The sequence below is a fragment of the Citrobacter sp. CRE-46 genome, from assembly GCF_059615875.1.
The window spans coordinates 1,667,392-2,128,764 of record NZ_CM184341.1 but is presented as its reverse complement, the minus strand read 5'-3'; the positions used below and the strand labels follow the sequence as shown (position 1 = coordinate 2,128,764).

Genomic DNA, 461,373 nt, shown 5'->3' with positions numbered 1-461,373 from the left:
TCCGTTGGCTACGACTCGTACGATCTGTTTGACCTCGGCGAGTTTGACCAGAGGGGAACCATCCCCACCAAATATGGCGATAAAAACCAGCTGCTGGCGGCAATTGACGCGCTGAAACACAACGACATCGCCGTACTGCTCGACGTGGTGGTTAACCACAAAATGGGCGCGGATGAAAAAGAGAGTATTCGTGTCCAGCGGGTTAACGCCGACGATCGCACGCAAATAGACGATGAAATCATCGAATGTGAGGCCTGGACGCGCTATACCTTCCCCGCCCGCGCAGGCCAGTATTCACAATTCATTTGGGACTATAAATGCTTCAGCGGCATTGACCATATCGAGAACCCCACCGAAGACGGCATTTTCAAAATCGTTAACGATTACACCGGTGAAGGCTGGAACGATCAGGTTGATGATGAACTGGGTAATTTTGATTATCTGATGGGCGAGAACATCGATTTTCGAAATCACGCCGTGACCGAGGAGATCAAATACTGGGCGCGCTGGGTGATGGAGCAAACCCAGTGTGACGGTTTTCGTTTAGATGCGGTGAAACATATTCCGGCATGGTTTTATAAAGAGTGGATTGAACACGTACAGGAGGTCGCGCCCAAGCCATTGTTTATTGTCGCGGAATACTGGTCCCACGAAGTCGACAAACTGCAAACCTACATTAACCAGGTGGAGGGGAAAACCATGCTGTTCGACGCCCCTTTGCAGATGAAATTCCACGAAGCCTCCCGTCAGGGCCGCGATTACGACATGAGCCAAATCTTCACGGACACATTAGTCGAGGCCGATCCGTTTCATGCCGTCACGCTGGTTGCCAATCACGATACCCAGCCGTTGCAGGCGCTGGAAGCCCCTGTCGAGTCATGGTTTAAGCCGCTGGCCTATGCGTTGATCCTGCTACGGGAAAACGGTGTACCGTCGGTGTTTTATCCTGACCTCTACGGGGCGCATTACGAAGACACCGGCGGCGATGGCGAAACGTATCCTATCGACATGCCGATCATCGAACAGCTCCCCGAACTGATCCTCGCGCGCCAGCGCTTCGCCCACGGCGTACAGACGCTCTTTTTCGATCATCCTAACTGTATCGCTTTTAGCCGCAGCGGAACGGACGAAGATCCCGGCTGCGTGGTGGTGCTGTCTAACGGTGACGATGGGGAAAAGACCATCAATCTCGGCGCGAATTACGGTAATAAAACCTGGCGTGATTATCTGGGAAATCGCGAAGAAAGCGTGGTCACCGATGAAAACGGGGAAGCGACGTTTTTCTGCAACGGCGGTAGCGTCAGCGTGTGGGTGATTGAAGACGTGTTGTAATATTCAACCCCGGTGGCCGCTGGCTACCGGGGCGTGCTGTTTATGGCAGCGGTGTGGGCAGCGGCGTTTTCGTTAACGCGTCAGCGCACTCCTGCGTCGGGCGATCCACCCGTTGTAGCGTCATGCCATCATACTCCAGCGTATTGCCTTCGCGCTCAATCTCATACAGCTCGCGTTTCACGGTCACGTTGGTGAGATCGCCGGAAATCATCGTCAGTTTCCCCGGCAGGGCAATGACCCGCTGCCACTGGCGACAATCCAGCGTATCGCCTTCTTTCGTCACCACCAGGCTGGCAATGGCTTCCGGGCTGACCAGGCTGCGTTGCGGACCTTTTGACTGCCAGTAGCCTTCCAGACCGGCTGGCGCGGGCGTTTTCACCACGTCGTTATAATTCTCTACTTCGGCGCATCCGCTCAGCGCCAGAAATACCCCAACGATTGCTAATTTTTTCATCATTCATCCTGCATGCGAAGAAAATGGGATTGTGGCATTAAAGGTCTGATGCCGCCAGCCTTTCGGTAGCATTGAGAAATATTGATCCAGACAGTGTTACCTCTTATTACTCATAGTCAAAAATTCTGATCGGTGTAGTATCCACACTTCTTGTTACATACCTTCTGAGTTCAGAGGCAAAACGCATGTCATGGCAACACTTCAAACAGGCCTGGTTAATTAAATTTTGGGCCCCTGCCCCTGCGGTCATCGCAGCGGGTATTCTCTCTACTTACTACTTCGGCATCACCGGAACCTTCTGGGCCGTTACCGGCGAATTCACCCGTTGGGGCGGTCAAATCCTGCAATTATTTGGCGTTCACGCCGAAGAGTGGGGATACTACAAGCTTATCCATCTTGAAGGCTCTCCCCTGACCCGTATCGACGGAATGATGATACTCGGTATGTTCGGCGGCTGTTTTGCTGCCGCTCTCTGGGCCAACAACGTCAAACTCCGCATGCCGCGCAGTCGGATACGCATTATGCAGGCGATAGTCGGCGGGATGATTGCCGGATTCGGCGCCCGTCTGGCAATGGGGTGTAACCTGGCCGCGTTCTTCACCGGTATTCCGCAGTTCTCGCTACACGCCTGGTTTTTTGCGCTGGCAACAGCCATTGGTTCATGGTTTGGCGCACGCTTTACCCTGCTGCCGATGTTCCGTATTCCGGTCAAAATGCAGAAAGTCTCCGCCGCTTCCCCGCTGACGCAAAAACCGGATCAGGCGCGTCGTCGTTTTCGCCTCGGGATGCTGGTGTTTATCGGCATGATCGGCTGGGCGTTACTCACTGCGATGGATAAACCTAAGCTCGGCCTGGCGATGCTGTTCGGCGTCGGGTTCGGTCTGCTGATTGAACGGGCGCAAATCTGCTTCACTTCAGCCTTCCGCGACCTGTGGATTTCCGGTCGCACCCATATGGCAAAAGCGATCATCTTCGGGATGGCGGTCAGCGCCATCGGTATTTTTAGTTATGTGCAGTTAGGCGTCGAGCCGAAGATTATGTGGGCGGGTCCGAACGCAGTGCTTGGCGGCTTGCTGTTCGGCTTCGGTATTGTTTTAGCGGGCGGGTGTGAAACCGGCTGGATGTACCGCGCGGTTGAAGGCCAGGTGCATTACTGGTGGGTTGGTCTGGGCAACGTTATTGGCTCAACCATTCTGGCTTACTACTGGGATGATTTTGCGCCTGCTCTGGCCACCAACTGGGATAAGGTGAATCTGCTCAACACCTTTGGTCCGCTGGGTGGCCTGCTGGTGACCTATCTGCTGTTATTTACCGCGCTGATGCTCATCATCGGCTGGGAAAAGCGTTTCTTCCGCCGTGCCGGGCTGACGCCAGCCAAGGAGTCTGTATGAAAAATATCGTGCCTGATTATCGCCTCGATATGGTCGGCGAGCCGTGTCCGTATCCGGCAGTTGCCACGCTGGAGGCGATGCCGCAATTGAAGAAAGGTGAAATTCTGGAAGTGGTGAGCGACTGCCCGCAGTCAATCAATAATATTCCACTGGATGCGCGCAATCACGGCTATACGGTGCTGGATATTCAGCAGGATGGCCCAACGATTCGCTATTTGATTCAAAAGTAAGTGTTTGCCGGATGGCGCTGCGCTCATCCGGCCTACATTATCTGCACGTTGTCCCTACACCTGCATCGACATCACTTCCTGATACGCCGATACCAGTTTATTACGTACCTGAATCCCCATCTGCATCGACACCGACGCTTTTTGCATATCGGTCATCACATCATTCAGCGCAATACCCGGTTCACCGAGGGTAAATTTCTCAGCCTGGACACGGGACGCGGTCTGCACATCGCTGATTCTGTCTAACGCCGCATGTAGCTGACCGGCAAAACTCACGGTCGGTTGTGGCTGCATATCCTGCATTTTTGCTGACATCGCCGTGGTTTGTAACTGGCTGATGACCCCTTCAATCCCCTGTATTGCCGACATTCTGATCCCCTGGATGAATTTTCACGTAGCTGAGATTACCAGTTAGTCAATAAGATAAAGGCGTTAAATAACGATAAAAAACCACGGTTTTTAACCCATAGAAAAATTCGAAACCGCAAATAATGAGACCGTCAATTTTTCGAGTTTGCTGACCCGGGAGTGAGTCTTGTTCCACTTTGCAAAAAACGCCGTCCACGATAAGCCACGAGGTGCGAGATGAGTGCGACAGCATCGACTGCAACCCAGCTTAAACCTCTCGAGTGGTTAAACCGCCTGCGCGCGAATCCCAGAATTCCTCTGATTGTGGCAGGAGCCGCTGCCGTCGCTATCGTTGTGGCGATGGTTCTGTGGGCCAAAGCGCCCGACTACCGCACCTTGTTCAGCAATCTTTCCGATCAGGATGGCGGCGCGATTGTCACCCAACTGACGCAGATGAACGTTCCCTATCGTTTTACTGAGGGAAGCGGCGCTATTGAAGTTCCTGCCGATAAAGTCCACGAGCTGCGCTTGCGTCTGGCGCAGCAAGGCCTGCCGAAAGGTGGTGCCGTTGGCTTTGAGCTGCTGGATCAGGAAAAGTTTGGTATCAGCCAGTTTAGCGAGCAGGTCAACTACCAGCGCGCGCTGGAAGGTGAGTTAGCCCGTACCATTGAAACCCTGGGCCCGGTAAAACGCGCCCGCGTGCATCTGGCGATGCCTAAACCATCGCTGTTTGTACGTGAGCAAAAAGCGCCTTCGGCCTCCGTCACTGTTAATCTGGAACCGGGGCGTGCGCTGGATGAAGGTCAAATCAGCGCGGTCACGCATTTGGTCTCCAGCGCTGTTGCAGGCTTACCGCCGGGCAACGTAACGCTGGTCGACCAGGCGGGTCATCTGTTAACCCAGTCGAACACCAGCAGCCGCGATCTCAACGATGCGCAACTGAAATACGCCAGCGATGTCGAGGCCCGCGTGCAACGCCGGATCGAATCGATCCTGTCGCCGATTGTCGGCAACGGCAACGTACACGCACAGGTCACCGCACAGCTGGATTTTGCCAACAAAGAGCAAACCGAAGAGCAATACCGTCCAAACGGCGATGAGTCCCAGGCCGTGCTGCGCTCACGCCAGTTAAACGTCAGTGAGCAAATTGGTAGCGGAGCGCCTGGCGGCGTCCCGGGCGCATTGTCTAATCAGCCAGCCCCGGCTAATACCGCGCCAATCGCCAACCCACCGGCTAATCAGCAAAATGCGCAAACCACGCAGACAACGAATAACAGTAACAATGCAGGTCCGCGCAGTACGCAGCGCAATGAAACCAGTAACTATGAAGTCGACCGTACCATTCGCCACACCAAAATGAACGTTGGCGATGTGCAGCGTCTCTCGGTGGCCGTCGTGGTCAACTATAAAACGTTACCGGATGGCAAACCGCTGCCGTTAACTGCCGAACAGATGAAACAGATTGAGGATCTGACCCGCGAGGCGATGGGGTTCTCCGACAAACGTGGCGACACCCTGAACGTGGTGAACTCTCCGTTCACAGCGACCGACGATTCCATGGGTGAGCTTCCGTTCTGGAAACAGCCGTTCTTTATTGATCAGTTAATGTCCGCAGGTCGTTGGTTACTGGTTCTGCTGGTCGCCTGGCTCCTGTGGCGGAAAGCCGTTCGCCCGCAGTTACTCCGTCGCAGCGAAGAAGCGAAAGCCGCGCAAGAACAAACGCGAATCCGTCAGGAAACCGAAGAAGCGGTAGAAGTTCGCCTCAGTAAAGACGAACAGACCCAGCAACGTCGCACGAATCAGCGTCTGGGCGCAGAAGTCATGAGCCAGCGTATTCGTGAAATGTCAGATAACGATCCGCGCGTCGTGGCGCTGGTCATTCGTCAGTGGATGAGTAACGATCATGAGTAATGCCCTTACCGGTACCGATAAAAGCGTCATCCTGCTGATGACCATTGGCGAAGATCGCGCGGCGGAGGTGTTTAAGCACCTTTCCACGCGCGAAGTTCAGGCGCTCAGTACGGCGATGGCCAACGTACGCCAGATCTCCAATAAACAGTTGACGGAAGTGCTGGCGGAGTTTGAACAAGAAGCCGAACAATTTGCCGCGCTCAACATTAACGCCAACGAATATCTGCGCTCCGTGCTGGTGAAAGCGCTGGGTGAAGAACGCGCGTCCAGCCTGCTGGAAGATATTCTGGAAACCCGCGATACCACCAGCGGCATTGAAACGCTCAACTTTATGGAGCCGCAAAGCGCCGCCGACCTTATCCGCGACGAGCATCCGCAGATTATCGCCACCATTCTGGTGCACCTCAAACGGGGCCAGGCGGCCGATATTCTGGCGCTGTTCGACGAACGTTTACGTCACGACGTCATGCTGCGTATCGCCACTTTCGGCGGCGTACAGCCTGCCGCGCTGGCGGAATTGACCGAAGTATTGAATGGCCTGCTCGACGGCCAGAACCTCAAACGCAGCAAAATGGGCGGCGTGAGAACGGCAGCGGAAATCATCAACCTGATGAAAACCCAGCAGGAAGAAGCCGTTATTACCGCCGTGCGCGAATTCGACGGAGAACTGGCGCAGAAAATTATCGACGAGATGTTCCTGTTCGAAAACCTGGTGGACGTCGACGATCGCAGTATCCAGCGCCTGCTGCAGGAAGTGGATTCCGAATCGCTGCTGATTGCCCTGAAAGGCGCCGAACAGCCGCTACGCGAGAAGTTCCTGCGCAATATGTCGCAACGTGCAGCCGATATTCTGCGCGACGACCTTGCCAACCGCGGTCCGGTACGTTTGTCGCAAGTGGAAAACGAACAGAAAGCGATTCTGCTTATTGTGCGTCGTCTGGCGGAAACCGGCGAGATGGTGATCGGCAGCGGCGAGGATACTTATGTCTAACGAACTGCCGTGGAAAGTCTGGACCCCGGACGATCTCGCCCCACCGGTGGCGGAGTTCGTCCTGGCCGACCACAGTGAAACACCGTTGTCAGAAGAGACCGACGAGCCGGAACTCTCAGCAGAGCAACAGCTTGAGCAGCAGCTCGCGCAGTTGCAAATGCAGGCCCACGAGCAAGGTTATAACGCTGGTCTGGCGGAAGGTCGACAAAAGGGCCACGAACAAGGCTATCAGGAAGGGCTGAATCAGGGCCTGGAGCAAGGCCAAAACCAGGCGCGCGCGCAGCATGCGCCAATCACTGCCCGTATGCAGCAATTGGTGAGCGAATTTCAGAATACGCTGGACGCTCTGGACAGCGTGATTGCCTCGCGCTTGATGCAAATGGCGCTGGAGGCGGCGCGTCAGGTGATAGGTCAAACGCCTGTCGTAGATAACGCCGCGCTGATTAAACAAATCCAACAGCTGTTGCAGCAGGAACCGCTATTTAGCGGTAAACCGCAGTTGCGCGTACATCCGGACGATCTCCAGCGGGTGGAAGAGATGCTCGGCGCCACCCTCAGTCTGCACGGCTGGCGGCTGCGCGGCGATCCCACGTTGCATCACGGCGGCTGTAAAGTCTCTGCCGACGAAGGCGATCTGGATGCCAGCGTCGCCACGCGCTGGCAAGAGCTCTGCCGTCTGGCCGCGCCAGGAGTCGTGTAATGACCACTCGTCTGACTCGCTGGCTCAATACGCTGGACAACTTCGAAGAGAAAATGTCGCTGCTGCCTGCGGTGCGTCGTTACGGGCGTCTGACCCGCGCCACCGGGCTGGTGCTGGAAGCCACCGGATTACAGCTGCCGCTGGGCGCCACCTGCGTCATTGAACGCCAGGATGGCAACGAAACCCAGGAAGTTGAAAGTGAAGTCGTGGGCTTTAACGGTCAGCGACTGTTTCTGATGCCGCTCGAAGAGGTCGAAGGCGTTCTGCCCGGCGCGCGCGTGTACGCGAAGAATATTGCCGGAGAAGGTCTGCAAAGCGGGAAACAATTACCGCTGGGTCCTGCTCTGCTGGGCCGGGTGCTCGACGGCAGCGGCAAACCGCTCGACGGTCTGCCCGCTCCGGACACCACCGAAACCGGGGCGCTGATGACGCCGCCGTTTAACCCGCTGCAGCGCACACCTATTGAACATGTGCTGGATACCGGCGTGCGCCCCATTAACGCGTTATTAACCGTCGGGCGCGGTCAGCGTATGGGACTTTTCGCAGGTTCGGGCGTCGGTAAAAGCGTCCTGCTTGGCATGATGGCGCGTTATACCCAAGCCGATGTCATCGTCGTCGGACTGATTGGCGAACGTGGCCGCGAAGTTAAAGATTTTATTGAAAATATTCTCGGCGCTGACGGTCGCGCACGCTCGGTGGTGATTGCCGCTCCGGCGGACGTTTCGCCGCTGTTGCGTATGCAGGGCGCGGCCTACGCCACGCGCATCGCCGAAGATTTCCGCGATCGTGGACAACACGTATTACTGATTATGGATTCCCTCACCCGCTATGCGATGGCGCAACGTGAGATCGCGCTGGCGATCGGCGAGCCGCCAGCAACCAAAGGTTATCCGCCGTCAGTATTCGCCAAATTACCGGCGCTGGTGGAACGTGCCGGGAACGGTATTCACGGCGGCGGGTCAGTTACCGCGTTTTACACCGTCCTGACCGAGGGTGACGATCAGCAGGACCCGATTGCCGACTCCGCACGCGCGATTCTGGACGGTCACATTGTGCTGTCCCGCCATCTGGCCGAGGCAGGTCATTACCCGGCAATCGATATAGAAGCCTCGATCAGCCGTGCCATGACCGCGCTCATTAGTGAGCAACACTATGCGCGGGTGCGTAACTTTAAACAGTTGCTGTCCAGCTTCCAACGTAACCGCGATCTGGTCAGCGTCGGGGCGTATGCCAAAGGCAGCGATCCGATGTTGGATAAAGCCATCGCCTTATGGCCACAACTGGAAGCATTTTTACAGCAAGGCATCTATGAACGGGCTGACTGGGAAGATTCCCTGCACGCTTTAGAACTGATTTTCCCTGGTGTGTGATTGAGCAGGAGAGCATAGGTCATGGCACAACATGGTGCATTAGCAACGCTGAAAGACCTGGCTGAGAAAGAGGTAGAAGACGCCGCTGTCTTATTGGGAGAGATGCGTCGTGGCTGTCAGCAGGCGGAAGAACAGTTGAAAATGCTGATCGATTATCAGCATGAGTACCGTAACAATCTGAATAACGATATGGGTCAGGGTATTACCAGTAATCGCTGGATTAACTATCAGCAGTTTATTCAGACCCTGGAAAAAGCAATTGAGCAACATCGCCAGCAGCTCAATCAATGGACGCAGAAAGTGGACCAGGCGCTGAACAGTTGGCGCGATAAAAAACAACGGTTGCAGGCGTGGCAGACTCTGCAGGACAGACAAACCTCGGCGGCGTTACTGGCCGAAAACCGTCTGGATCAGAAAAAAATGGATGAATTTGCTCAGCGTGCAGCTATGAGGAAACCCGAATGATTACTTTACCCCAACTGATTACCACCGACACCGACGTAGCCGCAGGTCTTCAGTCAGGCAAAGCGGTAGATTCACCCGAGGATTTTTTAGCGCTGCTGGCTGGCGCATTAGGTGCGGGCGACGCGCAGGGTAAAGGCGCGCCATTGACGCTTGCCGATTTACAGGCGGCGGGCAGTAAACTGCAAAAAGGGTTGCTGCAAAAAAATGGTGATGTCACCCAGGCGGTCAAGTTAACCGATCTGCTGGCGCAAAAAGAGATGCAAACCGATGCTTCTCTTGCCGACATGACTGATGCTCAGCAACTGTTGTCAGCGCTGACGCCGTCGCTGAAAGTGAGTGCCCTGACGACACAGGGCAAAGTTGCTCAGCAGGATGAAAAAAACACCACGCTCAGCGATGACGATCTCGCCAACCTGAGCGCGCTGTTCGCCATGCTACCGGGACAACCGTTGGCGACACCTGCCGTCGACAACACCCCTGCCCCCGTTGATGCCTCGCTTTCGGCGTTGTCACGAGGCACGGCACATGGCGCTATCACCGATAACGCGGTCGAACTGCTGCCCGGTGACGCCAAAAAAGGCAAAGCAGACATTGCCTCTCCTGGCAGCAGCCTGGATCAGACAAACAATCCGACGCTAACCCCACTGACGGTAGCGGCGGCGACCAGAGCGGAAATTGATAGCGCCCCTTCGCCGACCAGCATTGGCGTGACGGCGGCTCCGTTAAGTGGCCCACAGACACATGCTCAGCCGTTACCTACCGCCGCGCCGGTGCTAAGCGCTCCGTTGGGTAGTCAGGAATGGCAGCAATCACTGAGTCAGCACGTCACACTATTCACGCGTCAGGGCCAGCAGAGCGCAGAGCTGCGTCTGCATCCGCAGGATCTGGGTCAGGTACACATTTCCATTAAGCTGGATGACAACCTCGCACAGTTGCAAATGGTGTCACCACACAGTCACGTGCGCGCCGCGCTGGAAGCCGCGTTACCGATGCTGCGTACGCAGTTGGCTGACAGTGGGATCCAGTTGGGACAAAGCAACATTAGCAGTGAGAGCTTTGCCGGACAGCAGCAGTCTTCCGGGCAGCAACAGCAGGCGGGTCGCGCTCAGGGACAAGATATTTTTACCGCTGAAGATGACGCCATCCTGACAACGCCAGCCTCGCTGCAAGCCGCTGCCCGCGGTGATGGAGCAGTAGACATCTTCGCCTAACGCCAGAGGTAGCATGATTATCCGCGTCTTTTCCACGCTTTGTCGTGGACAGGACACGGGATAATCAGCCCATAAGCTGTACCGAAACAGGAAGCCCGTATCTGATGACTGACTCCGCGATTAACAAAAAAAGTAAACGCGCTATTTGGATCCCTCTGCTGGTATTAATTACCCTCGCCGCCTGCGCAACTGCGGGGTATAGCTACTGGCGCATGCAGCAGCAGCCGTCCGCCAGCGTCAAAGCGGAACCGGCTCCACCGCCTGCGCCGGTGTTCTTTGCGCTGGATACCTTTACCGTCAATCTGGGTGATGCGGACCGTGTGCTGTATATCGGTATCACGTTGCGCATGAAAGACGAAGCGACACGTGCGCGTCTGAATGAATATTTGCCGGAAGTACGCAGCCGCTTGCTGCTGCTGTTTTCTCGTCAAAATGCGGCTACGCTCGCCACCGAGGAAGGTAAACAACAGCTGATTACCGCCATCAAAGAGACGCTCGCGACTCCGCTCGTTGTCGGGCAGCCAAAACAGGTTGTCACCGACGTTCTTTATACAGCTTTTATTCTGCGGTAAAGACATGGGCGACAGTATTCTTTCTCAGGCTGAAATCGACGCATTGCTGAATGGCGATAGCGAAACCAAAGACGAACCCATTACCGGTATCGCAAAAGAGAGCGATATTCGACCTTATGATCCCAACACCCAACGCCGCGTGGTGCGTGAGCGTTTACAGGCGCTGGAGATCATTAACGAACGCTTCGCGCGCCAGTTCCGTATGGGATTATTTAACCTGTTGCGCCGTAGCCCGGATATTACCGTGGGGGCGATTCGTATCCAGCCGTATCACGAATTTGCGCGTAACTTACCGGTGCCGACCAACCTGAACTTAATCCACCTCAAGCCGCTGCGCGGTACGGGTCTGGTGGTGTTCTCACCAAGTCTGGTATTTATCGCCGTTGATAACCTGTTCGGCGGCGATGGACGCTTTCCGACGAAAGTGGAAGGTCGCGAATTTACGCATACTGAACAGCGCGTTATCAACCGCATGCTGAAGCTGGCGCTGGAAAGCTACAGCGACGCGTGGAAGGCCATCAATCCGCTGGAAGTGGAATACGTTCGTTCCGAGATGCAGGTGAAATTTACCAATATCACCACCTCGCCTAACGACATCGTAGTGAACACCCCGTTCCACGTTGAAATTGGCAATCTGACCGGTGAATTTAACATCTGTCTGCCATTCAGCATGATTGAACCATTGCGCGAGCTGCTGGTGAATCCACCGCTGGAAAACTCACGTAATGAAGATCAGAACTGGCGCAATAATCTGGTGCGTCAGGTTCAGCATTCTGAGCTGGAGCTGGTGGCAAACTTTGCCGACATTCCGCTGCGGCTGTCCCAGATTTTAAAGCTGAAACCCGGCGATGTACTGCCGATTGAAAAACCCGACCGCATTATTGCTCATGTGGACGGCGTGCCTGTACTGACCAGCCAGTATGGCACCGTGAACGGTCAGTATGCGTTACGCGTAGAACATCTGATAAACCCGATTTTGAATTCGCTGAATGAGGAACAGCCCAAATGAGTGATATGAATAATCCGTCCGATGAGAACACTGGCGCATTGGACGATCTGTGGGCTGACGCGTTAAACGAGCAAAAAACCACGACCACCAAAAGCGCGGCCGATGCGGTATTCCAGCAGTTAGGCGGCGGCGAGGTTAGCGGCGCTTTGCAGGACATCGACCTGATCATGGACATTCCGGTCAAACTGACCGTTGAACTGGGCCGTACGCGCATGACCATCAAAGAGCTGCTGCGTCTGACGCAGGGTTCCGTTGTCGCGCTGGATGGTCTGGCGGGCGAACCGCTGGATATCCTGATCAACGGTTATCTGATCGCCCAGGGTGAAGTGGTGGTGGTCGCGGATAAATACGGCGTACGTATCACCGACATTATTACCCCATCAGAACGCATGCGCCGTCTGAGCCGTTAACCATGAACACCCAGGCGACAGTTTCTCAGCCAGCCGCCGTCCCCGGCTCACCGCTGGTACAGGTAAGCGGCGCGCTGCTGGGGATCATTGTGTTGATCCTGGCGGCAGCCTGGGTCATTAAACGCCTGGGCTTTGCCCCCAAAAGCACCGGTACGCGAGGGCTGAAGGTTGCGGCAAGTACCTCACTGGGCCCACGTGAGCGCGTGGTGATTGTTGAGGTTGAAGATGCGCGCCTGGTGCTGGGCGTCACGGCCTCGCAAATTAACTTATTGCACACCCTGCCCCCGGCACCTGCCGATGCAGAAGAAAAACCGGCCTCCCCTGCGGATTTCCAGGCCATGATGAAGAGTTTGCTCAAGCGTCCCGGGAGATTCTGATGCGCCGTTTGTTTTCCATCACACTGGCAGGCTTATGGCTTTTCAGTCCAGTCGCCCTCGCCCAACTCCCGGGCCTGGTGAGTCAACCGCTGCCAGGCGGCGGACAAAGCTGGTCATTGCCTGTACAGACGCTGGTGTTTATCACCTCGCTGACCTTCCTGCCTGCCATTTTATTGATGATGACCAGCTTCACCCGCATCATCATCGTTTTCGGTTTGTTGCGAAATGCATTGGGAACGCCGTCTGCGCCCCCTAATCAGGTACTGCTGGGGCTGGCGCTATTTTTAACCTTTTTCATCATGTCGCCAGTGATCGATAAAATCTACGTTGACGCCTATCAGCCGTTCAGCGAAGAGAAGATCTCCATGCAGGAAGCCATGGAGAAAGGCGCTCAACCGTTACGCGAGTTTATGCTGCGCCAAACCCGTGAAGCCGATCTGGCGCTGTTCGCCCGTCTGGCAAACAGCGGTCCCTTACAGGGACCAGAAGCCGTACCGATGCGAATTTTGCTTCCGGCTTATGTCACCAGTGAGCTGAAAACCGCATTCCAGATAGGCTTTACCATTTTTATCCCCTTTCTGATTATCGATCTGGTCATCGCCAGCGTACTGATGGCGCTCGGGATGATGATGGTGCCGCCCGCCACGATCGCGTTACCGTTTAAGCTGATGCTGTTCGTGTTGGTGGACGGTTGGCAGTTGCTTGTCGGCTCGCTGGCACAAAGCTTTTACAGTTAGAGGCGCGAAATGACACCTGAATCGGTCATGATGATGGGGACAGAAGCGATGAAAGTCGCTCTGGCCCTTGCCGCGCCTTTGCTGTTGGTGGCCCTCGTCACAGGTCTTATCATCAGCATTTTGCAGGCAGCGACCCAGATTAACGAAATGACGCTGTCCTTCATTCCCAAAATTGTTGCGGTTTTTATTGCCATCATTGTTGCCGGCCCGTGGATGCTTAACCTGCTGCTCGACTACGTGCGTACGCTGTTCAGCAATTTACCGTATATCATCGGGTAGACAACGTTATGTTGCAGGTGAGCAGCGTTGAGTGGATGCAGTGGCTGAATCTTTACTTCTGGCCGTTGCTGCGCATTCTGGCGCTCATCTCCACAGCGCCCATTCTCAGCGAACGCGCTATCCCCAAACGGGTAAAGCTGGGGCTGGGATTGATGATAACCATTGTTATCGCCCCATCTATTCCCCCAGCAGACGTCCCCATCTTTTCCATCGGCGCGTTGTGGCAGGCCATGCAACAAATTCTGATCGGTATCGCCTTAGGCTTCACCATGCAGTTTGCGTTTGCCGCCGTTCGTACCGCCGGGGAACTGATTGGCCTGCAAATGGGGCTTTCCTTTGCGACATTCTTTGACCCCGGTAGCCGCCTGAATATGCCAGTCCTGGCACGACTGATCGACATGCTCGCCATGCTGTTATTCCTCACCTTTAATGGCCATCTGTGGCTGATTTCGCTGTTGGTGGATACGTTTCATACCTTGCCCATTGCCGGCAATCCGGTTAACAGCAATGCATTTCTCGCGCTGGCGCGGGCGGGAAGCCTGATTTTCCTCAACGGGCTGATGCTGGCCCTACCGGTTATGACGCTGCTGCTGACGCTGAACCTTGCGCTTGGCTTGTTAAATCGCATGGCGCCACAGCTGTCGATTTTTGTCATTGGCTTTCCTCTCACCCTGACCGTGGGTATTTCATTAATGGCGGCGCTGATGCCATTAATTGCGCCATTCTGCGAGCGCTTGTTCAGCGAAATTTTTAATTTGTTGGCCGATATCGTCAGCGAAATGCCCGGAAAATAATAACCCTTAATTTTTATCCTGTTTTACTAAGGATTGTCCTAAATTTAAAAACCGACAACATCCACCAGGATATCGCTGTCGCGGTTTATTTGTTTTTGCCTCACTCACATAACGCAACATTTACTTTACTTTAAGATGTTTCCTGGCAAATTATACGCAACTTTACGGGATAGTAAATTCGCCTGAAAACAGCGAAAGCGTCATCTTGGGTCGTTATTATTCCGTTTAGTTGTGATGCAATAATCAGGTAAGGGGAATTATCGTTACGCATTGAGTGAGGGTATGCCATGTCAACGATTATTATGGATTTATGCAGTTACACCCGGCTAGGGTTGACCGGATATCTGGTCAGTCGGGGGGTGAAAAAAAGGGAAATCAACAATATTTCCAGCGTTGGTGAACTCAGTCTCGCCTGTGTTTCTCTGCAACCCGCTGTGGTGTTTATTAATGAGGACTGTTTTATCCACGATCCTGCTGACAGTCAGCAAATCAAGCAAATCATTAATCAGCATCCCAGTACATTATTTATTGTATTTATGGCAATTGCCAATGTGCATTTTGATGAGTATCTTTTAGTCAGAAAAAATTTATTGATCAGTTCTAAATCAATTAAGCCTGATTCACTGGATGAACTTCTTGGCGATATTCTGAAAAAGGAAGTCAATATTGCTATCGATGTTAATCTGCCGACATTGTCATTAAGCCGTACCGAATCCAGCATGCTACGCATGTGGATGGAGGGACAGGGAACAATACAGATATCAGATCAAATGAATATCAAGGCCAAGACCGTCTCATCTCATAAGGGAAATATAAAACGAAAGATTAAGACGCATAATAAGCAAGTTATCTATCACGTGGTTCGACTCACGGATAACGTCACCAATGGTATCTTTGTGAATATGCGCTAAGACGTTCTGACTGGTGGCGGAACCACCAGTCAGAATCATGCAGAAGAGCTCACCTCACTCTATTTTTTCCACAAAGATACCGTCCTGATGACCTGATTCATTAAAGAACCAGATACCGAGCGGGTAGTCTTCCAGCGAAACCAGGTACATGGTGCCTTCACTAAACTCTTCGATTGCCAGTACCACGCCCGGCCGACGTGGACCGCCGTCCGTTTTGACTGTGACCCGATCATTCACCTTCATCATTTTCCTCCTGTGGCTTTGTGCCAGTGTAGAACAAATTCCTTTTTGTGGCAGCGTCCGGCGCATGCGATTGCGGGTTTTCTCGACGGTCTATACTTAAGTGGTGCGCATCTGAGGTTTTGATGCGCTCCCCCGGTATCCTTAACGGTTGAGAGGTATGAGGATGAAAACCGCGAAAGAGTACAGCGATACGGCCAAACGTGAAGTCAGCGTCGATGTAGACGCGCTGCTGAAGGCAATCAACGAAATCTGCGAGAGTGAAATTCATCGCAGTCAGGACGATCCTGAACGCGTCAGCATCGACGGGCGTGATTACCATACATGGCATGAACTGGCCGATGCGTTCGAGCTTGATATCCATGATTTTAGCGTGTCGGAAATCAATCGCTGACTGAGGGTGAAAAAAATCCCGGCCCTCATCGGGCCGGGATCAAGCTTGCTTATGCAAGAAGCACTTGAAAATTCGTTACACCAGGAAATCTGATGTAAAACAAACCTTATCTGCAATTTTTTTGCCTGACAAGAAAATAATTCTCACCAAAATGATAAATATAACTAATGGTTGAGAGTTCGCCGGGTTACGGCCTGGCCCAATGTCAGGTGTCCTGGCAGAGCGATCTTTGCTCGCCGGGCACCAGTTCATCTTCACGGAATGCTTCCCGTTTAACGCCAAAGCCGTCGTACCAGCGACACTCCACCATTCCGCTGGCATACCCGGTAACGATCATGCGTGGGCCACCCTCTTTCGAAGTGACTTCCTCACTGACAGAAAAGACCATACCTGCCTCCTGTATCAAGAGAAACCTTTACACCTTAGACGACAAAAAGGCTTTTTGCGTAATTAATCCGGCGACAATTAGTGCGAAACTCCGCGCAGTCTGGCAACGGTTTTCACCAGCAGAACAACTATTCCACCAATGATAAAGCCGAGCACCAGATTAAGCAGGGTCGGAAGCATAAGCGCAATCAATGCGCTTTGCTGCTGGGCAAAATGTTCTATCGCATGATGCAGCGGTGATATTCCATGTATAACAATCCCGCCCCCTACTAAAAACATCGCCAGCGTGCCCACCACTGAAAGTGTTTTCATCAGCCAGGGGGCAACAACCAGTAGTCCTTTCCCCAGCGATTGGGCAAGCAGGCTGCGCTTTTCTGCCAGCCAGTAGCCGATATCATCCAGCTTAACGATAATCCCTACCAGGCCATACACGCCCACGGTCACCACTAAGGCGATACCTGATAACACCAGCACCTGATTCAACAACGGCGCATCCGCCACAATACCGAGGGTGATGGCGACAATCTCAGCGGATAAAATGAAATCGGTACGTATCGCACCTTTGATTTTATCTTTCTCGAAGGTCAGTGGGTCCTGCGCCGCCAGAGATGCCAGACGCTGCTGGCGCTCTTCCGGGGTCTCTTTGTGTTTACGAGCTTCCAGGGTGTGAAGCACTTTTTCCACCCCTTCAAAACAGAGAAACGCCCCGCCTACCATTAATAAGGGGGTGATCGCCCAGGGTATAAAGGCGCTAATCAATAGCGCCAGCGGTACAAGAATAACTTTGTTAACAAACGACCCTTTAGCCACGCTCCAGACCACCGGGAGTTCGCGGTTCGCCCGCACGCCCGACACCTGTTGCGCATTGAGCGATAAGTCATCTCCCAAGACACCCGCGGTTTTTTTCGCGGCCAGTTTTCCCATGACCGAGATATCGTCGAGTAAGGTAGCGATATCATCGAGTAAGGTCAGTAAGCTACTTCCTGCCAAAATGTTAACCCTCAATATTATTTTTTTGCCGTATATAAGTATGAAGTAAAACACGCCATGCGGAAACTGGCCTTTCTGGTCAACAAATATTTAACAATGGCATGCAATTATAAATCTCGCCAGCACGATAGTTTTGACGTTTACTATGTTGCACCTTTTTATTTCCACCGTGAGGGATTATGCGTTTCAGGCAATTGTTACCACTTTTCAGTGCGCTCTTCGCGCTGTATATCATTTGGGGTTCCACCTATTTCGTTATTCGCATTGGCGTGGAAAGCTGGCCGCCGTTGATGATGGCTGGCGTGCGTTTTCTCTCCGCGGGCATTTTGTTAACCGCATTCTTACTGATTCGCGGGCATAAGCTGCCGCCTCTGCGCCAGTTCCTGAACGCCGCGTTAATTGGCGTCCTGCTGCTGGCTGTGGGTAATGGGCTGGTCACCGTCGCAGAACATCAAAATGTGCCTTCCGGTATCGCCGCGGTGGTGGTTGCTACCGTTCCGCTGTTTACGCTGTGCTTTAGCCACTTTTTTGGTATCAAAACGCGCAAACTGGAATGGGTGGGAATCGCCATTGGGTTGGCAGGAATCATCATGCTGAACAGCGGCGGTAATTTAAGTGGTAATCCTTGGGGCGCTGTATTAATCCTGATCGGTTCGATAAGTTGGGCGTTTGGCTCGGTGTACGGCTCACGCATAACGTTACCCGTTGGCATGATGGCTGGGGCCATTGAAATGTTAGCCGCCGGGGTTGTGCTGATGTGCGCCTCGTTGCTCTCCGGGGAAAAACTGACCACTATGCCGACATTTTCAGGCGTTATGGCGGTGGCGTACCTGGCCCTGTTTGGCTCTATTATTGCCATTAACGCGTATATGTATCTGATTCGCAACGTCAGTCCGGCGTTAGCCACCAGCTATGCCTACGTTAATCCGGTTGTCGCCGTACTGCTAGGTACCGGTCTGGGAGGAGAAAGTCTGGCGCTCATCGAATGGCTGGCGCTCGGCGTGATCGTATTTGCGGTGGTATTGGTTACCCTCGGTAAATACTTATTCCCTATGAAAGCGGATGCCGTTGCTACCCCGTCGGAAAAGACACTACAGTAAGTGAATACCCTGAGTGTCGATCTGCGCGGTGGCACCGCCGCCGCAGATCCACTCGATAACACGTTCAGATAACGCCTCATCGCCGAGTTTTTCGCGCCCGCGCAGGGCGCACTCCCAGACAATCAGTACACGCCAGCCCAGAGTCTGCAATTTTTCACAATCCCGCGCGTCACGCTGGACATTTTTACCTATTTTTTCCAGCCAGAATTCCGTTCGCGTGGCAGGGACTTTAAACAAGTAGCAGTTGTGATGATGCCAAAAACAGCCATGGGTAAAGATCACGCAACGGTAATCATCCACTACAAAATCGGGGCGGCCAGGTAACGTCGCATCCTGCACGCGAAACGTTACGCCCTGCTCTGTCAGTACGCTGGCAAGGCGTTTTTCAATGGCGGTATCACGGGTGGCGATCGCCCGCATATTTTTACTGCGCGTTGCTTTATCGTGAACGTCTGCCATGCAGGTTCTCTTTTTCGCGAATAGCAACCGCCTGTTTGATTTTCGGCTCCAGCAGTCTGGCAACCGCCGCGAATGCCGGAACGACCACCGAATTACCAAACTGGCGATAAGCCTGAGTATCCGACACCGGGATCCTGAACTGATAGCCCTGCGGTGATTCAAACCCCATCAGGCGCGCGCACTCCCGTGGTGTAAGCCGGCGCGGACGGTGCTGCTGGTTCAATGGATCGTCAAAATCCTTTTCCCCCAGCGCCATATCCCAGCCGCGATCGACAAGGATCTCGGCGCCGTCTTTATAATAGCGTGCGGATAATGTGCGCGTTACGCTATCGGGATTACCAGGATACACCATGCCATAACCAAACCCATTCCCCCGCGCCTGGTGCTTTTTCGCATAGCGGTATAAATATTTCCACAACACCGGCGTCAGCACATATTTCGCATCGACGGTCGGCTCAAGCAGCTCCGCCAGCGTAGTACGTCGCGGCGGATAGCGAGTGACAATATTGCGCAGCGTGAAGTCTGATTTCAGATTCAGATCGCGTCGAAATCCGACGAGCACAATACGTTCGCGATGCTGAGGTAAAAAATGTTGTCCATCGATAATTTTCGGATCGTCGGGCCCATTATCCGCCGCATCCGCGACGTCATAACCCAGCTCATCCAGCGTCTGCATAATGATGCGAAACGTTTTGCCCTGGTCGTGACTTTTCAGATTTTTAACGTTTTCGAGCACAAATATTGCTGGTCGACGCGCATCGATAATGCGCACCACATCAAAAAAGAGTGTGCCTTGTGTATCACAGGCAAAGCCGTGGGCCCGCCCTAACGCATTTTTCTTTGATACCCCAGCCAGGGAGAAAGGCTGACAAGGAAATCCTGCCAGCAGTACGTCATGTTCAGGAATATGTTGGCGAATATGTTCCGCCGCCTGCTGGTCGCTTACTCCATCATGATGACTCAGCGTGACATCGCGAATATCTTCATTAAAGTGATGCTGGAGCGGATCGCAATAATTATTCGCTTTGTAGGTGCGCACCGCATGCTTGTTCCATTCGCTGGTAAACACGCACTGCCCGCCAATCGCCTCAAAGCCGCGACGAATCCCGCCGATGCCGGCAAACAGATCGATAAATCGAAAGGCATAATGCGGATGATGCGCAGGTGGCGTCGGCAGCAAGGAATTCAGATGAGCAAGCTCATTGTCGCTGAGGCGATGCCATGTTTCGTTCGCTACTACTCGCTTAAAGATGGCCGGACTCCAGCGGTTCTCACCAACACCATTCAGATGAGCAACCAGGGTTTTCACGTCATAAATTTCAAGCAACTTAGCCAAAATTACCTGTGCGGCGGCCTTGTTATCATCTGTCATTGGGTTCATGGAGCCTGCTACTGAAAAATTATCCTGCATACATTTAACCGGCCGAAATGGATAACCGACAGATTAACATAAAATAGCGCGGTTGACGTTGCGGCTGTACTGGCGACTAACGTGCTTTAAAGGGTTGAATCGCGTCGAGATCCAGCATTGCATACTCTCCTTTTAACTCCGCACTCAGCTTCGCCATATACGTCAGTAAAAAGTCAGCATTATGCTGCGCTAAATGTCGGCCTTGTTCAGTTTGCATTGTCAGCGGCAGCGTCAATAATTTGGTCTGAAAGTGATCGAGCGCGTACTGTTTATCGTCAAGGCTACGCTTCCGCGCGAATGGATCTTCCGCGTCAAACAGCGCCACGCCTAACGCACCAGACACGGCAAATACGCGCGCTAAACCGATAGCCCCCAGCGCCTCAAGCCTGTCGGCATCCTGCACAATTTTAGCTTCAATAGTTTCCGGTGCGATCTTCGCGCTGAAACTGTGCGCCTCAATGGCATGACATACGGCAGGTATACAGTGTTGCGGAAAATCAGGGAAATCGCGCCTCAGAATGCGGCGTGTTTCCTGCGCCGCCAATACCGATGAGCGATGACGATCCGGATGATTCTTCGGCAAGCTGACAAGATCATGGAAGTAGCACGCTGTAAGAACCACCAGCCAATTTACGGTCGCATCCGTGCTTAGCTTTTGCGAGGTCTTCCACACGCGACGAAAATGAGAGATATCATGGGCAGCATCCTGCCCGGAATGGTTATCCTGTAGCCAGGCTTCAAATTTTGACTGCCAATCTTGTCGTTCCATGCGGTGTCTCTTTGCAGAAAGAAAACCACCTTAACAACAATTTTCATTACAGACCACTGCCAGCGCTTCAATTTATATAAATATATTATCACTCTCAATTTTATATAATCACAGAAAGTTTATTATTTCCTGAACACCATAGCAACAGATAATCATATGTAATCAAACAACAAATAACCACCAAAAATAAAATACACGAAAACAATGAACACAAGAAATACATAACCAACTGATAAAAATAAATTTATCATATAAATGATATTATTAAACACATACACATTAATTTATAAAAAGACATCATAGAAACATTATGAAATATCTTAAATAGATTTGTTACATGTTATATTTTAAATTAAATGAACTTCATAGATAGTATCCAAATGTAGTCTTTCGGATAGTACTACATATTCATATTAATTATTATCATAAGGGAATACATAATGAAAAGAAAAGTACTGGCACTTCTCCTCCCTGCTTTATTAGCTGCAGGCGCAGCGAATGCCGCTGAAATTTATAATAAAAACGGCAATAAACTGGATCTGTACGGCAAAGTCGATGGTCTGCATTATTTCTCTGACGATGCGGGTAGCGACGGCGATCAGACCTATGTACGTGTGGGCTTTAAAGGCGAAACCCAGATCAACGACATGCTGACTGGTTATGGTCAGTGGGAATATAACGTCCAGGCCAACGGCACCGAAGGTGAAGGTGCTGATTCATGGACCCGTCTGGCTTTCGCTGGCTTAGGTTTTGGTCAGAACGGTACCTTTGACTACGGTCGTAACTATGGCGTTGTCTACGACGTAGAAGCCTGGACCGATATGCTGCCGGAATTCGGCGGCGATACCTACACCCAGACCGACGTCTATATGACCGGTCGTACCAACGGCGTTGCCACCTACCGTAATAAAGGTTTCTTCGGTGAGGTTGATGGTCTGAACTTCGCTCTGCAGTACCAGGGCAATAATGAAGATGGTGGTTCAGGCGAAGGTACTGGTAATGGTGATGGACGTAGACTGTCTCGTGAAAATGGCGACGGTTTCGGTATGTCTACCTCCTATGACTTCGACTTCGGTTTAAGCCTCGGTGCGGCATACTCCAGCTCTGACCGTACTAATAATCAGGTTGCTGCTGGACGTGGCGACAGTAGCCATGCCAACCGCTATGCTGGTGGTGACACAGCTGATGCCTGGACCGTGGGTGCCAAATATGATGCGAATAACGTGTACCTGGCTGCTATGTATGCTGAAACACGCAATATGACTGCATATGGTAAAGGGGATGGAGTTGAAGGCGGTATTGCTAACAAAACGCAAAACTTCGAAGTTGTTGCACAATACCAGTTTGACTTTGGTTTGCGCCCGTCCGTTGCATTCCTGCAGTCTAAAGGCGTTGATTTAGGCGGCTGGGATCACCATAGCAATGGCGCCCCACGCTACACCGACAAAGATCTGGTCAAATATGTTGATGTAGGTATGACTTACTACTTCAACAAAAACATGTCCACCTACGTTGATTACAAAATCAACCTGCTGGATGAAGACGATAGCTTCTATGAAAGCAATGGTATCGCGACTGACGACATCGTTGCCGTTGGTTTAGTCTACCAGTTCTGATTGAGATACAAACAGCAAGCCCGCTTCATATGAAGCGGGCTTTTTTCACCGCACGGGGATAAGCTCTGCTAAGAGCGCCAGATATGCGACACGCTTTTAATAGAATTAATGCGGGGAAGATTTAGAAAAAATATTAATAACCAGAACCCCTGCACAAATAAGGAACATGCCTGCGATCGCCGGAAAATCAAGCTTTTGCCCACTTACCAACCAGCCCAAAAGGCTGATTAATACGATTCCAGCACCTGACCAAATTGCGTACGCAATACCCGTTGGAATGGTCGACAGCGTCTGAGCGAGAAGATAAAAAGCAGTGCAGTAGCATACAATGGTTGCTACAGATGGCCATAGACGTGTAAATCCGTCAGAGAACTTCATCAGGGTTGTACCTATTACTTCAGCTACAATGGCCCCGGCAAGGAAAATGTATGAATTCAAAATCTGGCCCCATGTGACAATCTAAAACAATTATCGTATCACAAAGGGTCAGGTGAGTTTGAACACAGCCAAAACTCCTTCAACTTAGTACAAAAAGACCGTCTGAAGCGCCGCGAGGTCTGCTGTGCGCGGACGTTGGGGTTGATGTTAAAGTCACCACAGAGCTGACATCGGTCTGTGGACTGCCTGATTCGAATACCCAGTTTTCCATTTCCCAGGTAAGTTTTTGCTTAGTATCAGCATCAACGACGCCATCAGGAAATCTGATATTTATAACTTTTCCTTTATCATCAATATCATATACTACTTTGAATTTGTTATTTTCATCCACCAACGTCCTTACCCCAGTTTTGCTTATTGTTTCACTTGCATGAGAACTAAAAGCTAAACCTGCCGACAAAACAGCAATAATGGCCACACCCAACAGCTTGTTATTCATAGCGTTATCCACTCGCAAATAAATAATGTTAAATAGAAATAATTATCATTTCCACTGTTTGTTTTTACAGCTACGCAGGGTGTGGCAATATTGAGGGACCTGAACTGTCGCTCTCACGGCGCAGAACCAAACCTAATCTGACGGCCCACTCTGGACAATAATTACGTTGAACAGCACTAATCAGTTACAAGCCTGTCGGGCATATCCGTTCAATTCTCAGAGTAAGAAATGCGGTATCCACTCCCCTCTCTGAAAATGCTGGCAAACCCCGCCTGGCCTAAATGCATACCTGCAATGAGCATTTTTTTGCTGACAGCTTTTTCCATAATTTTCTTCCTTGTTTCCTCGGCCTGAGCGGGATCGGTATCGAATAAAATAGAGACATTCGGGTGCGCTGACTGAATATAAGGGTAGTGGACGATGTCGCCCCATATTAATAAGCATTTATCATCTGCATCAATGCGAAATCCTGTATGCCCGGGCGTATGACCCGGTAACCATACTGGGAGAATACCTTCTGCAATGTTATCCCCGTCGAAAAAACGCAGGTTTCGCGCATAAGCGTGTAACGTTTGGCGGACCAGCCCAAAATTACGTTGCCCGCGCTCATTCGCCATGCTGAGTTTTTTATCATCCAGCCAATGTTGCGCTTCAAGAGGATGAAGCATAATTTGAGCGCGCTGAAAAACTGGCCGTTTTTCAGGATCCAGCAGACCGCCAATATGGTCCGGATGGCAGTGCGTCAATAAAACAGTATCGACCTCGTCAGGACTGATCCCCACTGCTGCAAGGTTTACGTTGAGTTGCCCTCCTTTGTTGCTCAGCGGCCCTGCGCCAGCGTCGACCAAAATGACCCGACCCCGACCGCGGATAAGATAGCAGTTTATATGGATATCGGCAGGCTCATCGAGCCCGGCGTCATTTTGAATGACGTCCGCATCAGCTTTTTCAATGCCTGACAGTAAATCCAGGCTGGCTGACATTGTACCGTCACCCAGCGCCGTAATCTGAAAATCTCCAATCTGCCGAAACGGAAAGAAATGGCTCATCAGTACCTCGGGATTAGTTACGGGCAAATATGTGTTGTCAGGCCAGATGCCTGTTGGATGGCGAAATCCAGTTCACGAATAAAGTTTTCCATTACCTCCTGTGTTCGAGCAGAGGGCACGGCATTTATGGATAAAATTGTTAAGGTTTTGAACTTGTCAGAGTGGTTTTCAGAAAGATAAAAGGTCAGATTAGGCATTCCATTCTGCCTCGCTTTCAGAATCGTTATACGTACATTCCACGGTATACCACATCAGTTCATCTCCACATGAGTCATAAACGCAAGCAAAACAGTTGCTCAATGATTTTTCATCATGCTACAAGCTAGTTATACGGCTTAAAATCGATAATAAGTCACGGGTTAGTGATATTAAGTCACTAATGGCAGGCTGCAGGCTCAGAGCAAGGAACAAATTTCATGCGCAGAAAAATACCCAGTAGTACGTCCCTTCAGGCTTTTGATGCCGCTGCAAGGCACGGTAATTTTGCCCGCGCTGCAGAGGAATTATCGTTGACGGAAGGGGCCATTAGCCGTCAGATTGCGCGACTTGAAGCTTTGCTGAACTGTAAATTGTTCGATCGTGTGGGAAGCAGGGTAAAGCTCAATCCTGTCGGCGCGCGCTATGCACATCACGTCCGTGAAACGCTCGACAGGCTTGAAAGAGATACGCAGTACATAATGGGCATGCCAGAGGGGAGTAAGAGTCTGGATATCGCCGTCCTGCCAACCTTTTCCAGCCGTTGGCTTATTCCTCGCCTGAACGGTTTTACCTCTTTATTCCCGGATATAACGTTAAATATTGCGGCCAGAACGGATCCTTTCATTTTGTCAGGAAGTGGATTTGACGCTGTCATTCATTTTGAACATTCCGCATGGGCAGGAATGCGTACGCAATTTCTGTTTCAGGAAAATCTGGTGCCTGTTTGTCATCCTGGGCTGCTAACCAGTCATGACGTCACGCAACAGTTGAACGAACTGCCGCGGATACACCGTCGACAAAACCCTGAAGCATGGCATCACTATGCCCGAGAAAGCGGGATATTTCTTGAGAATCCGGCTCAGGGAGTACGCTACGATCTTCATGAAATGGCCATCGCTGCCGTTATGGCGGGACAAGGGGTAGCATTGGTACCACGCATGTATGTCGAGAATGAATTGAGCTGTGGCCTGCTTGCTTCGCCGTGGCCAGCTTCAGACACGCTGAACAAAAGGTTTTGTTTAGTACAACCGACGGAAACGGGAATAAACGAGGCTGCGCTGGAAAGCTTTAAATGCTGGTTGCTTGCTGAAATGAATACGCTCACATCGATCACATAATACTGAACGATACATTACGTCCAGGTCTTCAACTCAGTTGCATCCATGCTCACGTTAAACCATACTGGAAATATTGTTATCACTTGCGCTGCAACGGAAGCGTTAATTATATTCTAACGCTCCCAGTGAGCCTACCACTTTGGCAAGGCAATTCTTAGTGTTTAACAGGTCCTGTGGGGTATTTTACTCGGCTAAATAACCACCATCGATTGGATAAACCCCTCCAGTGCAGAACGCCGAATTATCTGACAGCAAAAACAATATAAAGTCTGCTATTTCTTGCATTTTTGCCATCCTTTTCATGGGGTGACTGTTTGCAAAACTACGTACGATATTTTCAGGGAATTCACTCATTCGTGGGGTTTGGACATAGCCGGGAGCGACAGCATTAATCCGAATACCTTGACTTGCAAACTCTAGCGCAGCGGTTTGGGTTAAACCGATTATACCATGTTTAGCCACGGTGTAAGGCGCTAATCCAGGAATGCCAACCAGACCATTGACGGCAGATAAATTAACTATAGAGCCACCAAATTTCATCATCTCAGGTATTTCATATTTTAGGCAGTAAAAAACACCGCTTAATGTGGTGGCAATAACCTTATCCCAGTTTTCAACTGTCTGCTCTGTTATGTTTTTACCATGTTCACCCGTTAAGCCTGCGTTATTTACGGCATAATCGAGTCTGCCGAAATATTTGATGACCTCATCTATCATTTGCCGTACTTGTTCAGGCTGTGACACATCACATCCGATCCCCAACGCTTGTTGTCCCTGTGAAGATAATCGTTTCGCTTTTTGTTTAGCCTGCTCTGACGAGCGGGATACAATAACAACCTTCGCGCCATGATTGTGTAATTGCTCGGCGACTGCCTCACCTATACCTGCAGTACTTCCTGTTATGACAGCAACTTTATTCTGGAAATTCATAACTCCCCCTATGAAGTAGAATTGAGTCTTTCATCAGGGTTAGTATACAAATTAGCTATGACAGTTTTTGTCAGTACTCTTTCCCCTCACAAATTCCTTCTTTTATTCTCCATTTTTTCAATAAAACTGTCCTGCTTTCACTATATAGGGAATCCAGCTGTATCAGCTCTTCAATTTTGTCAGTTCTAAAATGACGAAAATCATTTCTCATCTCACACCATGCAACCAAAAGCCAGCACGACTCCATATATACCAATCCGATAGGCCATATAACCCGAGAAGAGTAAGTCTCTTTCTTGTCACAATACTTTATTTTGATTCTGTGTCGCTTTTTAATAGCATTGCGGATACCTGCAAAAAAGATCTCATTATTTTCTGAAGGACCAATCAGATAGGACTGACTCTCAATAAGATTTTGTAATTCACCGGGAATGACGGCATGTATTTTGGCAAGTGCAGTCCTTGCGATATTTTTGAAGTCATAATCCGTATTATGTGATACCCAATTTAACCCAAGTGTAATAGCATTAATTTCTTCATGAGAAAGATTTAAGGGTGGTAAATGGAAATCAGACTTAACGATATAACCAATTCCTGCACCACCCTCAATGCACACGCCTTGATGCTGTAGCGTTTTTATATCTCTGTAAATGGAGCGCACACTTATTCCCAATCTTTCAGAGAGAGTGGATGCAGTGATTGGATATCTTTGAGCCCTTAATATCTGTAGTAATTCGAGAAGCCTTTCTGTTCTGGTCATGTTGATAAATCCATCTTAAGCCTGAGAGGCTATCTTAAATCATCTGTTGGATAAGCATCTTAATCCAAAGTTAGCATACACACTTAAGTTGAACTGCCACATTGATTAAGGATGCCCCATTGAACTCACAGCTCAAAGAAGACAGCCAGATTTGATGGCGTTCTGGCTACGCCAACTTTCAGATTACGACGTCTCGAGTAAGGACAAACAACTCTTCTCAGGTCACAAAACTGAAAGCCAAGTTGTGGTTTATGACAGAAAAGTGAGAATTTCTCCCACATAGGATCTTCCAGTATTGGGCAAATCAGAAGATGATGATGGCGAGCTTTATACTAAGCGAATATACCGACACTATACCAAGTGTGACATGAGTCGTTGAAAGGAATTGAGCTAAGTGTTTGAATAGTGGCGGAGAGAGGGGGATTTGAACCCCCGGTAGAGTTGCCCCTACTCCGGTTTTCGAGACCGGTCCATTCAGCCGCTCTGGCATCTCTCCGTTTTGGTGGTTGCCATGATGCCAGGTAATTTGGCATTTTAACAGACCCAGTTCCGTCAATTTCGTTCAAGTGACGAGTTTGCGAGCAAAACGATGATTAAGTGGCCCTGGAAAGAGCAAGAAACAGCCCGAAATGACGACTGGCCCTGGGATAACGCCCTGGCTATTCCGCTTCTGGTGAATCTCACCGAGCAAGAACAAGCCAGACTTATCGCCCTGGCCGAGCGTTTTTTACAGCAAAAAAGATTGGTAGCACTTCAGGGGTTTGAGCTGGACCCGCTAAAAAGTGCGCGCATTGCTCTGCTCTTCTGTTTACCTGTTCTGGAATTGGGGATCGAGTGGCTCGATGGGTTTCATGAAGTTCTCATCTACCCTGCCCCATTTGTTGTCGACGACGAATGGGAAGACGAAATTGGTCTGGTACACAATCAACGTGTCGTTCAGTCCGGGCAGAGCTGGCAGCAAGGTCCGATAATTCTCAACTGGCTTGATATTCAGGATTCCTTTGATGCCTCAGGCTTTAATCTGATCATTCATGAAGTCGCGCATAAGCTGGATATGCGTAATGGCGATCGCGCCAGCGGAATTCCGGCGATTCCTCTGCGAGACATTGCCGGCTGGGAGCACGACCTGCATGCCGCAATGAACAATATTCAGGATGAAATCGATCTGGTAGGGGAAACCGCATGCAGTATAGATGCCTACGCTGCAACCGATCCGGCCGAATGCTTTGCCGTATTATCCGAGTATTTTTTCAGCGCACCTGAATTATTTGCTCCACGATTCCCGGCTTTATGGCAGCGTTTCATCCTGTTTTACCGCCAAAACCCAATGCAACGGTTACGTGATAACCCCGAAGATGACCATTATCGCTCATCAAATGTGCATTAACACTGAATTTGAAGATTAATTAACCAATTGAAATGACGCGCTAATTTTACTGTTGACACCTCAGGGTGAGGTCAGTAATATGCGCCTCGTTCACACGATTCCTCTGTAGTTCAGTCGGTAGAACGGCGGACTGTTAATCCGTATGTCACTGGTTCGAGTCCAGTCAGAGGAGCCAAATTTAAGAAGCCTGCTTAAGGAAACTTGAGCGGGCTTTTTGCTTTTCAGGCTTACATAAAAGCATCTTGCATAAGCGTTCTGCCTGTTGTACCGCCCCTATTCCATGTCGCATCACACCATTGATTAAAGTTATGTAAATGTAAATCGTTTAAACTTTGCAATTATTGTAACTGCTAGTGATTATCATTTATTGTACGCGAGCCAAAAGAACGAGCCCTGCTCGGTTCACTGTACGTTCCAATTACTCTGGGATATAAACGATGAATGCTCTGCCTCGCACCGGACTGCGCCGTATCACGCTTGCCTCTGCCCTGGTCTTCGCTGTTAGCCTGCCGGCTTTCGCCCAGGAAACATTAACGCTTTACACCACCCGTGAACCAGGTCTGATTCAGCCGTTACTTGATAGCTGGACAAAAACCAGCGGCATCAAAGTCAGTACGGTTTATATCAAGGATGGCATGCTTGAGCGCGTTAAAGCGGAAGGCAAAAACTCCCCTGCCGACCTGCTGATGACCGTTGATGCAGGCAATCTCCTCGATCTCGTGGAAGCCGGAGTGACCCAACCGGTAGAGTCAGAAGCATTGAAAACCGCGATTCCAGCCAACCTGCGTGGCGCGGATAATCAGTGGTTTGCACTTTCTATGCGCGCTCGTGTGCTGTATGCCGAAAAATCAATGCCCATTGATAACTGGCATTACGAACAACTCGCCAGCCCGGAGTATAAAGGTAAAGTCTGTATCCGCTCCGGGCAGCATCCGTATAACACGGCGCTGATCGCTGCGATGATTGCCCATCACGGTGAAGCTAAAACCGAAGACTGGCTGCGCGGCGTGAAGGCTAACCTGGCCCGTAAAGCCACCGGCGGCGACCGCGACGTTGCCCGCGATATCCTCGGTGGAATTTGTGATATCGGTCTGGCTAACTCCTATTACGTCGGCCATATGAAAAATGCCAAAGAAGGCAGCGATGCTCGCCAATGGGGCGATGCCATCAAAGTCGTAAAACCAACCTTTGAGAATGGTGGTACACACGTCAATATCAGCGGCGCTGCCGTTGCCCGCTATGCGCCAAATAAAGCCGATGCCGTTAAGCTGATGGAGTATCTGGTTTCCGCGCCTGCCCAGCAGCAGTATGCGAAAGCGAACTTCGAATATCCGGTACTGAAAGGCGTAACGCTTGATCCGGTTATCAGCGCCACCATCGGTGAAATTGATGTCGATAAGACACCGTTAACCGAAATCGTGAAGTATCGTAAACAAGCTAGCCTGCTGGTAGATAAAGTTGGATTCGATCAATAAACCTTTGCAGTTTCCAGCGTTACGCGGCCTGGTTTCCGGGCCGCAGTCATTATTAACGCCGTTGCATCTTGGCGCGCTGTGCGTGGCGCTTGGCGTCCTGACCCCCGTCATTGCGCTGATCTGGCAGGCTACCCAGGCCGATTTATCTCACTGGGATAATCTCCTGACGTGGGTGTTGCCTGCCGCGTTAAAAAATACCGTACTGTTGTTAGCGGGTGTCGCCGTGATGGTCGGCGTCATTGGCGTAGGTAGCGCATGGGCGGTGACGGCATGGGATTTTCCTGGACGCAAAATTCTCGGTTGGGCGCTACTGTTGCCGCTGGCGATGCCGACCTACATCGTCGCCTTTGCCTGGCTCGATCTGCTGCATCCGATTGGTCCCCTGCAAACCTTTATTCGTTTCTTACGGGGCTTTGACAGCCCACGACAGTTCCGCCTGCCAGATTTACGCTCTCTTTCCGGTGCAATAATTCTGCTCGGCTTAGTACTTTATCCTTACGTGTACCTGACCACCCGCGCCATGTTTATCAGCCAGCCGGCTCATTTACTGGAAGCCGCACGTACGCTGGGATGCAGCGCGACCGGAACTTTTTTTCGCGTTGCCCTCCCCATGGCACGTCCGGCCCTGGCCGTTGGCATCAGTCTGGCATTGCTGGAAACGCTTAACGACATCGGCGCGTCGGAATTCCTTGGGGTACAGACGTTAACTGTTACCGTGTACACCACGTGGATCTCGCGCTCCGATTTATCTTCAGCGGCGCAAATCGCCTGCATGATGCTGATGTTTATCTTCTTTATTCTGACGCTGGAATTTTATGGCCGCAGAAAACAGGGGTTCAGCAGCCGCAGTCTGCGGGAAATTCAACCCACGCGCGTGCAGGGTTGGCGCGGCTGGCTGCTTGGTGCCGTTATTTCGCTGCCGGTTGTGCTGGGTTTTCTGGCCCCGGTGCTGTTTTTAATGTGGGAAAGCGCCAAACGTATCGGCGATGACAATCTTCTCTCCCCCTCGTTACTGTCAGCATTACAAAATACGCTCTTGCTCGCGGCGGGAACCACGCTGGTGGTGGTTTGCGTCAGTCTGTTGGTGGCCTGGAGCGCACGCCATAGCGCTGCAGACAACGCGATGCCGGGGTTTCGCCGTGGCGTGATGCGTCTGGCCTCTTTAGGCTACGCGGTTCCCGGCACAATCCTGGCGATTGGTTTTTTAACGCCGGCCATGGCGGTTGACCGTTGGCTGGCTGACTTGCTGGATGTGCGTGGCCTGCCGCTGATGTCAGCCGGGATCCTGCTGGTCATTTGTTGCGCCATGCGTTTCCAGGCGATTGCCATCGGCGCGCTGGATTCCGGTCTGGGACGGATTCCACCTTCGCTGGAGCAGGCTTCCCGGCTGTTGGGCGAGAATGGCGCGGGCACGTTTGCACGGGTTCATTTCCCTCTACTGCGCCCGGCGCTGGTAAGCAGCGCTCTGCTGGTTTTTGCCGACGCGATGAAAGAGCTACCCACAACATTGCTTTTGCGTCCGGTTAACTTCGAAACGCTGGCAACATTGCTGTATGCGGAAGCCGCTCGTGGAACTTATGAAGAAGGTGCTATCGCCGCGCTAATGATTGTTTTAGCTGGCACGCTACCGGTTATTTTATTGGTGCGTCACCAAATGACTCGCCGGGGTTAAGAGAGTAACAATGTCAGAAATTGCATTACGCCTCCAGGATGTGCACGTTACCTATGGCAACAGCCAGCAATCGGTACTGAATGGATTTTCAATGTCGGTACGCAAAGGGGAAATCGCCTGTCTGTTAGGGGCTTCAGGCTGCGGGAAAACCACGGTTCTACGCGCCGTTGCAGGGTTTGAACGACTGCGAAGCGGAGAGATCTATGTGTCTCAGCATCGTGTTGCCGCTCCCGGTGTTCATCTCCCGCCTGAAAAGCGTCATGTCGGCATGGTTTTTCAGGAATATGCGTTATTTCCGCATCTGACCGCGCACCAAAATGTCGCCTTTGGATTACGCCGTATGCCGCGTGAAGAACAGCAGGCCAGGGTGGCGGAGTTGTTAAAAATGGTGGAATTACATAGCCATGCCAGCCGCTATCCCCATGAACTTTCCGGCGGTCAACAGCAGCGCATCGCGCTCGCGCGTGCGCTGGCACCGCATCCGGAAATTCTGTTGCTGGATGAGCCCTTTTCCAGCCTTGATAAGCGCACGCGCGAGCGTCTTGGCAACGAGGTACGGGATATTTTGCGCGCTGCCGGGCAAACGGCACTGCTGGTTACCCACAGCGAACACGAAGCGCAGCTAATGGCAGACCATATCGGCGTGGTAAAAATGGGGCAGTATCAAATTAAAAAAGCGCCCCACCTTATCTGACGATAAACCTGGGCCGCTTTAATATTAAAAATGCTGCTGAACCTGGCTGATGTTCACCGGCATACCGGAACGTCTTTCCAGGGCCTGATTCCCGCGGTTCACATCCACGCCACTCCCGCTGATAAATGTGCGCAAAGCGGGAGTGATCGGCAAGGGAACCTTTCTGTCAGACTCGTACTCAGAACGATTTCGTGACAGCGGCTCATGCACTTCTACCCAGCGACTGCCGTCTGGTTCCTCGCTGTATTTCACCGGGCGGTCAATCAGTTGCACACGCGTCCCAACCGGCACCGTGTCAAACAAGTACTTAATATCGTCATTACGCAAACGGATGCAGCCCTGGCTCACCCGCAGACCAATACCAAAGTTAGCATTAGTGCCGTGAATGGCATAAAGCCTGCCGATATAAATCGCATACAGGCCCATCGGGTTATCTGGTCCGGCAGGCACAAACGCCGGCAAGGTTTCCCCGCGAGCAGCATATTCGCGGCGGGTATTCGGCGTCGGCGTCCAGCTCGGCGCTTCCTGCTTACGCTCGACCGCCGTCACCCAATTACGCGGCGTTTCTCTCCCCGCCTGTCCAATGCCAATCGGCAAAACTTCAACCGTGTTTGTGCCCGGAGGATAGTAATAAAGACGCATTTCGGCGACGTTGATAACAATGCCTTCACGCACGGTATCCGGCAAGATCAGTTGCTGCGGCACCACCAGCGTTGAGCCAGACTTAGGCAGAAAAACGTCTACGCCGGGATTGGCCTCGAGCATATTGCTCAACCCCTGCCCGTACTGCGCGGCAAAGGCCTCCAGCGGCTGGGTGTTTCCGGGCGGGACTGTAATCGTCAGCGGGCTACCTACCAGACGACTACCTTCTGGCGGCAGCGGATAGCTCACCGCGTGTGCTACCTGACTCGCAAGCAGCATGATGAGTGAACAAAGCAGTTTTACACGACGCATCTTTTTCCTTTCCGTTGCCGCAGCAGATATCCGGTAATTATAGCTTTTATTATCTGTTTTAGTGGGTTACGAATTCAATGCGCAAAAATAAACCTCGCCATACGGCGAGGTTCTGGGGGCACGTAACTATGCTTCTTTACCATCCGGTAGCACAATGTTGCTGGCGGCTAACTGCCCCATGTTGTGGTACATCGCGCAGGCTGCCTCAATAATTGGCATCGCCAGCGCGGCCCCGCTGCCTTCACCTAAACGCATCCCCATATTCAGATACGGATCCAGCTCCAGATGCGCCAACGCAGTGCGGGCCCCCTTCTCAGCAGAGAAATGTGACGGGATCAGATAGGGTTTAATCTGCGGTGCGATCTGGCAGGCCGCCAGCGCAGCAGAGTATGAAAGAAAACCATCCAGCACGACCGGCAGCCCACAGGAGGCCGCGCCCAGCATCACACCCGCCATGCCAACCAGATCAAATCCGCCCACTTTTGCCAGTACATCGATACCGTCATTGCGATCCGGTTGATTGACGGCAATGGCTCGCCGCACAACCTCTACTTTATTACCTACTCTGGAAAGCGGCAGGTTAGCGCCGATGCCCACCACATCTTCGGCATCGCTGCCGGTCAGCACGCTGACGATAGCCGCCGCTGGCGTGGTATTTGCCATACCGAGTTCACCCACGCCAAACAGCGTTACGCCCTGTTTCGCCAGTTCATGGGTATAGCGGATAACTTCCAGCAGCAGTTCCTCTGCCTGCGAACGGCTCATTGCCGGGCCCTGGGCAATATTGCCGCAGCCGCGCGCGACGCGCATATTCACCACGCCGGGGATAAGCTCCGCGTCAATTCCCACGTCAATGACATGCACCTTTGCCCCAGCCTGAGCGGCCAGAACGCAAACGCCGGTCGTCCCACGCGTCATATTGGCGGCCTGAATAGCCGTGACCACTTTAGGCGAAACGGCAACCCCTTCATCCCAGACGCCATGATCGGCGCACATCACCAGCATCGCTTTGTCCTTCACATGCGGCACACCTTTCAGGCCAGGCATACCAGCCAGTTGCACGGCAAGAGATTCGAGCCGACCCAGACTTCCCGGCGGCTTTAATAAGCCATCAATATGCTGCTGAGCACGCAGCATCGCGGCACTGTCAGGTGAAGGGATCGCGTGGAGTAAAGAGGTTAAAGTCTGCATAAGGGTTCCAGTATGTTGGCTGACTCAAAGCAGAGCCAGCAAGAATATCAACTCGCCAAGTTCAATGGCTGCGCCCAACGTATCGCCGGTTTGCCCACCCAACGTACGTTTTAATAACTGCCCAAGAATGAAAATCGCCACCATCGTGACAGCCATCGCTGCTACGCCGCGCATGCCCGGAAGCAGCACGGCGGCCAGGATTGCCGCCAACCCCAGTGTGACGCAGGTTTGACGCCCGGTAACTTTGCCGATAAAGACATTGCCCAGCCCTTCTTCGCGGGCGTAGCGATGTCGATACATCAGCAAAACAGCGCTACCCCGCCCGGCGACACATGCCGCAGCCAGCGCCGCCAGCATTGGCGTGCCACGTAAAGCCAGTTCGCTCACCACCAGCACTTTGGCCAGCAAAACGAAAATTAACGCCAGCCCGCCATGGGTTCCCAGGCGACTGTCGCGCATGATTTCCAGCATCCGTTCGCGTCGACGGGCAGAAAAAATACCGTCACAGGTATCCGCCAGACCGTCCAGATGAAAACCACCGGTCAACAACGCCAGCGTCAATACGGCAAATAAGGCTGCCAGTGGAGTACCACACCAGGGCTGCAGCGCCATAAAGACCAGCCCCGTCAGCCCGCCCAGCACCACGCCTATCAGGGGAAACATCACGATACCGCGCGAATAGTGCTCGAAATCCAGTCCTTGCGACCAGCGAGCAGGAACGGGCAAGCGGCTGATAAAAGAAAGCATTGCCCAGAACAACTTACTCATTTAATTTTGACTCCAATTCCTGATACCACCAGCCACACCTCATCAGCTGCCGTCGCCAGTCTCTGGTTCACGCGTCCGGCAATATCGCGAAAATGCCGGGCCAGACGGTTCTCCGGAACAATCCCCATTCCGACTTCGTTAGTCACCAGGACCACCGTTGCCGGGCAACGGTGACAGGCAGCAATCAGCAAACGGATCTCATCCTCGATGGACTGCTCCATCGCCGCGTAATCCCAGCTATCCGGGTCGCTGTCACCGCCCAGAGCGAACAGCAGATTGGTCACCATGGTGGTGATGCACTCCAGCAAAATGGCTTCCTGAGGATCGTTTGTTGCCGTAATCAGTTCATCGAGATGTTGCCAGCGCTCGGCAGTACGCCAGTGCGCAGGGCGTCCATCGCGATGGTGCTGAATTCGCGCCGCCATCTCCTCATCAAAAATCTGCGAAGTCGCGATATACAGAACGTTTGGGGAATCAGCGATTAGCGCTTCCGCATGCCGACTCTTGCCGCTTCGTGCGCCGCCCGTAACCAGAATCATCATACGGGCTCCCGGTGTTGCTTCATGATGGTATAAATTTTCTCAATATCGATGTGTTGCCGCATCGCATCCGCCAGCAGATCAAACTGCTGCGATTTATATTGCGCGTAATGGAAGGTGGAATCCAGCGGTGCTAATCCTTTGCGTACGCGCAGGCCATTCACCAATGCACGGGTAAATTCATCGCTGTCGAACAGACCGTGAAGATAGGTGCCGAACGCCAGGCCATCCGGTGTTACCGCGCCGTCAGCCACATGTCTGCCTTCTTTGCGCAGCGTCATCACCGACTGGCATGCTTCGGATAATGCCGTTTCGCCCATATGGATTTCATAACCGCGAACGGATAAGTCTGCCGCGCCCGCCAGCCAGTCGGGCAGCGAAGAAGACATTTTCCCCTCAACCAGGGTCGTGGTTTTATGCTGGGCAAAATGGGTCACCGTATTAAGCAAGCCCAGACCCGGCAGCGTACCGAGCCCTGATTCCACCTCATCAATGATGGTGTCGCCGAGCATTTGGTAGCCACCGCAAATCCCCACCACCGGAACGTTATTACGATGCAATTGCACGACGCCATGCGCCATTCCGCTTTCACGCAGCCACACCAGATCGCCCAGTGTGTTTTTGCTGCCTGGCAGAATCACCAGATCGGCCCCTGCCAGTTCTTCAGGCTGGCGAACATAGCGCACGCGCACATCCGGTTGTGCCGCAAGCGCATTGAAATCAGTAAAATTAGAAATGTGCGGAAGTTGAACAACGGCAATGTCGATGTCGCGTTTGTCAGTACGCAGATACTTGCCCTTTTGCAGCGCCACACCATCTTCATCTTCCAGATCAACATCCAGCCATGGCATGACGCCCAGCACCGGAACGCCGGTCAGCGCTTCAATTTGCTCGATACCGGAGTACAGCAACGCCACATCACCGCGAAACTTATTGATGATCACCCCTTTTACCCTGGCGCGTTCATGGTCATGCAGTAGCGCCAGCGTGCCGTAAATAGAGGCAAACACGCCGCCGCGATCGATATCAGCCACCAGAACGACCGGGCATTGCGCCATCTCAGCCATGCCCATATTGACGATATCGCGATCGCGCAGGTTAATCTCAGCGGGGCTTCCCGCGCCTTCCAGCACCAGCACATCGAACTCCTGCGCCAGACTGTTATACACTGACAGGATCTGCTCCCGCAGGCGCGGCTTATACTCGTGGTAACTCACCGCATCCATATCGGTCGCCACTTTGCCCATCAGCACAACCTGCGCTTTACGATCGCTGGTCGGCTTAAGCAGCACCGGATTCATACGCACATCCGGCGTAATGCCGGCCGCCTCAGCCTGAAAAATTTGCGCGCGGCCCATCTCTTTCCCCTCTGGCGTAATGCCCGAGTTCAGCGCCATATTCTGCGATTTGAACGGCGCGGTACGCAGTCCGTCCTGATAAAAAATTCGACACAGCCCGGCGACCAACACGCTTTTACCCACATCAGATGCCGTTCCCTGCAACATTATTGCCTGCGTCATGACGCCTCCTTCAGTGCGTTCTCTCGCATACGACTAAAAAATTCAGCCTCTGTTTTACACAGCGGGAAACCCAGCTCAGTATGCAGCTTTACCAGCCAGGGCTGAGTCAATCCAGCTTGTTCAATAAGATCCGTCCGGGCGAAAACCTCACCCGGCGTGCCGTGCGTCAGCACTTCGCCCCGGCGTAAAACGTAAACTGCATCGCTGACCTCATAGATAAGATCGATATCATGGCTGGAGATAACCACGTGGTTTCCTTGCGCTACGATGCGTTTGATTATCTCAATCATCTGCGTGCGGCCTGATGGGTCAAGGCCTGCAGTAGGTTCATCCAGTAGCAGATATTGCGCCTGCAACACCAGCGCACCGGCAATCGCCACGCGTTTTTTTTGCCCGTGGCTTAAACACTGAATAGGCTGATGGCGAAAATGCTGGGCATCAACCAGCGTGAGCGCATCTTCCACCCGACGTGAGATTTCAGCTTCATCCACCCCAAGGTTGCGCAGACTGAACGCAATATCGCTGTCGATATCGGTATAAAAGATTTGCTGATCGGGATCCTGAAATACGGTTGCCACCTGCTGGCGCAGCGCCAGCAGGCCGCGCTTGCTGTAATCCAGCGGTTTGCCCTGCCACATCACCGCGCCTTGCTGCGGTCGCAATAACCCGCTCAGATTCATAAACAGCGTGGATTTCCCGCAGCCATTGGCCCCTACCAGCCCGGTGACGGCATGCGTAGAAAAGTCCAGCGTTAGCCCTTTGAGGATCGGGTCATCCTGATAGCGAAACCAAAGCGCTGAAGTGGCAAGCATACTTTTCCTTACAGGTGAAAATCACCTTGATACAGTTTGATATCCAGTGTGGTGGTCATTTGCTGGTAGCGGATCAACACACGGGTAAATAACAATCCCACCAGCATCGCCAGCGAGCGGTAGCCCAACGGCAAGCTACGATAACCAAAACGCAGCGTTTGCGCGCGATGAATAGCCAGCGCCTCGTCTAACAGGATAAAAATAAACCGCCAGGTCAGCAGGATCTGTTCAGTCAGCAGGCGAGGAACGTGTGCGCGTTTGAGTAAAATAATCAACTGCGGAAACGGCAGATTCAGCACTAACCAGAAGGTTGCCGCCAGCGCCGCAAGGCTGCGCCAGAAGGTTTCATTGGCAGTGACCAGGCCTGGCGCGCTCACGCCTAACCAATAGCTTCCTACGGGGATACTGGCCAGCAGGGTTTGCGGATCGCGGCTAAAACTAAACAGGATGGTCACAACACCAACCGTCAGAAAACCAAACGGCAATGCCATCCAGCGGCACCAGCGCCAGAAGGAAATGCGCAGCAGCCAGCAGCTCAGCGCGGCAATCAGTAACAGCTCGATACCCTGCCCCAACGGGGGCAGGGTAAACGCCAGAATCATCATCATCAGCCAAAGCAGAAATTTCCGCACCGGCGAGACATGAAACCAGCGGCTTTGATAGCTAAGCCTGTCAAGCCCGGTCATCACGGCGTTGTCTGCCCTTGGTGTAACCCAGAATGTAGAAAATTACGGCTGCGCCCAGCGACCCCTGGAGCGTAAACAGCAGGCTTTCAATTTCGCCACTTGCCGGTTCGTACAACGGCTGGAACCACGGCTCATAATGCGGAGCGATAGCCTGAATCTGGCTTTCCGCCTCACCGTCTGAACCACCGTACTCTCCACCGTGGTTGATAAAGAACGGCAGGATCACCAGCGCCACCACCATGCATAACAAAATCAGCGTCTTTTTCATCGTTAATGTCCTTGTGCGGTTATCAACTGGCGTTTGGTTAGCTGGTCATAAATCATTACGGTGAGCAGACCTTCCGCAATCGCGATGGGGATCTGCGTCAGGCAGAAAATGCCCATGAATTTCACAATCGACCCCATTGCGCCTGCGGACGGATCCGGGAACGCAACGCCCAGTTGCACCGAGGTAACAAAATAGGTGACGAGATCCGCCAGCATGGCGCACAGGAAGACGCAGACATCCCGGCGTAGCCCCGCGCGGCAGGCCATTTTCCACACCATGTAACCTACTACCGGGCCAATCACCGCCATCGACATACCGTTGGCGCCGAGCGTCGTTAAACCACCGTGCGCCAGCAGCAAGGCCTGGAACAGCAGGACGATTGCACCGAGAATAGCGACCACACCCGGTCCGAACAGGATAACCGCCAGGCCGACACCAGTCGGATGCGAGCAGCTTCCGGTAACGGAAGGAATTTTCAGCGCCGACAGCACAAAAATAAACGCGCCGCAGAGGGCCAGTAACACTTTTTGGTGGCTGTCTTCCTGGACGATTTGACGCAAGCGAACTAATCCGTACCACAGGCAAGGTAAAAACAGCAGCCACCAGGCCAGCGCCCACATTGGCGGCAAGAAGCCTTCCATAATGTGCATGGCGAACGCTTGCTCAGGGACAATCATCAGTAATAGCGCCGCAGCCAACCCGCTGAAAGACAGCTGTTTTAGCTGTTGTTCAAGCTTCATTGTGCATACTCCCACTGTTTATTAACCAGAATGGTCAAGAAATAAGGCAGCGGCTGGTCGTCGCTGACTTCGTTGAGATGACGCCAGCACTGCTCACCCGGCAGCGTGGCTTCAGACATCATCAATGCGCAATTCAACAAGCCCTCTTGTTGCAGCAACGCTTTGATGCGCGCAAAACGACCGTATACTTTCATCAGCACCAGGCTGTCATGCTGCTTTAACGCCTGCTGGATTTCCGCTTCCGGCGCGGTACAGGAGACCACCGCCAGCGACTGTTGCTCCATGGCGAGCGGCGTTTTCGAACGCGCGGCAATCGCGGCAAAAGAAGTCACACCCGGAACGATTTCCAACCAGTCAGGACAGCCAATACGCTGGAGTAAAAAGACCCATGTACTAAACAGCATGGCATCACCAAGGGTAATAAAACCAACCTGTTTACCGGCCTCCACTTCCTGAACCAGCGCGGCGGCAACCTCATCCCAGACAGCCTCTTTTTCAGCGCTGTCGGCACTCATCGGAAAATGGCAGCAGCGGACTTCGGTCTGCTCGCCGATATACTCCCGCACGATCGACAGCGCCAGGCTATCGCCGCCTTTACGCCCGGCAGGCGCATAGAGAATATCGAGCTGACCCAGCGTGCGGGCGGCGCGCACGGTGATGAGATCGGAAGCGCCTGGCCCGGTGCTTAACGCGTACAGTTTTCCGCTCATGCCGCTTCCTCCAGCGCCACATTCAGCGCCTGCTGTAAATGCGCCACAAACATGGCGCGCACCGCCGGATTCTCACCCAACCCACTGAGCCACGGCGTAGCCCGTATCCCGGCCGCATTAAACAATGTCTTCCACGAATCGTCTTCGTCGGAGGCCATATCATTGATGGCATGGTCGCCAGCAACTAACATCAGCGGCATCAGATGCACCGCCGTCACCCCTTCCTGAGACAAACTATCAATTAACACATCCACTTCCGGGTAGCTTTCCACCGCCCCGACCCGCGCCGGGTAGCGCTGCGCTGTCATCATATGGTCAAGACAGGCATAAGCGGCAAAGGCATGATGGCTGGCGCCGTGCCCCATAAAGACCACTTTTTCCTTTTCGCCAAGCGACGGCATCTGCTGTTGCAGCGCCAGCATCAGCTGCGCGTAATCTTCATGGCTGCTCAGCAGCGGTACGCCGAGCGTCAGGCGAGAAAACAGCGGACGCATACTTTGTACTTCGCGGACTATTTTTTCGTATTCGTCGCCGTTGATGATGTGCAGCGACTGAATAGCCACATCCTGATACCCCTGCTCTGCCAGCTTTTGCAGCGCCTGCAACGGCGTGTCGATATCAATGCCGTCACGCTGCTTGAGCTTGCGGATAATCATCCCGGAGGTAAACGCACGGAACAGGTCACGATCCGGGCAACTGGCCGCGAGATCGCGCTCGCAGGCCACAATATTTTTCTCACAGGTGTCGTGATAGCTGGTGCCAAAGCTGACCACCAGAAGCGCCTTTTTCATCTCTAACTCCTTAAGCAGCGGCCAGCCAGCGCGTTAAACGCGCCCCAAATGCGGCCTGACTTTCCAGTAACTCTTCTCCCGTCACCAACGGTGCCGGACGTGTAATCACGATGCAGGGGATACCAGCATCCAGACAGGGTTGAACTTTTTCCTGATAACCACCTTCCGCACCGGATGCTTTGGTGATCACCACATCAGCCTGACACTGACGGTAAAACGCGGCGTTGAACTCGGCGCTAAACGGCCCGCACAACGCAAAAATTTCACCGACGCCAAAACCCAGATCCGCGCATTGCTGAATGACCTCAGGTACAGGCAGAACACGCGCCAGCAGCGTTTTTTCCGCTAATCTTTCACGCCAGATGGCTAAATCTTTACTGCCGGTGGTGAGCAACACGCGTTTACCGAAGCGTCGCGCCACCTCGCAGGCTTGCTGAATACTCTGTACGGTAAACAGATGCGGGTGGGTTAAACCACTCAACTGCTCAGGACGTTGGTAGCGGCTCAGCAGCACGCCCGCCGCTTCGCAAGCGCTCACGATATTGCGGCTCACCACCTCGGCATACGGATGCGAGGCGTCAATCACCCAGCGCGTCCGATTTTCCTGCAGCCAGGCAATCATTTGCTCACGCTCCAGACGTCCGCAACGCACCTGGCCTTTGATGTCTCCCGCCAGCTGCTTCCCCGTTGGGGTCGCCACTGACAGGGTGTAGGCCACGTTTGCCGCATCCAGTTGCTGACACAGCATGCGCGCATCGCTGGTACCGCCCATGACCAACACGTCACCGTAATTCACAGCACATAACCTCGTGGCGTGATCATCAGGCCGTCCTGCACGTAGGTTGTTTTGTTGCCAACGATCACCAGACTGGTCATATCAACCGGCTCAAAGTCCATTTCACCGAGAGTGGTCAGCCATTTTTCCTGCTTTTTACGTCCGGCTGACTTCACGATACCGACCGGCGTTTGTGCGCTCTTGCTGGCGGAAAGCAGCTCAAATGCGCGCGCCAGATGTCCTTCACGACCCCGACTGCGCGGGTTGTAGAAACAGATGACAAAGTCGGCTTCGCCAGCGGCAACGATGCGTTTTTCGATAACCGGCCATGGCGTCAGCAGATCGCTTAAGCTGATGTGGCAGAAGTCGTGCATCAACGGCGCGCCCAGTAAGGAGGCGGCGGCGATGCTGGCAGTCATGCCTGGGATCAGTCTGACCTCAACATCCAGCTTTTGCTTACTGACCAGCTCCAGCACCAGCCCGGCCATCCCGTAAATCCCCGCATCACCGCTGCTGATGAGTGCCACATTGTGACCCGCCTGCGCCAGTTCGATCGCCGCCTGACAGCGTTCAATCTCCTTGCACATCCCGGTTTTGATCACCTGTTTGTCGCCAGTAAAGGCCTTTACCAGATGGGTGTAGGTTTTATAGCCAACGATGATTTCCGCTGCCTGCAGTGCTTCAACGGCTTCCATGGTCATCATTGCCTGCGAGCCAGGGCCAATTCCAATTACGCTTAACATCAGTGTGAAACTCCCAAAGTGATAGTGACGCCCTGTTCGCGCAGGGTCTCGCCTAACAGTTGTCCGTGGCTCAGCAGCCAGGCTGCAGGACCAGAAACGCTTCCTGTACCCACCGTTTTACGAACAAACGATGAGGCCGGAAAACGGTGTTCATGCTCACGCAGCGCGTCAGCGGAAAAGGTTTCGAAAGGCACGCGGCAGCACGAAGCCAACTGGATGAGCCCCTGTTCATCTTTTTTCAGCGTGATACTGCCAATGGCTTTGAGCGCCAGCGGGTCGAGTTGCTGGGCTTCAAGTTGACGGGCAAGCAGCGCAGCCAGCAGTGGAAACGGTGTGTCGCGGCGACAACCAATTCCGGCCACGACCCGCTGCGGCACCAGCTTCCAGTGCGGAACAGGCAGTTCGGGTAAGTTGGTGCGTAAGGTGATACACACCAGCGCATCCAGTTCGGGAAGCTGATTGAGATCGGTTACCGTAATAAAACCACGGCGATCGCAATGGCTGATATCCTGGGTCAGTTCGTCATCCCACCACAGGCCAACCCGCTTGTTGCTGACCAGCATCTGATTCACGATCTTCACCGCCGAACGGAAATCGCTCATCCGGGCATTCAACTGGAATGCCAGCGTATCCAGGGCCGCCATATCGTTGACATCCGTCGCCGTGGTAATAACCGGGTCGGCGCCCAACATGCCTGCCAGATAACGCGCCAGCGCATTCGCGCCCCCTGCATGGCCGGAGAGCAGGCTGATGACATGCTGGGCACGTTCATCAATGACCACCACCGCCGGATCGCAAAATTTATCGTTGACCAGCGGGGCCAGTACGCGTACCGCAATGCCGGTCGCTCCGATAAAAATCAGCGCTGAATAATTCATAAACGCTTCGCGGGCAGTATTGGCAAAGCCGTTTTCAAAGGGAATAAACCCCTCCTCCAGCAGCTTTTCACTGGTAAAACAGGTGACCGGCAGCATAGCAGCCAGACGTTTCGCCAGCACAACGCCGCCTGGCGTCAGGCAAAAAAGCGCAATTGACTCAGACTTTACGGTATTCATGGCTAAAGTCCGCCGCATAGAGTTTGGAGTAGTGATACTCCGAGCCCAGGAAATCACCGACCAGAATCAGGGCCGTTTTGCGGATGCCCGCATCGCGAACCTTGTCGCCAATATCCGCCAGAGTACCGCGCACGGTCTGGCTTTCCGGCCAGGTCGCCTTGTAGATCACCGCCACTGGCGTGGTCGCCGGATAACCGCCTTCAATCAAACGCTCGGCCACCCGATGAATACGCTGGACGGACAGATAAATCGCCATAGATGTCTGGTGACTGGCAAACGACTCCAGTTGTTCGCGCTCGGGGACCGGCGTGCGCCCTTCCAGACGGGTAATGATCAGGCTTTGGGAGACTTCAGGCACGGTGTACTCCACGCCGAGTTCCGCCGCCGCACCGAGGAATGCGCTGACGCCGGGCACCACCTGCCAGTCGATCCCGCGTTTGGTCAGTTCCTCGCCCTGCTCGCGGACGGAACCGTATAGTGAGACATCGCCAGTTTGCAGACGCACCACGGTCTTGCCAGCCTTCACGCCAGCTTCCATCAGATCGAGGATCTGCTCCAGATGCAGTTCAGCGCTGTCGTGGCATTCAGCACCGGCGGGGCAATATTCCAGCAGTTCGGTGTTAATCAGCGATCCAGCGTAGATAACCACCTGCGCCTGCTGTAGCAAACGGTAACCTTTGAGGGTAATCAGCTCGCGATCGCCAGGACCTGCGCCAACGAACCACACGCTACGGGGATCAAAAATCTCAGACATGGTTTCCTTCCTTCTGACAGGCGATAACAAATACGGGGTTATTCGGTTTGAAATAATGACCACTGCCAAGCGTGGTAAGCGAGGAAACCTGTAGCTGCAGGCAATCCACTCCCTGTACGCCAAGATGGTCCAGATGAGCCAGCGCGGTATTGAGGTTTTCCTGAAGGATAAACGTCATGACCAGCCGCCCGGCGGGATGCAGCTGACGCATCGACCAGTCAATGAGATCGGTCAGATGCCCACCGCTGCCGCCCATAAAAATGGCATCGGCTTTTTCGGCGATGGTCATTGGCGCAACGCCGGGAAAAATGTCGATATTTGCGCAGGCAAAATGCTGGCGATTTTCATCCAGCAACCTGAGCGCCGCCGGGTTACGTTCGATTGCCGTCACACGCAATCCTGGATATTGCAGCGCCGCTTCTATCGACACACTGCCTGTTCCCGCACCAATATCAATCAGGTGACTGGCGCGGTGTAATTCAAGTTTTGAGAGGGCAAGTGCGCGTACCGCTTCTTTGGTCATCGGCACCTTCTCTCCACGCAGAAACAGCTCATCTTTCATCAAGGATCACCACTGCATTCATGTCATAGTCGGCATTAATTTCACTCACAGGCAGGACATGGATCCGCTCGTTTTCCATCGCCAGGTTTTCGCCAATAACCATCCAGCGATGTCCCTTGCCTCGAGTGATTAGCTGCTGCGCGATTTCACGTGGGCCGCACAACGCATCTGTAACCATCCCCACCTTGTTATGTCGGGCCAGTTCATCGAAACAGACGCTGCGCCCGTGGCTACTGGTCAGCCACATATCGTTCATATCGATACCGGACTGCGCGCACAGATACTGCACCGCGCTAATACCGGGAATAATGCGTACCTGCCCGATGCCAAAATGCGCCACCATGCGCGTCCCAATGCCGTAGAACAGCGGATCGCCAGACGCCAGCACGACGACATGCTTATCCTTGTGCGCAGTTACCCAGTTCAGGAGCTCCGCGATATTGGCGCCAAGAGCAAACCGTTCACCGGTGAAATCCGGGAATTGCTGCAAATGCCGTTTTCCGCCGACCAGCACGTCAGCCGTTGCGACCGCTTCACGCGCCGCAGGCGTCATCAAATGCAAACCCGCGGGTCCCATTCCCACAACGGTTAACATTGCATCTCCTCAGCAATTTCTGCGATCGGGCGATTACTGCCAAGCACCTGATTGTCAAACGAGAACATGATGGCGTCGCAGGTCGGGGGATTTTTGGTAAAGCGCAACGTTTGCAGAACGCGCATACAGATCCGCTCCGCCAGATGGTTATAAATATGCTGAAAGCCGTACGCGTCGATGTGTTCCATCGCCGCTTCGGTAGTATCGCAGTCGCTGACCAGCCTCAGCAGTTCCAGCGGCGCGCCAAGCAACGCGAGATGGGCCACCAGCGTTTCCATGCGCGCATCGGCAATATGGCTGTGGGTATGGAAGATCCCCGCCGCGATTTTGATAAGTTTCCCGGGATGTCCCACCAGCACGATTTGCCGAAATCCCAGACGGACGGCTTCTTCAATCATGTAGCCGACAAAGTTGCTCATGGTGACCACAACCTGGGTGTCGATGCCCATCTGTTCACGCACAAAACGTTCACCGTGGTTTCCCGGCACCAGAACCACGCGATCCAGACCCGCCGCGCGTTTAATTTCCAGCTCCAGCGACAGCGAACGCTTCCAGCTCTCTTCCGACATTGGCGTGACGATACCCGTGGTGCCAATAATCGAAATGCCGCCCAGAATGCCAAGCCGCGAGTTGTAAGTTTTTTGCGCCCGCTCTTCGCCTTCCGGCGCGAAGATTTCAATCTGCGCCCCACGATTTGGACCAATCGCTTCACGTACCGCCGACTCAATGGTCTGGCGAGGTGTGCGGTTAATCGCCGAACTCCCCACCGGTAGACCGATCCCTTTGCGGGTAACCGTACCGACCCCTTCACCGCCCTGTAAGGCGATCACGCCACTATCATCTAACGTCACGCGGGCAAAAATCAGCATGCCATGCGTGGCATCGACATCATCGCCACCGTCTTTACGGATCGCGGCTATCGCCTGCTGCCCTTCGATATGCGGCGATTCGACGTTCAGGCACAGCGTCACCCCGGAAGGCGTCACGATGGAAACCTGATGGATCAGGTGCTGGCGCAATACCATCAGCGCCGCCACTTTTGCAGCCGCCGTCGCGCACGATCCCGTGGTATATCCTTTACGCAGCGCTTTGCCGTTGTGCCACACCGGCGTATCGAAGGCCTCGCTCATCGCGCCCCCTGCATGTGATAAAGCATGGCATTGACGATAGCAGCGGCGACGTTACTCCCCCCTTTACGGCCTAACGCAGCAATGGCCGGCAGGTTGCTTTGGGTCAGGGCATCTTTCGACTCTTCAGCACCAACGAACCCAACCGGTACACCAACCACACCGCTAACCGCAACATCATGTTCAAGCAGGCGGAACAGCGCTGTCGGCGCGTTGCCAAAAACAAACAGCTTTTCCCCCTCTTCTTTCACCGCAATATCGACAGCCGCCATTGAGCGGGTGATCCCCTGCTCTTTTGCCGTACGTACGACTCGTGGATCGCTGATATAGCAGCGGCACTCGCCGCCAAATTTTGCCAGCAGCGTTTTATTGATCCCGGAAAGGGCCATGGTGGTATCGGTATAAATCACGCTCGAACGGCTAAGCGCCGCGCAGAACTGCTCCAGCACATCACTGGAAAACCACAGAATGTCCAGCCAGTCGAAATCCGCCGTAGTGTGAATGACCCGCTTGATAATGGCTTCATGCAACGGACTGGCAAACTGATAGTCCGGACGGGTTTCACGGATAATCTCGCCTATAATGTCGAAACTTTTGGCCTCAATAGCCTGGGGTTGCTGGATATATTGCATAGTGTTGTCCTCAGGCTACACCGACCAGCAGCCACCGCAGCGCGATAAACAGCGCCAGTGCCAGCGTCGATGCCACCCACATCAATCGAATCGTATGGGAAATGTCGTCTACCGAAATGTCGCGTTGTGCATCACCAATCCACGGTTTCTCAACGCGCTCGCCAAAGTAGTCATTAGGGCCACCCAGACGAATACCTAATGCCCCGGCAACGGAGGCCTCCGACCACGCGCAGTTTGGGCTACTGTGGTTGTAGCGATCGCGCCAGCCGATCTGCAAAGCACGCGAGCCGTCCTGACGGCATAAAAAAGCTGCCGCGCCCAGCAGCAGCCAGCTCAGCCTCGCAGGAATATAATTTGCGACATCATCCAGACGCGCGCTGACCATACCGATAGCGCGGTATTTTTCATGTTTGTAACCCACCATGGAGTCAAGGGTATTTACCGCTTTGTAGGCCATCGCCAAAGGCGCGCCGCCGAGAAGAAGGAAAAACAGCGGCGCGATGATGCCGTCAACGGTGTTTTCGGCCACGGTTTCCACCACGGCACGATTGACCTGCTGAGGTTGTAATTGCGAGGTATCGCGACCTACGATCCAAGATAACTTTTCCCGACTTGCGGCAAGGTTACCGGCACGCAACGGACGTTCGACATCCTGCGCGGCGTTCGCCAGACAGCGCCCCGCCAGCACGGTAAAGATCATCCAAACCTCTACCACCCAACCAAGCCAGGGATGAATAGAGTGCGCCAGCGCCAGTACGCCCCAGGACACAGCCCAGGTCAGGCCAACCACCACTACCCACATCGCCGCGCCACCAATGCGCAACGCACGATCGCTATGGCAGTAGCGCCGCACGACTCGCTGCATGGCAGAAATCAGATTGCCAATCCAGCGCACCGGATGCGGCCAGTTCTGCGGATCGCCAATAATAAAATCAAGCAGCCAGGCAACACACCACGCAAGGATCGTCATAGCGCGCTCCTCGCGGCTGCCAACCAATGGTTAAGCATCTGCGGACGTTGGGCAAAATGAACGTGTAGATAGCTGGCGAAAGTGTTACCCACCTGCCAGCCGCCGGACCAGGTCTGCAACGTTTTGCCATCGCGCACTTTGCGACAGTGCATCACCGCGGGAGTTTCAGGAATAAAATCTGAGTAGTGAAATTCATGCCCGCGCAGCACTTCGCCTTCTGCAGCTAACAAGGTTTGCTGCGCGGCCTGCGCCTCGCAGTAGCCAAATCGGGTCAGACGTTTCCCCATTTTGCTGTGACCGGGAATGATATCCGCCATCAACCAGCTATCACCGTGGCTGTCCTCCAGCGAACTGCCGAGATACATCAGCCCACCGCACTCGGCGTAAATCGCCACGCCGCGGTGATGTGCGGCTCGCAATTGCTTAAGCATCGGGACATTACGGGCCAGAGCCGCAGCATGTAACTCAGGGTATCCGCCACCCAGCCAGATCATCTGACAATCAGGTAAACAGGTGTCGTGCAACGGGCTAAAACGCACAATCTTCAACCCCGTGCGTTCAAGCAAAGTAATATTGTCCGGGTAATAAAAGTTGAACGCTTCGTCATCAGCGATAGCAAGCGTTAGCCCTTCTCCAGCATCAGTATCGGGAAGCGTAGGCCATTCACCCGCAGGGAGGGTGTTTAGCTGGCTTAATTTCAGTAGAGCATCGATATCCAGCGTCTGCTCCAGCGTCGCGGCAAAGTCCTGCCACGGCTGCTGATTGATAACAGACTCACGCGCAGTAACCAGCCCCAGATGACGCTCCGGAAGCGCAACGCCTTCCATACGGGGAACGTAGCCTAATACAGGAACGGAACAGTAACGCTCAATCGCCACCTTCAGCAGCTGATAATGCGTTTCGCTGTTGACCCGATTAACGATCACCCCGGCGATGTTCAGCGTGGGATCAAAATGCTGAAAACCCATTACCGTTGCGGCTATCGAGGTAGAAACAGCTTTACCATCAACCAGTAAGATGACCGGGCAACCTAACTGTTTGGCCATCGCGGCGGTACTGCAGTAGTTCGGGTCGGTACCATAACCGTCATACAACCCCATCACGCCTTCAATCACGGCGATATCGGCATGTTGCACCTGCTCGCGGAATAAAGCATTCAGAGTGGAAGCGGGAAGCATGAAGCTATCAAGATTGCGGGAAGCGGTACCGCATACCGCTGTATGCCAGCCGGTATCAAGGTAATCAGGCCCCACTTTGCAAGGCTGGACGCGTAAACCGCGTTTTTTCAACAAGCTCAACAAGCCCAGCGTCACCGTGGTTTTACCACAGCCGCTTCCGGTACCTGCAAGAACAAATGCGTGAAAATTGGCCGCCATACCCTGATCCTGTTCAGGGTGGTAGGGGTGTAGAGATACCCAGTCTCTCGACTGTATGCATCTGAACCACCCACTTCCCACCGAAGTTGTTGGTAGTCACTGACAGGCAGGTCTTCTGGCTTAGCGTCATCCTCACCCGTCCTTCCCAATCTTGCGATCAGTGGTCCATACGGGGTCGTCAGCATCACAGCAGCGGGGGCTGCGGGGGATTCTCACCCCCTTCCCTACCACAAATGTGGCAAACCTGTCAGTTCAGGAGCCGTAATTAAGCTCCCTGTTATGAGGTAAATTCACGACCTCATGACAATAATTCAATTTAATATCTTTCCGGATTCATTCAGCCAATTATCTGGCATAAACCCACTTATTCACATGTTCACATTTTGAATGAAAGTGTCAGCAAAGAATAAAGAAAGTCAGGCATACAGACACTGTATCTCATCACAAAAATAAAAACTGGTGCAGTTTATCCCTCTAATACTATTATTTTGTTGCGCTATGACAATTTATTGACTGCTGTTGTTACTTTTCATTTTATAATTACTGACATAGCGCCCGATATCAAAAATCGGCAATAGCAAAATATTGCTATTTAAGCGGACTCACCGCGTGAAATGACATTTATTTGCTGGCGAAATGCCTGCGGCGTAACCTGATACGTCTGGCGGAATACTTTGCAGAAATAGCTGGTTTGTGAAAAGCCTAAATTACGCGCAATGCTGGCTATGCTCCAGTCACTATGACAGAGCAACTCTTTGGCACTCGCCATTCGCTGTTGATTTACCCAGGCGTTAAACCCGATACCCTGATATTTTTTGAACAATTTACTGAAATAGTAAGGGCTAAGGTAAACATGAGACGCAACATCTTCCAGGCGTAACTCATCTGACAAATGCGCATCAATATAGCGCAGCGCTTTTTTCATTTTGCTGTCGTGAGGATTCGGCGTTCGGTTGGCGCGTACCGGCTCTGCCTGCTGCGGGTTGTCTTTGATAACCACAAAATTTAGTTGTTTTTTAAGGCAATTTTCCACGATGAGCTTTAGCAGATCCGCCGAGGCGATAACGCGCGAATAGTCCATCTCCGGCACATTACGAAATTCACTGAGCAGTTCGGGATCGGCTTGCCAGCGGTCATCGACGTTCAGGATATCCACCAGGCCGACATCGTTACTTAAACGCACCTGACCACACAATACGAACCCAACCAGGTGACCCGCAATTACCAGCGGAATTGAGAAGTCGGTAAGCCCCGCGTGGCAGCGATAGATGCAGGGTTGATCGGATTTTGAAGCTTCCAGCCCGCCACAGCGATCGCTCATACGACAACGGGTACTGTGCTGAGGATGCTGGCGCATCAACTGACAAAAAGGGGTGAAATTAAAAAGCTCAGAAATTTCATCACCGTGAATATTGACAACCACAACAGCCAGACTGGTGGCCTGCGCAAAATCCTGTGCGATTTTATTAATGAGTTCTGAGTTCAGGGCACTCGCAGAAATCATGATAAAACCTCTCAGTTAATTTATTGTTATAAATAAAACATACTATTTACACATCCAGTTTCATCTCGCTTTCCAGGGCGCTGATGAAAGTCATCATCGAACATAACAAAAGTCTCCCATTGTGGGGAGACTTTTTCAGCGGTTCAGGAAACCGGATCACGAAAACAGTTTTTACGCTTTAAAAATAAACATCTTCCGTGAAGCTAGCTCTCATTTTCCTCCAGTTTACACGTATTACACGGTAAATTTTTGCCAATAAAATAACGATAAATTGCTGCGCCCGCGCACGCACCGATGATGGGGGCCACAATCGGTACGATGAAATAAGGGATATCACGCCCGCCAGTCATCGCCACATCTCCCCACCCGGCCATCCATGCAAATAATTTTGGACCGAAATCACGTGCCGGGTTCATCGCAAATCCGGTGAGCGGCCCGGTAGATGCACCGAGAACAGCCACCAGAATGCCAATCAATAAAGGCGCCAATGGCCCTCTGGGGACGCCATTACCGTCATCGGTAAGTGCCATGATCATGCCCATCAGAATGGAAGTGATCACTACTTCAACCAGCGCAGCCTGCCAGACGCTGAGCGCCGCCGCTGGATAAGTACTAAAAATACTGGCCAGTTGCAGGCTTTCAAGGCTGCCGCGTACCATTTGATGGGCAGACTCATATTCGGTAAATAGACTTCCGTACAGCAGATAGGCTAGCAACGCGCCGCCAAAGGCACCCGCAACCTGCGCTACGGTGTATGGCACAACTTTGCGCCCCGGAAAACAGGCAAATAACCACAGGGCGATGGTGATTGCAGGATTGAGATGCGCGCCAGAAATCCCCGCTGTCAGGTAAACGGCAAGCGAGATCCCCAACCCCCATATGATGCAGATCTCCCATAATCCCAAACTGGCGCCCGCGACTTTAAGTGCGCTCAGGCATCCGATGCCAAAAAACAAAAACAGCCCGGTACCCAAAAACTCAGCAATGCATTGCGCTTTTAGTGAATCGTTCATTGTGACACCTTCTAAGCAGAGTTCGTGTCTTTACCAGCGGACTCCTTGCTGGTACGTAGAATACTTCAAGGCTTACTATAAAAAGCCGTATCGGCAAAATGTTGGCAATCTGAAGGCGGCATGCCCCTCAAAATCGTGCTGAGATAGCAAATTCTTGCTATCACTTTTATTAAAACAGGCGAGAACACAGGGAAATCCACTATTAGTGGTACATTTGTGAAACGATAAAATATTGCTATTGGCAGAATTATGTTTTCAGACAATCATCACATTTTCATTTTCCGCATAGCAAATGCCATTTTTAATGTCACTAACAAAAGTGTAAATATGGAATTGAAATAACTAAATATTCATATTATGAAAATAAAAAATAACCATTAAAAACAAAAAGATAAAATAAAACACAGCAATTTTATATCACCATAACCTCACTATTTTTTCATTCATACTTTCAACTCAGCCATTCTTTTTCCTCGCTTCTTTTTATAGTCATGAATATCGGGACAACCCAGGCGAGGTCTTTATGCAACAAGAAGCGTTAGGAATGGTAGAAACCAAAGGCTTAACTGCAGCCATAGAGGCCGCAGATGCAATGGTGAAATCAGCCAATGTAATGCTGGTCGGCTACGAAAAAATTGGTTCGGGGCTGGTAACCGTTATTGTCCGCGGCGATGTCGGCGCAGTCAAAGCAGCAACAGATGCCGGCGCCGCCGCAGCCCGTAATGTGGGAGAAGTGAAAGCCGTACACGTTATCCCGCGCCCTCATACCGATGTAGAAAAAATCTTACCGAAGGGAATTAGCTAATGAGCAGCAATGAGCTGGTTGAACAGATCATGGCGCAGGTGATTGCTCGCGTGGCAACCCCAGAACAGCAGGCTATCCCTGAAAATAATCACCCAACACGAGAAACGGCTATGGCAGAGAAAAGCTGCAGTTTAACGGAGTTTGTCGGTACCGCGATCGGCGACACCGTCGGTCTGGTAATCGCCAACGTAGACAGCGCCTTACTGGACGCGATGAAACTTGAAAAACGTTATCGCTCCATTGGCATCCTTGGCGCCCGTACTGGCGCGGGTCCGCACATTATGGCCGCCGATGAAGCGGTAAAAGCAACAAATACGGAAGTCGTCAGTATTGAATTACCACGAGATACCAAAGGCGGCGCGGGCCACGGCTCGCTGATTATCCTCGGCGGCAACGATGTTTCCGACGTGAAACGCGGAATTGAGGTTGCGCTGAAAGAGCTGGATCGCACCTTTGGCGATGTTTATGCCAACGAAGCCGGTCACATCGAGATGCAATACACCGCCCGCGCCAGCTACGCGCTGGAAAAAGCCTTTGGCGCGCCGATTGGCCGTGCCTGTGGCGTGATTGTCGGCGCACCAGCCTCCGTGGGTGTCCTGATGGCTGATACTGCGCTGAAATCCGCCAATGTAGAAGTTGTAGCCTACAGCTCCCCGGCCCATGGCACCAGCTTCAGCAACGAAGCCATTCTGGTCATCTCTGGTGATTCCGGCGCAGTTCGTCAGGCTGTTATCTCCGCCCGTGAAATCGGTAAAACCGTACTCGGGACCCTCGGCTCAGAGCCGAAAAACGATCGTCCGTCCTATATCTGATATCAGTGAGGCTGATTCATGAGATCGAAAAGATTTGAAGCACTGGCGAAACGCCCTGTGAATCAGGATGGTTTCGTTAAGGAGTGGATCGAAGAAGGCTTCATTGCGATGGAAAGCCCGAACGACCCTAAACCATCGATTAAAATCGTCAACGGTACTGTGACTGAACTGGACGGCAAATCCGCCAGTGAATTTGACTTAATTGACCATTTCATTGCCCGCTACGGCATTAACCTGGCGCGCGCTGAAGAAGTCATGGCAATGGACTCGGTCAAACTGGCCAATATGCTTTGCGACCCTAACGTGAAGCGCAAAGATATCGTACCGCTGACCACCGCCATGACACCAGCAAAAATTGTCGAAGTGGTGTCCCATATGAACGTCGTCGAGATGATGATGGCCATGCAGAAAATGCGTGCTCGTCGAACTCCGTCTCAACAGGCGCACGTCACTAACGTCAAAGATAACCCGGTACAGATTGCCGCTGACGCCGCAGAAGGCGCATGGCGCGGATTTGACGAACAGGAAACGACCGTTGCCGTCGCACGCTACGCGCCATTTAACGCCATTGCCTTGTTAGTCGGTTCACAGGTTGGACGCCCTGGCGTGTTAACTCAGTGCTCTCTGGAAGAAGCAACCGAACTTAAGCTCGGCATGCTGGGCCACACATGCTACGCGGAAACTATCTCCGTCTATGGTACAGAACCCGTCTTTACCGACGGCGACGACACACCATGGTCGAAAGGCTTCCTCGCCTCTTCCTACGCCTCTCGCGGCCTGAAAATGCGCTTTACTTCCGGCTCTGGCTCTGAAGTACAGATGGGTTATGCCGAAGGTAAATCGATGCTTTATCTGGAAGCCCGCTGCATTTACATCACCAAAGCCGCTGGCGTGCAGGGTTTGCAAAACGGCTCAGTAAGCTGCATCGGCGTACCTTCTGCCGTGCCGTCCGGTATTCGTGCGGTTCTGGCCGAAAACCTGATCTGTTCTTCTCTGGATCTGGAATGCGCCTCCAGCAACGACCAGACCTTTACCCACTCGGATATGCGTCGTACCGCGCGTCTGCTGATGCAGTTCCTGCCAGGTACTGACTTCATCTCTTCCGGTTATTCCGCGGTGCCGAACTACGACAACATGTTCGCCGGTTCCAACGAAGATGCTGAAGACTTTGACGACTACAACGTTATCCAGCGCGACCTGAAAGTGGACGGCGGCCTGCGTCCGGTTCGAGAAGAAGATGTTATCGCCATTCGTAACAAAGCGGCCCGCGCGCTGCAGGCTGTGTTTGCCGGGATGGGATTACCGCCAATCACTGATGAAGAAGTGGAAGCTGCGACTTACGCTCACGGATCGAAAGATATGCCAGAGCGCAACATCGTTGAAGACATCAAATTTGCACAAGAGATCATCAGTAAAAATCGCAACGGTCTTGAAGTGGTAAAAGCGCTTGCTCAGGGCGGGTTTACCGATGTTGCGCAGGACATGCTCAACATCCAGAAAGCCAAGTTAACCGGGGATTATCTGCATACCTCCGCCATTATCGTTGGCGACGGACAGGTGCTATCCGCAGTAAATGACGTCAATGACTATGCCGGTCCGGCAACAGGTTATCGCCTGCAAGGCGAACGCTGGGAAGAGATCAAAAACATCCCTGGCGCACTTGATCCCAACGAACTTGGCTAAGGGGTGAAAAATGGAAATTAATGAAAAGCTGCTGCGCCAGATAATTGAAGACGTGCTGTCTGAAATGCAGACCAGCGACAAACCCGTCTCATTCCACGCATCGACAGCGGCAAGCGCGCCGCAGGCCGCAGCGATACAGGGCGAAAGTTTTCTGACTGAGATTGGCGAAGCTAAACAAGGTCAGCAGCAAGACGAAGTGATTATTGCCGTAGGTCCAGCGTTCGGGCTCTCACAAACCGTCAATATCGTCGGGCTCCCGCATAAGAATATCTTGCGCGAAGTGATTGCCGGAATTGAAGAGGAAGGCATTAAAGCACGCGTTATCCGCTGCTTTAAATCCTCTGATGTCGCGTTTGTCGCCGTGGAAGGCAACCGTCTGAGCGGTTCCGGGATCTCTATCGGCATCCAGTCAAAAGGCACCACGGTTATCCACCAGCAGGGGTTACCGCCGCTTTCTAATCTGGAACTGTTCCCTCAGGCGCCGCTTCTGACGCTGGAAACCTATCGTCAGATCGGTAAAAACGCCGCGCGTTATGCCAAGCGTGAATCTCCGCAACCGGTCCCTACTCTGAATGACCAGATGGCCCGACCTAAGTACCAGGCGAAATCGGCCATTCTGCACATTAAAGAGACCAAATATGTCGTGACGGGCAAAAACCCGCAGGAACTGCGCGTGGCGCTTTGATAAAGGATAACTCCATGAATACCGACGCAATTGAATCGATGGTTCGGGATGTGCTGAGCCGGATGAACAGCCTGCAAGGCGAGTCCGCAACTCCGGTTGCGGCAAGTTCATCAGCACATACCGCGAAAGTCACGGATTACCCTCTTGCGAATAAACATCCTGAGTGGGTAAAAACCGCGACCAACAAAACCCTGGATGACTTCACACTCGAAAATGTTCTGAGCAACAAGGTGACGGCACAGGACATGCGCATCACCCCCGAAACGCTGCGCCTGCAGGCGGAAATCGCCAAAGATGCCGGGCGTGACAGGCTGGCGATGAACTTTGAGCGCGCCGCAGAGCTAACCGCTGTACCTGACGATCGCATCCTGGAGATCTACAACGCGCTACGCCCGTATCGCTCGACTAAAGATGAGCTGATGGCTATCGCTGACGATCTCGAAAATCGTTATCAGGCAAAGATCTGTGCGGCTTTCGTTCGTGAAGCGGCTGCGCTGTATGTTGAGCGTAAAAAACTCAAAGGCGACGACTAACTCAGGGACAGGATCATGCGATATATAGCTGGCATTGACATAGGTAACTCATCAACGGAAGTCGCTCTGGCTACCCTGGATGAGTCTGGTGCGCTGTGTATTACCAACAGCGCCCTGGCAGAAACCACCGGGATAAAAGGCACATTGCGTAATGTGTTTGGCATTCAGGAGGCACTTACGCTGGCAGCAAAAAACGCCGGCATCAATGTCAGCGATATTTCGCTCATCCGTATTAACGAAGCCACTCCGGTCATTGGCGACGTGGCGATGGAAACAATCACCGAAACCATCATCACTGAATCCACCATGATCGGCCATAACCCTAAAACGCCGGGCGGTGTCGGGCTGGGTGTTGGCATTACTATTACGCCGGAAGAGCTGCTCAGCCGTCCGGCGGATACACCTTATATTCTGGTGGTGTCATCGGCATTTGATTTCGCCGATGTCGCCACGATGATTAATGCCTCGGTACGCGCCGGATACCAGTTAACTGGCGTAATTTTGCAGCAAGACGATGGCGTGTTGGTCAGCAATCGTCTGACTCACCCCCTGCCCATCGTGGATGAAGTGCTTCATATCGACCGTATCCCATTGGGTATGTTAGCTGCTATTGAGGTCGCGGTTCCCGGAAAGGTCATTGAAACGCTTTCTAACCCCTACGGGATTGCAACTGTCTTTGGTCTCAATGCCGACGAGACTAAAAACATTGTCCCGATGGCGCGCGCGCTGATCGGCAACCGCTCTGCCGTGGTGGTGAAAACGCCGTCAGGCGATGTGAAAGCACGAGCCATTCCCGCCGGAAATCTGGAGCTACAGTCACAAGGGCGTACCGTACGCGTCGACGTTGCAGCAGGCGCTGACGCGATTATGAAAGCCGTTGGTGAGTGCCCGAAACTGGATAATGTTACCGGCGAAGCGGGGACCAATATTGGCGGCATGCTGGAACATGTACGCCAGACAATGGCTGAATTAACCAACAAACCCAGTCAGGAAATCTTTATTCAGGATCTACTGGCGGTTGATACCTCGGTTCCCGTCAGCGTGACCGGTGGACTTGCCGGTGAGTTTTCTCTGGAACAGGCTGTCGGTATTGCCTCAATGGTGAAATCAGATCGCCTGCAAATGGCAATGATTGCCCAGGAGATCACGCAAAAGCTCAACATTGATGTCCAGGTTGGCGGGGCTGAAGCCGAAGCGGCCATTCTCGGGGCCTTAACCACTCCGGGTACGACGCGACCACTGGCTATTCTGGATCTCGGTGCGGGATCGACCGACGCCTCCATCATCAACCCGAAAGGCGAAATTATTGCCACACACCTGGCGGGCGCGGGCGATATGGTCACGATGATTATTGCCCGTGAACTGGGGCTGGATGACCGTTATCTGGCCGAAGAGATCAAAAAGTACCCGCTGGCGAAAGTTGAGAGCTTGTTCCATCTTCGCCACGAAGATGGCAGCGTTCAGTTCTTCCCTGAGCCTCTTCCGCCAACGGTTTTTGCCCGCGTGTGCGTAGTAAAACCTGATGAGCTGGTGCCCCTGCCAGGCGAACTGGCGCTGGAGAAAGTACGGGCCATTCGCCGCAGCGCCAAGGAGCGCGTTTTTGTCACCAACGCGCTCAGAGCGTTACGTCAGGTGAGTCCGACCGGGAACATTCGGGATATTCCCTTTGTGGTGCTGGTTGGCGGCTCGTCCCTGGACTTTGAAGTACCGCAACTGGTCACCGATGCGCTGGCGCATTATCGCCTGGTTGCCGGGCGCGGCAACATTCGTGGCACCGAGGGTCCGCGCAATGCGGTCGCGACCGGGCTGATTCTCTCCTGGCACAAGGCGTTCGCTCATGGAAAGTAATCTCAACACGCCCGCTATCGTTATCTTCACCACCGGTGACTGTGCTGACACCTGGAACGACGTGCTGCTGGGTATTGAAGAAGAAGGGATCCCGTTTGTGATTCAGGAGAACCATTCAGCCGACGTTATCCACAACGCATGGCTCGCGGCATGCCAGTCGCCGCTGCTGGTTGGCATTGGCTGCAGTCGCGAAAAACTGGTCGTGCACTACAAAAATCTACCCGCGTCAGCGCCGCTTTTTACGCTGATGTATCAACAAGATAACCACGCTCGTCGCAGCATCGGTAATAACGCTGCGCGGCTGGTTAAAGGCATTCCATTCCGGGAATGCCACTCATAACCCACAGGAGACAAGCAGTATGAATAACGCACTGGGACTGGTTGAAACAAAAGGGCTTGTCGGCGCTATTGAAGCCGCTGATGCCATGGTGAAATCCGCAAACGTGCAGTTGGTCGGTTACGAAAAAATCGGCTCAGGCCTGATCACCGTGATGGTTCGCGGCGATGTCGGCGCGGTGAAAGCCGCAGTAGATGCAGGAAGCGCAGCTGCAAGCGCCGTTGGCGAGGTGAAATCCTGCCACGTTATCCCGCGTCCGCACAGCGACGTTGAAGCCATTTTACCTAAATCCGCATAAGTCGTTGCAACCAAGGAGCACAGCGTGAAGCAATCACTGGGATTACTCGAAGTTAGTGGTCTGGCATTAGCCATCAGTTGCGCGGACGTCATGGCGAAAGCCGCCTCCATCACGCTGGTGGGCCTCGAAAAAACCAACGGTTCAGGCTGGACGGTGATCAAGATAATCGGGGATGTGGCCTCCGTGCAGGCGGCCATTTCTACCGGTGTCAGTTTCGCGGACCAACGCGATGGGCTGGTGGCTCACAAAGTCATTTCCAGACCAGGGGACGGAATCCTGTCACATAGCGTGACACCGGAACCAGAGCCAACACCCGACCCCATCCAGGTCGAGCCGCAAGAAGAGATGTTGGTGGACAGCACAGCGTCCGAAGCGCCGCAAAATGCGGAGTTGATTAGCTGCAATCTGTGCCTTGACCCAGCCTGTACCCGCCAGAAAGGTGAGCCCCGCTCTCTTTGTCTGCACTCTGGCAAACGAGGTAAAGCGTGATGGATAAACAGCAACTCAAGTCAACGGTCGCCAAAGTTCTGGATGAAATGCGCGAGCGCCCTATTCCGCTGGGGATCTCTAATCGTCATATTCATCTTTGCACTGAAGATTACGTCCGTTTGTTTCCCAATCAGCCTATCAGCAAGAAAAAAGGGCTATTGCAGCCCGGACAATACGCTGCAGAGCAGACCGTCACGCTGGTTGGACCTAAAGGACAGTTAAAAAATGTGCGTTTACTCGGCCCGCTAAGAAGCGCCAGTCAGGTTGAAATTTCACGTACCGATGCCCGTACGCTAGGTATTGCTGCCCCGCTGCGTATGTCGGGCAATATCCAGGGCACGCCGGGTATTCGCCTTGTCAGTCCATTTGCTGAACTGGACTTAACATCCGGCGTTATCGTTGCTCAACGGCATATCCATATGTCGCCGCTCGATGCCCTGATTCTGCGGGTTTCCCATGGTGATAAAGTCTCGGTCGCCATTAATGGCGATGAACGCCGGCTGATTTTCGATAACGTCGCCGTACGCGTTTCGCCGGATATGCGCCTTGAGATGCATATTGATACCGACGAAGCCAATGCCGCAGGGGCGGATAATCCGCAGGCATTCGCCACACTGGTGACCTCACAATGAACAACGAACTGCTGCAACGCATTATCGAGGAGGTTGTTTCCCGATTAAAAAAACGCGCGGCAAGCACGATCTCCCTCAGCGTCGCGCAGTTACGGGAAGTAGACCCACGGATACTATGCTGCCAATACTCGTCACTGCACATTTTGCAGGCTGACCTGCTCCTGCTGGAGCAAATTGTCGAAAGCAGCCCTGCCAATATGTCGGTAGTCACGATCCACGAAGCGCTGGCATGCGGAGTCCGCGTGAAAATTTCTCTACATCACCAATTGTTACCCGCAGTACCCGTGAAAAAACTCGCGCGTCTGCCGCTGGAGTTTGGTGACGAACTGGGGCGAGCGATCGTTCTGCATCCTGAAAAACTTCTCAGTTACGCCGACGTCGCCCAATTGCACGATGCGGTTCTAGTGCTACGCCGTCGATGTGTCGTCACTGCGCTGGCTCAGGAAACTGTCAGTACGCGAAATGTCCAATTAATTAAGCAGGAGTGAGCTATGCATCTGGCACGGGTTACAGGCGTTGTTGTCTCCACGCAAAAGTCCCCTTCACTGGTGGGGAAAAAGCTGTTGCTGGTACGTCGGGTGAGTGTTGACGGAGAGCTGCCAGCCTCCCCGACGACCGGGGACGAAGTCGCCGTTGATTCTGTCGGCGCAGGAACCGGAGAACTGGTTTTACTCAGCAGCGGCTCCAGTGCCCGGCACGTTTTCTCCGGCCCAAATGAGGCCATCGATCTGGCTATTGTCGGCATTGTCGACACGCTTTCTCGTTAGGAGGAACTATGGCGATTTATACCCGCACTGGCGATGCCGGCACAACGGCCCTCTTTACCGGGCAACGCGTAAGCAAAACGCATCCGCGCGTCGAGGCTTACGGGACGCTGGACGAACTCAATGCGGCGCTTAGCCTGTGCGTTTGCGCGGCGAAAAGCCCACAGCACCGCCAGTTACTTGAAAACATTCAACTGCAGCTTTTTTGGTTCAGCGCCGAACTCGCCAGCGAGAGCGAACAACCAAACCCAGAGCAGCGCTACATCAGTTCAGAAGAAATTGCAGCGCTGGAAACCGCCATCGATACCGCGATGGGGAGAGTACCGTCGCTGCGCAGCTTTATTTTACCGGGCCGCAGCGAAGCGGCCAGCCGTCTGCATTTTGCCCGTACGCTGGCTCGCCGCGCAGAGAGGCGACTGGTGGAGCTTTCTGCCGATATCGCCGTCAGACATGTGCTGATGCGTTACATCAATCGTCTGTCCGACTGCTTATATGCGCTCGCACGGGCAGAAGATCATGACGCCCATCAAAACGACATTATTCAGAAAGTGGCTGAGCGTTATCTCGCCGCCATCCGTACATCAGCCACAAAGGAGCCGACTATGTCTCTGTCTTTTCAGGAGCTCCACCAACTGACTCGCGCTGCGGTGACGAGAGCAGAAGAACTTCAGGTTCCGGTCGTCATCAGCATTGTTGATGCGAACGGGACCCAAATGGTGACCTGGCGTATGCCTGACGCATTGCTCGTCAGTAGCGAACTGGCACCCAAAAAAGCCTGGACCGCCGTGGCGATGAAAACCGCCACGCATGAATTAACGTCAGCGGTGCAACCAGGCGCGGCGCTTTACGGTCTGGAAAGCCATATGCAGGGAAAAGTCGTCACTTTTGGTGGCGGATACGCATTATGGCGAAAGGGTCTACTCCTTGGGGGTCTTGGCATCAGCGGGGGAAGCGTTGAACAGGATATGGACATTGCAGAAACGGCCATTGCGGCGATTAACGTGAGAACACATCAATGAATACTTCAGAACTTGAAACCCTCATCCGTAACATTTTGAGTGAACAACTCGCCCCGGCAAAAACAGAAACCAAAGGAAACGGAATTTTTCCGTCCGTGGGTGAAGCTATCGAAGCCGCGCATCAGGCTTTTTTACGTTACCAGCAATCGCCATTAAAAACCCGCAGCGCCATCATTCACGCCCTGCGAGAAGAACTGACCCCTCATCTTGCTTCCCTGGCCGCTGAGAGCGCAGCCGAAACAGGAATGGGCAACAAAGAGGATAAATTCCTCAAGAATAAAGCTGCGCTGGACAACACTCCAGGAATCGAAGATCTCACCACCACGGCACTGACCGGCGATGGCGGCATGGTGTTATTCGAGTATTCACCATTTGGCGTGATTGGCTCCGTCGCCCCCAGTACCAACCCGACGGAAACCATTATTAACAACAGCATCAGTATGCTGGCTGCGGGGAACAGCGTTTATTTTAGCCCGCATCCGGGCGCTAAAGTGGTCTCACTGAAACTGATTGCCATGATTGAGGATATTGTTTTCCGCTGCTGCGGGATCCGGAATCTTGTCGTCACGGTCACAGAACCCACCTTTGAGGCTACCCAGCAGATGATGGCACACCCTAAAATCGCAGTTCTGGCGATTACCGGTGGCCCAGGCATTGTTGCTATGGGTATGAAAAGCGGGAAAAAAGTCATTGGCGCAGGCGCAGGCAACCCTCCCTGTATTGTCGATGAAACAGCCGACATGGTTAAGGCGGCGGAAGATATCATCAACGGCGCATCTTTTGATTACAACCTCCCCTGCATTGCTGAGAAGAGCCTGATTGTTGTTAGTGCCGTTGCCGAACGCCTGGTTCAACAAATGCAGTCTTTTGGCGCACTGCTTCTCACGAGCGAAGAGGTAGACAAACTGCGGGCAGTCTGTTTGCCCGAAGGCATGGCCAATAAAAAGCTGGTAGGAAAAAGCCCGGCCACCTTACTGGAAGCCGCAGGAATACCTGTTCCGGCAAAAGCGCCTCGATTACTGATAGGTATCGTCAAGGCTGACGACCCGTGGGTTACCAGCGAGCAGCTAATGCCAATGCTCCCCATCGTCACGGTGAGCGATTTTGACAGTGCGTTAACGTTGGCTCTGAAAGTTGAAGAGGGATTGCATCACACCGCCATTATGCATTCACAGAATGTGTCGCGTTTGAATCTTGCCGCACGCACGCTTCAGACCTCCATTTTTGTGAAAAATGGCCCCTCTTACGCCGGGATTGGCGTGGGTGGTGAAGGCTTTACCACTTTCACAATTGCGACGCCGACCGGTGAAGGAACAACATCGGCACGTACTTTCGCACGTTCTCGTCGTTGCGTGCTGACAAACGGTTTTTCTATTCGCTAATGGGGCCGTTATGAAAAGCTTTTCACTGCAAACTCGATTATTCAGCGGCCAGGGAAGCCTGGATGTGCTCAAGCGTTTCACGAATAAGCATATCTGGATTATCTGCGATGGTTTTCTGGCGCGTTCTCCTGTGATTGAAAAGCTGCGCAACACGCTTCCTGCGGATAATCGCATCAGCATTTTCAGCGATATTACCCCCGACCCAACCATTAGCACGGTGGTGCAAGGGATTGCGCAAATGCAGTCCCTGCGACCGGATGTTGTCATTGGTTTTGGCGGAGGCTCAGCGCTGGATGCCGCGAAAGCCATCGTTTGGTTCAGCCGACAGTTTGGTATTGAAATCGAAACCTGTGTTGCTATTCCCACCACCAGCGGCACAGGCTCGGAAGTGACCAGCGCCTGCGTGATTAGCGATCCGGATAAAGGCATTAAATATCCCTTGTTTGACAATGCGCTTTACCCGGATATGGCCATCCTCGATCCAACGCTGGTTGTCAGCGTACCTCCTGCCATCACCGCGAATACCGGCATGGACGTCCTGACGCATGCGCTGGAGGCTTACGTGTCCACGAAGGCCAGCGATTTCACCGACGCGCTGGCGGAAAAAGCGGCACAAATCGTCTTCCAGTACCTTCCCGTCGCCGTCAGCAAAGGCGAGTGTCTGGCAACCAGGGGGAAAATGCACAACGCGTCAACGCTCGCAGGAATGGCATTTAGCCAGGCGGGGTTGGGTATAAACCATGCGATTGCCCATCAGTTGGGCGGCCAGTTTCATCTGCCCCACGGACTTGCCAATGCACTGCTGCTGACCCCTGTCATTCATTTTAATGCCCGCGACCCCAGGGCCGCGAAGCGCTATGCCCGTTTCGCTAAAGCCTGCCATTTATGCCCGGATAACGCGAACGATACGGCTGCGCTGAATGCGCTCATTCATCACATTGAGCTTCTCAAAAAACAGTGTGCGTTACCTTCTTTCGTTGACGCACTCAAAGACGGAAAGCAAAACTGGTCACAGCGTATACCGTCGATGGTTCAGGCCGCGCTGGCTGATGTCACGCTGCAAACCAATCCTCGTGTTGCCGACGCCAGTGCCATGCAGGAACTGCTTGAGGAATTATTATGAATACAGCCATGACGGCAGAGTCCACGCTTTATGATGCGCAGACGATACGCGAACGCGTTCGGGCTGCTGGCGTTGTTGGAGCCGGCGGTGCAGGCTTTCCTGCGCACGTAAAATTACAGGCGCAGGTCGATACATTTCTGGTGAATGCCGCCGAATGTGAACCGATGTTAAAAGTTGACCAGCAATTGATGAGCGTCCAGGCAGGCCGACTTATTCGCGGCGTTAAATATGCCATGACGGCTACCGGAGCCAGTGCCGGTATTATTGCGCTCAAAGAGAAATATCAGAAGGCTATCAATGCGTTAGCTCCTCTGCTACCTGCCGATATCCGGTTACACATTTTACCTGATGTCTACCCGGCCGGTGACGAGGTGCTGACCATCTGGATGGCAACAGGCCGGAGGGTCCCACCTGCCGCACTGCCGGTCAGCGTCGGCGTGGTGGTTAATAACGTCCAGACCGTGCTCAACATCGCCAGAGCGGTTGAACAGCAATATCCCGTTACCCGTCGTACGTTGACCGTCAACGGCGCAGTCGCCAAACCCATCACACTCACTGTCCCTATCGGGATGTCACTTCGCGAGGTGCTGGCGCTGGCGGGAGGCGCAACCGTTGACGATCCAGGATTTATTAATGGCGGCCCGATGATGGGCGGTCTTATTACCTCCCTGGATACCCCCGTCAGCAAGACCACCGGTGGGTTGCTGGTTTTACCAAAATCTCATGCGCTGATTCAGCGGCGAATGCAGGATGAACGCACCGTGCTTTCCGTCGCAAAAACCGTATGCGAGCAGTGCCGTTTGTGTACGGATTTGTGCCCAAGGCACTTAATCGGCCATGAATTATCACCACATCTGCTGGTTCGCGCGGTTAATTATCAGCAGGCGGCCACACCACAGCTGCTGCTCACGGCCCTGACCTGTTCAGAATGCAATGTCTGTGAAAGCGTTGCCTGTCCGGTTGGAATATCGCCGATGCGAATCAACCGCATGCTTAAACGCGAACTACGGGCGCTCAACCATCGTTATGAAGGGCCGCTAAATCCTGAGGATGAAATGGCGAAATACCGGTTGATCCCGGTTAAGCGCCTTATTACCAAACTGGGTCTTAGCGACTGGTATCACGATGCACCACTGGCTGAAACTGATTTTTCCACCGATAAAACGACGCTGTTGCTACGCCAGCATATTGGCGCCAGCGCCATCCCATGTGTGCAGCAAGGCGATCGCGTTGTTCGCGGTCAATGCGTTGCCGATGTGCAGACAGGCGCATTAGGTGCGCCTGTCCACGCCAGTATTGACGGTATTGTCAGCGAAATCACTGAGCAATCCATCACGGTAATAAGAGGTTAATCATGTCTCAGGCTATAGGGATCTTAGAACTCACCAGCATTGCCAAAGGAATGGAAGCTGGCGATGCCATGTTAAAAAGCGCGAATGTGAATTTACTGGTCAGCAAGACCATCTGCCCGGGAAAATTCCTGCTTATGCTTGGTGGTGACGTAGGCGCAGTACAGCAGGCGATAGCCACTGGTACATCTCTTGCTGGCGATATGCTCGTCGACAGTCTGGTACTGCCTAATATTCATGCCAGCGTACTCCCGGCAATCAGCGGGTTAAATAGCGTGGATAAGCGTCAGGCTGTCGGGATTGTTGAAACATGGAGCGTGGCGGCCTGTATCTGTGCCGCGGATCGCGCAGTTAAAGCTTCCAATGTCACATTGGTTCGCGTGCACATGGCATTTGGTATTGGCGGCAAGTGCTACATGGTTGTCGCTGGCGATGTATCCGATGTGAATAACGCAGTAACGGTTGCCAGTGAAAGCGCGGGTGAAAAAGGCCTGTTGGTTTATCGTTCTGTCATACCTCGCCCGCATGAAAGCATGTGGCGGCAGATGGTGGAGGGATAATGGAAAGACAGCCCACCACGGATCGTATGATCCAGGAATATGTTCCCGGTAAGCAGGTCACGCTGGCGCATCTTATCGCCAATCCCGGAAAAGATTTGTTCAAGAAGCTGGGATTACAGGATTCAGTATCCGCAATCGGGATTTTGACGATTACCCCCAGCGAAGCCTCAATTATCGCCTGCGATATCGCCACGAAATCCGGAGCGGTAGAGATTGGTTTTCTCGACCGATTTACCGGCGCGGTGGTACTAACGGGCGACGTCTCCGCCGTTGAGTACGCGCTAAAACAGGTAACCCGAACGCTGGGCGAAATGATGCGTTTTACCGCTTGCCCCATCACCCGGACGTAATCTCATGAAACGCATCATGCTAATCGGACCCAGCCAGTGCGGAAAAACGTCGCTCACGCAATGCATGCGGGGAGAAGCGCTTCACTATCAGAAGACCCAGGCCATAGTCTGGTCGCCCGCAGCGATAGATACACCGGGCGAATATCTTGAAAACCGCTGTCTGTACAGTGCGCTGCTGACCAGCGCCTGTGAAGCAGACATCATCGCGCTGGTCCTCAATGCTGACGCGCCGTGGTCGCCATTTTCTCCCGGTTTCACAGGCCCAATGAACCGACCCGTTATTGGCCTCGTCACTAAAGCCGATTTAGCCAATCCGCAGCGCATTTCCCTCGTTGAGAGCTGGTTAGTCGAGGCTGGCGCGCAAAAAGTGTTTGTCACCAGCGCGCTGGAGAATACAGGGATCGATGAGATGTTCATTTTTCTGAATGCAAAGGAACTTTCATGTCTCACAAAATAATGGCCATTAACGCGGGGAGTTCCTCGCTTAAGTTTCAGCTGCTGGCGATGCCGCAAGGTGAAATGATTTGTCAGGGGTTGATCGAGCGTATTGGTATGTCTGATGCGCAGGTCACCCTTAAAACGCCTGCGCAAAAATGGCAGGAAACATTGCCCGTAGCCGATCACCGTGAAGCAGTGACGCTGCTCCTGGAAAAACTGCTCAACCACAATATTATCAGCAGTCTGCAGGAGATCGACGGCGTGGGGCATCGCGTCGCACACGGCGGGGAATCTTTTAAAGATTCCGCACTGGTAACCGATGAAACGCTGGCGGAAATTGATCGCCTTGCGGAACTGGCCCCGCTACATAACCCGGTAAATGCGTTGGGAATTGCAGTATTTCGCCAGCTATTACCCGAAACGCCAGCCGTGGCGGTTTTTGACACCGCTTTTCATCAGACGCTTGACGAGCCTTCTTTCATTTATCCCCTGCCCTGGCGTTACTATTCAGAGCTGGGTATTCGTCGTTACGGATTTCATGGCACCAGCCACAAATATGTCAGCGCCCAGCTTGCTGAAAAGTTAGGGGTGCCCCTCAGCGCCCTGCGCGTCGTTTGTTGTCATCTTGGCAACGGCAGCAGCATCTGCGCCATCAAAGGTGGTCAATCAGTTAATACCTCTATGGGGTTTACGCCGCAGTCTGGCGTGATGATGGGCACGCGAAGCGGCGATATTGACCCATCGATTTTGCCATGGATTGCCCTGCGCGAAGGCAAAACACCGCAGCAGCTCAACCAATTGCTCAACAATGAGTCCGGACTACTAGGTGTCTCTGGCATCTCACCTGACTATCGCGATGTTGAACATGCCGCAGATGCAGGTAATCATCAGGCGGCGCTGGCGTTGACGCTTTTTGCCGAGCGCATTCGCGCCACCATTGGCAGCTATATTATGCAGATGGGCGGCCTGGACGCGCTGGTATTTACCGGTGGGATCGGCGAGAACTCAGCGCGAGCGCGAGCGGCAATTTGTCGCAATCTGAATTTCCTGGGACTGGCCGTCGATGAAGAAAAAAATCAGCGAAACGCCACGTTTATTCAGACAGAAAATGCGCTGGTTAAAGTGGCGGTGATTAATACCAATGAAGAGCTGATGATAGCGCAGGACGTTATGCGTTTAGCGATATCAGAAACTGTGACATTGGGCATTCCCGCTTAGCGCTGCCGCACCGCAAATTGCGGCAAATCATGGTAATAGCATGATCGCCATGACACTATGCGCCGAAGATTGCTGATCACAAAGGTGAAGACGTGGCTGTTGCGCAATGTCCCGCATCGTGCGGAGAACTTATCCAGGGCTGGATTCTGGGCAGTGAGAAATTAGTCTCCTGCCCGGTCGAATGGTATAGCACCGTTGAAGTCACTTCAGGCTCGCCGCTGGCAGAGGAACGTCCACTTTCACGGGCGATGGTTAATCGGCTATTGCAGCACTGGCAATACCCGGCGCAGATGAGTCAGGATATCCGAATTGATGTCCAGTCAACTATTCCCATCGCTAAAGGAATGGCCAGCAGCACTGCAGATATTGCCGCCACCGCTGTCGCCACAGCACATCATCTGGGCCATCACCTGGATGAGCCTACGCTGGCGCAACTTTGCGTTTCGCTGGAGCCTACCGACAGCACCGTTTTTCGTAAGCTTACCCTTTTCGATCATAACGACGCCTCCACGCAAATTGCCTGCGAAGCCCAGCCTCAACTCGATCTGCTGGTTCTCGAAAGCCCGGAAACATTGCGCACTGCTGATTATCACCGTATTCCGCGTCATTCCGGGTTACAGGCAGGTGCTCCGGCCCTCAAACGAGCATGGGAAAAGGTACAGGAAGCTTGTATCAGCCAAAATCCTTACCGGATGGGCGAAGCCGCCACGCTAAGCGCAACCGCCAGCCAGTTGCTGTTACCGAAACCAGATTTTGATTCACTATTAGCGCTGGTAGAGGAATGTGATTTATACGGCGTTAACGTTGCGCACAGCGGCAGCGTTGTCGGCCTGATGCTGGACAGAACGCGTCATGATGTGGATTACATAAAATGGATGCTGACACAGAAAAAACTGACGGTTCACTGGCCAGAACAGCATTTATTGCGAATGGTCGCAGGCGGAGTTGAACTGCAATAAGGGTCGCCGCACAGCAGCGACCCGGACAAGCATAAATCGTTACTCAGCTTTCGCTTCGCCGTTTTTCAGTTCACCCATGGCTTTCAGCTTCTTAGAAATATCGCGGCGCTCTTTTGAGATCTCAGCATTTTTGATGATGTAATCATCAACGCGATCTTCGTAATCGCTTTTCATGCTAGCGATAATACCCTGAATCGCTTCCACGCTCATGCCTGGCTTGATGTAGTCGCTCAGGTTGTCCAACAGCAGGACACGTTTCTGGTTGTCACGGATCTTTTTCTCAACGTCCTGGATTTCACGTTGCAGTTTGTTTTTACGACGGAACAGACGAACAAATTCCAGCACGTCCTGGAAAGAAGGCTTGGTAGTTTCCATTTTTACACCCCTGATAATGTGAGATTCGGATTCGTTTAAACAACGGCTAAAGTGGGTCAACATTACTTTCATGCCCGCCATACTTCAAGTTGCATCTGCATCGACAATGCATGGTTGAAACCTGAATTATCGAGGGTAAAGCCATTGCAGTTACCAATGGTTTTAGCCTTTTACAGTATCATACCTCTAATCGTTGCTGAATCGAAGCAGCAGTGAAACCAATCCCCTCGTCTGCTCTTTATTTGCGCAGCGCGCGACAGATTAAATGAGAAAGTAACTCCAGCTGTCGCGCCATCTCCATATTCAACCAAACGTAGCCGTGAATAGGCGTTTCCGCGACATTATTGCCCTTATGCTCAGCGATAAGCTGACGCAGCTCCACCACGGTATCATTGAGCTTCTCCGTATTGGCAAGTACTGGCTGCGGATTACCTTCATATAATGCATGCGTTATTGTCAGTAGCGCCTGCTGCGTCCTGAGCTGGGTTTCACGCAAAGTATGCGCATTCAACATAACAAAGTGACTGGTACGGCTGGCCCAGAGCGCATTGATTTGCAACTCGAGCATGCAGACGAGGTTACGATTAACCGTCTGAATAGCTTCAAAAATGGATTTTTGAATATGCGTTTCTTTACTGGCAGGGACGATGAGCCCGCGCATTTTGACAACCTCGCTCAACAGCTGTTGTAAATGCTTCTCCAGTCGCGGTTGTTCAAGCAGATTGGGGGAGAGCGCCGCCTGGTACACCCGATTGTACCCCGTTACGCAATGCGCCAGTTGAATACGCCAGTGTATAAATGCCCGTTGTGGCCACACGCCGGTAAACAGCATTGCCAGCAACGATCCAAGAATAACGTCGCCGCCACGCCATAACGCCGTATTCATATCCCCAGCGGGAGCACCCACTACAACGGCAAGCGTAATACCAATCAACAGCGCCTGATACGGTTTTTTGCCCAATGCCAGCCAACCGCAGAGAAACATCGCCACCGCGCACCATATCAGCATCAGCGGAAGCGAAAAAAGCTCCAGACGCAGGGCCACCAGCCCAAGCACCGATCCCAGGATCGTGCCGCCAATACGTTCAAAAGCTCTGGGAACAACGTTCCCCCAAAAAGAAATAGGCCCCATGATCACCACCAGCGTGATCAGAGGCCATGTACCTTCAGGAATGTTTAACAGGCGTACCAACAGAAAAGTGAGAATAAACGCAAGCGCAATGCGAATACCGTGCACTACACGATAATGACGATACAAACGAATTTCAAAAGGGCTCAGTGACTTATTGGCACGCACTCATGCACTCCGTCAGCGAATAGCAAAGAACAAGATTGTACTCGTTTATTGCCTGAAAATATCATCCTGATTTGCATCAAAAACAGTTACTTCGACTGCACCGGTATGTACATTTCAATGTCCCAGTAGCCATCCTCGATGCCATTGTTCATGTACACTTCAAAGCAGGGTTTAGCAGCTATTTCGAAAGTCGTATCTTGCGTCAGGCAGTCAAAAAACTGGTACCACGGCGTCGCAAAGTCATGATTTTCTACACGCGCAACGGCAACAGCATAGTCGCCACCCGCCACTTCGGTCAGGATCACCCCTTCGCTGTTTTCCGGGATCGCAAAATCTTCAGGCACAGATACCACGGTATCGCAACGCAGTTTCTCCGCCGGGACAACGTCAGGATTGTCGTAATAAACGGCTATCCATTCCAGCGGAACAATTTGCTTCCCGTCGACCCACTTCATTAACTGCTCAAAACCTTGCTTTACCGTTTGTTCCCACGGACCAACCATGTGAAAACCGGCAATCCTGCGTTTATCGACCTGTTTAATCTCGTACTCCATATAACCTCCGTGATTATACTGTATGTATATACAGTATAATTTTTAGGTATTACGGCCACAAGTAAATAGTGATTATTATGTGAGCAGATTCGCACTCTTGCCAGTCAGGCATTCCAGGAAATAACTACGCCTTGTGGTGGAAATAATCGCTCAGACGCGAGAAAACGCCACCTTCGCTGACGGACTCCAGCGTAACCAGAGGCCAGTGCGCCACCAGCTTATCCCGATCGTAGAGTTCAATTTCACCCACACGCTGATGTGCCGCGATTGGTGCAACCAGTTCTTTCTTATCAAGGACATATTTTGCTTTAATGTTAGCCACTTCCGCTTTAGGCAGGGCCATCCAGAAATCCTGCTCGGTGCCCAGGCTGATTTTTTCTTTGTCGCCATACCAGATCCGTTCAGTACCGACCTGCTTACCGCTACGCAAAACCTGCACCGTATCGAAGTTTTGTTGTCCCCATTGCAGCAGCTTACGCGCCTGGTCTTCACGGCCTTTCGCACTCTCCGCCCCCATCACAACCGCAATCAGTCGACGTTGTCCATCAACGGCGGAAGCGATCAGATTGAACCCGGCACCGGACGTATGCCCTGTCTTCAGACCATCCACGTTCATGGTTTTATCCCACAACAGGCCATTACGGTTTTGCTGCGTGATTCCGTTCCAGGTAAGGCTTTTCTCACTGTACATATGGTAGAAATCCGGTTCACCATGGATGATAGCTCGCGACAATACGGCCAGATCGTAAGCAGAGCTATGCTGACCTGGCGCATCCAGACCATGAACCGTTTCAAAATGGGTATCCTGCAGGTTCAGCTTTTGCGCATAGTTGTTCATCATCGCCACAAACTGCGGTTGTCCCCCGGCGATGTAATCAGCCAGCGCCACGCAGGCATCATTCCCGGAATCAACAATTAGCCCGCGGCTGAGGTCGCGCACCGAAACGCGATCGCCTTGTTTCAGGAACATCAAGGATGAACCGACGAATACCGGATTGTCTTTCGCCCAGGCATCACGCCCAACGGTGACAATATCGGTTGGACTAATGCGCTTACTGTCGATTGCGCGGTCAACAACATAGCCGGTCATCAGCTTGGTCAAACTGGCGGGGTTACGTTGCTGGTGTTCATTACCGGCTGTCAGAATTTGGCCCGTGGTGTAATCCATTAATACCCACGCCCCGGCATTTATCGCAGGCGGCTGTGGGGCGAAGCTGACGGCATCGGTCGCCCAGGCGGACGTAAAACTCATCGTGAATAGTGAAGCGGCAATAAACAAACGGCGTTTCAACAGCATGTCCTCAGAAAAGGGATAAATAGCCGTTCTTTTTACGGAAGTTCTGTCGAACAAACTTGAATAAATTGCAAGAAAATGTGACATAAGGCACATTTTCTTGCTGTCATACAAGGCTGTCAGAGACAAACCGCGCGCGAAATTATCCTTTGCGTGGCGCAGTCTCTGCGTGATGGCTGCGATGGCGATGGTAGCCGTCGAACATACTGCGGAAAATTTGCCCTGGCGTGTCGCCCAGCGTACACAGGTAAATATGTGCGCAGATGAACAGTAAGCCGACAATCGCTAACGCCATATGCAGCACCAGCATTATCGGCCCCGCCCCTGACACCTGCGGGTAGAGACATAACAACCCGGTGATGATCAACAGCGGAACCAGCGCGTACATAATGGCCAGGTAGGCCAGTTGTTGCAGTGGGTTAAATTTGTCCTTTGCCGTTGCGGCAAACGGGTGCGGCTCGCCCTTCATGATGCCATACAGATAAAAACGCGTTTGCAGCAGGCAGCGTGATATTAACCCGTTTAACTTCACGCGATAATGGCAGCCGTTGCCGCTGGTTGCGTTTATTAACACAAAGCCAATCCAGAAGGCCAGCAATGCGAAGCCGCACCAGGTATGTACCTGCACCATCAACACTACCGGCCCGACAGAGAAGTGGCCAAACAGGCCGCTCAGCAAAAGCAGAATAAAGAGCAGCGCATTTCCCCAGTGCCAACGGCGAACAGCCAGCGAATAGAGGTACTCCCGGTGCTCCTCTCCGGTTACCGTTTTTGGCGCCAGCATCCGACGTAACAGCGCGTGCGTGACCAGGCCCGCAATCATCAGCACAACAATAACGCCCGCATAAATGAGCCACAGCGGCCAGTAGTCCGGCGCATAGTTAAGTTCCGCTCCCCAGATAGAATTCATACTTTACCCTCCTGATGGATCTCTTTACGCCGATAAACACTCACCGGGCCACTACGCGTATCCTGCTGGCGATAAACCTCTTTTTGATTGATCCAGTGCTGGATTTCCGGGTCATCGCGACGACCAAACTTCAACGCATCCGTCGGACAAACGGAAACGCAGGCGGGCGACTGTTCAACATCCAGACGGGTATCCGCGCAGAAATTACATTTGTCTGCGATTCCCGTTTGCGGATTGAGGTAGCGCACATGGAACGGACAAGCAGCGACGCAGTAGTCACAGCCAATACAGCGGGACTTATCCACCTGCACAATGCCGTTTTCATCGCGGAATGATGCACCGGTTGGACAAACGCTGACGCACGGCGCATCTTCACAATGCTGGCAAGAAACACGAACAAACTGGAAATGGGAAAGCGCCTCGGGTTCATGTTCCGGTGAACGGATCTGTACCTGTAAGCGGCTAAAACCTTCAGGCACGTCATTCAGTACCTTGCAGGCAACCGTACACGCCTGACAACCAATGCAGCGTTTTTCGTCATGCAGCATGACATAAGGGTTTGTTGATTGATTCATGATGTACTCCTTTCTCATGCCCGACGAAGCGTAACGCCAGCGGTGTGGACCACCGTACCTGACACCGGACTGGTGACATGCGGAAGCAAATTACCGCAATGAATACCGTGCGTCGTCGCGGCTGTTTTGGCTCCTGCCTTGGCGCCAAATCCCATATAGACGAATAGCGTATCGGGTCGAATACCGGCGGTGACCAGCGCTTTGCCTTTTTCCTTACCGGTTGCATTTTCCAGCCAGATGTCATCGCCGCTTTTGATGCCTTTTTCACGGGCCGTTTGCGGGTGGATCCACACCGCGTTGTCCCACATCAGCTCACTCAGCAGTGGCACATATTGCGTTGCGCCATTGGTATGAACCGCCACTTTGCCCTGAATAAAATAGAGTTCATTGTCGCCTTTGAGCGCAAAATTGCGGGCGCGAGGAACACCGTAGCCTGGCAGGAGTGTTTCCAGCTCGGCAGAGTAGAGTTCGATTTTTCCTGACGGGGATTTAAAACGCAGCTGCTCACCATAAGTGCCGTCGCTATCAACCGCTACCGCACCCGGATAGCGTGCCACAAACTGACGCACCGCTTCGGGTTCGCGCAGCAATAACGGAACACCCCACTCGCGATACCCTTTCTGACGCAGCTCAGCAGATAACGCATGATCGCCATTAAGCTGGTACAACTGGCGCGTTTGCATATCCTGCCATGGGTAGAATTGCCCAAGGCCTAACTGAACAGCCAGTTCTTTCCAGATTTGCCAGCTCGGACGCGCGTCACCGATAGGCTCAACCACCTGCTGACGCAAGGCATAGGCTGGATTCAGGCCCGACATATCAGAAACTTCTTCATCGCGTTCAAGGTAAGTACATTCAGGCAAAAGATAATCGGCATACGCCGCGCTTTCGCTTAAATAAACATCGCAACTGACCACCAGGTCGAGCTGTTCAACGGTCTTGACCAGGTCTGGTCGACAGGTCACGGTCTGGAAAGGGTTGTGTCGGGACATGATCCATCCCTTCACCGGATACGGCGTTTGCTTTAAGACGGCATCAATAATGCTTTGCACTACGCCGCCGCCGGCCGCGATGTACTTGAACTGCGGGGCCACCAGATCGATACGCTGCGCCGTTGGCTTGGGTAATTTGGCATCGGGTTTTGCCAGCACGGGAGCAACTTTCTCTCCGGCCAGCTTATTGTACGTTGCCGCCGCTTTTTTCTGATACAACCCACCCTCACGCTCAATATTTCCAAGTAACACATTGAGGGTGAAAATCATGCGCCGCATGTCAATTTCTTCTTGCGAAAACGTCGCACGATGACCCGGACTGACAATGGCGTGAGGGGCGCAGGCGGCCATTTCGCGGGTGACGCGGATAATCACATCGGCAGGCACATCAGCGAGCTTTTGCGCCCATTCCGGCGTGCTCTCCTGGACCGCCTCAGCCAGTTGGTCAAACCCTGTGGTGTAGCGTGCCACAAAGTCTGCGTCATACAGATTTTCTTTGATCATGACATGACACATGGCCATCAGCACCGGTAGGTCACCGCCAGGCTTAAGCGCATGCCATTCATCCGCTTTGCTGGAGAAGACGGACAAACGGGGATCAAAGCTGACCATCTTCGCGCCCTTTTCCTGCGCGGTCATCAATTCATGGGTGTCGGCAACCTCAATGCCTTCATAGAGGTTATGGCCAAAAGAGACCATATAACGGGTATTGACGATATCCATGGCTAAATCGCCACCCATCATAACTTTAGCGGCAATCGCTTTTCCGGCGGGGCATGTCGAGGCGTGAGTAAACGTGTTCGGCGATCCAAAAGCCGTCGCGAGGTGAAATAAATGGCCGGAAAGCGAACCGGACTTGGAAGAGAATACGACCCCCTCAGGACCATGCTGCGCTTTTATTGCCGTCATTTTTTCGGCAATTTCTTTATATGCCTGCTGCCAGCTAATTACCTGCCACTCACCGCTCCCGCGAGGTCCTGTGCGTTTCATCGGTTTAACAATACGATGCGGGTCGTTGACCAGGCTAACACCGCTGCCTCCGCGCGCGCAGACACGCGTCCCCTGCTGAGGCGCATTAGGGTTTCCTTGAATAAAAACCGTCTTATTATTAATTACCTGAGCCTGAATTGGGCAGCGAAAAGAACACATTTCGCACAAACTTGGCGTCAGGGATGTTTTCCCTTTTATGTGCTCGGGAGAATTCCGCGCCAGTGCGCCTGGTGGAAAACTGCCTATCGCACAGGCTGAGCAACCTATACCCACCCCTCGTAAAAAATTACGCCGACTTATGCTCATATAACCTCCTGTTATTAGATATATCCAATTATTATATGGAGTTTATATTATTAATTTTTAACCTCACTCACATTTTATTACAATGCATACAAGCGCATTAATAGAAATATAAGGCCGTTGTTTTTAAAAGACTTTTAAAACATCCAGAAAACAGAAAATGAAATAACAATAATGGTTATCAATTAACTTATTTCCCAAGGTGTGATTTTAAGAAAGTTTATTCCAGTAATTTCCTTTAACGGTAAGAAAATAATTAATCATTCGTTCAAAGCCGTGTTTAGCGCAATTTTCTTGCGTAGGCCATTCCGCATCGATAATCCTCTTGCTGATTACCTCGCTATTTTTTGGTATTCTTGGATAAGCGCTAAATTGATCCCGGACATAACTGAACAATGAATGACGGCAAGCAGCAACCTGGTTTTCTCTTCCACGATTACGAGACTTTTGGTACCCATCCGGCGCTGGACAGACCCGCGCAATTTGCGGCTATCCGCACAGATAATGATTTCAACATTATCGGTGAACCTGAAGTCTTTTATTGCAAACCCGCAGATGATTATCTACCACAGCCCGAGGCGGTACTGATTACCGGCATCACCCCGCAAGAAGCACGTGAAAAGGGAGAAAATGAAGCTGCTTTTGCTGCGCGTATTCACGCCCTGTTTACCGTACCGAAAACCTGTATTCTGGGCTATAACAACGTGCGCTTCGATGATGAAGTGACGCGAAATATCCTGTATCGCAATTTCTATGATCCCTATGCCTGGAGCTGGCAGAACGATAATTCGCGCTGGGATCTGCTGGATGTAATGCGTGCCTGCTATGCCCTGCGTCCTGAAGGTATTAACTGGCCGGAAAACGACGATGGCTTGCCCAGCTTCCGCCTGGAACATTTGACCAAAGCGAATGGGATTGAGCATGCCAACACCCACGATGCAATGGCCGATGTGTATGCCACGATTGCGATGGCGCAATTAGTCAAGTCACGCCAGCCACGTCTGTTTGAATATCTCTATAGCCATCGTAATAAGCACAAACTGGCGGCGCTAATTGATGTGCCGCAGATGAAGCCGCTGGTCCATGTCTCGGGCATGTTCGGCGCATGGCGCGGTAACACCAGTTGGGTGGCGCCACTGGCCTGGCATCCGGAAAATCGCAACGCGGTTATCATGGTCGATCTGGCCGGTGATATTTCACCGCTGCTCGAACTGGACAGCGACGCGCTGCGTGAGCGGCTCTATACCGCTAAGGCTGATCTGGGAGATAACCCCGCAGTGCCGGTTAAACTGGTGCACATCAACAAATGTCCGGTACTGGCACAGGCGAACACCCTGCGCCCGGAAGATGCCGATCGTCTCGGTATTAACCGCCAGCATTGTCTGGATAATCTCAAAATTCTGCGCGAAAACCCACAGGTACGCGACAAAGTCGTGGCTATCTTTGCCGAGGCGGAACCCTTTGCGCCATCGGATAACGTAGATGCCCAGTTGTACAACGGCTTTTTCAGCGATGCCGACCGCGCCGCGATGAAAATCGTTCAGGAAACCGAACCGCGCAATTTACCGGCGCTGGATATCACCTTTGTCGATAAACGCATTGAAAAGCTGCTGTTTAACTACCGCGCGCGTAACTTCCCCGGAACGCTGGATGAAGCCGAACAACAGCGCTGGCTGGACCATCGTCGTCAGGTATTCACGCCGGAGTTTTTGCAAAATTACGCCAATGAATTACAGATGCTGAGTCAGCATTATGCGGATAACAAAGAGAAGCTGACGCTGCTGAAAGCACTCTGGCAATATGCGCAAGAGATTGTCTAAATCCCACGTATAAAAAAACGGAGAACATGTCTCCGTTTTTTTTTCAGCTAAATGCAGTTATTACGCGATATCTTCGTCGTACTGCGGTACCGGGTTGCGGAAGCTTTTGGTCACGCACGCCAGGTAGATCAGACCGATACCCGCCCAGATCAGGCCCAGAACCATTGAGCTTTCTTCCAGGTTCACCCACAGCGCGCCAACGGTCAGCGCACCGCACATTGGCAGGAACAGGTACTGGAAGTGATCTTTCAGCGTCTTGTTACGCTTCTCACGGATCCAGAACTGGGAGATTACCGACAGGTTAACGAAGGTAAACGCCACCAGCGCACCAAAGTTAATCAGCGCCGTCGCCATCACCAGGTCGAAGTTGATTGCCAGCAAAGCAATCGCACCAACCAGAATGATGTTCATGGACGGAGTACGCCATTTCGGGTGTACATAACCGAAGAAACTTTTCGGGAATACGCCGTCACGACCCATCACGTACATCAGACGCGCAACGCCTGCATGCGCCGCCATACCGGATGCCAGTACGGTAATGGTAGAGAAAATCAGCGCGCCGACCTGGAAGAACTTACCAGCAACATACAGCATGATTTCCGGCTGCGAAGCATCCGGATCCTTAAAGCGCGAGATATCCGGGAAGTACAACTGCAACAGATAAGTGGAGACGATAAAGATCAGGCCACCAATCAGCGCAGTCAGGAAAATCGCACGCGGGATCACGCGCTCAGCATCTTTGGTTTCTTCTGACAGGTTGCTGATACCGTCAAACCCGGTGAACGAGAAGCACAGGATGGTAGCCCCGGTGATCATCGGGATCACGTGCGCATCACCCGACCAGAACGGACGGCTGCTCGCCAGCGTACCGGCGCCTTCCCCTTCGAACACGCCATAAACGACCATGCCGAGGATCACTGCAATCAGCACCACCTGCAACAACACGATCACGGTGTTGAAATTAGCGACGGACTTGAGGCTACGCAGGTTGAAGGCGGTCATAAAGGCCACCAGCGCCACCACGAACATCCACGATGGAATCGAAGGCACCAGCGCTTCAAAATAAATTTTCGCCAACAGAATGTTGATCATCGGCGCGAACAGGTAGTCCAGCAGCGATGACCAGCCAACCATAAAACCAACGGTCGGGCTAATGGATTTCTGAGCGTAAGTGTAGGCAGAGCCTGCGGACGGATAGCGGCGTACCAGTTTACCGTAGCTTAGTGCGGTAAAGAGGATGGCGATCAGTGCGAAGGCGTAAGCTGTCGGGACGTGACCATCGGTCATTCCTGAGACGATACCGAATGTATCGAACAGCGTCATCGGCTGCATATAGGCAAGGCCCATCATGACAACCGGAACCAGCGTAAGCGTTTTACGTAATTCCACGCGAGAGGTGTTTGGAGTAGCGTTATGCGACATGGTTATCCTCCATTACGGCGAAAACCGTCGCGTAAGCAAAAAATTGCCCCATTTTTTGTTAATCCTCAGCGACAACAACTGTCGATTTTTAAGTAAGTATCTATCCGGTACGAAGCCCGGCCTCTTTTATGAATGATTGGTTTGATGCAAAAAAATAACCGACGCGTATTAAAACGTCGGTTAATGTCATTTTTTGCAAGCGGCGTATTTTGCACTAATTTGGGGAGAAATAACAAGAGATTGAAGCAACTGTAAAAAAATATTTTTTCTCAACTGATTGATTTATCAGCATCCGTTTTAACGTACACCCCGGCAATAGCACTATTTGCTAAAATCTCGTCCCGCCACCAGGCGCTGGCAAGCCCGGCGGTCTGTTCATTCCACCCTATCCACACGGGTTCAAACAGAATTTGTCCGACCACTTTCTTCTCAATCAGCGCGCCGCTGTCCAAAAATCGCTGCGCCAGATAACGGGGAATATATCCGCATCCCAGACCACTGATTTGCAGCTCCAGCTTGGTTTTGAAGTCAAAAACGGTAATCGCTTCCTGATCGTCCAACACCTGAACGCCGGAGATGTTCGCTTGATGCGCATTCTCTCCCACCACGATGGCGCGAAATCGTCGAATAGTACGCCGATGTAACGGTTCCTGTTCCTGTGCCAGCGGATGATGCGGCGCAACCACAAACACCTGTTCCAGCGCGCCAAGCCGCGCAAAACCAAATTCGCTCCCCGCCGGCGGTTCGTGCATAGCGCCGACAATAATATCCGCCCGCCCCTGAGTAAGTGCATCCCAGGAACCACCCAGCACGCCGTTAATAAACTTCAGGCGCGTCACACTGTGATGTTGATAGAAGGATTCGATAAGGGGGGCCAGCAGTGAAAAGGGAAACGTATCATCGACGCCGATGACCAGTTCATTCTCCCAGCCTTCATGAAGTTTAATGGCTTGCTTTTCGAGTTCGCGGACGGAGTGCAATACCTCTCGCCCCTTTTCCAGCAGCATTTGACCGGTGCGGGTAAACTTAGCCCGGTGCCCACTGCGATCTAATAACTGAATATTAAGATCGCTTTCCAGTTTATGGACGGTGTAGCTAAGCGCAGACGGCGTCTTATACAATTTTGCCGACGCCGCCGCGAAACTGCCCTCTTTTTCTAACGCATCGAGGATGATAAGAACGTCCAGCAGTGGTTTCATACTCGCCCCCTGGCGGTATACAGCGACACTCTGCTGGCCTGTCACTCCATCGGCATCACCAGCGGATCGGGATACTGGTACTCAAATCCAAGCTCATTACAAATACGGCTGCCATCAATGACTTTACCTTTACCGTTATCCGCACCGCCGCGAAATTCCGGCGGTTCCATCCCCAACTGGCGGGCCATCTGCGGATAGAACACGTTACGCGCCGGATGCATAGGCGCACATATATTATAGATGTGTCCCCCTTTGGGCGCTTGCAGCAGCAACGTGATGGCAGAGACGACATCATCCAGGTGCACCAGATTGACGCCATGGTGTCCATCTGGCGCCGTCTTGCCAGCGAAAAAGCGGCCGGGATGTCTTCCCGGGCCAACCAGTCCGGCCAGTCGCAGAATATCTACCGAGGTGCCAGGCAGGTTATGCAACCAGTCTTCAAGATCTTTCAGAACACGCCCGCTGGCGGTGACCGGGTTACGCGGCGTCCCCTCTTTCACGATGCCCTGGACATCGCCATAGACCGACGTCGAGCTGGTAAAAATAATCCGCGGGATCCGGTACGCCAGCGCACTGTCAACCAGTTCCTGCATGGCCTGCAGGTAAAATGTCTCCCCCGGCCCGCTACGGCGCGCAGGTAGCGTTATAACCAGTGCATCAGCGTCCATGAGCGCGTCGAGATCGTCAGCCTCACAGACCAGTTCAGGCTCCAGGCGCAGCGAGTAACTCTCGATACCGCTCATACGGGCCGCTTCTATCCCATCCAGTGTGGTTTTGCTGCCGGTAACCTGCCAGCCTCTCGCCGCCAGCGACATGGCTAACGGCATGCCTAACCAACCTAACCCGACAATTGCGACCTTTTTCATGCCTTCTCTCCTGACTTTTGGCCTATAACGCAAGGCTACGCCAGCCCACGGTGGCTGACAATTCATAGTATCAATATGAAATGAATTAATGATCAAAAAAAGCCCTTGCTTTCCGTAGCTAAAGTGGTTTAGGTTAAAAGACATCAAATGAATAAACATTCATCGAGAAAATTTATGACACGCGCTCAATTTAAACACCATCATCACCATCATCCTGACTAGTCTTTCAGGCGATGTGTGCTGGGAGACATTTAAATCTTCCAGCGGTGCATGAGCGTATGAGAAAGCCCCCGGAAGATTTCTTCCGGGGGCTTTTTTTGTGCGTGACCCAAACTGATTCAGACAGGATAACGAGGAACAAACAATGTTAGACAACACCCGTTTACGCATAGCTATGCAGAAATCAGGCCGTTTAAGCGACGATTCACGCGAATTACTGGCCCGTTGCGGCATTAAAATTAATCTTCACACCCAGCGCTTAATTGCGATGGCAGAAAATATGCCGATTGATATCCTGCGCGTGCGTGATGACGATATCCCGGGTCTGGTGATGGACGGCGTCGTTGATCTGGGCATTATTGGGGAAAACGTTCTGGAAGAAGAGCTGCTCAACCGTCGGGCACAGGGTGAAGATCCTCGCTATTTTACCCTGCGTCGTCTGGACTTCGGCGGCTGCCGTCTTTCGCTGGCGACGCCGGTTGATGAAGCCTGGGATGGCCCGGCAGAACTGAACGGGAAGCGTATCGCCACCTCTTACCCGCACCTGCTCAAGCGTTACCTCGATCAAAAAGGGGTGTCATTTAAATCCTGTCTGTTAAACGGTTCTGTCGAAGTCGCGCCCCGCGCGGGCCTGGCCGATGCAATCTGCGATCTGGTGTCAACCGGCGCGACGCTTGAAGCCAATGGTCTGCGTGAAGTGGAAGTGATTTACCGCTCTAAAGCGTGTCTGATTCAGCGCGATGGCGAAATGGCCGCAGCCAAACAGCAACTGATCGACAAACTACTGACCCGCATCCAGGGGGTTATTCAGGCTCGCGAATCCAAATACATCATGATGCACGCACCGAGCGAGCGTCTGGACGAAGTTATCGCCCTGCTGCCTGGCGCTGAGCGCCCAACCATTCTGCCACTGGCGGGTGATCAGCAGCGCGTAGCCATGCACATGGTCAGCAGCGAAACCCTGTTCTGGGAAACAATGGAAAAACTGAAAGCGCTCGGCGCCAGCTCTATTCTGGTGCTGCCGATTGAGAAGATGATGGAGTAACGACCATGAGCTTCAATACCCTGATTGACTGGAATAGCTGTAGCCCTGAGCAGCAGCGCGAATTACTGATGCGCCCGGCGATTTCCGCCTCTGAAAGCATTAGCCGCACGGTGGCCGAGATCCTTGAAAATGTCAAAAACAACGGCGACCAGGCATTGCGCGAATACAGCGCGAAGTTTGATAAAACCGAGGTCGGCGCGCTGCGCGTCACTGAGGAAGAAATTCAGGAGGCCGGGAATCGTCTGAGCGACGAGCTGAAACAAGCCATGCAGGCGGCAGTACGTAATATTGATACTTTCCACAGCGCGCAGATCCTGCCGCCGGTGGATATCGAAACCCAGCCGGGCGTGCGCTGCCAGCAGGTTACCCGCCCCATCGCTTCCGTGGGCCTGTATATTCCAGGGGGATCGGCACCGCTGTTCTCTACCGTATTAATGCTGGCGACCCCGGCGCGTATCGCGGGCTGTAAAAAAGTGGTGCTGTGCTCGCCGCCGCCGATTGCCGATGAAATCCTCTACGCCGCGCAACTCTGTGGCGTGAAAGAAGTGTTTAACGTGGGCGGCGCACAGGCCATTGCCGCGCTGGCACTGGGCACGGAGTCTATTCCAAAAGTCGATAAAATCTTTGGGCCGGGCAACGCCTATGTGACCGAAGCCAAGCGCCAGGTCAGCCAGCGTCTTGACGGCGCGGCAATCGATATGCCCGCCGGACCGTCCGAAGTATTGGTTATCGCTGACAGCGGCGCAACGCCGGATTTTGTCGCCTCCGACCTGCTCTCTCAGGCCGAGCACGGCCCGGACTCGCAGGTGATCCTGCTGACGCCGGACGCTAAGCTTGCCGAAGGCGTGGCCGAAGCCGTTGAACGCCAGCTCGCCGAGCTGTCCCGAGCCGACACCGCGCGTCAGGCGCTCTCCGCCAGCCGTTTAATCGTGGCGAAAGATCTGGCACAGTGCGTTGAAATCTCCAACGCCTACGGTCCGGAGCACCTGATCATTCAGACCCGCAACGCACGTGAGCTGGTGGAAGGCATTATCAGCGCCGGTTCGGTGTTCCTTGGTGACTGGTCGCCGGAATCCGCAGGCGACTATGCTTCCGGTACTAACCACGTGCTGCCAACTTACGGCTATACCACAACCTGTTCCAGTCTGGGGCTGGCTGATTTCCAGAAACGGATGACCATACAGGAATTAACACCACAAGGTTTCTCTGCGCTGGCCGCCACCATTGAAACCCTGGCCGCGGCTGAGCTGCTGACCGCCCACAAAAATGCCGTCACCCTGCGCGTTAACGCCCTGAAGGAGCAAGCATGAGCACTGACAACTTTCTCAGCGTCACTGATTTAGCCCGTAAGAATGTCCGCGAGTTAACGCCTTATCAGTCTGCCCGCCGTCTTGGCGGTAACGGCGACGTCTGGCTCAATGCGAATGAATATCCCACCGCCGTTGAGTTTCAGCTAAGTCAGCAAACGCTGAACCGCTACCCGGAGTGCCAGCCGAAAGCCGTGATTGAGAATTACGCGCAGTATGCAGGCGTCAAGCCGGAGCAGGTGCTGGTCAGTCGTGGCGCAGATGAAGGGATCGAGCTGCTGGTGCGCGCTTTTTGCGAGCCGGGTAAAGATGCGATTCTGTACTGTCCGCCGACTTACGGCATGTACAGCGTCAGCGCTGAAACGATTGGCGTTGAATGCTGTACCGTCCCGACACTTGACGACTGGCAACTGGATTTACAAGGTATCGCGGACAAGCTTGATGGTGTGAAGGTGGTCTACGTATGCAGCCCTAATAACCCAACGGGCCAGTTGATTAAGCCACAGGATCTGCGTTCGCTGCTCGATATGACGCAGGGTAAAGCTATCGTGGTTGCCGATGAAGCGTATATCGAGTTTTGCCCGCAGGCCACGCTGGCGGGCTGGCTGTCTGAATATCCGCACCTGGTAATTTTACGCACACTGTCCAAAGCGTTTGCTCTCGCCGGTTTACGCTGCGGGTTTACGCTGGCAAATGAAGAAATTATCAATCTGCTGTTAAAGGTGATCGCCCCTTACCCGCTCTCTACACCGGTGGCGGATATCGCCGCCCAGGCGCTGACGCCGCAAGGCGTTGCCGCCATGCGCCAACGCGTCCAGCAGATCCTGCAAGAGCGTCAGTTCCTGGTGGAGAACCTGAAAACAATTCGCTGTGTAGAACAGGTTTTCGATTCTGAAACCAACTATGTTCTGGCGCGCTTCACCGCATCCAGCAGCGTATTTAAATCTTTGTGGGATCAGGGCATTATCTTACGAGACCAGAACAAACAACCTTCGTTAAGCGGCTGCCTGCGTATTACTGTCGGAACCCGTGAAGAGAGCCAGCGCGTCATTGACGCCTTACGTGCGGAGCAAGTATGAGCCAGAAGTATCTTTTTATTGACCGTGATGGAACCCTGATTTCCGAACCGCCAAGTGACTTTCAGGTCGATCGCTTTGACAAACTGGCTTTTGAGCCGGAAGTCGTTCCCGTTTTACTGAAGCTGCAAAAAGCGGGTTTTAAGCTGGTGATGATCACCAACCAGGATGGACTGGGAACCCAGAGCTTTCCACAGGCTGATTTTGACGGCCCGCATAATCTGATGATGCAAATATTCACCTCTCAGGGCGTGAGGTTTGATGACGTGCTGATTTGCCCACACTTGCCGGCCGATGAGTGTGCTTGCCGTAAGCCAAAAGTGAAGCTGGTTGAGCAGTATCTGGTTGAACAGGCTATGGACACCGAGAACAGCTACGTCATTGGCGATCGTGCCACAGATATTCAACTGGCTGAAAACATGGGGATTAGCGGATTACGCTATCACCGGGACACCCTGAACTGGGCGATGATCGGCGAGCAGTTGACCAAACGTGACCGCTACGCCCACGTTGAGCGCAATACCAAAGAAACGCAGATTGACGTCAAAGTCTGGCTGGACCGCGAAGGCCAAAGCAAAATCAATACTGGCGTTGGCTTCTTTGACCACATGTTGGATCAAATCGCCACCCACGGCGGTTTCCGTATGGAGATAGCCGTCAAAGGCGATCTGTATATTGACGATCACCACACCGTAGAAGATACCGGTCTGGCGCTGGGTGAGGCCTTAAAGCTGGCATTAGGTGATAAACGTGGTATCAACCGTTTTGGTTTTGTCCTGCCGATGGACGAATGTCTGGCACGTTGCGCGCTGGATATCTCCGGACGTCCGCACCTGGAATACCGCGCTGAGTTTACCTACCAGCGCGTGGGCGATCTGAGCACGGAGATGATTGAACACTTCTTCCGCTCACTCTCCTACACCATGGGCGTCACCCTGCACCTGAAAACCAAAGGAAAAAATGACCACCACCGTGTGGAAAGCCTATTTAAAGCCTTTGGCCGCACGCTGCGCCAGGCGATTCGCGTAGAAGGCGATACGCTACCCTCCTCAAAAGGAGTGCTGTAATGAACGTAGTGATCCTGGATACCGGGTGCGCCAACCTGAATTCGGTGAAATCCGCCGTTGCGCGCCATGGATACGACCCGGTTGTCAGCCGCGATGCGGATGTGGTGCTCCGGGCCGATAAGCTGTTTCTACCAGGCGTGGGTACTGCGCAGGCGGCTATGGACCAGTTGCACGAGCGTGAACTTATTGAACTGATTAAAGCCTGCACGCAACCGGTGCTGGGGATCTGCTTAGGCATGCAACTGCTTGGTCGCCGCAGCGAAGAGAGTAACGGTGTCTCCCTGCTGGGCATTATTGAACAGGACGTCCCCAAAATGACCGATTTTGGCCTGCCGCTGCCGCATATGGGGTGGAACCGTGTGTATCCACAAGCAGGCAATCGTCTGTTCCAGGGTATTGACGATGGGGCGTATTTCTACTTTGTCCACAGCTACGCGATGCCAGTGAACCCATGGACTATCGCCCAGTGTCATTACGGTGAACCGTTTACCGCGGCAGTCCAAAAGGACAATTTCTTTGGCGTGCAGTTCCACCCGGAACGTTCGGGTGCGGCTGGGGCGCAGTTGCTGAAAAACTTTCTGGAGATGTAATGATTATTCCGGCATTAGATTTAATCGACGGCACGGTGGTGCGTCTTCATCAAGGTGATTACGCACAGCAACGTGATTACGGCAACGATCCACTGCCCCGCCTGCAGGATTACGCGGCACAAGGCGCACAGGTACTGCACCTGGTCGATCTGACCGGGGCAAAAGATCCGCAGAAACGACAAATACCGCTGATTAAAACGCTGGTCGCGGGCGTCAATGTTCCGGTGCAGGTTGGCGGCGGTGTGCGTACTGAAGCGGACGTTGCGGCACTGCTTGACGCCGGCGTGGCACGCGTGGTGGTCGGTTCGACGGCGGTAAAATCCCCTGAGGAAGTTAAGAGCTGGTTTACCCGTTTTGGCGCCGACGCGCTGGTGCTGGCGCTGGACGTACGCATTGACGAACACGGTAATAAACAGGTTGCGGTCAGCGGCTGGCAGGAAGATTCAGGGGTTTCACTGGAAGAGCTGGTGGAAACCTATTTACCCGTTGGTCTGAAGCATGTGCTGTGCACGGATATCTCCCGCGACGGTACGCTGGCGGGTTCAAACGTCGCGCTTTATGAAGAAGTGTGCGCTAAATATCCACAGGTGGCGTTTCAGTCATCTGGCGGTATAGGTGGAATTGAGGACGTAGCCGCCCTGCGCGGGACTGGGGTTGGCGGCGTGATCGTCGGACGAGCCCTGTTGGAAGGTAAGTTCACCGTTGAGGAGGCCATCCAATGCTGGCAAAACGCATAATTCCTTGTCTGGACGTTCGCGATGGACAGGTGGTAAAAGGCGTCCAGTTTCGCAATCACGAGATTATTGGCGACATCGTTCCGCTGGCAAAACGCTATGCCGATGAAGGCGCAGATGAACTTGTCTTCTACGATATCACCGCCTCCAGCGATGGCCGTGTAGTCGATAAAAGCTGGGTATCGCGCGTGGCGGAAGTGATCGACATTCCGTTCTGCGTTGCCGGTGGGATTAAGTCCATTGATGATGCGGCGCGTATTCTCTCCTTTGGGGCGGATAAAATCTCCATTAACTCCCCGGCGCTGGCTGACCCGGAGCTTATCACGCGTCTGGCGGACCGCTTTGGCGTACAGTGCATCGTGGTGGGTATCGATACCTGGTATGACGCCGCAACCGGTAAATATCACGTTAACCAGTATACCGGTGATGAGAGTCGTACCCGCATCACGCAGTGGGAAACGCTGGATTGGGTGCAGGAAGTGCAGAAACGTGGCGCAGGCGAAATCGTACTGAACATGATGAATCAGGACGGTGTGCGTAACGGCTACGACCTGGAACAGCTGAGAAAAGTGCGCGACGTTTGCCACGTACCGCTGATTGCCTCCGGTGGCGCAGGCACCATGGAACACTTTCTCGAAGCCTTCCGTGATGCTGACGTTGACGGCGCGCTTGCCGCTTCCGTTTTCCACAAACAAATTATCAATATTGGCGAGTTAAAAACGTACCTGGCAACACAGGGCGTGGAGATCAGGATATGTTAACGAAGCAACAATGTCGCGAACTGGACTGGGAAAAAACCGACGGATTGATGCCGGTCGTGGTGCAGCATGCGGTATCCGGCGAAGTATTGATGCTGGGTTATATGAACCCGGAGGCGCTGGATAAAACGCTTGAAAGCGGTAAGGTAACCTTTTTCTCGCGGACCAAACAACGCCTGTGGACCAAAGGTGAAACCTCTGGCAACTTTCTTAATGTGGTTAACATCGCGCCTGACTGCGACAACGACACCCTGCTGGTGCTGGTTAACCCGATTGGGCCAACTTGCCACAAAGGCACCTCAAGCTGCTTTGCTGACACCAGTCATCAGTGGCTGTTCCTGTATCAACTGGAACAACTATTGGCTGAGCGTAAAACCGCCGATCCGGCAAGCTCTTACACGGCCAAGCTGTATGCCAGTGGCACCAAACGCATTGCGCAGAAAGTGGGGGAAGAAGGCGTGGAAACCGCACTGGCCGCCACCGTGCACGATCGTTTCGAGCTGACGAATGAAGCCTCTGACCTGATGTACCACCTGCTGGTTCTGCTACAGGATCAGGAGCTTGATCTGACCACCGTGATTGAGAACTTACGTAAGCGTCATCAGTAATCGGCAGACGTAAAAAAACCGGGCGCGGTGAACTGCCCGGTTTTTTTGTGCTCGGAATAAAACTGCCTTCGGCCTGCTACGCTCTGGCTTTGTAGCCACGCAGCGCATTTCGCCCCAGCACGATACCTGCACCAATCATTTCGCCCCAGCACGATACCTGCACCAATCATTCCCCCCAGCAGAACGGCCAGTACCAGGATAATGGCTTTTTTCGGACTGTCACGACGAATCGGTAACGTTGGTTTCATCACGTAGCGATAGGAGTGCAACTCTGCCCCTTCAAGCTTAAGATTTCTGATATCAAGCAGTTTTTGTTTTGTCTGGAAGTAGTTATCAGACAATATCAAAGGACGCGTAGACTCGTGCTCAACCATAGATTTCAGAGCATCACTACCCAACAGGAACATACTATCCTGTGTAACATCCTGAGTTTGCTGAATTTGCGGCTTAATCACACCCGCCTGTTCAGCATAACGCAGCGCTTCCTGGATTTGCTTAATTCGCAGATCTTTTTGTTCCTGAGCGACCACTTCCTGAGTCTTCAGAGAATCTTCTAGAGTACTGGTTTGCAGCTTAATGTTATCAGCCAGGTCAAGTTCTAGCTCTTTAGCAACCTTTTCATCTGTTTGTTGAATGTATTCAGCCAGCTGACGCTGAGCTTCTTCTGGAGAACTCGCCACATAAGAGACCGCTAGCGGCAGTTGTTGGCCTTTAACAGACTGCTCAATCGACAGTTTCTGTGGTTCTTCCTGATTATCAAGCGTTTCTGCCAGGGCAGAGAAAGAGGTACTGAAACGACCAACCACATTAGTCTGAAGTTCAGTCACCTTAGGCGCGTTGGCGCCATACAACACGTTGAGCGCGTTGTTATAGGTGGCTATTTGACCAACATCCGGTTGAGTAATAATTGCAGTAGAGGTCCATTTCTCTTTAGCAACCACCAGATAGCCCACCGCCAGAACAATGGTAACAACGATCGCGATAACGATTGTTGTTTTCCCACGCCATAACTGCAGCAGCAAATCAATCAGATCAATCTGTTCCGGATCGTTACCGCGCCCGGACATGTTGTTGTCACTTACAGACATAGATACCCTAATTAAGGAAGGACTTAAACTCGAATTAGTTTAGCTAAAAATTGAAGCAATTCCATAGGATTAATGATAAAAAATCAAATTGATTGAGAGATTTTGATTGGTATTTTAGTCACTTGAGAAAAAAGGAAGGAATTTAAAAAAAGTGTCAATACTGAATGGCCACTCTTTGCAGGAAAAGCGTCAAACAGCGGGTTAAATGTCATCAAGCGTAAATGCCAGACATTCTCGTTAATTAAATTCACGGCATGAATATTTATTAACTTACCACTAAAAATGGCATGCGTAAAAAGGATAACCATTAGCTTTTTTGCCATCTGACGGTATTATTTCACTTTTCGTCGCACCAAATAGTACCTGGCTGCTTTTTAGCCGAAAAGAGGAACGAACATGAAATACCTGGTTACGGGGGCCGCTGGTTTCATCGGCTTCCATGTTAGCAAACGCCTCCTTGAGGCTGGCCATCAAGTCGTCGGTATCGATAATCTGAACGATTACTACGACGTGAGTCTTAAGCAGGCCCGTCTGGAGCTGCTGGTACACCCCGGCTTCCAGTTTCATAAGATTGATTTAGCCGACCGCGAAGATATGTCAACACTCTTCGTATCCGGGCATTTTGATCGTGTGATCCATCTCGCCGCCCAGGCTGGTGTACGCTATTCACTCAAAATCCTCACGCTTACGCAGACTCCAATCTCACAGGTTTTCTGAACATATTGGAAGGTTGTCGGCATAATAAAATTCAGCATTTACTCTATGCTTCTTCCAGCTCGGTATATGGTCTGAATCGCAAAATGCCCTTTTCAACGGACGATTCCGTCGATCACCCGGTATCCCTGTATGCCGCGACCAAAAAAGCCAACGAACTGATGGCCCATACCTATTCTCATCTGTACGGATTGCCCACAACCGGCCTGCGTTTCTTTACCGTATACGGTCCGTGGGGTCGCCCGGATATGGCGCTGTTCAAATTCACCAAAGCGATGCTGGAAGGGAAAAGTATTGACGTCTACAACTACGGCCAAATGAAGCGCGACTTTACCTATATTGGTGATATCGCAGAAGCAATTATTCGCCTGCAGGATATCATTCCTGCGCCCAACGGGGAGTGGACTGTCGAAGGCGGTTCCCCGGCAACCAGCTCCGCGCCGTATTGCGTCTACAATATCGGCAATAGTTCACCGGTTGAACTGATGGATTATATCAAGGCGCTGGAAGAAGCTCTTGGCATCGACGCGACCAAAAATATGCTCCCGCTACAACCCGGTGATGTGCTGGAAACCAGCGCGGACACCGAAGCACTGTATGACGTTATTGGTTTTAAACCTACAACAACGGTTAAAGATGGGGTCAAGAACTTTGTTGACTGGTACCGTGTGTTTTATAAAGTGTAACGTAATGAAAGGTAAAAGCTAAGTATTTACTAAATCCCAAATACCCCTGATTGTGCAAAAATCCGTAGCCACTATGGGATAACGGATTTTTGCTCTTTTGCATAGCCTGAATTCTATCTTATGATAAGCATTATAAATTTTCTCTGTACTTAGTTGTCTTTTTACATTCAGTACAAATTTAAGCTCTGAAGCATGTCCATTATTTCTTTTCAGGGATATAAATTTCTGCTTCTCCAGTAATTACTTTTTTCCTTCCAACTTGACAGATGGTATCAAAAGTAATCTTTCTCTTTTCTATATCAACTGATTTTACAGTGACAGTAGCTAGTACCGTATCACCAATAAAAACAGGATATTTGAAATTGAGTGTTTGTGAAGCATATACACAACCATAACCTGGTAATCTGGTTCCGAATAATGCAGAAAAGAACCCTGCTGATATTAAACCATGCGCAATCCGTTTACCAAACCTGGATTCTGAAGCATAGGTATCGCTGACATGTACAGGATTATGATCCCCAGATACTCCAGCAAACGCTTTAATATCAGCATCAGTTATAGTTTGAGTATAACTTGCGCTCATGCCAACTTCTATTTCCTCAATTGAAACACTATTACTAATCATTGTTCATCCCTTTCCAAGAGGCTTAGCTGGATTGCCAAAAACTGTAACCCCAGGTGGGACACTTTTAGTAACAACAGCCCCCATACCTACAATAGCCCCCTTCCCAATAACAATAGGACGCTTAGGAGTACCTTGTTTTATGACTACTCCAGTACCTATATACGCATGATCCTCTACGACAACACTGCCATTACATTTTACCGAAGGTGCAAAAGTAACGTAGTCTCCTATAATGCAATCATGAGCAACATAGGAATAAATATTGGCATGGAAGAATTTACCTATCTTCGCGTTTGATGTCACAGTAACGAACGGACATAATATCGAACCTTCACCAATTATTGTATTATCAAGAATAACAACATTATCATGAGCGATAGAGATAGCTTTGGCCCCTCTGGCGATCATTTCAGCCGAAATTCTTTCGCGTATCTGGCTATCGCCGATTGCAATATTGAATAACTTTTCTTCAAAATCTGAATCAAGGAAGTCCTTTAAGGACATAACATTATAACCATTGACCTTATCAAGTGCATCGTTATCATCAATAAAAACGAGCTCAGAGATTTCCCCTGAATCGTCGATCATTTTCTTTACAAGAGGAATAACTTCACGCCCAAAGCCTCCTGCACCCACAACGCCATAAATTTTTTTCATTGCCGCCTCCGTAAACCAACGATAACAGGATATTAAAGCCACTAACGAGTTATAACAAGTAGCAGCAAAAATGAAACCATGTTTAGAAACCATTTGTTTAAAATTCAAGCGTTTTTTAGCCCTATTGACAGGGCTTTAAACGTGTGTTCATAACTACAGAAGGAGATGACCGCAACGTTAACCGTGGAGGCCATTTCTAAAAGTTGGTAAGACTCGCAAAAGGCATACCATGAGACCATCTGGTAGGATTGAAGGAAGTCAGCTCAGGTTTAGTCACTACCGAACAAATCACGGGTATAGACTTTTTCTGCAACATCAACCAATTCAGACGTCATTCGATTTGAAATAATAACATCCGCTTCATTTTTAAACGCGTTTAGATCGCGAACTACCCGAGAGTGGAAAAATTCATCCTCTTCCATGACCGGTTCATAAATAATAACGGGTACGCCCTTGGCTTTAATACGCTTCATGATCCCCTGAATAGAGGATGCGCGGAAGTTATCAGAGCCACTTTTCATGATCAATCGGTACACGCCAACCACTTTAGGCTTACGGGCCAGGATGGAATCTGCAATAAAGTCTTTGCGCGTACGGTTAGCATCGACGATCGCGCCGATAATGTTATTCGGCACAGACGCGTAGTTCGCCAACAACTGCTTAGTATCTTTCGGTAAGCAGTAGCCACCGTAGCCAAAGGACGGATTGTTGTAATGATTACCAATACGCGGATCCAGACATACGCCTTCAATAATTTGCCGGGTGTTCAGACCAAGACTTTCGGCATAGCTATCAAGCTCGTTAAAATAGGCCACGCGTAACGCCAGATAGGTATTAGCGAACAGCTTGATGGCTTCGGCTTCAGTAGAATCGGTAAACAGCGTCGGAATATCTTTCTTCACCGCACCTTCCTGCAGCAGCGCGGCAAAGCGTTCTGCACGTTCGGAGCGTTCACCTATGACGATACGCGACGGATGCAAATTGTCGTATAGCGCACGCCCTTCACGCAGGAACTCAGGCGAGAAGAAAATATTATCAATGCCAAACTGTTCTTTAATTGAATTGGTAAAACCAACCGGAATGGTGGACTTGATGACCATCACCGCTTTTGGGTTAATTGCAACCACATCGCGGATAACGGACTCGACGCTGGAGGTGTTGAAGTAGTTGGTCTTCGGATCGTAATCAGTCGGTGTCGCGATGATCACATAATCCGCATCACGATATGCATCATACTTATCAGTCGTTGCACGAAAATTCAGCTGCTTTGTCGCCAGGTACTCTTCGATCTCTTTGTCAACAATCGGCGATTTTTTCTGATTCAGCATCTCGACCTTCGCCGGGACGATATCCAGAGCAACCACTTCATGGTGCTGGGCGATCAGAATACCGTTGGATAAGCCGACATAACCTGTTCCTGAGATAGTTATCTTCATTCGCTCTGTAACTTCTTCCAGTTAAACATTGAGGTTGAGCACACCACCAGCATTGTGGCGGATCGGCTCAGCATTGAATGAGTATATCGTGATTTGCTATAGCACCGCCTATCAGACCTGACCGAATCCCATTTTTTGACAATAAAAAAGCCCGGAGGAGCGCTCCGGGCCTGGCTTTAGCAGTTGGCTATTTCAGATTAATCCAGCCATTCGGTGTGGAACACGCCTTCTTTATCGATGCGTTTATAAGTGTGCGCACCGAAGTAATCACGCTGGGCCTGAATCAGGTTCGCCGGCAGTACCGCAGCACGGTAGCTGTCGTAGTAGGCAACTGCAGCAGAGAAAGTCGGTACCGGAATACCATTTTGCACAGCGTAAGCCACGACGTCACGCAGCGCCTGCTGGTACTCATCAGCAATGTTTTTGAAGTACGGAGCCAGCAACAGGTTAGCGATACCCGCATTCTCCGCATAAGCATCGGTGATTTTCTGCAGGAACTGCGCACGAATGATGCAGCCCGCGCGGAAAATCTTCGCGATCTCGCCGTAGTTCAGATCCCAGTTGTACTCGTCAGACGCAGCACGCAACTGAGAGAAGCCTTGCGCGTAGGAGACGATTTTGCCCAAATACAGCGCGCGACGCACTTTCTCAACAAACTCAGCTTTATCGCCAGCCAGTTTGGCCTGCGGGCCGGACAGCACCTTAGATGCCGCCACGCGCTGCTCTTTCAGAGAAGAGATGTAACGCGCGAATACGGACTCGGTGATCAGCGACAGGGGTTCGCCCAGATCCAGAGAGCTCTGGCTGGTCCATTTACCGGTACCTTTGTTCGCTGCTTCGTCCAGGATCACGTCAACCAGGTATTTACCCTCTTCATCTTTTTTGGTGAAGATGTCTTTGGTGATGTCGATCAGGTAGCTGCTCAGCTCACCTTCATTCCACTCGGTGAAGGTGGTTGCCAGTTCTTCATTAGACAGGTTCAGGCCACCTTTCAGCAGTGAATAGGCTTCAGCAATCAGCTGCATGTCGCCGTATTCGATACCGTTGTGAACCATCTTCACGTAATGACCCGCGCCGTCAGCGCCGATGTAGGTCACGCACGGCTCACCATCTTCCGCCACAGCAGCAATTTTGGTCAGGATCGGCGCAACCAGTTCGTAGGCTTCTTTCTGTCCACCAGGCATGATGGACGGGCCTTTCAGTGCGCCCTCTTCACCGCCGGATACGCCAGTACCGATGAAGTTAAAGCCTTCTGCGGACAGTTCACGGTTACGACGGATAGTGTCCTGGAAGAAAGTGTTACCACCATCAATGATGATGTCGCCTTTATCCAGATACGGCTTCAGGGAGTCGATGGCAGCATCTGTGCCTGCGCCCGCTTTAACCATTAACAGGATACGACGTGGGGTTTCAAGAGACTCGACGAACTCTTTCACCGTGTAATAAGGAACCAGTTTCTTACCCGGATTCTCGGCAACAACTTCTTCAGTTTTTTCGCGGGAGCGGTTGAAGATGGAGACAGTATAACCGCGGCTTTCGATGTTGAGCGCCAGGTTGCGCCCCATCACTGCCATACCGACGACGCCGATCTGTTGCTTAGACATTACATACTCCTGTCAGGTGTGGTCACCGCGCAAGGTATGCGCGGCTTGAATGTGTTCTAGATGTTAACCCAGGATACTTGAAAGTAGATAGCGGTTGATGTGCTAACTCAACATGTCACATTCAAAGTGCATCCGGAGACATTATGCTTTGCATGCCATACCAGGTCACAAATACCATCGGTGGGTTGAAAACCTGTCGGTATTTTCAGTAAGAGATCACGAATGATATCATGCTCAAAATTAGTACATGCCTCATCCATTTGCTTCAGGTAACTTTCAAGTTCTGCCCAACTGAGCATATCTTCATGTGCCGTCATAATTCTCGGGTGAGATGTACCAAGAACTTGCTCGCCAATCAGCAATTCTTCGTAGAGCTTTTCTCCTGGGCGCAACCCAGTGACACTAATTTCTATATCGCCATCCGGATTTGATTCATCTTTAATCTTTAAGCCGCATAGTTTGATCATACGAGTTGCCAGGTCATATATTCGAACAGGATCGCCCATATCAAGCACAAAAACATCTCCACCTTTGGCCATGGCACCAGCCTGAATAACTAACTGAGAAGCCTCTGGTATTGTCATGAAATAGCGGATGATATCTTTATGCGTCAGAGTAACAGGCCCACCTTGCTCGATTTGCTTTTCAAACAATGGGACAACCGACCCTGATGAGCCTAAAACGTTACCAAATCTGACCATACTGAAACAGGTTGTTGACTGCTCTTGCGCTAAAGCCTGTAAAACCAACTCCGCAACACGTTTCGTCGCCCCCATCGTATTAGTCGGTCTAACAGCTTTATCAGTTGAAACCAAGATAAAAGTCTCAACATTAGATGATATCGCTGCTTGAGCACAATACAGTGTCCCAAAAATATTATTTCTAACACCTTCTACTACATTATATTCAACCAGCGGGACATGTTTATATGCTGCAGCGTGATAAACAGTATTAACATTAAAAACACGCATAATAGTTTCTAAACGATGTAGTTTTTGAACTGATCCCATTAGCGGGATTATTACAACATCATTATTATCATTATGCGCGAGCATAGTTAGTTCTTTTTCGATAGAATAAAGTGCGAACTCAGACACTTCAAACAAAATCAGAATCTTGGGGTGTTGTAAAATAATTTGCCGGCATATCTCAGAGCCAATTGAACCACCAGCTCCAGTAACCATGACAACTTTATTACGAATATTTTTCGCTAATAATTCTGCATCAGGTGAAACAGGTTCCCTTCCGAGGAGATCATCAATTGACACTTTTTTGAGAGCCATAATTTGAGCCTTTCCCTCAACAAGATCTACCATACCAGGTATGGATAAAACTTCACATGGAAAGTCCTCTAAATATGTAATAACTTCTTTTCGTTTTTCAATTGAAATAGAAGGCATCGCTAATAGTATTTTTTTAATGCCATAGCGGTGAACTAATTTTTCAATATTTTTTCGAGAATAAACAGTTACACCATGAATAACGACTTTATTCAATAGAGGATTGTCATCAATAAATGCAACCGGGAAATATTCATCTACTTGCCTTAAGGCGGTTAAAAGTTGTCTACCGGAAGCTCCTGCTCCATAAATAATAACTGGCGTTCGTCCGCGCACAGCATAAGTAAGCAACATCCTAAATAATAGTCTTGAACCGCAAATTAATAATAATGAGAAAGCAAAATAAATTATTGGTATTGTTCTGGGAAGAAATATATCAAAAAAATATGATAATATTATAAGCAGCACTGTTGATATGCAAAGGCCTAGCAGGACCGTTACAAATATCTTGGCTGTGACATATCTTAGAACCGTGCGGTATAACCCCATCCTTGCAAAGACAAATACAGTAACAACAATAAGACAAGCTAGTAACTTCCAGTGCTCGTAGCTAGTATAAGGTGCAGAAACATCCATTCGGACCCAAAAAGCGCCCCAGAAAGCGAACAACAATAGAACAAAATCTATTGCCACCATGATCATGCGTTTTATATGACGAGGCAAGCTGAGTAGTTGCGTTAACATTCTGTACCACATTTTGTAATGATGAGGTGACATGCTTGTCACCTCAGGTAAGGTTAGTCTTTATTTATCAGTTGCAATAACTCTCAAATAAGAGCATTTTTCAGAACCTTACGTGCAACTTCACATGTAAAATCAATCTCGGATTGCGTTAACGTCGGATGTACAAGAAACATCAAGCTAGTCTCACCAAGTTCAACCGCATTAGGTAAAGAAGTTGCTGGACGCCATCCCGTATTATCGAATGCCTTCTCAAGATATATCTCAGAGCAACTTCCCTGATAACAAGGTACCCCTGCATCATTAATTTCTTTGATGATACGATCACGAGTCCAGTCCGCTTTTAATGCCGTTGGCTTGATAAATACATAATGTTTGTATTCAGCATGTTCAATATACTTAGGTATCTGAACTAACCTTACACCCCTGAGATCTTTTAGTGCGGCATCGATAGCTCTACCATTTTTTTGGCGTCGTTGAGTCCACTCTGCCATCCGTTTTAATTGAATTCGACCAATCACACCCTGCATTTCCAGCATGCGCCAGTTGGTACCAAATGATTCGTGTAACCAGCGGAAACCAGGTTGGTGTTCACGATTATAAACAGCATCATAGCTTTTGCCATGATCTTTATAACTCCACATAGCAGACCATAAAGATTTATCATTGGTGGTCACCATCCCACCTTCACCGCCGGTTGTCATAATTTTATCCTGACAGAATGACCATGCAGCGATATGACCGATACTACCCACACGTTTTCCTTTGTAACTTGCGCCATGTGCCTGAGCGCAATCTTCGATTACATAGAGATTGTGTTTTTCAGCTAAACTCATAATAGGATCCATTTCAGCTGGCATCCCGGCTAAATGTACAACAATGACTGCTTTAGTATTAGGTGTTAAAACAGCTGAAATGGTCTCCGCTGTAATACACTGACTGTTTAGATCTACATCCGCAAATACAGGATTGGCACCCGCTGTAACAATACATGATGCTGATGCTAAAAATGTACGAGAAGTGACGATCACATCGTCACCAGCACCGATATTTAACGCTTTAAGGGCTACATCTAACGCTAATGTCCCATTACTTAATGCAACAGCATATTTCGTCCCCACCCACTCAGCGAATTCTTTTTCAAACAAGCGACATTCGTTACCTGTCCAATAATTCACTTTGTTTGATAATAATACCGAGGACACCGCATCTGCTTCTTCTTGTGTAAACGAAGGCCATGGAGAAAAATTAGTATTTAACATAGAAACACCCTTTAATCTTTAAAATTGAACTTATGTGACATACAGAAGCAATTATGATTAGTTCAGATATAGATATTATCTCATCATAAGTATTCTATATGTTTTCCCAAAATTATTGGAGATATGAACTCTCTTTAATTTTTAATCTTACATAAGCATATCCACAAATTTCATATCCAATACATTTTAATTAACATAAAGATTTTATATAAGACCAAGGTACGGTTTTATAAAGACTCAATATAGAGTTTTAGTATTACTTATCAGATGATTTTCCTTTAAACTCTGGCATCGTTGAGTGACCCTCAGCAGATATGCCTTCTCTAATTACAACTTTTTTGACTGTAAGAAAGAGAATTTTAATGTCTAACCACATTGATTGATGGTCTACATACCAAACATCAAGTTTAAATTTTTCGTCCCAACTAATAGCATTTCTACCATTAACTTGCGCCCAGCCAGTTATGCCTGGTCTTACCTCATGGCGACGATTCTGTTCCTGGTCGTAACGTTCAAGATAACTCATAAGAAGTGGTCTTGGGCCGACAAGACTCATGTCTCCTTTAAGTACATTCCATAACGCAGGCAATTCATCCAGACTGAGCGCCCTCAGCTTTTTGCCAAACTCCGTAAGTCTTTCTTCATCAGGTAGTACATTCCCTTTGGAGTCAGTGGCATCTTTCATACTGCGAAATTTTATCATCTTAAAGGGGAGGCCATCTTTTCCGGGCCTAACTTGTCTAAATAATACAGGTTTACCCAATTTTTTTCTAACAAGAAGGTAGGTAACGCCAATAATGGGAGATAAACATATTAGTAGTATTGAAGATATTAATACATCAAAGAAACGTTTAATCATATTATTGGATAACCTTTTTAAATATAGTGATGAATTTTTTCACACCTTCCTGAAGACTTAATTCAGAGTAATAGTATTTAGCTCCGTTTTCTCCCATCTCTTTTAATTCATTTTTAGATAATAATGTGAGCTGTTCAATTCCTGAAGATATTGAAATCGGACTATCAGAAGAGCAAATAATCCCGGCGCTGGCATTTCTGACGAGGTCTGCAGCATCGCCATCAACAGCCATTACAATAGGTTTACCACATGCCAGATAGGCTTGAGTTCTGGAGGGTATTGTGATAGTAAAAAGATCATCTTTAATAAGATGAACCAATAATGCATCAGCTTGTTGAAGAATATCTCCAATCTCGGTAATTGGCACGCGAGGTAGAAAAATCACATTATCGATATTATTCTCTTTAGCAAATGTCACTGCATCGGCCTTTGCTAAACCAGAACCTACAATGATAATATTGGCCTTGACACCGTTGTTCTTTAAAATTTGTGCAGCAGATAAAATGGAAGGTAATCCTTGCGCTAAACCGAGATTTCCCGCAAAAACAACATTGAATTTATCAGATGGAAGAATCACGTTACTTTTTTTATTACTTCTAAGGTTCTCTTCATCACACCAGTTATAGATAACCTCGATTTTCTCCTCAGGTACACCGCGGGAGATCAGCTTCGCCTTAAAACCAGGAGAGAGGACAACAATTTTTGCTGCGCGCCTGTATACAAAGTTGCACAAATAGTTAAGCGTATTTAATATTTTTTTGTTCGTTAACATTCCTGTGGAAGCTAATGTATCTGGCCAGAGATCCTGAATATCCACAATGAATGGTTTTCTTCTGAAGAAAGAAATCAGTGATGCAGAAAGCGCTGTTGTTAGCGGAGGATGGTAAGCATAGATAACATCTACTTTCTGTCTGGATAGAATTCCAAAGACCATGCTCGTGAAAAAAAACGAACCATAATTGAGCATTCTCTTTAACGCAGAAGGGCCGTGATTCGGATATAGAGGTACCCGATTAATTGTTATATCGTCATGGCTATCTTTTTGGAAAATCTTAATCTTATATCCATCGTAAATCTTTCCCCCTGGGTAATTAGGGAAACCTGTAATGACTTCAACCTCAACATTTTGCCTTCTCAATTCTTTTGCAAAAGCAAGACCTTTAAAGGTAGGTTCAGGATCAAACCATTGTGTCAACAATAAGACTTTCACTTTAATCTACACACCATTAAAAAGTCACTCTGGTCTGGCCAGAGTGATTAACTTATTAGTATTTACGCCAAACAACACGTTTAACATAATCAGTATAGGAGAGAATAATTCTTGCCACTTTATCAGAGACATTTGGCATTGAATAATCATTCACCTGGCGCAGGAGTCGTTCGTTATTACGTGGCTGATTTTTTATCATCTCAAGAGCCTGAAGAATACGGTCAGGCTCGACACCAGTCATTATTACCGTGCCTTCTTCCATTCCTTCAGGGCGTTCGTGCGCCTCACGGATATTGATAGCAGGAAAATTAAGAATAGATGACTCTTCCGTAATTGTACCACTATCAGAAAGGACTGCTCGCGCTTCCTTCTGTAATTTCACATAATCTTTAAAACCAAGCGGCTTTAACAACTGTATGTGCGAGTTAAAAACAATCCCTTTCGCATCAATCCTTTTCTGGGTTCGCGGATGAGTAGATACAATGATCGGCAACTGGTAAGTATCTGCTACTTTATTTAACGACTCGACAAGATTCATTAAATTTTTATCTGAATCGATATTTTCTTCACGATGAGCACTAACGACAAAATATTCGTTTCGTTTTACATTAAGCCGCTCAAGCACATCTGATTGCTCAATACCTTCAGCATAATGAGTTAACACTTCAAACATCGGACTGCCAGTCTTGATAACCCGATCTGCAGGCAAGCCCTCAGCCAGAAGATACTCTCGAGCGATATCGCTATATGTCAGATTAATATCGGCTGTATGATCGACAATACGGCGATTAATCTCTTCTGGTACTCGCATATCAAAACAACGATTTCCCGCTTCCATATGGAAGATAGGAATCTTGCGGCGTTTTGCCGGAATAGCAGCTAAGCAACTATTTGTATCACCCAGGACTAGAAGAGCTTCTGGTTTGATGGATTCCAGCACTTCATCAATTTTGATGATAATTTGCCCAATAGTCTCAGCAGCATTTTTACCTGCTGCATTCAAAAAGTGGTCAGGTTTGCGGACGCCAAGATCGTCGAAAAAAATTTGATTAAGTTCGTAATCGTAGTTTTGGCCGGTATGAACAATCGTATGTTCAAAATAATCATCAAGTTTAGCCATAACACGTGACAATCTGATAATTTCTGGTCGTGTACCTACGACTGTCATAACATGCATTTTATTCATCTTTTACTCTTCAGCGATTTTGTAGTTAACCGTATCGGGATTCTCAGGATCAAAAATTTCATTTGCCCAGAGCATAACTATCATTTCATCATCACCAATATTCGTGATGTCATGCGACCATCCGGGAACAGTTTCGACTATTTTTGATTCATCACCATCAATAAAAATTTCATAATAGTCATTCGAATCAATATGTCTAAAAGCAAATTTTGCTTTGCCTTTAATGACCAGAAATTTCTCATTTTTTGTATGATGATAATGCCCCCCTCTTGTAATACCGGGATGTGCAGTAAAAAATGAAAACTGACCAGACTCTTTTGTTTTGAGCATTTCAACAAACGTCCCACGAGGATCGCTATGACGTTTGACAGAATAGGCAAATTCTGAAGGAGAATAATAGCTCAGATAGGTCGCATACAGTGTCCTGGTTAAACCAGTACCAACATGGTCAATTAACAAGCTATGCTGTTTATCCTTAAATGACCTGATAATGTCAACAACTTCACCGACTGTCGTACTATAAACCGGTGTGACCTCTGCATTTTTTTCATCTATATTACCTGTTAAGCAATCAACGAATGACTTGCAGACGTCATCAATATAAACCAGTTTTAGAGGAGCATCAGAATTATTGACAGTAACCTCTAACCCATTGAGTATATTATAGCAAAACGTTGCGACAGCAGAGTTGTAGTTTGGTCTACACCATTTACCGAATACATTAGGCAAGCGATAAATATAAGTTTTTGCGCCAGTCTCTTCAGCATATTTGCTTACTAAATTCTCAGCTGCCGCCTTGCTTTTTCCGTAGTGATTATCCAGTTCAGCCTGAATTGATGAAGTAATGAGTAAAGGGGTTTTATTACCAAATTCAACTAATTTATTAACAATGTGCTCTGTTAAGTTGGCATTACCTTCATAAAACTCAGAGTCACATGTTGGACGGTTAATCCCAGCAAGATGGAAAACAAATTCTGCAGATTGCAAAGCTTCATTAAGTTGCTCAAGAGAATTATCTCGATCGATACAAATAATATCGTTATACCCATTTTCGCGTAAATGGACACGGAGATTTTTGCCGATGAACCCATTAGAACCCGTAATAACAAGCTTCATATTATTCATCCAGTTGATATTCTTTTTTATCACAAATGGCTCTAATAAATGCCAGTTTTAGCAATAATTTTTTCATACCTTCAACATCAAGACGTTCTGTATTATGTGAATTATAATCTTCAACTTGTGAAATTCGCTGATCGCCCTGCTCTACATATTTTCCATAATTAAGATCGCGTAGATCAGGTGGAACACGGTAATATTGACCCATATCTTCAGCAGCAACCATTTCTTCACGACTCAACAATGCTTCATACAATTTTTCACCGTGACGAGTACCAATAATATTCACAGGGTGTTCGGGAAGATCCATCAATTCTTTCAGAGCTACTGCCAATGTTTCAATTGTCGCGGCTGGAGCCTTCTGAACAAAAATATCGCCATTATTTCCATGTTCAAATGCATAAAGAACCAAATCAACCGCATCATCCAAAGTCATCATGAAGCGTGTCATATTTGGGTCAGTGATCGTCAGAGGTTTCCCCTCTTTAATCAAGTCCACAAATAGTGGGATAACCGATCCGCGCGAAGCCATAACGTTGCCGTAGCGAGTCCCACAAATAACGGTTTTGGTCTTATCGACGTTACGTGATTTGGCAACAATAACTTTCTCCATCATAGCTTTGGATATACCCATAGCGTTGATCGGATAAACCGCTTTATCTGTACTTAAGCACACAACACGTTTAACGCCATTCGCAATAGCCGCTTCAAGCACGTTTTCAGTACCAAGTACGTTCGTTTTCACCGCTTCCATAGGGTGAAATTCGCAGGAAGGAACCTGCTTTAATGCTGCGGCATGATACAAAAAATCAACACCACGCGTGGCGTTTAAAATTGATTGATAATCACGTACATCACCTATATAAAACTTCAATTTAGAATTATTATATTTTTTACGCATGTCGTCTTGTTTTTTTTCATCACGACTGAAAATTCGGATCTCAGCAATATCCGTATCTAAAAACCTTCTTAAAACCGCATTACCAAAAGAACCAGTGCCACCTGTAATTAACAAAACTTTATTTTTAAACACTAACTTCCTCCTTTAAATTCTCATAAAAATTTCTTATAATCATAATATGAACTTTTCATATAATCATATTTTATCTTTGATGCTACCTTCGCCAAAGTTGCACTCTCTTCATGATACACAATAGCTGCTGGATCATAGAACATTCTTGCATTTATGCTCATTAATTGCCCGGCTAAATACGCTTCCTCACCATACAAGAAAACCTTGTTATCCAGTTCATTAAAATTCTCAAAAAATGATGGCATCAGTATATAACATGCACCAATGCCCATATGAATATATCCGCGAACCTGATCCAAAGAGTTATCCCTCCCTCCTTTCAGATAATTGACAAATCGACTCCCCCACGTCAAAATTTTGGAACTAATATAAGAAGAAAAATATACATCATAAAGAAATTTTCTAGTTGAACTAACACGTGAACGGCAATGAGGGTTTTGGTGATAACCATCTTTGGTAATAACATTTGGGGCAATCACCAAAGCATCTGCTGGATAACTTCCATTTAATATGTTTTTTAAAAAATTCGCATCATATATTAAGTCATTATTTCCGACTACAATAGGGTTTGTTTTAGGTAACCCCTTCAATCCTAAATTGATACCACCGAAATACCCTAAATTCGTTTCACTCCAGATCACCTTAATATTTTCTTTATATTTTTTCTCTATCAACTTCAGTTTGTTTGACTCGCTTTCATTGGACTTGTTGTCTACAACAATAACACAAGCATTTTCAGATTGAGTGACAACACTCTTAACTAAATTTTCTGTGTATCCAGAGTTATTATAATTTACACAAATAAAATAATACATACTTCTCCTTACGTAACTCACAAAGAATATTGCAACCCGAATATAATATAGTCGTAATCTATTTGGCAGGTATAATATATTGAAAGAGCTAATGCGAACAAGAATAAATATAAATAAAGGCCATATCTTTGAAATTTTCCCATATACTGAGATACTGACATTAGTACAAAATAATTTAGTATCATTGAGTTTCTATATATCCTGTTTATTTCATCAATATATAGAAGAAAAGGTGTGAACATTGATAAGAATAAAAAAAACGCAAAATTAATTTCTACCCAACGCTTAATTGAAATATTATTAATAGCAATTCTACTTTTTATATTATATAATAAAAAAAGATTAAGCAAGAAAGGCCCCCCCCATATAATTAAGGAATGGACCTTAATAGTTTGGGAGATATAAGACTGCAGTGTACGCGTATCAAATAATATCACTAATGTCTTAATTAATATTGGTGTAACAATAAATGCCGCAATTAATCCAAATATCATTACCTTAGAATACGATTTTTTATGCCTAAATTGTATAGCGACCCATGCTAAAAAATATAAAAAACCTAAGCTATGAAATAGCATTGTTAAGAAAACGTAACCAAATGATATTATTTTACGCTTCTTTTCCAATTCAATAAGTGCATTGATAAAAAAGATTAACATAAAAGAATTTCTTATCTGAACAATATCAACTGGCATCGGGCAAAGCATATACAGCAAAAGGGCAAAAGATGTATATTTACTATACTTATTCAAACGATATATTGTTATGCCTACTAGTAAACCAAGTATAGTTATAATAATATTATGGTTTCCGCCCAAAAATTTAACTATATATATTAGCCATCTGTACCCAACTTCGGCATATGATTCATTAACATTAAAAATATCAACATATGCCTCATAATCTTGGTTTTGTCTATTAATGAGAAATAATGTAGTGACGATAAGAATAACTACAACATTACTCAATCGGTTAGCTTTTATATAATTAAAGAAAGAAATCCATACACCCAGAAATATCACAAAAAATATATAGTACATCTTTCACCACACATATTATGGTTTTTGTTCAAACAAGAGAATACAACCATCATTGGTTTATATTTTTTTGAATGCATAGAACTTAAGCACTAATATCAATAATATTAACTCAGCTGAAACATACGCCATAGCTGCTCCCTTTTCTGCTAAAAAATAGCTAAAAATAAAAGCTAGAGCAATAGATATACATCCAGCAACTCCTGTCATCACTGAAAATTCTTTTTTAAACCCTTTAATTGATAATCCAACTGACCCAAACATAAAATTACCAATGCCTACTAATATTGAAATTGACATAATTGCCAACGGCGCGATAGTATCATTAACAACGCCACCTCCAATTGTCATAAAAAAAACACCTCCAGCAATGGCACATACTAAAATAATTGCGCACATTATTTTGAGCTGTCCTTTAGTATTGGCATACACAAGTTGTTTATACTCACCAACATTATATCCATCAATTTTGGACTTATGGCTTTTCAATAACACTGTTAAATAAAATTGGTTTAGTGGCGTTGCAACAGATTGAACGCATTTAACAATTTTCTCGGCTGTTGCATATATCGATGTGGCAACAGGATTAGATATAACACCCAAGATAAGAACATTACTATTCCTATATAATAAAACAAATATATTTGCAATAAAAAGATGGTAACCACCTTTAAAGTATTCAACTATTTCGCATACCTTAATATTCACTTTATTTTCTTTGTTATTCCAAAAAACATATAAGATTGCCATCAATCCTGATAAAAAGTATGAACCTGAAATTATAGATACATAATAATAGCTTTTAACTGCTATTGAAAACTCAAATGGATAATATATTAGACACAAGGCAATACCTCTAGAGAGGATGACAAATATAGCTAATGGTTTATTGTTAGCAGTTGCCTGATAATAATAATTTGACTGAAAAATCATCCCCAATGGATAAAATAGAAAAATAGAAAAATAGAAAAACAAAGTATTACTTATAAAAAATACAATAATTAAAATCAAAATGGAGATAAAGGCAAAAAGAATACACCTACAGACTAATGTAAGAACAAAAACCTTATACGCTTCATCATTTGTATTTACAGAAATTATTTTTTGGACGCTTATAATATCAAAACTGTATAAGGAAAAAATAAGCACATACATCGCCAGTGCTTCGGATAATACAATCTTAGAAAATAAGTCTGTCCCCACGCTGAGCATAATAAAAGGGAAAATCAATACTGGAAATATTGCATTTGCCCCTTGTATTACAGCTAACTCTAGTACCATTTGATATTTTTTTAGAGTTGCTATTCTTTTTATCACTGTATGCAATTGCTAAACCCCAGGAAATGGAAAACCCTTTTTATCCTTAGCTGAAATAGATGTCGGCTGGTCAGGCCAGCTTATATTCAAGAATTGATCATCCCATTTTATGCAAGCTTCACTTGCTGGGTGATAATAATTTGTTGTTTTATAGCAAAATTCAGTATCTTCTTTCAATGTCATGAAGCCGTGTGCAAATCCTTCAGGTATCCATAACTGTTTTTTATTTTCAGCAGAGAGAATTACACCAATCCATTGACCGAAGGTTTCAGAGTCATGACGAATATCCACCGCAACATCGAAGACTTCCCCTACCACACAGCGAACTAATTTTCCCTGGGCAAAAGGTGGAAGTTGATAATGCAGTCCCCGAAGGACTCCTCTCGCAGATTTAGAATGGTTATCTTGCACAAATTCGACCTTACGTCCAACAGACTCTTCAAATACCTTCTGGTTAAAGCTCTCCATGAAAAACCCACGTTCATCACCAAACACCGTTGGTTCAAAAATCAACACATCTGGAATTTCAGTTTTGATAACATTCATGTCTTAATAACCCTTGATCATTTTAATTAAATACTGACCATAAGCATTTTTAGATAATGGGATAGCAAGTTTTTTGATCTGTTCGGCATCAATAAATCCCTTGCGATATGCTATTTCTTCCGGGCAAGAAACTTTCAGACCCTGGCGTTCTTCAATAGTGGCAATAAAATTGCTTGCTTCAATTAGGCTCTGATGTGTCCCTGTGTCCAGCCAGGCATATCCACGCCCCATCATTGCAACAGACAAACGCCCCTGTTCCATATAAATTCGGTTAATGTCGGTAATTTCCAGTTCGCCACGTGCTGAGGGTTTTAAGTTCTTTGCCATTTCTACAACATCGTTATCATAGAAATACAGTCCAGTGACGGCATAATTACTTTTCGGTTCGAGTGGCTTTTCTTCAAGGCTAACTGCTGTACCACTTTTATCGAACTCAACCACACCGTAACGTTCAGGATCGTTAACATGATAGGCAAATACGGTTGCGCCGCTTTCTTGATTAACAGCTGTATCCATTAATTTAGGCAGGTCATGACCGTAAAAAATGTTGTCGCCAAGCACCAGAGCACAATCATCATTACCGATAAACTCTTCACCAATAATAAATGCCTGGGCCAGGCCATCCGGCGTCGGTTGTATTTTATACTGTATATTTAGTCCCCATTGGCTACCGTCGCCCAATAACTGTTCAAATCGCGGGGTATCCTGAGGAGTACTAATAATCAAGATGTCACGAATGCCTGCCAGCATTAGCGTGGAAAGCGGGTAATAGATCATTGGCTTATCATAGATCGGCAGCAGTTGCTTGCTTACAGCCATAGTGACAGGATAAAGACGAGTACCTGAGCCACCAGCTAAAATAATCCCTTTACGCGTTTTCATTTCATCATCTCTTTGTGTACAAAATGCCCGTTAACGGGCATTAAAAAGGTTCAAATCGCCGTTGTCGTGAACAACTCAGTCAGCATCCGTTTTACACCCACGTCCCAGTGCGGTAATACCAGATCAAAGTTATTCTGGAATTTTTCAGTGTTCAGGCGAGAATTTTCTGGACGGCGTGCGGGTGTAGGATAAGCACTGGTCGGCACTGCATTTAACTGGGTCAATGCCAGCTCAATTCCTGCCTTACGGGCTTCATTGAACACAAGTGCAGCATAGTCATGCCAGGTCGTGGTTCCACCCGCAACCAGGTGGTAGAGTCCAGCCACGTCGGGTTTGTTCATCGCAACACGGATAGCATGCGCCGTACAGTCAGCGAGAAGTTCAGCCCCGGTTGGCGCACCGAACTGGTCGTTAATCACCGAAAGCTCTGCGCGCTCTTTTGCCAGTTTCAGCATCGTTTTCGCAAAATTATTGCCTTTACCGGCATACACCCAGCTGGTTCTGAAAATCAGATGGTTGGCACAGTGCGTTTGTAGTACTTTTTCACCCGCCAGTTTGGTTTCACCGTAGACATTAAGCGGCGCTGTAGCATCTGTTTCTCGCCATGGTGTTTCGCCGGTACCAGGAAAAACGTAGTCCGTGGAGTAATGCACTACCCACGCCCCGATTTCTGCGGCAGCTTTGGCAATTGCCTCCACGCTGGTCGCATTTAGCAATCGCGCAAATTCTATTTCAGACTCGGCCTTATCCACCGCCGTATGGGCGGCTGCGTTGACGATAACGTCAGGTCGGATACGACGGACAGTATCTGCCACGCCCTGCGGATTACTAAAGTCACCACAATAGTCAGTTGAATGTACATCTAACGCGATCAGGTTCCCCAGCGGGGCTAGTGCGCGTTGTAGTTCCCAACCCACCTGCCCTGTTTTACCAAACAGCAGAATATTCATTAGTTGCGTTCTCCGTAATTCTGCTCGATCCACGTCTTGTAGGCGCCGCTTTTCACATTTTCAACCCACTGCGTATTCGACAGATACCATTCAACAGTCTTACGGATCCCGCTCTCGAAGGTTTCCAGCGGCTTCCAGCCCAGTTCAACGCTGATTTTCGCTGCATCAATCGCATAGCGGCGATCGTGCCCAGGCCTATCCGCCACATACGTTATTTGATCGCGGTAAGAACCTTCTTTAGGCACAATCTCATCCAGTAGATCGCAAATAGTATGTACCACGTCCAGGTTTTTCTTCTCGTTATGACCACCGATATTATAGGTTTCACCTACAATGCCCCTGGTCACAACGGTGTATAACGCTCGGGCATGATCTTCAACATACAACCAGTCGCGAATCTGATCGCCTCTGCCATAAATTGGCAATGCTTTACCCTCAAGTGCATTCAGGATCACCAGCGGAATCAGCTTTTCAGGGAAGTGATACGGGCCATAGTTGTTGGAACAGTTGGTGACGATTGTCGGAAAACCATAGGTGCGTAACCATGCGCGAACCAGGTGATCGCTGGAGGCTTTAGAAGCCGAGTACGGACTACTTGGGGCATAGGCCGTTTTTTCAGTAAACAGAGGTAACACACTACCGACAGCCGTTTCGTCTGGATGGGGCAGGTCGCCGTATACTTCATCCGTGGAGATATGATGGAAACGAAATGCCTGTTTTTTATCTGCATCCAGCCCGTTCCAGTAGCCACGAGCGGCTTCGAGTAATACATAAGTGCCGACGATATTCGTTTCAATAAAGTCTGCAGGACCAGTAATAGAGCGATCAACATGACTTTCAGCAGCCAGATGCATTACTGCATCTGGTTTATGCGCGGCGAAAATATGTTCCATAGCCGCCTTATCACAAATATCCGCGAGTTCAAAATAATATCGACTATTTTCACTGACCTCAGCAAGGGACTCAAGGTTACCGGCGTAGGTAAGTTTATCGACATTAATAACAGTATCCTGAGTATTTTTAATAATATGACGAACTACTGCAGATCCAATGAAACCCGCCCCACCAGTAACTAGTATTTTCACGTTTTAATTCCGAATATCGTTTATATGAATACTATTAACATGCTGGCACATAATGCGCATCTGGGCATTATGCACGCTACCGCCCCTGGCCTTGCAGCAACCAGAGCACTACTTGAATGATAAAGATGTAACCTGCCCGCCAGCTATCGCAAAGCAGGCAAAATTCAAACGCTAATTGTCTTACCAAATGCTTACAGAAACAAGAAAAAATCCAACAAAAAACAGATTAAACTTAGTAGGTTAACTCGTTGTAATTCTTTATTTTTAATATGAAAAACGACAGTAACACTCCGCTGCATAAATCATAGGCGTTGGGGTGTTAGCTGCCGCTATTTTTTCTGGCTGACCGTCACAAAGTCCTGTGAATCTCTACTCGTTAAGTAGCTTTTCGATGCTCTTACGGAACTTAGCCCCTTCCTTCAGATTACGCAAACCATACTTAACGAACGCCTGCATATAGCCCATTTTTTTACCGCAGTCGTAACTGTCGCCCGTCATTAACATGGCATCGACAGACTGTTTTTTCGCCAGTTCTGCAATCGCATCTGTTAACTGAATACGTCCCCACGCACCAGGTTGTGTATGCTCTAATTCAGCCCAAATATCAGCCGAAAGCACATAGCGCCCTACCGCCATCAGATCGGAATCCAGCGTTTGCGGTTGATCTGGTTTCTCAATAAATTCAATGATACGGCTGACTTTACCTTCGTTGTCCAAAGGCTCTTTGGTCTGAATAACGGAATACTCGGACAGATCGCCATCCATACGCTTAGCCAGCACCTGACTGCGCCCGGTTTCATTAAAACGAGCAACCATGGCAGCCAGATTGTAGCGCAGAGGGTCCGCACTTGCTGTATCCAGAACGACGTCCGGTAATACAACGACGAACGGGTTGTCCCCGATAATTGGGCGAGCACAAAGAATTGAATGACCAAGACCGAGTAATTGCGCCTGGCGAACGTTCATGATAGTCACGCCTGGAGGACAGATGGACTGCACTTCAGCCAGCAACTGGCGCTTGACGCGCTGCTCAAGCAACGATTCGAGTTCATAAGATGTATCGAAGTGGTTTTCTACTGCATTCTTTGACGCATGCGTTACCAGAACGATTTCTTTAATGCCAGCAGCTACAATCTCGTCGACAATGTATTGAATCATCGGCTTGTCTACGATCGGCAGCATCTCTTTAGGGATTGCCTTCGTGGCAGGCAACATGTGCATCCCGAGGCCCGCTACCGGAATAACTGCTTTCAAATTAGTCATTAAGTCATTCACCTATTCAATTGTTGCTGAATTATAGCTTTTTAGCTTGTTTTAGCCAGTATGAATTACATTACACCGATACAGCGCATGTTACGCCGCTTATCTGCGGAATGCAGTAATCTTAAGCTCAAGTAGATTCAATTCGAGCCAGGAATGGTCGCAAAGTTACCTCCCCTGTCCCGGTAGTCGGAAATTCACCGCTTCAACATTCACCACCTGATGGTTTATACGGTCAATGTCAACTGAACTTTGCCCGGTTTCGTTTACCGCATGGATATTCGCCAGTGATAGCAAGGTATCCTGTTTAGCCATAAATTTTCCGCGTACATCCTGGCGCAGATCAAAATGCATCTTTAGCGCGGGTCCCGTCGTGGATTGCTGCATAACCTTGATGTTACGTAAGAAAAGGTGTTGCGGTTGGTTGTGCAACTCCAGCGTGGCGCGCTTCATCGCCACATTAGTGATGGCCACAAATGACGTGGCATTGCCCGAGGATATCTGAATGCCGCGTAATTTGTATTCAAGTTTTGAGTTATCCAGATGAATATTATTTAATTTAAAGTTTTGCGGAATGGATAAATATCGTCCTTTGATGACGCCATAGCCAATGAGCATACCGGCGCTATTCTCCATATTGATATTATCAATAACGAAATTATCACACCCATAAATCGCGACCGTTGCATTATCAATGCCCGCTTTCTTACTGAAATCCGGAGTGATATTTCGCGCGGTAATATTACGAATGACAAAATGTTTGCCGTTCTCCACATGGACTAACTGTCGACAGTCGGAACCGGTGATGTTCGCCACCACAAAGTTTTTTACCGCCAGTTCCTCGGGATAGCTATTGTCATAAGTACTCCCCGCCAGCCCGATACCGATGCCCCAGTTCACATTGCCGTTGGTACAGTTGATACGTTCGATAACATGGTCAGAAATGAGGATATTGCTGTCGTTAATCGCCACATTCCATTCGATAGCGTCCCCTTGTAAATCGCTAAAACGGCTGTTCGTGATCTTTACGCCGTCCATGCGGTTATGAAAGCCCTGACGCAGGATCCCATAGTTAGCGCGCGTGACGGTAATATCATCGATCGTCAGATTGCGCATCAGCCTTGAGGTTTTGCCGCCAATGTAGATTTGCGTCACCGGAGCAAAACCACTCATGGCAATCCCTTTTATCACGCAGTCCGAACCCCGCACATCGAGAGTAACGTTCCTCAGGCTACCGCCCTGCTCGCCCATGACCTTGCATCCATCCTGCAGAACAAAGCGCCCACGCCCATTGCCGCTGATGCGGCCTTGAACGGATAGCGTTTTGCCTGGCGGAATAATAATTGCGGTATTGATATTCTTACATTCCAGCCCTTCGGGTACGACTACCGTTTGCCCTTCCGTGAATGCCTGCCTGAAAGATGCGACCCAATCCTTTGGGTTGTAATCCTGAATATTGACGCTGCCAGATGATTCAAGCGCCCGACCAACGGGAGAGTGCAGCACGACAAGCGCAGAGCTTGCCGTCAGAAAACTACGACGTGAGAGTTTTTTCTCTGACATACAACCTCGATTTACATCGTTTGCAGCAGGCTGGCTAACTGTTTATTGATCGCTAACTGATTAAATTCAGCTTCAATTTTTTCTCGCGCGCATTGCACAATCGGCTGCACCTGTTCACTGTCGAGCAGGCTGAATGCCGCTAACCGTTCAGCCAACGCCTGGGCATCGTTTTCCGGTGCCAGCCAGCCAGATTTACCCGACTCCACCAGCTCAGGGATCCCGCTATGAACCGTCGAAATGACCGGGATCCCCACCGACATCGCCTCCATCAGCGCTACCGGGATCCCCTCCATATCGCCATCCCTGCCGGTAATCGAAGGCAGCAGAAATACATCTGCTTGCTCAAGCATCTCCTTCACCTGATGACTGGGTTTAAAGCCAGGCATCTCAATCACATCATCGAGTTGGTATTGTTCGATCAGCGTCCGCAGACGACGTTCCCAGGGACCAATGCCAAGAATGCGATAGCGAAATAAGACGCCCTGCTCTTTCAACTGCCGACAGGCTTCGATGGCGACGTGCAGCCCTTTTTTCTCGGTTAAGCGCGCGACAGAAATAATCTCCAACGGCGCGGCTGGCGATTTCAGTTGGCGCGGGGTAAAACGCGTCATATCGATTCCCATACGCGAGACGGCAATTTTCTGCGGCGGACATCCCATGTTTTTTAAACGTCCGGCCCAGAGATTGCTGATGGGCAGCATCAAGTCACCGCGCTGAAACAGCTGCTGATATTCGGGGGTATAGCGGGCCAATACATCCCGGTGCGAAACATCAACGCCATGAAATACCGTGGCTATTTTCCCGCGGATCATTCCCAGCTCACGCAGTTTGGCAGCCGTCACGCCTGCCGGGCCAAAGTGCGCAATAAAGACATCCGCCTGAAATGCCTGCGGATTCCCACCGCAAATAGCCGCCAAAATCAAATTGCGCGCCTCGTCGCCATAGCGAGAGATATTCAGCGCTTTCCAGGTGGCTGCGCGGGTGATGCCCTGCAATGCAGCCGCCGCCCTGAATTTCAGCTTTGCCAGTTTGCCGTCCGGTTCATTCAGCAACCAGCGCGTTTTGTCGCCCAATTGGTAGGTATTAAATGAGGCATGCGTATTTTCAAGATCGCCCTTATGCATCGCGACAATCTCCACCTCATAGCCCATATCGATGAACGCAGTGATCTGATTTAATACGAAGGTCTCTGAGGAGAGTGGAAATTTAAGCAGGAAAAAACCAATCTTCATTTTTCCCCCTCAATGCGCGTTAATACCGACTGCACCATACGCACCCCACGTTCGCGTTCACGCATAACCGCGTCCCCTACCCGTATGTTCAGGTCAGGAAGCTGTCCGAGAATATCGGCGACTTTGCCCTCAAGGCTGCCATCCAGCAAATGGCGAATATCGACGGCCATCTCCGGTAGCCCCAGTTGCTGCATGATCCCTGCCGATTTATGCTCATAGTTAATGGCGATGGCGGGCGTCATAAAATTCATCGAGATGATGGCTGAGTGCAGGCGAGTGCCCACCGTCAGGTCGCATGCCCCGAGAATTTTTCCCATCTCAAGGTCGTTGAGTTCATCCATTACCACATGATAACGGGCCGGGTCGTTAACATGCTGACGCAGGTTCAACGCCACCATACGATCATCTTTGTTGTAACTATCGATACCGGTACAGGTTGACAACGCTATCACCTGGTACCCTTCATCGAGAATGCGGTTCACTACCCCGGCAAAGGCTTGTTCATAAGCCTGTTGCGTCGTCCCCAGACGCTTATCAAAGGGCGCCAGCTCACGCAAAGTAATGGCCACAGTCTTCTGCTTTGCCACCATTTGCAACCAGTGCTGTACGGCATAGCCTGGCTCAAAATCCTCATGATGATTGTCGACCAGCCAGGCGGTATCCACGCCTGCCTCTACCTTTTCCGTGGTTATTGCGCTGCGTTTCATCAGTTCCAGACTAACTGATTCGCGCAAAATCAGCGCGTTACAGTGGCCAAAAACGTAGTTTGCCAGTTGATTAAACTGCTCATCCTGGAATGGCCCCACGCTGTGCCCAATCATGTACAGCGGTTTTTTCGCCATAAATGAACACAGGGCATGTTCGAACTGCGGCACGCCATACAAATCAACAAAAAACGATCCGCCGACCTGGATGATGGCGTCATAGCGCGACAGTAAACGGACAAAATCGGTAAATCCCTGGGCGATAGCGATGTTGCGCAGATTACCGGAGTCGGTGACGCGCGAGAGCAGCACCTGGTGCTGATAGCGACGGCGCAAGACTTTCTTCACCCGACCCATCACGCCCGCGGCGTTGTTGTGTTGCTTCATCTGCGAATATAACGGATCGCCCATCACCGGACGATTGAGTAACCATGAGGAGCTTACCGGGTAGCGGCTCATAACATCGACTTCAGTCTCGGGACGCTGCGCGTTAATGGCATCCAGCAAACCGCGCAGAATAGCGCTATCCCCTCGGTTCCCGCAGGTATGGTTGCCCAAAATTAATAGTTTCATTATGACCTCTTAAAGCGTTGTTCTTATCCTGCACGGAGCAAGGTTTTCATTTTTTCACTGCGACAGAGCTGGCGTTTTATTTCCACCACCAGCGGGTGGCGCGACAGCACAATCATCACCGCAAACGCCAGCGTTCCCGCCGCGATTTGCAACCCCAGCACCGCGCTTAGCGGCAGTTGGTTGCTCAGCGTAAAACCCAGCGCATAGCTCACAACCACGGTTGGCAAGGAGAGATACAACGGTAGCCACAGACTAAGCATGTACTGGCGGTAGCTGGAGCCAAGGACGGGTTTGATCATCACGAAATAACTGAGGATGGTGTTAATTATCTGCACCAGCAAAAAGCCCAGCGTCACGCCTGTCGCCCCCGCCAGATGTCCACCGATGAAAATGGCCGGAATAAACAGAAAGGTTTTGAACACATTAAACTTGAAGCTGATATCTACCCGCGCCTTCGCCATCAGCAGTGAACCGATCGGATTCCCGACAGAGCGCAGTAGCCCGACAATGCACAACAATTGCAGGATGGGGACAATACCGTTCCACTTCTCGCCAAATACCAGCGGCACCAGATTGTTCGCTACCACCATTAATCCCAGCAGCGCCGGAAAATTGATGATCCCGACCACCGACAGCAGTTTGTAAAAATTCACCCGCAGTTTTTCGCTGTCGTCCTGAATTTTGGCAAACGCCGGAAACAGAACGCGGGTAATGATCGGGTTCAGTTTGATTGGCGGTACAACCGCCACGTTCCAGGCAAGATTGAATCCCCCCGCGACGCTTGCCCCCAACGTTCTGGCCAGCACCAGCGTAGAAAGATTGGTATTGATATAATTAATAATGCTATCCGCCGTCAGCCATGCGCCGAAACGTAGGTTTGACGAAACGGAAGCCAGCGAGAAATGCAGCCCCGGACGGTAAATCTGGCGACCAAAATAGCCGAACAGCAGCGTACGTAGCGTACTGTTCACCAGATACCCAAGAATAGCCGTCAGCGCGAGCGGCCAGAAATGGGCGCTCACCACGGTAAAGGTAAAGCCGGCCAGCACCGAACTGGTCTCAATCATGCCGATTTTGTTAAAGGCCAGTTCTTTTTGCATCAGCGCGCGAAACTGCTGGCCGTGCGGTATCACCACAAACGCCAGTGATAACGTTTTGATGAGCGGAGCCAGTTCGGGGTTATTGAGTACGTTGGCAATTGTCTCGCTAAGCAGAAACATCGTCACGCATACCACAATACCGAGTCCGACATTGAGCCAGTACAAGGTGGTCAGTTCAAGGTAGCCAATCTCTTTGCGCTGAATAATGGAGTTGGCAATGCCAAAGTCAGACAACGTGTCGGCCAGCGCAATGATCACCAGCGCCACGGTTAACAACCCGAACTGGTGATTATCAATAATCCGCGCAAGGACGGTCATCTGGATAAGTCCGAGGCCAATAATGATCACCGTGGCAATTGCCGACCACTTCGCGCCATTCAGCGTTTTTTCTCGTAAACTCATGTTAATACGCCGCTTTGTTCACAAAGCCTTTAAATATCGTCAGAAAAACAATTTTGATATCGAACCATAAGCTCCACTCGCGAATATATTCGAGGTCAAATTCCACACGTTTTTCCATTTTTTCCAGCGTATCGGTTTCCCCCCGCCAGCCGTTGATTTGCGCCCAACCGGTAATGCCCGGCTTCACCTTATGACGTAACATGTAACCCTCAATCAGTTGGCGGTACTGTTCGTTATGCGCCACCGCGTGCGGACGTGGCCCGACGATAGACATCCCTCCCGTCAGCACGTTAATAAACTGCGGTAACTCATCCAGCGACGTCCGGCGCAGAAAATTCCCCACCGGCGTCACGCGTGGGTCGTTTTGCGTCGCCTGCGTCACCACCGCGTCGTTTTCCATCACTTTCATTGAACGAAACTTCCAGACTTTGATCGGCTTCCCATCCATGCCGTAACGGGTCTGGCGGAAAATTACCGGTCCTTTTGAGGTCAGTTTCACCAGTAACGCAATGCCACACAGCACCGGGGAAATCAGCAGCAGGATCAGCGAGGCCAGCACGATATCTTCCGCACGCTTCAACAGACGGTTAATGCCCGAGAGCGGCGTGTCATACAGCGGCACCACCGGAACACCGTTCATCTCTTCAATCCGTGAATGCAGGATGTTGAAGGTAAAGACATCGGGGATGAGGATCACTGAGCAGGTCGTATCTGCCAGATCACGCACCAGTTTTTTTACGCTGGCGCCATCGTTCATCGACATGGCGATATAGACGTTATGAATGCGTGAAGCTTTAGCGTCATCCACCAGTTGTTGCAGATTCCCGGCCCAGTCGCGGGAGTTTTTGCCGGGGATAGGATCGTGATAGACACCGGCCACTTCAAACCCCAGCCACGGTTCATGGCGAAAGCTGTCCAGCAGCATTTGCCCGGCGGGCAGGTTGCCTGCCACCGCGACCCGGCGGGTGTTGTAACCGCGATTACGCAGCCAACCCGCCCCGTAGCGAATAAACGAACGACTCAACACCAGCCCCACGCTTGACAGCAGATACCACGCCAGCCAGACCGCAAGACGGTTATCGAAATCATTATTAAAGGCAATTAAGCCTGCGCTAAAAATCAGGCTCAGCGTCCAGTTTTGCAGCAACAGCACCAGCTCAGTGGATATTTTGACGCCGCGCCAGGAGCGATAAAAATCCGTTATCCCGCCGAGCATCTGAAAAACCACCAGCGTGATCAACGCCACCAGCAGGTGCATGTACAGGAAAGGCAAACCGCTTAATTCGCAGATTACCCATAGCCCGCCAAACATGATGGTGATATCCGAAAAGCGTTGCACCATCGAAATTAACGACGCATTGGTTTTGGCGCGTTCGCGCTTCTTTAGATGTGTCATCGTGGTTCCTGTTAGTCGCCCTGGCCCATCATCGGGCAAAGGAAGCACCGGCATTACTGATTCAGCAACGCCAGAAGAGTGCGCGTTCGCGCTTCCATCAACGGAATATCTCCGCGCGATTCCACGTTCAGGCGCACCACCGGTTCGGTATTGGAAGAGCGTAAATTGAAGCGCCAGTCGACAAACGACATGCTGATGCCATCCGTTCTGTCCACCGTCAGCGCTTCCCGGGAAAAGTGCTGCTCCACGCGCGCAATGGCCGCCGTCGGCTCTGCCAGCGTACTGTTTATTTCTCCACTCGCCGGGTATGCCGCCATCCGGTCACGGACCAGTTCGCCCAGTGACTGTCCTTTCAGGCACAGCAGTTCCGCCACCAGCAGCCACGGGATCATCCCGCTGTCGCAGTAAGCAAAGTCGCGAAAATAGTGATGCGCGCTCATCTCGCCGCCGTAAATGGCATCTTCATGGCGCATACGCTCTTTGATAAACGCGTGTCCGGTTTTTGACATCACCGGTTTACCGCCGGCCGCCGTCACCACATCCACAGTATTCCAGGACAGGCGCGGGTCGTGGATGATTTTCGCCCCCGGATTCTTATCCAGAAACGCTTCCGCCAGCAGACCGACAATGTAGTACCCCTCAATGAACTGGCCTTTTTCATCGAACAGGAAGCAGCGGTCAAAATCCCCGTCGAAGGCAATCCCCATATCCGCGCCGTGTTCAATCACTGCATTGCGCGTGTCTGCCCGGCACTCCGGCAGCAGAGGGTTGGGAATACCGTTGGGGAAATTGCCATCCGGCGTGTTGTGAATTTTGATGAACTCGACCGGCACGCCCAGCGCCTTAAAACGGGCTTCAATGGCGTCCACCACCGGGCCTGCCGCGCCGTTACCGGCATTGAGCACCAGCTTCATCGGTTTCAGGTTGCCGGGATTGATGTAACCCAGCAGGTGGTCGATGTAGGCATCGCGAGGATTGATCCGCTGGTAGCGGCCACGTTTGCTCTCATCAACCGCCGGGAAGTCATTCGCTTCCGCCAGACGCTGCACGTCGCGCAGACCGGTATCACCGCTGATGGGCCGTGCCCCTTCCCGCACCAGCTTCATGCCGTTGTAATCCAGCGGATTATGGCTGGCGGTCACTTCAATGCCGCCATCAACGCCAAGATGGAAAGTGGCGAAATAAATCTCTTCGGTGCCCGACATGCCAATATCCAGCACATCCACCCCTGCATCCTGCAGGCCTTTCGCCAGCGCCAGCTTCAGCGTCTCGCTGGTCAGGCGGGCATCGCCGCCGAGGACGATGGTTTTCGGCTGCAGAAACTCGCCGTAAGCGCGGCCAATACGCCACGCAATCTCTTCATTTAACTCTTCGCCCAGTCGGCCGCGGATGTCATACGCTTTAAAACAGGTCAGTTTTGTCATGATTTACCCTTTTTCAGGCAACAAGAGGCCCTGACTCTTAATGAGCCTTTTTAATAAGTGTTAATGCATTGCCCGGTGCGCTTCCCTTACCGAGCCTACGCTGTTGCAGGCCGGATAAGCGCATCCGGCATCAGGCGCGCCCGTATCTGTCCGCAAACCGCACCACATCATCCTCATCGAGGTAAGATCCGGAGCGTACTTCAATCAGATCGAGCGGGATTTTTCCGGGGTTCTCCAGACAGTGGGTCGCTCCCAGCGGAATATAGACAGACTCGTTTTCAGCGAGCAGTTTGATATCATCATTAATTGTCACTTTCGCGGTACCTGCAACCACAACCCAGTGCTCAGCCCGATGATGATGCATCTGCACGGACAATCCCTCGCCAGGCTTGACGGTAATTCGCTTGACCTGGTAACGGTCTCCGGCATCAATGGAGTCATATTTGCCCCACGGACGATAAACTTCGCGGTGAATGTGGTGCTCATGGCGCCCGTCAGCTTTAATTTTCTCCACCACTTTTTTGACATCCTGTACCGCGTTGCGATCGGCAATCAGTACCGCGTCTTTGGTCTGCACCACCACCAGATCTTTCACCCCGACGGTCGTCACCAACCCGGATTCGGCATAGACGTAGCTGTTTTCCGTTTTGTGGCTAATGACATCGCCGTGATGCACATTACCTTCAGCAGTATGGGCGCTGATTTCCCACAATGATGACCAGGAGCCGACATCGCTCCAGCCTGCATTCATAGGCATCACCACCGCATCGGCCGTACGTTCCATTACCGCATAGTCCACAGACTCTTCCGGGCAGGCGAGAAACGCCTGTTCATCAACGCGAATAAAATCGAGATCGGGGTCGACGGTGCTCATGGCGTTTTCGCAGGCCTCAAGAATATCGGGACGATACTTTTTCAATTCTTCCAGGTAACGGCCTGCCCGGAACAGGAACATCCCGCTGTTCCAGTAGTAGTCGCCGCTTGCCACATACGCCTGTGCGGTTTCCAGATTAGGTTTTTCAACAAACTGCGCCACCTCAAAAGCCACCGCGTCAGTATTCGACGGTGAAACCTCGCCTCGACGGATATAGCCGTAGCCAGTCTCCGGTTGGTCCGGGACGATACCAAACGTCACCAGCTTACCCGCACTGGCATACGGCATCGCATTGCGAACCGCTTCGCGAAATGCCTCTTCGTCGGCAATCATGTGATCGGCCGCCAGCACCAGTAGCAGCGGATCGTCACCCGGACACTGACGTTTTGCCGCCAGCGCAGCCAGCGCTATGGCTGGCGCAGTGTTGCGTCCGGCTGGTTCGAGAATAATGTTCTCGGTCAGTTTGTGCAGTTGCCGTAACTGTTCCGCAACGATAAAACGGTGTTGTTCATTACAGATAACAACCGGGCTTTCGCACTCCACACCGTTCAGACGGCAAATCGTCGTCTGCAACATGGTGAGATCGCCTTTCAGACACAGGAACTGCTTTGGATACAGTACGCGGGACAGTGGCCATAAACGGCTACCCGAGCCACCGGCCATGACTACCGGAAAGAGTTTGTTTTGACTCATCATGTACCCCGAATATCAGCAATAAATTGATTCAGCACGTTTTCTTTATCCAACGAGCGTTCGGCATACTCACGTGCCACCGTGTTAACTTTTGGCATGGTTAGCGCCTGTTGAATCCCGCCAACCAGCGCATTGACTGATTCCGGCTCGACACACACCGCGATGCCAGGATGAGCGTCACACAACTGACCCAATTCGGTCTCAGGCTCAGCGGTAATCACCGCGTTACCGCCAACGGCGAGGATATTAGTCAGTTTGGACGGCAGTACTGCATCCGCCGCGCCACGCTTTTGTACGACCAGATGACAGTCCGCGAGCTTGAGCAGCGCAGGCAGCGCTTCATAAGATTGCAGCGGAAAGAACATTACGTTGCGCAGGTCGCGTTCGCTGACCATGGTCTCCAGTCGCGCTTTGCCCCCGCCCTGCCCGACGATCGCAAACAGCCAGGGTTGCTCACTCAATTGGGCCGCCGCGTCGATGACGCACTCAAGCCCCTGCTTTTCACCGATATTGCCCGAGTAGAGAATGATTTTTTGATCCGCGGGCAATCCCAGTTTCTGGCGCAACGCCAAAGCATCGGCGTCGGTCACGTCACGAAAGCGCGCCACTTCCGACCAGTTCGGAAAGAAAATAACCTTGCGTGGCGCAACGCCTTTTTCCATGGCTTTGCGCATCATGGAACGGGAAATCGTCGAAATATTGTCCACGCTGTGCAAACCACTGCGTTCAAACACGCAGGCCAGTTTCGCCACCATACCGCGCTTGCCTTTGCCTGCCATGCCAAGTCCCAACATGGCATCGACTTCATAATCCTGAATGTGCAGCAGCGTGCGCGCGCCGCTGAGTTTTGCCAGCAAGCGCATCCCCGGCGTACAAAACAGCGTCGGCACCACGCCGATGATGCGATCCGGCTTCCAGCGACGTTGCGCCAGCAGCGGGAAGAAGCTGCTCAGGGCGAAACTGCCCAAATGCAGCAGGCGCTTGAGCGTTGAGGGTTGCTCAGGCACATACAGCGGACAACGCCAGACGGTGGCATCCCCCTCCTCGCGACGATAGCGCCAGGATGAATAGCGACCATTAACTTTCCATTGCGGATAATAAGGCGGCGCGGTGATCACCCGCACGTCATGACCTTGTTGCGCCATCCACTCCACCATTTCACCGGTGTACTTGCCGATACCGGTCAGCTCCGGCGAGTAGTTAATGCCATACACCAGGATCCTCATAGCCCAGGTACTCCGCTCTGACTTGCCTGGCAGAAGTAAGCCCGGCTGTTGGCGTGTACGCTGTCACTGGCCTGAATCTCTGTCGCCGCCAGCCAGCGGTAGGCATCATGTTGTGCATCAGGCAGTTGCAGGTCGTTTTCTGATACGCGCAGACGAAATCCCAGCACGATGTAATGCGTTGAGAAATCATCCCCGGAAAAGTTGTCGTCATAGAAGTGCTGCCAGACACCATAAAACTCAGCGGCGGACAGCGGTAGACGCAACCCCAACTCAGCTTCAGTCAGCCGTTCAAAAGCCGCATGTAGCGATTCATCTTTTTGCACACGACCGCCGGGAACGAACCAGTAGCCCTGCGCCGGACGATTGAGACGCTTACCGAGCAGAAACTCTCCCTCGGCGTTTTCCACGATCAAGTCGATAGAAATCAGCGGGGTTGAACGTACGACGGTGGCAAAATCGTCATGACGTAAAAACATGCTTACCCCCGATAACGCTGCTGGTTTTCAAGGAACCACTGCCAGGTGCTGGCAAGCCCTGCCTCAAGTGATATCTCGTGATACCAGCCCAACTGATGCAAACGCGTAACGTCGAGTAATTTGCGCGGCGTCCCGTCCGGTTTGCTGGCGTCAAACACCACGCGCCCCTTGTAACCCACTACCTTGGCAATGGTCTGGGCCAGTTCACGGATGGTGCAGTCCACGCCGGTACCCACATTGATATGCGACAGCATCGGCTGGGTATATTCCTGCCAGACTTCATGAGCCAGCTCCATTACGTGGATGCTGGCCGCCGCCATATCATCCACATGCAGAAACTCGCGCATCGGCGTGCCGCTTCCCCACACCACCACATCCGGCGCATTTTGCTCGCAGGCTTCGTGAAAGCGGCGCAGCAGCGCCGGGATCACATGCGAATTGCTTGGATGAAAGTTGTCATGCGGCCCGTACAAATTCGTCGGCATCACCGAGCGATAATCACGGCCATACTGACGGTTATACGATTCACACAGCTTGATGCCAGCTATTTTGGCAATCGCATACGGCTCGTTGGTCGGCTCCAGTTGCCCCTGCAAGAGTTCGCTTTCGGCTATTGGCTGGCTAGCATGTTTGGGATAAATACAGGATGATCCGAGAAACAGCAGTTTATTCACGTTATGCAGATGCGCCGCATGAATGATGTTGCTCTCAATCATCATGTTTTCGTAAATAAAATCAGCGGGATACGTGTTATTGGCCACGATCCCACCCACTTTTGCCGCCGCCAGGTACACCTGGTCAATACGTTCAGCGGCGAAGAAGTGACGCACCGCGTCTCCATCCAGCAGGTTAAGCTCATCTCGGGTACGCAGCACCAGTTCGACATTATCTCGTTGGGCCAGCTGTCTTACGATGGCGGCCCCCACCATCCCGCGATGGCCCGCCACAAAAATACGTTGTTTCTTCATCCTCAGTACTCCAGCGCGATGGCAACCTCGTAACCGTGCGACTTCAGCAGGGAATGTTTCTTCGCTGCTTCAAGGTCGTTAGCGACCATTTCAGAGATCATCTGGCGCAGCGTAATTTCCGGTTTCCAGCCAAGTTTTTCATGTGCTCTGGCCGGATCGCCCAATAGCGTTTCTACTTCTGCCGGACGGAAATAGCGCGGATCGACGGCGATTATCACGTCCCCAGGTTTCACACCTGGCGCATCGTGTCCGGTCACGGAAACCACAATGCCTTTTTCATTCACGCCTTCACCTTCAAAACGCAGTTTGATACCCAGTTGCGCCGCCGCCATTTCTACAAACTGACGCACGGAATATTGCACGCCGGTGGCAATGACGAAATCTTCCGGCTGATCCTGCTGCAGCATCATCCACTGCATCCTGACGTAATCTTTGGCATGCCCCCAGTCACGCAGCGAATCCATGTTGCCCAGGTACAGGCACGACTCCAGGCCCTGAGCGATGTTGGCAATGGCGCGGGTGATTTTACGGGTGACGAAAGTTTCACCACGGCGTGGAGATTCGTGGTTAAACAGGATGCCGTTACAGGCATACATACCGTAGGATTCGCGGTAGTTAACGGTAATCCAGTAGGCGTAGAGCTTAGCCACCGCATAGGGCGAACGCGGGTAAAACGGCGTGGTCTCTTTCTGCGGAATTTCCTGTACCAGGCCGTAGAGTTCTGAGGTGGAGGCCTGATAGAAACGGGTCTTCTTTTCCAGACCAAGGAAGCGGATAGCCTCCAGCAAACGCAACGTACCTATTGCATCGACGTCCGCGGTGTATTCCGGTGAGTCAAACGACACCGCGACATGACTCATGGCGCCCAGGTTATAGACCTCATCCGGTTGGACCTCTTTTAAAATACGGGTCAGGTTGGATGAATCCGTCAAATCGCCATAGTGCAGATGGAATTTGGGGTTGCTTGAATGTGGATCCTGGTAGATATGGTCCACACGTTCGGTGTTGAATGATGAAGCGCGACGCTTAATGCCGTGCACTTCATACCCTTTTTCCAGCAGGAATTCTGCCAGGTAAGAACCATCCTGCCCGGTTACGCCAGTGATGAGAGCGACTTTTGACATGTTATTACCTCTTAAATGATCCCCTCAGGGAGTAACTTTCTCGACGCGTTCGCGCGTGACTACTGCGGGGTTTCCCCGACAAACGACATTTGCTGGCAGCGATTTAAATACGCTGCTGCGTGCTCCAACGACGGTGCCATCGCCAATCGTCACGCCTGGCGCGACAAAAACATCTGTCGCCAGCCAGCATTTATCGCCAACCACAATCGGTGTGGCGTTAATATCAAAATATTGGCTGGCGTAATCATGACTTCCGGTACATAAATAACTTTTTTGCGAAATAACCGCGTGTGCGCCAATCGTAATATTACCCAACGTATATAAAACCGCGTCATCACCCACCCAGGCATAATCTCCCAGGGTTAATTTCCACGGATAAGTAATTTTTACTGAAGGTCGAATAACTACGTTTTTTCCTATTTTTGCACCGAACATGCGTAATAAAAACGCACGCCAGCGATACATTACCTGGGGTGACCAACGAAACAGTGTTGCCTGTACCGCCCACCATAATTGCACTTTAATGACACCGCTACCGCGAAAACCTTTCGGCACGTTGAAGCCGCTTAAATCCTGCATAATGTGCCCTTACGTTTTGCCATATAAAGTTTTTGTTTTACCGGTTGTACGCAGCCGTAAATATTCAGAAACCCCAGTCAAAAAACCTGGCATATGTAATATCTGCCGCTGAACTTTTTTTGCATCGCGGCATAATTCCAGATTATTCGTCGTTGACACTCCGCCCATCGAAAACTCCGACACCAGCCCGTCCAGTTTTTTGAAAGCGTAACCAGATTTATATAGTCTGGCGGCCAGCGCGTAATCGGACGATATTTTATATTGCAAATCATAGCGCCAGACATTCAGTCCTGAGAGCGGAAAAAAGATGGCCTGATGGCTGGCAGGCAGGCTGTGATAAATATACCAACCCGGCTTTGCCCGGCGCTTAATTTTGTTGCCATTGCCAAAATCCAGCAACGCGTCGCCGATAACCATGGCTTTATCACTCTGCGTTTTTAACTGGCGGATGAACTGAGCCGCATCGGCATGCAGAATATCCCCGGAATTGAGGAACAGCGCAAAGCGCCCGCGCGCCATCGCAATGCCTTTGTTCATCGCATCATAAATGCCGTTGTCCGGTTCGCTGACAAACCGTAACCGGTGCTCTCCACCGAGACCTTCAAGAAACGCCGACGTACCGTCAGAGGAGCCGCCATCAACAACAATCCACTCAAAACTGATATCGCCTGCCTGCGTCAGGTGTGCCAGCGAGGCGTGAGTTTTGACGATCCCTTCCAGATTGCGAAAGGCGACGGTAATAATACTAAGCAGCATGTGATTTACCTCGCGATATTCAGCGCCTTGCGCAAAATAAACGGACACACAATTAAAAAAGCGTATTCCGGACTAAATACTGACCCTGTAAAAAACAGCGACAGCGGCGTAAAAAGATATAGCTGCACCCGATAATTCTGATTATCACCAAAAGCAGTGATCATCATCTTCATAACTTTCCCCATGTACCACAGGGTTAATATCACGGCGAACCACGAAAAATAAATAATCAGCAGATACAAACCATTGTCTATCGTTTTACCCACATCCGCACCGTTAAAAATTCCGAATGACGCGACATATTCATAAAGCGAACCGAATCTTACTACGCCATCAACATGCATTAACGAATAACCCACCATCACTAGCGGTCCCACGATTCGATAATACGATGACGACCCCTCGGTGCCTAAATCCCCAAGGCGCGTTGCGATGTATGGAAACGCAAATATCACACCGACTAAAAACACGCTTAATGAGATTATCGCCAGCGGCAACTTCTTTTTTATCGCATCCTTATTCAGGTACTGGAACGCCCACTCCAGGAGATAAAACAAAATAAACGTCATCACCCCGGAAAACGACCCTGATAATATTATCCCTGCCAGAATCATAGCATCGGACTTAGGCGTTTTGATACCAAACTGTTTGATACTGAGCCAAATTGAGATTAACGCCAGAGCGAAGAATGCCGGTTCGAAATAAAGCGCAGTGGTGCGTTTTCCGCCAAACTTAATAAAGTTCAGAACATAGCTGTTACTGTAAATAAGATATTTCGAAATAACTTCCATTAAACTGCTGCCGCCGCTGAGAATGATCTGCGCCATTTCAACTGCCGCTAACCCTACCACCAGCCCGACAACCAGCCAGAAAAAGCGCAGGATCTTAATATAGTTATGCGGCGAAATGGTTTTGAAGCGAATACTCCACACCATCCCAATAATCACCACGGTATAGACAAACAGCATCGCGGACGTGACGTACTTACTGGCATTCAGCGATTGACCGAACAGGTAGTTAAACGCCGTCAACCCTCCCCCCACGCCCAGCGCAATCATTAATTTTTTAATATTGATGCGCTCGACAAACAGCAACAGCAGAACGGGCAAGAATGTGACAATCGTTATCGGGAAGCTCTCACCAAGCTGGGCAAGTTTGACGTTAACCAGCAGATAAAGCAGCGGTAGCAGCAGATAGCTACAGATTCTGATAGAACGAGACATATTCCTCCAGCATCTGTTGTCCACTGTATGCCACCCGGCTGCGCTGGCTGAACGCGGCAAGCGACGTGTCGAATACCGCCTGCGCAATGTCTGATTTTTTCAGTTGTACCAGCCGCAATACATCCGCTTCACTGAACGTTTTACCGCCCGCTTTCGCCAGTACCTCTTGTGCCGCCTCGCTGTGCGTAGCAATCACCGGTACCCCGATGGAAAGCGCTTCGCACAGAATCAGCGGGTAATTATCAACGCGGGAGCTGAACACCAGTCCATCCATCTCGTTAAGCGCGCTCATCAACGTTCGCTTATCGCTTTCGAAGCCATGATTGATGACATTATCGCCAGCAAAGGGAGAAAATTTGCCGAAGGTATGCAGCTCAATTTTTTCCCCGAGCGCCATCATCTCCTGCACCAGGCGCTGATTGGTTTTACCGTCATAGCGCAGGTCATGAGCCACCACCGCGATTTTCGGTCTGCCGTGTGGTTCATGTCTGGCGGGCAGTTCGGCAAGAATGGCTTCGGTTGCCACATCAATACCGTTGTTAATAATGCGGCAGCGCCCCATGCCATACAGACTGTTGAACGCGTCGGCCACATGCTGGCTGGGAGAGATAAACTGGCAGCCAAGCGCTAACATGTCGCGAAACCTCTGCCGTTTAGCGGGCACCTGCTGATGGGCTTTGTCGATTTTTACCGGCGGATAATTGCTTAACGTCGGGCATTTCTGGCAGCCGGTTTTCCAGCTTTCACACCCGTCTGTGAAAGCGCAACGCCCGGTCACGCTCCAGTGATCGTGCAGCGTCCAGACAAAGGTGATGTCCGGTTTATGCGCCTTCACCTTTTCGCAAAAGGTCACGACCTCTTCCAGGTTCAACCAGTAACTGTGCAGCACATGAAAATGCAGTACCAGCGGGCCGGATGTGCGGGTCACCGTACGATATAAACTGTTAAGATTGCCAAACAGGTCGCGGTTAGCGAAACGAAATAGCGCAATATTCGCCGCCGACGTCAGGCGCGGCGTATGTTTGATAACATGCGGATAATTACCGTGGCTGGCGCTTTTCTTGCCGCCTTTGCCATAGCCGTACACAAAGCGTGACGTCAACCCTTTCGCCAGCGCGCGAAGATGCAGATCTAACGCCACACCTGCCGCTCCACCTTCTGCGAGTCGCACATTAAATTGTAAGATATTCATTTTGTTACCTTCACTCGTGCTTTCTCGCCCACCACCAGCGTGTTGTCAGGGATGCTATCCACTACCACGCTCCCGGCGCCAATGGTCACGTTATCGCCAATAGCGACATCGCCGAGCACAGTGACGTTGGCCCCCAGTTCGACACCGTTACCGATGACCGGACAGGACAAATCTTTGCCGCCAGGATTGCCAATGGTGACACCGTGGCGCAGGGTTAAATCGTCCCCTGCCACCACGTGTTTATTGATCACTACGCCATAACCATGATGGATAGTGAAACGACGACCGATAGATGCAGCGGCCTGAATTTCATAACCAAACAGGCATTCAGTAATCAGGCGATACAACACCAGCACCGGCGCAGCCCACAGGTTGTTCAAGATATTTTTTTTACGCCAGACGGAGCAAAAATGGGCAATCCGATAGGCCACTACCATGCAGCAGGGGCGCAGACTCCAGCCGTTCGCACGTAAATCTTCCAGCATACTTAGCGTCCTCGCAGTCCGTCGGCCAGACGCTTACTGTTGCGAATGGAAAGCAACGTCAGCAGCGTGCGCCAGTTCATTCGTTTATTGCGGATCTGATAGAGCGTAAACAGCTGATATTTCTTACTCGCCCGGTCAAATTTACCTTTGTGCTTACGATAGAACTGAAAGTAGCCGGAGAATTTATGCGGTGACGAGGTAATGCGCATCTCACCGTGGTTCACATGCAGGATCTGCGTCGCCTCTTTGACCTTCCACGGTTTGCCGTACGCCACCACCATCCTGAGAAAAATGTCGTAATCCTGCGCGGCTTTCAGTGTGGTATCGAACAGGCATGCTTTAAAACGCCATGCCCACGTAAAGACCTGATTACCAATAATATTGCGCTTGTAAAACTTGCGTCGGGAGTAAACTGACTTCGGATAGAGCGGCAGACTGGCCGGTTGCGAATACACTTCGCCTTCACAAACATAATCATTGGCATACAGAAACGCGTGCGTAACCAGTTGATGACGATGCTGCAGAAACACGCTCAGGCGATTCGGCGTCCATTCATCATCATCATCAATACCCGTAATATATTGCCCATTAGCCTGCATGATGGCCTGATTGCGTACCGCGCAGGCCCCGGAGTTCGTCGCGTTATGCGTATAGCACACGCGTGGGTCGTTCAGTTCCTCAACGAACTGCTGTAGTTGCTCATACGAGGAAGAACAGTCATCCACAATGATCATCTCCCAGTGAGGATAGTCCTGGCGCAACACCGATTTAATCGCCCGAATGGCCAGCTGTTGGCGATTCCAGGTTGGCATATAAATTGAAATGAGTGGGTTTTCTGTCGTCATTTTCGTTTCCCAAATAAAGTTGCCTGATGGCGCTACGCTTATCAGGCCTACATTCGATATGCGTTGCTGTTCGTTATCTATTTCGAATCCGACGTGTATTCGTATTCGTAGTAACCGTAATCCTGATAGCCACTGGCACGGCGGAAGATCGAGTTGAGGATCACCCCTTTAACCTGAATGCCGTTTTGCTCAAACCGACTCAGGCTGGTTTCCACCTCTTTCAGCGTATTGACCGCATAACGCGCCACCATCAGCGTGGTGCCGACATGGCGGCCAACAATTGCCGCATCGGTCACCGCCAGTATTGGCGGGGTATCTATCAGGACCAGGTCATAGTGCTCGCTGGCCCACGTAATCAGTTCGCCAAAGCGTTCACTCATCAGAAGCTCAGATGGATTAGGGGGTATTTGTCCGCGAGGGATCAGATCAAAATTCGCAATGGAGGTCGGTTTCGCGCTGGAAGAGATATCCCCCTTACCGACGAGGATCTCGGACAGACCGTTGACGTTACTGGTACCCAGCAGTTCGTGGGTATAGCCTTTGCGCATGTCACAGTCGATCAACAGCACGCGCTTGTGGGTCTGGCTAATGACCGCCGCCAGGTTAGCGCAGACAAATGTTTTACCTATCGACGGGCTAACGCCGGTCAGCATCAACACGTTGTTGCGCGCCTGCATCATGGCGAAGTGCAGACTGGTACGCAGGCTACGGACCGCTTCTATGGCGAGATCCGTTGGATTCCCCACCGCCAGTAACTGGGTTTGTTTGTAACGCTTCACACCTTTAATGGTCTGAACGTTATCGCGCGCTTTTTGCCATTCTGAAAGCGGGATGCTGGCATAAACGCTGATGCCATGCTCTTCCAGCACCTGCGGGCTTTCGATGCCGCGGTTAAACAGGGAACGCAGCAATACGCCCACCACCGAAAGCATCAAACCAAGAATAATGCTACCGAGAATAATCAACGCCTTTTTCGGCTTCAGCACGCCTGGCTGGGCAATCGCGGGATCGACGATGCGCACATCTCCGACCGTACTCGCCTCGGTGATCTTCAGTTCCTGTTGCTTATTTAACAGCTGCATATAGACCTGCTGACCGGACTCCACATCGCGGGTCAGCCGGACAATTTCCTGCTGCGTTTTCGGCATTGCCGTAACACGCCCGTTCAGCTTGCTTTTCTCATCTTCCAGCGCCTGGCGTTTTTCCAGCAATGTGCGATACGCCGGGTGCGCTTTGGTGAATAACTTGGAGATTTCCGCTTCTTTAAAGGTCAGTTCGTTGAGCTGCGCATCGATATTTACCATGGAATCGAGCACCGCTTTAGCTTCCAGCGGCAAATCCACGGAGTCTTTATCCTGACGGAAGGCATTCAGCTTGTTTTCGGCAACGTCCAGCCGGTTACGCACCTCAGGCAACTGTTTTGCCAGAAACGCCAGACTTTTAGCGGCTTCTTCTGACTTACGTACTACGTTTTGTTGCAGATAGTTGCGGGTAATACTGTCGAGGATCTGGCGGATTTGTTCGCGGTCTTCGCCGGTAAAAGTCAGGCTCAATACGCCAGTATCTTTGCCGGTTTCTGTCACCATCAGGTTATTTTGCAGGGTGTTAATCATGCCCAATGTGGAAAATTTGCTGACGGTAAATTGGCTCTCAGGGCTGGCATGAATTGCCTCAACCAGCATCGTCACGCCATCGTGATTCAACAATTGCCCAACCTGACCGCGGGCGCTAAATCCCCCATCACTGACTAATTGATAACTTTTATCGTTCAACACGCTTAGCGTAAAAGTCTGTTCCTTCATCGCCTTTGGCAGCGTAAAGGTGGTGACATTAACGGTTTCATTCTGGCGCCCCATCAACCGATCCCAGCCTGCGCCAAAAATCGGAAATGTATCTTTCGTCACCGCGATATCCAGATTGAGATCGTCTACCGTTTTTCCCAGTACCAGCCGTGACTGAATGAGCTGAATTTCCGCTTCCGAAGCCGGCGGTTTATTCGACAACGCCGAGCCAATATCCTGCACCAGGGAATTCCCGGTATTTTGCTCAATTTGCACCAGCGCATCCGCACTGTAGATGGGCGTGGCAAACAGCGTGTAGACCGCCGCACATAACGCAAACGTCGCCGTAATACCAAGCACCCACCAGCGAGCTTCCACCACCGTTCCTACCAGACGACCAATATCGATTTCATCATTGCCCGTAACCGGCGCGGCAGACTGTTTTACTTTTTCTGTCATTGTTTTCCCTGCTCCGCGTTCAATGCCTGAGCCCACTGGCGGGCAGACCGTTCAAGTAATGCGTACACCGCGTCAAACGCATCCCGACTTTTACGGTATGGGTCGGGAATTTCACGTTCGCTGTCCCAGTGACCAAAAAGCATCACTTTGCCGCGCATCTCCGGCACCATTTCGCACAGGGCTGAAATATGGCGTTTTTCCATGGTCAGGATCAGGTCATACTCCCGGCACATGCGTCCTGAGATCTGGCGGGCACAATGATTTTCCAGTGACAGGTTGTGCGCCTGCGCGACGCTGATAGCACAGGGATCCGCACCTTTACCCACCAGCGCCCCGAGACCTGCAGAAGAGACCGTCAACGCCGGATGAAACTTCCTTAACAAGCGTTCTGCCGTCGGGGAACGGCAAATGTTCCCCACACAGACAACCAATATTTTGTTAAACATGACGATTACCAGTTGTGAAGGTCGCTGGCCGTGTCCGTCATATAGCGAACACCGCTAATGGTCGGCAGCAACTGATTGATCAAACGGTTCCAGCGGGCAACAGGCGCGGTCGTGACATACACCACATCGTAAGGCTGGAGTCGGAATGACGTCGCCATCACCAGCGAAGTCGCATCGGACATATCAAGCTGATAGATATTGGCGATCTTGCCGTTGTGCCCGCTTTCGCCTTTCAACGGACGAATAACGAAAATGCCGCTGGCGTTGGAGGTGGTCAGATCGATACCTTCTGCATTGCCAAGCGCTTCAGTGAGCGTCATACCGCTGAAGTCCATTTTGAGGGTGCTCTGCTTCTTCACTTCCCCCATCACGAAGACTTTCAGATCGTCATTACGCGGAACAAACAGAATGTCGCCAGGATAGAGCAGACGGTTCTGGCTCAGGTCGCCATTTTGCATCAGCGCTTGCAGTGAAATTCGTTGCTCCTGACCTTTGTGAGTCAGTACAACATTGCGCCAGTCAGCCGCCTCGGTAAGACCGCCTGCGGCGTTAATGGCATCAAGAATGGTAAGCGGTACGTTGGTGATGGCCTGCTGGCCAGATTTATTCACCTGCCCGGAGACATAAGCCTTCTGCGAGCGGAAAGCGGCGATATTAACGTCCACCTGCGGGTCAGCAATGTATTTCGCTAAGCGCCCGGTAATATCACTACGAATTTCTGCCAACGTTTTTCCCACCACGCTGACTTTGCCAATGTAGGGGTAAAACATGGTGCCATCAGGTTGCACCCAGTTGCCGGTATCGCTTGAGCTACGATACTGCCCGGCCGGGGTCGTGAGTTCAGGATGATCCCAGACGGTCACATTCAGGACATCGCCTGGACCGACCCGATACTGATATCCTGCAATCTCCTGCTCCAGCGACATGTTAGGCTGCGCAACATTCGGACGAGGACGTAATTGCTCGACCAGTCGCGGGGTCAGTGGATAAACATTCACCATCCGATTGATATCAAAATCAGCGTCCTGCTGTTTAATCACATCTTTGCCCATCGTAGACATATTGCTGCCCGGAAGCACGGTACAACCGTTTATCAAGATTACCGATACCAGGACTGGTATCAATTTAAGTTTGGAGTTCATCATTGATTATTTATCACTTTGGCAGAGTAATTATCACGTGCGTTCTAAATAGCGGCTTCGCCTGTACACATTTACCTTGCCGTTAATTGAAAAGGAATTTAACTGGCATCAGTCCTAAAAATAATGGATTCATCTGCGGTCTCTTGACAGAATAATTTAGGCTTGTTTTCAGGTGACCAGACACGCTACCGCCCCTGGCTTCATTAGCTACCAATGCACTGATTAATTTAAATTTTTATCTTCTCCTTTATTTTCATCATATTCAGAACAGCAACGCATCGGGAATAACGCCACCGGTTAATGAGGAAATATTATCTTTTGATTATTACCGCAAGAATTGTTGCAGCTAAGTGAATAGCAGGCAAGATAACAAGCCTCCGTTCACTTGCTTTTAAGATTAATATTAAGCGTGGAATTTATATGTTTTTAGGATTTTATCGATATTGACAGCATGACTAAATAAATACGCCACCTGCGATATTTCCTAAATATAATTGGCTAAAGAAGTTTATTTCCTGTAGTTACATTACGGCTATTATCCCGCTGGCATCCTGATATAACCGCCAGAGAAATCCCTTTCCGGCATTGCATTTTCCGCCAGTTTTACCCATGATCGAATTGTGACAATTGTCATACAACTATGGGTATAGCATTTACTATGGAATGGATTGCCGATCCGTCAATCTGGGCCGGACTCGTCACGCTAATCGTGATCGAACTTGTTCTTGGCATTGATAATCTTGTTTTTATTGCCATCCTCGCGGAGAAACTCCCTCCTGCCCAGCGGGATAAGGCGCGTATTACCGGGCTCCTGCTGGCGATGGTCATGCGACTGCTGCTACTGGCATCAATATCCTGGCTGGTGACGCTGACAACGCCACTGTTCAGCATTCGCGGCCTCAGTTTCAGTGCGCGCGATCTGATTATGCTGTTTGGCGGTTTCTTCCTGTTGTTTAAAGCCACAATGGAGCTAAACGAACGGCTGGAAGGCAAAGACAGCGACAATCCCACCCAGCGTAAAGGCGCTAAGTTCTGGGGAGTGGTCGCGCAAATTGTGGTGCTTGACGCCATCTTCTCTCTGGATTCCGTCATTACCGCCGTCGGGATGGTCGATCACCTGGCGGTGATGATGGCGGCGGTGATTATCGCCATCAGCCTGATGATGCTCGCCAGTAAGTCGTTGACTCGCTTTGTCAACAGCCACCCAACCATCGTTATTCTGTGCCTAAGCTTCCTGCTGATGATTGGTTTCAGCCTGGTCGCCGAAGGGTTCGGTTTCCATATCCCGAAAGGTTACCTGTACGCCGCTATCGGCTTCTCGGTTATGATCGAAGCCTTGAACCAGTTGGCAATCTTTAACCGTCGTCGCTTCCTGTCAGCCAACCATACCTTGCGTCAGCGCACTGCGGAGGCGGTGATGAGGCTGCTGAGCGGTCAAAAAGAAGATGCCGAACTGGATGCCGAAACCGCTGCTATGCTGGCGGATCACCAGGAGGGTCAGATTTTTGCGCCCCAGGAACGGCGGATGATTGAGCGCGTACTGAATCTTAATCAGCGTACCGTCAGCAGCATCATGACCTCACGCCACGACATTGAACACGTCGATCTCAACGCACCCGAAGCAGAAATCCGCGCTTTACTGGAAAAAAATCAGCATACGCGCCTGGTTGTTACCGGAGAAGACGAGGAGGAAGAGCTGCTGGGCGTAGTGCATGTCATCGATCTGCTGCAGCAGTCTCTGCGCGGCGAGGCGCTCGACTTACGCGTCCTGATTCGTCAGCCGCTGGTGTTCCCGGAAACCCTGCCGCTGCTTCCGGCGCTGGAGCAGTTCCGTAATGCCCGCACGCACTTCGCTTTTATTGCAGATGAATTTGGTTCTGTCGAAGGGATCGTAACGCTCAGTGACGTAATGGAAACCATCGCCGGTAATCTGCCAAATGAGGTAGAGGAGATTGATGCCCGCCATGATATCCAGAAAAATGCCGATGGTTCGTGGACAGCTAACGGTCACATGCCGCTGGAAGATCTGGTGCAGTACGTCCCTATTCCGTTAGATGAAAAACGTGAATATCACACCATTGCCGGGCTTTTGATGGAATATTTACAGCGTATTCCAAAAACCGGAGAGGAAGTTCAGGTTGGCGACTACCGACTAAAAACTCTGCAGGTGGAAAACCATCGCGTGCAAAAAGTCCAGTTGATACCGCTACACGGTGAAGAAGAGATGGATTACGAGGTGTAAATCACCCGCCGGATGGCGCATTAGCTGCCATCCGGCAATGTGAATCAGAGTTTATCCAGCAACTTTTTAACATCTTTACCGTTGCGGGAGTCTTTATTGCGATCGGCCCAATCGTTCAGACGACGTTTCGCTTCATCCTGCAGATGCTTGCGCAGCAACTGATCGACCTGCAAGTTATAGTTCAGCGCCTGCCACTGGCCATAGACCCTGAGAGGAACCGGCGTGGCTTTCAGGAACTTAATCAGCTTGCTTTCGCCATCCCAACCGCCCAGCACGCGAATGTTAAACAGCGTGTCGCAATTCTGCTTCACCAGGTCTAACGTCCCCTTGCCAGTCAGCGCAAGCATCGCCGACTCACCGGCCATGTTATCCAGCGTAACCTCGCCGTTATCCAGCGTCATATCGGTGACAAAGCGATCCAGACGGGTGACGTTATCCAGATTTTGCTGTGATTTCACATCACCGCCGCTGCGTTCTACGGCTTGTTGTATCATCTGCTGGAAGTTCATCCCTTCCATTCGCGTATCGCTCATTTCGACATGAGCCTGGCCTTGCCAACTATGGCGAAACGCCTGGGCGTCAATATCTGAGCCGGAAAAATCTCCCGCCAGTGACAGCTTGCCGGTCAGCGCGATGGGGTAATTGAAGGCTTTGAGGATAGCGCCTATTTCTACGCCTTCCAGCCGCGGATGAAAGACTGCGCGCGGCGCATCTTTTCTGGCGTCCAACGTACCGGGAAGCGAAACACGTCCACCGTTACTTTTGCCTTCCAGCTGTGCGATATTCATTAAGCCGAACTGGTTATTTATTTTTGCCGAGACATTCTCAAACGCCATTTTACGCCACAATACTTTGTCAGCCTGTAACGTGATGTCTGCCGAAAATCCCTTGAGTCCCTGGTAAGAGACGGCATCAACCTGCGAAGCAATGACGGGGCGCGCCAGCGTCGACTGACTCTGCCCTTGCTGAACCTCACCGTTTGTCGCCGCCACGGCATCGCGTTGCACAATCAGATTGTCCAGATTGAGCTGACCAAATTTCAGGTCGACGAGCCATTCTGGTTTATCTAACAGCGACACCTGGGCTTGCCCGGCGAGAGAGCTGTCGTTAGCGGTTAAATGAATCTGGCTAAACGCGAGCTGTTTTTTCTCTTCCAGCCACTGCGCCTGAAGCTGTCCCTCACCTTTAATGCCCTGCGACGGAAGATCGGCCCCCTGTAGCTGCCAGCTTAACTGCTCAATATTAGCGGACAAATTATGCGGGTAGTCGGAAGCATCGACGGTGCCGTTAAACGATAGCACAAGGTCACGCTGATCGCGGTTCACACGCCCGGAGAAATCAAACGTACCGCGGTGCTGGCTATCCTGTTCCATCTCCAGACGAATATCGCGAACCGTTACCTGCTCGTCGTCTTCATGCTGGAATACCAGAACGCTGTCGGCGACGCGCAGACGGGCGATATCAAACGACCATCCTTTGTCTTCCGCCAGATCGGGCAACGTATTGTCTTTGGGGGCAACGGGCGCATCTTGTCCACGCACCGCCTCAGTTTGCGGGGTCAGTTGAATCACCGCTCCCTTGAGCATCACCTGCTTCACACTGAGCTGATGACTCAACAACGGCCACAACGCGACGTCGAGGCGCATATTGTCGGCACGAATCAGGGGTTCGCTGGCACCTTCAGCCGTCAACGCCATGCGCCCCGAGAGGATGCTCAACTGAGGCCATACGTGCCAACGCAGAGGACCATCCAACTGCAGCTGATATCCGCTACGCACAGCAACCTGCTTGACCATATACGCGCGGAAATCATTCGGATTCACCAACAGTACTAACGCAGAAAAACCGGCCACCAGCACGACCAGAAGGATCATCAGCGTTGTCAGAAATCGTCTCATGCTATCCCCAATGGACTGAAAACATTCAGTCTTTATCGATCCGGCTGGCAACGGCGCCCTGCTGATCGCGATACTTTGCATCCTGACGACGATTGTAAGGTCGCGCAGCCGGACCGGAAAGCGGTTCGAAACTCAACGCGCCAATTGGCATGCCAGGGCGCAGGGCCAGCGGTAATTTTCCGGAGTTGTAGAATTCCAGTACGATGCACCCTGACCAGCCCGGATCGATACGGTGTGCGGTAACGTGTACCATCAGTCCCAGACGCGCTAATGAAGAACGACCATCTAACCAACCGACGAGATCGGAAGGCAACGTCACGGATTCGAACGTCACCGCCAGCGCAAGCTCCCCCGGATGCAGGAAAAATGCCTCGCCGTCCTTAAGGACGATTTCATCGCTCATCACGCGATCCAGCGCAGCGCTGACTTCATCTTTCGGTCCACTCAAATCGATATACGCCGCCGTATGACCGCGGAACGTACGGAATTTGTTACCAAGACGCACATCTACCGTGGCGCCATTGATTCGCTCGACAGGAGGGCGTGGAGTGATCGACAGGCGACCTTCATCCAACCAGGCTTCAATATCTCGGTCACATAAACGCATGGCACTTTCTCCTTTCGTGCTTCAACCCCTTAATGCCAGGCGCGTTAAGGGTGAGCCAGGTTATCACTGAACGGTACACAATTCGCTGAACTTATTCAAAGAACTGACTGATTTTAGCCTTCAGAATATCGATGGCGATGCGGTTTTTACCCCCGCGCGGCACGATGATGTCGGCGTATTGTTTTGAAGGCTCAATAAATTGCAGGAACATTGGACGTACGGTTTTTTGGTATTGCGCCATCACCGAATCCATGGAACGGCCACGCTCGTTCACATCCCGTTTAATACGGCGCATCAGGCATATATCCAGCGGCGTATCAACAAAAATAGAGAAGTTCATCTCGTCACGCAAACGCGCGTCTGTCAGCAGCAGAATGCCTTCCAGGATGATCACTTTCTTGGGTTCGATATGAATAGTGTCTTGCGTGCGTGTATGCTCAACATAACTGTAAACAGGTAGTTCAATGGCACTTCCGCGTTTAAGCGTCTGCAGATGTTGAAACAGCAGGCTGTGATCCATCGCGTTCGGATGGTCGTAGTTGGTTTTTACACGTTCTTCCATCGACAGATGGCTTTGATCTTTGTAATAGCTGTCTTCGGGAATAACGCCAATATGTTCGTCACCGACTTGTTCACGTAATTCGCGGTAAAGCGTGCTGGCAATAAGACTCTTGCCGGAAGCCGATGCGCCGGCGATGCCGATAATGACGCACTGATGGGACTGATCAGTCATAAATTTAGCGACCTGATTAACCTGGATGTTAAGGAAGGGCGGCGTCGAAACGCCAAACGCGGCAATTATAGGGATTTCAGCGGCGCGATGCCAGTCCAGCCTGCGCCAATGCTTTCCTTGTCGCAAATTAAAATGATCAGTTTTAAAGCAGGTGCTAAATTTATCTATCAGCCTTAGGAATTAATAGCTTGAGAGTGTTAATTTATGCGCAGCTGGCGTATAAATTGTAAATTATTTGTACTAGCATAATCGCAGATTAAACAAGATGTATCCGGCATATCTCCCGGACGACATCGGCTATTTGGGTAGAGTGGTAATGAGTAAACAATCCCAACATGTTTTAGTTACCTTACCTCATCCTCTACTGCGCATGGCCAGTTTAGGTCTGGTGGCTTTTATTTTTACGCTATTCTCGCTGGAACTGTCACGTTTCGGCGCGCAGCTGGCGCCGCTTTGGTTCCCAACGTCAATCATGATGGTGGCTTTTTACCGTCATGCGGGAAAGATGTGGCCGGGAATTGCGCTGGCTTGTTCATTTGGTAATATCGGCGCGTCCTTACTCTTCTTCCCCGGTGAATCGCTTAGCTTCACCTATACGGCTATCAACATTATTGAGGCTGTCGTTGGCGCAATGCTATTGCGTAAACTGCTGCCCTGGTACAACCCCTTACAAAATCTCAACGACTGGGCGCGCCTGGCTTTTGGCAGCGCCGTGGTTCCTCCCGTGTTGGGCGGCTTGCTACTGTGGTTATTGCTGCCAAAGGAAACCTCGTTAAATACCTTTCTTATTTGGGTGCTGTCAGAGTCCATCGGCGCGCTGGCGCTGGTGCCGTTAGGTTTGCTGTTTAAGCCCCATTATCTGCTCCGCCACCGCGACCCACGGTTACTGCTTGAAACCGTCATCACACTTCTGGTGACCTTGACGCTCAGTTGGCTGTCCATGAAGTATCTTCCATGGCCTTTTACCTGCGTTATCGTCCTGTTGATGTGGAGCGCTGTTCGTCTGCCGCGAATGGAGGCATTTTTAATTTTCCTCAGCACCGTAATGATGGTCTCGATGATGTTGGCCGCAGACCCTTCGCTGCTCTACATCCCAAAACCCAACTTGACGACCAGCCTGCCTTGGCTGCCGTTTTTGATGATCCTGCTGCCGGCCAATATGATGACGATGGTGATGTACGCGTTTCGGGCCGAACGCAAACATATCTCTGAAAGCGAATCGCGCTTTCGCAATGCCATGGAATATTCCGCGATTGGTATGGCGCTGGTGGGGACCGAGGGGCAATGGCTCCAGGCGAATAAAGCGTTGTGCCAGTTTCTGGGCTACAGCCAGGATGAGCTACGTTCGCTAACCTTCCAGCAATTAACCTGGCCGGAAGATCTGAATAATGATCTCGAACAATTGGATATGCTGGCGCGCGGGGAAATCAACAGCTACTTATAGCGCGCGAAATCATTTGATACTGATTTGAAAATCATTTGATACCGCGCGTTCGCGCAAAAATAAAATCATTTGATACTGATTTTAAGCGGTTTTAAAGCCGCCTTAAACTGGCGGCCAGCGAGCAGAGGATCACATGGTCGGCGTTGAATTGCTGCTTCCGGGAAATTTTTTATACAGCGTGGACATTCCTACACCAAATCTTTGCGACACCTCCCTGTGCGTCATACCCGATTTGATGGCCGCACCGAACTGAGCCCAGTGCTCATCCATAAATTTAGGCCTACGGCCACCGTAACGCCCCTTAGACCTAGCCACGGCCAAACCTGCAAGAGTACGCTCACTGTTCAGATCGGACTCATACTGAGCAGCAGAAAGAATATTGCGAAAGTTGTAGCGTCCCGATGCTGACTTTAGGTCCACGCCGTCAGTGATGGATCGGATGTTGACGTTGCGGGAATGCAGCTCCTGAAACGTGACCAGTGCATGCAGAACGTCGCGGCCAATGCGGTCGAGCTTCCAGAGAACAAGCTCATCACCAGGTTGCAACATCGCCACCACCTGCCGCAGGATGCGGCGCTTTGTATTACGGCCGCTGGCCTTCTCTTCGAAAATCTGTTCGCAGCCAGCCGCCTGCAGGGCGAGCATCTGCATCTCTGTGTCCTGGTGGTTTGAGCTTACGCGTGCATATCCAATAATCATCAGTCTTACCTCTGTCGTTGAGATAAAACCAGGTTAACAAATTCGACTTTTTCTCAAATAACCCCGGCGACGGAGAAAAATAAACACACTTTAATGGCGTAAAAAAGCCCTGGTGAACAGGGCTTAAATCGGCGTTCTACCAAAGGTTCCTATTCTGTCTTCTCTGGCCATACAGGATTTTCGTCATCAACGGCTTCCAGGTCCTCGATATAGTCCAGCGTTTCGTTGAGCCTTGCTGTTTCAGCATCTGACAATTTACGCCCAGCTTGCAGCTTCAGTTGCAGCAGACTGACGGATTGATGCGCCGCCGTTATCAGTGACTGCCGTTTATTCTCTGTCGCTAACACCCTCGCTGCGTGCTGTGCTACTTCGTCAGTAACCCACGCCGAGCCATTCCAACTGTCAAACTGAGTAGCTGGCGCAACGGCAACGAATCCGTCTTTAATTTTTCCAATGTAATCTACCGTTAGCTCGCCTCCGTCTAGTGTTGAATACACGAGAGTGCCGCGATTGTCCTCCTGTCGGGACCACGCCCCATTCACGAACACTGAAACCTGACCAACAGCACAATCTCCTGGGTCCAACGTGGTGGAATTACCAGGCAGACTGACGCCGACGTTGATAAATTCGTCAGACCAGCCCATATACTCCCCGGTATCAGCGGTGTAATAAAAACAACGAATTTCACCCGACTCAGTTGCCAGTCCATTTTCATCAAAAACTGGGATCATTATTTCGCCCTCACGACCAGGTTAAATGTGATATTGCGCGGTCTGTTTTCTGCCGCTACAGGTACGCCCGATTTTGCGGCCTCAAAATACATGTATTGCGCAATCGTAGTAGGGTTTCCGTCAACGCCCAGATTTACAATATTTTGCGATCCTCCGACTGTAAACGCACCATATGCATCTACATTCCCGACCATCGGAACAAACCCCAGACCGCCTGTGATATTACGTATCGCATCACCCTGCGCGGACAGTAGCGCTCTCCCTGCGTCTATACCGCGTCCATCATCGTTTATACGAATGAACTCACCACGGGAGTCAGTTAATTTCAGACCGGGCCACACTTTGGCGAGGATCGGATATTGCGTAGCTGAAAACGTGGTGTCGTTCATTTTCAAAAACACCATCTGGCTCCACTCATCCACAACCGTATTTGGCATCGCAGCCTGCGGCCAGAAAAAGGGGATTCCGATTGGAGGCAGGCCCGCCTTGAGGTCATCAACAAGAGCCATCGTGCCAGCTTTATCTGGGATGGTTACCGGTTTTCCTGACACCGAGTGCAAATACGCCGAACGGTTATCAGCATAAAGCGCTGCAACAATCTCTCCTGCGGCGCTTAATACTTCATAACCATATTTTGCCTGAACTGTGTAAGAAAATGTCTGCTTGGTTTCCGCAGCTTTATCAGCGAATGAAGACAAACCAAGATTTTGGAGAAAGAGTGCTTTGTCCTGAATATCAGCGCCGTTCTGAGATGTATCGAGGAAGAGCGCTCTCATCGCCGCAAGGAGCTGCACATTGTTGGCTTTGTCCGGGGTGATACCCGCAGCGGCCAGAACGGCCAACAGTTCACTCTGGATAATATTGAACCAGTCAGGCCCCGGATAAGTTGGAGGAACGCCGTTCCCGCCTTCGGTAAAGAAGGACGTCACAGCACTGACCACAGGCTTTACTGCGGGCATCACCGGAACGGCTGAATTATTATCGACATGAAACATTGTCGGACCCCTTAATAAAAGTATTCATAGTTAGTGCCTGCCAGCCGGTATTTCGACAGCACGCATTCAAGGTTACGGGCACGGTCAGTCAACAGTGGTGTCATGACGTTATCCATACAGGTGAATCTGCCGCCCTGCATATCCCGGACATCCACCTGCAGCAGCCAGCGATAACGCGCGGGATACAGGGGGTACATGCAGTCACGCATACAGTGATGCGGGAGAACCACCCGTACCGTTACTGTAAACCCCAGCGCCTTCGCCACATCCTCAATCTGCCATGGGGCCAGGCCTCCCTTGCGGTGGTACTTCTCCACAACGGCCGCGCGGCGGTCTTCGACGGTGCCGTTTGGCAGTTCGCATTCTGGCAGGCCGAGATAGGCCTCCCAGTCAGGAAGAAGCAAAAAGGTGGTTTCAGGGCGCATCTCAGACAGCAGTGCATCACCCGATGCCTCTGCCTGGCTTAAACGCCGTGCTAATGCCCGTACAAATTTGGTTAAATCCGCGCTTATCTCACGCGGCCAGGCTTTGCCACGGGGTAAGACCTGCTGCAGGGCATGGAGCCAGTCGTCTACGCTGTGAGCCATGTAATCGCCCCAATCGTAATAAGCTCTTCGGTTGTAGCCGGTACATCAGCCGTGACCGACAGCGTGTAGTCTGTGACGCCGGCAGATGATCCTATTGCCGTGCGCAGGGAGGAAACCTGCAGCTTCTGACCGGGAGACAGGGTTTTCTGCAAAGCCGCCAGGCTGACCTGAACAGCACTTCGTGATGAGTCGTTGTCCGGTGTAATTTTTATGGACATGGCCACTGGTTTCAGCGTCAGCACCACCGGCCAGACCTCAGTACCACCGGGCTTACCAACATAGTTCCCTGTGGCCGGGTCAGCGTGGCGGAAAAGGTACGTCTCCATAGCCGTTCTGTCGGCAGCAGTCGGCGTGATGATGGCGCGATCGTCATAAACCCACGCAAGGCCAACTGTGCCGGAACCGTGCCATACATCAAAGGCCCAGGCGCGACTAACTCCGGGCAGCTCACGCGCCCAAAGAACGTAGTCATGGACAGCACCGCCCACGGGTGGGTTACGCTTTCGAAACAGCAGGCGGTCCAGCAGCTCGTCAATGGGTTCGATATCTGCCCCGCCCGTAATACCGGCGCTGGCCACAATACCGTTACTGTCCGTTCCCGCGAGTGGCGACAGCAGCGTCAGCACCTCACCGGCAGGCAGATTGTCGGCAACACCGGCTTCATCCGCCTGCACCTGTACGGTGACAGCCCCGGCCGCTGGCTGGGATGAACTGACAACGTGGTAAACGATACCACCTGCAGTCTGCATTTCGGTATCAACCGGCAGCGCAGCCGTGCTGGTGAAGGTGACCGGACCGGTGGCAAATGTCGGCTGTTTGCGAATAACCCCTTCGGATGCCGCCGTATCAATAATGGTCTGGTCGTCTGATTTCGGTGACGGAATTATCTGGTCGGCAATCCAGCTCTGGTGGTCATATAAATCGCGCACCTGACTACTGACCGAAACATTAATGGCTTTTTCGACACCCACAGGCGGCAATAAAGGAATATTAAGTTCAATCTCAATATCCCTTTCACCGTCGGCGATAATCTTGCGTAATGTCGGTACATTATACGGCATTGGCGGTGGCCTCCCAGCGACGGCTCAGTTGGATGGTAAGCAGGGATTTGTCAGGGCGCGTCAGGGCCACCGTAAAGTTAATGCGGTCAGCGGCCGCGATCGTAGCCGAGACGTCTGCAGTGCGAACATAACCCGCACGAAGCAGTGGTTGCATGGACAGACGGGCATAATCCTCAACGCGCAGACGAACTGACTCGGTCAGCTTCTCGCGCTCAAGTAGCCAGAGCTTTGAACCCCACGGGGAATCACTGAAGGTGTCACCGGGCCAGCCGCGAGGGTCGCCTGAACCGTCAGGAAGTTCGTCATCGACATCAGCACGGGCATCGGTGAAAAGACAGATAAGGACTAAGGTGACAAGCCCGTCGTCGAGCGACAGGCCGTCATGTTTAATGGTGATATCACCGCGAGATAAGAGATTTTGCCAGCTCAGTCCGATAGTCATAGGGGCGCAGTTGTATCAGCATTGTCGCCATCCTTATGAATATGTTTGAGGAAGGGTTTACCTTTAACAGTAATATCCTCGGTGAACTCAGAAGGACCGACGAATTTAAGTTGAGCGCTATTAATCTCAAATAAATCGTCGGCGGTGTAATTTACCGTTTTCCCTCTTATATCGATTATTCCGTCTTTCTTCAGAATAACCATTGACTGGCCGTCCTGATGATAAAGACAGACGTCCCCGGGTGCCAGCCCTTTTGGACGACAGCGTTTATCTTCAACCGCAATCGCCACCAGACTCTCACGTCTGCCACCAACGGCAAGAATAATTGCCTCGCTGCCAGCAGGTGGGACAGAGGTAAATCCGTACTGCTGAAAACGTTCTACATCGTCATTTATGGCATCAGCCAGCGACTGTACCTGCAGGTTCTGGCGACCCAGGCTATCAGTGACAATACGCACGACGGCGCGGTCAACGAGTAGTCGCAGACGTCGGCCAATCTGATTCAGCGTGCGGCTGAAGTTTGCCGGATTCAGTCCCATGTTGCGGTCACCTTTGCTTTTTTTGCCTTCTTGCCGCTGGATTTAGCCTGCGTCTGAGGAAGGTCGAGTGACTCCGGTGGCACCAGGGCAAGCACTGTAATGCGACCACCATCTCCCTCGGTAAGCGTCACTGACTTGATTAGCCAGGTGGTGTCGAGGTTTTGAATCGGGTCACGAATATCAGTCAGAAGATTGGTCTTCCAGAGCGGCCCAGTATCGCCGTTCTCGCGCCAGCCGGCGACGGTGATTTCGGTGGTATTGGCTTCACCCATCATGCGGGCTTTATACCAGTCACCACGCGTGCTGGCACCGCCTACCGTCAGACTGTCTTCATTCACCAGTATCTTCGGACGGTAGCGGTTAATTTCATCGTCGTCGATGCTGACCTGACGGCCGCCGATGACCTTTGCAGGCTGGTCATCCCATGCTGCACCGCCGGCGCTCGATGAGCCTTTGACGATGTACTGGCTGGCACGCTCCCGCCAGCTGAAGCGCCCACGAGCGGCGAGGATGTTCTCACCGAGGACCAGCGCCACGGAGGCGCGTTTTTTCGACGCACGAGTGATAACCAGATTACCGTCGGCATTCGATGTGAGCAGCACACCACGCTGCTTAGCCAGCCTGTCGAGCAGCTCAAATCCCGTTTCACCCTGTTCCAGCACCACGCTCGGGAAGGCCTCGCCAGTGTCAGTCTCGTTGATGACGGTGATGCCATAGGGCTTCGCAATTTCAGCCGCCAGCTGCTCGATGCGAACACCTTTCCACTGCCCGGATTTATGCACTACCGAGCTGTCCACCAGGTCACCGGTCTTGTCACGTCCCATCACCCTGATGGAGACGTTTTCGGCATCATAGCTCGGAATAAAATCGTCGATGTAGCCGTTTAGCACCTTATCAGCGCCAATGGTCACGGAGCAGGGTAAGCCTTCCTTGATGGTTCGCGGGGCCGCTTCAGACCACTGTGTGGTGATGGTCAGATCAAACTCACCGGCTATAGCGTCCAGCGAACTGGTAACCGACATGTCCGTCCAGCCATCCCACTGCTGACCGGCTACGGTAAGCACCACCGCTTCCGGTTTCTGCGAATTATCCATTACTCAATAACCTCAATGGGGGTAGATGGCAGAATGAAGGACGGGTCACGCAGCCGGTTACGAGAGACGATTGCTTCGCGGGTCTCTGTATCGCCAGTTTCTCGCCATGCCAGTAATGCGGCTGTCGTTGTCACAGTGGTGTGTAACTGGCGAATGTCAGGCAGCTGCGCACCACGAACCCGCACATCATTCACTACAGCAAAACGTAGATCGCGCAAAGTACGCCACAGTTCACGCTGTCCGTTCTCAACGGCTGTCACAGCCTGCTCAGCTAGCTGCTGCGCCAGTTTGTCACCTGCTTCTGTTGCTTCTGTTGATGTGGCAAAGTCCATTGTGGCCACCGCTTCAGCCTGAGCTACTACCGACGTGACGATCACCATCTGACGAAAGTCGGTGATGTTAGCCTGCAATGCGGGGGATGGTGCAATGACCGTTGCCGGCACACTGCTGGCAATACCCTGGATTCCGTTTGAAGGGGAACTGCTGATGACAGTCATGTCGCCCGGCAGGTTTTTAGTCGCAGCCTCAGCCGCACGCTCTCCGTCCCATTTGCTTTTGAGCTGATCATAAACCCGTAGTGACCATGGCGGCTCACTCACGATATCCCGGATACTGCTGGCCAGACTGGTGAACTGACGAACCAGCTCACCGGGTTTTGCGATGATGACACCCGCGAGGTCCTTGAAACGACTCGCACGGTCCACCCAGTCAGTCAGCCCTGAGGGGATCGTCGGCAGGTTCATTACCAGACCCTGCATGTCATCGAGAAGGGTGTCGGTCATGTCACCCAGCCCGTCGAGAGCGGCAAAGTAATCACCATTGGCCAGCGCCTCTTTCACGGCATCGGCTGCACTGAGGGAAGTCAGGCTGGTATTCTCTCTGGGAGCCGGGAACAGGCGTTCGCCCGCTTCAAATACTTCGAAAGAAATAAAGGCAATGCCACCTTCTTCAGTGCTCAGGCGGTGCGAAACCTTACCTACCTGGACTTTCTCAATCCCAAACCATGGGTGTACAAGCTCTCCGGGCCCGGGGGTGTTCAGGGCGTTTAAAAGGGCTTCTAATTGCTTTTGAAAGTTCTTCCCGAGTAGCTTGCCATTAATCTGTTGCTGGGTGAGCACGGCACCGTTGTCCTCGGTCCAGCCGACTTCTTTTTTGGGGTATGCTCGGGGGATTGCCCTACGCCCGCTGGTGCCCTCATTATCAACGAGATAGAAGGCTACATTTCGGAATGATGCCTCAAGCAGAGATTCCCATTCACCTTTAACCATCAGTTTTGCTCCACGTTAGAGACACCAGATTGTGCACTGAGCGTGATGCCGGGGCGGTCCATTTTGACGCTCTTCACGCGGGCTTCACCTTCGACCACCACACGAATTTCCCCCTTCAGAGGCTGCAAAGTAAACGCAGGATAAGTCGGAGATTGATTCTGTGGCTGCAGGCTTGCCCATGGTCGTGGATCGGTGATTTGTGGATCATTACCTGCAGACGAAAACCAGCCAAGAACTTTATCCCAGACAGATGGACCTTTTGCTCTATCCTGGGCCCATTTAATCATTCCAGCTTTATCATTGTCAGAAATATTAGGTTCTTCATCAAGATACGGAATTGACGACATTAATAATGTTGTTCCGATAGCAGAGAATGCATTACCAAATCGACCACGAGGTTTTTGATTTTTAGGATCATATCCAGGTTCATTCGGGATAAAATCCCCAGGCCCTCCAATGCCTCCTTTGCCCATATTCACAACATATACAGGCATAACTCCTGAACCAAATACATCAGAAACACCTTTTGGTATACCTTTGCCTTTACCAACGCCAAGTATATCCAAGGCACCTTTCCCTAACTGAAAGGCTTTGCGTGCCGCAATAATACCGCCAACTGCAATAGTGATATTTTTGCCAATTTCCAGCCTGCGCTGGACTGTTTCCTGGTCAACAGAATTCAAAGCATCAGCCAGTTCCTGCACGGGCTTTGCCAGATTACTGTTGGTGAATTTTTTCCAAGTCACATTCAGGCTGGTCATGGCGGACGTGAAATCCTGAGCAGCATATTTGGCATCAGATAAAATACCTGAACCATCAGCTACAACGCCGTTATATCGCTTAAGATTTTCAGCACCTTTACCAGTTGTCACACTACTTAGTAAAAGAATACTGTCCTGATTAAAACCGGCTTCGACCAGACGTTTATTTTGTTCTTTGGCTCCTTTATTACCAGAACGCTTAGCTACTTCCTCCATTAATTGAGGAAGTGAGCGCATTTTCCCATCATTACCGAAGACGTTAATACCATTACGCCCCAACTCCTTAACAACTTTCGGTGCTTGCAAATCACGGATAAGATTTTCAACAGCAGTGGCAGCCGTATCACGATCGCCGGTGGCATCAATTGCAGATTCCATTGCAACACCGACATCCTTAATACCCTTTACACCTTTACCGCCCGCAGCAGAATACATTGAAAATGCGCGAACCCCTTTTTCAGCGATATCTTTTAACTCAAATGCACCTTCCTTTCCCAGTTTATTCAGGGTGTCCATCGCCTCAAGTGTTTGTTTTTCACTCGTCACCTGAAATTTTGGAAATTGAGCGAACAACCCCCCAATGGACTCCCCAGTGCCACCTGAGGCTGCTATTGAAGCAGCAAGGTTGTCTTTATTCTTGACACCAAAATCAATATCACCGGTGACAGTACCAATTTTTTCAACAGCACTGGTGACCTCGCTATCATCAACCCGGAATTTGATAGCCGAATCCTGAATACCGCTAAAAATTTGCGCCATTTCGGCACGCGTTTTTTCTGCTGCAAGGCCCATGCGCGTGATGCGACGATCTGTCTGGGCAAATTCACGCAGCATGGCTCCGCCCGCAAAACCGGCAATCATGCCTGTATAGCGATTACCCAGCGCATCAAGGCCACGTCCTGCAGCGGCGGTGGTGGCCTTAACGACGGACATGGCCCGTTCATTGCGGCGGGCGAACTCGGACATATTGGCACCGTACTGGCGGGCCTTGGCCGTCAGGTTCCCGGCCAGGTTAATGAGGATTTCAGTGGTGAGGCGGCTTGCCATGTTGCTTCCTCAGTTGGTCTGTCAGACGAAGCAGTTGCCGCAAGGGCAACTGCTGGAGGTGGTTAATATCAAAGCGCTGTGAAAGATTGACGATGAGACTACTGAGCGCCGTCGCCAGCGGCATCAGGTCGCCCCCGCTTGCCGGTCTCCGCCAGTAAGTCATCCATTGCACCCGCTTTTTCTGTGAGTAACTCCAGATCCTCAGGATGGAAGGAATACAGTTGTTTGACAGACAGCGGCCCAGGAATCGTGCCAACACTCAGAATCTGACGGCGCAGCATCTCAAGTCCCATAAGCACCTCAGAGCAGTAAGCGACGGCCTTGCCATTTTCACCGATAACCACACGCTCAGCTGCCAACTGGGAATTAATGACATCTTCTGACGTCAGTTCACGGAAGGTAACACTGGTGTGGCGTGCCTCGTCTTCTGTGCCTTTACCTGTGACAAAACCATACTTCAGTTTGACGCTCATCTGTGCCATGGCTTACACCTTCACCAGTTTGGTGCCAATGAAGTTGGCACTGATGGTGCCGGCATCTTCGTCCAGTTCTGCCGGATTGTCAGTGGCTGAGCCGGTCATCATATAATTGAGGCCATTATCACCTTCGAACATGACCGTTACCTCTTCCCAGCCACTGATTTCAATCACGTCCATGTCATCTGCAGCGGCAATAGTCAGCTTGATGGAAGGGGCCGCCATCTTGCGGGAAAGGCCCCAGACCTTACCGCCGCCCATATGCTGGGTACGGGCAAAACCACCAGGATTGAGGGTGGATTTACCTTCTGTCTTAATCTCACGCCCGTTAATTCGGATGGATGCCATCCCAAGGATTGTCGCCATAATTCTTCCTTACTGTTTAAACTGAATAAGGCCGGCCAGCACACGGAGCTGATTGACCAGGTTAGGATGTGCCACGAAGTTCAGGCGGTTGGCATCGCTGCCGTCGATATCGACGTCGAGTGTTTCTTTATAGTCGTCGAAGTCTTCCACCAGACCTGCCGGCACCAGTTCGGTCAGCGCGATATCCAGCAATTCGGCGCGGGCAATCTTCGGTGTCATTACTGGCTGACCCGGGTCGAGCAGCTCCAGCACGTCATCACCGGCGAGTTTGTGGCGGGGATAGCGACTGGAGAAGCGGTTTTTGATGATGTAACGGATGCGTCCGAGCGTTGCCGGCGACTGCACATCCAGGTATGACGTATCCGGATCACCATACTGGTTCACCCGGAACATGGTGATTTCACGCTCAATGCAGACGTTGCCGCCGGCGTCAACAAAGTGGGTGGCCATGCCGTCATGCAGCAGCAGGTTACGCTCCTGCATATCCCAGCGAACTTCTTTCGCCGGCGGGAGAATGCCTGGCAGAACCAGCGTCTGCAGCGGGCGGGCCGGGTCGATGGCCAGATAGTAGGATGCGATGCCACCGTAGGATGCAGCCCAGAGCCAGTGTGGCTGTGGAGCCAGGTTGGTGGACATGCAGGAAATCAGCCAGTCATTACGGGCATCACCGAACGTACCGCTCTCAGCGTGCGTTCCGCGATAGCCTGCCCAGAGCTGGGCCTCAATCATCTTCAGAGGTCCCCAGCGCACAACCAGCTCATCGCGTATTTTGTCGAGGCTCTGGGTGTCGTTAAAGGCAAACTCAATATCGGTGTACCAGTCATCACCGAGCGCTGCCACGACAGCCGTGATATCCGGGGTTCCCGTTCCGCCGGCAAAGCCGGTCAGGGTGATATTAATCCCCGCAGGCAGCTGCTCGCCGGTATAGTAATTCAGGCGTACATCCATGCCGTTGGCGCTGACACCTTTCCAGTTGGCAGTAAGCTCAACCGTGTCCGTCGTGGTGGCCTTGAGCGCTGCAGTCACCTGGGTGGAGGCCAGTTTTGTTACCGCATCGATAATGGCCGTGGCGACATGTTCACGATCATCGCCTTTCTCAACACCCACCTGAACCGATACGCCATTAATCATCAGCGCCACCGTCCCGGCGGCCGTCGCTGTGCCGACCACTGCCACTGTGGCTTTTGCGGCCGCGCCGGTTGTCAGGTCTGCAACACCCATAGCCCAGGTCTCGGTATAGCTGTTTGCCTTGCGGTGGATTTTCAGCATTTCAGCGAGCTGGGAGCCTTTTCCATAGAGCGTTTCCGCCATGCCGTCGCTGGTGATGCGATGCTGGGTCAGTGCCGCTGCCGTGCCGGCTGAGCCCTGATGTCCAATAACAATCACTTTGCGGGACTGCGCCGGCGCACTGCTCATTGCCTGTGAATTGTCGATGTCGATGTATACCAGCGGGACGCGGATATCATCAGGAATGCTGCCAAGTGCCATTGTTATTTCTCCACGGCTTTACGTTTCTGGGTCTCAGCCGTAACCGGCTCAGCGATATCGGTGACGGTCACATCACCTTCCGCCTGGCGACGGTGCCACCAGGCACTCATCGGCAGGTTTTCACCCTCAGGCTTCAGATGCTCGCCATTGGATTTACGGACCCGCAGGCCTTCACGGGCAGGTTTAATCAGGTGGTTCATGGGTTCTGCTCCCTTACGTTAATCACACCGTCAATTTTGGTTGCGCCACCATTCACTGCGAGCGTTGCCCCCAGTCGCAGGAAGTCCGGCAGTGCGCTAATGTCGATCTCTTCATCCAGCCGGAACTCCTGTTCCCATGTCACTGCCCACATGGTCAGCCCCAGTTCGTTGAGGCCAGGGGAGTAGATATTGTCAGCACTGATGGTGCTGGCGGCACGCTCCGCTTTCATACCGGATGACGCCTCCCGGGAGGCGATACGACGGGCCAGCTTGCCGACCAGGACTTCGCAGCGGGTATCGCGGGGATGCGCCCATGAATCGGTGGCCATGATGTAGGCCGCCCAGGTCACATCACCGATCGTGCCGCCGGCACGCTGGCGGATGTTGCGGATACGCAGGGCCGCAATGCGAATGCAGCCATCACGATCTGTGAGGTAAGTTTTCACCTCCGCCGGGGTGTTGAACTGGCCGATGTGGCGCTCAATGAGTTTCACCTGGTCCGGGTTATCGCCCAGCAATGCAGGTTTAAGCCAGGCCACAATGTTTTCTGCGGCCGCAATGGTGCTACCTGTCGTCAGCAGTGGGGGACGCTGGTTCATGGAAGTACTCCCTGCCAGAAGTCACCGATGACGTGCATCAGTTCTTCAGAGTTTTCAGATGACAGCCCGAGATACTCGCGCTGCGGCATATCCATCTGTCGTTTGTGAGCGCCGACGGACTGCCAGACGCCGTGCTTCAGGGCACGGCCAAAAGCCTGCGTGATGAGGCGCTTATGAGCACTGACGGAAACGCTGCCAGCAAAGCCATCCTGGTGGACGGCGGCGTAGGCGAGCGGTGAACCAACACGAACCCGGCCGCGTTCGACAATGTACTGGATGCTGTCCATCAGACCACCGTCGCCCTGCAGCAGACTTTGATTGCCATGCCGGGTTTTGCGGTAATCCTCAGACCAGTCCTGCCATTTTTCACCGGCCGGGCTGGTCTTCTCATCACTGATTCGCCGGCGGGTCTGGGATTCCACAACCGCTCCGATGCTCTCCAGAAGCTCTGCCTGCAGTGAGCTGTCAGAGAGTTTCTCGATGGCCAGGCGGATTTGCGCCAGCTTTTCAGCGCCCATGACCTCAACGGAAATCGCCATTACAGCACCCCACGCAGCTTGTTGCGGGTAAACAGACGTTCGTTATCCGACACGATGATGATTTTGCCGCTGTCGGTTTCCGGGGGTTGCGAAGCCACCGGCAGGCCGAGGTCACGTGTTCCGTTGGCTATCTCCTTCAGCGTGCGGATGGCCTCGTCGTAGCGCTTCTGGATGAGGTCGGTAATCTGGCTGTCGCGTTCGGACAGCCAGTAAATCGCAATGGACACCGCCACCCGATGAAGTGGACGCGGGATCGGGGCGATATTCAGCGGAAGCTGAAAACGCTTCGCCAGAAACGAATTAATCTCTGCGTCAGCATCATCAATGGCCGTTTCAATCTTCGCTTCGTCCAGCTGCTGCGTGGATTTGTCAATGGCCATGTTCCAGACCAGAGACCCGTCCACTGCCAGCAGGTCGTCCCGGGTGACGTAAATGCCCATTATTGTTGCTCCGCCACTGCATCGAGTACTGTCACGACCAGCATCGGCTCGGCCTTCAGACGCGCAGCATCTTCATGGCTGATGAAGCAGTCAGCCTGGATGCCAGAGTGGGCATTGTTGGCTGCGTTATCCGCCAGTGGGTCATCGCTTGCAAAGACATGTACTGGCTCACGGGGCCAGAAGCGTCCGCAGCGATAAAAGCCGGTATCACGTACGGCACGAACCTCAAGAGCTACGACATCATAGGTGTCAGGCACAAGTGCGTGGGGTTTTGCCGACTCGCTTACACCTGTCTGGACGCTGACGGGTTGTGAACCCACCGGAAGATAATGCCCTGACAGGACGACTGGCGACTCATGTCCCGGACTGTCAGTAACAACAACCGATGCCACTTCCGTCGGTGATGCCTTGCCAGAGCTGTTTTCAGTGACTTGCTGACCCGCTGCTTTTGTTTTCTTTCCACTCACAATTCCATCCTCTTAGAGTCCGGTTTAACCGGCCTTAAAGACCGGTTAAACGCGAGTGACGTAATGGGTTACGTAATTACGTGTTATTTCACGTAAGGGGAGACCAGCACATCCACGTCTTTGTAGTAGATGTTGGATGCGCCAGCGTCGTTGTTGACGGCTTCAATCAGTTTTTTCGCCGCAGCACGGTTACCCTTACCGACAACCAGCAACGTCGGAGATACGCCCAGTGGCTCACCATTGGACTTGGTCAGGCTGAGCATTGCGGAGACTGCTGCTTCATAGTTCTCCGTGGTCAGGGCGGCTTTAGAGCCTACTGCGGTCTGCCAGAATCCATAGCCCACGTTGCAGCGACCATCGGTGCCGAACAGAAATTCGTTGTTAGTAAACGTATGTTCATTGTCCAGGTCATCCAGCGCCTTGAAATCAAACGGGCGGCGGTCCTGGAAGATGATCGGCAGCAATGCCTGAGTGGCATCCACCAGGAACCAGGATTCACCGGTATCTGTCGCTGGCGTGCCGACAACGTTGCTGGCTGTGCCTGTACCAACAGGGTGATCGCTGTCAAAGAAATACTGACCGTCGAAACAGGTCGTGGTGAAACCGTCGCACAGCAGCTTAAAGACCAGCGAATCAGGGAACATGGTGACGCTGCGACCAAACTGTTCAGCGATAACCGAGTACTGACCAAGCTGGTCATCTTCGATTTTTTCACGCTTGACCTTGATGGAGCTTTCCCAGGTCTTGTTGGTGATGCTGTAACCCATCTCTTTTAACGTCAGAAGCTGACGGGTGGAGACCCATTCTTTAATTCCCGGGAAATCATCGAGCCAGCCATAGGTGTTGGATGCGCCGCTGCTCGGCACCACCGTTGCTACCGAGCGGAACTGAGGAGTGATACGCCCCACACCACGTGTAAAGGCAGCACTCAGGGACGTGCTGAGGGCATTAAGAATGCTTGCATCAATCGTGACGGCCATTAACGGGCTCCTTCTTTATTACGGGCGGCGAGAAACTCTTCCTGGGTGACCCCCATGGAACGGCACATGGCAATCTCGGCTTCATTCAGGGTGACGTTGCCTTTGTCGTCCTTGCCCTTAGTCGGGTCTGCGCTGACCAGTACCGGGGCAGTCTTCACGAAGCTCGCGAACTGTTCACGACCCGCCTCACTGCGACAGGTGGCGAGGTACATCTCGCGATTGGCCGGGGCGACCTTGCCGTCGGCAATGGCGGCATCCACCAGAGCAACTGCAGCCTTATCGTCCAGCACTTTCAGTTTGCCTTCCGCGCTCTCGGCACGGTTGAGCGCCAGCTGGTGCGTCTCGACAGGAATGAACTTCGACAGGTCCGGGTTTTCAGCGCGGTTCAGCGCCACCGTTTCGCGGTCTTTAATTTGCTGGATGGCTTTTACCGCGTCATCGACAGACGCAGCAGCAGCGAGTCCCAGCACCGTCACAATCTGGACAGGTACGGTCATCTCGTGGTTCTCCGAGTTAAGGGCAGGAAAATCAAGGTTGGGTTTGTTGGTCAGGCCCGCGCTGGAAATGCGGGTCACCTGACCGTCGGCGGTATAACCAAATGCAGGGCTGTAATAGCGGTACTTCTTGCCACGGACCAGTGCTTCACCATCGGGCGTCCATTCGACGTGTGCTTCTATGACGCCGTCATCGCGGACGCGATAGTCGTCAAGCCAGGCATACGCAGGGGCTTCTTCGCCCTTTGGGCCTTTCAGCTCGGTGGCGTGTTCCATATCAAACGGAAGCTTTGGATAGCTCAGGGTGGCACTGATAACCGCGTCGGGCTGGTTGTTCACCCAGGAGCGACCATCGCGGCCGGCGAACGTGCCCGCCGGTATCATCGGCAGCCACTCAGGCAGCGGCGCGTCATCGTCAGCCGATGGCAGTTCGAAACAGAGAGCCAGAAGTTCGATTTGCGGGAGCAGTTTGCTCATGATGCTGTCCGTTGAAAAAGGGTACGGACAGTATGCGGAAGGGAAAATAAAAGCCGGATTTACCGGCTTCACTGTATACGAGACGGGGAACCCCGTTTAAAACCCGTTTAAAAATCGCTGTAAGCGTTTAAGAAAATTTCAGAACGTCATCGTATCATAAAGCGCGATAACGTCACCATGAGCGATTCAGGTGCGTTACCGCTTCGCTTACTCACCTGCGTCAAAGGCCTGCTGTTTCATCTGCAGCTGGCGCTCAAGCTCCACCCGGCGGCCTGTGCCGGGATTGTAGTCCCAGCCCGGGTCGATACCCTCCGGCACCATATCTTCTTCACCGGTGCGTTTGTTCAGCCATTTCACCCGTTTGACTGGCGGTGCTTCGGTACGCACCGGCACAGAACTGCGCGTGACATGGCCTGTCGGTTTGCCGTTGTCATCGAGCTGCTGCACGGTGCGGGTGACGCCATTCTGCTGCAGTTGCTGGTACTCATACTTACTGACCTGTCGCACCCCGCATTTACAGCCCCAGCCGTTGGGGCCGATGTGCGTAGCCCAGAAGGGGTCATCGACTGGCAGGCAGAGGTCAGCCCATTGCTGGTGTTCGTGCCGGTGCTCGCGCGACGGACCCAGCGTGTAAAGCAGATAGGGCATGGCACGTTTGGTGCGCTCGATACGCTCCCACTGGCCCGCGCTGCGAGCCGTGCGCATGTTAGTGTCGTAAATGGTACGCAGGCGTCTGTCGCTGCCAAGCTGCACTGCTCTGGTCTCCTGCGTCAGCGGGTCATCCATCATCTGCATACCCCACCACCCACGTTTCACCAGCAGGGGTTTGAGCGTTTCACGAAACTGCGCAAAGGTCTGCCCGTTCTCCAGCGCCTCCTCCAGGATCGTCTTCACATCCTGCAGCAAATCGAGCTGGGTCATCTTTGCCACGGTAAAGCCGACGCTCTGCTCGTCACGCCAGACATCGCGATAATCAAACCCCGGCTTCAGGTTTTTGGACTTCAGCCAGGCGAGTGCTTCCTTCGGGGCAATGGACGGTTCAGCCATCGTTAACATCTCCCAGTGCACGGGCTTTAAAACTCAGCAGCGCCAGCTGCTGCACGAACTCATCCGGCTTCAGTGACTGCTGCAGCTCCGGCAGGCGGGCAAGGAACTCATCAAAAGTGTCCACCTCGTTCACCAGTTGCAGCACCGGACTGGTGAAGGCATCACCGGTACGCGCCCAGTCTTTGAGGCCTTCGGCCACCAGAGCATCAATATCATCTTCCTGGCTGCGGTTGAGGGCAATTTGCTCGCGATTCAAAGCCGTTGCAGAGGCGAACGCGGTAAAGGTACTTGACGGTGCCAGAACCGTTGCACCGGCTTCCGGCTCTGCCAGACCAAACTTGTCACGAATTTCCGACTCCTGAACCTTCATCCCCCGGTCAATCAGCGGGGTCAGTGCATCCACGAATGCCTTCAGGTCTTCAGGTTCGCTGAGTCGCAGCTCGATACGCGGGTAGTTTTCCTGGGGACCATAGTTGAACTGGATGAAGGGGCGTACCAGAAACTCATTGAGCGTGTCCGCCAGTTGCCGCGCATCCCAACGCGCAATGTCCATGCGCACCCTGTCATGCACATCGGCCTGTGCCCGGGAACTACCGTCATCGGTGGTCATGGTCTGGCCCAGCACCGCTTTACTGGTCTGGGCATCACACCAGTCGGCCATCTCTTTGAACAGTGCGCCACCGCCGGTACGGCTCGCCGTCTCCACCATGTCGAGCTTCATGCTCTCAGGAATGGCGCAGCCGGCATCAGACGCCAGTGAGGCAATGGCATCTATGAGCGTGCGGATTTGCTCAGGGCTGGCATTGTTACCGTATCGTCCGACGACCATAGGCAGACCAAATTTCTCGCCAAACGCCCACCAGTCCCGCACGGTGAATGACTTCAGCATGTACATCACGGCAACCAGACGGGCCAGCCCGTTGCGTAGCGGCAGGCCAGACTTCAGGCGGGGCTGATGAACAATGTACTTGCCCGGATTCAGTGGCTCACCCTCGACAGGCTCCTTCTCGGTAATAAGCCGGAACTCGCGCAGGGTATCGAGGTCTGGCTTCAGGAAACGCTGGTCCACCCACTCATAATCACGGGGCTTCCACATCGCCTCCCGCGTATTCCACAGAATTTCACAGACACTGACGCCTTTGCCCAGCCCGTCAAGCAGGTCGAAGAGCAGCTCAGGCACCTGCGGCTGCTCCATCAGGTGGCGTACTGCGTCAGCGAGCTGCACGTCGTTGTCATCATCACTGGCGGCGACCACCGTTGGCACAATTCCCGCCACCGTCAGTTTGCGGGTACGAAGCACACTGGCGTAATGGAGGTCCCGCTCCTCCATCTCTTCTGCCAGGATGAAGTAATCACGGGCATTTCCGTCGGCGGCATTGCGCAGTATTCCCGCCAGACGGCTCGGGGATAAGGTGCTGGCCACGCTGACCCCCGATGAAGGACGGCGGACGCTCATACTGCGGCCGCGCGCCTCAGCCTCTGTTATATCAGTGTCATTGACGACAACAGCATCCCCTGTCGCGGGGTGCAGAAGGCGGCGAACCGCGCCGGCAAGTTGTTTAAGCATCAGAGTAATCCCCGCTGATTTTTAAGACCCCGGGTCAGATGCATCTGACGGCGATCGTCATCGCCGTCCGGACGGTGTCTGGTATCCCGGGTTTTATTGAGACGGTGCAGCTCATACCGACGGCACTCTTCTTTACTGGCCAGGAACGCCAGGAAGATGGCATAGGCGCTGTCACCGTGGCGCTTGTGGCCATCACTGCCGGTATTCTCCCGGTCATCAATTCCCGGCGTACCGCGCTGGATGACGATTTGCCCGAGGTCGCTGATAACATCTTCATGCTTAGGCAGCACCATTTCGTCGTCTTCAAAGGCCGATTTAAAGCGCGGCATGTTCTCCCGATAGTGGCCAACGGAAGGCATGACCACTTCAACCTCATCGCCATAACGTTCAGCAGCCTGCTCGGCCAGATAGTTACCGTTCCCACGGCCATCGAGCTTGATGCCATCCCTGCGGGGAAGGCGATCGCAGATATAAAACAGCACCTGCTCCTGCTGCTTGTAGGGCACGTTGGCCAGTTCCACCAGGAACGGCACGATACGGGTGGTGTCATCATTGACCGTCATCGGGGCGTAAACCGTCAAGTGGCCGGAGCGGGCGAAGTCTTCTCCGAGGCAGTGTCGGAGATTTTGCGGAAGCTTATCCAGCTCAGGCTGAATGGCCTTCTCAATCCACTCCTGCATCTCTCTCGCACGAATCCCTTCGGGCGTGGCATTGAACGCAGCCGTTCCGGTGAAGCGCAGAACGGGGCCGGAGCCGCGAGCCGCTCGTTCACGTATCGAGCGTGGCAGATACGTGCCACCGCCGTTCTTCGGCTCACAGTAATATTCTTCCCGGGCATCTTCCTCGGTGGCCGTATCACTCAGCAGGTTAGTCAGCCATTCCGCTTCTTTCTCCGCAGACCAGGTGTCTTTTTTTACCTGGCAAATGCGCCGGTAGAGCCCCTCATTAATCGCCGTTTCGATATCGACCCGGTGAACGGAATAGCGTTTTTTACCGGCGCGGCTGTCCTGTATCAGGGTGTTGAACAGGTTTTCAATACCGTTGTGGGTGGAGATAAGACGGACTTTTGCCCCCCACATGGTGAGCGCCAGTGCCGCTTTGAGTACCGCTGCAAGGTCTTTCTGGAAACCGGCTTCATCAATGATGACGTTGCCCTGCATACCACGCAGGTTCGACGGGTTGGAGGACAGCGCCTTGATTTTGAAGCCGCTGGCAAAGTTGATAACGTAGACCAGGATATCTTTGTCATCATCGTTAAGCACTTCTTCACCGGTATCAGAGGCTGCCAGACCGTAGGCCTTTGCCCACATCGCACAAGCATCGATAAACTCTCGCGCCATATCCTTGGTGGTGCCGACGTAAAAAGTATCGCTACCGCCAGCACTGGCAGAAAGGGAGCCATTCAGTGCCGCATCAGCCGCCTCTGCCCAGGTCAGACCGGTACGGCGCGATTTCTCCGCAATCTTGAGCTGGGCATCATCCGCAATCCACCGGCGCTGATAAGGCAGCAGTACCTGATCTGCGTCAAAACGGCCGGAAATAATCGCGGCCGCAGACTGATTACGTAACTGTTCCTGCTGGGTATAGGTCATGTTGCAATCCCCAGAATCTGGCGACGAATATCAGCGGCGGTCTCCGCTGACAGCCCGGCTTTTTTGGTGATGGTTTCCGCCTCTGCAGCGACTTTCTCGGCAAAGGCCTGCTGGATTTCCTTCTCACGTTTGTGGCTGGCCATCGCGGCGGCTTCCAGTCGCTGGGCAACCAGTGCCAGCTGCCCCAGGGCTCTTGGCTCTACCGGGTTGTCGCTCTCGGCCATGGACATGGAGGTTTCAAACGCCAGCGTTTTCACAAACTCCATCAGCAGCTTGCCGACGTCAGAGGTCGGCGCTGAGCCCAGTTTGCCAGCCCAGATTTCAGCCATCTCACGGGAGGCGCGGATTTTAGAGCCGAACTCTTCCATACGGCTGGCATAGCGGTTCAGACCGGTGCGGGAGAGTTTCATGTCCTCCGGCAGGTTGTGCTCAGCTATCAGGTCGTTGATGGCTTCGCGGATTTCTTCCTGGGTGTGACGTTTGTCGCGCAGCAGCTGGTGCAGCTGGTCGCGAACCACATCCGGAAGGAGGTCTATCTTTGAGGGGCGTCCACGGGTCGGACGTTGTTCATTTGCCAAGCTCCCTCCCCAGACCTTCTGCGAGGTCGTTGCGGCAGGTTTCAATATCACGCTTCAGCAATTGGTTAAGCCGTTTACATTCCGGGTCGCTGTTCAGGAAGGTATTGAGATAGCTGTCGGGCGCGTTGCGATCGTAGGGCTTCCCCAGTTTCTCTTCATAAAATTTGGCGATCATGTTGACCTCAACGTCAGCGCAGACAATCACCGTGGCAAGTTTGCGGATAACCTCTCGTTCTCCCCGGGTCAGTGGCTTGGGCTTTGTCATGATTACCCCCGTGGCCGTGGTTTTTTAACACCGGGAATGGTAGCAAGACCGCTGGCCACCTCATCACCACGGCCGGTGATTTCCGCCACATAGCAGCCCGAGACATCGCTCAGCGTAACCAGGCCCTGCTCACGAAGCCAGGCAAGCTGGGTGCGAACGGTATCGCGGGAAACCTTATGGCCATATGTCTGCAGACAGGTCTGCAGGATTGACTCATTGGCACTGTCGCCACAGTCAAGAAGAGATCGCAAAAGGACCAGACGCTGGTCCTGGTCGAGTAAATCACGCATGCTCATAGCCTCTATTTGTCCTTCAGTTCATTTTCCAGAAGTAAATCGCTGATGCGGGATGCCTGTCTGAGCGTGCCGGAGAATTCACGTATCTCACCACGCAAATTGCTCATATCAAGCTGCAGGTTGTGCAGTTCCTGACGGGTTGGCATACCCTCAACAGCTTTTTCAAGAATGTTCAGCCGGCCGCTGACTTTCTCCATCTCCTCACGGCGGGCATAGGTTTTCGCCAGCAGAAGATGGAGCAGGTTCACGCCTGACATGAACAGTGCCCAGATGATCGCCCAGTTACCTTTAACGACTTCCCAGTCCACGCTTCCCCCTTTTTTCTCTGATGTCCTGACAGGTGAAACAGGTCACCGCATCGGGGCAGGCAGCCAACCTGTCGGCCGGAATGTCATTACCGCAGTCGTTACAGAAACCGGGTTCGTCAGGCTGCTCTTTAACCCGGTTTAAATGGCTGTTTAACACGCGCTGTCGTTCTTCGGTTTCGAGGTTGCTGGCATGATCAAAGGAATCTGTCATTTGGGCATCACCGCCTTGTGCTTACTGGATTTGCTGTATCGGGCAAAGCCGTCCAGTGTCCTGAAACCGAGATATCCCAGCGCCGGTGTCGCCAGCATCAGGGAGATATCCCAGTCAGGGGCTGGCATGGAAAAAACATGACCAAACCCGGCTGCAATAGCGCCAGCCTGCTGCCCCAGCGACATCAGCATCACATAAGCAATGCTGCTGTAGAGCGACAGTCGCGCCATACGTGGCCGGGTCTGGCGGACATATTCGTCGGTGGCGTTGTCACCGTTGCGGATGGTTTCCTGCTGTTCGTGGTGTGCGGCCTGCTGGTCTGCCAGCAGCGCCTTCTGACGCTCAAGCTGATACTGTTCCAGCTGGACTCTCAGGGATTCAAGCTGGACGAACTGCTCGGGTGGCAACTGGGCCAGCTTCTGCTCAAGCACCCGCTGCTGGTCCTGGGGGTTGATGGCTCCATTAACGGTTTCAACAATGCCGGCGACGGAATCTGCAGTCCTGGCGGCATCACCGCCAAACCAGCCGCCAACGGTACGAACGAGAGAGGGACCAGCTTTGAGCAGCACGGAAGCGATGGTGGTGAGGGTTACTGGATCCATGCGAGCAGCCCCTTACGCGAAACCCACAAACAGAAGAGGACGCCAAGAAAAGCACCAGCCGGAAAAAGAAGTAAAAGGATAGCGGGTGTTGCATATAGTGAACTAAGTAAAAGGCAAATGAAGCCGCCCGCCCAGATAACCCACGACCAGAAATAAGCGTAACGATTGAGATGACGCTCTGCCTGAATCAGACGATATGGAAGGTTACCCAGGAAGATACTGAACCCCAGCAGTACCACCCCGGAGAATGCCAGCCACCACACCATGAAGGCAGGTCGTCCGTGGAAACTACACAGAAACATTGAGATGCCTGCCAGCACCAGGATGGTCCAGCCGGACTGACAAACGCGGAGTAATGCCTGTTTTAACCAGGTCGTATCAAACGATTTAAACACAGTGTTTTTCCTTATAACGCTGGCACTGCCAGACGATGTCTCTGATATCAACGGAGTCCCAGCCTTTGCGATAGAAGCTCGCGTGAGTACCATCGCAGCCAGTGTAATCAACAGGAGCGGGAGGCGGGCCGTTCGCCACACGATGCAGCACCTCCTGACGGAGACGATCACGCCGCCCCTGAAGCATTGACGCGTCCCATCCTTTTCCCATGCTCAGCTCCGGGTAACAGAAACTGAACCGCCGATAACTTCCTGACAGGCGTTCGCCAGTTCATCAAGACGGTTAAACCATCCACTGAGAAACTTACCCTGGGAAGCATTTGATTTGATGATGTCGGCGTAGAAGCGGGAACGGCGCAGGAAGCACCGGTTTAATAACCATTCCGGGTCAGCGCCAATGACAGCCCGGTTGGTGTTCGGCCCTACGATGCCATCGGCGGTCACGCCTGCTGCCGACTGAAGCTGACGAATCGCGGCTTTCACGCCATGCTGTACGGCAGCATCGAATACGAAAAGTGAGATGCCATCTGGCCAGTTGGTGCAATACGCCGCCTGCCAGTAATCCCGGTAATAAATCTGAGCAGCCTGTTCGGCGGAAAGTTCTTTAATGGTGGTATCGGGTTTGCCGTCGCCGTTTACGTCAGTTTTGCCGTCAGCAATACCATCGCGTTTATCGGAAATACCGAACTTAGTTTCACCACCTTTGTCGGTGGAGTCGTTGACATAGCCGCCTTCTCTGGCGAGAACGAAGTCGAGTGCGTGTTGAAAGGCTGGAGAAAGGAGTTGAGTTGTCATGCCTGCACCTTTTTTATGAAGGAAAGAGGTAAATGTCACTTTCATTCATTTTGTTGCAGGTATAAAAAAAGCCGGATTTACCGGCTTCATTTAATATAGTTGTGCTATCAAGTAGTTCTGATGCCGCAACCGAATGTTACCGTGGAACCTATAGTACGGACGGATATATCATAAGATTTTCCATCTACATTACCAGTGGCACGTAAGATACCGTTTTTATCTTTATCAGTCGCAAGAGCATTCTGAAAAATGGAAAAAACTGCATCGTGAACAGTAGAATCATCGCTGTCAGCTACCGCTTTGGCCAACTGATTACATTGACTTAAAGCAAAAGCGGCTTCAATTTTTGGTGTTTTACCTTCAGTCAAAACCATGACACTTGCTTCATCTTTTCCCAAAGCCCAGACGCTTTGGAATACTGAATAGTCTTTGCGGACAGAAAATATCTGAACCCCATCAATGATGTTACCCTTTTCCCAATCATTACGTTTAATAACATCTTGTTTATCAAACTGAGCAATTAGTTTTTCATTAATAGTTTGCGGTTCTTTTTTCGGGAAAAAATATGAATAACCCCCACCTAAAACAATAGCCAGAATTAAAACGTTTGAGAATTTCATACATTAGTCCTTGCCAAATAAATCCGGTTGATATTTGCGTTGCTCCAGTCTACGCATTCGTTTGATAGCTTTATACACTGTTTTGTAGGTCACATGGTAGCGCTCTACCAATTCGGGAACATTATCGCCAGTGAAGTCACGCCAGATTCGCATGTCACGAACCAGATACTCCAGTACCTGACCACGTGGAAAATAAACCTGCATTCCGCCAATTTTACTGCTGATAGCGGCAACTAATTCAATCGAATGTTTAGGCTCGTAACCCAGACGCTCCAGCTCGACGCGAAGTAGCGCATTCAGTTCGGACAACAGTGAAGGGAATCGTGCCCCTTCAATTTCATCATCAATATGGTCAAGAATACTGTCGTCGCGTACATCATCAAAGAGTTCGCCATTCATTTTGTCCACCTTTTCACGGCTTCAGAATAGGCCCAGCAAATTGTGTCGTAGTCCCTGACTTCATCGCCAGTGCGGGGGTTCATCGGTAGGCGCAGCCCATGTTCAGTCAGCGACTTTTTCATCGCCCGAATATGCCACTGCTTGAGGCTCTCCAGAAAGTTAACCTCCATATCACCTCGAAGCCATTCGACACTGGCGACACCCTGACCGCCGTTAATCTGGTTGGTATGGCGCTTAACAAAGCGATCGAGGCCAGCATCACTACCGTCACGGACGAAGCCATCGCTGTGCATAGTGCGCCAGACCGCGCGGATTTTAAGGCTTGTATCTGACGGAGAAGACATGCGACGCGGCTTCTTAGTCGGTTTAACCTTAAAGCCTTTCTCTTCCATCGCCTTAAGTACTTTTTGCAGTTCCGACTGTGACATATCGCGGCAGCTTATTTTACCGGGAATGATACTGCCCAGCATCGCGCGATAGGTTTCATCATCCAGACCCAGCGAACGGCGGGCTACGTGGATAAGTTTGATGGTATTAGCCCGCATGCTTTTCCCCCTGCATGTGATTTTCAGTGTGTTGCTGCTCCCGGATCATCAACTGCGCGGCATGCATGAGCAGCGACATGCAACGACGCAGACCAGCAGCAGCGTAGCGATTGTTAGTATCACGATCCCGGTACAGCGCATCAGCCAGCTCAAACTGCTCCTGCGCATCGGCTAGCAGGGTCGTCACAAACGGTGTACAGGTTGCTACCGGGTTGACCTCAACACCCACACGCTGGGCAAGGCGGGTAAGTGAACGAGCCTTGCTTTGCTCAATCATGTCGTTCAGACCGTTGTGACGCAGCTGCTCGATCATGATTTCAACGTCAGCCGCTTCTTCTGCAACCCGTGACGCATTGGCTTTATGGTTCACGAAGCGCACACAGCTGGCCGCCAGCTCGCTGCACTCTTCGGAAGTAGCCAGCACCTGACGGTCATATCCCCACTGCGCCAGCGCGTTATCGTAAATAAGAGGTTTATTCATGATGTATTACCCTTTTCCTGAATTCGGCGCGAACGAATCCCTGACGCACGCGCCGTTATTAATTTGAAGTTTTATTTACTGGTAATTAAAGCTTGGCTAAATCCAGCGAAATTTGCTGATAACTACCATCACCCTGGCGCTCATAAAGTCGCAAATACTGACTGGTGCCGGTCACCTGAATAGCGTCAGCAATGGCATCCATTGCTTCATTCCATTTGACATCGTCAATGTTCAACTGGCGCAGACTCAAAACCTGGTTGATATCGATTTTTCCCTGTTTGTTGACGCGGAAGGCATGATCAACCATCGCCATAATCTTCTCATCAGCGCCGACAGACCACTCACCAATGCAGTCATCAATCAGTTTTTTAGCCGCCTGGATACGCTCATCAAAGACGCGATGCTCACCTACGGCACGAACCAGCTTGTAACGACCATCGAAGCTGACCAGCGATACATTACCTTTGGTGCCGCCGTACTCCACACCATATTCAGAAGCCGAAAGGTCAATAAAGTCGGTGATTTCCTGCATGGACTCCAGTTTAAACGCAGCCAGCAGCTGGCGCTGTTGGCGGGCAGCGTCGATGATATTCATCACCACTTCGTCACGTAGCTTATCGAGCGGTTTAATTTGCGACTCGGGGACCAGATGTCCCTGCGCATTAGTGCGGTAACCCACTGGGGTATTTCCTGTATTGTTCATATTGATACCTTTAATTACGTCCTTATCCACGAAAGACGATGTTTGAAACAATGCGGCGGCTTAATTCCATTTTTTCGGCAATGATCGCAATGGATAAACCTTCTTTATAAAGCTCATTGCATAACCAGGCATCATGAGCATCTGCCGACTCAATCACCAGAGACAGACCAAGTCGTTGTGCTCGTGACTGGATGGCGCTCTGACTGCGGTTCATCCTTTCAGAAATCTGACTGAGGGTGAGTTTTCCTGCATGCTTTTCAAGCAATGCAAGTTCCTGTTTTGTCCAGGGACGACTTTTCCCGACTGCCATAATCACCTCCAGATAATCCGACAACCATTGAAACTGGCCACCCAGATAGAGCGGGAGCCACTGTTATTGCGTTCAACAATACGTACAGCACTGTGCAATAACTCAGCCGGAGGACATGACACCTCCAGAATCGGGCGGGTACGGGACTGGCGAAAGCCGGTCACCAGACAACCTTTCTGATTGAGCATGGCCTCTGTTGCCATGGCCTGCTGCACGTGGGTCGAAATCAGTTCAGGAAACATGTTTAACCTCGCAGTAACGTGGAAACATCGACGTCCAGATCCAGATCGCGAAATGCTTTCAGGATATAGGCTTCATTCACCGCTTCACCAGCACCGTGTGCAGTCATTGCAGCCAGACGTAGAGAATGGCTGAGAATACGCAGCGCACCGGGTTTCTGGGCGATTTGTTGCAGAAGCTGACGCTCTTTTTCACCCTTAATCTGCCAGGCATCTGCAATGGCAGATACGTCGGCTTTCTTGGTTTTATTGATGGCCACGCGTTTGGCAATACGGGAGAAAAGACGGGCAAATTCAACGGTACGGTTACCGCCGGTCATATTGGAATAGACACGATGATTACCCATCAGCACCAGTCCGACGCGGGTCGCCTCCTGAAGCAGGCGCAGCTCTTCCAGGGCTTCAGCGCCCAGATGATCAGCTTCATCAATAATGATGAGACCCTGAGTGCCATCAAGACGACGGCGCAGGGCGCGAGCCAGTGGGCCTTTGCGGCGTGGTGCATCATTCATACCCACCTCGTAGGCCAGTTCAGTCAGACATTCAAGAACACTGGCGCATGCCGGAGTTACTGTAATCATCCAGACGTTATCGTTGGTACGACAGTATTCACGTGCTGCCTCAGACTTACCCACACCCGGGTTACCACAAATCACGCCAATACACTCTGTCAGATGAGCGTAACGAAATGCCGTCCAGATTTGTTTCACGGTTGGCGTCTCGATAAAGCGTGGAGGCTCAGGGAATTCTGCGGCCGCGAACTGCTTGCTGACCCAGCGCTGCAGGGCTTCTTCCACACGTTCGTTATCCCCCGCATATTTACCGTTCATAAAACTGCTGAGGGTGCCGGAGGACAGGCCTGTTTCTCGAGCCACTTTATTAAAAGTCAGTCCTTTTTCGTCCACGAGGTTGCGCAGAACCCCGCGAATATCAGAGATATTCACATCAGACATAATTAACTCCATATTTTTGAATTAAATTTAAACGTGATTCAAATAACGTTTTTACGTTTATTCTGTTCCAGCATATCCAGAGAATTATTCAGGTATTCATCCTCCATATATTCCGCTTCCTCGGTTTCAGCCAGCATGACTGGCGCTGCGGTATGAGGGCGGTAGACATTCCCCTGTAACCAGTTTTCCTTCTGCGGGGCTGGCAGTGTATGGACATTCTCAGCCTCGGCCAGACGGACTTTCTCCTCGCCACGCGCTTTCATACCCTTAATGCGCTGCTGGCGCTGATGGTACTCAGCGGTAACAGGGAATGCCTGACGCTTGTTACCATCCCAGATCGCTTCGCATATAAATGAGCCATCCATGCGGCGAATAATGACTTTAGTGGCATCATGGATGTCATAATTCACAAGCACTTTATTGCCATGTTCGTGGTTGAGTTCAGACGAGTAATAAAGGTTGTTGAACAGGCGGACTTCACAGCGGCTCACGCTGCGCTCAATCTGCGGCATGAACATTTCGCGCAATTCGAGATCAGAAAGCCACTCAATTTCAGTTGCCTCTTTCTCAAGTTTGTAACGGCGAAACTGTGCCGGGGTAAAATGTTCACCATTGCCACGCTTCGGCAGCGACTCGTGCGGACGGTTGTTGTACCACTCAACACCACTCTCAATTTCGGCAATTAATGCATCCCATGAAGGCAGGTCACGCAGAGTCTGCTGCTGTTTAACTGACAGCTCCTTACCTTTGGCCACTGCGTTAGTGGCTGACATCAGAGCCTTTGTGGTGCGACGGACGGTGCTGCGGTCCGCTCCCGTGCCATAGTAAGTCGCAAACTGGCGGGAAATACGCATGGCCAGTGTACGGTTGAGGCGTTCGATGATGCCACGACCCTGCGGGTTCTCAGGAATACCCAGCCGGTGATCGATACCGAGGCGGGGAAGAATACCCGTGATGTCGGCATCAAACGTGTTATTAGTCTCGCCGCCACCATTATCAGAGTAATACAGGAAAGGTTTCCCGTTATTCTTAATACCGTGGCGCATGGCATCAGCAACCGCAATCACGCTTTCCGAAAGCGCAAGGCTCCAACCGACGATATATCGGCAGCAACCGTCCAGGATGAATGTCACCTCAGGGGAGAACGGGTTACCGTGATCGGGGTGCGCTACTTTCATCTTCATCCCGTGGCCATCACCAATCCAGACATAATTGACGGGCAGAGATTCCCAGTCACGGCGGACAAAACCTTCGTACTGTCTGAACTCGCTGCCCGTCACGCGACCTTTTTGCTTTACCACTATCGGCAATTTATCCATCGCGTAACACACCTGATCGTAAGAGGGCATTGCAGCAATCATCACCATGTCCCCCTGGAAACGCTCTGACCATTCAATGGCAAAATCATCATAGGCCTCCTGAATGCCGCGACCATCAGGGCGACGGTAGAAGCGCAGGAACTCAGGCAGCCACTTAATCTCTTCTGGTTTCACACTCTGACGCTTACCCGGGGCCAGTAACATCAGACGTTCGGCGGGGGTATTCGCTTTATTGAAATCTGCCAGCCAGCGTTTCAGCGATATCTCACTGAGGGAGCGCGATGCCCCTTTCTTGGCGTTTGCTGCCGCTGCGGCATCTGCCAAGCGCTGGGGTAATTCTCCGGCCTGTGCCTGACGCACGATTTCACGCAGCGCTTTCGCCCGGGTAAAGCCCGGCAATTGCCCCAGACGAATCACCTCAGCAACCAGCGCCATTCGTGCATCTGCCGTTAATCTCTGTGCTGATGTCAGTGAGCCCAGTTTTTCCTCCATCAGTGCGGGGCACTTGCGGTATACCGCAATTTTGCTCTCGTCACTGCCTTTGGCGTTAGGTGCTGTTACCTCAGCTGCAGGAGTATCACCTGGCTGCGTGGACAGCATGGCTTTAACCTGACGGGCACGCAGGATTTTTTGTACATCCTGTGGCAGGCAGTCGATGTGGTATTCAAATGCCTTGGTGCCAGGGCGTTTACGAACAAGATCCGGGGTGTTACCCACAATTTTTTTCAGGCTGTATCTCAGCCCCTGCTGGGTCGCTGGCAGTCCCGGAAGACCAGCCAGTTCACTGATGGTCACGTACATGTCACTAGTCCTTGTTGTAACGGTCTGGCCAGATTAATGCGGGATCTACATTGAGAGCATCGGCAATGATGCGCTCGCCTTTTGGGTAGGGCCGCGCCAGTGCATTTTTCAGTGTGTCTGGCTTCAGGCCAACGCTGACGGAGAGTCCACGTAAGGTCAGCTTGCGCTTATGAAGCTCACCGACAATGTCCACGTTGTGCCAGCCTCGTGCGGGAATGACTTCATTTCTTTCCATACTTCGCATATCCTAAAAAGTTAACCGCCCGGATAATCCGGCGGGGTTATCCGTTGAGATAAGTATTGATCCAAAATGAGACCATGTAAAGCAAATCAATCGCTTTCTTTTCTCAGTTGGGTTAACTGATGGGTGTGTCGGCTGTTTTTTATTTAAATTCATATAGTTAAATGGAAAAGAAAATGAATCCTGAAAAGAAAGAAGATTTTGCTTTTGCTCAAAAGGGAAAAGAAAGTATTCGCGATAGGATAAAAAGCCTTTTCAAAGGGAGAAGTCTTCGGAAGGTCTCACTCGATTGGGACCTTCCTTACTCAACTTTGAATAACTACTTCTCTCGATCGGCAACCCCTAGCGTAGAGGTTTTGATAAAAATTGCAGAACTCGAAAATGTCAGTCTCGCATGGCTGGCTACTGGGAACGACGGCGTGCTGGTTGATGACGAATACCACAGAGCCTCATCATCAGCTGGACCGACTGGCAATATCGGCAGCAGCGCAGGTATAGGGTTTACGGCGTCTCCATCAGATGATGATTCCATCTCTGAAGCAGTCGCATCATTCACATGGAGCATGATTTATAAAGCGCTCTCGCCTGAAGAACGAGCGTCACTGATAAGTCTTTTCATGAAGGTCGGAGCGCGAGGAATTTTGGATAAAATGAGTGATAGCGAAGCTGACCGTGCATGGGAAAGCTTAAGCGCCAGCGATAAAGATCGTCTTATTAGGCTTAATGAGCAACTGAAAAAAGGGTCATCTGAAGGTGGTAGCGGCGTAGCCGAAGCGGACCTACATGGTGATAGCAAGAAGGTCGGTTGAGTGGTCCCTGGCAGAAGTAACTATTTATTACATCTGCTTTACGCTGGATCCATGCAGTACATCAACCAGCAGGCCTTCTTTTTTGAAGTGTGTTAAAATTTTCCTTGAACGCTGAATCTCAGCTTTTGAAGTGCCAGTAGATTAGTATCAAATGTTTTGCCGATCGGCTGCATTTCTTCAGAACGGTATCAAATGAGATTTTGAACCGAATCCAGTAATCCCGCGTATTCCCGGTTAATCCAACCTTCTCCCGGTAGTATCAAATGATTTCCTTCCCTATATACTCCATGGAAAAACGCTATTACACGCGCTCCGGTGATGTCGTTTGGGCCTTGCTGGCCGTTTCATTGGTGCGTAATAGCGACAATACCCCACTCTACTTTATTGCGCAGGTTGAGGATATTAACGATCTGAAGCATACCGAGTGGATTAATAAACGGTTGATGGAGCGCATTACCCTCGCCAATGAAGCCGGGGGAATTGGAATCTGGGAATGGGAGCTGCAGCCTGACGTCATCAGTTGGGATAAGCGCATGTTTGATCTCTATGAAGTCCCTGCGCATATCAAACCCAGTTGGCAAGTCTGGTATGACTGCGTTGTGCCCGAAGATCGTGAACATGCTAAAAATGTCATTCGTGATTCGCTGGCCGCACGGGCCCCCTTTAAGCTCGAGTTTCGTATTGCGGTCAAAGATGGCGTGCGGCACATCCGCTCACTGGCAAACCGGGTACTGAATAAAGATGGTGAAGTTGAACGCTTCCTTGGCATCAATATGGATATGACCGAGGTGAAGCAGCTTAACGAAGCGTTGTATCAGGAAAAAGAACGTCTGCACATTACGCTGGATTCGATTGGCGAAGCAGTGATTTGTATTGATGTCGATATGAACGTGACCTTTATGAATCCGGTCGCAGAGAAGATGAGCGGCTGGCAGCAGGAAAGCGCCATCGGCATTCCGCTGCTGACGGTACTCCGTATTACTTTCGGCGACAACGGACCGCTGATGGAGAATATCTACAGCGCTGACATGTCGCGTACGGCCATCGAGCAGGAAGTCGTTCTGCATTGTCGCAACGGCAACAGTTATGACATTCAGTACAGCATCACCCCCCTCAGCACACTCGATGGCGGCAGCATTGGCTCGGTGCTGGTGATTCAGGATGTCACCGAGTCACGTAAAATGCTGCGCCAGCTTAGCTACAGCGCCTCGCATGACGATCTGACGCAGTTGGCAAACCGGGTCAGCTTCGAAAATCATCTAAAACAATTACTGCATACGGTTCACGACACGCACCAACGTCATGCATTGGTTTTTATCGATCTCGATCGTTTTAAAGCCGTAAACGATAGCGCCGGTCACGCCGCAGGCGATGCCCTGCTACGCGAACTCTCTTCACTGATGCTCAGCATGCTGCGTTCCAGCGATATGCTGGCGCGCCTTGGCGGTGACGAGTTTGGTCTGTTGCTGCCGGATTGTAATATCGAAAGCGCCCGCTTTATCTCAGGTCGCATCATCAGCGCCATCAACGATTACCACTTCATGTGGGATGGACGCTTGCACCGTATTGGCGCCAGTGCGGGAATTACGCTAATTGATGAAAAAAACCATGTCGCGAGTGACGTCATGTCCCAGGCGGATATAGCCTGTTATGCGGCGAAGAACAGTGGACGTGGGCGAGTCTGCGTTTATGAACCCCAGCAAAGCGAGGCCCATGCGGCGCGAAGCCAACTGTCATTGGATGAACAAAGACACACCATTACGCACAATCCAATGTTAATCATCGCCCGGGGCGTGGCCTCCCCGCGTATACCAGAGACGTTTAGCTTCTGGCTGCTCTCACTACGCTTAGGGACAGCTGAAGGAGAAATTATTGAAGAGCACGCTTTCCGTGCCGGGCTGGTCGATTCTACATTGAATCAGGCGCTTGACCGCCGGGTATTTACCGAGTTCTTCCAGAGTGCAGCCCCGGCCGTCGCCAGTAAGGGACTCAGCATTGCCCTGCCCCTTTCCGCCGCCGGATTGCTGAATACAGAACTTGTTGACGAACTGCTGGGGCAACTGCAAAGAAGTCCGTTACCACCACGACTGCTGCACCTGACCGTTCCGTCTAACGTGATAAAAACAAACCCAACGCAGGCTATATCCACACTACATCGACTGCGACAGTGCGGATGTCGAATTATTTTAAGTCATGTCGGTCGCGATTTAGATCTTTTTGACAACCTGAAGTATCACATGGTTGATTACCTTCTACTCGACAGCGAGCTAAGCGCCAGTGTCCACGGTAACTTGATTGACGAAATGTGGGTGTCCATTATCCAGGGCCATGCTCAGCGTCTGGACATTAAAACCATCGCTGGTCCGGTGCAGTTGCCACTAATCATGGATGCGCTTTCTGGCATCGGGATTGATATGATTTATGGCGATATCATTGCCGACGCCCAACCGCTGGATCTGCTACTGAATACCAGTAATTTCGCCATCAACTGACGGCTGCCAGCCATCCGTATACCAGATATGTAATAACGCATAGGAGCGCCAGGGCTTCCAGCGCTCTGCATACCGCCGAATCTGGGCGGGCGTCATGCCGGCAAAACGTTGTTTAATGAGATAGTCATCCGGCAGAAAAACATCTTTCGCCTGCCAGCCGCGCAGCGCAAAGTAGTTGGCGGTCCAGCGCCCTATTCCGGGGAACGTTTGCAGATGTTTGACGCCTTGCTCGATATCGGCAGGCGCTTGTGTCGCAAGCGTTCCATCCAGCGTCGCGCGAGCCAGATAAATTAACGCTTCAGCGCGTTGGAGCGGCATCCCTAACGCTTTCAGGTGTAATGGATCGGCATCAGCGAGCGCTTCAGGGGTGGGAAAACACACATACTCTGGCGCATCCTCCAGCGTGTCCCCATAAGTATGCGCCACTTTCGCCGTCAGTTTCGCCGCCATAGCTACGCTGACTAACTGCCCTAAAATCGCCCGTACTCCTTGTTCAAACGCATCCACACTGCCCGGCAAACGCAGTCCCGGACGCGCTGCCCCAAGGCTTCCCAGCGCGCTGACGATTTGCTGCGGGCAACAGGTAAGATCGAATAAGCGCGTCATTTTAGCCAGACACTCTGCGGCAACCGGCTGTAGCCCCGGACTCAACGTCACGTGTAGTTGATGGGTGTGTAGATCCGGTATCACGCGCACCAGACCACGATGATTCCCGACAGTCAGGCTTCTGGCATAACGCAGATCCCCCACGGTTTCTACCCCTTCCACCGCACGGGCGGCCAGGAACCCCAGCATCCAGGGCCAGTCATAAGGCGGTTGCCAACTCAGCGTGAACATTGCGTTTTCCTTTTCAAGCAAACCTACAGCATAAACGGTATTCAAACGATACGCCTTGCTTTCATATTCCAGTTGTCGGGACGTCGACATTTCGTTAAAGTCACGCCCCTTCTTCACTGGCATGGGGATTTTTACGGTGTTTATTGGTTTTGACTACGGTACGGCAAACTGTTCAGTGGCCGTTATGCATGACGGGCAGCCACACTTGCTCAAAATGGAAAACAACAGCGCGCTTCTGCCCTCAATGCTGTGTGCGCCAACGCGCGAAGCGGTCAGCGAATGGCTGTATCGCCATCACGACGTGCCAACCACGGATGACGAAACGCAGGCGCTGCTGCGTCGTGCGATGCGCTATAACCGCGAAGAAGATATTGAGGTGAATGCCAACAGCGTGCAGTTCGGTCTGGCTTCACTGGGTCACTATATTGACGATCCGGAAGAGGTGTACTTCGTTAAATCACCAAAATCCTTTCTCGGCGCCAGCGGTCTGAAACCGCAGCAGGTTGCGCTGTTTGAGGATCTGGTCTGCGCCATGATGCTGCATATTCGTAACCAGGCACAAAGCCAGTTGCCGGAAGCCATCACCCAGGCCGTTATTGGTCGCCCAATCAACTTCCAGGGTTTAGGCGGCGATGACGCCAATGCTCAAGCGCAGGGGATTCTTGAACGTGCGGCAAAACGCGCTGGTTTTCAGGATGTCGTTTTTCAATACGAACCGGTAGCGGCTGGCCTGGATTACGAAGCCACGCTGCAGGAAGAAAAACGCGTATTGGTCGTGGACATTGGCGGGGGGACGACCGACTGTTCATTGTTGCTGATGGGGCCGCAATGGCATCAACGCGCCGATCGCGAAAATAGCCTGCTGGGGCACAGCGGCTGCCGCGTAGGCGGGAACGATCTGGACATTGCGCTGGCATTTAAACACTTGATGCCGCTCCTCGGCATGGGTGGAGAAACGGAAAAAGGCATCGCCTTACCTATTCTGCCCTGGTGGAACGCGGTCGCGATTAACGATGTCCCCGCGCAAAGTGAGTTCTACAGTAGCGCCAACGGACGCTTACTGAACGATCTTGTGCGCGACGCCCGGGAAGCCGATAAAGTCGCCCTGTTGCTCAAAGTTTGGCGCGAGCGTCTGAGCTACCGCCTGGTACGCAGCGCAGAAGAGAGCAAAATCGCACTGTCCGACCAGAACATCGTTACGGCGGCGATACCGTTTATCAGTGAAACGCTGGCCACCGATATCAGCCAACACGGACTGGAAGCCGCGCTCAATCAGCCCCTGGTGCGCATTCTCGAGCAGGTTCAACTGGCGCTGGAAAACGCGCAGGAAAAACCGGACGTGATTTACCTGACCGGCGGCAGCGCGCGTTCGCCGTTGATCAAAAAAGCTCTCGCAGAGCAGCTTCCGGGGATCCCAATTGCCGGTGGCGATGATTTCGGTTCCGTCACCGCCGGACTGGCCCGCTGGGCTGAGGTTGTTTTCCGCTAAGCCGCTCGCATGCTGAAAAGGACGTGTATTGACATCACCTTAGCTGTAGCTTATTTTCAGGAGTGAGGGTTAGGGAAGGTTTCCCCTCCCCCTGGTGTCTTAGTAAGCCGGTAAGCTAATCACTAAGAGTATCACCAGTATGATGACGTACTTCATCATAACCCTTTCCTTATTTTGGCCCCTTCCTCGTGAGGGGCTTTCCCGTTCCAGCGTCCCGCTGAAATCTCTGGCTTACCTCCTTTTTGCCTTGAACGCACTCTAACGCACTATTTCTTGTTCGCCGTTTTCACCGCTTAATGTTGCGTAATACCTCGCAAAGCCGCGTCAGCATTCAGACGAATCCCGACAGTGTTTCATAATTCCTCCATTTTTCTCCCTTGTTCGCTGGCTAAACTAGTATCATTCCGCGAATCGTTTCAGGATGAGAAACTCATAACAATGAAAGGCAGTAACAAATCCCGCCGGGTGATAGCAATTGTGATCGTCGTGGCCGCCATCGCCGCATTCTGGTTCTGGCAAAGCCGCAGTGAACCCCAGGGAACCGCACCAGGCGCGACCAAACCAGCACAGCACTCGCCAGGAGCTGGGCGTCGTGGTATGCGTTCCGGGCCGTTGGCTCCCGTTCAGGCTGCCACCGCCACCGAGGAAGCCGTTCCACGTTATCTGACGGGGCTAGGCACCATTACTGCCGCCAATACCGCTACGGTGCGAAGCCGGGTAGATGGTCAGCTCATCGCGTTACACTTCGAGGAAGGGCAACAGGTAAAAGCTGGCGACCTGCTGGCAGAGATAGACCCCAGCCAGTTTAAAGTTGCTCTGGCTCAGGCGCAGGGGCAACTGGCAAAAGATAAAGCCACGCTGGCGAATGCCCGTCGCGACCTTGCGCGTTATCAGCAGTTGGTAAAAACCAATCTGGTCTCCCGCCAGGAGCTGGATGCCCAACAGGCGCTGGTAAATGAGACGTTAGGGACAATCAAAGCGGATGAAGCCAGTGTCGCCAGCGCCCAATTGCAGCTCGACTGGAGCCGTATAACTGCCCCTGTCGATGGTCGGGTCGGTTTGAAGCAGGTGGATGTTGGCAACCAGATTTCCAGCGGCGATACCACCGGTATCGTCGTCATTACCCAAACCCACCCTATCGACCTGATATTTACCTTACCTGAAAACGACATCGCCACCGTGTTACGGGCGCAAAAATCGGGAAACCCGCTGAAAGTCGAAGCCTGGGACCGTACTAATTCGCAAAAACTAAGCGAAGGCGTCCTGCTGAGTCTCGACAATCAGATCGACACGAGCACTGGAACCATCAAAGTTAAGGCCCGGTTTAACAATCAGGATGATGCCTTATTCCCGAACCAGTTCGTTAACGCCCGCATGCTGGTCGACACGGAACAAAATGCCGTAGTCATCCCCACGGCCGCCCTGCAAATGGGTAATGAAGGTCACTTTGTCTGGGTGCTGAACAGCGACAATAAGGTGAGTAAACACCTGGTGAAACCGGGTATCCAGGATAGCCAGAAAGTGGTGATTACCGCCGGGCTGTCCGCAGGAGATCGCGTGGTGACCGACGGTATTGACCGCCTGACGGAAGGGGCAAAAGTTGAAGTCGTGGAGGGGCAAGACGCCTCAGTGACAGACGAGAAAACTGCGCCGCGCGGCTACGGCAAAAAAGGAGCTAACTCCTGATGCAGGTGTTACCACCCGGCAACTCAGGCGGCCCATCGCGCCTGTTTATTCTGCGCCCCGTCGCCACCACGCTGCTGATGGTCGCCATTTTGTTGGCCGGTATTATCGGTTATCGTTTCTTGCCGATCGCCGCCTTACCGGAAGTGGATTACCCCACGATTCAGGTCGTAACGCTCTACCCCGGCGCCAGCCCGGACGTCATGACCTCGGCAGTGACCGCGCCGCTTGAACGTCAGTTTGGACAGATGTCCGGCTTAAAACAGATGTCATCGCAAAGTTCCGGCGGCGCCTCGGTCGTGACATTGCAGTTTCAACTGACGCTCCCGCTGGATGTCGCCGAGCAGGAAGTACAGGCTGCAATTAACGCCGCGACCAATTTATTACCGGGCGATCTGCCCAACCCGCCGGTTTACAGCAAGGTAAACCCGGCGGATCCACCAATCATGACGCTGGCTGTCACCTCCAGCGCCATGCCGATGACGCAAGTTGAAGATATGGTCGAAACCCGCGTCGCACAGAAAATCTCTCAGGTTTCCGGCGTGGGTCTGGTAACGCTTTCCGGTGGGCAACGTCCGGCCGTCCGCGTCAAGCTTAATGCGCAGGCCATTGCCGCGCTCGGTCTGACCAGCGAAACCATCCGTACGGCAATTACCGGCGCTAACGTCAATTCGGCCAAAGGCAGTCTTGATGGCCCAACGCGCGCCGTCACCCTCTCAGCTAACGACCAGATGCAGTCTGCAGATGAATATCGTCAGCTGATTATTGCCTATAAAAACGGTGCGCCGGTACGTCTGGGCGATGTCGCGACCGTGGAGCAAGGGGCAGAAAATAGCTGGCTGGGCGCATGGGCCAATAAGCAACAAGCCATTGTGATGAACGTTCAGCGCCAGCCTGGGGCAAACATCATTTCCACTGCTGACAGCATCCGCCAAATGCTGCCGCAACTCACTGAAAGCCTGCCTAAATCAGTAAAAGTCAGCGTGCTTTCGGATCGTACAACCAATATTCGTGCATCCGTAGCTGATACCCAGTTTGAGCTGATGCTGGCGATTGCGCTGGTTGTTATGATTATCTACCTGTTTCTGCGCAATATCCCGGCGACGATTATACCCGCGGTCGCCGTTCCGCTGTCGCTAATCGGCACCTTTGCGGTAATGGTATTTCTTGATTTCTCTATCAATAACCTGACCTTAATGGCGCTAACCATCGCCACCGGTTTTGTGGTGGATGACGCCATCGTGGTGATTGAGAACATTTCACGTTATATCGAAAAAGGCGAAAAACCGCTGACCGCCGCCCTGAAAGGTGCGGGCGAGATTGGTTTTACCATCATCTCTCTGACATTTTCACTGATCGCCGTGCTGATCCCACTGTTGTTTATGGGCGATATTGTCGGGCGATTGTTCCGCGAGTTTGCCGTAACGCTGGCCGTGGCGATCCTGATTTCTGCGGTGGTGTCGCTCACCCTTACGCCGATGATGTGCGCCCGCATGCTCAGCCAGGCATCGTTACGTAAACAGAACCGCTTCTCTCGCGTTTCGGAACGGATGTTTGATCGCGTCATCGCCGGGTACGGCCACTGGCTGGCAAAGGTGCTCAACCATCCGTGGCTGACGCTCAGCGTGGCGCTTGGCACGCTGGCGCTGAGCGTCATGCTGTGGATCTTTATTCCAAAAGGATTCTTCCCGATACAGGATAACGGCATCATTCAGGGCACGCTGCAGGCGCCGCAGTCCAGTTCGTTTGCCAGCATGGCCCAGCGTCAGCGTCAGGTTTCAGATGTCATCCTGCAAGATCCGGCGGTTGAGAGCCTGACCGCTTTTGTTGGCGTGGACGGCACCAATCCGGCATTAAACAGCGCACGTATGCAAATCAACCTTAAGCCACTGGATGAACGTGACGATCGCGTGCAGAAAGTGATCGCGCGGTTACAAGAGGCAGTAAACAACGTTCCCGGCGTCGATCTCTATCTTCAGCCTACTCAGGACCTGACGATTGATACTCAGGTCAGCCGGACGCAATATCAATTCACGCTGCAAGCAACCTCCCTGGATGCGCTCAGCACCTGGGTTCCCCAACTGTTGGAAAAGCTACAACAGCTACCGCAGGTGTCTGATGTCAGCAGTGACTGGCAGGACAAAGGGCTGGTAGCCTATGTGAACGTCAATCGCGACAGCGCCAGCCGTTTAGGTATCAGCATGGCGGATGTCGATAACGCCCTGTACAACGCCTTCGGCCAGCGCCTGATTTCAACCATCTATACGCAGGCAAACCAGTATCGCGTCGTGTTAGAACATGACACCAACACGACGCCAGGGCTTGCGGCCATGGACACTGTTCGTCTGACCAGTAGCGATGGCGGCGTGGTGCCGCTCAGCGCTATCGCCAGCATTGAACAGCGTTTTGCCCCACTGTCGATTAACCATCTCGATCAGTTCCCGGTGACAACCATCTCGTTCAATGTGCCAGACGACTATTCATTGGGCGATGCGGTACAGGCGATTCTGGATGCCGAAAAAACGCTTAACCTGCCAGCGAACATTACCACCCAGTTCCAGGGCAGTACGTTGGCCTTCCAGGCCGCGTTGGGCAACACTATCTGGCTAATTGTGGCAGCGGTTGTCGCGATGTATATCGTACTCGGCGTGCTGTATGAAAGCTTTATTCACCCGATTACCATTCTCTCCACGCTGCCTACGGCAGGCGTTGGCGCACTGCTGGCGTTAATGATTGCCGGCAGCGAACTGGACGTCATTGCGATTATCGGCATTATTTTGCTCATCGGTATCGTCAAGAAAAACGCCATCATGATGATCGACTTTGCTCTGGCCGCAGAGCGCGAACAGGGTATGGCGCCGCGTGAAGCTATTTTCCAGGCCTGCTTGCTGCGTTTTCGCCCGATCCTGATGACCACGCTGGCGGCGCTGCTGGGCGCGTTGCCCCTGATGTTAAGTACCGGTGTGGGTGCTGAATTACGCCGTCCATTAGGGATTGGTATGGTCGGTGGTCTGCTGTTAAGCCAGGTATTAACGCTGTTCACCACCCCGGTGATTTATCTGCTGTTTGATCGTTTGTCGCTGTATGTGAAAAGCCGTTTCCCACGTCAGGAAGAGGAAGCGTAAATGAAATTTTTCGCGCTTTTCATTCATCGTCCGGTGGCGACTATTCTCATTTCTGTGGCCATCACTCTGTGCGGCATACTGGGCTTTCGTCTGCTGCCGGTGGCCCCGCTGCCGCAGGTGGATTTCCCGGTGATTATGGTTAGCGCCTCATTACCCGGCGCATCTCCTGAAACGATGGCCTCCTCCGTCGCCACCCCGCTGGAGCGCTCTCTGGGCCGCATCGCGGGCGTGAATGAAATGACCTCAAGCAGTTCGCTTGGCAGCACACGCATTATTCTCGAATTTAATTTCGACCGTGACATCAACGGCGCTGCGCGAGACGTTCAGGCCGCGATTAACGCCGCACAAAGCCTGCTACCAAGCGGAATGCCCAGTCGCCCAACGTACCGCAAAGCCAACCCTTCCGACGCGCCGATTATGATCCTGACGCTCACTTCTGATACGTATTCTCAGGGTGAGTTGTACGATTTCGCCTCGACCCAACTGGCGCAAACCATCGCGCAAATCGACGGCGTCGGTGACGTGGATGTAGGAGGCAGTTCTCTGCCCGCCGTGCGTGTAGGACTCAACCCGCAAGCGTTGTTTAACCAGGGCGTCTCACTAGACGACGTGCGTAGCGCAATTGATAACGCCAACGTGCGTAAACCGCAGGGAGCTATCGAGAGTGAAACACATCGTTGGCAGGTACAAACCAACGATGAGCTAAAAACGGCAGCCGAATACCAACCCATTATCATCCACTACAATAACGGCGCTGCGGTGAGGTTAGGTGACGTTGCGTCGGTGAGCGACTCGGTGCAGGACGTGCGCAATGCGGGGATGACCAATGCCAAACCGGCCATCCTGCTGATGATCCGCAAACTACCGGAAGCCAATATCATTCAGACGGTAGACAGCATCCGGGCCAAACTACCGGAGTTACAAGCCCTGGTCCCGGCCGCCATCGACCTGCAAATTGCCCAGGACCGCTCTCCGACCATTCGCGCCTCGCTGGAGGAAGTTGAACAGACGCTGATTATCTCTGTGGCGCTGGTCATCCTGGTGGTCTTTGTCTTTCTGCGTTCCGGACGCGCAACACTTATCCCCGCCGTCGCGGTTCCGGTCTCGCTAATCGGCACATTTGCCGCCATGTATTTGTGCGGATTCAGCCTGAACAACCTGTCGTTAATGGCGCTAACCATTGCCACGGGTTTTGTCGTCGATGACGCCATCGTGGTACTGGAAAATATTGCCCGCCATCTGGAAGCCGGAATGAAACCACTTCAGGCAGCGTTACAAGGCACGCGCGAAGTCGGTTTTACGGTGCTCTCCATGAGCCTGTCACTGGTAGCAGTGTTTCTGCCGCTGCTGCTGATGGGCGGCCTGCCGGGGCGGCTGTTACGCGAATTTGCCGTCACGCTGTCGGTTGCCATCGGCATTTCCCTGCTGGTGTCGCTGACATTAACGCCAATGATGTGCGGCTGGATGCTTAAATCCAGCGCCCCGCGCGCCCAGACGCGTAAGCGGGGATTTGGTCGCGTGTTGGTAGCGCTGCAACAGAGTTACGGCACATCGCTTAAATGGGTACTGCGCCATACGCGCCTGGTGGGCGTGGTATTACTCGGTACCATTGCGCTGAATATTTGGCTCTACATCTCCATCCCGAAAACCTTCTTCCCTGAGCAGGATACAGGCGTATTGATGGGTGGGATCCAGGCTGACCAAAGCATCTCTTTCCAGGCGATGCGCGGCAAACTGCAGGACTTTATGCAGATCATCCGCGACGATCCGGCGGTGAATAACGTCACTGGCTTCACCGGCGGTTCCCGGGTCAATAGCGGGATGATGTTTATTACCCTCAAGCCACGCGATGAACGCCGTGAAAGCGCGCAACAGGTGATCGACCGCCTGCGCGTCGCGCTAGCAAAAGAGCCGGGCGCGAATCTGTTTCTGATGGCAGTGCAGGATATTCGCGTCGGCGGACGACAGGCCAACGCCAGCTATCAGTACACATTGCTGTCCGACGACCTGGCGGCGCTGCGTGAATGGGAACCTAAAATTCGTAAGGCGTTAGCCGCCCTGCCCCAACTGGCGGACGTCAATTCCGATCAGCAGGACAATGGCGCGGAGATGAATCTGATTTACGATCGCGACACCATGTCCCGTCTGGGAATCGATGTTGCCGCCGCCAACAGCCTGTTGAATAACGCTTTCGGACAACGGCAGATTTCGACAATTTATCAACCGATGAACCAGTACAAAGTGGTGATGGAGGTCGATCGACGTTACACCCAGGATATTAGCGCGCTGGACAAAATGTTCGTCATCAACAATGACGGTAAGGCGATCCCGTTATCGTACTTTGCCAAATGGCAACCGGCGAATGCCCCGCTGTCGGTGAATCATCAGGGCTTGTCCGCCGCGTCAACGGTGTCGTTTAACCTGCCGACGGGCTCTTCACTTTCTGAAGCGACAGAGGCCATCAACAGGACGATGACCCAGCTTGGCGTGCCCTCAACGGTTCGCGGTAGTTTTGCTGGTACCGCGCAGGTCTTTCAGGACACCATGAACTCGCAGGTGATCCTGATTATCGCGGCCATCGCAACGGTCTACATCGTGTTAGGTATGCTGTATGAAAGTTATGTTCACCCTCTGACTATTCTTTCCACACTGCCTTCAGCGGGCGTCGGGGCGTTACTGGCACTGGAGCTATTCAATGCCCCGTTCAGCCTAATCGCCCTGATAGGGATCATGCTATTAATTGGTATTGTGAAGAAAAACGCCATCATGATGGTCGATTTTGCGTTGGAAGCGCAGAGAAACGGTAAGTTGCAACCGGAGGAAGCCATTTTCCAGGCCTGCCTGTTACGCTTTCGCCCAATAATGATGACCACGCTGGCTGCGCTGTTTGGCGCGCTGCCGCTGGTGTTATCCGCAGGTGATGGCTCCGAACTGCGCCAGCCATTGGGGATCACCATCGTCGGTGGGCTGGTAGTGAGTCAACTCCTGACGCTGTACACCACGCCCGTGGTGTATCTCTTTTTCGACCGTCTGCGTCTGCGTTTTTCGCGTAAAAATAGCAAACCGGTAGCCGAGTTATGACAGAACTTCCCGACAGCACCCGCTGGCAACTTTGGATTGTGGCATTTGGCTTTTTTATGCAGTCGCTGGATACTACCATCGTCAATACCGCGCTTCCTTCGATGGCCGCCAGCCTCGGAGAAAGCCCGTTACATATGCATATGGTCATTGTGTCGTATGTATTAACCGTTGCCGTAATGCTGCCTGCCAGCGGATGGCTGGCCGATAAAGTTGGCGTACGCAATATCTTCTTCACCGCCATCATCCTGTTTACGCTTGGCTCGCTGTTTTGCGCCTGGTCCGGCACGCTCAACGAGCTGGTGATGGCGCGCGTCTTACAAGGCGTTGGCGGCGCGATGATGGTGCCGGTTGGCAGGCTAACGGTGATGAAAATCGTCCCGCGTGAGCAATATATGGCGGCGATGACGTTTGTCACGTTACCCGGTCAGATTGGCCCATTGCTGGGTCCGGCGTTAGGCGGCGTTCTGGTTGAGTATGCTTCCTGGCACTGGATATTTTTGCTGAACATTCCGGTTGGTATTGTCGGCGCGATAGCAACGTTAATGCTGATGCCCAACTACACGATGCAAACGCGACGCTTCGATCTTTCGGGATTCGCGATGCTGGCGGTCGGCATGGCGGTGCTAACGGTGGCGCTCGATGGCAGTAAAGGAACCGGCATCTCCGGTATTACGCTGGCAGCGCTGGTTATCTGCGGGGTGTTGGCTATTGCGCTGTATCTGAAACACGCCCATCGTAATCCACGCGCGCTGTTTAGTTTGAATCTGTTTCACACACCAACCTTCTCGTTAGGTCTGCTCGGCAGTTTTGCCGGACGCATCGGCAGCGGTATGCTGCCGTTTATGACGCCGGTGTTTTTACAGATTGGCCTCGGTTTTTCACCTTTTCATGCCGGGCTGATGATGGTCCCGATGGTGCTCGGCAGTATGAGCATGAAGCGCATTGTGGTACAGGTCGTTAACCGCTTTGGCTACCGCCGCGTACTGGTCGCCACAACGCTTGGCCTGTCGCTGGTCAGCCTGTTGCTGATGACCACTGCGTTGCTCGGCTGGTATTACGCCCTGCCCTTGGTGCTGTTCTTACAGGGAATGGTCAACTCAACGCGTTTTTCGTCCATGAATACCCTTACGCTTAAAGACCTGCCAGACGATCTCGCCAGCAGCGGCAACAGCCTGCTGTCGATGATCATGCAATTGTCGATGAGTATCGGGGTGACTATCGCTGGCCTGTTGCTAGGTATGTTTGGCCAGCAGCATATCGCTATCGACAGCGGCAGTACGCATACCGTCTTTATGTATACCTGGCTGTGCATTGCATTCATTATTGCGCTGCCCGCCATTATTTTTGCCCGCGTGCCGAACGACACGCAAACTAACGCGGTGATTTCACGGCGCAGAAGGAGCACCTGATGAAGTTCTGGCGACCCGGTATTACCGGCAAACTGTTTCTGGCGATTTTCGCCACCTGCATCGTGTTGCTGATCAGTATGCACTGGGCCGTACGCATTAGCTTCGAACGGGGTTTTATTGACTATATCAAACACGGTAACGAGCAGCGTCTGCAAATGCTCAGCGACGCGTTGAGCGAGCAGTATGAACAGCATGGCAACTGGCGGTTCTTACGCAATAACGATCGTTTTGTTTTTCAGATCCTGCGCTCGTTTGAACACGACAACGACGATGATAAACCCGGTCCCGGCATGCCGCCGCACGGCTGGCGTACCCAGTTTTGGGTTGTTGATCAAAACGCTCGCGTGTTGGTCGGCCCGCGCGCTCCGGTCCCTCACGACGGTATGCGCCATCCTATCCGCGTCAACGGTAGCGAAGTGGGCGCCGTGATTGCCTCTCCCGTAGAGCGCTTAACGCGAAATACGGATATCAATTTCGACATGCAGCAAAGACGCTCCAGCTGGCTTATCGTCGCGCTCTCCACAATTCTGGCGGCGCTGGCAACGTTTACGCTGGCGCGCAGCCTGTTGGCCCCGGTCAAGCGACTGGTGGAAGGCACGCATAAACTGGCGGCAGGCGATTTCACCACCCGCGTTGCGCCGACCAGTACCGATGAGCTGGGCAAACTGGCGCAAGACTTCAACCAGCTTGCCAGTACGCTGGAAAAAAACCAGCAGATGCGGCGTGACTTTATGGCCGATATTTCTCACGAACTGCGTACGCCGTTGGCGGTGCTACGCGGCGAGCTGGAAGCCATTCAGGATGGCGTACGCCAGTTTACCCCTGACTCCATTACCTCTTTACAGGCAGAAGTCGCAACGCTCACCAAACTGGTGGACGATCTTCATCAGCTCTCCATGTCCGATGAAGGCGCGCTGGCCTATCAGAAAACATCGCTGGACCTTATTCCCCTGCTGGAAGTGGCAAGCGGTGCATTTCGTGAACGCTTTGCCAGTCGTGGATTGACGATACAACTTTCTCTCCCGGACAGCATGACGGTATTTGGCGACAGAGATCGTCTGATGCAATTATTCAACAATCTGCTGGAAAACAGCCTGCGCTATACCGACAGCGGCGGTGGGCTGCATATCAGCGCCGAACAACGTGAACGCATGGTGTTATTAACCTTCGCGGATTCCGCTCCCGGCGTGAGTGAAGAACAATTGCAGAAGCTGTTTGAACGGTTTTATCGCACCGAAGGCTCGCGTAACCGCGCCAGCGGAGGTTCCGGCTTGGGGCTGGCGATTTGCGTCAATATCGTCCAGGCGCATAATGGTCTGATCCGCGCCGCCCATTCGCCTTTTGGCGGGGTTAGCATTACAGTAGAGCTACCGCTCGAACGCGATTTACAGAGAGATGTATGACAGAGTTACCCATTGATGAAAACACGCCGCGTATTCTGATCGTGGAAGACGAACCCAAGCTGGGACAACTGCTTATCGACTATCTGCGGGCGGCAAGCTACGCGCCTACGCTCATCAGCCATGGCGATCTGGTTCTGCCTTACGTACGTCAAACGCCGCCCGATCTGATCTTGTTGGATCTGATGCTGCCCGGCACCGATGGCCTGACCCTGTGTCGGGAAATTCGGCGTTTCTCTGAAGTTCCCATCATGATGGTAACCGCAAAAATCGAAGAGATTGATCGCCTGCTGGGACTGGAGATTGGTGCGGATGATTATATTTGTAAACCCTACAGCCCGCGCGAAGTCGTCGCTCGCGTGAAGACGATCCTGCGTCGTTGTAAACCTCAGCGCGAACTGCAACAAATGGATGCAGACAGCCCGCTGATTGTCGACGAAAGTCGTTTTCAGGCGTCATGGCGGGGGAAAATGCTCGACTTAACGCCCGCGGAATTCCGCTTACTCAAAACGCTGTCACATGAGCCGGGAAAAGTGTTCTCCCGCGAGCAGTTGCTCAACCATCTGTATGACGATTACCGCGTCGTTACCGACCGCACCATCGACAGCCATATTAAGAACCTGCGACGCAAGCTGGAATCGCTGGATGCGGAGCAGTCATTTATCCGCGCGGTGTATGGCGTAGGGTATCGCTGGGAAGCCGATGCGTGCCGAATTGCGTAATCAGCGATAGTCCAAATGATATCGGGTAAGGCGAAGCGACCACCAGCACAATGACTTTACCTGCCCGCCCCTCAGCGCTACAATGCCCGCCCTTAATATGGGGGCACTCCCCTAACCGCCTCATTAAGTGAGGCGAGTCTGACCTGTCATCAGAACGAGATAATTATGTTTAAACCGGAACTCCTTTCCCCGGCGGGAACGCTGAAAAATATGCGTTACGCTTTCGCCTATGGCGCAGATGCTGTCTATGCGGGCCAACCGCGTTATTCACTGCGCGTACGCAACAACGAATTCAACCACGAAAACCTGCAGCTCGGCATTAATGAAGCCCATGAACTGGGTAAAAAATTCTATGTGGTGGTTAACATCGCGCCGCACAATGCCAAGCTGAAAACCTTCATTCGTGATCTGAAACCGGTGGTGGAAATGGGGCCGGATGCGCTGATCATGTCGGACCCGGGTCTGATTATGCTGGTGCGCGAGAACTTCCCTGACATGGATATTCACCTGTCGGTGCAGGCTAACGCCGTTAACTGGGCGACGGTCAAATTCTGGAAGCAGATGGGGCTGACCCGCGTGATCCTGTCTCGCGAACTGTCGCTGGAAGAAATTGAAGAGATCCGTACTCAGGTGCCCGATATGGAGATTGAGATCTTCGTTCACGGCGCATTGTGCATGGCCTATTCCGGGCGCTGCCTGCTCTCTGGTTACATCAACAAGCGCGACCCGAACCAGGGCACCTGTACCAATGCCTGCCGCTGGGAATACAACGTGCAGGAAGGGAAAGAAGACGTGGTGGGCAATATCGTTCACAAGTACGAGCCGATCCCGGTACAAAACGTCGAACCCACGCTGGGTATTGGCGCGCCGACAGATAAAGTTTTTATGATTGAAGAAGCCCAGCGACCGGGTGAGTACATGACCGCGTTCGAAGACGAACACGGCACTTACATCATGAACTCGAAGGATTTGCGTGCCATTGCCCACGTTGAACGTCTGACGCAGATGGGCGTGCATTCGCTGAAGATCGAAGGCCGTACCAAGTCATACTATTATTGTGCACGTACCGCGCAGGTTTATCGCAAAGCGATTGATGATGCCGCTGCCGGCAAACCGTTCGACCCGCAACTGCTGGAGACGCTGGAAGGTCTGGCACATCGCGGTTACACCGAAGGATTCCTGCGCCGCCATACGCATGACGACTATCAGAACTACGAATACGGTTTCTCTGTGTCGGAGCGTCAGCAGTTTGTTGGCGAATTTACCGGCGAACGTAAAGGCGAACTTGCAGCCGTACTGGTGAAAAACAAATTCACCGTCGGCGACAGCCTGGAGTTGATGACCCCACAGGGCAATATCAACTTTACGCTTGAGCAAATGGAAAACGCGAAAGGCGAAGCCATGCCGGTTGCTCCGGGCGATGGTTACACCGTGTGGATGCCGGTACCTGAGGATATTGATCTGAATTATGCCTTGTTAATGCGTAATTTTGCCGGTGAGTCCACACGCAACCCGCATGCTAAGTAGTTAATTACGGTTATTTTTCAGTGATCGGAAGATTCTTAGAAATCGATCACATACCGTTTCGTTCATTAAGGGTATTATCCCACCCGCTGAAAAACATAACCCATAAATGCTAGCTGTACCAGGAACCACCTCCTTAGCCTGCGTAATCTCCCTTACGCAGGCTTATTTTTTGCCTGCCGGTTAAATACTCCGGGTACCCCCAATTCAAATCACAACATTCAGGCGAAAAAAAACCGGGCATTACGCCCGGCTCATTAGAGACCAGAACTTAATGTGCGGCTTCTGGCTTGTGCTTTTGCGCACTCTGGAAACCATAGGTCAGCTCATTTTTCTCTTTATCCAACTCAACGGTTACCTGACCACCATCCACCAGCGAACCGAACAGCAGTTCGTTGGCCAATGGTTTTTTCAGGTTGTCCTGAACAACACGCGTCATCGGACGTGCACCCATCGCGCGGTCATAGCCTTTCTCAGCCAGCCAGTTACGTGCTTCCTGGCTTACTTCCAGTGAGACGCCTTTCTGATCCAGCTGTACCTGCAACTCGACAATAAACTTATCAACAACCTGATGAATCACCTCGGTAGAGAGATGGTCAAACCAGATAATATTGTCGAGACGGTTACGGAACTCCGGCGTAAACACTTTTTTGATTTCGCCCATCGCATCAGTGCTGTTGTCCTGATGAATAAGCCCAATCGATTTACGCTCGGTCTCACGTACCCCGGCGTTGGTGGTCATGACCAGCACCACGTTACGGAAGTCCGCCTTACGGCCATTATTGTCGGTCAGCGTACCGTTATCCATTACCTGCAGCAGCAGGTTAAAGACATCCGGGTGCGCTTTTTCGATTTCATCCAACAGCAGGACCGCATGCGGGTGTTTAATGACCGCGTCGGTCAGCAAACCGCCCTGGTCATAACCGACATATCCCGGAGGCGCACCAATCAGACGACTGACGGTGTGACGTTCCATATACTCGGACATATCAAAACGCAGCAGCTCAATGCCGAGCGCTTTGGACAGCTGCACCGTGACTTCGGTCTTACCAACGCCAGTCGGTCCGGCAAACAGGAATGAACCGACAGGTTTATGCTCATGGCCGAGACCGGCACGGCTCATTTTGATCGCTTCAGTCAGCGCCTCAATGGCTTTATCTTGTCCGAATACCAGCATTTTTAGACGGTTACCCAGATTTTTCAGCGTATCACGATCGCTCTGCGACACGCTCTTCTCCGGGATACGCGCGATGCGGGCCACCACGGACTCAATATCGGCGACGTTAACGGTTTTCTTGCGTTTGCTGACCGGTAACAGACGCGCCCGCGCCCCCGCTTCATCGATCACATCAATAGCTTTATCCGGCAGATGACGATCGTTGATGTATTTCACCGCCAGTTCGACCGCGGCACGCACCGCTTTCGCGGTGTAGCGAACGTCATGGTGCGCTTCGTATTTCGGTTTCAGACCGTTGATAATCTGCACGGTCTCTTCTATCGACGGCTCAGTGATATCAATTTTCTGGAAACGGCGCGCTAACGCCCGGTCCTTCTCAAAAATATTGCTGAATTCCTGATAGGTCGTGGAGCCTATCACACGGATTTTACCGCTGGAGAGCAGAGGCTTGATTAAGTTCGCCGCATCCACCTGGCCACCCGATGCCGCGCCCGCACCGATAATGGTGTGGATCTCATCAATAAACAGGATGCTGTTAGTATCCTGTTCCAGCTGTTTCAGCAGCGCCTTAAAGCGTTTTTCAAAATCGCCGCGGTATTTGGTGCCCGCCAGCAGCGACCCGATATCCAGAGAGTAAAGGGTGCAGTCCGCCATAACTTCCGGCACGTCGCCCTGAACAATACGCCAGGCAAGGCCTTCGGCAATCGCGGTTTTACCGACGCCAGATTCACCCACCAACAGCGGGTTGTTTTTTCTACGGCGGCAGAGTACCTGAATGGCGCGCTCCAGCTCTTTTTCCCGGCCAATGAGCGGATCAATTCCACCCACACGGGCAAGCTGGTTAAGGTTAGTCGTGAAGTTCTCCATACGGTCCTCCCCGCCAGCTTGCTCTTCGTTATTTGGCTGATTCCCGGATTCAGAAGACTGACTTGGTTCGTCTTTGCGCGTGCCATGAGAAATAAAATTCACCACGTCCAGACGACTCACTTCATGCTTACGCAGCAGATAGGCCGCCTGAGATTCCTGCTCGCTAAAGATAGCTACCAGAACATTTGCGCCGGTAACTTCATTGCGCCCGGAGGACTGAACATGAAAGACCGCGCGTTGCAGTACACGCTGAAAACTCAACGTTGGCTGCGTGTCGCGCTCTTCTTCACTGGCAGGCAATACGGGTGTGGTTTGTTCAATGAAGGCTTCGAGTTCCTGACGGAGCGCCACCAGATCCACAGAACACGCTTCCAGCGCTTCGCGGGCCGATGGGTTACTGAGCAACGCCAGTAACAAGTGCTCGACGGTCATAAACTCATGTCGGTGCTCGCGCGCTCTGGCGAAAGCCATGTTTAAACTGAGTTCCAGTTCTTGATTGAGCATAGGCACCTCCCCCAATATTTATGCCTGCATTCAGGCTTTTTCCAGCGTACACAGCAACGGATGCTCGTTCTCCCTTGCATATTTGTTCACCATCGCGACTTTGGTTTCGGCCACTTCGGCAGTGAATACGCCGCAGATAGCTTTACCTTGATAGTGAACTGCAAGCATCAGTTGCGTTGCACGTTCTACATCATAAGAAAAGAATTTTTGTAACACGTCAATAACAAACTCCATCGGAGTGTAATCATCATTGATTAATATCACTTTATACATAGATGGCGGTTTTAGCGCGTCGCGCAATTTGTCTTCCGCCAGCAGATCGAAATCCAGCCAGTCGTTCGTCTTACTCATTGTCAGTCGTCATCTTCAGTTACGGTTTCCGGCAGAAAATGTTGCCGCTGACAAGCAGCCTATGCACACAATCAATCTACCTCAAGTATTAGATAACTATCATCTATTAGTGCCATCCGCGACATCTGTCACAGAACCGACAATAGCGTTAACTGCTTCAAATTTTGATGCATTTTTACCCTATTCCATCCGTCTGACGCTTGACGCCCCGCCTGATTTCTCTAAATTGTAGTTTCGAGAGTTGGCGAGGTTTTGAACAGCCCCCACTCCGCAACCGGTTCATTCCATCTTACTTATATAAGATCTACGAAGGATGTCGAAGTATGGAAACGGGTACTGTTAAGTGGTTCAACAACGCCAAAGGGTTTGGTTTCATCTGCCCCGAAGGCGGCGGCGAAGACATTTTCGCCCATTACTCCACCATTCAGATGGATGGTTACAGAACGCTAAAAGCCGGACAGTCTGTCCAGTTTGATGTCCACCAGGGGCCAAAAGGCAATCATGCCAGTGTCATCGTGCCTGTCATTGAAGCAGAAGCCGTCGCTTAACCCTTCTGTTTCATTGTGTACATCCCGCAGTCAAAATGCCAGCCTTTGCGGCTGGCATTTTTATCTCTGTAACATTATTCCCGCGCCAACGCATCTACCGGATCAAGCCGCGCCGCATTACGCGCCGGTAACCAGCCAAACAAAATTCCGGTAGCGGTTGAGCACAGGAATGCCGTGAGCAGCGCAACGGGTGAGAAGCCAATTTCCCAGCCGGGCAGGAATAACTGTAGCGTAAAGGCGATCAGCATCGACAACGTGATGCCCAACGCGCCGCCAACCAGACATACCAGCACCGCTTCAATGAGGAACTGTTGCAGCACATCACTGGCGCGCGCGCCAACCGCCATACGAATGCCAATCTCGCGCGTTCGTTCGGTTACCGAAACCAGCATAATATTCATCACGCCGATTCCACCCACCACCAGCGAAATGACCGCCACCAGCGTCAGGAAGAGTTGTAATGTACGTGTGGTCTTTTCGGCGGTTTTCAAGACGCCGTCCATATTCCAGGTAAAGAAATCTTTCTTCCCATGGCGTAACGACAACAGACGGGTAAGTTGCTGCTCAGCCTGAGCGCTATCAAACCCGTCTTTCACTCGCACGGTGATTGAGTTCAGCCACGATTGCCCCATAATTCGCCCGGACATGGTGCTGTAAGGCAGCCAGACCCGCAGGATCTTACTACTGCCGAACATCGACTGTTTCTCCTCTGCAACGCCAATCACCGTAGCAGGCATATTTCCCACCAAAATGACCTCGCCCACCACCTTCGCTTTGTTGGGGAACAGCTGACGTCGGGTATTACTGTCAAGCACCACCACCTGCGCCCGGCCAGCCAGCTGCTCAGCGTTAAAGGTGGTGCCTTCGCTAAACGTCATGCCATAGACATTGAAATAGTCGCCGCTAACGCCGTTCGCACTGGCTGCCACGTCAATATTACCGTAGCGTAACCGCAGGTTCTTCGACACCGCAGGCGTCACCGAACTCACCCAGGGCTGTTTCTGCAGCGCGGTTAAATCGTCATATTTCAGCGCCTGTTGATACTGCGGATCGTCATCGCCGAAATCTTTGCCTGGATAGATATCAATGGTATTGGTACCGATAGCGCGAATGTCTGCCAGCACCAGCTGTTTTGCCGCATCCCCCACCACCACAATTGAAACCACCGAAGCAATACCGATGATAATCCCCAGCATGGTCAGCAGCGTACGCATCTTATTCGCAGCCATTGCCAGCCAGGCCATGGTGAGCGCTTCGCGAAAACCGCTGATAAACTGACTCCAGCCGGATACTGTTTTCACTGTCGACCCGGAGATTTCGCGTCCGCCAGAAGATTTGTGCGGCGGCGGATTACGTACGATCTCTCCGTCGCGAATTTCAATGACGCGCTCGGCCTGCGCGGCGACCTGGCTGTCGTGCGTAACGATAATTACCGTATGTCCGCGATCGCGAAGTTGATGCAAAATCGCCATCACCTCTTCGCCAGAATGGCTATCCAACGCGCCGGTGGGTTCGTCGGCCAGGATCACCTGCCCACCGTTCATCAACGCACGCGCAATACTGACCCGCTGCTGCTGACCACCGGAAAGCTGGGAAGGCTGATAATCAACCCTGTCGCCCAGCCCCAGCCGCTGGAGTAATTCCTGCGCACGAGCCAGACGTTGCTTACGTTCAGTCCCGGCATAGACCGCAGGCACCTCAACGTTTTGCGCGGCGCTCAAATGCGACAACAAATGATAACGCTGGAAGATAAAACCGAAATGCTCGCGTCGCAGCTGCGCTAACGCATCGCTATCGAGAGTGGAGACATCGCGCCCGGTCACCCGATACGTGCCGCTGGTAGGTTTATCAAGACAGCCGAGAATGTTCATCAGCGTTGATTTACCCGAACCAGACGCGCCGACAATCGCCACCATTTCACCGGCCTGAATGCTCAAGGAAACGTCCTTTAACACCTCGACCTGCCCTTCGCCTGACGGGTAACTACGGCGGATATTGCTCAGCTCAAGCAATGCCGTCATTTCGCCGCTCCAGGATTGCCCTCGCCGGTAATGACTTCATCTCCCTCTTCCAGCCCCTTCACAATCTCCACATCGGTGTCATTGCGCGCGCCGATCACCACCTCACGCTCGCGGGTTTCGCCGTTACGCAGCAGTCTGACGTTATAGCGATTATTGCCAATAGGATCGCCCAGCGCCGACAGCGGGATGGTCAGGACATTTTTGACATCCGTGAGCTGAATATGGACCTGTGCGGTCATATCCAGACGCAGGATCCCTTTCGGGTTAGGCACTTCAAAGCGGGCATAGTAGAAAATCGCATCATTCACTTTTTCCGGCGTCGGCAGGACATCTTTCAGCGTACCTTCGTAGCGCGTCTGTGGATCGCCCAGGACGGTGAACCAGGCTTTTTGTCCGGGATGCAGGTGAATAACATCCGCCTCGGAAACCTGCGCTTTCACCAGCATTGTACTCATGTCTGCTAGCGTCAGAATGTTAGGCGCCTGCTGGGCGGCAATAACGGTTTGTCCTTGCAGGGTGGTTATTTGCGTAACCTCGCCCGCCATCGGCGCCACAATGCGGGTGTAATCAAGGTTGGTCTTTGCTGTATCAAGAGAGGCTTGATTACGTTTAATCTGTGCATCAATGGTGCCGATTTGCGCCTGTTTGACCGCCATCTCGGTAGCCGCGGTATCGAGATCCTGTTGTGAAACCGCCTGGGTTTTCGCCAACTGTTGCTGACGGGAAAGCGTCACCCGCGCCAGCTTCCACTCGGCTTCAGCCTGTAAACGCTGGGCGCGTAATTCCATCAGCGTCGCTTCAACCTCTTTGATCTGGTTTTGCGCCTGTTCAGGATCGATAACGCCAAGCAGTTGATCTTTTTTTACTTTATCGCCAATCGCGACTGACAGCGTTTTTAACTGCCCACTGACCTGCGCCCCGACGTCAACTTTACGCAGCGCATCCAGTTTCCCGGTTGCCAGTACGCTTTGCTGGAGATCGCCTGGACGAACAATTAACGTTTGGTACTGAGGTAAAGGCGCATTAAGCGTTCGCCATAGTGCAATTATCGCCACAATAAGGATGATGGCGAAGATAAAATAGCGTTTTTTGATTTTTCCCTTGAGCTTCATAAATGTCCCAATTTCCCCCAATACGTCCATCAGAGTGGAGTGTTAAACGTCAACGTTAAATAAATAGCCGTTGAAAAGCGCAAGAATAACAGAGTTATTGATGAATGGTTAAGATCCGCTGTGCTGAAATTAATGCCAGGGTATCAATCGGATTTATATTATGAGTCAACTAACTGAAAGCGCTTTTCTTTCCAGCAAACCCATCACCAGCCTGGGTCTTTTTTACAGCCTGAGCCGCGGTCAATTACGGCCTGCACAGTGTTGGGATAAACGGAGCTTTCGGCGTAAGTTTATCTGGCGTTCATTGCTGATACCTCGCCTTACCCAGGAATGGATGACTGAACTGGCGCAGTGGCCGGAGCTTGAAGACCTGCTCGCCCGTCAACCCCGACTGCCCGTTCGTCTGCATCGTCCTTACCTTGCCGCCAACTTCGATCCCAGAATGCGATTAGATGCGGTGCGTTTTCATTATCATGTTATCCGCCATGCATTTTTACCTGGTGAATTTAACGCTTTATTAAGTCATGACGGCTTACAGTTGGCGCAAATTGCAGGTAAAGATAACGAGATATTTACCGTGACCATGATGATGTTTCCGGTACTGGATAAAGAGGGTGAAAGTACCATTCTGGTACGAAATGGCGATGGTGACGAGCTGACTAAAATGACATTTACGTTCTGCGAATATAATGGGAAAAGTACATTATTTATCGGCGGCATGCAGGGCAATTCACAACTTCCGCACGAAGCAACACAAAAAGCGACCAAATCCTGCCACGGAATATTCCCCAAACGCCTTGTTATGGAAGCCATTTGTCGTTTAGCGGAACAATTGAATATCGAAAAGGTAATGGCTGTCAGTAACGAGCAGCATATCTTTCGCAGTCCGCGTTATAACGATAAAAACAAAGTGATTCTTTCCGACTACAACGCATTTTGGGCGTCGCTTGGCGGCGAGTGCGACAGCCGCGGGTACTATCATATTCCGCGTGCGCTGGCACGAAAAAGCGAAGCGGAGATTGCCAGTAAAAAACGCGCAGAATACCGCCGTCGCTATCAGCTACTGGACAGCATCCACGCGCAGCTGTCGTCGATGTTTCGCCACTAATCCGCTCTGCCGCGTGCCAGCCACAGCACGCGGGAAAACATTTTCCGCAACAAAGTGGGAACGGCGTCTACACCACGCCGCCCTGCTTCCATCGCCACCTCGATCGCCAGATCCGGTTTTGACGAACGATGAATCGCCTTGGAGATAATTTTGCGCATATTCATTGGCACGTTTTCCGGGATCTGCGCGACGCGATGAAAGACATCGGCGAACCCCTGACGATACATAAAGTGTTCCATATCCAGCGCGGGGAGCATGGTTAAATGATCGCGCTCCTCCTCTCTGTCGTTATTCAATAAACCGCGCACCGTGGCGGCATACTTTTTCCCCGCTTCATCGCCATCGACCAGCACGTGCCATTCAATTCCCATCCGGCGGGCAAACTTAACCAGTGGTTTAAGGCCTGACTGAGCAAATTCAATGACTTTAATGCCTTCCGCATCAAAGTGGTGTCCGCACTGGCGGGCCAGCTCGTTAATGACCCAGGTTTCCGTTTCGCCTTCCACCAGCAGCCAGCAGCGGGCAAACAGTGAAGATGCGCGATTGAAACGAATATGGAAAGCAATACGCCGACCGTCCTCCGCGCTGATCCCACCCGGCCCCAGTCGCCAGGCGGCGACGCGGGATGACTCACGCACCAAACGGACAACATGTTCCACCGGCGTGAGAGACAGCAACTCACCGGAGTTGGTGGTCGCCACCCGCTGGAGAGGAAGTAGATTCAGCAGGTGCCAGGCAACCGACAACATGATGGGATGTAAACGCGTTTCCGGGTCTTCTATCAGCAATAAAGGCCGGGCATCTTTATCCAGCCTTAACGTGCCTTTGGCCTGCAACAGCGTCGAGAACAGTCCCAACAGGATAACGCGATGCGTTCGTCCGCCAGGTTTATCAATCATGCGGTTAATGATATCCAGATAGCGCCAGCTACGTTGCTCGTTATTGGAGCGGCGGCGCATCAGGCGGTAGCGGGACTGACCAGAACCCTGCTCAGAAAAATAGTGCTCTAATAGCTGCACCATAGCCGACAGCCCCTGACGAATCTGCCCATCGGTCAGGTTTTGTGGGCGGGTAGCCAGTTCACGCGCCAGAAAATCCAGCTGGCGAGCGGTCACTTCAACATCCGCCGAATCCGGCACCGTACCGTTACGAATGCGCCGCATAAAACGCGCGTCACGCAGACGCAACACAGGCATCAGACGCACGAGATGCCGCGCCAGATCGTTAATATCGTCGAGATTGAGCGGATGACCATCACTATCAAGAAAACTACGTAGCGTCAGGACGGTCCCATCATCCGCGCACTCGCCCTCCAGACGATAGAATATACGGTGATAGCTATCGTGGCACGGCGTCCAGCAAGCTTCCAGAGGACGGTAGCGACGAACCCGATGACGACCCGGCTGAGATTCACGAAACGTCAGGATAATGTGCAAATGATGTTCCCGGCCCTGTATATCCCCCGGCGGGAACCAAAAATCATCGCGGTCAAAGTGGTACAAATCAGATTCCGGCGACAGCAGCAAGGTTAAGGCATCCAGCAGACTGGACTTCCCCCACGCGTTCTCCCCAATCAGTACGTTACTCTGCTCAAGCATCAACGACAGGCGGTTAATACCACGAAATCCAACAATCTCAACGCGTTCGAGAATCATATAGCCTCCGGAAATGCTAACTTTTTCCTTCAAGTTATCAGGAGTATAACGTTAACCGAGCGCTCAGGGCACCCGATATCATCAGGAGGTTAATCGCAGAAATCAAAAAATTAAGAATATTCTTCTTATGTTTTCCTGTGATTATAATTTCTGAGCTCAATCATCATTTTTAGCTAATTGAACTATGCTTCATTCATCCAATATTCAAAAAGGAATCACGACATATTGCCTTAAATCAAATTTTTTCATCAATTTAACTGGCGAAGGGATGATGTTTTTTTCTAAAATACCCGCTCTTTCATCATCGTCCCTTTAAGCGATGAATTACCGGGCAAGGAATACGAACCCGGAACTTTTAATTGAGGTGGTTATGTTCAGGAAATTAGCAGCCGAATTCTTCGGTACGTTTTGGCTCGTCTTTGGTGGGTGCGGTAGCGCAGTACTGGCCGCAGCATTCCCGGAATTGGGAATTGGATTCACCGGTGTCGCATTGGCATTTGGTCTGACCGTATTAACTATGGCCTTTGCCGTGGGCCATATTTCAGGTGGACATTTTAACCCGGCAGTAACCTTCGGTTTATGGGCTGGCGGTCGCTTCCCGGCGAAAGACGTTATTGGATATGTTATTGCGCAGGTTGTGGGCGGTATTGTTGCAGCTGCGGCTCTGTATCTAATTGCCAGCGGTAAAGCAGGTTTTGATGCAACCGCCAGCGGTTTTGCTTCGAACGGCTTTGGTGATCATTCACCTGGCGGTTATTCCATGCTTTCTGCTGTTGTAATTGAAATTATTCTGACCGCTGGTTTCTTATTAGTGATCCACGGCGCGACCGACAAACATGCTCCGGCAGGTTTTGCCCCTATTGCAATCGGTCTGGCGTTAACACTGATCCACTTGATCAGCATTCCAGTCACTAATACCTCCGTAAACCCGGCACGTAGTACCGCAGTTGCCATTTTCCAGGGCGGCTGGGCATTGCAACAATTGTGGTTCTTCTGGGTCATGCCAATTATCGGTGGGGTTCTCGGTGGTCTTATTTACCGCACTCTGCTGGAAAAACGCGATTAATCGATAACAAAAAGGCCTGGCGAAAGTCAGGCCTTTTTTTCCTCGCTATATTTCCTTTTATTTGCAACTTTACTCCCCTCTTTGCATTGAGTAGTGTGTGCTTGCGCATTTCGTCTTACATCTCAGCAAGGATCGGGTTTTCATGTTTTCAGGGCTGTTAATCATTCTGGTTCCCCTTATTGTGGGCTACCTTATTCCACTTCGGCACATGGGCGCACTAAAACTCATCAATCGCCTGTTGAGCTGGATCGTGTACCTTATTCTCTTTTTTATGGGCATCAGCCTGGCGTTTCTGGATAATCTCGCCAGCAACCTGTTAGCCATACTTCATTATTCTGCTGTCAGCGTGACGGTTATTTTGCTGTGTAATATCGCCGCGCTGTTCTGGCTGGAGCGTTCACTGCCCTGGCGGCATAACCATCAGCAAGAGAAACTACCGTCGCGGATCGCGATGGCGTTTGAGTCGCTCCAGCTTTGCGGGGTTGTCGTGGTGGGCTTCCTGCTGGGTCTCACCGGTCTTTCCTTTTTGCAGCACGCCACCGAAGCCAGCGAATATACGTTAATCTTTTTACTGTTTCTGGTGGGGATTCAGCTTCGCAACAGCGGCATGACCCTCAAGCAAATCGTGCTGAATCGCCGGGGCATGATTGTTGCCGTCGTCGTCGTCGCCAGTTCGATGCTGGCGGGGGTTATCAATGCGTTTATCCTCGGCCTGCCGGTCAAAACCGCGATGGCGATGGCGTCAGGTTTTGGCTGGTATTCGCTGTCCGGTATTCTGTTAACCGAATCGTTCGGGCCGGTGATTGGCAGTGCCGCCTTCTTTAATGACCTGGCGCGTGAACTGATTGCCATTATGTTGATTCCCGGCATGGTGGGCCGCAGTCGCTCTACCGCGTTGGGGCTATGCGGGGCCACATCGATGGATTTCACCCTGCCGGTTTTACAACGCAGCGGTGGACTGGAAATGGTTCCGGCAGCCATCGTGCACGGTTTTATCCTGAGTCTGTTAGTCCCTCTGTTGATGGCGTTTTTCTCCGCCTGACCCTCAAACAGATACCTCTCTGGCGGTAGTCGGCTACCGCCAAAATTGCGCTAAATCAATCTCCTTGCAAGTTGTAGCAGAAATCCCTTTTATCCCTGCGCGCACAGGCATAACCTTAAACATGTATATTAAATATAACTTTAAAAGGTGTGACCATGTTTTGTGTGCAATGTGAACAAACCATCCGTACTCCGGCAGGGAACGGCTGCTCTTACGCGCAGGGTATGTGCGGTAAAACGGCTGAAACCTCCGATTTGCAGGATCTGCTAATTGCTTCCCTACAAGGTCTGTCTGCATGGGCTGTTAAAGCGCGTGAATACGGCATCATCGACCATGACGTTGATAACTTCGCACCGCGTGCGTTCTTCTCCACGCTGACCAACGTTAACTTCGACTCCCCGCGTATTGTTGGCTATGCCCGTGAAGCGATTGCCATGCGCGACGCGCTGAAATTGCAATGTCTGAACATCGATGCGAACGCAGTGGTCGACAGCCCGATGGCCGACCTGCAACTGGTCAGCGACGATCTGGGCGACCTGCAACGTCAGGCGGCGGAATTTACCCCGAACAAAGACAAAGCGGCAATCGGCGAGAACATTCTCGGCCTGCGCCTGCTGTGCCTGTACGGTCTGAAAGGTGCCGCGGCCTATATGGAACACGCGCACGTTCTCGGCCAGTACGACAACGACATCTACGCCCAGTACCACAAAATTATGGCGTGGCTGGGGACCTGGCCTGCCGATATGAACGCTCTGCTGGAGTGTTCTATGGAAATCGGCCAGATGAACTTCAAAGTGATGAGCATCCTGGACGCCGGTGAAACCACTAAATACGGTCACCCGACGCCGACTCAGGTCAATGTTAAAGCCACCGTTGGTAAATGCATCCTGATCTCCGGTCACGACCTGAAAGATCTCTACAACCTGCTGGAGCAGACCGAAGGTACCGGCGTTAACGTCTATACCCACGGCGAAATGCTGCCGGCACACGGCTACCCGGAACTGCGCAAGTTCAAACATCTGATTGGTAACTATGGCAGCGGCTGGCAGAACCAGCAGGTTGAGTTCGCTCGCTTCCCTGGCCCAATCGTGATGACCTCTAACTGCATCATCGACCCAACCGTGGGCGCCTACGACGACCGTATCTGGACCCGTAGCATCGTCGGCTGGCCGGGTGTGAGCCACCTCGAAGGCGACAACTTCGGTCCGGTCATCGCTCAGGCACAACAGATGGCAGGCTTCCCGTACAGCGAAATCCCGCACCTGATAACCGTAGGTTTCGGTCGTCAGACGCTGCTGGGCGCTGCGGATACGCTGATCGACCTGGTCAGCCGTGAAAAACTGCGTCATATTTTCCTGGTCGGCGGCTGCGACGGCGCGCGCGGCGAACGTAACTACTTCACCGACTTCGCCACCAGCGTCCCGGACGATTGCCTGATCCTGACCCTGGCGTGCGGTAAATACCGTTTCAACAAACTGGAGTTCGGCGATATCGAAGGTCTGCCGCGTCTGGTCGATGCCGGTCAGTGTAACGATGCTTACTCAGCCATCATCCTGGCGGTCACTCTGGCAGAGAAGCTGGGCTGCGGCGTCAACGACCTGCCGCTGTCTCTGGTGCTCTCCTGGTTCGAACAGAAAGCGATTGTGATTCTGCTGACCCTGCTGTCGCTGGGCGTGAAAAACATCGTCACTGGCCCAACAGCGCCTGGCTTCTTCACGCCGGATCTGCTGGCTGTGCTCAACGAGAAATTCGGCCTGCGTTCCGTCACCACCGTTGAAGAAGACATGAAGCAGTTGCTGAGCGCGTAAGGAGTAAAAAATGACAATGCCAACTCATCAGTGCCCATGGCGGATGCAGGTGCATCACATCCATCAGGAAACGCCGGATGTATGGACAATTTCGTTGCTGTGCCACGACTATTATCCGTACCGCGCCGGGCAGTATGCACTGGTCAGCGTACGTAACTCAGCCCAGACGCTGCGTGCTTACACCATTTCATCTACCCCGGGGGTAAGCGAGTACATCACGCTGACCGTTCGCCGGATTGACGATGGCGCAGGTTCACAGTGGCTGACCCGTGACGTGAAGCGCGGCGACTATATCTGGCTGTCCGATGCCATGGGTGAATTTACCTGTGAAGATAAGGCGGAAGATAAGTTCCTGATGCTGGCTGCCGGTTGCGGCGTGACGCCAATCATGTCAATGCGTCGCTGGTTGGCAAAGTACCGCCCACAGGCCGATGTGCAGGTGATCTTTAACGTTCGTTCACCGCAAGATGTTATTTTTGCCGACGAATGGCGTGACTATCCGGTGACGCTAGTCGCTGAAAACAATGCCACCCACGGTTTTGTTTCTGGCCGACTGACGACCGATCTGCTGAAAAGCGTGCCGGATCTGAGCTCTCGTACCGTGATGACCTGCGGCCCGGCGCCGTATATGGATCTGGTCGAGAAAGAAGTCAAAGCACTGGGCGTGACGCGCTTCTTTAAAGAGCAGTTCTTCACGCCAGTTGCCGAGGCCGCCACCAGCGGTCTGAAGTTCACCAAGCTGCAACCGGCGAAAGAGTTTTACGCGCCGGTGGGCAGTACGCTGCTGGACGCGCTGGAAAGCAATAAAGTGCCGGTCGTTGCCGCATGTCGTGCGGGCGTTTGCGGCTGCTGCAAAACCAAAGTGGTTGACGGTAACTACACGGTCAGCAGCACCATGACGCTGACGGATGCAGAAATAGCCGAAGGCTATGTACTGGCCTGCTCCTGTCATCCGCAGAGCGATTTAGTACTCGCTTAATCTGTAAAATACCCCTTCGTAGCTGCTCCAGGCCGGATAATGCGTTTACGCCATATCCGGCCTTTTTTTACCGCCAGGCCGAATTTCCTGCCACCGAGAAACGCCCCGCCCCTAAAAACGCGACAGCCAGCGCGCCGATAAAGAAGTACACCAGACTCTCAATCGCCCATGCGCCGGTTTTGTCCAGTGACCAGGTTTCGCCCATCCCGACCATCAGCCACGCCACCACCATCGTAAACGCCAGCCCCAACGCCGCCGGACGGGTCAGGATCCCCAGGATAATCAGGCAAGGCGCAACGACCTCCCCCAACAGAACGCCGTAAGCAATAAAGCCCGGAAAACCTTTCGCTATCAGCATGCCGCTGATGCCCTCAATACCGGAGAACAATTTATGTAAGCCATGAAACAGCATCAATCCACCAACAGCAATGCGTAACAGAAACTTGCCAAAGTCTTCATGAGTCAGCGTTCGGTTCACTGCATTTAATAGTTTAGTAACCATTTGAATTCATTCCTTGTTTCACCATGCCAGATATCAAACTACGCGTTATCTGCTCGAAATGTAAGCTGCCGAAAATAAGGGGGAAATGAGAAGCATAACTATCATCTTCATCTAAACTTGTAACCGGTATCACATTAAAGGAGATGGAAAACCATGAAACAAACGGTTGCCGCTTTTATTGCTAAAACCCTCGAACAAGCTGGCGTTAAACGCATTTGGGGCGTGACGGGCGACTCATTAAATGGTCTTAGTGACAGTCTTAATCGTATGGGAACGATTGACTGGATGCCGACCCGTCATGAAGAAGTTGCCGCCTTCGCCGCTGGCGCAGAGGGGCAGCTAACCGGCGAACTGGCCGTCTGTGCCGGTTCATGTGGACCAGGGAACCTGCACCTGATCAATGGGCTGTTTGATTGCCACCGCAACCATGTTCCGGTCCTGGCGATTGCCGCACATATCCCTTCCAGTGAGATCGGCAGCGGTTATTTTCAGGAGACCCACCCGCAAGAGTTGTTCCGCGAATGTAGCCACTATTGCGAGCTGGTTTCCAGCCCTGAACAGATCCCGCAGGTACTCGCCATTGCCATGCGTAAAGCCGTATTAAATCGTGGCGTCTCAGTCGTGGTATTACCCGGCGACGTCGCGCTGAAGCCCGCGCCGGAAAGCGCCAGCACGCACTGGTATCATGCGCCACTCCCGGTCGTCACCCCGGAAGAAGAAGAACTCAGAAAACTGGCGCAACTACTGCGTTATTCCAGCAATATCGCCCTGATGTGCGGCAGCGGCTGTGCCGGCGCGCATCAAGAACTGGTTGAGTTTGCGGCAAAAATCAAAGCGCCGATTGTTCATGCCCTGCGGGGTAAAGAACACGTCGAATACGATAACCCTTATGACGTCGGTATGACCGGGCTGATTGGCTTTTCATCCGGATTCCACACCATGATGAATGCCGACACGCTGATCCTGCTCGGCACCCAGTTCCCCTATCGCCCGTTCTACCCCACCGACGCCAAAATTATTCAGATTGATATCAATCCGGCGAGCATCGGCGCGCACAGTAAAGTTGATATGGCACTGGTGGGCGATATTAAATCCACTCTCCGCGCCCTGCTGCCGCTGGTGGAGGAAAAAACCGAGCGGAAGTTTTTGGACAAAGCGCTGGAGCACTATCGTGAGGCGCGCAAGGGTCTGGATGATCTAGCCAAACCGAGCGATAAAGCCATTCATCCGCAGTATCTGGCGCAGCAGATCAGCCATTTTGCCGCTGACGACGCGATCTTTACCTGCGATGTTGGTACCCCGACGGTTTGGGCTGCACGCTATCTGAAAATGAACGGCAAACGCCGCCTGCTCGGGTCGTTTAACCACGGGTCGATGGCGAACGCTATGCCACAGGCGCTCGGCGCCCAAGCGACCGAACCGGGACGCCAGGTCATTGCCATGTGCGGTGACGGCGGTTTTAGCATGCTGATGGGCGATTTTCTGTCGGTTGTCCAGATGAAGCTGCCGGTGAAGATTATCGTCTTCAACAACAGCGTGCTGGGATTTGTGGCGATGGAGATGAAGGCTGGCGGTTATCTGACCGACGGCACGGAGCTGCACGACACCAACTTCGCACGGATTGCCGAAGCCTGCGGCATTACGGGCATTCGTGTGGAGAAATCCTCAGAGGTCGATGACGCGCTGCAAAGGGCGATGTCGATTGACGGTCCGGTGCTGGTCGACGTGGTGGTGGCGAAAGAAGAGTTAGCCATCCCGCCGCAGATCAAACTCGAACAAGCAAAAGGTTTTAGCCTGTATATGTTGCGCGCAATCATCAGTGGACGCGGTGATGAAGTGATGGAACTGGCGAAAACGAACTGGCTCAGGTAAAACAGAGGGCATTACCTCACTAAAAAAGGAATGCCCGTGATTGACTTACGCAGTGATACCGTAACCCGGCCGAGTCGCGCCATGCTGGAAGAGATGATGGCCGCCCCTGTCGGGGACGACGTATATGGAGATGATCCTACCGTTAACGCTCTCCAGCAATACGCTGCAGAGCTTTCTGGCAAAGAAGCCGCTATTTTCTTACCTACCGGCACCCAGGCGAACCTGGTTGCACTGCTCAGCCACTGCCAGCGCGGCGAAGAATATATTGCAGGCCAGGGCGCACATAACTATCTCTACGAAGCGGGCGGCGCAGCGGTGCTCGGCAGCATTCAGCCGCAGCCTATCGACGCCGCGCCGGATGGCACCTTACCGCTGGACAAAGTGGCGGCAAAAATCAAAGCAGACGATATCCATTTTGCCCGCACACGCCTGCTTAGTCTGGAAAACACCCACAACGGCAAAGTGCTGCCACGCGAGTATCTGAAAGATGCCTGGGAATTCACTCGTGAGCGCAATCTGGCCCTGCACGTTGATGGCGCGCGTATTTTTAACGCCGTCGTCGCTTACGGCTGTGAGCTGAAAGAGATCACACAATACTGCGACTCGTTCACCATTTGTCTCTCTAAAGGTCTGGGAACGCCGGTAGGCTCACTGCTGGTCGGTAGTCACGACTACATTAAACGCGCCATCCGCTGGCGTAAAATGACCGGAGGCGGAATGCGTCAGGCCGGGATTCTGGCGGCGGCCGGACTGTATGCGTTGAAAAATAACGTGGCGCGTTTACAGGAAGACCATGACAACGCGGCCTGGATGGCGGAACAACTGCGCGAAGCAGGCGCAGACGTCATTCGTCACGATACCAACATGCTGTTTGTCCGCGTTGGCGAAGAACACGCTGCTGCGCTGGGCGAGTACATGAAGGCGCAAGGGGTACTGATTAACGCCTCCCCGATTGTACGCCTGGTGATGCATCTGGACGTATCGCGTGAACAACTTGCTGAAGTCGCCGCCCACTGGCGCGCTTTTTTAACTCGCTAAGGAGATAGGCGTGCCGCAACGGATTTTGGTTCTTGGCGCCAGTGGCTACATTGGTCAGCATCTGGTACAGGCGCTCAGTCAGCAAGGGCACCAGGTACTGGCTGCGGCACGCCGGATTGAACGGCTGGAAAAACTGCAACTGGCCAACGTCAGTTGCCACAAAGTCGACTTAATCTGGCCTGATAACCTGACGCCGCTGCTGACGGATGTTGATACGGTTTATTACCTGGTCCATGGCATGGGCGAAGGCGGTGATTTTATCGCTCATGAGCGCCAGGTCGCGATGAACGTGCGTGATGCGCTACGTAGCATCCCCGTCAAACAGCTTATTTTCCTGAGCTCATTACAGGCTCCACGACATGAACAATCCGATCATCTGCGTGCGCGGCAGATAACCGCAGACATCCTGCGCGAAGCCGGCGTGCCGATGACCGAATTACGGGCAGGCATTATCGTCGGGGCGGGTTCCGCCGCTTTTGAAGTGATGCGCGATATGGTCTACAACCTGCCGGTACTTACGCCTCCACGCTGGGTACGTTCGCGTACCACGCCCATCGCGCTGGCAAATTTGATGTACTATCTGGTGGCGCTGTTGGACCATCCCACAAGCCATCACCGCGTACTCGAAGCCGCAGGGCCGCAGATATTAAGCTATCAGGAACAGTTCGAGCATTTCATGGCCGTCAGCGGCAAACACCGCTTTTTGATCCCTATCCCGTTTCCGACCAGTTGGATTTCGGTGTGGTTTTTGAATGTTATTACGTCGGTACCGCCCACTACGGCAAAGGCGCTGATACAAGGCTTAAAGCATGACCTGCTGGCCGATGACGCTGAGCTACGCGCGCTGATCCCGCAAAAGCTGATCGCCTTTGATGACGCAGTGCGCAGCACGCTGAAAGAAGAAGAGAAGCTGGTTAACTCCAGCGACTGGGGGTATGACGCTCAGGCATTCGCCCGTTGGCGTCCCGAATATGGCTATTTTGCCAAACAGGCTGGCTTTAGCGCCGACACCTCCGCCAGTCTGAAAGCGCTGTGGCAAGTGGTGAACCGACTCGGCGGGAAAGAAGGCTATTTCTTTGGCAATTTTTTGTGGAAGACGCGCGCCGCGCTGGACCTGCTGGTCGGCCATAAGCTGGCAAAAGGCCGCCCGGAAAACCCGTTGTTGCAGGTTGGCGATGCCGTGGATAGCTGGAAAGTGATCATCGTTGAGCCAGAAAAACAGCTCACACTGCTGTTTGGCATGAAAGCGCCGGGATTAGGCCGTTTAAGCTTTACACTGGAAGATAAAGGCGATCATCGGCGCATTGATGTACGCGCCTGGTGGCATCCGCACGGCATGCCCGGTCTCTTCTACTGGTTGTTGATGATCCCGGCTCATCTGTTCATTTTCAGAGGGATGGCAAAGCGTATCGCCAAACTTGCAGAACAAATCACAGACTAATGACAAAAAGAGACTGTATTCTTTCACGTTTCCCATTGCATACAGGCGTATTTCACGGAAGAATGCGCACGATGTTTTTTAAACACAGTGGATTGATATGAAGGTACTGGTTACCGGAGCCACCAGCGGCTTGGGCCGAAATGCGGTTGAGTTTCTATGCAGCAAAGGCGTCAGCGTCAGAGCCACCGGTCGCAACGAAGCGATGGGCAAGCTGCTGGAGAAAATGGGCGCAGAATTTGTGCATGCGGATTTGACCGAACTGGTCTCTTCGCAGGCAAAGGTCATGCTCGCAGGTATCGACACGCTGTGGCACTGCTCCAGTTTTACCTCGCCGTGGGGAACGCAGGAAGCCTTCGATCTGGCCAACGTTCGTGCTACCCGCCGTCTGGGCGAATGGGCCGTTGCCTGGGGCGTACGTAACTTTATCCATATCTCCTCTCCGTCACTCTATTTTGACTATCACCATCATCGGGATATCAAAGAGGACTTCCGACCACATCGCTTCGCCAATGAATTCGCCCGCAGTAAAGCGGCTGGTGAAGATGTGATTGCGCTGCTCGCGCAGGCTAACCCGCAGACCCGCTTCACGGTATTGCGTCCACAAAGTCTGTTCGGACCTCACGATAAAGTTTTTATCCCCCGTCTGGCCCACATGATGTACCACTACGGCAGCATCCTGTTGCCGCACGGTGGAAGTGCGTTGGTGGATATGACCTATTATGAGAACGCGGTACACGCAATGTGGCTGGTAAGCCAGGAAGCTTGCGATAACCTGCCGTCAGGCCGCGCATACAACATTACTAACGGCGAGCATCGAACGCTGCGCAGTATCGTGCAGAAGCTGATCGACGAGTTGAATATTGATTGCCGAATCCGCTCGGTGCCCTACCCGATGCTGGACATGATTGCTCGCAGCATGGAGCGTCTGGGCAATAAATCGGCGAAAGAGCCAAAGCTTACGCACTACGGCGTCTCGAAGCTGAATTTTGACTTTACGCTGGATACCACCCGCGCTCAGGAAGAGTTAGGTTACCAGCCCATCGTCACGCTGGATGAAGGGATTGAGCGTACCGCGGCCTGGCTGCGCGACCACGGTAAGCTGCCGCGTTAACCCTGCCCGTATTTCTCCAGCAAGGCCTCCGCTATCGCCTGCGTTTCTGCATCCGCCACGCCGTTCCACAACGTCGGGCGGAAGTGCATCTGGAATGCCATAATCACTCGCTGCTGTTCACGCGGCGTCATTTCGGGTTTCACCTCATAACCATAGCGCGACAGCAGATCGAGTAACGATGCAGTGTCTACCGGTGTAGACGGCGCTCTCCCGTTGAGATAAAACGCCACGCGCTGAGCATCAGGCCATGCGCCGATTCCCTGTGCAGCCAGCTGTTTCCATGGAAACAATGGGCCAGGATCGTCCTTACGCTGCGGTGCGACGTCCGCATGAGCCACCACGTTTTGCGGCTTGATGTCGTAGCGAGCAATAATGTCCTTCGCCAGTGGGATCAACGCCTGAATCTGCGCTGGCTCAAACGGGGCAAAATATTTCGTTCCCGCCGATTTTTGCCAGCCGCGGTTTTCCAGCTCAATGCCAATCGAGGTATCGTTAATCCGCGTCGCGCCGCGCCAGAAGCTAATCCCGGCATGCCAGGCCAGATCGTTTTCCGGCACCAGTTGCCAGATACGCGGCTTGCCGTGATAAAGCGGCGGCACAGCCGGGATCAGATAGTGCGAACTGACGTTTTTATCGGTCAGCGTAGCCAGAGAAGCGTCAAAATCATCAGCCGTGTAATGGATAACCAGCACTTTGATGCGCGGATAAGCGGCCTGCGCCTGACGGCGGGTATCTAACTGATATCCGTCTTTATCGACAATCCCTTTTTGGCCAGCGCAGCCCGCCAGCAGCAGCGTCAATGCCAGCAGCCACAACAGACGCTTCATCGGCGAGTTTTCACCGCAGTACCGCTGACGCTCACCATCAACATGCTGCCATCTTTACCCACGGTTTCGTAATCAATGTCGATACCGACGACCGCATCAGCACCCAGCGCTTTCGCCTGTTCACCCAGCTCCTGAAAAGCAATTTCGCGCGCTTTACGCAACTCTTTTTCATACGCGCCGGAGCGGCCGCCGACAATATCGCGAATGCCGGCGAAGAAATCGCGGAAGATATTCGCGCCTAAAATCGCTTCGCCAGTCACCACACCGCAGTATTCCACGATGCTCTGCCCTTCAAGCGTTGGGGTAGTTGAAAACTGCATGATTAATCTCCTTTTTGCGCTAAGAGCACGATCTCAAAAGCATTATCGAACCGATCCACTATCATTGAAAGGATATATTCTATCAACGTAGAACACTAATAGTAGAAAGCTAATAAGGAAATCATTATGCGCTACTCGAAACTCTCTCTGCTGGTTCCATGTGCACTACTTCTCAGCGCCTGTACTACCGTGACTCCGGCCTATAAAGATAACGGCACGCGGAGCGGTGCATGCGTAGAAGGCGGGCCAGACAGCGTGGCTCAACAATTCTATGATTACCGTATTCAGCATCGAAACAATGACATTCCCCCCCTTCATCCATACCTCAGCGACAATCTGGCTAAACTGCTGACCGATGCCAGCCGTGATAACGCGCATCGCGATCTGTTTAACAGCGATCCGTTCTCCAGCCGCTCTACGTTACCGGATAGCGCCAGCGTCGCCAGCGCATCGACTATTCCGAATAGTGATGCACGCAACATTCCGCTGCGCGTAGAGCTGAAACAGGGTGACCAAAGCTGGCGTGACGAAGTGCTGATGATCCGCGAAGGCCAGTGCTGGGTAGTAGACGACGTCCGCTATCTGGGCGGCAGCGTACACGCGCCAGCCGGGACGCTGCGCCAGTCTGTGGAAAACCGTTAGTCGCCCCCATTCACCCGCCCGCATCATAACCCCCATAAATTGTCCGGCATTCTGCATAGAATGCCGACAATTATTCTTGCCCGCTGGTGGCCCCGCTATTTTGTGCTATGTTTAGATAAGAATGCGGTTTGCATTTAACTTTTAACGCATAAATATTGCATAACTATTCTGTCAAAGGTAGTATCTGCGGCTTCAATATACACAAAATCATTCATGATGCGTCGAGGCGGCAAGTGAATGAATCTCCAGGAGCGTACGAATAGTACGTGACTGGAGTGAATGAATGCAGCCAACAAAGAGGCAGCTTGAAGGATGAAGTGTATAGCTATCAGACTGCCAGCATACGAGAATCAATGAGTATTCAATTAAACGGCATTAACTGCTTCTACGGCGCACATCAGGCGCTGTTCGATATCACGCTGGATTGCCCTCAGGGTGAAACACTGGTGTTACTTGGCCCTAGTGGAGCCGGGAAAAGCTCGCTACTGCGTGTACTCAACCTGCTTGAGATGCCGCGCTCGGGCACGCTCTCTATTGCGGGTAACCGTTTCGACTTCACGAAAACACCGTCAGATAAAGCTATTCGCGATCTGCGCCAGAACGTGGGTATGGTTTTTCAGCAATATAATCTTTGGCCGCACCTCACGGTTGTGCAGAATCTGATTGAAGCGCCCTGCCGTGTGCTCGGTCTGACAAAAGAGCAAGCAATGGCGCGCGCCGAGAAACTGCTCGAACGTCTGCGTCTGAAGCCCTACAGCGATCGTTATCCGTTGCATCTCTCCGGCGGCCAGCAGCAGCGTGTAGCCATTGCCCGCGCGTTGATGATGGAACCGCAGGTGCTGCTGTTTGATGAACCGACCGCCGCGCTTGATCCGGAAATTACCGCGCAAATCGTCAGCATCATTCGTGAGCTGGCGGAAACCAACATTACTCAGGTGATCGTCACCCACGAAGTGGAAGTTGCTCGTAAAACGGCCAGTCGTGTGGTGTATATGGAAAACGGTCATATCGTCGAGTTTGGGGATGCGAGCTGCTTTGCCAACCCGCAAACCGAAGCATTTAAAAACTATCTTTCTCACTAAGATTCGGGACAATACAATGAAAAAAGTTCTGATTGCCGCGCTAATCGCAGGTTTTAGCCTTTCCGCTACCGCAGCCCAAACCATTCGTTTCGCCACCGAAGCGTCTTATCCTCCATTTGAATCTATCGATGCGAATAACAAGATCGTCGGTTTTGACGTTGATCTGGCGAACGCGCTGTGTAAAGAGATTGACGCCACCTGTACCTTCACCAATCAGGCCTTCGACAGCCTGATCCCGAGCCTGAAATTCCGTCGTTTTGACGCGGTGATGGCCGGTATGGACATCACGCCTGAGCGTGAAAAACAGGTCCTGTTTACCACCCCTTACTACGACAACTCTGCGCTGTTTGTTGGCCAGCAGGGTAAATACACCAGCATTGATCAGCTGAAAGGCAAAAAAGTTGGCGTACAAAACGGGACGACGCACCAGAAATTCATCATGGATAAGCATCCGGAAGTGACCACCGTACCGTATGACAGCTACCAGAATGCCAAGCTCGATCTGCAAAACGGTCGCATTGACGGCGTCTTCGGTGATACCGCAGTGGTAACCGAATGGCTGAAAGACAATCCAAAACTGGCCGCTGTTGGCGACAAAGTGACGGATAAAGATTACTTCGGTACAGGTCTGGGCATCGCGGTGCGTCAGGGCAACACTGAGCTGCAGCAGAAATTTAACACTGCGCTGGAAAAAGTGAAGAAAGATGGGACTTACGAGACCATCTACAACAAATGGTTCCAGAAGTAATATTTGATGAATGAATTTTTTCCGTTAGCAAGCGCCGCCGGGATGACCGTCGGCCTTGCGGTTTGTGCGCTGATCATCGGCCTTGCGCTCGCCATGTTTTTTGCCGTCTGGGAGTCCGTAAAATGGCGTCCAGTGGCGTGGGCAGGTTCTGCGCTGGTCACCATTCTGCGCGGGTTACCAGAAATTCTGGTGGTTCTGTTTATCTATTTCGGCTCCTCGCAACTGCTGCTGACGCTGGCCGATGGTTTTACGATTAATCTCGGGTTTGTAGAAATCCCGGTACAGATGCAGATCGAAAACTTCGACGTCAGTCCGTTCCTGTGCGGTGTGATTGCGCTGTCTTTGCTGTACGCAGCCTATGCGTCGCAAACGCTGCGTGGCGCGCTGAAGGCCGTGCCGCTCGGACAATGGGAATCCGGTCAGGCGTTGGGTTTGTCTAAAGCCGCGATCTTCTTTCGTCTGGTGATGCCGCAGATGTGGCGTCACGCTCTGCCGGGGCTGGGTAACCAGTGGCTGGTATTGCTGAAAGATACCGCGCTGGTCAGCCTGATCAGCGTGAACGATCTGATGCTGCAAACCAAAAGCATTGCCACGCGTACCCAGGAGCCATTTACCTGGTACATAGTGGCGGCGGCTATTTACCTGGTGATTACGCTGGTGAGTCAGTACATTCTCAAACGCATTGACCTGCGCGCGACACGTTTTGAGCGGAGACCAGGCTGATGCTTGAGTATTTACCTGAATTGTTGAAAGGGCTGCATACCAGCCTGACGCTGACGGTCGCCTCCATCGTGGTTGCTCTGGTGCTGGCGCTGATTTTTACCGTCATCCTGACGCTAAAAACGCCGGTACTGGTCTGGTTGGTCCGCGCCTATATCACGCTGTTTACCGGTACGCCGTTGCTGGTGCAAATCTTCCTGATCTACTACGGGCCAGGACAGTTCCCGACGCTGCAGGAATATCCGGTACTGTGGCATCTGCTCTCCGAACCGTGGCTGTGCGCGTTAATTGCGCTGTCGTTAAACAGTGCGGCTTACACCACGCAGCTGTTCTACGGCGCTATCCGCGCCATCCCGGAAGGCCAGTGGCAGTCATGCGGTGCATTAGGGATGAGCAAAAAGGATACGCTGGCGATTCTGTTGCCATACGCCTTTAAACGCGCCCTCTCCTCGTATTCCAACGAAGTGGTGCTGGTGTTTAAAAGTACCTCACTGGCTTACACTATCACGCTGATGGAAGTCATGGGTTATAGCCAACTGCTGTATGGTCGCACTTATGACGTCATGGTCTTCGGCGCGGCGGGCGTGATTTACCTGATCGTCAACGGTTTGCTGACGCTGATGATGCGCTTAATCGAACGTAAAGCGCTGGCGTTTGAACACCGGAATTAAGCCGATAACTGCATAAAGCAAAAAATAAAAGACGGGCAAGTCTAACAACCGCCCGTCTTTTTTTATATCGATAAAATATTTAATCATTTTTATTGCATATAAATTCATTAAATGGCATTGTTAATTCACGCCGCAGACACGGTAAATCATCATAAGATTGACAGACGGGAGTTCCACCATGAAAAAGTTAGTACTGGCCGCATTACTGGCTACTTTCGCCGCTGGCACCTCAGCCGCTGATAAAATTAGCTTTGGTGTATCAGCGACTTATCCGCCATTTGAATCGCTGGACGCGAGCAACAAAATTGTCGGTTTTGACATTGACCTGGCAACGGCGCTGTGTAAACAAATGCAGGCGGAATGTACTTTTACCAATCATGCTTTCGACAGCCTGATCCCCGCGCTGAAATTCAAAAAATATGATGCAGTGATTTCCGGAATGGATATCACGCCTGAGCGTAGCAAACAGGTTGCGTTCACTCAGCCTTACTATGCTAACTCCGCGCTGGTTATTGCCAAGAAAGACGCCTATAAAACCTTTGCCGATCTGAAAGGAAAACGCATCGGTATGGAAAACGGCACCACGCACCAGAAATACCTGCAGGACAAACATCCTGAAGTGAAAACCGTGGCCTATGACAGCTATCAGAATGCGATTATCGACCTGAAAAATGGCCGTATTGATGGCGTATTTGGCGATACCGCCGTCGTTAACGAGTGGCTGAAAACTAACCCGCAGTTAGGCGTGGCTACCGACAAAGTGACCGACCCACAATACTTCGGTACCGGTCTTGGCATTGCGGTTCGCCCGGATAACAAAGCCCTGCTGGAAAAACTGAATAACGCACTGGCCGCCATCAAAGCGGACGGCACCTACCAAAAAATCAGCGATCAGTGGTTCCCGCAGTAATTTCCGCTCAATCTGAAAAGCCGCAACCGCGGCTTTTTTTATCTCTTCGCCTGCGCTTTCAGTCAGTTCTTACGCCAGAAATGCATTCATGGCATACACTAATTAAAACGATAAAGAATGAGGCATAAGGATGATAGCGTTTCCTGCCAGCTTGCTGATCCTCAATGGAAAAAGTGCTGATAATCTCCCTCTGCGTGAAACTATTGCGCAACTTCGCGATGAGGGCGTGGAAATTCATGTACGCGTCACCTGGGAAAAAGGCGACGCTCAACGTTACGTGGATGAAGCGCGTCGATTAGGCGTTGCAACAGTGATTGCCGGCGGCGGCGATGGCACGATCAACGAAGTCTCGACAGCGCTAATCCAGTCGCAGGACGGCAATGTTCCCGCCCTGGGTATTTTACCGTTGGGAACGGCGAATGACTTTGCCACCAGCGTGGGTATTCCTGAAGCATTGGATAAAGCGTTAAAACTGGCTATCGCCGGAAATGCGACAGAGATCGATATGGTGCAGGTCAATGATAAAACCTGTTTTATCAACATGGCGACCGGCGGCTTCGGCACTCGTATCACCACCGAAACGCCAGAAAAACTCAAAGCCGCGCTGGGCGGCGTATCGTATTTTATTCACGGTTTAATGCGCATGGATACGCTCAAGCCCGACGTCTGCGACATCCGTGGAGAAGATTTTCACTGGCAGGGCAAAGCGCTGGTGATTGGGATTGGTAATGGCCGCCAGGCCGGTGGTGGACAACAGCTTTGCCCGACGGCGCTGATTAACGACGGATTGCTGCAACTGCGCATTTTTACCGGCGAGGAGTTGCTGCCCGGGCTGCTTTCAGCGTTAACGCAATCTGAAGAAAACCCTAATATCATTGATGGCGCTTCATCGTGGTTTGACATCCGCGCCCCACACGAAATTACCTTTAATCTTGATGGCGAACCGCTCAGCGGACAGGAGTTTCATATTGAAATCCTGCCCGCTGCGCTACGTTGCAGATTGCCGCCGGGTTGCCCGTTGTTGCGCTAACAAAACGGCCCCCCGCCGCAATCAGGCAATGGTGACTTTGCTGTCCAGATAAACATCCTGCACGGCGTTAATCAGCTTAACGCCGTCGGCCATGGTTTTCTTGAATGCTTTGCGTCCAAGAATCAGCCCCATACCGCCAGCGCGCTTATTAATGACCGCCGTACGTACCGCATCGCTCAGATCGGTTTCTCCACCGGCAGCGCCGCCAGAGTTAATTAATCCGGCGCGCCCCATATAGCAGTTCGCCAACTGATAACGTACCAGGTCAATCGGGTTGTCGCTGGTCAGCTTGTTGTAGACGCGATCGTCGGTGTAGCCAAAGTTAACGGCTTTGTATCCGCCGTTATTTTCCGCCATTTTCTGCTTCACGATATCCGCCCCAATGGTGGCGGCCAGATGGTTAGCCTGACCGGTGAGATCGGCGGAGACATGATAATCCACCCCGTCTTTCTTAAACGCGGAGTTACGCAGATAAGCCCACAGTACGGTGACCATACCCAGCTCATGGGCACGCTCAAACGCGGCGGAAATCTCCTCAATCTGACGTCGAGACTCCTCAGAACCGAAATAGATAGTCGCCCCGACCGCCACCGCGCCCATATTGAACGCCTGCTCGACGCTGGCATATAACGTCTGGTCAAACGTATTGGGATAACTGAGCGTTTCGTTGTGGTTAATCTTCACAAGGAACGGAATACGGTGCGCGTAACGGCGGGAAACAGAAGCCAGCACGCCATAGGTCGATGCCACGCAGTTACACCCTGCTTCGATTGCCAGTTCCACGATATTCTTTGGATCAAAGTACAACGGGTTAGCCGCAAACGATGCCCCTGCGGAGTGCTCCACGCCCTGGTCCACCGGAAGAATCGACAGGTACCCTGTTCCGGCCAGGCGCCCCGTGTTATACAGCGTCTGCATATTACGCAGTACGGCTGGGGGACGGTTGTTATCAACCATTACGCGATCAACGTAATCATGTCCTGGCAGGTAAAGTTGGTCAGAAGGAATGGTCATACAACGATGCTGTAAAAGGCTGTCGGCATCTTTGCCAAGCAACTGCGCAATATCAGTCATAGCTATGCTCCCGTAAGTTCCGATTAATAATCGGAATGTGAATTATCCTGACCCGCTTTTTTGCGGGCAGCAATAAGCCTGGTACCGACTGCGCTTTTTTTCCATCTTTAGCGCACTTTTCAGCGATTTCCGCTGGAACGATTCAGGAAGAAATAGTGTTAAGGCGGTCAAATTTAGACCGCAAAGGTATTTTAAAGGTATTATCAGGTGGTACTATCAACGCGTACCTTACCTGTCATGAAGGATTTAAAGATGAAAACTACAGTTAAGCTGTCGTTCATGATGTTTGTTGAGTGGTTTATCTGGGGCGCCTGGTTTGTCCCGCTTTGGCTGTGGCTCAGCAAAAGTGGCTTTACCGCGGGTGAAATTGGTTGGTCGTACGCCTGTACCGCCATTGCTGCGATCCTGTCGCCGATACTGGTCGGCTCCATCACTGACCGTTTCTTCTCAGCGCAAAAAGTCCTCGCCGTATTGATGTTTGTCGGCGCTATCCTGATGTACTTCGCCGCGCAGCAAACCACCTTTAGCGGATTCTTCCCGCTGTTACTGGCCTATTCACTGACCTATATGCCGACAATTGCGTTAACCAACAGTATCGCTTTTGCCAACGTACCGGACGTGGAACGTGATTTCCCACGCATTCGCGTGATGGGCACCATTGGCTGGATTGCGTCTGGTTTAGCCTGCGGCTTCTTGCCGCAAATGCTCGGCTATAGCGATATTTCCCCCACCAATATCCCCCTGCTTGTTACGGCCGGAAGTTCCGCGCTGTTAGGCGTTTTTGCGTTCTTTTTACCGGATACGCCGCCGAAAAGTACCGGCAAGATGGATTTCAAAGTCATGCTGGGGCTGGATGCGCTGATCCTTCTGCGGGATAAGAACTTCCTCGTCTTTTTCTGTTGCTCATTCCTGTTTGCCATGCCGCTGGCATTTTATTACATCTTCGCCAACGGTTATCTGACAGAAGTGGGGATGAAAAATGCGACCGGTTGGATGACGCTGGGCCAGTTCTCTGAAATCTTCTTTATGCTGGCGCTGCCGTTCTTCACCAAACGCTTTGGCATTAAAAAGGTATTACTGCTTGGTCTTATTACTGCGGCTATCCGCTACGGATTCTTCGTTTACGGCGGTGCGGAAGAATATTTCACTTATGCCCTGCTGTTTCTCGGCATTCTGCTACACGGCGTCAGTTACGACTTCTACTACGTTACGGCTTATATCTATGTCGATAAAAAAGCGCCGGTACACATGCGCACCGCAGCGCAAGGGCTTATCACGCTCTGCTGTCAGGGATTCGGCAGCCTGCTGGGTTATCGCCTGGGCGGCGTAATGATGGAAAAAATGTTTGCCTATAAGGAACCGATTAATGGTCTCACCTTCAACTGGGCGGGCATGTGGGGATTTGGCGCGATCATGATCGCCGTCATTGCCGTGCTGTTTATGATTTTCTTTCGCGAATCAGATAAAGAAATTACCGCCATTCAGGTGGACGATCGCGATGTAGAGTTGAAACAAGGGGAAGTGAAATGAAAGCAGAACGTATTCTCGGTGCTCTTTATGGGCAGGCGTTAGGGGATGCGATGGGCATGCCGTCTGAACTGTGGCCAAGAACCCGGGTTAAAGCACACTTCGGTTGGATCGACCGTTTTTTGCCTGGACCTGCGGAGAATAATGCCGCCTGTTATTTTAACCAGGCGGAGTTTACCGATGACACATCCATGGCCCTGTGTCTGGCTGATGCCTTGCTTGAATGTGATGGAAAGATAGTTCCAGACGTTATTGGCCGCAATATTCTGGCCTGGGCCGAGCGTTTCGATGCCTTTAATAAAAACGTGCTTGGTCCAACGTCAAAAATTGCGCTAAATGCCATTCGCAACGGCAAACCTGTTGCCGAACTGGAAAATAATGGCGTCACTAACGGAGCGGCAATGCGCGTTTCGCCGCTGGGATGTCTGCTGCCCGCGCGCGATCTCGATACCTTTATTGATGACGTCGCACTGGCCTCCAGCCCGACACATAAATCGGATCTGGCTATCGCCGGCGCTGTCGTCATCGCGTGGGCGGTGTCGCGTGCTATCGACGGAGGAAAATGGTCGGAGATCGTCGACGCGCTGCCTGCCATTGCCCGACATGCGCAGCAAAAACGGATCACCACCTTTAGCGCCTCGCTCTCTGCCCGTCTTGAACTGGCGCTGAAAATCGTTCGTCATGCCGATGGTATAGAGTCCGCCAGCGAGCAGTTATACCAGGTCGTTGGGGCCGGAACCAGCACCATTGAGTCCGTGCCCTGCGCCATCGCGATGGTCGAACTGGCGCAGACCGATCCTAACCGCTGCGCCATTCTGTGCGCGAATCTTGGGGGCGATACCGACACCATCGGGGCAATGGCGACCGCTATTTGCGGTGCGTTACATGGCGTAAGCGCGATTGACCCGGCATTGAAACAGGAACTGGATGCGGTAAATCAGCTGGACTTTAACCGCTACGCCAATGGATTACTGCGACTGCGCGGACAACGGGAGGCGCTATGAACAGCACCACGCGTCTGCAACAACTTCTCCCGCAGTTAGGTTCACACAGGCCGGTTACGGTGGTGGGGGCAGCGGTCATTGATGTTATTGCCGATGCGTATGCCCTCCCCTGGCGCGGGTGTGATATCGAGCTTAAGCAGCAAGGCGTTAACATTGGCGGCTGCGCGCTCAATATTGCCGTTGCGCTCAGGCGTTTAGGTATCAGCGCCAGCAATGCGCTACCGCTGGGTCAGGGGGTATGGGCCGATATTATCCGCAACCGGATGGCAAAAGAGGGATTGCATAGCCTGATCGACAACGCAGAAGGCGATAACGGTTGGTGTCTGGCGCTGGTGGAACCGGATGGCGAACGAACCTTTATGTCTTTTAGCGGCGTCGAAAACCAGTGGAACACCGACTGGTTGGCGCATCTGAACATCCCGCGTAACAGCCTGGTCTATCTGTCAGGCTATCAGTTAGCCTCTCCATGTGGCGAGCTGTTGGTACAGTGGCTGGAAGGTCTGGAAGACGTGACGCCGTTTATCGATTTTGGTCCGCGAATCGGCGATATTTCAGTCGCCTTAATGGCGCGAATCATGGCCTGCCGCCCACTGGTATCACTCAATCGACAGGAGGCCGAAATTGCCGCCGAGCGGTTTGCATTAAGCCAGGATGTACAGGCTTTTGGCGCAGAGTGGGTGCACCGTTTCGCCGCGCCGGTAGTGATACGCCACGATAAAGACGGCGCGTGGTATTTCAGCGCGCAAACATCCGGTTGCGTACCAGCATTTAAGGCGACCGTCGTGGATACCATTGGCGCGGGCGACAGCCACGCCGGCGGCATGCTGGCCGGACTGGCGTCAGGCTGGCCGCTGGCTGATGCGGTACTGCTGGGCAATGCGGTGGCTTCCTGGGTAGTCGGGCATCGCGGCGGCGATTGCGCCCCCTCGCGAGAGGCGTTACTCCTCGCACACAAAGACGTATAGATCGCTTCGGCAATAGCTGATGCTGTATTCAATGGGCCGTTGCTGCTGGTCAAGCGCTACCTGCTTGATCACCAGCACCGGCACTTTGCTGTCCATTTGAATGTGTGCCTGGAACTCTGCGTCAGGCATCCGGGCGCTGACGCGTGAGCGCGTGCGCTGCGGGAAGATATGCTGGCTGCGAAAATAGTCGTACAGCGAAACGCCGATGGCATCCACATCATGGATTAGTTGGACCGGCACCCATGACTCTTCAATAGAAACGGCGTCTTCATCGACATAGCGAATACGTTTGAGCAGGAAAACGTCACTCCCGGCGGCAACAGCCAACTGCTGCGCTACCTCTTCCGGACAAGGCACAATGCGCTTATTGACCCACAGCGTATCTGGTTTTTTACCGCGTAAAACGACCTGCTGCGAAAAACCCCGCGCTTCTTTAAGCGAATACTCGAAGATGTTGTTGATCTGCGTCCCGTAACCGCGGGCGCGTGTCACCACACCTTCTTCCTCCAGGGCCTGCATTGCCTTGCGTACCGTAATTCGCGACACGCCGGTCAACTGACTGAGATCGCGCTCGCCGGGCAGGATATTGCCATGCTCAAGGATCCCGCAGCGTACAGCGTTCTTCACCGTTTGCGCAAATTTCATATACAGCGGCGTGTTATCTGCCGCTGCAATGCGTTCATTCAGTTGCGCGATAAGCTGGGTATGCGCTTGTTCCATTTATCTTTTTCCAGGCAGACGTTTCTGCTGCCAGTATACTCATTACCACCACGCGTGGAAATGATGTACCGGACCTATTCCCTGCCCGACTTCAAGGGTGTCGGCTTGTGCCAGCGCAGCTGAAAGCCACAGCTTGGCTTCCTGTACCGTATCAGCCCAGTTGTTATGCCGTGGACGCAGCGCCGCCAGCGCTGCGGACAGCGTACAACCGGTACCGTGGGTATTTTTAGTGATAACACGGGGCGCAGTAAAACGCTGCTCGCCGTCACGGGTAAACAGCCAGTCCGGGCTTTGCGCATCCTCCAGATGACCGCCTTTCATCAGCACCGCCTCACAGCCCAGCGCTCGCAGCGCCCTTCCCTGTTCTAACATCTCCGGTTCCGTTTGCGCATGCGATGTGCCGAGCAATGCCGCGGCCTCCGGCAAATTTGGGGTGATAATTGAAACCTGCGGCAGCAAACGGGTACGCAACGTTTCTACCGCCGCGGGCGATAGTAACGGATCGCCGCTTTTCGCCAGCATTACCGTATCCAGCACCACATTTTGCACCCGATGGCGGTGCAAACGTTCGGCGACCGCTTCAACAATATCCGCTTCCGCCAGCATGCCGATTTTGGTGGTGTCGATACGTACATCGCTGAACACCGAGTCCAGTTGCGCAGCGACAAAGTCAGGTTCAATGCGATACACCGACTGCACCCCACGCGTATTTTGCGCCACCAACGCCGTGATCACCGAACAGCCGTAAGCGCCAAGCGCGGAGAACGTTTTTAAATCTGCCTGAATACCCGCGCCACCACTGGGATCGGTTCCGGCAATCGTTAATGCGTTAATCCGTTTCATGCTTGCTCCTGCGCGTTCAGGTTATAGAGGGCGTCGAGAAATGCCGGGACAAAACTGCCCGGCCCGGTCGATTGTTGCGTGGCGATTTGTCCGGCCTGTTTCATCCAGCTACAGGCGGAGGCGACGTTATCAAGCCGGTCACCGGGCAGCGCGCAACTGGCCGCAACGACCGCAGATAGCGCACATCCGGTGCCGACCACGCGCGTCATCAACGGATCGCCGCCATTCACGCAGACAGTGCGCAGACCATCGGTAACATAGTCCACTTCGCCAGTCACCACGACGATGGTCTCTACCTGACGGGCCAGCGCCCGGGCCGCGCCAAGCGCAGCGGCTGGCGTATCGGTCGTGTCCACGCCACGCCCCCCGCCGTTCATTCCTGCCAGCGCCAGTATTTCCGAGGCATTACCGCGAATTACGGCTGGCTGTAGCGACAGTAAATCCAGACAGAAGCGGCGGCGAAACTCAAGAGCGCCCACGGCAACGGGATCGAGCGTCCAGGGGGTTTTAGCAAGAAGCGCCTGCTCAACGGCGACGCGCATCGCCGTGGCCCGCTCCAGGGTAAGCGTGCCGACGTTAACCAGCAATGCGCTGGCAATAGCCGCAAACTGGCTGGCTTCTTCAGGTTCAACCACCATCGCAGGTGATGCGCCTAACGCCAGCAGCGTATTGGCGGTAAAGTTTTGCACGACCTCATTGGTCATACAGTGCGTGAGGGGGGAAAGCGTTCTAAAGTGGTGTAAGGCATGGGCCGCGAGCGCGCGGCTGTGCAGGTCAGGCTGCATGGTTCAGCTCCTGCCCGCGCGAAGAAGGGACACGAGCAGTGTCAGACTTCCCTACGCTGGCATTATCCAGATCAGGTGGTACGGGTATTTCTCAGCCTTCACAAAGAAGGGCACCCCGAGTCGTTGAAACACAATCGTAATATGCTGGTTTCGGCAACAGGATACTGCCTGCGCTTAACGATGTAAATTGGCGCGGAGCAGGCTTTGGCAATGCAACCGCTGGTTACGGTTGCCGGATTTCTGTACTTTCATTTACACTTTTTACGAAATTACTGGAGTGATAACAAAAAAGTCCTTGTCAGATGCCCTGTAAGCCAGGAATGATACATGACTGATTTTGATGACCCGAAGAGGTAGAGAGGATGGGTATGAAGAAGAAAATGTTGCTGGGCGCGCTGTTGCTCGTAACCAGCACCGTCTGGGCCGCGCCTACAGCTACTGCTGCCGCAAAGGGTATTGATCAATATGAGCTAAAAAGTTTTATTGCTGACTTCACCCATTTCAAACCCGGTGACAAAGTTCCACCACTGTATCTCACCAGCGAATACACCATTAAGCAGTGGAATCTGCGCAACCTGCCCGCACCGACAGCTGGCACCCACTGGACCTACATGGGCGGCGCGTATGTGCTGGTCAATGATGCCGATGCTAAGATCATTAAAGCCTACGACGGCGAGATTTTTTATCATCGGTGAAAAAACACGCACTCGCTCTGATGAAGGAGTGCGTAAAATACCATAGCGTGATCAATCATAATCGATAACAATTTTTACACGGCTTAGTACCTGCCCGGCTTTAAATATCTTATCTCCATAAGGAGTGTATTTATATTTCAGCGGTATAATCGTATTTCTGGCCACGTTTTCTTTTAAATCTCCCCATGCTATCAGATCATAATGATTATTGCTTAAATTAACTACAGAACCATCTTTTATTAACTCAAAGCCAATATTTCCCGCGCTATCACTATTCGTATATTCATTAGGTAAAACATTACCGACAGCATTATCAGAAACGAATCTGTAATGAACTGATCTTGTGGCATAGGCCACAATTTGGTCACAATCAATTTTCACTTCGGCATCAGCATCATGCGCAAGCCCTTTACTTACATCTCCGTAATTTATGTTGCTAACTTTAACGGTAGTATCATTGAAAGAACATGTAGTTGGAGTGTAATTAAACTTAACTCTTATATATTGTTTTAAATTATAAGAATCCGAACCGGAACTTTCATTAAAACGCACATGATCTTTAAGAGTCACAGTTTCCCCTATTTTTTTTATTTCAGATGAAACAGATTTATTTTTCGTTAATCTGTATTTAATTGCATAGGTTACCTTAGAATTAAGATCATCTCTCGGAAAATTAAAATAATAACGAGCAATACCCAAAAAACTATTTACAACGCTATAAGGCCCGAGTGAACCATTAACAGACAACTGAACTTCAACATATACACCTTCATTATTTCCAGTTGTTAATACCTGATAATATTCAGAGGTGCCAGATTCTTGAGTTTTGGCTATTAAATAATAAGGCGAGCCTGGGTTAGACGTTCCAAAGTCACAATGATAGGTACTATTTCCTCCCGTAAAATTAAGAGGAATACCTTCTTTTGATTGAAATGAATTAAGAGAGGCATCATTCAAATCCAACTCAATCACTTCACTTTCAGCTATTGCACCAGCAGTACTTGGGTTAAAATCAAAATATTGAAATGAAACCGGAAAACAATTGCAGGATACTGAGCCTGACATCATAACCAAAATTAATCCCAGGATAAATCTCATATCTCCTCCTCACCGACAAATATAAACTTTACTTTCATCAATCGTTTTACCAAAGGAGATTGAGCATGAAAGTCCCTGTTGTTTATCCACTGCGACTTTAATTTCCGGCGGCACGCTGTCTGTACGAATAAAGAGCTGGCTGCCCTGACCGACCAGGCCAATATTATTCCCTTGGTTATCTTCCACCTCATAACCAAAAGTTAACGGCGAACCATCCGGGCGCTGGGCGCGAATAAACCAGGGCTGCCGTTGGTCGGTATCGAATTTCACCAGCACCACGGCGCCGCGATAAGGCGCGGCACTGTGTCGGTTACCCAATAGCTCGGTTTTACTGTCGGTATTAGAAACGTCCAGCGTCAGGCTATTTTCCCGGTACGGGGTCAACATATCATATAACACCACACCGCTGCGGTTAGTGGTGCGGTAACGTTGCCCGTTGACGTAGGCGCCTTCCAGTCCCGGCGCCTGCATTACTGCAAATGTATCGGAAAGGCGGTTCGCCAGATTCACCCCGCCGGACCAGGCCACTATCCCGCCCGAAATATTACCACCCGCCTGCCGGTATTTATTAGACTGGCTATAGCTACCGCTTAGTTTAGCAAGCGGTGCGTTCCAGGTTAAGTTGGTGCCTGCCGTCGTTTCGCTGTCCTGGCGCTGATGGCTCAGGTTAACGCCATAGTTAAACTGGTCGCGATCGCCCATCGTCCCGGAAAGTCCGGTATTGTTTGAGGAAAACCCATCGTTATTAAAGGTCGTTGAGTTAGATAAATATATCTGGCGGCGTCTTGAGGTAATATCATCCCCCCAGTCAAACGGAACAGAAATTAAAAGGTTAAAACGCTTATCCTCGCGATGATCCTCGTCATAGGTCTGGCTGGCCGAAAAGGTATAGCCAATACGTTGCCAGTTATTGGTATAACTCAACTGATAATCCTTACTCGTGCCACTACGCTCCCAGTAATCGCGCCACAATATACTTAGTGATAAGGAACCATAGCCCGCCGGTAAAGTTTGGCTCACATTGGCGGAAAAACTGTTTTTGCGACCAAAATCATACTGGTAGTAATCCGCAATGTCATAAACATCATTTTCATCACGATGATAGCTGTCTTTATTATTGGCCCAAACGTGATCGTTAAAAGTCCGATAATCCCGTGATGAGTATCGATAGGCAGCAAGGCCAAAACGCGTGGCGGTTTGTGTCAAATATTTATTATAAGCAATTTGATAGCTTTGCCCATCAAATACATCGCCATTATCCTGTTTACTGTGTGAACGCGTCGCATCCACGGAGATGGCGCCAATTCGGGTATTCCAGCCAGTCCCTAACGTAAACGAATTATAGTTATCAGCGAGCATCGTACCGCCATATAACGTTAATAGGTTACTCCACCCATATTGATAGCTCATCTGCGCAAAGTCGGTCTGATTACTTGCCCCTTCGATATGGCTACGTCCGGCGGCAAAATCATATTTTGAGACCCCAGGCTGCAACATGTTAGGTACCGCAGCATATGGCACCAGATAGGTGGTAACCGATCCATCAGCTTCTTTGATGCTAACATCAAGATCTGCACCTCCCCCTGCTAACTGCAAATCCGCGATAGAAAACGGGCCTGGCGATACTTCTTTCTGATACACCACAAAACCGTTCTGCTCAATAGTGACCAGCGCATTGCTCTGCGCAATCCCCTGTACTACCGGGGTAAAGCTTTGTTTTGAGTTGGGTAACATCTGCATATCGCGGTATAAACGCACCCCACGAAAGCGTACCGAGTCAAAAATATCAGATGAGGTGTACATATCCCCGGCGCGTAACGTGCCGAGAATTTGTGGAATACCGTACTCCAGATAAAGGGTGTTACTTTTCCATTCCCCGCTGCTATCATCCGTTTTGTTGTAGCTGGCATCGGAATGCAACTGCCAGCCCAGCAGGTTTAATCCACTGGTAAAGCGCGCATAGGTACTTTTGCTGTTACCAGAATTCTTATAGTCGCTATTGTACTGGCTGAGATAATAGGAGGTATAAAGGGCATTGATACCGCGATCCCAGCTTTCCGGCGGCACATAGCCATTTTCCAGCTCGTCAACGTAGGCCTGGGGTACGCTAAGATCTAACTGAAATTTTCCTATGTTCCAGCGATAACTCCCGCCCTGCACCGCTTGCTCAATAGAAAGGCAATTTTTGGTTTTATCAAGCTTATCGGTATTAATCCCTAAACGCGTGATGGTATCGCGAGTCAGGCAAGTTTCAGCAGCCGTATCTTTAACTGTGATCTCATATTTGCCGCGCCACTGTTTATTAACATAGATATCCACGTCATATTGTCCAGGTAAAGGATGATTATCATTAACGCGTAAAGCAGAAACTTTTTCGCCCTTCATCCCACCCATCATAAAGTGTGTATCAAAAGTTTCTTCTGCCGACAGGACAGAAAAAGACAACAAAGACAATAATATCGCAGAAGCAAGCGGGGTCATCCTTAACATAATCAGCTCCTGTCATCTCAGGCTGACGTTATCACTTATATAATTGCCATGATCATCAATAATTGTTAGTTTATACTGACTGGCATTACTATTTTTCACCGTAAAAGATTCGCTAGATAATGGCGCAACCATCACCGAGTCATTATTTATCTTGATACTGCCAGCTTTAACTTCCGTGACCGTTATCCAGTTAGCACTGCTATTTTTTATAGAAAAATTTCTTCCACTATGGTTTAACGATAATTTTTTAAAAATTTCTTTATTAACTGGTGCAACACCTGCAGGACGATAAAAGAGCTTAATCCGGTTCTGCATAGCAAATTTTAGTACATTTTTACCATCATATGCCGGATTATTGGGTGGGATATCCAACACATTGAGATAAAACAGACTCTCTTTATTATTTGGTAGCATATTAGGCATTTTCTTAATTTTAAGCTGCTGCCCTGAATTTCCCGCTACTTTAGCGACTGGAGGCGTCAGCAAAAAAGGCACCTGAATCTTCTCGGGTGGCAGTGTTGTATTACCATCATCAATCCAGGCCTGTATCAGAGAAGCGCTTTTTTCCTGGTTCATCAACTGTATAACTATTTCATTTTTTTCTGCAGGGTAAATTACTCTTGTGCCATAAATCACTATCCCTGCCTGAGCCGGTGTCATAAGTGATAATGTAATTACCGCGCCTAATATTTTCATTTTAATTCCCTTTTTATACCGGCAACCTTGGTTGCCGGTATAACACTATTCCTGAACAACAATCAGTTTTACATTTGCTTTTACTTCACCTGTACCAACGGGAGCACCTGCAGCACCTATAGCCTTTGCATAACGAGCCGAAAGTCGAAGCCCGTATTGAGTATTACCCTCAGTTGACAAACCCAACTGTTCAAGATCTGAAAGCTTAAATTCATCCTGACCATCTTTTGTAATTAAAACATTCTTGTGAAATAATTTAAAACCAACCTCTGTAGGACCTGTGCCTGTATTTTCAATAACACTATTATAATCAAAAGCACTACCATCAACTTTTATTTTGACATTATCGCTACTATTACATTCAAGAATTAAATTCTTATCTGCTTCATTTTCACCATACCCCGTATCCTGACCCGCGGCCAGTGGAGTAAGTATTGTAGCGGGAATATCGTCTAATTTAATAGTAGCGGTATTTGCTGTATCAAGGAACTTACAAGCGGTACCTGACACCATACCGGTAATTGTTAACGTACCTTCTTCAACTCCAGCAGCAAACGCCCCGCCACTCATAAATAATCCTGTTACCACTGCCGTAGCAATAATTGAACGTTTCATAGTATCTTCCTTAATCGCCGTATTTCTGATTGTTACATTATGTTATTCCTGCAATTAGAATCTACACGCTTAAATCGTTACCGCAATGTAAATGGAATGTTTTTTTGATTTAAGACAAGTTAATCAATGCAATATAATTATAACAAATAGTCAGGAACCAATCTTATTTACACAATTAATAAGTTAACGTAATTTACCATTCATATTTATTTTCAAGATAAATAAAAAAGCCCACATCATTCATGAGAGTGATGTGGGCTATATGAAAGAGAGTATCCTAGTCGTAGCGGTTGAGGATAATTTGACGATTATCGCTGCCCGGAACAGCGACCAGTTCCGTTGTTACTCCCCTCACCACCGCTGAAACAGTTTGTTCGGTACTCGAAACGTGGGTTGAGTTGCCGCAGCGCTGTTGAAGCTGAGCATTTACCACTTCGATACTGCAGGTCGGCGCGACAACGTTGCCGCTAATAGTTAAGGTTGCGGTATCTGTTCCCAACGCGGGAAGACTTAATCCATAAGCCAGAACTATAATTCCCAGCGACAAAGTTTTTTTCATCTAAACGTCATTCCTGTATTAAGCCCGATTTAACATGCAGGGTAGTTATTTAGCGTAATAATAGGTGCGCTACCACGCGAAAACCAATTGAAATACTAAATCAATAGGATAGGCATGATCAATTTAAATGATGAATAAAGGATATAATTCAGAAAAAAACATGTTTTATTAAGACAGGGTAAACAATGCTCTATTTTTTCTTCATCTTATATATTCACCGCATCAATATATTATTGATACGGTGAATAATATTTAACGCCAGAAATTACACCGCGCGGAAGGCAATTTCGCCAGGAATAACTTCACCCTGCCAGTACAGCTGCGCTGCCACGCGCCCTGCAAGGTCACGGTAAATGGCGGTAAATTCGCTGTCTGGACGGCTGATAACCGTCGGCGTACCGCGATCGAGGTCTTCACGCAGAGAAATATGCAGCGGCATTTGTCCCAACAGTTGGGTGTGGTACTGCTCGGCCAGTTTCTGCGCGCCACCGGTGCCAAAGATTGGCTCATGATGTCCGCAGTTGCTGCAAATATGCATACTCATATTCTCAACAATACCCAACACCGGCACTTCGACTTTTTCGAACATCACAATGCCTTTTTTCGCATCGATCAGCGCAATATCCTGCGGCGTGGTCACTACAACCGCCCCTGTTACCGGAATGTTCTGCGCCAGCGTCAGTTGGATGTCACCGGTGCCTGGCGGCATATCCAGTACCAGATAATCAAGATCTGGCCATAAGGTTTCCTGCAGCATCTGCAATAGCGCTTTACTGGCCATCGGCCCGCGCCACACCATAGCGTTATCGTCGGTTACCAGATAGCCAATGGAGTTGGTCGCCAGACCGTGAGACATGATCGGCGCCATATGTGTGCCGTCCGGTGAAGTGGGACGCTGGTTTTCCGCGCCGAGCATCGTCGGGATGGACGGGCCATAAATATCGGCGTCAAGAATGCCCACCTTTGCCCCTTCCGCAGCCAGCGCCAACGCCAGGTTCACCGCAGTGGAAGATTTACCCACCCCGCCTTTGCCGGAACTGACGGCAATGATGTTTTTCACACCATTAATACCCGGCTGATTTTTCACACGTTTCAGGGTGGCGATGTTATGTGACAACTTCCAGTCAATCGCTTTCGCGCCGGTAATACGCAACAGATCGGCACTGCATTGCTCTTTTAATGCTTCAAACGCGCTATGCCAGACGAAGGGCATGACCAGCTCGACGTGCAACGTGTCATCCATCCAGGCGACGTGGTGCAACGCTTTAAGCGTCGTCAGATTATGCTTCAGGGTTGAATGCTGAAAATTCGCCAGCGTCCCGGCGACCATCGCGCGCAGGGTTTCTGGTGATTTGGCCTGGGATTGTGCGTTCATCCCGACTCCTTTTTGTTGTTCTGAAAATACAATAGTCACCAGGTAGTTTACTCCAACCGCAACAATTATTCATTTACGGATAAATGCCCTTATCGCTTGGCGCAGTAATTACCATTTTGGTACTATCAAAGCCCTTTTCACTACAAAAGAAGTAATTGCCCACTATGACTCAAGTCGCGAAGAAAATTCTGGTAACGTGCGCGCTGCCGTACGCCAACGGCTCTATCCACCTCGGCCATATGCTGGAGCACATCCAGGCTGATGTCTGGGTCCGTTACCAGCGAATGCGCGGCCACCAGGTAAACTTCATCTGCGCGGACGACGCCCACGGTACGCCAATCATGCTGAAGGCACAGCAGCTTGGGATCACGCCAGAGCAGATGATCGGTGAAATGAGTCAGGAGCATCAGACTGATTTTGCGGGTTTTGACATCAGCTATGACAACTACCACTCTACGCATAGCGAAGAGAACCGCGAGCTGTCTGAGCTGATTTACACGCGCCTGAAGGAGAACGGTTTTATTAAAAACCGCACTATCTCCCAGCTTTACGATCCGGAAAAAGGCATGTTCCTGCCGGACCGTTTCGTTAAAGGCACCTGCCCGAAATGTAAGTCTGCGGATCAATACGGCGATAACTGTGAAGTCTGTGGCGCAACCTACAGCCCGACCGAACTTATCGAGCCGAAATCCGTCGTTTCCGGCGCAACGCCGGTGATGCGTAACTCAGAACACTTCTTCTTTGACCTGCCGTCATTCAGCGAAATGCTGCAGGCATGGACGCGCAGCGGCGCGTTGCAGGAGCAGGTCGCCAACAAAATGCAGGAATGGTTTGAAGCCGGCCTGCAGCAGTGGGATATTTCCCGCGACTCACCGTACTTCGGTTTTGAAATCCCGAATGCGCCTGGCAAGTACTTCTACGTCTGGCTGGATGCGCCGATTGGCTATATGGGATCGTTCAAAAACCTGTGCGATAAGCGCGGCGACACCACTAGCTTTGACGAATACTGGAAGAAAGACTCTACCGCCGAGCTATATCACTTCATCGGTAAAGATATCGTCTACTTCCACAGCCTGTTCTGGCCTGCCATGCTGGAAGGCAGCAACTTCCGTAAGCCGACCAACCTGTTCGTACACGGTTATGTGACGGTGAACGGCGCGAAGATGTCCAAATCTCGCGGCACCTTTATTAAGGCCAGCACCTGGCTGAAGCACTTTGACGCCGACAGCCTGCGCTACTACTACACCGCGAAGCTCTCTTCACGTATTGATGACATCGACCTGAACCTGGAAGACTTTGTCCAGCGCGTTAACGCCGATATCGTCAACAAGGTGGTTAACCTGGCCTCCCGTAACGCTGGTTTTATCGCCAAGCGTTTTGACGGCGTGCTGGCGGCAGAACTGGCCGATCCGGCACTGTATAAAACCTTTACCGATGCCGCTGCAGTCATTGGCGAAGCGTGGGAAAGCCGTGAATTCGGTAAAGCTATCCGTGAAATCATGGCGCTGGCCGATGTGGCAAACCGCTACGTTGACGAACAGGCCCCGTGGGTTGTGGCTAAACAGGAAGGCCGCGATGCGGACCTGCAGGCAATTTGCTCAATGGGCATCAACCTGTTCCGCGTGCTGATGACTTACCTGAAACCGGTACTGCCGACGCTGGCTGAGCGTGTTGAAGCTTTCCTGAACAGCGAACTAAGCTGGGATGCTATCGAGCAGCCGCTGCTCGGTCACAAGGTCAACACCTTTAAAGCGCTCTACAATCGCATCGACATGAAACAAGTTGAAGCGCTGGTTGAGGCGTCTAAAGAAGAGGTGAAAGCCGCAGCCGCGCCGGTTACCGGCCCGCTGGCGGACGATCCGATTCAGGAAACCATCACCTTTGACGATTTCGCCAAAGTTGACCTGCGCGTAGCGTTGATTGAAAACGCTGAGTTTGTAGACGGTTCTGACAAGCTGCTGCGTCTGACGCTGGATCTCGGTGGCGAAAAGCGTAACGTCTTCTCCGGTATTCGTTCTGCTTATCCGGATCCGCAGGTCCTGATTGGACGTCAGACCATTATGGTAGCCAACCTGGCACCGCGTAAAATGCGCTTCGGTATTTCCGAAGGTATGGTGATGGCGGCGGGTCCTGGCGGGAAAGATATCTTCCTGTTAAGTCCGGACGAAGGCGCAAAACCAGGCCAACAGGTGAAGTAAGACCTACCAAGCGCTGCAATGGCAGCGCTTTTTTTTTGCAGTAGCTATTCCCCTAATCTCAAACGCGTCACTTCACTCCATTTTCGGACTGCTCAGCTATTGCGATTAGATTTATTCTATACTGCTTTGCTATTAAGGTCGTACGGGCCCATCAAATTCATAGGCTCTATTATTTTGCATCCGATATTCATGAAATGGAGTTTTACATGACAGCGTTTCAAAAATTAGTTTCTCTTGCCGTAGCGTCGGTTGTCATTTTTTCCCTGACGGGGTGTGGTGATAAAGAAGAGACAAAAACATTTAATGCCAACCTAAACGGCTCGGATATTACCGTCTCTTACACCTATAAGGGCGATAAGGTTCTGAAACAAATCTCTGAAAGTAAAATCAGCTATGCGTCGGTCGGCGCCAGCAATAAAGAAGAAGCAGCAAAAGTATTTGACGCCTTAAGCGCTAAATATCAAAACATCCCTGGCATAGAAGAAAAGCTCACCTATTCAGACACCTATGCGCAGGAAAACGTCACTATCGATATGGAAAAAGTCGATGTAAAAGCATTGCAGGCAATTTCCGGGATGAAGCTGTCTGAGAATACCGATAAAAACATCAGCATGAAGCAAATGCAAACGGTAATGGAATCGGCGGGTTTTAAAGAAGTGAAGTAAACCGTCGGCGACCCGATTTTAATCGTGGTCGCCCGTTTTTCTCGTTATGCTTTCGTGCTATGTACGCGTGCGGTCAAACCGCGCAGGAAATAACGCAGGAACTGATCGCCGCATTCGCGATAGTTTTTATGATCCGGCGCGCGCATCATGGCGGTAATTTCCGGCATCGACACACGAAATTTCTGCTCGGTCATAATGGCCAGAATATCATCGGTTTTCAGCGAAAAGGCGATACGCAGCTTTTTCAGCACCGTATTGTTATTTACACGACGCTCAAGCGCCAGCTCCGGCGCTGATTCATCTTTCCCACGCAGATGATAAATCAGACCGTTTAAAAAACCGGAAAGAATGATATCCGGGCAACGCACAAACCCGTCTTCATCTTCTTTTGTCATCCAGGTATCAAAACCCGCGGAGGTGGATTCAATGTCAGCAAGCGCAAGAATACGCACCATGTCGTTATTGTTCGCTTTCAGGGTGTAGCGCAGGCTACGAAGAATATCGTTACTTAGCATAGAGCCTTCAACAGTCGGTGATGCAATGGCGCGCAGTGTATCAGTTTTACAGTCCAATCGCCTCTTTTAGACTTTTAAGATAACGACGACTCACCGGAACGGTCAGCCCGTTACGCAAAATCAGCTCGGCCTGGCCGTTATCTTCCAGTCGGATTTCCTGCAATTGCGCCAGGTTCACCAGATATTGCCGGTGGCAACGCAGGAGTGGCGTACGGCTTTCCAGCGTTCTGAGCGTTAACTCTGTGAACCCCTCTTTACCATCGCTACTGGTGACATACACGCCGCTCATACGGCTGCTGATAAACGCCACATCATCCATTTGCAGCAAATAAATACGGCTATGACCGCTGCACGGAATAAACTTCAGCGGCTGCTGATGCTCGGGCAGTAGCGATACATCCTGCTTCGTGCGTTCCTGACGTAAACGGCTCAGCGTTTTTTCCAACCGCGCTTCTTCAATCGGCTTGAGCAGATAATCAAACGCGTGTTCTTCAAAGGCTTTGACCGCATACTCATCAAACGCGGTCAGGAAAACAATGTACGGACGATGTTCGGGATCAAGCATCCCGACCATTTCCAGGCCGCTGATACGCGGCATCTGAATATCGAGAAACAGGACATCCGGGTGCAGTTTATGTACCGCGCCGATGGCTTCCACCGCATTCGAACACTCCCCGATAATCTCGATGTCGCTTTGCTCCTGCAACAGGATCCGCAGATTCTCCCGCGCTAACGGTTCGTCATCGACAATCAGCACTTTAATCATGCCTGTTCCTCCAGAGGAAGTCGTAAAGTAATTCGGGTAAAGCGGTCAGGTTCACACGCTACGCTGATGCCAAAATCATCGCCAAACCGCTCGCGCAGTCGCTTATCGACCAGATTCATACCCAACCCGCTGGCCTCAGACGTTGGCTGATACAGCCCGGCATTATCTTCAATATCCAGCATCAGATACTGCCCTTCGCGACGGGCGGTAATCGACACCTCTCCGGTATCCAGTAGCTGAGAGGTACCGTGCTTAATGGCATTCTCCACGATGGGCTGCAGGGTAAAAGCCGGTAATTGCTGATGCGAAAGTTCATCAGGCACCGTTAAAGTCACCTGTAGCCGTGACTGGAATCGTGCCTTTTCAATTTGCAAATAGGCGTTCACGTGTTCAATTTCATCGGCCAGTGTGACAATCTCCGACGGGCGTTTTAAGTTTTTGCGAAAGAAGGTCGACAGGTACTGCACCAGTTGACTGGCCTGCTCGCTATCGCGGCGGATCACGGCTTTGATGGTATTGAGCGCATTGAACAGAAAATGAGGATTCACCTGGGCATGCAGGAGTTTTATTTCTGACTGCGTAAGCATTGCTTTTTGCCGCTCGTACTGTCCGGCCAGTATTTGCGCCGAAAGTAGCTGAGCGATCCCCTCCCCCAACGTGCGGTTGATCGAGCTAAAGAGGCGGTTTTTAGCCTCATACAGTTTGATAGTCCCCATCACCCGCTGGTTTTCACCCCGCAGCGGAATCACCAGCGTCGAGCCTAATTTGCATTGCGGATGCAAAGAACAACGGTAAGGGACTTCATTCCCGTCGGCATACACCACCTCTCCGGTTTCTATTGCCCGTAGAGTGTACGACGACGAAATCGGTTTACCAGGCAGGTGGTGATCGTCACCAATGCCGGTAAATGCCAGCAGTTTCTCACGATCGGTAATCGCCACCGCGCCGATATCCAGCTCTTCGTACAGCACCTGAGCCACCTTCATGCTGTTAACCTCGTTGAACCCCTGACGCAAAATACCTTCCGTAGAGGCGGCAACTTTGAGCGCAGTAGCGGAAAAAGCGGAGGTGTATTTTTCAAACATCGCCCGTTTATCGAGCAATATACGCATAAACAGGGCTGCGCCCACGGTATTGGTGACCATCATCGGGGCGGCAATATTGCTGACCAACCGAAACGCATCATCAAATGGACGAGCAATTAATAAGATAATCAGCATCTGCACCAGTTCGGCCACAAAGGTAATCGCGCCCGCCGTCAACGGGCTGAAGACTTTATCGGTACGGCCGCGACGAGTGAGCACGCTGTGCACCAGCCCGCCGAGTAAACCTTCCACAATGGTCGAAATCATGCAGCTTAGCGCCGTCATACCGCCCATTGAATAACGGTGTAAGCCACCGGTCAGACCGACTAAACCACCGACTACGGGACCGCCAAGCAGCCCGCCCATCACCGCACCGATGGCACGCGTGTTAGCAATAGAGTCATCAATGTGCAGCCCGAAATAGGTACCCAAAATGCAAAAAATGGAAAAGGTGACATAGCAAAGCAGTTTGTGCGGGAGACGGATAGTGACCTGCATCAGCGGGATAAACAAACGCGTTTTACTCATTAGCCACGCGATAACGAGAAACACGCACATCTGCTGAAGCAGCAGCAACACCAGATTAAACTCGTACATACGCGCCAACCACACATCACTTAAAAGCGCGTAACATACATGGGCTACGCGTAACTTTCTTTGAAGTGTTGCAAAAAAACAGGAATTTGTGAGAACGATCACTCGAAAGCGCGAGTAGGACGACAAACTCACCCCTTGATTGATCAAAAAACAGACAAAACTACCTGGTTCGTAAAAGAGCGTCTAAAGTAAAACTGGGACCTCGCGAGCAAGAGTGAGACGACGATGGCGCTTTACACAATCGGTGAAGTGGCTTTGCTTTGTGATATCAACCCTGTCACTTTACGCGCGTGGCAGAGGCGTTACGGATTACTCAAACCGCAGAGGACAGACGGGGGTCATCGCCTGTTTAACGACGCGGATATTGACCGGATCCGAGAGATAAAACGCTGGATAAACAACGGCGTTCAGGTCAGTAAGGTGAAAATGTTGCTCAGCAATGAGAACATTGATGTGCATAACGGCTGGCGTGAACAGCAAGAGACGCTACTAAGCTATTTGCAAAACAATAATTTGCATAGTCTGAGAATGTGGATCAAAGAGCGCGGCCAGGATTATCCCGCGCAAACGCTCAATACCCATTTGTTCACACCGTTACGCCGCCGTCTGCAGTGTCAGCAGCCGATCCTCCAGGCGTTACTCGGGATCCTCGACGGCGTCCTCATCAACTATATCGCGATTTGTCTGGCCTCAGCGCGTAAGAAACAGGGTAAAGATGCGCTGGTTGTCGGCTGGAACATTCACGATACCACCCGCTTGTGGCTGGAGGGTTGGGTTGCCAGTCAGCAGGGATGGCGCGTTGACGTTCTGGCCCACTCACTGAACCAACTACGACCGGAAATGTTCGAAGGTCGAACCTTACTTGTCTGGTGCGGCGAGAACCAGACACCCGCTCAGCAACAGCAGCTGAGTGAATGGCGCGCGTTGGGTCACGATATTTATCCACTCGGTATTTAATATTCTATTAACAACCGTGTACAATCCTTAGATTCACATAAGGAGTGCACAATGAGCGCAGCTAAAATCGGTGTAATAACCCTCTTCCTGCTGATGGCTATCGGCGGTATCGGCGGCGTCATGCTGGCAGGCTACACCTTCATTTTACGTGCCGGGTAAGGTAGCTCGCTAATCGCTCAAATCCGCGATCGACAATTACTGCCGCCAACGCGACCAGCAACGCCCCCTGAATCACATAGGCGGTATTGAATCCGCTAAGTCCGATAATTATCGGCGTGCCCAGCGTATTCGCCCCGACGGTTGAGGCTATCGTTGCGGTGCCGATATTAATGATCACCGACGTGCGGATCCCCGCCAGAATAACCGGCGCCGCCAGCGGCAACTCCACTTTACGCAGACGCTGCCAGCGACTCATCCCCATCCCGCTGGCGATATCCATCACGCTGGCAGAGACGCCTCCCAGCCCCGCCAGGGTTGCCTGTAGGATCGGTAACACGCCATACAGGATCAGCGCGATAACCGCCGGCTCAAGACCAAATCCCATCACCGGCACGGCAATCGCCAGCACCGCGACCGGGGGAAAAGTCTGCCCCACGGCGGCGATAGTTTCCACCATCGGCCTGAACTCTGCCCCCCAGGGCCGGGTTACCGCAATCCCGGCGCCGGTGCCGATAAGTACGGCGATAAGACTCGATATTCCCACCAGCGCAAAATGACTCAGCGCCAGCGCCGTAAAACTTTCCTGCTGATACACGGGACGCGGCAACTCTGGAAACAACGAACTAAACAGGGTCTGACTGTGCGGCAACCCGACCAACAGGATCAGGAACAGGACAACCAGCCACAGCAATGGATCAGTAAGACGTTTCACGGGGCGGCATCTCCGAAAGCAGATCGCGAAAGTGAAGCGTACCGCAGGACACGCCCTGCGGCGTCACAACCGGCAGTACATCGCACCCTCGCGCCACAAACATTGACAGTGCATCACGCAGCGTCATTTCAGCCACCAGCGGCTCACCGGCTGAATGTTCGCCGCGACGAATAAAATCCCCCACCGTACGCAGCGACAGTAACCGTACGCCCAGTTCGCTGCGGCCAAAGAACGTTTGTACGAAATCGTTCGCTGGCGCCGTCAGCATCGACAACGGCGTCCCTTGCTGCACGACCTTACCCGCGTCCATCAGGACCAGATGTTCCGCCAGCCTCAGCGCCTCATCAATATCATGCGTCACCAATACGATGGTTCGCCCCAGCAGACGATGAATACGGGTCATCTCCTGCTGCAGCGCACCGCGGGTGACGGGATCCAGCGCGCCAAAAGGCTCATCCATCAGTAGCACCTGCGGATCTGCCGCCAGCGCGCGTGCAACCCCGACCCGCTGCTGTTGCCCACCGGAAAGCTGATGCGGATAACGGTGACGCAAACTCGCCTCCAGCCCCAACAGCGCCATAAGTTCATCTGTGCGATCATCAATACGCGAGCGCGACCACTTTTGTAATTGCGGCACGGTGGCGATGTTCTGTGCGACGGTCCAGTGCGGGAACAAACCGATAGACTGGATCGCGTACCCCATACGCCGCCTTAACTCCAGTACCGGCAGACTGCGAATCTCCTCGCCCGCAAAAAGAATCTGCCCGCGGTCATGCTCGACCAGTCGATTGATCATCTTCAGAGTGGTGGATTTCCCGGAACCCGACGTGCCAATCAGCACCGAAAAGCTCCCCTCCGCCAAATGCAGATTAAGGTCGTCGACGGCTTTTTGCTGACCGTAGGTTTTACTGACATGACTAAATTCAATCATTATTCGTTCCCTTCAGCAGCGCTAGCCCTAAATCAAACAGCGCATCAATCAACACTGCCAGCACAACTACCGGGATCACGCCCAGTAGCACTAAATCAACGGCGCTACTGAGCAACCCCTGAAAGACCAGCGCGCCAAAGCCCCCGGCACCGATCAGCGCGGCAATCACCGCCATCCCTACTGTCTGGATCATCACCACCCGCAAACTGCGCAAGAAGACCGGCAGCGCCAGCGGCAACTGCACCGAGATAAACCGTTGACGCGCGCTCATCCCCATCGCCCGGGCGCTTTCCAGTACATCCTGTGGAACCTGATTCAGTCCAGCCACCACGCCACGTACCAACGGTAAGAGCGCGTACAGTACCAACGCAATAAGCGCGGGTGTCAGGCCGGTTCCCGCAACGCCGAGTGAGCTTAACCAGGGAAAATGCTTAACCAGCCCAGCGAGCGGCGCAATCAACAGGCCAAACAAGGCCACCGAGGGAATGGTCTGGATAATGTTCAGTACGGCGAAAACGGGTCCCTGACGCGAGTCAGAAAAAGAGCACCAAACGCCCAGCGGCACACCAAGGAATAGCGCGGGTATCACGGTGCCAAACAGAATAGTCAGATGCTGCGCCAGTGCGTCGTTAAAGACATCCTGGCGGTTGGCATACTCTTTAAGCAGGGAAAGATCGTTAAACGTGCCGGACAGTAATAACACTATCGGCATAACAAAAAGTTGCGCATGCAGCACCCATCGCCACAACATCTGACAGGTGATGCGCCGAATGGCGTCACTGGCAGCCAGCAGCATGAATCCGAGACCCAGCCAGAACCCGGAGCCAAGACTGGTTCTGGCCAGCGTACTGCCCGTCTGTGCCAGATACGTTGCCGTTGTACCTGCGGTTACCAGCGCCGCAATCACCAACAGCTGGCTGATAACAAGCGTCAATATATTGCCGGATTTGCCCGACACAAAGCACAGAAGAAACAGTAGCAGACAGGCCACCGCCAGTCCCCACGCCATGTCGGGCCTGATATCCCAGAGTTGACGACCTTCGCCGGAAACCAGGCGATTGGGAGCATAGCTAATGAAAGGAAGCGCAGCTGCTGCGAAGGTAAGAAGAACCAGCAGCAACAGCACCCGATTAACCGAGATATTGGACAAAACACCCACCCGCCGTAAATTCCGTTACTTAACCCATCCTTTTTGCTTCAGATAATCTGCTGCAACTTTTTTTGCATCCAGCCCCTCTACGGCAATACTGGCGTTAAGCTGCTGTAGCGTTTTTTCATCCAGACTGGCAAAAACAGGCTGCAGCCATTCTTCCATTTGCGGATAGTCCTTGAGTACCGACTCACGTACCACTGGCGCAGGCGCATAAATCGGCTGAACGCCTTGCGGATCGCTTAACGTTTGCAGCCCCAACGCGGCGACCGGACCATCGGTACCGTAGGCCATCGCGGCATTGACGCCGGAGGTTTGCTGCGCTGCGGCTTTAATCGTCACGGCGGTATCCCCCCCGGCCAGTGATAAAAGCTGATTCTGATTCAGTTTAAAATCATAGGCTTTTTCAAACGCAGGCAGCGCGTCCGCACGCTCGATAAACTCCGCAGAGGCGGCCAGTTTGAAAGTGCCCCCCTCCTTGAGGTAGCGCCCTAAGTCTGCAAGCGAAACCAGTTTATTCTTTTCGGCGACATCCTGGCGGACCGCAATGGTCCAGGTATTGTTGGCGGGCGCAGGCGTTAGCCAGACCAGTTTATTTTTCTCTGCGTCCAGCTTTTTCACTTTGTCGAAACCAGCCTGCGCATTTTTCCACGCCGGATCATTCTCATCTTTAAAGAAGAAGGCGCCATTGCCGGTATATTCCGGGTAGATATCCAGCTCGCCGGATGTAATCGCGCCACGCACCACTGGCGTAGTCCCCAGTTGCACTTTATTGACGGTTTTCACACCATGGCTTTCGAGCACTTGCAAAATAATGTTACCGAGCAGCGCCCCTTCGGTATCAATTTTTGACCCAACCGTAACGGGCGACGCGGCCTGCAAGGGCATACTTATCGCGGCTAACAATGCCAACGACCCTACCCCAAACTTTGAGATTATCATGCTGTGCTCCTCATCCTTTTGCGGCCCTTTTCAGAGACTTGAGGAAAAAGCATAGTCGAAAAATCAGGCCTTAACCTGGCAATTGGGTAGTAACACCGAGAGTAATTAGCAGTAAGGCGATAAAAAAATCCGGCAAACCCAAAGTGAATTTGCCGGATAGCGTTATTTCATAGACCAGATAAGCATTGCGCCATCAGGCATGATGCGTGGCTTTCTTCATCAACTACAGCAGTTCAAATTCACCCTGCTTCACTCTGGCGGAATCCACGCCGATAAAGACGTTAAATTTACCCGGTTCAGCATCGTATTTCATACGCTGGTTCCAGAATTTCAGCGCGTCGATATCAATCGGGAAGCTGACGGTCTGCGTTTCACCCGGTTTAAGATTCACTTTCTCAAAGCCTTTCAGCTGTTTTACCGGACGGCTCATTGAAGCGGTCACATCCTGCAAATACATCTGAATCACCGTGGCACCTTCGCGCTTGCCGGTGTTGGTCACCTGGACGCTGGCCGTCACAGTCCCGTCACGTTTCATCGTCGGTGCAGAGAGTTCCACATCCGAAACGGTAAAGGTGGTGTAGCTCAGGCCATAGCCAAAGGGATACAACGGACCGTTTGCCTCGTCAAAATAACGCGAGGTGTACTTATTCGGCTTATCGGCGTTATACGGGCGACCGGTATTGAGATGGCTGTAATAGACCGGGATCTGTCCGACAGAGCGTGGGAAAGACATCGGCAGCTTGCCTGATGGGTTGTAATCGCCAAACAACACATCGGCGATGGCGTTACCGCCTTCCGTCCCGGCAAACCAGGTTTCGAGGATCGCATCAGCCTGTTGATCTTCCTTGACCAGCGCCAGCGGACGTCCGTTCATCAGCACCAGCACCAGCGGTTTGCCCGTTGCTTTCAGCGCGGCAATCAGGTCACGTTGGCTCTGCGGAATAGTAATGTCCGTACGGCTGGAGGCTTCATGCGCCATTCCCTGTGCCTCACCGACCACCGCAACCACCACATCAGACTGTTTCGCCGCGTTAACGGCTTCATCAATCATCGCCTGCGGCGAACGCGGATCAACTTTCACCGCCTCTTCATACAGGTTCAGGAAGTCGACAATGCCTTTATCGTTGGTGATATTCGCCCCTTTGGCGTATATCACTTTGCCCTGCTCGCCAATGGCATTTTTAATCCCCGTCAGCACCGTTACCGACTGATCGGCAACACCCGCTGCGGACCAACTGCCCATCACATCACGCTTGCTGTCGGCCAGTGGCCCGACAACCGCCACGGTGGCGGATTTTTTCAGCGGCAGCGTGTCGAGGCGGTTTTTCAGCAGCACCAGGCTTTCACGCGCCACTTCACGCGCTTCTTTACGGTGCAGGCGGCTTTCGGCGTTGGTATCCACCGGGTCAGACTCTTTGGCGCCCAGATGGCTGTACGGATCGTTAAACAGCCCCATATCATATTTCACGTTCAGCACGTGACGCGCAGCGTCGTCAAGCTCCGCCATCGTCACTTTGCCTGATTTAATCAGCCCCGGCAGGTATTTGCTGTAATACTCATCGCTCATACTCATGTTGATGCCGGACTTGATAGCCACGCGTACCGCATCCTCAGGATCGGAGGCGGTGCCGTGCTTAATCAGTTCCTTAATCGCGCCGTGATCGGAAACGGTGATGCCTTTAAAGCCCCACTCATCGCGCAGCACATCTTTCAGCAGCCATGCATCCGACGTCGCCGGCGTACCGTTGAGTGAATTAAGTCCTACCATCACCGCGCCGCTACCGGCATCCAGCCCGGCTTTGTACGGCGGCATGTAGTCGTTAAACAGACGCTGCGGGCTCATATCGACGGTGTTGTACTCTTTCCCGCCCTCTACCGCACCATAAGCGGCGAAGTGCTTGACGCTGGTCATCACCGAATAGCGATCCGCCGGGCTTTTCCCCTGCATCGCTTCCACCATGGTTTTACCCATTGTGGCGGTCAAATACGTGTCTTCGCCAAACCCTTCCGATGCCCGGCCCCAGCGCGGATCGCGGGAGACATCAACCATCGGCGCCCAGGTCATGTTCAGGCCATCGTCAGCGGCTTCATACGCTGAAACGCGACCGACGGTTCTGACCGCATCGAGATTAAAGGAGGACGCCAGACCGAGGCTTATCGGGAACACGGTACGCTGACCGTGCAATACGTCGTAGGCAAAAAAGAGAGGAATTTTCAGGCGGCTGAGTTCCATCACCTGATCCTGCATTTTGCGGATATCCTGGCGTGTGACGGTGTTAAAAATAGCCCCAACCTGCCCGTCTTTGATCATCTCGCGGATGGCTTCCTTCGGATTATCAGGCCCGACGCTGATTAAGCGTAATTGACCAATTTTCTCATCCACGGTCATCTGTTTGAGTAAATCGGTAACAAACGCATCCCGCGCTTCTGGCGTCAGCGGATGGTTACCAAACAGAGTGTCCGCCAGCGCGGGTTGCACCGCCAGACTCACCGCAACACCTACAGAACATAGCCATTTCATGTTGATTTTCTCTTTATTTTTTCCTGACGCATCAGCGAAAATATAACAAAAACCGCAATTTGCCGTAAGACTAAACGGGAGCGCTAAAGAAAGCTAAGGTTATTCTCCTAATTTTCAAAACCAGCGTGAATCAATGAAAGACAAGCCAGAGACAATATGAATGAGAAAGCGTATTGTCATACAAAGCGCTATGCTTGTTCCTGATATTGAGTCCCACCACAAGGAGTGGAGAATGTCTTCCATTACAACAGATAATAAAGCTTTCCTGAATGAACTGACCCGCCTGGTGGGTCATTCGCACCTGCTCACTGAACCCGCTAAAACCGCCCGCTATCGCAAGGGATTCCGCTCCGGCCAGGGCGATGCGCTCGCCGTCGTTTTTCCGGGCTCGCTTTTAGAACTGTGGCGCGTCCTGAACGCCTGTGTCGCCGCAGACAAAATCATTCTGATGCAGGCCGCCAATACCGGCCTGACCGAAGGCTCTACGCCAAGCGGCAATGATTACGACCGTGAGATTGTTATTATCAGCACCCTGCGTCTTGATAAGTTGCACGTCATCGGTAAAGGCGAACAGGTGCTGGCCTGGCCTGGAACAACGCTCTATTCGCTGGAAAAAGCGCTCAAACCTTTTGGTCGTGAACCGCATTCAGTGATCGGTTCTTCCTGCATCGGCGCTTCCGTGATTGGCGGCATTTGTAACAACTCCGGCGGCTCGCTGGTGCAACGAGGCCCGGCCTACACGGAGATGTCGCTGTTTGCGCGTATTGATGAACAGGGCAAATTACAGCTGGTTAACCATCTGGGCATCGATCTTGGCCAAACCCCAGAGCAGATCCTCAGTAAACTCGATGACGAGCGCATCAAAGATGACGATGTTCGCCACGACGGACGTCATGCGCACGATCACGACTACGTGACCCGCGTCAGAGATATTGAGGCGGATACGCCCGCACGCTATAACGCCGACCCGGACCGCTTGTTTGAATCTTCCGGTTGTGCCGGAAAGCTCGCGGTTTTCGCCGTGCGTCTGGACACTTTCGAAGCCGAAAAAAATCAGCAGGTCTTTTATATCGGCACCAACCAGCCAGAGGTGCTGACGGAGATCCGCCGTCATATTCTGGCGAAGTTTGAGCATCTGCCGGTTGCCGGTGAATATATGCATCGCGATATTTACGACATTGCAGAGCAGTACGGTAAAGATACGTTCCTGATGATCGACAAACTCGGCACCGACAAAATGCCGTTTTTCTTTACCCTGAAAGGTCGCACCGATGCGATGCTGGAAAAAGTGAAATTTTTCCGTCCGCACTTCACCGACCGGGCGATGCAGAAGTTTGGCCATTTATTCCCCAGCCACTTACCGGCGCGTATGAAAAGCTGGCGCGACAAATACGAGCATCACCTGCTGTTAAAAATGGCCGGTGGCGGTGTGGCTGAAGCGCAAAACTGGCTAAATGAGTTTTTCAAAACGGCCGAGGGCGACTTCTTTGCCTGTACGCCGGAAGAAGGCAGCAAGGCATTCCTGCACCGCTTTGCGGCGGCTGGCGCAGCTATTCGTTATCAGGCCGTTCATGCGGATGAAGTGGAAGATATTCTGGCGCTGGATATCGCGCTGCGTCGTAACGACACCGAATGGTATGAACATCTGCCGCCAGAAATCGACAGCCAACTGGTGCACAAGCTCTATTACGGGCATTTTATGTGCTATGTATTCCATCAGGATTACATCGTCAAAAAAGGCGTGGATGCCCATGCGCTGAAAGAGCAGATGCTGGAGTTACTTCGCGAGCGTGGGGCACAGTATCCGGCGGAGCATAACGTCGGGCATTTGTACCAGGCGCCGGAAACATTAACCCGCTTTTACCACGAGAATGACCCAACCAACAGTATGAACCCGGGTATTGGGAAAACGAGTAAGCAGAAGTTCTGGAAAGAGTCGTAGGCCCGATAAGCATAAGCGCCATCGGGCACGTTGCCGGGGGCGCTTCGCTTGCCCGGCCGACGGTTTAATCGTTCTGCGCGGTTTGCTCACCCGTAGCTGAACCTGCCGCCGCCATCTGCGCCGCTTTTTGCTTTTTGTAGCTCAGCGCCGCCGCAGGAACCGGCATCACCTTGCCGGTTTCAATCCAGGTGCGTAAACGGCTGGCATCGGCAAAGTGGGTATATTTCCCAAAAGCATCCATCACCACCAGCGCCACCGGTTTGTTATTAATCACCGTGCGCATCACCAGACAGTGGCCCGCCGCATTGGTAAACCCGGTTTTAGTTAACTGAATATTCCAGTTATCGCGATACACCAGATGGTTGGTATTACGGAACGGCAATGTATATGCCGGATTGGCAAACGTCGCCATATCTTCACGCGTAGTACTTAGCTGACCAATCAGCGGATATTGTTTGCTGGCAATCAGTAACTTCGTTAAATCACGCGCGGTTGAGACGTTATGAATCGATAACCCGGTCGGCTCCACAAAACGGGTATGGGTCATGCCCAGCGCTTTCGCTTTCGCATTCATCGCCTTGATAAACGCGTTATAGCCGCCAGGGTAATGATGCGCCAGACTGGCTGCCGCACGGTTTTCAGATGACATCAGCGCCAGTAACAGCATGTCTTTACGGCTGATTACACTGTTCAGCCGTACGCGAGAGTAAATTCCTTTCATCTCTGGCGTCTGGCTGATATCAACTTTCAGTTTTTCATCCAGCGGCAGTCGCGCATCAAGCACCACCATCGCCGTCATTAATTTGGTAATCGACGCAATCGGACGCACCAGATCCGGGTGGTTCGAATAGATAACCTTGTTGGTATTCAGATCAACAATCATCGCGCTACCGGACGCTATCTCAGGTTGAGAAGCCGCTACGGTAGGTGCCGTTTTCGCCACGGCTTGGGGTGCAAAAGGAACGGCCAGCACCAGGGCAAGGCTTAATAATGAAACTCGGAATTTCAGCATGATGAGATTTCTGATAAGGGTTCACGCACGTCACAACGCACACCGCCCGAGATTAAGTATTTTCTCAGGCTAGCTCAGGCATCATAGCGATCCGGCAGGTTTGCCGCTACAGGATAATCGTCTCGAAATGCTGCGTTGCTGACTTTTACGTCAACAACGCAGCGCAGAGGCGTTTTACAGGTCAGAATAAGCGATAGCCGTAACCCCACAGGATTACCGTAATCGCCAGCAGAACCTCCAGTACCAGCACACCAATAGCCAGCGTGGAACTGGAAAAACTTAACCCTTCCTCACGAGTGATATTCAGAAACGTTGGAATACCGAGATAGAGTAAATAACCGGTGTAAAACAGCGCGAGAGTTCCCACCAACGCACACAGCCAGACCAGCGGATAAAGAGCGACCAGACCGCTTAAAAACAGCGGAGTCGCGACATATCCGGCAAAGACCATACAATGCGCCAGCGATGGACGCTGCGGGTAATTACGCGCCATCCACCAGATAACCCGGCCCATGACAGCCACGCCCGCCAGCATCACGCCGTAAAACAGAATGGCCAGCGCCAGTCCGGTCAACAGGGATAACTGCAGTATGTTGCCGTCACCAAAATTCCAGCCGATTTGTGTGGTACCGATAAACGCGCAAACAACCGGGATTGCCGCCATCAGCAGTACATGATGGGTATAGTGATGCGAAACGCTTTCGTTTTCGCTGTTGATCACGTGCATTTCACGATCGGGATGGGAAAACAGCCCCCAGACATGGTTCATACCGCCCCCTTCTTGTCAGCTCCGGACCTCAACACTTCAAGTATAATTCAGCTTTTGACTATTTTATGTACACAGAGAAAATACCGGATCGCTACGGCGCGGCTTTTCCGGCATCAGGTATTCATAGGGTGTATGCTATAAGCGGTGGAGGTCATACAATCGTATGGATATAAATCATTATGTTGCGCAATACGGCTATGCCGCATTAGTGATTGGCAGTCTGGCTGAAGGGGAAACCATTACCCTGTTAGGCGGCGTCGCGGCCCATCAGGGAGTACTTAAATTTCCGCTGGTGGTGCTCTCCGTCGCGCTGGGCGGGATGATTGGCGATCAGTTGCTCTATTTACTCGGACGTCGTTTTGGCGGCAAAATTCTGCGGCGTTTTTCGCGTCATCAGGCAAAAATTGATTACGCGCAGAAGATGATCCAACGGCGTCCTTATCTGTTCGTGGTCGGCACGCGTTTTATGTACGGTTTTCGCGTTATTGGCCCTTTGCTGATTGGCGCCAGTCACCTGCCACCGAAGATCTTTTTACCGCTCAATATTCTCGGGGCGCTGGTGTGGGCGCTGATATTTACCACTCTGGGTTATGTGGGGGGAGAAGTCATCGCGCCGTGGCTGCACAATCTCGACCAGCACATTGAGCACTGGATATGGCTGGTTCTGGTGATTGTACTGGTGGTAGGCGCGCGCTGGTGGTTGAAAAAACGCAGCAGCAAGAAGACGGCCCGGTAGAGCGGCATCTACCGGGCAGGTGTGTTACGACGCGTGGTAACCGCCGCCCAGCGCGCTGGTCAACTGAATGGAAGCATCCAGCCACTGGCCTTGCAATACCAGACCGTTACACTGCTCACGTAACGCCGGGATCTTTGCTTCGCTGACCCGGGAACCCGCGATAATACCGGCGTTAAATCGCGCCTGCGCAAGTCCCACCACACGCTGTGCATCATGTTCGATCTGCTGCTGATGCTGATTCTTCTGCGCCAGTGTTTCCACCTGCGATGCGGCACGCGCCACGTCATTCACCGCATCTACCACGGCTTTGTTGTAATTCGCCACCGTCAGGTTGCTTTGCGCTTTGGTGATATCAAGATTGGCATTCAATCTGCCGCTGTCGAAAATAGGCAGCGTGAGTCCGGCAGTGACGCCCATTTGCTGCGCGGAATGGCGGAACAGATCGCTCAGATGTAACGCATCTTGTTGTAAAAATGCCATCAAATTCACGTCCGGATAAAACGCGGCTTTGGCCGCATCAATGCTGCTCAGGGATGATTCAATATACCAGTGCGCGGCCTGTAAATCCGGTCGACGGGCCAGCAGCGAATAACCTAACTGAGACGGGAGCTGGCTTTCTACGGTAGGTAACTTACTGGTATGCAGTTTCAGAACGGTAGACTGTGAATTAGTCAGGGCGCTCAGCCGCGCCTCAATCACTTTCATTTTGCCGTTAACATCGTTCAGCTGCTGATCCGTTTTACTGGAATCGATATCGGTCTCAACGCCTTCCACTGATGAGGTAATGCCGTTTTGATACAGCTGACGATCGACAGTTATCACGTTCTGTTGCTCATTTTTAATCTGCGTCAGCACGCTTTTCAGTGCCGCCTGCGTTTGCCATTCCCAGTACAGACGCGAAACACCGCTCGCCAGCAGTTGGCGGGTTTGTTCACGCTCAGCTTCACGCGCTTTAACGGCCCCAATACGCGCCGTCACTTCGGCCCGATTTTTCCCCCACAGATCCAGATTCCAGCCGGCGGTTAAACCAAACGTCCCGTTGGTGTACCACGGGCCTGTCGTTCCGGCGGCAGGATCGGTAATGGCAAACGGTCCCATCAGCCCTTCAGCTGACATTCTCTGACGCTCAACGTCCGCAGAAAAATCGATCTCCGGACCATCCTGCGCCTCAACGGCCTTCGCCTGCGCCTCCGCCAGTTGAATGCGCTGTTCCGCCACCTGCATATCAGGAGAGTTTCGCAACGTGCTGTCAATCAGCGCATTAAGCTGAGGATCGTGGTATGCCTTCCACCATTGGCTGTCCGGCCAGCCATTTTTTAACGCCGCAGGTAATGCGGAATCGACATTCGCAGCAGGGGTCTGCTGCGACAGAGACTGACGGTCATCATGCATAGGCGCACAGCCAGCCATGAGAATAAAAAGGGGCAACAATGCCGTCGCGGCAAAAACAGAATTACGATTCATGGAGATATACAGGTAAGAAAAGATGCGCAGAGAGTACGACTTGTCGCTGTTACTTTTTTAGTTACGCGTGGCAATACATCTTTGGCAATAAAAATATATAATCAGAAAAATATACACCACACAAATAATATAGATTAAATAATTTTAATAATTTATAGATGGAAACCTTATGTCACAGAATATTTATGACGACCCGGAATTCTTTGCCGGATATGCCACGCTGGATCGTTCAGTAAAAGGGCTTGATGGCGCACCGGAATGGCCAGCAATACAAACTATGCTCCCCGCTCTGCAGGGTAAAAACATTCTCGATTTGGGCTGCGGATATGGCTGGTTTTGTCGCTACGCGCGCGATAATCATGCCGCCAGCGTCGTGGGGCTGGATATCTCACAAAAGATGTTAACCCAGGCGCATAATATGACTCACGGCAATGGCATCGTCTATCGCCGTGAAGATCTCGAAACGCTTACGCTCTCGCCGGCGTCTTTCGACCTGGCGTATAGCTCTCTTGCCCTGCACTATTTACACGATATTGAACGATTATTCGTAACGATTTACCAGGCATTAACACCGGGAGGCATGTTGGTTTTCTCTGCCGAGCACCCCATTTATACCGCACCGCTTAACCAGGGCTGGATAAAAGACAAAACCGGGCAGCTGTCCTGGCCGGTTAATCATTACCAACAAGAAGGCGAGCGTATCAGTAACTGGTTTGCTGAAGGCGTTAAAAAACAGCATCGCAAGCTGGCGACCTGGATTAACGCGCTCATTGCCGCCGGATTCGACATTGTGTGTGTTGATGAATGGGGACCCTCTGCGCAGCAGATTGCTGAAAACCCGGCGCTGGATGAAGAAAAAGAGCGGCCAATGGTGTTTCTGCTAAGCGCACGTAAACCCGCATAACAGCGCCGCCAGGCAGAATAGTTGATACTTTCCTATACTCAATCTGAATTTACCAAAAAAAGGAAAGTTAATGAAAATTCTGCTGTGGATTATTCTAATTATTTTTCTGATTGGACTGTTGGTGGTAACCGGCGTGTTTAAGATGATTTTCTGATGTTGTCTTTTAGCCCAGGCCTGATAGCAGAAATGTCAGGCGATTATTCTCTCTGATGCCGGATGGCGGCGTAAACGCCTTATCCGGCCTACCAGAACTGACGTCAGGCGGTAATCTCGATGGCCTGAATCGCCCGAGCGATATCCGGCGAATTGTTTAACGCGCGAATCTCCTGAAACAACGCCGTGGCTTCTGAATATTCTTTACGCAAATACCCTAACCACTGCTTAATACGCGCCACATGATACAACCCCGTGTCACCCTGCTTTTCGAGACGGGTATATTTTTGCAGCAGCATCACGACGTCAGGCCAGGGCATACGCGGCTCGTTGTACTTCACCACGCGACTCAGGTTCGGGATATTTAACGCACCACGACCGATCATCACCGCATCGCATCCGCTGATGGCCATACAATCCTTGGCGCTCTGCCAGTCCCAGATTTCACCATTTGCGATAACCGGAATGGTAAGTCGCTGGCGAATTTCGCCAATCGCCTGCCAGTTAATATGCTCGGCCTTATAGCCCTGCTCTTTGGTACGACCATGCACCACCAGTTCGCTGGCGCCAGCCTGCTGGACGGCATCGGCAATTTCAAACTGTCGGTCGCTGTTGTCCCAGCCCAGACGTACTTTCACCGTCACCGGGAGAGGGTCCGGCACAGCCTCGCGCATGGCTTTTGCGCCGCGGTAGATAAGCTCAGGATCTTTCAATAACGTCGCGCCACCGCCGCTGCCGTTGACCAGCTTCGACGGGCAACCGCAGTTCAGATCGACACCGTACGATCCCAGTTCGACCGCGCGGGCGGCGTTCTCCGCCAGCCACTGCGGGTACTGGCCCAATAGCTGTATGCGCACCCGCGTGCCGGATGGCGTGCGGCTGTTGTTATGCAGTTCCGGGCAGAGCCGGTGAAATACTTTTGCCGGCAGGAGCTGATCCACCACGCGCACAAACTCGGTGATGCATAGATCGTAATCATTCACTTCAGTCAGCAGCTCGCGCACCAGGGAATCGAGCACGCCTTCCATCGGCGCCAGTAAAACACGCATATCGTCACCCGCAAAAAAAGAGGCGCTATGGTAGCGCCTCCGTTCGGGAGATTAAAGAGGCTCAGCGCGGCAACAGACAGTTATCTTCTTTCCAGCCGTACAGCCACTCCATACCGCGATAAAACTCCGCCTGTGATTTACCTTTCCACAGCAGATTACGCACCTGGCGCTCGACGCCCGCGGCGTGATAAACGCGGCCCATTTCGCGCGTCGACCAGACAATCCGCGCCGTACGCGGAATGCGCACCGACTCATACAGGGCAAAGGCATCAGCCGCATCGCCGTCACACTGCTGTAACGCCTTACCAAGCGTGACGGCATCTTCCAACGCCATACAGGCTCCCTGCGCCATATATTGCGCCACCGGGTGCGCGGCATCACCCACCAGCGTAATGCGGTCGGTACCCCATTTCTCGACCGGCTCGCGGTCAGCGGTGGACCAGCGCCGCCATGATGTCGGTTTATCCAGCATCTGGCGCGGACGTGGATGAATACCGGCAAAATAGGAGAGCACCTCCTCTTTACTGCCATCCTTAACGCCCCACTCTTCCTGCTGACGACTATGAAAGGTCACCACCAGATTGTATTGTTTGCCGCCGCGCAGCGGATAGTGCACCAGGTGACAGTGCGGTCCGGCCCACAGCACCGGCGCGTTAATGCGCAAATCTTCCGGCATATCATCGCAATCAATCACAGCGCGGTAGACCACGTGCCCGGTCACGCGTGGCGCATCGCCAATCAGAGACTGACGGACAACTGACTTCACACCGTCACAGCCGACCAAAATATCTGCCGTCCAGCTGTTGCCATGCTCGTCAAATACCGTCACGTCATTCTCGGTCTGGCGAATATCAACCACGTTAGTTGAAGTGCGATACTCAACGTTGGGATGAACCAGCGCCGCTTCCCACACAGAAGCATGAATATCCACCCGATGGATAACCGCATAAGGACCGCCAAAGTGATCGCGGAACGCCTGTCCGGTTTCAATACGCACGACTTCCTGCGCATTTACCGCATCCATCATGGTGATATGATCGGTAAAAACGGCGCGCTGGCGGGCAACCTCTCCCACGCCAAGGCTGTCGAGAGCAGAGAACGCGTTTGGCCCGAGCTGAATGCCCGCGCCGATTTCGCCAATCTCATGCGCTTTCTCCAGCAACATCACTTTGATTCCCTGACGGGCCAGCGATAACGCGGTCGCCGCGCCGCCAATCCCACCCCCCACGATAATTGCGCGTGTCACTTTAGCCATTGTCGTTCTCCTTATCAGGCCGGAATTTTGTCTTGTTGATTCTCGGGCGCGGCGGCGATAAACGCCGGAAGCTGGGTACAGGCATCATAGACCGCCTTACAGCGTGGATATGCGCTCAAATCGCAGCCCATACGTAGCGCGTTCGCCCATTGCGGGATCAGGCAGCAATCCGCCAGCGTCGGCGCATCACCCACGCAGAACGCCCCCGAATGACTCTGGCGCAGCATCTGTTCCACTGCGCTTAACCCTTGCTGGATCCAGTGCGCATACCAGCGTTTTTTATCCTCTTCACTGATCTTTAATTCGTCGCTCAGGTAGCGCAGTACCCGCAGATTATTCACGGGGTGGATATCACAAGCGATGGCATAAACAATTTCCAGCACCCGACTGCGCATCGGGAATTCAGCAGGCAGCAGCGGCGACTGCGGAAAGTGGCCATCCAGCCAGTCGATTATCGCCAGCGATTGTCCAAGCGATTCTCCGTCGTCGGTCACCAGCGTCGGCACCAGCCCCACCGGATTCATCCGCCGGTAGGCCAGCTCGTTCTGCTGACCGATACGAATGTTGACGCCCACCGTCTGGTAATCGAGCCCTTTCAGCGCCAGCGCAATACGCACGCGATATGACGCGGAGCTATTAAAGAAACTGTACAGCTTCATCATCCACCTCAGACAATCTTCACGGCGATGGGGGTTAAACCGTCTACGTTGCCAGTGATCACATCCCCTTTCACTACCGCCCCCACGCCTTCCGGCGTACCGGTGTAGATCAGATCGCCCGGCTGCAGTTCGAAAAATCCGGACAGATAGCTGATGGTTTCATTCACAGACCAGATAAGGTGGCGAATATCGCTCCGCTGATGATCGTCGCCGTTAACCTGCAGCCAGATAGGCGCATTGTTAACATCAGCGATTTCACTGGCTTTATGCAGCGGCGCGATGGGCGCAGAGAGATCAAACGCTTTGCCGATTTCCCACGGACGCCCCATCTGGCGCATCTCCATCTGCCTGTCACGACGGGTCATATCCAGACCGGTGGCATAGCCCCAGATATATTCGTGCGCTTTTTCCAGCGGTATATCGCTGCCCTTTTTACCAATCGCCACCACCAGCTCTATCTCGTAGTGATAGTTATCGGTCTGCGACGGGTACGGCAGTTCAAGGGTTTGACCAGCTGCCACCGGAACCACCGCGTCGGCCGGTTTACAGAAGAAGAACGGCGGTTCGCGATCCGGGTCAAAGCCCATTTCACGCGCATGTGCAGCATAGTTGCGCCCCACACAGTAAACGCGGCGCACGGGAAATTGTTCATCACTACCAACCACCGGAACGGTAACAGGCGCTTGTGGTTCGAATACGTATTGCGTCATTTTCTCTCTCCCAAATTAATAGCGTGCTTCACGGAACAACCCCAGCGCTTCCTGAACCGGTCTGTCCGAAAAACTGAATAAGACGGCATCTTCGCTGGCCTGGAACGACACACCGTGCCAGGTCGGCACCACGAAGATATCTTTTGGCGAAAAGTTGAAGGTTTCGTTGCCGATGGTGACCCGCCCGCTTCCTTCCACCACATGGTAGATAGTGCTGTCAGTGGTACGCGCCATCCGTGAAGAAAAGCCCTTCGGCAACAATTGCAGGAAGGTCCCCATTGACGGCATGGGATAACCGCCGGTTACCGGGTTCACGTAGCGCATCTTGTAACCATCCCACTCGTCGGCTTCGCCCATGCGGGTCAGGTCATGCAGTGCTTCACGGCTACGATCGTAGCGATAGTTGAAAATGGGCGATGAGTTACCCTTCTGATGACGCAGCGGCAACATGTTGGCCGCATAGCGCGGTAAATAATCCCCTTCCTTGCGTGTGACCGGCTGCTGATCTTCCGGGTAGTCTTCCGCAAAGCCGCAGCCCAGCAGATTCACCAGCGGCAGATCCAGACCGTCCAGCCACACTACCGGTTCGCTGCCTGGGTTGCCGTGATCGTGCCAGCGCCATTGCGGCGTCAGAATAAAATCGCCTTCATGCATCTGGGTGCGCTCGCCATCGACGGCGGTAAATGCCCCTTTCCCTTCGACAATAAAGCGCAGCGCAGACTGATTATGGCGGTGGCTCGGCGCAACCTCGCCCGGCATAATCAACTGTAATCCCGCGTACAGCGTCGGGGTGATTGAAGACTGTCCGCGCAGCATTGGGTTTTCCAGCACCAGCACGCGGCGAATCGCCTCTTTCGCGCCAATCAGATCGCCGCTTTCCAGCAGTAGCGGACGGATCTCCTGATAGTTCCAGTACGCAGGCGCGCAATTCGCGTTCGGCGTTGACGGTACCAGACGGTGCAACGACTCCCACAGCGGGGTCAGATTCTGCCCGGAAATATGCTGGTAAAACTGCTGACGGCTGTTCTTAACATCCTGATTCAGTTCAGACATAGGGATTCTCCTTATTCATTCACGATGCCTGCGCGTGGCAAGGCGTCAGGGACAGAGGCCGACTGGCGAACAACAACCGTCAGCAGCGTAAGCATCACCGCGCTGATGGCCGCCGGAACGGCAATAATGAAAAACAGGTTATCGAATGAGAAATTCATCGCCATCATCACGCCGCCGGAAAGCGAACCGACAATCGCGCCGCAGCGGCCAATGGCATTAGACCAGCTGACGCCCGTCGCCCGGCTTTGCGTCGGATAAAGGGTGGCGGTTAACGCATTGAGACCCACCTGAGAACCGCTAATCCCGATGCCGGTGCCAAAAATCGCCAACGCCATCAGCCACAGGCCGTTTTCGCTCAGGCCAATCATGACGATACATACCGCCCCCAGCGCATAGCTCACCGCCAGCACGCGGAAAGGATTGTATTTATCCATCAGTACGCCCAGCGCCAGCGCGCCTAACGTACCGCCAATCTGGAAGGCCGCAGTCACCCAGGAGGCATGTTGCAGGTCGATTCCTCGATGGTTAAGCAGCGTTGGCATCCAACTGGAGAGCAGATAAATAATCAGCAGGCTCATAAAGAACACCACCCATAACATCAGGGTAATGGGCAACTGTCGCCCGACGAACAGCTGGCGGATACTGCCTTTGGCAATCGCTGACCCTTCGTTGAGATAAAAATGGGTATCGTCATAACGTTCCCGGGTAATAGCGCTGACAGTTCTGGCAATCACGTTTTGCGGTAGCTGGCGACGAACCTGCCAGCGCGGGGATTCCGGTAGCGCAAACAGCAGGGCGACAAATAGCATGAGCGGCAAAACGCCTCCCAGCACCAGAATGCCGTGCCAACCAATAACCGGCACCAGTTGAGCGCTGACGATGCCGCCCATAGCCGATCCGAGAGTAAAGCCGCAGAACATCATGGTGACCAATGCGCCACGCCGACGGGCAGGCAGGTATTCCGACGTCATGGTGATGGTATTAGGCATCGCGCCGCCCAGACCTAACCCGGTAAGGAAACGCAAAATGACCAGCGTTTGCAGATCGGGCGAAAAAGCAGAGATCAGACTCAGCGCGCCAAACAGCGCCACGCAAAGCTCAATCACCCGTTTACGGCCAAAACGATCGGACAGCGGGCCGCAGAGCAACGCGCCAGCAGTTAGCCCCAGTAGTCCTGCGCCAAAAAGCGGCGCCAGATCCCCGGCGGTCAATTGCCAGTGAGTGCGTATATCGGGTGCGATAAAACCAATCGCCGCGGTATCAAAACCGTCGAGCATGACGACCAAAAAACAGCAAATAATCACGCGCCACTGCGTCTTACCGACGGGGGCGGAATCTATTAGTGCTTGTAGATCACGTTGTTGAGTCATAGTGAATGCCTCAGTGCAGGTAGAGTAGATGTCTGTTTTGTTTTAGGTATGTTGCGACTTTGTATGTTTGGAGATGAAATGTACAATGGCTTTTCATGCAGAGGCATAACCTGGAGGTTATAGCAAATGGCTAACTGGGCACAGAAACTGAAGTTGCACCACCTGCAAACGCTGGTCGCGCTAGGGGAACAGGGAAATTTGACTCACGTCGCCCGAATGATGAATATCACCCAGCCTGCCTTGTCCAAATGGTTATCACAGCTCGAAGATGAGATTGGCATCACGCTCTTTGAACGACATAGCAAAGGCTTACGCCCCTCTGAAGGCGGCAAGCTGTTGCTGCAACATGCTCAACGCCTGATCAATGATATGGAGCGTTCGCAGTACGAAATTGCCCGTTTCAAGCAAGGCGGTCTGGTGGGAAGTCTGAAGATTGGCTGCTCGCCGGTGGCGACCGACTGCGTTTCACAGGCAATACTGGGCTTGCTTACGGAGCTACCCACTCTGCATCTCAATATTGAAGAGAAAGTGATGACCCCGTTACTGCACGATCTGCTGGCGGGTTCAGTGGATGTCGTCGTCGGTCGCGTTGGCGGCCGGGCGCTTCAGCTGCCGCTTAATTACCAGGTGCTCTATACCGAGCCGGTCTGTTTTGTCGCCCGCCCCGATCATCCGCTGGCAAAATATCCCCTGCTCACCTGGAACGATCTGGCTAACTGGCGTTGGATTGTCTGGCCGACAGGCACCCCCATTCGCATTAGCATTGACAACGCGCTGGTCGATAATGGCGTAATGCTGCCGGAAAACACCATTGAATCAGCGTCGATAAACGTCAGCACCAACCTGCTGCAAAGTAGCGACATGGTTTCTATTCTTTCTCTGCGTCTGGCACAGCGTTACGCCGCCCAGGGACAACTGGCTATCCTGAATCTGCCGAAGATTGAACAAAAAGGCAGCGTAGGCGTATTCTGGCGCAACAATGAAACGCCTACCACAGCCCTGAGTCGTTTTTTGTATTACCTGGCGCAGGTTTAGCGCGATCATATGCGCAATGTTCCAGACGTCTATTTCCTCTATGCTTAGAATTCATGATGTGATCGGTAGCACGTTTTGAAGTTTAATTGTATGATGAATCAGTCTCGTCAAGGGTTTCAATTATGAGCAAATCACTGAACATTATCTGGCAATATTTGCGCGCATTCGTCCTGATCTATGCCTGCCTCTATGCAGGTATTTTTATCGCTTCGCTGTTGCCGATCACGATTCCGGGCAGCATCATTGGCATGCTGATTCTGTTTGTCTTACTGGCATTGCAGGTATTACCGGCAAAATGGGTTAATCCCGGCTGTTATGTCCTGATTCGCTATATGGCCCTGTTATTTGTCCCGATTGGCGTGGGGATCATGCAGTACTTTGATTTGCTCCGCGCACAATTTGGCCCTGTGGTGGTGTCATGCACCATCAGTACGCTGGTTGTTTTCCTCGTGGTGAGCTGGAGCTCGCATCTTGTACACGGTGAACGCAAAATTGTTGGCCAAAAAGGTTCGAAAGAATGATGACATATATCTGGTGGTCGTTGCCCCTTACTCTCGCGGTGTTCTTTGGCGCACGTAAGCTGGCAGCACGCTTTAAAATGCCGCTGCTGAATCCGCTGCTGGTCGCGATGGTGGTGATTATTCCCATTCTGATGCTGACCGGAATTCCCTACGATCACTATTTCAAAGGCAGCGAGGTGCTGAACGATTTACTGCAACCTGCCGTGGTCGCGCTGGCCTATCCGTTATACGAACAGCTGCACCAAATTCGCGCGCGCTGGAAATCGATAATCGCTATCTGTTTTGCGGGGAGCGTCGTGGCGATGGTTACCGGCACAACAATCGCCCTGTTGATGGGTGCCTCACCGGAAATTGCCGCGTCAATCATGCCGAAATCGGTCACCACGCCTATCGCGATGGCGGTGGGAGGAAGTATTGGTGGTATTCCGGCCATCAGCGCGGTGTGCGTCATTTTCGTCGGCATTCTCGGGGCGGTATTTGGTCATACTTTACTGAATGCTATGCGCATTCGCACGAAGGCCGCGCGAGGACTGGCAATGGGTACCGCTTCACACGCCCTGGGAACCGCGCGTTGCGCAGAACTGGATTATCAGGAAGGCGCGTTTAGCTCTCTGGCGCTGGTCATTTGCGGCATTATCACCTCGTTGGTCGCCCCGTTCCTGTTCCCGGTTATTCTGGCAGTGGTCGGCTAACCTTCACTTTTTGGTTATTTATTTGCGATGCGTTGCACATTTTTCATTTAAGTTTCATAAGTTGCACACACAATGAGATTTGGATCACATATAAAGCCGTAACAGGCCCGTAAACTACGATTCCATTACATTGTTATGAGGCATCGCCATGCATCCACGTTTTCAAACTGCTTTTGCCCAACTCGCGGATAACTTGCAATCAGCCCTGGCCCCTGTTCTGGCGGATACGCATTTCCCCGCCATGCTGACTGCTGAGCAGGTCTCTTTGCTGAAACGCGAATCGGGACTGGACGAAGACGCGCTGGCATTCGCTCTGCTGCCGCTGGCTGCGGCCTGCGCACGTACCCCGCTTTCCAACTTCAACGTGGGCGCGATCTCTCGCGGCATTAGCGGCACCTGGTACTTCGGTGGCAACATGGAGTTCCTGGGCGCAACAATGCAGCAAACCGTTCATGCCGAGCAAAGCGCCATCAGCCACGCCTGGCTGCGCGGAGAAAAAGGCCTCGCCGCCATCACCGTTAACTACACCCCTTGCGGCCACTGCCGCCAGTTTATGAACGAACTGAACAGCGGGTTGGATTTACGCATTCACCTGCCTGGGCGCGAACCACACGCACTGCGCGACTATCTCCCGGACGCGTTCGGGCCAAAAGATCTCGACATCAAAACGCTACTGATGGACGACCAGGATCACGGCTTCGCGCTGCAGGGCGACGCCCTGACCCAGGCGGCAATTACCGCCGCCAACAGATGCCATATGCCGTACAGCAAATCGCCAAGCGGCGTGGCGCTCGAGTGTAAAGACGGGCGCATTTTCAGTGGCAGCTATGCTGAAAACGCCGCCTTTAACCCCACCCTCCCACCGCTGCAAGGCGCATTAAACCTGTTGAGTCTGAACGGTTACGACTATCCGGACATTCAACGCGCGGTGCTGGCAGAAAAAGCCGATGCGCCGTTAATCCAGTGGGATGCGACCTCCGCCACCCTGCACGCGCTGGGCTGCGACAATATTGAGCGCGTGCTGCTCAGTTAAATCATAAAGCCCGGTGGCGCTGCGCTAACCGGGTAACAGTGACTAAAATCCCCTCAATCAGACTGCTGTTTCTTGCGCTACGTCTTCCGGTACAGTAGCCTGATTGAAATTCCACCCAAATAACGAGTTTTCTGCATGTTAAAGCGCGTGTTTTACAGCCTGTTAGTCCTGTCAGGCCTGCTGCTGTTGACTGTGCTTGGACTCGACAGATGGATGAGCTGGAAGACTGCCCCCTATATCTACGACGAATTACAGGATTTACCCTACCGCCAGGTCGGTGTGGTCCTGGGTACGGCAAAATACTATCGAACCGGCGTTATCAACCAGTATTACCGCTACCGTATTCAGGGCGCCTTGAACGCCTATAACAGCGGGAAGGTAAACTATCTGTTGCTGAGCGGCGACAACGCGCAGCAAAGCTATAATGAACCCATGACGATGCGTAAGGATCTGATTGCCGCAGGGGTCGATCCGGCTGACATTGTGCTTGATTACGCCGGGTTCCGTACGCTCGACTCCATCGTGCGTACCCGTAAGGTATTCGATACCAACGATTTCATCATTATTACTCAGCGATTCCACTGTGAACGCGCCTTGTTTATTGCGCTGCATATGGGCATTCAGGCCCAGTGCTATGCGGTGCCTTCACCAAAAAATATGCTTACCGTGCGGGTACGCGAATTCGGCGCGCGTTTTGGCGCACTCGCCGATCTCTATATTTTTAAACGTGAACCCCGTTTTTTAGGCCCACTGGTACCCATCCCTACCATGCATCAGGTACCCGACGATGCGCAGGGGTATCCGGCGGTTACGCCTGAACAATTACTCGAATTACAAAAGAAACAAGGAAAATAAGCATGGATGTACAAACCCTCTTCGTCGTGTTGGCCTTTCTGCTCATTCCTGTGTTTTGTTTCCGTGAGGCCTGGAAAGGCTGGCGCACCGGGGCCGTAGATAAAATTAAGAAGAATACGCGCGAACCGGTATACGCTTATCGCCATCAAGAGCCCCTGCAATTTTGGTCCTATGTGTTGGTTTATGCCGGATGCGGATGTTTATCCTTCGGTATGGTTATTTACTTAATTTTCTATCGATAAAGATATTATTTTTATATTAGCGTTTGAGAATAGCTAATATTATGATAACGGTTACCATTTCAAATTAAGGGATTAATGCTGCCCGCCAGCATTTCCCGCCAACACTCTTCTATTTGTGAATCCTTTCACAGAATACTCTTCCTGCAGTGCTTAGCCTTAAGAATAGCCTTTCGATTTTTATATTTTGTTATTAACGGTTTGCCTTAATTTACTCACGCATTAAGGAAGAAAATATGCCACAACAAAATTATCTGGATGAGCTCACGCCTGCTTTTACGCCATTATTAGCCATAAAAGAGGCTTCTCGCTGTTTATTATGTCACGATGCCCCCTGTAGCCAGGATTGTCCGGCGCAAACTGACCCGGGAAAATTTATTCGCTCCATTTATTTTCGTAATTTTAAGGGTGCAGCCGAAACTATTCGTGAAAATAACGCACTTGGGGCAGTATGCGCCCGGGTATGCCCAACCGAAAAGTTATGCCAACGCGGGTGTACACGCTCAGGTATTGATAAGCCGATTGATATTGCACGTCTGCAACGCTTTATTACCGACTTTGAGCAGCAGACCGCAATGAAAATTTATCAGCCCGCCACAAAAACACGTGGCAAGATCGCCATCATTGGCGCAGGCCCGGCAGGATTACAAGCCAGCGTAACGCTAAGCAATCTGGGCTATGACGTCACTATCTATGAAAAGCAGGCCCAACCTGGCGGCTGGTTACGCTATGGCATTCCAGAGTTTCGTCTGCCGCATGCTGTTTTAGATAACGAAATTGCTCGTATCGTTGAAATGGGCGTAACAATCAAATGCAATTGTGAAGTCGGCACTGCCCTTTCCATTGAGCAACTCAAAACAGAATACCGCGCCGTACTGGTTACCGTAGGGATGTCTTACGGTTCAACGTTACCGCTGTTTGAGAAGGCCAATCACGTTGAAATCGCCGTCGATTTTCTGCAACGAGCCCGGCAAACCAGCGGCGATATTACCGTCGCGCAAAGCGCATTGATCATCGGCGGCGGCGATGTCGCGATGGATGTCGCCAGCACGTTGAAACTGCTGGGCTGTCCGTCAGTTACCTGTGTCGCCCGTGAAGAACTGGCCGATTTCCCAGCCAGCGATAAAGAGTTCAGCAGCACACAAGCGTTAGGGGTATCGATTATTGACGGTTTCACGCCTGTGGCGGTTAGCGGAAACCGGGTTACTTTTAAACACGTACGCCTGCCGGGAGAACTGACGCTTGAAGCCGAACATATTATTCTCGCCGTTGGTCAACATGCTCAACTTGAACATTTCGCCGCGTTAAAACCACAGCGCAATCTTATCGACACGCATCATTATCAAACCGCCGATCCCGCTTTGTTTGCCGCGGGCGATATTGTAAAAGGCGATAAAACGGTGGTTTACGCCGTGAAAACCGGAAAAGAAGCCGCTCAGGCCATTCATCACTACTTAGAGGGAGCTTGCTCATGTTAACGAAAGATCTTTCTATTACTTTTTGCGGCGTCAAATTCCCCAACCCGTTCTGCCTCTCTTCTTCTCCGGTGGGCAACTGCTATGACATGTGCGCCAAAGCCTATGACACCGGCTGGGGCGGTATTGTTTTTAAAACCATTGGTTTCTTTATTGCAAATGAAGTCTCTCCACGCTTTGACCATCTGACCAAAGAAGATACCGGCTTTGTTGGCTTCAAAAATATGGAGCAAATTGCCGAGCACCCGCTGGAGGAAAATCTGGCCGCTATTCGCCGGCTGAAACAGGACTACCCGGATAACGTGCTGATTGCATCGATCATGGGGGAAAATGAACAGCAGTGGCAGGAGCTGGCACGGCTGGTCGAAGAGGCGGGTGCAGACATGATCGAATGCAACTTCTCTTGCCCGCAAATGACCTCACATGCCATGGGTAGCGATGTTGGGCAAAGCCCTGAGCTGGTCGAAAAATATTGTCGGGCAGTTAAACGCGGCTCTTCCCTGCCGATGCTGGCTAAAATGACACCGAATATCGGTGATATGTGTGAGGTTGCGCTGGCGGCAAAACGCGGTGGCGCCGACGGTATCGCAACCATCAATACGGTTAAATCCATTACCAATATCGATCTGAACCGGAAAATTGGGATGCCGGTCGTCAACGGTAAATCCAGTATTTCCGGCTACTCCGGCAAGGCCGTTAAACCTATCGCCCTGCGATTTATTCAGCAACTGCGCATGCACCCTGAACTGCGCGATTTCCCGATTAGCGGCATCGGGGGTATAGAAAACTGGGAAGATGCCGCCGAGTTTTTACTGTTAGGCGCGGCCACGCTGCAGGTGACCACCGGGATAATGCAGTATGGTTATCGGATTGTGGAGGACATGACCAGCGGGCTGTCACATTACCTCGCCGATCAAGGATTTGACTCACTGGAGGAGATGGTGGGCCTTGCCAATGCCAATATCATCCCCGCTGAAGATCTTGACCGTAGCTACATCGTCTACCCAAACATCCATCTCGATAAATGCGTGGGGTGTGGTCGCTGCTACATTTCCTGTTATGACGGCGGGCATCAGGCGATGGAATGGAATGAGGAAACCCGAACCCCACACTGCGACACGGAAAAATGTGTGGGATGCTTGCTGTGCGGCCACGTTTGCCCGGTCGCCTGTATCGACCTGGGTGAAGTAAAATTTAAACCCGGAGAGAAAGAGCACGCGCTAACATTATAACGCGGACAAAAAAGGCCGATGAAGATTGCGCTGCACCGGCCTTTTGGCGTTTTATCGTTACTTCTTACGCGCGTACTTCAGGGAGTCCAGCGCCACCGCGAAGATGATGATGCCGCCCTTAATAATGTACTGCCAGTATGGGTTAACGCCGATGTAAGTCAGCCCGTAGTTGATGACGGTAAAGATAATCACACCGGTCACCACGCCGAAGACGGTTCCTACCCCACCGCTAAACGAGACGCCGCCAACCACGCACGCCGCAATCGCATCCAGCTCATACATAAAACCGAGGTTGTTGGTCGCCGAGCCGATACGTCCCGCTTCCAGCAAACCACCGAAGGCATAGAACACACCAGACAACGCATAGATAATCAGCAGGTTCAGCGCGACGTTCACGCCAGACACTTTCGCCGCCTCTGGGTTACCGCCGATAGCAAAAATGTTTTTACCGAAGCGGGTCTTGTTCCACAGCACCCACACAAAGGCCACGGCAATCAGCGCATAGAAGGTGATATAAGAGAGTCGGAAACTGCCCAGCGCGATAAAGCCCTGCGCAAAGGTAGAGAATCCGCTGTCAAAGCCAGAAATTGGCGATGCGCCGACAAAATCATAGTACAGGGAGTTGATCCCGTAGACGATGATCATCGTACCCAAGGTGGTAATAAACGGCGTCACGTTCAGATACGCGATGATGATACCGTTCACCAGACCGATAATCGCGCCGATGACGCAAACAATCAGTACCACCACGATGATCGGCATCGTCGCCATTTCCGGGAATACCTTGTTGGCGTTATCCATCGATTGCAGTAAGGTTGCCGCCACCACTGCCGCCAGACCAACCTGACGCCCTGCCGACAGGTCTGTCCCTTGCGTCACAATCAGTCCGGCAACACCCAATGCGATAATAATACGCACTGAGGATTGCGTCAGAATATTACTCAGGTTGAGTAAACTTAAGAAAGTGGGATCCTGGAAAATAATAATTGCCAGCAAAACCAAAAGAACAACGTATATTCCGCCTTCTTTCAGATAAGTAAGAAAACTTTTCTTATTTAACGCACTCATGAGGAGCCCCTAATCTTAAAGGTGCAAAGACGCAAGACGGAGGATTTCGTTTTGCGTTGTCGTTTTAGTGTCAACAATTCCGGCAACGAGACCATTGCTCATCACCAGAATACGATCGGTAATACCCAGCAGCTCCGGCATTTCAGAGGAAATAATAATAATCCCCTTATCTTTTTTCGCGAGTTCGGCTATCAACTGATAAATTTCAAATTTTGCGCCGACATCGATACCACGTGTTGGTTCATCCAGCATCAGGATTTCTGGCTGCGTTAATAGCCAACGGCCAATAACCACCTTTTGCTGATTCCCTCCGGAAAGTGAACCGATTTGCGTACGATGGCCCGGCGTTTTCACCCTCATAGAGTCAATCACCCACTGGGTATCACTCTTCATGCGGGAATTATCCAGCAGACCGACTTTATTTTTATAGTTTTGGATATTGGAGATTAACGAGTTAAAACCAATGTCCAGATACGCATAAATACCGGTTGAGCGGCGCTCTTCCGTGACCAGTGCAAAGCCATGGTTGATGGCTTCATTGGCGCTGTGGTTATTAATTTTTTTGCCGTGTAACGTAATCGTACCCGATGATTTCTCACGAATACCAAAAAGCGTTTCAACGATATCAGTGCGTTTTGCGCCTACCAGACCGGCAATCCCGAGGATTTCTCCTTTGTGCAAATCAAACGAGACATCACGAATCGACGGCTGACGCAATGAGGTCAGGTTACGCACTTGCAGTATCACTTCACCAGGCTTGTTTTCTTTATCGGGAAAACGTTGGTTCAGCGAACGTCCAACCATCATGGCGATGATCTTGTCCATATCCAGCCCTTCCAGCGGCTGGGTTGCGATCCACTGCCCGTCGCGCAGCACGGTAATTTCATCACATAGCTGGAAAATTTCTTCCATTTTGTGAGAAATATAAACAATACCGCATCCACGCTCTTTCAGCTTACGAATGATGGTGAACAGATGATTAACTTCTTTCTCGGTTAACGATGACGTCGGCTCATCCATGATGACGATTTTGGCATCGTAGGAGAAGGCTTTCGCAATTTCGATCATCTGCATTTGTGAAACGGATAATGTACCGACGCGCGCCCGCGGATCGATATCAATATCCAGCTCATCAAATATCGCTTTGGTATCACGGTACATTTTTTCCTGATCGACAAACATACCTTTGGTGGGATAGCGCCCCAACCACATGTTGTCCATCACGGAACGTTGTAATACCAGGTTTAATTCCTGGTGGACCATCGAAATACCATTTTCAAGCGCTTCTTTCGCCGAATGAAAATCGATTTCTTTACCCTGAAATAAAATACTACCGGAATCTTTTTGATAGATGCCGAAAAGACATTTCAATAATGTGGATTTCCCCGCGCCGTTCTCGCCCATTAAGGCGTGAATTGAATGCGGGCGGACCTTTAAATTAACGTTATCAAGAGCCTTAACGCCGGGGAAAGACTTGTTAATGCCGGTCATTTCCAACAAGTATTCGCCTGACGACTGAGTATGTGTGCTGACCATAAATATACCTTGTTGGCCTTGCAAAGCGCGTTATTAAGGGCGCAATGACATTGCGCCCATAGACGGAGATTTATTTATTAGTGAACTCAGCCAGATTATCTTTATCGACACCGACGTACGGAACGCGAACAATTTTGTTGTCAATTTTCCAGTTAGTGCCGTCTGCTGCGCCTTTGCCATCAGCCAGGTTTTTCGCCAAATCGAAGGTCGCTTTCGCCTGGTTGTTGGCATCGTTCAGCACGGTACCGGCCATGGCGCCGGATTTCACCAGGGCCAGCGCTTCAGGCAGCGCATCCACGCCAAACACCGGTACGCTGGTTTTGTTGTGCGCTTTCAGTGCTTCAACTGCGCCCATCGCCATCGCATCGTTGTTGGCGATAACCACTTCAATTTTGTTAGCGTTCGGACCGGACATCCACGCATCCATCTTATCTTTCGCCTGAGCGGTATCCCACATCGCGGTATCTAACTGCAGTTGCTCAGTTTTAATGCCCTTGTCGTTCAGCTCTTTGATCACGTAAGTGGTACGTGCTTCAGCATCCGGGTGTCCCGGTTCGCCTTTCAGCAGAACAAACTGGATTTTACCGTCTTTATTCAGATCCCAGTTCGGGTTAGCAGCCCAGTGTTTAGCAATCAAGTCACCCTGAATAATGCCAGACTCTTTAGAGTCAGTACCGACGTAATACGCTTTGTCATAGCTGTCCAGCGCTTTACGAGAAGGTTCTTTGTTGAAGAACACGATCGGGACGTTCTGACCGCGTGCTTTTTCAATTACCGTGCCTGCAGCTGCCGGGTCAACCAGGTTAATCGCCAGTGCTTTAACGCCTTTTGCCAGCAACACGTCGATCTGGTCGTTTTGTTTGGACTGATCGTTCTGCGAGTCATTCATCAGCAACTGTACGTCAGGCGCCGCTTTGGCATCTTTTTCAATAGCCTTACGTACCACAGACATAAAGTTATCGTCGTACTTATAAATCGTCACACCAATGCGGGTATCAGCAGCGTGCGCAGCCGCGCCGAATAACATGCTTGCCATTACAGCAGACAGGGTCAACACCTTCTTATTCATGGTATCTCCGGTTTTATTATGCAGGGTAGTACTTGAGATAAATGCTCGGCAGGCAGAACGTTACTGAAGTGTTACTGAACGCCGAAGCTCACTTTTAAAAATAATTCTTCCGTGCCTGGCAACGCTCCAAAAACTGGCTTTAATTTTTGTTTAAGGCACCAATACCTCGATGAAAGTGATTATTCACCGTTACATAGTAGTTACAGCGCAACAAACAGTGTCATCATAGCTATCGCATTGTTAATATACTGTGAATTTACTCACATATTGAAAACGGTTACATAGTTCGACTTTATGAGTTAGTGATCGGTGCCGCATTCTGCCGCAATGCCACAGAATGACGACGCACCAGTGTCGGCATAAAGCAATGCGACGCCGCAGGATCTAACGTGCCCGCCGCGCCTTGCAGCGCAAGCTCCGTCGCCATTTTTGCCATTGAGGCGATGGGATAGCGCACAGTTGTCAGCTGCGGATCGGTGTAACGCGCAATGGGAATATCATCAAAGCCAATGATAGAAAGATGTAATGGGATGGCGATACCGTTGTCTTTTAACGCGGTCAGTGCGCCCGCTGCCATGTTGTCGTTGTAGGCGAAGACCGCCGTCAGTTGCAAATTGCGCCCCAGCAGCTCCACCATGGCAGACTCTCCGCCCTGCATATCGGGCGAACCGGTACCGATCCAGCTTTCCGCCGCATCAATTCCTTGTTCTTTCAGGGCCGATAACCACCCTTCTTTGCGCATCGCATCATCTTCAATACGGTGGCTTGATGCCAGGTAACCAATGCGTTGATGACCATTATTCAGCAGCATGCGGGTCGCCATTTTGGCGCCGCTGATATTATCCAGGCAGACGCAACGGTGGGCGTAACCCGGAACAAGGCGATTGATCAGCACCATGCCAGGGATCTGATCCATAAACTCTGCCAGTTCCCGATCGCTGAGCGCTTTAGAGTGAACAATCAGAGCGTTACAGCGTTGGCGAATCAAAACCTCGATAGCATGGCGTTCTTTTTCAGCCTCATGATAGCTATTGCCAATCAGGACATATTTCTGATGCTGCTGGGCAACCATATCGACAGCTTTAACCAGCGCGCCAAAAAATGCATCTGACACATCCATCACCACCACACCAATGGTGTCACTTACCTGTGTCGCCAGCGCCTGCGCATTGGCGTTAGGTCGATAGCCTAACTGAGTGACTGCTTTCATCACCGCTTCACGCGTGTCGGGACTCACCAGCGCACTGTTGTTCAGTACGCGGGAAACGGTCGCTACAGATACGCCAGACTGTCGTGCCACATCACGGATGGTTACCATATTCACTGCCCTGTTTTAGATTGCGGTTAGCCACAGACACCCCAGGCTGGGTATTTTGTCAGCACAATGAAACGGACTGCGTGAGTGATGTCACAGGAATGAAAGCGCTTACATCCATTTTGTTAATGAATGTGATCCAGATCGTTATCTGGATGTACGTGGTAATGATGTCCCTGAAGCACGCAGGGTTAATTGACGCCACAGCCACTCTACCGGGCCCTGCCGGTAAAAACGCAGCCAAATGACGGAGAACAGAAGATTAACGGCCCAGACAGGAATGACGAAACAGAGCAGCTCCAGCCGATCGAATTTCATAAACAAGCCGAATTGATAAAACAGCGTGGTGCAAATTAAGGTTTGCAACAGATAGTTAGTTAACGCCATACGTCCCACGCAGGCGATGGCAATCACCCACTTTAAGCGGCTCAACTGCGGCCAGAAGCCAAACATCAGGGCGGCGTAGCCAATAGTCTGCAACGGCGCGCCCAGCTCGCGCGGAGCTTGTAACAGGAAAGCACACCAGCGGTAGGCCCACTCCAAATGCCACTGAATGATAATAGCAGGCAGGTTAATCGCCATGCCAATAATGACCAACAGTACGCCGGTACGTCGATAATGCTGCAGACTGTACTGCCCTTTCAGCCAGCCGCTGCGCATTAATGCTGCGCCAAGCAGCATCATCCCAGCCAGTTGCCAGCCGTACTGCGCGCCCAGTGCCAGCAAGCTATTGGACATCATATCCACGCGATTGCTGACCGCTTCCAGACCGCCATTCACTTTCCAGTATTTTTCATATAGCAAAGCTGAGGCATCCGGCGTCCAGGCCCGACTGGTTTCCCCGCCGGAGATAACGCCCAGCAGCAACAGTACGCCAATCCCCACCAGATAAAGCAGGACGCCGGTGTTAAACAGGCTTTTTACCGAAGGGGCATCGCGAATCAACCGCCAGCAAATCAGACCAATTAAGCCATACGCCAACAGGATATCGCCGTCCCAGAAGAGTAAACCGTGAATAAAACCCAACAGCACCAGTAACGTAAGCCGCGACTGGATCCAGCGTTTGCCGCGCGGGAGCAGCATTTGCAGCCCTGCCCCAAACAGTAATGCAAACAGCGTGAGAAACTTGACCTGTGCGAAGAGATCAAGCACCGCCCAGCTCCAGGCGTCGGATAAGGTGATATTGCCATACCAGGCGGGATTGAGATATGCCGCCTTTGGCAAGCCAAAGGCGTTAATATTGAGAAGCAGGATGCCAAGAATGGCGACGCCACGAATAAAATCCAGCGTGACATTACGCTCCATGGCCCCTGCCCTAATCAGTTGTGATGACGTACTGCGCGCAGGAATTCCTGACGCGTGTTCTGGCTGGACTTAAACAATCCACCCAGAGAAGTGGTGGTGGTCGCGCTGGTCGCATCGCGAATACCGCGCGCTTTCACGCAGTAATGCACCGCATCAATCGACACCGCAACATTATTCGTCCCAAGCAGCGTTTGCAGCGCGGTGAGAATTTGCTGGGTCAGACGTTCCTGCACCTGCGGACGCTGCGCGAAGAACTGCACAATGCGGTTGATCTTCGACAGGCCAATGACTGAATCTTTCGGGATATACGCCACCGTCGCTTTACCATCGATAGTGACAAAGTGATGCTCGCAGGTGCTGGTCAGCGTGATATCGCGGACCGTAACCATCTCGTCCACCTTCATTTTGTTTTCAATGACGGTGATTTTCGGGAAGTTGGCGTAATCGAGACCGGAGAAAATCTCATCGACATACATTTTCGCAATGCGATGCGGAGTTTCCATCAAACTGTCATCGCTCAAATCGAGATTGAGCAATTGCATAATCTCGGTCATATGGCCTGAGATAAGACGTTTGCGCGTTTCGTTATCCATCTCCTGCACGGGCGGGCGCAGTGGTGTTTCGAGACCACGCGCGACCAGCGCTTCATGAACCAAAGCCGCTTCTTTACTGAGTGATGACATTTCTTTTTCTCCTGCAGGTGTGGCGCCTCTGCCCTGCATGGGGCAAAGTTTTTAGGCTGTGTCAGCCAGAACATTGTGCGTGAGGCGGCGCACATAATCCAGTATTCACCGCGATAATTATTGAAATTGGCACAGCCTTTCAGCGTATCAAATTCACGTAGCGTTCAGCCCGGCGATGTTGAGTGTTAATGTAAAGTTATATAGATGATGAAGTATGTTTGCCCAATGCGGAAGTGAAAGTTACTCACAGTGCAATGAATAATCTGTATTATGATGAATTCGCAAACATATTCAGGTTCAACACAACAAGGAGCCACGCATGGAAATGCTTGAAGAGCACCGCTGTTTTGAAGGCTGGCAGCAACGCTGGCGTCACGACTCCGCCACGTTAAATTGCGCTATGACTTTCAGCATCTTTCTTCCCCCGCCTCGTGAGAATACCCCGCCTCCGGTGCTGTACTGGTTGTCGGGCCTGACCTGCAATGACGAAAACTTCACCACCAAAGCGGGTGCGCAACGTGTGGCGGCTGAGCTGGGTATTGTGCTGGTGATGCCGGATACCAGTCCACGCGGCGATCAAGTAGCCAACGATGATGGCTACGATTTAGGCCAGGGGGCTGGGTTTTACCTCAATGCCACCCAGCAACCGTGGGCAAGCCATTTTCGCATGTATGACTATCTGCGTGATGAGCTTCCGGCACTGATCCAATCGCAGTTTAACGTCAGCGATCGTTGCGCCATCAGCGGACATTCCATGGGTGGCCACGGGGCGTTGATTATGGCGCTGAAAAATCCGGGGAAATACACCAGCATCTCCGCTTTTGCCCCCATCGTTAACCCTTGCCGCGTTCCGTGGGGCGAGAAGGCTTTTAGCGCTTATCTGGGTGAAGATAAATCGCTGTGGGCCGAATGGGATAGCTGCGCGTTAATGTTGGCCAGCAGGCCCGAAGATGCGATTCCGACGCTTATCGATCAAGGGGACAACGATCAGTTTCTTGCCGATCAATTGCAGCCCGCGGTACTGGCCGAAACGGCACGTCAGACCGCATGGCCGATGACGTTACGCATCCAGCCGGGTTACGATCACAGCTATTACTTTATTGCGTCGTTTATTGAGGATCACCTGCGCTTCCATGCGCAATATTTACTGAAGTAACGCCTGAGTGAGGGCGAAAGCCCTCTTCATTTCGCCATCATCCCTTCACTTTTTCTCCATTTTTCTTTTTCACTTATCTTATTGATTTAATAATAATTTCCCCTCAAACCATGCCAAACACAAATGATTTCGATTATCATTTGTGTTTACAAAAATTCATACTTTTGTACAATCCATTCGCTTCTTTACTGAAAAGAGTCCTTAAAAGACAAATACATACAATTGTCATGGCCTTTCACATGACGCGCAGTTTGATTCATTTAAATGGAATGATACAAATGACTATACCTCACGTTAAGGCTGTAGCTGCCGCAGTATGCGTCGCCAGTCTCCCATCACTCGGCCATGCCGCTGAACAGGACACCGTCGTCGTCACCGCTACCGGCTTCGAGCAGAAAATTCAGGACGCCCCCGCGTCGATATCTGTTATTACCAAGCAGCAAATTGAAGACAAAGCCTATCGCGATGTCACCGATGCGCTAAAAGATGTCCCAGGCGTCGTCGTCACCGGTGGCGGCAGCAGCAGCGATATCAGTATTCGCGGTATGGCTTCGCAATACACGTTGTTCCTGGTCAACGGCAAACGCATCAGCACACGCAGCACACGACCTAACAGCGATAACTCAGGGATTGAACAAGGCTGGTTACCGCCGCTGGAATCCATCGAGCGCATCGAAGTTATCCGTGGACCAATGTCATCGCTTTACGGCTCTGATGCGATGGGTGGCGTTATCAACGTCATCACCAAAAAAGTGTCGAATACCAAAGCCTGGACCGGCTCCTTACATGGCGATGCCACTTTCCAGGAAGACAGGGATTCCGGTGATATTTACCAGACGAATGCCTATGCGTCCGGGCCGCTGATTGACGGGTTACTCGGTGCGAAGGTGACCGGATTATTCTCTCATCGTGCCGAAGATGAAATCCTCAATGGCTACAATGAACAGCGTATGCGTAACGGGGGTTTAACCCTGAACTTCACGCCGGATGATAAAAACGACATCGACTTCGATTACGCACGTGAACTGCAGGATCGTGACAGTACGCCGGGCAAATCCAGGGCTGAAGAAATCTGCCGCAACGGAAGCTGTAAGCCCAACAGTAAAAGCGAAAGCAAGTATGTGCACACCACATATTCACTCACCCATAGCGGCTATTACGACGACTTCAACTCCACCAGCTATGTCCAGCAGGAAGAGACTGACAACCCTGGTCGCCAGATGAAGTCCTACAACACCATCTTTAACAATCAGAACCAGATTTTCCTCGGGGCGCACACCCTGACAGTGGGTGGACAGTACCGTTATGAGAAACTGCGCGATAACGGTAACCAGTTGCAAGCTGCCGATGGGCTGAACAAACTGACCCGCTGGAGCTGGGCGCTGTTTGCTGAAGATGAATGGGCTATTACCGATACCTTCGCGCTGACCGGCGGTCTGCGTATGGATAAAGATGAAAACTACGGCGACAACTGGACACCACGCGGTTACGGCGTCTGGCATCTGAGCGATCAATGGACCTTGAAAGGTGGCGTATCTGCGGGCTATCGCGCACCGGACCTGCGTCAGTCTTCTGCAAGTTGGGGGCAGGTCACCGGCGGCGGTCGTCTGAACGGGATCATTGTCGGCAACCCGGATCTGAAGCCAGAGAAAAGCCTGAGCGAAGAGATCGGGTTACTGTGGGATAACGGCAACGATCTCAACGCGGGCGTGACGCTATTCAATACCGACTTCAAAAACAAAATTACCGAAGTGCGTCGCTGTAACAGCAGTTCCGACCCGGCCTGCACCATCGGTGGCACCCATTATGATTTCGTCAGCGATCGTGTGAACGTCGATAAAGCCAATATGCGCGGCGTAGAATCCACCTTCGGCTGGAAAATCACCTCCGACGTCAACTGGACGGCGAACTACACCTATACAGAATCTGAGCAGAAAAGCGGTCAGTTCTCCGGTCAGCCATTAAACAAAATGCCAAAGCATATGTTTAACACCACGCTGGACTGGCAGGCAACGCAGGATCTCGGTTTCTGGAGTCGTCTGAATCTGCGCGGGAAAACGTCTGAGCACCTGAGCCGTACCTCCATGGCACAAGGTACGCCATCGTATACGCAGGTCGATGTTGGTTTACGCTACTATGCTACCAAGGATCTGCTGATGACCGCCGGCGTGTATAACGTGCTGGATAAGCAAATCGATTATGACACCTACGACACCGTTCTCGATGGCCGTCGTTACACGGTTGGCCTGACTTACAGCTTCTAAGTCTGGCGCAATAAAAAACCCCGGCACTCATCATGCCGGGGTTTTTTATGCTTTTTATACGGTTATTTCTTCACGCGTCCAGGGAATTTCATTTCGCTATAGCGAACGAAATGAGTGCCTTTCGTCAGCTTGTAACCAAACCAGATAATCAGGAACAGTGGAATACCGATATAGGTTGCCATCACGCCGCCCCAGTCAATACTGTCCTTCAGGAACGCTTCGTAGTTCTGACCCAGAGTGATGATCAGGCACAGCACAAAGGCAAAGATCGGCCCCAGCGGGAAGAAGCCAGAACGATACGGCAGATCCTGCACATCATGCCCCTGCAGCACATAACCACGACGGAAACGATAATGGCTGATAGCAATCCCTAACCAGGCGATAAAGCCCGTCATCCCGGAAGTATTCAGCAGCCACAGGTATACGGTCTGGTTGCCAAACATTGAGGTCAGGAAGCACAGCCCCGCCACCACCGTAGTTGCATACAGTGCGTTACGCGGCACACCGCCACGAGACAGTTTGGCGAAGATACGCGGCGCTTTACCGTCGCAGGCCAGGGTGTAAAGCATACGCGTTGAGGCATACATCCCGGAGTTACCCGCAGACAGTACCGCCGTCAGGATAACCGCGTTCATTACCGCCGCCGCAGACAGCAGACCCGCATGCTGGAATACCAGCGTGAACGGGCTAACGCTGATGTCTTTCACATCGTTACGCAGCAGGCTTGGATCGGTGTACGGAATGATCAGGCTAATAATCAAAATCGCGAACACATAGAACAGTAGGATTCGCCAGAACACCTGACGCACCGCGCGTGGAATATTCTTCTCAGGATCTTCCGATTCACCTGCCGCGATACCAATAAGCTCAGTTCCCTGGAAGGAGAAGCCGACAATCATCGCCACGCCAATCATCGCGGCAAAACCACCGGCAAACGGCGCATCACCGGTCGTCCAGTTGCTCCAGCCCACCGGCTGAGCGCCTTTGAAGATACCGAAGATCATCATTACGCCAACCACGATAAAGATAATCACGGTGGTCACTTTGATCAGTGAGAACCAGTACTCCGCTTCGCCAAACCCGCGCACGGAAATGTAGTTCAGCAGGAAGATAACGCCGAGGAACAGCGCACTCCAGATCCAGCCTGGCGTGTCCGGGAACCACCAGCTCATTACCAACTGTGCGGCTACCAGGTCAACGGCAATTGTCACCGCCCAGTTGTACCAGTAGTTCCAGCCCAGCGCGAAGCCGAAGCCTTCTTCTACATAGTTCTGACCGTAGGTGGAGAACGAACCGGAAACTGGCATGAAGGCTGCCAGTTCACCGAGACTGGTCATCAGGAAGTACACCATCAGACCAATCAGAATATACGAGAACAACGCGCCGCCAGGACCCGCCGCAGAAATAGTTGCACCAGATGCAACAAAAAGACCTGTACCGATGGAGCCTCCGATGGCAATCATCGTCAGGTGACGCGCCTTCAGTTCACGACGTAGCGTGGGCGCTTCTGTGGTTTTAGTTTCGGAAACCATGTGAAAATGCTATCCATCCAAAAAATGAGGCGCGATTGTAGCAGACGAAAGGGCTTTCTTCCGGCACAAATGCGCTGTTATAAGAGACCTTCATGACTGGCCGCGGATTATAAGTAAAGCAGAAAATGGGCGGAGCATGGCGGTTAAGACGAAACCGCCGTTATGCATAGAGGTGCTATTACGCCAGTGAGTGCCTTATTCGCCCTGCGCAACCTGATCGCTGTAATGTAAAAAGCGCGTAATGGCATTAGAGAGATGCTTTTGTCGATGATGAACGCGCCAGAGCGTGCGAACTAAACGCGGCAGCGGCACAGGGACTTCACTCAGCGTACCCGCCTGTAACTGTTCTGCAATGACCCGACGCGACAAACAGCTGATACCGAGCCCATGGCGGACCGCATGCTTAATGGCCTCGGAGTTACCCAACTCCATCGCCATCTGGAATCTCGGCAGATGCGATAACAACAGATAATCTACCAGTTCACGCGTACCGGAGCCTCGCTCACGTAAAATCCACGGCGAAGCAGCCAGTTGATCCAGCGTCACGGGACCTTTTGTCAGCGGCGAAGATGGGGCGGCAAACACCACCAGTTCGTCCTCCAGCCATGGTTCAGAGATAATTTCTGTGCTGTGACATGGTCCTTCGATCAGCCCAATATCTACCCGAAAATCCAGAACAGCGTTGATCACATCCTGGCTGTTACCCACGCTTAGCTCCAGCGGTAAATCGGGAAAATCCTGGCGATAGCGGGCGATCATGGCGGGCAAAATGTAATTGCCAATGGTGCTGCTGGCATAGACGCGAATCGCGCCATTATCCTCACGAAAAAGCTGTTCGATTTCTATCGTTTGCTCAAGTAACGCCAGCGCGCGCGGGTAGAGCAAGCGCCCGTGCTCATTGACCACCAGCCGCTTGCCAACGCGGTCGAAGAGCTGTACGCCAAGCTGCCCTTCCAGATCGGTAAGCGCCGCACTCACCGCCGACTGCGACAATGCCAGCATGACAGATGCCTGAGTCGTCGAGCCGCTTTTCAGTACCTCAGCAAACACTTCAAGTTGTCGCAGGGTGATATGCATAGTCGTTTTCCACCGGATATCCGTTACTTATACCCTAAATAATTCGAGTTGCAGGAAGGCGGCAAGAGAGAGCATCCCCGGGAGCGTACTTAAGTACGAGACTGGGGTGAACGAGCGCAGCCAACGCACATGCAACTTGAAGTATGACGGGTATACCACTTATATAGATTAATTATAAATATATAATCAATTTTATTTTTAAACCACATCGCCGTACTCTTTTACCCAGATAAAGGAGAAGGATATGACAGAACTCACCTTACAGACTCATCGTCGTACAGCGTGGCATTTTATTCCGGGGCTTGCCCTGAGTGCAGTTATCACTGGGGCCGCCTTGTGGGGGGGATCCATTCCCGCCGTCGCAGGTGCCGGGTTTAGCGCCCTCACCTTAGCCATCTTGTTTGGGATGGTTATCGGCAACACCGTGTATCCACAAATCTGGAAAAGCTGCGATGGCGGCGTACTGTTTGCTAAACAACATTTATTACGCCTGGGGATAATCCTCTACGGTTTCCGCCTTACCTTCGCGCAAATTGCTGACGTCGGCGTCAGCGGTATCGTAATCGACATATTAACGCTCAGCAGCACCTTCATGATTGCCTGCTTCCTTGGGCAGAAAGTGTTTGGTCTGGACCGTCACACCAGTTGGCTGATTGGCGCGGGCAGCAGCATCTGTGGCGCCGCCGCGGTACTGGCAACAGAGCCTGTCGTTAAAGCCGAAGCCAGTAAGGTGACGGTCGCCGTCGCCACGGTGGTTATCTTCGGTACTATCGCTATCTTCCTGTATCCGGCGATGTATCCGCTGTTAGCGCACTGGTTTACTCCCGAGACTTATGGGATTTACATTGGCTCCACCATGCATGAAGTTGCGCAGGTTGTTGCCGCCGGACACGCCATTAACCCGGATGCTGAAAACGCCGCGGTTATTGCCAAAATGCTGCGCGTCATGATGCTGGCTCCGTTCCTCATCCTGCTAGCCGCACGAGTAAAACAACTGTCCCCGGCAACCGGTGGTGAGAAGAGCAAAATCACCATTCCATGGTTTGCCATCATGTTCATTGTGGTGGCGATTTTTAACTCTTTCCACCTGCTGCCGCAGTCGGTAGTGAGTATGCTGGTGACCCTGGATACCGTGCTGCTGGCAATGGCGATGGCCGCACTGGGGCTAACCACTCACGTGAGCGCCCTGAAAAAAGCCGGTGCTAAACCTTTGCTGATGGCGCTACTGCTGTTTGTCTGGCTGATTGTAGGCGGTGGTGCGATTAACTTCGCTATCCACGCGCTAATGGCATAAACGATCACGACTAACGTTAGTTGACCCGCTATACTCTTCCTTTTTTGAATTTGAGTATGGCGGGTTTAATTCATGAAATACATCGGAGCGCACGTAAGCGCCGCTGGCGGTCTGGCTAACGCCGCTATTCGGGCCGCAGAAATCGAAGCTACCGCATTCGCCCTGTTCACCAAAAATCAGCGTCAGTGGCGCGCCGCGGCGTTGACCACTGAAATCATTGATGATTTCAAATCCGCTTGCGAGAAGTATCACTATACTTCCGCTCAGATCCTGCCTCACGACAGCTACCTGATTAATCTCGGCCACCCGGTCAGCGATGCGCTGGAAAAATCACGCGATGCATTTATCGATGAAATGCAGCGCTGTGAACTGCTCGGTTTATCGCTGCTCAACTTTCATCCGGGCAGCCATTTGATGCAGATCCCGGAAGATGAATGTCTGGCGCGCATTGCTGAATCTATCAACATCGCCCTTGCTCAGACCCAGGGGGTTACGGCAGTTATCGAAAATACCGCCGGACAGGGCAGCAATCTCGGATTTAAGTTTGAGCACCTTGCCGCCATTATTGATGGTGTTGAAGATAAATCCCGTGTTGGCGTCTGTATTGATACCTGCCACGCTTTCGCTGCCGGTTACGATTTGCGTTCTGTCGAGGAATGCGAAAAGACGTTTGCGGAATTTGAACGTATTGTCGGTTTCAGCTATCTACGCGGTATGCACCTGAACGACGCCAAGAGCACGTTTGGCAGTCGTGTCGACCGCCACCACAGCTTAGGTGAAGGGAATATTGGCCACGACGCTTTCCGTTGGATCATGCAGGACAGTCGTTTTGATGGCATTCCGCTGGTGCTGGAAACGATTAATCCGGATATCTGGGCAGAAGAGATTGCCTGGCTGAAAGCCCAGCAAACTGAACAAGCGGTGGCGTAATCATGAACGACAGGGAAAAGCAGATCCTTAAGATCTTGCGTCGCAATCCGTTGATTCAGCAAAATGAAATCGCCGATATTCTGCAAATCAGCCGTTCACGCGTCGCTGCGCATATTATGGATTTGATGCGTAAAGGCATGATCAAAGGTAAAGGTTATATCCTTACCGAACAGGATTATTGTGTGGTTGTCGGAGCAATCAACATGGATATTCGTGGTGTTGCAGACATCCATTATCCTCAGGCTGCCTCTAATCCTGGCAGCATTCACTGCTCGGCAGGCGGCGTAGGACGCAACATCGCCCACAACCTGGCGCTGCTGGGCCGCGACGTTCACTTAATTTCCGCTGTTGGCAGTGATTTCTATGGGGAAACATTGCTGGAACAAACGCGTCAGGCCGGCGTTAACGTTGCAAGTTGCATACGCCTGCATGGGCATAACACCTCAACCTACCTGTCGATCGCTAATCAGCAGGAAGAAACCGTACTGGCAATTAACGATACCCATATCCTGCAGCAATTAACGCCGCAGTTGCTGAACGGGTCGCGAGATTTGATCCGCCATTCCGGTGTCGTACTGGCAGATTGCAATCTGACCGCCGAAGCCATTGAGTGGGTCTTTACTATTGCAGATGATATTCCGGTATTCATTGACACCGTTTCAGAGTTCAAAGCGGCAAAAATGAAGACATGGTTTACGCGTATTCATACGTTAAAACCAACGCAGAAAGAGCTGGCGATTTTGTGGGGTCAACCTATCCATTCAGATGCCGATCGCGTACTGGCCGTCAATAGTCTGCATCAGCAAGGGGTAAAACGGATCTTTGTCTGTCTGGAAGATGAATCTGTTTTTTGCAGCGAAAAGGACGGAGAGCAGTTTTTACTGACGCCTCCCAATCATACGATCGTAGACAGTTTTGGCGCCGATGACGCTTTTATGGCGGGATTGCTGTACAGCTTTCTGGAAGGTAGCGAGTTCCGTGAAAGCGCTCACTTTGCCATGGCCTGCGCGGCATTATCGCGAGCCAGCGTCAGCATTAACAACCCAACCCTCTCGGCAGATAACGCCTTATATTTGCTGCAAACAGCTTAAATGTAATGCCGGATAGCGCCACGCTTATCCGGCATTATTCTCACTATGCTATACCGATAAAGAAACCCGCTATGGTGGCGCTCATCAGGTTTGACAACGTTGCTGCTGCCAGCGCGCGCATTCCAAGCTGCGCGATTTCCGGGGCTCGCTGTGGCGCTATCGCCGAAAATGCGCCGACGACAACGCCAATCGAACCAAAGTTAGCGAACCCGCACAGCGCAAACGAGATAATCGCAATGGTCTTCACATCCAGTGTCCCGCCGGTTTGCAGATACGGCGAGAAGTTGAGATAGGCGACAAACTCGTTGATTGCCAGCTTCTGTCCAATCAGGCTACCTGCCAGCGTCGCATCGCTCCAGTCAACGCCCATAATCCACGCCAGCGGGGCTAACACATAGCCAAAGATCCCTTCCAGGGTGGCGTGACCAAAACCAAACCAACCACCAATTCCGCCGATAATGCCGTTAATCAGCGCAATAATGGCGACAAATGCCATTACTACCGTCGCCACGCCTGCGGCAATTTTCAGCCCGGTCATCGCCCCACTCGCCGCTGCTTCGATGATGCTTTTCGGCGGCGTTTCGGTAAATGACAGGTTCTCAAAGGTGACGCGAGATTCTTCAGTTGCCGGACTCAGCATACGCGCGAATAAAATACCACCAGGGATTGCCATCAACGATGCCGCCAGCAGATAGTCAATCGGAACGCCCATTCCAGCGTAACCAATCATCATTGAGCCAGCAATCGAGGCCATCCCGCTACAGATAGCGGTAAATAGCTCATTGCGATTCAGCCGGTCAATAAACGGTTTCACGATTGCCGGGATCTCGTTTTGCCCGAGGAAAATCGTGGTTACTGCGACAAATGACTCGATCTTACTGATGTTTAACGCTTTCTGGAAAATACCGCCAAGGATGCGGATCAACAGCCCCATCACGCCAATGTAGTAGAGTAGACTGATCAGCGCGGTCACAAAAATGATGGCCGGGAGCACCCGAAAGGCGAAGATAAACCCGGCTCCGTCGAACAGCACATCCATTTTTGGCCCGACCAGGGAGCCAAAGATAAATGCACTACCCGCGTCACTGTATGACATCACCTTGTGGACACCGAGCGCGGCCTGTTCAACCAGCCATTTCCCCGGCGGGAAATAGAGCATAATGCCGCCGATTGCAATTTGCAGCACCAGTGCTGCCCCGACCGTACGCAGACTAATACGCTTTTTATTTACTGACAGCAGAAACGCGATAGTCAGTAATACCACCATACCCACAACACTTCTCATTATATCCATAATGAAATTCCCTTCATGCCAGGAAACCCGGCGTTACCGCCAGGTTTTGGTAGGTTTGCTATCCGCGGGCGACCGCATTCTGCCCGGAAAATTTGGTCAGGCGAGGCGTTGATACTCCTTCGCAATTTCACAAGCCAGTACCGCGTTGTTGAACACCAACTGAATATTTGATTTCAGGCTGTCACCACCGGTCAGCTCCGCAACGCGCGCCAGCAGGAACGGCGTACTCTCTTTGCCCACAACCCCCTGCTCTTCCGCTTCTTTTACCGCCCGATCGATTGCCGCATTAATTTTCTCTTCAGCCATCGCAAACTGCTCCGGGATTGGGTTTGCAACAACCAGACCGCCGTCGAGACCTGTCTGCCATTTCACCGCCATGGCACGGGCAATCTCTTTTGCGCTGTCCAGACGGATACTGACCTCAAACGGACTGGTTCGGCAGAAAAATGCCGGCAATGCGTTGGTCTGATATCCAATTAACGGCACGCCAAAGGTTTCTAAATATTCGGTCGTTAAACCGAGATCAAGAATAGATTTCGCCCCGGCACAAATTACCGTGACATTGGTATGCGCCAGTTCTTGCAGATCTGCGGAAATATCAAAGGTATGTTCAGCACCACGGTGAACACCACCAATCCCGCCCGTCGCAAATACTTTAATTCCAGCCAGGGAGGCAATAATCATGGTTGAGGCAACTGTCGTCGCACCATTTTTTCCTGCAGCAACCACAAATGGTAAATCACGACGACTGACTTTAGTAACGCTATGCCCCTCTCTTCCAAGCAATTCAATTTCATCTTTGCTTAAACCAACTTTCATTACCCCGCCAATAATGGCAATGGTCGCAGGAACTGCCCCGTGCTTACGAATAGTTTCTTCTACTTCAATAGCGGTCTGGGCATTCTGCGGAAATGGCATACCATGAGAAATAATGGTTGACTCGAGGGCAACAATCGGTTTTTTACTGTTTAATGCTTCCTGTACTTCTGGAGATATTTGTAATAATTCAGAGGAAAGAGTTAATTCAGACATTCTGTGTTCTCCACGATTGAGATAACATTCGCAACAGACAAATCAGGGTTATTGGTATATTCACAGGCTAATGCCATTGATGAACAACCCTGCGCAAATCGAACCGAATCAATAAAGGGCATGCCGTCTACCCAGCAGGAAGCCAGTCCCGCCATCATCGCATCGCCAGCCCCGGTAACATTAATGACGTGAGTTTTAATCGGCAGCGACCAACCGCAATCCCCCGCAATATCACTGTAATAAACTCCGTCACCGCCCATGCTGAGCACCAGGCGATTTAAGCCGCGATCGTGAAACCAGGCGGCCACTTTGCCAACATCATCACGCCCGGAAAGCGCAATACCGCTCAGCGTTTCGGCTTCAAGCCGGTTAGGTTTGAGGGTGTGAATTTGTCCAAGCCGCTCGCGAACTTTGACGCATTTCCATGCCGATACCGGGTCGACAAACACCGGAACATCTCCGGCATTTTCCAGCACCCATGCAAGGGCGTCTTCGCTGATATTGCAATCGGCGACGATAACTTTCGCCTGCCGAATAAAATCACGCTGCTGCGCTAAAAAACTCGGTGAAATATGTTCGGTAATGCTCATATCATTAATGGCAACCAGCATTTCACCGGTGTTATCAAGCAGAGATAAATAACTCGATGTATTCTCTCCCGGAACGATAAGACACTTATCAACATGTACTCCGGATAGATTAGTTTGCGCCAATAACGATTGACCATAAAAATCATTACCAACCGCAGTCAGTAACCACGAATTTTTACCCAATAGCGCGAGATTATGTGCAATGTTGCGTCCAACTCCGCCGGGGGTGAATTTTATCTTTCCTGGATTCGAATCCGCATAATTTAGAGAAGCATGCGAATACCCAGCAACATCCATATTGGCCGAGCCAATAGTTACTATGTATTCCTTTTCACGCATAGCACGTCCCCTGGCAATTATCTTGCCACAAATGAGTTCGTTAAGAATAACCACCGCCACACACAAAATTATTAGAGCACATGTTCAGTATCGAACATGTGTTTATAGTAAGCGTGTTTTTGACAAAGTAAATCTATCTGCAAGAACCAAAGTCAATAGATATGAACAGAATCACAATTTTTTATAGATACAGTTTGTAAGGGAGAGAGAAAATGAGAGGTAGTACACAAATTAAGCAGGCTAAAAAGTATAACTCCGGTATAACCGGAAATTTTTCAGATGCGCCAGACGAGCTGGCGCGTCTCAGGTAAGCGAAACCAGGTCCTCTGGCATATGGTTGTACAGAATACGCCAGAAATGTTCAGCCGTTTTATTCAATCGGGTATCCATCCGGTAAATATAGGCCTGAATAGGTACCATCAGTTCAGGTGTCTCCAGGCGCACCAGACGCTTATCGCGCAGCTCGTTGACGATCGACCACGCTGGTAGCCAGGCGATCCCATGCCCATCCAGCGCCATGTTTTTCAACAACTCACTCATCGAAGACATAAACAACGTTCGTGCTGAAATGCCGCCAACTTCCGCTAACTGACGGTTTACCAATCTTCCCATGTAGGATGTGCTGGTATAGTTCAGAATCGGCGCCTGCGGCTGATAGATATCAAACAACGCGTACCCCTGTCCATCGGTAGCACAGACAGGATAGAGCTCTGACTCAAAAACCTTCAAGCCACAGAAAGGCGACTGCATTAAATCCTCATCACGAAACGAGATAATAAAATCACTTTTCCCCTCGCGCAGGGTATTTACCGCTTGCACCACATCAATCGCCTCGACGTGCCAGACAAATTCTTCCCCCCAGGCCGCCATTGAATGCACTAACCGGGGCAACATGGTCAGCGACAAAGAATGCGCTGCCGCGATTTTTATGTTGGGGACCCCAAGCAGATTGTGACCGCTTAGTTCGTCCAGATTACATTCCAGCTGTTGTAGCAGGCTACGCGTTTGCGAATGGAATAACTTGCCCTCCTCCGTCAATTGCAGCGGCGTCGTCGTGCGATCAAACAGCTGCACCCCCACGGCTGATTCGAGCGCTTTGATCCTCCGGCTAAATGCCGGCTGAGATATATTGCGCTCCTCCGCAGCCTGGGAAAAATGACGGCATGCCTCCAGCGTCAGGAAATCATATAACCATTTTGTCTCAATATTTTTCATGCCTGTCACGCGGATGTTTAAATATGTTGATGAGCCTAAAAACATCATGCCTGAACAATTCCAAAGATGGTATTGACGATTAGCCCATAATGATTCGTTTTTTGCATCAAGCCTTCGTTTTTGACATTAACATGTCAGCGTCACCATCCAGCCACAACCCTACTCTGCTTGCAGATCTTCAGGCTCCGCACCCTATCCTGACCTCATAGAAAGGCGAAAAAAACTACAGCCATGCGGTTTTTGCATTAAGCCAAACATTATTGCATTTCTCGTCGCGACGCTCTGCTGTTAAACATTAGGACAAGGTAAAACATAGCCTGAATATTATTTAATGGTTAAACGAGGTATATATCGTGAAAGGTTTAATTGGCGTACTTGGTGGTATGGGACCTGCTGCAACCGTCGATCTATTTAATAAATTCGTCACATTTACTGCAGCGCAACGCGATCAGGAACATATTCCATTAATTATTTCATCCATTCCTGATATACCCGACCGTACTGACGCATTAATGCGTCATGGTAATTCCCCCCTTCCGGCCATGCGCGATTATATGCATAAACTCGAAGATGCTGGCGCGGAGTGTATTGTGATCCCGTGTAATACCGCCCACTTTTGGTTTAAAGAGTTAAAAGAATCCTGTCATACGGAGTTGCTGAGTATTGTGGAGACAACCCTGAATGAGGTCAGAAGCTGCGGAAAATCGCGCATCGGACTGCTGGCTACCAATGCCACGTTGTACATGGGTCTCTACCAAAAAGGGATAGAGTCTCTTGGGTTAACCTGCGTCAGCCCTGATTCTTCCAGCCAGGAAAAAGTCATGGAAAGTATTTATTGCCTGAAAGCAGGAGATGTTAAGCAAGCACAAAAATTAATGAATGAACAGGCTGAAGCACTTTTTGCACGCGGCGCGGAAGTCATCGTTCTGGGATGTACTGAAGTCCCCGTCATCCTTGCTGAAGCCGTCAAGACATCACCAGAAAAATATATTGATTCAACCGGTTCATTGGTTCGTGCCGGAATTAAGTGGTATGAAAAACGCGTTGGAAAAAGCCACCTTCTGGCGCAATAAAAAAACCACCATTTAATCATCACATTTAATAAAAGCCATTCTTATAGCGAATTATTATCTGGCGGAGGCCATTATGCTTTGGTTGGAAATTCTCGTAGTATTAGGCGCAATATTTTTCGGCATCCGCCTCGGCGGAATTGGTATCGGTTTATGCGGTGGGCTGGGGTTGGCTATTTTAACCCTGGGATTTGGTCTGAAAATTGGCTCGCCGCCTGTGGACGTCATTCTTATTATTATGACGGTGGTTGTGGCGGCATCAGCGCTACAGGCAGCCGGAGGCATGGATTATCTGGTACGCATTGCCGGTAATTTTATGCGTCGTAATCCTAAATATATCAATGTTATTGCACCGATTATCACCTGGTCGATGACCATAATGGCGGGAACAGGTTTCATTGTCTTTTCTACCCTGCCGGTGATTGCCGAAGTTGCGAAAGAGTCAGGCATCCGCCCTTCTCGTACGCTCGCAGGCTCCGTAGTGGCATCTCAGGTTGCAATATCCGGCTCGCCGATCAGCGCTGCAATGGCCGCAATGCTGACCATCATGGAAGGCAACGGTATCAGCTTTATCCAGGTTATGGCGGTATGTCTGCCCGCCTCGTTTGTTGCCGCGATGGTTGGGGCATTCATCGCCTCGCGCCAGGGATGTGAACTCCAGGACGATGAGGTCTATCTGGAACGCCTGCAGAAAGGGCTGGTGCGCAAATACGAAGGGCAAAACAGTACCACACCGGGTGCAAAACTTTCAGTCGCCCTGTTTATGCTGGCCACGGTGCTCATCGTTATTCTTGCCGCATTCCCGCAGCTACGCCCTGGATTTGATGTTGGCAGCCCAATGAATACGCGGGATATCATTATCATCTGCATGCTGGCTGCCGCTTGCCTGATGGTGGTGCTGTGCAAAACATCTACAGATGCCATTGTCCTGACGTCAACTTTTCGCGCCGGGATGAGTTCGCTGGCAGTCATTCTCGGCATTGTTACGCTGGGAACCACATTCATTGACGCGCACCTAGCGGAGATTAAGGACATCGCGGGGAATATTCTGCAGGCCTACCCGATGCTGCTGGCTCTGGTATTGTTTGGCACCTGCGCGCTGCTCTATTCGCAGGGAGCCACCACGCCGTTGATTATCCCGCTTGCCGTCGCGCTTGGCGTTCCTACCTGGGCAATTCTGGCTTCCTATGTGGCTGTGACCGGCGTGTTTGTTCTCCCAACGTACCCGACTTCACTGGCGGCGATGGAGTTCGACACCACCGGGACAACGCGCGTAGGTAAGTATGTCTTAAACCATCCGTTTATGTTGCCGGGACTGGGTGGGATCATCGCGGGCGTTGCCTTTGGCTTTATCATCGCCCCAATGATTGCCTGAGCCGTCTTATTCAGGGGCGCGAAAGATTTCGCCCCTGAATGATTCTCTATTCACTTAACCCGGCTCACCACATCAATACCGTCTTACCTTTATCTATTTGCTTCACATCGCTGCTTTTAATCACGCGGTGATAACCATAGGCGTCAGCATATTTTGTCAGTCCTGTCCCGGGGTCTTGCTCAGGCTTGCCTTGCGTCTCTATTGTTGCACCTGACGTTGTTGTCATCACCCAGGTGGTTGAACATCCCGACAGTAGAAGCGTCGCGAGTGACAGAGCAGCAAAAATGGGCGCTTTTTTCATATTCGATTTCCGTGACCAGTTTGATTTAAAGGCACTTTATCGAATTTGCTTAAGGCAGGATGGATTATTGTGGCGATGCTGTAACGGTAAGGGTTAAGGCATAAAAAAGGGCAGAGAAATCTCTGCCCTGGATTTCAGCGCTTAATCAGGCCGCCTTTGCCACAACCTCTGCTTCCGGGCGCTTCAGCACCGCGTAGGAGAGACCGGCTACCAGCGTACCGGCAATAATGGCCAGCAGGTAACCAACCACCGGCGTAATTGCGCCAGGGATTAACAGCACGAACAGACCGCCGTGTGGCGCCATCAGCTTAGCCCCTACCGCCATGGAGAGAGCGCCGGTAATCGCGCCACCAACGATACAGCAAGGCAGAACGCGCATCGGATCACGCGCGGCGAATGGGATAGCCCCTTCGGTGATAAAGCACAGGCCCAGCACCAGCGCAGCTTTACCGCCCTCCTGCTGGGCTTTGTCGAACTTACGACGCGCAACCAGCGTTGCCAGACCCAGCGCCAGCGGAGGTACCATCCCCGCCGCCATAATGGCAGCCATCGGCGCATAAGTTTGCGTACTCAGCAGGCCCACACCAAAAGCATACGCCGCTTTGTTAACCGGACCACCCATGTCAGTACACATCATACCGCCAAGAATCGCACCGAGCAGCACCGCATTCGCCGTACCCATGGTTTGCAGCCAGTGGGTCAGACCTTCCAGAATGCCGGCTACCGGTTTACCGATCAGGTAGATCATGGCCAGACCCACCACCAGGCTTGAAAGCAGCGGAATGATCAGAATCGGTTTCAGCGCTTCCATACTCTGTGGGAGTTTCAGCCTGGTGCTAATGAGCTTCGCCACATAACCGGCAAGAAAACCGGCAATAATCCCGCCAATAAAGCCAGAACCGGTGCTTACTGCCAGCATACCGCCGATAAGACCTGGCGTCAGACCCGGACGGTCAGCGATGGAAAACGCGATGTACCCCGCCAGAACCGGCACCATCAACGCAAAGGCTGAACCGCCGCCAATCTGCATCAGCGCCGCCGCCAGCGTGCCCTGCTCTTTAAACGCTTCAATACCAAAGGCGAATGAGAGCGCAATACACAGACCGCCAGCAACAACCATCGGCAGCATGTAGGACACGCCCGTCAGCAGGTGGCGATACGCGCCAGCGCTCTCTTTCTTCCCTTCGGTTGCCGCAGACTGCGCCTTGCCGGTTGGCTGATACGGCGTCGCTTCTTCCAGCGCTTTATCCAGCTCCTGTTTGGTTTTCTTCAGCGCCAGGCCAGTAGACGTGCGGTACATTGGTTTTCCGGCAAACTTCGCCAGATCAACTTCAATGTCAGCCGCCACAATCACCAGATCCGCCTGAGCCACCTCTTCCGGGGTAATGGCATTGCCTGCCCCGACCGAGCCACGGGTTTCAACTTTTACCCACCAGCCACGTTTTTTCGCTTCTGTTTCAATAGCTTCAGCAGCCATAAACGTATGGGCAACGCCGGTCGGACAAGCCGTCACCGCCACCACGCGTTTTGGGCCACTGCTGGCAACAGACGTTGTCGCAACCGGGGCGCTGTAAGGTTTTGCATGACCTTTCGCTTCGCTGAGGAAGAGTTCAGGATGCGCAACCGCACGACCGATATCGCCGAGCCAGACTTTTTTGCCGTTCAGCGAACTATCAGCAGGAAGCGTGTCGCCCAGAACAATCGCCAGCTCTGCATCATTCGGATTATCAATAATTTCCAGATGCGCTTTTTGCGCCGCCGCTCCAAGCAGGGTTTTCGCCATGTAAGCGCGAGCCTGGCCGAGATTGGCGTCAATAATCAGCAGCGTTTTCATTATGCCTCTCCTGCTGTCAGTTAAACGGTTTTAAGTCGACACGCGCCATCATTGCGGCCAACTGAGGACGATCGGTAATACCCACGTTACTTTGGCTTACCGCCAGAGCGGCAACAGCCGTCGCCAGACGCAGGGTATGTTCGCTGGACTCACGCATCAGCAGGCCATAAATCAGACCACCAACCATCGAATCACCCGCGCCAACGGTGCTGACCACCTCAACTGACGGCGGTTTTGCGATCCACTCACCCGAAGCGTTGACCCACAGCGCGCCTTCCGCACCGAGTGAAATCACCACATGAGCAATACCCTGCTCGCGCAGCGCATGCGCCGCATCAATCACATCTTTCATTTCAGGCAGTTTACGACCCGCCCAGATTTCCAGTTCACGACGGTTTGGTTTCACCAGCCACGGCGCCGCCTTCAGACCTGCCACCAACGCTTCACGACTACTATCAAAGATAATGCACGGACACTGACTGCGCAGACGCGTCATCCAGTCGGTGAAAGCTTCCGGGCTCACGCCGGTCGGCAAACTACCGCTAACGCACACCATGTCGAACTGGCCCAGCCAGCTCAGCGAATCGTTCACAAAGCGTTCCCAGTCAGCGGGGGTGACTTCAAAGCCAGAGAAATTGAAGTCGGTGACTTCACCGTCTTTTTCGGTCAGCTTGACGTTGATACGGGTACGCCCTTGTACAACCTGAAAACGGTTGGCAATGCCCAGCTCGCTGAACAACTGCTGAAAACCATCCTGGTTGTCTTTACCCAGAAAACCGCCCACCGTGACATCGATACCTAAATCTTTCAGAACTTTAGCGACGTTAATCCCTTTTCCCGCCGCATGCAGACCGGTGGTTTTCACCAGGTTCACTTCGCCACGTTCAATTTCCGGGCAGAAACCCACCAGGTCGTAGGCCGGGTTAAGGGTGATAGTAGCAACACGTCTGCTCATTACGCGCCCTCCCCAAGACCTGCAGCGATGGCTTCGCCAATCGCTTTCAGCGCCTGTTCAGCATCCTCGCCCTGGGCGGTAAAGCGCAGGTGATGTCCTTTCTTCACGCCTAATGCCACAACTTTCATCAGACTGCGTCCATTTGCCGGTTTGCCGGTTCCATCAAGATTTGTCACGGTAATTTCACTGTTAAATTGTTTAATCGTATTCACCAGCATGGTGCCCGGACGGGCGTGTAAACCATGCTCATTGCGCACAACAAATTCGGCGCTCAGAACATCATCGGTTAAGGCGTCATCGCCGGTCAGCAGCGCCAGCACCGTTGCCGCATCCGCTTTCAACAAACGGTCAGCTTTATTATTCAGCAGCAGATCGCCAAGGCGCTTCAGCACCGCAACCGGTTGATCGTCATTCATCGCGACGGTCACCAGCAGGGCTGCCGCGTCCCCCTGGACATCAAACGGCGTTGCTGCGCGGCTGACCGCAACGGCGCTGCGCACGTTACCTTCAGCACAGTCATTCAGCCAGATCCCCTGACCGAGATTCATCGGCTGCTCATTGATTGCCCTGGCGACAAATGCGGCATCAACCGCACCAATTTCTTTCAGCCGCGCAGCGTTGAGCGCCTGCAACGTCACCAGCGAGCTGGCAACGACGTCCAGCGACAGCGTTTCGTTATCAAGCTTTAATTGTTCGCTCTGCTTTTCGCCCATCAGCAACGCGCGTAGCTCTTCCGCCGTAGTCGCTGATTTCAGCTGTTCAGCAACGGAGTCATCGCTCAACACATGCGTTAGCTGACGCAGTAAACCGAGGTGCTCATCAGAGCTGGCGGCAATACCGATCGCCACATACGCGACCTGTCCTTCGCCCCAGACCACGCCCTGCGGAAACTGAAACACCTGCACACCGGTTTTCAGCACCCGATCGCGCGTGTCCGTCGTCCCGTGAGGAATAGCAATACCGTTGCCAAGAAACGTGGACGTTTGTTGTTCACGCGCCAGCATGCCATCGACGTAGCCTTCCGCAACGTTACCCGCTTGCACTAAGGCCGCGGCAACCTGGCGAATAGCCTCTTCTTTATTCCCGGCCTGTTCGCCCGGGTGAATATCCTGAACAGATAACTGGAACATGGTTCTCCTCTCCCGCTGAATTGAAACGATTCAGCCAATATGAGAAAAAAGGCGTCACCTGACTCCATCAGTTATGGCAAGATGACGCTGAAACGTTTCAAGAAGTCTTGATCTTTTTTCTTCAGCACACAAGTAAAGTTGACAAATTACTTGCTGAATTTAGAGATAACGCACATTTTCTTCTGGGGAGAGATAAAATTGCTGAAGCAAAAATGGCGTCAGCGTGTCAGATTCAGCAACATCAGCAAACAGCATTCTTTGACTGAAATGCTATTTTGATTTTTGATGCCGATTTTGATTTGGCTACCTGTTTATTTTCTGGCAAGCAGCGTAAACTCCGCGTCTCTTCACATCATTGATATCAAAACATGCATAACACCCCCGTAGCCGCCACACCTAAGGCGTTCGATTTAACGTCTGCGGCGTTCCTGCTTGTCGCGTTTCTGACGGGTATCGCCGGCGCTTTGCAGACACCAACGCTGAGTCTTTTTCTGACCGATGAAGTCCATGCCCGTCCCGGTATGGTCGGGTTCTTTTTTACCGGCAGCGCCGTAATCGGTATCCTGGTGAGTCAGTTTCTGGCCGGGCGCTCGGATAAAAAAGGCGATCGCAAAAACCTGATTGTCTTCTGTTGTGTACTGGGCATGCTGGCCTGCGTGCTGTTTGCCTGGAACCGTAACTATTTTATTTTGCTGTTTGTCGGCGTCTTCCTCAGCAGCTTTGGTTCAACCGCCAACCCGCAAATGTTTGCTCTCGCTCGCGAGCATGCCGACCGTACAGGCCGGGAAGCGGTCATGTTCAGCTCAATTTTACGTGCGCAGGTATCGCTGGCCTGGGTAATTGGCCCGCCGCTGGCCTACGCACTGGCAATGGGATTTAGCTTCACGGTGATGTACCTCAGCGCGGCGGTTGCTTTTATTGTCTGCGGCGCAATGGTTTGGTTATTCTTACCGTCGATGAGTAAAAATGTGCCTCTCGCCACTGGCGTAGTGGAGGCGCCACGGCGCAATCGTCGCGACACGCTGCTCCTTTTTGTTATCTGCACATTAATGTGGGGGACCAATAGCCTCTATATCATTAATATGCCGCTGTTTATTATCAATGAACTGCATCTGCCGGAAAAACTGGCGGGTATCATGATGGGAACCGCTGCCGGGCTGGAAATCCCGACCATGTTGATTGCCGGATACTTTGCTAAGCGTCTGGGCAAGCGTCTGTTGATGCGAATTGCCGTCGTGGCCGGCTTTTTCTTTTATGCCGGTATGCTGTTGGCCCACTCTCCGGCGGTATTGCTTGGTTTACAGCTGCTGAACGCGATTTATATCGGCATCCTTGGCGGGATTGGCATGCTCTATTTCCAGGATTTGATGCCAGGACAAGCAGGTTCAGCCACGACCCTTTATACGAATACCATTCGCGTAGGCTGGATTATTGCCGGATCGTTGGCAGGTATTGCCGCTGAAATCTGGAATTATCACGCCGTGTTCTGGTTTGCGCTGGTGATGATCGTCGCCACCATCGTGTGCCTGGCGCGCATCAAAGATGTTTAAGGCGCGGTCAGCGCTTCAAGCTCAATAAGATACAGCATGGCCTGGTGCGTCGTCTTCCCACACATTTCCGCACTGGGCTGTAAACCGGCACATACTTTTGGCCGCAGCGGCGAAGCAAAAATTTTGCAGCGCAATGATTCATCCAACTGAACGCATGGCGTATTAGCGGGCTTGCCATCAGGCATACCTGGGATAGGGCTGGAGATTGAAGGCGCGGTGCAGCATGCACCACAATCCGGACGGCATTCCATACAGTATTCTCTTTATCGTAAACCATCGGATTGTGAGAGAAGCGCACAGTAACACCTTTTTTGCACCAGCAAAAGCATCAATTCCACTTGCCTGAATGCCCCGGCGCGAGTAGTTTTACGCGATATTTTAGACACTCCTCACTACAGGATTTTTTCGATGCCAAGAGCGAACGAAATTAAAAAAGGTATGGTACTGAATTACAACGGCAAACTGCTGATTGTAAAAGATATTGATATTCAATCACCAACCGCACGTGGCGCCGCCACGCTGTACAAAATGCGTTTTTCTGATGTCCGTACCGGCCTGAAAGTTGAAGAGCGTTTCAAGGGCGATGATATCGTTGATACTGTCACCCTGAGCCGTCGTGGCGTTGACTTTTCCTATGTCGATGGCAACGAATATGTCTTTATGGATAAAGAAGACTATACCCCGTATACCTTCACCAAAGACCAGATTGAAGAAGAACTGTTGTTCATGCCGGAAGGCGGAATGCCGGACATGCAGGTTCTGACCTGGGACGGCCAACTGCTGGCGCTGGAACTGCCGCAAACGGTAGACCTGGAAATTGTTGAAACAGCGCCCGGCATTAAAGGTGCTTCAGCAAGCGCGCGTAACAAACCTGCTACCCTGACTACCGGCCTGGTGATCCTGGTTCCTGAGTATTTGAGTGCGGGCGAAAAAATCCGTATTCATATCGAAGAACGTCGCTACATGGGCCGTGCAGACTAATTTTTTGCTCCCCATTGACGACAAGGGACAGCGCAGGCTGTAAGGCTGATCAGTAAAGCATGTATGGTGAACATGTAATTCTTGCTCAGGGTTCCGTTCACCTCAGTGGTGTCGTTTCTCTGAAGCGCTGATGTCCGTGAACGTGCAAGGGAGGCTCACCGCCGCCTCCCTTGCAACCCAGGCTCCCGGCGGGAAAATCGTCGCTACGCGAACTATTCGTCTTATTCCGCCTGCCTGTCGGGTCGGGGCCGAGCCTGCGTCCATGCAGGCCGTCCCCTCTGCCCGCATCCCTGCGGGCAGACCCGGTCAGTCGTCAACGCCTCATCGATTTTCAGCCGGACCGGAGTCATCGCTTCAATGCTCTGACTTCCAGTTAAATCTTTTTTGCTGTTCAAATATATTCAAATAAAAATACAGATGGTCAGGCGTGGCTGCTCCGGCTGAAAATTGCCGACGTGTTTCCGTAAGGCCGGGAGAGCCAGCATGGATGCTGGCTCAGGGCGCGCTTTACAGGGACGCTACCTCGCGCCCGGCCCGGAAGCCTGAAGGAAAAAGCGGAGGGAACCACGAAGTGGCAATTTTCCCGCCGGGAGCCGGGATTGTAAAGGGCGTGGCGGAGAACGCCCTTTACACGTTCACATGAACCAATGCTTAAGAGAAGCAATGAGCATGAGGTGAACGGAACTCTTTCTCCGAAATAGAATGTTCTTTACCTCCGCCAGCCCAGGTTGATACTTTCTGAAACGGAGGCGCTGACTGACTGGCATTACAGCGCAGGCTGTCCCTTTGTTATACTCAACGCTGACTGCTGAGATAAAAATCATCCATTAACAGCGATTCCAGATACTGTTCATCCTCGCGCATAAAACTCACTATCAGATTGACCGCCTGCGGGTAAAACCCCTGTTCATCTCGCGCCAGGCAGGCATCGCGTAGCAATGGCGCCCAGCACATCATATGGTGATGCAAAAAGTAATACTGCGCAGATACCGCCTCCTCTTTAGCAACCATCTTCGCCATCAATGCCAGTTGAATGGCGATATGATCGGATGGCTCATTTTCCCGCGCGGTCAGACCGTGTTCGATCAGCAGCACATTCATTTGCTGACGTTCTGCTGACGCGGTCGTATGTGGATAGTGCCCTGCATAGGGAGAAACTCCGCCAGGCGGCGCCAGCAGAAACAGCGAGGCAAAATCCGCGGCGAGTTCCAGCTGTCGGGAATCACGGCGTAAAATCCGGGTCAGACTACGCTCAAAATGCTTAACCTTGCCAGACAATCCAGGAATCGCCGCCAGTGAGACAATCCACGCCCGATTATCGTCGTTTTCAAGGCTGGCAAGTTGCTTTTCGTCCAGCTCACGGAACAGCAATTGCGAGAACCACTGGTACATGTCCACCCGCTGCTGATGTATTTGGTTATGCTGCACTTCCCCCCTCCTCTTTTACTGTCTCCGGGCCGCCGAATGCCGTTACCGGTGGCGCTTTTTTCTGCTGATAACGTTCGACCTCCACCAGCACGGTATGCGCTGAAGGGCCTTGCGCCAGCTGTGAAGTACCAATATCGGCGCTCAGGACATTCGGGTCGCCATAAGTGCATAACGTCCCGGCTTTTCCACCCTCCTGCGGGGAATACCACGCCCCTTCATGAATGCGGATTACGCCAGGGGTAAAATCCGGGCTAATCACCACCCCAGCCAGCACCTGACCACGGTCGTTGAAGACGCGAGCGATATCACCTGCTTTCAGACCACGAGCAGTGGCATCCTGCGCGCTGATATAAAGCGGTTCTCTTCCGGCAACCGCATAGGTATTGCGAAACGCCTCGCTCGAGCACAACTGCGAGTGCAGACGTTTATCCGGATGGCAGGATTGCAGATGCAGCGGATATTTATTTTTTTTAGCGGCATGATTACGTTCAAACGGTTCCATCCATACCGGATGACCGGGACAATCCTCGTAAGCAAAGCCAGCAATGGTTTTACTGTAGATTTCAATCAGACCTGACGGCGTTCCCAGGGGATTAAGATCTGGTTGGTCGCGAAACTCACCGTGACGCACCCACGGCTGTCCGGCCGGATATTCAATGTATCCTTCGCCCTGCCAGAACGTAGTAAAGTCCGGTAAGGAGACACCGAGCGACGCGCCCATCTTCACGCCTTCGTCGTACAGCGCCTGTATCCACTGCATTTCATCACGGTTCTCGCGGTACACCGCCTCTTTGTCAAAGCGCTTACATAATCCGGCAAAAACGTCAAAATCATGCCGCGCTTCATATTGCGGTTTAACAATCTGATGCAGGGCCATCAGCCCTTTGTTCGAATGCGTACCAAACTGTTCAATATCGTTGCGTTCAAAGCGGGTGGTAACAGGCAGGACGATATCGGCAAATCGACACGACGCGGTCCATTGATGATCCAATACCACCACGGTTTCCAGCTTCTTCCATGCCTTGATCATGCGATTACGATCCTGCTGCGCATGGAATGGATTCGCCGCGCTGTAGATCGCCATTTTAATATCAGGCCAGGTTAACGTTTCGCCGTTAAAGGCAACCTTTTTGCCCGGCTCCAGCAGGCAGTCAACGATGCGTGAGGTGGGGATATGCTCCGATGCGCCGCGAAAATCCGCTTTATACTTCGCCGGTGGAGGATTCGCGATCCCTCCCAGCCCGGAGAGTACAGGTCCGGTGGATGTCACCGTACCTCCGCCGTTGTAATGCCAGCCAAACCCTACGCCGCCGCCCGGCAAGCCAATTTGCCCAACCATACTGGCCAGCACCACCAGCATCCAGGGATACTGTTCGCCATGATGCATGCGTTGTACGCACCAACCGCCCATAAATTGGGTCCGGCCTTTGACCAGCAGGCGGGCGAAATCACGGATCTGCTCCGCCGTCAGGCCACAGATTTGCGCTGCCCATTCGGCATTTTTCGGCTGCTTATCACTCTCCCCAAGCAGATAGGGCAAAAACTGCTCAAAACCCACGGTGTAATCGTTAATAAACGCCGTGTCATACAGTTTTTCTTCATACAGCGTATGGGCGAGTGCCAGCATTAGCGCGACATCGGTTTGTGGTCGTAGCGCCAGTTGTTCACAGCCAAGGTAGTTTTGCGATTTGCTACGCACTGGATCGACGCTGATAACGCGCATTTTACCCTGCGCAACCGCTTCTTTAATCTGTTGCCAGTAGCCAAACGCATCGTGATCGGGAACCAGGAACTCGATCTGCAAGTTTTTGATCGGATCGCACCCCCACAGCACGATGGTATTACTGTTCTGAATAACCAGCGGCAGTGACGTTTGCTGTTCATAAACTTCCAGCGAACCAATCACATGCGGCAAGATAACCTGCGCAGCTGCTGCAGAGTAGTCGCCAACGGTCGTCACATAGCTACCATGCAGACCAAGCCCTCTGTCCATCGCCCCGCCCGCTTTATGGTATTTCCCTACCATTTGCCAGTCGGCCAGCCCGGTAAATACCCCCGATGAGCCGTAGGTTTTTTGTACCCGTTCCAGCTCTTCGTAAAACAGATCCAACGCCTGATCCCAGCTTACCCGCACAAAACGATTATCTCCGCGCTGGCTGCGATCCGATTTCTCGCGTTTACGTAACCAGTCCAGACGAACCATTGGATAACGCACCCGCGACGGGTTATAGACCACTTCACGCACCGCGTTCAGCATATCGCAAGGGTATTTGTCATGTTTGAAAGGCCGGGTTTCTGTCCACTCGCCGTTGACAACCTTGGCTTCAAAAGCGCCAAAATGCGAACCGGATTGAATCCACTGTGCGGGGTTTTCTCCCGCTGCCCATACTTTTGATATCAGCGGATTCGGCGCCAGCGCACTGGCCGCGCCCACCGCTAGCATACCGCTCAGAAAACGGCGGCGAGACGGGTTAAATTCATGAATATCCATATATTTTCCTTAATTTTTGTTAGGTTCAGACACATCGCTGGCATGGGTCTGGAGGTATTTCAACAACGTACGTTCTTCCACCGGATTCAGTCGGTAATAGGTGGACATCGCTTTCAATCCGGCGATCCAGCCGTTGGCGGTATATCGGGTCGTAGGAGGAGTGCTATGACAGGCGCTACAGGTGGATTGCAGCATTTGATCCGAATATTCCCAGATCGGTGCAATATTGCTGATAAGCCCCTGGGCGGAGGTCCAGGCGGTCACGCTCACCTGCTGCCATTGCTGGTGTGAGTCAGGATCGACCTGGGTTTGTAGTACTTTTACGTTCGCCATCAAGGCGTCATCAAGCACGGCCGAGAACACACGCTTACCCATATACTGGGTTATCACCCGCCCGCGTCCTTTGCTTTCACGCCAGCCCGTCAGTTCAAGCTGCACGTTGCTGCCCTCTTTTTTCAGCACTTTGACCTCGGTGGCAGGAAATAACAGCGCTTTACCTGCGGGGCTTCCGGCCGTTGCCGTCAATGCTTTTTCGCTTAACGAGAACAGCGTGCTCGCATTCGATAAAGACGCTCCCTGCTGCTGCAACTGCTTATAGCGATCGCGGAAACCGCTGCTCATATCGGGTTTGTGATGGGCAATACCTTTATGGCAATCAATACAGTTGCTGTCTTTTGCCGCCGCCGCGGTCATTTGCGCCGCCGCATTCGCAGATTGTTTGCCGTGATCCATCGCCTCATAGCTGTGGCAAGATTTACATGACGCCGAATGGTTAGCGCTCATTCGCGCCCACTCTCGCTGGGCCAATTCCGCTCGTTTTGCGGCAAATTTTTCAGGGGTATCAATCGAAGGAGAGATAAAGGTGTGGTAGAGGTCGTTTAAGGCTTCCGTTTTACGAACCAACGTCGGGACGATCCCTGGCGGAATATGACAATCCTTACACTCAGCACGCACGCCAGAAGCATTGCGAAAATGCACGCTGGTTTTATATTCCTCTCCTGGTGTGCGCATCGAGTGACACGATAAACAAAATTCGGTGGTACTGGTGTAATGAACGCCTTGCCACGTCCCCCAAATTGCAAGGGCCATTGCTACTGCCCCGACGAATGCGCACCACAGTGCGTTCTTTCTTATCCACGACATGCTTGCCTCCATTTTTTTAATAGCGACACGCTAAGCGATCATAAAAATCAAAAATAGAGACAGTAAAAGCAGCTTATAGGAACAGCATCTACTCTATGAGGTGCATCAAAACGTAAAGAAGAGAAGCTCGTAATATAGTGCGTATATATACATAAGGAATTCCTCATGCTAACACTGACTCTCGATCGAGAAAGCCGTACCCCGCTGCAATTGCAGATATTTCAATTTTATTTCCAGGCCATTCAGCGCGGTGATTTGCTTTGTGGAGATAAACTTCCCTCTATTCGCGAGCAGGCGCAGGTATTAAACGTTGCCAAAATAACGGTCGTGATGGCCTATGATAAGCTCATGGCCGCGGGATTAATTAAGAGTCGACAAGGTATCGGCTACGATGTCATCTTCACCACACCTGTACGCACAACGCCAGCAATCGTGCCCGTCGCGCAGGGTTCCCCGCCGATGAAACCTAAAGCGGCTGGGATCCCCACCGATGTTTATGCAGAGCCAGGGCGAGAGTGCTATTGCCAAATGAGCGTTCCCGATCCCAATGCTTTTCCCTGGTCAAGCTGGCGCAAATGGAATAACGCCCCCAGCGTCCTCAAGGAACAATTATTCACCCGATATCATTCACCAAATGGATTATTTTCACTGCGTGAACAATTGGTCAGATACCTTAATTTATCTCGCGGTATTAATACTCGAGCAGAGAACATCATTATTACTAACGGGATTCAGGAAGGACTGTCACTGCTCAGTCAACTCTTTATTAACCATCATACTTTCAGTCAGCAAAAAAAGTGCCATATTGTAACCGAGTCCCCTTGTTATTCGGGTGCCTGGCATCTGTTTAATTATTACGGCGCAGACATTACGCCAATTGCTGTCGATAACCACGGACTGCAAACAGATAATTTACCGGAATATGCTACCCAGCTTTGTTATGTTACTCCAGCGCATCAGTATCCGCTGGGTAGCGTCCTGTCACTGGAGCGGCGTCAGGCATTATTAACATGGGCGCAGCGCGTCGGCGCTTACATTATTGAAGACGATTACGATGCCGTTTTTACCTATGGAGAAAATCCCCTTCCCGCGCTGAAAGCCATGGATTATCACAACCGGGTTATCTATATGGGGACATTTTCCAAAACATTGGGACCAGGAGGACGTCTTGGCTATCTGATTTGCCCTGACGAACTGCTTCCGGCCGTACAGAATATGAAAGCGCTCAACAACAACGGGAGCCAGTGGTTGTTGCAGCAATTTTTGGCTGAATTAATGCAAAATCAGGTGTTTTATACGCATATCAGCAAGCTGGCCTGCAATTATGCGGCACGTCTTACGCTATTACGCGACGGCCTATCCGCACTGTTTCCCGAAGGGAAAATCGCTGGCGCAACGGCAGGTCTGCACCTCTCTTTACGCATTGCCTGGTCCCCAGAAATTATCGCCAGGCTACAACAACGCTGCCTGCTGGCCGGGATTCGTTTCGATACGTTGCCAGATATAGAAAATGGCTCAGAAGCCGCATGGCGTGAAGAGAACAGCGACGCAGTTATGTTTTTTGGATTTGGTGGATTGCAGTTACAGCAGATAAAAAGAGTCCTGGCGGTACTGGAGCAGGCGCTATCGCAGCCTTAATGGATTACAGGGATCGAGCCTGCCGCTCAATCCCTGTTGTTCGCCTTACAGCAGATCGCGGAACTGTGTTTGTTTCAGCGCCAGCTCAACGCCACGGACTTCCGCCAGTCCTTTCAGACGACCAATCGCAGAGTAGCCCGGGTTGGTTTTTTTATGCAAATCATCAAGCATCTGGTGCCCGTGATCGGGGCGCATCGGGATTGGACGTAGATCGCCCGCCTGTTTACGACGCTGCTCTTCGCTCAGAATCGCCGCCACCACCGATACCATATCCACATCGCCCTGCAAATGCGCACCTTCGTGGAAGGTTTTCGGGTTATCTTCACGGCAAGTTGAACGCAGATGCGTGAAGTGAATACGATCGCCATAGGTTTCAATCATTTTCACCAGATCGTTATCGGCGCGTACGCCGTAGGAGCCGGTGCACATGGTGAAACCGTTATTGATGCTGTCGACGGTGTCTTTCAGCCACTGCATATCTTCGATGGTCGAAACGATGCGCGGCAGGCCAAGGATCGGACGCGGCGGATCGTCCGGGTGAACGGCCAGACGCACGCCGACTTCTTCTGCCACTGGCACTATCGCCCGCAGGAATACCGCCATGTTATTGCGCAAGTCGTCTTTGCTGATGCCGTCATATTCAGCAAGGCGCGCACGGAACTGATCCAGGGTATACCCCTCTTCGGCACCGGGCAGACCTGCGATGATATTGCGCGTCAGTTTTTCAATATCGGCTTCGCTCATGGCATTGAAATAGTCCAGCGCCTGGCGTTGTTCTTCCGGGGTGTAATCCGCTTCAGCCCCCGAACGTTTGAGGATATGCAGCTCAAAGGCAGCAAAAGCGATCTGGTCAAAACGCAGCGCTTTGGAGCCGTCCGGCAACTGATATTCGAGGTCAGTACGCGTCCAGTCGAGGATCGGCATGAAGTTATAGCACACGGTATCGATGCCGCAGGTCGCCAGATTACGGATACTCTGCTGATAGTTGGCAATCCACGTTTGATATTGACCAGAGTGCGTTTTGATATCTTCGTGGACGGGGATACTTTCCACCACTGACCAGGTCAGTCCTTTTTCAGCCAGAATAGCCTGGCGCTTTTTAATCTCTTCTACCGGCCAGACTTCACCGTTGGCAATGTGGTGCAAGGCGGTCACAACACCCGTTGCGCCAGCCTGACGCACATCATCAAGCGATACTGGATCGTTAGGTCCGTACCAACGCCAGGTTTGTTCCATGGTTTCACCTCACAAGTTGTTATACCAAATTAGACTCACTTAATGACGACTACCATACAGGCATCTGGGCGAGGATCAACGAATCCGCAATGATTGGTTGATCCAGCTCACATTACCCGGATAAACGAGGCACACCAATTCAATTTGCTGTCATATAACTTTATACTGCCATTGTTAATTAATGGTTAATCAGGTGTATTGAATGAAAACTATTGCCTCAGTGCCGCTCGCGAAAAATGTCATGATGCCGCAGTACGATCGCCAACAATTAAAAACGCGGATTGTGCATTTTGGTTTCGGTGCTTTTCACCGTGCCCATCAGGCATTACTGACCGATCGGGTACTGAATGCACAGGGTGGGGACTGGGGAATTTGCGAGATAAGTCTGTTCAGCGGCGATCGGCTAATGAGTCAGCTTCGCGAGCAGGATCATTTATTTACCGTGTTAGAAAAAGGGGCGAATGGTAACCAACCGATTGTTATCGGCTCCGTCAAAGAGTGTCTGAACGCCACGCTGGATTCGCTGGCGGCCATTATCGAAAAATTCTGTGAACCTCAGGTGGCGATTGTCTCGTTAACGATTACGGAAAAAGGCTACTGCATCGATCCGGCAACAGGCTCGCTGGATCTTTCTCATCCACGCATTGTTCATGATCTACAAACTCCGGCTGAACCACACTCGGCCCCCGGCATTATAGTTGAAGCGCTGCACCGCCGACGTGAACGCGGGCTGCAGCCTTTTACCGTCCTCTCCTGCGATAATATCCCGGATAATGGCCATGTGGTAAAAAACGCCGTACTGGGAATGGCGGAGAAACGCTCACCTGAGCTGGCCCACTGGATCCAGGAACATGTCAGCTTCCCGGGTACCATGGTGGACAGGATTGTTCCTGCCGCCACCGAAGAGTCACTGGCTGAAATCGCCCGTGAGTTGGGGGTGGCCGATCCCTGCGCAATCAGCTGCGAGCCCTTTATTCAGTGGGTGATTGAAGACAATTTTGTGTGTGGTCGTCCGCAGTGGGAAACCGCCGGCGTACAAATGGTTGAAAACGTTCTGCCGTGGGAACAAATGAAATTGCGGATGCTGAACGGTAGTCATTCGTTTCTCGCGTATCTCGGCTATCTGGCCGGGTTTCAGCACATCAGCGACTGCATGCAGGACAGCGCTTTTCGTGAAGCCGCCTACCGTCTGATGCTCAACGAACAGGCGCCTACCCTGCAAATCACCGATGTTGATTTAGACCACTATGCCGCTAGCCTGCTGGAACGCTTTGCCAACCCGGCGTTGAAGCATAAAACCTGGCAAATCGCGATGGATGGTAGCCAAAAATTACCCCAGCGTATGCTGGAAGGGATCCGCGTACATTTAGCACGGCGCAGCGAGTGGCCGCTGCTGGCACTCGGCGTCGCAGGCTGGATGCGTTACGTGAGCGGAGTGGATGATTCAGGTGCGGCCATTGATATTCGTGATCCATTGAGCGAGAAAATCAGCGCGCTTGTGAAGCAGAGTACAGAATCAGAACGCGTCAGCGCCCTGCTGTCTCTGCATGAGATTTTCGCCACCGATCTGGTACAGAATCCGCAGTTTGTTGCGGCTATTCAGCTCGCCTGGCAACGTATTGCCCAATATGGGGCGCATCAGGCTGTCATTGAAACGTTAAAAAGTTAACGATTTCTGCCATTAATCAGGACGAAGCGCGTCTTCGTCCTCTCACCCCTTCTCTTTTTCCCCGTTTTTCGCCAGGATTGTTAAATGCCATTACGGCAATTTATGATTCTGGAGTAAATGTGACTAAAACCAATCTCATCACCGGTTTTCTCGGCAGTGGCAAAACCACCTCTATTCTTCATTTATTGGCAAACAAAGATCCCGCAGAGAAGTGGGCCGTACTGGTCAATGAGTTTGGTGAAGTCGGTATTGATGGCGCCCTGTTAGCCGACAGCGGCGCATTGCTAAAAGAGATCCCCGGCGGCTGTATGTGCTGTGTTAACGGTCTGCCAATGCAGGTTGGCCTCAATACATTGTTGCGTCAGGGAAAACCTGACCGACTGCTCATTGAACCTACCGGTCTCGGACATCCCAAACAGATTCTGGATTTACTTACCGCTCCGGTTTACGAACCGTGGATCGATTTGCGCGCGACCCTTTGTATTCTTGATCCTCGCCAGCTACTGGATGAAAAAAGCGTCGCCAATGACAATTTCCGCGATCAACTGGCTGCCGCCGATATCATCGTCGCCAACAAAGCCGACCGCGCCACAACGGAAAGCGAAATCGCCCTGCAAACCTGGTGGCAGCACTATGGCGGCAATCGTCAACTGGTCCATGCCGATCATGGAAATATTGCCGGTCAATTACTGGATTTGCCCCGACTAAACCTGGCGCAGCTTCCCGCAAGCACTGAGCACGCCCATAGTCATGCTGACAAAAAAGGGCTGGCGGCGTTAAGTTTGCCCGCACAACAGCGCTGGCGTCGCAGCCTGAACAGCGGTCAGGGTCATCAGGCCTGCGGCTGGATTTTTGACGCCGATACAGTGTTCGATACCATCGGCCTGCTGGAATGGTCGCGCCTTGCCCCCGTTGGGCGTGTAAAAGGTGTAATGCGTATCAAAGAGGGGCTGGTGCGCATTAACCGTCAGGGAGACGACTGGCATATTGAGACGCAAAACGTCGCTCCGCCGGATAGCCGTATTGAACTCATCTCCGATACCGACACCGACTGGAATACGTTACAGAGCGCATTGTTGAGACTTCGTTTAGACGGTAGCGCGTAAGGTTGCCTTCGTTTTATAGCAATGGTAAACGACGATGAAAACCCGATACCCTCTTATTATACTGCTCAATATTGCAGGTATAGCGCTGTTTCTGTCCTGGTATATTCCCGCCGGGCACGGGTTCTGGTCCTCACTGGATACGGGCGTCTTCCGTTTCTTCAATCAGAAGCTGGTTGAAAGCCCGCTGTTTCTGTGGATTGTTGCGATCACCAATAACCGGGCATTTGATGGCTGCTCGTTGTTGGCTATGGGCGCACTGATGCTGCACTTTTGGCTGAAGGATACGGCGGAAGGTCGCCGGCGTATTGTGGCTATTGGTCTGGTGATGCTGCTCACCGCAGTGGTATTAAATCAGTTGGGCCAGGCGCTTATTCCGGTTAAACGCGCCAGCCCTACTCTGATGCTGGATAATATTTATCGCGTCAGCGAACTGCTGCATATTCCAACCAAAGATGCCTCCAGAGACAGTTTTCCTGGCGATCACGGCATGATGCTGCTTATTTTTTCCGCATTTATGCTGCGTTATTTCGGAAAAGTTGCAGGCATAATCGGCCTTATTATCGCTGTGGTTTTTGCTTTTCCACGCGTAATGATCGGCGCTCACTGGCTCACCGATATCGTGGTCGGCTCCATGACGGTTGTGCTGATTGGCTTACCCTGGTGGCTAATGACGCCATTAAGTGATCGTCTGGTCACGCTGTTTGTGAATTATCTGCCCGGCAAAAACAAACAATTTTCAAACAAATAACGCAAAACAATTAACATCATCAGGGAAACTTCTGATTCCCTGATGATGACGACCGATATTCCATCATTCTGATTGTCATTCTCCTGTCATCTTATTCATGTTTAGAATGAATGGCTTGCATATTTTTTACGCTAATTGTTCTTAATTTAGCCAATGCCGTTTATTCACTTTCTGTATCAATTTTTCTTATAAGAAATCACATAAAATCTCTCGCAATGACTGGGGCGATCGGGTAACCTCGAACTCGTTTTGCCTCGCGGGACAATTATTCCCTTTCTGAATAAATTTGTGCGTTCTGCCACAGATTTGACCTTAAGGAATTGTCTCATCGTGCGATGGTAATTAGTCTCGTCACGTTTGGCATTTTTTATAACGATATTTATCGTTAAGGACTTCAAGGGAAAACAAACAAAATGGTCAAATCTCAACCGATTTTGAGATATATCTTGCGGGGCATACCCGCGATAGCAGTTGCGGTTCTGCTTTCCGCATGTAGTACCACGAACACCGCCAGGAATATGCATTCTGAGACGCATGCTGTGGGCAATGGAGATAACTCTTCACTGCAAGCCTCTCAGGATGAATTTGAAAATATGGTCCGTAATATCGATGTTAAATCACGTATTATGGATCAGTATGCTGACTGGAAAGGCGTGCGTTACCGCCTTGGCGGCAGCACCAAAAAAGGTATTGATTGCTCCAGCTTCGTACAGCGTACGTTCCGTGAGCAGTTTGGTTTAGAGCTTCCGCGCTCAACCTACGAACAACAGGAAACGGGTAAATCCGTTTCGCGTACTAATCTGCGCACAGGCGATCTGGTTCTGTTCCGTGCTGGCTCCACAGGCCGCCACGTCGGTATCTATATCGGCAACAACCAGTTTGTTCATGCCTCGACCAGCAGTGGCGTTATCATTTCCAGCATGAACGAGCCTTACTGGAAAAAACGTTACAACGAAGCTCGCCGGGTTCTGAGCCGCAGTTAATTTCGTTTGGCAGCTATCCCTTGGCTATCCTGATGAGACATATCAAAAGCACTGCTTCGGCGGTGCTTTTTTGTTTCGCCTCTCGACTAAGAAAAATCTCACAGCATGGACCATTTCAGGTTATATTCATACAGAATAAGCGGTTACTACAGGTAAACATAAGGAACTATGTTCAGACGCAGCTCTTCATCCGGTCGGAAAATCCTGCTTTCCTGTATGTTAACGGGGCTTATCGTCGCATTGCTGGTGAGTACCCTGCAATTTTTGGTTACCTGGCATAAGCGAGAGGTTAAGTACGAAACGCTGCTTGCCGATATCCAGAATTATGTCAGTAGTTACTTTGCAGATCTCAAAACCACCACAGATGCGCTTCAACCCCTGCTGGAAAAGAACTGCCAGCAAGTCGCTGCAAAACTTACCTCCAGTGCGGCTTTTAACCTCAACGTTCGCGCTTTTTTGCTGGTAAAAGACGGCATTGCTTTTTGCTCCTCCGCAACAGGCGCAATGAACGCCCCCATTTTGTCGCTGATCCCGAAGCTGAATATCAACAAAGATGTTGATGTGGAAATACTTTCCGGGACGCCCATGATGCCGGATAAGCCAGCGATAATGATTTGGCACCGCAATCCCTCGTTCCATAACAGCGGCGTATTTTCTTCATTGAATATCAACCTGGCGCCCTATCTGCTTTATACCGCCCGCGAGGATAATTTTAATGGTATTGCCGTTATTGCTGGCGACACCGCTATTTCAACATTTTCATCCCGAATTATGGACGTCTCTGCGCTGCCTGACACGCCATGGCGCCAGGCGACGCTTAAAGAGGTACCGCTGAAGATTCGTTTGTATGCGCAAGAGTGGACGTACAACGACATCTGGTACGCGATTATGTTGGGATGTATGGCCGGGATTATCACCGGGGTTCTCCTCTGGTATTACATCTTTACTGTCCGGTTACGCCCTGGTAAAGATATCCTCCACGCCATCAAACATAATCAATTTTATGTGGTGTACCAGCCCGTCGTAGAGATGCAAACGCTGGAGGTAAAAGGTGTTGAGGTGTTATTACGTTGGCATCATCCATCAACGGGTGAGATCCCACCGGATGCCTTCATTCATTATGCAGAATCGCAGAAAATGATTGTCCCGCTGACCCAACACCTCTTTAAGTTGATAGCGCAGGACGCCCCGACGCTGCAAAAAGTGTTTCCTGCTGGCGCCAAACTGGGGATTAACATCGCACCAACGCACCTGCACGGCGAGAGTTTTAAAGATGACATTCGACGGCTGCGCGCCTCGCTTCCCGCGAACCATTTTCAGTTAGTGCTGGAAATCACTGAACGCGATATGCTTAATCAACACGAGGCGACACAGCTATTTGAATGGCTACACTCTGTTGGCTTTGAAATTGCTATTGATGATTTCGGCACTGGTCATAGCGCGCTTATCTATCTGGAACGCTTCACCGTTGACTACCTGAAAATCGATCGTGGGTTTATTAACGCCATCGGCACAGAAACCCTGACCTCTCCGGTTCTGGACGCCGTGTTGACACTCTCTAAGCGTCTTAATATGCTGACGGTTGCTGAAGGGGTAGAAACACCTGAGCAAGCTCGTTGGCTGCGCGATCGTGGAGTACATTTTTTCCAGGGATACTGGATTAGCCGACCGTTAAAGCTTGCTGATTTCGTGCGTTGGATGGCGCAGCCCAATAAGCCAACGTGGTGATCGCAGTTTGCGATTCATATACTCTTACTCGCCGCCACACCCCTTATCTCACAGGCATGATGCCCGTCGGGTTGTGACAGGAAAAGGAAAGCGCTTTTATATGATCCCTCGCCTACTGCTGCTGTTTATCGCCCTCATCGGGTTTAGCGTTCAGGCGCAATCCATCAAAGAAAGCTATGCATTTGCCGTACTGGGCGAACCGAAGTACGCGTTTAACTTTAACCACTTTGATTACGTTAACCCAGCCGCGCCCAAAGGCGGGCAAATCACCCTCTCCGCGATTGGTACGTTCGATAACTTCAACCGCTATGCAATGCGTGGCAATCCCGGCGCGCGCACCGAAACGCTGTACGATACGCTTTTTACCACCTCTGACGACGAGCCTGGCAGCTATTACCCGCTCATTGCCGACAGCGCGCGCTATGCTGACGACTATTCCTGGGTAGAAATCGCCATTAATCCACGGGCGCGTTTTCACGATGGCTCCCCCATTACCGCCAGCGATGTCGCCTTCACCTTTCACAAATTTATGACTGAAGGCGTGCCGCAGTTTCGCCTCGTCTACAAAGGCACAACGGTAAAAGCCATTGCACCGTTAACCGTGCGTATTGAATTAGCCAAACCGGGCAAAGAGGATATGCTCAGCCTGTTTTCATTACCCGTGATGCCTGAGAAATACTGGAAGGATCATAAACTCAGCGATCCCTTATCTTCCCCACCGCTTGCCAGCGGTCCGTACCGTATCACCCAGTGGAAAATGGGCCAGTATATTGTCTATTCGCGTGTCAAAGATTATTGGGCCGCGAACCTGCCCGTTAACCGCGGGCGCTGGAACTTTGATACCATCCGCTACGATTACTATCTTGATGACAACGTCGCCTTTGAAGCGTTTAAGGCCGGTGCGTTTGATCTGCGTCTGGAGAACGATGCCAAAAACTGGGCGACACGTTATACCGGCAAAAATTTCGCAAATCATTACATCATCAAAGATGAGCAGAAAAACGAATCCGCACAGGATACGCGTTGGCTGGCCTTTAATATTCAGCGTCCGGTATTCAGCGATCGACGCGTACGTGAAGCCATCACGCTGGCCTTTGATTTTGAATGGATGAATAAAGCCCTGTTCTATAACGCCTGGAGCCGGACAAACAGCTATTTTCAGAATACCGAGTATGCCGCAAAAAATTACCCCGATGCGGATGAACTGGTGATACTCGCGCCATTGAAAAAAGATCTCCCCCCTGAGGTCTTCAGCCAAATTTATCAGCCGCCGAAATCAACAGGTGATGGCTACGATCGTGATAACTTATTGAAAGCCAATACCTTACTGGAACAGGCTGGCTGGATACTAAAGGGACAGCAGCGCGTGAACAGCGTCAGCGGTAAACCCCTGAGCTTCGAACTGTTGCTCCCGGCGGGCAGTAACAGCCAGTGGGTACTGCCGTTCCAGCACAACCTGCAGCGCTTAGGCATCACCATGAACATCCGCCAGGTTGATAATTCGCAAATCACGAACCGCCTGCGCAGTCGCGACTATGACATGATGCCGAGGTTGTATCGCGCGATGCCGTGGCCGAGTTCGGACCTGCAAATTCTGTGGGCTTCTGAATACATTGACTCCAGCTACAATGCGCCCGGCGTGCAAAGCCCGGTGATTGATAAATTGATCAATCAAATCATCGCGGCGCAAGGTGATAAAGCCAAACTGATCCCGCTGGGACGGGCGCTGGACAGGGTATTAACCTGGAACTACTACATGTTGCCGATGTGGTACATGGCCGAGGATCGTATCGCCTGGTGGGACAAATTTTCACATCCTGCTATTCGCCCAATTTACACCATCGGCCTCGACAACTGGTGGTATGACGTCAACAAAGCGGCGAAGCTACCCGCAGCCAGACGACAGGGAGAGTAAATGGGCGCTTATCTGATTCGACGTCTGCTGCTGGTGATCCCGACGCTCTGGGCCATCATCACCATCAACTTTTTTATCGTGCAAATTGCCCCCGGCGGTCCCGTTGAGCAGGCCGTCGCCGCTATTGAGTTCGGGCAAAGTGGCGCCTTACCCGGCGCGGGCAGCGAAGGCGTTCGCGCCAGCCACGCGCAAACCGGCGTGGGTAACATCAGCGACAGCAATTATCGCGGAGGCCGCGGTCTGGATCCGGAAGTGATTGCAGAAATCACCCGCCGCTACGGGTTCGATAAACCTATTCATGAGCGTTACTTCAAAATGCTCTGGGACTACATTCGTTTCGATTTCGGCGACAGCCTGTTTCGTAGCGCTTCGGTGCTGACGCTTATCAAAGACAGCCTGCCCGTTTCCGTTACGCTAGGGCTGTGGAGCACACTCATCATCTATCTGGTGTCGATCCCGCTAGGTATCCGTAAAGCGGTGCACAATGGCAGCAGATTTGATGTGTGGAGCAGCGCATTCATTATTATCGGCTATGCCATCCCGGCATTTCTGTTTGCGATTTTGCTGATCGTCTTTTTTGCCGGGGGAAGCTACTACGACCTGTTCCCGCTGCGCGGGCTGGTTTCCGCCAACTTTGACTCTCTGCCCTGGTATCAAAAAATAACCGACTACCTGTGGCATATTACCCTGCCGGTGCTGGCGACGGTGGTTGGCGGGTTTGCCGCGCTGACCATGCTGACTAAAAACTCATTTCTGGATGAAGTCCGCAAGCAGTATGTCGTCACCGCGCGCGCCAAAGGGGTAAGCGAGAAAAATATTCTATGGAAACATGTGTTTCGCAACGCGATGTTACTGGTGATAGCAGGTTTCCCGGCAACGTTTATCAGCATGTTTTTTACCGGCTCGCTGCTGATTGAAGTCATGTTCTCGCTTAACGGACTGGGGTTACTGGGGTATGAATCCACCGTATCACGCGACTACCCGGTGATGTTTGGCACGCTCTATATCTTCACCCTGATCGGACTGCTGCTGAATATTCTCAGTGATATCAGCTATACGCTGGTCGATCCCCGTATTGATTTTGAGGGACGCTAATGTCGCGATTAAGCCCCGTCAATCAGGCCCGCTGGGCGCGTTTTCGTCATAACCGCCGCGGCTACTGGTCGCTGTGGATTTTTCTGGTGTTGTTTGGCCTTAGCCTGTGTTCCGAACTGATTGCCAACGATAAGCCGCTGCTGGTGCGCTATGACAGCAGTTGGTATTTCCCTCTGTTCAAAAACTACAGTGAAAGCGACTTTGGCGGACCACTGGCGACCAAAGCTGATTATCAGGATCCCTGGCTACAGCAGCGCCTGGAGAAGCAGGGCTGGATCCTGTGGGCACCCGTACGCTTTGGGGCCACCAGCATTAACTTTGCCACCGATAAGCCCTTCCCTTCCCCACCTTCTGCGCAAAACTGGCTGGGGACGGACGCCAACGGCGGCGACGTGCTGGCGCGTATCCTCTACGGCACGCGTATCTCGGTCCTGTTTGGTTTAATGCTGACCCTGTGTTCCAGCGTGATGGGTATCATGGCTGGCGCTATTCAGGGCTATTATGGCGGCAAAGTGGACCTGTGGGGGCAGCGATTCATTGAGGTTTGGTCTGGTATGCCAACGCTGTTTCTGATCATTCTGCTGTCGAGCGTGGTCCAGCCCAACTTCTGGTGGCTGCTGGGCATTACCGTGCTGTTTGGCTGGATGAGTCTGGTTGGCGTGGTGCGTGCGGAATTTTTACGTACCCGAAACTTTGATTACATTCGTGCCGCGCAGGCGCTCGGCGTGAGCGATCGCAGTATTATTCTGCGTCATATGCTACCCAACGCGATGGTCGCCGCCCTGACTTTTTTACCGTTTATATTATGCGCCTCGATAACCACCCTGACCTCGCTGGATTTTCTCGGATTCGGCTTACCGCTTGGCTCGCCATCGTTGGGAGAACTCCTGTTACAAGGTAAAAATAACCTGCAGGCGCCGTGGCTTGGGATCACTGCGTTCATCTCCGTTGCCCTGCTTTTATCGCTACTGATCTTTATTGGTGAAGCGGTACGCGACGCGTTTGATCCCAATAAGGCGATTTAAAATGACACAACCTCTGTTAGCTATTGAGAATTTATCGGTAGGTTTTCGCCACCAGGAGAGTGTGCGCACCGTGGTCAACACTCTCTCATTGCGGGTTGATGCCGGGCAAACGCTGGCGCTGGTGGGCGAATCTGGCTCAGGGAAAAGTGTGACCGCGCTTTCTATTCTGCGCTTATTACCGTCCCCTCCTGCGGTCTATCTTGCCGGTGATATTCGTTTCCATGATGAATCATTGCTTCACGCCGACGAGCAGACGCTTCGCGGCGTACGAGGGAACAAAATCGCCATGATTTTCCAGGAGCCGATGGTGTCACTGAACCCGCTTCACAACCTGGAAAAACAGCTTTACGAGGTGCTATCGCTGCATCGGGGAATGCGTCGCGAGGCCGCCCGGGCAGAGATTCTGACCTGTCTGGACCGCGTCGGGATCCGTCAGGCGGCCAAACGTCTCGCAGATTACCCGCACCAGTTGTCCGGCGGTGAGCGCCAACGTGTGATGATCGCCATGGCGCTGCTAACGCAGCCAGAACTGCTGATTGCCGATGAACCCACCACCGCGCTGGATGTCTCCGTCCAGGCACAGATCCTGCAATTGTTACGGGAGTTACAGCGAGAGCTGAATATGGGATTACTGTTCATCACCCATAACCTCAGCATTGTGAAAAAGCTGGCCGATACCGTGGCGGTCATGCAAAACGGCCTGTGCGTTGAGCAAAATCGTGCCGCACAACTGCTCTCTGCGCCCTCGCATCCGTACGCGCAGAAATTGTTAAACAGCGAACCTTCCGGTGACCCGGTCCCCTTACCTGTAGGGCAAGCTCCCTTGCTGGAAGTGGAAAAACTCCGCGTCGCCTTCCCTGTCCGCAAAGGCATTCTGAAGCGCGTAGTAGACCATAACGTCGTGGTCAACGACGTCAGTTTTTCCCTGCGGCCCGGTGAAACGCTGGGGCTGGTCGGTGAGTCAGGTTCCGGGAAAAGCACCACCGGGCTGGCGCTACTGAGGCTAATCACATCGCAGGGGAGTATTGTGTTCGATGGCCAGGCGTTGCATACCTTAAATCGTCGCCAGCTGTTACCCGTACGTCACCGCATTCAGGTGGTATTTCAGGATCCTAACTCCTCGCTAAACCCACGCTTAAGCGTGCTACAAATTATTGAGGAGGGACTACGCGTTCATCAACCGACACTTACTGCCGAACAACGTGAAGCGCAGGTGAAAGCGGTCATGACGGAAGTGGGGCTGGATAGCGAAACGCGACATCGTTATCCCGCAGAGTTTTCCGGTGGTCAACGTCAACGCATAGCCATTGCCCGGGCGTTGATTCTAAAACCTTCGCTGATCATTCTGGATGAACCGACATCCTCACTCGACAGGACCGTACAGGCGCAAATCCTGATATTGTTAAAGTCCTTACAGGAAAAGCATCGTCTGGCCTATATTTTTATCAGCCATGATTTGCATGTCGTACGCGCGTTGTGCCATCAGGTTATTGTGCTAAGGCAGGGAGAAGTTGTGGAACAGGGGCAATGCGAGCACGTATTCAACGCGCCACAACAGGCCTATACGCGTCAGCTGCTCGCGCTAAGCTGACGCTCAAAATGGATTGTTATTTGAAAAAGGTTCTGCGATTGCCACGCCGAAATTTTTCAGTCTGCAGGTCGCAGCAAACTCATCCTGACGATTCACAAACAGGCACGGCTCCCCTTCGCATTCCAGAACGGAACAAGGAACCTCAATGTCACTGAGGGCCTGGCTGAGTTTATGCATGACTGACCACGCGCTATCACCATCCGGGCTGAGCAATTTGAGCGCCACCAGGCTGTTCTCATTGCTCTGACCGTTTTGCGGAATCGGTTCAACTTTCGAACCTGCGAAACCCACCGACCAACGATAGCACTGCGGCAGACGATGAACGATTGAGAGTTGTAATGTCATCACTTTCTTTCCCTGGAAGCACAATCACTTCACAATTATTTTACATCAATATTAACACATCATTGACAAAACGTCTTTAAACAGTTGGTAAACGTTTACACCCATGTCCATATGCTGCTTTCCGAACCAGGTATTTAAATTTATTCAATGGTTCTGGCAAATTTCCGGGCTATATGTACTCGTTTCTGCGATCTAACTCAACCTTTTTAACTACAATGATGTGACTTTTTACATAAATTGATTTTACATAAAATAAACATAAGCAGGAGAATTGATAGATTTGCGGTTGATATACATCAACTCTGGAGGCCTTATGACCTCCAGGTTGTGTATTAGATCACCGTTTTTTAGCGCGACTGGCGTAGAGATAGAAGAGAATAGAGCTGGTGGCGCAAAACGCTATCGACCAAATCATCGGCCAGGCCGAGTTAAAGGTCGCCAGTGACAACAGTGCCCCAACAATAGCGCCAATGCCAAATCTGAACGTCCCCGCCAAAGATGATGCCGTTCCCGCCATGTGCGGGAATTCATCCAGGATGACCGCCATCGCGTTAGATGACACCATCGACACGCAGCCGACAAATGCCGCCACGCCCACCACCAGCGCCCAAAAACCTACCCCGAATAGCGCACTGAAAACCATCCAGCCCGCCATCACAAACTGGATCCACAGCCCCGCACGGAACATATTCAATGCCCCAACCCGGCGAACAAAGCGGCTGTTGATGATGGTCATCACGAACAGGAAAACAATATTCAGCGCGAAGTAGTAACCGAAATGCTGCGGTGAAACATGGTTAATCTCAATGTAGACAAAAGGCCCGGCGCTAAGGAAAGAAAACATTCCGGCAAAGCTGAACCCGCTGGCCAGCATATAGCTCAGTACGCGCTTATGACGAAACAACGAGGCAAAGTTGCCAAGAGTAGTGCGCAAGCGAAACGGCTGGCGACGCTCTACGGGCAATGTTTCTTTGATCAGCGTAAAGATCATCACTGAAGCCAGAATAGCCGCCACGGCGAGGATCCAAAAGATATAGTGCCAGCTCAGCCATACCAGCACCCAGCCGCCCACAATGGGCGCCAGCAATGGCGCTATCGTGGTGACCAACATGACGAATGACATCATGCGCGAGAACTCTTCCTTCGGATAGATATCGCGCATCAGGGCGTTGATAACCACGCTCGCCGCCGCAGCCGCCAGACCATGGAAGAAACGCATTATGATCAGTTGATCGATAGTTTGCGCCAGCGCACAGGCAACTGCCGCCGCCGCAAACACCAGCGTTCCGCCCAGTATTACCGGCTTACGCCCAATGCTGTCTGCCATTGGACCATACAGCAACTGCCCCACCGCAAAACCTAAAATATAGGTACTGAGGGTCATCTGCGCGCTACCGGCAGGCACACCAAACTGTTCAGAGATAACAGGCAGCGCCGGAAGATACATATCAATCGACAACGGCATCAGCATGGCTAACAAGCCAAGGATAAAGACAATGGCAATTGACGAGTTCTGCCGGGTGGTCACATTTAGCTCCTGAGATTAACGCGGGGTTAAGTTAACGCTGGCAATTTCTTCTTCAGTTAATGGACGGTATTCGCCAGGCTCAAGGTCATCATCAAGCTTAATGGCGCCGATCCGTTCACGGTGCAGTTCAACAACGTGGTTCCCCACGGCGGCAAACATGCGTTTCACCTGATGATAGCGCCCTTCGCTGATGGTCAATCGCACCTGAGTTGGCGTAATGACTTCCAGCACGGCCGGCTTTGTCAGGTCTTTTTCGTTATGCAGTTGTACGCCACGGGCAAACTGCTCGGCGGTATCATCCGCCACCGGCGATTCCAGCGTCACCAGATAGGTTTTCTCACAATGGCGACGTGGCGAAGTGATGCGATGCGACCACTGTCCGTCATCGGTCATCAGCACCAGTCCGGTGGTGTCGATATCCAGACGGCCTGCCGCATGTAATTTGTATGCGACGGGTTCATCAAGGAAATAAAGAACCGTCGGGTGATCCGGATCATCCGTTGAACAAACATAGCCCTGCGGCTTATTCAGCATAAAATAGCGCGGGCCATTCTGTTGAACCAGGGAATTGCCGTCATATTCGACGCCATGTTCTGGCAGCAGCTTAAAGGCGCTATTTCTGACGATTTCACCGTCGACAGTAACGCGGTTAGCACGGATCTCACGCCCGGCAATAGCGCGGCTGACGCCGAGTTGCTGAGCGATAAATTTATCAAGTCGCATGAGTGTGATTTTTGCCTGTAAAAATACGAGAATCGGGTTTGCGCCCGAAAAGTGGGACTGTTATCCGCCCAGTATAGCGGCGTTACACCATCCCTCAAGGGAAATGATTCATGGCATACTATTCATTGTTACTGTTTACCTTAGTGAGCCCATGATTTTTACTCTTCGCCCGTACCAACAAGAAGCCGTGGACGCCACGCTCAACCATTTTCGCCACCACCGCACACCGGCGGTTATCGTCCTGCCAACCGGCGCGGGCAAAAGCCTGGTGATAGCGGAACTGGCCCGCGTGGCGCGTGGTCGCGTGCTGGTACTGGCGCACGTCAAAGAGCTGGTCGCGCAAAACCACGCCAAATATTGCGCGTTGGGGCTGGAGGCCGATATTTTTGCCGCCGGGCTGAAGCGTAAAGAGAGCCACGGAAAAGTGGTATTTGGCAGCGTACAGTCGGTGGCGCGTAATCTGGATGCCTTTCAGGGAGAGTTTTCCCTGCTGATCGTCGATGAATGTCACCGCATCGGTGATGATGAAGAGAGTCAGTATCAGCAAATCCTCACTCACCTGACCAACGTCAATCCCCACTTACGCCTGCTGGGGCTTACCGCCACGCCTTTTCGTCTGGGTAAAGGCTGGATTTACCACTTTCATTATCACGGAATGGTGCGCGGCGATGAAAAAGCGCTGTTTCGCGACTGCATTTATGAATTACCGCTGCGCTATATGATTAAACACGGCTACCTGACGCCGCCGGAACGCCTCGACATGCCGGTCGTGCAGTATGACTTCAGCCGCCTGCAGGCACAAAGTAACGGCCTGTTCAGCGAGGCGGACCTTAATCGGGAATTAAAAAAGCAGCAGCGAATCACGCCGCATATCATCAGCCAGATTATTGAGTTTGCCCAGACGCGCAAAGGGGTGATGATTTTCGCCGCCACCGTTGAACACGCCAAAGAAATTCTGGGCCTGCTGCCTGCTGACGATGCCGCGCTTATTACCGGAGATACGCCAGGCGCGGAGCGTGACGTACTGATTGAAGAGTTTAAAGCCCAGCGCTTTCGCTTTCTGGTGAATGTGTCGGTCCTGACTACCGGCTTCGATGCCCCACACGTCGACCTTATCGCCATTCTCCGCCCGACGGAATCAGTCAGCCTGTACCAACAAATTGTTGGTCGCGGACTGCGCCTGGCCCCAGGTAAAACCGACTGTCTGATCCTCGATTACGCGGGTAATCCCCACGATCTGTACGCCCCGGAAGTGGGCGCGCCGAAGGGAAAAAGCGACAACGTGCCGGTGCAGGTGTTCTGCCCTGCCTGCGGATTTGCCAACACCTTCTGGGGCAAAACAACGGCTGACGGCACGCTGATTGAACATTTTGGTCGCCGCTGCCAGGGATGGTTTGAAGATGATGACGGTCATCGCGAACAGTGCAACTTTCGTTTCCGGTTTAAAAATTGCCCGCAGTGCAACGCGGAAAATGACATTGCTGCCCGCCGCTGCCGTGAATGCGATACCGTGCTGGTCGACCCGGATGATATGCTGAAAGCGGCGTTGAGGCTAAAAGATGCGCTGGTCCTGCGCTGTAGCGGTATGGTGTTACAAAATGGCCAGGATGAAAAAGGCGAATGGCTAAAAATCACCTATTACGATGAAGACGGAGCCGACGTCAGCGAACGCTTTCGTCTACACACTCCCGCGCAGCGTACGGCATTCGAACAACTGTTTATTCGCCCGCACACCCGTACCCCCGGTATTCCCTTACGCTGGATAACCGCCGCCGATATCCTCGCCCAGCAGGCGCTGTTACGCCATCCTGATTTCGTGGTTGCGCGCATGAAAGGTCAGTACTGGCAAGTGCGTGAAAAGGTCTTCGATTATGAAGGTCGCTTTCGCCGGGCACATGAATTACGCGGTTAATTGTACTTTTGATTGATGTACCAGCCGTTTGAGTATAGAATCTCGCCCGCTTTTGCATACGCAAAGCAGATCACTTACCTGTTGCTGGGTCGCCTGTAGCAGGAATTATTAAAGAGAGATTTAAATGTTTACTATCAACGCTGAAGTACGTAAAGAGCAGGGTAAGGGTGCGAGCCGCCGCCTGCGTGCCGCTAACAAGTTCCCGGCAATCATCTACGGTGGCGCAGAAGCCCCGATTGCTATCGAACTGGATCACGATGCAGTTATGAACATGCAAGCTAAAGCTGAATTCTACAGCGAAGTTCTGACCATCGTTGTTGACGGTAAAGAAGTTAAAGTTAAAGCTCAGGCTGTACAGCGTCACGCTTTCAAGCCGAAGCTGACTCACATCGACTTCGTTCGCGCGTAATCGCCTGGAAGTTGAAGAAAACCCCGCCTCGGCGGGGTTTTTTTATGGAATTTTGTTCGCGGTAAAGATGAATCACGCAGGCCGGATAAGGCGTTTGCGCCCCATCCGGCAAACGGTTTTATTTCCCGCCCGACGTGCGGCGCTGGAGCTGGTCGCGCAGGTTCGGCGGCGTACCTTTGATGGTCAGGGTATCTGTAGCCGGATCCCAGAAAATACGCTCGCCCAGCAGCATGGCGTCAAAATTAATGGTTAACCCACCGCCGCTGCCGGCAAATTTGGTTAATTGGCGCAACGTACTGCGATCCGCCGGGAAGCTCTCTTCCAGCTCATAGCCTTTATCAGCAGCGAAGTCGCTGAAGCTGACTTCACTGACGCCGGAAAGCTCTTTAGACAGCGACTCCAGCTCAATCTCTTCACCGGCCTGTAGCTGCTCGTTGCAGTAGCTGTAAACCTGCTGCCGCACATTCTGGCGCTCGGCTTTATCCAGTTGCGCCTCATTGGTGAAGTCATCAACCGCCTGCAGCAGACCGCGGTTTTGCGCTTTGGCGTTCAGACCTTCGCTGGCGCCGAGAAAGTCCATGAAGAAATCGGCGACTTTGCGCCCTACCCGCCCTTTCAGGAACGTCAGATAGCGTGTGGACTCCGGATTGGTTTCCCACTCGGTTAAATCAATACGCGCCACGATGTCCGCATGATTGATATCCAGATAGTGCGTCGGATTGATATCCAGATTTTCATTGACGCGCATGCTGCTTAAATTGTTCAGTACGGCAACCAGCAGATACTCTACCGCCAGATAGCGGTAATGGCAGAACAAGACAATACCACCATCGGCAAAAGGATATTTCGCCAGCTCGTCCCGCAAACGCCCTGTCGCGGCACGGCTAAAGGCCAGAAAATCCTCTTCACCCTGACGCTGTAAACGCAGCGTTTGCGCCAGCTCGCTCTCTTCGCTGAACAGGCCATAGGCTTTATTCTTGGCGCTATACACCCGATGCAGTTCAGCCATCATATCGACAACGGTCGCTGTCGGTTCCAGTAATGAATCGCGCAAGACCAGCTCAAGGTTTTGCTCATCACGTTTGATAAGCTGGTGCAGGGCAATCTGGTTGATATCCAGACTCATGATAAACTCTCCTTTTAGACCGGGCGGTATTCAACCACCTGCCGGGCAGTGACGCAATAGAAGATAAAAAAGCAGAAAAAAAACTGTCCGTACGGTAATATGTTGCCCTTTCATGAACAGACTGATTTCGATTTATGCCACAAATTTCCCGCTATAGTGACGAACACGTTGAACAACTGCTGAATGAGATGCTCAACGTACTGGAAAAACATAAGGCGCCGACCGATCTTTCCCTGATGGTACTGGGAAACATGGTGACTAACCTTATCAATACAAGCATCGCACCGGCCCAGCGCCAGGCGATTGCCAACTCTTTTGCCCGCGCATTACAGTCTTCGGTAAACGACGACCAAGCGCATTAAGAGCCTGATCCGGGGAAACGAACAACAGTTTATGGTAACTCATCGTCAGCGCTACCGTGAGAAAGTCTCCCAGATGGTTAGCTGGGGGCACTGGTTTGCTTTGTTCAACATTCTGTTGGCCATGGTACTCGGTAGCCGTTACCTGTTTGTCGCCGACTGGCCGACTACGCTTGCAGGGCGCGTTTATTCCTACCTGAGCGTTGTCGGGCATTTTAGCTTCCTGGTGTTTGCCACCTATCTGCTGATCCTGTTTCCCCTGACGTTTATCGTCATGTCCCAGAGGCTGATGCGATTCTTATCAGCAATCCTGGCGACAGCTGGCATGACGTTGTTGTTAATCGACAGCGAAGTTTTTACCCGCTTCCACCTGCACCTTAACCCGATCGTCTGGGAACTGGTTATTAACCCTGACCAGAATGAAGCGGCGCGTGACTGGCAACTGATGTTTATCAGCGTGCCGGTTATTCTGTTAATCGAAATGCTGTTTGCGACCTGGAGCTGGCAAAAACTACGCAGCCTGACGCGTCGTCGCCATTTTGCTAAACCGTTAGCCGCATTCTTCTTCGTTTCCTTTATCGCCTCGCATGTGGTGTACATCTGGGCAGACGCCAATTTCTATCGCCCTATTACCATGCAACGCGCGAACCTGCCGCTCTCCTACCCGATGACGGCACGCAAGTTTCTGGAAAAACATGGTCTGTTGGATGCGCAAGAATATCAACGCCGCCTGATCGAGCAGGGAAACCCGGAAGCGGTTTCCGTGCAATACCCGCTCAGCGAACTGCGTTACCGCGATATGGGAACCGGACAGAACGTTCTGCTGATCACCGTAGACGGCCTGAACTACTCCCGTTTTGAAAAACAAATGCCAGCGCTGGCTGAATTCGCTGAGCAGAATATCGCCTTTACGCGTCACATGAGCACAGGCAACACCACGGATAACGGGATTTTTGGCCTGTTCTATGGCGTTTCTCCAAGCTATATGGACGGCATTTTGTCGACCCGAACGCCTGCGGCGCTGATCTCTGCGCTGAACCAGCAGGGATATCAGTTGGGGCTATTCTCCTCGGATGGCTTTACCAGCCCACTTTATCGCCAGGCGCTACTGTCAGATTTCTCTATGCCGAGCGTGCAAACGCAGTCTGACGAGCAGACCGCCAGCCAGTGGATCAACTGGCTGGGCCGCTACGCGCAGGAAGATAACCGCTGGTTCTCCTGGGTCTCCTTTAACGGGACGAACCTGAACGACAGTAACCAGAAGAACTTTGCCAAACGCTACGCCAATGCCGCTCAGGATGTGGATGCCAACATTAACCGGATCCTTAGCGCCCTGCGCGACTCCGGTAAACTGAACAACACGGTGGTGATTATTACCGCGGGTCGGGGCGTACCGCTGACTCAGGAAGAGAACAATTTTGCCTGGTCGCGCGGTCATCTGCAGGTTCCTCTGATTATTCACTGGCCGGGAACACCTGCTCAGCGCATCAATAGCCTGACCGATCATACGGACCTGATGACGACGCTCATGCAACGTCTGCTCCACGTCAGCACGCCAGCTAACGAGTACTCGCAGGGCCAGGATTTGTTTAATGCAACCCGCCGCCATTACTGGGTTACCGCCGCCGACGGCAGCACGCTGGCGATTACCACGCCAGAGATGACGCTGGTGCTTAACAACAACGGTAATTATCAGACCTATGATTTACACGGTGAGAAGATAAAAGATCAGAAACCGCAGCTGAGCCTGCTGCTACAAGTTCTGACGGATGAGAAACGATTTATTGCTAACTGATTAATTATAAATCAGTTAGCAAACCATCCTCTTGCATTCACGCTGGAAAGCAGTAGTATTGTCAGCCATAGCGTCGGCACGTAGCGCAGCCTGGTAGCGCACCGTCATGGGGTGTCGGGGGTCGGAGGTTCAAATCCTCTCGTGCCGACCAAAAATCCCAATAAAACCAACCCTTGTGGTTGGTTTTTTTATGCCTGTTTTCTGAACGGGGAATTACTGGGGAAGAAAGCCATTAAATGTTGTACCCGCCCCCTGGCCGCCCGCGAATAGCTACGGATGGAGGTTCCTGGGAGAAAGGGCGAAGAAACTGCAGTTCATAGTATAGTGCCGGTTGATAGATCTTTCTGGCACGCGGTGACACGCGCCATTTTTGTTCTCATGATTAAACTATCAATCATCATCCAAACCAAAAAGCTTGCCTAATTTGGATACTTTCTGCTTCTTATGATAAGGACTCGCGTCTTTATAAGCTTGCGCCTGAGTCTCTCCAGCCCTTTCGATAGAATAGTTGGTCTGATAGTTGCGCTGATTAGCCATATCCTCTTGATAGCAAACATTACGATCTATGCCCATGGCCTTACAACGGTTAAGACGTACTGCCTGACTAACACAACCAGAAAGCATGGAGACAGAAGAAACTTATTCAGTAAACAGATGATTTATAATAATTTAATTTTACAGAATTCAGAATTTATCCCGGAAAGAAACATTCCCAATGCTTTAGAGTAGGAGTACGATTAGCGCATAAAACAGTACAAATAATATGGATATACTATGTCCGTAAACGGAACAATAAATCCCACGTCGGGAACTCCCATAGTCCCCGGAGGGGTCAGGCTACTTACAATAGGAGAGATTGCACTAGCCAGGACGCTGTTTGGTGAGAGTATTATCTATAGCAAGGTGTGGGTACACCGTGAAAGCTATCTCCCCTTCAACTTACAACCCGTAGATATTGCCATGACACCAAACGGTGAACTTTGGTTTAGAGAGGGTACGTATTCACCTGATTTTTCATTAGATATACTAGAGAAAAAACACAGATTCATGCATGAGATGGTTCACGCCTGGCAAGCACAGAAAGGTATGTTTGTCAGAACCAGAGGTTTATTCTCTCGTTTCGCTGATTACAGTTACAGTTTAGATAAGGCTGACTTTCTTCATTACGGATTAGAACAGCAAGCATCAATAGCCAGTGATTATTGGTTGATACAAGCATTTGGGCTTAACAGAGATACTTACGCCCTGGTTAAATACCGTAACCTCAATTCTAATGACTCTATTCATTCAATATTATCTATATATAAATCTGTTATGAAAGGATTCCCTGGATGAAAAGATTAATAATAATGCCATTGGTATTAATGCTATCTGGATGCCCCGGAGGTATGCCTGCACCACACCCAAGAGTTACTTTTATAAATGGCAATTATCTTTGTTTTAGCACTGATCAAAAAGATGTATTGAACTACTACCGAATCGAATCGAGTCGGAGCAAGGGATATCACATTGAAAAATCCGAATATGACTTACAACTTTCATATCCGAGTGATTGCATTGATTTTAAATGGAGTTATGGTTATTCCTATACAGTGTCATATGGATTAAATGGCAAGGACTATGTACATAAATTTTTTATTGATAATAATGGACAGCTAACAAATATGGTGTATTAATTATGTCATTACCAGCTTATTTGTTTTTATATGATGAAAACGGAATGCAGATTCCGGGAGATTGTTTATCCTTAGGCCGTGAAGGTGCTATAGAAGTCATGAATAGTAGTTACGGTGTTAGACAGCCTGTTGATAGCAACACTGGCAGCATGACAGGCTGTAGGCAGCATGATCCCGTAATTGTGCATAAGCAACTTGATAAAGTCAGCCCTTACCTGGCTGTAGCTGTTTGTGAAGGGAAGAGACTGCAAAAGGCAGTCATTAAATATTATGAGACTATAGAAGCAGGGATCGAAGTAGAGATTTATAATATTACTCTGGAAGATGTCGTTATATCCTCTGTAGATTTTACACATGTCTACTATCCCGGTAGTTCGTCCCCTAATATGCATGAGGTAGTAGGTCTTAGATTCCGTGACATTGAATGGAATTATGTTAGAGGGAATATTAAATACAATGATGCCTGGATGAAACCAGCAAAAAAAGAACAGCAACAATAAATAAACGGGCATCACGCGCCCTCTATTTCATCAATCAATTTTAAACTCAACAATATCAGAACGTGGGTAACGTTTTTGTACCTGGGTACCCATTCCTGATGAAGAACGACGGCTGATGCGTAAAAACGTACGGGTCGATCCTCAATGCTCCAGATTGTTACACCATAACCATTTGTGAACGTTGGTTCTCAATAAGGCGCTGTAACTATACATTACTGACAGAACCGTAACCGTATGCAGGATCGGCCCGATTACAGACACTGAAAAGTTATGCCATAGCCTGATCCCATTTTCCCCCGCCCCCCAGCACCCTCACGGCGTCTTACCGTTCTTGAACCTCACATTGTCCATGTATTCTCCCTCTCTTCAGCACAGGTTTTACTACTTACCCATGCACAAATTGGGGTAAAATTTATCCTCTCATCAGCGCGATGAATCTGGACGATTGATGCGCTGAAAACAATAATGATACTAATAAAACTCAGGAGAATAGTATGCCTGAAGCAACGCCTTTTCGGGTGCTGATTGTCGATGACCACCCACTGATGCGGCGGGGAATTAGTCAATTATTGCAACTGGATCCCGCCTTTAACGTAGTAGCTGAAGCAGGTGACGGCGCAAGTGCGATCGATCTGGCAAACCGTCTGGACCTTGACGTGATCCTGTTGGATCTCAATATGAAAGGTATGAGTGGGCTGGATACCCTGAATGCGCTGCGTCGGGACGGTGTGACCGCACAAATTATCATTCTGACCGTTTCGGATGCCGCCAGCGATGTATACGCCCTAATTGACGCGGGTGCGGATGGTTATTTGCTCAAAGACAGCGATCCTGAAGTCCTGCTGGAAGCCATTCGCAGCGGAGCCAAAGGCGGTAAAGCGTTCAGTACACGCGTCAGTGAATATCTGCGCGAACGCGACCTGTTCGGGGCACAAGAAGATCCGTTCAGCATTCTCACCGAACGCGAGCTGGATGTATTACACGAACTGGCTCAGGGGCTGTCGAATAAACAGATTGCTTCAGTGCTGAATATTTCCGAACAGACGGTGAAGGTGCATATTCGCAACCTGCTGCGCAAACTCAACGTGCGCTCTCGCGTTGCTGCCACTATTCTGTTTTTGCAAACGCGCGGTATGCAATAACCAGATATTGCCCGATAGCGCTACGCTTATCGGGCCTACACGTCACGTGCATCGCCAGGCCGGATAAGACGCGTTGCGTCGCCATCCGGCATCTTTCACTCTTACTTCTCCTGCGGCGTTAGCTGCTCCATCGCCTGTTTAATACTGCGCTCGATTACCGCCCGACGGGTATCGTTAGCGGGTAATAATTTCAGCATCATCTCCCACGCCGCAACCGCTTCGCCGAAGCGCTGCTGTTCGAAAGCGTTAAACGCGTACATGCTCAATACGCGCACGTTGGCATGTTCGCCGCGTATTAGTTGACGTAACAGCTCCCCGCCCCGACGGTTATCATCAGGGTCGGATGAACGGGTCAGCGCTTCCGCATAGCCCAGCGCCGCATCGCTGTTTTTCGGATCCAGCCGATAAGCATTGGCATAGGCTTCAGTAGCCATGCTGGCGTTGCCGAGCACCATGCCAATACGTCCAAGCATAATCCAGCCTTCAACGTTTGCGGGATCGGCCTGTAAGCGAGTGCGCAGCCCCAGCGCCAGACGCGTCATGTCTTCTTCATTCAACGGGTCGGCTTTTGGATCTAATGCCCGCTCCAGCAGCATAGGTGCCTGAGCGGTGGCCTGTTGCCAGACCTGCACCTGTTTATAGTTCCCGGTTTGGTAATAGCTCACCGCGCCGACCACCAGCGCCACCACGATGCCGGGCACAAAGAGTCCGAATCCACCGCGCTTGCCATCCGGGATGATGTCATCAGGAAACTCTTCTTGTTTCACCCGCACGCGTCGGCGAGTACGGGCGAAAATAATCCAGCCCCCGAGACCAATCGCTACCACCGGCATCACCCACAGCAGCACGGTCAGCGGAGTTAACGGCGGATCGTAAGTGACGAAGTTACCGTAGCGCGCCACCATGTAGTCAACAATCTCTTTCTGACTTTTGCCTTCCTGCATCAGTTCGTACACTTTCTGCCGCAGGTCGGTGGCAATCATTGAGTTAGAGTCGGCAATGCTGTTGTTCTGACACTTAGGACAACGCAGTTGCTCGGTAAGCTGGCGGAACTGCTGCTCCTGCGCTTCATCCTTAAACTGCATTACATCGATAGTCGCCAGCGCGGATCCCGAGATAACCAGCATCAGCAGGCCCAATAAAAATCTCATTGCGCAGCCTCCTTACTGTACTTGTCCCACAACGGTTTGATCTCGCTTTCCCACACCCGGGTGTTAAGATCACCTGCATGGCGATAGCGAATAATACCTTTCCCGTCGATCAGGAATGTCTCCGGCGCGCCGTACACGCCAAGATCGAGGCCGAGCATACCGTCGCCGTCAAACAGACTTAATGAGTAAGGATTGCCCAGTTCTTTCAGCCAGACAATGGCTTTCTGACGATCGTCTTTATAGTTCAGACCCACTACCCTTACGCCTTGCGCAGACAGCTGATTCAGATACTGATGCTCGGCGCGACAGGTCGGACACCAGGTCGCCCAGACGTTCAGCAACACTGGCTTGCCCTGCGTCAGCACATCGGCCTGATAATGCTGACCCGGGTTTTCCAGCGATTCCAGGCGGAACGTCGGAACAGGTTTGCCGATCAACGCCGACTCCAGATTAGTAGGGTCGTCTCCCTGCGCGTTACGCGCTAACTGCCACAGCAGCGCCGCCGCAATAATGAGAAAAATAATAAACGGAATTAACAGTGCGTTGCGCTTCATACAGCCTCCGACGCATTTTTTTGCACCGCGGCGCGAGGGCGCGTGCGCTGGCGATAGCGTGGATCAAACAGGCAGAACACCCCGCCCAGTGCCATCAGCAATCCTCCGGCCCAAATCCAGCGAATAAACGGTTTGTAATACAAACGTACAGCCCATGCGCCGTTATCCAGCTCTTCACCCAGCGCAGCATACAGATCGCGCGTGAACCCGCCGTCAATCGCCGCTTCGGTCATCATCGAACTGGTGCTGTTATAGAAGCGTTTCTCCGCATGCAGCGTGGCTGCCGGTTTACCATCACGCGTGACGCCAATAATGGCGACTCCGCCCCGGTAGTTTGGTCCGGTAATATCTTTCACTTCACGGAAAGTAAACTGATAGTCATGGATGCTGACGCTATCACCCGCTTTCATACGGACATCGCGTTCCACGCTGTAATTCTGGCTAAAGGCAATACCAACAATGGTAATCGCCAGCCCAACGTGAGCCGATACCATCCCCCAGTAGCTGGGCGTCAGCTTCGTTCCACGAGAAATGCGCAGGTACGCTTCGGACATGGCCAGCACAAAAATCCAGCACGCCATCGCCAGCCCCACCACCGTCATGGCGGCAATACGATCCTCAAACAGCCATGGCAACAGCAGCGACAGAATTAGCGTGGTGACAAACGCGATGATCAGTAACGTTTTCAGTTTACGCGGCCGGTCACGGCCCCAGCGCACTAATGGCCCAATGCCCAGCAGCAGCGCAAACGGCGCCATCAGCCAGGTAAACATGGTATTGAAGAACGGCTCGCCAATCGAAATGCTGCCCAGCCCAAGCTGTTTGTGCACCAGCGGCAGTAGCGTGCCCAATAACACCACCAACATAGCGGCGATCAGCAGAACGTTGTTGCCCAACAGCAGCGATTCACGCGACCACAGCGCGTTGTTTACTCGCGAGCGAACCTTATGCCCACGCACTGCAAACAGCAGCAGGGAACCGCCAATCACCAGCACCATAAAGGCCAGAATAAACATCCCTCGCGACGGGTCAGAGGCGAAAGCATGCACCGAAACCAGTACGCCGGAGCGCACCAGGAAAGTCCCCAACAGGCACAGCGAGAAGGCGCAGATTGACAGCAGCAGCGTCCAGGCTTTGAAGCTGGCGCGCTGTTCGGTTACCGACAGCGAGTGCATCAGGGCGGTGCCCACCAGCCATGGCATAAAGGAGGCGTTCTCAACCGGATCCCAGAACCACCAGCCGCCCCAGCCCAGCTCGTAATAGGCCCAGGCCGAACCGAGTACAATCCCCAGCGTCAGAAACACCCACGCCGCCAGCGTCCATGGACGCGAAAAGCGAGCGAAGGTGCTGTCCAGACGCCCGCTCATCAACGCGGCGATCGCAAACGCGAAAGCTACCGAGAAACCGACATACCCCATGTACAGCAACGGCGGATGGAAAATCAGTCCCGGATCCTGCAACAGCGGGTTCAGATCGCGCCCTTCAACAGGGAAATTGGGCAACGTGCGGGCAAACGGATTAGAGGTAAACAGGATAAACAGCAGGAAGCCGACGCTGACCATCCCCATCACCGCCAACACGCGGGCGACAATGTCCAGCGGCATGCGCTGGCTGAACGCCGCGACGGCGAACGTCCAGCCGCTCATCAGCAGCACCCACAGCAGCAGCGAGCCTTCATGCGCGCCCCATGTCGCTGCCACCCGGTACCAGACAGGAAGCTGGGTATTGGAGTTACTGGCGACGTAGGTCACGGTAAAGTCATTAACCACGAAGGCATTAACCAGAATCAGGAACGCGCCCATCACGCAGATAAACAAGACCCAGGCAAAGGGCCGTGCTGAGGCCATCATCCGCACGTCGCCGCGCGCCACGCCCCACAACGGATAGACCGACAGCAGTAGTGCAACGCCAAGCGCAAGGCACAACAGCGCATTGCCAATTTCCGGCATCATGACGTTTTATCCTTATAAACACTTTCCGGGCGACGGTGGTTTTCCTGCATCGCTTTTTCGACTTCCGGCGGGGTGTAATTTTCATCATGTTTGGCCAGAACCTCTTTAGCCTGCACATGATTTCCCTTGTCCAGCTCGCCCTGAACAACGACCCCCTGCCCTTCGCGGAACAGGTCCGGCAAAATGCCTTCATAGGTCACATCCACCACACCTTCGGCGTCATAGATGCTGAAAGTTACTTTTAGCGATTGCGGATCGCGCTTCACGCTGCCCGGCATCACCATCCCACCCACGCGCAGACGCTGGCCGACTTCAGGCATCTGCTGTGTCTCGCGCTTACCGTAGAGTATCTCTCCCGGGGTGTAGAACAGATCGATATTGGAACGCAGCGCGTAGAGCACCAGCGAAATGGTCAACGCCAGACCTGCCAGTACCGCGCAGGCTATCCATAGCCGATTTTTACGTCGAATATTCACGCCGCCTCCCGTTGTACTTGCGCTGCGCGCATGCGCGCTTCCCTCGCCCGCTGCTGGGCCACACCGCGTAAAATTGCGCGATGCTGTAACGCAGAATGTAGCACCAGCACCAGCAGCGGAATAACGCTCATGGCGACAGCCAGCCAGACATACAAGGCGTAACCGCCCATCGCGAAAAAATCACTCCATGATGCAAATGCAGGGGTCATTGGCGGCCTCTTTTTAAGATCAGTTCGCTCACCCACGGGCGGCGTTTTTCCATCATCAAAATCAGGTTACGCATGCGCATTAGCGCCAGCGTGACAAACAGCAACAGGTAACCGACAATCGCCAGACGCAGCGGTGCGCGCATTGCCGGATCGATGCTTTGCTGCATACGGGTTGACCCCTGATGCAGCGTGTTCCACCACTCGACCGAGTAGTGAATAATCGGTAAGTTGACCACACCAATCAACACCAGAATACCGGCGGCACGCCCTGCCAGGCGGCGGTCGTCAAACGCATGCCACAATGCAATGGCGCCAACGTAGAGAAACAGCAACACCAGTTCAGAGGTGAGTCGGGCATCCCAGACCCACCAGGTTCCCCACATCGGTTTGCCCCATGCGGACCCCGTCACCAGCGCGATAAAGGTAAACACAGCGCCAATGGGCGCCATCGCAGCCAGCGCCAGATTGGCCATTTTCATCTGCCAGACCAGGCCGATAAACGCCGCAACAGCCATCGAGGCATAAATTCCCATCGACCAGATTGCCGCCGGAACGTGCAGATAAATGATGCGATAGCTCTGTCCCTGCTGATAATCAGCTGGCGCGAAGCCAAAGCCCCACACCCATCCGGTTATCAATACCACCGCGCTGGCAATCGCCAGCCACGGAATAAACCAGCCGCAGATCTGATAGAGCCGAGGGGGCATCGCCAATTGATGAAGTGTTTTCCACATAGTTCAGTCACCAGACTCCATTAATTAATATCCGTTTTGCCGGAGCGCCTTGCCCGGCCTGCAAATCCTGTCGCATTACTGCACGCTGATCCGTAACGCCGCAGCCGTGGCAAACGGGCTTAACGTGGCGCTGCCTACCAACAACGCCCCCAGAATCGCCATGTATCCTTCAACAGGCAAGTGCATGGAGGCCGCATCCATCGCCGCGGTCGCAAAAATCAGTAGTGGAATAGTAAGCGGGAGAACCAGCACGCTTAACAGCACGCCGCCGCGCTTTAAACCCACCGTCAGACCTACGCCAGGCGCGCCGAGAAAACCCAGCGTCGGCGTGCCGAGCAGCAAGGTCAGCGCCATAATTTTCCAGCCGTACATATCCATGCCCAGCAGTAATGCCACCAGCGGAGAGAGGATTAATAGCGGCAAACCGGTTACGACCCAGTGCGCCATCACTTTCGCCAGCACGACCGCCGGAAGCGGCAGCGACAGCAGCATCAGTTGCTCAAGGCTGCCGTCCTGTAAGTCATCACGAAACAAGCGCTCCAGCGCCAGCAATGACGCCAGCAGCGCCGCAACCCAGATGATGCCCGGCGCAATACGCGCCAGCAGCTGTGGCTCCGGCCCAATGCTCAGAGGAAACAACGTGATAACAATCAGAAAGAACCATAAAGGATTGGCGATTTCCGCACTATGACGAAACGCAACTCGCAGTTCTAAACGGAAGATTCGCCACATCATTGCGTTGCCCTCTCGCTGGTCAGCGCAATACGTCGCACTTTATTGGTCTCAACATTAAGCGGCTGGTGAGTGGTGAGAATGACAATACCGCCCTGTTCCGTATGCTGTGCCATACGCTGAGTCAGTCGCTCAACGCCGTTTACATCAATGGCGGTAAAGGGTTCATCAAGGATCCACAGCCGGGCGCGGGTCAGCCACAAACGGGCCAGCGCCACGCGCCGCTGTTGTCCGGCGGAAAGTTGATTCACCGGAATATCTTCGTATCCGGCAAGTCCCGCCTGCGCCAGCGCGTCCAGACACTGTGCGATGTCGCCATCGTGATGGAAAAAACGCAGGTTCTCCAACGCCGAAAGCCGGGTTTTTATTCCCGGCTGATGTCCGATCCACAGCAATTGCTGATGGTAGCTGTCCCGCACGTGATGCAGGGGTTGCTCTTGCCAGCAAACCTCCCCTGCGTCGGGACGCGCCAGCCCGGTAAGCAACCGCAGCAAAGTGGTTTTCCCCGCGCCGTTGCTGCCGGTAATTTGTACCCATTCCCCTGCGTTGACGCGAAATGACAGATCGCTGAACAGTATTCTGTCATCCCGCTCGCAAAGTAATTCTCTGGCTTCAAGCATACCTGGTTATCTACATCCTGTTAAAAGCCCGGTTTGACTTCGCGCATATCAGGCAGTTTGTGCGCTATCCCTTTATGACAGTCAATACAGGTTTGCCCGTCTTTCACGGCCTGGTCATGCATTTTGGCCGCAACGCCTTTCTGGGCAGTTAAATCCATAAACTCGAAGTTGTGACAGTTGCGACACTCTTGCGAATTATTATCTTTCATACGCCGCCACTCATTTTGCGCCATCGTCAGACGATGATCTTCAAATTTCTGCGGTGTATCTATTAACCCCAGCGCCTTCGCGTACAGCTCTTTACTGGCCTTGATCTTACGGATCATTTTCGGGCCCCACTCATGTGGGACGTGGCAATCAGGGCAAGTCGCACGCACACCGCTGCGGTTGTTGTAGTGTACGGTTTCCATATATTCCTGGTACACCGTATTGCGCATTTCGTGACAGCTAATGCAGAACTCTTCCGTATTGGCCTTTTCCATACCGGTATTAAAGCCGCCCCAGAAAATAATGCCGCCCACAAAGCCGATTAACAACAGCGTGCCGAGCGCCAGACGGCTGGGGCGACGCCACCATTGCCAGACGCGCTTAATCCAGCCTGGTTTACGGTTAGAATTTTCCATAATGACCTCTTATTTCCCGTAACCTTTCGAGGGGGTGAAGGTATTTTCAACAATCGGCGCAGCGTCAGCCTGCGGGACGTGACATTGCAGACAGAAATAACGACGCGGCGCTACTTCAGCCAATACCTTGCCGTCGCTGTCCATAAAGTGCGTCGGACTGATGCGCGGCGCGCCGGTGGTGCGATAGCTTTCCACACCGTGACACTGCAGGCAGCGGTTAGTATTGGTCGTCACCTGATACCCTTCAACGCTGTGCGGAACCATTGGCGGTTGATTCACATAGTTCAGCGGCATACGCTCCTGCTCTTTCGGCATGCGAATCGCCCCTTCCTGTGTCCCTGAGACTTCCGGTGACTGGCTTAGGTCCACTCCGTTTGCAGCCCAAACGGCCCCACTGACGACCAGGGCAAGCAGGGCCGTCCATTGACTCAGCTTTTTAATCAGGTCATGGCTTTTCATGATTTCGCTCCCGAACTCCATCGTGTTGTTATTGTAAAAACATCCTCAGAACAGACATCCACGCAGCGACCGCAGGCCATGCAATCGCGACTGGTTACCTGCACCGGGCTTTGCTCATCCAGCACCGGCGCACGTAGCACATGCGGTTCCGGGCAAACATGAAAACAATCCATACAGCGGTTACATCTGTTACGTTCTTTTGCCGAAACGGTTAATGCACCTTTACTTCCCACCACGCTATACAGTGCGCCCAGTGGGCAGAGATGCCCGCACCAGCCATGCTCAACGACCAGTAGATCAAATAAAAACAGCGCCAGAATCAGCAGCGCTCCACTGCCAAATCCCATTATCAGACTCCGTCCGAGCAGAGAGACGGGATTTATCCATTCCCACAGCAGCGTACCGGTCAAGGCGGAACCGACCAGGATAACCACCAGCAGGACGTACCGTATATAGCGCGGCAAGGTCGCGGACTGATTCAGGTCAAACCTTCTGCGTAACCAACTGGCTAAATCGGTGACCGGGTTCATCGGACAAACCCAGCTGCAAAACAGACGCTTACCCGCAAGGGCATACAGCACCGTGATGACGACCGCCCCCGTTAACGCAACCGTTGCCGGCAGGTGTCCGCTGGCCAGGCTTTGCAATGTAATTAGCGGATCGGTGAATGGGACAGTATCCAACAGCAGGCTGCCACTGTAATTGCCATGCAGGATCCATACGCCAAGCCACGGGCCGCTCAGGAACATCGCCAGTATCAGAAACTGACTCAGACGACGCAGCAGCAGCCAGCGATGACTCTTCCACCACCCTTTTTTTGCCTGCGCTTCACGCCCGGCGTCACGTTTACGATTTGCCATTGTTCCCCTCCAGCCAGCCGAAGCGGTAATGGTGTCCTAACTCCCCTTTCGCCAGCGACAGTGGCAGCACTTTTATTGCTGGCTGCTCCAGTACGCAGACTTTTTCGCATTTCCCGCAGCCGGTACAGGCATCGCTATGGACGGTTGGAATAAACCGCGCATGCTTGCCGGTACGCATATTGCGGTCCAGCTCAAGGGTGATAGCCTCATCGATTTTCGGGCACTCGCGATAGCAAACATCGCAGCGTAGCCCTTGATAGTTGAGGCAGTTTTCGTGATCCAGCAGTACCGCCAGCCCCATACGCGAATCGTCAATGGATTCAATTTCCTTGTCCAACGCGCCGCTGGGGCAGACTTTGGCGCACGGAATATCCTCACACATTTCGCAAGGAATATCGCGGGCGACAAAATAGGGCGTACCAGCTGCCAGCCCGGAGGCCAGCGTCGCCAGTTTCAGCGTGTCATACGGGCATGCCTGAACGCACTGACCGCAACGCACACAGGCGCTGGCGAATGCCTCCTCGCTCAGTGCGCCTGGCGGGCGTAACCGCACGCCGGTTGCACGTGCGGTTTGCTGTTGTAACCCCAGCGCCACGCCAACGACGGCCAGCCCGCCCGCCGCGCGAACCATATCGCGCAGAAAGCGGCGGCGGCCATTTTGGGGTTTTGCTGACCGGGACATAACGCGTTACACCTTCGCCAGTTTCACGGCGCACTTCTTGAAATCCGTCTCTTTGGAGAGCGGATCCGTCGCATCCAGCGTCAGATTGTTCACCAACTGTGCGGCGTCGAAGAACGGCATGTATACCAGCCCCTGCGGCGGACGGTTACGCCCGCGCGTTTCAACAATCGAGATAACTTCGCCACGGCGGGAAACCACTTTGACTTTATCGCCACGGCGCAGATCGCGCGCTTTTGCATCCAGCGGGTGGATAAACAGCACAGCTTCCGGGAAGGCGCGGTGCAGTTCAGGCACACGACGCGTCATGCTGCCGGTATGCCAGTGCTCCAGCACACGTCCAGTGGAAAGCCACAGGTCATACTCTTTATCCGGCGCTTCAGCGGCAGGTTCAAATGGCAGCGCGAAGATGACCGCTTTGCCGTCCGGCTTACCATAGAACTTGTAGCTTTCCCCCGCTTTCACGTACGGGTCGTTGCCTTCGCTGTAGCGCCACTGAGTCTCTTTGCCCTCAACGACCGGCCAGCGTAAACCGCGCGCTTTGTGGTAATTGTCGAATGGTGCGAGATCGTGCCCGTGGCCACGGCCAAACCAGGCGTACTCTTCGAACAGCCCTTTTTGCAGATAGAAGCCCAGCTCGCGGGATTCATCGTTGAGCTGATCTTCAGCCAGTTCAGCTACCGGGAATTTGGTCACGGCTGGCGTGGCGAACAGCACGTCATACAGCGTTTTGCCGCGCAGCTCCGGTTTCTGCGCCAGTAGTTCTTCCGGCCATACCTCTTCTGTTTTGAAGCGACGGGAAAACTGCACCAGTTGCCACAGATCCGATTTCGATTCACCCGGCGCTTTAATCTGCTGACGCCAGAACTGAGTACGGCGTTCCGCGTTGCCGTAAGCCCCTTCTTTCTCTACCCACATTGCGGTCGGTAGGATCAGGTCGGCTGACAGGGCGCTGACCGTCGGGTACGGATCGGAGACGATGATGAAGTTGCGCGGATCGCGCCAGCCCGGCATACGCTCTTCGTTGATGTTCGGACCGGCCTGCATGTTGTTGGTGCACATCGTCCAGTAGACATTGAGTTTGCCATCTTTCAGCGCACGGTCTTGCGCCACGGCATGCAGCCCGACTTTTGCCGGAATGGTCCCTGATGGGATATTCCAGTGCTTCTCACAGATATCGCGGTGTTTTTCGTTGGTGACCACCATGTCCGCAGGCAGACGGTGGGAGAACGTCCCAACTTCACGCGCGGTACCGCAGGCGGAAGGCTGACCGGTCAATGAGAACGGACCACAGCCTGGCTGAGAAATTTTACCGGTCAGCAGGTGCAGGTTATAGACCAGGTTGTTGGCCCACACGCCGCGGGTATGCTGGTTAAAGCCCATCGTCCAGTAGGAGATGACTTTTTTCTTCGGATCGGCATACAACTGCGCCAACTGTTCCAGTTGATCTTTCGGTACGCCGGTCATTTCGGCGGTTTTATCCAGCGTGTACTCAGCAACGAAGGCTTTGTAATCCTCAAAGCTCATCGGTTCAGAGGCATCGGAACCTGGATTCTTCGCCGCTTTTTCCAGCGGATGAGTTGGACGCAGGCCGTAGCCGATGTCCGTCACCCCTTTACGCAGGTTAACGTGCTTGCTAAAGAAATCCTGGTTGATCGCATTGTTTTGAATGATGTAGTTTGCGATGTAGTTGAGGATCACCAGATCGGTTTGCGGCGTGAAGACCATACCGTTATCCGCCAGCTCAAAACTACGATGCTGGAAGGTGGAGAGCACTGCGACGGTAACATTCGGATCGGACAGACGACGGTTGGTGATGCGCGACCACAGAATCGGGTGCATCTCCGCCATATTCGCGCCCCACAAGACGAAAGCATCGGCATGCTCAATATCGTCATAACAACCCATCGGCTCATCCATACCGAAGGTACGCATAAAGCCAACCACCGCTGACGCCATGCAGTGACGCGCGTTCGGGTCGATGTTATTAGAACGGAAGCCGGCTTTAAACAATTTGGCGGCGGCGTAACCTTCCCAAATCGTCCACTGACCCGAGCCGAACATGCCGATAGACTCTGGGCCTTTTTCTTTCATGGACGTTTTGAATTTCTCTTCCATCACGTCAAAGGCCTGCTCCCAGCTAATCGGCGTGAATTCACCCTCTTTGTGATACTTCCCGTCCTTCATGCGCAGCATCGGCTGTGTTAAACGGTCTTTTCCGTACATGATTTTCGGCAGGAAGTAACCTTTGATGCAGTTAAGCCCACGGTTAACCGGCGCATCCGGATCGCCCTGGCATGCCACTACACGCCCTTGCTGCGTCCCGACCAATACGCCACAGCCTGTTCCGCAGAAACGGCACGGGGCTTTGTCCCATTTGATGGCTTCTTGCTGACCGACTACCGCGCGGGCTACGCCCGGCACGCTTAACCCGGCAGCCGCCGCAGCGGCCGCAACGGCGTTAGCTTTCATAAAGCTACGACGACTGAGTTTCATGGTGTTTCCTCACCTTGCTCATCCTGCTGGTGATAAACCAGCGACACCGCCAGCACGCCCGCAACGTTGCGCACTGACTCAATAGTTTTCATTAGCGTTTCACTTTGCTCTGCTTCCACCACCACAATGAGCTGGCCGCTTTCCACATCGCTAAGTGCAACTTCGCAACCCGGAAACGAACGCAACTGCGTGGCGATATCATTGATATGCTGACTTTTGGCCTGAACGACCAGGCTGCAGACCTGCCAGTTACTGTCCATGGTTGTACTCCGCATTAATGGCTGATACCGGGCAAATCGCGACACACGCGCCGCATCCGTTACAGGCCTGATTGTCGAGCTGTGGCTGATAAATACCGGACAGCATGGGGCGAAAGGTTATGGCCATGGGTTCACAGCTATCCTGACAGCGATGACACTCAACTGACTGGTGTGCGAGACAGTTTTCCCCGATCGTAAAATTCAGATCCCATGCCCTGGTGTGGCGCGGAAGAAAAAGTGATTCGGGACAGGCCTCTGCGCAGGCATAACAAAAGCTGCACTCGCCGTGTTTGAAATTTACGCTCGGATAACCACCCTGGCCTCGCTGCAGGATGTCGGTTTCACACGCCTGGATGCAGGCGTCACAACGAAGGCAATGGGCCAGAAAGTGAGAGTCTTCCTTGCTCCACGGCGGACGGATCCCTGCGTTGGCGTTACGCCAACTGCCTGTCAACATGCCTCGACGGGATAAATCAACCATGACATTGTCCTTCCATAATGACGCTCTCCCCCGGCGGGTTGAACGACATAAAAAACTGCACTATTTATGAGTAGTTATTTTTAGTCGTAAGATATTTCAGGATGTGTAAGAGGAGCATACCCCGATCGGGGTAAATGCTGTTGCCGGATCAAAAGAGTGTTGAGTTGACGGGAAAAAATGCGCTTTTGCTCACGTTTCAATGAGTTATATAATAAATTATACAACGAAAACATTACAAAGAGAATAATCTTAAAATTAAGATAAATCTTAGAATATATCGCTACACATAACCGACAATACTCAAATACTCACTGAAAATATAAGTAAATCCAGATTAATAGATAATGCAAATATGTTAACCTGCCCCAGACTCGTTCATAAGACAGAAGAAAGGAAACACTGTGAACAATAAGATGAAGACAATTGTCCCTGCCGTGCTTTTCGCCGCCTTTGCCAGCACCTCTGCCTGGGCTGGCAGTAACGATACCGGTGCTCAGCCGCTGGAAAAGGTCGCCCCTTATCCTAAAGCGGAAAAGGGTATGAAGCGCCAGGTAATCCAGCTTCCCCCTGAGAAAGATGAATCTACCCTGAAAGTAGAACTATTGATCGGCCAGACGCTGGAGGTCGACTGCAACCAACATCGCCTGGGCGGAGAACTGGATAGCAAAACGCTGGAAGGTTGGGGATACGACTACTACGTTTTCGACAAAGTCACCTCTCCGGTTTCAACCATGATGGCCTGCCCGGACGGTAAAAAAGAGAAGAAATTTATTACCGCGTATCTGGGTGATGACGGTATGCTGCGCTACAACAGCAAGTTGCCGATTGTGGTCTACACCCCGGAAAACGTGGAAGTGAAATACCGTATCTGGAAAGCGGAAGAGAAGATTCAGGACGCAGTCGCGCGCTAAGTGAGAATGTGCCGGATGGCGGCGTTCCGCCTTATCCGGCCTACAGACGCGTGAACCAGGCCGGATAAGCGCTGCGCTTATCCGGCATTTTATTTACAGCGCGATATCCGCCACAGCTTTCTGCTCAGGCTGCGGTTGAGCCTGAGGTTTCAACTGCGGTTTTGGCGCTTCATCGGCAACCTGCGGCTTGTCGTATTTCAGACCCAGAACTTCGCTGGTGTATTGCAGCTCTTGTTCAGTTGCCTCAACGTTTCCGTTCAGCTTAGTACCATAAGACGGAATAATCGTTTTCAGCTTCGCCTGCCACTCGGGGCTGGCGACTTTATCTTTAAACACTTTTTCCATCAGATGCAGCATGATCGGCGCCGCGGTTGATGCACCAGGCGAAGCGCCCAGCAGTGCAGCAATCGTACCTTCTTTATCGCTGACCACTTCAGTTCCCAGACGTAGCACGCCGCCCTTTTCTGCATCACTTTTAATGATCTGCACACGCTGCCCCGCCTGCCATAGACGCCAGTCCTCTTTTTTCGCCTGCGGATAGTATTCTTGCAGTGCGGCAAAACGGTCGTCATCGCTCAACATCACCTGACTTACCAGATATTTCACCAAATCGAAGTTATCCAGACCTACGTTGACCATCGGCATAAAGTTCGACGTCGTGGTCGAGCTGAGCAGATCCCACAATGAACCGTTTTTCAGGAACTTGGTGGAGAATGTCGCGAATGGCCCAAACAGCACGACACGCTTGCCATCCAGGATACGGGTATCGATGTGCGGTACCGACATCGGCGGCGCGCCCACAGAGGCCTGACCATACACTTTCGCCAGGTGGCGATTCACTACGTCCGGGTTTTCCGCCACCAGGAACTGGCCGCCAACCGGGAATCCGGCATAGCCTTTCGCTTCTGGAATGTCGGTTTCCTGCAACAGCTTCAGCGCAGCGCCACCGGCACCGATAAAGACAAACTTCGCCTTGATATCATGTTCCGCTTCGTTGTTTTTCAGATCGGCGACCGTAACGGTCCAGCTATTGTCCGCATTACGCTTAAAGCCACGCACCTCAGTACTGAGCTGCAGCGCAAAGTTGGGCTTCTTCTGCAACGAGGCAATCAGTTGGCGCGTGATTTCACCATAGTTAACGTCAGTACCAATCTCGGTGCGCGTTGCCGCGACTTTCTGTTTCGGATCGCGACCTTCCATAACCAGCGGCGCCCACTCTTTAATCTGCGCGTGATCTTCGGAATAACGCATACCACGGAATAAGGTGCTCTGCTGCAGTGCGGTGTAACGGGCGCGCAGGAAATTCACGTTCTCGTCGCCCCAGACAAAACTCATATGCGGGACGGTAGTGATAAATGAGCGCGGTTCATGCATCACGCCATTATTAACCTGATAAGCCCAAAACTGACGGGAAATCTGGAAGGCTTCGTTGATTTCGACTGCCTTTTCAATGCTGATGCTACCGTCGGCCTTTTTAGGCGTGTAGTTCAGCTCCATCAGTGCGGAGTGGCCGGTTCCGGCGTTGTTCCAGCCGTTCGAACTTTCCTGAGCAACGCCATCCAGTCGCTCGACCATGGTCATTGACCATTGTGGCTCCAGCTCTTGTAAATAGGTTCCCAGCGTGGCGCTCATGATACCGCCGCCAATCAACAGTACATCCGTTTCCTGCTCTTCCGCCGCTTTCGCTTTTGCCGCCATCGAGACAACATTCAGCCCTACAGCCATGGTGAAGAGCATGGCAGTCACTTTTTTCATAATGTTAATGCCTTACTTTTAGTATCGCTTTTTGCTTTTAATGCAGGTGAAAATCGAGCGGCACCAACGGTAACACTTAAGTAAAAATAATTAAATATTGTTTATAAATTATATTTTAATTTTAAAAATGTTATTAATACGTTGATAATTTATACGCTTATTGACAATCACTTCTGGAAACCTGCCCGCCAGACGCGTACTATGCTGCGCTTTGCTATTCACGCACGGATGCCTGTCGGTCTGCTGTTATCAGGCCCTTTCTGACCTGAGAGTTACTATGTCTGCAACACACTCCTCCCCTGCGGTGACGGAACAGGGCACACGCGCCGTACTGCGACAACCCCGCCTGTTGGTACGAGAAACGCTGGCGGGGGTGGTAACCGCCCTGGCGCTGATCCCGGAAGTGATCTCTTTTTCCGTTATTGCGGGCGTCGATCCTAAAGTCAGCCTGATAGCTTCCGTCGTGTTGTGCCTGGCAATGTCTTTTTTAGGTGGCCGTCCGGCAATGGTTACCGCCGCGGCAGGGTCGGTTGCGCTGGTGATTGGTCCGATGGTGCATCAACATGGCGTGCAGTACATTCTGCCAGCGGTGGTGCTGGCTGGGATGATTCAGATCCTGTTTGGCGTATCAGGGATGGCGCGTCTGATGCGATTCATTCCTACAGCCGTCATGACCGGCTTTGTCAACGCCCTGGGCATTTTGATTTTCTTTGCCCAGGTCCCGCATTTCTGGGGGAAAAGTCCGCTAATCTGGGGACTGTTTATCCTGACGCTGCTGATTGTGCTGTGGGTTCCGCGATTGATTAAAACAATCCCCGCGCCGCTTATCGCCATTGTGCTGCTGACGATATTTACTGTAAGCAGTGGGCAACTGTTACCAACCGTCGGTGGTGAAGGTTCAATGAGCGGTAGCCTTCCGGGGTTAACGCAGTTGTTAGTGCCGCTCAACCTGCAAACATTGGTCATTATCTGGCCCTGTGCGCTGAGCATCGCTTTTGTCGGTTTAATGGAGTCGCTGTTAACCGCCCGTCTGGTGGATGATCTGACGGTGACACCGTCGAACAAGAATCGAGAGAGCACTGGACTGGGGATAGCCAATATTCTGGCCGGATTTTATGGCGGCATTGCCGGGTGCGCGATGATTGGTCAAACCATCGTTAACGTCGAGATGGGCAAAGGACGCAGCCGCGTTTCGACGATTGCCGCAGGGCTGGTGTTGCTGCTGCTAGTCACCGCGTTGAGCGAAGTCATGGCGAAAATACCCATGTCGGTGCTGGCGGGAATTATGGTGATTGTGGCGGTGAAAACCTTCAGCTGGCAGAGTATCCAGCCCGCGACACTGACGAAAATCCCCGTTACTGAAACGCTGGTCATGCTGATAACCGTCGGCGCAACGGTCGCTACCGGCAACCTGGCGATTGGCGTGGTTGCCGGGGTGATGACGATGCTCATCCTGCCGCGCATCGTCAGACGTAAACGCGCGGCTACATCAGAAATAGCGTTGCCAGACCGAGAAAAATAAAGAAACCGCCGGTATCGGTGATGGCCGTAATCATGACGCTTGAGCCGACCGCCGGGTCGCGCCCAAGCTTCACCATCGTCATGGGAATAATCACCCCCATCAACGCCGCCATCAGCAGATTAAGCATCATCGCCAAGGTCATCACGCCGCCGAGCGCCATATCATCGTACAGCCACCAGGTAATGCCGCCCATAATCCCACCCCAGACGAGGCCATTTACCAGCGCCACGCCCATCTCGCGCAGGATCAAAAATGTCAGGTTTCCCGGCTGAATATTTTGTAGCGCCAACGCGCGAACAATCATGGTAATAGTTTGATTTCCGGTATTGCCGCCGATCCCTGCCACAATCGGCATCAGCGAGGCCAGCGCCACCAGTTGCGAGATCGTATGTTCAAAGCCATCAATGACCCGCGAGGCGATAAAGGCGGTACAGAGATTAATGGCCAACCATGCCCAGCGGGTTTTTACCGCTTTGGTAACAGGAGCAAACACATCCTCTTCGGCGCTCAAGCCCCCCATTCGACGCAGATCGGTATCGGTCTCTTCGTATACCACATCAACGATCTCATCAATGGTCAAACGGCCCATCAACTTACCGGCAGGATCAACCACCGCGGCACTGACCAGGTTGTCACGTTCGAACGTACGCGCGGCGTTTTCGGCTATGTCTTCCGGGGAAAAGGTGAGTGGGTCATCTTCCATCACCTCGCTGACTTTACGCTGCACATCATTGAGCAGGATACAGGTTAGTGTCAGTTCGCCGACCAGCACCTTATTGCGATCGGTCACGAAAAGTTTATCGGTGTTCTCCGGCATCCTGCCCAGCCGCCGTAAATAGCGCTGCACCACTTCCAGCGTCACGTCCGGGCGCACGGTGATGACTTCGAACTCCATAATCGCACCGACGCGATTCTTCTCGTAGTGCAATACCTGGCGCACGCGCGCCCGCTCCTCTGCGGGTAACGTTGCCAGCAGACGGCCTGTGAGATTACGCGGCAAATGCTGGACCAGATAAATCTGTTCATCGATGTCGAGATATTGCAGGGCATCCAGCAGCTCGCGGTCGCTCATCTCATCAATCAGATCGTCCCAGACGTTTTCTGACGCCTCAAGCAGGACGTTACCGCGTTTTTCATTTTGGACCAGCCGCCACAGGGCGTGGCGCTCTTCAGAAGGTAATGCTTCGAGGGTATCGGCCAGATCGGGCGGCGGCAGGTGCGCCACCAGCGCCCCTACCTCAGCAATATCGTCGGCTAAGGTACCGACGTCATATTGCTCAGCCAGGGTAAGCTTGCCCAACAGCGTGGAAATAATGGCTTTATCTGTGGTCAGCAGCCAGATGAGGCGCGCGCGCTCTTCATCACGCAGTCTGGCGCTGTTTTTGTTGAATGCGGACATTAATCATAAATCCATGATATGAAATATCATTAATCATGATGCCGATTTATGTAAATAACAATAAACGCAACCGCCGGGCGGCTAAAAAACCGGCGGTTACAGGGATTACGCAGTACGAGCGACGGCATCTCGCGAGGCGGCGTCACGCTCATCGCCCACTAATTCACTTAACTGTCCGTTACGCATCTCCAACAGACGATCGGCGTGAATAAAATAATGATCGTCATGGCTAATAGCGAAGATGGTTTTACCCATTTCCTGCATCAGCGGCAATAACACCTGATAGAACTCACGGCGGAAGTGCGGGTCCTGATCGGCAGCCCATTCATCCAGCAGAATAATGTCACGCTCTTCCGCCAACGCCAGCAGCAGCGCTACGCGTTTTTTCTGCCCTTTCGACAGCTTGAGATTAAGAATACGCCCATCGTTCAGCTCAAGCTTGTGACCCATCTTCAGATGTTCCAGCCACTTCGCCACCAGCGCCGGATCGGCCTCTTTACCTTCCGGACCGAGCAGTTTGTCGAACAACCAGACGTCGGTAAACACGGCGGAGAACAGCTGGCGATAGTCCTCTGGTTTTTCGACAGCAACCGCTTTGCCGTCGAGCAGGATCTCGCCTGACTGCGGTTGATACAACCCGGTGAGTAACATAGCCAGTGTGGATTTCCCGCTACCATTGCCGCCAATCAGGAAGATCAGTTCCCCGCGACGAATAGTCAGATTTACCGGTCCGACAGAGAACGCATTATCCTGATAGTGGAATACCACGTTACGCAGCTCCAGCGTTTGCCAGTCCGGAAACGCGGTTGGTCGCGGGAATTCGGCCTTAAAGGGCGCCAGTGAGAATTTATTCAGCTTGTTAAAAGCGACCTGTGCGGTGAGCAGCGTCGGCAGTGCGCCAACGGCGGAGAGCAGCGGCGTACGCAGGAATAACAGCGTCAGCGAATAGGTCGCCGCCACGGCGGTATCCGCCCAGCCCAGACTGTTAGCCATCCAGAACACCAGGCCAATGGCGCCCAGCATCATAATGTTCGACCAGTTCACCGCGCTGAGGTGGAAGGTATCGGCACGGATAATATGGTGACGATATTCTTTAGCGTCCGGGACGTATAATTGATTAAAGATATGCTCGGCGCGCTCGCGGTTGAGCGTCAACTCTTTGCGCCCTTCCAGCACCGTCTGGTAATCGTTGTACAATTTGTCTTCTGTTTCGCGCAGGGTCGCCATATGTTTATATACCCGCGCGACCAGCACAAACCCGCCCCAGATGGTGATTGCCATCCAGATTGCCGTCACCAGCAGCATTTTGGTTGATAGCATCGCCAGATACGCCGCCGACCCAATAGTCAGGATAATCCCCTGCACCAGCTCAGGCAGACGAACAAAAGCGATGGTGATGTTGCGGATATCGCTGGTTAAACCGGCCAGCAACGAGGCGCTGCCAAGCTGTTCGATACGCTCGACGTGGGTGTCCAGAATACGCTTGATAAATTCACTACGCAGGCGGTAAACAAAGTGGTGTCCCAGCGTGGTTAACGCCAGCTGTGAGCCGAGGGTGACAACCATCAACAGCAGCAGCAGGCCAAGAAACTCCGGCAGCACCATCAACGTGGTGTCGACCGTTTCAATCAGGCGCTGGTTAATAAACGCAATCAGCCCAATTCCCAACGCAGCGCTGGCGAGGCTGAGCGCCATGACGCTGATAAATGGCCAGCGATACTGCCGCCAGACAAGAAGTAAAAGTTCCATGCAAACAACCCGGACAAGTAATAACAGCCCGCAGTTTAAACATCTCTTTGCCGACAGCAATAATAATTCTTATTTTTATTCTTTTTTACCAGCCTGGCGAAACGTCAGATTGTAACGACAGTCACCGGTTAACGGATGATACCCTGTCTTAAGCGGCTGGATCCCATGATAAAACAGCCGTGAGTTCCCACCCCATACCACGACATCGCCATGCTCCAGCAGTAAACGTTTTAAAGGGTCATTACGGCGCAAACCGCCAAACTGAAAGATGGCCGGTAACCCCAGCGAGACAGAAACGATAGGCGCCCGCAGGTCAGGTTCGTCTTTATCCTGATGTAATGACAATTTCGCCCCTGGCGTGTAGCGGTTAATAAGGCAGGCATCGGGTTGAAAATCGGCATAGCCCGCCGCCGTAGCCGCCTGCTGGCACAGCGCAGCGAAAGCATCCGGCATCGGCGGCCATGGCGCACCGGAAAGCGGGTCAAACGGAGAATAAAGGTAGCCATGTTGATCCGTCGTCCAGCCCAAATGACCACAGTTGGTCATCGCCACCGACATCGTGTAACCGCCGGGCGTCACCATCTGGCGAAACGGCGACTGTCGGGCGACAGTCGCGATCGCCTGCAGCAAAGACGGTGCGGACTCAAAGGCAAAACGCCGCAAAATTACCGCGCCGGATGCCAGCGGTTCCTGCCACGGTTTCTCATCCGCAAAGAGATCAAGCATTACGTTTCCTCCCCAGAGATTTCTCGTTGCAGTAACTGCGCCTTGCGCGCAATACCCCAGCGGTAGCCCGAAAGCGCACCATCATTACGGATCACCCGGTGACACGGGATGACAATCGCCAGTTTGTTGGCTCCGCAGGCGCTGGCCACCGCGCGCACCGCTTTCGGTTTACCGATGGCGCTGGCTAACTGCTGGTAACTAACCGTCTTACCACATGGGATTGCGCGCAGCGCCTGCCACACCTGCAGCTGGAATGCGGTCCCGCGGATATCCAGCGGCAGCGACAGTGGCGTATTGCGCGTATTAATCACGGCGATGACCTCACACACATGCTGCTGGAAATCAGCATCGGCTGCTTCATCCTGAGCGGCGGGAAACAGCTCATGCAGTTCCGCAACCAATGTAGCATCATCATCACCCAGCAAGATCGCGCAGATACCGCGTTCGCTTTCCGCCACCAGGCAACGACCCAGGGCGCAATCTGTCAGGGTATAGCGCACAGAAACGTTATCGCCGCCTTTGCGAAATTGCCTGGCGGTCATCCCTAGCGCCTGATCCGCTTGTCGGTAATAACTGCTGCTGTCGGGGAATCCGGCGTTCAAAATCGCCTCGGTTACTGGTGCCCCTTTTGCCAGGGCATCGCGCAGACGACGAGCGCGCCAGGACTGCTGCCACGCTTTCGGGGTCATGCCCGTCGTGGCTTTAAACAGACGGTGCAAGTGATACGGGCTCATCGCCACCTGCTGCGCCAGCTCATCCAGCGTGAGGGGCGACTCCTGCTCCAGCAACTGACAGGCGTGGGCTATTTTGTCCAGCCGATGCTGCTGCGCGCTGTCTTTATCCGGCTGGCAGCGTTTACAGGGCCGAAACCCGGCGGCCTGCGCCTGCTCGGCATCAGCAAAGAAACTGACATTTTTGCGCAGCGCATGTTTCGCCCGACAGGACGGACGGCAGAAAATACCGGTGGTGTGGACGGCGAAAACAAACTGACCGTCGGCGTCAGCATCACGATCCACAACAGATTGCCAGCGGTCATCATCAGTTATGCGTAAACGACTTTTCATTATGGACTCCTTTGTTAAGCATAGCGCTTAGCCTCAGTGTGTCCTGATAGCCAGGTATAAAAACCCGCAATCTTGCTTTTTAATTTTTTTCGCTGAGCAGAAAGCTTTTAAACTGCGGCGACATCCAGGTTTTAAACCCTTGCCCCTCTTTCATAATCATATACACCGCCAGCCCTTCACGACGCACCACCTCTTTAGCCTTTTCCGGGCCGAGCACCATCAAACCGGTATCCCAGCCGTCTGCCTCCAGCGCCGTAGGGGCTATCACCGTCACAGACACCAGATTGTGTTCGATCGGACGCCCTGTTTGCGGATCGATAACATGCGACAGGCGTTTACCGTCCAGCTCGTAATAGTTACGGTAGCTACCGGAGGTACTGATGCCGTGCCCGTTAATGTCGACAACCGCTTGCACCGCGTTTTCACGATCGGTGGGTTTCTGGATCGCCACCCGCCATGGATGGCCTTCCGCATTCATACCACGACTGTTTAGCGCACCGCCAACGGAAACCAGATAACGGGCGATCCCCTCTTGCTCCATCAGTCGCGCCAGATGATCGGCGGCATAACCTTCACCAACGGTAGACAGATCTACATACAGATCCGGCAAGTCTTTTTGCAGGTAATCCCGATGAGCCTCATTAATCACTTTCAAATGTGAAAGTCCGGTTTGCGCTTTTGCGGCGTCAATTTGCGCCTGAGTGGGAATGTGCACGGGTTGCTGATCCGGACCGAAACCCCACAGGTTGACCAACGGTCCCACGGTGATATCCATCGCCCCATCGGTTTTCGCGCCAATTCTCAGCGCCGACGTGACGATATCCGCCATAGCGTCATTGACCGGCCACGGCGACAAGCTTTTCGACAGATTAAAGCGCATCAGGGCAGAATCATTTTTATAGGTTGAAAGAAGCTGATCGTCAGCATCAAGCTGAGTCTGGATCTTCGCCTGCAACTCCCTGGCGCGTTTGGCATCCACGCCCACCGCGCTGACCCGCCAGAAAGTGCCCATCGTTTTACCTTCCAGAACGGTGGCGGATTGTGTGGCCTGAGCCGGTTTCGGGGCCTCATCGCACCCGACAAAAAAGATCGTCACAGCTATTAGCGCTGCGCGATAAAAATTCATTTCCATACGTAATTATCCTCATGCGAACGGGCGCAAGAGTACACCAAAAATCGTTGTTTGTACGGCGAAAAAATAGCATTAAAAAAGGCCCCGCAGGGCCTTTTAACAACATGAACGCAGATTAGAACTGGTAAACCAGGCCCAGTGCTACGATATCATCGGTAGAGATGCCAGCATCACGGGTGAACTGGTTGTCATCCAGCAGGTTGATTTTGTAATCAACATAGGTGGACATGTTTTTGTTGAAGTAGTAGGTTGCGCCAACATCAACATATTTCACGATGTCCTGGTCACCGTAACCATTGTTCAGGTCTTTACCTTTAGACTGCAGGTAAGCCACGGACGGACGCAGACCGAAGTCGAACTGGTACTGCGCAACAGCTTCGAAGTTCTGCGCTTTGTTAGCCCAGCCCAGGTTACCCGCACGCGTTGCGTTGTAGGTCTGGGTGTACTGTGCTGCCAGGTACACGTTGTTCGCGTCGTATTTCAGACCACCAGTGTAAGTTTCAGCACGATCGCCAGTACCGAAGTTCAGCTTGTTCTGCTCGTCAGTACGTTTAGAGCTGGTGACTGCAGTACCCAGGGAGAAACCTTCACCGATATCATAAGTGATAGATCCGCCAACGCCGTCGCCGTTCTGATTCAGTGCATCACGACCGTTGCCGGTCACCCCCGTCATACCTTCACCTTCCGGGCTACCGTTTTTACCCTGGTACTGAATGGCAAAGTTCAGGCCATCAACCAGACCGAAGAAGTCGGTGTTACGGTAGGTCGCGAAGCCGTTACCACGCTGCTGCATGAAGTTGTCAGAAGTGTAAGTGTCGCCGCCGAATTCCGGCAGAACGTCGGTCCAGGACGTTACGTCGTAAACCACGCCGTAGTTACGACCGTAGTCGAAAGAACCTGCATCAGCGAACTTCAGACCAGCAAACGCCACACGGGTCCAGGCGTTGTTTTCGTTTTCAGAGGAGTTACCCATGATCTGGTATTCCCACTGGCCATAACCGGTCAGTTGGTCGTTAACCTGGGTTTCGCCTTTGAAGCCGATACGCATATAGGTCTGATCGCCATCTTTAGTAGAGTCATCAGAGAAATAGTGCAGACCATCGACTTTACCGTACAGGTCTAATTTGTTGCCGTCTTTGTTGTAAATTTCAGCCGCATTTGCTGCGCCTGCTACCAGCAGAGCCGGTACCAGGAGGGACAGTACTTTAACTTTCATGTTATTAACCCTCTGTTATATGCCTTTATTGCTTTTTTATGCCACTGCTCACTGGCTAACCCTCATTAACCAGTCGGCAACTTCATTCTCCGCAAAAACACAGAATAATCCAACACGAATATGATACTAATACTTTAAAGATGTTTCATTTATCTATGTAGATGTTTCAAAATATTAACAAAAGGGAACTTTTTTTAATTAAGAAAATGGAGAGAATAAGCACAAATAGTCAAGAATCATTATAAAATATATATAAATCAATAAATTAAACAAATGACAACCATAGCACTGAATGATAAAAAAAAATCTTCACTCGCAACTAAAATAGACTCGCTATCATCATTAACTTTATTTATTACCGTCATTCATTCATGAATGTCTGTTTACCCCTATTTCAACCGAATGCTCTGCGTTCGGTTTTTTTTTACTCTTCTTTACACAAAGCTGACTGCTCTGTGCTACCGATGAAAAACTATCACGTCTATTAATCACCCCGTCACGTCGAGATCAGAAATAAACCTTATTATTAATTTCTTGTTATTTAATGCTAAATGTATACATTCACTACAAAATATTTGTACCCGTTATTATCCGCTGTACACCTTTGCACCATCAAGGGTTGCAGCAAAATGTGACGTAGACAATGCAAACTCTGTTGCATGGTCCAGGTATGGCAATTCATACATTACCCTTTATACTGCCCCTTCAACTTTCGCGTCGTTTAACAGGTCATAAACACGAATGAGTCAGTCTGACACAACGGCTTCTACCCGATTCTCTCTCCTACCGGGAAATATTACCCGTTACTTCTTATTACTGATCGTGGTGCTGTTGGTGATGATGGGCGTCATGGTCCAGAGCGCCGTCAATACCTGGCTAAAGGATAAGAGCTATCAGATTGTCGATATCACCCATGCCATTCATAAAAGGGTCGATACCTGGCGATACGTGACCTGGCAAATTTATGACAATATTGCCGCCACGCCGAGCTCGCCTGGCGCAGAAGGGCTGCAGGAAACTCGCCTGAAACAAGATGTCTACTATCTTGAAAAACCTCGCAGAAAAACCGAGGCGCTGATTTTCGGCTCACATGACAGCTCTACGCTGGAGATGACCCAACGAATCTCAACCTATCTGGATACGCTGTGGGGCGCGGAAAATATTCCATGGTCAATGTATTACCTTAATGGTCAGGACAATAGCCTGATCCTTATCTCAACATTGCCGCTAAAAGATCTGACTTCCGGCTTTAAGGAATCGACGATCGGTAATATTGTCGACTCCCGGCGCGCTGAAATGTTGCAGCAGGCCAATGCGCTGGATGAGCGCGAAAGCTTCTCGTCGTTGCGCCGTCTGGTCTGGCAAAACGGACATTACTTCACGCTGCGCACGACCTTTAATCAGCCGGGACATCTGGCAACGGTTGTCGCCTTTGACCTGCCGATTAATGACCTGATCCCTGCCGGCATGCCGCTGGACAGTTTCCATCTGGTCCCTGATGCCAGTTCAACGACTGAACACGTCAATGAAAAAGAGTCGCCTGACAGCGTCAGTATTAGCTTCAACAACAGTAAAATTGAGATCTCATCGGCGCTGGACACGACGGATATGCGGCTGGTCTGGCAGGTTCCATTTGGCTCATTGCTACTCGATACGCTGCAAAACATTCTGCTGCCGCTGTTACTGAACATCGCGTTGCTGGCCCTGGCGCTGTTTGGTTATACCACCTTTCGTCACCTCCCTGCCCGTTCAACCGAAGTGGCGCCAAATCATGCGGCAAATAATGAACTGCGGATCCTGCGTGCGATCAATGAAGAGATTGTTTCCCTGCTGCCGCTGGGATTGCTGGTGCACGATCAAGAAGCCAACCGCACGGTAATTAGCAATAAAATTGCCGACCACCTGCTGCCGCATTTAAATCTGCAAAATATTACCAGTATGGCGGAACAACATCAGGGCGTCATTCAGGCCACTATCAATAATGAACTGTATGAAATCAGGCTGTTTCGCAGCCAGATCTCATCGCGAACGCAGATCTTTATCATTCGTGACCAGGACCGTGAAGTACTGGTTAATAAGAAGTTGAAGCAAGCGCAGCGGCTGTATGAGAAAAACCAGCAGGCCCGCGCGGCCTTTATGCAGAATATTGGTAATGCGCTGAAGGACCCGGCTAAAACACTGGCTGCTAATGCCGCCGCGCTCAATACCCCCGACAGCCAAAAACTGGCCAATCAGGCCGACGTTCTGGTTCGCATGGTGGATGAAATCCAGTTGGCTAACTTGCTGGAAAGCGACGCCTGGAAAGGTGAATCGACGCTGTTTTCCGTGCAGGCGTTGATTGACGACGTGGTCCCGGAGGTGTTGCCGGCCATTAAGCGTAAAGGGCTGCAGCTACTGATTAAAAATCACCTTAGCGCTCATGACGAACGCCGTGGCGACCGCGATGCCCTGCGTCGTATTTTGCTGCTGCTGATTCAATATGCGGTAACCACCACGCAGATTGGTAAAATCACGCTGGAGGTCGATCAGGATGAATCGGAAGCTGAACGTCTGACCTTCCGCATTCTGGATACCGGGGAAGGCGTCACGCTACAGGAAGTTGATAACCTGCATTTCCCGTTCATTAATGACACACAAGGCGATCGTTATGGCAAAGCCAACCCGTTAACGTTTTGGCTGTGCGATCAGTTAGCCCGTAAGCTGGGTGGACACCTGAACATTAAAGCGCGGGAAGAGCTTGGAACACGTTATATAGTCCATGTTAAAATGCCACTGCACGATCAACATGCTGATAGTGAAGAGCGCCTGTTAGATGACGTCTGCGTGATGGTTGATGTGACCTCTAATGACGTACGGAGCATTGTATTACGTCAACTGGAAAACTGGGGGGCAACCTGCATCACGCCCGACGAACGGTTGAATAGTCAAGAATATGATCTCTTTTTAACAGATAATCCGTCTAATCTTACTGCCTCGGGCTTGCTTTTAAGCGATGATGAGTCTGGCGTACGGAAAATTGGCCCCGGTCAGCTGCGCGTCAACTTTAATATGAGCAATGCTATGCAGGAAGCTGTCCTCGAGCTGATAGAAGAGCAGTTGGCACAAGAAGAGCTCCAGGAGCTCCCCCTCGGCGGAGATGCAAACGCCGAACTTCATGCCAGCGGTTACTATGCACTCTTTGTAGACACAGTACCGGATGATGTTAAGAGGTTGTATACTGAGGCAGCAATCAGTGATTTCGCTGCGTTAGCCCAAACGGCTCATCGCCTGAAAGGCGTGTTTGCCATGCTTAATCTGGTACCCGGCAAGCAGTTATGTGAAGCGCTGGAACATCTTATTCAAGAGAAAGATGCTCCAGGTATAGAAAAATACATCAGCGACATTGACGCATACGTCAAGAGCTTGCTGTAGCAAGGTAGCCCAATACATGAACACTATGAACGTAATTATTGCCGATGACCACCCGATTGTACTGTTCGGTATTCGTAAGTCACTTGAACAGATCGAGTGGGTTAATGTTGTCGGCGAATTTGAAGACTCCACAGCACTGATCAACAATTTGCCTAAGTTAGATGCTCATGTGTTGATTACCGACCTCTCCATGCCGGGAGATAAATACGGTGATGGGATCACGTTAATAAAATACATCAAGCGCCATTTCCCGAGCCTGTCGATTATTGTGCTGACCATGAACAATAACCCGGCCATCCTGAGCGCGGTACTGGATCTCGATATTGAAGGGATTGTCCTGAAGCAAGGCGCGCCAACAGACCTGCCGAAAGCGCTGGCCGCGCTGCAAAAGGGGAAGAAATTTACTCCGGAAAGCGTTTCTCGGCTGCTGGAAAAAATCAGCGCCAGTGGCTATGGCGACAAACGCCTGTCACCGAAAGAGAGCGAAGTTCTGCGCCTGTTTGCCGAAGGTTTCCTGGTGACTGAAATTGCCAAAAAGCTCAACCGCAGTATTAAAACCATCAGCAGCCAGAAAAAATCGGCGATGATGAAACTCGGTGTGGAAAACGATATCGCGCTGTTGAATTACCTCTCTTCCGTGACGCTGAGTCCTTCAGATAAAGAGTAATTAACTGCCTGATGGCACTGCGTTTATCAGGCCTACGAACAGTTTGTTCCGTAGGCCTGGTAAGGCAAACCCCGCTATCCGGCATCTTTATCCCCGCGCCTTCCTCACTCTTTCCGCATAGACCGTCAGCGTTTGCTTCAATACATCTAATGTCACTGGCTTGGAAAGACAGCTATCCATACCGGATTCCAGACACCGCTGCTTCTCTTCAGCCAGCGCGTTTGCCGTCACGCCCACAACCGGCAACGTTAAACCTAACTGGCGGATGCGCTGAGTCAGGCGATAACCATCCATGTTTGGCATGTTGACGTCGCTCAGCACGATGTCGATATGGTTTTTACTCAGTACATTGAGGGCATCGACACCATCATTCGCCGTTTTACACTGATATCCCAACGATCCCAGTTGATCGGCCAGTAAACGCCGGTTGATAGGATGATCGTCGACCACCAGTATCATCATGTCATCGTTGGTAGCGCCGACTTTATCCGGAGCGGGTAGCGCCGTCGAGAGTTCTTCACTCCCCAGATCAACGCTGTAAATATGCGCCAGCAGCGCGGGCAGTTCGTGCGGTGACGCCACGCTGTGCACCCACTCCCCTGGCCCCCTTTCCAACGGAATCCCAATATGGCGGCGGCAGAAAATCACCGCGGCACGTCCTTGCCACGCCTGTTCCAGCACATCGTCGGCAACCAACAAGTCATCAGCATCCGGGCGCTGCCCCTCATAACGCAGCACCGTCACCCCGTTACGCATCAGACTGGATTCGACAAAGCGATACAGCGATGCGTTGCGCACCGCCAGCCAGCAACGGGTGCCAGCCAGTCCTTCTACGCCTTTTTTCTGCGGATACTGGGCGCCATAAAGAGGAATACGGAGCGTAAACTGGCTGCCCATTCCCGGTTCTGAATCAACGGAAATGTCGCCATCCATCATGCTGATCAGTTTTTCACAGATAGCCAAACCGAGCCCGGTTCCCTGGAAATTACGCTGTACGCCAGTGCCCACCTGGAAGAAAGGATCGAACAAACGGACCACTTCTTTGGCGGGGATACCCACCCCGGTATCACGCACACGGATACTGAGGTAATCACCGTCACACTGCACATGCAGCACAATGCAGCCGGTATCGGTAAACTTGATCGCGTTACTCAGCAAATTGGAGATCACCTGCTGTAAACGCATAGGATCGCCATTCAACGCGACGGGCACATCCGGGTCGATAAAACAGTACAATCCCAACTGCTTACGCACCACCAGCGGCAGATAGTTTGCCGTAATATGGCTCATCACTTCACGCGGTGAGAACTCGCGCGGTTCAATCTTCAACTGTTCAGATTCAATTTTCGAGAAATCGAGAATATCGCTGATAATTTTCAACAGCAGGCTGGAAGAGTTATTCATCGCCGTCACCAGGCGATCCACCCCGTTGGGTAACTCTTTGGTTTGCAACAAATCGAGGTTACCGATAATGCCATACAGCGGCGTACGCAGCTCATGGCTCACTGTCGCAAGGAACATCGATTTGGACTGACTCGCCTGTTCCGCCGCCTGGGCCATCTCCTGCAACGACTCTTCCATTTTAACGCGCGCACTGACGTCAACCAGGACGCAAATTGCCACGTTTTCATTGCGATAGCGCGAATGCACAAAGCTGATTTGCAGATTGGTATTGTTACTGGTCAGCACATCGACAAAATTAACCTGCTGGCCGCAGATGATTTGCGTTAACCGTTGCCGGTCTTCGTGCGTCAGCATGTTCAGATAGGTATGCGCCAGTTCATTACTCAGGATGTTAATGCCATCCAGCGTGCGCAAAATACAAATTCCCACCGGCGCGGAAGCCACGATTTTACGGTTAAATTGCTCGTGTTCCTCCAGGCGCTGAGCATCGCTTTCCGCAGGAATAAAAATACGCCGCTCATACATACGCGTAAGCATAAACAATGCCGCGCCGACCAGCACATTCAGCAGAATAGCGTTCAGGATCATCATGCGGATCCGCTCCAGCACCAGATCAACCGGAACAGAGTACACAATGCTCAGCGATGACGGCGGGAGATTTTTCTTCAGCACCAGATCGCGAAAACCCGGCGTATAGCCAAACCAGGAACGCTCCTGCATCCAGCGTGGTTCAGCCTTAATATTCCCCTCAGGGCCGGTGAGCGAAATCAGCGCATGACCATTTTCATCGAGAATGGTCACCCCCATCGGCAAACTGCCCGGCGTGAAGAAGTTCTCCATGCGAATAGGTTGTTCCACGCCCAGCAGCGCCTGCAGACGGTTGGCAAGATAAACCGGCGTCAGCGCATAGAAATAGCCCACTCCAGGACGCGGCCCCTGGCTAATCCAGAACAGGTTATTACCGTTTTCATCCTGCGGCGCATTGCGATACTTAATAATGCGCTCATGCAGCGCTTTCAGGGCCTGGTCACGTTCGACGGGCATCTCACGCAGACCAAAGTTCGCCATACAGAGATTATCGCTGCCGATCAGGAATACGCGATTCAAATCATAGGCAGCAGAAAAATTGTCGCGCCAGTAGCGCATAAACCACGCCAGCGACTCCAGAGAACCTCGCCAGGCGTTGCCCATCACCGAACAGTCGGAGTCGGCAAACAGCGGCTCAAAATTAGGTACGACGGTTTTGTCATCCCGCGCCCGCAGCGACATCACGCCGTTTTCCGCCGTTAAGCGATTCTCGGCAATATATTTCAGCTCTTTAATAACATCCGATGTGCGCTGGATATAACGCTGGGCCTGATCGGAGCTGAGGTTAAGTTCCTGATGGATCTCAGACTCTCTCTGGTGCAGCGCGTTCACAATGTAGAACACAGAAGCAAAAGCGATCAGACACCAGATCAGGAGCGCCAACGCTCTGAACAGGTAGCGTGAGACTTTTAGGGTTGAATGAACGGAAGCAAGGTATTTCAAAGGGGCGAAGCTCCGCCTCAGGGCATTAATAGAGTGTGGTTAAGGTAGCGGTAAATGTCCGGCGTCGCAATGCCCTCTCTTTACGGGAATATGATACACCGCTCTGAAACCGTTGTCTTAACCCGTGATAATCGTCGTTTGCCTGAAACACACTGCACGGATGTCAGAATGCGCGACCTGAGATGGCTGGCTCGTCGGTTATATCCACGACGATTACGCAACCAAATGATCATGATGGCCATTCTGATGGTCATCATTCCGACGATATCCATAGGTTATATCGTAGAAACTGAAGGCCGTTCAGCAGTCTTATCTGAAAAAGAGAAAAAACTGTCATCAGTCATAGCGCTGCTAAACGATGCGCTGGGCGACAGCTTTAACGACTACGATAACCTGCCGCGCGAAGAGCGCATTCGGGCGCTTAATCATGAGTTAGCTCCCGTTACCGAGCGAATTACCCGGGCGTTTCCCGGCGTTGGCGCAGGGTATTACCACAAAGCGCTGGATGCCATTATCACCTACGCGCCCTCTGCGCTGTATCAGAGCAATGTAGGTATCACTATCACCGACGATCATCCGGGACGCGAAGTAATGAGTAGCAATGCGCCAGTGGTCTATTCAGGGCGACAGGTTCGTGGCGACATACTCAACTCCATGATCCCAATAGAGCGCCAGGGAGAGGTTATTGGGTATATCTGGGCCAATGAACTAACCCAAGATATTCGCCAGCAGGCCTGGAGAATGGACGTCAGGATAATTGCCGTACTGGTTACCGGGCTCATCTTTAGCCTGCTGTTGATCGTGCATTTTTCACGCCGACTCAGTGCGAATATCGACATTATCACTGATGGACTCTCAACGCTGGCACAAAAAACGCCCGCCCGACTGCCTGAACTCCCCGGCGAGTTGGGACAAATCAGCCGTAGCGTTAATGCGCTGGCGCAAACGCTACGGGACACCAAAACCCTCAACGATCTGATTATTGAAAATGCCGCAGATGGTGTGATCGCCATCGACAGACAAGGTGACGTCACCACCATGAACCCGGCGGCAGAGCAGATAACGGGCTACTCGCTGCATGAGTTGGTGGGGCAGTCTTATGCGACGCTGTTTGCCAACACGCAGTTTCATAGCCCGGTACTGGATACTCTCGAGCACGGTACTGAGCACGTGGCTCAGGAGATTAGCTTTCCGGGACGTGAACGCACCATTGAGATAAGTGTTACCACCAGCCGGATCCATAACGCACACGGCGAACTGATTGGCGCGCTGGTTATTTTCTCCGATTTAACCGCCCGGAAAGAGACCCAGCGTCGGTTGGCGCAAACCGAAAGGCTCGCCACTCTGGGTGAACTGATGGCCGGGGTCGCGCATGAAGTGAGAAACCCGCTGACCGCAATCCGTGGCTACGTCCAGATCATCCGCCAGCAAACCTCCCTGCCGGAACATCAGGAGTATTTATCTGTTGTGCTTAACGAAATTGATTCCATCAATAAAGTTATTCAACAGCTGTTAGATTTTTCACGTCCGCGACAAAGCCAGTGGCAGCAGATTCAGCTCAATGCGTTGATTGAAGAGACGCTAATCCTGGTGCAAACCGCCGGCCTTCAGGCACGGATTGGTTTTACCACGGAACTAGATCCCAGCCTGCCGCCGATCGTCGCCGATCGCGAACTCCTCAAGCAGGTGATCCTCAACATTTTAATCAATGCAGTACAGGCGATCGCTGCGCGAGGCGAAATTCGCATTCGCACCTGGCAATACTCGGCCTCACAACAGGCCGTGATGATTGAAGATAATGGCAATGGTATCGATCTCGCCATTCAGAAGAAAATATTCGATCCCTTTTTTACAACGAAAGCGTCAGGCACGGGTCTTGGACTGGCGCTGAGCCAGCGCATCATCAATGCGCATCAGGGGGATATCCACGTAACCAGCCAGCCTGGCTGTGGGGCGATATTTACCCTGATTTTACCTCTTAACCCGCTGGGAAATCCGTCAGAATGAAAACGACATACCGTATTCTCATCGTTGATGATGAAGAAAATGTTCGCCGTATGCTTGCCACCGCATTTTCCCTGCAAGGGCATGAAACGCATTGCGCCAGCGACGGGAAAGCCGCGCTGAGCCTGTTTAGCGAAACGCAGCCTGACGTCGTGCTGATGGATATTCGTATGCCGGAGATGGACGGCATCGACGCGCTGAAAGTGATGCGCGCCCAGCAACCACGCATCCCCGTCATTCTGATGACCGCGTATGCCGAAGTCGAAACCGCCGTAGAAGCGCTACGTAGCGGCGCATTTGATTACGTGATTAAGCCCTTTGATCTCGACGAGCTTAGCATGGTGATTCAACGCGCATTGCAACTGCAGGAGATGAAACAGGAAATCCGCAATCTACACAAAGCGTTGAGCACCAGCTGGCAGTGGGGGCATATTCTGACCAACAGTCCGCGTATGATGGATATCTGTAAAGACACGGCGAAAATCGCCCTCTCACAGGCCAATGTTCTGATAAGCGGTGAAAGCGGCACAGGAAAAGAGCTGATCGCCCGCGCCATTCACTACAACAGCAAACGCGCCAATGGCCCATTTATCAAAGTTAACTGCGCGGCTCTGCCAGAATCGCTGCTGGAAAGCGAGCTATTTGGTCACGAAAAAGGCGCTTTTACCGGGGCGCAGACGTTGCGTCAGGGGTTGTTCGAGCGCGCTCATCAGGGAACGCTGTTGCTTGATGAAATTGGTGAGATGCCGCTGGTGTTACAAGCCAAACTGCTGCGTATTTTGCAGGAGAGAGAGTTTGAACGCATCGGCGGGCACCAGACCATTCGCGTTGATATTCGTATCGTCGCCGCCACCAACCGCTGCCTGCAAACCATGGTGAAGGAAGGAACGTTTCGCGAAGACCTGTTTTACCGGCTCAACGTTATCCATTTAACTTTGCCTCCCTTACGCGAGCGTCGTGAAGACATTGCCTTACTCGCCAACCACTTTTTACAAAAATTCAGCGCTGAAAATCAGCGCGATATTATCGAGATCGACCCGACGGCAATGTCGATGCTAACCGCCTGGTCCTGGCCGGGTAACATTCGTGAACTGTCAAACGTCATCGAACGTGCCGTCATTATGAATACTGGCGCGATAATTTTTGCCGACGATCTCCCCGACGCTTTCCGCAACCCGGTGAGCGCCACGACAGAGACAAAACCGACTCACTCCGGGGAGCGCAATCTGAAAGAAGAGATTAAGCGTGAGGAAAAACGCATTATCCTCGAAGTCCTCGACAGTCAGGACGGCAACCGCACCCGCACGGCCTTGATGCTGGGGATTAGCCGACGCGCCCTGATGTATAAATTACAAGAGTACGGCATCGACCCTTCGGGTTCCTGATACGCAAATTTGCTATGCAGAATTTTGCACACTGCGCAAAATTCTGCATAGCCCCTCGCTTTCCCTCTCCGTTAGAAATATAGAAATACATTAATAAATTCAAACAATTAAAATTAATACGTTTTTTAAAGCATCCTGGCATTCTGCTTGCACTTCCCTGAGCGTACCCAAAATGGAGTATGCAAAAGGGAAACATAATGAAAACAAAACTGATTACCTTACAAGACGCTACAGGCTTCTTTCGTGACGGCATGACCATCATGGTCGGTGGTTTTATGGGGGTTGGCACACCGCCTCGCCTGGTTGAAGCCCTGCTGGAATCCGGCGTCAGAGATCTGACGCTGATTGCTAACGATACTGCATTTGTCGATACCGGTATCGGGCCACTGATCGTCAATGGACGGGTGAGCAAAGTCATTGCCTCGCACATTGGCACCAACCCGGAAACCGGTCGTCGCATGATTGCCGGCGAGATGGACGTACAGTTGGTTCCGCAAGGTACCCTGATCGAGCAAATTCGCTGCGGCGGCGCGGGTCTTGGTGGTTTTCTGACGCCTACCGGCGTTGGCACCATCGTGGAAGATGGTAAGCAGACCATCACGCTCGAGGGCAAAACCTGGCTTCTTGAACGCCCATTGCGCGCCGATTTAGCGCTTATTCGCGCCCATCGCTCTGACATGCTTGGCAACCTCACCTACCAGCTCAGCGCCAGAAACTTTAACCCTCTGATTGCTCTCGCCGCTGACATCACGCTGGTTGAACCGGATGAAATGGTTGAAACAGGCGAGCTGCAGCCTGACCAGATTGTTACCCCCGGCGCCGTTATCGACCATATCGTCATTCCACAGGAGAGCTAATCATGGATGCTAAACAACGTATTGCGCGCCGGGTGGCGCAAGAGCTTCGCGATGGCGATATCGTCAACTTAGGTATTGGCCTGCCAACCATGGTAGCCAACTACTTGCCTGCAGATATTCACATTACGCTGCAATCTGAGAATGGTTTTCTGGGACTGGGCCCGGTGACCACCGCGCATCCTGATCTGGTAAACGCGGGCGGCCAACCGTGCGGTATTTTGCCAGGCGCGGCGATGTTTGATAGCGCCATGTCGTTCGCGTTGATTCGCGGCGGTCACGTTGATGCCTGTGTATTGGGTGGGTTACAGGTCGATGAGCAGGCAAACCTTGCCAACTGGGTGGTTCCCGGCAAGATGGTGCCCGGCATGGGGGGCGCTATGGATCTGGTAACCGGTGCACGGAAAGTCATTATTGCCATGGAGCATTGCGCGAAAGACGGCTCAGCGAAAATCCTGCGGCAATGCACCATGCCGCTCACCGCGCAGCATGCTGTGCACATGCTGGTCACTGAACTTGCCGTATTCCGCTTTATTGACGGCAAAATGTGGCTGACTGAAATTGTCGAAGGATGTGATATCGCCACGCTGCGTGAAAAAACCGAAGCGCAGTTTGCTATTGCCGACGATCTGCTCATCCTGCGAGGTGACGCATGATTGGCCGCATCGCTCGCTTTATGACACGGGTGGTCAGCCGCTGGCTGCCCGACCCGCTGATTTTCGCCATGTTGTTAACATTGCTGACCTTCGGCATCGCGCTATGGTTAACGCCACAGACGCCCATCAGCATGGTGAAATTCTGGGGTGACGGTTTCTGGAACCTGCTGGCGTTTGGTATGCAGATGGCGCTGATCATCGTGACCGGCCATGCGTTAGCCAGTTCCGGGCCGGTGAAAAGCCTGCTGCGTACGGCGGCATCCGCTGCCAAAACCCCCGCCCAGGGCGTAATGCTGGTCACTTTTTTTGGTTCGGTTGCCTGCGTTATCAACTGGGGATTCGGTCTGGTGGTCGGGGCGATGTTCGCCCGCGAAGTCGCTCGTCGGGTACCGGGTTCCGATTATCCGTTACTGATTGCCTGCGCCTACATCGGCTTCCTGACCTGGGGCGGTGGTTTTTCCGGCTCAATGCCTTTGTTGGCGGCAACGCCTGGCAACCCGGTCGAGCACATAGCGGGACTAATTCCCGTCGCGGATACCCTGTTCACCGGCTTCAATATCTTCATCACCGTGGCGCTGATTGTGGTAATGCCGTTCATCACGCGCATGATGACGCCAAAACCTACAGATGTGGTGAGCATCGATCCGAAACTATTACTGGAAGAAGCTGATTTTCAGAAGAAGCTGCCACCAGACGCGCCGCCGTCGGAAAAACTGGAAGAAAGCCGCATTCTGGCACTGATCATCGGTGCATTAGGTATTGCCTATCTGGGCATCTACTTTGCCGAGAAAGGTTTCAACATCACCATCAATACCGTCAACCTGATGTTTATGATTGCCGGTCTGCTGCTGCATAAAACACCGATGGCCTATATGCGCGCCGTCAGTGCTGCCGCACGTAGCACCGCCGGGATTCTGGTGCAATTCCCCTTCTACGCCGGTATTCAGTTGATGATGGAGCACTCCGGTCTCGGTGGTCTTATTACCGAGTTTTTCATTAACGTCGCCAACAAAGATACCTTCCCGCTGATGACCTTCTTCAGTTCAGCGCTGATTAACTTTGCCGTGCCGTCCGGCGGCGGCCATTGGGTTATTCAGGGACCGTTCGTCATGCCTGCGGCGCAGGCGCTGGGTGCCGATCTTGGCAAATCAGTGATGGCCATCGCCTACGGGGAGCAGTGGATGAACATGGCACAACCATTCTGGGCGCTACCGGCTCTGGCCATCGCCGGGCTGGGCGTGCGCGACATTATGGGGTACTGCATCACCGCCCTGCTCTTCTCCGGCGTCATTTTTGTTATTGGATTGACCCTGTTCTGACAGCAACAACTTATTAAAAGGAACTGAAAAATGAAAAACTGTGTCATCGTCAGTGCGGCACGTACCGCAATCGGCAGTTTTAACGGCGCACTGGCAACAACGGGGGCCGTCGAGCTTGGAGCCACCGTCATTAGAGCCGCCCTTGAGCGTGCTCACCTTGACCCTCAACGCGTGGACGAGGTGATTATGGGCAACGTGTTGCAATCAGGACTCGGACAAAATCCGGCGCGTCAGGCATTGTTAAAAAGCGGCCTGTCCGACACCGTTTGCGGCTTTACCGTCAACAAAGTGTGCGGCTCGGGCCTGAAAAGCGTAGCGCTTGCCGCCCTCGCAATTAAGGCAGGACAAGCTCAGGCGATCGTGGCGGGAGGGATGGAAAACATGAGCCAGGCCCCCTACCTGTTAGACGCAAAGGCCCGCTGGGGATATCGTCTTGGTGATGGGCAATTGTCAGACGTTATTCTGCGCGACGGCCTGATCTGCGCCGAGCATGGGTACCACATGGGGATCACCGCAGAAAATGTCGCCAAAGAGTACGACATCAGCCGCGAAATGCAGGATGAACTGGCACTGCAGTCACAGCGTAAAGCCGTGGCTGCCATCGCGTCCGGCGCATTCGAGGCTGAAATCGTGCCCGTCAGCGTATCGTCCCGTAAAAAAACCATCATCTTTGAGCGCGACGAGTTCCCCAAAGCTGACTCAACGGCGGAAGGGCTCGCCGCCTTACGCCCGGCCTTTGATAAAACAGGAACCGTCACCGCAGGCAACGCTTCGGGGATCAACGACGGTGCGGCGGCATTAGTGGTAATGGAAGAGTCTGCGGCACTGGCGGCAGGGCTGAAACCGCTGGCGCGGATCAAAGCCTGGGCCAGCGGCGGCGTGGCACCGGCGATGATGGGGATGGGGCCGGTTCCGGCCACGCAAAAAGCGCTACAGCTGAGCGGGCTACAGCTGTCCGATATCGATCTTATCGAAGCCAACGAGGCATTTGCCGCGCAGTTTCTTGCCGTCGGCAAAACGCTGGGGTTCGATCCGCAAAAGGTGAACGTCAACGGCGGAGCCATTGCGCTGGGACATCCTATTGGCGCCAGCGGCGCACGAATTCTGGTTACGCTGCTGCATGCGCTACAGGCACGCGATCAATCGCTTGGGCTTGCCACGCTGTGCATCGGCGGCGGTCAGGGAATCGCAATGATTGTGGAGCGCATGAATTAAAAAAAGGGCCGGATTTCTCCGGCCCTTTTCATAACATCTCAATTACTCGTCAGCGTCATCCGCTGCATCATCATCGGTTTCTGCTTCAGGCGCGATATCCTCGTCGCCCTCAGCGGCACTTCCGTCGATGGAGTCGAGTTCTTCATCATCAACCGGCTCAGCAACGCGTTGCAGACCCACAACGTTTTCATCTTCCGCAGTACGGATGAGGATCACGCCCTGGGTGTTACGCCCTACTACGCTGATTTCCGACACGCGAGTACGCACCAGCGTACCTGCATCGGTGATCATCATGATCTGGTCGGTATCTTCAACCTGTACCGCGCCAACAACAGAGCCGTTGCGCTCGGTCACTTTGATGGAGATAACGCCCTGAGTCGCACGAGACTTGGTCGGATACTCTTCTGCCGCGGTACGCTTACCGTAGCCGTTTTGCGTCACGGTCAGGATAGCGCCTTCGCCGCGCGGAATAATCAGAGAAACGACTTTGTCTTCGCCTGCCAGCTTGATGCCGCGTACGCCGGTCGCGGTACGACCCATCGCACGAACGGCATCTTCTTTAAAGCGCACTACTTTACCCGCGGCAGAGAACAGCATGACTTCGTCACTACCGGACGTCAGGTCAACGCCAATCAGCTCGTCGCCTTCGTTCAGGTTAACCGCAATGATACCGGCGGAACGCGGACGACTGAACTCGGTCAGCGCGGTTTTCTTCACGGTACCGCTGGCGGTCGCCATAAAGACGTTCACACCTTCTTCGTACTCGCGTACCGGCAGAATAGCGGTGATACGTTCGTTCGCTTCCAATGGCAGCAGGTTGACGATTGGACGTCCACGCGCGCCACGGCTGGCTTCCGGCAACTGATAAACCTTCATCCAGTACAAACGACCACGGCTGGAGAAGCAGAGGATCGTGTCATGGGTGTTGGCCACCAGCAGGCGGTCAATAAAGTCTTCTTCTTTAATACGTGCTGCTGATTTGCCTTTACCGCCACGACGCTGTGCTTCGTAATCGGTTAACGGCTGATATTTCACGTAGCCCTGATGAGACAAGGTCACGACAACATCTTCCTGGCTAATCAGATCTTCGATATTGATGTCAGCGCTGTTGGCGGTGATTTCGGTACGACGTTCGTCGCCGAACTGCTCGCGAATCAGCTCCATCTCTTCACGGATAACTTCCATCAGACGATCTGCGCTGCCCAGAATATGCAGCAGTTCAGCGATCTGCTCCAGCAGCTCTTTGTATTCGTCGAGCAGTTTTTCATGCTCAAGGCCGGTCAGTTTCTGCAAACGCAGATCCAGGATCGCCTGGGCCTGCTGTTCAGTCAGGTAGTACTGACCGTCACGCACGCCAAATTCCGGCTCCAGCCATTCAGGACGCGCGGCGTCATCACCGGCACGTTCCAGCATGGCGGACACGTTACCCAGTTCCCACGAACGCGCAACCAACGCAGCTTTCGCTTCTGCCGGGGTCGGCGCGCGGCGGATCAGTTCAATGATTGGGTCAATGTTCGCCAACGCAATCGCCAACGCTTCAAGGATATGCGCACGGTCGCGGGCTTTACGCAGTTCAAAGATAGTACGGCGCGTTACGACTTCACGACGGTGGCGTACAAACGCGGCAATAATATCTTTCAGGTTCATGATCTTCGGCTGACCATGGTGCAGCGCAACCATGTTGATACCGAAAGAAACCTGCAGTTGGGTCTGGGAATAAAGGTTGTTCAGAACCACTTCCCCGACCGCATCGCGTTTCACTTCAATCACGATGCGCATACCGTCTTTATCAGACTCGTCACGCAGCGCGCTGATGCCTTCAACGCGTTTGTCTTTTACCAGCTCGGCGATTTTCTCGATCAGGCGCGCTTTGTTCACCTGATACGGAATTTCATGGACGATGATGGTTTCACGGCCGGTTTTGGCGTCGGCTTCGACTTCCGCGCGGGCGCGAATGTACACTTTGCCGCGACCGGTACGGTAGGCTTCTTCGATACCACGACGACCGTTGATGATCGCGGCGGTCGGGAAGTCCGGACCCGGAATATGCTCCATCAGCCCTTCAATGCTGATGTCTTCATCGTCAATGTATGCCAGACAGCCGTTGATCACTTCCGTCAGGTTGTGCGGCGGAATGTTGGTTGCCATACCTACCGCGATACCGGACGAACCGTTCACCAGCAGGTTAGGAATTTTGGTCGGCATGACGTCAGGAATTTGTTCGGTGCCGTCGTAGTTATCGACGAAATCAACCGTTTCTTTTTCCAGGTCAGCCATCAGCTCATGGGCGATTTTCGACATACGGATTTCCGTATAACGCATCGCCGCTGCGGAGTCGCCATCGACAGAACCAAAGTTACCCTGACCATCTACCAGCATGTAACGCAAGGAGAATGGCTGCGCCATACGAACAATGGTGTCGTAAACGGCGATATCACCATGAGGGTGGTATTTACCGATTACGTCACCAACGACACGGGCAGATTTTTTATAGGCTTTATTCCAGTCGTTGCCCAATACGTTCATGGCGTAAAGTACGCGACGGTGAACCGGTTTCAGGCCATCTCGGACGTCTGGCAGCGCACGGCCAACAATGACCGACATCGCATAATCCAGATATGAGCTCTTCAGCTCTTCCTCAATGTTGACCGGTGTAATTTCTCTCGCAAGGTCGCTCATCTAACCGCTATCCCTCTACTGTATCCCGGATTCAAAGGTCGCAAATTATAACACATTCGCACAGATTCAGGTAAATGGATTCCCCCTGACAGAGGCTTTATTCATCCCGTCAGGCTGATATACTCATTTGCATCGCAAATTTAGGAGTAGAAGCCCCAATGAATGCCGAAAAACCCCCGGTAAGTCACAACGTTGACCATGAAGAAATTGCCAAGTTTGAAGCAGTCGCGTCACGCTGGTGGGACCTTGAGGGGGAATTTAAGCCACTGCACCGCATTAACCCGCTGCGTCTGGGCTACATCACGGAGCGCTCAGGCGGCCTGTTTGGTAAAAAGGTACTCGACGTCGGCTGCGGCGGCGGCATTCTGGCGGAAAGTATGGCGCGCGAAGGCGCAACCGTCACGGGCCTGGATATGGGCTTTGAACCGTTACAGGTAGCAAAACTGCATGCGCTGGAGAGCGGTATCCAGGTCGAGTACGTCCAGGAAACCGTCGAAGAGCATGCGGAAAAACATGCGCACCAGTATGACGTGGTGACCTGCATGGAAATGCTGGAGCACGTGCCGGACCCGCAGTCGGTGGTCAGCGCCTGCGCCAGGCTGGTTAAACCGGGCGGCGAAGTGTTTTTCTCCACGCTTAACCGCAACGGCAAATCCTGGCTGATGGCCGTGGTCGGGGCGGAATATATTTTGCGCATGGTGCCGAAAGGCACGCATGATGTGAAAAAATTTATTAAGCCGGCAGAGTTATTACAGTGGGTAGATCAGACCGTGCTGAAAGAGCGTCATATGACCGGCCTGCACTACAACCCGATCACCAACAGCTTTAAACTCGGTCCGGGCGTAGATGTGAACTATATGGTCCATACCACTGCCAGCGTTGATTAACCACTTCCTGTAGGCCGGATAAGGCGTCCAACGCTGCTATTCGGCATGCTGACAGGAACAGGGCCTGATGGCGCTTCGCTTATCGGGCCTACAAATCCTGTGCCAGATCATAAGAACTTTCTTCGCCTTAGATGAAGAAATCAGCACTCGATCAAATTTTCTATTTTTTTTCTCAATTATTGACATCCCCGCCAGGCCTTATAAGACGCGCACTTAGCGATTCTTACCCTTTTGCAACCTCAATTTAACGTCAAAATCAACTCTTGTGCTGAAAAGAATCCCTACTAGAATACTCACCATATAGCGTCTATTTTATCAAACAACCCCTACATATAGTATTTATCCACAGACTTAGTCACAACATGACTCTGTGGATAATATGGGGGATATTTTTTCTTTCACGGACAGGTAAAAAACCACATGAATCAGAGTCTGCTGGTGACAAAGCGTGATGGTAGTACAGAGCGCATCAATCTCGACAAAATCCACCGAGTTCTGGATTGGGCGGCAGAAGGACTGAATAACGTATCGATTTCTCAGGTCGAGCTGCGCTCTCATATTCAGTTTTATGACGGTATCAAAACGTCCGATATCCATGAGACGATCATCAAAGCAGCCGCCGACCTGATCTCCCGCGAGGCACCGGATTATCAGTACCTGGCTGCCCGCCTGGCCATTTTCCACCTGCGTAAAAAAGCCTACGGCGAGTTTGAACCGCCTGCACTTTACGACCATGTCGTGAAAATGGTTGAAATGGGCAAATACGACAATCATCTGCTGGAAGACTACACGGAAGAAGAGTTCAAGCAGATGGACTCGTTCATCGTACACGACCGTGATATGACCTTCTCCTATGCTGCGGTGAAGCAGTTAGAAGGTAAATATCTGGTGCAAAACCGTGTCACCGGTGAGATTTATGAAAGCGCGCAGTTCCTCTACATTCTGGTAGCGGCCTGCCTGTTCTCTAACTATCCGCGTGAAACGCGTCTGCAATATGTAAAACGTTTCTACGATGCCGTTTCAACGTTCAAAATTTCTCTGCCGACGCCAATTATGTCCGGCGTGCGTACCCCAACCCGCCAGTTCAGCTCCTGCGTACTGATCGAGTGCGGCGACAGCCTGGATTCCATCAACGCCACCTCCAGCGCTATCGTAAAATACGTTTCTCAGCGCGCCGGTATCGGTATCAACGCCGGCCGCATCCGTGCGCTGGGCAGCCCTATTCGTGGCGGTGAAGCGTTCCACACTGGCTGTATTCCGTTCTATAAGCACTTCCAGACCGCGGTGAAATCCTGTTCGCAAGGCGGCGTGCGCGGCGGTGCGGCCACCCTGTTCTACCCGATGTGGCATCTGGAAGTCGAAAGCCTGCTGGTGCTGAAAAACAACCGCGGCGTTGAAGGCAACCGCGTGCGTCATATGGACTACGGCGTGCAGATCAACAAGCTGATGTATACCCGTCTGCTGAAAGGCGGCGACATCACCCTGTTCAGCCCGTCCGACGTCCCGGGCCTGTATGATGCGTTCTTCGCTGACCAGGACGAGTTCGAACGTCTGTACACCCAATATGAAAACGACGACAGCATCCGTAAACAGCGCGTGAAAGCGGTTGAACTTTTCTCCCTGATGATGCAGGAACGTGCCTCTACCGGCCGTATCTACATCCAGAACGTTGACCACTGCAACACCCACAGCCCGTTTGATCCGGTTGTTGCGCCGGTGCGCCAGTCCAACCTGTGTCTGGAGATCGCCCTGCCGACCAAACCACTGACCGACGTGAACGACGAAAACGGCGAAATTGCGCTGTGTACGCTATCCGCATTTAACCTGGGTGCTATCAACAGTCTGGACGAGCTGGAAGAGCTGGCCGTACTGGCGGTACGCGCGCTGGATGCGCTGCTGGATTATCAGGATTACCCAATCCCGGCCGCCAAACGCGGCGCAATGGGCCGTCGTACGCTGGGTATTGGCGTCATCAACTACGCCTACTGGCTGGCGAAAAACGGTAAGCGTTATTCTGACGGTAGCGCCAATAACCTGACCCACAAAACCTTTGAAGCCATTCAGTATTACCTGCTGAAAGCTTCTAACGAGCTGGCAAAAGAGCAAGGCGCGTGCCCGTGGTTTAACGAAACCACTTACTCCCAGGGTATTTTACCGATCGATACCTATAAAAAAGACCTTGATGCTATCTCTGACGAGCCGCTGCATCTGGACTGGGAGCAGCTTCGCGAGTCCATCAAGACGCACGGCCTGCGTAACTCCACGCTCTCTGCGCTGATGCCGTCGGAAACCTCTTCGCAGATCTCTAATGCGACCAACGGTATTGAACCACCGCGCGGCTACGTGAGCATCAAAGCGTCTAAAGATGGGATTCTGCGTCAGGTCGTGCCGGACTACGAACACTTGCACGACGCCTACGAACTGCTGTGGGAAATGCCGAGCAACGACGGTTATCTGCAACTGGTAGGTATCATGCAGAAGTTTATCGATCAGTCGATTTCCGCCAACACCAACTATGATCCGACGCGTTTCCCATCAGGAAAAGTGCCGATGCAGCAGTTGCTGAAAGACCTGCTCACCGCCTACAAATTTGGCGTCAAAACGCTGTATTATCAGAACACCCGCGATGGCGCGGAAGATACTCAGGACGATCTGGTGCCGTCTATTCAGGACGATGGCTGCGAAAGCGGCGCATGTAAGATCTGATGAATATTGCCGGGTGGCGCTACGCTTACCCGGCCTACGATTGCACGGTTTGTAGGCCGGATAAGGTGTTTGTATCGCATCCGGCGCTCATCCCACAAAGGATTCACATTAATGGCATACACCACTTTTTCACAGACGAAAAATGATCAGCTTCTGGAACCGATGTTCTTCGGCCAGCCGGTGAACGTCGCCCGCTACGATCAGCAAAAATATGACATCTTCGAAAAACTGATCGAAAAGCAGCTCTCTTTCTTCTGGCGTCCGGAAGAGGTCGATGTTTCCCGCGATCGCATCGACTTCCAGGCGCTGCCGGAGCATGAAAAGCATATCTTCATCAGCAACCTGAAGTATCAGACGCTGCTGGACTCCATTCAGGGACGTAGCCCGAACGTCGCGCTGCTGCCGTTAATCTCGATTCCTGAACTGGAAACCTGGGTCGAAACGTGGGCGTTTTCTGAAACGATCCACTCGCGTTCTTATACCCATATCATCCGTAACATCGTCAACGATCCGGCGGTGGTGTTTGACGATATCGTCACCAACGAGCAGATCCAGAAGCGCGCGGAAGGCATTTCCAGCTACTATGACGAATTGATCGAGATGACCAGCTATTGGCATCTTCTCGGTGAAGGCACCCATAGCGTTAATGGCAAAACGGTTGTCGTGAACCTGCGTGAGCTGAAGAAAAAGCTGTACCTGTGCCTGATGAGCGTGAACGCGTTGGAAGCCATTCGCTTCTACGTCAGCTTCGCCTGCTCCTTCGCCTTCGCCGAACGTGAACTGATGGAAGGCAACGCGAAAATTATTCGTCTGATCGCCCGCGACGAAGCTCTGCATCTGACCGGTACACAGCACATGCTGAACCTGCTGCGCAGCGGTGTAGACGACCCAGAGATGGCGGAAATCGCAGAAGAGTGTAAGCAAGAGTGCTACGACCTGTTCGTGCAGGCCGCGCTGCAAGAGAAAGAGTGGGCGGACTATCTGTTCCGTGACGGTTCGATGATCGGTCTGAACAAAGATATTCTGTGCCAGTACGTTGAGTACATCACCAACATTCGTATGCAGGCTGTTGGGCTGGATCTGCCGTTCCAGACGCGTTCTAACCCGATCCCATGGATCAATACCTGGCTGGTGTCCGATAACGTACAGGTTGCGCCGCAGGAAGTGGAAGTCAGCTCTTATCTGGTCGGCCAGATCGACTCCGAGGTTGATACCGACGATCTGAGTAACTTCCAGCTCTGATGGGCCGCGTTACTCTGCGCATCTCTGGCACACAGCTGCTGTGCCAGGATGAACCCCCCTCCCTGCTTGCCGCACTCGAATCGCACAATGTTGAAGTCGAATACCAGTGTCGTGAGGGTTACTGTGGTTCCTGCCGTACCCGCCTGGTGGCGGGACAGGTGGACTGGATCGCCGAGCCTCTGGCCTTTATTCAGCCGGGAGAAATATTGCCCTGCTGTTGCCGGGCAAAAGGCGATATTGAAATCGAGCTGTAACGGTTAGTGCACTTCGTGTGCGCTAACTAACGGCATCGCCCCGCGGCGCTTCATCTGCGCAATGTACAGCGCCCCGGCTAAAACCACCAGCAGGGCCCCTACCAGATAAATCGCCCGATAGCCCACGCCCTCGACCATCATCCCCATAATGAACGCGCCGATCGCCATTCCCGCATCCATCGCATTGAAGAAAAGCGAATTGGCGATGCCAATTTTATGCGGCTCCACCGAGCTAATAATTTGTGTCTGGAATACCGGCGTGACTGAGCCGTAACCAATGCCGATTAATCCCCCGGCAGTAATCATCATGATACTGCCGTTGGTGTAGCCAAGCGCCACCAGTCCGATGGTAAAGGCCAGCAAACACGGATATACCACGTATTTCGGCCCCTTTTTATCACAAATATTGCCGGTAAAGGTTCGACAGATCATCAGACAAATGGCGTAGCACAACAGGAAATTACTGGCGGCGGCCATCAGATCCAACTCGCGCGCATACAGCGCGAGAAAAGCAGAAACACCCGCATAGGAGAAAGTCATGAAAAACGTCACCATCGCGAAAGGCAGCGCGGCGCGATCAAACATTGCCGCAAATCCCAGCTTCGGTTTTGAGCCGTCGGCATGACGGATGACCGGCGGTACGGCGACGATCAATGACAGGATAATACCCAGTACGGCAACCGCGCTACACAGCCAGAATGCGGTGGTAAAAGCTTCCCAGCGTGCCATATTCAGCCCTACCCACGGCCCCACAACCATTGCCAGTCCCATGGCCAAAGAGAAAAAACTGATGCCCTCCCCACGTCGGGAGGCCGGTATCAGCCGCGCGGAAATCGTTCCTTTTACCGTGGTAATGACGCCAAACGTCACCCCATGAAGCACCCGAATAAACAGCAGCGATTCAATTGAGTGGCAAACAGGATACAGCGCAGTGACAACCAAAAAGGCCAGAGAAGAGAGCACCAGAATCGTTTTATTCGAATATTTCCCCACCCATTGCCCGGCAAACGGACGCACAACAATTGCGGCACCTAAAAAGAAGGTGACCAATAAGCCGGCTTTATCCGGCGTGGCGTGCAGGCGATCCGAAATATAGATCGGTAATAACGTGAGCAGGACATAAAACACAAAGAATATAATGAAGCTAATGATCGTGATTGCCCAAAAATCTTTCGTCCACAGTTTTTCTTTCATATTCGACAGCCTGTCCAGACGGCGCACGCAGGCAACGCTCAGCTCAACTGAGCAACGGAGAGGTGCGTCAAAATGTGATTTATACGGTAGACCGCAAGTGTAAACAGATTCATCATATTAGAGAAATTAATCGTTTTAATATTGTTAATTAGAAGGAACTAATGACATTAACCCAGATCCACGCCCTGCTTACCGTGCTTGAATGCGGCGGTTTTACCGAAGCCAGTAAGCGGCTGTATATGACCCAATCCGCTGTAAGCCAGGCCATTTCGGCGCTTGAAGAAGAGTTGGGAGTCGAATGTCTTATCCGCGAGCGCCGTAAAGACATTCAGCTCACCCCGGTTGGAAGGCGGATCGTTCCGCACCTGCGCATGATCGTTGCAGAAACCAACGCGGTGAAAGAGATTGCCGAGCAGGAGCGAAAAAACCCAGCCCGAACCCTGCGCATCGGCTGCTTTCCCAGCGCCTGCGCCTGCATTTTACCGGGCATTATCCACCACTTCGAGCAGCATCATCCGCACATCAAAATCATTCCCTTCGAAGAGAACAGCACGGCGATCGTTGATTCCCTGCGCAGTGGGGACATTGATGCCGGATTTGTGCATTTTCCGGTGAGCGGCATGTACTGCGTACCAGTCTATCGCGATAAATTTACCGTTGTGGTTCCCGAAAGCCATCCTCTGGCAGCCAATACCGCGGTTACGGTTGAACAACTGGTGGGAGAACCGCTGATTATCAGTAAAGGTCGCTATGAATTAAGCATCATGACGCTATTTAAAGAGAAAGGTATCGAGCCGGTTATTAAATACGAATTTAACCATCCGGATACCGCGATGAGTTTTATTCGTCAGGGACTGGGTATTGCGTTATTACCGGAGTTAACGCTGAAGGCCGTTGGCGGGGAGATACGCTCGGTGTCTCTGGAGCCGACGTTCTATCGACAGATATCGTTACTGGCAAAAGAGCCGCCAGTGGACGGCAGCCCTTTATTTCTCCTGCAGGCTTGTATGGAAACGTTGACAGCAGACGGCCTTATCTAACAGTTTATAACGTTATCCAATAAGGTCTGTGACCGGAGGTGCATCACAGGCCTTGTGCCATTACTCTTTATTCAGAAATTTCACTGCTTTGTCGGGGAAGTCGGTGAACAACCCGTCAACGCCCGCCTTGTTATACAGAATGTCATACAGCTGGTTTACGTCAGTGGTGTAATCCGGTAGCTGATCGGCACGAACAGTATAAGGATGCACCACCATCTTGTTCTGATGCGCGTCCTGAACCATGCCAGTTAACGAGATATTGCCTTTTTTCGACTTCTCATCAACCAGCATGTGGTAGTCCGGCCCAATGCCGTCCGCATACTGCGCCACCTGCTTCATGGCACCCGGTTTAAACATCCAGTCATAGTTGTAATTAACCCAACTACCGTCCGGCTTTTTCTCCTGGGTTTCATTCCAGTCAGTGTACGCAATCAACTGCACCAGATTGAGATCCATCCCCATCTTTGGTTCCAGTTCATTTTTAATGCGCTTTAACTCCGCGACATCAAAACACTGTAGGTAAACCTTGTCGTTTTTGCTGGTATACCCGTACTTTTTCAGCACTTCCAGCGTTTTCGCTGCGATGTCCTTCCCTTCCTGGTGATGGAACCACGGCGCCTTCATTTCCGGGTAAATGCCGATGTTTTTACCGGTTGAATGATTCAGTCCCTGAACGAACTCAATCTCTTCTTCGAAAGTGTGCACGCGGAAATCAGATTTACCCATCGGGAAGCGCCCAGGGTAAGTCTGTACCTTTTTGCCATTCTCGATATCAAAGCCTTCGGTAAATTTCAGCGATTTGATCTCGTCCAGCGTAAAGTCGATGGCGTAATAACGTCCATCTTTACGCGCACGATCCGGAAAACGCTCAGCGACATCGGTGACGCGGTCCAGGTAGTGGTCATGCAGGACGACCAGATGGTCATCCTTGGTCATTACCAAATCCTGCTCCAGATAATCCGCGCCCTGAGCATAGGCCATCGCTTTCGCGGGCAGCGTATGCTCCGGTAAATAACCGCTTGCCCCACGATGCGCAATCACGATTTTATCGGCGGCGACCGCCGCGCTGCTAACAACCATACCAGCCAGCATCAGCGCCACGCTGAGACTTTTCAATGTGGTTTTCATAAATTAGCCCCCGTTACGTTTCAGCTGTACTTCTTCGTGGTGACGTTTTTCGCCAATCATGACGACCACCAGCAGAATGACCGCCAGCACGCTACCGCCAATCATCACCATAAAGCCGCCGTCCCAGCCGAAGAAGTCAACGGTGTAGCCGACAATGGCGCTCGCCGCCACAGAACCGCCGAGATAACCGAACAGTCCGGTAAAGCCTGCCGCCGTGCCCGCCGCTTTTTTCGGCGCCAGTTCCAGCGCATGCAGACCGATCAACATGACCGGGCCGTAGATCAGGAAGCCGATGATAATCATACAAGCCATATCAACGTTCGGGTTCCCTGCCGGGTTCATCCAGTAAACGATGGTCGCGATAGTCACCAGCGTCATAAAGAACACGCCGGTCGCGCCACGGTTGCCACGGAAGACTTTATCCGACATCCAACCACACAGCAGCGTGCCCGGAATACCCGCGTATTCATACAGGAAGTAGGCCCAGGATGATTTATCGAGTGCGAAATGCTTCACTTCTTTCAGGTAGGTTGGTGACCAGTCCAGGATGCCGTAGCGCAGCAGATAAACGAACACGTTGGCGATAGCGATGTACCACAACAGTTTGTTTGGCAGTACGTACTGCATGAAGATCTGCTTGGCGGTCAGCTCTTCTTCGGCTTTCTCGTTGTAGTCGTCCGGGTAGTCGTTCTTATACTCTTCGATAGGCGGCAGACCGCAAGACTGCGGCGTATCTCGCATCATCGCAAAGGCGAACAGCGCAACCACAATCGCACCGAAAGCAGGCATATACAGCGCCGCTTTCCAGTCATTGAACCAGGCCATACCGAGCAGGAACAGCAGAGGAGGCAGACCGCCGCCCACGTTGTGCGCACAGTTCCAGACGGAAACAATGCCGCCACGTTCTTTCTGCGACCACCAGTGCACCATGGTACGGCCACACGGCGGCCACCCCATCCCCTGGAACCATCCGCAGAGGAACAGCAGCACAAACATAATCGCAATGCTCGATGTCGCCCACGGCACAAAGCCCATAAACAACATCACTGCGGCAGCCAGAATCAAACCTGCTGGCAGGAAAACGCGCGGATTCGAGCGATCCGAAACGGACCCCATGATGAATTTCGAAAATCCGTAAGCGATGGAGATACCGGACAAGGCAAAACCCAGATCGCCGCGAGAGAAACCCTGCTCAACCAGATATGGCATCGCCAGGGCAAAGTTCTTACGTACCAGATAGTACGCGGCATAACCAAAGAAAATCCCCAGGAAAATCTGCCAACGCAATCGACGATATGTCGGATCGATCTCCGTAGCAGGCAAACGCGCCTTATGTGGCGCTGGTTTAAAAATACTCAACATAGCGTAGCCTCCGTGGCCGTCTTTCATTCGAAGTAAACACTGCAGTTCGTCATTACTACCCTACCGCTTCCAGTGTGGCCGCGATGTTAAGGAAAGATACCTAACAAAAATGTGAAACGCAGCACAAATTGTTACAGATTTATGACAAATGTTCATAAAGGCGCACGAAATCACGTTTCATTTTCGAATAATGAGCGATTATGCGCGAAATCAAACAATCCATGTTTTTTATGTGGCTAAATGATAAAAAACGAACTGTGAGGAAAAACAATGAAAACTCGCGACTCGCAAACAAGTGACGTGATTATCATTGGCGGAGGAGCAACAGGTGCAGGGATCGCACGCGACTGTGCGCTGCGCGGGTTGCGCGTCATCTTAGTGGAACGCCACGATATCGCCACGGGCGCGACCGGACGTAACCATGGCCTGCTGCACAGCGGTGCGCGCTACGCCGTCACCGACGCTGAATCTGCCCGTGAGTGCATCAGCGAAAACCAGATTCTGAAACGTATCGCCCGTCATTGCGTTGAGCCGACGGACGGTCTGTTTATTACCCTGCCGGAGGATGAGCTCTCCTTCCAGGCTACCTTCATTCGCGCCTGTGAAGAGGCCGGTATTCGCGCAGAAGCGATTGACCCTCAGCAGGCGCGCATTATCGAACCCTCCGTCAACCCACAGTTGATTGGCGCAGTTAAAGTGCCGGACGGTACGGTCGATCCCTTCCGCTTAACCGCCGCCAACATGCTGGATGCGCGTGAGCATGGCGCGGTTATCTTAACGGCCCATGAAGTGACGGGGCTGATTCGCGAAGGGACAACGGTTTGCGGCGTTAACGTGCGCAATCATCTGACGGGTGAGATGCAGTCCCTGCATGCGCCGGTGGTGGTGAATGCCGCCGGGATCTGGGGCCAGCGCATTGCCGAATATGCCGATCTGAGTATCCGGATGTTCCCGGCCAAAGGATCGCTGCTGATTATGGATCATCGCATAAACCAGCATGTCATTAATCGCTGCCGTAAACCTTCTGACGCCGATATTCTGGTGCCTGGCGATACCATTTCGCTCATTGGCACCACCTCGCAGCACATTGATTACGACGATATCGACAGCAACCGCGTCACCGCAGAAGAGGTCGATATTCTGCTGCGCGAAGGTGAGAAACTGGCGCCGATTATGGCGAAAACACGCATTTTACGCGCCTACTCCGGTGTGCGACCGCTGGTCGCCAGCGACGACGATCCAAGCGGTCGTAACGTCAGCCGCGGTATTGTGCTGTTCGATCACGCTGAACGTGACGGACTGGATGGGTTTATCACCATTACTGGCGGCAAACTGATGACCTACCGTCTGATGGCGGAATGGGCCACCGATGCCGTTTGCCGTAAGCTGGGCAATTCTCAACCTTGCACCACCGCAGACACCGCGCTGCCCGGCTCGCAGGAATCCACCGAGCACACGCTGAAACGCGTAATTTCGTTGCCCGCGCCGTTGCGCGGTTCGGCGGTCTACCGTCACGGCGATCGCACCCCGGCGTGGCTTAGCGAAGGTCGTCAGCACCGTAGCCTGGTCTGTGAATGTGAAGCGGTCACTGCGGGCGAAGTGCAATACGCCGTCGAGAATTTAACCGTCAACAGCCTGCTGGATTTGCGTCGCCGTACCCGCGTTGGTATGGGGACCTGCCAGGGCGAATTGTGCGCCTGCCGCGCCGCAGGTTTGCTGCAACGTTTTAATGTCACCACCGCTGCGCAATCTATTACCCAGCTTTCCGATTTCCTCAACGAGCGCTGGAAAGGCGTGCAGCCTATCGCCTGGGGCGACGCGCTGCGCGAAAGCGAATTCACGCGCTGGGTCTATCAGGGATTGTGCGGTCTGGAAAAGGAGCACCAGGATGAAATTTGATACCGTCATTATCGGCGGCGGCCTGGCAGGACTGCTGTGCGGCCTGCAACTGCAAAAAAGCGGGTTGCGCTGTACGATTGTCACGCGCGGCCAAAGCGCCTTGCATTTTTCCTCCGGCTCACTGGATTTGCTCAGCAACTTGCCCGATGGTCAACCGGTGATGGAGATAGAAGCCGGTCTGAATGCGCTGCGTACTCAGGCGCCCACGCATCCGTATAGCATCATCGGAACACAGAACGTCCTGGATCTTGCCCAGCAGGCGCAGGATCTGCTGGAAGAATGCGGAACGCATTTGCAGGGCAAAGTACACCAGTCACATCAACGCGTAACCCCGTTGGGAACCCTGCGCTCAACCTGGTTAAGTTCCCCAGAAGTTCCGGTGTGGCCACTGTCCGCACAGCGTATCTGCGTTGTCGGTATCAGCGGTTTACTGGATTTTCAGGCGCATCTCGCCGCGGCCTCGCTGCGCCAGCGCAATCTCAGCGTCGAGACGGCGGAAATCGATCTGCCTGAACTGGATGTCCTGCGTGATAATCCAACCGAGTTTCGCGCTGTCAATATTGCGCGCCTGCTGGACAACGAAGATAAATGGTCGCTGCTCTATGATGCTTTACTGCCACTGGCAAAAACCTGCGACATGATTATTATGCCAGCCTGTTTCGGCCTGGCGGATGAGCGCCTTTGGCACTGGCTTAACGAGCGCCTTCCCTGCTCGTTGACGCTGTTACCGACTCTACCGCCTTCGGTACTGGGTATGCGTCTGCACAACAAATTACAGCGCCAGTTTGTACGCCAGGGCGGTGTCTGGATGCCGGGTGATGAAGTGAAGAAAATCACCTGTCAGGATGGCGTCGTCAATGAAGTCTGGACCCGTAACCATGCCGATATCCCGTTGCGTCCACGCTTCGCCGTGCTCGCCAGCGGCAGCTTTTTCAGCAGCGGTCTGGTCGCCACGCGCGAGGCCATTCACGAACCGATCCTCGGACTGGATGTACAGCAAACCGCCACCCGCGCCGAGTGGTATCAGCGTGATGTCTTCGATCCGCAACCGTGGCAACAGTTTGGCGTCACAACCGATGCCACTTTGCGCCCGTCGCTGGCGGGGAAAACGGTAGAGAACATGTATGCCATCGGTTCTGTTCTCGGTGGTTTTGACCCTATTGCCGAGGGTTGCGGAGGCGGCGTATGCGCAGTCAGCGCCTTACACGCCGCACATGACATTGCGAAACGTGCAGGAGGACAGCAATGAGCGACACACGTTTTGAAAGTTGTATCAAGTGCACGGTGTGCACCACCGCCTGCCCGGTAAGCCGCGTCAATCCGGGCTACCCTGGCCCAAAACAGGCCGGACCGGACGGCGAGCGTCTGCGTCTGAAAGATGGCGCCTTATACGACGATGCGCTGAAATACTGCATTAACTGTAAGCGCTGCGAAGTGGCGTGTCCGTCAGATGTGAAAATTGGCGATATCATCCAGCGTGCGCGCGCCAAATATGACACTACGCGTCCATCGCTGCGTAATTTTGTTTTAAGCCATACGGATTTAATGGGAAGTGTATCCACCCCGTTCGCGCCGATAGTGAATACCGCCACCTCGCTGAAACCGGTACGCCAGTTGCTGGACTACGCGCTGAAAATCGACCATCGCCGTACGCTGCCGAAATACTCCTTTGGTACGTTCCGCCGCTGGTATCGCAGCGTTGCCGCACAGCAGGCGCAGTATCCGGAGCAGGTCGCCTTTTTCCACGGCTGTTTTGTTAATTACAACCATCCGCAACTCGGCAAAGACCTGATCAAGGTCCTGAACGCCATGGGAACCGGCGTACAGCTGCTGAGCAAAGAGAAATGCTGCGGCGTACCGCTGATCGCCAACGGCTTTACCGATAAAGCGCGCAAACAGGCGGTCAGCAACGTGGCCTCGCTCAGGGAAGCAATTGACGGGAAAGGTATTCCGGTGATCGCCACCTCATCAACCTGTACCTTTGCACTCCGCGATGAGTACCCGGAAGTGCTGGACGTCGACAACACCGGCCTGCGCGAACATATTGAGCTGGCGACCCGCTGGCTGTGGCGCAAGCTGGATGAAGGCAAAACGTTGCCGCTGAAGACGCTACCGCTGAAAGTGGTCTATCACACGCCTTGCCATATGGAGAAAATGGGCTGGACGCTCTACACGCTGGAGCTGCTGCGCCAAATTCCGGGACTGGAGCTGACGGTGTTAGATTCTCAGTGTTGCGGAATCGCCGGAACATACGGCTTTAAAAAGGAAAACTACCCGACGTCACAATCGATTGGCGCACCGTTATTCCGCCAGATTGAAGAAAGCGGTGCCGATATCGTTGTCACCGACTGTGAAACCTGTAAATGGCAGATAGAGATGTCTACAAGCCTTCGCTGTGAACATCCGATCACCCTGCTTGCCAAAGCATTAGGTTAACTCTGTTGCCCGGTGGCGTTTGTTACCGGGCATTTTTGCGTACTCTGTTCCGCCTATCTGAATACGTTGCAATCGGGCGTATTTATCTCTGATTCACTCACGCAAATAGCCAAATCCCCCAATGCAGCTCTGATTAAAAGTGAGTACCGTCATGCCATCTTCTCCTTCAGGTGACGGACTACCATGGATGAATCAACCACCGCTACACCGCATGATGCCGTTTTTAAGAAGATAATGTCTTACCCTGAGATGGCTCGGGATTTTCTGGATATTCACCTTCCTCCAGCATTACGTGAAATGTGCGATTTGCAAACGCTGAAGCTGGAGCCCGGCAGTTTTATCGAACAGGATCTCCGCGCGTTCTATTCCGACGTATTGTGGTCGTTAAAAACCCGCGAAGGCCAGGGTTATATTTATTGTGTTATTGAACATCAGAGTACAGCGGTACAGCATATGGCATTTCGCCTGATGCGTTATGCCATTGCTGCGATGCAGCATCATCTTGATGCTGGAAATAAAACGCTGCCACTGGTCGTTCCCATGTTGTTTTATCACGGCCAGCAAAGTCCCTACCCCTGGTCACTCAACTGGCTGGATGAATTTGACTGTCCGCAACTGGCACGACAACTGTATTCAGAGGCTTTCCCGCTGGTGGACATCACCGTAATACCGGACGATGAGATTGCGCAACATCGGCGCGTCGCGTTGCTTGAATTAATGCAAAAACATATTCGCGATCGTGATTTGATGGGGCTGGTGGACCGTCTGGTCTCGCTTTTAGTTACAAGCACCGCTAATGACAGCCAGCTGCAAACGCTATTAAATTACCTGCTACGATACGGCAATGTTTCTCACGTCAGCGCATTTATCCATGAGGTTGCCGAACGTTCCCCCCATCACAAGGAGAGGTTGATGACGATCGCAGAGAGGCTAAGACAAGAAGGCCACCACCATGGCCTACAAGAAGGGATACAGCAAGGATTAGAAAAAGGATTAGAACAGGGAGTGCAAAAAGGTACGCAAGAAGAAGCCTTACGTATCGCTCGCATGATGCTGGAAAATGGAATTGATCATAATTTGGTTCAGTTAATTACCGGGCTATTGCCTGGCGAAGTTACAGAGTGAGTCAGGTTGGGAAGGTTTGTAGCCTTCCCAATCAATGTTTAAATCGTCAGCGATTCAACCACTTCTATCCAGCCGTGTTCGCTGGCGATATCCTGGCCGTTTAGCCAACGACGCAGCATATTCAGCGCCATCATCGCGCAAACTTCCTGACGAATCGGCAAACTGTAGCGATTAGCGCTAAGCCTTACGCGCAAGGCATGTGTCCCATCCGGGGTTGCCAGCGCAAAGTTGATATGTTCGCTTTCGAATGCCGATACTGCCAGCGCCAGCCCGGCATAGTGTTTGCCGCGTCGCTCGGTAATCCAGTGCGCCGTTTGCGCCAGCGTTTCTTCCTGAGGTGGAACCACTTCACTCGCTAGCAGAGGAGCATTAGCGCGAGAGAGCTGGAGTGCAACTAAGCCACCGGTGAACTGTTCGCTCAGCGTCAGACTGTATTGTCGCTCCTGCAATGTGCGGGCGATTTGCGCAGGCAAACCTTCCGTACCTTCGAATATCATATTCTGCCCGGCAACCCGCTTCACTTCAGGCCACAGCGCCAGCATGGCGTCTCGTTGGGAATCAGGCCCGGTCAGCTTCAGCTCAATAATCGGCATCGACGAGCGGTAACCCATTGTCACTCCCGGCGGCAAAGGCAGCGGATCCAGACTCTGCGCCAGATCGCTTTCGGAACGGCCAAAGGTGGTTAATCGCAGGCAGAGAGGTGGTTGAGGCAGAGAAAAACGCTCACGCAAACGCGGCAGAATCTCATGCTCAACCATGACTTTAAATTCCGATGGCACGCCAGGCGTAAAGAACATCAGGCAGCGGTTTAGCTTCACGGCGAACCCGCACGCGGTGCCGACAGGATTATTGATAAATTCAGCGCTGGCAGGAAGCTCAGCCTGTTTGCGGTTGCTCGGCGCCATGACGCGGCCACGGTCGCGGAAATAACGCTCCATCTCGGCCAGCCAGGCTTCATGCAATACCAGCCCCTCGCCTTTTGCCGTTGCCGCCGCCTGCGCGCTTAAATCATCGCTGGTTGGCCCCAGACCGCCATTAACGATCAGCACATCGGCGTGTTCGCTACGCTCACGTAGAATAGCGACCAAATCGTCAAGATTGTCCCCTACCGTATTACGGCGGGTTAACGGTAATCCCTGATTAAAGAAAAAACCAGCCAGCCAGGCGGCATTGGTGTCGACGATTTGTCCGTGCAACACTTCATCCCCGGTGGATAGCATCTCCACGTTTAACATCGTGTTCTCCTGCTTTTATGATGAAAACACTATAGCGCATGGAGGGGGGAAGGCGCGACTGAACGCCGCGCCAGAATTGTCAGAAGCTGGCGTTAACCCCAACGTACGGACCATCAGCAATCGCGTTATCGCGGTTGCCATCTTTACCCGCCAGGTTCAGGTAGCGATAACCGGCTTCAATGCTCAGCGGGCGCATAATTGTCAGACGCGCACCGGCATTGGCTTCTTCATAGCTGTCGATACCGCTGGAAAGCGAATCAGGAGAGTAATAGTACTCGCCAAACAGGCGGAAACTATCGCCAATCGGCCACTGCAAACCGCCACCAACTGCCGCCGCGTAGCCTTCATCACCATCATTAGGGTTAGTATAAATACCTTTCCCTCCGACGGTTGCCAGCAACGGACCAAGTGGAATATTCAGACCCAGTCCCAGACCGGCTGCATCGCCGTCGTCATCGTTATGCATCCAGTTACCGCTGACCGCCAGTCCGGTAGATTCAGTCCCCATACCAAACCCAAGGTTGGTGTAATCTTCCCCCGCCTGGCCACTAATGCTAATTGCGCTCGCCGACGCGGAAACAAACAGCATTCCGGCAAAACCCAACATTAAACTTTTTTTCATTTTCTATCCTTTCCAGCAAGAATCAAAACATAGCCCCAAAACCGGGGAATTGTACTGCCAGATGACAAGGAATCAATGAGCTAAAAAAGCGATGCAATGGCATATTGTAACCAAATACTACTTACAAGTTTGAGTTAAGGTTAAATTCCAGGGCTATTTACAGAATCGACATAGCAGGCCCCCGTTTTCAACAAACATCCCCTTCTCCCCTGATAAAGCAGGGTTAAACGTCACGGAAGCGTTTTTTCTGCCGCCAGCAAAAGGTAAGATGGGTACACAATGGAATTCTCAGCATCCCCTACAAGGACCCAACCTATGCGCCAAAGAACGATTGTTTGTCCATTAATTCAAAATAATGGCTGTTATTTACTGTGCAAAATGGCTGATGACCGTGGCGTTTTCCCCGGCCAGTGGGCGCTTTCTGGCGGCGGTGTTGAAGCGGGCGAACGCATTGAAGAGGCTTTGCGTCGGGAAGTAAGGGAAGAACTGGGCGAACAGCTCGTGTTGTCAGAAATTACCCCCTGGACCTTCAGTGATGATATTCGCACCAAAACCTATGCCGATGGCAGCCAGGAAGAGATTTACATGATTTACCTCATCTTTGATTGTGTCGCGGCGAATCGTGAAGTGAACATTAACGAAGAGTTTCAGGCATTCGCCTGGGTTAAACCGGAAGATCTCGGCACGTACGACTTAAATGTCGCCACGCGTAAAACGTTAACCCTGAAAGGATTACTGTAAATTATCATTCTAATAGCGGCATAAAATACCTTCCTGAATTGCGGCATTGCATTGACCTGGCTACAGCAACCAGCAATGCCGTTTACGCCACGCCATTTCTGTAAAATTCATTTAATTTCAAAATAATAAATTAAAAACACCGTTATTTTTCTTTATATCTCGAACCTTAAACTCTTAAGGATAAATTAACCTTCAGTCATTAACCTTTGAAGCCTGATAAATAATTAACGACGCCCCTGTTTATCGCGAAAAATAAAACGTCGGTGGCGTTAAATGGCTTGAAGGAATAATGATGTCTGACTTTTTGCCTTTCTCTCGCCCGGCGATGGGAGCTGAAGAACTTGCCGCAGTGAAGGCGGTTCTGGACTCGGGATGGATAACCACCGGCCCGCAAAATCAGCAGTTGGAACAAGCCTTCTGCCAGCTCACGGGAAATCAGCATGCTGTCGCCGTCTGCTCCGCCACCGCTGGAATGCACATCACGCTAATGGCGCTGGGCATTGGTGCGGGCGATGAGGTCATCACGCCATCGATGACGTGGGTTTCTACCCTCAATATGATTGTCCTGCTGGGTGCGACGCCGGTCATGGTCGACGTTGATCGTGATACGCTCATGGTCACGCCAGAGCAGATTGAAGCGGCCATCACGCCGCGAACCAAAGCGATTGTTCCGGTACATTACGCAGGCGCCCCGGCCGATCTTGACGCGATTTATGCCATTGGCGAGCGCTATGGCATTCCGATCATCGAAGATGCGGCGCACGCCGTAGGGACGTTATATAAAAATCGTCATGTCGGCGCGCACGGCACCGCTATTTTCTCGTTTCACGCCATCAAAAATATTACCTGTGCGGAAGGTGGGCTGATTGTTACCGACGACGGCCAGCTTGCCCAGCGGCTTCGCAGTCTGAAGTTTCACGGCCTGGGCGTTGATGCTTTTGATCGACAAACCTACGGCCGCGCGCCGCAGGCTGAAGTGTTGGCGCCAGGATACAAATACAACCTCACGGATATCAATGCCGCCATCGCGCTGGTCCAGCTGAAGAAACTGGAGCAACTGAACTCACGCCGCGCACAAATTGCCCGGGAGTATCAACAGGCGCTGGCCGATACGCCATTTCAACCGTTGAGCCTGCCCCAGTGGTCTCACGTTCATGCCTGGCATCTGTTTATCATTCGTGTTGACGAAGCGCGCTGTGGCCTGAACAGAGATGCCTTAATGGAAGCGCTGAAGGCCAGAAATATCGGCACCGGTCTGCATTTTCGTGCGGCCCATACGCAAAAATATTATCGCGAACGCTTCACCACGCTTTCGCTGCCCAATACAGAGTGGAATAGCGCACGCATCTGCTCGCTGCCGTTGTTCCCCGATATGACCGCCACTGACACCCAGCGAGTTATTACGGCACTTCGCGAGATTGCAGGACAATAACCATGTTTGAAGCAACACCGATCAAAAAAGTCTCGGTGGTCATTCCCGTTTTTAATGAACAGGAAAGCCTGCCAGAGCTAATCAGACGTACCAGCGCCGCCTGCGAAAAATTGGGCAAAGAGTATGAAATCTTGCTGATCGATGACGGCAGCAGCGACCATTCCGCGCAACTGATGATGGACGCGTCTCAGGCACCGAACAGCCATATTGTTTCTATTCTGCTGAACCGCAATTACGGCCAGCACTCGGCGATTATGGCCGGTTTCAGCCATGTCAGCGGTGACTTGATCATCACGCTGGATGCCGATTTACAAAACCCGCCGGAGGAGATCCCTCGGCTGGTCGCCACCGCAGATGAAGGCTTCGATGTGGTCGGAACGGTACGCCAGAACCGACAGGACAGCGTATTTCGTAAGACCGCCTCGCGCATGATCAACCACCTGATTCAGCGTACTACCGGTAAAGCGATGGGCGACTACGGCTGCATGCTACGCGCCTATCGTCGCCATATTGTCGATGCCATGCTGCATTGTCAGGAGCGCAGCACCTTTATTCCGATTCTGGCCAACATTTTTGCCCGTCGCGCCACGGAGATCCCGGTACACCATGCAGAGCGTGAATTTGGTGATTCTAAATACAGCTTCATGCGTCTGATCAACCTGATGTATGACCTGGTGACCTGTCTGACCACCACACCGTTACGTATGTTGAGCCTGCTCGGCAGCGTGATTGCCGCCACGGGCTTTACGTTGTCCGTTCTGCTTGTTGTGTTGCGCCTGACGCTCGGCCCGCAGTGGGCCGCGGAAGGGGTATTCATGCTGTTTGCCGTCCTGTTTACCTTTATCGGCGCACAGTTCATCGGCATGGGTTTACTCGGCGAATATATCGGTCGCATCTATAACGATGTCCGCGCCCGCCCCCGCTATTTTGTTCAACACGTTATCCGCCCACAAACCACGCAGTCAACCGAGGAAAACCGCGCATGAAAGCCGTCGTATTTGCCTATCACGATATGGGATGTCAGGGTGTCCAGGCCTTGTTGGATGCAGGTTATGAAATCGCCGCAATTTTTACGCACACCGACAACCCGGGTGAAAAAGCGTTTTTTGGCTCTGTTTCCCGCCTCGCCGCCAGCGCCGGTATTCCGGTTTACGCCCCGGACGAGGTTAATCATCCTTTGTGGATCGAGCGCATTAGCCAACTGGCACCCGATGTTATCTTCTCGTTCTACTATCGCCATTTACTGAGTGAGGAGATCCTCAGTCTTGCGCCTAAGGGAGCATTTAATCTGCACGGCTCGCTGCTGCCGAAATACCGCGGCCGCGCGCCGCTGAACTGGGTATTGGTCAATGGCGAAACCGAAACCGGCGTCACGCTTCATCGCATGATCAAACGCGCGGATGCGGGCGCTATTATCGCCCAGCAGTCTGTCGCTATCTCTCCGGATGATGTGGCGTTAACGCTGCACCATAAATTGTGCCAGGCTGCGCGTCACCTGCTGGAACAGGCGCTGCCCGCGATTAAAACGGGGGATTACGCAGAGCACCCTCAACAGGAAGCAGAGGCTACCTGTTTTGGCCGCCGCACGCCGGAAGATAGCTTCCTTGACTGGAACAAACCCACCGCGGAGCTGCATAACCAGGTCCGCGCCGTCAGCGATCCGTGGCCGGGCGCATTTAGCTATGTCGGCACGCAAAAGTTCACCGTCTGGTCATCGCGTGTTTGCACAAATAGCCTTGCAGCCCAACCTGGCACCGTCATCTCCGTGTCGCCTTTGCTGATCGCCTGTGTCGATGGCGCACTGGAGATTATTACCGGGCAAGCTGGCGATGGTATTGCAATGCAGGGCTCACAGCTGGCGCAGGTTCTGGGCCTCGTACCCGGTTCTCGTCTGAACAGCCAGTCAGTTACCACCAGCAAACGTCGTACTCGCGTGCTGATCCTCGGCGTTAACGGCTTCATTGGTAACCATCTGACCGAGCGCCTGCTCCAAGAAGACAATTACGAAGTATATGGACTCGATATTGGCAGCGACGCCATTGGGCGTTTCCTGCAACATCCGCGTTTCCATTTCGTTGAAGGCGACATCAGTATTCACTCCGAATGGATTGAATATCATGTGAAAAAATGCGACGTCGTATTGCCGCTGGTCGCGATCGCCACGCCAATCGAATATACCCGTAACCCACTGCGCGTGTTTGAGCTTGATTTTGAAGAGAACCTGAAAATCATTCGCTACTGCGTGAAGTACCGTAAGCGCATCATTTTCCCGTCAACGTCCGAAGTCTACGGCATGTGTACTGATAAAGTCTTCGATGAGGACAGCTCGAATCTGATCGTCGGTCCGGTGAATAAACCGCGTTGGATCTACTCCGTTTCCAAACAGTTGCTGGACCGTGTGATCTGGGCATACGGCGAAAAAGAGGGATTGCGCTTCACCCTGTTCCGTCCGTTTAACTGGATGGGACCGCGTCTGGACAGTCTGAATGCCGCGCGAATCGGCAGCTCACGCGCCATTACCCAATTGATTCTCAATCTGGTGGAAGGCTCACCGATTAAGCTGATTGAAGGCGGCAAGCAAAAACGCTGCTTTACCGACATTCGCGATGGTATCGAAGCCCTGTACCGCATTATTGAAAATGAAGGCGGACGTTGTGACGGCGAGATTATCAACATTGGTAACCCGGAGAACGAAGCGAGTATTCAGGAACTGGCAGAAATGCTGCTTTCCTGCTTTGAAAAACATCCATTACGTCAGCATTTTCCGCCGTTTGCCGGTTTCCGCGACGTCGAAAGCAGCACCTACTATGGTAAAGGTTATCAGGACGTTGAGCATCGTAAGCCCAATATTCGCAACGCAAAACGTTGCCTGAACTGGGAACCCACCATTGAGATGCAGGAAACGGTAGAAGAGACGCTGGACTTCTTCTTACGCAGTGTGGATATCACGGAACACATATCATGACCAAAGTTGGCTTGCGCATTGATGTCGACACGTTCAGGGGGACGCGCGAAGGCGTGCCCCGCCTGCTGGAGACATTGAACCGACATAACGTTCGGGCAAGTTTTTTCTTTAGCGTGGGACCTGACAACATGGGACGCCATCTCTGGCGTCTTGTGAAGCCACAATTTCTGTGGAAGATGCTGCGCTCAAACGCAGCATCGCTCTACGGGTGGGATATTTTGCTGGCGGGTACAGCATGGCCGGGAAAAGAGATCGGCCAGGCCAATGCGGCAATGATTGCGCAAACCGCCCTGCTTCATGAAACCGGTTTGCATGCCTGGGATCACCATGCCTGGCAGGCGCGAAGCGGAAACTGGAATGACAAAGAGCTGATTGACGATATTTCACGTGGCATTACCGCCCTTGAAGCTATCATCAATCAGCCCGTTACCTGCTCCGCCGTTGCCGGATGGCGTGCCGACGACCGCGTCGTCCATGCCAAAGAAACATTCCATCTGCGTTATAACAGCGACTGTCGGGGAACGTCGTTATTCCGTCCTGTGCTGGCATCCGGGAAAACAGGTACGCCGCAAATTCCTGTCACATTACCCACATGGGATGAAGTGGTGGGTCAGGAGGTCCAGGCGGTGGACTTTAACGCTTATATTCTCTCCCACATCCGGATGAGCAGAGGGACGCCGGTGTACACCATTCATGCAGAAGTGGAAGGTATCGCCTTTCAGCAGAATTTTGACGAGCTGCTTACTCGCGCTGCCGACATGGGGATTACGTTTTGCCCGCTCGGGGAGCTGCTACCGGACGATATCAGTACGCTGCCAACAGGGCGGATCGTGCGTGGGAAAATTCCCGGCAGAGAGGGATGGATCGGCTGTCAGCAACCCGTGGATATGACACAATGAAATCGGTACGTAACGCCCTGGCATTTGTCGTTTTTATTGCGCTGTATTTTATTCTCCCCATTAATAGCCGCCTGCTGTGGCAGCCTGATGAAACGCGCTATGCCGAAATCAGCCGGGAGATGCTGACCTCTGGCGACTGGATCGTTCCGCACTTTTTAGGGCTGCGTTATTTTGAAAAACCGATTGCCGGTTACTGGTTGAACAGCATCGGGCAATGGCTGTTTGGCGCCAATAATTTTGCCGTCAGAGCGGGGGCGATTTTTGCCACCTTGCTGACTGCGCTACTGGTAGCCTGGCTTGCTATGCGAATATGGCAGGATAAGCGTACCGCAGTACTCTCTTCAGTCATCTTTTTAACCTTTTTTTCGGTCTATGGCATCGGCACCTACGCGGTACTCGATCCTATGATCGCACTCTGGCTGATGGCGGGCATGTGCTGCTTTTGGGAGGGGATGCAAGCGACTACCAGAACACGCAAAATTCTCGCCTTTCTGCTGTTAGGGTTAACCTGCGGTATGGGCGTGATGACCAAGGGTTTCCTGGCGCTTGCCGTTCCTGTGCTCAGCGTACTGCCGTGGGTTTTCGTGCAAAAACGCTGGAAAGACCTGATCATCTACGGCCTGCTGGCAGTCGTCGGCTGCGTCGTGATTGTGCTGCCGTGGGGTGTAGCGATTGCTCAGCGTGAGCCGGACTTCTGGCATTATTTCTTTTGGGTCGAACACATTCAACGCTTCGCCCAGGATGATGCCCAACATAAAGCCCCTGTCTGGTACTACATTCCCGTGCTTTTGGCTGGCGCGTTACCGTGGCTCGGGCTGCTTCCCGGCGCGCTACGCACGGGCTGGCGGGAACGCGATGTTTCGCGCAGCACACTATACCTGCTAAGCTGGATTATCATGCCGATCCTGTTTTTCAGCATCGCAAAAGGAAAACTGCCGACCTATATTCTTTCCTGCTTCGCGCCGTTAGCGATATTAACGGCGCGGTTCGGCCCGCAGGCCGCGCAAAAAGGTTCAGCCGCGCTGCGTGTGAATGGCTGGATTAACGTTCTGTTTGGTGTGGCGGGCATTATCGCCACGTTTATTGTTTCCACGCTGGGACCGTTGAAAACGCCTATCTGGTCGCATATCGAGACCTATAAGGTTTTTTGTGCATGGGGTATTTTTCTCACCTGGACGCTCTTTGGCTGGTATACGTTAAATAACCGCGAGAAGAACTGGCAATTTGCCGCGTTTTGCCCATTAGGACTGGCGCTGTTGTTTGGCTTCTCCATTCCCGATCGGGTCATGGAATCTAAACAACCGCAGTTTTTTGTCGAGATGACCAAAGAGTCGCTGGAATCCAGCCGCTATATTCTCACCGACAGCGTTGGCGTCGCCGCGGGGCTGGCCTGGAGCCTGAAGCGTGACGACATCATGCTATACGGACAAACAGGCGAGTTGAAATACGGCCTCAACTATCCGGATGCCCAGGGGCGCTTTGTCAGTCGGACGGACTTTGCCGACTGGTTAGCCCAACACCGTCAGCAAGGAAATATTACCCTCGTGCTCTCGATTGATAAGAATGAAGATATTAATCAACTAGCCATTCCTCCCGCTGATTATATCGATAATCAGGGGCGCCTGGTCCTGATTCAGTATCGACCGAAATGATCTGGATAGTCTTAATTTTCGCCAGCCTGCTCAGCGTATGCGGACAGTTATGCCAGAAGCAGGCAACCCGTCCGGTACCATCAGGCAGGCGAAAACGCCATATTACGCAATGGATTGGGCTGGCCCTGGCAAGCCTCGGCCTGGCTATGCTGCTGTGGCTGGTGGTGTTGCAGAATATCCCTGTTGGCATCGCCTATCCCATGCTGAGCCTGAATTTTGTCTGGGTGACGCTGGCCGCCTGGAAAATCTGGCGCGAACCGGTCGCAACGCGCCACTGGCTGGGGGTGGGGCTGATAATCGCCGGCATATTCATTCTTGGGAGCGCGGTGTAATGGGCATTTTTTGGGGATTATGTAGCGTTATTATCACCTCGGCCGCCCAACTGAGTCTCGGCTTTGCGATGGATAACCTGCCGCCGATGCTGCAACCGTTGAAATTTCTATCCGCCGTATTCGCCCTCAACACTGGCGCATTTGCTCTTTTTAGTGGGCTGGCGGGATATTTACTGTCGGTAATTTGCTGGCATAAGGCCCTGCATCAGCTCGCCCTGAGCAAGGCTTATGCCCTGCTCAGCCTGAGCTATGTTCTGGTTTGGATCGCATCCATGATTCTGCCCGGCTGGCAGGGCACATTTTCAGTGAAAGCGCTGGCTGGGGTACTGTGCATCATGGCGGGTTTAATGGCGATTTTTCTGCCTGCTGACCAGCATCGACGCTGAGCTCATTTATCTGCCGACAGTCGTACCAGGCGCTCCCATTCGTCACATATGTACTGTCTGGCATCGATTATTTTAATCACGCGAGATGCATCACGATTAACACAATACTGGGCGTCTTTCAGCGGCGAAAGGAGATCGCCGGGCTTAACCCGTTCGGAAGATTGCGCCTCAGCAAGCATCTTAAGTGAACCACCGCTATCGCAAAGTACGATATAGAGCCTCCCTGCTTTCTTGTGACAGCAAGACTTCTTCACATGCCATTCCATAGCGCACCTTTTGTTAATGAATTTCACATCAGGTTACACTTTAGCTGATAAACAAAACGACAATAGCGACGGAATGGCAAAAATGAGAAATGTAATTAATGTTTTCTTAATGTTAATGATGAAGCACTTACCCAATCCGCCAACGCGCGACGAGAGATTTTAATCCCTCCGGCTTTGAGCTCGGGCGGCAACGTCAGCCAACAAACCGGTTGCTGAAAACGGGCCAGCTTATCCTGAACCCACTCTGCAAGATTGGCATCGCCAGCATCGGTGTCATACTCGACGACCGCCACCGGACGATGACCAAACTCTTTATCTTCTAACGGGACAATAAAGGCCTGCAGAACCTGCGGATGCGCTGCAATCACGCGTTCCACTTCTTCTGGCTGTATGCCTTCCCCGCCGCTAAAAAACAGATTGTCCATGCGACCGATAATGGTTAATTTGCCATCCTTTAACACCCCACGATCGCGGGTGGCAAACCAGCCTTCCGCGTTAACCAGAGGGGTAAGCTGCCCGTTGCGCCAGTAGCCTTGCGCCATGCTGGCCGCACGCAGCCAGACTTCGTCATCCACGATTCTGACTTCTCTGCCCGCTAAGGCTGAACCGACATCTGCCAGACCATCCGCCTCTTTCGCACAGACGGTGGAAGCGAATTCCGTCAGTCCATAACCGCACCAGCAGCGAATCCCCTGATCGCGCGCCTGCTCCGTCAACTCAACAGGAATAGCCGCGCCGCCCAGCAGCACCGCTTTGAGCGTAACCGGCGTTTTATTGACCAACAAGCGCCACAACTGAGTAGGGACCAACGAGGCATGGGTGCAGCCGATCAGCATTTGTTCCAGCGGCTGCTTGTCGCGCACGGTCATTCGCGCTCCGGCAAACAACCAGCGCCATAAAATACCCTGGCCGGAGACATGAAACAGCGGCAGTGAAAGCAGCCAGTCATCTTCAGCGCCAAACGGCATTAATGACAGCACCCCCTGCGCGCTTGCCAGATGCGCCTGACAGGTGTGAACCGCCGCTTTCGGCAATCCGGTGGAACCTGAGGTTAACGTCATTGTGCTCAAGCGCTGAGGCAACCACGCGGCGGCATGTGCGCCAGGTAGCGCCTGCATCTGCAACGGATTCAGCCCCGGGAACGCGGTAGCCGCCTCCAGATCCAACGCAAAACGCAGCGTTAAGTCCGGAACCAGCGCGTCAAGCAACGACTGTGGCAACTGCGGGTTCACAGGTAAAACCCGCGCCCCACATTGCAGCAGCGCGAGCCAGGCCAGTAAGGCTCGCGGATGATTCCATGCGCGGAGCAGGACGCCATCGCCCTCTTCCACGCCCTGAGCGGCAAACCCGCAGGCCAGATGATCGACGCGCGTACAAAGCTCACTCCAGCTTAATACTTCATCGTTGAGGCGCAGGGCTGGCACCTGCGCACGAACCTGTCGCCAGTCGCGCCAGGGCCAGTCAGTGCCCGCTAAGCTCGCGCTAGCAGGCGTTTCCCATGAGGTCATAGCAGGCGTTCCAGCGCATCAACGGCAATACACGGCAACGCGCTACCCGGCCAGGCGCGTACCTGCTGGCACTGCATCAGACTCAGCGTGTCCAGACCCGGAATGGTCTGCGGCGTCAGCCAGGCGGCAATTCTCGCCAGTTGGGTTAAGCCAAGACTCGACTCAATAGATGAACTGATAACGGCGGTGAGACCAAGCGCATGCGCTGCCGCAACCTGTTCACGCACTTTGTCGAGACTACCGGTCAGCGTCGGTTTGATAACCACAGCCTTGACACCCTCTTCGGCTTCAAAGGTGAAATCCGCTTCGCGCAGACTTTCGTCCCAGGCGATAGCGATGCCGGTTTCACGCGCGAATGCGCGTGAGTCATCGCGCGTTTTACATGGTTCTTCAAGGAAGGCAATGCGTCCACGATACTCTGGATTGACGTATTTCGCGAACTGTTGGGCTTTCAACGGCGTCCAGGCACGGTTGGCGTCAAGTCGCAGATGCAGCTCCGGAATCGCCTCCAGCAGCAGATTGGCTACCATCCCGTCGCGAACCGCTTCATACAGCCCAACCTTGATCTTGGCGACTTTTTCGCCCGGCATATCCGCCAGTTGCAGCACCAGATCGTCAGGATCGCCCGTACACAGAGGCGCAGCACGATAGTCTGCAGCCTCCGGCAGAGCGTCTGCCAGTTCGGCCAGCGCACAGCTTGCGCCAAAAGCGACAGAAGGCAGTTGTGGTAAAGAAGCATCCCCTTGCAGCCAGCCTTTCACCCAGGCCAGCAGCTCGGTTTGCGCCTCTTCCCAGCTTTCCTGACTGAAGCCTGGCAGCGGGGAGATCTCTCCCCACCCTTCACGCTCGCCGTCACGCAGACAAACATACAGCCCGTCACGCGTTTTTAACCGCCTGTCGCGCAGAATCACCCCCGCGTCCATGGGGATCTGCCAGCGGTATACCTGCGCGCTACGCATTACGGATTCCGTTTGAATTTGCTGAAGTCAGGCTGACGTTTCTGGTTAAAGGCGTTACGGCCTTCCTGACCTTCTTCCGTCATGTAGAACAGCATGGTGGCGTTACCGGCCAGCTCTTGCAGGCCTGCCTGCCCATCGCAGTCGGCGTTCAGCGCCGCTTTCAGGCAACGCAGCGCCATCGGGCTGTTTTGCAGCATCTCACGGCACCAGCGTACGGTCTCTTTCTCCAGATCCGCCAGCGGAACCACGGTGTTGACCAGGCCCATATCCAGCGCCTGTTGCGCATCGTACTGACGGCACAGGAACCAGATCTCACGCGCTTTTTTCTGACCAACGATACGGGCCATATAAGAGGCACCCCAACCGCCGTCGAAGGAACCCACTTTCGGGCCAGTCTGACCAAAGATGGCGTTTTCCGCCGCAATGGTCAGGTCACACATCATATGCAGTACATGGCCGCCGCCAATGGAGTACCCTGCCACCATCGCCACGACCGGTTTCGGGCAGGTACGAATCTGACGCTGGAAGTCCAGCACGTTCAGGTGATGCACACCGGAGTCATCCTGATATCCGCCGTAGTCGCCACGCACTTTCTGATCGCCACCTGAGCAGAACGCTTTGTCACCCGCACCGGTCAAAATGATCACGCCGATGTTATCGTCATAGCGGGCATCCGCCAGCGCCTGGATCATCTCTTTTACGGTAACAGGACGGAAAGCATTGCGTACCTGCGGACGATTAATGGTGATTTTGGCGATACCGTCGGTGGATTTCTCGTAGAGAATGTCGGTATAGCCTGCAGAGCAATCGTGCCATTCTACCGGTGCGTAAAGCATTGTTTCATCAGGATAGATCATAAAATGTCCTATAGTCAGCGACGCAGAATCTGAGCCAGACAGTCCACCACGCCAGCGGGGTTGTCCCGATGCGCGTTGTGTCCGGCATTACGAATCACATGGTTTGGTACTGACATTTCCGTCGCCAGCGCGCGGAATTTATCGTCACGTTCACCACATAAATAATAAAACGGAAATGTGCGCGCAGTGAGTCGCGCACGTAAATCAGGTTGTACGGCAAGCGAGGTGGCCTCCAGCATCGCCGCCAGCGTATGCCCGTTATTCTGGCTACGCAGATCGACCAGCGTCTCTCTTTGCGCCGCATTCAGCGAGGAAAATACCGGCTGTTGATACCAGTCATTAAATACCTCACGCAGCGGTTCAGCGCGAAAACGCGCGGCCCAGCGGCCATCTGAAAGGCGACGTTGAACGCGCGCCTCCTCGCTTTGCAAACCAGGATGTCCACCTTCAACGACCAGACCGCAAAGTCCGGTCATCTCCTGACAGGCCGCCATCATCGCGACTCTGCCGCCAAGAGAGTAGCCCACCAGCCAGTAGCTAAGTATGTTGTAACTAAGCAAGGTGCTACGCAATAACGCACAAACATCATTGAACCCGCTCACCTTGATGTCGGCGGAACCGCCGTGTCCCGGCAGGTCGATATACAACCGCGAATAATCCTGAAACGCTTCGCCGACCGTCTGCCATTCCCGACAGTCGCCGGAGAACCCGTGCAGGAAAACCAGCCAGGGTGATCCACTCTGGCTAACGCTCGCCTGGGCGTGCAGGATCATAGATGGCTTACCTGCGCCAGCAGTTGCTGCAGGGTTTGCGCCCCGTCAGTTTCGTTCACCACCAGCTCAATAACCGTTGCCGCAGGAGTACGCCAGGCATTTGTCAACGCGCTCTCCAGTTGCTCCCAGTTTTCTGGGCGCTGATATTTGAGGTTAAACATGGCCGCGGCATGCTCAAAGTGCACGTTCTGCGGCATCAGATAGAACCGTTCACGTTCACTTGCCGGCGTCGGCAGCAGGGAAAATATCTGCCCACCGTTATTATTGACCACTATCAGGACAAACGGCGCGGAAACCTGACGCAATAACGCCAGCGCATTGAGGTCATACAGTGCAGATAAATCACCGACGATAGCCAACGTTGATTTTGCGCTGGCACGCTGTACGCCCGCCGCCGTTGACAGCAGACCGTCAATGCCGCTCGCGCCGCGGTTGCTATAAACTGGAAAACCAGCCGGAAGCTGCGACAGCGCATCAATCAGGCGCACGACCAGACTGTTACCCACGAACAGTTGCCCTTGTTCGGGCAGATACTCGTGAATACGATGGGCTAATTGCGCTTCACCAAACACGTCGCGACGGGCTTCCACCGCCTGCCATGCCAGTTGCGCCAGGCGCGGGATTTCCACGCACCAGGGTTGGCGTTTTTCCGCCGGGTGTAGATCCAGCCAGTCACCCACCTTCGCCACCAGCCTGCGCCCACGATGATGCGCCGGATCGAGGCGACCTTCGATATTATCGACAATCCAGTATTCCTGCGGATCGCAGCTGGCCTGCCATTGCAGGAGTCGTTTTCCGGTCAGGCTACTGCCAAGCTGCACCACTATCTGCGCCTGCTGTAACTCAGTCACCGCCTTCGCATTCCCCAACCACAGGTCAGCACACGGCAGGGGTTGTCCTGTTTGCGACAAGACATCGCCAATCAGCGGCCAACCGAGCATCTGCGCCCATTGCGCAACTTTCTTGCCCTCTTCCGCGCTCATACGACCCGCGATGACTACGCCGCGCTTTTGTCGCCAGAAAAACCAGTCACGTTGTTTGTCGCTTTCCAGCCGACGCGCTTCACGTAGCCAGGGCTTGTCGTCCTGCCACCAGTCGCCGAGGCGTTGCTGCCAGGCAATACCCGTTTCGTCCATGTCGCCATACAGCGGTTCCGCAAAGGGGCAATTAATATGAACCGCCCCGCTATGCAGCGCGGCCAGGGCATTATCAATGGTGGACACCAGCCAGCTCGCCGGAATGTCCTGCGTCGGGCGCGGTAAAGAGAGCGTTTGCGACGGATGAGAAGCAAACATGCCGGCCTGACGAATCGCCTGATTAGCGCCACAGTCGATAAGTTCCGGCGGTCGGTCAGCCGTGAGTAAAATCAGTTTTTCACCGGTCAGGCCCGCTTCAATCAATGCGGGATACAGGTTCGCCACCGCCGTACCGGACGTGACAATCACGGCGACTGGCTGGCGACTCACTTTTGCCAGACCTAATGCCAGATGCCCAAGACCACGCTCATCAAAATGGGTATGGTGGATAAAAGCAGGATTTTCCGCTGCTGCCAGCGTCAACGGTGTAGAACGAGAGCCAGGGGCAATGCAGATATGCCTGACGCCGTGGCGAGTGAGTGCTTCCAGTATGACCGCCGCCCAGCGTCGGTTAAATGCGCTTACTGACATGAGATTGTCCGGTATCAATATTGCGACACAGTATAGAGAATCGAATAAATGGATTTTTGATATGAATCGGAAATATACACGAAATCACTATCCTTCCATCTGTAATAAGGTACGTAACCCTGCCGCTTTATTGTCTATTTCTTGCCATTCTTGCTCAGGATCTGAACCACGCACGATCCCCGCGCCGGCATACAGGCGGACCACGTTGGCGTTAATTTTCGCCGAACGTAATGACACGCAGAATTCACTTTGGCGCAGAGAAAGATAACCCGCAGAACCGGCATACCACTCGCGCTCAAAGGGTTCATTTTGCCGGATGAATTCGCGCGCCAGCTCACGCGGAATGCCTGCAACTGCCGCCGTAGGCTGGAGTTGCATCAGGCAGAGCGTATCGTCGGCCTGATTCAGTTCCGTCCAGATACAACGGCGTAGATGCTGCACCTTACGCAGTCTGAGCACCTGCGGGGGGAGCACCTCAAGGGCTTGCGTACAGCCTTGCAGCCGCTGGCAAATATCCTCGACCACCAGCATATTCTCGCGCTGGTTTTTATCATCTTTCATCAACCAGTCGCCTAACTGCCAGGCGCGATGATCCTCGGCGTGATTGGCAACGGTTCCGGCCAGCGCTTCGGTACGCAGCGCCGTGCCGCGCCGCCGATACAAACGTTCAGGGGAAGAGCCAAGAAAAGCGGAGTCGGCAGAGAATGCCATAAAGAAATGGTAGCAGTTAAGGTTCAGACGACGGCTGGAAGCCATCACCGCAGCGGCATTCACCGACTGTGAAAACTGTAAATCTGTCGCTCGCGCCAGCACAACTTTGTCGAGTTCTTCGCCATTGATGGTGTGCGTGGCAAGCTTTATCAGAGCTATCCAACCGGCTTTATCAGGCCAGTGCTGTTCTCCCGTCAAACTCAAACGCAGCGCGGGCAATGGTTTAACATTGGCCAGCGTGGAAATAAATTCAACCGCGCGTGCGGCGTCTTCACGCAGCGAAACATCACTGTAAAGGTGTAACCGTAAGCTCGCCACTCCGGCGCAGCGTCGCCATTCCAGTCGCGGTAACAACAAATTGCCGTGCCGGGGCTCGAACGCATTGAGACCCCAGATACGCAGGTCAGGTTGATTGTCGTGCTGACGTAAAAAATGCTGAGCAGATGCCAGCGAGGAAAACGTGGCGACAGCCCCCAGCACAGCGGCTTCTTCGTCGCCGTTACGCTGCTGCCAGTAAAACTGGGGCCAGACGGGTTGACTGGCCAGCCATCCTAAAGCGTCAAACGCATCGTTCAGAGGGAAAGGTATGTCGTAAATACGAATTCCAGGTGCTGCCGGTATCTCTTGCGACAAATGACGCATCAGACCTTCCAGCGCAGTAGTGATTGATTGCACGCGGACCTCTCCCTGTTAAAAACCTCTCATTATACGGGGTACTGAACAGAAAAAGCAGTACCCCGAGTTAGGGAGTACGAACAAATGCGATGACGGAGCGGAATTTATCGCCGCGCTAACAATAATCCCATCACTAAACCGACCGTGGCGCCAACGCCAATTCCGCGCCAGGGTTTTTCATGCACATAGTCATCTGCCCGGCAAACGGCCTTTTTCGCGCGGAAATAATAATTGTCAGAAGCATGGCTGACGCGATTTCTCACCTCTTCTAACGCCCGCTCCGCCCGCGCTTTTAACTCAAGATATTTTTGATCGGCCGGATCGCCGGAAGAACGCAACACCTCTTCCAGCGTTTCGCTCAAGAGTTCCAGATCATCATCGATACGTGATTCATAAGATTGAAAAGACATTGTATTCTCCCTTTCTATTGACGTATCCGCTAACTATAGACAACCTGGACCGTTTGCGCCTGTTTAAGCCTGATGTGCTTCTCGCGCCATTCCGATGTGTGGAATCCCGTCTTCGTCATAAATATCCGTCACCGGCATAAAACCAAAGCGCGCATAAAACGGTTGCAGATGCGCCTGCGCGCCCAGATACAGCGCCTTGTGCGGCCAGTGTTGCGCACAGGATGCCAGCGTCTGGGTCATCAACTGTTGTCCCAGTTTTGCGCCGCGTAGCGCTTCGCTGACTATCACCCGGCCAATGACCACCGGCTCCAGATCGTCATCGCTTTTCAGAATCCTCGCATACGCCACCAGCTCATCATTGTGCCAGCCCAGAATGTGCCGATTTTCGCCAACCAGATCGTCGCCATCTACATCCTGATATGGACACTGTTGTTCAACAACAAACACCGCGCAGCGAAGCTGAAGAATGGCATACAGTTCTTGTGTACTCAGCTTTGCATGGTGGAGATCTTGCCAGTGAATCATTGTCTGCCCCTTTGTTGTGATAACCTGAACACCCTGCCTTATTGATGGCGAAAAGTGTAACGCAAAGATGGAATTACTATTTTTAGGCACGTCAGCGGGAGTTCCTACCCGCTCACGCAATGTAACGGCAATTTTACTGAATCTGCAACACCCGACTCAGCCGGGGCTGTGGCTTTTTGATTGCGGCGAAGGAACACAGCATCAAATGCTCGCCACACCGTTCAATCCGGGAAAACTCGACCGTATCTTTATCAGCCACCTGCATGGCGACCACCTGTTTGGTTTACCTGGATTGCTGTGTAGTCGTTCGATGGCCGGGAACGTCAAGCCACTGACGCTTTACGGCCCAAAAGGATTACGGGAATTTACCGAAACCGCTTTGCGTCTGAGCGGTTCATGGACTGACTATCCTCTGGATATTGTGGAAATCACCGCGGGTGAAATCGTCGATGACGGCCTCCGTAAGGTAACGGCATATCCACTGGAACATCCGCTGGAATGCTATGGTTTTCGCATTGAAGAACACGACAAACCAGGTGCGCTAAACGCCAGTGCGCTGAAGGCGGCTGGTGTTAAATCCGGTCCGTGGTTCCAGGAGCTGAAAGCCGGGAAAACCATCGTCCTGGAAGATGGTCGCGTAATTAACGGTGCCGACTTTCTTGCCCCGGGCACCAAGGGAAAATCCGTGGCGATTTTCGGCGATACAGGCCCTTGCGCAAGTGCCTTCGAACTGGCAAATGGCGTAGATGTGATGGTGCATGAAACTACACTGGACGCGTCAATGGAGGAGAAGGCCAATAGCCGTGGACACAGTTCAACCCGACAAGCCGCGCAACTGGCGCTTAAAGCGGGTGTCGGACGCTTGATCATGACCCACGTTAGCTCACGCTACGATGAAAAAGGCTGTCAGCGATTACTCGAAGAGTGCAGAACGCTATTCCCGGCAACAGAACTGGCTCACGATTTCGCCATTTTCACCGTTTAACGCTCTATTTTTTCGCCTCAGTGCCGATAACAGAGAAAAGGCTGGCTTTCACACTGAGGACAGGATGAACAATTTCCAGAAAGATATTGATGACAGGACCAATCTAACCCTGTCTAACCGTTTTGAACTGCTGCTGTTTCGCCTCGGCAAATCCATCGAGGAGCAGAAATCAGAGCTGTTTGGCATCAACGTATTCAAACTGCGTGAAATCGTGCCGATGCCGACGTTTACGCGTCCGGCGGGAATGAAAGCTCCACTGTTAGGTATGGTGAACATTCGCGATCAAGTGATCCCGGTGATTGACCTGCCGGCGGTGGCGGGCTGTAAACCAGAGACCGGGCTCAACATCCTGCTCATTACGGAATACGCCCGCAGCGTACAGGCGTTTGCGGTGGAGTCAGTGGAAAACATTATGCGTCTGGACTGGCAACAGGTACATACCGCCGAGAAAGCCGTCAACGGTCGCTACATCACCAGTATCGCCTGCCTGGATGACGACAAAGAGACCAACAACCTGGCGCTGGTACTCGATGTTGAACAAATTCTTTACGACATCGTACCGTCCAATCACGATTTACGCGCGACTGACCTGAAAACCAGTAAATTCAACATCACGCCGGGTGCGGTGGCGATTGTGGCAGAAGATTCGAAAGTCGCGCGCGCAATGCTGGAGAAAGGGCTTAACGCCATGGAAATCCCGCATCAGATGCATGTGACAGGTAAGGATGCGTGGGAAAAAATCCAGCAGCTTTCCGCAGAAGCGCAGGCGGAAGGCAAGCCAATCACTGAGAAGATAGCCCTGGTGCTCACCGACCTGGAAATGCCGGAGATGGACGGTTTTACGCTTACCCGTAAAATCAAGACCGATGAACGCCTGAAGAAAATCCCGGTCGTTATCCACTCCTCGCTTTCCGGTAGCGCCAATGAAGATCACGTTCGCCGGGTTAAAGCTGATGGTTATGTGGCAAAATTTGAGGTCAATGAGCTCTCTTCTGTGATTCAGGAAGTCATGGAGCGCGCAGCGAAAGACATTAGCGGTCCACTGGTGAGCCGTCAGCTTTCGGCCTGACGCCCAACCAGCCCCCTTACTCTGCGGTTCTCCAACGAGTAAGGGAGTCGTTCCCCCACAAAAATAATCTCCTTACCATACCCTCCCTTTAATTATCATTAAAAATTGCCGCTTTTAGATATCAGCCGTTGAGTCAAAAAATAGCCTCAACAATTATCCTACATGATTTTCACATTTCTAAGCAGGCAGTGACGTGGATAAACACCGTTTCATAAAAGATCTCCAAAAACATGCAAAATCCCTGGCCAAATACAAACTTAATTTAGACATCGACAATATCAAGAATACTTTAATCGCAGGCCAGCAACATATAGAGGAGAATGAACAATCTGTCACCTTAATCAATAACCTCATACCGCTCACGACAAGAGATATCACTGAAAAAGACGTAGACATTATTCTTCCTATAATTTCAGAATACTGGATGACGCTCCTGCGCTCCGCGCAATATAAGATTTTCTTTTATGGCACCCATAGTCATTATCTCAGTTTTAGTACCATTATCGCGGATTGTTTTCAGTCACAACTTGTACATCTGGACATCACCGCAGACGTTGAACACTGTATCCAGTCCATCAATCATCCGTCACCCGATAATGCAACTAAAATTCTCATCTATGATGATGAAGGAAGCCATATTTTAAGAAGAAAATTCGACTGCGCGAATATCTTCTCTTACATCTACTATAGTCCTCTACGTGTGACCTGTGGGACTAACAAAAAATATGCCATGTATCTGGAACATGAATACAAAAAATACAATACACAGATTATTGATAATGTCGTTACCGGGTCGTCATATGCCTGGTGGGGTGTACCAACACAATTGACTACCTGTACAGCCAATATGTCCGTTAAAAGTGGTGATACTGCCTTTGCCCTGGCTATCACTGAACATCTGTCTCAGAGTGGCAAGTTAAAAAACCATATTCATATCACGAGTTTTTTTGATTTACACCATGAATTGGCCAGAAGTAAAGGCAGCTTTAACAGTGGCGTATTTAAGGAGCTTAAATTTTTCGCCAAAAAAAATAATATCCCATACATTCAATATGATGAAGAAATTTTCACCAGCAATCATGATGAGATATACCAACCGGCGTCAATTAGCAGTAGCATTGAAAAAAACCTGTTAAGTTTATTTATATCTGAAGCAAAGTTGATAGCCGCAATAACAGACATTGTTAACCATAAATATCTCAACTTTGACTTTCATATGTTAATTAATGAGCAAAGAAATGAAAGTTCAATGTGCGAAGAAGAAATGGATAAACTCAGCATACAGCGCGGCAGCAATCATTCCAAAATTTTTCGTCATAAGGAATCATTGAGTTCGAATTCTCGTAATATTGAGAAAATGGTCCACAATGCTGAGAAGAATAAATACGCTATGTATATAGTATTTCCCCCTCAGCCACAGAAATATATAGAAAACATTAATAAAGAAATGGTCAATGAGGCTTTTTCATTTTACCAACAAATCACATTCAATAAGGAAAATATTGTACTTATCGATATGAGTGGTGACCCGGACTTTACTCGTTACGACTTTCAGGATGGCGACCACTTAAACTTTAAAGGTGCGATTAAATTAATACAGAAACTTCAGGCCTATGGCATCACAATATAGATAAAAAAAGAGTCTGGACATTGCCCAGACTCTTTTTTGTTTACAGCATGATGTATTACATCAGCGGTGCCGCTAACTGCACAATGCTGATCAGCGGTTGCGGCCAGATACCCAGCACCAGCACCAACAAAGCAGAAATCAGCACCACGATCCCGCCCGCGCTGTACTGCCAGTTAGACGGCGCATCGCGGTTCAGTTGTTGCGGCGCGCTCAGGTACAAGCTCACGGCAACACGCAGGTAGTAGTACAAACCAATCGCGGAACCGACCACCACGGCAGCAACCAGCCACCACAGGTTAGCCTGCACACCGACCGCCAACACGTAGAACTTACCGATAAAGCCCAGCGTCATCGGGATACCCGCCAGAGACAGCATCATTACCGTCATCACTGCCGCGAGGATCGGGCGATGCCAGAACAGACCACGGTAGGAGAACAGAGAATCTGCATCCGGGCCACGGTACGGGCTGGACATCAGGCTGACCACACCGAACGCGCCGAGGCTGCTGAACAGGTAACCAGCCAGGTAAACGCCAACCGCTTCCATCGACATCTCGCCGCTCTGTAGGGCAATCAACGCCACCAGCAGATAGCCGAGGTGAGAGATGGAGGAGTAACCGAGCAGACGCTTGATGTTGGTCTGGCTCAGCGCCATCAGGTTACCGAAGATGATGGAAGCAAAGGCGATCACGCCCAGCACGGTACGTACCGCTTCGCTGTCGCCAACCGGCGCATACAGGAACAGACGCATCACTACGCCGAAGATAGCGATTTTGCTCGCCGTCGCCAGGAAGGTGGAAACCGGAGCCGGAGCGCCCTGGTATACGTCTGGCGTCCACAGGTGGAACGGAACCAGCGAGAGTTTAAAGCCGAGGCCAACAATCATCAGACCGAAGCCCGCCAGCAGCAGCGGTTCGTGCAGCATGCCGTCGCCAAGGCTCTTACCGAGCGCAACAAACGACAGGTTGCCAGACTGCGCGTACACCAGCGCCATACCGAACAGCAGGAAGGAAGACGCTGCGGCAGACAGAATGGTGTATTTGATACTGGCTTCCAGAGAACGTTTCTGACGGAACGCGTAGCCAACCAGACCAAACAGCGGCAGAGAAATCAGTTCGATACCGAGGAACAGCGCCGCCAGATGGTTAGCATTTGCCAGCAGAATACCGCCGAGTGCAGCAATCAGCACCAGCAGGTAGAACTCTTCCCGGTTGTCGTCGTAACCTTCCAGCCACGGGTAAGCAAAGGTACAGGTGGCAAGACTCGCCAGCAGCACCAGCCCGGTATAGAGCATGGCGAAACCGTCAACCCGCATCAGCGGGGTGACGTCCATGGCGCCCGCCTGGCCAACAAACCAGAGCGAAACCAACGCGGCGTTAAGCCCAATGACCGACAGCGTGGCATTGAGGAAGTGATTGCGTCGCCACGCAATGGAGAGCATCACAACCACCACCGTCAAGCCGACGATCAGCAGCGGTAGCAGCGCAATCAGGTGTTGTGGAGTTATTGTCATGGCGATTTACGGCCTTGTAGTAGTAACGGAATTAACAAACCACTGCTGGATGTTGCTCATCGCAGAATGCGAGGTATCCAGAATCGGCTGCGGATAGAAGCCAAGCAGTACCAGAAGCACGACCAGCAACAGGATGATAAACAGCTCACGCAGCGACATCCCTGGCAGTTCTACACTGGCAATCTGGCTCTTCGCCTTACCAAAGTAAGCGCGATGCAGCATCGCCAGCGAGTATACAGAGGCAAACACCAGACCAAAGGTCGAGATCACGGTAATAACCGGAACCACCTGGTAGCTGCCGAACAGAATCATAAATTCGCCAACGAAGTTACCTGTACCCGGCATACCCAGCGTACAGACTGCGAAGAACATGGACAGCGCAGGCAACCATTTCATTTTGCCCCACAGACCACCCATCATACGCATGTCACGCGTGTGCAGACGTTCGTACAACTGACCACACAGGATGAACAGACCGGCTGCGGACAGACCGTGCGCAATCATCTGAATTACCGCGCCCTGGTAGGCCAGTTGGCTGCCGGTGTAGATAGCAATCAGCACGAAGCCCATGTGGGATACGGAGGTATAGGCAATCAGACGTTTGATGTCGTACTGATTAAAGGCCATCCACGCGCCGTAGAAGATACCAATTACGCCAAGCCACATGGCGATAGGCGCAAACTCCGCCGACGCGTTCGGGAACAGCGGCAGAGAGAAACGCAGCAGACCGTAGGCTGCGGTTTTCAGCAAGATCCCCGCCAGGTCAACGGAACCTGCGGTCGGAGCCTGGGAGTGCGCGTCCGGCAACCAGCCATGCAGCGGAACCACTGGCATTTTCACCGCAAAGGCGATGAAGAAGCCCAGCATCAGCAGGTATTCCACGCCATGAGACATCGGGGTATTCAGCAGCTCTTCATAGTTGAAGGTCCACACGCCGGTCGCTTTGTAGTGCACAAACACCAGCGCCAGGATGGCAATCAACATCACCAGACCACTCGCCTGGGTATAAATGAAGAACTTGGTCGCCGCCGTGATACGCGTTTTCCCGTCAGAGGCTTTATGCCCCCACAGCGCGATCAGGAAGTACATCGGCACCAGCATCATTTCCCAGAAGAAGAAGAACAGGAACATGTCGATGGCCAGGAACACGCCGATCACGCCGCCTAAGATCCACATCAGGTTCAGGTGGAAGAAGCCCTGGTATTTTTCGATTTCATTCCAGGAGCAAAGGACCGCCAGAACGCCGAGCAGACCGGTCAGCACTACCATCAGCAGCGACAAGCCGTCGATTGCTAAATGGATAGAGATGCCAAAACGTGGGATCCACGGCAGGACAAACTCAGACTGCCACTGCGGAATACCCGCAGATTGCGTCAGTGAATAGCCGCCCTGCAACCACAGTTGCAGGCCAAGCGCCAGCGTCAGTCCCATGGTAATCAGCGCGATCCAGCGCGGCACCTTCACGCCAAAGCGTTCGGTCTGCCAGCACAGGAAGCCACCGATGAAAGGGATTAATATCAACCAAGGTAATAACATGGTGATCTTTGTTCCTTGTTTAAGTCCCGTTCAGGCTATCTCACTCGTCATAGCGAACCCGGCTGTGCTCGTAACCCTCACGTACTTCAGTACGCTCCGGTTGCTGTGCGCAGGCGGTGTCCACTCTGACTTCGCCGATAACGCCTGTCCTTTTGGACCTGATTTTCAACGAATTTTAAAAATTCTCTTTGGGTTGGTTGTGTCGGGCACAATACCAACCCTCAAACTCAACGCAGTACCATCAACAGTGCCAGCACAACGACGGCGCCAATGCTCATCGATGCCACATACCAGCGCAGATAACCGTTCTCGCTTAACAGCAGGCCTTTACCTGCAAAACGGGAAAGGACAGCCGGAATGTTCATCATTGAGTTCAGCGGGTCGCGTTTCAGCAGCCAGGCAATGCCCAGGAACGGCTTAACAAATACTTTGTCGTACAACCAGTCAAAGCCCCAGGCGTTATACCACCAGGTACCCAGCAGACGGCCCGGCGCACTGTTGGCAATCGACGTCACAAGCGTACGTTTACCCAGCCACAGCCATGCTGCGATCAGGATGCCCGCAATCGCGACGATACCAGAGGTAATTTCCAGCGTCATGACGCGACCATGCTCAAGTTCGGTCGTTGCAGGCAGTACTCCCTGCAGCGGCGGTACGATCAGCGCACCAACAAATGTGGACAAGATCATCAGCACAATCAGCGGCAGATGATGGGTAATCCCCTTCCCGGCGTGAGCGTGAATTTGTTCTTTACCGTGGAACACGATGAAAATCATACGGAAGGTGTACAGCGAGGTCATGAACGCACCGACCAGTCCAGCAACCATCAGATTGATATGACCGTTCGCCATCGCACCGGCCAGAATCTCATCCTTACTGAAGAAGCCCGCGGTAATCAGCGGCAGAGCCGACAGCGCCGCGCCGCCCACCAGGAAGCAGAGATACACCAGCGGAATAGATTTACGCAGGCCGCCCATCTTGAAGATGTTCTGTTCGTGATGACAGGCCAGGATAACCGAGCCGGACGCCAGGAACAGCAGCGCTTTAAAGAAGGCGTGAGTCATCAAGTGGAAAATCGCCGCATCCCATGCCTGAACGCCGAGCGCCAGGAACATGTAGCCAATCTGGCTCATGGTGGAGTATGCGAGAACGCGTTTGATGTCGGTCTGTACCAGCGCGGCAAAACCTGCCAGCACCAACGTGATCGCACCGATAATCCCCACCAGATGCAGGATTTCCGGGGTCATCAGGAACAGACCATGGGTACGTGCAATCAGGTAGACACCAGCGGTAACCATCGTCGCGGCGTGGATCAGCGCGGAGACAGGCGTCGGGCCGGCCATCGCGTCAGCAAGCCAGGTCTGCAACGGCAGCTGCGCGGATTTACCTACCGCACCACCCAGCAGCATCAAGGTCGCCCACATCAGCATGTTGTTGCCGTCGGCAAAGTGCGCAGGCGCCAGTTCGACCATTTCGCGGAAGTTCAGCGTGCCCAGCTCGTTGTAGAGGATGAACAGCGCGAAGGCGAGGAACACGTCACCGACACGGGTCACCACGAAGGCTTTCATTGCCGCAGCGCCATTCTTCGGATCGCTGTAGTAGAAACCGATCAGCAGATAAGAGCACAGGCCCACGCCTTCCCAACCGAGATACATCAGCAGCAGGTTATCCGCCAGTACCAGAACCACCATGCTGGCGATAAACAGGTTGGTGTAAGCGAAGAAACGAGAGTAGCCCTCTTCTCCACGCATATACCAGGAGGCGAACATGTGGATCAGGAAACCGACGCCGGTCACCACGCTGAGCATAGTCAGCGACAGACCATCCAGCACCAGGTTAAAGCCGATGTTGAAGTCACCGACAGACATCCACGTCCACAGCGGCTGACTGTAGGCTTGTTGACCATTAGCAAAGAAGTCAACGCCAACAAACGCCGTCACCAGCGCAGCCAGGCCAACAGAGCCAACGCCCACGGTAGCGGACAGATTTTCTGACCAACGACCGCGAGAGAACGCCAGTAATACAAAGCCAATAAATGGCAGAATAATGGTTAAGGCAAGCATGTTCATCCACGCATCTCACTTACTGAATCGATGTTCAGGTTCTGGCGACGGCGATGAAGTTGCAGCAACAGCGCAAGTCCAATGCTCGCTTCAGCAGCCGCGAGGCTGATGGCGAGAATGTACATCACCTGACCATCGGTCTGGCCCCAGTAACTTCCGGCGACCACAAAGGCCAGCGCGGAGGCGTTAATCATGATTTCCAGCCCAATCAGCATAAACAGCAGATTGCGGCGGATAACCAGACCGGTTAAGCCCAGCACGAATAAGACAGCCGCGAGGATCAGTCCATGTTGTAAGGGGATCATGCGTGCTCCTCCGTTTTTCTTTTCGCACGGTCATCGGTGCGATTGCTCAGTACTTCACCTGAACGCTCTTCGCGACCCACGTGGAAGGCCACAACCAGGCCCGCCAGCAGCAGCATCGAAGCCAGTTCGACCGCCAGTACATACGGTCCGAACAGGGAAATACCGACCGCTTTCGCGCTAATTGGCGTACCGTCGATGCCCTGATCGTTAACGCCCAGAATGGCGTACACAATCACGACCAGCATGATGGCCGACAGAATCGCCGGACCAATCCACACCTGCGGTTTCAGCCATTGGCGTTCCTGTTCAATTTCAGAACCACCGAGGTTGAGCATCATTACCACGAACACGAACAGCACCATGATGGCGCCCGCGTAGACGATAATTTCCAGCGCACCGGCGAAGTAAGCGCCTAACGAGAAGAACACCCCAGAAATCGCCAGCAGCGAAATAATCAGATACAGCAGTGCGTGTACCGGATTGGTGTGGGTGATCACCCGCAAGGTTGCGAGAATGGCTATCAGGCCACAGATATAAAAAGCGAACTCCATTGCCCCTCTCCTTACGGTAACAGGCTCTTGACGTCGATAGGCTTGGCTTCGTTCTCTGCTTCGCCCTTATCTTTGCCGTCGATTGCCATACCTGCCATCCGGTAGAAGTTATATTCCGGGTATTTGCCCGGACCGGAGATCAGCAGATCCTCTTTCTCGTAAACCAGGTCCTGGCGCTTGTACTCACCCAGCTCGAAATCTGGAGTCAGCTGAATAGCCGTTGTCGGACAGGCTTCTTCGCACAGGCCGCAGAAAATGCAGCGTGAGAAGTTAATGCGGAAAAACTCCGGATACCAGCGGCCGTCTTTGGTCTCTGCTTTTTGCAGAGAGATACAGCCTACCGGACATGCTACCGCGCACAGGTTACAGGCAACGCAGCGCTCTTCACCGTCCGGGTCGCGGGTCAAAACGATACGACCACGAAAACGGGGCGGGAGATAGACCGGCTCTTCCGGGTACATCTGCGTTTCGCGTTTCGCGAACGCATGCAGGCCGATCATCCAGATACTGCGTACCTGGGTGCCGAAACCTACGAACAATTCTTTTAAGGTCATGGTCTTTGTGTCCCTTATTGCGCCTGCCAGAGAATGACAGCCGCCGTTACCAACAAGTTGACGAGCGTCAGCGGCAGACAGACTTTCCAGCCGAAGGACATTACCTGGTCATAACGAGGACGCGGTAACGACGCACGAATCAAAATGAACATCATCATGAAGAACGCGGTTTTCAGCGCGAACCAGACGAATGGCGGTAAGAACGGGCCATGCCAGCCACCGAAGAACAGGGTAACCATCAGTGCAGAAATGGTGACGATACCGATGTACTCGCCCACGAAGAACAGACCGAATTTCATACCGGAATATTCAATGTGGTAACCGTCGGCCAGTTCCTGTTCGGCTTCTGGCTGGTCAAACGGGTGACGGTGACATACCGCCACGCCCGCGATGGCAAAGGTGACAAAACCAAAGAACTGCGGAATAACGTTCCAGATATCAGCCTGGTTATTGACGATGTCGGTCATGTTGAATGAACCGGCTTGCGCCACCACGCCCATCAGGGACAGTCCGAGGAACACTTCGTAGCTCAGCGTCTGCGCAGAAGCACGCATCGCCCCCAGCAGCGAGTATTTGTTGTTGCTCGACCAACCAGCGAACAGTACCGCGTATACCGCGAGACCTGCCATCATCAGGAAGAACAGGATGCCGATGTTCAGGTCAGCAACAACCCAGTTTGGGCTCACCGGCACGATGGCGAAAGCCAGCAGCAGCGAGGTAAAGGCGATCATCGGCGCCAGGGTAAAGATGACGCGATCCGAGAATTTCGGGATCCAGTCTTCTTTAAAGAACATCTTGATCATGTCCGCAACCAGCTGGAGCGAACCGCCCCAGCCAACACGGTTCGGCCCGTAACGGTTCTGGAACAGACCCAGCAGACGACGTTCGCCAAAGCTCATGAATGCCCCGCAGGTGACCACCACCAGCAGAATCACCACCGCTTTGAGAATGCTCAGCAGGATCTCAATCAGATCGGGTGTAATCCAACTCATTGTTGTGCCTCCTGCAGATCCTCAAGACGCGCGCCTGCCAGAACCGGCGCGATGCCAGGCATACCCATCGGTAAACCAACCTGCCCTGCCGTTAATCCTTCAGCGATTTCAACCGGCAGCGTGACCGTATTGCCATCGTAGCTGAAAGAAACACGGGTACCGGCATTAACACCCAACTTCGCGGCGTCTGCCGGGTTAAGTTTGATGTACGGCTGCGGCATACGGGTCTGGAAGACCGGCGCACGCTGGGACAATTCGTCGCTACCAAACAGATGGTAGTACGGCGCGATACGCCACTGACCATCCTGAGCTTCGAAGCTCGCCGGAACGGTAGTGAAGTAATCCATACCGCCCGCAGAGGCTTCAATCAGACGCACGCCCGGATCGCCATGACGCAGTTTACCGCCCACTTCATCCTGGAACTTGTTCCACGCCTGTGGGGAGTTCCAGCCCGGAGCCCAGGCAAACGGAATTTGTGAACGCGGCGCAGACGGCTGGTTGTTCCCTTCCATCGAGAAGGCGAACATGGTGTCTTTATCCTGCGGCTGACGAGGTTCATGGACGCTGATGTTAGCCCGCATCGCGGTACGACCGCTGTAGCGGTGCGGCTCACGCGCCAGTTTCTGTCCACGGATACGGAAGCTTGCATCCGGCGCGGCATCTTTGATCCCAGCCAATTGCGGCAGCTTCTCAACAACCGCGTCGATAACATGGTCGAGCTGCGTCCAGTCCACTTCACGGCTCTGCACGGTGCTGTGCAGCGAGTGCAGCCAGCGCCAGCTTTCCAGCATCACGGTGTTGCTGTCGTAGTATGACGGATCATAGACCTGGAAGAAGCGCTGCGCGCGGCCTTCGTTGTTAATCACCGTCCCATCGCTTTCGGCAAAGCTCGCGGCGGAAAGCACCAGATGGGCGTTTTCCATAATTGCTGTACGCTGATGGTCAACAACCAGTACCAGCGGCGCTTTCGCCAGCGCGGCATTAACACGCGTTGCTGAAGCATGGCGATGCAGGTCATTTTCCAGCACCACAACGGCGTCAGCACGACCTGTTTCCAGCTCGGTCAGCGCATCGTCAAGAGAACCACCGCCAATCATACCCAGACCCATGCTGTTAACAGAGCGCGCAATCATGGTAATGCCGACGTCAGCGCCACGACCTTTCAGCGCCTTCGCCACGTTGGCAGCAGCCTGAATTACTTCGGCGCTACCGGCGTTGGTGCCGGAAATAATCAGTGGTTTCTTCGCTCCGGCTAATGCCTGAACGATCACGTCAATTTTGTTCTGCAGGTCACGATCGATACCGTCAACCGCCGGGGCGTTGTTATCCAGCGCGTGGGCGATAGCGAAACCTAAACGCGCCTGATCTTCAACCGGCGCACGGTAGGTCCATGCAGCGATATCATCCAGACGGGTATTATCGACGTTAGTCACAAACAGCGGGTGCTTAGCGCGCTGTCCGATGTTAAGGATTGCCGCAATCTGCCAGTCGGCCACTTTCTGCGCCGCCGCCATTTCGCGTGCTTTACCTTTCACCGCCTGACGCACCGCCAGCGCAACGCGCGCGCCGGTCTGGGTGACGTCTTCGCCCAGCACCAGAACCGCATCGTAAGACTCGATTTCACGCAGCGCCGGGGTATGAATACCGCCGTCACGCAGCACGCTCAGCGCCAGCTGCAGACGTTCCTGCTCACCCTGGGCGATACCGGTATAGAAGTTATCCGCGCCGACCAGTTCACGCAGCGCGAAGTTGCTTTCAACGCTGGCACGCGGGGAGCCGATACCAATCACTTTCTTCGACTGGCGCAGAATATCTGCCGCGCCCTGCATCGCCTGTTCGGCGTTGAGCGTGATCAGATCATCGCCACGACGCTGTACCGGCTGACGCGGACGGTCTTTCAGGTTCACGTAACCATAGCCAAAACGACCACGGTCGCAGAGGAAGTAGTGGTTAACGGTCCCGTTGTAACGGTTTTCGATACGACGCAATTCACCGTAGCGCTCGCCCGGGCTGGTGTTACAGCCAATAGAACACTGCTGGCAGATGCTCGGCGCAAACTGCATGTCCCACTTACGGTTGTAGCGCTCGGAGTGCGTTTTATCGGTGAACACGCCGGTCGGGCAAATCTCGACCAGGTTACCGGAGAATTCGCTTTCCAGCGTACCGTCTTCCGGGCGACCGAAGTAGACGTTGTCATGCGCGCCATACACGCCCAGATCCGCGCCATCGGCGTAATCTTTGTAGTAACGTACGCAGCGATAGCAGGCGATACAGCGGTTCATTTCGTGAGAGATGAACGGCCCCAGGTCCTGGTTGCGGTGCGTACGCTTCGTGAAGCGATAGCGACGGAAGCTATGACCGGTCATGACGGTCATATCCTGCAGGTGGCAGTTACCGCCCTCTTCGCAGACCGGACAGTCGTGCGGGTGGTTGGTCATCAACCACTCCACAACGCTTTCGCGGAACTGTTTCGCTTCTTCGTCATCAATAGAAATAAAGGTGCCTTCGGTGGCTGGTGTCATACAAGACATCACCAGGCGACCACGCGTATCTTCCGCGTTTTGATATTGCTTCACCGCACACTGGCGGCAAGCACCGACGCTGCCCAGCGCCGGGTGCCAGCAAAAGTACGGAATATCAAGGCCGAGAGACAGACAAGCTTCCAGCAGGTTGTCCGCTCCGTTGACCTCATATTCTTTGCCGTCTACATGAATCGTAGCCATAGTCAGCATGCTTCCAGTTGGCTTAGTCAGGGACTAAGCGTTAATCGAATTACTTATCGCGATGCAGGGGGTAACCTGCAATTACCAGCGCTCTTTCAGCAGGTTCGGCTGAATACCACCAATAGCGTGGGTATTGCTGAAGGTCTGCTTGATGCCAGCTTCGAATTCTTCGCGGAAATATTTAATGGCGCTCTGCAGCGGCTCCACCGCGCCCGGTGCGTGTGCACAGAAGGTTTTACCCGGGCCGAGGAAACGACACAGTTGCTCAAGTGTCTCGATATCCCCAGGCTGGCCTTCGCCACGCTCCAGCGCACGCAGAATTTTTACGCTCCACGGCAGACCGTCACGGCACGGCGTACACCAGCCGCAGGACTCGCGGGCGAAGAACTCTTCGAGGTTACGCACCAGCGGTACCATGCCAATCTCGTGGTCAACGGCCATTGCCAGCGCAGTACCCAGACGGCTGCCTGCTTTACCGATGCTTTCGAACTCCATCGGCAGGTCAAGATGCGCCTCGGTCAGGAAGTCGGTTCCCGCGCCGCCCGGCTGCCAGGCCTTGAATTTCAGGCCATCACGCATACCGCCCGCGTAGTCTTCGAGGATCTCACGCGCGGTGGTGCCAAACGGCAGTTCCCACAGGCCAGGGTTCTTCACACGACCGGAGAAGCCCATCAGCTTGGTGCCCGCATCTTTGCTCTTCGAGATGTTCTGATACCACTCCACGCCGTTGGCGAGGATGGCCGGTACGTTACACAGGGTTTCGACGTTGTTAACGCAGGTCGGCTTACCCCATGCGCCAGAGCTTGCCGGGAACGGCGGCTTGGAACGCGGGTTAGCGCGACGACCTTCGAGGGAGTTGATCAGCGCGGTTTCTTCACCGCAGATGTAACGCCCTGCCCCGGTATGGACAAACAGTTCGAAGTCGAAACCGGTGCCCATGATGTTTTTGCCAAGCAGACCGGCTTCGGTTGCTTCGGCAATCGCGCGGCGCAGATGCACAGCCGCCTCAATATATTCACCGCGCAGGAAGATGTAACCACGGTACGCTTTCAGCGCAAACGCGGAAATCAGCATGCCTTCCACCAGCAGGTGCGGCAGTTGTTCCATCAGCAGGCGGTCTTTATAGGTGCCCGGTTCCATTTCATCGGCGTTACACAGCAGGTAACGGATGTTCATGGATTCGTCTTTCGGCATCAGGCTCCACTTCAGACCGGTGGAAAAGCCCGCGCCGCCGCGCCCTTTCAGGCCAGCGTCTTTTACCTGATTGACGATTTCGTCCGGTGACAGGCCGGTCAGGGCCTTACGCGCACCTTCGTAACCGTTTTTGCTACGATATTCGTCCAGCCAGACTGGCTGTTTGTCATCACGCAGACGCCAGGTCAGCGGATGTGTTTCGGGAGTACGGATAATATCTTTCATTTATACCGCTCCAGCAGTTCAGGAATGCCTTCCGGGGTCAGGTGAGCATGAGTGTCGTCATCGATCATCATGTTCGGCCCTTTATCACAGTTCCCCAGGCAGCAGGTCGGCAGCAGCGTAAAGCGACCATCAAAGGTCGTCTGCCCCGGCTTGATGTTGAGTTTTTTCTCAAGCGCAGCCTGGATCCCCTGATAACCATTGATATGGCACACCACGCTATCGCAATAGCGGATCACGTGGCGACCTACCGGCTGGCGAAAGATCTGGCTATAGAACGTGGCAACACCTTCTACGTCGCTTGCCGGGATACCCAGCACATCCGCGATCGCATAGATCGCCCCGTCCGGCACCCAGCCACGCTGCTTCTGAACGATTTTCAGCGCTTCAATGGACGCCGCACGCGGGTCTTCGTAGTGGTGCTTCTCGTGCTCAATCGCTTCACGCTCAGCCGCACTCAGCTCAAAAGCCTCGGTTTGTGGTTGTTGATTCTCGTGCATAATTAGCGGTCCACATCTGACATAACAAAATCAATACTACCCAGATGGACGATAAGGTCGGACACCAGGCTGCCGCGTACCGCTACCGGGATCTGCTGCAGGTGCGCATAGCTCGGGGTACGGATACGAGTACGGTAACTCATGGTGCTGCCATCGCTGGTCAGGTAGTAACTGTTGATACCCTTGGTCGCTTCCACCATCTGGAAGGACTCGTTTGCCGGCATAACCGGTCCCCACGAAACCTGCAGGAAGTGGGTGATCAGGGTTTCGATATGTTGCAGCGTGCGCTCTTTCGGCGGCGGCGTAGTCAGCGGGTGATCCGCTTTGAACGGGCCTTCCGGCATGTTGTTGAGGCACTGCTCAAGGATGCGCAGACTCTGGCGCAGCTCTTCAACTTTCAGCATTACGCGGGTATAGCAGTCAGACACGCCGCCGCCAACCGGAACTTCAAAGTCAAAGTTTTCGTAGCCAGAGTATGGACGGGCTTTACGCACGTCGAAATCAATACCGGTCGCACGCAGCGCAGCACCGGTACAACCCCAGTCCAGCGCTTCTTTCTTGCCATAGGCGGCAACGCCCTGGGAACGACCTTTCAGGATGGTGTTACGCAGTGCAGCTTTCTCGTAGGAATCCAGACGTTTTGGCATCCAGTCGAGGAAGTCACGCAGCAGCTTGTCCCAACCGCGCGGCAGATCGTGTGCGACACCGCCGATACGGAACCAGGCCGGGTGCATACGGTAACCGGTGATAGCTTCCACCACGTCATAAATTTTCTGACGATCGGTAAAGGCGAAGAAAACCGGCGTCATCGCGCCGACGTCCTGAATGAACGTGGAGATGTACAGCAGGTGGCTGTTGATACGGAACAATTCAGACAACATAACGCGAATCACGTTGACGCGATCCGGCGTGGTGATGCCCGCCAGTTTCTCAACCGCCAGTACGTAAGGCATTTCGTTGACGCAGCCGCCGAGGTATTCGATACGGTCGGTGTACGGAATGTAGCTGTGCCAGGACTGACGTTCACCCATCTTTTCAGCGCCACGGTGGTGGTAGCCGATGTCAGGCACGCAGTCGACGATTTCTTCGCCATCAAGCTGCAGCACAATACGGAACGCGCCGTGAGAAGACGGGTGGTTAGGGCCGAGGTTGAGGAACATGAAGTCCTCGTTTTCGGTACCACGCTTCATGCCCCAGTCTTCGGGTTTGAAGGTCAGCGCTTCCATTTCCAGATCCTGTTTGGCTTTGGTCAGCTCAAACGGATCGAATTCGGTCGCACGCGCCGGGTAATCTTTACGCAGCGGGTGGCCTTGCCAGGTATGCGGCATCAGCAGACGCGTCAGATGCGGGTGGCCTTCGATATCGATACCAAACATTTCCCAGGTTTCACGCTCATACCAGTTGGCGTTGGGGAACAGTTTGGTAAAAGTCGGTACACGCAGATCGTTTTCAGACAACGCCACCTTGAGCATGATATCGCGATTGCGTTCAATAGAAATCAGGTGATAGAAAACGGAAAAATCCGCGGCAGGTAACCCTTCGCGGTGCGTACGCAGACGTTCGTCCATGCCATGTAAGTCAAACAGCATGACGTAAGGTTTCGGCAGTCTCTTTAAGAAATCGCCAACTTCCAGTAATTGTTCACGCTTGACCCAAACAACGGGTACCCCGGTGCGAGTCGCCTGAACGGTAAAGGCATCCGGCCCAAAACGGTTGCGCAGTTCGCCAATGACCGGGTCATCAAGGTGATCCCGTGTTTGCCATACAGCATCTTGCGCGGTTAAGTCGGTCATATTGTTCACCATTGTAAATGGTCCGTGGTAGTCGGCAGTGCTTCGCGCTATTTATGTAGTGATAAGCGAAGGAAGTGCGGCTGCCGACAGGCGCAAATTAAATCTCGTCTGGTGTACGAAGATTCGTTACAGCAATACGTTCACCGCGTTTACGCTCGCGTTCTGACTGCATATTGGCGCGATAAACGCCCTGATCCCCAACCACCCAGGAGAGCGGACGGCGTTCTTTGCCAATGGAATCCTGCAGCAGCATCAGAGCCTGCATATACGCTTCTGGACGCGGCGGGCATCCCGGGATGTACACATCGACCGGAATAAATTTATCAACGCCCTGCACCACAGAATAGATGTCGTACATACCGCCGGAGTTGGCGCATGCGCCCATGGAAATAACCCATTTTGGTTCCAGCATCTGATCGTAGAGGCGCTGAATAACCGGTGCCATTTTGGTAAAGCAGGTTCCAGCCACGACCATCAGGTCAGCCTGACGCGGCGATGCACGCAGTACTTCCGCACCAAAACGGGCCACATCGTGCACAGCGGTAAACGAGGTCACCATCTCAACGTAGCAGCAGGAAAGGCCAAAGTTATATGGCCAAATTGAGTTTTTACGGCCCCAGTTAACCATGTCATGGAGCTTGCCCATGAACACGTTTTTATTAACTTCTTGCTCCAGGGGGTCGGTTACGATCTCCTGTTTTTGCAGGGGGTAACGGTCGTTCTCACCGTTAGGATCTATGCGGGTGAGCGTATAATCCATCTTAATGCCTCGCGGTTAGCGTTGACGATTAGCGATACTGTTCGTTTCCGGGTTCATACGCTCGCGGCGTGAACGCGCGGGCGTCCAGTCCAGCGCGCCAATACGCACCAGATAAACCAGACCAGCCAGTAACACAAAAATAAAAATTGCAGCTTCCACAAAGCCAATCCAACCGCTTTCACGGATAGATGTTGACCATGCGAACAGATACAGCGCTTCAACGTCGAAGATAACGAAGAACATGGCTACCAGATAAAACTTGGCAGACAGGCGCAAGCGGGCGGTGCCGACCGAGTCGATACCTGATTCAAACGGCACGTTTTTAGATCTCGCACGCGCGCGACCACCTAAAAACCAGCCGCCGACGAGCATCAGGCAGCACAGGCCAATGGCGACAATAAGAAAGATAGCGAATGCCCAGTGATGAGCGATGATTTCAGTGGATGTTGACATACTCATTGCTTACTCATCAAAAGTAGCGCCAAATTCTCTGCTCTTTTCGGCAGATGAACGCCACATCGATTCATGGGGAGGAATAAAAAAAACCTTACAATCACTGTAGAAAACCATTTTATACAGCCAATTGATGGGGTTTTTTACTCCTTTCTATAACCTTTTGTCAACTTTAACAAAAGTTTCCTCACATTATTTTACACCACTCCAACCTCATTAACATAAAGTGCTGTTTACACCCATTTCGGTTGCATCATCGGTCTTTTTTAATGTTGTTGAATCGTGTCCGTAGTGAAGTAAAAAAGATAATACTCGTCTATTTTGACAGGAATTCACACTAATGCCTCCCCCTAAATGGGAGTATTTTCTTGATCTGTGACACGCTTTTGTTAATTCACCATAAAAAACAGCAACAATTTCTCTAGTTTTTTAACATGGAAACAATTAACACTTCTGCTGATTATTTTTCACCCTATTTGCAGGCTGTTTTTTTACCCGCTGATTTTGTTAAGTTTTAGTATAGCAAATGACATAAACCAATGTTATTTGCACAAAAAAAGAGCCGCTGGATGTTTTTTCATCATTAGCGGCTCTTTTTTTACACTTACATTTTAAAACGTTTTTTGTGACGCGTTACTCGAAGTCGCCTTCAATAAGGAGCGAATCATCTCCCCCTTCGGGGGTAAACTGATTGTATTGCCAAGGGTTTTGATATGTCTGCATCGAGTTAAAGATCACCTGAGCTAAATCATTTTGCGTAGCCGGATCGCAGCACAACAGATACTCGGTATCAGGCAATGGCGGTAATCCGTCCGCCGCCCCCAGTACGCGTAAATCAGGGCTCATCATTTCGACGGGACGCGCAGTAACGCCCAGACCGGCTTTGACCGCAGCACGAACCGCAGGCAATGTTGAAGCAACATACGCTAAGCGCCACGGGATCTGCGCAGCATTCAGCGTTGCCAACACCATATCGCGGAACGGGCTCGGATCGTCCAACAGCACCAACGGGACCGGCTCACCTTTTTGCAGGATATATTCGGCCGCACAATACCAGTGCGTCGGCGAAGTGCGCAGATTCAGGCATTCAAAATCGCCCGGACGGTTAGTCGTTACCACCAAATCCACTTCTTGCGACTTCAGCATATCCACCATATAGGCGTTGCGCTTGACCCTTACATCCAATGCAAGCTTCGGATAAACCGAACTTATACGGTTGAGCAGGAAAGGCAGTATCGTATCGGCGGATTCATCAGAAGCGCCAATAGTTAACACTCCCTGAAGATTGTTAAACATTAATGATGAGCATGCCTCATCATTAAAACGCAATATTTTTCTGGCGTAACCCAACAGCTGTATACCATGTTCGGTCAGCAGTTTGTTGCGTCCATGACGCGCGAACAACTCTTTCCCCACGAGTTGCTCAAGACGCTGCATTTGCTGACTCACCGCAGACTGAGTGCGACATACCGCAGCCGCCGCAGCCGCGAAGGTATTCAGGTCGGCAACAGCAACGAAGGTTCTCAGCAGATCGAGGTCGAGGTTAATTATCGGACGATTTGCATTTATCATAGTTTTTCACTTACTCGCGGGTCATACCGGGTTAATGCTGTGCATTCAGAATCAAACCACTCCATTTGTTATCTGCCTTCCTTGCAGTTTCGCTTAGTGTAACCAAGTGAAAATAAGGATGTATTTGGTTTAACAAACGAAACAATTCTCTTTCTACGCTATATAATAACCGTGACACTCATCGGAATATAGCAACGAGAAAGGGCCATATTTTTAGCTGCTGGATGATTCTGACTAATGGAAAACATGTAAATTTTGTAAATTTAAAAAAAACTTAACGAACAATAATTTACACATTAAAAACTAACTTTTCAGTACGTTAGGAACAACCAACAAACATTTGAATTATCGTAAAATTCGTACTACGCACCATTTCATGAGACTTATCTTAACCTAAAACCACTATATTTATAAGTGTTATCGCGAATAATTCGAGTCTACCTGAGGTTATGTCTGACCTGCGGTTTTCGTATTATTAGGCAATTCAATTTAATGCGATTTAAATATTAAATAATAATTAATTAAGAATCCTTCAATTCATTAATTATACTTAACAATGAATTCACACCGTACCACGCACGGATCAGGCCGATAACAGCCCTCGCAGATAAAACCTCAGTATTTTCGAATGACGTCATACCGCTTATGTGTCGGCGATCTTTTGCTTTACAGAGTTAAGTTTTTTTGACCAGACAAACCACCACACCCAAACCAACACTACAAAACATATCACCAATATAATACAATTCCCCAGATTATTATTTCATGATAATTGCGTTATTTAGTTATTAACAGTTAATTATAACTTCATGAATTTTCAAAATCTTCTACTAAAGACCCTTCAAAACTTACCGTCGTGGGAGTACATTGTGCTGGGCTGACTTCCACGGCAGGGAGTGGCATTCACAGCTAAAAAGGTCAACGTTCATGTCCCCCATTGAAAAATCCAGCAAATTAGAAAACGTCTGTTATGACATTCGCGGCCCGGTTCTGAAGGAAGCAAAGCGCCTGGAAGAAGAAGGCAATAAAGTTCTGAAACTTAACATCGGCAACCCGGCGCCATTCGGGTTTGAAGCGCCAGACGAAATTCTGGTTGATGTGATCCGCAATTTGCCAACAGCGCAAGGATATTGCGACTCCAAAGGTCTTTATTCAGCCCGTAAAGCGATCATGCAGCATTACCAGGCCCGCGGGATGCGCGATGTGACCGTGGAAGATATCTATATCGGTAACGGCGTTTCCGAATTGATTGTGCAGGCCATGCAGGCATTGCTGAACAGTGGGGACGAAATGCTCGTTCCGGCACCTGATTATCCACTGTGGACGGCAGCGGTATCGCTCTCCGGCGGTAATGCCGTGCATTACCTGTGTGACGAATCATCTGACTGGTTCCCGGACCTTGACGACATTCGCGCCAAAATTACCCCGCGTACGCGTGGGATCGTCATCATTAACCCCAACAACCCAACCGGCGCTGTGTATTCCAAAGAGCTGCTGATGGAGATTGTTGAAATTGCTCGCCAGAACAACCTCATCATTTTTGCGGATGAGATTTACGACAAAATTCTCTACGATGATGCTGAACACCACTCGATCGCCGCGATGGCGCCGGACCTGCTGACTATTACCTTCAACGGCCTGTCAAAAACCTATCGCGTTGCCGGTTTCCGTCAGGGCTGGATGGTGCTGAACGGGCCGAAGAAACATGCCAAGGGGTACATCGAAGGTCTTGAGATGCTGGCCTCTATGCGCTTATGTGCTAACGTTCCGGCGCAACATGCGATTCAGACCGCGCTGGGCGGATACCAGAGCATCAGTGAATTTATCATGCCTGGCGGGCGCCTGTATGAACAACGCAACCGCGCTTGGGAGTTACTCAATGATATTCCCGGCGTCTCCTGCGTGAAACCGCGCGGCGCGCTGTATATGTTCCCGAAAATCGACGCTAAACGCTTCAACATTCATGACGACCAGAAAATGGTGCTCGACTTCCTGTTGCAGGAAAAAGTGCTGCTGGTTCAGGGGACGGCGTTCAACTGGCCGTGGCCGGATCATTTCCGCATCGTCACGCTCCCGCGCATTGACGATATCGAAATGTCGCTGAGTAAATTTGAGCGCTTCCTGTCAGGGTATCACCAGCTGTAATAAAACACGGGCTGTTGGATCAGTATGACGAGTATTTGCATCTGACAGCCTTCTCTGCGCACAATGACTCTTAGGTTGCCATCATATAAGGGTCGTTATGAAGCAGAGCCATTTTTTTGCCCACCTCTCCCGCCTGAAGCTCATTAACCGCTGGCCGCTGATGCGCAACGTGCGCACCGAAAATGTGTCCGAGCATAGTTTGCAAGTCGCCATGGTCGCTCATGCGCTGGCGGCGATCAAAAACCGTAAATTTGGTGGTCAGCTTAATGCAGAGCGCATTGCCCTGTTGGCAATGTACCATGATGCTTCAGAGGTGCTGACCGGTGACCTCCCTACCCCGGTAAAATACTTCAACTCACAAATCGCCCAGGAATATAAAGCGATAGAGAAAATTGCCCAGCAAAAGCTGGTCGATATGGTTCCCGACGAGCTGCGCGATATTTTTGCTCCGCTGATTGATGAACATGCTTACAGCGAAGAAGAGAAATCTATCGTCAAGCAGGCCGATGCGCTGTGCGCTTATCTGAAGTGTCTGGAAGAACTTTCGGCGGGCAATAATGAGTTCTTGTTGGCGAAAACGCGGCTGGAAAAAACGCTGGAGTCGCGGCGCAGCGAAGAGATGGACTATTTTATGGAGGTGTTTGTCCCGAGTTTTCACCTCTCATTAGATGAGATCAGCCAGGATTCACCGCTTTAAACGATGTTGCCGGATGGCGACGTCAACGTCTTATCCGGCACATAAAAATCAAAATGGGAACAGCATCGGGATCATCACCACGCACACCGCCATCACGATCACCGTAAACGGCACGCCAATTTTCACGAAATCGCTAAAGCTGTAGTTACCCGGCCCCAGCACCAGCGTGTTCACCGGCGAAGAGACCGGTGTCATAAAGGCTGCGGATGCTGCCATTGCAATCACCATTGCAAAAGGATACGGCGAAACCCCCATCGACTTTGCCGCTGCCAGAGCAATTGGCGCCATGAGTACCGCCGTCGCAGTATTTGAGATAAATAACCCGATGCTCGCGCACAGGACGAACAGGCAACCCAACATCATGTACGGGCCATACCCGCCGCCGACATCCATCAGTCCTTTTACTACCAGATCGACACCGCCGGTTTTTTGTAGCGCCAGTGCAAAGGGCATCATCCCGACGATCAAAATAATGCTCGGCCAGTGAATCGCTTTATAGGCGCTTTCGGCATCGATACAGCGGAATTTCCCCATCAGCAGGCAGGCGATAATTGCGGCAACCGTATTAGGAATTTCATCGGTAAGCATCAGGGCCACCATCAGCACCAGGCAGAAAATGGCATGCGGCGCCTGACTGTGCGCCGGGGAGGCTTCACTGACCTCAGCCGGCATGTTCAACACCACGAAGTCGCGCCCTTTTTGTCCCAGCAGTGTGATGAGCTTCCAGTTACCCACCACCAGAATGATATCCCCCATCAGCAACGGTTCATCCACCACCGCGCCTGCCAGCGCCGTACCATCGCGTTTCAGGCCGACCACATTCAGACCGTAACGCGTACGAAAGGCTATCTCCCGTACCGTTTTGCCAATCAGTTCCGATTCAGGGATCAGTGAGATCTCGGCCATGCCCACATCCAACGCCTGCTCGGAGAAGTATTCCCCGCGCAGCACCATCGGCTCCAGCAGTTGCTCACTGCAAAATTCTCGCAGATCGACATCCGCTGCAGACATATCAATCAGCAGCACGTCACGGGCGCGAAATTCAGAAACCCCGTTAACATCAACAATCACGCGACGAAAGCGCCGCCAGCGCTCCACGCCAATCACGTTTGCTCCGTAACGCTCACGCAGCTTCAGGTCGTCCAGACGCTGGCCAATCATCGGTGAACCAGGGCGAATCGCCAGACGGCGGGCACGCCCCGTGAGGCGATACTCTTTGATTAAATCGCGAAAAGTCCGGCGTTTCCAACCGTCTCCTGGCTGCCCGGAGTCTTCGCCCTTCAGCATAAAGCGCATCAGCAGCATATAAATTATGCCAAGCACCAGAACCACCAGCCCCAGCGGAGTGACGCTAAAAAAGCTGAAACCGTTAAGTCCTTCGCGTAGCAACTCACTGTTGACGACCAGGTTTGGCGGTGTCGCCACCAGCGTCATCATGCCGCTTATCAATCCGGCAAAGCTGAGCGGCATCATCAGGCGCGAGGGAGAAATTTGCATGCGCATGGAAACGCTTAAGACAACCGGTATAAAGATAGCAACCACGCCGGTCGAACTCATAAACGCACCGAGCCCGGCCACGGTTATCATCAGCAACACCAGCATTTTGACTTCACTGCTGCCGGCGACCTTCACCAGCCAGGCCCCCATCACCGTCGCCACCCCGGTACGCACCAGACCGTCGCCGATAATAAATAAAGCCGCGATCAAAATAACGTTAGGATCGCTGAACCCGGAAAAAGCTTCTGTGATGCTCAATGTTCCACTCAGAACAAAGGCAATAATGACCAGCAAAGCGATCGCGTCCATACGCACTCTGCCAGTTGCAAACAAGACGACGGCAATCGCCAGCAATGAGAGAACCCATATCAATTCACCGTTCACAACATATCCTTGTTAAATGAGGGGGATGGAGCGATTCTGCCATAAAAAAGCCCCAACAATCTGGGGCTAAATCATGATCAGGTATTTCTTACAACGACCACATTTCCGTTGGGCTGCTTGGTCACAGAAATATGTTCCAGACTGGTCAGCGAAAAATCGACCTCATCCAGACGCGGCGTGTCCGCAGGCGCATTTACTGCTATGACATGGCACCCTGCAGCCAGTCCCGAGAGCACCCCTGCGGGCGCATCCTCGACTACCGCGCATTCCTGTGGCGCCAGGCCCAGTAGCTGAGCGCCTAACAGATAGGCGTCTGGCTCTGGCTTACCTCTTTTTACCCGTTCGGCAGTGACAAACACTTCAGGAGCAGGAAGTCCTGCGACACGATGACGCGCCCGTGCGACCGGCATTGAACCGGAAGTCACAATCGCCCATGGAATGCCCGCTTTGTTGAGATGGTTGAGCAAGTCAACCGCCCCTGGCAGCGCGGTGATCCCCGCGGTTTCCGTCGCTTCGATCTGCTCCAGGCGGGTGAACTCCGCAGCGATCTCCGCCTCGGACTTGCCCACCATAAAGTGTCGCAGGGAGGTAATGGCCTGCTTACCATGAATAAAGCCGAGCACCTCGGCGTGATCGAGGCCAAAACGATCGGCCCAGTTGCACCACGCGCGCTCTACTGCGGGTAAGGAATCGACCAGCGTTCCATCCAGATCAAACAGAAAACCTTTGCACTGCACGCTCGCCCCCTCAGGCATTAATGATTTGGTTAATTTCATTCGCGCTCAGGTGATACTGGCGCGGGCAAGAGTGCCAGACATTCAGCATACGTTGATATTTTTCCCACATCGGGGTCTGGGCGTTGAAGCCATGCGTACCCGCATCAAAGTGGGTATAACGCCCTTCCACATTGACCATAAACCGTACATACCCGAGGAAACGGGCTTCCGTTGCAGCGTCAAAGCCGAGGAAGGTCACGCGGCGCTCATCAATAGACTGCGCGTCTTTTAGATTAGTCCAGGACACATGTAATGCGTGATACATCTCCATAATATCGATAACCGTACGACAGGTTTCTTCCGTCAGCTCACCAAACTCACGATCCAGCTCGCGCATCTGCAAGCCGTAACCGCGTTCAATAATCGTCTGCAAACGACGATAACGCTCGGCGTTAGTGGGATCGAGCATAGTCATCATTTTGTACTGGTTAGACAAAATCAGACGTTGAGCGTTGGTCATTTCCATTTGGGACTCCTGTATCACTACTACTACGATGAAAAAAAAGAAGGCATCTTGATGCCTTCTTTTATATGCGTAATCAGGGGTCAATTACAAATCATCAAGGAAAGTTTTATCCAGTTGTTTGAAGGCGCGCTTAAGCGTGTCAGCCAGCGCCTGATAATCAGGCTTTCCTTCTACCGGAGCGAGCGCCTGTCCGGCCTCTTGCAATTTACCCCGAACTTCGTAGAACCAGTTGAGTATTGAAGGCGGCAGCGGCGTGACAGAACGCTTACCCAGCCACCACATGCCCTGCATCGGCAGGCTGAGCGCAAACAGCGCCGTCGCCACGGCGGGTCCCAACTGCCCGCCTAAAGCAATTTGCCAGCATAAGGTGAAAACAGCGATGGGCGGCATAAAACGGATTGCGTAACGCGTCATACGGATGACGCGGTTCTCAACAAATACGGGCGCGAGGCGCTTTTCCATTGGCCACGTCTTCGCATAGTGCTGCCCCCGGCGAAACAAACTAAAAAAATTGACGGAACGATTATCCGGTGTCGACATGGCGGTTACCTCAACTTCACATATAAAAATTAAAAAATTTGTGCAAAACAACAACTATAAAGGACATCGTTCAAAACATTTTGTCTTTGATACCCACATTCAGGTATCCTGTGCCGGCCTGTAAGGCCTTTAGTCCAAAATCATTGAGTCGTCAAATTGGCATACAGTATGCCACTGGCTGAAAAATACGCAAAATGACATAGACTCAAAGGTATTTATTCCATCGTGCCCAAAAAGACTCTGGCGCATGATGTTAATCATAAACGTCGGTGTCATCATGCGCTACGCTCTATGACTCCCTGACGTTTTTTTAGCCACGTATCATAAATAGGTACTTCCATGTCGAGTAAGTTAGTACTGGTTCTGAACTGCGGTAGCTCCTCACTGAAATTTGCCATCATCGATGCCGTAAACGGTGAAGAATACCTCTCTGGTTTAGCCGAATGTTTCCATCTCCCAGAAGCACGCATCAAGTGGAAAATGGACGGCGGTAAACAAGAAGCGGCTTTAGGTGCAGGCGCCGCTCACAGTGAAGCGCTGAACTTTATCGTTAACACTATTCTGGCACAAAAACCAGAATTGTCTGCGCAATTGACCGCTATCGGTCACCGTATCGTACACGGCGGCGAGAAGTATACCAGCTCTGTGGTTATCGATGATTCCGTTATCCAGGGCATCAAAGATTCTGCCTCTTTCGCACCGCTGCATAACCCGGCTCACCTGATCGGTATCGCAGAAGCGCTGAAATCCTTCCCAAGCCTGAAAGACAAAAACGTCGCTGTGTTCGACACCGCGTTCCATCAGACTATGCCGGAAGAGTCCTACCTCTATGCTCTGCCGTACAGCCTGTACAAAGAACACGGCGTTCGTCGTTACGGCGCGCACGGCACCAGCCACTTCTTTGTTACTCAGGAAGCGGCAAAAATGCTGAACAAACCGGTTGATGAACTGAACATCATCACTTGCCACCTGGGCAACGGCGGTTCTGTATCTGCTATCCGTAACGGTAAATGTGTTGATACCTCCATGGGTCTGACCCCGCTGGAAGGTCTGGTGATGGGTACACGTTCCGGTGACATCGACCCGGCGATCATCTTCCACCTGCACGACACCCTGGGCATGAGCGTTGACCAGATCAACAAAATGCTGACCAAAGAGTCCGGCCTGCTGGGTCTGACCGAAGTCACCAGCGACTGCCGTTATGTTGAAGATAACTACGCAACCAAAGAAGACGCTAAACGTGCAATGGACGTTTACTGCCACCGTCTGGCGAAGTACATCGGTTCTTACACTGCGCTGATGGATGGTCGTCTGGATGCGGTTGTCTTCACCGGTGGTATCGGTGAAAACGCAGCGATGGTTCGTGAACTGTCTCTGGGCAAACTGGGCGTTCTGGGCTTTGAAGTTGACCACGAGCGTAACCTGGCCGCACGTTTCGGCAAATCTGGTTTCATCAACAAAGAAGGTACCCGTCCTGCGGTGGTTATCCCAACCAACGAAGAACTGGTTATCGCGCAAGACGCGAGCCGTCTGACTGCCTGATTTCACACCGCCAGCCTAGCTGGCGGTGCTGTTTTGTAACCCGCCTGAAATGGGCGGTAACGAAAGAGGATAAACCGTGTCCCGTATTATTATGCTGATCCCTACCGGAACCAGCGTCGGCCTGACCAGTGTCAGCCTCGGCGTGATCCGCGCTATGGAACGCAAAGGCGTTCGTCTGAGCGTCTTTAAGCCCATCGCTCAGCCTCGTGCCGGTGGCGATGCGCCAGACCAGACTACTACTATCGTTCGTGCGAACTCTAACCTGCCAGCTGCTGAGCCGCTGAAGATGAGCCACGTTGAATCTCTGCTGTCCAGCAATCAGAAAGATGTGCTGATGGAAGAGATCATCGCGAATTACCACGCGAACACCAAAGATGCTGAAGTCGTACTGGTTGAAGGCCTGGTCCCCACCCGTAAACATCAGTTCGCGCAGTCTCTGAACTACGAAATCGCGAAAACGCTGAATGCGGAAATCGTCTTCGTGATGTCTCAGGGTACCGATACCCCGGAACAGCTGAACGAGCGTATTGAACTGACTCGCAGCAGCTTCGGCGGCGCGAAAAACACCAACATCACTGGCGTTATCGTTAACAAACTGAACGCGCCGGTTGATGACCAGGGCCGTACTCGCCCGGATCTGTCCGAGATTTTCGACGACTCTTCCAAAGCGCAGGTGATCAAAGTTGATCCGGCTAAACTGCAAGAATCCAGCCCGCTGCCGGTTCTGGGCGCGGTGCCATGGAGCTTCGATCTGATCGCTACCCGTGCAATCGATATGGCGCGTCACCTGAACGCTACCATCGTTAACGAAGGCGATATCAACACCCGTCGCGTGAAGTCTGTGACTTTCTGCGCACGTAGCATTCCGCACATGCTGGAGCACTTCCGCGCAGGTTCTCTGCTGGTGACGTCTGCCGACCGTCCTGACGTGCTGGTTGCAGCATGTCTGGCTGCTATGAACGGCGTAGAAATCGGTGCTCTGCTGCTGACTGGCGGCTACGAAATGGACGCGCGCATCAACAAACTGTGCGAACGTGCATTCGCTACCGGCCTGCCGGTATTCATGGTGAACACCAATACCTGGCAGACCTCTCTGAGCCTCCAGAGCTTCAACCTGGAAGTTCCGGTTGACGATCACGAGCGCATCGAAAAAGTTCAGGAATACGTTGCTAACTACATCAACGCTGACTGGATTGAATCTCTGACCGCGACTTCTGAACGCAGCCGTCGTCTGTCTCCACCGGCGTTCCGTTATCAGCTGACCGAGCTGGCGCGTAAAGCGGGCAAACGTGTTGTTCTGCCGGAAGGCGACGAACCGCGTACCGTTAAAGCGGCTGCTATCTGTGCTGAACGCGGTATTGCTACCTGCGTTCTGTTGGGTAACCCGGATGAGATCACCCGCGTTGCGGCCTCTCAGGGCGTTGAGCTGGGTGCTGGCGTAGAAATCGTTGATCCCGATGTGGTTCGCGAAAGCTACGTTGCTCGCCTGGTTGAGCTGCGTAAGAACAAGGGCATGACCGAAACCGTTGCCCGCGAACAGCTGGAAGACAACGTGGTTCTCGGTACCCTGATGCTGGAGCAGGACGACGTTGACGGTCTGGTTTCTGGTGCCGTTCACACTACCGCAAACACCATTCGTCCACCGCTGCAGTTGATCAAAACTGCGCCGGGTAGCTCGCTGGTGTCTTCCGTGTTCTTCATGCTGCTGCCGGAACAGGTTTACGTTTACGGTGACTGCGCGATCAACCCGGATCCGACAGCTGAACAACTGGCAGAAATCGCCATTCAGTCCGCTGAATCCGCCATCGCCTTCGGTATCGAACCGCGCGTTGCGATGCTTTCCTACTCCACCGGTACCTCTGGTGCAGGTAGCGATGTAGAGAAAGTTCGCGAAGCGACTCGTCTGGCGCAGGAAAAACGTCCTGACCTGATGATCGACGGTCCGCTGCAGTACGACGCTGCGGTGATGGCTGACGTAGCGAAATCCAAAGCGCCGAACTCGCCGGTTGCAGGTCGCGCTACCGTGTTCATCTTCCCGGATCTGAACACCGGTAACACCACCTACAAAGCGGTACAGCGTTCTGCCGACCTGATCTCCATCGGGCCAATGCTGCAGGGTATGCGCAAGCCGGTGAACGACCTGTCCCGTGGTGCGCTGGTAGACGATATCGTCTATACCATCGCCCTGACCGCGATCCAGTCTTCCCAGCAGCAGAAGTAATTTGCTGCGGTGTGCCGGATCTCTTATCCGGCAACACCTCTGCTTATCAAACCGGAAATAGCTGATATTTCCGGTTTTTTTATATCTGTTTTTTCTTTGGTACATTCTGAAATATTTGCCAGGATGCGCTGCATCAATGAATAACTATTCTTCTGTTTGCATACTTACTCTCTTTTGCATTGCAACAGGGATAGTCTTTCATGTCAGCAGTCACAGAATCACAGCCAGCCAAAAAATGGGCGATGCCCGATACGCTGGTGATTATTTTTTTCGTCGCCATTTTAACCAGCCTGGCGACATGGGTTGTTCCGGTCGGGATGTTCGACAGCCAGGAAGTGCAGTATCAGGTTGATGGGCAAACCAAAACCCGTAACGTTGTCGACCCCCACTCTTTTCGTATTCTGACCAACGATGCGGGTGAAGAGCAGTATCACCGGGTGCAGTTTTTCACCACCGGAGATGAACGCCCCGGCCTGATGAATTTTCCGTTTGAAGGATTAACCTCCGGCTCTAAATTCGGCACCGCCGTCGGCATTATTATGTTTATGCTGGTGATTGGCGGCGCATTCGGCATCGTTATGCGTACCGGAACCATTGATAACGGTATCCTGGCGCTCATTCGCCATACGCGAGGTAACGAGGTCCTGTTTATCCCGGTGCTGTTTGTTCTCTTCTCATTAGGCGGCGCGGTGTTTGGCATGGGCGAAGAGGCGGTCGCCTTTGCCATTATTATCGCGCCTTTGATGGTACGCTTAGGTTACGACAGTATCACCACCGTTCTGGTCACTTATATCGCTACCCAAATTGGTTTTGCCAGTTCATGGATGAACCCGTTCTGCGTGGTGGTCGCACAGGGTATTGCAGGCGTCCCGGTGCTCTCTGGTTCTGGTCTGCGTATCGTCGTGTGGGTCGTTGCGACCCTGATAGGGCTGACCTTCACCCTGGCCTACGCAGCACGCATCAAAAAAAATCCGCTTCTCTCCCGGGTACATGAGTCAGACCGTTTTTTTCGCGAGCAGCAGGACGAGGTTGTAGAACGCCGCTTCACGCTGGGCGACTGGTTGGTGCTGCTGGTACTGACGGCGGTGATGATTTGGGTCGTCTGGGGTGTTATCGTCAACGCGTGGTTTATTCCTGAGATCGCCAGCCAGTTCTTCACGATGGGACTGGTGATTGGCATCATCGGCGTTGTGTTCCGTCTCAACGGTATGACGGTCAACGTCATGGCATCTTCATTCACTGAAGGCGCGCGAATGATGATTGCTCCCGCCCTGCTGGTCGGTTTCGCCAAGGGCATATTACTGCTGGTCGGTAACGGAGAGGCGGGCGAAGCCAGCGTATTAAATACCCTGCTGCACAGTATTGCCAACGGTATCAGCGGGCTGGATAACGCTATCGCTGCATGGTTTATGCTGCTGTTCCAGGCGGTATTTAATTTCTTCGTCACGTCCGGTTCTGGCCAGGCTGCATTGACCATGCCGCTATTAGCGCCGCTGGGCGATCTGGTTGGCGTAAACCGTCAAGTCACCGTACTGGCCTTCCAGTTTGGCGACGGATTCAGTCACATTATCTATCCGACGTCGGCATCATTGATGGCAACGTTAGGCGTTTGTCGGGTGGATTTTCGTAACTGGCTGAAAGTGGGCGCCACGCTGTTGGGCCTGCTGTTTATTATGTCCAGCGTGGTGGTGATTGGGGCGCAGATAATGGGTTACCATTAAAAAATGATTGCCCGGCCTACATGATTTCTCGACGCTGTAGGCCGGATGAGCAGACGTTACTCGGCTTCTTCCTGCTTTTCGGCTTTCGCCCCTTCATTCTTGGCGTTGCGGGTCATCCACAGCGCCAGCGCTTTCAGTGAGTCCGGCGTAAATTCGTCGCAGCGTGCGGTGATTTCTTCCGGCGTCAGCCAGCAAACTTCACTGACCTCTTCTTCCTGAAGCGCAAACGGCCCGTGGGAAACGCAGCTAAACAGCCCGCCCCAGACGCGACAGTTCTGGTCTTCAAAATAAAACTGACCGTGCTCGGCAAACGGCACACCCGCAATCCCCAACTCCTCTTCCGCTTCACGGCGCGCTGAGTCCAGTAGCTGCTCGTCAGCCTGAACAACACCGCCAGCGGTGGCATCCAGCATGCCGGGCAAAAAATCTTTTGTCTCAGTCCTACGCTGAACCAGAATTTTACCCATACCATCGTGCACCACGATATACGTCGCACGATGGCGTAAGCGCTGCGCCCGCATTTGTTCCCGGCTGGACTGTGCGATGACTTCGTTGTCTTCATTCACAATATCCACCCATTCCGTACTTGCCAAACGACGCTGTTCCACCATCAGGAAACCTTCTTTTTTCTGGCGCTCTTACGGCGCGTTTATGTTTGTGGGGTAAATTACGGATTAATCTCGATCTGCGCAATAACACTTTGATCATTGAGTGCCATTACGCTGAGGACATTATCATCCAGAATCCCGTAGCTTGCCGCAAAGCCTCCTTTCGGGATGCTTACCGAGCCAGGGTTAAAGTGATAGACATCCCCTTGCAACTCGGCAACCGGCAGATGAGTATGGCCATAAACCAGTACATCTCCCGCGCTGAGCGCTGGCATATTTTGCGGGCCAAAAAGATGCCCGTGCGTCAAAAAGAGTCGCTGGTTTTCTGTCAGAATTTGCTGCCACGGCGCGGTTATCGGAAAATGCAGGAGCATCTGATCCACTTCGCTGTCGCAATTGCCACGCACCGCAATAATCCGCGCTGCCAGTTCATTCAACCGCTCTGCAACCTGCGCGGGCGCATAGCCTTCCGGCAACGCATTACGCGGTCCGTGATTTAAAACATCACCCAATATCACCAGCCATTGCGCACCGCTTGTGCTAAACAGTTCGAGTACGCGTTCCGTGGCTGGCAACGAACCATGAATGTCCGATGCGAACATCAGTTTCATCACTCACTCCTCGTTGAAAATTACCTTGTAATGATACTGGATTACGCTCCGATGGTCAGCAGGAACGCTTCGCTGAAAGCGCGATAAAACGCTGAACTGAAGCGCGCTGCCACTGGAAGGTGGCGTATTCCGCAAGCGCTTCTGGCACCTCATCGCCGTTAAGGACCAGACGATTAAGCATTAGCGCTAAATCGCAATCAGCGATACACCATTCGCCAAATAAATTCTGTTTACCATGGCTCAATAAACTGCTCACAGTGGCAAACAGTTTTTCCGCACTGGCTTTTCCGGCGTCGCTCAGCGGCGCTTTTTTCACGCCAGCAAAAACCACATCCGTTGAGCGCTCTTCACGAATAGGCATCAGATCGCTGCGGATCCACGCCTGCACCTGGCGAGCCCGTGCGCGCTTTTGCACATCGTGTGGGTAGATGCGCTCCCACTGCGGCGGGGCAAAGCTCTCTTCCAGAAACTCAGTAATTGCTGATGATTCGCTCAGCTCGAAATCGTCAATCTGCAGGACCGGCACGCGGCGCGTCAACGCATAACCTTGCCATGAAGGTTGCAAGTGTTCACCGCTGTTGAGATCAACAGTTTTCAGCGTAAAAGGTAGCCCTTTCTCTTGCAGAGCGACATAAACAGACAGCACGTAAGGGGAGAAAAAATTGGCATCTGACCACAGCGTAATTGCAGGTTTACTCATAACGTCCTCTGAAGTGTATTGGCTTGCCTTCAAAATATAGAGTCTTTCTCTCGCTGTCACTTGATGAAAACTCACGCACGCCAACAGGCTCTATACTTGTAATGACCCGGTTCATGACAAAACGGACGCTGAAAATGATCGATCTCTATTACACACCATCGCCAAACGGTCACAAAATCACGCTGTTTCTTGAAGAAGCGCAGCTGCAATACCGTCTGATTCATGTCGATATCAGCAAAGGTAGCCAGTTTCGTCCTGATTTTCTGCAGATCTCGCCGAACAATAAAATCCCGGCCATTATCGACAATGCGCCGCAGGATGGTGGAAGCCCGATCAGCCTGTTTGAGTCCGGAGAAATTTTACTCTATCTGGCGGAAAAGAGCGGCAAGCTGCTGAGCGGTGAGTTGCGTGAGCGCCACACCACGCTGCAATGGCTGTTCTGGCAGGTCAGCGGCCTGGGCCCCATGCTCGGTCAGAATCACCATTTCAGTCATTACGCCCCGCAGACTATTCCCTACGCCATTGAAAGATACCAGGTTGAAACCCAGCGCCTGTACAACGTGATGAATAAACGTCTGGAAACCTCCCCCTGGCTGGGGGGCGATCACTACAGCATTGCGGACATAGCCTGCTGGCCATGGATTCATGCCCACCAGCGTCAGCGTATCGACCTCGACAATTACCCGGCGGTTAATAACTGGCATGAGCGCATCCGTACGCGGCCCGCTACAGAACGCGCCATGCAGCAAGCGCAGAGTGAGAAGCGGTAACACGGTTCGATTCTCGTGTATCATGAATAGGTTCATACATGGAGGAAACCTGCAATGTCACAACCTGACGCGATTATTCGTATAAAAAACCTTCGTCTGCGCACCTTTATCGGCATCAAAGAAGAGGAGATCCTTAACCGCCAGGATATCGTCATCAACATTGCCATTCATTATCCGGCAGACAAAGCCCGTATCAGCGAAGATATCAACGACGCGCTGAATTATCGCACTATCACCAAAAGCATCATTGCGCACGTGGAGAGTAACCGCTTCTCACTATTAGAAAAATTAACTCAAGATGTGCTCGATATCGCACGCGAACATCACTGGGTCACTTATGCTGAAGTGGAGATCGATAAACTTCACGCATTGCGTTATGCCGACTCAGTATCCATGACGCTGAGCTGGCAGCGCTAAACGTAACCCGGGAGGCGACATGCAGATTCTGATTACCGGCGGTACTGGCCTGATTGGACGTCATCTGATCCCCCGCCTGCTCGAACTGGGGCATCAGATAACCGTAGTGACACGTACCCCTGATAAGGCGCGTCAGATTCTCGACTCTCGGGTCACGTTATGGAAGGGGCTGGCAGAGCAGCAAAATCTTGATGGCATTGATGCCGTGATTAACCTTGCCGGAGAGCCTATTGCTGATAAGCGCTGGAGCGCTGAGCAAAAGGAGCGCCTGTGCCAGAGTCGTTGGGGCATCACGCAGAAACTGGTCGATTTAATCAACGCCAGCGAAACGCCGCCCACGGTGTTAATATCCGGTTCCGCTACCGGTTACTACGGCGATCTGGGCGAAGTTGTCGTCACGGAAGAAGAGCCGCCGCATAACGAATTTACTCATAAGCTGTGCGCCCGCTGGGAGCAAATTGCCAGCACCGCGCAAAGTGACAAAACCCGCGTGTGTATGTTGCGTACCGGTGTGGTATTGGCCTCTGCTGGCGGGATTCTGGGGAAAATGGTCCCGCCATTCCGTCTTGGTTTAGGCGGCCCGATTGGTAACGGACGCCAGTATCTGGCCTGGATCCATATTGATGATATGGTCAACGGCATTATCTGGCTGCTGGATAACGATCTGCGTGGCCCCTTCAATATGGTTTCACCGTACCCGGTACACAATGAGCAGTTTGCCCACGCACTGGGTCATGCATTAAACCGCCCAGCCATTCTGCGCGTTCCCGCCAGCGTAATACGTCTACTGATGGGCGAATCTTCCGTGCTGGTTCTCGGCGGACAGCGGGCGTTACCCAAACGCCTGGAAGCGTCCGGTTTCGCGTTTCGCTGGTACGATTTAGAAGAGGCGCTAGCGGATGTTATCCGATAGTTGCTAAGCGCTATTCACATTCGCCGTTGCGATGGTAAGGTTATAGATCTGACTTCCGCAATGGCGACGTTATGGCAAAAATATCGACTCCCCGTCTTACCCTCTCTTTGTTTCAATTTTCTGACTGGTCATTTTTCCAGAGACTGCGTGAAAGCCCTGAAGTCATGCGCTATATGGGCGACATCGCCCCAGCAAAGGATACGCGTCTGTTATTCGCCAGACGCCTTGCCGCACAGCACACATTTGTTATTCGCGAGCATAACAACCCGACGCCGCTCGGCGATATTGGTCTGCAAATCAGTCATCTTTATCCGCATGAGGCCGACCTCGGTTACGCCCTCATGCCGCATGCGCAGGGGAAAGGTATTGCCAGCGAAGCCGTGCGCGCGGTGTGTCAGTATGCCCTGGAGCAGGCTGGCGTCACGGCGATAAATGCTTACGTGCTGGCAGAGAATAAGGGGTCGATACGTGTTCTGGAAAAGACGGGCTTTGTACGAACGCAGGTGCTGGAAAAAGCGTATGAAATTAATGGGGTAGCGCACGACGACTGGGTTTATCGCCTGGAGTGCGATGCGTTAAAGCGGTAGGCCCGGAAAGCATAGCGCCTCCGGGCAACTGAATTACTTCAGCGATCCTTTGAGGAACTGCTGCAAGCGTGGGCTTTGCGGGTTGCCGAATACCTGCTCCGGGTCGCCCTCTTCTTCAATTTTCCCCTGATGCAGAAAGATCACATGCGTGGAGACATTTCGGGCAAACCCCATTTCATGGGTCACGACCACCATGGTTTTCCCTTCTTCGGCCAGTTGCTGCATAATGCGCAGCACTTCGCCGACCAGCTCTGGGTCAAGCGCCGAGGTGGGTTCATCAAACAGCAACACCTCCGGTTCCATCGCCAGCGCTCGCGCAATAGAAACGCGCTGCTGCTGACCACCAGACAAATGCACCGGATATTTACCCTGCGCTCGCTCATCAATGCCCACTTTAGCCAGATACTTCACCGCGCGTGCGCGGGCTTCCTGCTTGCTCAATCCTAATACCTGAATCGGCGCTTCCATGACGTTTTCCAGCACCGTCATGTGGCTCCACAGATTAAAGTGCTGAAAGACCATGGTTAGTCTTGTGCGCAGCAAACGCAGTTGATTTTTGTCCGCAACCTTGAGCTGGCCGTCTTTGTCACGCACCAGTCCAATGTTCTGCCCACTGACGACAATAGAACCAGCGCTCGGTTTTTCAAGAAAGTTAATGCAGCGCAGAAAGGTACTTTTACCGGAACCTGACGAACCGATAATACTGATAACATCACCCGCATTAGCTTGCAGCGATACCCCTTTCAGCACTTCATGTTCGCCGTAGTGCTTATGTAAATCGATAACGTTTAATTTATTCTCAGACATCGTGTTACTCGAATTATTTAGAGGATACATGCTGCAACCAGCGTTTTTCCGCTTTACGGAACAGACTGATCAGGACATACGAAATAATCAAATACAGCACCGCGGCAATACCGAAAGCGGTAAACGGTTGATACGTTGCCGAGTTGATATCGCGGGCGATTTTCAACAAATCAGGCACCGTGGCGGTAAACGCCAGCGCCGTGGAGTGCAGCATTAAAATCACTTCATTGCTGTATGCCGGCAGCGCAATACGCAGCGCGGAAGGCAAAATTATGCAGCGATACAGTTTGAATGACGAGAAACCGTAAGCGCGCGCGGCTTCAATCTCACCGTGTGGCACAGAACGAATCGCCCCGGCGAAAATCTCCGTCGTATAGGCGCAGGTATTCAGCGTCAACGCCAGTACGGTGCAATTCAATCCGCTGCGGAAAAACGCGTTGAGGAAGTCCGTTCCTTTGACTATCTCCAGCGTATACATCCCGGAATAAAACACCAGCAGCTGTACATACAGCGGCGTGCCACGAAAAACATAGGTAAATAACCAGATCGGGAACTGGATAAATTTATTGCTGGAAACGCGACCAATCGCCAAAAACAGCGCCAGTATGCCGCCCATCACCACCGACGAGATCAACAACCACAAAGTAATTGCCACACCGGTAAAGCGGTAACCGTCCGTCCACAGCAAGGATTTCCAGTACTCCTGAATTATCTCAATCACAGGTCAGCCCTCTTCACACCCACGGAGTAACGGCGCTCAAGGTACAGCAGCACACCATTAGAAACTGTGGTAAACACCAGATAGATGACCCCGCACACCACGGCAAAATAGAACGGCTCCCAGGTGCTCTTCCCGGCAAGCTGAGTGGCTTTCACCACATCTTCCAGACCGAGCAGCGATACCAACGCCGTGGCTTTGAGAATAACCTGCCAGTTATTACCAATTCCCGGTAAGGCATAGCGCATCATCGCCGGGAACATAATGCGGCGAAATATTTGTGAACTGGTAAAGCCGAATGCCGTCGCAGCTTCAATATGGCCTTTGGGCACAGCCATAAACGCGCCGCGGAACGTTTCGGTAAAGTAAGCCCCGTAGATAAATCCGAGCGTGATTATCCCTGCTACCATCGGATCGATATCAATCTGGCTGACCCCCATTGCATCGGTAATGGTATTCAGCGCGATTTGTAATCCATAGAAGATGAGCAACATTAAGACCAGATCGGGCACGCCGCGGATAAGCGTGGTGTACGCTTCGAAAATAAGCCCCAACGCCCGGCTTTGCGACAGTTTTGCTGCCGCGCCGACAAGGCCTATCAGAACCGCCAGCACCACTGAGCTGAGAGCCAGCTCAAGCGTAACAATTGCGCCCTGTAAAATAACACCTGAAAAGCCATACAACATGCTGCCTGTCCTGTCGTGTGTGGTGGAGTAATAAGCCTCTTTTGATTTCAGACTCACCGTTAAATGCCGGATGGCGGCGTTGCCTTATCCGGCCTACAAAATCAATGTAGGCCGGATGAGCGCAGCGCCATCAGGCATAAATTCAACGCGTCAAAAATCTACGGGCTTTATCAGCACCTGCGGTGATTAACCGCCATAAACATCAAAATCGAAGTACTTTTTAGCCAGCTTCTCGTAAGTGCCGTCAGCGCGCATCTCCGCAAAGGCTTTATTCAGTGCTTCGCGCAGCTCGTTATCATCTTTACGCAGCCCCATACCGGTACCCACGCCAAACAATTTCTCGTCTTTCACAGACGGGCCGCCGAATTTGTAATCCTTACCAACTGGCTGTTTCAGGAAGCCTTCGCTGGCAGCGACTTCGTCCTGGAATGCGGCGTCAATACGCCCGGCAGTCAGGTCAGAATAGATGTTGTCTTGTCCCTGATAGGAGACAATTTCAATACCTTTTGGCGCCCAGTGTTCGTTGCCGAACGTTTCCTGAGTGGTGCCCTGCAGCACGCCGACACGTTTGCCTTTCAGCGACTCAATGGTCGGCTGAATAGCAGAATCCTTAGCGACAACCAGACGCGAGTCGGCTGCATAAAGTTTGTCGGTAAACGCGATTTCCTGCTGACGTTTTTCAGTAATGGAAAGCGAAGACATAATCGCATCGATTTTCTTCGCTTTTAGCGAAGGGATCAGCGCGTCCAGCGGGTTTTCCACGAAGGTACATTGTGTATTAATACGTTTGCATAGCTCTTTAGCCAGATCGATATCAAAACCGACTAATTCACCCTGCGCATTTTTCGATTCGAACGGCGCATAAGTAGGATCGGTGCCGATACGAATTTTTTGCGGAATGGCTGCAAATGCTGCGGTAGCACTGGAGAAAGCCAGGACCAGAGAAAGAGACAACACCAGTTTTTTCATAACTATCCTCAACAGACTGTCTTTTATAGGGGATCTTTACAGGACCAGGTGCAGTTATCGTGCCATTAATCAGGCCGACAAGGCAAAGCATTCTACCTTGTCGGCGGTATTTATTTGCATGAAAAGCGCTTAAGTATGCACTCATGCTTATTAAGTCAGCGATAAAGGCACCAAAACAGTGCACTGAATTTATGATGCACCATAATGGTTACCCGCCATGGTGCAGCCAACTCCCCACGTCGATGAATTAATCGCCGTAGACATTAAAGTTAAAATACTTACTCGCCATCTTGTCGTAGGTGCCGTCTTTGCGCAGTTCGCCCAGCGCTTTATCGAAAGCCGCTTTCAGCTCCGCATCATCTTTGCGCAAGCCAATCCCGGTTCCGTCGCCAAAGTATTTTTTATCTTTAACTGAAGGACCGGCAAAAGCGTAGTCTTTGCCTGCAGGCTGTTTAAGGAAACCTTCACTGGCCGCGACTTCATCCTGCAATGCCGCATCCAGACGGCCCGCCGTCAGGTCAGAATAGATCAGGTCCTGGTTCGCATAGGCCACCACATCCACGCCTTTGCTGCGCCAGTTATCATTGGCATAGGCTTCCTGAGTTGAGCCTTGTAGTACGCCTACGTGTTTACCTTTGAGGGAGTCCAGAGTCGGTTGAATCGGGGAACCTTTCGCGGCGATCAAACGAGAATCTGCGGCGTAAAGTTTGTCTGAGAAGGCAATCTCTTGCTGGCGCTTCTCGGTGATAGAAAGCGAGGAGATAATGGCATCAATTTTTTTCGCTTTCAGCGACGGGATCAGCGCATCAAAGTCGCTGGCAACCCAGGTACATTTGATCTGCATGCGTTTACACATCTCATTTCCTAAATCGATATCAAAGCCGACAAAGTCGCCCTTGGCATCTTTAGAGGAAAAAGGCGCGTAGGTGGTATCTGTACCAATACGAACTGTCTGCGGAAGTGCTGCGTAACTGGCCGCGGTTGCGGAAAGTCCTACCAGCAAAGACAAAGCAAGAACCGTCTTCTTCATACATAACCCTCAAGTGGCGTAATTTTATTATGTTTTACGTTGTGTTGTGTTTGCAGACTTTTTCATGCAGGTCTTATGCCATTTTCGCGTCGTTGAGGATAATCGACGTTAAATATGTTAATAAAACGTTGCAATATTGTCCTGATTTTGAAGATAGCAGGTCTGACGGTTGAAACGCAGCGTTTCGTTGAGTTTTGACGAATTAAATGTTGAGGATATGATCGCGGTTACAAAATTGCCCTGAAACAGGGCAACGGATGTTTCTTTGCACGCTGATGGAACGGCTTACGCCCCTTGCCAGCGGGTGAAGAGGTCCTGAGGAAGGGAAATATCAAACTGGTCAAGGACACGATTAACCGTTTGATTAATCACATCATCTAACGTTTGCGGGCGATGATAAAACGCCGGGACAGGCGGCATAATCACCGCTCCAATTTCTGCCGCCTGCGTCATCAGCCGCAAATGCCCCAGATGCAATGGCGTTTCACGCACGCACAGCACCAGCGGTCGACGTTCTTTCAATACCACGTCAGCCGCACGGGTGAGCAGCCCATCGGTATAGCTATGAACGATGCCAGAAAGGGTTTTAATTGAACAGGGCAGGATAACCATCCCGGCGGTCTGAAAAGAGCCAGACGATATACTGGCGGCGATATCGCGCGTATCGTGAGTCACATTCGCCAGAGCCTGCACGTCGCGTACAGAGAGATCCGTTTCCAGCGCCAGCGTCTGCCGGGCAGCGGCGCTCATCACCAGATGGGTTTCCACATCAGTAACGTCACGCAAAACCTGCAGCAGGCGCACGCCGTAAATCGCTCCACTTGCGCCAGAAATACCAATGATGAGTCGTTTCATGTTTAATCGCCCTTGCTTGCTTCAGGGCCGACTTTGCAGGAATTTACGGGGAGTTGCAAGCAAGGGTGCGGGTTGCGCCCTTGCTTGCGAGCAAACATTAACCTTCGTTGTGCATCTCAAGGTTTTCCGCTTCATTCTGACGCAATATCGCTTTGGCATCGTCATTACGCAGGGAGTCAAGGAAATCGAGATACTGCTGGTCAACGTCTTTGGTGACATAGACGCCGTTAAACACTGAACATTCAAACTGCTGAATATCCGGGTTCTCAGCGCGGACCGCTTCAATCAGATCGTTGAGATCCTGGAAGATAAGCCCGTCTGCGCCGATTATCTGGCGGATCTCGTCCACTTCGCGACCGTGGGCAATCAGCTCCGTCGCCGTCGGCATATCGATACCATAAACGTTCGGGAAGCGGATTTCCGGTGCGGCAGAGGCCAGATACACTTTCTTCGCTCCGGCTTCACGCGCCATCTCGATAATCTGTTCTGAAGTGGTGCCACGTACAATAGAGTCATCCACCAGTAGCACGTTCTTATCACGGAACTCCGCACGGTTGGCGTTCAGTTTACGGCGCACGGATTTACGACGCAGCTGCTGGCCCGGCATGATAAAGGTACGCCCTACGTAGCGGTTTTTCACAAACCCCTGACGATACGGCTTGCCGAGAATACGGGCGATTTCCAGCGCGATATCGCATGAGGTTTCCGGAATCGGGATCACCACGTCGATGTCCAGATCTTCCCACTCGCGGGCAATTTTTTCGCCGAGCTTAGTTCCCATATTCACACGCGCGCTGTAGACGGAAATCTTGTCGATAAAGGAGTCAGGACGCGCAAAGTAAACGTATTCGAACAGGCACGGATTGCTGACCGGGTTATCGGCGCACTGGCGGGTAAACAGCTGGCCTTTTTCGGTGATGTATACCGCTTCGCCAGGCGCAACGTCGCGCAGGAATTCAAAGCCCAGCGTATCCAGCGCCACGCTCTCGGAAGCCACCATATACTCGGTGCGACCATCGCCGATATCACGTTTCCCCAGCACCAGCGGGCGAATACCGTTAGGATCGCGGAAGGCGACCATACCGTGGCCGATAATCATCGCCACGCAGGCATAGGCGCCACGGATCTGGCGGTTGGTTGCCGCAATGGCAGCAAAAATATTGTCTGCTTCCAGTGGATAATGGCGGAAGTTATCCAGCTCGCTGGCGAAAATATTCAGCAGGATTTCAGAATCTGAAGTGGTATTGATGTGGCGGCGCTTTTCTTCAAACAGCTTTTTCCGCAGCTCATGCGCATTGGTCAGGTTGCCATTGTGGGCAAGCGTGATGCCATACGGTGAGTTGACGTAAAAAGGTTGAGCTTCGGAGGCGCTGGAGCTGCCAGCCGTTGGGTAACGCACATGACCGATGCCCATATTGCCCTGCAAACGCTGCATATGGCGCGCTTCAAAAATATCGCTCACCATTCCGTTTGCTTTACGCAAGCGGAAGCAGTTGTTGGCATCAATAGTGATGATGCCCGCAGCATCCTGACCACGATGCTGGAGCACCGTTAACGCGTCATAAATCGACTGGTTTACCGGCATAACACCGGCGATACCGACAATACCGCACATACGTCTTTTCCTCGTTCAGCAACGACCCAAAGTTTATACTTTGGGCAAGAAACTTGACGAGCTTTGCAGATAGTCAAAGAACCATCTGATGATGAAACTGAACTGCGGGATCAGCTGCGACTTACTCCAGTCTTCACTTTTCGACAGACCGGTAAACGTATCGAGAAAGAACAGTATGGCGGCGACGATCAGCGCTCCTCGCAGAGCACCGAAGCAAATCCCCAACACCCTGTCGGTACCCGACAGACCTGTTTTCTCTACCAGTTGGCCTATCACAAAGTTAACGATAGCGCCGACGATAAGTGTCGCGATAAACAGTATCGCGATAGCAATCCCATTTCGAACCAGTTCGTCTTCAAAGCCCGTAAACCAGACAGACAGGTAAGTGTAGTAATGGCTGGCGACAAAGAAAGCACAACCCCAAGTCACCAACGATAATGCTTCACGAACAAAGCCACGGATCAGGCTAACCAGACAGGAAAAACCAATCACCGCGATAATGGCGTAATCAATCCAGACCATAAGTGTCCCACGATTTTACGCCCTGTCGTCCTGTTCGGGGCGCATTCTAACAGAAAAAGAAAACGTTTGCGTAGGGATTTCCTTTCCACGCGTAAATAAAAATGGCGCTGAAAAAATCTTCAACGCCATACGGTTTTATGCCTCTTCGGGCACTGGCCGGAGACGGTGAAAACACCGTATCCGGCCTGCATGAAACAGCCCCTTAATTAGGGGTATATCCCATCACAACCCCACTCAGACCGGAGATCTTCTGTAGCTCGCCCAGCGAATTCTTCAGCTTATCTCTGGAGGCGTCAGGGCCGACGAGAATGCGGGTTATTTTACCCTGTACCGGCGTTGACGGGGAAGTATATACCCGGAAGCCCGCGCCACGAAGTTTACCCACGATCTCATTGACCTTATCCGCATTTTTCAGCGCGCCGAGCTGCACAACATACGCTTTGCCGGTCGGGGCTGGCGCTTCTTCAGCGACCGGTTTCGGCGCTGGAGCTGGCGCAGGCGTTGGCGCCGGTGTGGCGACAACGGGTTGCGGCTTCGGTTTAGGTTTCGGCGGTTCAACAGGTACGGGGACAGGATCTAACTCCGCGCTACTTGCCGTTGTCATACGCGACGGATCCAACGATGGCGCGGCGGCATCGCCCGCGCGCACCTCTTCTGCCGCCCCTTCAGGCGGTTGCGTTGGCAGCGCCTGCGTTGCCGCAGGCATCATGTCCGGCTCGTCGCGATCGCCAGGTTTGGGCACCAGAGGGATCGCAGCAAACTCATCCTGATAATGTTTTTTTTGCCCGTCAAGCAGCCCGGGGAGCACAATCACCCCAAGCGCGACCAGCACAATTGTGCCAACTAATCGATTCTGAAACTTACTCGCCACCGCTTCTCCCCACGTCTATCACTTCCATGACATGTGCGACAGTGTGAAACGATCCACACACCAACACGGTATCTTCTGGCTTCGCCTCGGCCAGTGCCGCAGACCATGCCTGCGCCACGCTGTCATAGGCTTCACCTTTGCCCAGATGTTCTAACAGCTGTGCTGCCGTTGCGCCACGCGGCCCTTCCAGTGGCGCGCAGTACCAGGCATCGACCACGCTTTTTAACCAGGCCAACGTACCGGCAATATCTTTATCATGTAGCATACCGATAACTGCAAGTACACGCCCGCTTTTCACTAACTTTTTCAGACGTCCGGTCAGATATTCCGCCGCATGCGGGTTATGGGCAACATCAAAAATCACCCGCGGCGACTCGCTCACAATCTGGAAGCGCCCCGGTAAAATCGCCTGTTTGATTCCGTCACGAATTGCCTGCTCGCTGACGTCAAGACCACTGGCACGCAGCGCAGCCAGTGCGGTCGCGGCGTTCGGTTGTGGAACCTGTGGCAATGGCAGATGCGCCAACGTGCCGTGAGTGTCCGTAAAGGACCAGTCGTTATCCGTTACCGTATAGCGCCAGTCCACACCACAGCGTTGCAAAATCGCCCCGCACTCTTGCGCCACATCCGCAATAGTGTATGGCATTTCAGGTTCACCAACGATGGCCGGTTTCTCTGCGCGGAAAATCCCCGCTTTCTCACGACCAATGCTCTCGCGATCCGGGCCCAGCCAGTCGGTATGATCAAGCGCAATACTGGTGACGACCGCAACATCGGCATCGACGATATTCGTCGCGTCAAGGCGACCGCCTAACCCCACTTCCAGAATGACTACGTCCAACTGAGCCTGTTTAAACAACCAGAGCGCCGATAGCGTACCGTATTCAAAATAGGTCAATGAAATATCGCCACGTGCGTCTTCAATCTCAGCAAACGAGGCAGTATGCGCGGATTCCGGCAGTTCCCCCCCCTGCACGCGCACGCGTTCCGTGTAACGCACCAGATGCGGCGAACTGTATACTCCGACTTTATAACCTGCTGCGGTCAGCACCGATTCCAGCGTACGGCAGGTCGTGCCTTTTCCGTTGGTTCCCGCCACCGTAAAGACAAATGGCGCGGGTTTCAACACGTCCAGTTTACGCGCCACCTGACTGACGCGTTCGAGGCCCAGATCGATGGTTTTACTGTGCAGGTTTTCCAGATAAGAAAGCCACGACGCCAGAGGCGACGCGGCTTGAGGAATACGTTTATTGTCCATGATGCCTGTAGATTCTTTACGTTGAGAAAAGCAAAAGGGCAGCGCCTGTGGCCCTGCCCTTTTCAGTTATCAGGCCTCTGATTCCTGATCGGGTACCGGAGGTACCACTTCGCCTTCACGTGGCTCATCCGGATTCGGCGCCGGAAGATTCATCAGCTTCGCCAGAATGCTTGCCAGTTTCAGGCGCATTTCCGGACGGCGGACGATCATATCGATAGCGCCTTTTTCAATCAGGAACTCGCTGCGCTGGAATCCCGGCGGCAGTTTCTCACGTACGGTTTGCTCAATAACACGCGGACCCGCAAAGCCAATCAGCGCTTTCGGTTCGGCAATGTTGAGATCGCCCAGCATCGCGAAGCTTGCGGAAACACCGCCCATCGTTGGGTCGGTCAGTACAGAAATGTACGGTAAACCGCGTTCCTGCATTTTCGCCAGCGCAGCAGACGTTTTCGCCATTTGCATCAGAGACATCAGCGCTTCCTGCATACGCGCCCCGCCAGAAGCGGAGAAGCAGATCAGCGGGCAGTTGTCTTCCAGCGCCTGCTCAACGGCACGGACAAAACGCGCGCCAACGACAGACCCCATGGAGCCGCCCATAAACGCGAACTCGAATGCAGCCGCAACGACCGGCATGCCGTGAAGGGTGCCTTTCATCACCACCAGCGCATCTTTCTCGCCGGTTTCTTTCTGTGCTGAGGCCAGTCTGTCTTTGTACTTTTTGGAGTCACGAAACTTCAGCACGTCTTTCGGCTCAAGTTCGCTACCCAGTTCCACAAGAGTACCTTCATCTAACAGGCTATGCAGGCGATTGCGCGCCGACATGCGCATATGATGGTCACACTTCGGACAGACCTCAAGATTACGTTCCAGCTCAGCACGGTATAAAACCTGACCGCAGCTATCACACTTGGTCCACACCCCTTCAGGAATGCTTGCCTTGCGGGTGGGAGTAATGTTGCTTTTAATTCGTTCAATCCAGCTCATTGGTGACCTTTCTGCCTGAACCCTAGTCAGCTTTGTTATAAGGGGCGCATAATGCCATTTTTGCCCCTAACAGACCATGAATGTTGCACATTAAAACATAACAGCCCGAAACTTTGGATAAAAAAGTGGTCGAACCGCTGAGTTACTTTCTATTTTGCAGCCCGTGACGCAGCCCGTTTATGACGAATCACTTCTATCACGCCCGGCAATACGGAAAGGACGATAATCGCCACAATCAATAATTTCAGGTTTTCCTGAACTATTGGCAGATCGCCAAACAGATAGCCTGCATAGGTGAACAGCAATACCCACAGCAGCGCGCCTACAACGTTATACATCGCAAAGTGGCGGTAGGACATGTGTCCCATACCGGCAACAAATGGCGCAAATGTACGCACGATAGGCACGAAACGCGCCAGGATAATCGTTTTCCCGCCATGACGCTCGTAGAACGCATGGGTTTTATCCAGGTAGCTGCGACGAAAAATTTTGGAGTTCGGGTTACTAAAGAGTTTCTCACCGAACAACCGGCCAATCGTGTAGTTCACCGCATCGCCGACAATCGCAGCCACAATCATCAACGCCACCATCAGATGAACATTGAGATCGTTAGTTGGCAGCGCAGAAAGCGCGCCGGCAACAAACAGCAGCGAGTCCCCCGGCAGGAACGGCGTCACTACCAGCCCGGTTTCACAGAACAGGATCAGAAACAGAATCGCGTATACCCAGATACCGTATTCCGCGACCAGCTCCGCCAGGTGCACATCAATGTGCAGAATAAAATCGATAAGAAAGTAAATCAGATCCATAGTTTTGCCTTTATACGACTCAAATTAGTCCGCCAGAAATAGCGGGCCCATTGGCGGTTTTGGCAGGTCGAACCGGTCAGGGTAATCTACCGCGACCAAATACAGTCCTTCCGCTTTCGCCGTTGCCGCTGCCAGCGTTCTGTCCTTCGCCGCTAACAGTTCTGCTATCCAGCTCTCCGGCTGGTTGTTGGCGCCTACTTCCATCAGGCTGCCGACGATATTCCTGACCATATGATGTACAAAGGCATTCGCTTTAATATCCACCACCACATATGCGCCAAAACGTTCAACGTTTATGTGCATCACGTTACGCCACGGCGTGCGCGACTGGCACTGCACCGCACGAAACGAGGTAAAATCATTTTCGCCGATCAGACACTGGGCTGCACGATGCATACGTTCAGCATCCAGCGGCTCATAGTAATGGGTTACCCCTTTGCCCAAAACCGCAGGGCGCAACCGATGATTGTAGATGATGTAGCGATAACGGCGAGCCGTGGCGCTGAATCGGGCATGAAAATCATCAGGTACAGCTTTCACCCAGCGCACGGCGATGTCACCAGGTAGATTCGCATTTACGCCCAACGTCCAGGCGGCATCTTTACGCACAGCGTGCGTTTCAAAATGTACGACCTGGCCTGTGCCATGAACGCCTGCATCCGTGCGCCCCGCACAAAAGACATTGATACGCTCATTCGCGACCTGAGAAAGCGCTTTTTCCAGCTTTTCCTGAACGCTACGCACTTCGTTCTGGCGCTGCCAGCCATAATATTTGCTGCCGTCATACTCAATGCCCAGCGCAATTTTATGGGGTAGCGGCTGTTGCAGGTCCGACATTAGTACAGATACTCCTGCACCAGTTTTTCCGCAATTTTCACCGCCATCAACGCGCCGCCAAAGCGTACGTTGTCTGCCACGGACCAGAACTGAACCTGCTCCGGCATACCGTAATCGTTATGTACACAGCCGATGGAAAGATGTGGGGTACCAGACGCATCGCCAACCTGAGTCGGGAAATCGGTCTCTTCCGACAACACCACGTCTTCAGCGCGAGAAAACGCATCGCGCGCTTCTTCCGCCGCCAACGGACGCAGGGCTTCAAAATTCACCATCTGCGCGTGACCGTAGAATACCGGTGACTGTACGATGCTAGCGGAGATAAGCAGACCGTCATCCTGCATAATTTTGCGCACTTCATCGACGATACGACGCTCTTCGCGCACGCTACCTTCGCGATCTGGCAGCAGCGGCAGCATATTGAATGCCAACTGGCGACCAAAGAAATCGTCTTCGTCAATCGGGATACCATTGAGCAGTTTCGCACTTTGCCCTGCCAACGCATCCACCGCTTTTTTACCGTGCGCGGAGGCCGACAGAATATTGGTCACCGTAATACGTGAAAGACCACCGTCATCAATCAGCGGTTTCAACGCAGACAGCAGTTGACTGGTCAGGCTATTAGGGACTGCAATCACATTGCGGTTGCGGTAATCTGCCAGCACGAACGGGTTAACGTCCGGAACCACCAGCGGAACGTCAGGCTCAAGTGCGAACAGACCACTGCTGTCGATAACCAGGCAACCGGCATTGGTTGCTTCTTCCACCCATGCAGCGGTGGCCTCAGCGCCCGCAACAAAAAATGCCAGTTGTGCCTGCGTCCAGTCAAAGTCTGCAACATCCTGAACAATGACCGATTTACCGTTAAAACGCAGGTGCTCACCAGCGCTTTCGTTACGCGCCAGCGCAAAAATTTCACCGACCGGGAACTGGCGTTCAGCCAGCGTATCGAGCAGGGCTTCGCCTACGGCGCCCGTTGCGCCCAGAATGGCAATGTTCCAGCCTTCAGACATGGTGATTTACTCCAGAAATACATAAGCGTCCCTGTCGCATTATTCGACAGGGAGCATTAAGAAGACATTAATGTGCCGGGTGATGAACCGCGTTAAAACCCAGCTTACACAGCAAGGCGGCAGCCGTTGCGTCGTCACACATCACGTATAAAGACGACCATTCACGGCGCTCAAGATAATTTTTACGCAGTTTATCAAACTCACCCGGAATTCCAGCGACTTTACGCAGCGGCGCATCATCGCGGCGCACATCATACACTAAATGCGCCAGCCTTTTCAGCGTTGGCTGATCTAACGGGCCATGCAACGTGATACGCCCAAATTCCGGCGCAGGTAACAGGGTGTTCAGCGCAACGTGCTGTTCGCGGCCAATAAACTTACTATAGGCCTCAAAGACCTGCGTGGTCCCACGCGCTTTTCCTTCCAGGGTATACCCGGCAATGTGCGCCGTGCCGATATCGGCTTTCTCCAGCAACGCCACATTGAGATCCGGCTCGCCTTCCCAGACATCCAACACCACGCTCAGCGCCTGCCCGGCGTTAAGCCGATTCAGTAATGCCGTATTGTCGATAACCGGCCCCCGGCAGGCGTTGATCAGAATGGTGCCCGGCTTCAGTCGACTAATCAGCGCGTCATCCGCAAGGTGCAGCGTTTTGTACGGACCGTCTTTAAATAACGGCGTATGGAAAGTCAGTACATCGGCCTGCTGTACCAGTTCGTCCAGCGAGAGGAAATCGCCCTCGTCACCGCGATCGGCCCGCGGCGGATCGCACAGCAAGGTACGGATCCCCAGCGCTTCCAGTCGCGTCTGCAAACGTCCGCCCACGTTGCCAACACCGACGATGCCCACGGTACGATCGCGTAACGCAAAACCGTCGCGCTCCGCCAGCATCAGCAACGCTGAAAAAACATATTCTACGACCGCAATCGCATTACATCCGGGCGCTGCGGAAAAACCGATTCCCGACTGCGCAAGCCAGGCTTCATCCACATGGTCCGTGCCTGCGGTTGCCGTACCGACAAATTTAACCGGTTTTCCGCTGAGCAGTGATTCATTGACTTTCGTCACCGAGCGCACCATTAAGGCATCCGCATCATCCAGTTCGGCAACGGGAATCGGACGACCAGGAACCGCTTTGACCTCCCCCAAACGACTGAACAGTTCGCGGGCATAGGGCATATTTTCATCAACGAGGATTTTCACGTCTTTCGCACCTGTTTGAGAACGAGAGTTAACCGGGCAAGTGTGCCATAATCTCGCCGCCAGGCATACTGCGAGACCTGGTCAGCACAGATTTAAGGAACAGAGACGATGCAGCCCATTTCAGGTACGCCCGCTCGCCCTCCCGGCGAAGGCCAAAATGCCCCCTCCGTTGCAGGTGAGCAACCGTTATCCACGATACAACGTACCGTGCTGGAACGACTGATTACCCGTTTGATTTCGCTCACTCAGCAGCAAAGCGCTGAGGTGTGGGCCGGAATGAAACACGATCTGGGCGTCAAAAGTGATACACCGTTGCAGTCACGTCACTTTCCCGCCGCCGAACAAAATTTGAACCAGCGGCTGGAAGTCGCACAACAGAACCATGCTAATCGTCAGGTGCTGTCGCAGCTCACGGAGCTATTGAGTCAGGGAAATAACCGTCAGGCGGTGAGTGATTTTATCCGCCAGCAGTATGGGCAGACGGCGCTTAGCCAACTCACGCCTGAGCAATTGAAGAACGTGCTGACCCTGTTACAACAAGGACAGCTTTCGATACCGCAGCCGCAGCAGCGTCCGGCTACCGATCGTCCGTTACTCCCCGCAGAGCACAACACGCTGAACCAGTTGGTTACCAAACTGGCGGCGGCCACGGGCGAATCCGGTAAGATGATCTGGCAGTCTATGCTGGAACTGTCTGGGGTAAAAAGCGGAGAGTTAATCCCCGCCAAACAATTTTCGCATCTGGTCACCTGGCTGCAGGCGCGCCAGACGCTCAGTCTGCAAACTGCCCCGACCTTACAAACACTGCAGGCGGCACTGAAGCTGCCGTTAGAGCCGAATGAGCTGACGGCAATCAAAGAGTACGCGCAGCAGACGTATCAGATCCAACCACAATCGATTCTGACCACGGTTCAGGTGCTGGACTTGCTGAATCAAATCTTCCTGCGCCGCGTGGAACGTGACCGGGAGCAGGAATTAAACGATCCGCGCCATCCTCAGCCCATTTACAGCCCGTTCGCGCCGATGATTGAAACGGTTAAATCACTGTCGACACGACCGGGACTGATATTTATTGCCTTGATGATTGCGTTAGCCATTTTCTGGCTGGTCGCTTAGCCTTTTCGCAGAGTCAGCAACGTCACAACAATTCCCACCACGGCGGATATCGCCCCGGCAAGGAATACCGAGGGATAGCCGTACGCGGTGGCCAGCACCCCGGCGACAGGGCCGCTTACGCCGTAGGAGATATCCTGAAATGCGGCGTAACCGCCCAGCGCCGTACCGCGAACCTGCGCGGGCACTCGCTTCACAACCTCAACGCCCAATGCCGGGAAGATAAGCGAACATCCGGCCCCGGTTAATGCCGCCCCGAGCAGAGCTACCCAGGCAGAGGGAGCCTGCCACAGCAGGATCAGACCCGCAGTTTCAACCAGCAATGAAACAACAGCGACCTGCACGCCGCCGAACCGGTCCGGCATCCAGCCAAACAGAATGCGCATCAGCACAAATGCCCCGCCAAACGCGGTCAGGGTGAATCCCGCCATCGTCCAGCCATTGCTGACAAAATAAAGCGAAATAAACGTACCGATGACGGCAAAACCCACGCCCTGCAATGCCAGACCCAGGCCCGGTTTCCAGATAAGCCCGACCACGCTCCACAGTGAAGGTCGCTCCCCGGCATGCGCAGGCACTTTACGAACGGTGCCGTTGAATGCCCAGGCCAGCAGCGGTAATACCATCGTGGTTCCCGCCAGCGCCGCGAAGCCGAAGTGGCTATGGATCAGCAAGCCCAACGGCGCACCGGCAGCCAGCGCACCGTAAATCGCCATCCCGTTCCACGACATCACCTTACCGGAACGCGTTGGGCCAACCAGCCCCAGCCCCCAGGTCAGCGTTCCGGTGAGCAGTTGGCTTTCGCCAAAGCCAAGGATCAGACGTCCGACAATCAACAACGCAAATTTCACCGGGACAGAGACAGGTAATAGCGCGGCTAAAAGCCACGCCGCGCCCGCCAGCGCACAGGCAAACATCCCCTGTAGCGCCGAACGTTTAGCGCCATATTGATCGGCTAAGCGTCCGGCATAACCTCGCGTTAAGACCGTTGCCAGAAACTGTACGCCTACGGCGATACCGACCATGGTATTGCCATAGCCCAGCTCGTGGTGCACAAACAGAGGAATGACGGGTAAAGGCAGACCGACCGTCATGTAGGTCAGGAAAACCGCAAAAGCGATACGAAACAGCGAAAAGTTCGCCGACGGTGTTTTTTCTTGTTGGGTTACTGCTGTCATGCGTTACTCCAAAATGCAGAGTAAGGCGAGGAATGCCCACGCCCCCTCTACCTGACTTTCAGGATTAAGGTGCGTTGGATAACGTTAAACGCTTACGCATTATCAAGAGGATAATGTTGAAGCTGGAGTCTGCCTGTGAGGGGCTAAACTTGTCAACCTCGAAATCACCGAAGGCATCCACAAAACAGAGGGTTATATTATCGAAGAAAAGCACTAACAATGAGGAAATAGTTTTCAATCAGGGGGACACTCAACGATCTTTTTTGCCGGAATATATTTTTAGGGACACGGTAATGAAAGCATTTTCGCTTATTGCTCTCATCCTGATGCTTTGCGGCTGCTATGCGCCTCATCAAGACAGCACACAGGCTGTAAAACAATTCTATCTCGCGTGGATGTCCGCCTACACACAAGATCGAGATACGTCCGCGCTCATGCAACGTTATGTGGCGAAAGACGTTATCGACCGTTTGGCGCTGATTGACAGCCTTTACGAGCAGGAAATAATAAATTCTGACTATTTTATGTACGTGCAGGATTACGACCCCAAATGGATCCCGCTGTTACAGATTGGAGCGGCTGAGCCCTTTCTCGGTGGTGAAAAGGTGGGAGTACAATTAGGTGGGCCGGCAGGCGAAGCGCCCATGCAACTGGAAGTGTATACGCGTTGGGAAGAAGGTCGCTGGAAAATTTATCGCGTGCGGGATCTGGATAATCAATTTGAACAGCCAATCTACAGCACTGGTGATATCACACGAGCCAAAGCCTGGTCGGCAGAAATCGCGCCGGAGTACGAAAAAATGAATAAATAAAAAAGGGAGCCATCAGGCTCCCCTTTACATCATCTTGCAGACTTACGCTTTCAGCTTACGCATGACCAGCGTCGCGTTAGTGCCGCCAAAGCCGAAGCTGTTGGACATCACGGTGGTCAGCGCCTGCTCGGTCGGTTTGGTCACGATGTTCAGACCTGCCGCCTGCTCGTCCAGCTCTTCAATGTTGATGCTCGGCGCGATAAAGCCGTGTTCCAGCATCAGCAGAGAGTAGATAGCTTCCTGCACGCCAGCCGCGCCCAGTGAGTGACCAGTCATCGCTTTGGTTGCAGAAATTGCCGGGCTGTTGTCGCCAAACACTTCACGGATTGCGCCCAGCTCTTTCACGTCGCCTACCGGAGTAGAAGTACCGTGAGAGTTCAGGTAGTCGATCGGGGTGTCTACACCGTGCATCGCCATCTGCATGCAACGTACTGCGCCTTCGCCTGACGGTGCAACCATGTCTGCGCCATCAGAGGTCGCGCCGTAACCGACGATTTCCGCGTAGATGTGCGCGCCACGGGCCAGAGCGTGTTCCAGCTCTTCGACCACAACCATACCGCCGCCGCCCGCGATAACAAAACCGTCACGGTTTGCGTCATAGGTACGGGAAGCTTTCGACGGGTCGTCGTTATATTTGGTAGACAGCGCGCCCATGGCGTCGAATTCACACGCCATTTCCCAGCACAGCTCCTCACCGCCGCCAGCAAACACGATGTCTTGTTTGCCCAGTTGAATTTGTTCTACTGCGTTGCCGATGCAGTGCGCAGAAGTCGCACAGGCAGAGCTGATGGAGTAGTTTACGCCGTGAATTTTAAACGGCGTTGCGAGGCAGGCAGAAACGCCGGACGCCATCGCTTTGGTGACCACATACGGGCCAACCGCTTTCAGGCCACGCGGGCTACGCATTGCGTCAGCGCCGAACACCTGAAAACGCGGGGAACCGCCGCCGGAACCTGCAATCAGGCCAACGCGCGGGTTATTCTGGTAATCTTCTGCAGCAAGACCGGCATCCGCCACAGCCTGCTCCATGGAAAGGAATGCATAGATGGATGCGTCGCTCATGAAGCGCACTACTTTGCGGTCAATGAGGCCAGTGGTATCCAGTTTTACGTTGCCCCATACGTGGCTACGCATGCCGGAGTCCTTCAGCTCCTGAGAGAAAGTGATCCCTGAACGTCCTTCACGCAGAGATGCCAGGACTTCCTGCTGGTTATTACCGATGCTGGAAACGATGCCCAAGCCAGTAATCACTGCACGTTTCATTCAATACCTCTGTAAGTCGCACTATTTTAAAGTTTCGAGTGGCACAATAGCGTACACTTGTACGCCGAACAAGTCCGATCAGCCATTTAATGTGGAAATTTGCGCAGCCAGGCACTCATCGCTAAGATCGGGGCACAGCCTGCCAGACGAGTAACTTACGTGAAACAATACGCTATACAACCTGCCAACCTTGAATTCAACGCTGAGGGTACACCTGTTTCCCGAGATTTTGATGATGTCTATTTTTCCAATGATAACGGGCTGGAAGAGACACGTTACGTCTTCCTCGGCGGGAATCATCTCGCACAGCGATTTCCTGCGCATTCACGTCCCCTTTTCGTGGTGGCTGAAAGCGGGTTTGGCACCGGGCTTAACTTCCTGACGCTCTGGCAGGCATTTGCCGATTTTCGCGATACCCACCCTGACGCTACCCTGGAAAGATTACATTTCATCAGTTTCGAAAAATATCCGCTGACGCGTGAAGATCTGACCCTGGCCCATCAGCACTGGCCGGAGCTTGCTCCGTGGGCCACGGCACTGCAAGAGCAGTGGCCGCTGCCGCTGGCGGGATGCCATCGTCTGCTTCTTGATGATGGGCGCGTCACGCTGGATCTGTGGTTTGGCGATATTAATGAACTGACCAGTAAACTGGATGACTCTTTGAATCAAAAAGTGGACGCCTGGTTCCTGGACGGTTTCGCACCAGCGAAAAATCCGGACATGTGGACGCCAACGCTGTTTAACGCGATGGCCCGACTGGCTCGCCCCGGCGGCACGCTGGCCACCTTCACATCGGCAGGCTTTGTGCGACGGGGATTGCAGGAAGCCGGGTTTACAATACAAAAACGTAAAGGCTTTGGCCGCAAACGCGAAATGCTTTGTGGCGTCATGGAACAAACTCTGGCGCTCCCTTCATCGGCTCCGTGGTTCACGCGCACGGGCACAGATAAGCGCGACGCCGCTATTATTGGCGGTGGCATCGCCAGCGCATTGCTGTCGCTGGCGCTACTGCGCCGCGGCTGGCAGGTCACACTCTATTGCGCAGACGCGAAACCTGCCGCAGGCGCATCAGGTAACCGTCAGGGCGCGCTCTATCCGTTACTCAGCAAGCATGATGCGGCCATTAATCTCTTTTTCCCCACTGCGTTTACCTTCGCCCGCCGACTGTATGACGCCCTTCCGGTTGAGTTCGCACATGACTGGTGCGGCGTGACGCAGCTCGCCTGGGATGAAAAAAGCCAGCAGAAAATCACTCAAATGCTGTCTCTTGAACTGCCCGATGCGCTCGCCGTCGGCGTAGATGCACAGCAGGTGTTGCAAACGACAGGCGTGGAAACCGGATGCGGCGGGATTCAGTATCCGGCAGGTGGATGGCTGTGCCCGGCGCAGTTAACCGCCGCCGTACTGGACTATGCCACAACGCTGGGATTACGTACCCGCTACCAACACACGTTGGTCTCACTGACGCGCCAGACAGCAAGCTGGCAATTACAGTTTGCCTGTGGAGAAACCGCCACTCACGAAGCGGTGGTTCTGGCTAACGGCCATCGCATTAACCGCTTTGAGCAGACGCAGTCGTTACCGGTCTATTCCGTTGGCGGTCAGGTGAGTCATATCCCCACCACGCCTACGCTGTCAGCGCTGCGCCAGGTGTTGTGCTACGACGGGTACCTCACGCCGCATGCCCCGCAAAACCAGCAACACTGCATTGGCGCCAGCTATCATCGTGGGTGTGAGGAGACTGAGTATCGCGAGGATGACCAGCAGCAAAATCGTCAGCGTTTAATCGACTGCTTCCCGCACGCCGCATGGGCAAAAGAGGTGGACGTCAGTGCGCATGCCGCCCGCTGCGGGGTCCGCTGCGCTACGCGCGATCACATCCCGATGGTGGGCAATGTCGCGGACTATAACGCCACGCTCAGCCAGTACGCCACGCTTGCCGAAGACAAAGCGCACGCGGTAAGCGCCCCGGTGTATGCCGATCTATTTATGCTGGGCGCGCTGGGGTCACGCGGGTTGTGCTCAGCCCCGCTGTGTGCAGAAATTCTGGCCTCGCAAATGAGCGATGAACCCATTCCTATGGATGCCAGTACGCTGGCGGCACTGAACCCGAATCGGTTGTGGGTCAGGAAGTTATTGAAAGGTAAAGCGGTGAAATAAAATACTCTCTCATCATTGCCTGATGCGCTGCGCTTATCAGGCCTACAAACTGAACCCGAATCGTCAGTCCACGTAGGCCGGATAAGACGCCTTAGCGTCGCCATCCGGCACAATCCACTGCAATTATTATTGCGTTGCCTTTTGAAATAAAGCGTCCCACATCTCTTTCACTAACGCCTGGTCACGCGGCGAAAGTTCGCCTGCGCTAATCGCTTTTTCCAGGCTGCTGGTCACATTGGTGTACAATGCCTCAGCGGAATGGTCCTCGCCAGCGTCCAGCTCTGCTACGGCCAGCGTCAGGTGCCCACGCAAATAGCCACTGGCAAACAACTCATCATCGCTGGCGTGCTCTACCATATCGTCGATTAATGCCAGAATGCGTGATTCAAACTCCGCGATCATCTTCTTTCCTCATTGTAAACGTGGCGGCGGCTTCAGTTGAGCGCTTCGGGCCACGGGAATTGTTCCGCCTTAAGTTCAGGCGTGTGATAATAATTCTGTAACGCGTTAATAAAGCGCGCTGGACGCTCCGGGATCCCCTTTTCCAGATATTCCATCACCTGGGCATGAACACGACGCTGGAATACCACGCGATCCGGTTCAAAGTCGCCGTTCAGATTGTCGCAACTGACGTTAAACGGATAGCCCGCCGCCATGCAAAACAGCCAGTCAAACGCCTGC

Annotated in this window: 445 protein-coding genes, 3 tRNA genes, 5 pseudogenes, 2 riboswitches and 1 other annotated feature (2 of these 456 cut by a window edge); of the genes and pseudogenes, 179 read left to right on the top strand and 274 right to left on the bottom strand. The window is 52.2% G+C overall.

The window, feature by feature from the left end; all coding sequences use genetic code 11:
* Positions 1 to 1,332: the 3' portion of an alpha-amylase gene (gene amyA, locus AC534G_RS10075; RefSeq protein ID WP_110497601.1), read on the top strand. It extends 156 nt beyond the left edge of the window; 1,332 of the gene's 1,488 nt are visible here — the last part of the coding sequence; its start codon lies beyond the left edge, outside the window; its stop codon occupies positions 1,330 to 1,332.
* A 40-nt stretch (positions 1,333 to 1,372) separates the two neighbouring features.
* Here the strand turns inward: amyA and yedD are convergent, their stop codons facing one another.
* Positions 1,373 to 1,786: a lipoprotein YedD gene (yedD, locus tag AC534G_RS10070; RefSeq protein ID WP_110497599.1), complete on the bottom strand. Its 414-nt coding sequence runs from the start codon at positions 1,784 to 1,786 to the stop codon at positions 1,373 to 1,375.
* A 185-nt stretch (positions 1,787 to 1,971) separates the two neighbouring features.
* Between yedD and yedE the strand changes: the two genes are divergently transcribed.
* Positions 1,972 to 3,177 carry a selenium metabolism membrane protein YedE/FdhT gene (gene yedE / locus AC534G_RS10065; protein WP_038641559.1) on the top strand — a complete coding sequence of 402 codons (1,206 nt, stop codon included), beginning with the start codon at positions 1,972 to 1,974 and terminating at the stop codon, positions 3,175 to 3,177.
* On the top strand, positions 3,174 to 3,407 hold the full coding sequence (gene yedF, locus AC534G_RS10060; RefSeq protein ID WP_000790504.1) for a sulfurtransferase-like selenium metabolism protein YedF: 234 nt from the start codon (positions 3,174 to 3,176) through the stop codon (positions 3,405 to 3,407). Before yedE ends, yedF begins: the two co-directional genes overlap by 4 nt.
* A gap of 54 nt (positions 3,408 to 3,461) precedes the next feature.
* Here the strand turns inward: yedF and fliE are convergent, their stop codons facing one another.
* Entirely contained in the window at positions 3,462 to 3,776 is a 315-nt protein-coding gene (fliE, locus tag AC534G_RS10055; RefSeq protein ID WP_016153486.1) for a flagellar hook-basal body complex protein FliE, read from the bottom strand.
* Between the two features lie 216 nt (positions 3,777 to 3,992).
* Here fliE and fliF point away from each other — a divergent pair, with 216 nt between their 5' ends.
* The 14 genes from fliF (at position 3,993) to rcsA (ending at position 15,492) form a co-directional block, all read left to right on the top strand.
* Positions 3,993 to 5,666: a flagellar basal-body MS-ring/collar protein FliF gene (gene fliF, locus AC534G_RS10050; protein WP_038641569.1), complete on the top strand. Its 1,674-nt coding sequence runs from the start codon at positions 3,993 to 3,995 to the stop codon at positions 5,664 to 5,666.
* Entirely contained in the window at positions 5,659 to 6,657 is a 999-nt protein-coding gene (gene fliG, locus AC534G_RS10045; protein ID WP_003030443.1) for a flagellar motor switch protein FliG, read from the top strand. Before fliF ends, fliG begins: the two co-directional genes overlap by 8 nt.
* On the top strand, positions 6,650 to 7,357 hold the full coding sequence (gene fliH / locus AC534G_RS10040; protein ID WP_069323568.1) for a flagellar assembly protein FliH: 708 nt from the start codon (positions 6,650 to 6,652) through the stop codon (positions 7,355 to 7,357). Before fliG ends, fliH begins: the two co-directional genes overlap by 8 nt.
* Positions 7,357 to 8,727: a flagellar protein export ATPase FliI gene (gene fliI, locus AC534G_RS10035; RefSeq protein ID WP_038641572.1), complete on the top strand. Its 1,371-nt coding sequence runs from the start codon at positions 7,357 to 7,359 to the stop codon at positions 8,725 to 8,727. The genes fliH and fliI overlap by 1 nt, the downstream gene beginning before the upstream one ends.
* 21 nt (positions 8,728 to 8,748) lie before the next feature.
* A complete protein-coding gene (fliJ, locus tag AC534G_RS10030) occupies positions 8,749 to 9,192 on the top strand; it encodes a flagellar export protein FliJ (RefSeq protein WP_038641574.1) in 444 nt (147 codons plus the stop codon).
* On the top strand, positions 9,189 to 10,403 hold the full coding sequence (gene fliK / locus AC534G_RS10025) for a flagellar hook length control protein FliK (protein WP_110497595.1): 1,215 nt from the start codon (positions 9,189 to 9,191) through the stop codon (positions 10,401 to 10,403). The genes fliJ and fliK overlap by 4 nt, the downstream gene beginning before the upstream one ends.
* Positions 10,404 to 10,507: 104 nt before the next feature.
* Entirely contained in the window at positions 10,508 to 10,975 is a 468-nt protein-coding gene (fliL, locus tag AC534G_RS10020; protein ID WP_038641578.1) for a flagellar basal body-associated protein FliL, read from the top strand.
* A gap of 4 nt (positions 10,976 to 10,979) precedes the next feature.
* Positions 10,980 to 11,984, top strand: a complete 1,005-nt coding sequence (gene fliM, locus AC534G_RS10015; RefSeq protein WP_038641580.1) for a flagellar motor switch protein FliM — start codon at positions 10,980 to 10,982, stop codon at positions 11,982 to 11,984.
* Complete coding sequence (gene fliN / locus AC534G_RS10010) at positions 11,981 to 12,394, top strand: flagellar motor switch protein FliN (RefSeq protein WP_110497593.1); 414 nt, start codon at positions 11,981 to 11,983, stop codon at positions 12,392 to 12,394. Before fliM ends, fliN begins: the two co-directional genes overlap by 4 nt.
* Before the next feature lie 2 nt (positions 12,395 to 12,396).
* Positions 12,397 to 12,771 carry a flagellar biosynthetic protein FliO gene (fliO, locus tag AC534G_RS10005; RefSeq protein WP_110497591.1) on the top strand — a complete coding sequence of 125 codons (375 nt, stop codon included), beginning with the start codon at positions 12,397 to 12,399 and terminating at the stop codon, positions 12,769 to 12,771.
* Positions 12,771 to 13,508: a flagellar type III secretion system pore protein FliP gene (gene fliP, locus AC534G_RS10000; protein ID WP_038641584.1), complete on the top strand. Its 738-nt coding sequence runs from the start codon at positions 12,771 to 12,773 to the stop codon at positions 13,506 to 13,508. The genes fliO and fliP overlap by 1 nt, the downstream gene beginning before the upstream one ends.
* A 9-nt stretch (positions 13,509 to 13,517) precedes the next feature.
* Positions 13,518 to 13,787 (top strand): flagellar biosynthesis protein FliQ, encoded by a 270-nt coding sequence (gene fliQ, locus AC534G_RS09995; RefSeq protein ID WP_032939600.1) that lies wholly within the window; start codon positions 13,518 to 13,520, stop codon positions 13,785 to 13,787.
* 8 nt (positions 13,788 to 13,795) lie between these two features.
* Positions 13,796 to 14,581 (top strand): flagellar biosynthetic protein FliR, encoded by a 786-nt coding sequence (gene fliR / locus AC534G_RS09990; RefSeq protein WP_069323564.1) that lies wholly within the window; start codon positions 13,796 to 13,798, stop codon positions 14,579 to 14,581.
* Positions 14,582 to 14,868: 287 nt separating this feature from the next.
* Positions 14,869 to 15,492, top strand: coding sequence for a transcriptional regulator RcsA (gene rcsA / locus AC534G_RS09985; RefSeq protein ID WP_038641587.1), 624 nt, complete (start codon positions 14,869 to 14,871; stop codon positions 15,490 to 15,492).
* A gap of 54 nt (positions 15,493 to 15,546) precedes the next feature.
* Here the strand turns inward: rcsA and dsrB are convergent, their stop codons facing one another.
* Positions 15,547 to 15,735: a protein DsrB gene (gene dsrB / locus AC534G_RS09980; protein ID WP_038641589.1), complete on the bottom strand. Its 189-nt coding sequence runs from the start codon at positions 15,733 to 15,735 to the stop codon at positions 15,547 to 15,549.
* 163 nt (positions 15,736 to 15,898) lie between these two features.
* Between dsrB and yodD the strand changes: the two genes are divergently transcribed.
* Entirely contained in the window at positions 15,899 to 16,126 is a 228-nt protein-coding gene (yodD, locus tag AC534G_RS09975; protein ID WP_032939599.1) for a YodD family peroxide/acid resistance protein, read from the top strand.
* A gap of 205 nt (positions 16,127 to 16,331) precedes the next feature.
* Here yodD and AC534G_RS09970 read toward each other — a convergent pair whose 3' ends face one another.
* A complete protein-coding gene (locus AC534G_RS09970) occupies positions 16,332 to 16,514 on the bottom strand; it encodes a YodC family protein (RefSeq protein ID WP_038641592.1) in 183 nt (60 codons plus the stop codon).
* Positions 16,515 to 16,591: 77 nt separating this feature from the next.
* Entirely contained in the window at positions 16,592 to 17,506 is a 915-nt protein-coding gene (locus tag AC534G_RS09965) for a DUF808 domain-containing protein (protein ID WP_199983141.1), read from the bottom strand.
* Positions 17,507 to 17,682: 176 nt separating this feature from the next.
* Here AC534G_RS09965 and yedA point away from each other — a divergent pair, with 176 nt between their 5' ends.
* Positions 17,683 to 18,603, top strand: coding sequence for a drug/metabolite exporter YedA (yedA, locus tag AC534G_RS09960; RefSeq protein WP_110497587.1), 921 nt, complete (start codon positions 17,683 to 17,685; stop codon positions 18,601 to 18,603).
* Here yedA and AC534G_RS09955 read toward each other — a convergent pair.
* The 3 genes from AC534G_RS09955 to AC534G_RS09945 all read right to left on the bottom strand — a co-directional run bounded on the left by AC534G_RS09955 (position 18,595) and on the right by AC534G_RS09945 (position 21,242).
* The gene (locus tag AC534G_RS09955) at positions 18,595 to 19,062 is read right to left on the bottom strand and encodes a very short patch repair endonuclease (RefSeq protein ID WP_038641598.1); all 468 of its coding nucleotides are present in this window, start codon (positions 19,060 to 19,062) and stop codon (positions 18,595 to 18,597) included. The genes yedA and AC534G_RS09955 overlap by 9 nt on opposite strands.
* Positions 19,043 to 20,473: a DNA cytosine methyltransferase gene (locus tag AC534G_RS09950; RefSeq protein ID WP_038641600.1), complete on the bottom strand. Its 1,431-nt coding sequence runs from the start codon at positions 20,471 to 20,473 to the stop codon at positions 19,043 to 19,045. The genes AC534G_RS09955 and AC534G_RS09950 overlap by 20 nt, the downstream gene beginning before the upstream one ends.
* A gap of 76 nt (positions 20,474 to 20,549) precedes the next feature.
* A complete protein-coding gene (locus AC534G_RS09945) occupies positions 20,550 to 21,242 on the bottom strand; it encodes a phosphohydrolase (RefSeq protein WP_038641602.1) in 693 nt (230 codons plus the stop codon).
* 440 nt (positions 21,243 to 21,682) lie between these two features.
* On the opposite strand from AC534G_RS09945, the gene ompC reads away from it, so the two are divergent.
* Positions 21,683 to 22,858 carry a porin OmpC gene (gene ompC / locus AC534G_RS09940; RefSeq protein WP_110497585.1) on the top strand — a complete coding sequence of 392 codons (1,176 nt, stop codon included), beginning with the start codon at positions 21,683 to 21,685 and terminating at the stop codon, positions 22,856 to 22,858.
* Between the two features lie 105 nt (positions 22,859 to 22,963).
* Here the strand turns inward: ompC and AC534G_RS09935 are convergent, their stop codons facing one another.
* The 4 genes from AC534G_RS09935 to AC534G_RS09920 all read right to left on the bottom strand — a co-directional run bounded on the left by AC534G_RS09935 (position 22,964) and on the right by AC534G_RS09920 (position 24,981).
* Entirely contained in the window at positions 22,964 to 23,296 is a 333-nt protein-coding gene (locus AC534G_RS09935; protein WP_003839058.1) for an EmrE family multidrug efflux SMR transporter, read from the bottom strand.
* 79 nt (positions 23,297 to 23,375) lie between these two features.
* Entirely contained in the window at positions 23,376 to 23,735 is a 360-nt protein-coding gene (locus AC534G_RS09930; RefSeq protein ID WP_110497583.1) for a hypothetical protein, read from the bottom strand.
* A 209-nt stretch (positions 23,736 to 23,944) separates the two neighbouring features.
* The gene (locus AC534G_RS09925) at positions 23,945 to 24,784 is read right to left on the bottom strand and encodes an MBL fold metallo-hydrolase (protein ID WP_110497581.1); all 840 of its coding nucleotides are present in this window, start codon (positions 24,782 to 24,784) and stop codon (positions 23,945 to 23,947) included.
* Positions 24,785 to 24,801: 17 nt separating this feature from the next.
* On the bottom strand, positions 24,802 to 24,981 hold the full coding sequence (locus AC534G_RS09920) for a hypothetical protein (RefSeq protein WP_087856009.1): 180 nt from the start codon (positions 24,979 to 24,981) through the stop codon (positions 24,802 to 24,804).
* Between the two features lie 219 nt (positions 24,982 to 25,200).
* Here AC534G_RS09920 and AC534G_RS09915 point away from each other — a divergent pair, with 219 nt between their 5' ends.
* Positions 25,201 to 26,100, top strand: a complete 900-nt coding sequence (locus tag AC534G_RS09915) for a LysR substrate-binding domain-containing protein (RefSeq protein ID WP_150345144.1) — start codon at positions 25,201 to 25,203, stop codon at positions 26,098 to 26,100.
* Between the two features lie 183 nt (positions 26,101 to 26,283).
* Here AC534G_RS09915 and AC534G_RS09910 read toward each other — a convergent pair whose 3' ends face one another.
* Together AC534G_RS09910 and AC534G_RS09905 are read right to left on the bottom strand one after the other, a co-directional pair.
* Complete coding sequence (locus AC534G_RS09910) at positions 26,284 to 27,030, bottom strand: SDR family NAD(P)-dependent oxidoreductase (RefSeq protein WP_110497577.1); 747 nt, start codon at positions 27,028 to 27,030, stop codon at positions 26,284 to 26,286.
* A 70-nt stretch (positions 27,031 to 27,100) separates the two neighbouring features.
* Positions 27,101 to 27,790 carry a helix-turn-helix transcriptional regulator gene (locus AC534G_RS09905; RefSeq protein ID WP_110497575.1) on the bottom strand — a complete coding sequence of 230 codons (690 nt, stop codon included), beginning with the start codon at positions 27,788 to 27,790 and terminating at the stop codon, positions 27,101 to 27,103.
* A 175-nt stretch (positions 27,791 to 27,965) separates the two neighbouring features.
* Between AC534G_RS09905 and AC534G_RS09900 the strand changes: the two are divergent.
* Positions 27,966 to 28,073 (top strand): annotated as a pseudogene (locus AC534G_RS09900) (tyrosine-type recombinase/integrase); the annotation flags it as partial.
* A 123-nt stretch (positions 28,074 to 28,196) separates the two neighbouring features.
* On the opposite strand, the gene AC534G_RS09895 reads toward AC534G_RS09900, so the two are convergent.
* A tRNA-Ser gene (locus AC534G_RS09895) sits at positions 28,197 to 28,286 on the bottom strand.
* A 93-nt stretch (positions 28,287 to 28,379) separates the two neighbouring features.
* Between AC534G_RS09895 and mtfA the strand changes: the two genes are divergently transcribed.
* The 5 genes from mtfA to AC534G_RS09870 all read left to right on the top strand — a co-directional run bounded on the left by mtfA (position 28,380) and on the right by AC534G_RS09870 (position 33,018).
* A complete protein-coding gene (mtfA, locus tag AC534G_RS09890) occupies positions 28,380 to 29,177 on the top strand; it encodes a DgsA anti-repressor MtfA (protein WP_038641617.1) in 798 nt (265 codons plus the stop codon).
* A gap of 99 nt (positions 29,178 to 29,276) precedes the next feature.
* A tRNA-Asn gene (locus AC534G_RS09885) sits at positions 29,277 to 29,352 on the top strand.
* Positions 29,353 to 29,614: 262 nt separating this feature from the next.
* On the top strand, positions 29,615 to 30,652 hold the full coding sequence (locus AC534G_RS09880; protein ID WP_038641620.1) for an extracellular solute-binding protein: 1,038 nt from the start codon (positions 29,615 to 29,617) through the stop codon (positions 30,650 to 30,652).
* Positions 30,636 to 32,324, top strand: a complete 1,689-nt coding sequence (locus AC534G_RS09875; RefSeq protein ID WP_110497570.1) for an ABC transporter permease — start codon at positions 30,636 to 30,638, stop codon at positions 32,322 to 32,324. Before AC534G_RS09880 ends, AC534G_RS09875 begins: the two co-directional genes overlap by 17 nt.
* 10 nt (positions 32,325 to 32,334) lie before the next feature.
* Positions 32,335 to 33,018: an ABC transporter ATP-binding protein gene (locus AC534G_RS09870; RefSeq protein ID WP_110497568.1), complete on the top strand. Its 684-nt coding sequence runs from the start codon at positions 32,335 to 32,337 to the stop codon at positions 33,016 to 33,018.
* A gap of 24 nt (positions 33,019 to 33,042) precedes the next feature.
* Here AC534G_RS09870 and ldtA read toward each other — a convergent pair whose 3' ends face one another.
* The 23 genes from ldtA to pduF all read right to left on the bottom strand — a co-directional run bounded on the left by ldtA (position 33,043) and on the right by pduF (position 53,103).
* The gene (gene ldtA / locus AC534G_RS09865; protein ID WP_110497566.1) at positions 33,043 to 33,972 is read right to left on the bottom strand and encodes a L,D-transpeptidase; all 930 of its coding nucleotides are present in this window, start codon (positions 33,970 to 33,972) and stop codon (positions 33,043 to 33,045) included.
* A gap of 126 nt (positions 33,973 to 34,098) precedes the next feature.
* A complete protein-coding gene (cobT, locus tag AC534G_RS09860) occupies positions 34,099 to 35,163 on the bottom strand; it encodes a nicotinate-nucleotide--dimethylbenzimidazole phosphoribosyltransferase (protein WP_110497565.1) in 1,065 nt (354 codons plus the stop codon).
* Between the two features lie 24 nt (positions 35,164 to 35,187).
* Positions 35,188 to 35,931, bottom strand: coding sequence for an adenosylcobinamide-GDP ribazoletransferase (cobS, locus tag AC534G_RS09855; RefSeq protein ID WP_038641631.1), 744 nt, complete (start codon positions 35,929 to 35,931; stop codon positions 35,188 to 35,190).
* On the bottom strand, positions 35,928 to 36,473 hold the full coding sequence (gene cobU, locus AC534G_RS09850; RefSeq protein ID WP_069323548.1) for a bifunctional adenosylcobinamide kinase/adenosylcobinamide-phosphate guanylyltransferase: 546 nt from the start codon (positions 36,471 to 36,473) through the stop codon (positions 35,928 to 35,930). The genes cobS and cobU overlap by 4 nt, the downstream gene beginning before the upstream one ends.
* A complete protein-coding gene (locus AC534G_RS09845) occupies positions 36,470 to 37,990 on the bottom strand; it encodes a cobyric acid synthase (protein WP_110497563.1) in 1,521 nt (506 codons plus the stop codon). The genes cobU and AC534G_RS09845 overlap by 4 nt, the downstream gene beginning before the upstream one ends.
* Positions 37,987 to 38,802 carry an energy-coupling factor ABC transporter ATP-binding protein gene (locus AC534G_RS09840; RefSeq protein WP_038641638.1) on the bottom strand — a complete coding sequence of 272 codons (816 nt, stop codon included), beginning with the start codon at positions 38,800 to 38,802 and terminating at the stop codon, positions 37,987 to 37,989. Before AC534G_RS09840 ends, AC534G_RS09845 begins: the two co-directional genes overlap by 4 nt.
* Positions 38,803 to 38,810: 8 nt before the next feature.
* Positions 38,811 to 39,488 carry an energy-coupling factor ABC transporter transmembrane protein gene (locus tag AC534G_RS09835; protein ID WP_016156861.1) on the bottom strand — a complete coding sequence of 226 codons (678 nt, stop codon included), beginning with the start codon at positions 39,486 to 39,488 and terminating at the stop codon, positions 38,811 to 38,813.
* A complete protein-coding gene (locus tag AC534G_RS09830; RefSeq protein WP_038641640.1) occupies positions 39,475 to 39,756 on the bottom strand; it encodes an energy-coupling factor ABC transporter substrate-binding protein in 282 nt (93 codons plus the stop codon). The genes AC534G_RS09835 and AC534G_RS09830 overlap by 14 nt, the downstream gene beginning before the upstream one ends.
* A gap of 2 nt (positions 39,757 to 39,758) precedes the next feature.
* The gene (gene cbiM, locus AC534G_RS09825) at positions 39,759 to 40,496 is read right to left on the bottom strand and encodes a cobalt ECF transporter S component CbiM (protein ID WP_038641642.1); all 738 of its coding nucleotides are present in this window, start codon (positions 40,494 to 40,496) and stop codon (positions 39,759 to 39,761) included.
* Positions 40,493 to 41,206, bottom strand: a complete 714-nt coding sequence (locus tag AC534G_RS09820; protein WP_496594539.1) for a cobalt-factor II C(20)-methyltransferase — start codon at positions 41,204 to 41,206, stop codon at positions 40,493 to 40,495. The genes cbiM and AC534G_RS09820 overlap by 4 nt, the downstream gene beginning before the upstream one ends.
* Positions 41,203 to 41,997: a sirohydrochlorin cobaltochelatase gene (gene cbiK, locus AC534G_RS09815; RefSeq protein ID WP_110497561.1), complete on the bottom strand. Its 795-nt coding sequence runs from the start codon at positions 41,995 to 41,997 to the stop codon at positions 41,203 to 41,205. The genes AC534G_RS09820 and cbiK overlap by 4 nt, the downstream gene beginning before the upstream one ends.
* 10 nt (positions 41,998 to 42,007) lie before the next feature.
* On the bottom strand, positions 42,008 to 42,793 hold the full coding sequence (locus AC534G_RS09810; RefSeq protein ID WP_038641647.1) for a cobalt-precorrin-6A reductase: 786 nt from the start codon (positions 42,791 to 42,793) through the stop codon (positions 42,008 to 42,010).
* A complete protein-coding gene (locus AC534G_RS09805) occupies positions 42,790 to 43,515 on the bottom strand; it encodes a precorrin-3B C(17)-methyltransferase (protein WP_003030278.1) in 726 nt (241 codons plus the stop codon). Before AC534G_RS09805 ends, AC534G_RS09810 begins: the two co-directional genes overlap by 4 nt.
* The gene (gene cbiG / locus AC534G_RS09800; RefSeq protein WP_496594538.1) at positions 43,515 to 44,570 is read right to left on the bottom strand and encodes a cobalt-precorrin 5A hydrolase; all 1,056 of its coding nucleotides are present in this window, start codon (positions 44,568 to 44,570) and stop codon (positions 43,515 to 43,517) included. Before cbiG ends, AC534G_RS09805 begins: the two co-directional genes overlap by 1 nt.
* Positions 44,551 to 45,324, bottom strand: a complete 774-nt coding sequence (locus tag AC534G_RS09795; protein ID WP_496594537.1) for a cobalt-precorrin-4 methyltransferase — start codon at positions 45,322 to 45,324, stop codon at positions 44,551 to 44,553. The genes cbiG and AC534G_RS09795 overlap by 20 nt, the downstream gene beginning before the upstream one ends.
* A complete protein-coding gene (locus tag AC534G_RS09790; RefSeq protein WP_038641653.1) occupies positions 45,317 to 45,886 on the bottom strand; it encodes a decarboxylating cobalt-precorrin-6B (C(15))-methyltransferase in 570 nt (189 codons plus the stop codon). Before AC534G_RS09790 ends, AC534G_RS09795 begins: the two co-directional genes overlap by 8 nt.
* Positions 45,876 to 46,481 (bottom strand): cobalt-precorrin-7 (C(5))-methyltransferase, encoded by a 606-nt coding sequence (locus tag AC534G_RS09785; protein ID WP_061381971.1) that lies wholly within the window; start codon positions 46,479 to 46,481, stop codon positions 45,876 to 45,878. Before AC534G_RS09785 ends, AC534G_RS09790 begins: the two co-directional genes overlap by 11 nt.
* Positions 46,475 to 47,611 carry a cobalt-precorrin-5B (C(1))-methyltransferase CbiD gene (gene cbiD / locus AC534G_RS09780; protein ID WP_038641657.1) on the bottom strand — a complete coding sequence of 379 codons (1,137 nt, stop codon included), beginning with the start codon at positions 47,609 to 47,611 and terminating at the stop codon, positions 46,475 to 46,477. Before cbiD ends, AC534G_RS09785 begins: the two co-directional genes overlap by 7 nt.
* A complete protein-coding gene (locus AC534G_RS09775; RefSeq protein WP_008785140.1) occupies positions 47,608 to 48,240 on the bottom strand; it encodes a cobalt-precorrin-8 methylmutase in 633 nt (210 codons plus the stop codon). The genes cbiD and AC534G_RS09775 overlap by 4 nt, the downstream gene beginning before the upstream one ends.
* Positions 48,241 to 48,250: 10 nt before the next feature.
* Positions 48,251 to 49,210: an adenosylcobinamide-phosphate synthase CbiB gene (gene cbiB / locus AC534G_RS09770; protein ID WP_110497559.1), complete on the bottom strand. Its 960-nt coding sequence runs from the start codon at positions 49,208 to 49,210 to the stop codon at positions 48,251 to 48,253.
* Positions 49,207 to 50,586: a cobyrinic acid a,c-diamide synthase CobB gene (locus tag AC534G_RS09765; RefSeq protein ID WP_087855994.1), complete on the bottom strand. Its 1,380-nt coding sequence runs from the start codon at positions 50,584 to 50,586 to the stop codon at positions 49,207 to 49,209. The genes cbiB and AC534G_RS09765 overlap by 4 nt, the downstream gene beginning before the upstream one ends.
* A gap of 88 nt (positions 50,587 to 50,674) precedes the next feature.
* Positions 50,675 to 50,849: riboswitch (cobalamin riboswitch) on the bottom strand.
* A gap of 329 nt (positions 50,850 to 51,178) precedes the next feature.
* Positions 51,179 to 52,090, bottom strand: coding sequence for a transcriptional regulator PocR (gene pocR / locus AC534G_RS09760; RefSeq protein ID WP_006683984.1), 912 nt, complete (start codon positions 52,088 to 52,090; stop codon positions 51,179 to 51,181).
* 203 nt (positions 52,091 to 52,293) lie between these two features.
* Entirely contained in the window at positions 52,294 to 53,103 is an 810-nt protein-coding gene (gene pduF, locus AC534G_RS09755; RefSeq protein WP_087855993.1) for a propanediol diffusion facilitator PduF, read from the bottom strand.
* Between the two features lie 523 nt (positions 53,104 to 53,626).
* On the opposite strand from pduF, the gene pduA reads away from it, so the two are divergent.
* From pduA to AC534G_RS09650, 21 genes are all read left to right on the top strand, one after another.
* On the top strand, positions 53,627 to 53,908 hold the full coding sequence (gene pduA, locus AC534G_RS09750; protein WP_003030255.1) for a propanediol utilization microcompartment protein PduA: 282 nt from the start codon (positions 53,627 to 53,629) through the stop codon (positions 53,906 to 53,908).
* Positions 53,908 to 54,720 carry a propanediol utilization microcompartment protein PduB gene (gene pduB, locus AC534G_RS09745; RefSeq protein ID WP_003030252.1) on the top strand — a complete coding sequence of 271 codons (813 nt, stop codon included), beginning with the start codon at positions 53,908 to 53,910 and terminating at the stop codon, positions 54,718 to 54,720. The genes pduA and pduB overlap by 1 nt, the downstream gene beginning before the upstream one ends.
* 18 nt (positions 54,721 to 54,738) lie before the next feature.
* On the top strand, positions 54,739 to 56,403 hold the full coding sequence (pduC, locus tag AC534G_RS09740) for a propanediol dehydratase large subunit PduC (protein WP_038641668.1): 1,665 nt from the start codon (positions 54,739 to 54,741) through the stop codon (positions 56,401 to 56,403).
* A gap of 10 nt (positions 56,404 to 56,413) precedes the next feature.
* Positions 56,414 to 57,088: a propanediol dehydratase medium subunit PduD gene (pduD, locus tag AC534G_RS09735; protein WP_087855992.1), complete on the top strand. Its 675-nt coding sequence runs from the start codon at positions 56,414 to 56,416 to the stop codon at positions 57,086 to 57,088.
* Positions 57,089 to 57,102: 14 nt separating this feature from the next.
* Entirely contained in the window at positions 57,103 to 57,621 is a 519-nt protein-coding gene (gene pduE, locus AC534G_RS09730) for a propanediol dehydratase small subunit PduE (protein WP_016153529.1), read from the top strand.
* 15 nt (positions 57,622 to 57,636) lie between these two features.
* Positions 57,637 to 59,469, top strand: a complete 1,833-nt coding sequence (locus tag AC534G_RS09725; RefSeq protein WP_038641673.1) for a diol dehydratase reactivase subunit alpha — start codon at positions 57,637 to 57,639, stop codon at positions 59,467 to 59,469.
* Positions 59,459 to 59,809, top strand: coding sequence for a glycerol dehydratase reactivase beta/small subunit family protein (locus AC534G_RS09720; protein WP_038641675.1), 351 nt, complete (start codon positions 59,459 to 59,461; stop codon positions 59,807 to 59,809). Before AC534G_RS09725 ends, AC534G_RS09720 begins: the two co-directional genes overlap by 11 nt.
* A gap of 19 nt (positions 59,810 to 59,828) precedes the next feature.
* Positions 59,829 to 60,104 (top strand): propanediol utilization microcompartment protein PduJ, encoded by a 276-nt coding sequence (pduJ, locus tag AC534G_RS09715; protein ID WP_001057752.1) that lies wholly within the window; start codon positions 59,829 to 59,831, stop codon positions 60,102 to 60,104.
* A gap of 24 nt (positions 60,105 to 60,128) precedes the next feature.
* Positions 60,129 to 60,593, top strand: coding sequence for a BMC domain-containing protein (locus tag AC534G_RS09710; RefSeq protein ID WP_085047973.1), 465 nt, complete (start codon positions 60,129 to 60,131; stop codon positions 60,591 to 60,593).
* Complete coding sequence (locus AC534G_RS09705; RefSeq protein WP_038641680.1) at positions 60,593 to 61,225, top strand: phosphate propanoyltransferase; 633 nt, start codon at positions 60,593 to 60,595, stop codon at positions 61,223 to 61,225. Before AC534G_RS09710 ends, AC534G_RS09705 begins: the two co-directional genes overlap by 1 nt.
* Positions 61,222 to 61,713, top strand: a complete 492-nt coding sequence (gene pduM, locus AC534G_RS09700) for a microcompartment protein PduM (RefSeq protein ID WP_038641683.1) — start codon at positions 61,222 to 61,224, stop codon at positions 61,711 to 61,713. The genes AC534G_RS09705 and pduM overlap by 4 nt, the downstream gene beginning before the upstream one ends.
* Before the next feature lie 3 nt (positions 61,714 to 61,716).
* Positions 61,717 to 61,992: a EutN/CcmL family microcompartment protein gene (locus tag AC534G_RS09695; protein WP_038641685.1), complete on the top strand. Its 276-nt coding sequence runs from the start codon at positions 61,717 to 61,719 to the stop codon at positions 61,990 to 61,992.
* Positions 61,993 to 62,000: 8 nt separating this feature from the next.
* Positions 62,001 to 63,008, top strand: a complete 1,008-nt coding sequence (pduO, locus tag AC534G_RS09690) for a two-domain cob(I)yrinic acid a,c-diamide adenosyltransferase PduO (RefSeq protein WP_110497557.1) — start codon at positions 62,001 to 62,003, stop codon at positions 63,006 to 63,008.
* Positions 63,005 to 64,390: a CoA-acylating propionaldehyde dehydrogenase PduP gene (gene pduP / locus AC534G_RS09685; protein WP_110497555.1), complete on the top strand. Its 1,386-nt coding sequence runs from the start codon at positions 63,005 to 63,007 to the stop codon at positions 64,388 to 64,390. Before pduO ends, pduP begins: the two co-directional genes overlap by 4 nt.
* 10 nt (positions 64,391 to 64,400) lie before the next feature.
* The gene (locus AC534G_RS09680; RefSeq protein ID WP_069323533.1) at positions 64,401 to 65,513 is read left to right on the top strand and encodes a 1-propanol dehydrogenase PduQ; all 1,113 of its coding nucleotides are present in this window, start codon (positions 64,401 to 64,403) and stop codon (positions 65,511 to 65,513) included.
* Positions 65,510 to 66,865 (top strand): cobalamin reductase PduS, encoded by a 1,356-nt coding sequence (gene pduS, locus AC534G_RS09675; RefSeq protein WP_110497553.1) that lies wholly within the window; start codon positions 65,510 to 65,512, stop codon positions 66,863 to 66,865. The genes AC534G_RS09680 and pduS overlap by 4 nt, the downstream gene beginning before the upstream one ends.
* Positions 66,866 to 66,867: 2 nt before the next feature.
* Complete coding sequence (gene pduT, locus AC534G_RS09670) at positions 66,868 to 67,422, top strand: propanediol utilization microcompartment protein PduT (protein WP_003030201.1); 555 nt, start codon at positions 66,868 to 66,870, stop codon at positions 67,420 to 67,422.
* Complete coding sequence (pduU, locus tag AC534G_RS09665; protein ID WP_032939586.1) at positions 67,422 to 67,772, top strand: propanediol utilization microcompartment protein PduU; 351 nt, start codon at positions 67,422 to 67,424, stop codon at positions 67,770 to 67,772. Before pduT ends, pduU begins: the two co-directional genes overlap by 1 nt.
* A gap of 4 nt (positions 67,773 to 67,776) precedes the next feature.
* Positions 67,777 to 68,229, top strand: a complete 453-nt coding sequence (gene pduV / locus AC534G_RS09660) for a propanediol utilization protein PduV (RefSeq protein ID WP_110497551.1) — start codon at positions 67,777 to 67,779, stop codon at positions 68,227 to 68,229.
* On the top strand, positions 68,214 to 69,428 hold the full coding sequence (locus AC534G_RS09655; RefSeq protein WP_110497549.1) for an acetate/propionate family kinase: 1,215 nt from the start codon (positions 68,214 to 68,216) through the stop codon (positions 69,426 to 69,428). The genes pduV and AC534G_RS09655 overlap by 16 nt, the downstream gene beginning before the upstream one ends.
* A gap of 92 nt (positions 69,429 to 69,520) precedes the next feature.
* Entirely contained in the window at positions 69,521 to 70,387 is an 867-nt protein-coding gene (locus tag AC534G_RS09650) for a GHMP family kinase ATP-binding protein (RefSeq protein ID WP_069323530.1), read from the top strand.
* Between the two features lie 39 nt (positions 70,388 to 70,426).
* On the opposite strand, the gene AC534G_RS09645 is transcribed toward AC534G_RS09650, so the two are convergent.
* From AC534G_RS09645 to phsA, 7 genes are all read right to left on the bottom strand, one after another.
* The gene (locus AC534G_RS09645; protein WP_032939582.1) at positions 70,427 to 70,762 is read right to left on the bottom strand and encodes a DUF496 family protein; all 336 of its coding nucleotides are present in this window, start codon (positions 70,760 to 70,762) and stop codon (positions 70,427 to 70,429) included.
* Between the two features lie 238 nt (positions 70,763 to 71,000).
* Positions 71,001 to 72,059: an FUSC family protein gene (locus AC534G_RS09640; RefSeq protein WP_069323529.1), complete on the bottom strand. Its 1,059-nt coding sequence runs from the start codon at positions 72,057 to 72,059 to the stop codon at positions 71,001 to 71,003.
* An 86-nt stretch (positions 72,060 to 72,145) separates the two neighbouring features.
* Complete coding sequence (gene sbmC / locus AC534G_RS09635) at positions 72,146 to 72,613, bottom strand: DNA gyrase inhibitor SbmC (RefSeq protein WP_110497547.1); 468 nt, start codon at positions 72,611 to 72,613, stop codon at positions 72,146 to 72,148.
* Between the two features lie 124 nt (positions 72,614 to 72,737).
* On the bottom strand, positions 72,738 to 73,910 hold the full coding sequence (dacD, locus tag AC534G_RS09630; RefSeq protein ID WP_110497545.1) for a serine-type D-Ala-D-Ala carboxypeptidase DacD: 1,173 nt from the start codon (positions 73,908 to 73,910) through the stop codon (positions 72,738 to 72,740).
* Positions 73,911 to 74,049: 139 nt separating this feature from the next.
* Complete coding sequence (gene phsC / locus AC534G_RS09625; protein ID WP_110497543.1) at positions 74,050 to 74,817, bottom strand: thiosulfate reductase cytochrome B subunit; 768 nt, start codon at positions 74,815 to 74,817, stop codon at positions 74,050 to 74,052.
* Positions 74,814 to 75,392 carry a thiosulfate reductase electron transport protein PhsB gene (phsB, locus tag AC534G_RS09620; RefSeq protein WP_069323525.1) on the bottom strand — a complete coding sequence of 193 codons (579 nt, stop codon included), beginning with the start codon at positions 75,390 to 75,392 and terminating at the stop codon, positions 74,814 to 74,816. The genes phsC and phsB overlap by 4 nt, the downstream gene beginning before the upstream one ends.
* A gap of 14 nt (positions 75,393 to 75,406) precedes the next feature.
* On the bottom strand, positions 75,407 to 77,680 hold the full coding sequence (phsA, locus tag AC534G_RS09615; protein ID WP_110497541.1) for a thiosulfate reductase PhsA: 2,274 nt from the start codon (positions 77,678 to 77,680) through the stop codon (positions 75,407 to 75,409).
* A gap of 392 nt (positions 77,681 to 78,072) precedes the next feature.
* Between phsA and sbcB the strand changes: the two genes are divergently transcribed.
* Positions 78,073 to 79,497: an exodeoxyribonuclease I gene (sbcB, locus tag AC534G_RS09610; RefSeq protein ID WP_110497539.1), complete on the top strand. Its 1,425-nt coding sequence runs from the start codon at positions 78,073 to 78,075 to the stop codon at positions 79,495 to 79,497.
* Positions 79,498 to 79,557: 60 nt separating this feature from the next.
* On the opposite strand, the gene plaP is transcribed toward sbcB, so the two are convergent.
* The 4 genes and pseudogenes from plaP to AC534G_RS09590 all read right to left on the bottom strand — a co-directional run bounded on the left by plaP (position 79,558) and on the right by AC534G_RS09590 (position 82,984).
* Positions 79,558 to 80,919, bottom strand: a complete 1,362-nt coding sequence (gene plaP / locus AC534G_RS09605) for a putrescine/proton symporter PlaP (protein WP_003030167.1) — start codon at positions 80,917 to 80,919, stop codon at positions 79,558 to 79,560.
* Positions 80,909 to 80,971: a membrane protein YoeI gene (gene yoeI / locus AC534G_RS09600; RefSeq protein WP_110498811.1), complete on the bottom strand. Its 63-nt coding sequence runs from the start codon at positions 80,969 to 80,971 to the stop codon at positions 80,909 to 80,911. Before yoeI ends, plaP begins: the two co-directional genes overlap by 11 nt.
* Before the next feature lie 162 nt (positions 80,972 to 81,133).
* Positions 81,134 to 82,118 (bottom strand): annotated as a pseudogene (locus AC534G_RS09595) (LysR substrate-binding domain-containing protein).
* Positions 82,119 to 82,159: 41 nt separating this feature from the next.
* On the bottom strand, positions 82,160 to 82,984 hold the full coding sequence (locus AC534G_RS09590) for an SDR family oxidoreductase (RefSeq protein ID WP_110497537.1): 825 nt from the start codon (positions 82,982 to 82,984) through the stop codon (positions 82,160 to 82,162).
* 174 nt (positions 82,985 to 83,158) lie between these two features.
* Here AC534G_RS09590 and hisL point away from each other — a divergent pair, with 174 nt between their 5' ends.
* The 9 genes from hisL to hisIE all read left to right on the top strand — a co-directional run bounded on the left by hisL (position 83,159) and on the right by hisIE (position 90,388).
* Positions 83,159 to 83,206 carry a his operon leader peptide gene (gene hisL / locus AC534G_RS09585; RefSeq protein ID WP_100250077.1) on the top strand — a complete coding sequence of 16 codons (48 nt, stop codon included), beginning with the start codon at positions 83,159 to 83,161 and terminating at the stop codon, positions 83,204 to 83,206.
* Positions 83,182 to 83,304: a sequence feature (His leader region), on the top strand. Its footprint overlaps the gene before it by 25 nt.
* A 44-nt stretch (positions 83,305 to 83,348) precedes the next feature.
* Complete coding sequence (gene hisG, locus AC534G_RS09580) at positions 83,349 to 84,248, top strand: ATP phosphoribosyltransferase (protein WP_038641718.1); 900 nt, start codon at positions 83,349 to 83,351, stop codon at positions 84,246 to 84,248.
* A gap of 5 nt (positions 84,249 to 84,253) precedes the next feature.
* Entirely contained in the window at positions 84,254 to 85,558 is a 1,305-nt protein-coding gene (gene hisD, locus AC534G_RS09575) for a histidinol dehydrogenase (RefSeq protein ID WP_110497535.1), read from the top strand.
* A complete protein-coding gene (gene hisC / locus AC534G_RS09570; protein WP_110497533.1) occupies positions 85,555 to 86,634 on the top strand; it encodes a histidinol-phosphate transaminase in 1,080 nt (359 codons plus the stop codon). Before hisD ends, hisC begins: the two co-directional genes overlap by 4 nt.
* Positions 86,631 to 87,698, top strand: a complete 1,068-nt coding sequence (hisB, locus tag AC534G_RS09565) for a bifunctional histidinol-phosphatase/imidazoleglycerol-phosphate dehydratase HisB (RefSeq protein ID WP_069323520.1) — start codon at positions 86,631 to 86,633, stop codon at positions 87,696 to 87,698. The genes hisC and hisB overlap by 4 nt, the downstream gene beginning before the upstream one ends.
* Positions 87,698 to 88,288, top strand: a complete 591-nt coding sequence (gene hisH, locus AC534G_RS09560; RefSeq protein WP_038641727.1) for an imidazole glycerol phosphate synthase subunit HisH — start codon at positions 87,698 to 87,700, stop codon at positions 88,286 to 88,288. The genes hisB and hisH overlap by 1 nt, the downstream gene beginning before the upstream one ends.
* Positions 88,288 to 89,025 (top strand): 1-(5-phosphoribosyl)-5-[(5-phosphoribosylamino)methylideneamino]imidazole-4-carboxamide isomerase, encoded by a 738-nt coding sequence (gene hisA / locus AC534G_RS09555; RefSeq protein WP_069323519.1) that lies wholly within the window; start codon positions 88,288 to 88,290, stop codon positions 89,023 to 89,025. The genes hisH and hisA overlap by 1 nt, the downstream gene beginning before the upstream one ends.
* Positions 89,007 to 89,783 carry an imidazole glycerol phosphate synthase subunit HisF gene (gene hisF, locus AC534G_RS09550; protein WP_038641731.1) on the top strand — a complete coding sequence of 259 codons (777 nt, stop codon included), beginning with the start codon at positions 89,007 to 89,009 and terminating at the stop codon, positions 89,781 to 89,783. Before hisA ends, hisF begins: the two co-directional genes overlap by 19 nt.
* A complete protein-coding gene (hisIE, locus tag AC534G_RS09545; RefSeq protein ID WP_038641733.1) occupies positions 89,777 to 90,388 on the top strand; it encodes a bifunctional phosphoribosyl-AMP cyclohydrolase/phosphoribosyl-ATP diphosphatase HisIE in 612 nt (203 codons plus the stop codon). Before hisF ends, hisIE begins: the two co-directional genes overlap by 7 nt.
* Here the strand turns inward: hisIE and wzzB are convergent.
* A complete protein-coding gene (wzzB, locus tag AC534G_RS09540; RefSeq protein ID WP_496594536.1) occupies positions 90,382 to 91,476 on the bottom strand; it encodes an LPS O-antigen chain length determinant protein WzzB in 1,095 nt (364 codons plus the stop codon). The genes hisIE and wzzB overlap by 7 nt on opposite strands.
* Positions 91,477 to 91,872: 396 nt before the next feature.
* Here wzzB and AC534G_RS09535 point away from each other — a divergent pair.
* Positions 91,873 to 92,876: pseudogene (locus AC534G_RS09535) on the top strand (NAD-dependent epimerase).
* Positions 92,877 to 93,075: 199 nt separating this feature from the next.
* Here the strand turns inward: AC534G_RS09535 and AC534G_RS09530 are convergent.
* The 39 genes from AC534G_RS09530 to AC534G_RS09340 all read right to left on the bottom strand — a co-directional run bounded on the left by AC534G_RS09530 (position 93,076) and on the right by AC534G_RS09340 (position 136,446).
* On the bottom strand, positions 93,076 to 93,501 hold the full coding sequence (locus AC534G_RS09530; RefSeq protein WP_110497527.1) for a MaoC family dehydratase: 426 nt from the start codon (positions 93,499 to 93,501) through the stop codon (positions 93,076 to 93,078).
* A 3-nt stretch (positions 93,502 to 93,504) separates the two neighbouring features.
* Positions 93,505 to 94,158 carry an acetyltransferase gene (locus AC534G_RS09525; protein WP_110497526.1) on the bottom strand — a complete coding sequence of 218 codons (654 nt, stop codon included), beginning with the start codon at positions 94,156 to 94,158 and terminating at the stop codon, positions 93,505 to 93,507.
* 269 nt (positions 94,159 to 94,427) lie between these two features.
* The gene (gene ugd / locus AC534G_RS09520) at positions 94,428 to 95,594 is read right to left on the bottom strand and encodes a UDP-glucose 6-dehydrogenase (protein WP_110497524.1); all 1,167 of its coding nucleotides are present in this window, start codon (positions 95,592 to 95,594) and stop codon (positions 94,428 to 94,430) included.
* Between the two features lie 197 nt (positions 95,595 to 95,791).
* On the bottom strand, positions 95,792 to 97,198 hold the full coding sequence (gene gnd, locus AC534G_RS09515; protein ID WP_110497522.1) for an NADP-dependent phosphogluconate dehydrogenase: 1,407 nt from the start codon (positions 97,196 to 97,198) through the stop codon (positions 95,792 to 95,794).
* 107 nt (positions 97,199 to 97,305) lie between these two features.
* Positions 97,306 to 99,222 (bottom strand): polysaccharide biosynthesis protein, encoded by a 1,917-nt coding sequence (locus tag AC534G_RS09510; RefSeq protein ID WP_110498810.1) that lies wholly within the window; start codon positions 99,220 to 99,222, stop codon positions 97,306 to 97,308.
* Positions 99,223 to 99,305: 83 nt separating this feature from the next.
* Positions 99,306 to 100,481, bottom strand: a complete 1,176-nt coding sequence (locus AC534G_RS09505) for a DegT/DnrJ/EryC1/StrS family aminotransferase (RefSeq protein WP_110497520.1) — start codon at positions 100,479 to 100,481, stop codon at positions 99,306 to 99,308.
* Between the two features lie 256 nt (positions 100,482 to 100,737).
* On the bottom strand, positions 100,738 to 101,340 hold the full coding sequence (locus tag AC534G_RS09500; protein ID WP_110497518.1) for a sugar transferase: 603 nt from the start codon (positions 101,338 to 101,340) through the stop codon (positions 100,738 to 100,740).
* A 1-nt stretch (position 101,341) separates the two neighbouring features.
* On the bottom strand, positions 101,342 to 102,550 hold the full coding sequence (locus AC534G_RS09495) for a glycosyltransferase family 4 protein (RefSeq protein ID WP_199981068.1): 1,209 nt from the start codon (positions 102,548 to 102,550) through the stop codon (positions 101,342 to 101,344).
* A 55-nt stretch (positions 102,551 to 102,605) separates the two neighbouring features.
* Complete coding sequence (wecB, locus tag AC534G_RS09490; protein ID WP_199981069.1) at positions 102,606 to 103,736, bottom strand: non-hydrolyzing UDP-N-acetylglucosamine 2-epimerase; 1,131 nt, start codon at positions 103,734 to 103,736, stop codon at positions 102,606 to 102,608.
* 3 nt (positions 103,737 to 103,739) lie between these two features.
* Positions 103,740 to 104,852 (bottom strand): UDP-2-acetamido-2,6-beta-L-arabino-hexul-4-ose reductase, encoded by a 1,113-nt coding sequence (gene wbjC / locus AC534G_RS09485; RefSeq protein WP_110497511.1) that lies wholly within the window; start codon positions 104,850 to 104,852, stop codon positions 103,740 to 103,742.
* A 1-nt stretch (position 104,853) separates the two neighbouring features.
* Positions 104,854 to 105,888, bottom strand: a complete 1,035-nt coding sequence (gene fnlA, locus AC534G_RS09480; RefSeq protein ID WP_110497509.1) for a UDP-N-acetylglucosamine 4,6-dehydratase/5-epimerase — start codon at positions 105,886 to 105,888, stop codon at positions 104,854 to 104,856.
* 20 nt (positions 105,889 to 105,908) lie between these two features.
* Entirely contained in the window at positions 105,909 to 106,703 is a 795-nt protein-coding gene (locus tag AC534G_RS09475; RefSeq protein WP_110497507.1) for a glycosyltransferase family 2 protein, read from the bottom strand.
* Positions 106,704 to 106,720: 17 nt separating this feature from the next.
* Positions 106,721 to 107,743, bottom strand: a complete 1,023-nt coding sequence (locus AC534G_RS09470) for an EpsG family protein (protein ID WP_110497505.1) — start codon at positions 107,741 to 107,743, stop codon at positions 106,721 to 106,723.
* Between the two features lie 57 nt (positions 107,744 to 107,800).
* On the bottom strand, positions 107,801 to 109,057 hold the full coding sequence (locus AC534G_RS09465) for an oligosaccharide flippase family protein (protein WP_239509326.1): 1,257 nt from the start codon (positions 109,055 to 109,057) through the stop codon (positions 107,801 to 107,803).
* A 12-nt stretch (positions 109,058 to 109,069) separates the two neighbouring features.
* On the bottom strand, positions 109,070 to 109,603 hold the full coding sequence (rfbC, locus tag AC534G_RS09460; protein WP_110497501.1) for a dTDP-4-dehydrorhamnose 3,5-epimerase: 534 nt from the start codon (positions 109,601 to 109,603) through the stop codon (positions 109,070 to 109,072).
* A gap of 3 nt (positions 109,604 to 109,606) precedes the next feature.
* On the bottom strand, positions 109,607 to 110,485 hold the full coding sequence (gene rfbA / locus AC534G_RS09455; protein WP_110497499.1) for a glucose-1-phosphate thymidylyltransferase RfbA: 879 nt from the start codon (positions 110,483 to 110,485) through the stop codon (positions 109,607 to 109,609).
* Positions 110,486 to 110,535: 50 nt separating this feature from the next.
* Positions 110,536 to 111,435, bottom strand: coding sequence for a dTDP-4-dehydrorhamnose reductase (gene rfbD / locus AC534G_RS09450; RefSeq protein ID WP_110497497.1), 900 nt, complete (start codon positions 111,433 to 111,435; stop codon positions 110,536 to 110,538).
* On the bottom strand, positions 111,435 to 112,520 hold the full coding sequence (rfbB, locus tag AC534G_RS09445; RefSeq protein WP_110497495.1) for a dTDP-glucose 4,6-dehydratase: 1,086 nt from the start codon (positions 112,518 to 112,520) through the stop codon (positions 111,435 to 111,437). Before rfbB ends, rfbD begins: the two co-directional genes overlap by 1 nt.
* Before the next feature lie 369 nt (positions 112,521 to 112,889).
* A complete protein-coding gene (gene galF, locus AC534G_RS09440; protein ID WP_087855963.1) occupies positions 112,890 to 113,783 on the bottom strand; it encodes a UTP--glucose-1-phosphate uridylyltransferase GalF in 894 nt (297 codons plus the stop codon).
* 165 nt (positions 113,784 to 113,948) lie between these two features.
* On the bottom strand, positions 113,949 to 115,343 hold the full coding sequence (gene wcaM / locus AC534G_RS09435) for a colanic acid biosynthesis protein WcaM (protein WP_110497493.1): 1,395 nt from the start codon (positions 115,341 to 115,343) through the stop codon (positions 113,949 to 113,951).
* Between the two features lie 11 nt (positions 115,344 to 115,354).
* On the bottom strand, positions 115,355 to 116,575 hold the full coding sequence (wcaL, locus tag AC534G_RS09430) for a colanic acid biosynthesis glycosyltransferase WcaL (RefSeq protein WP_110497492.1): 1,221 nt from the start codon (positions 116,573 to 116,575) through the stop codon (positions 115,355 to 115,357).
* Entirely contained in the window at positions 116,572 to 117,852 is a 1,281-nt protein-coding gene (gene wcaK / locus AC534G_RS09425; RefSeq protein WP_069323499.1) for a colanic acid biosynthesis pyruvyl transferase WcaK, read from the bottom strand. Before wcaK ends, wcaL begins: the two co-directional genes overlap by 4 nt.
* A gap of 23 nt (positions 117,853 to 117,875) precedes the next feature.
* The gene (gene wzxC / locus AC534G_RS09420) at positions 117,876 to 119,354 is read right to left on the bottom strand and encodes a colanic acid undecaprenyl disphosphate flippase WzxC (protein ID WP_110497490.1); all 1,479 of its coding nucleotides are present in this window, start codon (positions 119,352 to 119,354) and stop codon (positions 117,876 to 117,878) included.
* A 1-nt stretch (position 119,355) separates the two neighbouring features.
* On the bottom strand, positions 119,356 to 120,750 hold the full coding sequence (wcaJ, locus tag AC534G_RS09415) for an undecaprenyl-phosphate glucose phosphotransferase (protein WP_110497488.1): 1,395 nt from the start codon (positions 120,748 to 120,750) through the stop codon (positions 119,356 to 119,358).
* 53 nt (positions 120,751 to 120,803) lie between these two features.
* Positions 120,804 to 122,174, bottom strand: a complete 1,371-nt coding sequence (gene cpsG, locus AC534G_RS09410; protein ID WP_110497486.1) for a colanic acid biosynthesis phosphomannomutase CpsG — start codon at positions 122,172 to 122,174, stop codon at positions 120,804 to 120,806.
* Between the two features lie 130 nt (positions 122,175 to 122,304).
* A complete protein-coding gene (cpsB, locus tag AC534G_RS09405; RefSeq protein ID WP_038641772.1) occupies positions 122,305 to 123,741 on the bottom strand; it encodes a mannose-1-phosphate guanyltransferase in 1,437 nt (478 codons plus the stop codon).
* Positions 123,741 to 124,967, bottom strand: a complete 1,227-nt coding sequence (gene wcaI / locus AC534G_RS09400; protein ID WP_110497484.1) for a colanic acid biosynthesis fucosyltransferase WcaI — start codon at positions 124,965 to 124,967, stop codon at positions 123,741 to 123,743. The genes cpsB and wcaI overlap by 1 nt, the downstream gene beginning before the upstream one ends.
* On the bottom strand, positions 124,964 to 125,443 hold the full coding sequence (locus AC534G_RS09395) for a GDP-mannose mannosyl hydrolase (RefSeq protein WP_110497482.1): 480 nt from the start codon (positions 125,441 to 125,443) through the stop codon (positions 124,964 to 124,966). The genes wcaI and AC534G_RS09395 overlap by 4 nt, the downstream gene beginning before the upstream one ends.
* A 2-nt stretch (positions 125,444 to 125,445) precedes the next feature.
* Complete coding sequence (gene fcl, locus AC534G_RS09390; RefSeq protein WP_038641777.1) at positions 125,446 to 126,411, bottom strand: GDP-L-fucose synthase; 966 nt, start codon at positions 126,409 to 126,411, stop codon at positions 125,446 to 125,448.
* Between the two features lie 2 nt (positions 126,412 to 126,413).
* Positions 126,414 to 127,535, bottom strand: a complete 1,122-nt coding sequence (gene gmd, locus AC534G_RS09385) for a GDP-mannose 4,6-dehydratase (RefSeq protein WP_038641779.1) — start codon at positions 127,533 to 127,535, stop codon at positions 126,414 to 126,416.
* Between the two features lie 24 nt (positions 127,536 to 127,559).
* Positions 127,560 to 128,114, bottom strand: a complete 555-nt coding sequence (wcaF, locus tag AC534G_RS09380; protein WP_110497481.1) for a colanic acid biosynthesis acetyltransferase WcaF — start codon at positions 128,112 to 128,114, stop codon at positions 127,560 to 127,562.
* Between the two features lie 9 nt (positions 128,115 to 128,123).
* The gene (gene wcaE, locus AC534G_RS09375; RefSeq protein WP_110497479.1) at positions 128,124 to 128,870 is read right to left on the bottom strand and encodes a colanic acid biosynthesis glycosyltransferase WcaE; all 747 of its coding nucleotides are present in this window, start codon (positions 128,868 to 128,870) and stop codon (positions 128,124 to 128,126) included.
* Between the two features lie 5 nt (positions 128,871 to 128,875).
* On the bottom strand, positions 128,876 to 130,093 hold the full coding sequence (gene wcaD, locus AC534G_RS09370; protein WP_038641784.1) for a colanic acid polymerase WcaD: 1,218 nt from the start codon (positions 130,091 to 130,093) through the stop codon (positions 128,876 to 128,878).
* The gene (wcaC, locus tag AC534G_RS09365) at positions 130,068 to 131,285 is read right to left on the bottom strand and encodes a colanic acid biosynthesis glycosyltransferase WcaC (protein WP_110497476.1); all 1,218 of its coding nucleotides are present in this window, start codon (positions 131,283 to 131,285) and stop codon (positions 130,068 to 130,070) included. Before wcaC ends, wcaD begins: the two co-directional genes overlap by 26 nt.
* A complete protein-coding gene (gene wcaB, locus AC534G_RS09360; protein ID WP_038641791.1) occupies positions 131,282 to 131,770 on the bottom strand; it encodes a colanic acid biosynthesis acetyltransferase WcaB in 489 nt (162 codons plus the stop codon). The genes wcaC and wcaB overlap by 4 nt, the downstream gene beginning before the upstream one ends.
* A 2-nt stretch (positions 131,771 to 131,772) precedes the next feature.
* Positions 131,773 to 132,615, bottom strand: coding sequence for a colanic acid biosynthesis glycosyltransferase WcaA (gene wcaA, locus AC534G_RS09355; protein WP_069323489.1), 843 nt, complete (start codon positions 132,613 to 132,615; stop codon positions 131,773 to 131,775).
* Positions 132,616 to 132,692: 77 nt separating this feature from the next.
* On the bottom strand, positions 132,693 to 134,855 hold the full coding sequence (gene wzc, locus AC534G_RS09350) for a tyrosine-protein kinase Wzc (protein ID WP_110497474.1): 2,163 nt from the start codon (positions 134,853 to 134,855) through the stop codon (positions 132,693 to 132,695).
* On the bottom strand, positions 134,852 to 135,301 hold the full coding sequence (gene wzb / locus AC534G_RS09345) for a low molecular weight protein-tyrosine-phosphatase Wzb (protein WP_038641798.1): 450 nt from the start codon (positions 135,299 to 135,301) through the stop codon (positions 134,852 to 134,854). Before wzb ends, wzc begins: the two co-directional genes overlap by 4 nt.
* 5 nt (positions 135,302 to 135,306) lie before the next feature.
* Positions 135,307 to 136,446 (bottom strand): polysaccharide export protein, encoded by a 1,140-nt coding sequence (locus AC534G_RS09340; RefSeq protein ID WP_038641800.1) that lies wholly within the window; start codon positions 136,444 to 136,446, stop codon positions 135,307 to 135,309.
* A 655-nt stretch (positions 136,447 to 137,101) separates the two neighbouring features.
* On the opposite strand from AC534G_RS09340, the gene AC534G_RS09335 reads away from it, so the two are divergent.
* On the top strand, positions 137,102 to 138,685 hold the full coding sequence (locus AC534G_RS09335) for a TerC family protein (RefSeq protein WP_069323487.1): 1,584 nt from the start codon (positions 137,102 to 137,104) through the stop codon (positions 138,683 to 138,685).
* 44 nt (positions 138,686 to 138,729) lie between these two features.
* Here AC534G_RS09335 and asmA read toward each other — a convergent pair whose 3' ends face one another.
* The 3 genes from asmA to udk all read right to left on the bottom strand — a co-directional run bounded on the left by asmA (position 138,730) and on the right by udk (position 141,923).
* On the bottom strand, positions 138,730 to 140,583 hold the full coding sequence (gene asmA, locus AC534G_RS09330; protein ID WP_110497472.1) for an outer membrane assembly protein AsmA: 1,854 nt from the start codon (positions 140,581 to 140,583) through the stop codon (positions 138,730 to 138,732).
* A gap of 25 nt (positions 140,584 to 140,608) precedes the next feature.
* Positions 140,609 to 141,190 carry a dCTP deaminase gene (dcd, locus tag AC534G_RS09325; RefSeq protein ID WP_003834269.1) on the bottom strand — a complete coding sequence of 194 codons (582 nt, stop codon included), beginning with the start codon at positions 141,188 to 141,190 and terminating at the stop codon, positions 140,609 to 140,611.
* Positions 141,191 to 141,281: 91 nt separating this feature from the next.
* Positions 141,282 to 141,923, bottom strand: a complete 642-nt coding sequence (gene udk / locus AC534G_RS09320; protein ID WP_003036776.1) for a uridine kinase — start codon at positions 141,921 to 141,923, stop codon at positions 141,282 to 141,284.
* Here udk and AC534G_RS09315 point away from each other — a divergent pair.
* Complete coding sequence (locus AC534G_RS09315) at positions 141,906 to 142,100, top strand: hypothetical protein (protein WP_038641809.1); 195 nt, start codon at positions 141,906 to 141,908, stop codon at positions 142,098 to 142,100. The genes udk and AC534G_RS09315 overlap by 18 nt on opposite strands.
* A gap of 139 nt (positions 142,101 to 142,239) precedes the next feature.
* Positions 142,240 to 143,361 (top strand): annotated as a pseudogene (locus AC534G_RS09310) (MASE1 domain-containing protein); the annotation flags it as partial.
* Between the two features lie 135 nt (positions 143,362 to 143,496).
* Here AC534G_RS09310 and AC534G_RS09305 read toward each other — a convergent pair.
* The 42 genes from AC534G_RS09305 to AC534G_RS09100 form a co-directional block, all read right to left on the bottom strand.
* Positions 143,497 to 144,066, bottom strand: a complete 570-nt coding sequence (locus tag AC534G_RS09305; RefSeq protein ID WP_164562416.1) for a recombinase family protein — start codon at positions 144,064 to 144,066, stop codon at positions 143,497 to 143,499.
* Positions 144,067 to 144,215: 149 nt separating this feature from the next.
* Positions 144,216 to 144,797 carry a tail fiber assembly protein gene (locus tag AC534G_RS09300; protein ID WP_496594441.1) on the bottom strand — a complete coding sequence of 194 codons (582 nt, stop codon included), beginning with the start codon at positions 144,795 to 144,797 and terminating at the stop codon, positions 144,216 to 144,218.
* Positions 144,797 to 145,792: a hypothetical protein gene (locus tag AC534G_RS09295; protein ID WP_496594442.1), complete on the bottom strand. Its 996-nt coding sequence runs from the start codon at positions 145,790 to 145,792 to the stop codon at positions 144,797 to 144,799. Before AC534G_RS09295 ends, AC534G_RS09300 begins: the two co-directional genes overlap by 1 nt.
* A gap of 11 nt (positions 145,793 to 145,803) precedes the next feature.
* Positions 145,804 to 146,379, bottom strand: a complete 576-nt coding sequence (locus AC534G_RS09290) for a YmfQ family protein (RefSeq protein WP_164562414.1) — start codon at positions 146,377 to 146,379, stop codon at positions 145,804 to 145,806.
* Positions 146,364 to 147,440, bottom strand: coding sequence for a baseplate J/gp47 family protein (locus AC534G_RS09285; protein WP_164562413.1), 1,077 nt, complete (start codon positions 147,438 to 147,440; stop codon positions 146,364 to 146,366). The genes AC534G_RS09290 and AC534G_RS09285 overlap by 16 nt, the downstream gene beginning before the upstream one ends.
* Positions 147,430 to 147,882, bottom strand: a complete 453-nt coding sequence (locus tag AC534G_RS09280; protein ID WP_164562412.1) for a phage GP46 family protein — start codon at positions 147,880 to 147,882, stop codon at positions 147,430 to 147,432. Before AC534G_RS09280 ends, AC534G_RS09285 begins: the two co-directional genes overlap by 11 nt.
* Complete coding sequence (locus tag AC534G_RS09275) at positions 147,879 to 148,421, bottom strand: phage baseplate assembly protein V (RefSeq protein WP_164562411.1); 543 nt, start codon at positions 148,419 to 148,421, stop codon at positions 147,879 to 147,881. The genes AC534G_RS09280 and AC534G_RS09275 overlap by 4 nt, the downstream gene beginning before the upstream one ends.
* Positions 148,412 to 149,515, bottom strand: a complete 1,104-nt coding sequence (locus AC534G_RS09270; protein ID WP_164562410.1) for a phage baseplate assembly protein — start codon at positions 149,513 to 149,515, stop codon at positions 148,412 to 148,414. The genes AC534G_RS09275 and AC534G_RS09270 overlap by 10 nt, the downstream gene beginning before the upstream one ends.
* Positions 149,515 to 150,783, bottom strand: coding sequence for a DNA circularization protein (locus tag AC534G_RS09265; RefSeq protein ID WP_496594443.1), 1,269 nt, complete (start codon positions 150,781 to 150,783; stop codon positions 149,515 to 149,517). Before AC534G_RS09265 ends, AC534G_RS09270 begins: the two co-directional genes overlap by 1 nt.
* On the bottom strand, positions 150,783 to 152,591 hold the full coding sequence (locus AC534G_RS09260; RefSeq protein ID WP_496594444.1) for a phage tail tape measure protein: 1,809 nt from the start codon (positions 152,589 to 152,591) through the stop codon (positions 150,783 to 150,785). Before AC534G_RS09260 ends, AC534G_RS09265 begins: the two co-directional genes overlap by 1 nt.
* 98 nt (positions 152,592 to 152,689) lie before the next feature.
* Positions 152,690 to 153,073 (bottom strand): phage tail assembly protein, encoded by a 384-nt coding sequence (locus AC534G_RS09255; protein WP_046275167.1) that lies wholly within the window; start codon positions 153,071 to 153,073, stop codon positions 152,690 to 152,692.
* Positions 153,074 to 153,076: 3 nt separating this feature from the next.
* Positions 153,077 to 153,433, bottom strand: a complete 357-nt coding sequence (locus tag AC534G_RS09250) for a phage tail tube protein (protein WP_046275166.1) — start codon at positions 153,431 to 153,433, stop codon at positions 153,077 to 153,079.
* 9 nt (positions 153,434 to 153,442) lie between these two features.
* On the bottom strand, positions 153,443 to 154,921 hold the full coding sequence (locus AC534G_RS09245; RefSeq protein ID WP_200019055.1) for a phage tail sheath subtilisin-like domain-containing protein: 1,479 nt from the start codon (positions 154,919 to 154,921) through the stop codon (positions 153,443 to 153,445).
* A gap of 2 nt (positions 154,922 to 154,923) precedes the next feature.
* Entirely contained in the window at positions 154,924 to 155,121 is a 198-nt protein-coding gene (locus AC534G_RS09240; protein WP_046275164.1) for a DUF2635 domain-containing protein, read from the bottom strand.
* Positions 155,118 to 155,720 carry a hypothetical protein gene (locus AC534G_RS09235; RefSeq protein ID WP_496594445.1) on the bottom strand — a complete coding sequence of 201 codons (603 nt, stop codon included), beginning with the start codon at positions 155,718 to 155,720 and terminating at the stop codon, positions 155,118 to 155,120. The genes AC534G_RS09240 and AC534G_RS09235 overlap by 4 nt, the downstream gene beginning before the upstream one ends.
* The gene (locus tag AC534G_RS09230; protein WP_046275162.1) at positions 155,717 to 156,259 is read right to left on the bottom strand and encodes a phage virion morphogenesis protein; all 543 of its coding nucleotides are present in this window, start codon (positions 156,257 to 156,259) and stop codon (positions 155,717 to 155,719) included. The genes AC534G_RS09235 and AC534G_RS09230 overlap by 4 nt, the downstream gene beginning before the upstream one ends.
* A complete protein-coding gene (locus tag AC534G_RS09225; protein ID WP_046275161.1) occupies positions 156,259 to 156,699 on the bottom strand; it encodes a gp436 family protein in 441 nt (146 codons plus the stop codon). Before AC534G_RS09225 ends, AC534G_RS09230 begins: the two co-directional genes overlap by 1 nt.
* The gene (locus AC534G_RS09220) at positions 156,699 to 157,166 is read right to left on the bottom strand and encodes a hypothetical protein (protein ID WP_181638954.1); all 468 of its coding nucleotides are present in this window, start codon (positions 157,164 to 157,166) and stop codon (positions 156,699 to 156,701) included. The genes AC534G_RS09225 and AC534G_RS09220 overlap by 1 nt, the downstream gene beginning before the upstream one ends.
* A gap of 83 nt (positions 157,167 to 157,249) precedes the next feature.
* On the bottom strand, positions 157,250 to 158,146 hold the full coding sequence (locus tag AC534G_RS09215; RefSeq protein ID WP_191604197.1) for a Mu-like prophage major head subunit gpT family protein: 897 nt from the start codon (positions 158,144 to 158,146) through the stop codon (positions 157,250 to 157,252).
* Complete coding sequence (locus AC534G_RS09210) at positions 158,146 to 159,189, bottom strand: phage protease (protein ID WP_376741751.1); 1,044 nt, start codon at positions 159,187 to 159,189, stop codon at positions 158,146 to 158,148. Before AC534G_RS09210 ends, AC534G_RS09215 begins: the two co-directional genes overlap by 1 nt.
* A gap of 135 nt (positions 159,190 to 159,324) precedes the next feature.
* A complete protein-coding gene (locus AC534G_RS09205; protein ID WP_109862737.1) occupies positions 159,325 to 160,164 on the bottom strand; it encodes a phage head morphogenesis protein in 840 nt (279 codons plus the stop codon).
* A complete protein-coding gene (locus AC534G_RS09200) occupies positions 160,157 to 161,731 on the bottom strand; it encodes a DUF935 domain-containing protein (protein ID WP_097471211.1) in 1,575 nt (524 codons plus the stop codon). Before AC534G_RS09200 ends, AC534G_RS09205 begins: the two co-directional genes overlap by 8 nt.
* A complete protein-coding gene (locus tag AC534G_RS09195) occupies positions 161,731 to 163,323 on the bottom strand; it encodes a terminase large subunit domain-containing protein (protein ID WP_200019059.1) in 1,593 nt (530 codons plus the stop codon). The genes AC534G_RS09200 and AC534G_RS09195 overlap by 1 nt, the downstream gene beginning before the upstream one ends.
* Positions 163,320 to 163,901 carry a DUF3486 family protein gene (locus AC534G_RS09190; RefSeq protein WP_496594446.1) on the bottom strand — a complete coding sequence of 194 codons (582 nt, stop codon included), beginning with the start codon at positions 163,899 to 163,901 and terminating at the stop codon, positions 163,320 to 163,322. Before AC534G_RS09190 ends, AC534G_RS09195 begins: the two co-directional genes overlap by 4 nt.
* Positions 163,891 to 164,166, bottom strand: a complete 276-nt coding sequence (locus tag AC534G_RS09185) for a hypothetical protein (RefSeq protein ID WP_046275153.1) — start codon at positions 164,164 to 164,166, stop codon at positions 163,891 to 163,893. Before AC534G_RS09185 ends, AC534G_RS09190 begins: the two co-directional genes overlap by 11 nt.
* A 2-nt stretch (positions 164,167 to 164,168) precedes the next feature.
* Positions 164,169 to 164,456: a VpaChn25_0724 family phage protein gene (locus AC534G_RS09180; protein ID WP_046275180.1), complete on the bottom strand. Its 288-nt coding sequence runs from the start codon at positions 164,454 to 164,456 to the stop codon at positions 164,169 to 164,171.
* Between the two features lie 11 nt (positions 164,457 to 164,467).
* Positions 164,468 to 164,770 carry a DUF2730 family protein gene (locus AC534G_RS09175; protein ID WP_097471209.1) on the bottom strand — a complete coding sequence of 101 codons (303 nt, stop codon included), beginning with the start codon at positions 164,768 to 164,770 and terminating at the stop codon, positions 164,468 to 164,470.
* The gene (locus tag AC534G_RS09170) at positions 164,751 to 164,981 is read right to left on the bottom strand and encodes a TraR/DksA C4-type zinc finger protein (protein WP_046275151.1); all 231 of its coding nucleotides are present in this window, start codon (positions 164,979 to 164,981) and stop codon (positions 164,751 to 164,753) included. The genes AC534G_RS09175 and AC534G_RS09170 overlap by 20 nt, the downstream gene beginning before the upstream one ends.
* The gene (locus AC534G_RS09165; RefSeq protein WP_046275150.1) at positions 164,978 to 165,583 is read right to left on the bottom strand and encodes a hypothetical protein; all 606 of its coding nucleotides are present in this window, start codon (positions 165,581 to 165,583) and stop codon (positions 164,978 to 164,980) included. The genes AC534G_RS09170 and AC534G_RS09165 overlap by 4 nt, the downstream gene beginning before the upstream one ends.
* Complete coding sequence (locus AC534G_RS09160) at positions 165,571 to 165,978, bottom strand: hypothetical protein (RefSeq protein ID WP_046275149.1); 408 nt, start codon at positions 165,976 to 165,978, stop codon at positions 165,571 to 165,573. Before AC534G_RS09160 ends, AC534G_RS09165 begins: the two co-directional genes overlap by 13 nt.
* Positions 165,971 to 166,189, bottom strand: a complete 219-nt coding sequence (locus AC534G_RS09155; protein WP_097471208.1) for a hypothetical protein — start codon at positions 166,187 to 166,189, stop codon at positions 165,971 to 165,973. The genes AC534G_RS09160 and AC534G_RS09155 overlap by 8 nt, the downstream gene beginning before the upstream one ends.
* Before the next feature lie 2 nt (positions 166,190 to 166,191).
* Positions 166,192 to 166,773, bottom strand: coding sequence for a glycoside hydrolase family 108 protein (locus tag AC534G_RS09150; protein ID WP_097471207.1), 582 nt, complete (start codon positions 166,771 to 166,773; stop codon positions 166,192 to 166,194).
* A gap of 107 nt (positions 166,774 to 166,880) precedes the next feature.
* A complete protein-coding gene (locus AC534G_RS09145; protein WP_046275146.1) occupies positions 166,881 to 167,393 on the bottom strand; it encodes a hypothetical protein in 513 nt (170 codons plus the stop codon).
* A gap of 3 nt (positions 167,394 to 167,396) precedes the next feature.
* Complete coding sequence (locus tag AC534G_RS09140; protein ID WP_046275145.1) at positions 167,397 to 167,792, bottom strand: Mor transcription activator family protein; 396 nt, start codon at positions 167,790 to 167,792, stop codon at positions 167,397 to 167,399.
* Positions 167,789 to 168,337 (bottom strand): gp16 family protein, encoded by a 549-nt coding sequence (locus tag AC534G_RS09135; protein WP_046275144.1) that lies wholly within the window; start codon positions 168,335 to 168,337, stop codon positions 167,789 to 167,791. Before AC534G_RS09135 ends, AC534G_RS09140 begins: the two co-directional genes overlap by 4 nt.
* Positions 168,327 to 168,818 (bottom strand): nucleoside triphosphate pyrophosphohydrolase family protein, encoded by a 492-nt coding sequence (locus AC534G_RS09130; protein ID WP_046275143.1) that lies wholly within the window; start codon positions 168,816 to 168,818, stop codon positions 168,327 to 168,329. Before AC534G_RS09130 ends, AC534G_RS09135 begins: the two co-directional genes overlap by 11 nt.
* 85 nt (positions 168,819 to 168,903) lie before the next feature.
* Positions 168,904 to 169,521 (bottom strand): DUF3164 family protein, encoded by a 618-nt coding sequence (locus tag AC534G_RS09125; RefSeq protein ID WP_097471227.1) that lies wholly within the window; start codon positions 169,519 to 169,521, stop codon positions 168,904 to 168,906.
* Between the two features lie 22 nt (positions 169,522 to 169,543).
* Positions 169,544 to 169,831, bottom strand: a complete 288-nt coding sequence (locus AC534G_RS09120; protein ID WP_097471205.1) for a hypothetical protein — start codon at positions 169,829 to 169,831, stop codon at positions 169,544 to 169,546.
* Positions 169,832 to 169,833: 2 nt separating this feature from the next.
* Positions 169,834 to 170,073, bottom strand: a complete 240-nt coding sequence (locus AC534G_RS09115; RefSeq protein ID WP_097471204.1) for a Kil protein family — start codon at positions 170,071 to 170,073, stop codon at positions 169,834 to 169,836.
* Between the two features lie 2 nt (positions 170,074 to 170,075).
* Positions 170,076 to 171,023, bottom strand: coding sequence for an AAA family ATPase (locus AC534G_RS09110; RefSeq protein WP_046275139.1), 948 nt, complete (start codon positions 171,021 to 171,023; stop codon positions 170,076 to 170,078).
* A gap of 38 nt (positions 171,024 to 171,061) precedes the next feature.
* Complete coding sequence (locus AC534G_RS09105; protein WP_164562392.1) at positions 171,062 to 173,143, bottom strand: Mu transposase C-terminal domain-containing protein; 2,082 nt, start codon at positions 173,141 to 173,143, stop codon at positions 171,062 to 171,064.
* Positions 173,144 to 173,147: 4 nt separating this feature from the next.
* Complete coding sequence (locus AC534G_RS09100; RefSeq protein ID WP_109862726.1) at positions 173,148 to 173,378, bottom strand: helix-turn-helix domain-containing protein; 231 nt, start codon at positions 173,376 to 173,378, stop codon at positions 173,148 to 173,150.
* A gap of 182 nt (positions 173,379 to 173,560) precedes the next feature.
* Here AC534G_RS09100 and AC534G_RS09095 point away from each other — a divergent pair, with 182 nt between their 5' ends.
* Positions 173,561 to 174,193 carry a helix-turn-helix domain-containing protein gene (locus AC534G_RS09095; RefSeq protein ID WP_164562391.1) on the top strand — a complete coding sequence of 211 codons (633 nt, stop codon included), beginning with the start codon at positions 173,561 to 173,563 and terminating at the stop codon, positions 174,191 to 174,193.
* A gap of 281 nt (positions 174,194 to 174,474) precedes the next feature.
* Positions 174,475 to 176,685: pseudogene (locus tag AC534G_RS09090) on the top strand (diguanylate cyclase); the annotation flags it as partial.
* Here AC534G_RS09090 and alkA read toward each other — a convergent pair.
* Entirely contained in the window at positions 176,653 to 177,522 is an 870-nt protein-coding gene (gene alkA / locus AC534G_RS09085; RefSeq protein WP_110498809.1) for a DNA-3-methyladenine glycosylase 2, read from the bottom strand. The pseudogene AC534G_RS09090 and the gene alkA sit on opposite strands and share 33 nt — an antisense overlap.
* A 136-nt stretch (positions 177,523 to 177,658) precedes the next feature.
* Between alkA and yegD the strand changes: the two genes are divergently transcribed.
* Positions 177,659 to 179,011: a molecular chaperone gene (gene yegD / locus AC534G_RS09080; RefSeq protein ID WP_110497470.1), complete on the top strand. Its 1,353-nt coding sequence runs from the start codon at positions 177,659 to 177,661 to the stop codon at positions 179,009 to 179,011.
* 99 nt (positions 179,012 to 179,110) lie between these two features.
* Here the strand turns inward: yegD and AC534G_RS09075 are convergent, their stop codons facing one another.
* On the bottom strand, positions 179,111 to 179,170 hold the full coding sequence (locus tag AC534G_RS09075) for a type I toxin-antitoxin system Ibs family toxin (RefSeq protein WP_106672390.1): 60 nt from the start codon (positions 179,168 to 179,170) through the stop codon (positions 179,111 to 179,113).
* 279 nt (positions 179,171 to 179,449) lie between these two features.
* Here AC534G_RS09075 and AC534G_RS09070 point away from each other — a divergent pair, with 279 nt between their 5' ends.
* From AC534G_RS09070 to trhP, 7 genes are all read left to right on the top strand, one after another.
* A complete protein-coding gene (locus tag AC534G_RS09070; RefSeq protein WP_110497468.1) occupies positions 179,450 to 180,697 on the top strand; it encodes an MdtA/MuxA family multidrug efflux RND transporter periplasmic adaptor subunit in 1,248 nt (415 codons plus the stop codon).
* Complete coding sequence (locus AC534G_RS09065) at positions 180,697 to 183,819, top strand: MdtB/MuxB family multidrug efflux RND transporter permease subunit (protein WP_110497466.1); 3,123 nt, start codon at positions 180,697 to 180,699, stop codon at positions 183,817 to 183,819. Before AC534G_RS09070 ends, AC534G_RS09065 begins: the two co-directional genes overlap by 1 nt.
* Positions 183,820 to 186,900, top strand: a complete 3,081-nt coding sequence (mdtC, locus tag AC534G_RS09060; RefSeq protein ID WP_038641823.1) for a multidrug efflux RND transporter permease subunit MdtC — start codon at positions 183,820 to 183,822, stop codon at positions 186,898 to 186,900.
* A complete protein-coding gene (locus tag AC534G_RS09055) occupies positions 186,897 to 188,309 on the top strand; it encodes an MFS transporter (RefSeq protein WP_110497464.1) in 1,413 nt (470 codons plus the stop codon). The genes mdtC and AC534G_RS09055 overlap by 4 nt, the downstream gene beginning before the upstream one ends.
* Entirely contained in the window at positions 188,309 to 189,712 is a 1,404-nt protein-coding gene (gene baeS / locus AC534G_RS09050; protein ID WP_085047912.1) for an envelope stress sensor histidine kinase BaeS, read from the top strand. The genes AC534G_RS09055 and baeS overlap by 1 nt, the downstream gene beginning before the upstream one ends.
* Complete coding sequence (gene baeR, locus AC534G_RS09045; protein ID WP_038641831.1) at positions 189,709 to 190,431, top strand: envelope stress response regulator BaeR; 723 nt, start codon at positions 189,709 to 189,711, stop codon at positions 190,429 to 190,431. Before baeS ends, baeR begins: the two co-directional genes overlap by 4 nt.
* Positions 190,432 to 190,596: 165 nt before the next feature.
* Positions 190,597 to 191,958: a prephenate-dependent tRNA uridine(34) hydroxylase TrhP gene (trhP, locus tag AC534G_RS09040; RefSeq protein ID WP_006683890.1), complete on the top strand. Its 1,362-nt coding sequence runs from the start codon at positions 190,597 to 190,599 to the stop codon at positions 191,956 to 191,958.
* Positions 191,959 to 192,226: 268 nt separating this feature from the next.
* On the opposite strand, the gene clpA is transcribed toward trhP, so the two are convergent.
* Positions 192,227 to 194,503, bottom strand: coding sequence for an ATP-dependent Clp protease ATP-binding subunit ClpA (clpA, locus tag AC534G_RS09035; protein WP_496594535.1), 2,277 nt, complete (start codon positions 194,501 to 194,503; stop codon positions 192,227 to 192,229).
* Positions 194,504 to 194,533: 30 nt separating this feature from the next.
* Positions 194,534 to 194,854, bottom strand: a complete 321-nt coding sequence (gene clpS, locus AC534G_RS09030) for an ATP-dependent Clp protease adapter ClpS (protein ID WP_006683877.1) — start codon at positions 194,852 to 194,854, stop codon at positions 194,534 to 194,536.
* 323 nt (positions 194,855 to 195,177) lie between these two features.
* Between clpS and cspD the strand changes: the two genes are divergently transcribed.
* Complete coding sequence (gene cspD, locus AC534G_RS09025) at positions 195,178 to 195,402, top strand: cold shock-like protein CspD (RefSeq protein WP_003036813.1); 225 nt, start codon at positions 195,178 to 195,180, stop codon at positions 195,400 to 195,402.
* Positions 195,403 to 195,476: 74 nt separating this feature from the next.
* On the opposite strand, the gene macB is transcribed toward cspD, so the two are convergent.
* Entirely contained in the window at positions 195,477 to 197,423 is a 1,947-nt protein-coding gene (macB, locus tag AC534G_RS09020; RefSeq protein WP_110497460.1) for a macrolide ABC transporter ATP-binding protein/permease MacB, read from the bottom strand.
* Positions 197,420 to 198,535, bottom strand: a complete 1,116-nt coding sequence (gene macA, locus AC534G_RS09015; RefSeq protein ID WP_038641845.1) for a macrolide transporter subunit MacA — start codon at positions 198,533 to 198,535, stop codon at positions 197,420 to 197,422. Before macA ends, macB begins: the two co-directional genes overlap by 4 nt.
* A 160-nt stretch (positions 198,536 to 198,695) precedes the next feature.
* Between macA and AC534G_RS09010 the strand changes: the two genes are divergently transcribed.
* A complete protein-coding gene (locus AC534G_RS09010; protein ID WP_110497459.1) occupies positions 198,696 to 199,643 on the top strand; it encodes a VirK/YbjX family protein in 948 nt (315 codons plus the stop codon).
* Here the strand turns inward: AC534G_RS09010 and AC534G_RS09005 are convergent.
* Positions 199,640 to 201,298, bottom strand: a complete 1,659-nt coding sequence (locus AC534G_RS09005) for an ATP-dependent endonuclease (RefSeq protein ID WP_038641848.1) — start codon at positions 201,296 to 201,298, stop codon at positions 199,640 to 199,642. The two genes, AC534G_RS09010 and AC534G_RS09005, sit on opposite strands and share 4 nt — an antisense overlap.
* Positions 201,299 to 201,668: 370 nt before the next feature.
* Between AC534G_RS09005 and aqpZ the strand changes: the two genes are divergently transcribed.
* The 4 genes from aqpZ (at position 201,669) to hcr (ending at position 206,193) form a co-directional block, all read left to right on the top strand.
* The gene (gene aqpZ / locus AC534G_RS09000; RefSeq protein ID WP_038641851.1) at positions 201,669 to 202,364 is read left to right on the top strand and encodes an aquaporin Z; all 696 of its coding nucleotides are present in this window, start codon (positions 201,669 to 201,671) and stop codon (positions 202,362 to 202,364) included.
* 142 nt (positions 202,365 to 202,506) lie between these two features.
* A complete protein-coding gene (locus AC534G_RS08995; protein WP_038641854.1) occupies positions 202,507 to 203,406 on the top strand; it encodes a LysO family transporter in 900 nt (299 codons plus the stop codon).
* 155 nt (positions 203,407 to 203,561) lie between these two features.
* On the top strand, positions 203,562 to 205,214 hold the full coding sequence (gene hcp / locus AC534G_RS08990; RefSeq protein ID WP_110497457.1) for a hydroxylamine reductase: 1,653 nt from the start codon (positions 203,562 to 203,564) through the stop codon (positions 205,212 to 205,214).
* A 10-nt stretch (positions 205,215 to 205,224) separates the two neighbouring features.
* Positions 205,225 to 206,193, top strand: a complete 969-nt coding sequence (gene hcr, locus AC534G_RS08985; RefSeq protein WP_038641860.1) for an NADH oxidoreductase — start codon at positions 205,225 to 205,227, stop codon at positions 206,191 to 206,193.
* Positions 206,194 to 206,260: 67 nt separating this feature from the next.
* Here the strand turns inward: hcr and AC534G_RS08980 are convergent, their stop codons facing one another.
* On the bottom strand, positions 206,261 to 206,695 hold the full coding sequence (locus tag AC534G_RS08980) for a DoxX family protein (RefSeq protein ID WP_038641863.1): 435 nt from the start codon (positions 206,693 to 206,695) through the stop codon (positions 206,261 to 206,263).
* A 153-nt stretch (positions 206,696 to 206,848) separates the two neighbouring features.
* On the opposite strand from AC534G_RS08980, the gene poxB reads away from it, so the two are divergent.
* From poxB to AC534G_RS08960, 4 genes are all read left to right on the top strand, one after another.
* Positions 206,849 to 208,567, top strand: coding sequence for a ubiquinone-dependent pyruvate dehydrogenase (gene poxB, locus AC534G_RS08975; RefSeq protein ID WP_110497455.1), 1,719 nt, complete (start codon positions 206,849 to 206,851; stop codon positions 208,565 to 208,567).
* 36 nt (positions 208,568 to 208,603) lie between these two features.
* On the top strand, positions 208,604 to 209,605 hold the full coding sequence (gene ltaE / locus AC534G_RS08970; RefSeq protein WP_110497453.1) for a low-specificity L-threonine aldolase: 1,002 nt from the start codon (positions 208,604 to 208,606) through the stop codon (positions 209,603 to 209,605).
* 10 nt (positions 209,606 to 209,615) lie between these two features.
* Entirely contained in the window at positions 209,616 to 211,046 is a 1,431-nt protein-coding gene (locus AC534G_RS08965; RefSeq protein ID WP_110497451.1) for an SDR family oxidoreductase, read from the top strand.
* Positions 211,047 to 211,143: 97 nt separating this feature from the next.
* A complete protein-coding gene (locus AC534G_RS08960; RefSeq protein WP_038641874.1) occupies positions 211,144 to 212,157 on the top strand; it encodes a 3-beta-hydroxysteroid dehydrogenase in 1,014 nt (337 codons plus the stop codon).
* Here AC534G_RS08960 and AC534G_RS08955 read toward each other — a convergent pair.
* Positions 212,154 to 212,984: an N-acetylmuramoyl-L-alanine amidase gene (locus AC534G_RS08955; RefSeq protein WP_038641877.1), complete on the bottom strand. Its 831-nt coding sequence runs from the start codon at positions 212,982 to 212,984 to the stop codon at positions 212,154 to 212,156. The genes AC534G_RS08960 and AC534G_RS08955 overlap by 4 nt on opposite strands.
* Positions 212,981 to 213,304 (bottom strand): heavy metal-binding domain-containing protein, encoded by a 324-nt coding sequence (locus AC534G_RS08950; protein WP_001160725.1) that lies wholly within the window; start codon positions 213,302 to 213,304, stop codon positions 212,981 to 212,983. Before AC534G_RS08950 ends, AC534G_RS08955 begins: the two co-directional genes overlap by 4 nt.
* Before the next feature lie 126 nt (positions 213,305 to 213,430).
* Between AC534G_RS08950 and AC534G_RS08945 the strand changes: the two genes are divergently transcribed.
* The 7 genes from AC534G_RS08945 to yegS all read left to right on the top strand — a co-directional run bounded on the left by AC534G_RS08945 (position 213,431) and on the right by yegS (position 219,107).
* A complete protein-coding gene (locus tag AC534G_RS08945) occupies positions 213,431 to 213,946 on the top strand; it encodes a lipoprotein (RefSeq protein ID WP_110497449.1) in 516 nt (171 codons plus the stop codon).
* Between the two features lie 353 nt (positions 213,947 to 214,299).
* Positions 214,300 to 215,028 (top strand): arginine ABC transporter ATP-binding protein ArtP, encoded by a 729-nt coding sequence (artP, locus tag AC534G_RS08940; RefSeq protein ID WP_003027295.1) that lies wholly within the window; start codon positions 214,300 to 214,302, stop codon positions 215,026 to 215,028.
* 16 nt (positions 215,029 to 215,044) lie between these two features.
* On the top strand, positions 215,045 to 215,776 hold the full coding sequence (gene artI, locus AC534G_RS08935) for an arginine ABC transporter substrate-binding protein ArtI (protein ID WP_038641889.1): 732 nt from the start codon (positions 215,045 to 215,047) through the stop codon (positions 215,774 to 215,776).
* A 6-nt stretch (positions 215,777 to 215,782) separates the two neighbouring features.
* Positions 215,783 to 216,499, top strand: a complete 717-nt coding sequence (gene artQ, locus AC534G_RS08930; protein ID WP_038641891.1) for an arginine ABC transporter permease ArtQ — start codon at positions 215,783 to 215,785, stop codon at positions 216,497 to 216,499.
* On the top strand, positions 216,499 to 217,167 hold the full coding sequence (gene artM, locus AC534G_RS08925; protein WP_003844364.1) for an arginine ABC transporter permease ArtM: 669 nt from the start codon (positions 216,499 to 216,501) through the stop codon (positions 217,165 to 217,167). The genes artQ and artM overlap by 1 nt, the downstream gene beginning before the upstream one ends.
* 178 nt (positions 217,168 to 217,345) lie before the next feature.
* Entirely contained in the window at positions 217,346 to 218,077 is a 732-nt protein-coding gene (gene artJ, locus AC534G_RS08920) for an arginine ABC transporter substrate-binding protein ArtJ (RefSeq protein ID WP_069323469.1), read from the top strand.
* A gap of 130 nt (positions 218,078 to 218,207) precedes the next feature.
* Positions 218,208 to 219,107 carry a lipid kinase YegS gene (gene yegS, locus AC534G_RS08915; protein WP_069323468.1) on the top strand — a complete coding sequence of 300 codons (900 nt, stop codon included), beginning with the start codon at positions 218,208 to 218,210 and terminating at the stop codon, positions 219,105 to 219,107.
* A 21-nt stretch (positions 219,108 to 219,128) separates the two neighbouring features.
* Here the strand turns inward: yegS and fbaB are convergent, their stop codons facing one another.
* A complete protein-coding gene (gene fbaB / locus AC534G_RS08910) occupies positions 219,129 to 220,181 on the bottom strand; it encodes a class I fructose-bisphosphate aldolase (RefSeq protein ID WP_038641899.1) in 1,053 nt (350 codons plus the stop codon).
* Positions 220,182 to 220,433: 252 nt separating this feature from the next.
* Between fbaB and AC534G_RS08905 the strand changes: the two genes are divergently transcribed.
* The 3 genes from AC534G_RS08905 to AC534G_RS08895 are packed head-to-tail and all read left to right on the top strand — an operon-like array spanning position 220,434 to position 223,677.
* Positions 220,434 to 221,711: a nucleoside permease gene (locus AC534G_RS08905; RefSeq protein ID WP_110497447.1), complete on the top strand. Its 1,278-nt coding sequence runs from the start codon at positions 220,434 to 220,436 to the stop codon at positions 221,709 to 221,711.
* The gene (locus tag AC534G_RS08900; protein ID WP_069323467.1) at positions 221,708 to 222,712 is read left to right on the top strand and encodes an ADP-ribosylglycohydrolase family protein; all 1,005 of its coding nucleotides are present in this window, start codon (positions 221,708 to 221,710) and stop codon (positions 222,710 to 222,712) included. The genes AC534G_RS08905 and AC534G_RS08900 overlap by 4 nt, the downstream gene beginning before the upstream one ends.
* Positions 222,709 to 223,677, top strand: coding sequence for a PfkB family carbohydrate kinase (locus tag AC534G_RS08895; RefSeq protein WP_110497445.1), 969 nt, complete (start codon positions 222,709 to 222,711; stop codon positions 223,675 to 223,677). The genes AC534G_RS08900 and AC534G_RS08895 overlap by 4 nt, the downstream gene beginning before the upstream one ends.
* Here AC534G_RS08895 and AC534G_RS08890 read toward each other — a convergent pair.
* The 3 genes from AC534G_RS08890 to thiM are packed head-to-tail and all read right to left on the bottom strand — an operon-like array spanning position 223,651 to position 226,025.
* On the bottom strand, positions 223,651 to 224,397 hold the full coding sequence (locus AC534G_RS08890) for a GntR family transcriptional regulator (RefSeq protein WP_038641911.1): 747 nt from the start codon (positions 224,395 to 224,397) through the stop codon (positions 223,651 to 223,653). The genes AC534G_RS08895 and AC534G_RS08890 overlap by 27 nt on opposite strands.
* A gap of 42 nt (positions 224,398 to 224,439) precedes the next feature.
* Positions 224,440 to 225,240, bottom strand: coding sequence for a bifunctional hydroxymethylpyrimidine kinase/phosphomethylpyrimidine kinase (gene thiD, locus AC534G_RS08885; protein ID WP_069323464.1), 801 nt, complete (start codon positions 225,238 to 225,240; stop codon positions 224,440 to 224,442).
* Positions 225,237 to 226,025 carry a hydroxyethylthiazole kinase gene (gene thiM, locus AC534G_RS08880; protein WP_038641915.1) on the bottom strand — a complete coding sequence of 263 codons (789 nt, stop codon included), beginning with the start codon at positions 226,023 to 226,025 and terminating at the stop codon, positions 225,237 to 225,239. The genes thiD and thiM overlap by 4 nt, the downstream gene beginning before the upstream one ends.
* 31 nt (positions 226,026 to 226,056) lie before the next feature.
* A riboswitch (TPP riboswitch) is annotated at positions 226,057 to 226,153 on the bottom strand.
* 240 nt (positions 226,154 to 226,393) lie between these two features.
* Between thiM and AC534G_RS08875 the strand changes: the two genes are divergently transcribed.
* Entirely contained in the window at positions 226,394 to 226,720 is a 327-nt protein-coding gene (locus AC534G_RS08875) for an RcnB family protein (RefSeq protein WP_032940076.1), read from the top strand.
* Positions 226,721 to 226,771: 51 nt separating this feature from the next.
* Here AC534G_RS08875 and AC534G_RS08870 read toward each other — a convergent pair whose 3' ends face one another.
* From AC534G_RS08870 to apbC, 6 genes are all read right to left on the bottom strand, one after another.
* Complete coding sequence (locus AC534G_RS08870; protein ID WP_199981073.1) at positions 226,772 to 227,818, bottom strand: fimbrial protein; 1,047 nt, start codon at positions 227,816 to 227,818, stop codon at positions 226,772 to 226,774.
* 9 nt (positions 227,819 to 227,827) lie between these two features.
* Positions 227,828 to 230,308, bottom strand: coding sequence for a fimbrial biogenesis outer membrane usher protein (locus AC534G_RS08865; protein WP_199981074.1), 2,481 nt, complete (start codon positions 230,306 to 230,308; stop codon positions 227,828 to 227,830).
* Positions 230,309 to 230,320: 12 nt separating this feature from the next.
* Positions 230,321 to 231,004 carry a fimbria/pilus periplasmic chaperone gene (locus AC534G_RS08860; RefSeq protein ID WP_085047892.1) on the bottom strand — a complete coding sequence of 228 codons (684 nt, stop codon included), beginning with the start codon at positions 231,002 to 231,004 and terminating at the stop codon, positions 230,321 to 230,323.
* A 45-nt stretch (positions 231,005 to 231,049) separates the two neighbouring features.
* Positions 231,050 to 231,619: a fimbrial protein gene (locus AC534G_RS08855; RefSeq protein ID WP_110497433.1), complete on the bottom strand. Its 570-nt coding sequence runs from the start codon at positions 231,617 to 231,619 to the stop codon at positions 231,050 to 231,052.
* Positions 231,620 to 231,896: 277 nt separating this feature from the next.
* Positions 231,897 to 232,178 carry a DUF2574 family protein gene (locus AC534G_RS08850; RefSeq protein WP_110497431.1) on the bottom strand — a complete coding sequence of 94 codons (282 nt, stop codon included), beginning with the start codon at positions 232,176 to 232,178 and terminating at the stop codon, positions 231,897 to 231,899.
* A 265-nt stretch (positions 232,179 to 232,443) separates the two neighbouring features.
* The gene (apbC, locus tag AC534G_RS08845) at positions 232,444 to 233,553 is read right to left on the bottom strand and encodes an iron-sulfur cluster carrier protein ApbC (RefSeq protein ID WP_038641931.1); all 1,110 of its coding nucleotides are present in this window, start codon (positions 233,551 to 233,553) and stop codon (positions 232,444 to 232,446) included.
* A gap of 164 nt (positions 233,554 to 233,717) precedes the next feature.
* Here apbC and metG point away from each other — a divergent pair, with 164 nt between their 5' ends.
* Positions 233,718 to 235,751 carry a methionine--tRNA ligase gene (gene metG, locus AC534G_RS08840; protein WP_110497428.1) on the top strand — a complete coding sequence of 678 codons (2,034 nt, stop codon included), beginning with the start codon at positions 233,718 to 233,720 and terminating at the stop codon, positions 235,749 to 235,751.
* A gap of 206 nt (positions 235,752 to 235,957) precedes the next feature.
* Positions 235,958 to 236,416 (top strand): YehR family lipoprotein, encoded by a 459-nt coding sequence (locus AC534G_RS08835; protein WP_038641935.1) that lies wholly within the window; start codon positions 235,958 to 235,960, stop codon positions 236,414 to 236,416.
* A gap of 44 nt (positions 236,417 to 236,460) precedes the next feature.
* Here the strand turns inward: AC534G_RS08835 and AC534G_RS08830 are convergent, their stop codons facing one another.
* The 3 genes from AC534G_RS08830 to AC534G_RS08820 are packed head-to-tail and all read right to left on the bottom strand — an operon-like array spanning position 236,461 to position 239,379.
* Entirely contained in the window at positions 236,461 to 236,931 is a 471-nt protein-coding gene (locus AC534G_RS08830; RefSeq protein ID WP_110498807.1) for a YehS family protein, read from the bottom strand.
* Between the two features lie 46 nt (positions 236,932 to 236,977).
* Positions 236,978 to 237,697 carry a two-component system response regulator BtsR gene (btsR, locus tag AC534G_RS08825; protein ID WP_038641937.1) on the bottom strand — a complete coding sequence of 240 codons (720 nt, stop codon included), beginning with the start codon at positions 237,695 to 237,697 and terminating at the stop codon, positions 236,978 to 236,980.
* Positions 237,694 to 239,379, bottom strand: coding sequence for a sensor histidine kinase (locus AC534G_RS08820; RefSeq protein ID WP_038641939.1), 1,686 nt, complete (start codon positions 239,377 to 239,379; stop codon positions 237,694 to 237,696). Before AC534G_RS08820 ends, btsR begins: the two co-directional genes overlap by 4 nt.
* 225 nt (positions 239,380 to 239,604) lie before the next feature.
* Here AC534G_RS08820 and mlrA point away from each other — a divergent pair, with 225 nt between their 5' ends.
* Complete coding sequence (mlrA, locus tag AC534G_RS08815) at positions 239,605 to 240,336, top strand: HTH-type transcriptional regulator MlrA (RefSeq protein ID WP_038641940.1); 732 nt, start codon at positions 239,605 to 239,607, stop codon at positions 240,334 to 240,336.
* A gap of 51 nt (positions 240,337 to 240,387) precedes the next feature.
* Positions 240,388 to 240,495: a protein YohO gene (locus AC534G_RS08810; RefSeq protein WP_003027354.1), complete on the top strand. Its 108-nt coding sequence runs from the start codon at positions 240,388 to 240,390 to the stop codon at positions 240,493 to 240,495.
* Here the strand turns inward: AC534G_RS08810 and AC534G_RS08805 are convergent.
* The 5 genes from AC534G_RS08805 to bglX form a co-directional block, all read right to left on the bottom strand.
* Positions 240,476 to 241,207, bottom strand: a complete 732-nt coding sequence (locus tag AC534G_RS08805) for an ABC transporter permease (RefSeq protein ID WP_110497426.1) — start codon at positions 241,205 to 241,207, stop codon at positions 240,476 to 240,478. The genes AC534G_RS08810 and AC534G_RS08805 overlap by 20 nt on opposite strands.
* Positions 241,191 to 242,138 (bottom strand): ABC transporter ATP-binding protein, encoded by a 948-nt coding sequence (locus AC534G_RS08800; RefSeq protein WP_110497424.1) that lies wholly within the window; start codon positions 242,136 to 242,138, stop codon positions 241,191 to 241,193. The genes AC534G_RS08805 and AC534G_RS08800 overlap by 17 nt, the downstream gene beginning before the upstream one ends.
* Complete coding sequence (locus AC534G_RS08795; protein WP_110497421.1) at positions 242,131 to 243,297, bottom strand: ABC transporter permease; 1,167 nt, start codon at positions 243,295 to 243,297, stop codon at positions 242,131 to 242,133. The genes AC534G_RS08800 and AC534G_RS08795 overlap by 8 nt, the downstream gene beginning before the upstream one ends.
* A gap of 15 nt (positions 243,298 to 243,312) precedes the next feature.
* Complete coding sequence (gene osmF, locus AC534G_RS08790) at positions 243,313 to 244,230, bottom strand: glycine betaine ABC transporter substrate-binding protein OsmF (protein ID WP_038641947.1); 918 nt, start codon at positions 244,228 to 244,230, stop codon at positions 243,313 to 243,315.
* Positions 244,231 to 244,453: 223 nt separating this feature from the next.
* The gene (gene bglX / locus AC534G_RS08785; protein WP_110497419.1) at positions 244,454 to 246,751 is read right to left on the bottom strand and encodes a beta-glucosidase BglX; all 2,298 of its coding nucleotides are present in this window, start codon (positions 246,749 to 246,751) and stop codon (positions 244,454 to 244,456) included.
* 232 nt (positions 246,752 to 246,983) lie between these two features.
* On the opposite strand from bglX, the gene dld reads away from it, so the two are divergent.
* Positions 246,984 to 248,693, top strand: coding sequence for a D-lactate dehydrogenase (gene dld, locus AC534G_RS08780; RefSeq protein ID WP_110497417.1), 1,710 nt, complete (start codon positions 246,984 to 246,986; stop codon positions 248,691 to 248,693).
* Positions 248,694 to 248,757: 64 nt separating this feature from the next.
* Here dld and pbpG read toward each other — a convergent pair whose 3' ends face one another.
* Both pbpG and AC534G_RS08770 read right to left on the bottom strand, forming a co-directional pair.
* A complete protein-coding gene (gene pbpG / locus AC534G_RS08775) occupies positions 248,758 to 249,705 on the bottom strand; it encodes a D-alanyl-D-alanine endopeptidase (RefSeq protein WP_038641951.1) in 948 nt (315 codons plus the stop codon).
* A 181-nt stretch (positions 249,706 to 249,886) separates the two neighbouring features.
* The gene (locus AC534G_RS08770; RefSeq protein WP_110497415.1) at positions 249,887 to 250,474 is read right to left on the bottom strand and encodes a Yip1 family protein; all 588 of its coding nucleotides are present in this window, start codon (positions 250,472 to 250,474) and stop codon (positions 249,887 to 249,889) included.
* 163 nt (positions 250,475 to 250,637) lie between these two features.
* Here AC534G_RS08770 and AC534G_RS08765 point away from each other — a divergent pair, with 163 nt between their 5' ends.
* Entirely contained in the window at positions 250,638 to 251,210 is a 573-nt protein-coding gene (locus AC534G_RS08765) for a DedA family protein (RefSeq protein WP_110497413.1), read from the top strand.
* Between the two features lie 24 nt (positions 251,211 to 251,234).
* On the opposite strand, the gene mdtQ is transcribed toward AC534G_RS08765, so the two are convergent.
* Positions 251,235 to 252,674: a multidrug resistance outer membrane protein MdtQ gene (gene mdtQ / locus AC534G_RS08760; RefSeq protein WP_038641958.1), complete on the bottom strand. Its 1,440-nt coding sequence runs from the start codon at positions 252,672 to 252,674 to the stop codon at positions 251,235 to 251,237.
* 169 nt (positions 252,675 to 252,843) lie between these two features.
* Between mdtQ and AC534G_RS08755 the strand changes: the two genes are divergently transcribed.
* Complete coding sequence (locus AC534G_RS08755; protein ID WP_085047882.1) at positions 252,844 to 253,578, top strand: class I SAM-dependent methyltransferase; 735 nt, start codon at positions 252,844 to 252,846, stop codon at positions 253,576 to 253,578.
* 70 nt (positions 253,579 to 253,648) lie between these two features.
* Positions 253,649 to 253,732, top strand: coding sequence for a small membrane protein YohP (gene yohP / locus AC534G_RS08750; protein WP_087855921.1), 84 nt, complete (start codon positions 253,649 to 253,651; stop codon positions 253,730 to 253,732).
* Between the two features lie 103 nt (positions 253,733 to 253,835).
* Here the strand turns inward: yohP and dusC are convergent, their stop codons facing one another.
* From dusC to mhbT, 6 genes are all read right to left on the bottom strand, one after another.
* A complete protein-coding gene (gene dusC, locus AC534G_RS08745) occupies positions 253,836 to 254,780 on the bottom strand; it encodes a tRNA dihydrouridine(16) synthase DusC (protein ID WP_110497411.1) in 945 nt (314 codons plus the stop codon).
* A 61-nt stretch (positions 254,781 to 254,841) separates the two neighbouring features.
* A complete protein-coding gene (locus AC534G_RS08740; RefSeq protein WP_085047880.1) occupies positions 254,842 to 256,035 on the bottom strand; it encodes a 3-hydroxybenzoate 6-monooxygenase in 1,194 nt (397 codons plus the stop codon).
* Positions 256,036 to 256,049: 14 nt separating this feature from the next.
* Complete coding sequence (maiA, locus tag AC534G_RS08735; RefSeq protein WP_038641966.1) at positions 256,050 to 256,694, bottom strand: maleylacetoacetate isomerase; 645 nt, start codon at positions 256,692 to 256,694, stop codon at positions 256,050 to 256,052.
* Positions 256,695 to 256,702: 8 nt separating this feature from the next.
* Entirely contained in the window at positions 256,703 to 257,404 is a 702-nt protein-coding gene (locus tag AC534G_RS08730) for a fumarylacetoacetate hydrolase family protein (protein WP_038641969.1), read from the bottom strand.
* Positions 257,405 to 257,419: 15 nt separating this feature from the next.
* Complete coding sequence (gtdA, locus tag AC534G_RS08725; RefSeq protein WP_038641971.1) at positions 257,420 to 258,457, bottom strand: gentisate 1,2-dioxygenase; 1,038 nt, start codon at positions 258,455 to 258,457, stop codon at positions 257,420 to 257,422.
* Between the two features lie 11 nt (positions 258,458 to 258,468).
* Complete coding sequence (mhbT, locus tag AC534G_RS08720) at positions 258,469 to 259,827, bottom strand: 3-hydroxybenzoate transporter MhbT (protein ID WP_110497410.1); 1,359 nt, start codon at positions 259,825 to 259,827, stop codon at positions 258,469 to 258,471.
* Positions 259,828 to 259,953: 126 nt separating this feature from the next.
* Here mhbT and AC534G_RS08715 point away from each other — a divergent pair, with 126 nt between their 5' ends.
* From AC534G_RS08715 to preA, 8 genes are all read left to right on the top strand, one after another.
* Positions 259,954 to 260,862, top strand: coding sequence for a LysR substrate-binding domain-containing protein (locus AC534G_RS08715; RefSeq protein ID WP_085047876.1), 909 nt, complete (start codon positions 259,954 to 259,956; stop codon positions 260,860 to 260,862).
* A 122-nt stretch (positions 260,863 to 260,984) separates the two neighbouring features.
* Positions 260,985 to 261,383: a CidA/LrgA family protein gene (locus tag AC534G_RS08710; RefSeq protein WP_038641975.1), complete on the top strand. Its 399-nt coding sequence runs from the start codon at positions 260,985 to 260,987 to the stop codon at positions 261,381 to 261,383.
* Entirely contained in the window at positions 261,380 to 262,075 is a 696-nt protein-coding gene (locus AC534G_RS08705; protein ID WP_038641977.1) for a CidB/LrgB family autolysis modulator, read from the top strand. The genes AC534G_RS08710 and AC534G_RS08705 overlap by 4 nt, the downstream gene beginning before the upstream one ends.
* Before the next feature lie 148 nt (positions 262,076 to 262,223).
* Entirely contained in the window at positions 262,224 to 263,108 is an 885-nt protein-coding gene (gene cdd / locus AC534G_RS08700; protein WP_110497408.1) for a cytidine deaminase, read from the top strand.
* 135 nt (positions 263,109 to 263,243) lie between these two features.
* Positions 263,244 to 263,963 (top strand): outer membrane permeability protein SanA, encoded by a 720-nt coding sequence (sanA, locus tag AC534G_RS08695; protein ID WP_110497407.1) that lies wholly within the window; start codon positions 263,244 to 263,246, stop codon positions 263,961 to 263,963.
* A 2-nt stretch (positions 263,964 to 263,965) separates the two neighbouring features.
* On the top strand, positions 263,966 to 264,205 hold the full coding sequence (locus AC534G_RS08690; protein ID WP_038641982.1) for a DUF2542 family protein: 240 nt from the start codon (positions 263,966 to 263,968) through the stop codon (positions 264,203 to 264,205).
* A gap of 233 nt (positions 264,206 to 264,438) precedes the next feature.
* Positions 264,439 to 265,680 (top strand): NAD(P)-dependent oxidoreductase, encoded by a 1,242-nt coding sequence (locus tag AC534G_RS08685; RefSeq protein ID WP_110497405.1) that lies wholly within the window; start codon positions 264,439 to 264,441, stop codon positions 265,678 to 265,680.
* Positions 265,674 to 266,909: an NAD-dependent dihydropyrimidine dehydrogenase subunit PreA gene (gene preA, locus AC534G_RS08680; protein WP_038641987.1), complete on the top strand. Its 1,236-nt coding sequence runs from the start codon at positions 265,674 to 265,676 to the stop codon at positions 266,907 to 266,909. The genes AC534G_RS08685 and preA overlap by 7 nt, the downstream gene beginning before the upstream one ends.
* Positions 266,910 to 266,966: 57 nt before the next feature.
* Here preA and mglC read toward each other — a convergent pair whose 3' ends face one another.
* From mglC to folE, 6 genes are all read right to left on the bottom strand, one after another.
* On the bottom strand, positions 266,967 to 267,977 hold the full coding sequence (gene mglC, locus AC534G_RS08675) for a galactose/methyl galactoside ABC transporter permease MglC (RefSeq protein ID WP_006683806.1): 1,011 nt from the start codon (positions 267,975 to 267,977) through the stop codon (positions 266,967 to 266,969).
* Positions 267,978 to 267,992: 15 nt separating this feature from the next.
* Positions 267,993 to 269,513 carry a galactose/methyl galactoside ABC transporter ATP-binding protein MglA gene (mglA, locus tag AC534G_RS08670; RefSeq protein ID WP_005129207.1) on the bottom strand — a complete coding sequence of 507 codons (1,521 nt, stop codon included), beginning with the start codon at positions 269,511 to 269,513 and terminating at the stop codon, positions 267,993 to 267,995.
* A gap of 70 nt (positions 269,514 to 269,583) precedes the next feature.
* Positions 269,584 to 270,582 carry a galactose/glucose ABC transporter substrate-binding protein MglB gene (gene mglB, locus AC534G_RS08665; RefSeq protein WP_006683804.1) on the bottom strand — a complete coding sequence of 333 codons (999 nt, stop codon included), beginning with the start codon at positions 270,580 to 270,582 and terminating at the stop codon, positions 269,584 to 269,586.
* Positions 270,583 to 270,874: 292 nt separating this feature from the next.
* Positions 270,875 to 271,900 (bottom strand): HTH-type transcriptional regulator GalS, encoded by a 1,026-nt coding sequence (galS, locus tag AC534G_RS08660; RefSeq protein ID WP_038641992.1) that lies wholly within the window; start codon positions 271,898 to 271,900, stop codon positions 270,875 to 270,877.
* Positions 271,901 to 272,044: 144 nt separating this feature from the next.
* Entirely contained in the window at positions 272,045 to 273,202 is a 1,158-nt protein-coding gene (gene yeiB / locus AC534G_RS08655; RefSeq protein WP_038641994.1) for a DUF418 domain-containing protein YeiB, read from the bottom strand.
* A gap of 14 nt (positions 273,203 to 273,216) precedes the next feature.
* Positions 273,217 to 273,885, bottom strand: a complete 669-nt coding sequence (gene folE / locus AC534G_RS08650) for a GTP cyclohydrolase I FolE (protein ID WP_003027410.1) — start codon at positions 273,883 to 273,885, stop codon at positions 273,217 to 273,219.
* A gap of 319 nt (positions 273,886 to 274,204) precedes the next feature.
* On the opposite strand from folE, the gene fghA reads away from it, so the two are divergent.
* Together fghA and AC534G_RS08640 are read left to right on the top strand one after the other, a co-directional pair.
* Complete coding sequence (gene fghA / locus AC534G_RS08645) at positions 274,205 to 275,041, top strand: S-formylglutathione hydrolase (protein WP_085047873.1); 837 nt, start codon at positions 274,205 to 274,207, stop codon at positions 275,039 to 275,041.
* A 278-nt stretch (positions 275,042 to 275,319) separates the two neighbouring features.
* Entirely contained in the window at positions 275,320 to 277,305 is a 1,986-nt protein-coding gene (locus tag AC534G_RS08640; protein ID WP_110497403.1) for a ligand-gated channel protein, read from the top strand.
* A gap of 62 nt (positions 277,306 to 277,367) precedes the next feature.
* On the opposite strand, the gene lysP is transcribed toward AC534G_RS08640, so the two are convergent.
* Both lysP and yieE read right to left on the bottom strand, forming a co-directional pair.
* Positions 277,368 to 278,837: a lysine-specific permease gene (gene lysP / locus AC534G_RS08635; RefSeq protein ID WP_038642000.1), complete on the bottom strand. Its 1,470-nt coding sequence runs from the start codon at positions 278,835 to 278,837 to the stop codon at positions 277,368 to 277,370.
* A gap of 195 nt (positions 278,838 to 279,032) precedes the next feature.
* Positions 279,033 to 279,914, bottom strand: coding sequence for a DNA-binding transcriptional regulator YeiE (gene yieE, locus AC534G_RS08630; RefSeq protein WP_069323445.1), 882 nt, complete (start codon positions 279,912 to 279,914; stop codon positions 279,033 to 279,035).
* A 244-nt stretch (positions 279,915 to 280,158) separates the two neighbouring features.
* Between yieE and AC534G_RS08625 the strand changes: the two genes are divergently transcribed.
* The 3 genes from AC534G_RS08625 (at position 280,159) to AC534G_RS08615 (ending at position 283,229) form a co-directional block, all read left to right on the top strand.
* Complete coding sequence (locus AC534G_RS08625; RefSeq protein ID WP_038642005.1) at positions 280,159 to 281,208, top strand: YeiH family protein; 1,050 nt, start codon at positions 280,159 to 280,161, stop codon at positions 281,206 to 281,208.
* Between the two features lie 72 nt (positions 281,209 to 281,280).
* The gene (gene nfo / locus AC534G_RS08620; RefSeq protein ID WP_038642007.1) at positions 281,281 to 282,138 is read left to right on the top strand and encodes a deoxyribonuclease IV; all 858 of its coding nucleotides are present in this window, start codon (positions 281,281 to 281,283) and stop codon (positions 282,136 to 282,138) included.
* 2 nt (positions 282,139 to 282,140) lie between these two features.
* Positions 282,141 to 283,229, top strand: coding sequence for a sugar kinase (locus AC534G_RS08615; protein ID WP_069323444.1), 1,089 nt, complete (start codon positions 282,141 to 282,143; stop codon positions 283,227 to 283,229).
* A gap of 43 nt (positions 283,230 to 283,272) precedes the next feature.
* Here the strand turns inward: AC534G_RS08615 and AC534G_RS08610 are convergent, their stop codons facing one another.
* From AC534G_RS08610 to hypT, 4 genes are all read right to left on the bottom strand, one after another.
* The gene (locus AC534G_RS08610; protein ID WP_038642011.1) at positions 283,273 to 284,523 is read right to left on the bottom strand and encodes a NupC/NupG family nucleoside CNT transporter; all 1,251 of its coding nucleotides are present in this window, start codon (positions 284,521 to 284,523) and stop codon (positions 283,273 to 283,275) included.
* A gap of 96 nt (positions 284,524 to 284,619) precedes the next feature.
* On the bottom strand, positions 284,620 to 285,555 hold the full coding sequence (locus tag AC534G_RS08605) for a pseudouridine-5'-phosphate glycosidase (protein WP_038642013.1): 936 nt from the start codon (positions 285,553 to 285,555) through the stop codon (positions 284,620 to 284,622).
* On the bottom strand, positions 285,543 to 286,484 hold the full coding sequence (locus AC534G_RS08600; RefSeq protein ID WP_110497401.1) for a pseudouridine kinase: 942 nt from the start codon (positions 286,482 to 286,484) through the stop codon (positions 285,543 to 285,545). The genes AC534G_RS08605 and AC534G_RS08600 overlap by 13 nt, the downstream gene beginning before the upstream one ends.
* Positions 286,485 to 286,787: 303 nt before the next feature.
* Positions 286,788 to 287,699 (bottom strand): hypochlorite stress DNA-binding transcriptional regulator HypT, encoded by a 912-nt coding sequence (hypT, locus tag AC534G_RS08595; protein WP_038643258.1) that lies wholly within the window; start codon positions 287,697 to 287,699, stop codon positions 286,788 to 286,790.
* Positions 287,700 to 288,052: 353 nt separating this feature from the next.
* Between hypT and cuyB the strand changes: the two genes are divergently transcribed.
* Both cuyB and AC534G_RS08585 read left to right on the top strand, forming a co-directional pair.
* Positions 288,053 to 288,772, top strand: coding sequence for a cysteate racemase (gene cuyB, locus AC534G_RS08590; protein WP_038642017.1), 720 nt, complete (start codon positions 288,053 to 288,055; stop codon positions 288,770 to 288,772).
* A 73-nt stretch (positions 288,773 to 288,845) separates the two neighbouring features.
* Positions 288,846 to 290,144, top strand: coding sequence for an anaerobic C4-dicarboxylate transporter (locus tag AC534G_RS08585; RefSeq protein WP_038642019.1), 1,299 nt, complete (start codon positions 288,846 to 288,848; stop codon positions 290,142 to 290,144).
* Positions 290,145 to 290,208: 64 nt separating this feature from the next.
* On the opposite strand, the gene AC534G_RS08580 is transcribed toward AC534G_RS08585, so the two are convergent.
* The 4 genes from AC534G_RS08580 to fruB all read right to left on the bottom strand — a co-directional run bounded on the left by AC534G_RS08580 (position 290,209) and on the right by fruB (position 294,364).
* Complete coding sequence (locus AC534G_RS08580) at positions 290,209 to 290,445, bottom strand: YgdI/YgdR family lipoprotein (RefSeq protein WP_069323442.1); 237 nt, start codon at positions 290,443 to 290,445, stop codon at positions 290,209 to 290,211.
* A gap of 145 nt (positions 290,446 to 290,590) precedes the next feature.
* Entirely contained in the window at positions 290,591 to 292,279 is a 1,689-nt protein-coding gene (gene fruA, locus AC534G_RS08575) for a PTS fructose transporter subunit IIBC (protein ID WP_038642023.1), read from the bottom strand.
* A gap of 16 nt (positions 292,280 to 292,295) precedes the next feature.
* Positions 292,296 to 293,234, bottom strand: a complete 939-nt coding sequence (gene fruK, locus AC534G_RS08570; RefSeq protein ID WP_006683781.1) for a 1-phosphofructokinase — start codon at positions 293,232 to 293,234, stop codon at positions 292,296 to 292,298.
* The gene (gene fruB / locus AC534G_RS08565; RefSeq protein WP_110497399.1) at positions 293,234 to 294,364 is read right to left on the bottom strand and encodes a fused PTS fructose transporter subunit IIA/HPr protein; all 1,131 of its coding nucleotides are present in this window, start codon (positions 294,362 to 294,364) and stop codon (positions 293,234 to 293,236) included. Before fruB ends, fruK begins: the two co-directional genes overlap by 1 nt.
* A gap of 368 nt (positions 294,365 to 294,732) precedes the next feature.
* Here fruB and setB point away from each other — a divergent pair, with 368 nt between their 5' ends.
* Positions 294,733 to 295,914 carry a sugar efflux transporter SetB gene (setB, locus tag AC534G_RS08560; protein WP_038642028.1) on the top strand — a complete coding sequence of 394 codons (1,182 nt, stop codon included), beginning with the start codon at positions 294,733 to 294,735 and terminating at the stop codon, positions 295,912 to 295,914.
* On the opposite strand, the gene AC534G_RS08555 is transcribed toward setB, so the two are convergent.
* Positions 295,911 to 296,165 (bottom strand): YkgJ family cysteine cluster protein, encoded by a 255-nt coding sequence (locus tag AC534G_RS08555; RefSeq protein WP_005129254.1) that lies wholly within the window; start codon positions 296,163 to 296,165, stop codon positions 295,911 to 295,913. The two genes, setB and AC534G_RS08555, sit on opposite strands and share 4 nt — an antisense overlap.
* A gap of 157 nt (positions 296,166 to 296,322) precedes the next feature.
* On the opposite strand from AC534G_RS08555, the gene yeiP reads away from it, so the two are divergent.
* Entirely contained in the window at positions 296,323 to 296,895 is a 573-nt protein-coding gene (gene yeiP / locus AC534G_RS08550) for an elongation factor P-like protein YeiP (protein ID WP_038642029.1), read from the top strand.
* A gap of 795 nt (positions 296,896 to 297,690) precedes the next feature.
* Here yeiP and torD read toward each other — a convergent pair.
* Genes torD through torC form a run of 3 tightly spaced genes read right to left on the bottom strand, consistent with a single transcriptional unit; the run spans position 297,691 to position 301,957 of the window.
* Positions 297,691 to 298,323, bottom strand: coding sequence for a molecular chaperone TorD (gene torD, locus AC534G_RS08545; protein ID WP_087857395.1), 633 nt, complete (start codon positions 298,321 to 298,323; stop codon positions 297,691 to 297,693).
* Positions 298,313 to 300,814: a trimethylamine-N-oxide reductase TorA gene (torA, locus tag AC534G_RS08540; protein WP_110497397.1), complete on the bottom strand. Its 2,502-nt coding sequence runs from the start codon at positions 300,812 to 300,814 to the stop codon at positions 298,313 to 298,315. Before torA ends, torD begins: the two co-directional genes overlap by 11 nt.
* Before the next feature lie 9 nt (positions 300,815 to 300,823).
* Positions 300,824 to 301,957 carry a pentaheme c-type cytochrome TorC gene (gene torC / locus AC534G_RS08535; RefSeq protein WP_038642035.1) on the bottom strand — a complete coding sequence of 378 codons (1,134 nt, stop codon included), beginning with the start codon at positions 301,955 to 301,957 and terminating at the stop codon, positions 300,824 to 300,826.
* Positions 301,958 to 302,122: 165 nt separating this feature from the next.
* Here torC and pdxR point away from each other — a divergent pair, with 165 nt between their 5' ends.
* A complete protein-coding gene (gene pdxR / locus AC534G_RS08530; RefSeq protein ID WP_110497395.1) occupies positions 302,123 to 303,595 on the top strand; it encodes a MocR-like pyridoxine biosynthesis transcription factor PdxR in 1,473 nt (490 codons plus the stop codon).
* A 45-nt stretch (positions 303,596 to 303,640) separates the two neighbouring features.
* Here pdxR and uxuA read toward each other — a convergent pair whose 3' ends face one another.
* Complete coding sequence (gene uxuA, locus AC534G_RS08525; RefSeq protein ID WP_110497393.1) at positions 303,641 to 304,831, bottom strand: mannonate dehydratase; 1,191 nt, start codon at positions 304,829 to 304,831, stop codon at positions 303,641 to 303,643.
* A gap of 202 nt (positions 304,832 to 305,033) precedes the next feature.
* Between uxuA and AC534G_RS08520 the strand changes: the two genes are divergently transcribed.
* From AC534G_RS08520 to yejF, 9 genes are all read left to right on the top strand, one after another.
* Positions 305,034 to 306,500 carry a mannitol dehydrogenase family protein gene (locus AC534G_RS08520; protein ID WP_110497391.1) on the top strand — a complete coding sequence of 489 codons (1,467 nt, stop codon included), beginning with the start codon at positions 305,034 to 305,036 and terminating at the stop codon, positions 306,498 to 306,500.
* 119 nt (positions 306,501 to 306,619) lie between these two features.
* Positions 306,620 to 307,606, top strand: coding sequence for a CobW family GTP-binding protein (locus tag AC534G_RS08515; protein WP_110497389.1), 987 nt, complete (start codon positions 306,620 to 306,622; stop codon positions 307,604 to 307,606).
* 34 nt (positions 307,607 to 307,640) lie between these two features.
* Positions 307,641 to 308,354, top strand: coding sequence for a phosphatase PAP2 family protein (locus tag AC534G_RS08510; protein WP_069323433.1), 714 nt, complete (start codon positions 307,641 to 307,643; stop codon positions 308,352 to 308,354).
* A 413-nt stretch (positions 308,355 to 308,767) separates the two neighbouring features.
* Positions 308,768 to 309,337 (top strand): bifunctional murein DD-endopeptidase/murein LD-carboxypeptidase, encoded by a 570-nt coding sequence (mepS, locus tag AC534G_RS08505; RefSeq protein ID WP_003027474.1) that lies wholly within the window; start codon positions 308,768 to 308,770, stop codon positions 309,335 to 309,337.
* A 168-nt stretch (positions 309,338 to 309,505) separates the two neighbouring features.
* Positions 309,506 to 311,065 (top strand): cyclic di-GMP phosphodiesterase, encoded by a 1,560-nt coding sequence (locus tag AC534G_RS08500; RefSeq protein WP_038642048.1) that lies wholly within the window; start codon positions 309,506 to 309,508, stop codon positions 311,063 to 311,065.
* Positions 311,066 to 311,165: 100 nt separating this feature from the next.
* Complete coding sequence (locus AC534G_RS08495) at positions 311,166 to 312,980, top strand: extracellular solute-binding protein (RefSeq protein WP_069323431.1); 1,815 nt, start codon at positions 311,166 to 311,168, stop codon at positions 312,978 to 312,980.
* On the top strand, positions 312,981 to 314,075 hold the full coding sequence (locus tag AC534G_RS08490) for a microcin C ABC transporter permease YejB (protein ID WP_038642053.1): 1,095 nt from the start codon (positions 312,981 to 312,983) through the stop codon (positions 314,073 to 314,075).
* The gene (locus AC534G_RS08485; protein WP_061382084.1) at positions 314,075 to 315,100 is read left to right on the top strand and encodes an ABC transporter permease; all 1,026 of its coding nucleotides are present in this window, start codon (positions 314,075 to 314,077) and stop codon (positions 315,098 to 315,100) included. The genes AC534G_RS08490 and AC534G_RS08485 overlap by 1 nt, the downstream gene beginning before the upstream one ends.
* A 1-nt stretch (position 315,101) precedes the next feature.
* Positions 315,102 to 316,691 carry a microcin C ABC transporter ATP-binding protein YejF gene (yejF, locus tag AC534G_RS08480; RefSeq protein ID WP_110497385.1) on the top strand — a complete coding sequence of 530 codons (1,590 nt, stop codon included), beginning with the start codon at positions 315,102 to 315,104 and terminating at the stop codon, positions 316,689 to 316,691.
* 3 nt (positions 316,692 to 316,694) lie between these two features.
* On the opposite strand, the gene AC534G_RS08475 is transcribed toward yejF, so the two are convergent.
* The 3 genes from AC534G_RS08475 to rsuA form a co-directional block, all read right to left on the bottom strand.
* Entirely contained in the window at positions 316,695 to 317,039 is a 345-nt protein-coding gene (locus tag AC534G_RS08475) for a YejG family protein (protein WP_029139605.1), read from the bottom strand.
* A gap of 334 nt (positions 317,040 to 317,373) precedes the next feature.
* Entirely contained in the window at positions 317,374 to 318,564 is a 1,191-nt protein-coding gene (locus tag AC534G_RS08470; protein WP_042307254.1) for a Bcr/CflA family multidrug efflux MFS transporter, read from the bottom strand.
* Positions 318,565 to 318,579: 15 nt separating this feature from the next.
* On the bottom strand, positions 318,580 to 319,287 hold the full coding sequence (gene rsuA / locus AC534G_RS08465) for a 16S rRNA pseudouridine(516) synthase RsuA (RefSeq protein ID WP_496594532.1): 708 nt from the start codon (positions 319,285 to 319,287) through the stop codon (positions 318,580 to 318,582).
* A gap of 151 nt (positions 319,288 to 319,438) precedes the next feature.
* On the opposite strand from rsuA, the gene radD reads away from it, so the two are divergent.
* Together radD and rplY are read left to right on the top strand one after the other, a co-directional pair.
* The gene (gene radD, locus AC534G_RS08460) at positions 319,439 to 321,199 is read left to right on the top strand and encodes a DNA repair helicase RadD (RefSeq protein ID WP_110498806.1); all 1,761 of its coding nucleotides are present in this window, start codon (positions 319,439 to 319,441) and stop codon (positions 321,197 to 321,199) included.
* A 124-nt stretch (positions 321,200 to 321,323) separates the two neighbouring features.
* Complete coding sequence (gene rplY, locus AC534G_RS08455) at positions 321,324 to 321,608, top strand: 50S ribosomal protein L25 (RefSeq protein WP_006683755.1); 285 nt, start codon at positions 321,324 to 321,326, stop codon at positions 321,606 to 321,608.
* Between the two features lie 118 nt (positions 321,609 to 321,726).
* Here the strand turns inward: rplY and yejK are convergent, their stop codons facing one another.
* On the bottom strand, positions 321,727 to 322,734 hold the full coding sequence (yejK, locus tag AC534G_RS08450) for a nucleoid-associated protein YejK (protein WP_110497382.1): 1,008 nt from the start codon (positions 322,732 to 322,734) through the stop codon (positions 321,727 to 321,729).
* 134 nt (positions 322,735 to 322,868) lie between these two features.
* Here yejK and AC534G_RS08445 point away from each other — a divergent pair, with 134 nt between their 5' ends.
* The 7 genes from AC534G_RS08445 to narP all read left to right on the top strand — a co-directional run bounded on the left by AC534G_RS08445 (position 322,869) and on the right by narP (position 328,206).
* Positions 322,869 to 323,096: a YejL family protein gene (locus AC534G_RS08445; protein ID WP_003027506.1), complete on the top strand. Its 228-nt coding sequence runs from the start codon at positions 322,869 to 322,871 to the stop codon at positions 323,094 to 323,096.
* A 31-nt stretch (positions 323,097 to 323,127) separates the two neighbouring features.
* Positions 323,128 to 324,888 carry an LPS biosynthesis-modulating metalloenzyme YejM gene (yejM, locus tag AC534G_RS08440; RefSeq protein ID WP_038642064.1) on the top strand — a complete coding sequence of 587 codons (1,761 nt, stop codon included), beginning with the start codon at positions 323,128 to 323,130 and terminating at the stop codon, positions 324,886 to 324,888.
* A 74-nt stretch (positions 324,889 to 324,962) separates the two neighbouring features.
* Positions 324,963 to 325,039: transfer RNA gene (locus AC534G_RS08435), tRNA-Pro, on the top strand.
* Between the two features lie 623 nt (positions 325,040 to 325,662).
* Positions 325,663 to 326,223 (top strand): hypothetical protein, encoded by a 561-nt coding sequence (locus AC534G_RS08430; RefSeq protein ID WP_051594530.1) that lies wholly within the window; start codon positions 325,663 to 325,665, stop codon positions 326,221 to 326,223.
* Positions 326,220 to 326,564 (top strand): putative T6SS immunity periplasmic lipoprotein, encoded by a 345-nt coding sequence (locus AC534G_RS08425; protein ID WP_071888157.1) that lies wholly within the window; start codon positions 326,220 to 326,222, stop codon positions 326,562 to 326,564. Before AC534G_RS08430 ends, AC534G_RS08425 begins: the two co-directional genes overlap by 4 nt.
* 2 nt (positions 326,565 to 326,566) lie before the next feature.
* Positions 326,567 to 327,064, top strand: a complete 498-nt coding sequence (locus tag AC534G_RS08420; RefSeq protein WP_110497378.1) for an Hcp family type VI secretion system effector — start codon at positions 326,567 to 326,569, stop codon at positions 327,062 to 327,064.
* A 494-nt stretch (positions 327,065 to 327,558) separates the two neighbouring features.
* Complete coding sequence (gene narP, locus AC534G_RS08415) at positions 327,559 to 328,206, top strand: nitrate/nitrite response regulator protein NarP (RefSeq protein ID WP_016153764.1); 648 nt, start codon at positions 327,559 to 327,561, stop codon at positions 328,204 to 328,206.
* A 101-nt stretch (positions 328,207 to 328,307) separates the two neighbouring features.
* Here narP and AC534G_RS08410 read toward each other — a convergent pair whose 3' ends face one another.
* The 15 genes from AC534G_RS08410 to napF form a co-directional block, all read right to left on the bottom strand.
* The gene (locus tag AC534G_RS08410) at positions 328,308 to 329,357 is read right to left on the bottom strand and encodes a cytochrome c-type biogenesis protein CcmH (protein WP_496594531.1); all 1,050 of its coding nucleotides are present in this window, start codon (positions 329,355 to 329,357) and stop codon (positions 328,308 to 328,310) included.
* Positions 329,354 to 329,911, bottom strand: a complete 558-nt coding sequence (gene dsbE, locus AC534G_RS08405) for a thiol:disulfide interchange protein DsbE (protein ID WP_110497376.1) — start codon at positions 329,909 to 329,911, stop codon at positions 329,354 to 329,356. Before dsbE ends, AC534G_RS08410 begins: the two co-directional genes overlap by 4 nt.
* Positions 329,908 to 331,863, bottom strand: a complete 1,956-nt coding sequence (locus AC534G_RS08400; RefSeq protein WP_110497374.1) for a heme lyase CcmF/NrfE family subunit — start codon at positions 331,861 to 331,863, stop codon at positions 329,908 to 329,910. The genes dsbE and AC534G_RS08400 overlap by 4 nt, the downstream gene beginning before the upstream one ends.
* Positions 331,860 to 332,339, bottom strand: a complete 480-nt coding sequence (gene ccmE / locus AC534G_RS08395) for a cytochrome c maturation protein CcmE (protein WP_038642175.1) — start codon at positions 332,337 to 332,339, stop codon at positions 331,860 to 331,862. Before ccmE ends, AC534G_RS08400 begins: the two co-directional genes overlap by 4 nt.
* Entirely contained in the window at positions 332,336 to 332,548 is a 213-nt protein-coding gene (ccmD, locus tag AC534G_RS08390) for a heme exporter protein CcmD (protein WP_005129320.1), read from the bottom strand. Before ccmD ends, ccmE begins: the two co-directional genes overlap by 4 nt.
* Positions 332,545 to 333,282 carry a heme ABC transporter permease gene (locus tag AC534G_RS08385; RefSeq protein ID WP_006683732.1) on the bottom strand — a complete coding sequence of 246 codons (738 nt, stop codon included), beginning with the start codon at positions 333,280 to 333,282 and terminating at the stop codon, positions 332,545 to 332,547. Before AC534G_RS08385 ends, ccmD begins: the two co-directional genes overlap by 4 nt.
* A gap of 75 nt (positions 333,283 to 333,357) precedes the next feature.
* Positions 333,358 to 334,017 carry a heme exporter protein CcmB gene (ccmB, locus tag AC534G_RS08380; RefSeq protein ID WP_038642180.1) on the bottom strand — a complete coding sequence of 220 codons (660 nt, stop codon included), beginning with the start codon at positions 334,015 to 334,017 and terminating at the stop codon, positions 333,358 to 333,360.
* Complete coding sequence (gene ccmA, locus AC534G_RS08375; protein WP_038642182.1) at positions 334,014 to 334,634, bottom strand: cytochrome c biogenesis heme-transporting ATPase CcmA; 621 nt, start codon at positions 334,632 to 334,634, stop codon at positions 334,014 to 334,016. Before ccmA ends, ccmB begins: the two co-directional genes overlap by 4 nt.
* 20 nt (positions 334,635 to 334,654) lie before the next feature.
* Positions 334,655 to 335,257: a cytochrome c-type protein NapC gene (napC, locus tag AC534G_RS08370; protein ID WP_003027548.1), complete on the bottom strand. Its 603-nt coding sequence runs from the start codon at positions 335,255 to 335,257 to the stop codon at positions 334,655 to 334,657.
* Positions 335,258 to 335,266: 9 nt separating this feature from the next.
* Positions 335,267 to 335,716 carry a nitrate reductase cytochrome c-type subunit gene (gene napB, locus AC534G_RS08365; protein WP_038642185.1) on the bottom strand — a complete coding sequence of 150 codons (450 nt, stop codon included), beginning with the start codon at positions 335,714 to 335,716 and terminating at the stop codon, positions 335,267 to 335,269.
* Positions 335,713 to 336,576 (bottom strand): quinol dehydrogenase ferredoxin subunit NapH, encoded by an 864-nt coding sequence (gene napH, locus AC534G_RS08360; RefSeq protein ID WP_038642187.1) that lies wholly within the window; start codon positions 336,574 to 336,576, stop codon positions 335,713 to 335,715. Before napH ends, napB begins: the two co-directional genes overlap by 4 nt.
* Complete coding sequence (gene napG, locus AC534G_RS08355) at positions 336,563 to 337,258, bottom strand: ferredoxin-type protein NapG (protein WP_038642189.1); 696 nt, start codon at positions 337,256 to 337,258, stop codon at positions 336,563 to 336,565. Before napG ends, napH begins: the two co-directional genes overlap by 14 nt.
* Before the next feature lie 6 nt (positions 337,259 to 337,264).
* A complete protein-coding gene (napA, locus tag AC534G_RS08350) occupies positions 337,265 to 339,751 on the bottom strand; it encodes a nitrate reductase catalytic subunit NapA (RefSeq protein WP_110497372.1) in 2,487 nt (828 codons plus the stop codon).
* Entirely contained in the window at positions 339,748 to 340,011 is a 264-nt protein-coding gene (gene napD / locus AC534G_RS08345) for a chaperone NapD (RefSeq protein ID WP_038642193.1), read from the bottom strand. Before napD ends, napA begins: the two co-directional genes overlap by 4 nt.
* The gene (gene napF, locus AC534G_RS08340) at positions 340,001 to 340,492 is read right to left on the bottom strand and encodes a ferredoxin-type protein NapF (RefSeq protein WP_069323418.1); all 492 of its coding nucleotides are present in this window, start codon (positions 340,490 to 340,492) and stop codon (positions 340,001 to 340,003) included. The genes napD and napF overlap by 11 nt, the downstream gene beginning before the upstream one ends.
* A 413-nt stretch (positions 340,493 to 340,905) precedes the next feature.
* On the opposite strand from napF, the gene eco reads away from it, so the two are divergent.
* Positions 340,906 to 341,403: a serine protease inhibitor ecotin gene (gene eco, locus AC534G_RS08335; protein WP_038643271.1), complete on the top strand. Its 498-nt coding sequence runs from the start codon at positions 340,906 to 340,908 to the stop codon at positions 341,401 to 341,403.
* Between the two features lie 93 nt (positions 341,404 to 341,496).
* Here the strand turns inward: eco and mqo are convergent, their stop codons facing one another.
* Entirely contained in the window at positions 341,497 to 343,158 is a 1,662-nt protein-coding gene (gene mqo / locus AC534G_RS08330; RefSeq protein WP_085047851.1) for a malate dehydrogenase (quinone), read from the bottom strand.
* 277 nt (positions 343,159 to 343,435) lie between these two features.
* Here mqo and AC534G_RS08325 point away from each other — a divergent pair, with 277 nt between their 5' ends.
* Positions 343,436 to 344,680 (top strand): SulP family inorganic anion transporter, encoded by a 1,245-nt coding sequence (locus AC534G_RS08325; RefSeq protein WP_110497370.1) that lies wholly within the window; start codon positions 343,436 to 343,438, stop codon positions 344,678 to 344,680.
* Here the strand turns inward: AC534G_RS08325 and mgtE are convergent.
* The 6 genes from mgtE to AC534G_RS08295 all read right to left on the bottom strand — a co-directional run bounded on the left by mgtE (position 344,643) and on the right by AC534G_RS08295 (position 351,966).
* The gene (gene mgtE / locus AC534G_RS08320) at positions 344,643 to 346,079 is read right to left on the bottom strand and encodes a magnesium transporter (protein ID WP_069323415.1); all 1,437 of its coding nucleotides are present in this window, start codon (positions 346,077 to 346,079) and stop codon (positions 344,643 to 344,645) included. The two genes, AC534G_RS08325 and mgtE, sit on opposite strands and share 38 nt — an antisense overlap.
* A 105-nt stretch (positions 346,080 to 346,184) precedes the next feature.
* Positions 346,185 to 347,828: a multidrug ABC transporter permease/ATP-binding protein gene (locus AC534G_RS08315; RefSeq protein ID WP_038642204.1), complete on the bottom strand. Its 1,644-nt coding sequence runs from the start codon at positions 347,826 to 347,828 to the stop codon at positions 346,185 to 346,187.
* Between the two features lie 75 nt (positions 347,829 to 347,903).
* Positions 347,904 to 348,554, bottom strand: coding sequence for a DNA oxidative demethylase AlkB (gene alkB, locus AC534G_RS08310; protein WP_069323413.1), 651 nt, complete (start codon positions 348,552 to 348,554; stop codon positions 347,904 to 347,906).
* Positions 348,554 to 349,618, bottom strand: coding sequence for a bifunctional DNA-binding transcriptional regulator/O6-methylguanine-DNA methyltransferase Ada (gene ada, locus AC534G_RS08305; RefSeq protein ID WP_110497368.1), 1,065 nt, complete (start codon positions 349,616 to 349,618; stop codon positions 348,554 to 348,556). Before ada ends, alkB begins: the two co-directional genes overlap by 1 nt.
* A gap of 79 nt (positions 349,619 to 349,697) precedes the next feature.
* Positions 349,698 to 350,750 carry an FAD:protein FMN transferase ApbE gene (gene apbE / locus AC534G_RS08300; RefSeq protein ID WP_069323411.1) on the bottom strand — a complete coding sequence of 351 codons (1,053 nt, stop codon included), beginning with the start codon at positions 350,748 to 350,750 and terminating at the stop codon, positions 349,698 to 349,700.
* Positions 350,751 to 350,865: 115 nt separating this feature from the next.
* Positions 350,866 to 351,966: a porin OmpC gene (locus AC534G_RS08295; RefSeq protein ID WP_038642212.1), complete on the bottom strand. Its 1,101-nt coding sequence runs from the start codon at positions 351,964 to 351,966 to the stop codon at positions 350,866 to 350,868.
* Positions 351,967 to 352,707: 741 nt separating this feature from the next.
* Here AC534G_RS08295 and rcsD point away from each other — a divergent pair.
* Positions 352,708 to 355,377, top strand: coding sequence for a phosphotransferase RcsD (gene rcsD, locus AC534G_RS08290; protein ID WP_038642214.1), 2,670 nt, complete (start codon positions 352,708 to 352,710; stop codon positions 355,375 to 355,377).
* 16 nt (positions 355,378 to 355,393) lie between these two features.
* Positions 355,394 to 356,044 carry a response regulator transcription factor RcsB gene (gene rcsB / locus AC534G_RS08285; protein ID WP_003027592.1) on the top strand — a complete coding sequence of 217 codons (651 nt, stop codon included), beginning with the start codon at positions 355,394 to 355,396 and terminating at the stop codon, positions 356,042 to 356,044.
* 87 nt (positions 356,045 to 356,131) lie between these two features.
* On the opposite strand, the gene rcsC is transcribed toward rcsB, so the two are convergent.
* Positions 356,132 to 358,978: a two-component system sensor histidine kinase RcsC gene (gene rcsC, locus AC534G_RS08280; RefSeq protein WP_069323410.1), complete on the bottom strand. Its 2,847-nt coding sequence runs from the start codon at positions 358,976 to 358,978 to the stop codon at positions 356,132 to 356,134.
* A 168-nt stretch (positions 358,979 to 359,146) separates the two neighbouring features.
* On the opposite strand from rcsC, the gene atoS reads away from it, so the two are divergent.
* The 6 genes from atoS (at position 359,147) to AC534G_RS08250 (ending at position 366,411) form a co-directional block, all read left to right on the top strand.
* Positions 359,147 to 360,985 (top strand): two-component system sensor histidine kinase AtoS, encoded by a 1,839-nt coding sequence (atoS, locus tag AC534G_RS08275; protein WP_038643273.1) that lies wholly within the window; start codon positions 359,147 to 359,149, stop codon positions 360,983 to 360,985.
* Positions 360,982 to 362,367, top strand: coding sequence for an acetoacetate metabolism transcriptional regulator AtoC (gene atoC / locus AC534G_RS08270; RefSeq protein WP_110497366.1), 1,386 nt, complete (start codon positions 360,982 to 360,984; stop codon positions 362,365 to 362,367). The genes atoS and atoC overlap by 4 nt, the downstream gene beginning before the upstream one ends.
* A gap of 197 nt (positions 362,368 to 362,564) precedes the next feature.
* Positions 362,565 to 363,224, top strand: coding sequence for an acetate CoA-transferase subunit alpha (atoD, locus tag AC534G_RS08265; RefSeq protein ID WP_069323408.1), 660 nt, complete (start codon positions 362,565 to 362,567; stop codon positions 363,222 to 363,224).
* A 2-nt stretch (positions 363,225 to 363,226) separates the two neighbouring features.
* Positions 363,227 to 363,877, top strand: coding sequence for a 3-oxoacid CoA-transferase subunit B (locus AC534G_RS08260; RefSeq protein WP_038642222.1), 651 nt, complete (start codon positions 363,227 to 363,229; stop codon positions 363,875 to 363,877).
* Positions 363,874 to 365,196, top strand: coding sequence for a TIGR00366 family protein (locus AC534G_RS08255; protein ID WP_038642224.1), 1,323 nt, complete (start codon positions 363,874 to 363,876; stop codon positions 365,194 to 365,196). The genes AC534G_RS08260 and AC534G_RS08255 overlap by 4 nt, the downstream gene beginning before the upstream one ends.
* 30 nt (positions 365,197 to 365,226) lie before the next feature.
* Positions 365,227 to 366,411: an acetyl-CoA C-acetyltransferase gene (locus AC534G_RS08250; protein WP_110497364.1), complete on the top strand. Its 1,185-nt coding sequence runs from the start codon at positions 365,227 to 365,229 to the stop codon at positions 366,409 to 366,411.
* A 42-nt stretch (positions 366,412 to 366,453) separates the two neighbouring features.
* Here the strand turns inward: AC534G_RS08250 and gyrA are convergent, their stop codons facing one another.
* Positions 366,454 to 369,090, bottom strand: coding sequence for a DNA topoisomerase (ATP-hydrolyzing) subunit A (gene gyrA, locus AC534G_RS08245; RefSeq protein ID WP_069323406.1), 2,637 nt, complete (start codon positions 369,088 to 369,090; stop codon positions 366,454 to 366,456).
* Between the two features lie 158 nt (positions 369,091 to 369,248).
* Here gyrA and ubiG point away from each other — a divergent pair, with 158 nt between their 5' ends.
* The 4 genes from ubiG to yfaE all read left to right on the top strand — a co-directional run bounded on the left by ubiG (position 369,249) and on the right by yfaE (position 374,179).
* A complete protein-coding gene (gene ubiG, locus AC534G_RS08240; RefSeq protein ID WP_038642230.1) occupies positions 369,249 to 369,977 on the top strand; it encodes a bifunctional 2-polyprenyl-6-hydroxyphenol methylase/3-demethylubiquinol 3-O-methyltransferase UbiG in 729 nt (242 codons plus the stop codon).
* A 420-nt stretch (positions 369,978 to 370,397) separates the two neighbouring features.
* Positions 370,398 to 372,683, top strand: a complete 2,286-nt coding sequence (gene nrdA, locus AC534G_RS08235) for a class 1a ribonucleoside-diphosphate reductase subunit alpha (protein ID WP_087857375.1) — start codon at positions 370,398 to 370,400, stop codon at positions 372,681 to 372,683.
* A gap of 111 nt (positions 372,684 to 372,794) precedes the next feature.
* A complete protein-coding gene (gene nrdB / locus AC534G_RS08230) occupies positions 372,795 to 373,925 on the top strand; it encodes a class Ia ribonucleoside-diphosphate reductase subunit beta (protein ID WP_038642234.1) in 1,131 nt (376 codons plus the stop codon).
* The gene (gene yfaE / locus AC534G_RS08225; RefSeq protein ID WP_496594530.1) at positions 373,925 to 374,179 is read left to right on the top strand and encodes a ferredoxin-like diferric-tyrosyl radical cofactor maintenance protein YfaE; all 255 of its coding nucleotides are present in this window, start codon (positions 373,925 to 373,927) and stop codon (positions 374,177 to 374,179) included. The genes nrdB and yfaE overlap by 1 nt, the downstream gene beginning before the upstream one ends.
* 3 nt (positions 374,180 to 374,182) lie before the next feature.
* Here the strand turns inward: yfaE and AC534G_RS08220 are convergent, their stop codons facing one another.
* Complete coding sequence (locus AC534G_RS08220) at positions 374,183 to 375,373, bottom strand: MFS transporter (RefSeq protein WP_069323404.1); 1,191 nt, start codon at positions 375,371 to 375,373, stop codon at positions 374,183 to 374,185.
* A gap of 161 nt (positions 375,374 to 375,534) precedes the next feature.
* Between AC534G_RS08220 and AC534G_RS08215 the strand changes: the two genes are divergently transcribed.
* Positions 375,535 to 376,413, top strand: coding sequence for a LysR family transcriptional regulator (locus tag AC534G_RS08215; RefSeq protein WP_110497362.1), 879 nt, complete (start codon positions 375,535 to 375,537; stop codon positions 376,411 to 376,413).
* Positions 376,414 to 376,473: 60 nt separating this feature from the next.
* Here AC534G_RS08215 and glpQ read toward each other — a convergent pair whose 3' ends face one another.
* Positions 376,474 to 377,541, bottom strand: a complete 1,068-nt coding sequence (glpQ, locus tag AC534G_RS08210) for a glycerophosphodiester phosphodiesterase (protein WP_061382104.1) — start codon at positions 377,539 to 377,541, stop codon at positions 376,474 to 376,476.
* Between the two features lie 3 nt (positions 377,542 to 377,544).
* Positions 377,545 to 378,903, bottom strand: coding sequence for a glycerol-3-phosphate transporter (gene glpT / locus AC534G_RS08205; protein ID WP_038642244.1), 1,359 nt, complete (start codon positions 378,901 to 378,903; stop codon positions 377,545 to 377,547).
* A 270-nt stretch (positions 378,904 to 379,173) separates the two neighbouring features.
* Here glpT and glpA point away from each other — a divergent pair, with 270 nt between their 5' ends.
* The 4 genes from glpA (at position 379,174) to AC534G_RS08185 (ending at position 384,363) form a co-directional block, all read left to right on the top strand.
* Entirely contained in the window at positions 379,174 to 380,802 is a 1,629-nt protein-coding gene (gene glpA, locus AC534G_RS08200) for an anaerobic glycerol-3-phosphate dehydrogenase subunit A (RefSeq protein WP_038642246.1), read from the top strand.
* Positions 380,792 to 382,051 carry a glycerol-3-phosphate dehydrogenase subunit GlpB gene (gene glpB, locus AC534G_RS08195; RefSeq protein ID WP_110497358.1) on the top strand — a complete coding sequence of 420 codons (1,260 nt, stop codon included), beginning with the start codon at positions 380,792 to 380,794 and terminating at the stop codon, positions 382,049 to 382,051. Before glpA ends, glpB begins: the two co-directional genes overlap by 11 nt.
* On the top strand, positions 382,048 to 383,238 hold the full coding sequence (gene glpC, locus AC534G_RS08190; protein ID WP_038642250.1) for an anaerobic glycerol-3-phosphate dehydrogenase subunit GlpC: 1,191 nt from the start codon (positions 382,048 to 382,050) through the stop codon (positions 383,236 to 383,238). The genes glpB and glpC overlap by 4 nt, the downstream gene beginning before the upstream one ends.
* 183 nt (positions 383,239 to 383,421) lie before the next feature.
* Positions 383,422 to 384,363 carry an Rpn family recombination-promoting nuclease/putative transposase gene (locus AC534G_RS08185; protein WP_110497356.1) on the top strand — a complete coding sequence of 314 codons (942 nt, stop codon included), beginning with the start codon at positions 383,422 to 383,424 and terminating at the stop codon, positions 384,361 to 384,363.
* Positions 384,364 to 384,401: 38 nt separating this feature from the next.
* On the opposite strand, the gene AC534G_RS08180 is transcribed toward AC534G_RS08185, so the two are convergent.
* Together AC534G_RS08180 and AC534G_RS08175 are read right to left on the bottom strand one after the other, a co-directional pair.
* A complete protein-coding gene (locus AC534G_RS08180) occupies positions 384,402 to 385,598 on the bottom strand; it encodes a nicotinamide mononucleotide deamidase-related protein YfaY (RefSeq protein WP_110497354.1) in 1,197 nt (398 codons plus the stop codon).
* 79 nt (positions 385,599 to 385,677) lie between these two features.
* Positions 385,678 to 386,220, bottom strand: a complete 543-nt coding sequence (locus AC534G_RS08175; RefSeq protein ID WP_038642254.1) for a YfaZ family outer membrane protein — start codon at positions 386,218 to 386,220, stop codon at positions 385,678 to 385,680.
* A 315-nt stretch (positions 386,221 to 386,535) separates the two neighbouring features.
* Between AC534G_RS08175 and nudI the strand changes: the two genes are divergently transcribed.
* The 8 genes from nudI (at position 386,536) to arnF (ending at position 394,627) form a co-directional block, all read left to right on the top strand.
* Positions 386,536 to 386,961, top strand: a complete 426-nt coding sequence (gene nudI, locus AC534G_RS08170) for a nucleoside triphosphatase NudI (RefSeq protein ID WP_038642256.1) — start codon at positions 386,536 to 386,538, stop codon at positions 386,959 to 386,961.
* 292 nt (positions 386,962 to 387,253) lie between these two features.
* Complete coding sequence (arnB, locus tag AC534G_RS08165) at positions 387,254 to 388,393, top strand: UDP-4-amino-4-deoxy-L-arabinose aminotransferase (RefSeq protein ID WP_087857372.1); 1,140 nt, start codon at positions 387,254 to 387,256, stop codon at positions 388,391 to 388,393.
* Positions 388,394 to 388,395: 2 nt separating this feature from the next.
* A complete protein-coding gene (arnC, locus tag AC534G_RS08160) occupies positions 388,396 to 389,379 on the top strand; it encodes an undecaprenyl-phosphate 4-deoxy-4-formamido-L-arabinose transferase (protein WP_087857371.1) in 984 nt (327 codons plus the stop codon).
* Positions 389,376 to 391,358 (top strand): bifunctional UDP-4-amino-4-deoxy-L-arabinose formyltransferase/UDP-glucuronic acid oxidase ArnA, encoded by a 1,983-nt coding sequence (arnA, locus tag AC534G_RS08155; protein WP_110497352.1) that lies wholly within the window; start codon positions 389,376 to 389,378, stop codon positions 391,356 to 391,358. Before arnC ends, arnA begins: the two co-directional genes overlap by 4 nt.
* Positions 391,355 to 392,257: a 4-deoxy-4-formamido-L-arabinose-phosphoundecaprenol deformylase gene (gene arnD / locus AC534G_RS08150; protein WP_110497350.1), complete on the top strand. Its 903-nt coding sequence runs from the start codon at positions 391,355 to 391,357 to the stop codon at positions 392,255 to 392,257. The genes arnA and arnD overlap by 4 nt, the downstream gene beginning before the upstream one ends.
* Positions 392,254 to 393,909, top strand: coding sequence for a lipid IV(A) 4-amino-4-deoxy-L-arabinosyltransferase (gene arnT / locus AC534G_RS08145; protein WP_110497348.1), 1,656 nt, complete (start codon positions 392,254 to 392,256; stop codon positions 393,907 to 393,909). Before arnD ends, arnT begins: the two co-directional genes overlap by 4 nt.
* Positions 393,906 to 394,241 carry a 4-amino-4-deoxy-L-arabinose-phosphoundecaprenol flippase subunit ArnE gene (gene arnE / locus AC534G_RS08140; protein WP_042307126.1) on the top strand — a complete coding sequence of 112 codons (336 nt, stop codon included), beginning with the start codon at positions 393,906 to 393,908 and terminating at the stop codon, positions 394,239 to 394,241. Before arnT ends, arnE begins: the two co-directional genes overlap by 4 nt.
* Entirely contained in the window at positions 394,241 to 394,627 is a 387-nt protein-coding gene (gene arnF, locus AC534G_RS08135; protein ID WP_110497346.1) for a 4-amino-4-deoxy-L-arabinose-phosphoundecaprenol flippase subunit ArnF, read from the top strand. The genes arnE and arnF overlap by 1 nt, the downstream gene beginning before the upstream one ends.
* A gap of 2 nt (positions 394,628 to 394,629) precedes the next feature.
* On the opposite strand, the gene pmrD is transcribed toward arnF, so the two are convergent.
* From pmrD to AC534G_RS08090, 9 genes are all read right to left on the bottom strand, one after another.
* Complete coding sequence (pmrD, locus tag AC534G_RS08130; protein ID WP_085047822.1) at positions 394,630 to 394,893, bottom strand: signal transduction protein PmrD; 264 nt, start codon at positions 394,891 to 394,893, stop codon at positions 394,630 to 394,632.
* A gap of 95 nt (positions 394,894 to 394,988) precedes the next feature.
* Entirely contained in the window at positions 394,989 to 396,401 is a 1,413-nt protein-coding gene (gene menE, locus AC534G_RS08125; protein ID WP_110497344.1) for an o-succinylbenzoate--CoA ligase, read from the bottom strand.
* Positions 396,398 to 397,360, bottom strand: coding sequence for an o-succinylbenzoate synthase (gene menC, locus AC534G_RS08120; RefSeq protein ID WP_038642276.1), 963 nt, complete (start codon positions 397,358 to 397,360; stop codon positions 396,398 to 396,400). The genes menE and menC overlap by 4 nt, the downstream gene beginning before the upstream one ends.
* Positions 397,360 to 398,217 carry a 1,4-dihydroxy-2-naphthoyl-CoA synthase gene (menB, locus tag AC534G_RS08115; protein ID WP_038642278.1) on the bottom strand — a complete coding sequence of 286 codons (858 nt, stop codon included), beginning with the start codon at positions 398,215 to 398,217 and terminating at the stop codon, positions 397,360 to 397,362. Before menB ends, menC begins: the two co-directional genes overlap by 1 nt.
* A 14-nt stretch (positions 398,218 to 398,231) precedes the next feature.
* Positions 398,232 to 398,990, bottom strand: a complete 759-nt coding sequence (gene menH, locus AC534G_RS08110; protein ID WP_110497342.1) for a 2-succinyl-6-hydroxy-2,4-cyclohexadiene-1-carboxylate synthase — start codon at positions 398,988 to 398,990, stop codon at positions 398,232 to 398,234.
* Entirely contained in the window at positions 398,987 to 400,657 is a 1,671-nt protein-coding gene (menD, locus tag AC534G_RS08105) for a 2-succinyl-5-enolpyruvyl-6-hydroxy-3-cyclohexene-1-carboxylic-acid synthase (RefSeq protein WP_038642282.1), read from the bottom strand. Before menD ends, menH begins: the two co-directional genes overlap by 4 nt.
* A gap of 87 nt (positions 400,658 to 400,744) precedes the next feature.
* Positions 400,745 to 402,043: an isochorismate synthase MenF gene (menF, locus tag AC534G_RS08100; protein ID WP_496594528.1), complete on the bottom strand. Its 1,299-nt coding sequence runs from the start codon at positions 402,041 to 402,043 to the stop codon at positions 400,745 to 400,747.
* 104 nt (positions 402,044 to 402,147) lie between these two features.
* Positions 402,148 to 402,453 carry a stress response protein ElaB gene (gene elaB / locus AC534G_RS08095; protein ID WP_006683669.1) on the bottom strand — a complete coding sequence of 102 codons (306 nt, stop codon included), beginning with the start codon at positions 402,451 to 402,453 and terminating at the stop codon, positions 402,148 to 402,150.
* A gap of 63 nt (positions 402,454 to 402,516) precedes the next feature.
* Entirely contained in the window at positions 402,517 to 402,978 is a 462-nt protein-coding gene (locus tag AC534G_RS08090) for a GNAT family N-acetyltransferase (RefSeq protein WP_038642287.1), read from the bottom strand.
* Between the two features lie 67 nt (positions 402,979 to 403,045).
* Between AC534G_RS08090 and rbn the strand changes: the two genes are divergently transcribed.
* The 3 genes from rbn to AC534G_RS08075 all read left to right on the top strand — a co-directional run bounded on the left by rbn (position 403,046) and on the right by AC534G_RS08075 (position 406,662).
* Positions 403,046 to 403,963 carry a ribonuclease BN gene (gene rbn, locus AC534G_RS08085; protein ID WP_069323387.1) on the top strand — a complete coding sequence of 306 codons (918 nt, stop codon included), beginning with the start codon at positions 403,046 to 403,048 and terminating at the stop codon, positions 403,961 to 403,963.
* Positions 403,964 to 404,027: 64 nt separating this feature from the next.
* Positions 404,028 to 405,032 (top strand): chemotaxis protein, encoded by a 1,005-nt coding sequence (locus AC534G_RS08080; RefSeq protein WP_038642291.1) that lies wholly within the window; start codon positions 404,028 to 404,030, stop codon positions 405,030 to 405,032.
* 193 nt (positions 405,033 to 405,225) lie between these two features.
* Entirely contained in the window at positions 405,226 to 406,662 is a 1,437-nt protein-coding gene (locus AC534G_RS08075) for a hypothetical protein (RefSeq protein ID WP_110497339.1), read from the top strand.
* Positions 406,663 to 406,717: 55 nt separating this feature from the next.
* Here AC534G_RS08075 and nuoN read toward each other — a convergent pair whose 3' ends face one another.
* From nuoN to lrhA, 14 genes are all read right to left on the bottom strand, one after another.
* Entirely contained in the window at positions 406,718 to 408,175 is a 1,458-nt protein-coding gene (gene nuoN / locus AC534G_RS08070; RefSeq protein WP_038642295.1) for an NADH-quinone oxidoreductase subunit NuoN, read from the bottom strand.
* A gap of 6 nt (positions 408,176 to 408,181) precedes the next feature.
* Complete coding sequence (nuoM, locus tag AC534G_RS08065) at positions 408,182 to 409,711, bottom strand: NADH-quinone oxidoreductase subunit M (RefSeq protein ID WP_003027692.1); 1,530 nt, start codon at positions 409,709 to 409,711, stop codon at positions 408,182 to 408,184.
* A gap of 227 nt (positions 409,712 to 409,938) precedes the next feature.
* Positions 409,939 to 411,780, bottom strand: coding sequence for an NADH-quinone oxidoreductase subunit L (gene nuoL, locus AC534G_RS08060; RefSeq protein WP_110497337.1), 1,842 nt, complete (start codon positions 411,778 to 411,780; stop codon positions 409,939 to 409,941).
* Positions 411,777 to 412,079, bottom strand: coding sequence for an NADH-quinone oxidoreductase subunit NuoK (nuoK, locus tag AC534G_RS08055; RefSeq protein ID WP_006683663.1), 303 nt, complete (start codon positions 412,077 to 412,079; stop codon positions 411,777 to 411,779). Before nuoK ends, nuoL begins: the two co-directional genes overlap by 4 nt.
* A complete protein-coding gene (gene nuoJ / locus AC534G_RS08050; RefSeq protein WP_003028059.1) occupies positions 412,076 to 412,630 on the bottom strand; it encodes an NADH-quinone oxidoreductase subunit J in 555 nt (184 codons plus the stop codon). The genes nuoK and nuoJ overlap by 4 nt, the downstream gene beginning before the upstream one ends.
* An 11-nt stretch (positions 412,631 to 412,641) precedes the next feature.
* Entirely contained in the window at positions 412,642 to 413,184 is a 543-nt protein-coding gene (gene nuoI / locus AC534G_RS08045; RefSeq protein WP_003028062.1) for an NADH-quinone oxidoreductase subunit NuoI, read from the bottom strand.
* A 14-nt stretch (positions 413,185 to 413,198) separates the two neighbouring features.
* A complete protein-coding gene (gene nuoH, locus AC534G_RS08040; protein WP_003028063.1) occupies positions 413,199 to 414,176 on the bottom strand; it encodes an NADH-quinone oxidoreductase subunit NuoH in 978 nt (325 codons plus the stop codon).
* Positions 414,173 to 416,899, bottom strand: coding sequence for an NADH-quinone oxidoreductase subunit NuoG (gene nuoG, locus AC534G_RS08035; RefSeq protein ID WP_110498804.1), 2,727 nt, complete (start codon positions 416,897 to 416,899; stop codon positions 414,173 to 414,175). The genes nuoH and nuoG overlap by 4 nt, the downstream gene beginning before the upstream one ends.
* Positions 416,900 to 416,980: 81 nt before the next feature.
* Positions 416,981 to 418,318: an NADH-quinone oxidoreductase subunit NuoF gene (nuoF, locus tag AC534G_RS08030; protein ID WP_003839356.1), complete on the bottom strand. Its 1,338-nt coding sequence runs from the start codon at positions 418,316 to 418,318 to the stop codon at positions 416,981 to 416,983.
* Positions 418,315 to 418,815, bottom strand: a complete 501-nt coding sequence (nuoE, locus tag AC534G_RS08025; RefSeq protein WP_006683660.1) for an NADH-quinone oxidoreductase subunit NuoE — start codon at positions 418,813 to 418,815, stop codon at positions 418,315 to 418,317. Before nuoE ends, nuoF begins: the two co-directional genes overlap by 4 nt.
* Before the next feature lie 2 nt (positions 418,816 to 418,817).
* Positions 418,818 to 420,620, bottom strand: coding sequence for an NADH-quinone oxidoreductase subunit C/D (nuoC, locus tag AC534G_RS08020; RefSeq protein WP_006683659.1), 1,803 nt, complete (start codon positions 420,618 to 420,620; stop codon positions 418,818 to 418,820).
* An 85-nt stretch (positions 420,621 to 420,705) separates the two neighbouring features.
* Positions 420,706 to 421,368, bottom strand: coding sequence for an NADH-quinone oxidoreductase subunit NuoB (gene nuoB / locus AC534G_RS08015; RefSeq protein ID WP_003028075.1), 663 nt, complete (start codon positions 421,366 to 421,368; stop codon positions 420,706 to 420,708).
* Between the two features lie 15 nt (positions 421,369 to 421,383).
* Positions 421,384 to 421,827, bottom strand: coding sequence for an NADH-quinone oxidoreductase subunit NuoA (gene nuoA / locus AC534G_RS08010; RefSeq protein WP_003028077.1), 444 nt, complete (start codon positions 421,825 to 421,827; stop codon positions 421,384 to 421,386).
* 627 nt (positions 421,828 to 422,454) lie between these two features.
* The gene (gene lrhA, locus AC534G_RS08005; RefSeq protein WP_038642304.1) at positions 422,455 to 423,393 is read right to left on the bottom strand and encodes a transcriptional regulator LrhA; all 939 of its coding nucleotides are present in this window, start codon (positions 423,391 to 423,393) and stop codon (positions 422,455 to 422,457) included.
* 927 nt (positions 423,394 to 424,320) lie between these two features.
* On the opposite strand from lrhA, the gene alaA reads away from it, so the two are divergent.
* Both alaA and yfbR read left to right on the top strand, forming a co-directional pair.
* A complete protein-coding gene (gene alaA, locus AC534G_RS08000) occupies positions 424,321 to 425,538 on the top strand; it encodes an alanine transaminase AlaA (RefSeq protein ID WP_005129483.1) in 1,218 nt (405 codons plus the stop codon).
* A 97-nt stretch (positions 425,539 to 425,635) separates the two neighbouring features.
* Positions 425,636 to 426,235: a 5'-deoxynucleotidase gene (gene yfbR / locus AC534G_RS07995; RefSeq protein ID WP_042307093.1), complete on the top strand. Its 600-nt coding sequence runs from the start codon at positions 425,636 to 425,638 to the stop codon at positions 426,233 to 426,235.
* Positions 426,236 to 426,283: 48 nt separating this feature from the next.
* On the opposite strand, the gene AC534G_RS07990 is transcribed toward yfbR, so the two are convergent.
* The 4 genes from AC534G_RS07990 to yfbV all read right to left on the bottom strand — a co-directional run bounded on the left by AC534G_RS07990 (position 426,284) and on the right by yfbV (position 429,898).
* Positions 426,284 to 428,116 carry an SLC13 family permease gene (locus tag AC534G_RS07990; protein ID WP_038642308.1) on the bottom strand — a complete coding sequence of 611 codons (1,833 nt, stop codon included), beginning with the start codon at positions 428,114 to 428,116 and terminating at the stop codon, positions 426,284 to 426,286.
* A 77-nt stretch (positions 428,117 to 428,193) separates the two neighbouring features.
* On the bottom strand, positions 428,194 to 428,871 hold the full coding sequence (locus tag AC534G_RS07985; protein ID WP_087051296.1) for a sugar phosphatase: 678 nt from the start codon (positions 428,869 to 428,871) through the stop codon (positions 428,194 to 428,196).
* The gene (locus AC534G_RS07980; protein WP_038642310.1) at positions 428,864 to 429,358 is read right to left on the bottom strand and encodes a YfbU family protein; all 495 of its coding nucleotides are present in this window, start codon (positions 429,356 to 429,358) and stop codon (positions 428,864 to 428,866) included. The genes AC534G_RS07985 and AC534G_RS07980 overlap by 8 nt, the downstream gene beginning before the upstream one ends.
* Positions 429,359 to 429,442: 84 nt before the next feature.
* Positions 429,443 to 429,898 carry a terminus macrodomain insulation protein YfbV gene (yfbV, locus tag AC534G_RS07975; RefSeq protein WP_038642312.1) on the bottom strand — a complete coding sequence of 152 codons (456 nt, stop codon included), beginning with the start codon at positions 429,896 to 429,898 and terminating at the stop codon, positions 429,443 to 429,445.
* Positions 429,899 to 430,237: 339 nt separating this feature from the next.
* On the opposite strand from yfbV, the gene ackA reads away from it, so the two are divergent.
* From ackA to yfcC, 3 genes are all read left to right on the top strand, one after another.
* Positions 430,238 to 431,440: an acetate kinase gene (gene ackA / locus AC534G_RS07970; protein WP_042307090.1), complete on the top strand. Its 1,203-nt coding sequence runs from the start codon at positions 430,238 to 430,240 to the stop codon at positions 431,438 to 431,440.
* Between the two features lie 76 nt (positions 431,441 to 431,516).
* Positions 431,517 to 433,661, top strand: a complete 2,145-nt coding sequence (gene pta / locus AC534G_RS07965; protein WP_038642314.1) for a phosphate acetyltransferase — start codon at positions 431,517 to 431,519, stop codon at positions 433,659 to 433,661.
* A 200-nt stretch (positions 433,662 to 433,861) separates the two neighbouring features.
* Positions 433,862 to 435,382: a putative basic amino acid antiporter YfcC gene (gene yfcC, locus AC534G_RS07960; protein WP_110497335.1), complete on the top strand. Its 1,521-nt coding sequence runs from the start codon at positions 433,862 to 433,864 to the stop codon at positions 435,380 to 435,382.
* A gap of 56 nt (positions 435,383 to 435,438) precedes the next feature.
* Here yfcC and yfcD read toward each other — a convergent pair whose 3' ends face one another.
* The 3 genes from yfcD to yfcF are packed head-to-tail and all read right to left on the bottom strand — an operon-like array spanning position 435,439 to position 437,301.
* Positions 435,439 to 435,993, bottom strand: a complete 555-nt coding sequence (gene yfcD / locus AC534G_RS07955; RefSeq protein WP_006683645.1) for an NUDIX hydrolase YfcD — start codon at positions 435,991 to 435,993, stop codon at positions 435,439 to 435,441.
* 56 nt (positions 435,994 to 436,049) lie between these two features.
* Complete coding sequence (gene yfcE, locus AC534G_RS07950) at positions 436,050 to 436,601, bottom strand: phosphodiesterase (RefSeq protein WP_085047812.1); 552 nt, start codon at positions 436,599 to 436,601, stop codon at positions 436,050 to 436,052.
* A 55-nt stretch (positions 436,602 to 436,656) separates the two neighbouring features.
* Positions 436,657 to 437,301 (bottom strand): glutathione transferase, encoded by a 645-nt coding sequence (gene yfcF, locus AC534G_RS07945; protein ID WP_110497333.1) that lies wholly within the window; start codon positions 437,299 to 437,301, stop codon positions 436,657 to 436,659.
* A 134-nt stretch (positions 437,302 to 437,435) separates the two neighbouring features.
* Here yfcF and yfcG point away from each other — a divergent pair, with 134 nt between their 5' ends.
* The 4 genes from yfcG to AC534G_RS07925 all read left to right on the top strand — a co-directional run bounded on the left by yfcG (position 437,436) and on the right by AC534G_RS07925 (position 439,988).
* The gene (yfcG, locus tag AC534G_RS07940) at positions 437,436 to 438,071 is read left to right on the top strand and encodes a GSH-dependent disulfide bond oxidoreductase (protein WP_069323632.1); all 636 of its coding nucleotides are present in this window, start codon (positions 437,436 to 437,438) and stop codon (positions 438,069 to 438,071) included.
* 54 nt (positions 438,072 to 438,125) lie between these two features.
* Complete coding sequence (folX, locus tag AC534G_RS07935) at positions 438,126 to 438,488, top strand: dihydroneopterin triphosphate 2'-epimerase (protein WP_038642324.1); 363 nt, start codon at positions 438,126 to 438,128, stop codon at positions 438,486 to 438,488.
* A 19-nt stretch (positions 438,489 to 438,507) separates the two neighbouring features.
* Positions 438,508 to 439,401 carry a TIGR01777 family oxidoreductase gene (locus tag AC534G_RS07930; protein ID WP_110497331.1) on the top strand — a complete coding sequence of 298 codons (894 nt, stop codon included), beginning with the start codon at positions 438,508 to 438,510 and terminating at the stop codon, positions 439,399 to 439,401.
* Positions 439,402 to 439,472: 71 nt separating this feature from the next.
* Positions 439,473 to 439,988 carry a GNAT family N-acetyltransferase gene (locus AC534G_RS07925; RefSeq protein ID WP_074458484.1) on the top strand — a complete coding sequence of 172 codons (516 nt, stop codon included), beginning with the start codon at positions 439,473 to 439,475 and terminating at the stop codon, positions 439,986 to 439,988.
* Between the two features lie 33 nt (positions 439,989 to 440,021).
* Here the strand turns inward: AC534G_RS07925 and hisP are convergent, their stop codons facing one another.
* From hisP to pdxB, 15 genes are all read right to left on the bottom strand, one after another.
* Positions 440,022 to 440,795 carry a histidine ABC transporter ATP-binding protein HisP gene (gene hisP / locus AC534G_RS07920; RefSeq protein ID WP_038642330.1) on the bottom strand — a complete coding sequence of 258 codons (774 nt, stop codon included), beginning with the start codon at positions 440,793 to 440,795 and terminating at the stop codon, positions 440,022 to 440,024.
* A 13-nt stretch (positions 440,796 to 440,808) separates the two neighbouring features.
* Entirely contained in the window at positions 440,809 to 441,516 is a 708-nt protein-coding gene (gene hisM, locus AC534G_RS07915) for a histidine ABC transporter permease HisM (protein WP_038642332.1), read from the bottom strand.
* The gene (locus tag AC534G_RS07910) at positions 441,513 to 442,199 is read right to left on the bottom strand and encodes a histidine ABC transporter permease HisQ (RefSeq protein WP_038642334.1); all 687 of its coding nucleotides are present in this window, start codon (positions 442,197 to 442,199) and stop codon (positions 441,513 to 441,515) included. The genes hisM and AC534G_RS07910 overlap by 4 nt, the downstream gene beginning before the upstream one ends.
* Positions 442,200 to 442,385: 186 nt before the next feature.
* Positions 442,386 to 443,168, bottom strand: coding sequence for a histidine ABC transporter substrate-binding protein HisJ (gene hisJ, locus AC534G_RS07905; RefSeq protein ID WP_003028120.1), 783 nt, complete (start codon positions 443,166 to 443,168; stop codon positions 442,386 to 442,388).
* Positions 443,169 to 443,415: 247 nt separating this feature from the next.
* A complete protein-coding gene (gene argT, locus AC534G_RS07900) occupies positions 443,416 to 444,198 on the bottom strand; it encodes a lysine/arginine/ornithine ABC transporter substrate-binding protein ArgT (protein WP_006683634.1) in 783 nt (260 codons plus the stop codon).
* A gap of 285 nt (positions 444,199 to 444,483) precedes the next feature.
* On the bottom strand, positions 444,484 to 445,053 hold the full coding sequence (locus AC534G_RS07895; protein WP_038642336.1) for a UbiX family flavin prenyltransferase: 570 nt from the start codon (positions 445,051 to 445,053) through the stop codon (positions 444,484 to 444,486).
* A 97-nt stretch (positions 445,054 to 445,150) separates the two neighbouring features.
* Positions 445,151 to 446,668: an amidophosphoribosyltransferase gene (gene purF / locus AC534G_RS07890; RefSeq protein WP_005129677.1), complete on the bottom strand. Its 1,518-nt coding sequence runs from the start codon at positions 446,666 to 446,668 to the stop codon at positions 445,151 to 445,153.
* 33 nt (positions 446,669 to 446,701) lie between these two features.
* Positions 446,702 to 447,190 carry a colicin V production protein gene (gene cvpA, locus AC534G_RS07885; RefSeq protein ID WP_005129678.1) on the bottom strand — a complete coding sequence of 163 codons (489 nt, stop codon included), beginning with the start codon at positions 447,188 to 447,190 and terminating at the stop codon, positions 446,702 to 446,704.
* A gap of 202 nt (positions 447,191 to 447,392) precedes the next feature.
* A complete protein-coding gene (gene dedD, locus AC534G_RS07880; protein ID WP_038642341.1) occupies positions 447,393 to 448,061 on the bottom strand; it encodes a cell division protein DedD in 669 nt (222 codons plus the stop codon).
* The gene (gene folC / locus AC534G_RS07875; RefSeq protein WP_110497329.1) at positions 448,051 to 449,319 is read right to left on the bottom strand and encodes a bifunctional tetrahydrofolate synthase/dihydrofolate synthase; all 1,269 of its coding nucleotides are present in this window, start codon (positions 449,317 to 449,319) and stop codon (positions 448,051 to 448,053) included. Before folC ends, dedD begins: the two co-directional genes overlap by 11 nt.
* Before the next feature lie 69 nt (positions 449,320 to 449,388).
* Positions 449,389 to 450,303 (bottom strand): acetyl-CoA carboxylase, carboxyltransferase subunit beta, encoded by a 915-nt coding sequence (accD, locus tag AC534G_RS07870; protein WP_006683629.1) that lies wholly within the window; start codon positions 450,301 to 450,303, stop codon positions 449,389 to 449,391.
* A gap of 149 nt (positions 450,304 to 450,452) precedes the next feature.
* Positions 450,453 to 451,112, bottom strand: a complete 660-nt coding sequence (locus AC534G_RS07865; RefSeq protein ID WP_003028140.1) for a DedA family protein — start codon at positions 451,110 to 451,112, stop codon at positions 450,453 to 450,455.
* Positions 451,113 to 451,136: 24 nt separating this feature from the next.
* A complete protein-coding gene (truA, locus tag AC534G_RS07860) occupies positions 451,137 to 451,949 on the bottom strand; it encodes a tRNA pseudouridine(38-40) synthase TruA (RefSeq protein WP_038642347.1) in 813 nt (270 codons plus the stop codon).
* On the bottom strand, positions 451,949 to 452,962 hold the full coding sequence (locus AC534G_RS07855) for an aspartate-semialdehyde dehydrogenase (protein ID WP_038642349.1): 1,014 nt from the start codon (positions 452,960 to 452,962) through the stop codon (positions 451,949 to 451,951). The genes truA and AC534G_RS07855 overlap by 1 nt, the downstream gene beginning before the upstream one ends.
* A 67-nt stretch (positions 452,963 to 453,029) precedes the next feature.
* Complete coding sequence (gene pdxB / locus AC534G_RS07850; protein WP_110497327.1) at positions 453,030 to 454,166, bottom strand: 4-phosphoerythronate dehydrogenase PdxB; 1,137 nt, start codon at positions 454,164 to 454,166, stop codon at positions 453,030 to 453,032.
* 108 nt (positions 454,167 to 454,274) lie between these two features.
* On the opposite strand from pdxB, the gene flk reads away from it, so the two are divergent.
* Entirely contained in the window at positions 454,275 to 455,282 is a 1,008-nt protein-coding gene (gene flk / locus AC534G_RS07845; RefSeq protein WP_069323375.1) for a flagella biosynthesis regulator Flk, read from the top strand.
* Here flk and AC534G_RS07840 read toward each other — a convergent pair.
* A complete protein-coding gene (locus AC534G_RS07840) occupies positions 455,279 to 456,457 on the bottom strand; it encodes an MFS transporter (protein ID WP_038642354.1) in 1,179 nt (392 codons plus the stop codon). The genes flk and AC534G_RS07840 overlap by 4 nt on opposite strands.
* 293 nt (positions 456,458 to 456,750) lie before the next feature.
* Between AC534G_RS07840 and AC534G_RS07835 the strand changes: the two genes are divergently transcribed.
* On the top strand, positions 456,751 to 457,269 hold the full coding sequence (locus AC534G_RS07835) for a YqhG/Tai3 family protein (protein ID WP_110497325.1): 519 nt from the start codon (positions 456,751 to 456,753) through the stop codon (positions 457,267 to 457,269).
* Positions 457,270 to 457,311: 42 nt separating this feature from the next.
* Here the strand turns inward: AC534G_RS07835 and fabB are convergent, their stop codons facing one another.
* Positions 457,312 to 458,532: a beta-ketoacyl-ACP synthase I gene (gene fabB, locus AC534G_RS07830; protein WP_038642358.1), complete on the bottom strand. Its 1,221-nt coding sequence runs from the start codon at positions 458,530 to 458,532 to the stop codon at positions 457,312 to 457,314.
* Between the two features lie 159 nt (positions 458,533 to 458,691).
* Here fabB and mnmC point away from each other — a divergent pair, with 159 nt between their 5' ends.
* On the top strand, positions 458,692 to 460,692 hold the full coding sequence (mnmC, locus tag AC534G_RS07825; RefSeq protein WP_199981082.1) for a bifunctional tRNA (5-methylaminomethyl-2-thiouridine)(34)-methyltransferase MnmC2/FAD-dependent 5-carboxymethylaminomethyl-2-thiouridine(34) oxidoreductase MnmC1: 2,001 nt from the start codon (positions 458,692 to 458,694) through the stop codon (positions 460,690 to 460,692).
* 126 nt (positions 460,693 to 460,818) lie between these two features.
* On the opposite strand, the gene AC534G_RS07820 is transcribed toward mnmC, so the two are convergent.
* Together AC534G_RS07820 and AC534G_RS07815 are read right to left on the bottom strand one after the other, a co-directional pair.
* Positions 460,819 to 461,094 (bottom strand): YfcL family protein, encoded by a 276-nt coding sequence (locus AC534G_RS07820; RefSeq protein ID WP_038642363.1) that lies wholly within the window; start codon positions 461,092 to 461,094, stop codon positions 460,819 to 460,821.
* Between the two features lie 32 nt (positions 461,095 to 461,126).
* On the bottom strand, positions 461,127 to 461,373 hold the 3' portion of the coding sequence (locus AC534G_RS07815; RefSeq protein WP_038642365.1) for an elongation factor P hydroxylase. The gene runs 302 nt beyond the window's last position; only the last 247 of its 549 coding nucleotides appear in the window; its start codon lies beyond the right edge, outside the window; the stop codon is at positions 461,127 to 461,129.

Bases quoted from the DNA above. Each gene is read 5' to 3' on its own strand.
- hisP (WP_038642330.1), bottom strand. From the start codon at position 440,795: ATGTCTGAGAATAAATTAAACGTTATCGATTTACATAAGCACTACGGC.
- hisA (WP_069323519.1), top strand. From the start codon at position 88,288: ATGATTATTCCGGCATTAGATTTAATCGACGGCACGGTGGTGCGTCTT.
- AC534G_RS09790 (WP_038641653.1), bottom strand. From the start codon at position 45,886: ATGAAAGATGAGCTGTTTCTGCGTGGAGAGAAGGTGCCGATGACCAAA.
- arnD (WP_110497350.1), top strand. From the start codon at position 391,355: ATGACCAAAGTTGGCTTGCGCATTGATGTCGACACGTTCAGGGGGACG.
- ccmB (WP_038642180.1), bottom strand. From the start codon at position 334,017: ATGATGTGGCGAATCTTCCGTTTAGAACTGCGAGTTGCGTTTCGTCAT.
- wbjC (WP_110497511.1), bottom strand. From the start codon at position 104,852: ATGAAGCTTGTTATTACGGGTTCTAATGGGTTCATCGGCAAAAATCTC.
- AC534G_RS09155 (WP_097471208.1), bottom strand. From the start codon at position 166,189: ATGGGAAAAGGATGGGACGCGTCAATGCTTCAGGGGCGGCGTGATCGT.
- AC534G_RS08185 (WP_110497356.1), top strand. From the start codon at position 383,422: ATGGATGAATCAACCACCGCTACACCGCATGATGCCGTTTTTAAGAAG.
- thiM (WP_038641915.1), bottom strand. From the start codon at position 226,025: ATGCAGCCTGACCTGCACAGCCGCGCGCTCGCGGCCCATGCCTTACAC.
- AC534G_RS08800 (WP_110497424.1), bottom strand. From the start codon at position 242,138: ATGATTGAATTTAGTCATGTCAGTAAAACCTACGGTCAGCAAAAAGCC.
- AC534G_RS09305 (WP_164562416.1), bottom strand. From the start codon at position 144,066: ATGATTATTGGATATGCACGCGTAAGCTCAAACCACCAGGACACAGAG.
- glpQ (WP_061382104.1), bottom strand. From the start codon at position 377,541: ATGAAAACCACATTGAAAAGTCTCAGCGTGGCGCTGATGCTGGCTGGT.
- pduJ (WP_001057752.1), top strand. From the start codon at position 59,829: ATGAATAACGCACTGGGACTGGTTGAAACAAAAGGGCTTGTCGGCGCT.
- napB (WP_038642185.1), bottom strand. From the start codon at position 335,716: ATGAAAAGCCATGACCTGATTAAAAAGCTGAGTCAATGGACGGCCCTG.
- baeR (WP_038641831.1), top strand. From the start codon at position 189,709: ATGACAGAGTTACCCATTGATGAAAACACGCCGCGTATTCTGATCGTG.
- glpA (WP_038642246.1), top strand. From the start codon at position 379,174: ATGAAAACTCGCGACTCGCAAACAAGTGACGTGATTATCATTGGCGGA.
- AC534G_RS08960 (WP_038641874.1), top strand. From the start codon at position 211,144: ATGAAGGTACTGGTTACCGGAGCCACCAGCGGCTTGGGCCGAAATGCG.
- hisD (WP_110497535.1), top strand. From the start codon at position 84,254: ATGAGCTTCAATACCCTGATTGACTGGAATAGCTGTAGCCCTGAGCAG.
- pbpG (WP_038641951.1), bottom strand. From the start codon at position 249,705: ATGCTGAAATTCCGAGTTTCATTATTAAGCCTTGCCCTGGTGCTGGCC.
- AC534G_RS07895 (WP_038642336.1), bottom strand. From the start codon at position 445,053: ATGAAACGACTCATCATTGGTATTTCTGGCGCAAGTGGAGCGATTTAC.
- AC534G_RS09915 (WP_150345144.1), top strand. From the start codon at position 25,201: ATGCGCAGAAAAATACCCAGTAGTACGTCCCTTCAGGCTTTTGATGCC.
- alkB (WP_069323413.1), bottom strand. From the start codon at position 348,554: ATGCTTGATCTCTTTGCGGATGAGAAACCGTGGCAGGAACCGCTGGCA.
- AC534G_RS09170 (WP_046275151.1), bottom strand. From the start codon at position 164,981: ATGACAGATTCCTTTGATCATGCCAGCAACCTCGAAACCGAAGAACGA.
- AC534G_RS09315 (WP_038641809.1), top strand. From the start codon at position 141,906: ATGGGACTGATCAGTCATAAATTTAGCGACCTGATTAACCTGGATGTT.
- cspD (WP_003036813.1), top strand. From the start codon at position 195,178: ATGGAAACGGGTACTGTTAAGTGGTTCAACAACGCCAAAGGGTTTGGT.
- nrdA (WP_087857375.1), top strand. From the start codon at position 370,398: ATGAATCAGAGTCTGCTGGTGACAAAGCGTGATGGTAGTACAGAGCGC.
- ccmA (WP_038642182.1), bottom strand. From the start codon at position 334,634: ATGCTTGAAGCCAGAGAATTACTTTGCGAGCGGGATGACAGAATACTG.
- AC534G_RS09820 (WP_496594539.1), bottom strand. From the start codon at position 41,206: ATGAGCGGAAAACTGTACGCGTTAAGCACCGGGCCAGGCGCTTCCGAT.
- AC534G_RS09905 (WP_110497575.1), bottom strand. From the start codon at position 27,790: ATGACCAGAACAGAAAGGCTTCTCGAATTACTACAGATATTAAGGGCT.
- pmrD (WP_085047822.1), bottom strand. From the start codon at position 394,893: ATGGAATGGCATGTGAAGAAGTCTTGCTGTCACAAGAAAGCAGGGAGG.
- metG (WP_110497428.1), top strand. From the start codon at position 233,718: ATGACTCAAGTCGCGAAGAAAATTCTGGTAACGTGCGCGCTGCCGTAC.
- yfcE (WP_085047812.1), bottom strand. From the start codon at position 436,601: ATGAAACTGATGTTCGCATCGGACATTCATGGTTCGTTGCCAGCCACG.
- fliN (WP_110497593.1), top strand. From the start codon at position 11,981: ATGAGTGATATGAATAATCCGTCCGATGAGAACACTGGCGCATTGGAC.
- AC534G_RS09140 (WP_046275145.1), bottom strand. From the start codon at position 167,792: ATGAATGGCGAACTCTTTGATGATGTACGCGACGACAGTATTCTTGAC.
- AC534G_RS08175 (WP_038642254.1), bottom strand. From the start codon at position 386,220: ATGAAAAAAAGTTTAATGTTGGGTTTTGCCGGAATGCTGTTTGTTTCC.
- ada (WP_110497368.1), bottom strand. From the start codon at position 349,618: ATGAAAAGTCGTTTACGCATAACTGATGATGACCGCTGGCAATCTGTT.
- AC534G_RS09150 (WP_097471207.1), bottom strand. From the start codon at position 166,773: ATGACAACTCAACTCCTTTCTCCAGCCTTTCAACACGCACTCGACTTC.
- AC534G_RS07985 (WP_087051296.1), bottom strand. From the start codon at position 428,871: ATGCCTGAGGGGGCGAGCGTGCAGTGCAAAGGTTTTCTGTTTGATCTG.
- AC534G_RS08765 (WP_110497413.1), top strand. From the start codon at position 250,638: ATGGATATAAATCATTATGTTGCGCAATACGGCTATGCCGCATTAGTG.
- hypT (WP_038643258.1), bottom strand. From the start codon at position 287,699: ATGAAAAATATTGAGACAAAATGGTTATATGATTTCCTGACGCTGGAG.
- yfcD (WP_006683645.1), bottom strand. From the start codon at position 435,993: ATGGTGGAACAGCGTCGTTTGGCAAGTACGGAATGGGTGGATATTGTG.
- mglA (WP_005129207.1), bottom strand. From the start codon at position 269,513: ATGGTCAGCACACATACTCAGTCGTCAGGCGAATACTTGTTGGAAATG.
- arnB (WP_087857372.1), top strand. From the start codon at position 387,254: ATGTCTGACTTTTTGCCTTTCTCTCGCCCGGCGATGGGAGCTGAAGAA.
- poxB (WP_110497455.1), top strand. From the start codon at position 206,849: ATGAAACAAACGGTTGCCGCTTTTATTGCTAAAACCCTCGAACAAGCT.
- AC534G_RS09225 (WP_046275161.1), bottom strand. From the start codon at position 156,699: ATGGGCATTTACGTCACCCGGGACGACCTGCTGGCAGTGGACGGGTCT.
- fliF (WP_038641569.1), top strand. From the start codon at position 3,993: ATGAGTGCGACAGCATCGACTGCAACCCAGCTTAAACCTCTCGAGTGG.
- yejF (WP_110497385.1), top strand. From the start codon at position 315,102: ATGACACAACCTCTGTTAGCTATTGAGAATTTATCGGTAGGTTTTCGC.
- ackA (WP_042307090.1), top strand. From the start codon at position 430,238: ATGTCGAGTAAGTTAGTACTGGTTCTGAACTGCGGTAGCTCCTCACTG.
- glpB (WP_110497358.1), top strand. From the start codon at position 380,792: ATGAAATTTGATACCGTCATTATCGGCGGCGGCCTGGCAGGACTGCTG.
- AC534G_RS09095 (WP_164562391.1), top strand. From the start codon at position 173,561: ATGAATCCTGAAAAGAAAGAAGATTTTGCTTTTGCTCAAAAGGGAAAA.
- AC534G_RS09830 (WP_038641640.1), bottom strand. From the start codon at position 39,756: ATGAAAAAGACGCTGATTTTGTTATGCATGGTGGTGGCGCTGGTGATC.
- gtdA (WP_038641971.1), bottom strand. From the start codon at position 258,457: ATGTCTGAACTGAATCAGGATGTTAAGAACAGCCGTCAGCAGTTTTAC.
- wcaM (WP_110497493.1), bottom strand. From the start codon at position 115,343: ATGTCAGAGAAAAAACTCTCACGTCGTAGTTTTCTGACGGCAAGCTCT.
- pduT (WP_003030201.1), top strand. From the start codon at position 66,868: ATGTCTCAGGCTATAGGGATCTTAGAACTCACCAGCATTGCCAAAGGA.
- rfbD (WP_110497497.1), bottom strand. From the start codon at position 111,435: ATGAATATTCTGCTGTTTGGTAAAACAGGGCAGGTGGGTTGGGAACTA.
- AC534G_RS09245 (WP_200019055.1), bottom strand. From the start codon at position 154,921: ATGGCACTTGGCAGCATTCCTGATGATATCCGCGTCCCGCTGGTATAC.
- atoS (WP_038643273.1), top strand. From the start codon at position 359,147: ATGCGCGACCTGAGATGGCTGGCTCGTCGGTTATATCCACGACGATTA.
- AC534G_RS09010 (WP_110497459.1), top strand. From the start codon at position 198,696: ATGAGTCAACTAACTGAAAGCGCTTTTCTTTCCAGCAAACCCATCACC.
- AC534G_RS09215 (WP_191604197.1), bottom strand. From the start codon at position 158,146: ATGGCCGTCACGATTGATGCAAGCATTCTTAATGCCCTCAGCACGTCC.
- AC534G_RS08810 (WP_003027354.1), top strand. From the start codon at position 240,388: ATGAGCGCAGCTAAAATCGGTGTAATAACCCTCTTCCTGCTGATGGCT.
- napD (WP_038642193.1), bottom strand. From the start codon at position 340,011: ATGGACAGTAACTGGCAGGTCTGCAGCCTGGTCGTTCAGGCCAAAAGT.
- cbiB (WP_110497559.1), bottom strand. From the start codon at position 49,210: ATGACGATCCTTGCGTGGTGTGTTGCCTGGCTGCTTGATTTTATTATT.
- nuoG (WP_110498804.1), bottom strand. From the start codon at position 416,899: ATGGCTACGATTCATGTAGACGGCAAAGAATATGAGGTCAACGGAGCG.
- AC534G_RS08220 (WP_069323404.1), bottom strand. From the start codon at position 375,373: ATGAAAGAAAAACTGTGGACGAAAGATTTTTGGGCAATCACGATCATT.
- gmd (WP_038641779.1), bottom strand. From the start codon at position 127,535: ATGTCAAAAGTCGCTCTCATCACTGGCGTAACCGGGCAGGATGGTTCT.
- fliP (WP_038641584.1), top strand. From the start codon at position 12,771: ATGCGCCGTTTGTTTTCCATCACACTGGCAGGCTTATGGCTTTTCAGT.
- napH (WP_038642187.1), bottom strand. From the start codon at position 336,576: ATGGCAAATCGTAAACGTGACGCCGGGCGTGAAGCGCAGGCAAAAAAA.
- pduM (WP_038641683.1), top strand. From the start codon at position 61,222: ATGAACAACGAACTGCTGCAACGCATTATCGAGGAGGTTGTTTCCCGA.
- fruK (WP_006683781.1), bottom strand. From the start codon at position 293,234: ATGAGCAGACGTGTTGCTACTATCACCCTTAACCCGGCCTACGACCTG.
- nuoK (WP_006683663.1), bottom strand. From the start codon at position 412,079: ATGATCCCCTTACAACATGGACTGATCCTCGCGGCTGTCTTATTCGTG.
- AC534G_RS09235 (WP_496594445.1), bottom strand. From the start codon at position 155,720: ATGAACCAGCGTCCCCCACTGCTGACGACAGGTAGCACCATTGCGGCC.
- AC534G_RS08905 (WP_110497447.1), top strand. From the start codon at position 220,434: ATGAAAACTACAGTTAAGCTGTCGTTCATGATGTTTGTTGAGTGGTTT.
- fliH (WP_069323568.1), top strand. From the start codon at position 6,650: ATGTCTAACGAACTGCCGTGGAAAGTCTGGACCCCGGACGATCTCGCC.
- dsrB (WP_038641589.1), bottom strand. From the start codon at position 15,735: ATGAAGGTGAATGATCGGGTCACAGTCAAAACGGACGGCGGTCCACGT.
- baeS (WP_085047912.1), top strand. From the start codon at position 188,309: ATGAAGTTCTGGCGACCCGGTATTACCGGCAAACTGTTTCTGGCGATT.
- AC534G_RS09240 (WP_046275164.1), bottom strand. From the start codon at position 155,121: ATGAACCACCTGATTAAACCTGCCCGTGAAGGCCTGCGGGTCCGTAAA.
- pduA (WP_003030255.1), top strand. From the start codon at position 53,627: ATGCAACAAGAAGCGTTAGGAATGGTAGAAACCAAAGGCTTAACTGCA.
- AC534G_RS08600 (WP_110497401.1), bottom strand. From the start codon at position 286,484: ATGCGTGAAAAGGAATACATAGTAACTATTGGCTCGGCCAATATGGAT.
- sanA (WP_110497407.1), top strand. From the start codon at position 263,244: ATGTTAAAGCGCGTGTTTTACAGCCTGTTAGTCCTGTCAGGCCTGCTG.
- AC534G_RS07840 (WP_038642354.1), bottom strand. From the start codon at position 456,457: ATGACAGCAGTAACCCAACAAGAAAAAACACCGTCGGCGAACTTTTCG.
- hcp (WP_110497457.1), top strand. From the start codon at position 203,562: ATGTTTTGTGTGCAATGTGAACAAACCATCCGTACTCCGGCAGGGAAC.
- napG (WP_038642189.1), bottom strand. From the start codon at position 337,258: ATGTCCCGGTCAGCAAAACCCCAAAATGGCCGCCGCCGCTTTCTGCGC.
- AC534G_RS08830 (WP_110498807.1), bottom strand. From the start codon at position 236,931: ATGCTAAGTAACGATATTCTTCGTAGCCTGCGCTACACCCTGAAAGCG.
- menB (WP_038642278.1), bottom strand. From the start codon at position 398,217: ATGATCTATCCTGATGAAACAATGCTTTACGCACCGGTAGAATGGCAC.
- AC534G_RS09270 (WP_164562410.1), bottom strand. From the start codon at position 149,515: ATGGATAATTCGCAGAAACCGGAAGCGGTGGTGCTTACCGTAGCCGGT.
- narP (WP_016153764.1), top strand. From the start codon at position 327,559: ATGCCTGAAGCAACGCCTTTTCGGGTGCTGATTGTCGATGACCACCCA.
- yfcC (WP_110497335.1), top strand. From the start codon at position 433,862: ATGTCAGCAGTCACAGAATCACAGCCAGCCAAAAAATGGGCGATGCCC.
- AC534G_RS08850 (WP_110497431.1), bottom strand. From the start codon at position 232,178: ATGAAAAAAACTTTGTCGCTGGGAATTATAGTTCTGGCTTATGGATTA.
- AC534G_RS07925 (WP_074458484.1), top strand. From the start codon at position 439,473: ATGGCAAAAATATCGACTCCCCGTCTTACCCTCTCTTTGTTTCAATTT.
- hisF (WP_038641731.1), top strand. From the start codon at position 89,007: ATGCTGGCAAAACGCATAATTCCTTGTCTGGACGTTCGCGATGGACAG.
- AC534G_RS09260 (WP_496594444.1), bottom strand. From the start codon at position 152,591: ATGGCAAGCCGCCTCACCACTGAAATCCTCATTAACCTGGCCGGGAAC.
- AC534G_RS08555 (WP_005129254.1), bottom strand. From the start codon at position 296,165: ATGGAATGCCGTCCGGATTGTGGTGCATGCTGCACCGCGCCTTCAATC.
- cpsG (WP_110497486.1), bottom strand. From the start codon at position 122,174: ATGACAAAACTGACCTGTTTTAAAGCGTATGACATCCGCGGCCGACTG.
- AC534G_RS07910 (WP_038642334.1), bottom strand. From the start codon at position 442,199: ATGTTGTATGGCTTTTCAGGTGTTATTTTACAGGGCGCAATTGTTACG.
- pduP (WP_110497555.1), top strand. From the start codon at position 63,005: ATGAATACTTCAGAACTTGAAACCCTCATCCGTAACATTTTGAGTGAA.
- yfaE (WP_496594530.1), top strand. From the start codon at position 373,925: ATGGGCCGCGTTACTCTGCGCATCTCTGGCACACAGCTGCTGTGCCAG.
- udk (WP_003036776.1), bottom strand. From the start codon at position 141,923: ATGACTGATCAGTCCCATCAGTGCGTCATTATCGGCATCGCCGGCGCA.
- fliL (WP_038641578.1), top strand. From the start codon at position 10,508: ATGACTGACTCCGCGATTAACAAAAAAAGTAAACGCGCTATTTGGATC.
- AC534G_RS08295 (WP_038642212.1), bottom strand. From the start codon at position 351,966: ATGAAAGTTAAAGTACTGTCCCTCCTGGTACCGGCTCTGCTGGTAGCA.
- ldtA (WP_110497566.1), bottom strand. From the start codon at position 33,972: ATGCGTCGTGTAAAACTGCTTTGTTCACTCATCATGCTGCTTGCGAGT.
- arnT (WP_110497348.1), top strand. From the start codon at position 392,254: ATGAAATCGGTACGTAACGCCCTGGCATTTGTCGTTTTTATTGCGCTG.
- alkA (WP_110498809.1), bottom strand. From the start codon at position 177,522: ATGTTCACGCTGAGTTGGCAACCGCCTTATGACTGGCCCTGGATGCTG.
- pduO (WP_110497557.1), top strand. From the start codon at position 62,001: ATGGCGATTTATACCCGCACTGGCGATGCCGGCACAACGGCCCTCTTT.
- nuoI (WP_003028062.1), bottom strand. From the start codon at position 413,184: ATGACCTTAAAAGAATTGTTCGTAGGTTTCGGCACCCAGGTACGCAGT.
- AC534G_RS09005 (WP_038641848.1), bottom strand. From the start codon at position 201,298: ATGATTCTCGAACGCGTTGAGATTGTTGGATTTCGTGGTATTAACCGC.
- AC534G_RS08865 (WP_199981074.1), bottom strand. From the start codon at position 230,308: ATGTTAAGGATGACCCCGCTTGCTTCTGCGATATTATTGTCTTTGTTG.
- AC534G_RS08490 (WP_038642053.1), top strand. From the start codon at position 312,981: ATGGGCGCTTATCTGATTCGACGTCTGCTGCTGGTGATCCCGACGCTC.
- wzxC (WP_110497490.1), bottom strand. From the start codon at position 119,354: ATGAGTTTACGAGAAAAAACGCTGAATGGCGCGAAGTGGTCGGCAATT.
- AC534G_RS09185 (WP_046275153.1), bottom strand. From the start codon at position 164,166: ATGACAAAGCCCAAGCCACTGACCCGGGGAGAACGAGAGGTTATCCGC.
- AC534G_RS08250 (WP_110497364.1), top strand. From the start codon at position 365,227: ATGAAAAACTGTGTCATCGTCAGTGCGGCACGTACCGCAATCGGCAGT.
- AC534G_RS09115 (WP_097471204.1), bottom strand. From the start codon at position 170,073: ATGTTTCCTGAACTGATTTCGACCCACGTGCAGCAGGCCATGGCAACA.
- nrdB (WP_038642234.1), top strand. From the start codon at position 372,795: ATGGCATACACCACTTTTTCACAGACGAAAAATGATCAGCTTCTGGAA.
- AC534G_RS08080 (WP_038642291.1), top strand. From the start codon at position 404,028: ATGAACAATTTCCAGAAAGATATTGATGACAGGACCAATCTAACCCTG.
- AC534G_RS08580 (WP_069323442.1), bottom strand. From the start codon at position 290,445: ATGAAAAAAGCGCCCATTTTTGCTGCTCTGTCACTCGCGACGCTTCTA.
- hisJ (WP_003028120.1), bottom strand. From the start codon at position 443,168: ATGAAAAAACTGGTGTTGTCTCTTTCTCTGGTCCTGGCTTTCTCCAGT.
- yieE (WP_069323445.1), bottom strand. From the start codon at position 279,914: ATGCATATCACCCTGCGACAACTTGAAGTGTTTGCTGAGGTACTGAAA.
- uxuA (WP_110497393.1), bottom strand. From the start codon at position 304,831: ATGGAACAAACCTGGCGTTGGTACGGACCTAACGATCCAGTATCGCTT.
- yeiP (WP_038642029.1), top strand. From the start codon at position 296,323: ATGCCAAGAGCGAACGAAATTAAAAAAGGTATGGTACTGAATTACAAC.
- artM (WP_003844364.1), top strand. From the start codon at position 216,499: ATGCTTGAGTATTTACCTGAATTGTTGAAAGGGCTGCATACCAGCCTG.
- nuoB (WP_003028075.1), bottom strand. From the start codon at position 421,368: ATGGATTATACGCTCACCCGCATAGATCCTAACGGTGAGAACGACCGT.
- AC534G_RS08640 (WP_110497403.1), top strand. From the start codon at position 275,320: ATGACTATACCTCACGTTAAGGCTGTAGCTGCCGCAGTATGCGTCGCC.
- AC534G_RS08980 (WP_038641863.1), bottom strand. From the start codon at position 206,695: ATGGTTACTAAACTATTAAATGCAGTGAACCGAACGCTGACTCATGAA.
- yedF (WP_000790504.1), top strand. From the start codon at position 3,174: ATGAAAAATATCGTGCCTGATTATCGCCTCGATATGGTCGGCGAGCCG.
- cpsB (WP_038641772.1), bottom strand. From the start codon at position 123,741: ATGAGTCAAAACAAACTCTTTCCGGTAGTCATGGCCGGTGGCTCGGGT.
- wecB (WP_199981069.1), bottom strand. From the start codon at position 103,736: ATGAATAAAATGCATGTTATGACAGTCGTAGGTACACGACCAGAAATT.
- sbcB (WP_110497539.1), top strand. From the start codon at position 78,073: ATGAATGACGGCAAGCAGCAACCTGGTTTTCTCTTCCACGATTACGAG.
- rfbA (WP_110497499.1), bottom strand. From the start codon at position 110,485: ATGAAAACGCGTAAAGGGATTATTTTAGCTGGTGGCTCAGGTACTCGT.
- hisH (WP_038641727.1), top strand. From the start codon at position 87,698: ATGAACGTAGTGATCCTGGATACCGGGTGCGCCAACCTGAATTCGGTG.
- yedE (WP_038641559.1), top strand. From the start codon at position 1,972: ATGTCATGGCAACACTTCAAACAGGCCTGGTTAATTAAATTTTGGGCC.
- AC534G_RS08255 (WP_038642224.1), top strand. From the start codon at position 363,874: ATGATTGGCCGCATCGCTCGCTTTATGACACGGGTGGTCAGCCGCTGG.
- AC534G_RS09795 (WP_496594537.1), bottom strand. From the start codon at position 45,324: ATGTCTGAGATTTTTGATCCCCGTAGCGTGTGGTTCGTTGGCGCAGGT.
- nuoH (WP_003028063.1), bottom strand. From the start codon at position 414,176: ATGAGTTGGATTACACCCGATCTGATTGAGATCCTGCTGAGCATTCTC.
- AC534G_RS09840 (WP_038641638.1), bottom strand. From the start codon at position 38,802: ATGCTTGCCACTTCAGCGCTTTGGTTTCGCTATCAGGATGACCCGATC.
- AC534G_RS09720 (WP_038641675.1), top strand. From the start codon at position 59,459: ATGGAAAGTAATCTCAACACGCCCGCTATCGTTATCTTCACCACCGGT.
- pduB (WP_003030252.1), top strand. From the start codon at position 53,908: ATGAGCAGCAATGAGCTGGTTGAACAGATCATGGCGCAGGTGATTGCT.
- trhP (WP_006683890.1), top strand. From the start codon at position 190,597: ATGTTTAAACCGGAACTCCTTTCCCCGGCGGGAACGCTGAAAAATATG.
- gyrA (WP_069323406.1), bottom strand. From the start codon at position 369,090: ATGAGCGACCTTGCGAGAGAAATTACACCGGTCAACATTGAGGAAGAG.
- yohP (WP_087855921.1), top strand. From the start codon at position 253,649: ATGAAAATTCTGCTGTGGATTATTCTAATTATTTTTCTGATTGGACTG.
- AC534G_RS08715 (WP_085047876.1), top strand. From the start codon at position 259,954: ATGGCTAACTGGGCACAGAAACTGAAGTTGCACCACCTGCAAACGCTG.
- AC534G_RS08425 (WP_071888157.1), top strand. From the start codon at position 326,220: ATGAAAAGATTAATAATAATGCCATTGGTATTAATGCTATCTGGATGC.
- AC534G_RS08710 (WP_038641975.1), top strand. From the start codon at position 260,985: ATGAGCAAATCACTGAACATTATCTGGCAATATTTGCGCGCATTCGTC.
- wcaB (WP_038641791.1), bottom strand. From the start codon at position 131,770: ATGCTGGAAGATTTACGTGCGAACGGCTGGAGTCTGCGCCCCTGCTGC.
- AC534G_RS08895 (WP_110497445.1), top strand. From the start codon at position 222,709: ATGAACAGCACCACGCGTCTGCAACAACTTCTCCCGCAGTTAGGTTCA.
- AC534G_RS08740 (WP_085047880.1), bottom strand. From the start codon at position 256,035: ATGGCTAAAGTGACACGCGCAATTATCGTGGGGGGTGGGATTGGCGGC.
- arnA (WP_110497352.1), top strand. From the start codon at position 389,376: ATGAAAGCCGTCGTATTTGCCTATCACGATATGGGATGTCAGGGTGTC.
- truA (WP_038642347.1), bottom strand. From the start codon at position 451,949: ATGTCGGACCTGCAACAGCCGCTACCCCATAAAATTGCGCTGGGCATT.
- osmF (WP_038641947.1), bottom strand. From the start codon at position 244,230: ATGATAATCTCAAAGTTTGGGGTAGGGTCGTTGGCATTGTTAGCCGCG.
- AC534G_RS09970 (WP_038641592.1), bottom strand. From the start codon at position 16,514: ATGGTCTTTTCTGTCAGTGAGGAAGTCACTTCGAAAGAGGGTGGCCCA.
- arnE (WP_042307126.1), top strand. From the start codon at position 393,906: ATGATCTGGATAGTCTTAATTTTCGCCAGCCTGCTCAGCGTATGCGGA.
- nuoC (WP_006683659.1), bottom strand. From the start codon at position 420,620: ATGGTGAACAATATGACCGACTTAACCGCGCAAGATGCTGTATGGCAA.
- asmA (WP_110497472.1), bottom strand. From the start codon at position 140,583: ATGAGACGATTTCTGACAACGCTGATGATCCTTCTGGTCGTGCTGGTG.
- atoD (WP_069323408.1), top strand. From the start codon at position 362,565: ATGAAAACAAAACTGATTACCTTACAAGACGCTACAGGCTTCTTTCGT.
- AC534G_RS09290 (WP_164562414.1), bottom strand. From the start codon at position 146,379: ATGGCTCACAGCGTAGACGACTGGCTCCATGCCCTGCAGCAGGTCTTA.
- pduV (WP_110497551.1), top strand. From the start codon at position 67,777: ATGAAACGCATCATGCTAATCGGACCCAGCCAGTGCGGAAAAACGTCG.
- AC534G_RS09470 (WP_110497505.1), bottom strand. From the start codon at position 107,743: ATGTACTATATATTTTTTGTGATATTTCTGGGTGTATGGATTTCTTTC.
- AC534G_RS07980 (WP_038642310.1), bottom strand. From the start codon at position 429,358: ATGGAAATGACCAACGCTCAACGTCTGATTTTGTCTAACCAGTACAAA.
- AC534G_RS09300 (WP_496594441.1), bottom strand. From the start codon at position 144,797: ATGATCCCAGTTTTTGATGAAAATGGACTGGCAACTGAGTCGGGTGAA.
- napF (WP_069323418.1), bottom strand. From the start codon at position 340,492: ATGGTTGATTTATCCCGTCGAGGCATGTTGACAGGCAGTTGGCGTAAC.
- rfbC (WP_110497501.1), bottom strand. From the start codon at position 109,603: ATGAATGTTATCAAAACTGAAATTCCAGATGTGTTGATTTTTGAACCA.
- AC534G_RS09695 (WP_038641685.1), top strand. From the start codon at position 61,717: ATGCATCTGGCACGGGTTACAGGCGTTGTTGTCTCCACGCAAAAGTCC.
- wcaF (WP_110497481.1), bottom strand. From the start codon at position 128,114: ATGCAGGATTTAAGCGGCTTCAACGTGCCGAAAGGTTTTCGCGGTAGC.
- AC534G_RS09265 (WP_496594443.1), bottom strand. From the start codon at position 150,783: ATGGTTAAAGGTGAATGGGAATCTCTGCTTGAGGCATCATTCCGAAAT.
- menH (WP_110497342.1), bottom strand. From the start codon at position 398,990: ATGATCCTGCACGCCCAGGCGAGCGTTAGCCAGAGTGGATCACCCTGG.
- ompC (WP_110497585.1), top strand. From the start codon at position 21,683: ATGAAAAGAAAAGTACTGGCACTTCTCCTCCCTGCTTTATTAGCTGCA.
- dcd (WP_003834269.1), bottom strand. From the start codon at position 141,190: ATGCGTTTATGTGACCGAGATATTGAAGCCTGGTTGGATGAAGGTCGC.
- folX (WP_038642324.1), top strand. From the start codon at position 438,126: ATGTCACAACCTGACGCGATTATTCGTATAAAAAACCTTCGTCTGCGC.
- radD (WP_110498806.1), top strand. From the start codon at position 319,439: ATGATTTTTACTCTTCGCCCGTACCAACAAGAAGCCGTGGACGCCACG.
- phsA (WP_110497541.1), bottom strand. From the start codon at position 77,680: ATGAGCATAAGTCGGCGTAATTTTTTACGAGGGGTGGGTATAGGTTGC.
- yedA (WP_110497587.1), top strand. From the start codon at position 17,683: ATGCGTTTCAGGCAATTGTTACCACTTTTCAGTGCGCTCTTCGCGCTG.
- fliI (WP_038641572.1), top strand. From the start codon at position 7,357: ATGACCACTCGTCTGACTCGCTGGCTCAATACGCTGGACAACTTCGAA.
- aqpZ (WP_038641851.1), top strand. From the start codon at position 201,669: ATGTTCAGGAAATTAGCAGCCGAATTCTTCGGTACGTTTTGGCTCGTC.
- AC534G_RS09680 (WP_069323533.1), top strand. From the start codon at position 64,401: ATGAAAAGCTTTTCACTGCAAACTCGATTATTCAGCGGCCAGGGAAGC.
- glpC (WP_038642250.1), top strand. From the start codon at position 382,048: ATGAGCGACACACGTTTTGAAAGTTGTATCAAGTGCACGGTGTGCACC.
- mqo (WP_085047851.1), bottom strand. From the start codon at position 343,158: ATGAAAAAAGTGACTGCCATGCTCTTCACCATGGCTGTAGGGCTGAAT.
- fliO (WP_110497591.1), top strand. From the start codon at position 12,397: ATGAACACCCAGGCGACAGTTTCTCAGCCAGCCGCCGTCCCCGGCTCA.
- AC534G_RS09275 (WP_164562411.1), bottom strand. From the start codon at position 148,421: ATGGGACTGAATCCGGCAAACTTCAGCCGCACGCTGAATCAGATTGGC.
- folC (WP_110497329.1), bottom strand. From the start codon at position 449,319: ATGGACAATAAACGTATTCCTCAAGCCGCGTCGCCTCTGGCGTCGTGG.
- AC534G_RS08520 (WP_110497391.1), top strand. From the start codon at position 305,034: ATGAAAACTATTGCCTCAGTGCCGCTCGCGAAAAATGTCATGATGCCG.
- fliK (WP_110497595.1), top strand. From the start codon at position 9,189: ATGATTACTTTACCCCAACTGATTACCACCGACACCGACGTAGCCGCA.
- artI (WP_038641889.1), top strand. From the start codon at position 215,045: ATGAAAAAAGTTCTGATTGCCGCGCTAATCGCAGGTTTTAGCCTTTCC.
- pdxR (WP_110497395.1), top strand. From the start codon at position 302,123: ATGCTAACACTGACTCTCGATCGAGAAAGCCGTACCCCGCTGCAATTG.
- cobS (WP_038641631.1), bottom strand. From the start codon at position 35,931: ATGAGTAAGTTGTTCTGGGCAATGCTTTCTTTTATCAGCCGCTTGCCC.
- AC534G_RS08090 (WP_038642287.1), bottom strand. From the start codon at position 402,978: ATGATTCACTGGCAAGATCTCCACCATGCAAAGCTGAGTACACAAGAA.
- AC534G_RS09510 (WP_110498810.1), bottom strand. From the start codon at position 99,222: ATGTTAACGCAACTACTCAGCTTGCCTCGTCATATAAAACGCATGATC.
- elaB (WP_006683669.1), bottom strand. From the start codon at position 402,453: ATGTCTTTTCAATCTTATGAATCACGTATCGATGATGATCTGGAACTC.
- AC534G_RS09070 (WP_110497468.1), top strand. From the start codon at position 179,450: ATGAAAGGCAGTAACAAATCCCGCCGGGTGATAGCAATTGTGATCGTC.
- AC534G_RS09645 (WP_032939582.1), bottom strand. From the start codon at position 70,762: ATGGAAACTACCAAGCCTTCTTTCCAGGACGTGCTGGAATTTGTTCGT.
- fliQ (WP_032939600.1), top strand. From the start codon at position 13,518: ATGACACCTGAATCGGTCATGATGATGGGGACAGAAGCGATGAAAGTC.
- AC534G_RS08900 (WP_069323467.1), top strand. From the start codon at position 221,708: ATGAAAGCAGAACGTATTCTCGGTGCTCTTTATGGGCAGGCGTTAGGG.
- cobT (WP_110497565.1), bottom strand. From the start codon at position 35,163: ATGCAGACTTTAACCTCTTTACTCCACGCGATCCCTTCACCTGACAGT.
- AC534G_RS08955 (WP_038641877.1), bottom strand. From the start codon at position 212,984: ATGAAGCGTCTGTTGTGGCTGCTGGCATTGACGCTGCTGCTGGCGGGC.
- nuoE (WP_006683660.1), bottom strand. From the start codon at position 418,815: ATGCACGAGAATCAACAACCACAAACCGAGGCTTTTGAGCTGAGTGCG.
- phsC (WP_110497543.1), bottom strand. From the start codon at position 74,817: ATGAATTCTATCTGGGGAGCGGAACTTAACTATGCGCCGGACTACTGG.
- yodD (WP_032939599.1), top strand. From the start codon at position 15,899: ATGAAAACCGCGAAAGAGTACAGCGATACGGCCAAACGTGAAGTCAGC.
- AC534G_RS08950 (WP_001160725.1), bottom strand. From the start codon at position 213,304: ATGCAGTTTTCAACTACCCCAACGCTTGAAGGGCAGAGCATCGTGGAA.
- pduU (WP_032939586.1), top strand. From the start codon at position 67,422: ATGGAAAGACAGCCCACCACGGATCGTATGATCCAGGAATATGTTCCC.
- mtfA (WP_038641617.1), top strand. From the start codon at position 28,380: ATGATTAAGTGGCCCTGGAAAGAGCAAGAAACAGCCCGAAATGACGAC.
- cbiD (WP_038641657.1), bottom strand. From the start codon at position 47,611: ATGAGCGAGGCCTTCGATACGCCGGTGTGGCACAACGGCAAAGCGCTG.
- mdtQ (WP_038641958.1), bottom strand. From the start codon at position 252,674: ATGAATCGTAATTCTGTTTTTGCCGCGACGGCATTGTTGCCCCTTTTT.
- setB (WP_038642028.1), top strand. From the start codon at position 294,733: ATGCATAACACCCCCGTAGCCGCCACACCTAAGGCGTTCGATTTAACG.
- AC534G_RS08385 (WP_006683732.1), bottom strand. From the start codon at position 333,282: ATGTGGAAAACACTTCATCAATTGGCGATGCCCCCTCGGCTCTATCAG.
- wzc (WP_110497474.1), bottom strand. From the start codon at position 134,855: ATGACAGAAAAAGTAAAACAGTCTGCCGCGCCGGTTACGGGCAATGAT.
- rcsB (WP_003027592.1), top strand. From the start codon at position 355,394: ATGAACACTATGAACGTAATTATTGCCGATGACCACCCGATTGTACTG.
- pduS (WP_110497553.1), top strand. From the start codon at position 65,510: ATGAATACAGCCATGACGGCAGAGTCCACGCTTTATGATGCGCAGACG.
- AC534G_RS08770 (WP_110497415.1), bottom strand. From the start codon at position 250,474: ATGAACCATGTCTGGGGGCTGTTTTCCCATCCCGATCGTGAAATGCAC.
- nfo (WP_038642007.1), top strand. From the start codon at position 281,281: ATGAAATACATCGGAGCGCACGTAAGCGCCGCTGGCGGTCTGGCTAAC.
- AC534G_RS08995 (WP_038641854.1), top strand. From the start codon at position 202,507: ATGTTTTCAGGGCTGTTAATCATTCTGGTTCCCCTTATTGTGGGCTAC.
- yfcG (WP_069323632.1), top strand. From the start codon at position 437,436: ATGATCGATCTCTATTACACACCATCGCCAAACGGTCACAAAATCACG.
- AC534G_RS08485 (WP_061382084.1), top strand. From the start codon at position 314,075: ATGTCGCGATTAAGCCCCGTCAATCAGGCCCGCTGGGCGCGTTTTCGT.
- ubiG (WP_038642230.1), top strand. From the start codon at position 369,249: ATGAATGCCGAAAAACCCCCGGTAAGTCACAACGTTGACCATGAAGAA.
- AC534G_RS08500 (WP_038642048.1), top strand. From the start codon at position 309,506: ATGTTCAGACGCAGCTCTTCATCCGGTCGGAAAATCCTGCTTTCCTGT.
- wcaA (WP_069323489.1), bottom strand. From the start codon at position 132,615: ATGACGACAGAAAACCCACTCATTTCAATTTATATGCCAACCTGGAAT.
- AC534G_RS09870 (WP_110497568.1), top strand. From the start codon at position 32,335: ATGTCAGAAATTGCATTACGCCTCCAGGATGTGCACGTTACCTATGGC.
- hisC (WP_110497533.1), top strand. From the start codon at position 85,555: ATGAGCACTGACAACTTTCTCAGCGTCACTGATTTAGCCCGTAAGAAT.
- sbmC (WP_110497547.1), bottom strand. From the start codon at position 72,613: ATGGAGTACGAGATTAAACAGGTCGATAAACGCAGGATTGCCGGTTTT.
- pduC (WP_038641668.1), top strand. From the start codon at position 54,739: ATGAGATCGAAAAGATTTGAAGCACTGGCGAAACGCCCTGTGAATCAG.
- yejK (WP_110497382.1), bottom strand. From the start codon at position 322,734: ATGAGTCTGGATATCAACCAGATTGCCCTGCACCAGCTTATCAAACGT.
- nuoA (WP_003028077.1), bottom strand. From the start codon at position 421,827: ATGAGTATGTCAACATCCACTGAAATCATCGCTCATCACTGGGCATTC.
- mepS (WP_003027474.1), top strand. From the start codon at position 308,768: ATGGTCAAATCTCAACCGATTTTGAGATATATCTTGCGGGGCATACCC.
- wcaI (WP_110497484.1), bottom strand. From the start codon at position 124,967: ATGAGGATCCTGGTGTATGGCATTAACTACTCGCCGGAGCTGACCGGT.
- hcr (WP_038641860.1), top strand. From the start codon at position 205,225: ATGACAATGCCAACTCATCAGTGCCCATGGCGGATGCAGGTGCATCAC.
- AC534G_RS07865 (WP_003028140.1), bottom strand. From the start codon at position 451,112: ATGGATCTGATTTACTTTCTTATCGATTTTATTCTGCACATTGATGTG.
- AC534G_RS08215 (WP_110497362.1), top strand. From the start codon at position 375,535: ATGACATTAACCCAGATCCACGCCCTGCTTACCGTGCTTGAATGCGGC.
- AC534G_RS09230 (WP_046275162.1), bottom strand. From the start codon at position 156,259: ATGGCGATTTCCGTTGAGGTCATGGGCGCTGAAAAGCTGGCGCAAATC.
- menC (WP_038642276.1), bottom strand. From the start codon at position 397,360: ATGCGTAGCGCGCAGGTATACCGCTGGCAGATCCCCATGGACGCGGGG.
- fliE (WP_016153486.1), bottom strand. From the start codon at position 3,776: ATGTCGGCAATACAGGGGATTGAAGGGGTCATCAGCCAGTTACAAACC.
- AC534G_RS07835 (WP_110497325.1), top strand. From the start codon at position 456,751: ATGAAAGCATTTTCGCTTATTGCTCTCATCCTGATGCTTTGCGGCTGC.
- dusC (WP_110497411.1), bottom strand. From the start codon at position 254,780: ATGCGTGTTTTACTGGCGCCGATGGAAGGCGTGCTCGATTCCCTGGTG.
- mlrA (WP_038641940.1), top strand. From the start codon at position 239,605: ATGGCGCTTTACACAATCGGTGAAGTGGCTTTGCTTTGTGATATCAAC.
- AC534G_RS08855 (WP_110497433.1), bottom strand. From the start codon at position 231,619: ATGAAACGTTCAATTATTGCTACGGCAGTGGTAACAGGATTATTTATG.
- fbaB (WP_038641899.1), bottom strand. From the start codon at position 220,181: ATGACTGATATTGCGCAGTTGCTTGGCAAAGATGCCGACAGCCTTTTA.
- AC534G_RS09395 (WP_110497482.1), bottom strand. From the start codon at position 125,443: ATGTTTTTACGTCATGACGATTTTGCCACCGTCGTACGTTCAACCCCG.
- galF (WP_087855963.1), bottom strand. From the start codon at position 113,783: ATGACTAATTTGAAAGCAGTTATTCCGGTAGCGGGCCTCGGGATGCAC.
- mhbT (WP_110497410.1), bottom strand. From the start codon at position 259,827: ATGACTCAACAACGTGATCTACAAGCACTAATAGATTCCGCCCCCGTC.
- mglC (WP_006683806.1), bottom strand. From the start codon at position 267,977: ATGAGTGCGTTAAATAAGAAAAGTTTTCTTACTTATCTGAAAGAAGGC.
- nuoL (WP_110497337.1), bottom strand. From the start codon at position 411,780: ATGAACATGCTTGCCTTAACCATTATTCTGCCATTTATTGGCTTTGTA.
- AC534G_RS09500 (WP_110497518.1), bottom strand. From the start codon at position 101,340: ATGATTAAACGTTTCTTTGATGTATTAATATCTTCAATACTACTAATA.
- fghA (WP_085047873.1), top strand. From the start codon at position 274,205: ATGGAAATGCTTGAAGAGCACCGCTGTTTTGAAGGCTGGCAGCAACGC.
- AC534G_RS09065 (WP_110497466.1), top strand. From the start codon at position 180,697: ATGCAGGTGTTACCACCCGGCAACTCAGGCGGCCCATCGCGCCTGTTT.
- AC534G_RS08860 (WP_085047892.1), bottom strand. From the start codon at position 231,004: ATGAAAATATTAGGCGCGGTAATTACATTATCACTTATGACACCGGCT.
- arnC (WP_087857371.1), top strand. From the start codon at position 388,396: ATGTTTGAAGCAACACCGATCAAAAAAGTCTCGGTGGTCATTCCCGTT.
- AC534G_RS09785 (WP_061381971.1), bottom strand. From the start codon at position 46,481: ATGTTAACCGTTGTGGGAATGGGACCCGCGGGTTTGCATTTGATGACG.
- AC534G_RS09100 (WP_109862726.1), bottom strand. From the start codon at position 173,378: ATGGAAAGAAATGAAGTCATTCCCGCACGAGGCTGGCACAACGTGGAC.
- arnF (WP_110497346.1), top strand. From the start codon at position 394,241: ATGGGCATTTTTTGGGGATTATGTAGCGTTATTATCACCTCGGCCGCC.
- AC534G_RS09110 (WP_046275139.1), bottom strand. From the start codon at position 171,023: ATGTCTGATGTGAATATCTCTGATATTCGCGGGGTTCTGCGCAACCTC.
- wcaE (WP_110497479.1), bottom strand. From the start codon at position 128,870: ATGCTGCTTAGTATTATTACCGTCGCCTTTCGCAATCTGGAAGGGATC.
- rcsA (WP_038641587.1), top strand. From the start codon at position 14,869: ATGTCAACGATTATTATGGATTTATGCAGTTACACCCGGCTAGGGTTG.
- galS (WP_038641992.1), bottom strand. From the start codon at position 271,900: ATGGTAACCATCCGTGATGTGGCACGACAGTCTGGCGTATCTGTAGCG.
- AC534G_RS09725 (WP_038641673.1), top strand. From the start codon at position 57,637: ATGCGATATATAGCTGGCATTGACATAGGTAACTCATCAACGGAAGTC.
- AC534G_RS09180 (WP_046275180.1), bottom strand. From the start codon at position 164,456: ATGCGTGATTTACTCGACCAGGACCAGCGTCTGGTCCTTTTGCGATCT.
- AC534G_RS09135 (WP_046275144.1), bottom strand. From the start codon at position 168,337: ATGCGGGCTAATACCATCAAACTTATCCACGTAGCCCGCCGTTCGCTG.
- nudI (WP_038642256.1), top strand. From the start codon at position 386,536: ATGCGCCAAAGAACGATTGTTTGTCCATTAATTCAAAATAATGGCTGT.
- AC534G_RS09165 (WP_046275150.1), bottom strand. From the start codon at position 165,583: ATGGATCCAGTAACCCTCACCACCATCGCTTCCGTGCTGCTCAAAGCT.
- wcaJ (WP_110497488.1), bottom strand. From the start codon at position 120,750: ATGACACATCTAAAGAAGCGCGAACGCGCCAAAACCAATGCGTCGTTA.
- lysP (WP_038642000.1), bottom strand. From the start codon at position 278,837: ATGGTTTCCGAAACTAAAACCACAGAAGCGCCCACGCTACGTCGTGAA.
- flk (WP_069323375.1), top strand. From the start codon at position 454,275: ATGCAGCCCATTTCAGGTACGCCCGCTCGCCCTCCCGGCGAAGGCCAA.
- folE (WP_003027410.1), bottom strand. From the start codon at position 273,885: ATGTCATCACTCAGTAAAGAAGCGGCTTTGGTTCATGAAGCGCTGGTC.
- pduD (WP_087855992.1), top strand. From the start codon at position 56,414: ATGGAAATTAATGAAAAGCTGCTGCGCCAGATAATTGAAGACGTGCTG.
- pduF (WP_087855993.1), bottom strand. From the start codon at position 53,103: ATGAACGATTCACTAAAAGCGCAATGCATTGCTGAGTTTTTGGGTACC.
- menD (WP_038642282.1), bottom strand. From the start codon at position 400,657: ATGTCAGTAAGCGCATTTAACCGACGCTGGGCGGCGGTCATACTGGAA.
- AC534G_RS09125 (WP_097471227.1), bottom strand. From the start codon at position 169,521: ATGAACAATACAGGAAATACCCCAGTGGGTTACCGCACTAATGCGCAG.
- AC534G_RS09775 (WP_008785140.1), bottom strand. From the start codon at position 48,240: ATGCAATATATCCAGCAACCCCAGGCTATTGAGGCCAAAAGTTTCGAC.
- AC534G_RS09475 (WP_110497507.1), bottom strand. From the start codon at position 106,703: ATGTATTATTTTATTTGTGTAAATTATAATAACTCTGGATACACAGAA.
- AC534G_RS07930 (WP_110497331.1), top strand. From the start codon at position 438,508: ATGCAGATTCTGATTACCGGCGGTACTGGCCTGATTGGACGTCATCTG.
- lrhA (WP_038642304.1), bottom strand. From the start codon at position 423,393: ATGATAAATGCAAATCGTCCGATAATTAACCTCGACCTCGATCTGCTG.
- AC534G_RS09930 (WP_110497583.1), bottom strand. From the start codon at position 23,735: ATGAATAACAAGCTGTTGGGTGTGGCCATTATTGCTGTTTTGTCGGCA.
- fabB (WP_038642358.1), bottom strand. From the start codon at position 458,532: ATGAAACGTGCAGTGATTACTGGCTTGGGCATCGTTTCCAGCATCGGT.
- yeiB (WP_038641994.1), bottom strand. From the start codon at position 273,202: ATGGAGCGTAATGTCACGCTGGATTTTATTCGTGGCGTCGCCATTCTT.
- AC534G_RS09200 (WP_097471211.1), bottom strand. From the start codon at position 161,731: ATGCTTAAACAACTTGCCGGCGCGGTTCGCCGCCTTCTGCACCCCGCG.
- clpA (WP_496594535.1), bottom strand. From the start codon at position 194,503: ATGCTCAATCAAGAACTGGAACTCAGTTTAAACATGGCTTTCGCCAGA.
- AC534G_RS08315 (WP_038642204.1), bottom strand. From the start codon at position 347,828: ATGGAACTTTTACTTCTTGTCTGGCGGCAGTATCGCTGGCCATTTATC.
- AC534G_RS09335 (WP_069323487.1), top strand. From the start codon at position 137,102: ATGGAATGGATTGCCGATCCGTCAATCTGGGCCGGACTCGTCACGCTA.
- mgtE (WP_069323415.1), bottom strand. From the start codon at position 346,079: ATGTCCGCATTCAACAAAAACAGCGCCAGACTGCGTGATGAAGAGCGC.
- AC534G_RS09285 (WP_164562413.1), bottom strand. From the start codon at position 147,440: ATGCCGTATAATGTACCGACATTACGCAAGATTATCGCCGACGGTGAA.
- rcsD (WP_038642214.1), top strand. From the start codon at position 352,708: ATGAGTCAGTCTGACACAACGGCTTCTACCCGATTCTCTCTCCTACCG.
- apbC (WP_038641931.1), bottom strand. From the start codon at position 233,553: ATGAACGCACAATCCCAGGCCAAATCACCAGAAACCCTGCGCGCGATG.
- artJ (WP_069323469.1), top strand. From the start codon at position 217,346: ATGAAAAAGTTAGTACTGGCCGCATTACTGGCTACTTTCGCCGCTGGC.
- rplY (WP_006683755.1), top strand. From the start codon at position 321,324: ATGTTTACTATCAACGCTGAAGTACGTAAAGAGCAGGGTAAGGGTGCG.
- dld (WP_110497417.1), top strand. From the start codon at position 246,984: ATGTCTTCCATTACAACAGATAATAAAGCTTTCCTGAATGAACTGACC.
- cbiG (WP_496594538.1), bottom strand. From the start codon at position 44,570: ATGAATACCGTAAAGTCTGAGTCAATTGCGCTTTTTTGCCTGACGCCA.
- artQ (WP_038641891.1), top strand. From the start codon at position 215,783: ATGAATGAATTTTTTCCGTTAGCAAGCGCCGCCGGGATGACCGTCGGC.
- AC534G_RS08410 (WP_496594531.1), bottom strand. From the start codon at position 329,357: ATGAGATTTTTATTGGGCCTGCTGATGCTGGTTATCTCGGGATCCGCG.
- macB (WP_110497460.1), bottom strand. From the start codon at position 197,423: ATGACGGCATTGCTTGAGCTGAGCAATATCCGCCGTAGTTACCCGTCA.
- AC534G_RS07855 (WP_038642349.1), bottom strand. From the start codon at position 452,962: ATGTCTGAAGGCTGGAACATTGCCATTCTGGGCGCAACGGGCGCCGTA.
- AC534G_RS08610 (WP_038642011.1), bottom strand. From the start codon at position 284,523: ATGGATATAATGAGAAGTGTTGTGGGTATGGTGGTATTACTGACTATC.
- AC534G_RS09920 (WP_087856009.1), bottom strand. From the start codon at position 24,981: ATGCCTAATCTGACCTTTTATCTTTCTGAAAACCACTCTGACAAGTTC.
- argT (WP_006683634.1), bottom strand. From the start codon at position 444,198: ATGAAGAAGACGGTTCTTGCTTTGTCTTTGCTGGTAGGACTTTCCGCA.
- AC534G_RS08430 (WP_051594530.1), top strand. From the start codon at position 325,663: ATGTCCGTAAACGGAACAATAAATCCCACGTCGGGAACTCCCATAGTC.
- glpT (WP_038642244.1), bottom strand. From the start codon at position 378,903: ATGTTGAGTATTTTTAAACCAGCGCCACATAAGGCGCGTTTGCCTGCT.
- fliJ (WP_038641574.1), top strand. From the start codon at position 8,749: ATGGCACAACATGGTGCATTAGCAACGCTGAAAGACCTGGCTGAGAAA.
- AC534G_RS08445 (WP_003027506.1), top strand. From the start codon at position 322,869: ATGCCACAAATTTCCCGCTATAGTGACGAACACGTTGAACAACTGCTG.
- cbiK (WP_110497561.1), bottom strand. From the start codon at position 41,997: ATGAAAAAGGCGCTTCTGGTGGTCAGCTTTGGCACCAGCTATCACGAC.
- AC534G_RS09130 (WP_046275143.1), bottom strand. From the start codon at position 168,818: ATGAATAAACCTCTTATTTACGATAACGCGCTGGCGCAGTGGGGATAT.
- AC534G_RS09340 (WP_038641800.1), bottom strand. From the start codon at position 136,446: ATGATGAACTCCAAACTTAAATTGATACCAGTCCTGGTATCGGTAATC.
- hisIE (WP_038641733.1), top strand. From the start codon at position 89,777: ATGTTAACGAAGCAACAATGTCGCGAACTGGACTGGGAAAAAACCGAC.
- AC534G_RS08510 (WP_069323433.1), top strand. From the start codon at position 307,641: ATGAAAACCCGATACCCTCTTATTATACTGCTCAATATTGCAGGTATA.
- nuoJ (WP_003028059.1), bottom strand. From the start codon at position 412,630: ATGGAGTTCGCTTTTTATATCTGTGGCCTGATAGCCATTCTCGCAACC.
- pduE (WP_016153529.1), top strand. From the start codon at position 57,103: ATGAATACCGACGCAATTGAATCGATGGTTCGGGATGTGCTGAGCCGG.
- AC534G_RS09910 (WP_110497577.1), bottom strand. From the start codon at position 27,030: ATGAATTTCCAGAATAAAGTTGCTGTCATAACAGGAAGTACTGCAGGT.
- AC534G_RS09105 (WP_164562392.1), bottom strand. From the start codon at position 173,143: ATGTACGTGACCATCAGTGAACTGGCTGGTCTTCCGGGACTGCCAGCG.
- thiD (WP_069323464.1), bottom strand. From the start codon at position 225,240: ATGAAACGGATTAACGCATTAACGATTGCCGGAACCGATCCCAGTGGT.
- menE (WP_110497344.1), bottom strand. From the start codon at position 396,401: ATGACCTCATGGGAAACGCCTGCTAGCGCGAGCTTAGCGGGCACTGAC.
- AC534G_RS08755 (WP_085047882.1), top strand. From the start codon at position 252,844: ATGTCACAGAATATTTATGACGACCCGGAATTCTTTGCCGGATATGCC.
- AC534G_RS08870 (WP_199981073.1), bottom strand. From the start codon at position 227,818: ATGAGATTTATCCTGGGATTAATTTTGGTTATGATGTCAGGCTCAGTA.
- AC534G_RS08615 (WP_069323444.1), top strand. From the start codon at position 282,141: ATGAACGACAGGGAAAAGCAGATCCTTAAGATCTTGCGTCGCAATCCG.
- fcl (WP_038641777.1), bottom strand. From the start codon at position 126,411: ATGAAGAAACAACGTATTTTTGTGGCGGGCCATCGCGGGATGGTGGGG.
- AC534G_RS08730 (WP_038641969.1), bottom strand. From the start codon at position 257,404: ATGACGCAATACGTATTCGAACCACAAGCGCCTGTTACCGTTCCGGTG.
- AC534G_RS09705 (WP_038641680.1), top strand. From the start codon at position 60,593: ATGGATAAACAGCAACTCAAGTCAACGGTCGCCAAAGTTCTGGATGAA.
- AC534G_RS09530 (WP_110497527.1), bottom strand. From the start codon at position 93,501: ATGATTAGTAATAGTGTTTCAATTGAGGAAATAGAAGTTGGCATGAGC.
- AC534G_RS09505 (WP_110497520.1), bottom strand. From the start codon at position 100,481: ATGTTAAATACTAATTTTTCTCCATGGCCTTCGTTTACACAAGAAGAA.
- AC534G_RS08495 (WP_069323431.1), top strand. From the start codon at position 311,166: ATGATCCCTCGCCTACTGCTGCTGTTTATCGCCCTCATCGGGTTTAGC.
- rbn (WP_069323387.1), top strand. From the start codon at position 403,046: ATGGAATTACTATTTTTAGGCACGTCAGCGGGAGTTCCTACCCGCTCA.
- plaP (WP_003030167.1), bottom strand. From the start codon at position 80,919: ATGTCGCATAACGCTACTCCAAACACCTCTCGCGTGGAATTACGTAAA.
- cvpA (WP_005129678.1), bottom strand. From the start codon at position 447,190: ATGGTCTGGATTGATTACGCCATTATCGCGGTGATTGGTTTTTCCTGT.
- wzzB (WP_496594536.1), bottom strand. From the start codon at position 91,476: ATGTCTGTAAGTGACAACAACATGTCCGGGCGCGGTAACGATCCGGAA.
- btsR (WP_038641937.1), bottom strand. From the start codon at position 237,697: ATGATTAAAGTGCTGATTGTCGATGACGAACCGTTAGCGCGGGAGAAT.
- AC534G_RS08325 (WP_110497370.1), top strand. From the start codon at position 343,436: ATGTCTGCAACACACTCCTCCCCTGCGGTGACGGAACAGGGCACACGC.
- fliG (WP_003030443.1), top strand. From the start codon at position 5,659: ATGAGTAATGCCCTTACCGGTACCGATAAAAGCGTCATCCTGCTGATG.
- accD (WP_006683629.1), bottom strand. From the start codon at position 450,303: ATGAGCTGGATTGAACGAATTAAAAGCAACATTACTCCCACCCGCAAG.
- AC534G_RS08400 (WP_110497374.1), bottom strand. From the start codon at position 331,863: ATGATGCCGGAAATTGGCAATGCGCTGTTGTGCCTTGCGCTTGGCGTT.
- mdtC (WP_038641823.1), top strand. From the start codon at position 183,820: ATGAAATTTTTCGCGCTTTTCATTCATCGTCCGGTGGCGACTATTCTC.
- AC534G_RS08685 (WP_110497405.1), top strand. From the start codon at position 264,439: ATGCCACAACAAAATTATCTGGATGAGCTCACGCCTGCTTTTACGCCA.
- AC534G_RS08180 (WP_110497354.1), bottom strand. From the start codon at position 385,598: ATGTTAAACGTGGAGATGCTATCCACCGGGGATGAAGTGTTGCACGGA.
- AC534G_RS09765 (WP_087855994.1), bottom strand. From the start codon at position 50,586: ATGGCGGCCAATTTTCACGCATTTGTTCTTGCAGGTACCGGAAGCGGC.
- cdd (WP_110497408.1), top strand. From the start codon at position 262,224: ATGCATCCACGTTTTCAAACTGCTTTTGCCCAACTCGCGGATAACTTG.
- wcaD (WP_038641784.1), bottom strand. From the start codon at position 130,093: ATGTCTCGTTCTATCAGAATCTGTAGCTATCTGCTGCTACCGCTGCTT.
- cbiM (WP_038641642.1), bottom strand. From the start codon at position 40,496: ATGAAGCTTGAACAACAGCTAAAACAGCTGTCTTTCAGCGGGTTGGCT.
- AC534G_RS09590 (WP_110497537.1), bottom strand. From the start codon at position 82,984: ATGAAAAAGGTCGCAATTGTCGGGTTAGGTTGGTTAGGCATGCCGTTA.
- ugd (WP_110497524.1), bottom strand. From the start codon at position 95,594: ATGAAGATAACTATCTCAGGAACAGGTTATGTCGGCTTATCCAACGGT.
- torC (WP_038642035.1), bottom strand. From the start codon at position 301,957: ATGTCGTGGATAAGAAAGAACGCACTGTGGTGCGCATTCGTCGGGGCA.
- alaA (WP_005129483.1), top strand. From the start codon at position 424,321: ATGTCCCCCATTGAAAAATCCAGCAAATTAGAAAACGTCTGTTATGAC.
- gnd (WP_110497522.1), bottom strand. From the start codon at position 97,198: ATGTCTAAGCAACAGATCGGCGTCGTCGGTATGGCAGTGATGGGGCGC.
- AC534G_RS09655 (WP_110497549.1), top strand. From the start codon at position 68,214: ATGTCTCACAAAATAATGGCCATTAACGCGGGGAGTTCCTCGCTTAAG.
- hisG (WP_038641718.1), top strand. From the start codon at position 83,349: ATGTTAGACAACACCCGTTTACGCATAGCTATGCAGAAATCAGGCCGT.
- yfcF (WP_110497333.1), bottom strand. From the start codon at position 437,301: ATGAGTAAACCTGCAATTACGCTGTGGTCAGATGCCAATTTTTTCTCC.
- yfbV (WP_038642312.1), bottom strand. From the start codon at position 429,898: ATGTCGACACCGGATAATCGTTCCGTCAATTTTTTTAGTTTGTTTCGC.
- AC534G_RS09955 (WP_038641598.1), bottom strand. From the start codon at position 19,062: ATGGCAGACGTTCACGATAAAGCAACGCGCAGTAAAAATATGCGGGCG.
- AC534G_RS09205 (WP_109862737.1), bottom strand. From the start codon at position 160,164: ATGGCTGAACCGTCCATTGCCCCGAAGGAAGCACTCGCCTGGCTGAAG.
- hisB (WP_069323520.1), top strand. From the start codon at position 86,631: ATGAGCCAGAAGTATCTTTTTATTGACCGTGATGGAACCCTGATTTCC.
- ccmD (WP_005129320.1), bottom strand. From the start codon at position 332,548: ATGACCCCTGCATTTGCATCATGGAGTGATTTTTTCGCGATGGGCGGT.
- AC534G_RS09195 (WP_200019059.1), bottom strand. From the start codon at position 163,323: ATGACCTATACCCAGCAGGAACAGTTACGTAATCAGTCTGCGGCCGCG.
- purF (WP_005129677.1), bottom strand. From the start codon at position 446,668: ATGTGCGGTATTGTCGGTATCGCCGGTGTTATGCCGGTAAACCAGTCG.
- AC534G_RS09120 (WP_097471205.1), bottom strand. From the start codon at position 169,831: ATGGCAGTCGGGAAAAGTCGTCCCTGGACAAAACAGGAACTTGCATTG.
- bglX (WP_110497419.1), bottom strand. From the start codon at position 246,751: ATGAAATGGCTATGTTCTGTAGGTGTTGCGGTGAGTCTGGCGGTGCAA.
- AC534G_RS09835 (WP_016156861.1), bottom strand. From the start codon at position 39,488: ATGACCGGGCTTGACAGGCTTAGCTATCAAAGCCGCTGGTTTCATGTC.
- atoC (WP_110497366.1), top strand. From the start codon at position 360,982: ATGAAAACGACATACCGTATTCTCATCGTTGATGATGAAGAAAATGTT.
- AC534G_RS09880 (WP_038641620.1), top strand. From the start codon at position 29,615: ATGAATGCTCTGCCTCGCACCGGACTGCGCCGTATCACGCTTGCCTCT.
- yejM (WP_038642064.1), top strand. From the start codon at position 323,128: ATGGTAACTCATCGTCAGCGCTACCGTGAGAAAGTCTCCCAGATGGTT.
- yegS (WP_069323468.1), top strand. From the start codon at position 218,208: ATGATAGCGTTTCCTGCCAGCTTGCTGATCCTCAATGGAAAAAGTGCT.
- mglB (WP_006683804.1), bottom strand. From the start codon at position 270,582: ATGAATAAGAAGGTGTTGACCCTGTCTGCTGTAATGGCAAGCATGTTA.
- rsuA (WP_496594532.1), bottom strand. From the start codon at position 319,287: ATGCGACTTGATAAATTTATCGCTCAGCAACTCGGCGTCAGCCGCGCT.
- AC534G_RS09255 (WP_046275167.1), bottom strand. From the start codon at position 153,073: ATGGCACAGATGAGCGTCAAACTGAAGTATGGTTTTGTCACAGGTAAA.
- AC534G_RS08705 (WP_038641977.1), top strand. From the start codon at position 261,380: ATGATGACATATATCTGGTGGTCGTTGCCCCTTACTCTCGCGGTGTTC.
- wzb (WP_038641798.1), bottom strand. From the start codon at position 135,301: ATGTTTAACAAAATATTGGTTGTCTGTGTGGGGAACATTTGCCGTTCC.
- AC534G_RS09845 (WP_110497563.1), bottom strand. From the start codon at position 37,990: ATGACGCAGGCAATAATGTTGCAGGGAACGGCATCTGATGTGGGTAAA.
- phsB (WP_069323525.1), bottom strand. From the start codon at position 75,392: ATGAATCAATCAACAAACCCTTATGTCATGCTGCATGACGAAAAACGC.
- AC534G_RS08420 (WP_110497378.1), top strand. From the start codon at position 326,567: ATGTCATTACCAGCTTATTTGTTTTTATATGATGAAAACGGAATGCAG.
- clpS (WP_006683877.1), bottom strand. From the start codon at position 194,854: ATGAGTAAGACGAACGACTGGCTGGATTTCGATCTGCTGGCGGAAGAC.
- wcaL (WP_110497492.1), bottom strand. From the start codon at position 116,575: ATGAAGATTGGTTTTTTCCTGCTTAAATTTCCACTCTCCTCAGAGACC.
- maiA (WP_038641966.1), bottom strand. From the start codon at position 256,694: ATGAAGCTGTACAGTTTCTTTAATAGCTCCGCGTCATATCGCGTGCGT.
- pocR (WP_006683984.1), bottom strand. From the start codon at position 52,090: ATGATTTCTGCGAGTGCCCTGAACTCAGAACTCATTAATAAAATCGCA.
- napA (WP_110497372.1), bottom strand. From the start codon at position 339,751: ATGAAACTCAGTCGTCGTAGCTTTATGAAAGCTAACGCCGTTGCGGCC.
- AC534G_RS08605 (WP_038642013.1), bottom strand. From the start codon at position 285,555: ATGTCTGAATTAACTCTTTCCTCTGAATTATTACAAATATCTCCAGAA.
- torA (WP_110497397.1), bottom strand. From the start codon at position 300,814: ATGGATATTCATGAATTTAACCCGTCTCGCCGCCGTTTTCTGAGCGGT.
- wcaC (WP_110497476.1), bottom strand. From the start codon at position 131,285: ATGAATATCTTACAATTTAATGTGCGACTCGCAGAAGGTGGAGCGGCA.
- nuoM (WP_003027692.1), bottom strand. From the start codon at position 409,711: ATGTTATTACCTTGGTTGATATTAATCCCTTTCATCGGTGGCTTCCTG.
- fruA (WP_038642023.1), bottom strand. From the start codon at position 292,279: ATGAAAACGCTGCTGATTATTGACGCCAATCTCGGCCAGGCTCGCGCT.
- yfbR (WP_042307093.1), top strand. From the start codon at position 425,636: ATGAAGCAGAGCCATTTTTTTGCCCACCTCTCCCGCCTGAAGCTCATT.
- nuoN (WP_038642295.1), bottom strand. From the start codon at position 408,175: ATGACAATAACTCCACAACACCTGATTGCGCTGCTACCGCTGCTGATC.
- AC534G_RS09525 (WP_110497526.1), bottom strand. From the start codon at position 94,158: ATGAAAAAAATTTATGGCGTTGTGGGTGCAGGAGGCTTTGGGCGTGAA.
- AC534G_RS09145 (WP_046275146.1), bottom strand. From the start codon at position 167,393: ATGAAATTCTCAAACGTTTTAATTCTGGCTATTGTTTTAGGTGGGGGT.
- yedD (WP_110497599.1), bottom strand. From the start codon at position 1,786: ATGAAAAAATTAGCAATCGTTGGGGTATTTCTGGCGCTGAGCGGATGC.
- nuoF (WP_003839356.1), bottom strand. From the start codon at position 418,318: ATGAAAGATATTATCCGTACTCCCGAAACACATCCGCTGACCTGGCGT.
- AC534G_RS08625 (WP_038642005.1), top strand. From the start codon at position 280,159: ATGACAGAACTCACCTTACAGACTCATCGTCGTACAGCGTGGCATTTT.
- AC534G_RS08260 (WP_038642222.1), top strand. From the start codon at position 363,227: ATGGATGCTAAACAACGTATTGCGCGCCGGGTGGCGCAAGAGCTTCGC.
- AC534G_RS09280 (WP_164562412.1), bottom strand. From the start codon at position 147,882: ATGACTATCGGACTGAGCTGGCAAAATCTCTTATCTCGCGGTGATATC.
- fliR (WP_069323564.1), top strand. From the start codon at position 13,796: ATGTTGCAGGTGAGCAGCGTTGAGTGGATGCAGTGGCTGAATCTTTAC.
- AC534G_RS08690 (WP_038641982.1), top strand. From the start codon at position 263,966: ATGGATGTACAAACCCTCTTCGTCGTGTTGGCCTTTCTGCTCATTCCT.
- AC534G_RS08875 (WP_032940076.1), top strand. From the start codon at position 226,394: ATGAAGAAGAAAATGTTGCTGGGCGCGCTGTTGCTCGTAACCAGCACC.
- fliM (WP_038641580.1), top strand. From the start codon at position 10,980: ATGGGCGACAGTATTCTTTCTCAGGCTGAAATCGACGCATTGCTGAAT.
- AC534G_RS08890 (WP_038641911.1), bottom strand. From the start codon at position 224,397: ATGGAACAAGCGCATACCCAGCTTATCGCGCAACTGAATGAACGCATT.
- fruB (WP_110497399.1), bottom strand. From the start codon at position 294,364: ATGTTCCAGTTATCTGTTCAGGATATTCACCCGGGCGAACAGGCCGGG.
- napC (WP_003027548.1), bottom strand. From the start codon at position 335,257: ATGGAAAATTCTAACCGTAAACCAGGCTGGATTAAGCGCGTCTGGCAA.
- cobU (WP_069323548.1), bottom strand. From the start codon at position 36,473: ATGATGATTCTGGTTACGGGCGGCGCACGAAGCGGCAAGAGTCGGCAT.
- macA (WP_038641845.1), bottom strand. From the start codon at position 198,535: ATGAAGCTCAAGGGAAAAATCAAAAAACGCTATTTTATCTTCGCCATC.
- AC534G_RS09945 (WP_038641602.1), bottom strand. From the start codon at position 21,242: ATGGAACGACAAGATTGGCAGTCAAAATTTGAAGCCTGGCTACAGGAT.
- artP (WP_003027295.1), top strand. From the start codon at position 214,300: ATGAGTATTCAATTAAACGGCATTAACTGCTTCTACGGCGCACATCAG.
- AC534G_RS08945 (WP_110497449.1), top strand. From the start codon at position 213,431: ATGCGCTACTCGAAACTCTCTCTGCTGGTTCCATGTGCACTACTTCTC.
- AC534G_RS08820 (WP_038641939.1), bottom strand. From the start codon at position 239,379: ATGTACGAGTTTAATCTGGTGTTGCTGCTGCTTCAGCAGATGTGCGTG.
- eco (WP_038643271.1), top strand. From the start codon at position 340,906: ATGAAGACAATTGTCCCTGCCGTGCTTTTCGCCGCCTTTGCCAGCACC.
- wcaK (WP_069323499.1), bottom strand. From the start codon at position 117,852: ATGAAACTATTAATTTTGGGCAACCATACCTGCGGGAACCGAGGGGAT.
- dsbE (WP_110497376.1), bottom strand. From the start codon at position 329,911: ATGAAGCGCAACGCACTGTTAATTCCGTTTATTATTTTTCTCATTATT.
- AC534G_RS09295 (WP_496594442.1), bottom strand. From the start codon at position 145,792: ATGTTTCATGTCGATAATAATTCAGCCGTTCCGGTGATGCCCGCAGTA.
- AC534G_RS09055 (WP_110497464.1), top strand. From the start codon at position 186,897: ATGACAGAACTTCCCGACAGCACCCGCTGGCAACTTTGGATTGTGGCA.
- AC534G_RS09250 (WP_046275166.1), bottom strand. From the start codon at position 153,433: ATGGCGACAATCCTTGGGATGGCATCCATCCGAATTAACGGGCGTGAG.
- AC534G_RS09805 (WP_003030278.1), bottom strand. From the start codon at position 43,515: ATGTTAAGCGTAATTGGAATTGGCCCTGGCTCGCAGGCAATGATGACC.
- AC534G_RS09925 (WP_110497581.1), bottom strand. From the start codon at position 24,784: ATGAGCCATTTCTTTCCGTTTCGGCAGATTGGAGATTTTCAGATTACG.
- AC534G_RS07820 (WP_038642363.1), bottom strand. From the start codon at position 461,094: ATGATCGCGGAGTTTGAATCACGCATTCTGGCATTAATCGACGATATG.
- AC534G_RS08835 (WP_038641935.1), top strand. From the start codon at position 235,958: ATGACAGCGTTTCAAAAATTAGTTTCTCTTGCCGTAGCGTCGGTTGTC.
- AC534G_RS08585 (WP_038642019.1), top strand. From the start codon at position 288,846: ATGCTTTGGTTGGAAATTCTCGTAGTATTAGGCGCAATATTTTTCGGC.
- apbE (WP_069323411.1), bottom strand. From the start codon at position 350,750: ATGGAAATGAATTTTTATCGCGCAGCGCTAATAGCTGTGACGATCTTT.
- AC534G_RS09950 (WP_038641600.1), bottom strand. From the start codon at position 20,473: ATGCAGGATAATTTTTCAGTAGCAGGCTCCATGAACCCAATGACAGAT.
- preA (WP_038641987.1), top strand. From the start codon at position 265,674: ATGTTAACGAAAGATCTTTCTATTACTTTTTGCGGCGTCAAATTCCCC.
- dacD (WP_110497545.1), bottom strand. From the start codon at position 73,910: ATGCTGTTGAAACGCCGTTTGTTTATTGCCGCTTCACTATTCACGATG.